General features: G+C 63.2%; 293 protein-coding genes and 6 pseudogenes. 143 read left to right on the top strand and 156 right to left on the bottom strand.

Going from position 1 to position 337,364, the window contains the following annotated elements:
* From JQ611_RS06065 to JQ611_RS06050, 4 genes and pseudogenes are all read left to right on the top strand, one after another.
* Positions 1 to 321 (top strand): annotated as a pseudogene (locus JQ611_RS06065) (tripartite tricarboxylate transporter substrate-binding protein); the annotation flags it as partial.
* A gap of 229 nt (positions 322 to 550) precedes the next feature.
* Entirely contained in the window at positions 551 to 1,528 is a 978-nt protein-coding gene (locus JQ611_RS06060) for an ABC transporter substrate-binding protein (RefSeq protein WP_212464788.1), read from the top strand.
* 70 nt (positions 1,529 to 1,598) lie between these two features.
* Complete coding sequence (locus tag JQ611_RS06055) at positions 1,599 to 1,865, top strand: hypothetical protein (RefSeq protein WP_212464787.1); 267 nt, start codon at positions 1,599 to 1,601, stop codon at positions 1,863 to 1,865.
* Positions 1,866 to 2,051: 186 nt separating this feature from the next.
* On the top strand, positions 2,052 to 2,495 hold the full coding sequence (locus tag JQ611_RS06050) for an SgcJ/EcaC family oxidoreductase (RefSeq protein ID WP_212385513.1): 444 nt from the start codon (positions 2,052 to 2,054) through the stop codon (positions 2,493 to 2,495).
* A gap of 81 nt (positions 2,496 to 2,576) precedes the next feature.
* Here JQ611_RS06050 and hisI read toward each other — a convergent pair whose 3' ends face one another.
* Positions 2,577 to 3,026, bottom strand: coding sequence for a phosphoribosyl-AMP cyclohydrolase (hisI, locus tag JQ611_RS06045; RefSeq protein ID WP_212385515.1), 450 nt, complete (start codon positions 3,024 to 3,026; stop codon positions 2,577 to 2,579).
* Between the two features lie 69 nt (positions 3,027 to 3,095).
* Entirely contained in the window at positions 3,096 to 3,800 is a 705-nt protein-coding gene (folE, locus tag JQ611_RS06040; protein WP_212385517.1) for a GTP cyclohydrolase I FolE, read from the bottom strand.
* Between the two features lie 233 nt (positions 3,801 to 4,033).
* On the opposite strand from folE, the gene JQ611_RS06035 reads away from it, so the two are divergent.
* Positions 4,034 to 4,477 (top strand): iron-sulfur cluster assembly scaffold protein, encoded by a 444-nt coding sequence (locus JQ611_RS06035; protein WP_192734002.1) that lies wholly within the window; start codon positions 4,034 to 4,036, stop codon positions 4,475 to 4,477.
* 120 nt (positions 4,478 to 4,597) lie between these two features.
* Here JQ611_RS06035 and JQ611_RS06030 read toward each other — a convergent pair whose 3' ends face one another.
* The gene (locus tag JQ611_RS06030; RefSeq protein WP_249132937.1) at positions 4,598 to 5,518 is read right to left on the bottom strand and encodes a hypothetical protein; all 921 of its coding nucleotides are present in this window, start codon (positions 5,516 to 5,518) and stop codon (positions 4,598 to 4,600) included.
* 258 nt (positions 5,519 to 5,776) lie between these two features.
* Between JQ611_RS06030 and yidD the strand changes: the two genes are divergently transcribed.
* On the top strand, positions 5,777 to 6,121 hold the full coding sequence (yidD, locus tag JQ611_RS06025; RefSeq protein ID WP_212464786.1) for a membrane protein insertion efficiency factor YidD: 345 nt from the start codon (positions 5,777 to 5,779) through the stop codon (positions 6,119 to 6,121).
* Positions 6,122 to 6,170: 49 nt separating this feature from the next.
* Here yidD and JQ611_RS06020 read toward each other — a convergent pair whose 3' ends face one another.
* Both JQ611_RS06020 and JQ611_RS06015 read right to left on the bottom strand, forming a co-directional pair.
* Positions 6,171 to 7,349 carry a hypothetical protein gene (locus JQ611_RS06020; RefSeq protein ID WP_249132967.1) on the bottom strand — a complete coding sequence of 393 codons (1,179 nt, stop codon included), beginning with the start codon at positions 7,347 to 7,349 and terminating at the stop codon, positions 6,171 to 6,173.
* 86 nt (positions 7,350 to 7,435) lie between these two features.
* A complete protein-coding gene (locus tag JQ611_RS06015; protein WP_212464784.1) occupies positions 7,436 to 8,809 on the bottom strand; it encodes an APC family permease in 1,374 nt (457 codons plus the stop codon).
* Between the two features lie 516 nt (positions 8,810 to 9,325).
* On the opposite strand from JQ611_RS06015, the gene JQ611_RS06010 reads away from it, so the two are divergent.
* Positions 9,326 to 10,441 (top strand): alpha/beta hydrolase, encoded by a 1,116-nt coding sequence (locus JQ611_RS06010; RefSeq protein WP_409411255.1) that lies wholly within the window; start codon positions 9,326 to 9,328, stop codon positions 10,439 to 10,441.
* A 174-nt stretch (positions 10,442 to 10,615) separates the two neighbouring features.
* Positions 10,616 to 10,942 carry a GrlR family regulatory protein gene (locus JQ611_RS06005; RefSeq protein ID WP_212265359.1) on the top strand — a complete coding sequence of 109 codons (327 nt, stop codon included), beginning with the start codon at positions 10,616 to 10,618 and terminating at the stop codon, positions 10,940 to 10,942.
* Between the two features lie 4 nt (positions 10,943 to 10,946).
* Here JQ611_RS06005 and JQ611_RS06000 read toward each other — a convergent pair whose 3' ends face one another.
* Positions 10,947 to 12,851: a caspase family protein gene (locus JQ611_RS06000; protein ID WP_212464782.1), complete on the bottom strand. Its 1,905-nt coding sequence runs from the start codon at positions 12,849 to 12,851 to the stop codon at positions 10,947 to 10,949.
* A gap of 425 nt (positions 12,852 to 13,276) precedes the next feature.
* Between JQ611_RS06000 and thrS the strand changes: the two genes are divergently transcribed.
* Positions 13,277 to 15,322, top strand: coding sequence for a threonine--tRNA ligase (thrS, locus tag JQ611_RS05995; RefSeq protein WP_212265361.1), 2,046 nt, complete (start codon positions 13,277 to 13,279; stop codon positions 15,320 to 15,322).
* Complete coding sequence (locus JQ611_RS05990) at positions 15,322 to 15,531, top strand: hypothetical protein (protein WP_212265362.1); 210 nt, start codon at positions 15,322 to 15,324, stop codon at positions 15,529 to 15,531. Before thrS ends, JQ611_RS05990 begins: the two co-directional genes overlap by 1 nt.
* Here JQ611_RS05990 and JQ611_RS05985 read toward each other — a convergent pair.
* The gene (locus tag JQ611_RS05985) at positions 15,528 to 15,899 is read right to left on the bottom strand and encodes a type II toxin-antitoxin system HigA family antitoxin (RefSeq protein ID WP_212265363.1); all 372 of its coding nucleotides are present in this window, start codon (positions 15,897 to 15,899) and stop codon (positions 15,528 to 15,530) included. The genes JQ611_RS05990 and JQ611_RS05985 overlap by 4 nt on opposite strands.
* A gap of 11 nt (positions 15,900 to 15,910) precedes the next feature.
* Positions 15,911 to 16,213, bottom strand: a complete 303-nt coding sequence (locus JQ611_RS05980; RefSeq protein ID WP_409411254.1) for a type II toxin-antitoxin system HigB family toxin — start codon at positions 16,211 to 16,213, stop codon at positions 15,911 to 15,913.
* A 173-nt stretch (positions 16,214 to 16,386) separates the two neighbouring features.
* Between JQ611_RS05980 and JQ611_RS05975 the strand changes: the two genes are divergently transcribed.
* Positions 16,387 to 16,950 (top strand): nitroreductase, encoded by a 564-nt coding sequence (locus tag JQ611_RS05975; RefSeq protein WP_212265364.1) that lies wholly within the window; start codon positions 16,387 to 16,389, stop codon positions 16,948 to 16,950.
* 306 nt (positions 16,951 to 17,256) lie between these two features.
* Positions 17,257 to 18,222, top strand: coding sequence for an alpha/beta fold hydrolase (locus tag JQ611_RS05970; protein ID WP_212464781.1), 966 nt, complete (start codon positions 17,257 to 17,259; stop codon positions 18,220 to 18,222).
* 689 nt (positions 18,223 to 18,911) lie between these two features.
* Here JQ611_RS05970 and JQ611_RS41565 read toward each other — a convergent pair.
* Positions 18,912 to 19,283 (bottom strand): ATP-binding protein, encoded by a 372-nt coding sequence (locus tag JQ611_RS41565; RefSeq protein ID WP_312011869.1) that lies wholly within the window; start codon positions 19,281 to 19,283, stop codon positions 18,912 to 18,914.
* A 108-nt stretch (positions 19,284 to 19,391) separates the two neighbouring features.
* Between JQ611_RS41565 and JQ611_RS05960 the strand changes: the two are divergent.
* Both JQ611_RS05960 and JQ611_RS05955 read left to right on the top strand, forming a co-directional pair.
* Positions 19,392 to 19,658, top strand: a pseudogene (locus JQ611_RS05960) (SMP-30/gluconolactonase/LRE family protein); the annotation flags it as partial.
* A gap of 641 nt (positions 19,659 to 20,299) precedes the next feature.
* Positions 20,300 to 20,536: a helix-turn-helix domain-containing protein gene (locus tag JQ611_RS05955; protein ID WP_212265366.1), complete on the top strand. Its 237-nt coding sequence runs from the start codon at positions 20,300 to 20,302 to the stop codon at positions 20,534 to 20,536.
* Between the two features lie 114 nt (positions 20,537 to 20,650).
* On the opposite strand, the gene JQ611_RS05950 is transcribed toward JQ611_RS05955, so the two are convergent.
* The 3 genes from JQ611_RS05950 to JQ611_RS05940 form a co-directional block, all read right to left on the bottom strand.
* Positions 20,651 to 21,331, bottom strand: coding sequence for a response regulator transcription factor (locus JQ611_RS05950; protein WP_192734724.1), 681 nt, complete (start codon positions 21,329 to 21,331; stop codon positions 20,651 to 20,653).
* 378 nt (positions 21,332 to 21,709) lie between these two features.
* Positions 21,710 to 23,314 (bottom strand): Do family serine endopeptidase, encoded by a 1,605-nt coding sequence (locus JQ611_RS05945; protein ID WP_212265367.1) that lies wholly within the window; start codon positions 23,312 to 23,314, stop codon positions 21,710 to 21,712.
* Positions 23,315 to 23,542: 228 nt separating this feature from the next.
* The gene (locus JQ611_RS05940) at positions 23,543 to 24,262 is read right to left on the bottom strand and encodes a TetR/AcrR family transcriptional regulator (RefSeq protein WP_212385541.1); all 720 of its coding nucleotides are present in this window, start codon (positions 24,260 to 24,262) and stop codon (positions 23,543 to 23,545) included.
* A gap of 164 nt (positions 24,263 to 24,426) precedes the next feature.
* Between JQ611_RS05940 and JQ611_RS05935 the strand changes: the two genes are divergently transcribed.
* Positions 24,427 to 24,840 (top strand): hypothetical protein, encoded by a 414-nt coding sequence (locus JQ611_RS05935; protein ID WP_212464780.1) that lies wholly within the window; start codon positions 24,427 to 24,429, stop codon positions 24,838 to 24,840.
* Between the two features lie 43 nt (positions 24,841 to 24,883).
* Complete coding sequence (locus JQ611_RS05930) at positions 24,884 to 25,399, top strand: MAPEG family protein (RefSeq protein ID WP_212412521.1); 516 nt, start codon at positions 24,884 to 24,886, stop codon at positions 25,397 to 25,399.
* A gap of 8 nt (positions 25,400 to 25,407) precedes the next feature.
* Here the strand turns inward: JQ611_RS05930 and JQ611_RS05925 are convergent, their stop codons facing one another.
* The 5 genes from JQ611_RS05925 to ccmI form a co-directional block, all read right to left on the bottom strand.
* On the bottom strand, positions 25,408 to 25,929 hold the full coding sequence (locus JQ611_RS05925; RefSeq protein ID WP_212464779.1) for a DUF1993 family protein: 522 nt from the start codon (positions 25,927 to 25,929) through the stop codon (positions 25,408 to 25,410).
* An 82-nt stretch (positions 25,930 to 26,011) separates the two neighbouring features.
* Positions 26,012 to 26,512, bottom strand: a complete 501-nt coding sequence (locus JQ611_RS05920) for a cytochrome c-type biogenesis protein (protein ID WP_212464778.1) — start codon at positions 26,510 to 26,512, stop codon at positions 26,012 to 26,014.
* A gap of 4 nt (positions 26,513 to 26,516) precedes the next feature.
* Positions 26,517 to 28,499, bottom strand: a complete 1,983-nt coding sequence (locus JQ611_RS05915) for a heme lyase CcmF/NrfE family subunit (protein ID WP_212464777.1) — start codon at positions 28,497 to 28,499, stop codon at positions 26,517 to 26,519.
* A complete protein-coding gene (gene ccmE, locus JQ611_RS05910; RefSeq protein WP_212385553.1) occupies positions 28,496 to 28,981 on the bottom strand; it encodes a cytochrome c maturation protein CcmE in 486 nt (161 codons plus the stop codon). The genes JQ611_RS05915 and ccmE overlap by 4 nt, the downstream gene beginning before the upstream one ends.
* A 34-nt stretch (positions 28,982 to 29,015) precedes the next feature.
* A complete protein-coding gene (gene ccmI, locus JQ611_RS05905; protein WP_212265375.1) occupies positions 29,016 to 30,119 on the bottom strand; it encodes a c-type cytochrome biogenesis protein CcmI in 1,104 nt (367 codons plus the stop codon).
* 641 nt (positions 30,120 to 30,760) lie between these two features.
* Here ccmI and exbB point away from each other — a divergent pair.
* The 3 genes and pseudogenes from exbB to JQ611_RS05890 all read left to right on the top strand — a co-directional run.
* Positions 30,761 to 31,465 (top strand): annotated as a pseudogene (gene exbB / locus JQ611_RS05900) (tonB-system energizer ExbB); the annotation flags it as partial.
* Positions 31,466 to 31,470: 5 nt separating this feature from the next.
* Entirely contained in the window at positions 31,471 to 31,896 is a 426-nt protein-coding gene (gene exbD / locus JQ611_RS05895) for a TonB system transport protein ExbD (protein WP_212265377.1), read from the top strand.
* Positions 31,893 to 32,642 (top strand): energy transducer TonB, encoded by a 750-nt coding sequence (locus JQ611_RS05890; RefSeq protein WP_212265378.1) that lies wholly within the window; start codon positions 31,893 to 31,895, stop codon positions 32,640 to 32,642. The genes exbD and JQ611_RS05890 overlap by 4 nt, the downstream gene beginning before the upstream one ends.
* Before the next feature lie 246 nt (positions 32,643 to 32,888).
* On the opposite strand, the gene JQ611_RS05885 is transcribed toward JQ611_RS05890, so the two are convergent.
* Positions 32,889 to 35,813: a TonB-dependent receptor domain-containing protein gene (locus JQ611_RS05885; RefSeq protein ID WP_212464775.1), complete on the bottom strand. Its 2,925-nt coding sequence runs from the start codon at positions 35,811 to 35,813 to the stop codon at positions 32,889 to 32,891.
* Positions 35,814 to 36,315: 502 nt separating this feature from the next.
* On the opposite strand from JQ611_RS05885, the gene mntR reads away from it, so the two are divergent.
* Positions 36,316 to 36,792 (top strand): manganese-binding transcriptional regulator MntR, encoded by a 477-nt coding sequence (mntR, locus tag JQ611_RS05880; protein ID WP_312010846.1) that lies wholly within the window; start codon positions 36,316 to 36,318, stop codon positions 36,790 to 36,792.
* 21 nt (positions 36,793 to 36,813) lie between these two features.
* Here mntR and JQ611_RS05875 read toward each other — a convergent pair whose 3' ends face one another.
* The 5 genes from JQ611_RS05875 to JQ611_RS05855 all read right to left on the bottom strand — a co-directional run bounded on the left by JQ611_RS05875 (position 36,814) and on the right by JQ611_RS05855 (position 41,662).
* Complete coding sequence (locus JQ611_RS05875) at positions 36,814 to 38,235, bottom strand: hypothetical protein (protein WP_212464774.1); 1,422 nt, start codon at positions 38,233 to 38,235, stop codon at positions 36,814 to 36,816.
* A gap of 151 nt (positions 38,236 to 38,386) precedes the next feature.
* On the bottom strand, positions 38,387 to 39,763 hold the full coding sequence (locus JQ611_RS05870) for a sensor histidine kinase (RefSeq protein ID WP_212464773.1): 1,377 nt from the start codon (positions 39,761 to 39,763) through the stop codon (positions 38,387 to 38,389).
* A gap of 105 nt (positions 39,764 to 39,868) precedes the next feature.
* Positions 39,869 to 40,540 (bottom strand): response regulator transcription factor, encoded by a 672-nt coding sequence (locus JQ611_RS05865; protein WP_212205458.1) that lies wholly within the window; start codon positions 40,538 to 40,540, stop codon positions 39,869 to 39,871.
* Positions 40,541 to 40,726: 186 nt separating this feature from the next.
* The gene (locus JQ611_RS05860; protein WP_212464772.1) at positions 40,727 to 41,395 is read right to left on the bottom strand and encodes a metallophosphoesterase; all 669 of its coding nucleotides are present in this window, start codon (positions 41,393 to 41,395) and stop codon (positions 40,727 to 40,729) included.
* 114 nt (positions 41,396 to 41,509) lie between these two features.
* Positions 41,510 to 41,662 carry a hypothetical protein gene (locus JQ611_RS05855; protein WP_212265382.1) on the bottom strand — a complete coding sequence of 51 codons (153 nt, stop codon included), beginning with the start codon at positions 41,660 to 41,662 and terminating at the stop codon, positions 41,510 to 41,512.
* Between the two features lie 271 nt (positions 41,663 to 41,933).
* On the opposite strand from JQ611_RS05855, the gene JQ611_RS05850 reads away from it, so the two are divergent.
* Both JQ611_RS05850 and JQ611_RS05845 read left to right on the top strand, forming a co-directional pair.
* A complete protein-coding gene (locus JQ611_RS05850) occupies positions 41,934 to 42,935 on the top strand; it encodes a Ku protein (protein ID WP_212464771.1) in 1,002 nt (333 codons plus the stop codon).
* Positions 42,936 to 42,964: 29 nt separating this feature from the next.
* A complete protein-coding gene (locus tag JQ611_RS05845) occupies positions 42,965 to 43,201 on the top strand; it encodes a hypothetical protein (protein WP_212464770.1) in 237 nt (78 codons plus the stop codon).
* A gap of 15 nt (positions 43,202 to 43,216) precedes the next feature.
* Here the strand turns inward: JQ611_RS05845 and JQ611_RS05840 are convergent, their stop codons facing one another.
* Entirely contained in the window at positions 43,217 to 43,423 is a 207-nt protein-coding gene (locus tag JQ611_RS05840) for a hypothetical protein (RefSeq protein WP_212464769.1), read from the bottom strand.
* 21 nt (positions 43,424 to 43,444) lie between these two features.
* On the bottom strand, positions 43,445 to 43,609 hold the full coding sequence (locus tag JQ611_RS05835; RefSeq protein WP_212265386.1) for a Flp family type IVb pilin: 165 nt from the start codon (positions 43,607 to 43,609) through the stop codon (positions 43,445 to 43,447).
* Between the two features lie 220 nt (positions 43,610 to 43,829).
* Here JQ611_RS05835 and JQ611_RS05830 point away from each other — a divergent pair, with 220 nt between their 5' ends.
* The 4 genes from JQ611_RS05830 (at position 43,830) to JQ611_RS05810 (ending at position 52,219) form a co-directional block, all read left to right on the top strand.
* Complete coding sequence (locus JQ611_RS05830) at positions 43,830 to 44,000, top strand: hypothetical protein (RefSeq protein WP_211995622.1); 171 nt, start codon at positions 43,830 to 43,832, stop codon at positions 43,998 to 44,000.
* 267 nt (positions 44,001 to 44,267) lie between these two features.
* Positions 44,268 to 45,902, top strand: coding sequence for a thiamine pyrophosphate-requiring protein (locus JQ611_RS05825; RefSeq protein ID WP_212385573.1), 1,635 nt, complete (start codon positions 44,268 to 44,270; stop codon positions 45,900 to 45,902).
* A gap of 180 nt (positions 45,903 to 46,082) precedes the next feature.
* Entirely contained in the window at positions 46,083 to 51,833 is a 5,751-nt protein-coding gene (locus JQ611_RS05815; protein ID WP_249132936.1) for a GAF domain-containing protein, read from the top strand.
* Positions 51,830 to 52,219, top strand: coding sequence for a response regulator (locus JQ611_RS05810; RefSeq protein ID WP_212265389.1), 390 nt, complete (start codon positions 51,830 to 51,832; stop codon positions 52,217 to 52,219). Before JQ611_RS05815 ends, JQ611_RS05810 begins: the two co-directional genes overlap by 4 nt.
* 104 nt (positions 52,220 to 52,323) lie before the next feature.
* On the opposite strand, the gene JQ611_RS05805 is transcribed toward JQ611_RS05810, so the two are convergent.
* A complete protein-coding gene (locus JQ611_RS05805) occupies positions 52,324 to 53,907 on the bottom strand; it encodes an MDR family MFS transporter (protein ID WP_212464768.1) in 1,584 nt (527 codons plus the stop codon).
* A gap of 273 nt (positions 53,908 to 54,180) precedes the next feature.
* The gene (locus JQ611_RS05800) at positions 54,181 to 54,693 is read right to left on the bottom strand and encodes a YcgN family cysteine cluster protein (protein WP_211995626.1); all 513 of its coding nucleotides are present in this window, start codon (positions 54,691 to 54,693) and stop codon (positions 54,181 to 54,183) included.
* A 306-nt stretch (positions 54,694 to 54,999) separates the two neighbouring features.
* On the opposite strand from JQ611_RS05800, the gene JQ611_RS05795 reads away from it, so the two are divergent.
* The 3 genes from JQ611_RS05795 to JQ611_RS05785 are packed head-to-tail and all read left to right on the top strand — an operon-like array spanning position 55,000 to position 58,502.
* Positions 55,000 to 57,285 carry a transglycosylase domain-containing protein gene (locus JQ611_RS05795; protein ID WP_212265391.1) on the top strand — a complete coding sequence of 762 codons (2,286 nt, stop codon included), beginning with the start codon at positions 55,000 to 55,002 and terminating at the stop codon, positions 57,283 to 57,285.
* A 27-nt stretch (positions 57,286 to 57,312) separates the two neighbouring features.
* The gene (locus JQ611_RS05790; RefSeq protein ID WP_212265392.1) at positions 57,313 to 57,891 is read left to right on the top strand and encodes a DUF1214 domain-containing protein; all 579 of its coding nucleotides are present in this window, start codon (positions 57,313 to 57,315) and stop codon (positions 57,889 to 57,891) included.
* Entirely contained in the window at positions 57,888 to 58,502 is a 615-nt protein-coding gene (locus JQ611_RS05785; protein WP_212265393.1) for a DUF1254 domain-containing protein, read from the top strand. Before JQ611_RS05790 ends, JQ611_RS05785 begins: the two co-directional genes overlap by 4 nt.
* Positions 58,503 to 58,524: 22 nt before the next feature.
* Here JQ611_RS05785 and JQ611_RS05780 read toward each other — a convergent pair whose 3' ends face one another.
* Complete coding sequence (locus JQ611_RS05780) at positions 58,525 to 59,352, bottom strand: MBL fold metallo-hydrolase (protein WP_212265394.1); 828 nt, start codon at positions 59,350 to 59,352, stop codon at positions 58,525 to 58,527.
* A gap of 94 nt (positions 59,353 to 59,446) precedes the next feature.
* Between JQ611_RS05780 and JQ611_RS05775 the strand changes: the two genes are divergently transcribed.
* Positions 59,447 to 60,304 carry a LysR family transcriptional regulator gene (locus JQ611_RS05775; RefSeq protein WP_212464767.1) on the top strand — a complete coding sequence of 286 codons (858 nt, stop codon included), beginning with the start codon at positions 59,447 to 59,449 and terminating at the stop codon, positions 60,302 to 60,304.
* 4 nt (positions 60,305 to 60,308) lie between these two features.
* On the opposite strand, the gene JQ611_RS05770 is transcribed toward JQ611_RS05775, so the two are convergent.
* Positions 60,309 to 61,082 (bottom strand): hypothetical protein, encoded by a 774-nt coding sequence (locus tag JQ611_RS05770; RefSeq protein WP_212265396.1) that lies wholly within the window; start codon positions 61,080 to 61,082, stop codon positions 60,309 to 60,311.
* A gap of 15 nt (positions 61,083 to 61,097) precedes the next feature.
* Positions 61,098 to 61,289 carry a hypothetical protein gene (locus JQ611_RS41560; protein ID WP_249132934.1) on the bottom strand — a complete coding sequence of 64 codons (192 nt, stop codon included), beginning with the start codon at positions 61,287 to 61,289 and terminating at the stop codon, positions 61,098 to 61,100.
* 241 nt (positions 61,290 to 61,530) lie between these two features.
* Here JQ611_RS41560 and JQ611_RS05765 point away from each other — a divergent pair, with 241 nt between their 5' ends.
* Positions 61,531 to 62,505, top strand: coding sequence for a DUF2336 domain-containing protein (locus tag JQ611_RS05765; RefSeq protein WP_212265397.1), 975 nt, complete (start codon positions 61,531 to 61,533; stop codon positions 62,503 to 62,505).
* A gap of 76 nt (positions 62,506 to 62,581) precedes the next feature.
* Here the strand turns inward: JQ611_RS05765 and JQ611_RS05760 are convergent, their stop codons facing one another.
* Positions 62,582 to 62,926: a DUF1491 family protein gene (locus tag JQ611_RS05760; protein ID WP_212265398.1), complete on the bottom strand. Its 345-nt coding sequence runs from the start codon at positions 62,924 to 62,926 to the stop codon at positions 62,582 to 62,584.
* 285 nt (positions 62,927 to 63,211) lie between these two features.
* Between JQ611_RS05760 and JQ611_RS05755 the strand changes: the two genes are divergently transcribed.
* From JQ611_RS05755 to JQ611_RS05730, 6 genes are all read left to right on the top strand, one after another.
* The gene (locus JQ611_RS05755) at positions 63,212 to 63,835 is read left to right on the top strand and encodes a TetR/AcrR family transcriptional regulator (RefSeq protein WP_212265399.1); all 624 of its coding nucleotides are present in this window, start codon (positions 63,212 to 63,214) and stop codon (positions 63,833 to 63,835) included.
* A 9-nt stretch (positions 63,836 to 63,844) separates the two neighbouring features.
* On the top strand, positions 63,845 to 64,960 hold the full coding sequence (locus JQ611_RS05750; protein WP_212464766.1) for an alpha/beta fold hydrolase: 1,116 nt from the start codon (positions 63,845 to 63,847) through the stop codon (positions 64,958 to 64,960).
* Between the two features lies 1 nt (position 64,961).
* The gene (locus JQ611_RS05745; protein ID WP_212464765.1) at positions 64,962 to 65,717 is read left to right on the top strand and encodes a hypothetical protein; all 756 of its coding nucleotides are present in this window, start codon (positions 64,962 to 64,964) and stop codon (positions 65,715 to 65,717) included.
* Entirely contained in the window at positions 65,627 to 65,953 is a 327-nt protein-coding gene (locus JQ611_RS05740; RefSeq protein ID WP_212464764.1) for a glycosyltransferase, read from the top strand. The genes JQ611_RS05745 and JQ611_RS05740 overlap by 91 nt, the downstream gene beginning before the upstream one ends.
* Before the next feature lie 28 nt (positions 65,954 to 65,981).
* On the top strand, positions 65,982 to 67,064 hold the full coding sequence (locus JQ611_RS05735; protein WP_212265401.1) for a class I SAM-dependent methyltransferase: 1,083 nt from the start codon (positions 65,982 to 65,984) through the stop codon (positions 67,062 to 67,064).
* Between the two features lie 236 nt (positions 67,065 to 67,300).
* Positions 67,301 to 68,941, top strand: a complete 1,641-nt coding sequence (locus JQ611_RS05730; RefSeq protein ID WP_212265402.1) for a hypothetical protein — start codon at positions 67,301 to 67,303, stop codon at positions 68,939 to 68,941.
* Positions 68,942 to 68,949: 8 nt separating this feature from the next.
* Here the strand turns inward: JQ611_RS05730 and JQ611_RS05725 are convergent, their stop codons facing one another.
* A complete protein-coding gene (locus JQ611_RS05725) occupies positions 68,950 to 69,696 on the bottom strand; it encodes a peptidoglycan-binding domain-containing protein (RefSeq protein WP_212265403.1) in 747 nt (248 codons plus the stop codon).
* On the bottom strand, positions 69,689 to 71,524 hold the full coding sequence (locus tag JQ611_RS05720; protein ID WP_212464763.1) for a PAS domain-containing sensor histidine kinase: 1,836 nt from the start codon (positions 71,522 to 71,524) through the stop codon (positions 69,689 to 69,691). Before JQ611_RS05720 ends, JQ611_RS05725 begins: the two co-directional genes overlap by 8 nt.
* Positions 71,525 to 71,959: 435 nt before the next feature.
* Between JQ611_RS05720 and JQ611_RS05715 the strand changes: the two genes are divergently transcribed.
* Positions 71,960 to 72,370 (top strand): DUF5330 domain-containing protein, encoded by a 411-nt coding sequence (locus JQ611_RS05715; protein ID WP_212464762.1) that lies wholly within the window; start codon positions 71,960 to 71,962, stop codon positions 72,368 to 72,370.
* 102 nt (positions 72,371 to 72,472) lie between these two features.
* Entirely contained in the window at positions 72,473 to 72,901 is a 429-nt protein-coding gene (locus JQ611_RS05710; protein ID WP_212265406.1) for a SufE family protein, read from the top strand.
* Between the two features lie 49 nt (positions 72,902 to 72,950).
* Here the strand turns inward: JQ611_RS05710 and JQ611_RS05705 are convergent, their stop codons facing one another.
* Positions 72,951 to 73,364, bottom strand: coding sequence for a MucR family transcriptional regulator (locus JQ611_RS05705; protein ID WP_212265407.1), 414 nt, complete (start codon positions 73,362 to 73,364; stop codon positions 72,951 to 72,953).
* A gap of 200 nt (positions 73,365 to 73,564) precedes the next feature.
* Complete coding sequence (locus JQ611_RS05700) at positions 73,565 to 74,419, bottom strand: DUF308 domain-containing protein (protein WP_312011867.1); 855 nt, start codon at positions 74,417 to 74,419, stop codon at positions 73,565 to 73,567.
* Positions 74,420 to 74,837: 418 nt separating this feature from the next.
* Here JQ611_RS05700 and JQ611_RS05695 point away from each other — a divergent pair, with 418 nt between their 5' ends.
* The 3 genes and pseudogenes from JQ611_RS05695 to JQ611_RS05685 form a co-directional block, all read left to right on the top strand.
* Positions 74,838 to 76,487, top strand: coding sequence for a glycosyltransferase family 39 protein (locus JQ611_RS05695; RefSeq protein ID WP_212265409.1), 1,650 nt, complete (start codon positions 74,838 to 74,840; stop codon positions 76,485 to 76,487).
* Positions 76,488 to 76,601: 114 nt separating this feature from the next.
* Positions 76,602 to 77,381 (top strand): class II aldolase/adducin family protein, encoded by a 780-nt coding sequence (locus JQ611_RS05690; RefSeq protein WP_212265410.1) that lies wholly within the window; start codon positions 76,602 to 76,604, stop codon positions 77,379 to 77,381.
* Between the two features lie 18 nt (positions 77,382 to 77,399).
* Positions 77,400 to 78,299: pseudogene (locus JQ611_RS05685) on the top strand (NAD-dependent epimerase/dehydratase family protein); the annotation flags it as partial.
* 350 nt (positions 78,300 to 78,649) lie between these two features.
* On the opposite strand, the gene JQ611_RS05680 reads toward JQ611_RS05685, so the two are convergent.
* The 3 genes from JQ611_RS05680 to JQ611_RS05670 all read right to left on the bottom strand — a co-directional run bounded on the left by JQ611_RS05680 (position 78,650) and on the right by JQ611_RS05670 (position 83,198).
* Entirely contained in the window at positions 78,650 to 80,056 is a 1,407-nt protein-coding gene (locus tag JQ611_RS05680; protein WP_212265412.1) for a M20/M25/M40 family metallo-hydrolase, read from the bottom strand.
* Positions 80,056 to 81,402: a glycosyltransferase family 87 protein gene (locus JQ611_RS05675; protein ID WP_312011866.1), complete on the bottom strand. Its 1,347-nt coding sequence runs from the start codon at positions 81,400 to 81,402 to the stop codon at positions 80,056 to 80,058. Before JQ611_RS05675 ends, JQ611_RS05680 begins: the two co-directional genes overlap by 1 nt.
* 170 nt (positions 81,403 to 81,572) lie before the next feature.
* A complete protein-coding gene (locus JQ611_RS05670; protein ID WP_212265413.1) occupies positions 81,573 to 83,198 on the bottom strand; it encodes a helicase HerA-like domain-containing protein in 1,626 nt (541 codons plus the stop codon).
* A 339-nt stretch (positions 83,199 to 83,537) separates the two neighbouring features.
* Between JQ611_RS05670 and JQ611_RS05665 the strand changes: the two genes are divergently transcribed.
* The 9 genes from JQ611_RS05665 (at position 83,538) to scpA (ending at position 91,215) form a co-directional block, all read left to right on the top strand.
* A complete protein-coding gene (locus JQ611_RS05665) occupies positions 83,538 to 83,903 on the top strand; it encodes a DUF2267 domain-containing protein (RefSeq protein WP_212265414.1) in 366 nt (121 codons plus the stop codon).
* Between the two features lie 43 nt (positions 83,904 to 83,946).
* Positions 83,947 to 84,354 (top strand): DUF4332 domain-containing protein, encoded by a 408-nt coding sequence (locus JQ611_RS05660; protein WP_212385620.1) that lies wholly within the window; start codon positions 83,947 to 83,949, stop codon positions 84,352 to 84,354.
* 74 nt (positions 84,355 to 84,428) lie between these two features.
* Positions 84,429 to 85,289 carry a dihydropteroate synthase gene (gene folP / locus JQ611_RS05655; RefSeq protein WP_212464760.1) on the top strand — a complete coding sequence of 287 codons (861 nt, stop codon included), beginning with the start codon at positions 84,429 to 84,431 and terminating at the stop codon, positions 85,287 to 85,289.
* Positions 85,286 to 85,657, top strand: coding sequence for a dihydroneopterin aldolase (gene folB / locus JQ611_RS05650; protein WP_212464759.1), 372 nt, complete (start codon positions 85,286 to 85,288; stop codon positions 85,655 to 85,657). Before folP ends, folB begins: the two co-directional genes overlap by 4 nt.
* Position 85,658: 1 nt before the next feature.
* On the top strand, positions 85,659 to 86,156 hold the full coding sequence (folK, locus tag JQ611_RS05645; protein ID WP_212464758.1) for a 2-amino-4-hydroxy-6-hydroxymethyldihydropteridine diphosphokinase: 498 nt from the start codon (positions 85,659 to 85,661) through the stop codon (positions 86,154 to 86,156).
* A 96-nt stretch (positions 86,157 to 86,252) separates the two neighbouring features.
* Positions 86,253 to 88,118, top strand: a complete 1,866-nt coding sequence (locus JQ611_RS05640) for a methylmalonyl-CoA mutase family protein (protein ID WP_212464757.1) — start codon at positions 86,253 to 86,255, stop codon at positions 88,116 to 88,118.
* Positions 88,119 to 88,120: 2 nt separating this feature from the next.
* Positions 88,121 to 88,585 (top strand): GFA family protein, encoded by a 465-nt coding sequence (locus tag JQ611_RS05635; RefSeq protein WP_212265420.1) that lies wholly within the window; start codon positions 88,121 to 88,123, stop codon positions 88,583 to 88,585.
* 18 nt (positions 88,586 to 88,603) lie between these two features.
* Positions 88,604 to 89,062, top strand: coding sequence for a hypothetical protein (locus tag JQ611_RS05630; protein WP_212385628.1), 459 nt, complete (start codon positions 88,604 to 88,606; stop codon positions 89,060 to 89,062).
* Positions 89,059 to 91,215, top strand: coding sequence for a methylmalonyl-CoA mutase (scpA, locus tag JQ611_RS05625; RefSeq protein WP_212464756.1), 2,157 nt, complete (start codon positions 89,059 to 89,061; stop codon positions 91,213 to 91,215). Before JQ611_RS05630 ends, scpA begins: the two co-directional genes overlap by 4 nt.
* A 2-nt stretch (positions 91,216 to 91,217) precedes the next feature.
* Here scpA and JQ611_RS05620 read toward each other — a convergent pair whose 3' ends face one another.
* A complete protein-coding gene (locus JQ611_RS05620) occupies positions 91,218 to 91,688 on the bottom strand; it encodes an SRPBCC family protein (protein ID WP_212464755.1) in 471 nt (156 codons plus the stop codon).
* A 217-nt stretch (positions 91,689 to 91,905) separates the two neighbouring features.
* Between JQ611_RS05620 and JQ611_RS05615 the strand changes: the two genes are divergently transcribed.
* The 6 genes from JQ611_RS05615 (at position 91,906) to JQ611_RS05590 (ending at position 98,226) form a co-directional block, all read left to right on the top strand.
* Complete coding sequence (locus JQ611_RS05615; RefSeq protein ID WP_211995653.1) at positions 91,906 to 92,898, top strand: tripartite tricarboxylate transporter substrate binding protein; 993 nt, start codon at positions 91,906 to 91,908, stop codon at positions 92,896 to 92,898.
* Positions 92,899 to 92,944: 46 nt separating this feature from the next.
* On the top strand, positions 92,945 to 93,430 hold the full coding sequence (locus tag JQ611_RS05610) for a tripartite tricarboxylate transporter TctB family protein (protein ID WP_212265425.1): 486 nt from the start codon (positions 92,945 to 92,947) through the stop codon (positions 93,428 to 93,430).
* A gap of 3 nt (positions 93,431 to 93,433) precedes the next feature.
* On the top strand, positions 93,434 to 94,942 hold the full coding sequence (locus JQ611_RS05605) for a tripartite tricarboxylate transporter permease (RefSeq protein ID WP_212265426.1): 1,509 nt from the start codon (positions 93,434 to 93,436) through the stop codon (positions 94,940 to 94,942).
* 51 nt (positions 94,943 to 94,993) lie between these two features.
* A complete protein-coding gene (meaB, locus tag JQ611_RS05600) occupies positions 94,994 to 95,983 on the top strand; it encodes a methylmalonyl Co-A mutase-associated GTPase MeaB (RefSeq protein WP_212464754.1) in 990 nt (329 codons plus the stop codon).
* On the top strand, positions 95,980 to 96,633 hold the full coding sequence (locus JQ611_RS05595; protein WP_212265428.1) for a pyroglutamyl-peptidase I: 654 nt from the start codon (positions 95,980 to 95,982) through the stop codon (positions 96,631 to 96,633). The genes meaB and JQ611_RS05595 overlap by 4 nt, the downstream gene beginning before the upstream one ends.
* 222 nt (positions 96,634 to 96,855) lie before the next feature.
* Positions 96,856 to 98,226 (top strand): TIGR03808 family TAT-translocated repetitive protein, encoded by a 1,371-nt coding sequence (locus JQ611_RS05590; protein WP_212464753.1) that lies wholly within the window; start codon positions 96,856 to 96,858, stop codon positions 98,224 to 98,226.
* Between the two features lie 12 nt (positions 98,227 to 98,238).
* On the opposite strand, the gene JQ611_RS05585 is transcribed toward JQ611_RS05590, so the two are convergent.
* From JQ611_RS05585 to JQ611_RS05570, 4 genes are all read right to left on the bottom strand, one after another.
* Positions 98,239 to 98,748, bottom strand: coding sequence for a TIGR03809 family protein (locus JQ611_RS05585; protein WP_212265430.1), 510 nt, complete (start codon positions 98,746 to 98,748; stop codon positions 98,239 to 98,241).
* Between the two features lie 548 nt (positions 98,749 to 99,296).
* The gene (locus tag JQ611_RS05580) at positions 99,297 to 101,156 is read right to left on the bottom strand and encodes a S8 family serine peptidase (protein ID WP_409411253.1); all 1,860 of its coding nucleotides are present in this window, start codon (positions 101,154 to 101,156) and stop codon (positions 99,297 to 99,299) included.
* Positions 101,157 to 101,187: 31 nt separating this feature from the next.
* Positions 101,188 to 101,895 (bottom strand): hypothetical protein, encoded by a 708-nt coding sequence (locus JQ611_RS05575; protein ID WP_212464752.1) that lies wholly within the window; start codon positions 101,893 to 101,895, stop codon positions 101,188 to 101,190.
* Complete coding sequence (locus JQ611_RS05570; protein ID WP_212205314.1) at positions 101,892 to 102,461, bottom strand: sigma-70 family RNA polymerase sigma factor; 570 nt, start codon at positions 102,459 to 102,461, stop codon at positions 101,892 to 101,894. The genes JQ611_RS05575 and JQ611_RS05570 overlap by 4 nt, the downstream gene beginning before the upstream one ends.
* Positions 102,462 to 102,878: 417 nt before the next feature.
* Between JQ611_RS05570 and JQ611_RS05565 the strand changes: the two genes are divergently transcribed.
* Both JQ611_RS05565 and JQ611_RS05560 read left to right on the top strand, forming a co-directional pair.
* On the top strand, positions 102,879 to 104,021 hold the full coding sequence (locus tag JQ611_RS05565; RefSeq protein WP_212464751.1) for a GGDEF domain-containing protein: 1,143 nt from the start codon (positions 102,879 to 102,881) through the stop codon (positions 104,019 to 104,021).
* A 66-nt stretch (positions 104,022 to 104,087) separates the two neighbouring features.
* Complete coding sequence (locus JQ611_RS05560; RefSeq protein ID WP_212464750.1) at positions 104,088 to 105,194, top strand: DUF2336 domain-containing protein; 1,107 nt, start codon at positions 104,088 to 104,090, stop codon at positions 105,192 to 105,194.
* A 48-nt stretch (positions 105,195 to 105,242) separates the two neighbouring features.
* Here the strand turns inward: JQ611_RS05560 and JQ611_RS05555 are convergent, their stop codons facing one another.
* The gene (locus tag JQ611_RS05555; protein WP_212265434.1) at positions 105,243 to 105,881 is read right to left on the bottom strand and encodes an NrsF family protein; all 639 of its coding nucleotides are present in this window, start codon (positions 105,879 to 105,881) and stop codon (positions 105,243 to 105,245) included.
* A gap of 2 nt (positions 105,882 to 105,883) precedes the next feature.
* Entirely contained in the window at positions 105,884 to 106,429 is a 546-nt protein-coding gene (locus JQ611_RS05550; protein ID WP_212441150.1) for a sigma-70 family RNA polymerase sigma factor, read from the bottom strand.
* Between the two features lie 353 nt (positions 106,430 to 106,782).
* Between JQ611_RS05550 and JQ611_RS05545 the strand changes: the two genes are divergently transcribed.
* Positions 106,783 to 107,421, top strand: a complete 639-nt coding sequence (locus JQ611_RS05545) for a hypothetical protein (RefSeq protein ID WP_249132932.1) — start codon at positions 106,783 to 106,785, stop codon at positions 107,419 to 107,421.
* Between the two features lie 143 nt (positions 107,422 to 107,564).
* Positions 107,565 to 108,344: an enoyl-CoA hydratase gene (locus tag JQ611_RS05540; protein ID WP_212441149.1), complete on the top strand. Its 780-nt coding sequence runs from the start codon at positions 107,565 to 107,567 to the stop codon at positions 108,342 to 108,344.
* A gap of 162 nt (positions 108,345 to 108,506) precedes the next feature.
* On the opposite strand, the gene JQ611_RS05535 is transcribed toward JQ611_RS05540, so the two are convergent.
* The gene (locus JQ611_RS05535) at positions 108,507 to 110,360 is read right to left on the bottom strand and encodes an acetyl-CoA hydrolase/transferase C-terminal domain-containing protein (RefSeq protein ID WP_212464749.1); all 1,854 of its coding nucleotides are present in this window, start codon (positions 110,358 to 110,360) and stop codon (positions 108,507 to 108,509) included.
* A 238-nt stretch (positions 110,361 to 110,598) separates the two neighbouring features.
* Between JQ611_RS05535 and JQ611_RS05530 the strand changes: the two genes are divergently transcribed.
* The 5 genes from JQ611_RS05530 (at position 110,599) to JQ611_RS05510 (ending at position 115,009) form a co-directional block, all read left to right on the top strand.
* The gene (locus JQ611_RS05530; RefSeq protein WP_212464748.1) at positions 110,599 to 112,017 is read left to right on the top strand and encodes a TolC family outer membrane protein; all 1,419 of its coding nucleotides are present in this window, start codon (positions 110,599 to 110,601) and stop codon (positions 112,015 to 112,017) included.
* Positions 112,018 to 112,153: 136 nt separating this feature from the next.
* Positions 112,154 to 113,125, top strand: coding sequence for an alpha/beta fold hydrolase (locus JQ611_RS05525; protein WP_212464747.1), 972 nt, complete (start codon positions 112,154 to 112,156; stop codon positions 113,123 to 113,125).
* A gap of 34 nt (positions 113,126 to 113,159) precedes the next feature.
* Positions 113,160 to 113,582, top strand: a complete 423-nt coding sequence (locus tag JQ611_RS05520) for a hypothetical protein (RefSeq protein WP_192737394.1) — start codon at positions 113,160 to 113,162, stop codon at positions 113,580 to 113,582.
* Positions 113,575 to 114,675, top strand: a complete 1,101-nt coding sequence (locus JQ611_RS05515) for a hypothetical protein (protein WP_212464746.1) — start codon at positions 113,575 to 113,577, stop codon at positions 114,673 to 114,675. The genes JQ611_RS05520 and JQ611_RS05515 overlap by 8 nt, the downstream gene beginning before the upstream one ends.
* Entirely contained in the window at positions 114,665 to 115,009 is a 345-nt protein-coding gene (locus JQ611_RS05510; RefSeq protein ID WP_212464745.1) for a hypothetical protein, read from the top strand. Before JQ611_RS05515 ends, JQ611_RS05510 begins: the two co-directional genes overlap by 11 nt.
* Before the next feature lie 140 nt (positions 115,010 to 115,149).
* On the opposite strand, the gene JQ611_RS05505 is transcribed toward JQ611_RS05510, so the two are convergent.
* Positions 115,150 to 116,748, bottom strand: coding sequence for an FAD-binding protein (locus tag JQ611_RS05505; RefSeq protein WP_212412584.1), 1,599 nt, complete (start codon positions 116,746 to 116,748; stop codon positions 115,150 to 115,152).
* Between the two features lie 116 nt (positions 116,749 to 116,864).
* On the opposite strand from JQ611_RS05505, the gene JQ611_RS05500 reads away from it, so the two are divergent.
* Positions 116,865 to 117,425 carry a hypothetical protein gene (locus JQ611_RS05500; protein WP_212464744.1) on the top strand — a complete coding sequence of 187 codons (561 nt, stop codon included), beginning with the start codon at positions 116,865 to 116,867 and terminating at the stop codon, positions 117,423 to 117,425.
* A 161-nt stretch (positions 117,426 to 117,586) separates the two neighbouring features.
* Positions 117,587 to 118,552 carry an amidohydrolase family protein gene (locus tag JQ611_RS05495; protein ID WP_212464743.1) on the top strand — a complete coding sequence of 322 codons (966 nt, stop codon included), beginning with the start codon at positions 117,587 to 117,589 and terminating at the stop codon, positions 118,550 to 118,552.
* Positions 118,553 to 118,624: 72 nt separating this feature from the next.
* Here the strand turns inward: JQ611_RS05495 and JQ611_RS05490 are convergent, their stop codons facing one another.
* From JQ611_RS05490 to JQ611_RS05480, 3 genes are all read right to left on the bottom strand, one after another.
* Complete coding sequence (locus JQ611_RS05490; protein ID WP_212464742.1) at positions 118,625 to 121,747, bottom strand: efflux RND transporter permease subunit; 3,123 nt, start codon at positions 121,745 to 121,747, stop codon at positions 118,625 to 118,627.
* Between the two features lie 34 nt (positions 121,748 to 121,781).
* Positions 121,782 to 123,029, bottom strand: a complete 1,248-nt coding sequence (locus JQ611_RS05485) for an efflux RND transporter periplasmic adaptor subunit (RefSeq protein ID WP_212464741.1) — start codon at positions 123,027 to 123,029, stop codon at positions 121,782 to 121,784.
* Between the two features lie 136 nt (positions 123,030 to 123,165).
* Positions 123,166 to 124,563, bottom strand: coding sequence for a CoA transferase (locus JQ611_RS05480; RefSeq protein ID WP_212464740.1), 1,398 nt, complete (start codon positions 124,561 to 124,563; stop codon positions 123,166 to 123,168).
* A gap of 55 nt (positions 124,564 to 124,618) precedes the next feature.
* On the opposite strand from JQ611_RS05480, the gene JQ611_RS05475 reads away from it, so the two are divergent.
* The 4 genes from JQ611_RS05475 to JQ611_RS05460 all read left to right on the top strand — a co-directional run bounded on the left by JQ611_RS05475 (position 124,619) and on the right by JQ611_RS05460 (position 128,728).
* Positions 124,619 to 124,906, top strand: a complete 288-nt coding sequence (locus tag JQ611_RS05475) for a hypothetical protein (protein WP_212464739.1) — start codon at positions 124,619 to 124,621, stop codon at positions 124,904 to 124,906.
* A gap of 874 nt (positions 124,907 to 125,780) precedes the next feature.
* Complete coding sequence (locus JQ611_RS05470) at positions 125,781 to 126,551, top strand: SDR family NAD(P)-dependent oxidoreductase (RefSeq protein WP_212464738.1); 771 nt, start codon at positions 125,781 to 125,783, stop codon at positions 126,549 to 126,551.
* A 356-nt stretch (positions 126,552 to 126,907) separates the two neighbouring features.
* Positions 126,908 to 128,425, top strand: a complete 1,518-nt coding sequence (locus JQ611_RS05465; RefSeq protein WP_212464737.1) for an ABC-F family ATP-binding cassette domain-containing protein — start codon at positions 126,908 to 126,910, stop codon at positions 128,423 to 128,425.
* Between the two features lie 120 nt (positions 128,426 to 128,545).
* Positions 128,546 to 128,728 carry a hypothetical protein gene (locus JQ611_RS05460; protein ID WP_212385669.1) on the top strand — a complete coding sequence of 61 codons (183 nt, stop codon included), beginning with the start codon at positions 128,546 to 128,548 and terminating at the stop codon, positions 128,726 to 128,728.
* Positions 128,729 to 128,822: 94 nt separating this feature from the next.
* Here the strand turns inward: JQ611_RS05460 and JQ611_RS05455 are convergent, their stop codons facing one another.
* From JQ611_RS05455 to JQ611_RS05435, 5 genes are all read right to left on the bottom strand, one after another.
* Complete coding sequence (locus JQ611_RS05455; RefSeq protein ID WP_212265449.1) at positions 128,823 to 129,305, bottom strand: hypothetical protein; 483 nt, start codon at positions 129,303 to 129,305, stop codon at positions 128,823 to 128,825.
* 45 nt (positions 129,306 to 129,350) lie between these two features.
* Positions 129,351 to 130,454: a helix-turn-helix transcriptional regulator gene (locus JQ611_RS05450; RefSeq protein ID WP_212385671.1), complete on the bottom strand. Its 1,104-nt coding sequence runs from the start codon at positions 130,452 to 130,454 to the stop codon at positions 129,351 to 129,353.
* A 352-nt stretch (positions 130,455 to 130,806) separates the two neighbouring features.
* On the bottom strand, positions 130,807 to 134,262 hold the full coding sequence (locus tag JQ611_RS05445; protein ID WP_212464793.1) for an error-prone DNA polymerase: 3,456 nt from the start codon (positions 134,260 to 134,262) through the stop codon (positions 130,807 to 130,809).
* 11 nt (positions 134,263 to 134,273) lie between these two features.
* Positions 134,274 to 135,986, bottom strand: coding sequence for a Y-family DNA polymerase (locus JQ611_RS05440; protein ID WP_409411252.1), 1,713 nt, complete (start codon positions 135,984 to 135,986; stop codon positions 134,274 to 134,276).
* On the bottom strand, positions 135,880 to 136,671 hold the full coding sequence (locus JQ611_RS05435) for an ImuA family protein (RefSeq protein WP_212464735.1): 792 nt from the start codon (positions 136,669 to 136,671) through the stop codon (positions 135,880 to 135,882). The genes JQ611_RS05440 and JQ611_RS05435 overlap by 107 nt, the downstream gene beginning before the upstream one ends.
* Before the next feature lie 161 nt (positions 136,672 to 136,832).
* Between JQ611_RS05435 and JQ611_RS05430 the strand changes: the two genes are divergently transcribed.
* From JQ611_RS05430 to JQ611_RS05415, 4 genes are all read left to right on the top strand, one after another.
* Positions 136,833 to 138,080, top strand: coding sequence for a putative DNA modification/repair radical SAM protein (locus tag JQ611_RS05430; protein ID WP_212265454.1), 1,248 nt, complete (start codon positions 136,833 to 136,835; stop codon positions 138,078 to 138,080).
* A 130-nt stretch (positions 138,081 to 138,210) separates the two neighbouring features.
* Positions 138,211 to 139,647: a UdgX family uracil-DNA binding protein gene (locus JQ611_RS05425; protein ID WP_212464734.1), complete on the top strand. Its 1,437-nt coding sequence runs from the start codon at positions 138,211 to 138,213 to the stop codon at positions 139,645 to 139,647.
* Between the two features lie 450 nt (positions 139,648 to 140,097).
* Complete coding sequence (locus JQ611_RS05420) at positions 140,098 to 140,538, top strand: GNAT family N-acetyltransferase (RefSeq protein ID WP_212265456.1); 441 nt, start codon at positions 140,098 to 140,100, stop codon at positions 140,536 to 140,538.
* A 97-nt stretch (positions 140,539 to 140,635) separates the two neighbouring features.
* Positions 140,636 to 142,258, top strand: a complete 1,623-nt coding sequence (locus tag JQ611_RS05415) for an inorganic phosphate transporter (RefSeq protein ID WP_212265457.1) — start codon at positions 140,636 to 140,638, stop codon at positions 142,256 to 142,258.
* Between the two features lie 244 nt (positions 142,259 to 142,502).
* Here JQ611_RS05415 and JQ611_RS05410 read toward each other — a convergent pair whose 3' ends face one another.
* The 3 genes from JQ611_RS05410 to JQ611_RS05400 form a co-directional block, all read right to left on the bottom strand.
* Complete coding sequence (locus JQ611_RS05410; RefSeq protein ID WP_212265458.1) at positions 142,503 to 143,675, bottom strand: M20 aminoacylase family protein; 1,173 nt, start codon at positions 143,673 to 143,675, stop codon at positions 142,503 to 142,505.
* Between the two features lie 158 nt (positions 143,676 to 143,833).
* Positions 143,834 to 144,028: a hypothetical protein gene (locus JQ611_RS05405; RefSeq protein WP_212265459.1), complete on the bottom strand. Its 195-nt coding sequence runs from the start codon at positions 144,026 to 144,028 to the stop codon at positions 143,834 to 143,836.
* Positions 144,029 to 144,126: 98 nt separating this feature from the next.
* Positions 144,127 to 145,299, bottom strand: coding sequence for a M20 aminoacylase family protein (locus JQ611_RS05400; RefSeq protein WP_212464733.1), 1,173 nt, complete (start codon positions 145,297 to 145,299; stop codon positions 144,127 to 144,129).
* A gap of 227 nt (positions 145,300 to 145,526) precedes the next feature.
* Here JQ611_RS05400 and JQ611_RS05395 point away from each other — a divergent pair, with 227 nt between their 5' ends.
* From JQ611_RS05395 to JQ611_RS05350, 10 genes are all read left to right on the top strand, one after another.
* Positions 145,527 to 146,675 carry a transporter substrate-binding domain-containing protein gene (locus JQ611_RS05395; RefSeq protein WP_212464732.1) on the top strand — a complete coding sequence of 383 codons (1,149 nt, stop codon included), beginning with the start codon at positions 145,527 to 145,529 and terminating at the stop codon, positions 146,673 to 146,675.
* A 15-nt stretch (positions 146,676 to 146,690) separates the two neighbouring features.
* Positions 146,691 to 147,299 carry an ANTAR domain-containing protein gene (locus tag JQ611_RS05390; RefSeq protein ID WP_212464731.1) on the top strand — a complete coding sequence of 203 codons (609 nt, stop codon included), beginning with the start codon at positions 146,691 to 146,693 and terminating at the stop codon, positions 147,297 to 147,299.
* Between the two features lie 274 nt (positions 147,300 to 147,573).
* Entirely contained in the window at positions 147,574 to 148,821 is a 1,248-nt protein-coding gene (locus JQ611_RS05385; RefSeq protein ID WP_212033330.1) for a transporter substrate-binding domain-containing protein, read from the top strand.
* 119 nt (positions 148,822 to 148,940) lie between these two features.
* Positions 148,941 to 149,834, top strand: a complete 894-nt coding sequence (urtB, locus tag JQ611_RS05380) for an urea ABC transporter permease subunit UrtB (protein ID WP_212412606.1) — start codon at positions 148,941 to 148,943, stop codon at positions 149,832 to 149,834.
* A gap of 3 nt (positions 149,835 to 149,837) precedes the next feature.
* Positions 149,838 to 150,992, top strand: a complete 1,155-nt coding sequence (gene urtC, locus JQ611_RS05375; RefSeq protein ID WP_212464730.1) for an urea ABC transporter permease subunit UrtC — start codon at positions 149,838 to 149,840, stop codon at positions 150,990 to 150,992.
* A 5-nt stretch (positions 150,993 to 150,997) separates the two neighbouring features.
* Positions 150,998 to 151,747 (top strand): urea ABC transporter ATP-binding protein UrtD, encoded by a 750-nt coding sequence (gene urtD, locus JQ611_RS05370; RefSeq protein ID WP_212464729.1) that lies wholly within the window; start codon positions 150,998 to 151,000, stop codon positions 151,745 to 151,747.
* Positions 151,747 to 152,442: an urea ABC transporter ATP-binding subunit UrtE gene (gene urtE, locus JQ611_RS05365; RefSeq protein ID WP_212464728.1), complete on the top strand. Its 696-nt coding sequence runs from the start codon at positions 151,747 to 151,749 to the stop codon at positions 152,440 to 152,442. The genes urtD and urtE overlap by 1 nt, the downstream gene beginning before the upstream one ends.
* Positions 152,443 to 152,491: 49 nt before the next feature.
* A complete protein-coding gene (locus tag JQ611_RS05360) occupies positions 152,492 to 154,231 on the top strand; it encodes a nitrilase-related carbon-nitrogen hydrolase (RefSeq protein WP_212464727.1) in 1,740 nt (579 codons plus the stop codon).
* 165 nt (positions 154,232 to 154,396) lie between these two features.
* Positions 154,397 to 156,019: a GMC family oxidoreductase gene (locus JQ611_RS05355; RefSeq protein ID WP_212464726.1), complete on the top strand. Its 1,623-nt coding sequence runs from the start codon at positions 154,397 to 154,399 to the stop codon at positions 156,017 to 156,019.
* Complete coding sequence (locus JQ611_RS05350; protein WP_212265469.1) at positions 156,016 to 156,918, top strand: alpha/beta fold hydrolase; 903 nt, start codon at positions 156,016 to 156,018, stop codon at positions 156,916 to 156,918. Before JQ611_RS05355 ends, JQ611_RS05350 begins: the two co-directional genes overlap by 4 nt.
* Before the next feature lie 31 nt (positions 156,919 to 156,949).
* Here JQ611_RS05350 and JQ611_RS05345 read toward each other — a convergent pair whose 3' ends face one another.
* Both JQ611_RS05345 and hpnO read right to left on the bottom strand, forming a co-directional pair.
* Positions 156,950 to 157,354, bottom strand: coding sequence for a GFA family protein (locus JQ611_RS05345; RefSeq protein ID WP_212265470.1), 405 nt, complete (start codon positions 157,352 to 157,354; stop codon positions 156,950 to 156,952).
* A gap of 157 nt (positions 157,355 to 157,511) precedes the next feature.
* Positions 157,512 to 158,903, bottom strand: coding sequence for an aspartate aminotransferase family protein (hpnO, locus tag JQ611_RS05340; RefSeq protein WP_212265471.1), 1,392 nt, complete (start codon positions 158,901 to 158,903; stop codon positions 157,512 to 157,514).
* A gap of 98 nt (positions 158,904 to 159,001) precedes the next feature.
* Between hpnO and JQ611_RS05335 the strand changes: the two genes are divergently transcribed.
* The gene (locus JQ611_RS05335; RefSeq protein WP_212464725.1) at positions 159,002 to 159,700 is read left to right on the top strand and encodes a DUF2147 domain-containing protein; all 699 of its coding nucleotides are present in this window, start codon (positions 159,002 to 159,004) and stop codon (positions 159,698 to 159,700) included.
* Here the strand turns inward: JQ611_RS05335 and JQ611_RS05330 are convergent.
* A complete protein-coding gene (locus JQ611_RS05330; protein WP_212464724.1) occupies positions 159,668 to 162,256 on the bottom strand; it encodes an MMPL family transporter in 2,589 nt (862 codons plus the stop codon). The genes JQ611_RS05335 and JQ611_RS05330 overlap by 33 nt on opposite strands.
* A 444-nt stretch (positions 162,257 to 162,700) precedes the next feature.
* Here JQ611_RS05330 and ispH point away from each other — a divergent pair, with 444 nt between their 5' ends.
* Together ispH and hpnH are read left to right on the top strand one after the other, a co-directional pair.
* Complete coding sequence (gene ispH / locus JQ611_RS05325; protein ID WP_212265474.1) at positions 162,701 to 163,627, top strand: 4-hydroxy-3-methylbut-2-enyl diphosphate reductase; 927 nt, start codon at positions 162,701 to 162,703, stop codon at positions 163,625 to 163,627.
* Between the two features lie 46 nt (positions 163,628 to 163,673).
* The gene (gene hpnH / locus JQ611_RS05320) at positions 163,674 to 164,834 is read left to right on the top strand and encodes an adenosyl-hopene transferase HpnH (protein WP_212385712.1); all 1,161 of its coding nucleotides are present in this window, start codon (positions 163,674 to 163,676) and stop codon (positions 164,832 to 164,834) included.
* 234 nt (positions 164,835 to 165,068) lie between these two features.
* Here hpnH and JQ611_RS05315 read toward each other — a convergent pair whose 3' ends face one another.
* From JQ611_RS05315 to JQ611_RS05285, 7 genes are all read right to left on the bottom strand, one after another.
* Positions 165,069 to 165,761 (bottom strand): phosphorylase, encoded by a 693-nt coding sequence (locus JQ611_RS05315; protein WP_312010856.1) that lies wholly within the window; start codon positions 165,759 to 165,761, stop codon positions 165,069 to 165,071.
* A gap of 68 nt (positions 165,762 to 165,829) precedes the next feature.
* The gene (shc, locus tag JQ611_RS05310; RefSeq protein WP_212464792.1) at positions 165,830 to 167,809 is read right to left on the bottom strand and encodes a squalene--hopene cyclase; all 1,980 of its coding nucleotides are present in this window, start codon (positions 167,807 to 167,809) and stop codon (positions 165,830 to 165,832) included.
* 69 nt (positions 167,810 to 167,878) lie between these two features.
* Positions 167,879 to 169,126, bottom strand: coding sequence for a hydroxysqualene dehydroxylase HpnE (hpnE, locus tag JQ611_RS05305; protein WP_212265477.1), 1,248 nt, complete (start codon positions 169,124 to 169,126; stop codon positions 167,879 to 167,881).
* Positions 169,126 to 169,965 carry a presqualene diphosphate synthase HpnD gene (hpnD, locus tag JQ611_RS05300; RefSeq protein ID WP_212464723.1) on the bottom strand — a complete coding sequence of 280 codons (840 nt, stop codon included), beginning with the start codon at positions 169,963 to 169,965 and terminating at the stop codon, positions 169,126 to 169,128. Before hpnD ends, hpnE begins: the two co-directional genes overlap by 1 nt.
* Positions 169,962 to 170,840, bottom strand: coding sequence for a squalene synthase HpnC (gene hpnC, locus JQ611_RS05295; protein WP_212464722.1), 879 nt, complete (start codon positions 170,838 to 170,840; stop codon positions 169,962 to 169,964). Before hpnC ends, hpnD begins: the two co-directional genes overlap by 4 nt.
* Before the next feature lie 188 nt (positions 170,841 to 171,028).
* Positions 171,029 to 171,262 carry a hypothetical protein gene (locus JQ611_RS05290; RefSeq protein WP_212265480.1) on the bottom strand — a complete coding sequence of 78 codons (234 nt, stop codon included), beginning with the start codon at positions 171,260 to 171,262 and terminating at the stop codon, positions 171,029 to 171,031.
* Positions 171,255 to 171,449 (bottom strand): hypothetical protein, encoded by a 195-nt coding sequence (locus JQ611_RS05285; protein ID WP_212385719.1) that lies wholly within the window; start codon positions 171,447 to 171,449, stop codon positions 171,255 to 171,257. Before JQ611_RS05285 ends, JQ611_RS05290 begins: the two co-directional genes overlap by 8 nt.
* 233 nt (positions 171,450 to 171,682) lie before the next feature.
* Here JQ611_RS05285 and JQ611_RS05280 point away from each other — a divergent pair, with 233 nt between their 5' ends.
* Entirely contained in the window at positions 171,683 to 172,186 is a 504-nt protein-coding gene (locus JQ611_RS05280) for a hypothetical protein (RefSeq protein WP_192737358.1), read from the top strand.
* Positions 172,187 to 172,297: 111 nt separating this feature from the next.
* Here the strand turns inward: JQ611_RS05280 and JQ611_RS05275 are convergent, their stop codons facing one another.
* The 5 genes from JQ611_RS05275 to JQ611_RS05255 all read right to left on the bottom strand — a co-directional run bounded on the left by JQ611_RS05275 (position 172,298) and on the right by JQ611_RS05255 (position 179,583).
* Positions 172,298 to 174,679 carry an RND family transporter gene (locus JQ611_RS05275; RefSeq protein WP_212265482.1) on the bottom strand — a complete coding sequence of 794 codons (2,382 nt, stop codon included), beginning with the start codon at positions 174,677 to 174,679 and terminating at the stop codon, positions 172,298 to 172,300.
* 235 nt (positions 174,680 to 174,914) lie between these two features.
* Positions 174,915 to 175,700: an ethanolamine ammonia-lyase subunit EutC gene (eutC, locus tag JQ611_RS05270; protein WP_212265483.1), complete on the bottom strand. Its 786-nt coding sequence runs from the start codon at positions 175,698 to 175,700 to the stop codon at positions 174,915 to 174,917.
* Between the two features lie 110 nt (positions 175,701 to 175,810).
* Positions 175,811 to 177,400 carry a B12-binding domain-containing radical SAM protein gene (locus tag JQ611_RS05265; protein ID WP_212265484.1) on the bottom strand — a complete coding sequence of 530 codons (1,590 nt, stop codon included), beginning with the start codon at positions 177,398 to 177,400 and terminating at the stop codon, positions 175,811 to 175,813.
* A 149-nt stretch (positions 177,401 to 177,549) separates the two neighbouring features.
* The gene (locus JQ611_RS05260; RefSeq protein ID WP_212412624.1) at positions 177,550 to 178,932 is read right to left on the bottom strand and encodes an ethanolamine ammonia-lyase subunit EutB; all 1,383 of its coding nucleotides are present in this window, start codon (positions 178,930 to 178,932) and stop codon (positions 177,550 to 177,552) included.
* A gap of 51 nt (positions 178,933 to 178,983) precedes the next feature.
* Positions 178,984 to 179,583, bottom strand: coding sequence for a hypothetical protein (locus JQ611_RS05255; protein WP_212464721.1), 600 nt, complete (start codon positions 179,581 to 179,583; stop codon positions 178,984 to 178,986).
* A 569-nt stretch (positions 179,584 to 180,152) separates the two neighbouring features.
* Between JQ611_RS05255 and JQ611_RS05250 the strand changes: the two genes are divergently transcribed.
* Both JQ611_RS05250 and JQ611_RS05245 read left to right on the top strand, forming a co-directional pair.
* Positions 180,153 to 181,859 (top strand): methyl-accepting chemotaxis protein, encoded by a 1,707-nt coding sequence (locus JQ611_RS05250; RefSeq protein WP_212265487.1) that lies wholly within the window; start codon positions 180,153 to 180,155, stop codon positions 181,857 to 181,859.
* Positions 181,860 to 182,044: 185 nt separating this feature from the next.
* The gene (locus JQ611_RS05245) at positions 182,045 to 182,560 is read left to right on the top strand and encodes a hypothetical protein (protein WP_212464720.1); all 516 of its coding nucleotides are present in this window, start codon (positions 182,045 to 182,047) and stop codon (positions 182,558 to 182,560) included.
* A gap of 160 nt (positions 182,561 to 182,720) precedes the next feature.
* Here JQ611_RS05245 and JQ611_RS05240 read toward each other — a convergent pair whose 3' ends face one another.
* From JQ611_RS05240 to hpaR, 8 genes are all read right to left on the bottom strand, one after another.
* Positions 182,721 to 183,176 carry a VOC family protein gene (locus JQ611_RS05240; RefSeq protein WP_212265489.1) on the bottom strand — a complete coding sequence of 152 codons (456 nt, stop codon included), beginning with the start codon at positions 183,174 to 183,176 and terminating at the stop codon, positions 182,721 to 182,723.
* Positions 183,177 to 183,321: 145 nt separating this feature from the next.
* The gene (locus tag JQ611_RS05235) at positions 183,322 to 184,200 is read right to left on the bottom strand and encodes a transglutaminase family protein (RefSeq protein ID WP_212464719.1); all 879 of its coding nucleotides are present in this window, start codon (positions 184,198 to 184,200) and stop codon (positions 183,322 to 183,324) included.
* Entirely contained in the window at positions 184,197 to 186,719 is a 2,523-nt protein-coding gene (locus JQ611_RS05230; RefSeq protein WP_249132930.1) for a circularly permuted type 2 ATP-grasp protein, read from the bottom strand. The genes JQ611_RS05235 and JQ611_RS05230 overlap by 4 nt, the downstream gene beginning before the upstream one ends.
* Positions 186,720 to 186,742: 23 nt before the next feature.
* Entirely contained in the window at positions 186,743 to 190,018 is a 3,276-nt protein-coding gene (locus JQ611_RS05225; protein WP_212464718.1) for a DUF2126 domain-containing protein, read from the bottom strand.
* A gap of 252 nt (positions 190,019 to 190,270) precedes the next feature.
* The gene (locus JQ611_RS05220) at positions 190,271 to 191,794 is read right to left on the bottom strand and encodes a UxaA family hydrolase (protein WP_212464717.1); all 1,524 of its coding nucleotides are present in this window, start codon (positions 191,792 to 191,794) and stop codon (positions 190,271 to 190,273) included.
* Between the two features lie 139 nt (positions 191,795 to 191,933).
* Complete coding sequence (locus JQ611_RS05215; protein WP_192737343.1) at positions 191,934 to 192,713, bottom strand: HpcH/HpaI aldolase/citrate lyase family protein; 780 nt, start codon at positions 192,711 to 192,713, stop codon at positions 191,934 to 191,936.
* A 40-nt stretch (positions 192,714 to 192,753) separates the two neighbouring features.
* On the bottom strand, positions 192,754 to 193,851 hold the full coding sequence (locus tag JQ611_RS05210; protein WP_212464716.1) for a malate/lactate/ureidoglycolate dehydrogenase: 1,098 nt from the start codon (positions 193,849 to 193,851) through the stop codon (positions 192,754 to 192,756).
* Positions 193,852 to 194,064: 213 nt separating this feature from the next.
* Complete coding sequence (hpaR, locus tag JQ611_RS05205) at positions 194,065 to 194,595, bottom strand: homoprotocatechuate degradation operon regulator HpaR (protein WP_212265495.1); 531 nt, start codon at positions 194,593 to 194,595, stop codon at positions 194,065 to 194,067.
* Between the two features lie 134 nt (positions 194,596 to 194,729).
* Between hpaR and hpaH the strand changes: the two genes are divergently transcribed.
* The 6 genes from hpaH (at position 194,730) to JQ611_RS05175 (ending at position 201,123) form a co-directional block, all read left to right on the top strand.
* A complete protein-coding gene (gene hpaH, locus JQ611_RS05200; protein ID WP_212265496.1) occupies positions 194,730 to 195,536 on the top strand; it encodes a 2-oxo-hept-4-ene-1,7-dioate hydratase in 807 nt (268 codons plus the stop codon).
* A gap of 30 nt (positions 195,537 to 195,566) precedes the next feature.
* On the top strand, positions 195,567 to 195,965 hold the full coding sequence (locus JQ611_RS05195; protein ID WP_212412635.1) for a 5-carboxymethyl-2-hydroxymuconate Delta-isomerase: 399 nt from the start codon (positions 195,567 to 195,569) through the stop codon (positions 195,963 to 195,965).
* A complete protein-coding gene (hpaE, locus tag JQ611_RS05190) occupies positions 195,958 to 197,493 on the top strand; it encodes a 5-carboxymethyl-2-hydroxymuconate semialdehyde dehydrogenase (protein ID WP_212464715.1) in 1,536 nt (511 codons plus the stop codon). The genes JQ611_RS05195 and hpaE overlap by 8 nt, the downstream gene beginning before the upstream one ends.
* Before the next feature lie 110 nt (positions 197,494 to 197,603).
* The gene (hpaD, locus tag JQ611_RS05185; RefSeq protein ID WP_212385730.1) at positions 197,604 to 198,587 is read left to right on the top strand and encodes a 3,4-dihydroxyphenylacetate 2,3-dioxygenase; all 984 of its coding nucleotides are present in this window, start codon (positions 197,604 to 197,606) and stop codon (positions 198,585 to 198,587) included.
* 9 nt (positions 198,588 to 198,596) lie between these two features.
* Positions 198,597 to 199,466: a fumarylacetoacetate hydrolase family protein gene (locus tag JQ611_RS05180; RefSeq protein ID WP_212464714.1), complete on the top strand. Its 870-nt coding sequence runs from the start codon at positions 198,597 to 198,599 to the stop codon at positions 199,464 to 199,466.
* Between the two features lie 28 nt (positions 199,467 to 199,494).
* A complete protein-coding gene (locus JQ611_RS05175; RefSeq protein WP_212464713.1) occupies positions 199,495 to 201,123 on the top strand; it encodes a thiamine pyrophosphate-dependent enzyme in 1,629 nt (542 codons plus the stop codon).
* A gap of 135 nt (positions 201,124 to 201,258) precedes the next feature.
* Here JQ611_RS05175 and JQ611_RS05170 read toward each other — a convergent pair whose 3' ends face one another.
* From JQ611_RS05170 to JQ611_RS05140, 7 genes are all read right to left on the bottom strand, one after another.
* Positions 201,259 to 202,497: an MFS transporter gene (locus JQ611_RS05170; RefSeq protein ID WP_212464712.1), complete on the bottom strand. Its 1,239-nt coding sequence runs from the start codon at positions 202,495 to 202,497 to the stop codon at positions 201,259 to 201,261.
* 68 nt (positions 202,498 to 202,565) lie between these two features.
* Complete coding sequence (gene alkB / locus JQ611_RS05165) at positions 202,566 to 203,219, bottom strand: DNA oxidative demethylase AlkB (RefSeq protein ID WP_212265503.1); 654 nt, start codon at positions 203,217 to 203,219, stop codon at positions 202,566 to 202,568.
* Positions 203,220 to 203,248: 29 nt separating this feature from the next.
* Positions 203,249 to 203,995, bottom strand: a complete 747-nt coding sequence (locus JQ611_RS05160; RefSeq protein WP_212464711.1) for a 2OG-Fe(II) oxygenase — start codon at positions 203,993 to 203,995, stop codon at positions 203,249 to 203,251.
* 213 nt (positions 203,996 to 204,208) lie between these two features.
* The gene (locus JQ611_RS05155; protein ID WP_212464791.1) at positions 204,209 to 204,895 is read right to left on the bottom strand and encodes a DUF2848 domain-containing protein; all 687 of its coding nucleotides are present in this window, start codon (positions 204,893 to 204,895) and stop codon (positions 204,209 to 204,211) included.
* The gene (locus tag JQ611_RS05150) at positions 204,888 to 206,243 is read right to left on the bottom strand and encodes an amidase (RefSeq protein ID WP_212464710.1); all 1,356 of its coding nucleotides are present in this window, start codon (positions 206,241 to 206,243) and stop codon (positions 204,888 to 204,890) included. Before JQ611_RS05150 ends, JQ611_RS05155 begins: the two co-directional genes overlap by 8 nt.
* Before the next feature lie 29 nt (positions 206,244 to 206,272).
* Positions 206,273 to 206,593, bottom strand: a complete 321-nt coding sequence (locus tag JQ611_RS05145; RefSeq protein WP_212464709.1) for a hypothetical protein — start codon at positions 206,591 to 206,593, stop codon at positions 206,273 to 206,275.
* Position 206,594: 1 nt separating this feature from the next.
* Positions 206,595 to 207,935, bottom strand: coding sequence for an acyclic terpene utilization AtuA family protein (locus JQ611_RS05140; protein ID WP_212464708.1), 1,341 nt, complete (start codon positions 207,933 to 207,935; stop codon positions 206,595 to 206,597).
* Positions 207,936 to 208,148: 213 nt separating this feature from the next.
* Between JQ611_RS05140 and JQ611_RS05135 the strand changes: the two genes are divergently transcribed.
* The 4 genes from JQ611_RS05135 (at position 208,149) to JQ611_RS05120 (ending at position 212,185) form a co-directional block, all read left to right on the top strand.
* Complete coding sequence (locus JQ611_RS05135; RefSeq protein ID WP_212464707.1) at positions 208,149 to 208,562, top strand: Zn-ribbon domain-containing OB-fold protein; 414 nt, start codon at positions 208,149 to 208,151, stop codon at positions 208,560 to 208,562.
* Positions 208,563 to 208,567: 5 nt separating this feature from the next.
* Entirely contained in the window at positions 208,568 to 209,707 is a 1,140-nt protein-coding gene (locus tag JQ611_RS05130; RefSeq protein ID WP_212464706.1) for a thiolase C-terminal domain-containing protein, read from the top strand.
* 135 nt (positions 209,708 to 209,842) lie between these two features.
* The gene (locus JQ611_RS05125) at positions 209,843 to 210,757 is read left to right on the top strand and encodes an SDR family oxidoreductase (RefSeq protein WP_212464705.1); all 915 of its coding nucleotides are present in this window, start codon (positions 209,843 to 209,845) and stop codon (positions 210,755 to 210,757) included.
* A gap of 492 nt (positions 210,758 to 211,249) precedes the next feature.
* Positions 211,250 to 212,185, top strand: coding sequence for an SMP-30/gluconolactonase/LRE family protein (locus tag JQ611_RS05120; RefSeq protein ID WP_212268511.1), 936 nt, complete (start codon positions 211,250 to 211,252; stop codon positions 212,183 to 212,185).
* An 81-nt stretch (positions 212,186 to 212,266) separates the two neighbouring features.
* Here JQ611_RS05120 and ppc read toward each other — a convergent pair whose 3' ends face one another.
* The 3 genes from ppc to JQ611_RS05105 form a co-directional block, all read right to left on the bottom strand.
* On the bottom strand, positions 212,267 to 215,050 hold the full coding sequence (ppc, locus tag JQ611_RS05115; RefSeq protein WP_212464704.1) for a phosphoenolpyruvate carboxylase: 2,784 nt from the start codon (positions 215,048 to 215,050) through the stop codon (positions 212,267 to 212,269).
* Between the two features lie 122 nt (positions 215,051 to 215,172).
* Positions 215,173 to 216,717 (bottom strand): acyl-CoA synthetase, encoded by a 1,545-nt coding sequence (locus JQ611_RS05110; protein ID WP_212268313.1) that lies wholly within the window; start codon positions 216,715 to 216,717, stop codon positions 215,173 to 215,175.
* Between the two features lie 135 nt (positions 216,718 to 216,852).
* Positions 216,853 to 217,665 (bottom strand): crotonase/enoyl-CoA hydratase family protein, encoded by an 813-nt coding sequence (locus JQ611_RS05105; protein ID WP_212268315.1) that lies wholly within the window; start codon positions 217,663 to 217,665, stop codon positions 216,853 to 216,855.
* Between the two features lie 104 nt (positions 217,666 to 217,769).
* Between JQ611_RS05105 and JQ611_RS05100 the strand changes: the two genes are divergently transcribed.
* On the top strand, positions 217,770 to 218,642 hold the full coding sequence (locus JQ611_RS05100; protein WP_212268317.1) for an SDR family oxidoreductase: 873 nt from the start codon (positions 217,770 to 217,772) through the stop codon (positions 218,640 to 218,642).
* Between the two features lie 219 nt (positions 218,643 to 218,861).
* The gene (locus JQ611_RS05095) at positions 218,862 to 220,442 is read left to right on the top strand and encodes a fatty acid--CoA ligase (protein ID WP_212268319.1); all 1,581 of its coding nucleotides are present in this window, start codon (positions 218,862 to 218,864) and stop codon (positions 220,440 to 220,442) included.
* 172 nt (positions 220,443 to 220,614) lie between these two features.
* On the opposite strand, the gene JQ611_RS05090 is transcribed toward JQ611_RS05095, so the two are convergent.
* The gene (locus JQ611_RS05090) at positions 220,615 to 221,889 is read right to left on the bottom strand and encodes an acyl-CoA dehydrogenase family protein (RefSeq protein ID WP_212000641.1); all 1,275 of its coding nucleotides are present in this window, start codon (positions 221,887 to 221,889) and stop codon (positions 220,615 to 220,617) included.
* Positions 221,890 to 222,093: 204 nt separating this feature from the next.
* Here JQ611_RS05090 and JQ611_RS05085 point away from each other — a divergent pair, with 204 nt between their 5' ends.
* Positions 222,094 to 222,873, top strand: coding sequence for an enoyl-CoA hydratase-related protein (locus JQ611_RS05085; protein WP_212268322.1), 780 nt, complete (start codon positions 222,094 to 222,096; stop codon positions 222,871 to 222,873).
* A 114-nt stretch (positions 222,874 to 222,987) separates the two neighbouring features.
* On the opposite strand, the gene JQ611_RS05080 is transcribed toward JQ611_RS05085, so the two are convergent.
* The 3 genes from JQ611_RS05080 to JQ611_RS05070 are packed head-to-tail and all read right to left on the bottom strand — an operon-like array spanning position 222,988 to position 225,138.
* Positions 222,988 to 223,362, bottom strand: coding sequence for a DUF6285 domain-containing protein (locus tag JQ611_RS05080; RefSeq protein WP_212268324.1), 375 nt, complete (start codon positions 223,360 to 223,362; stop codon positions 222,988 to 222,990).
* A 1-nt stretch (position 223,363) separates the two neighbouring features.
* Positions 223,364 to 224,350 carry a phosphotransferase family protein gene (locus JQ611_RS05075; protein ID WP_212268326.1) on the bottom strand — a complete coding sequence of 329 codons (987 nt, stop codon included), beginning with the start codon at positions 224,348 to 224,350 and terminating at the stop codon, positions 223,364 to 223,366.
* Positions 224,347 to 225,138, bottom strand: a complete 792-nt coding sequence (locus tag JQ611_RS05070) for an enoyl-CoA hydratase/isomerase (protein ID WP_212268328.1) — start codon at positions 225,136 to 225,138, stop codon at positions 224,347 to 224,349. The genes JQ611_RS05075 and JQ611_RS05070 overlap by 4 nt, the downstream gene beginning before the upstream one ends.
* A 241-nt stretch (positions 225,139 to 225,379) precedes the next feature.
* Between JQ611_RS05070 and JQ611_RS05065 the strand changes: the two genes are divergently transcribed.
* Positions 225,380 to 226,159 carry an SDR family NAD(P)-dependent oxidoreductase gene (locus JQ611_RS05065; RefSeq protein ID WP_212464703.1) on the top strand — a complete coding sequence of 260 codons (780 nt, stop codon included), beginning with the start codon at positions 225,380 to 225,382 and terminating at the stop codon, positions 226,157 to 226,159.
* A 785-nt stretch (positions 226,160 to 226,944) separates the two neighbouring features.
* On the opposite strand, the gene htpX is transcribed toward JQ611_RS05065, so the two are convergent.
* Positions 226,945 to 227,883 carry a zinc metalloprotease HtpX gene (gene htpX, locus JQ611_RS05060; RefSeq protein ID WP_212268332.1) on the bottom strand — a complete coding sequence of 313 codons (939 nt, stop codon included), beginning with the start codon at positions 227,881 to 227,883 and terminating at the stop codon, positions 226,945 to 226,947.
* 267 nt (positions 227,884 to 228,150) lie between these two features.
* Positions 228,151 to 228,990, bottom strand: a complete 840-nt coding sequence (locus tag JQ611_RS05055; protein WP_212464702.1) for an outer membrane protein — start codon at positions 228,988 to 228,990, stop codon at positions 228,151 to 228,153.
* A 318-nt stretch (positions 228,991 to 229,308) separates the two neighbouring features.
* Here JQ611_RS05055 and JQ611_RS05050 point away from each other — a divergent pair, with 318 nt between their 5' ends.
* From JQ611_RS05050 to JQ611_RS05015, 8 genes are all read left to right on the top strand, one after another.
* On the top strand, positions 229,309 to 229,680 hold the full coding sequence (locus JQ611_RS05050) for a hypothetical protein (protein WP_212464701.1): 372 nt from the start codon (positions 229,309 to 229,311) through the stop codon (positions 229,678 to 229,680).
* 86 nt (positions 229,681 to 229,766) lie between these two features.
* Positions 229,767 to 231,038, top strand: a complete 1,272-nt coding sequence (locus JQ611_RS05045) for an efflux RND transporter periplasmic adaptor subunit (protein ID WP_212464700.1) — start codon at positions 229,767 to 229,769, stop codon at positions 231,036 to 231,038.
* The gene (locus JQ611_RS05040) at positions 231,035 to 234,199 is read left to right on the top strand and encodes an efflux RND transporter permease subunit (RefSeq protein WP_212464699.1); all 3,165 of its coding nucleotides are present in this window, start codon (positions 231,035 to 231,037) and stop codon (positions 234,197 to 234,199) included. The genes JQ611_RS05045 and JQ611_RS05040 overlap by 4 nt, the downstream gene beginning before the upstream one ends.
* Positions 234,200 to 234,230: 31 nt before the next feature.
* Positions 234,231 to 234,854 carry a trans-aconitate 2-methyltransferase gene (locus tag JQ611_RS05035; protein ID WP_212464698.1) on the top strand — a complete coding sequence of 208 codons (624 nt, stop codon included), beginning with the start codon at positions 234,231 to 234,233 and terminating at the stop codon, positions 234,852 to 234,854.
* 70 nt (positions 234,855 to 234,924) lie between these two features.
* Positions 234,925 to 235,458, top strand: coding sequence for a Spy/CpxP family protein refolding chaperone (locus JQ611_RS05030; RefSeq protein ID WP_212464697.1), 534 nt, complete (start codon positions 234,925 to 234,927; stop codon positions 235,456 to 235,458).
* Between the two features lie 125 nt (positions 235,459 to 235,583).
* Complete coding sequence (locus tag JQ611_RS05025; RefSeq protein ID WP_192737444.1) at positions 235,584 to 236,861, top strand: acyl-CoA dehydrogenase family protein; 1,278 nt, start codon at positions 235,584 to 235,586, stop codon at positions 236,859 to 236,861.
* Positions 236,862 to 237,104: 243 nt separating this feature from the next.
* Positions 237,105 to 237,722: a flavin reductase family protein gene (locus JQ611_RS05020; RefSeq protein ID WP_212464696.1), complete on the top strand. Its 618-nt coding sequence runs from the start codon at positions 237,105 to 237,107 to the stop codon at positions 237,720 to 237,722.
* Positions 237,723 to 237,848: 126 nt separating this feature from the next.
* Complete coding sequence (locus tag JQ611_RS05015; RefSeq protein WP_212464695.1) at positions 237,849 to 238,130, top strand: GNAT family N-acetyltransferase; 282 nt, start codon at positions 237,849 to 237,851, stop codon at positions 238,128 to 238,130.
* 92 nt (positions 238,131 to 238,222) lie between these two features.
* Here the strand turns inward: JQ611_RS05015 and JQ611_RS05010 are convergent, their stop codons facing one another.
* Entirely contained in the window at positions 238,223 to 238,978 is a 756-nt protein-coding gene (locus JQ611_RS05010; protein WP_212464694.1) for an alpha/beta fold hydrolase, read from the bottom strand.
* 126 nt (positions 238,979 to 239,104) lie between these two features.
* Positions 239,105 to 240,001 carry a glutathione-dependent disulfide-bond oxidoreductase gene (gene yghU, locus JQ611_RS05005; protein WP_212464693.1) on the bottom strand — a complete coding sequence of 299 codons (897 nt, stop codon included), beginning with the start codon at positions 239,999 to 240,001 and terminating at the stop codon, positions 239,105 to 239,107.
* Positions 240,002 to 240,168: 167 nt separating this feature from the next.
* Between yghU and JQ611_RS05000 the strand changes: the two are divergent.
* A pseudogene (locus JQ611_RS05000) lies at positions 240,169 to 240,405 on the top strand (ABC transporter ATP-binding protein); the annotation flags it as partial.
* A 23-nt stretch (positions 240,406 to 240,428) separates the two neighbouring features.
* Here the strand turns inward: JQ611_RS05000 and JQ611_RS04995 are convergent.
* Entirely contained in the window at positions 240,429 to 240,791 is a 363-nt protein-coding gene (locus JQ611_RS04995) for a hypothetical protein (RefSeq protein WP_212464692.1), read from the bottom strand.
* Positions 240,792 to 240,985: 194 nt separating this feature from the next.
* Here JQ611_RS04995 and JQ611_RS04990 point away from each other — a divergent pair, with 194 nt between their 5' ends.
* Positions 240,986 to 242,137, top strand: a complete 1,152-nt coding sequence (locus tag JQ611_RS04990) for an aminotransferase class V-fold PLP-dependent enzyme (RefSeq protein ID WP_212464691.1) — start codon at positions 240,986 to 240,988, stop codon at positions 242,135 to 242,137.
* A 122-nt stretch (positions 242,138 to 242,259) separates the two neighbouring features.
* Here JQ611_RS04990 and JQ611_RS04985 read toward each other — a convergent pair.
* Positions 242,260 to 243,593: pseudogene (locus tag JQ611_RS04985) on the bottom strand (flavin-containing monooxygenase).
* A 236-nt stretch (positions 243,594 to 243,829) separates the two neighbouring features.
* Between JQ611_RS04985 and JQ611_RS04980 the strand changes: the two are divergent.
* Positions 243,830 to 244,963 (top strand): nitronate monooxygenase, encoded by a 1,134-nt coding sequence (locus JQ611_RS04980; RefSeq protein ID WP_212464690.1) that lies wholly within the window; start codon positions 243,830 to 243,832, stop codon positions 244,961 to 244,963.
* 146 nt (positions 244,964 to 245,109) lie between these two features.
* A complete protein-coding gene (locus JQ611_RS04975; RefSeq protein ID WP_212464689.1) occupies positions 245,110 to 246,621 on the top strand; it encodes an acetyl-CoA acetyltransferase in 1,512 nt (503 codons plus the stop codon).
* A 155-nt stretch (positions 246,622 to 246,776) separates the two neighbouring features.
* Here the strand turns inward: JQ611_RS04975 and JQ611_RS04970 are convergent, their stop codons facing one another.
* The 7 genes from JQ611_RS04970 to ltnD all read right to left on the bottom strand — a co-directional run bounded on the left by JQ611_RS04970 (position 246,777) and on the right by ltnD (position 258,643).
* Positions 246,777 to 247,976, bottom strand: coding sequence for an efflux RND transporter periplasmic adaptor subunit (locus JQ611_RS04970; RefSeq protein ID WP_212464688.1), 1,200 nt, complete (start codon positions 247,974 to 247,976; stop codon positions 246,777 to 246,779).
* Positions 247,966 to 251,145 carry an efflux RND transporter permease subunit gene (locus JQ611_RS04965; protein WP_212464687.1) on the bottom strand — a complete coding sequence of 1,060 codons (3,180 nt, stop codon included), beginning with the start codon at positions 251,143 to 251,145 and terminating at the stop codon, positions 247,966 to 247,968. The genes JQ611_RS04970 and JQ611_RS04965 overlap by 11 nt, the downstream gene beginning before the upstream one ends.
* Positions 251,146 to 251,444: 299 nt before the next feature.
* Entirely contained in the window at positions 251,445 to 253,472 is a 2,028-nt protein-coding gene (locus JQ611_RS04960; RefSeq protein ID WP_212385995.1) for a methyl-accepting chemotaxis protein, read from the bottom strand.
* Between the two features lie 229 nt (positions 253,473 to 253,701).
* Positions 253,702 to 255,393: a methyl-accepting chemotaxis protein gene (locus JQ611_RS04955; protein WP_212464686.1), complete on the bottom strand. Its 1,692-nt coding sequence runs from the start codon at positions 255,391 to 255,393 to the stop codon at positions 253,702 to 253,704.
* Positions 255,394 to 255,569: 176 nt separating this feature from the next.
* A complete protein-coding gene (otnK, locus tag JQ611_RS04950) occupies positions 255,570 to 256,847 on the bottom strand; it encodes a 3-oxo-tetronate kinase (RefSeq protein WP_212268367.1) in 1,278 nt (425 codons plus the stop codon).
* Entirely contained in the window at positions 256,844 to 257,626 is a 783-nt protein-coding gene (gene otnI, locus JQ611_RS04945) for a 2-oxo-tetronate isomerase (RefSeq protein WP_212268369.1), read from the bottom strand. The genes otnK and otnI overlap by 4 nt, the downstream gene beginning before the upstream one ends.
* 24 nt (positions 257,627 to 257,650) lie before the next feature.
* A complete protein-coding gene (ltnD, locus tag JQ611_RS04940; protein WP_249132926.1) occupies positions 257,651 to 258,643 on the bottom strand; it encodes an L-threonate dehydrogenase in 993 nt (330 codons plus the stop codon).
* Between the two features lie 36 nt (positions 258,644 to 258,679).
* On the opposite strand from ltnD, the gene JQ611_RS04935 reads away from it, so the two are divergent.
* Positions 258,680 to 259,345 (top strand): aldolase, encoded by a 666-nt coding sequence (locus JQ611_RS04935; protein ID WP_212268371.1) that lies wholly within the window; start codon positions 258,680 to 258,682, stop codon positions 259,343 to 259,345.
* A gap of 158 nt (positions 259,346 to 259,503) precedes the next feature.
* Here the strand turns inward: JQ611_RS04935 and JQ611_RS04930 are convergent, their stop codons facing one another.
* From JQ611_RS04930 to JQ611_RS04905, 6 genes are all read right to left on the bottom strand, one after another.
* Complete coding sequence (locus JQ611_RS04930; protein WP_211997511.1) at positions 259,504 to 260,208, bottom strand: ABC transporter ATP-binding protein; 705 nt, start codon at positions 260,206 to 260,208, stop codon at positions 259,504 to 259,506.
* Entirely contained in the window at positions 260,192 to 260,926 is a 735-nt protein-coding gene (locus JQ611_RS04925; RefSeq protein ID WP_212268373.1) for an ABC transporter ATP-binding protein, read from the bottom strand. The genes JQ611_RS04930 and JQ611_RS04925 overlap by 17 nt, the downstream gene beginning before the upstream one ends.
* Positions 260,923 to 261,903 (bottom strand): branched-chain amino acid ABC transporter permease, encoded by a 981-nt coding sequence (locus tag JQ611_RS04920; RefSeq protein WP_212268375.1) that lies wholly within the window; start codon positions 261,901 to 261,903, stop codon positions 260,923 to 260,925. Before JQ611_RS04920 ends, JQ611_RS04925 begins: the two co-directional genes overlap by 4 nt.
* A complete protein-coding gene (locus JQ611_RS04915) occupies positions 261,903 to 262,781 on the bottom strand; it encodes a branched-chain amino acid ABC transporter permease (protein ID WP_212464685.1) in 879 nt (292 codons plus the stop codon). Before JQ611_RS04915 ends, JQ611_RS04920 begins: the two co-directional genes overlap by 1 nt.
* A 24-nt stretch (positions 262,782 to 262,805) precedes the next feature.
* Complete coding sequence (locus tag JQ611_RS04910) at positions 262,806 to 264,050, bottom strand: ABC transporter substrate-binding protein (RefSeq protein ID WP_212464684.1); 1,245 nt, start codon at positions 264,048 to 264,050, stop codon at positions 262,806 to 262,808.
* A gap of 81 nt (positions 264,051 to 264,131) precedes the next feature.
* Positions 264,132 to 264,953 carry a putative hydro-lyase gene (locus JQ611_RS04905; protein WP_212464683.1) on the bottom strand — a complete coding sequence of 274 codons (822 nt, stop codon included), beginning with the start codon at positions 264,951 to 264,953 and terminating at the stop codon, positions 264,132 to 264,134.
* A gap of 119 nt (positions 264,954 to 265,072) precedes the next feature.
* Here JQ611_RS04905 and JQ611_RS04900 point away from each other — a divergent pair, with 119 nt between their 5' ends.
* Genes JQ611_RS04900 through JQ611_RS04890 form a run of 3 tightly spaced genes read left to right on the top strand, consistent with a single transcriptional unit; the run spans position 265,073 to position 268,221 of the window.
* The gene (locus JQ611_RS04900) at positions 265,073 to 265,990 is read left to right on the top strand and encodes a LysR family transcriptional regulator (protein WP_212268383.1); all 918 of its coding nucleotides are present in this window, start codon (positions 265,073 to 265,075) and stop codon (positions 265,988 to 265,990) included.
* 40 nt (positions 265,991 to 266,030) lie between these two features.
* The gene (locus JQ611_RS04895; RefSeq protein ID WP_212268385.1) at positions 266,031 to 267,281 is read left to right on the top strand and encodes a Zn-dependent hydrolase; all 1,251 of its coding nucleotides are present in this window, start codon (positions 266,031 to 266,033) and stop codon (positions 267,279 to 267,281) included.
* Between the two features lie 25 nt (positions 267,282 to 267,306).
* Entirely contained in the window at positions 267,307 to 268,221 is a 915-nt protein-coding gene (locus JQ611_RS04890) for an NAD(P)-dependent oxidoreductase (RefSeq protein WP_212464682.1), read from the top strand.
* 162 nt (positions 268,222 to 268,383) lie between these two features.
* Here JQ611_RS04890 and JQ611_RS04885 read toward each other — a convergent pair whose 3' ends face one another.
* Positions 268,384 to 269,457 (bottom strand): tartrate dehydrogenase, encoded by a 1,074-nt coding sequence (locus tag JQ611_RS04885; protein WP_212268388.1) that lies wholly within the window; start codon positions 269,455 to 269,457, stop codon positions 268,384 to 268,386.
* Positions 269,458 to 269,648: 191 nt separating this feature from the next.
* On the opposite strand from JQ611_RS04885, the gene JQ611_RS04880 reads away from it, so the two are divergent.
* Complete coding sequence (locus tag JQ611_RS04880) at positions 269,649 to 270,425, top strand: SDR family oxidoreductase (protein ID WP_212268390.1); 777 nt, start codon at positions 269,649 to 269,651, stop codon at positions 270,423 to 270,425.
* Between the two features lie 126 nt (positions 270,426 to 270,551).
* Here JQ611_RS04880 and JQ611_RS04875 read toward each other — a convergent pair whose 3' ends face one another.
* Complete coding sequence (locus tag JQ611_RS04875; RefSeq protein WP_212464681.1) at positions 270,552 to 271,403, bottom strand: alpha/beta hydrolase; 852 nt, start codon at positions 271,401 to 271,403, stop codon at positions 270,552 to 270,554.
* A 52-nt stretch (positions 271,404 to 271,455) separates the two neighbouring features.
* Between JQ611_RS04875 and JQ611_RS04870 the strand changes: the two genes are divergently transcribed.
* The 3 genes from JQ611_RS04870 to JQ611_RS04860 are packed head-to-tail and all read left to right on the top strand — an operon-like array spanning position 271,456 to position 274,887.
* Complete coding sequence (locus tag JQ611_RS04870) at positions 271,456 to 272,922, top strand: amidase (RefSeq protein ID WP_212464680.1); 1,467 nt, start codon at positions 271,456 to 271,458, stop codon at positions 272,920 to 272,922.
* 50 nt (positions 272,923 to 272,972) lie between these two features.
* Entirely contained in the window at positions 272,973 to 273,635 is a 663-nt protein-coding gene (locus JQ611_RS04865; protein ID WP_212385776.1) for a sulfite oxidase-like oxidoreductase, read from the top strand.
* Between the two features lie 28 nt (positions 273,636 to 273,663).
* Positions 273,664 to 274,887 (top strand): bifunctional alpha/beta hydrolase/OsmC family protein, encoded by a 1,224-nt coding sequence (locus tag JQ611_RS04860; RefSeq protein ID WP_212464679.1) that lies wholly within the window; start codon positions 273,664 to 273,666, stop codon positions 274,885 to 274,887.
* A gap of 5 nt (positions 274,888 to 274,892) precedes the next feature.
* On the opposite strand, the gene JQ611_RS04855 is transcribed toward JQ611_RS04860, so the two are convergent.
* The 18 genes from JQ611_RS04855 to JQ611_RS04770 all read right to left on the bottom strand — a co-directional run bounded on the left by JQ611_RS04855 (position 274,893) and on the right by JQ611_RS04770 (position 290,655).
* Complete coding sequence (locus JQ611_RS04855) at positions 274,893 to 275,864, bottom strand: YeeE/YedE family protein (protein WP_409363251.1); 972 nt, start codon at positions 275,862 to 275,864, stop codon at positions 274,893 to 274,895.
* 312 nt (positions 275,865 to 276,176) lie between these two features.
* A complete protein-coding gene (locus tag JQ611_RS04850) occupies positions 276,177 to 277,193 on the bottom strand; it encodes a zinc-binding alcohol dehydrogenase family protein (RefSeq protein WP_212464678.1) in 1,017 nt (338 codons plus the stop codon).
* Between the two features lie 127 nt (positions 277,194 to 277,320).
* The gene (locus JQ611_RS42375; protein WP_212464677.1) at positions 277,321 to 277,551 is read right to left on the bottom strand and encodes an amidase family protein; all 231 of its coding nucleotides are present in this window, start codon (positions 277,549 to 277,551) and stop codon (positions 277,321 to 277,323) included.
* Positions 277,506 to 278,753 carry an amidase family protein gene (locus tag JQ611_RS04840; RefSeq protein ID WP_212464676.1) on the bottom strand — a complete coding sequence of 416 codons (1,248 nt, stop codon included), beginning with the start codon at positions 278,751 to 278,753 and terminating at the stop codon, positions 277,506 to 277,508. Before JQ611_RS04840 ends, JQ611_RS42375 begins: the two co-directional genes overlap by 46 nt.
* 111 nt (positions 278,754 to 278,864) lie before the next feature.
* On the bottom strand, positions 278,865 to 280,196 hold the full coding sequence (gene paaK, locus JQ611_RS04835) for a phenylacetate--CoA ligase PaaK (RefSeq protein WP_212464675.1): 1,332 nt from the start codon (positions 280,194 to 280,196) through the stop codon (positions 278,865 to 278,867).
* Between the two features lie 29 nt (positions 280,197 to 280,225).
* The gene (gene paaI, locus JQ611_RS04830) at positions 280,226 to 280,678 is read right to left on the bottom strand and encodes a hydroxyphenylacetyl-CoA thioesterase PaaI (protein WP_212464674.1); all 453 of its coding nucleotides are present in this window, start codon (positions 280,676 to 280,678) and stop codon (positions 280,226 to 280,228) included.
* A gap of 88 nt (positions 280,679 to 280,766) precedes the next feature.
* On the bottom strand, positions 280,767 to 281,846 hold the full coding sequence (gene paaE, locus JQ611_RS04825) for a 1,2-phenylacetyl-CoA epoxidase subunit PaaE (RefSeq protein ID WP_212464673.1): 1,080 nt from the start codon (positions 281,844 to 281,846) through the stop codon (positions 280,767 to 280,769).
* 2 nt (positions 281,847 to 281,848) lie between these two features.
* A complete protein-coding gene (paaD, locus tag JQ611_RS04820) occupies positions 281,849 to 282,352 on the bottom strand; it encodes a 1,2-phenylacetyl-CoA epoxidase subunit PaaD (protein ID WP_212268409.1) in 504 nt (167 codons plus the stop codon).
* The gene (paaC, locus tag JQ611_RS04815; protein WP_212464672.1) at positions 282,346 to 283,122 is read right to left on the bottom strand and encodes a 1,2-phenylacetyl-CoA epoxidase subunit PaaC; all 777 of its coding nucleotides are present in this window, start codon (positions 283,120 to 283,122) and stop codon (positions 282,346 to 282,348) included. Before paaC ends, paaD begins: the two co-directional genes overlap by 7 nt.
* Positions 283,122 to 283,409, bottom strand: a complete 288-nt coding sequence (gene paaB, locus JQ611_RS04810; protein WP_192737264.1) for a 1,2-phenylacetyl-CoA epoxidase subunit PaaB — start codon at positions 283,407 to 283,409, stop codon at positions 283,122 to 283,124. The genes paaC and paaB overlap by 1 nt, the downstream gene beginning before the upstream one ends.
* A gap of 10 nt (positions 283,410 to 283,419) precedes the next feature.
* The gene (gene paaA, locus JQ611_RS04805) at positions 283,420 to 284,412 is read right to left on the bottom strand and encodes a 1,2-phenylacetyl-CoA epoxidase subunit PaaA (protein ID WP_212414318.1); all 993 of its coding nucleotides are present in this window, start codon (positions 284,410 to 284,412) and stop codon (positions 283,420 to 283,422) included.
* A 75-nt stretch (positions 284,413 to 284,487) separates the two neighbouring features.
* Positions 284,488 to 285,357, bottom strand: a complete 870-nt coding sequence (paaX, locus tag JQ611_RS04800) for a phenylacetic acid degradation operon negative regulatory protein PaaX (RefSeq protein WP_212464671.1) — start codon at positions 285,355 to 285,357, stop codon at positions 284,488 to 284,490.
* An 82-nt stretch (positions 285,358 to 285,439) separates the two neighbouring features.
* Positions 285,440 to 286,210: a triacylglycerol lipase gene (locus tag JQ611_RS04795; protein ID WP_212385787.1), complete on the bottom strand. Its 771-nt coding sequence runs from the start codon at positions 286,208 to 286,210 to the stop codon at positions 285,440 to 285,442.
* Between the two features lie 188 nt (positions 286,211 to 286,398).
* Complete coding sequence (locus JQ611_RS04790) at positions 286,399 to 287,685, bottom strand: DUF445 domain-containing protein (protein WP_212268419.1); 1,287 nt, start codon at positions 287,683 to 287,685, stop codon at positions 286,399 to 286,401.
* A gap of 193 nt (positions 287,686 to 287,878) precedes the next feature.
* A complete protein-coding gene (locus tag JQ611_RS04785; RefSeq protein WP_212268421.1) occupies positions 287,879 to 288,355 on the bottom strand; it encodes a phasin in 477 nt (158 codons plus the stop codon).
* A 247-nt stretch (positions 288,356 to 288,602) separates the two neighbouring features.
* Positions 288,603 to 289,196 carry a GNAT family N-acetyltransferase gene (locus JQ611_RS04780; protein ID WP_212268423.1) on the bottom strand — a complete coding sequence of 198 codons (594 nt, stop codon included), beginning with the start codon at positions 289,194 to 289,196 and terminating at the stop codon, positions 288,603 to 288,605.
* Entirely contained in the window at positions 289,193 to 290,278 is a 1,086-nt protein-coding gene (locus JQ611_RS04775) for an alpha/beta fold hydrolase (RefSeq protein ID WP_212268425.1), read from the bottom strand. The genes JQ611_RS04780 and JQ611_RS04775 overlap by 4 nt, the downstream gene beginning before the upstream one ends.
* Positions 290,275 to 290,655 (bottom strand): hypothetical protein, encoded by a 381-nt coding sequence (locus tag JQ611_RS04770; protein ID WP_212268517.1) that lies wholly within the window; start codon positions 290,653 to 290,655, stop codon positions 290,275 to 290,277. The genes JQ611_RS04775 and JQ611_RS04770 overlap by 4 nt, the downstream gene beginning before the upstream one ends.
* A gap of 255 nt (positions 290,656 to 290,910) precedes the next feature.
* Here JQ611_RS04770 and JQ611_RS04765 point away from each other — a divergent pair, with 255 nt between their 5' ends.
* Positions 290,911 to 291,828: an alpha/beta fold hydrolase gene (locus JQ611_RS04765; protein WP_212385788.1), complete on the top strand. Its 918-nt coding sequence runs from the start codon at positions 290,911 to 290,913 to the stop codon at positions 291,826 to 291,828.
* Between the two features lie 104 nt (positions 291,829 to 291,932).
* The gene (locus tag JQ611_RS04760; protein WP_212268429.1) at positions 291,933 to 292,397 is read left to right on the top strand and encodes a nuclear transport factor 2 family protein; all 465 of its coding nucleotides are present in this window, start codon (positions 291,933 to 291,935) and stop codon (positions 292,395 to 292,397) included.
* A gap of 47 nt (positions 292,398 to 292,444) precedes the next feature.
* On the opposite strand, the gene JQ611_RS04755 is transcribed toward JQ611_RS04760, so the two are convergent.
* The 7 genes from JQ611_RS04755 to JQ611_RS04725 all read right to left on the bottom strand — a co-directional run bounded on the left by JQ611_RS04755 (position 292,445) and on the right by JQ611_RS04725 (position 301,783).
* Complete coding sequence (locus JQ611_RS04755) at positions 292,445 to 293,119, bottom strand: spermidine synthase (protein ID WP_212385789.1); 675 nt, start codon at positions 293,117 to 293,119, stop codon at positions 292,445 to 292,447.
* A 179-nt stretch (positions 293,120 to 293,298) separates the two neighbouring features.
* Positions 293,299 to 296,535, bottom strand: coding sequence for a bifunctional cytochrome P450/NADPH--P450 reductase (locus JQ611_RS04750; protein ID WP_212464670.1), 3,237 nt, complete (start codon positions 296,533 to 296,535; stop codon positions 293,299 to 293,301).
* 188 nt (positions 296,536 to 296,723) lie between these two features.
* The gene (locus tag JQ611_RS04745; RefSeq protein ID WP_212385791.1) at positions 296,724 to 297,719 is read right to left on the bottom strand and encodes an alpha/beta fold hydrolase; all 996 of its coding nucleotides are present in this window, start codon (positions 297,717 to 297,719) and stop codon (positions 296,724 to 296,726) included.
* Between the two features lie 9 nt (positions 297,720 to 297,728).
* The gene (locus JQ611_RS04740; RefSeq protein ID WP_212464669.1) at positions 297,729 to 299,276 is read right to left on the bottom strand and encodes a wax ester/triacylglycerol synthase family O-acyltransferase; all 1,548 of its coding nucleotides are present in this window, start codon (positions 299,274 to 299,276) and stop codon (positions 297,729 to 297,731) included.
* Between the two features lie 102 nt (positions 299,277 to 299,378).
* Entirely contained in the window at positions 299,379 to 300,176 is a 798-nt protein-coding gene (locus JQ611_RS04735) for a triacylglycerol lipase (RefSeq protein ID WP_212268439.1), read from the bottom strand.
* Complete coding sequence (locus JQ611_RS04730; protein ID WP_209843454.1) at positions 300,176 to 300,430, bottom strand: DUF6489 family protein; 255 nt, start codon at positions 300,428 to 300,430, stop codon at positions 300,176 to 300,178. Before JQ611_RS04730 ends, JQ611_RS04735 begins: the two co-directional genes overlap by 1 nt.
* Positions 300,431 to 300,529: 99 nt before the next feature.
* Positions 300,530 to 301,783 (bottom strand): FAD-binding oxidoreductase, encoded by a 1,254-nt coding sequence (locus JQ611_RS04725; protein ID WP_212464668.1) that lies wholly within the window; start codon positions 301,781 to 301,783, stop codon positions 300,530 to 300,532.
* Between the two features lie 194 nt (positions 301,784 to 301,977).
* Between JQ611_RS04725 and JQ611_RS04720 the strand changes: the two genes are divergently transcribed.
* From JQ611_RS04720 to JQ611_RS04665, 12 genes are all read left to right on the top strand, one after another.
* Positions 301,978 to 303,573 (top strand): ABC transporter substrate-binding protein, encoded by a 1,596-nt coding sequence (locus JQ611_RS04720; protein WP_212268442.1) that lies wholly within the window; start codon positions 301,978 to 301,980, stop codon positions 303,571 to 303,573.
* 105 nt (positions 303,574 to 303,678) lie between these two features.
* Positions 303,679 to 304,659, top strand: coding sequence for an ABC transporter permease (locus JQ611_RS04715; protein ID WP_212268443.1), 981 nt, complete (start codon positions 303,679 to 303,681; stop codon positions 304,657 to 304,659).
* 14 nt (positions 304,660 to 304,673) lie between these two features.
* Positions 304,674 to 305,645 carry an ABC transporter permease gene (locus tag JQ611_RS04710; protein WP_212268444.1) on the top strand — a complete coding sequence of 324 codons (972 nt, stop codon included), beginning with the start codon at positions 304,674 to 304,676 and terminating at the stop codon, positions 305,643 to 305,645.
* The gene (locus tag JQ611_RS04705; protein WP_212464667.1) at positions 305,642 to 306,640 is read left to right on the top strand and encodes an ABC transporter ATP-binding protein; all 999 of its coding nucleotides are present in this window, start codon (positions 305,642 to 305,644) and stop codon (positions 306,638 to 306,640) included. Before JQ611_RS04710 ends, JQ611_RS04705 begins: the two co-directional genes overlap by 4 nt.
* The gene (locus JQ611_RS04700) at positions 306,637 to 307,635 is read left to right on the top strand and encodes an ABC transporter ATP-binding protein (RefSeq protein WP_212268446.1); all 999 of its coding nucleotides are present in this window, start codon (positions 306,637 to 306,639) and stop codon (positions 307,633 to 307,635) included. The genes JQ611_RS04705 and JQ611_RS04700 overlap by 4 nt, the downstream gene beginning before the upstream one ends.
* A gap of 88 nt (positions 307,636 to 307,723) precedes the next feature.
* Positions 307,724 to 309,529 carry a gamma-glutamyltransferase family protein gene (locus tag JQ611_RS04695; protein ID WP_212464666.1) on the top strand — a complete coding sequence of 602 codons (1,806 nt, stop codon included), beginning with the start codon at positions 307,724 to 307,726 and terminating at the stop codon, positions 309,527 to 309,529.
* 28 nt (positions 309,530 to 309,557) lie between these two features.
* Positions 309,558 to 310,280 carry a DUF1028 domain-containing protein gene (locus JQ611_RS04690; RefSeq protein WP_212268448.1) on the top strand — a complete coding sequence of 241 codons (723 nt, stop codon included), beginning with the start codon at positions 309,558 to 309,560 and terminating at the stop codon, positions 310,278 to 310,280.
* A complete protein-coding gene (locus tag JQ611_RS04685) occupies positions 310,277 to 311,329 on the top strand; it encodes an ABC transporter ATP-binding protein (RefSeq protein WP_249132925.1) in 1,053 nt (350 codons plus the stop codon). The genes JQ611_RS04690 and JQ611_RS04685 overlap by 4 nt, the downstream gene beginning before the upstream one ends.
* Positions 311,326 to 312,432 carry an ABC transporter ATP-binding protein gene (locus JQ611_RS04680; protein ID WP_212464665.1) on the top strand — a complete coding sequence of 369 codons (1,107 nt, stop codon included), beginning with the start codon at positions 311,326 to 311,328 and terminating at the stop codon, positions 312,430 to 312,432. The genes JQ611_RS04685 and JQ611_RS04680 overlap by 4 nt, the downstream gene beginning before the upstream one ends.
* Before the next feature lie 17 nt (positions 312,433 to 312,449).
* Complete coding sequence (locus JQ611_RS04675; RefSeq protein WP_212464664.1) at positions 312,450 to 313,961, top strand: ABC transporter substrate-binding protein; 1,512 nt, start codon at positions 312,450 to 312,452, stop codon at positions 313,959 to 313,961.
* Positions 313,962 to 314,109: 148 nt separating this feature from the next.
* Positions 314,110 to 315,051 carry an ABC transporter permease gene (locus JQ611_RS04670; protein WP_192737237.1) on the top strand — a complete coding sequence of 314 codons (942 nt, stop codon included), beginning with the start codon at positions 314,110 to 314,112 and terminating at the stop codon, positions 315,049 to 315,051.
* Between the two features lie 3 nt (positions 315,052 to 315,054).
* On the top strand, positions 315,055 to 315,942 hold the full coding sequence (locus JQ611_RS04665; protein WP_212464663.1) for an ABC transporter permease: 888 nt from the start codon (positions 315,055 to 315,057) through the stop codon (positions 315,940 to 315,942).
* Positions 315,943 to 316,083: 141 nt separating this feature from the next.
* Here JQ611_RS04665 and JQ611_RS04660 read toward each other — a convergent pair whose 3' ends face one another.
* The 7 genes from JQ611_RS04660 to JQ611_RS04630 all read right to left on the bottom strand — a co-directional run bounded on the left by JQ611_RS04660 (position 316,084) and on the right by JQ611_RS04630 (position 326,339).
* Positions 316,084 to 316,827, bottom strand: coding sequence for a hypothetical protein (locus tag JQ611_RS04660; protein ID WP_212464662.1), 744 nt, complete (start codon positions 316,825 to 316,827; stop codon positions 316,084 to 316,086).
* 19 nt (positions 316,828 to 316,846) lie between these two features.
* Positions 316,847 to 318,097, bottom strand: coding sequence for an adenylate/guanylate cyclase domain-containing protein (locus JQ611_RS04655; protein ID WP_212464661.1), 1,251 nt, complete (start codon positions 318,095 to 318,097; stop codon positions 316,847 to 316,849).
* Positions 318,094 to 318,483, bottom strand: a complete 390-nt coding sequence (locus tag JQ611_RS04650) for a response regulator (protein WP_212268458.1) — start codon at positions 318,481 to 318,483, stop codon at positions 318,094 to 318,096. The genes JQ611_RS04655 and JQ611_RS04650 overlap by 4 nt, the downstream gene beginning before the upstream one ends.
* Positions 318,484 to 318,543: 60 nt before the next feature.
* Positions 318,544 to 321,129 (bottom strand): ATP-binding protein, encoded by a 2,586-nt coding sequence (locus JQ611_RS04645; RefSeq protein ID WP_212464660.1) that lies wholly within the window; start codon positions 321,127 to 321,129, stop codon positions 318,544 to 318,546.
* Positions 321,130 to 321,250: 121 nt separating this feature from the next.
* Positions 321,251 to 324,346 (bottom strand): MexW/MexI family multidrug efflux RND transporter permease subunit, encoded by a 3,096-nt coding sequence (locus tag JQ611_RS04640; protein ID WP_212464659.1) that lies wholly within the window; start codon positions 324,344 to 324,346, stop codon positions 321,251 to 321,253.
* A 96-nt stretch (positions 324,347 to 324,442) separates the two neighbouring features.
* Positions 324,443 to 325,636: an efflux RND transporter periplasmic adaptor subunit gene (locus JQ611_RS04635; RefSeq protein WP_212464658.1), complete on the bottom strand. Its 1,194-nt coding sequence runs from the start codon at positions 325,634 to 325,636 to the stop codon at positions 324,443 to 324,445.
* 1 nt (position 325,637) lies between these two features.
* Positions 325,638 to 326,339 carry a TetR/AcrR family transcriptional regulator gene (locus JQ611_RS04630; protein WP_212464657.1) on the bottom strand — a complete coding sequence of 234 codons (702 nt, stop codon included), beginning with the start codon at positions 326,337 to 326,339 and terminating at the stop codon, positions 325,638 to 325,640.
* 335 nt (positions 326,340 to 326,674) lie between these two features.
* Here JQ611_RS04630 and JQ611_RS04625 point away from each other — a divergent pair, with 335 nt between their 5' ends.
* Positions 326,675 to 327,913, top strand: coding sequence for a cytochrome P450 (locus JQ611_RS04625; protein ID WP_212464656.1), 1,239 nt, complete (start codon positions 326,675 to 326,677; stop codon positions 327,911 to 327,913).
* 12 nt (positions 327,914 to 327,925) lie between these two features.
* Here the strand turns inward: JQ611_RS04625 and JQ611_RS04620 are convergent, their stop codons facing one another.
* Entirely contained in the window at positions 327,926 to 328,117 is a 192-nt protein-coding gene (locus JQ611_RS04620) for a hypothetical protein (RefSeq protein WP_211997564.1), read from the bottom strand.
* A gap of 190 nt (positions 328,118 to 328,307) precedes the next feature.
* Here JQ611_RS04620 and JQ611_RS04615 point away from each other — a divergent pair, with 190 nt between their 5' ends.
* Together JQ611_RS04615 and JQ611_RS04610 are read left to right on the top strand one after the other, a co-directional pair.
* A complete protein-coding gene (locus tag JQ611_RS04615; RefSeq protein ID WP_192737226.1) occupies positions 328,308 to 328,445 on the top strand; it encodes a hypothetical protein in 138 nt (45 codons plus the stop codon).
* A 188-nt stretch (positions 328,446 to 328,633) separates the two neighbouring features.
* The gene (locus JQ611_RS04610) at positions 328,634 to 329,122 is read left to right on the top strand and encodes a hypothetical protein (RefSeq protein WP_212268487.1); all 489 of its coding nucleotides are present in this window, start codon (positions 328,634 to 328,636) and stop codon (positions 329,120 to 329,122) included.
* A gap of 162 nt (positions 329,123 to 329,284) precedes the next feature.
* Here JQ611_RS04610 and JQ611_RS04605 read toward each other — a convergent pair whose 3' ends face one another.
* The 7 genes from JQ611_RS04605 to JQ611_RS04575 all read right to left on the bottom strand — a co-directional run bounded on the left by JQ611_RS04605 (position 329,285) and on the right by JQ611_RS04575 (position 336,803).
* Positions 329,285 to 330,148, bottom strand: a complete 864-nt coding sequence (locus JQ611_RS04605) for a sugar phosphate isomerase/epimerase (protein WP_212464655.1) — start codon at positions 330,146 to 330,148, stop codon at positions 329,285 to 329,287.
* Entirely contained in the window at positions 330,148 to 331,341 is a 1,194-nt protein-coding gene (locus JQ611_RS04600) for a dihydrodipicolinate synthase family protein (protein WP_212464654.1), read from the bottom strand. Before JQ611_RS04600 ends, JQ611_RS04605 begins: the two co-directional genes overlap by 1 nt.
* 9 nt (positions 331,342 to 331,350) lie before the next feature.
* Positions 331,351 to 332,502, bottom strand: coding sequence for a Gfo/Idh/MocA family protein (locus JQ611_RS04595; protein WP_212385806.1), 1,152 nt, complete (start codon positions 332,500 to 332,502; stop codon positions 331,351 to 331,353).
* Positions 332,499 to 333,902 carry a hypothetical protein gene (locus tag JQ611_RS04590; protein WP_212464653.1) on the bottom strand — a complete coding sequence of 468 codons (1,404 nt, stop codon included), beginning with the start codon at positions 333,900 to 333,902 and terminating at the stop codon, positions 332,499 to 332,501. The genes JQ611_RS04595 and JQ611_RS04590 overlap by 4 nt, the downstream gene beginning before the upstream one ends.
* 9 nt (positions 333,903 to 333,911) lie before the next feature.
* Positions 333,912 to 334,760 carry an ABC transporter ATP-binding protein gene (locus JQ611_RS04585; protein WP_212464652.1) on the bottom strand — a complete coding sequence of 283 codons (849 nt, stop codon included), beginning with the start codon at positions 334,758 to 334,760 and terminating at the stop codon, positions 333,912 to 333,914.
* Between the two features lie 174 nt (positions 334,761 to 334,934).
* The gene (locus tag JQ611_RS04580) at positions 334,935 to 335,930 is read right to left on the bottom strand and encodes an ABC transporter substrate-binding protein (protein WP_212464651.1); all 996 of its coding nucleotides are present in this window, start codon (positions 335,928 to 335,930) and stop codon (positions 334,935 to 334,937) included.
* A 63-nt stretch (positions 335,931 to 335,993) separates the two neighbouring features.
* On the bottom strand, positions 335,994 to 336,803 hold the full coding sequence (locus tag JQ611_RS04575) for an ABC transporter permease (protein WP_212268505.1): 810 nt from the start codon (positions 336,801 to 336,803) through the stop codon (positions 335,994 to 335,996).
* Between the last annotated feature and the right edge of the window lie 561 nt (positions 336,804 to 337,364).

Below are 337,364 nucleotides of genomic sequence, written 5' to 3'. Positions count from 1 at the left end.
AACCTGATCGGCGTGGTAGGCAGCCGCCTGCCACCCTATCCGGACACGCCCACAATGACTGAACAGGGCGCCGTCGGCGACTTCTACGACCTGCGCGCATTCACCACCTTCGCTGTACCAACCGGAACGCCGCAGGATATCGTCCAGCGGATCTCGGAGCTATTGATCCAGGCCGGATCCGACTCCAAGGTCCAGCAGATGCTAAACAACTTTCTGCTGAGTTCCCCAGCCAATCTCGAAACGACGGCTCGTATTTTCAAGCGCGACAGTGATGTGATGCTCGGTATCCTGCGCGATCTTGGCGTCAAGCCGTCGGAGTGACTAGCGAGCGTCCGGCGAGGCCGCCTCCGCTTCTGACACTCTTGACCCTGGGAAACTTCCGCTGTCGGCACGAAGCGGACATGACCCCATGTCGACTTGAGTCCGGTTTCGGGCGAAGCGCGGAAGTCGAATTTCGGTGCCGTTAGGTCGGTTGATGACCCCTGAGCAGACATAGGTGAATGTGCTATCACTGCACCCCATTGAGCGCTGCAAAGGAGGATGCGCTGACATGAGGCGGCGAGATGTGATCACGCTGGCGAGCGGCGCGACTTTGGCATGGCTGCCGTTTGCGCGCGCGCAGCAATCGTCTCGGAAAGTGTGGCGTCTGGCTTTCCTAAACACAGACTCTTGGGAAAGTGAAGTCCAGCGTGCCCTGTTCGAGGTTTTCCGGGACGAGTTGCGGAAGCTCGGGTACGTGGATGGCAAAAACCTTGTGATCGAACGCAGAGCAGCGGAGGGGCATTACGAACGCCTCGATCAGCTTGCGAACGAGTTGATTGCTTTAAGACCAGACGTAGTAGTCGCAGTCGCTACACCTGCGATAGCCGCCGCGCGACGAGCAACTGCAACCACTCCTATTGTGATGTGGGGCGTCGGCGATGCGGTCGCTTTGGGCTTTATCAAGAGTTTGGCGCATCCCGGGGGAAATCTGACCGGTGTGGCCACGATGTTCTCCGACACAGTCGGCAAATCACTTGAACTTCTGCACAGTATCCTGCCCGCAGCAACACGGGTGGCCGTCCTGGGGCGGTCCAACGCTACCCATAAGCGGCTGTTCGAAGAAGCGGAGGCTGCTGCCAAGACGTTAGGTCTGGTAACGATCCCAATCTCCGCTCCCTCCCGTGATGATCTCGGCCAGGCTTTCGAAACAATGGTACAAGAAAAGTGCGATGCGCTTTTCGTTCTTGCTGGTCCAATAGAGCCACAAATTGTTTTACTGGCCGCCGGCAAGAAGATGCCAGCGATTTACCAATTCAGCGCCTACGTGGACTTAGGTGGCCTCGCGAGCTATGGGGCAAGCCTCGCTCTGATGGGTAAACAAACGGCGCAATACACAGCCAAGATATTTCAGGGAGCCAAACCAGCAGAGCTTCCGGTCGAGCAACCGGTCGGCTTCGAACTTGCCTTGAACCTCAAGACGGCTGCCGCACTTGGATTGAGCATTCCGGCAGCGGTTATCGCTCGCGCCGACAAGGTAATCGAATGATGGCTGGGGGACCGGAAACCTGATCGGCGTGGTAGGCAGCCGCCTGCCACCCTATCCGGACACGCCCACAATGACTGAACAGGGCGCCGTCGGCGACTTCTACGACCTGCGCGCATTCACCACCTTCGCTGTACCAACCGGAACGCCGCAGGATATCGTCCAGCGGATCTCGGAGCTATTGATCCAGGCCGGATCCGACTCCAAGGTCCAGCAGATGCTGAACAACTTTATTCTGAGTTCGCCTGCCAATCTCGAAACGACGGCTCGTATTTTCAAGCGCGACAGTGATGTGATGCTCGGTATCCTGCGCGATCTTGGCGTCAAGCCATCGGAGTAATTATCGAGCGTCCGGCGAGAGCGCTTAGTCTTCAATCCCACCCGCGATCACCACGTTGTCCGGCCCTCTGGCATTGAGCCTTAATGGAAGGAGCGCCTGGTATGCCGGTGACAACGGACGGCGAGCAGTCTAGCCAAATCAATCCGAGAAGTTACGATGCCTCGTTCGGTCCTCAGAGGTGATCCAATGCCAACAATCAACAACAGGGCAGTTGCAGAGGTCAAGGCCGTGCTGGACGGGTGGGAAGCTGCCTGGAACGCTTCGGACATGAACGCTATGTGGCAGCTCGCGACGGATGACATTCATTGGGTCAACGTCGTCGGGATGCATTGGCGCGGAAAAGCAGAAGTACAAAAAGCGCATCAGGTATTTTTCGATCTGCTGTTCAAGAATAGATCGTGCAAACTCGAAGAAATTGAAAGCATTGAAACATTGCCCGGCGGGGCTTTCGTTGCGGTCGTACGCTGGTCGATGGGCGGCTATCGACGGCCAAATGGGGAAATGAGACCGCCCGGCAAGGATCGCATGTCGCTAGTGCTGGTCCCCCGGGGCGAAGGTTTGGCCATCGCGCATGGCGCTAACGTGCCCATCGACGAGGCGGCGGAGGCGCACAATCCGATCAAGCGTTAGCCGCAGCACGCGGCCCAATGCGTGAACTTCATGCTCACGATCGTGATTATGGATTCCTGGCTCTCGCTGCTGAATAACGGGTCACTTACGATACACCGCGTTCGGATCGAACAGTCGGTCCGCATCGACAAACGACAACTGTGTGCCGCCATCTCCCGCCGCCACCGCGCGGTAGAAGCACGACTGGCGGCCGGTGTGACATGCCGCGCCGTGCTGCTCGACGCGAATCCAGATTGCGTCCTGATCGCAATCCATCCGCATCTCGACCACGCGCTGGGTGTGTCCGGAGCTCTCGCCCTTGCGCCACAGGCGCCCGCGCGAGCGGCTGAAGTACCAGGCCTCGCCGCTGGCGATGGTCTTGCGCAGCGCCTCGTCGTTCATGTGCGCGACCATCAGCACGTCGCCGGTCGCAGCATCGGTCGCCACGCAGGTCAGAAGACCCGACGCGTCGAATTTGGGCTGGAACGCCAGCCCTTCCTCGCGGTCGTTGATATCTGCAGATGTGGACACGGCGGGCCTCGCGAATTCCATAGCGTTTTCGAGCGAAGTGGATACCGGTTCGCGTGAAGAAAACGCGTCAAAACAAAATGGAAAGCGAGGTTACCGGGCCGGTCCTCGCACCATGGACAGGAAACGCGCCTGCTCCGCCGGATTGTCGCGGAACATGCCGGTATAGCGGCTGGTGAAGGTCATCGCACCGTGCTTGGCGACGCCGCGCACCGACATGCAGGTATGCTCCGCCTCGATCACGACGGCAACACCGCGGGGCTTGAGCACCTCGTCGATCGCGGCTGCGATCTGCGCGGTGAGATGCTCCTGCGTCTGCAGGCGGCGCGCGAAGATGTCGGTCAGGCGCGCGAGCTTCGACAACCCCACGACCCGTTCGACCGGCGTATAGGCGATATGCGCCCTGCCATAGAACGGCATCATGTGATGCTCGCATTGCGAGGTGAATTCGATGTCGCGGATCAGGACGAAATCGTCATAGCCCGCGGTTTCACCAAACGTGCGGTCGAGCACTTCGGCCGGGCACTGGTGATAGCCCTGGTAGAGTTCATCGAAGGCCTCGACGACCCGGCGCGGGGTATCGAGCAAGCCCTCACGGCCGGGGTTCTCGCCGATATAGCTCAGCAGCGTATGCACGGCCGCTTCGGCCTCGGCGCGCGACGGGCGCGGCTGATCGGCACGGACGGCGGCGGCCAGGAATTCGGCGGGATCGAGTTCGGCGGGGCGGGTGTCCGGCGCCACGTCAGGCGATTTGACATCAGTCTTGCTGGGGCGAAGGGATTTGATCAATGCGTCCATGTCTTCTCCGTTCGACCGGTCTTCAGACCGGAGTGTCACCGGGCAGACGGGGCGGCTTCGCCGCCGGACGCCTGAGTCCCCTTGAACCTAGCACCACCGGGGTAGAATTGGCTTCCAATCAGGCCGCCGTGGCAACATGGCCGGACTGTATTTCCGCCATGACCGTCCATATATAGGACGGTGAAACCCTGCCGCCAAGGGCGGTTCCGCCCACGGGCCCGAGACCTCGCTCCATGCTGAACGACATTTACAACAAGCGCATCATCGAGTTGGCCGGCAATATCCCCCGTCTGGGCCGCCTCCCCGACCCCGACGCCAGCGCCACCGCCCATTCCAAACTGTGCGGTTCCACCGTCAAGATCGACCTCAAGATGGACGGGCCGGTGGTTTCCGACTTCGCCCATGACGTGAAGGCCTGCGCCCTCGGACAGGCCTCCTCCTCGATCATGGCGAGCCATGTCATCGGCTCGACCGCGAGCGAGCTGCGCGAGTTGCGCGAGACCGTGCGCAAGATGCTGAAGGAAAACGGCCAGCCGCCGCAGGGCAAATGGGCCGACATCGCGCTGCTGGAGCCGGTGCGCGACTACAAGGCCCGCCACGCCTCGACCATGCTGACCTTCGATGCCGTGGTCGATGCCATCGGCCAGATCGAGGCCAGAGCGAAGCAGCCGGCGTAGGCGCTCATTGTCATGCCCGCGAAGGCAGGCATCCAGTACGCCGGGAATTCTCGATCAACTACGGACGCCGCGGCGTACTGGATCATCCGCTTTCGCGGATGATGACACCGATCGTGCGGCTTACTTCGCGGGCTGCGGCTGAGCCGCCGGCGCGGCGGTGCCGCCGGTGGGAACCGCGGCTTCAGCGGTCTTGGTCGACTTCGCCGGATGCACAGGCGCCTGCTCTTCGACCGCGGAGCTGACGAAGCGATCCTGCGTCGGCTTGGATTTCAGTTCGGCAACCGGCGTCGATGAATCACGCGGCAGCACGTCGGTTAGGGCGTCCGTCGTGATCAGGTTGGTCAGCCGCAATTCGGCCGCCGACAATTTGTGCAGATCTTCCCACGGCGGCACGCTCAGCGCGAGCGACAACAGATCGCCGGTTCCGCCCATGTCGAAGGTGAACTTGGCGAGCCGGCCGATGTCGCGCTCCACGATCATCAGGTCCTGCGCGGTATAGCTTGCCGCCTTGGCGTCGTCGGCGCGATCGCCCATCCAGATCTGATGCACGCGGACATGGGAGGCCGGCGAGACATACCGCGTCTTGCCCGACAGCAGCAGGAACACGCACATCGACTCGCAATAGGCTTCCGGAACGACATGAGCGCGCTCGCCCTGCGTCGTCTGCATGCGCACGGTGGTGCCGACCGTGGTCAGCGCGCCGAGGGCACGGAACCTGCGGCCGAGCGCAATGGAATCGTTGACCGAGCCGCCGCTGGAATCGAGCACGATGGTGGCGCCGCCAAGCTGGCGATCGCGCGCGAACTCTTCGAATGCTTTGGGACTGTCCGCGGTGACAATGCCGACGGCGGAGACCCAGCCCTTGCAGTCCGGCTGGCATGCGACCCACTTGAAGTGCATCGGCAGTTTGCGTTCTTCGAGGCTAACGCCGGCGTGCGCCGAGTTGACCGGCGTCGCGATCTCGCCAGGCAATGCGATACAAAGGGCGGTGGCGCCAAGCAGCGCCAAACCGCGAATTTTAGCCGACGTCACAAACCTCAATTTGGTTCCTTCCCCCAAGCCCTAACGGCGAGCAACGGCAATGGCCCCACTTCAACGCCGCATGATTCTGTCATACCAGCGTTATCAAAAAGGTAACCGTGCGCCTTGCGAGCGTCCATAGTACCTTTGCTGCATCGCCCATAAACCATCGGATAATTTCCAACTGTGGCGTAAATATCTGCGTATGTTCAGTTCCTTACCTTGGAACCCCGCAAGAGTACGGAGATCATTCGGGCAAGCCATATGGAACAGTCATTCATGCCGTCATCACAGTGCACAAAATCACATTGCACAGATTGTGCCACGACGGTCCGGCGCTTGCCCCGCAACGCGGGGCGCGGGCTGATCTGGATTTACCGGCACACGCTGTCGCCGCTGGTCGGCTACAACTGCCGGCATTTGCCGACCTGCTCGGTCTATGGCGACGAGGCCATCGAACGCTTCGGTCTTTGGGGTGGCGGATGGATGACGCTGGCGCGGATATTACGCTGTCAGCCGTGGGGCACGTCCGGCATCGACAACGTCCCGCTCGCAAAACCACCGGGTGCGCGATGGTATCTGCCGTGGCGCTACGGCCGATGGCGCGGCGTCAACGCGCCGTAGTCGATGCGCGCTGGCGAACACGGCGCATTGAAATTAAGCCGAACGAACTCTAGCGCCAGAAGAAGAAGCCGCCTCGCGGCTGCGGTTCGATCGGCGCCGGCGGACGCGGCTTTCTGGGACGCGGTGGCGGCGGTGGTGGCGGCTCGGCCGATGACGTCTCCTGACTGCCGGAACCGTCGTCGGGCAACCTGACCGACAGCAGCAGGTTCGATTCATGCGTGCGCCAGCGATAGCCGATACCGAAATCCATCGGCTGCGCGCGCCTGAACAGCTCGGCATAGGATTGCTGATATCGTCCCGGGAATTCGTCGATCGGGCCGGCATAACGGCCGAACGGAAAGAAGCGCCATTTCTTCGGGCTGTAGTAGTGAAGCGGAACGCCGGAATCGTCCTGGATGATGGTGGCGCTGTTGGCGAGGATGTAATCGCGCACCGTGGTGAAATTGCCGGAGTGCAGCAAATAGGACGCGCTCTTGATCAGGCTGTTGCCGGGCGCCAGCGTCGAACAGAATTTCAGGAAGCCCGTGACCTTGACGCCGGAATTGGAAAGATCGGTCGAGAAATAATACAGCGTCTTTTCCGCGCCGTCGCTGCCGGCGAAGACGATGCGCGTGCCGCGCACCGCGTTCGGCCCGGGGTTCTCGTTGCCGAAATACGCCGCGCCCTTGTCGTCCAGCGCCACCGGCGTGACGCTGCGGATGGTCTTGCCCGAGCGCGCCAGAAACACATAGAGGACCGGCAAGGTGCCGTTGATCTGGCCGGCACTCAGATCGGTCTTCATCTGTTTGGTGATGAAGAAGCTGAAGCTCAGGATCGAACTCAGCGAACGCTCCACGCTGTGGAGCGCGGCGCTGACGCCGCCGCGCGGCAATCTTGTCAGATCCGGCACCGAGCCCGGCGGCTCCAGCGCGCTCAGCACATAGGTCGTCGCCTTCGAGTAGAACGCGTTGGCATAGAGGAAGTCCGGCCCCGAGAACATGTAGAACATGGTCGGCCGCGGTGCCGCCAGATTGCTGTCCGCCCAGGCGCGGATCTTCGACAATTGCCGCTGCTCGAGCTGCGCGAACGCATTGTCGAAGAATTTGGCGTGGCGCTGCCAGGCCGGCTCCCTGGTCAGCGGCATCAGCGGCGAGTCGGCCGAGGGCATCATGCCGGCGAGAAACCTGGCGGTATCGTCGGCGGTCGCCGGATCGGCGGCGCGCGCGGGCAGCATCACCACGAACAACATCGCAGCCACCAGCGCTACGATTCTCAACGAGGCAATTCTCACCGCGGCAATTTTCAACGAGGCAATTTTCAACGAGGCACGCATCTTCATTCGCTACCGACAGACGCGGCCACCGGGCCTTGGTCGGCCCGCTTGCGGAAAACGGCGTAAATCAGAAGTCCTGAAAGCATGATCAAAACACCAAGGAACACCCGCAGCGGTTGTTCGGTCAAAAGATAGTACATCATGAAGCCGGTCACGAGCAGGAAAACCACCGGGGTGACCGGGTATCCCCAGGCGCGATAGGGCCGCGGCAGGTCGGGGTGCGTGATGCGCAGCTTGATCACGCCGAGCACGGTGAAGAACGAACAGAACAACAATGCGAACTGGATGAATTCGAGCACCGCTTCAAAACTGCGCGTGAACAGCATCAGGCTCGCCACCGTCAGCTGGAACAGAATGGCGTAGGGCGGCGCGCCGCCGCTCGACCGGCGCGCGAACGGGCGCAGCACCGGAATGTCCTCGCCCATGGTCATCATCACCCGCGGTCCGATCCACATCATCGCGCTGATCGAGGAGATCAGACCGACGCAGATCATCGCGCCGACGATGCGGCCGCCGAACTCGCCGAAGATGTAACTGCCGGAGACGCGGGCAACGTCGAGCTGGCCCGCCAGCTTGTCGATCGGCGCCGAGTGCAGGAACACCGCGTTCAGCGCCACATAAAGCACCAGCACAATCAGCGTCCCCGCCAGCATCGCGCGCGGCACGTTGCGCTCCGGATCGTGCACCTCGCCGATGATATAGGTCGCCGCATTCCAGCCCGAGAACGAATACATCACGAACACCAGGCTGATCGCGAACGGCGCGCTGACGATGTGGGAGAAGTCGGACGCGGACGGCGCGAACGACAACGGCTGCGGCGTCGCCATCAGAAATCCGGCGACCAGGAAGGCCACGATCAGCAGCACCTTGAGGATGGTCGCGATCAACTGGAAGGTGCTGGAGTGCCTGACGCCGGTGAGCTGCACCAGCGACACCAGCCAGACCACTCCGATGGCGAGCGCCAGCGGTGGTGCGTCCGGAAAGACCGATTTGCCGTATTCGCCGAACGCCATCGCGGCGAGTGCGACGGGTGCCGCAAAACCAACGGTCGCCGAAACCCAGCCCGCCACAAAACCGAAGGCCGGGTGAAAGGCGCGGCCGAGAAAGTTGTACTCGCCGCTCGAGCGCGGAAACATCGCCCCGAGCTCACTATAGGCAAACACCCCGCACAGCGCGACGATACCGCCGACGGTCCACAGCAACAGGATCGAGAAGCCGGAAGGGATGTCCTTGACCTGAAAGCCCAGGCTGGTGAAGACGCCAACGCCGACCATGTCGGCAACGACGATGGAGATCGCTACCACGACCGAAATGGTCGAGCCGCCGCCGGGACGCGGGCCGGACCATGCCGCGCTGCCCGTTTCTGATGCCGCCATTTCGACCGTACCTTCAGCGCCGCACGCCTGAACCCTCATGGTGCAGGCTGGAGCCGCCCAATTCAAGCAGCGTTAACAATGATTTAAACCAGGTAACAATTTGGGTATCTAAATACCCATGGAAGTCTCTTTGGCCTTTGCAGTGCACCCCGACATTGCGAAAACAAGATGGCGGGGCCCACAATCAGGACACGATTGGATGGTCTCCTCCGGACTTCCGGATGTGGGGAGTTTGCTCCGGAAGCTTAACGTCGCCTAAACACGATCGAGGTACGCCAGTTAACGGTGGATCTTGGGTGGTTCTCAGGTGGTTCTTGGGGCACTGGGTGGATGGTCGGAGCAGATCCGAAATTCCAGATACGTCAGCGCGCGGACCGGGTGATTTCCCCGGTCGCGCAGCGTCGTGCCCAGCCCCGGCATGCCCGTCCTCGTCGTTGGCACTGGATCGCGGTCGCTTCGCTTTTTGTACCGCTGTCCTTTGTTCTTGTTCAATGCGGCAAGGCGCCCCCTGCCGGCATGCTGGCCGCGAACGCCCACGCTACCGCCGGCGACAGTTTTGAAGACCGCTTCCCGCAGCCGCAATTCGCCGACCGTTTCCCGACGCCAAGCGAGAGCCTGGCGCAGCAGGTTGCGCTGGCCCCAACCCCGTCTCAACGCAAGGTGCGGGCCGAGCCGGTCAGGGTCGCCTCGCTCAATCCCACGCTGACACTTCCGCGCCAGAGTGAGCGCGAAGAACTGACCACGCTGGTCAGCATGAAATCCTCCGCCTTCCCCTATTTCGGCACCAATCCGCGCTCCGAGGCGCCGTTCCTCAACATCACCAAGGGCGACCGCAAAGGCCATCGCAGCTATGGCGGCCGGGTCTATTGGCAGGATGAGACCTACAATGACAGCCGCGTGCTGGTGCACGTCCCCGAGACCTTCGACGTCCGCAAGCCCGGCGTGATCGTGGTGTTCTTCCACGGCAACGGCGCAACGCTGGAACGCGATGTCCGCGACCGCCAATTGGTGCCGCAGCAGATTTCGGATTCAGGTGTGAACGCCGTGCTGCTGGCGCCGCAGCTGGCGGTGAACGCCGCCGATTCTAGCGCCGGCAAGTTCTGGCAGCCCGGTGGCTTCAAGCGCTTCATGGACGAGTCGGCAAGCCACCTCGCCCGCCTCACCGGCGACCCGAAATCGGCGCAGGCGTTCGCCAACATGCCGATCGTCATCGTCGGCTATAGCGGCGGTTTCCTGCCGACCGCCTGGAGCCTCGACGTCGGCGGCGCGACTAACCGCGTCCGCGGCGTGTTCCTGCTCGACGCCGTCTATGGCGAACTCGACAAGTTCGCCAGCTGGATCGCGAACAACCGTTCCGGCTTCTTCGTGAGCTCCTACACCCGCTACACCAAGCGCCGTGACCAGGAACTGATCGAGATGCTGCGCGACAAGGGTATCACCGTCACCGAGAACATGGACGGGCCGCTGCGCCCCGGCAGCGTCGTGTTCGTGCAGACGCGCAATGGCATCACGCATCGCGATTACGTCACGCAGGCCTGGACCGAGCATCCGGTCAAGGACGTGCTGGTCAAGATGGCGGCTTCGCCACAGCTGACCCGGATCGCCAGCGCGCCGTCGCCCGCGAACCGGTAATCGGTCGCTTCAGCGATCGAAGGCTTCTTCCAGCTCCTTCCCATCGTACCGCTGAATTCCACTGATCGAATTGTGATGTTGATGGCCCAACGATTTAGGGCGCGCAGCATTGCCCGACGCAGGCCCGCACCATAGGGTGCATCAATTAGTTTATACAACTTTTGGGGATGGATTTTGCAGGACGGCTTATACAAGGTTGAATTTCATACGGTTCATGGAACCGGCACCGGGGTGATTTACGCCTTCGGCGGCAAGCTTCGGGGCGGCAATTCGGCTTTCGCGTTCATCGGCAATTACACCGACAAGGGCGACGGCATTCAGGCCAAGGTCACCACAGAGCGTCACAACCCCGATCCGGCTTTCAAGCCGCTGTTCGGGACCGACATGGTCACGCTGACGCTAAAGGGGGCCGACAACGGCAGCATGGTCGACTTCGAAGGCACCGCGCTGCAATTGCCCGGCGTCACATTCAAGGCTGTGCTGACGCGGATGGCGGATTGAAGCGTTATCGGTTCACGAAGAAAAAGTCCTCGCGTCCGGGCAGCGAACCATACGTGTAAGGCTCCTGGCGTCCGGCGGTCGCCTCCATCACGTCATCGCGGACGAGACGGAACAGCTTGTTGATCTCGACGCCTGGCGTCGCGATCCGCTGCACAACCGCGACCGCGAACGGCGAATAATCCCCCTCGCCGTCCAGCGCGGTCTCGCCATGCTTGGCGGCGTAAACGACCAGCGATGCGCCCTGCACCTTGACCTCGCCAAGCCCGCGACCGACTGAGCGCGTCTTCGCGCCGCGCGTGTCGCCTTCGTTCGAAGCCGGCGCCCGCGCGGCGGCAACCGGCACCTGAGTTGACGTGGAGGCATTCGCAAACGGATTGTCCCGGCAGGCATCGAGCATCACGAGCTTGAGCTTCTTCGCGCCATCAATCGCCGCCATCACCTGATCCAGCGGCATCGCCTCGAACAGGGCGTCGCGGCCGGATGCCAGTTTGGCATCGACCGGTATCAGGTAATTGACGCCATTCACCTCGATTCCGTGGCCGGCATAATAGACCATCGCCCAGTCGGACTTGTCGGCGGCCGCCGCAAACGTGCGCAGCGCCTCGGTCATTTTCTCGCGCGTCACGTCGATGGCGACCGTGACGCTATCGAAGCCGATTGCACGCAATGTGCCCGCGATTTTTTCGGCGTCACGGCCCGGGTTCTCGAGCGCCCGTACCGATTTATAGGCGGAGTTACCGATGATCAGCGCGGCCCGGCGGCCTTGTTTTGCCGCGGTAGCCTTGGCCGCAGCGGGTGCCACGACGGGTGTCGCAACGGCCGGGGTCGGCACCGAATTCGTCGAGGCCGCCCTGACGGGGACCGGAAGGATGGTCGGCTGCGGCACACCCGAGGAAAGCGCCGCAAGTCGCGCCTCGGCGGTTTCACGCGCGGATTTCGACAGGTCGCCCCGGCCGGAATTCTCGCTGATCGACAGCGCGGTGCGGAACTCGGATTTCGCGCGCTCGAGATCGCCGGTGCGTTCGAACGTCAGTCCGCGGCCGGTGAGCGCCGGCGCAAAATCCGGTTCGATCCGGACAGCCTGGTTGAAGTCGGAAAGCGCCCGGTCGTATTCGCCCATGTAACGCAGTGTCTCGCCGCGCAGCGTCAGGCCAAGGGCGATGCCGGGACCGCCGGCGTAGAGCTCGATGGCGCGGTCCTGGTCCTGCAACGCACGCTCGAGGTTTCCGGTGCGACGCCAGGCGTCGCCGCGGTTGGCATAATATTTGGCGTTCTTGGGCGCGAGCTTGATCGCAACGCCGAAATCGGCGGCCGCCTTTTCATACTCCCCCATCGTCTTCAGGATCAGCGCCCGGTTGTTGTAAGCCGAGGCGCGATAGGGATCGTTGTTGATCAAGGCGATCGAGCGGTTGATGTCGGCAAGCGCCGCCGCATGATCACCCTTGTCGCTGAACATGTTGGCCCGCTGGTTATAGACCGCGGGATCGCGGGGCAGGATCGCAGCGGCTTCGTTCAACACCTCGATGCCGCGATCGAAATCGCCTTTGCAGTGCTGCCAGTAGTACGAGATCCACAGATGCAGATCGTAATAGGCGGAGCTCTTCTTGGAGGGCGAGACGTCCTTGGCGCGCATCAGGTCGGCAAACCCGGCATCGCATTTCTTCTGGTTGAGGAGGCTCTGCGCGCGGTACGACAGCGCCAGCGCCAGCTTCGCCGGGGACCGGCTTGAATCGATCAGGATCGTGCAGGCGGCGACACGGTCATCCAGTTCGCTGGTGCTCTTCAGCGGACCGACCTTGCAACCGCTTGGCTGCTCGCGGGCCATCGCGCTATCCGGCGATGCCAGCGCCACGGCCGCGAACTGAAGCGCCACTAAAGCGGCACAGGCCGCGGTATTGCCTACCCTCACGATGCCCCCTCGGATTCCCCACGGGCGAGAGAAGCACGCGAACCTGGTCTTGTCACGACGCGGTGTGTGGAACTTTGGCGTTGGGCCCGCTTGCATCGCACGCGTCAGCGCGACCACGGCCGCTCCGACAAAGCGTGCGGCGCGCAGCGTTGGATTGCATTCAACTGCACGTAGGAGACGCCGGCGCCGAGCGCTGAGGGCCGTTACTGCGCAACGCCTTCGCGTGAACCAATCGCCTTCACGGTGGCTTTTGGCGGCGGACAGGTCGCCACCAAGAGACCTCACAGGAGCGGGATACGTATCATCGCAGGGATCGGCCGCCGATTTTCTTGATATTGCCCGATTGCAGGAGCCGAATCCCCTGCTATACCGCCTGTTCCCGCTTACCTGCGCTCGTTCGCAGGAGTGAGCTCAAGGAGACGCCAATGCCTGACAGCAATGCACCCGCACCGGGATTCCAATTTGGCCTTGCGAACTTGAAACCGGCCGAACCCGTGCAAAAAATCACCCTCACCTTCCCCGATGGCGCCAGGCGCGAATTTCCCCAGGACATTACCGGGCTCGAGATCGCCAAGGGCATCTCGCCGTCGCTGGCCAAGCGCACGGTGGCGATGGCGCTCGATGGCGTGGTCGCCGACCTCAACGATCCGATCTCGGGCGACGCCAGGATCGAGTTCGTCAACCGCGACGACCCGCGCGCGCTGGAACTGATCCGGCATGACGCCGCCCACGTGCTCGCCGAAGCGGTGCAGTCGCTGTGGCCGGGCACGCAGGTCACCATCGGTCCGGTGATCGAGAACGGGTTCTATTACGACTTCTTCCGCAACGAGCCGTTCACGCCGGAAGATTTCGCCGCGATCGAAAAGAAGATGCGCGAGATCGTCGCGCGCGACAAACCCTTCACCAAGGAAGTCTGGTCGCGCGAGAAGACAAAACAGGTGTTTCGCGACAAGGGCGAAGCCTTCAAGGTCGAACTGGTCGACGCCATTCCCGGCGACGAGCCGATCAAGATCTATTACCAGGGCGACTGGTTCGATCTCTGCCGCGGGCCGCATATGACCTCGACCGGCAAGGTCGGCAACGCGTTCAAGCTGATGAAGGTCGCGGGCGCCTATTGGCGCGGCGACAGCAACAACCCGATGCTGACGCGCATCTACGGCACGGCGTTTGCGAAGCAGGAAGACCTCGACCTCTATCTGAAGCAGATCGAGGAGGCCGAGAAGCGCGACCACCGCAAGCTCGGCCGCGAGCTCGACCTGTTTCACTTCCAGGAGGAAGGCCCCGGCGTGGTGTTCTGGCACCCGAAGGGCTGGACGGTGTTCCAGGCGCTGATCGCCTATATGCGCCGCCGCCTGACCGGCGATTACAGCGAGGTCAACGCGCCGCAGATCCTCGACAAGGTGCTGTGGGAGACTTCAGGCCATTGGGACTGGTACCGCGAGAACATGTTCGCGGCGCAATCCGCCGGCGACGAGGCCGAGGACAAGCGCTGGTTTGCGCTCAAACCGATGAACTGTCCCGGCCATGTGCAGATCTTCAAGCATGGCCTGAAGAGCTATCGCGACCTGCCGCTGCGGCTCGCCGAATTCGGCGTGGTGCACCGCTATGAGCCGTCGGGCGCGATGCACGGCCTGATGCGCGTGCGCGGCTTCACCCAGGACGACGCGCATGTGTTCTGCACCGAAGCGCAACTCGCCGACGAATGTCTCAAGATCAACGATCTGATCCTGTCGACCTATGCGGATTTCGGCTTCGAGGGTGAGCTGACGATCAAACTCTCGACCAAGCCGGAGAAGCGCGTCGGCACCGACGAGATGTGGGATCACGCCGAGCGCGTGATGGCCACCGTGCTGTCGGAAATTCAGGCCAGCGGCAGCAACCGCATCAAGACCGCGATCAATCCCGGTGAAGGCGCGTTCTACGGACCGAAGTTCGAATATGTGCTGCGCGACGCCATCGGCCGCGACTGGCAATGCGGCACCACGCAGGTCGACTTCAACCTGCCGGAACGATTCGGTGCGTTCTACATCGATGCCGACGGCTCCAAGAAGGTGCCGGTCATGGTGCATCGCGCGATCTGCGGCTCGATGGAGCGCTTCATCGGAATCCTGATCGAGCATTTCGCCGGTAACTTCCCGCTCTGGCTGGCACCGGTGCAGGCCGTCGTCACCACCATCACCTCCGAAGGCGACGAATACGCCAAGGTGGTCGCCGCCGCGGCGCGGCGCGCGGGCCTGCGCGTCGAGATCGATCTGCGCAACGAGAAGATCAACTACAAGGTCCGCGAACACTCGCTGGCGAAAATCCCGGCCCTTCTCGTCGTCGGCAAGAAGGAAGCCGAGACCCATTCGGTCTCGGTCCGCCGGCTCGGCAGCGAAGGCCAAAAGGTGATGCCGACCGACGAGGCGCTGGCGGCCTTGGTCGAGGAAGCCACCCCGCCGGACGTCAAGCGGGCCAGGCTCGAGACCTGATGGCTGACGAGCAGGAGCTTCCCGCTTTTCCGATCCGGGCTTACCAGCTGATCCCGGATCCCAACCGGCCGACGGTGGTGGCGCTGGCGATCGAAACCGAACAGGGCCACAGCCTGTTTCTGGCAACGCGGGAAATTCTGGAAGACCTCGGGAAGGACCTCTTGGAGCGGGCGGCGAAGATGCCGGTGAAGCCGGCACCGTCGATTTAGGCAGCCTTGTTCTGCCCGATCTTGATCAGGGATTCGGCGGGAATGCCAAGTCCCTCGTGCAGCCGTCTGATCATGTTGAGTGTGAGTTCACGCCGACGATTTAGCACTTCGTGCACGCGATTCCGGCTGCCGATAAAAGGAATGAGATCGCGCGGCTGCAAACCGCTCTGTTCCATATGGTACCTGATCGCCTCCACAGGGTCCGGCAGATCGAGCCGGTAATGTTTGCGCTCCCACGCTTCCACCAACGTGACCAGCACATCTAGCCGATCGCCCTCGGGCGAATTGCGCCGGGCAGTCATCAATCCCTCGATCTCCTTGAGCACGCGGCGATAGTCACGATGGGATTTAATGGGCGCGATATCCATAACCGGAATCCTTAAATGCTTTGCGCATCGATCGAGTCGTACTGTCGATGCGTGCCGACAAACCTGATATAAACGACGCGATAGGGATAGTTGATCCAGACCACGATACGATATTTGTTACCGGCGACGTTGAAGACAGCGCGACCATCCTTGAGAATGCTGGCGCTGCGGATGTCCCGCTTGACGTCCGCCGGCTTCGCCCAATCCGCCTGCCTCACCTGGCGAAACCACGCCATGACCGGCTCGCGGGCGTCGGCAACATCCGCGCCTCGCCCGAGATAATTCTTGATCGTGCTGAGCGCTATCACTCTCACCGCCTGAATCTTACCATAGTCCCACCTTGGGACCAAGACCTTTATCGCGAGCCGCCGACACCAGTCATCCTCACCATTCTGATCACAATCGGTCTAAAAAGGCCTTCACCAGCCTCGTCGGCTTCCTATCTACGTGATATCCGATCGCCAACCTTCCAGCGAAAGCCCTTAAATTGCCCGATGCCCTTGAACTCCTGAAACTCCGCCGCTCCATCAAACCGCGCGAGATGAGTGGCCCCGGCCCCTCGGCGGCCGAACTCGAGACCATCCTGACTATCGGTTCGCGGGTTCCCGATCACGGCAAGCTGACGCCGTGGCGCTTCATAGTGTTCGAAGGCGACGCGCGCGCCCGCGCCGGCGACGTCATCGCAGCAGTATTTGCGCGGAAGAATCCGGGCGCTCCGGCTGCCGATGTCGAAATGGAAAAGCGCCGGCTGATGGATGCGCCGCTGGTGATCGCCGTGGTGAGTTTTGTCAAACCGCACCCCAAGGTGCCGGCGTGGGAGCAGGAACTATCTGCCGGCGCCAGCGCCATGAACATTGTCACCGCGGCCACCGCGCTCGGCTACGGCGCCAACTGGCTTACCGGCTGGTTCGCGTTCGACCGCGACGTGCTCGAAGGCCTCGGCGTGAAGGCGGACGAGAAGCTCGCCGGCTTCATCCATATCGGCACGCCGTCAAAACCCGCCGAGGACCGCCCTCGCCCGGCACTGTCGGATATCGTGACGCGGTTCTGATCGTTACGCCGCCTTTGAGGTACGCGGGCCGAATCCGGACAATAGCGCCGACGGCGTCGCTGCTCCATTCCTGAGGCAGGCGGGAGCGCAACTGGCGATCTCATCACCGATAAAAGCCACTGACCCGGCGCCTGGCGGGCTCATATGCGCCTGAGCCGCGACTTCTCAAGCGGTTGAGGAACGATCCGTGCTGCGGGCGGTTTAACGCGCACTGCAACATTTGTCGGGTGGCCGACGTTTCGTGCAGGCACCCCCGGTGTGAGCATGACCCCAGTGAACCGACTAAGCCGGCTTCCGACGTCCGTCATGCGAAACCGGAACGTTGCAGCGGGCCATTCCTATGCGGTCGCCGCAGTAGTCGCAGCAGGAGCGCTGGCAGCGACCGCACTTCTGAACCGTCATCTGGCGAAAAAGGCAGAGCACGACAATCCGCCAGCCGGCCGGTTCCTTGATGTGGACGGTGTCCGTCTGCACTACGTGGAAAGAGGCTCGGGCGAGCCGCTGGTGCTTCTGCATGGCAACGGCAGCATGATCCAGGATTTCGAATCCAGTGGGCTGGTCGACCTAGCCGCCAAGAACTACAGGGTCATTATCATCGACCGTCCCGGATTCGGCCATAGCAGCCGACCGCGCAATGTCGTGTGGACGCCCGATGCCCAGGCTCAATTGATCCAGCGCGCGCTCAAGCGGCTCGGCGTTTCACAGGCGATCGTCCTCGGGCACTCCTGGGGCGCATCGGTGGCGGTCGCCCTGGCTCTCAAGTTTCCCGACATGGTGCGCGGCTTGGTTCTCGCCTCGGGCTACTACTATCCTACCCTGCGTCCCGACGTCGTGGCCCTGTCCGCCCCGGCTGTGCCCGTTGTGGGCGATATCATGGGCCACACGCTGTCGCCCATGATCAGCAGACTGATGTGGCCGCTCATGATGGCGAAGATCTTCGGACCCAAGTCGGCGCCTGCCAAGTTCGAGCAGTTCCCGAAGGAGATGGCGCTTCGTCCTTCGCAGATCCGCGCTTCGGCCGCCGAGTCGGCGCTCATGATTCCCGATGCCTTCCATTTCGAGGACAAGTATGCGGAGCTTAAGATGCCTGTCGTCATCATCGCCGGCGAAGACGACCGGCTGATCGACATCGACAAGCAATCGGCCCGATTGCATTCTGACGTTTCGCAGAGCGCGTTTCACCGCGTTCCTCAAACCGGGCACATGATTCACCAGACAGCGACGGGCGAGGTGATGGCTGCGATCAACGAAGTTGCCGGCAAGGGCCCCTAGGCCACAATCAACAGGAAGTATTTTCGTGATTTCAGGTCCGTGGGGCGGATTGGAGCCGAAGGCGTAATCTGCCGCCCGGGGGTACATCGCAAACGTGGCCTGTGCTCTATCCGATGCCCCATGTCGAATTATCGTCGCGCTTGCGCTGTCGGCGAGCGGAGAATGCGAGAACAATGATGACCCGCAGCGATCGAGCCAAAATGGCGGATTGCGCCTTCGGCTCAATCCGCCCCACGAGTTGTCGGATATCGTGACTCGGTTCTAGGATTAAATCGGAACGGGCCCAATTTTCTGATTCAATTTTCAAACAGCCAGGCAGATACGGCTTCGCGATCTCGCGGCGCTGATCGCCCGAGGTTTGCAGGTAATTTTCGCACCTCTCAAAAGAGAGGGCGCAGGGAATGCCGGATGACACGATGGCGACGTACTTGCCGCTCCAAATACGTCCGCTCCTGCGCGATCGGCCGGCCTCTCATACCTGCATTCGCCACAAGCGCTCTCCTCTATCGGGAGAGATTCGAGCTATCATTATAATGTGACGAACTTGCGTTCCAGATGACCAGGGCGTGAACCCATAAACTTGGAAGCGGACAACGTCTGTTTTCGTGCGCTTAACGGACTCAAATCGGTCATGGCCCCAGGTCCGAAAGTGCCAAAGAGCTACATCGACTCGATTACGGTCCGTCCGCTTAGGTGGCAGGGATCGTAAACTGAAAGAGAGCACCCTGCGGTTCGCACGGGAACGCCCACAACCGTCCGCGATGGGCTTTGATGATCGAGCGGCAGACAGATAGGCCCATGCCCTCGGGCTTGGTCGTGTAGAATGGCTCGAACAGACGCGGGAGGCTCTCCGGGCTCAGCCCCGGGCCGGTGTCCCGCACCCCGACGCGCACGCCACCTTCGGACGGGACGGCATCGATGCTGATCTGTAATTCGCGCGCGCCTTCCCCAATACCACTCATGGCCTGAATAGCGTTAACGATTAAGTTCAGCATCACTTGTTGCAGTTGGACCCGATCGCCTTGGACACGCGGCAACTGAGGCGCCAGTCGTGTGCTCACTGTGACGCCGGTTTTGACAGCTTCGCTGTAGGTCAGGGCTATCACCTCGACGATCGCCTCGTTGAGGTCTACGATCTCCGCCCGCGGCGCGTTCTGCTTTGTGAGAGTGAGCCCGACACGATCGACGGTCTCCGCACAGATGTCTCCGGAAGGTTGCTTGTAGCTCGAATCCAGAAGGGTACGATTGCCGTCATGAAACCAAACGGAACGGTTCAGAAGGAGATTGCGTTGAAAGGCAAAGAACCGACTAATTTGTCGTTTGGTGGCAAAGACGGGAAGACGGTTTTTGTCACGCAGTGCCAAGGCGGGTTCATCGAGTCGTTTCGCACAGACCAGGAAGGACGCGAGCATTGCTTACAGAGGCCCGACTGTTAGAAATGGATCGGCAGCAGCTCGAAGAACGAGCGGGATGAAGCATCCTGCAATCCGACGAAGAAGATAGGCTGTCGCGCTCCTGAGCGACTGTTCGGCCGTAGGGTCTCTACTTTGCGGGAGCGACGTCTGGCGCGTGACTCCGGTTTCCTAAACACCGCTCGGACCAGAAACGATGCCATCGAAATAAAACGCGTGGTATCGAACGAGCATAATAACACAGCAAATGAGCGAAGCTGTATTCTGCCGTTCATAATGGTCCAGTTGCAGGCTCGAGTCCGGGCGAACCATTTACGATATCAGCAGCTGATCACCGTTACAGTGGCCAGAGGCTTCGCCCAGCTCCAGAATTCGTCGCAGCTATTGCGCTGAGTAGGGGCGAAGAATTGGGAAGTGGGGACCTCTCCTTTCATTCGCTTTGGTATCCAATTGCACCACGCATTTTTGACAACCATTTTGCTTCGGCACCGCCAATTGCATCATGTGGGGATGACGACGTTATCTCATGCGCTCTTTGTCGGCCGCTGTACCAAGCTAGGCCAAGGAGGCGCGTGAGATTGTCGCCCGTGCCGGAATCGCAAGTCGAGGACAAGGGCGACGAGACTAGCCACGCCATGGCCCGCAAACGATAAGGCTCTTATCTGATGAACGAGTTCGGACAGAAGGGAAAGGTACCGCTCTCGGAACGGCTCTCGGTGTCACCTGAGGAGGCAAGCGCCCTCACCGGGATCGGGCTGACCTCCATTCGTGAGGCGATCAGCGGCGGTGATCTCAAGGCCAAGAAGCACGGGAGGCGTACGATCATCCTGCCGGACGATTTGAGAGTATGGCTCAAAATGCTGCCGGATGCCGGCAAGCCGATTGAAGAAAGCCCCGCTTAGGCGGGGCTTTTGCTTTTCGGAGGTGCTGCGAAGCCGACCGACGGTTGAGAGAGCCGGTAAATAATTGGCAATTGAAAACAAGACCTATAAAAAAGATACAACAATTATAGCATCTTATCTGATCCCGTCACGGATCATGTATCCGGCGCCGCGGATCGTGTGCAGCAAGGGCCGCTCGAAGCCCTTGTCGATCTTGGAGCGCAGCCGCGAGATATGCACGTCGATGACGTTGGTCTGCGGATCGAAATGATAATCCCAGACGTTTTCCAGGAGCATGGTGCGCGTCACCACCTGCCCTGCATGCTTCATCAAATATTCGAGCAGGCGAAACTCGCGCGGCTGCAGCGTCAGTTCGTCCTTGCCGCGGGCGACTCGGTGCGACAGCCGGTCGAGTTCGAGATCGCCGACCTTGTAGGTGGTTTCCTCGGCCGGACCGCCATGGCGGCGCGACAGCACTTCGACACGCGCGAGCAGCTCGGCGAATGAATAGGGTTTTGGCAGGTAATCGTCACCGCCGGCGCGCAGGCCCTTGATGCGGTCGTCGACCTGGCCGAGCGCGGAGAGGATCAGGACCGGCGTGCGGTTGCCCTTTTCGCGCAAGCTGCCGATCAGCGACAGGCCGTCGCGCTTCGGCAGCATGCGGTCGACCACCAGCACGTCGTAATCGCCGCTGTCGGCGAGCGACAGCCCTTCCTCGCCATCGCTGGCGAGATCGGCGATATAACCGACTTCGCGGAACGCCTTCACCAGATAGTCGGCGGACTCGCGGTCGTCTTCGATGATCAACAGGCGCATTTGGGAGGCGGTTGCGGTCTGAGAAGCGGTTGTGCTCACGTTGTGGGCCTTTTCTCACCATGGCGCGTGGCGCATGCCGATGCAAGGCAACGGGGAACCCGCGCAATTATTTGTGTTCCCAGAGCTTCGGTCTCCGAAGCTCTGGATTCTTGTTTTGACGCGTTTTCATCACGCAAACCGGTGCCCACTTTGCTCGAAAACGCTTTCGTGTAGAAAAAGCGGGCGGCGAGGCTGGGGGACCCCGCCGCCCTTTTCCCTTCCGACAGAGGGGGGCGTATTCCATCGAAAGGTAGCTGGAGGGAGCGAGTTTTGCACCCGCTCCCCGGAAGGAGCCGTCGGCGGGGGCGACTGTTGCCGGCGAAACCCTCCATCTCGTATTTAACCCTTCGCTACCGGCACTGCCACGAACCGCGACGAACCGCCGCTCTTCACGCGCATGAGAACGCTGCTCTTGTTGTCGGTGCGCGCCGCGTTGATCGCATCACGCACTTCGCCAGCGGTAGCGACGCTCTTGCCGGCCACTTCCAGGATCACATCGCCTTCCTTGAACCCGCGCTCGGCCGCCGCACTCTTCGGGTCGACCTCGGTGACCACGACGCCTTCCTTGCCGGCGCCGGCCACGCTGTTGGCGGGGGCAACCGTCATGCCGAGCTTCGGCACGTCGGTTCCCTTGTTCGGCTTGGCCTTGTCGCCGTCGTCGATGCTGGCCTTGGCCTCAACGGTGTTCGGCAACTGGCCGAGCGTGAGATTGACGACCTTGTCCGCACCCTTGTGCAGCACGTTGAGCTTAACCGCGGCTCCCGGCGCCAATCCGCCGATGGTTCGGGCGAGTTCGCGCGCGTCCTTGACCGTTTCGCCGTTGACAGCGGTGATGACGTCGCCGGATTCGATGCCGGCCTTGGCCGCCGGACCATTGGCCTGCGGTTCCGCCACCAGCGCGCCTTCCGCCTTTTTCAGGCCGAGGCTGTCGGCGATATCCGAAGTCACGGGCTGGATCTGGACGCCGATCCAGCCGCGGGCGACCGAGCCCTTGTCCTTGAGCTGGGCGACCACGCTTTTTACCGTCGAGGCGGGAATCGAGAACGCGATGCCGACGCTGCCGCCGGACGGCGAATAGATCGCGGTGTTGACGCCCATCACCTCGCCGGCGGTATCGAATGCCGGTCCACCCGAGTTGCCCTTGTTCACGGGCGCGTCGATCTGGATGAAATCGTCATACGGACCGTTGCCGATGTCGCGGCCGGAGGCCGAGACGATGCCGGCGGTCACGGTTCCGCCGAGGCCGAACGGATTACCGACCGCGAGCACCCAGTCGCCGATCCGCGGCTTGGAGTCGGACAGCTTTGCGAACGGGAAGTCGGTGCGGCCGGCGACCTTGATCAGCGCGAGGTCGGTGCGCGGATCGGTGCCGATCACCTTGGCGGAGTAGCTCTTGCCGTCGTCCATCGTGACTTCGACCTTGTCGGCGCCGTCGACGACGTGATTGTTGGTCACGGCATAACCGTCAGGCGAGATGAAGAAGCCGGAGCCCTGGCCGGTCACCGGGCCACGGCCGCCACGCGGGTTACCGCGCAGACCGGGCGGCAAACCATCCGGTCCACCGAAGCGGCGGAAGAAGCGCTCCATCGGCGAGCCCGGCTGGAACGGCGAGTCGTCGTCCCGGTTGGCGCTATCGTCCTTGTCCTTGCTGGCAACCTTCTCGGCGATGTTGATCTTGACCGAAATCACCGACGGCTTCACGCGCTCGACGATGTCGGCAAAGCCGATCGGCCGCTCAACCTTGCGGACTTCGTTGTTGACCTGCGCGTGCGCCGCGCTGGTGAACACATCGACCGGGCCCGACGAAGGGCTGAAACCATAAACCGCGGCGCCGAGGCCGGCGACGACGGACGCCATCAGCGCGAATTTGCGCGCCGAGAAAAGCTGACGGCGCGGGGCGCCATAGGACGGAAGCGAGGACAGATCGACGGGACGTTCAGTCATTTTGGGAAATCTCCAGATCCAGAATTCGACGGTGCGGGGGGCTGGGCACCTGACAGGACGGAAGATGGGGTCTGGCGCCTTACCGCGCGCTGGCGAGGGAATTAAACTTTTGTAATGGAGGCGGTTATGGCTGCGGCAGTTTAGCGCAGGCAATCCAAGGGCTTAGCGCCGGCCGAAAGTGGCGTTTTGAGGGGCGTTGCGGCCCCTCATTTGCTGCAAATGGCGCTGCTAACCGCCCTTGGATTTACTGGATTTTCTGGACTTATTCCCGGATTTGCTGCTCGCGCCATTGGCCAGGATATCCGCCATCTTCTCGATTTCGCTGGCGTCGTCCCACTTGCGGTCGGGGGCGAACACACAGCGCGTCAGGAAATACCCGACATGCATGCAGTGCACGGCGCGGGCCAGCACCTCGACATCGACATCGCTGCGGAGCCTGCCGTCGGCGCGCAGGTTGTCCAGGCTTTCGAGCATGGGTTCCCAGATATGCCGCTGCCACAGCTCGGCCATCGCGCCCCTGATGTCGTCGTTCTGAATCATCTCCGCGGTGACGGTGCGGGCGATTCCCGGGTTCTTGACCACCATCGCCATCTCCTCGCTGGCGGCCGCGATGAACCAGTCCTTCAGGCTCGGGGCCCTCGCCTTGATCTGCTTTTCGCGCGTCTCCCACTGCCGCGTCAGGCCTCGCTGCAGCATGATCGGAAACAGCACGCGCCGGACCAGATCGTTCTTTGAGGGGAAGTAACGAAACATCGTCTTCTCGGTGACCCCTGCGCGCCGCGCGATCTCGGCCGTCGTCGCGCCGTCGACGCCGCGCTCGCCGATCAGGGCGACCGCGGCATCGATGATCGCCTTCTCCTTGGCCGTGGCCGGTGTGAGGAATTTTTCGGTCTCGCGTTCGAGATCGGCCAGCGACAGGCGGGATTTTCGGGCCGGTTTTTGATCCATGACTTTGAAAATTCCCGCCTTTCCAAAAAGTATAGTGATCACTATCTTTTTATATAGTGCCCACTTTACTCCGATGTATAGTACGCACTATACTCTTCGTCGTCGTTACGCAAGTGCGCCGAGGCGCCGCCGCCCGCGATACTTGCCAGGAAACGGAGATCACGATGACCGCATCACGGCAAACGCTGCTTCGCATCAACGCCCTCTTCCTGCTTGCCGCTTCGGCCGGCGGCTTCTACAGCGACGTGCTCGGCATCTTTTTCGCAAGCGGGCCCGTCGCCAAAATCGTCGCGGCCGCGCCCTATTCCGGTCTCGGCTTCATCGAGGCGCACGGGCTGGCCTTCCTGATGGGCATTCAGATGTGGCGCGCCGAACCATCGCGCGCCTGGCATCTCACCGCCGTGGCGATTCACGTCCTGCTCGGCACCTCCAATCCGGTATTCTGGCAACTCTTCGTCGCCGCGGACATGCTGGTCGTCGGCTATGTGACGACGGCGCTGCACGGGCTGTTCGTGGTGCTGCAATTGATTGCCGCGAGCACCATCGCGGCCCCGATAACCGGACATGCCCGGGCCTGAACAAGATCATTTCGTATCCATTTGAAAGATTAAGGAGCTGGACGTGACACGCGAACAGAAGACCGTTGCGATCGGAGCCGCGAGCGGTGTTTTGACGATGGTGCTGGCGGTTGCCGGCATCTACCGGCTTTGGCCGGATACCGCAGCCCTCACAGATGTTGCCAGCCGGCTCGCCTTCACCCTGAAGGCCAATGCGTTTGCGGCGATCCCGCTGCTGGTCGGCATCATCACCGTCGGCAACAACCGGTTTCTCAGCGAAGCCATCGATCCAACGCTGCACAAGGAAGACGCCGCGACCGAGATCAACGGCCGGGTGCTCGACAACACGCTTCAGCAATACGTGCTGTTTCTGGCGGGCACGCTCGCCCTCAGCGTCACCCTGACGGCAGCGCAGACCAAGGTCATTGCCGCCGCCGCTATTGTGTTCTTCGTCATGCGGTTTGCGTTCTGGGTGGGGTACCGCATCCACCCGCTCTATCGCGCCTTCGGCATGTCGTCGACGATCTACCTCAACGTCGGCATTCTCGGCACGGCGGTTTGGAAGACCCTGTGGGGATAGACCAGCCCTCAGGTCTTCAACTTCAAGCGTCCCATAAAATCCCGTTTGCCGAGCGGAACGCCGTTGGTGCGCAGGATGTCGTAAGCCGTGGTGGCGTGGAAATAGAAATTCGGCAGCGAGAACGACATCAGGAAGCCTTCGGCCGTGAACGGCAATTTGCGGTCGCCCAGCGCGAAGATGACGTCGCGGCCAGCGAGCGCATTGACCGCCTCCGGCGTCAGCGCCGACAAGGCGTCGCGGGCCTGCGTCACGTGCGCCTGCAATCCGGCGAAGTTGAACGGGGTCTTGAACGACGGCGGATTGAAGAGGCCCTGCTGCACGCCCTCGATGGCGCCGCGGGAATGCTGGACGACGGAAATGATCTGGAAGCGGAACGGCAGCATGTCCGCCGCCAGCCGCGTCTCGACGATCGCTTCCGGATCGATGTTGTTCTCTTCAAAATGGCTCAGCGCGCGGTCGAGGAATCCGCTGACCGCGCCGAGGGTTTGCAGATAGTTCGCCACGCTGGCGTCGTAGAGCGAAAGAGCCATTGCGAATTCCCCCTTTGGCGATGTTGTTCTTGACGGCCGCAATGTAGCGGCGGAACCGGCCGGCTTGCAATCGGCACAGGCTTCAGGCCGGCTTTTCCGGCGACGTTTCCTTGGCGATCAGCCGTTCCAGGCGGGCCTCTTCCTCGGCCGTCAGCTTCAGCAAGCCTTGATCTTCCGTGCCCGGGGATTTCGAACGGCGTCGGCTGTAGATCCATAACGCCAGTCCGCCCCCCAGCAGCGCCAGCGGGGGCAACAGCCACAGCACCAGCGTATGCGGGTTGAACCGCGGCCGCAGCAGCACGAATTCGCCGTAGCGCGCCACCAGGAAATCGATCACCTGCGTATTGCTGTCGCCGGCAGCAATCCGCTCGCGCACCAACAGCCGCAAGTCGCGCGCCAGCGGCGCCTCGGAATCGTCGATCGACTGGTTCTGACACACCATGCAGCGCAGTTCGCGCGACAGATCGCGCGCGCGGGCTTCCTTGCCCGGGTCCGCCATGATCTCGTCGGGCTGCACCGCGTAGGCCGCCGGGCATCCGATCAAGAGAAACGTAGCAAATGCGCAGGCCAGGAGCGCTTTCAATGGATCACTCCGCGGCCTGCAACGCCCGCGAAGCCTTCGCGGGCTTCGGCGCCCCGACGCGCAAGCGCCGGTCCGACAGCGACAGCAGGCCGCCAAACGCCATCAGCACGGGGCCCCACCAGATCAAAAGCACCAGCGGCTTGTGATAGATGCGTACCGCGACCGCGCCTTCGCTCGTGCTCTCGCCGAGCGAGATGTAGAGCTGGCTGGCGCCGCGCGTCAGCAGCGCGGCCTCCGTCGTCGACGATCCCCGCGTCGTGAAATTGCGCTTGGACGGCGTCATCACGCTGAGCTTCTCGCTGTCCAGACGAACCGTGAACTGCGCGATCATCTCGCGGTAATTCGGTCCCTGCCGCTGCGTGACGCCGTCGAGCTTCAATTCGTAGCCGGCAACCCTGGCAACCCCGTTCGGCTTCAAGGTGCCGATATATTCGCTGTTCCAGGTGGTCTCGCAGACGATCCCGATCAGGGCCACGCCGACGCCCGCATGCGCGAACGCGGTGCCCCAGGTCGCCCGTGGCAAGCCCCGCGCGCGTTGCATCGCGGTCGCAAAGGGGGCGCGAAACAAGGCCGTGCGCTCGGCGAGATCAGTCATCGCGCCGGCGATGACGAAGATCGCAAGCCCGATCGCGAGCGGCGCAAAGGTGCTGCCGCCATAGGTCCATGCATACGCCACGGCAATCGCGACCAGCGCCGCGATGCCCGCCGCCGTCAGCCGCTGCGCCGCGCCGAGCAGGTCGCCGCGCTTCCACGCCAGCAGCGGCCCGAACGACATCGCCATCATCAGCGGCACGAACAGCGGCCCGAAGGTCAGATTGAAGAACGGCGCGCCGACCGAAATCTTGTCGCCGGTCAGAACTTCCAGCGCCAGCGGATACAGCGTTCCGACGAACACCGTCGCGCAGGCCGTGGTCAGGAACAGGTTGTTGAGCACCAGCGCGCCTTCGCGCGAGATCGGCGCGAACAACCCGCCCTGCTTCAGCGTCGATGCGCGCCATGCATACAGCGTCAGGCTGCCGCCGATGAAAAAACAAAGGATCAGCAAGATGAACACGCCGCGCGTCGGGTCGGTCGCGAACGCATGCACTGACGTCAGCACGCCCGATCGCACCAGGAAGGTGCCGAGCAGCGACAGCGAGAAGGTCAGGATCGAAAGCAGTATGGTCCAGACCTTCAGCGCATTGCGCTTTTCCATCACAACGGCGGAATGCAACAGCGCGGTACCGGCGAGCCACGGCATCAGCGAGGCATTCTCGACCGGGTCCCAGAACCACCAGCCGCCCCAGCCGAGTTCGTAATAGGCCCAGTACGAGCCCATCGCGATGCCGAGCGTGAGGAATATCCACGCTACCAGCGTCCAGGGCCGCACCCAGCGCGCCCAGGCCGCATCGATCCGCCCTTCGAGAAGGGCTGCGACCGCAAACGAAAACGAAATCGAGAATCCGACATAGCCGAGATAGAGCATCGGCGGATGCACCGCGAGGCCGATGTCCTGCAGCACCGGATTGAGATCGCGGCCCTCGATCGGCGGGGTGGCGATGCGCAGGAACGGGTTCGAGGTCATCAGGATGAACAGATAGAACGCGGCCGCGATCCAGCCCTGCACCGCCAGCACATGGGCGCGCAGCGACAGCGGCAGATTGTTGCCGAAGGCCGCGACGAGACCGCCGAACAGCGCAAGGATCGCCACCCACAGCAGCATCGAGCCTTCGTGATTACCCCAGACGCCGGTGATCTTGTAGAGCAGCGGTTTGGTCGAGTGCGAATTCTCGAACACGTTGGCGACGGAGAAATCGGAACCGACATGGAGCATCACCAGCGCCGTGAACGACACCGCCACGAACAGCAATTGCGCCAGCGCCGTGGAGCGCGCGACATTCATCAAGGCGACATCGCCCCAGCGCGCCCCGGCGATCGGCACCGTCGACTGGATCAGCGACAGCGCCAGCGCCAGCACCAGCGCGTAATGTCCGGCTTCCGCGATCACTTAGGCGCCCCCTGCGTGGGCGCCGCCGAAGCGCTCGGCTTGGCGCCGTAATCGTCCTTCCAGTGCCCCTGCTTCTTCAGCGCGTCGGCGACGTCCTTGGGCATGTAGGTCTCGTCATGCTTGGCGAGCACGGTGTCGGCCCTGAACACGCCTGTTGCGTCGATCGCGCCCTCGGCGATGACGCCCTGCCCTTCACGGAACAGGTCGGGCAGGATTCCCTTGTAGGCAACGGGCAACTTCGCGGCGCCGTCGGCGACGCTGAAATTCACCGCCAGATTGTCGCCGCGCACCAGCGATCCCGGCTGCACCAGGCCGCCGAGGCGGAAGCGCTTGCCGGCCGGAATCTGCTTCTCGGCCGCCATCGAAGGGGTGGAAAAGAACACGATGGAATCGCGCATCGCGTTCAGCACGAGCGCCGCCGCCACCGCGAGCACCGCGAGCGAACCGCCGATCATGGTCAAACGCCGCTGCTTGCGCGTCATGATAATCCTTTGGTTCCCTGCATGATGGGTTCCATCATCCGTCAAGCCCGAGATTCTTCAGGCCTTCATTGAGCTGGCGCAAGCGTTCGGCATCGTTCGCAACCGCCTGTCGTGCATCGCCTAGCGCGCTCACCGCCTTGTCGCGCTCGCCCATCACCATATAGGCCCGCACCAGCCGCAACCATCCCTCAACATCGTCGCCGTCCTGCTTCAGCCGTGTGGCAAGGCGGTCGACCATGCCGCGGATCATCGCGCCACGGTCGGCCTCGTTCATGTCCTTGGCCGCAGCCATCGCATCATTCGACAGCGCGGGTGCCGCCGGACCGCCGACCCGCACCAATGCGGCCTGAACCAGCGGCCGCCACGGCGCATCGGCCGGCGCCTTGGCCAGCATCGCGCGCCAGATCGCGGCGGCGTCGGTGCGACGGCCATCCTGCTCGGCGGCAAGCCCGAGGAAATAGCCGGCTTTGGGCTCGTCGGCGTTCAGCGCCGCCGCGCGTTCGAATTCGGCTTTGGCCTGCGAGGTCACGACGCCGCCCGCCGAACCGGTCAGGGCTTCGCCGAGATCGGACCGACGCTCGGCGCTGTCGCCATTGTAAGTGATCGAATTGCGCAGCGCGCGGATCGCGTCGTCGTAGCGGCCGAGCCGCGCCAATGCCGGGGCCAGCACGCTCCAGCCGCGGCCGTCGGTCGGATTTTTTTCCAGATGCGCCTCGACCTGCGCGATCAGATTGTCGATCGGCTGGTTGACGTCGGGGGCGCGGCTGCGGCTGGCGAGCGGGAAATCACCGAGCTGCGGCGATCCCAACGAAAGGTAGAAAGCAACCGCCGCAACCGGCAGCCCCACCAGCGCCAGGACGGTCGAGGCCCGGCGTAGCCCGAGGTTCGCCTGTGCCGGCAGGTCATCCCTGCCATCCGCGGCCGCCAGCAAGCGACGGCTGATCTCGACGCGCGCGGCTTCCGCTTCCGAGGGCCCAATCAGGCCGGCGGCGACATCGCGATCGATCTCGGTGAGCTGGTCCCTGTAAACGGCAGCCTCGCTGCCACCGGCTTGCACCGCCGAACCGCGACTCAACGGCCAGAGCACGGCAAAGATCGCCGCGACCGTCATCAGCGCGAACACAAACCACAGCGTCATCAAGCGGTTCCCGGGCGGAACGGCGCCTACGAAGCAGGCACCGATAGCGCCGCTTTACACCACCGGCGGCAAGCCCGGCAATTGACAATTGCGGCAGAAAAACCGGGGAAACCGGAGTGGTCGCAGACTCACCCGTGTGGGCGCCGCAGAGTCAGCGGGCGCGACGCGCGAACCGACGAGAAACTTCGCGCAGATCCTGCAATCCCCGGAGAGTGACGCGTGAGTCACGCCACCCAGCCCGAGCGCCGGATTCGCTGCACTGACTCAATCTTAAATTGACCATATATAATTATGCATCCGTAGACATGGAGGTGCCTACCTTTTGATCTTGGCGACGGAAATCTGGCGTGTGCGATCAAACATTCCCGACGCGGCCGCTGGAGGATGCAGCACCAAGCTATAGCATTTGCACCAAGACGTAGGCGATGCTACACAATGGGGTGAATACGTTAATTCCCAGCCCCTTAGAGGCAAAACCGATGCGATCCTGGAAAGCTCTTCGACGCGACGCCCTTCCATTTGGCCTTGTTGGAATTTTGGATGGCCCGAAGGTTCGCCGCGGCGCCGCGTTACTTGCGCTCCCGTTCTTGTTCCCATCGCTTGCGGCGTCGGCACAGGATGGTGTGGACAGAACCGCGATCGCGGCCGCGCTGCTGCCCCGCGATCTCAGCCCCTGGGGCATGTTCATGCAGGCCGACATCGTCGTCAAAGCCGTGATGATCGGCCTGGTTTTTGCGACCGTGGTGACCTGGACGGTATGGCTGTCAAAGACGATCGAACTGATCAAGGCGCGCCGCAATGCGAAGAACGCCTTGCGCGAACTCGCCAACGCGAGGAACGTGGAAGACGCCGTGCGGCAGGTGCCCGAGGGGGCGGTCGCCCAATTGCTCGAGGGCGCGATGGCGGAATTGAAGTTGAGCACCGATCGAATGGACAAGGAAGGGATCAAGACCAGGGTTGCGTCCCGGCTTCAGCAGATCGAGGCGGCGGCAAGCAGGCGCATCGGGTTCGGCACCGGCGTGCTGGCAACCATCGGATCGACCGGTCCCTTTGTCGGACTGTTCGGAACGGTGTGGGGAATCATGAACAGCTTTATCGGGATCTCGAAGTCGCAAACCACCAATCTCGCGGTGGTCGCACCGGGGATCGCCGAGGCGCTGCTGGCGACGGCGCTTGGGCTGGTGGCGGCTATACCCGCCGTCATGATCTACAATCTGTTCGCGCGCCAGATCAGCTCGTACCGCGCGCTGCTCGGCGACGGATCATCCGAGATCACCCGCCTCGTTGGCCGCGACCTCGACGGCGGCGCCCTGCTCGTCCGGCGACATCTCGCGGCGGCGGAGTAACGGCCATGGCTGTCAGCGTGAACCAGAGCAATGGCGATCTTGCTGAGGTCCATGAGATCAATGTGACACCGTTCATCGATGTCATTCTTGTCCTGCTCATCATCTTTATGGTCGCCGCACCGCTCGCCACCGTCGACATCGCGGTCGATCTTCCGGCGTCGAATGCGGAGCCGCAGCCGCGGCCTGACAAGCCGGTCTATCTGACGGTCAAGCCGGACCTTTCGCTGTCGGTCGGGAACGAGACGGTCGGCCGCGCCGCGCTGCCCGGCGTGCTCGATGCGAGCACCAACGGCCATAAGGACAGCCGAATTTTCCTGCGCGCCGACAAGCTCGTCCCGTATGGCGAGGTGATGCAGGTGATGAACATGCTGCGCGCCGCCGGCTATCTGAAAGTCGCCTTGGTCGGACTGGAACAAGCCTCGTCGCCATGATGCAGCTTGCGGCCGAAGATCGTTCCGACCTGCAACGCTGGATGCTGAGCGGCCTTGCGGTGCTGTGCGTCTACGCCGGTGTGACGGCCACTCTAGCGACCTGGCGCTATCCGGACGACGTCGCGGCGACCGAGCCTTCCGGTGCGATCGTGGTCGACCTCGCACCGTTGCCGGCAGCGCCTTCGACCACACCATCCGATGTCGCGCCCGGCCCGGAACAGGTGATGTCGGAAGCGCAGCCCGTGGCGAAGCCCGACGTGACTCCGCCCGATGAAACACCTGAGCTGCCCCCCGCGCCCAATCCGGATGCGGCCGTGGCGCTGCAGAGCAAACCACAGCCTGAGGTGACGCCGCAGCAGCAGGCGGCGGCCGCTACCACGTCGGCACCCGCAGCTGTCCCGGAGCGCATCGCGCCGGTGGCGGTGGCGCCGACACAGGGCGCGCCGAATGTGAAAGATTCGGAAGCCGCGGTGACATGGCGAACCAAAGTCCTCGCCTTGATCGAAAAGAACAAGCGCTATCCGGAAGCCGCGCGGCCGCGGCAAGGGACGGCACGCGTGTCGTTTGCGCTCGATCGCAAGGGAATGGTGGCCAACGCGCGCGTGATTGAAAGTTCGGGCTCCAGCGCGCTCGACGAGGAAGCGGTCGCGCTGCTCAAGCGCGCGGAGCCTTTTCCGACGCCGCCCGCAAATTTTCCGGGCGATTCTGTTGTCGTGAGACTACCGATCCGCTTCACCGTGAAATAGCGCGGACAAGAACGGACTGCAGAGTTGCAGATATCAGACGTCCGGGGCGGCGGCGTCAGGAACCAGGCATCGGTGAAACTGAGTGGGCCGCCTGCCTTGCTCTAAAATTCAGGCGGCCCCGCCGACCATATCAATTGTCCTGCCCCACGGCAGAGGCCATAGCCAGCTGGACAAAGTATGAGCAGACGTATTTGAAAGTCTTGTGACAGAGGCCGCCGCCAGCCCAGTTTGCGCCACAACACCGGATCAATCCGCAATGATCGCGCCGCCGGCGCCGAACTTGTAGTTCACGCCGACCCTGACGCCATCGCTGGTCACCCTCGTGTTGGAATCGAACGCGACCGCCGTGTTGGCGGCGGTGGCCGGCGTGGAACGCACCGAACCGAAATCCATGTGAAGATATTCGAGCTTGCCGGTCCAGTTGCCCGCGAGGCGGGTCTCCAGACCGCCGCCGACGGCCCAGCCAAACCGGTAGGTGTCGGTATTCAAAGCTGCGGTCGTCGCGGCACCCGCATTATCGAAACCTGTGACCGACGTCGACGTCGTTATCTTGCCGAACGGCACGCCCGCCGTGACATAGGCAAGCAGGCCGGGTGAAACGAGCGCGCCGACGCGCCCGCGAACGGAGGCGACCCATCCCAGTTGGTAATCCAGGCTTGCCGTCACGGGTGCGTCGAGCGGAGCCAGCGCCGCGTTGCAGACATTGCCGGGACATGTCGTGGTGCTGCGTCCGCGCTGATTGCGGTACTCGAAATCGCCTTCGATGCCGGCGACCAATCGGCCGGAGATCCAATTGTAGCCGGCCTGCCCGCCAATACTGGCGCTGCCGCGCGTGGAGAACAGGCGGCCGCCGTCAAACGGCAGGCCGGTCGCATCCTCGCTGAACACCGCGCTGGTAACAGCCCTGCCGCCGACATACCCGACATTGCCGCCGGCATAGATGCCTGCCCAGTTCCAGGCCGCGTCGAGCATCCGCGGCGATTTGTAGTACATGCTGCCGCCCGGCCCCCGCGCCATCCCGAAGGACGAACCCGGCGCTCCGCTCGGCCGATCGACGCCGTATTTGACGTTGAGAAAGAGCTTGAAACCGCGCCCGGGCTGCAGGATCTCGTCCTTGTGGAATTGAACGGCATTGCGGATGTTGGCGTTGAGCAGATTGTCGCCGACCAGTCCGGTCACGACCTCGACCGCGCCCCACGGCGAATCCTTCCAGAACTGCCGGTTCTCCAGCTGCACCTTGAGCAGATCGTATCCGCCGGTCGTCGTATCGAACTGCGAAACGTCGTTCTGCGCGAATGCGTGCAGCAGGCCGACGCGGGCAAACCAGCTGTCGTTCCGCCAATAGGCGCCGCCGCCGAGCCGCATCGGCGGGATGCGCGGAACATTGCTGCCGTCGGTGAACGTCGCGCGCACGACATCGAATTGTCCGTCCACACCGAACGTACCGTTGGCGAGCGGTGCGACGTCCCATTGCCAGGCCAGCTCGCCGCCGCGAAACGTCGCGTCGCGCTGATCGTAATTGACCTGGATGTAATCGGTGCCGGCTCCGCATGTGGCAAACGTTTCCTGGCAAAGGATGCCGGTGGCGCGCGAGAAGATGAACTTGTCGTACGACGTGTAATAGGCGTTCGCGGCGAACCTGAAATCGCCGGCCGTGCGCTTCAGGCCGATTTCCGCCGTCTGCGCGGTCTCGATCCCCAGGTTCGGATTGCCGATCTTGAAGGTCTTCTCCGAACCATCAGGACCTTGCGCGAACAATTCAAGCGCGCGCGGTGCGCGTTCGATCCGCTGCAGCGTCAGGCTCGCGACCAGGTAGGACGGAAGATCCTTGATGATTCCGAAACTGACGCTCTTCGGCATGAAGTCGAGCTTGGCCGCGGCCCTGCCCGGTTCATTGGGCGGCGGCAGAAAATTCGGCGGGAAGGTGAACGCCGTTCCGGCGATATCGACGCCCTCGATGCGTCCCGCCAATTGCGTGCGCAGCGTCTCCGTGTGCCTTACCTCATTGAGGAAATACGCCGCCGCCGTTGTGGTCTTGGCAGGAAGCAGGATGGCCTGGCCGGCCGTATCCAGTTGCTGGTAGGCGCCCTGTGCACCGATAATGCTGGTCAGCGCCCCGATCGGCGTGGCGAACGCCGCAGATTCGAGCTCGATCTTGCCCTCGGTCTGCGTGTTCTTGAAGGTGGCCGTGATCCCCTCGTAACCGGGACCGGCGAGCACAGTCTCGTCATGCCTGTACTCCGAATATCCGGTCCAGTACCTGACGGCCGCAAGCGCGGCCGCGTCCGGGCGATATTCGCCCTTGCTGGTAATCTTGGTCTGCTCGAGATCGTTGTGCTGGCGGGCGGCCGCGGTCGCGATACCCGGAACGAAATAGTCGCTGGTGAAGCGCGAGACCGCGATGCCGGCATAGCCGCCGTCGAACAAATAAGAGCCGCCGACCGCCGCCCCCGCGCTCTGCGAGGCCGAGTTCGGTTGCCTGCCGTTGCCGACGGGCGCGGGGTTTGGGGGAACGAGATAGGGATAACTCGGGATGCTGTAATCGCTGGAGGATCGCCCATAGATGTCGGCGTGAACGGCGGCGTTGCGACCGCCGGCATCCAGCAACAGACCGCTTTCCCATCCTTTGTTGACGCTCGTCACACCCGATCTCAGTTCCGCGGCCACCCCACCCACTGGAGCGGCGGTCGGAATTCGGTTGTTGTTGACGTCGACCACGCCGCCGACGGCCTGCGAGCCGAACCGGAGCGCTCCCGGTCCGCGAACGACGTCGACCTTCTGGATCGCGAGAGGATCGATCGGTACGGCGTGGTCCTGCGCGATATCCGACACGTCGACCGCACCGACGCCGTTCTCCTGAATGCGGACCTTGGCGTCCGACAAGCCGCGCAGAATGGGGCGGGACGACTCCGTGGCCAGTCCGGCGGAAGTCGCGCCGGGCATGTTGGAGAACAGGCTGCCAAACCCGCCATTGCTGCTGCCGGTCTGGATTTGATTGCTGCCGATCGTCGACAACGGCGCAAACGGCGGATTGAAGGGCGAGGCTGGCGCGGCCGCCGGGGCGGGACCAGGCAGCGGTGCCGCGATGGCCCGTGAAGGCCGGCCGGGCTCGGAGCGCCCTGCCCGCCGCGCCGGCTTGGGCTGGCGCCCCTCCACGGTCACTTGCGGCATGTCGATTTCAGCCGGAGCGGCGGGCTTGTCTTGCGGCCCGGCGGCGGTGGCCGGTTGCGGCGGTGCCGTCTGCGATTGAGCGGGAGCCGCCGGAGCTTGTCCCGTTGCCGGGGCCGCCGGCGCGGGCGGCTCGGCAGGCGCCTGAGGTGCGGCCGGAGACGGCGATGGCGCAGGCGTAGCCGTAGCCGTCTGCGAGAGCGCCGCAGCCTGGCTCAAACATACCATTGCAAATGCAGAGGTGCCCAGAAGGGCCATTCGTGTCGCGCGCATCTCGTCCCCAACCTTCATCGCGCTACAGGAACCGGTCCGGATAAGCTGCGACCTTAAAACGTAGGTAAGGCTACATGTTAATGTTGCCCCGTTAACTGTCAAGACTGCCGCGGCCGGTCGTCGCAAGCTCGTGCCGGCCTGTTGCGGATTCGCGACACGCCGCCAACTTGCAATGTGGTCGGCAGCACGCCATGGTCTGCCTCCTCTCGATGGATTCGCCTGGAAAGGTGCCGTGTTGCGCAAGCCCTCGACAGACCGGGCCAAATCGATGCAGCCGCTCCCCACGGAGCAAACGCAGGCGCGCCGCTTTGGAAAAGCGCGGTCGGCGCGCTCGACCGCGGTTCTGGAAGATTATGTCGAACTGATCTCCGATCTGTTAGGCACGACCGGCGAGGCGCGCCCGACCGATATCGCACGCCGGCTCGGCGTGTCGCACCCGACGGCCATCGACACCATCGCGCGGTTGAAGCGGGAAGATCTCGTGACCGCGCGGCCCTATCGCGGGGTGTTCCTGACCGAGAAGGGCGAGACGCTCGCCAAGCGAGTCCGCGCGCGTCACCGCCTTGTGGTGGATGTCTTGCTGGCGCTGGGCGTCCCGCAGGAAGCGGCAGAGGGCGATGCCGAGGGCATCGAACATCACGTGTCGGATGTGACGCTGAAGGCGTTCGCCGAATTCCTGCGCGCGAACAAGGATCGCCGCAAGGTGTGAGGGTGCGACGGCCCTGGCGTCCTATCCGTTGCGGGTGGACTTGCGCTCGGCGGATTTGCGCTCGCCCGTGACGGCGTTTTCGGCCGCCCTGCTCATCAGCGACGCGTAATCATGGCCGAACAGGACTTCGCAGAAGCGGATCGCCGCCTTGGCCTGCAGTTGCCGGTAGGCGCGCGCCTTGGTGTCGCCGCCGCGCAGCGCCTGCACCAGCGCCTCGGTCGAGTGCTCGACATAATGCTGCAGGTCGGAATAGGTCCGCAACGTGACCTCGTTGATCGCAAGTTCGCTGGCATAGGTGCGGCAAACCGCGACGAAATCGATCAGGGCCGCGGTTTCCTCGACGTCCGTGGCGTCGATTTTGGGAGCCGACGAAATGTCCTTGTCGGCGCGCTGGCGCAGGATGCGCCGGACCCGGCCGGGCACGCTGTCGATTTCCGACTGCAGCGAATTGGAAATGTCGGCGCGGATCGAGGTCAGCTGCTTGCCCCATGTGGAATCGTTGCGCAGGTCGAGTTCGGTGCGCAGGCCGCGCACGCCGTCATGCAGCGTCTTCAGCTGTTCGCTGACATTGTCGAACTGGCCACGCCTGATGTCGGTGCGCAGGCAGGCCGCGAGAAAGGACAGATCGTGCAGCGCGAGCGTGACGGCGATGCCGTACGGCGTCGCGGCGACACGAATTTCATCGTCGGAAGCCGCCATCCTGATCGCGAGGCGGATGATCTGCCACGGCGCCGCCAGCCGCTGCATGATCAGCGACAGCGCGAACGGCAGCAGTTGCGGCGTCTGCAGCGAGGGAACATTGAGCGCCGAGGTCACCGACGCGATCTGGGATTCCGACAACGCCCGCAACTGGCTGGGAAGCCGGCTGCCCAGCGTGTCCATCGCCTCGCGGGCCCGCAAAACCGACCCGATCGACAGGAAGTCCTCGACGACGTTGGGCGGGCCGATACGGGCGAGCGAACGCTGCCGATCGTCGCCCTGCACCGGCGCCGCGACCTTGGCGATCGCCTCAGCGGCGGCGAGCTGGAATTTGCGCGTCTCCGATTCCAGTCCCGCGGTCGAACCGCTCAGCCTGATCTCGGCCAGCGCGGCTTCGAAGGCCCGCGCCTGCTCCGGCGCGCCGTCCCGGGCCAACCATTGCCAGACCGGCAGCAGCGAGGTGCGGCGGATCTGGCCCTGCCGCATCGGGAAATTGCTTTCGACCAGAAACGGCTCGATGGGGCGAAACAGCAGGCGCGCCGGATCGTCGGTCCGCGGCCGTATTTCCTCGTCTTCCTCGGTTCCGCGCACCACCTTGCGCAATTGCTCGAGCACGAGGGTGGCGACCGCGACTTCCTCGCCGCGCTCGATCGCGCGCTCGAACGAGCGCATCAGCAGCGCCTGCGCCTGAGGCGGGAGCTGGGCGAGATAGTCCCTCAGCCGCTCGGTCGATGTCTGGCTCATGCGCCCGGTGTGGATATGCGTGTGTCGTCCGGACGGCAAAGCGCGTCCAACCGCCATCATAAAAGTGCGCGCGTTAAGAAGTCGTTTAGGAATGATGAAATCAAGGGCGGCATGGCCGGTCCCCCGGACCGGATTCAATCGCTTTTCGCGCTCAAACCCCCGGCAGCAGCAGTTCGGCCCGCAAGCCGCCGATCGGGGCATCACCGAGCGCAAGGCTGCCGCCATAGAGGGCGGCGAGATCGACCACGATCGAGAGCCCGAGGCCAGAGCCCGGCTTGGATTCGTCCAGCCGCTGTCCGCGCCGCGAGACCTGCGCGCGCTCGTCGGCCGACAGCCCGCGGCCGTCATCATCGACGATGATCCGCAGCCGCGGCCCGGCGCTAGGCTCCGCCGCCGACTCGACCAGCACCTCGATCAGGACCTGCGCGGCGGCCCATTTGCAGGCGTTGTCGACCAGGTTGCCGGCCATCTCCTCGAGGTCCTGGCGTTCGCCGCGAAATTTCGCGCGAGGATCGGCTTTCAGATTGATCGCGATGGCGCGATCCCGGTGGATCTTTTCCATGGTCCGCCGCAACGCCTCGATCGCGGGCGCGACCTCGGTGACGGTGCCGACCACCGTGACGCGCGCGGCGATGCGCGCGCGCTCCAGATGATGCGCCACCTGATCGCGCATCACGTCGGCCTGCTCCAGCACCTTGCTGGCAAAGGCATCGACGGGGTGCGCGGCGGCCTCGTTGACGATGACCGATAACGGCGTCTTGATGGCGTGGGCGAGATTGCCGACATGGGTGCGGGCGCGCTCGACGATTTCCCGGTTGGCGTCGATCAGCGCGTTGGTCTCGCGCGCCAGTGGCGCGATCTCGACAGGAAACTCGCCCTCCAGCCGTTCGGCACGGCCGGAACGGATATCGGCGATCGATTCGGAAATGCGCTTGAGCGGCGCAAGCCCGAAGCGGACCTGGAAGATCGTGGTCAGCAGCAGCACGATGCCGAGCGCCGCGAAGGTGCCGCCGAGGTAATAGTCGAAGCTGCGCGTCTCGTCGAAGATCTCGCCGGCATCGCCGGCGACGCCGATCAGGAATTTGCCGTCCGCGCCGAGGTCGACCGGCCGCTCCACCATCCGCAAAGTCTGCCCCTCGGGGCCGTCGACATAGCCGAGACGGATGCCGGCCGCGGTCAGTTCGGCGCCGTGCTCCTCGAGTTTCGGCAGCTTCTTGTCCCACAGCGAACGCGACACCCGCGCTTCGGGCTTGTCGCCGTCGGTGCGCACAACCTGCCAGTACCAGCCCGACAGCGGCAGCTCGAACAACGGCTCGCCGAGCGACTGGAACGGGTGGTCGGGCGGCTCGTCCGGCGTGGCGACCTCGGCAATCAGCGTGCGCAGATAGAGATTGAGGCGGCGGTCGAAAGCGCGCTCGGTGGCATCGCGATAGACCGACGACAGCACGAACCCGGTGATGACAAGGATCACCACTACCCACGCGGTCGCCGACAGGAACAACCGTGTGGCGAGCGAGGAGCCGCGCATCAGGACGCGATCCGGAAAAGTGGCGGCCGGTTTTCAGACAAAAACATGCTCAAACAAAGAAGTAAGCGTGTTGCTTCGTCAACGCCTTTAATCAGAGGCCGGCAGTCACGTGCCCGGGGCGGGCGGCGTCAGGAGATAGCCGAGCCCGCGCACGGTCTGGATGATATCGACGTCGAGCTTCTTGCGGATCCGGCCGACGAACACTTCGATGGTGTTGGAATCGCGGTCAAAATCCTGGTCATAGAGATGTTCGACCAGTTCGGTGCGCGACACCACGCGCCCGGTATGATGCATGAGATAGGCGAGCAAGCGATATTCGTGCGACGTCATCTTGATCGGATTGCCCGATACGCTGACCCGGCCGGTGCGGGTGTCCAGCGAAACCGGGCCGCAGGTCAGTTCCGACTGGGCGTGACCGGTCGAACGGCGGAGCAGCGCGCGGATCCGCGCCAGGACTTCTTCGAGATGAAAGGGCTTTGCGACATAGTCGTCGGCGCCGGCGTCGAAGCCCTGCACCTTGTCGCTCCAGCGGTCGCGGGCGGTGAGGATCAACACCGGCATCGCCCGTCCGTTGCGGCGCCACGACTCCAGCACCGAGATGCCGTCCATCTTCGGCAGGCCGATGTCGAGAACGACGGCGTCATAGGGTTCACTGTCACCGAGGTAGTGCCCCTCCTCGCCGTCGAACGCGCGATCGACCACATAACCGGCATCCGTCAGCGCCGTCGTAAGCTGACGGTTGAGATCGGGGTCATCTTCGACGACAAGCAGGCGCACGCTGGCCTCCAATGGTGAACTTCACGAAACCTGCCACAAGATGAGGCTCACCGGCGTGAACGGCCAATGAACGGTTACTCCGCGCTAGGTTACTTTTTCTTCATGGCGGCCCGCAACGGCGCGGCCGTCAGTCGCAGGTAACGCCTGGCATGCCGAATCGGCCGCCCAAAGCGCCCAAAAGCGCGGCTAACGACCGTCTGCCCCACGGACCACGATGAAATCGACAGGGCCGCCCGGCCGGCCATCGTCGAACACCCCAACCGTCAGCCGTCCGGATTTCCAGGCGGCGGTGTCGAGATTGGTGCGGCCCTCGTACAACAGTGGGCCTTCGGGATCATTGTCGTGGCCGTGCACGACGTGGAGTTCGCCGAACCCGCTCGAATCGTCCTTCGGGTAGCGTTTCCATAACAGGGTTTTTTCGCTCTGCTTCTCCAGCGGCGTCGCTGCTTCGACGCCCGCGTGCACATAGAGGCGGCGCGCATCGACATACAGCAGCCGCAATTGATCGAGCCACGCGATATGGGCGTGCGGCACCGCGGCGGGATCGCCGCCATAGGACGCCAGCGCCGTGTCGCCGCCCCGCTCCAGCCAAAAAGCCTGCTTCGCCGGATCGCGCAGCCCTTCGACCATCATCGCGTCGTGATTGCCCTTCAGCGCAACAAACCGCCAGCCGCCGCCAATGCCTGGCAGCAGCCGCTCGATCACCTGCCTGCTCTGCGGGCCCTTGTTGACGTAGTCGCCGATGGTGACGATGACGCCGATTTTGCCGGACGCATGTGCGTCGATCTCCAGGAGCGCGCGGCTCAGCAGATCATCACGGCCGTGAATATCCGGAATGACGTAGGTGAAGCTCATCCGCGTACGCATTTCCGGCTAAGGGACACCACGGTGCTATTCCAACCGCACGCCACCGGCAACCGGCGTGCATCGTCCGGCCGGGCTGCCGGCGGCCGTCATTTGCACCGTCCCTTACGTCCGGAAGAACACGAACCAGACCACGCCCAGGATCAGGATCGCTAGTCCAGTTGAGACGGACAGGAGCGCCAGCACCGACGGGCCCGGTTCGGCCTGACGGGCCTCGGTCGGGGTTTCGATAATCTGGCCATGTCGACGCGTTGCCATGGGGGACCTCATTTGCGTAAGTGCCTGTAATGCCAGCTATTGCTTCGCCACCACCTGTGTCAAAAGCAACGCGTGATGGCAGATCGTGTTCCGGGGCCTTGCACCCGGCATTTTTGCGGTCAGGTCGTCCAAAAGGTCGCAGCCGAACGGCGGAACATATCGCGCGGTCTCGGTTAACGCCGTTGGCAGATTCCCTCCCCCGCCGTGTTTGAAACCAGGTCTGCAGATGGTATTCTTCACGGTCGTCTGTTGCGTCTGTTCGGAGTTTCCCATGGCCCCCCGCGCCAACTGGAAGGGCTTTTTGCGCCTTTCCCTCGTGACCTGCCCGGTCGCCCTGTACCCCGCGACCTCGGATACCGAGAAGGTCTCGTTCAACCAGATCAACCGCAAGACCGGCCATCGCATCAAATATGCCAAGGTCGATGCAGACACTGGCGAGGAAGTCGCCAACGAAGACATCATGAAGGGCTACAAGATCGACACCGACACCTATATCGAGGTGTCGAAGGACGAGCTTGACGATCTCGCGCTGGAATCGACCCGCACCATCGAGATTGATGAGTTCGTACCGAGAGCGGATATCGACAGCCGTTACGTGATCCGTCCCTATTACCTCGTGCCGGACGGCAAGGTCGGCCACGACGCGTTTGCGGTGATCCGCGAAACCATCCGCAGCATGGACAAGGTCGCGATCGGCCGCGTGGTGCTGACCAACCGTGAGCACATCATCGCACTGGAGCCGCTCGACAACGGCCTGATGGGGACCCTGCTGCGCTACCCCTATGAGGTCCGCAGCGAGAAGGAGTATTTCGACGACATCCAGGACGTGAAGATCACCAAGGATATGCTGGATCTGGCCAAGCATATCGTCGAGCAGAAATCCGGATCGTTTGAACCCGAACAGTTCGAGGATCGCTACGAGCAGGCGCTGATCGACCTGATCAACCAGAAGCGCAACGGCCAGAAGACATCGGCGAAGGCGGCACCGAAGACCGGTGGCAACGTCATCAATCTGATGGACGCGCTGAAACGCAGCCTCGCCAACGAGAAACAGACCGCCCCCGCCGCGGCCAAGGAAAGCGGCAAGGAAAACGGCAAGGAAAACGGCAAAGCCAAAGGCAAAAAGCCGCGCAAGGCAGCCGCCGGCCAGCGCGAAATGCTGCTGCCGATCAGCGGCAGCGGCAAGCGCGCCGCCAAGGAAACTGTCAAGGAAGCGCCGAAGAAGGCCGAGAAGCCGGTTCGTACGTCCGCCCGCACCAGGAAGGCCAGTTGATCGCGCAGGCGCTCGGCCGGTAGCGCACGATGCCGTGGTCGACGCCGTTTGATGAGCCGATCGCGCTGCGGGGCGGCCGCACGCTCACGACGCTGCAGCAGGCCGCCGACTACGTCATGAAACTGCCAAAAGCCGACCAGCAGGAAGCGCGCTGGCAAACCGCGGTCGAGCACTTGATCAGGGCTGCGGAGACCGGCGGCGGGTGGCTGGTGTTCGCGCGGATCGCAATGATGCAGGCGCTATATGCGGATGGAAACGACCGGTAACGCGGTCATGTGGCGCTAGTCCCCGTCGCCGCCATCTCCGCCAAAATCAAAGCCGTCAATGCCGTCGCCGGTTGGCCTGTTCCGGAACATCATGTCAGTCAGCAGGGCCACAATCAGGATGGCGGCGAATACGCGCCACGGATGCTGCACGCCGTAGGCGACGATCTGCCGGCCGAAGCTGACGATTGGTGAGCCCCAGGTCCCGAACAGCAGCTCCTGCATGATGCGCGCTGCCGATCCGTCCTATTTGAGCGATGTGCTGACAGTCTCGAATTTGGTGCTGAGCGCAGTGCCGACGCCGTTGACGGCACCAACGATCACGATGCCGATGCCCATCGCAATGAGACAATACTCGATCGCGGTCGCGCCGGACTCATCCTCGACAAAATTCCTCAACAATCGACGCATGAAAGAAAGCTCCTGTCGACGCCGCCGGGATTCTTCCCGCGTCGTGCCCCAAATGGAACCCTAGAGCGGAATGATTGACGGCGTTTTGACGAACAGGATGAACGACTGATTAAGCCGGAGGCACGACTACACCGGTATTCCTACGGTACCAAAAATTTACTCTGAATTGTCCAACGCCCCGCCATGGTCGGCGGATCGGCGTCTTCCGGAGCGAGCGCACATGTCCACGCAGAAGCGTGAACCAGGAAAAAACTACATCGGCCTCTTGAACGATGAGTTGGAAGAGCAACGCACCGCCGAGGTGCGATCCGGCAACGATCGCCGTCTGACGGCGTATGTCCTCGGCCTGATGGCGGCGATGTTCAACCATCGCCGCAACGAGGCGAGATAGTTGCCCTCCTCTCGCCCGTAGAGCGCGGCCGGCTTCGAGGCCGCCGCGGCGAACACCGCCCGACACGTTCTGATCGAGTGGGAACCGCTGGACTTCGGACTCATCGGTTTGACGCCGGTATTGGTCTGCAGCAACCGCTCCGGCGGCAAACGCATATCAGCACTTCCCGGAGCAGGCGCCGCCCGCGCTTTACGGTGAGGAAATTTCCTGTTCCAACTGTGAGCAATCGGCCGAACGAACCGGCCTGCACACAAGGGGGAAGCCGTCATGAAGCTCGGCGCCGCGATTGCAGAAATCATGAAGCGCGAGGGGATCGAGATCCTCTGCGGCTATCCCGTCAATCATCTCATCGAGTATGCCGCCAATGCCGATATCCGCCCCGTGATGGTGCGCCAGGAACGCATCGGCGTCCACATGGCGGATGCGATCTCCCGCGTCACCTCGGGCCATTCGATCGGTGCCTTCTGCATGCAGCACGGCCCGGGCGCCGAAAACGCCATGGGCGGCGTGGCGCAGTGCTACGGCGAATCCGTCCCGGTGCTGGTGCTGCCGATGGGCTATGCGCGGCGGCTCGCCAATATCGACCCGAACTTCAACTCCAGCCAGGCGATGCGGGCGTTTTCGAAATCCTCCGAGCCGATCATTCTTGCGGCCGAAGTCTGCAATATTTTCCGGCGGGCGTTTACAAAACTGAAGAACGGCCGCGGTGGGCCTGTCATTGTCGAAATCCCGGCCGATATGTGGAACGAGGAAGTGCCGGAGCCGCTGAACTACACGCCGGTGCTGCGCACCCGCTACGGCGCCGATCCCGTCCACATCAAGGAAGCGGCCGCGCTATTGGTCGGCGCCAAGCGGCCGGTGATCTACGCCGGCCAGGGCGTGCACTACGCCAGGGCCTGGCCGCAACTGAAGCGGCTGGCCGAGCGTCTCGCCATCCCCGTCACCACGAGCCTTGGCGGAAAATCGTCGTTTCCGGAGACGCATCCGTTGTCGCTGGGTTCGGGTGGCCTTGCCGTGCCCCGCGCGGTGCCAAAATTCCTCGGCGAGGCCGATGTGATCTTCGGCCTGGGCTGCTCGTTCACCGAGACCTCGTTCGGCATCGCGATGCCGAAGGGCAAGACCATCATTCATTCGACGCTGGACCCCAACCATCTCAACAAGGATGTCGAGGCCAGGATCGGCCTGGTCGGCGATGCCGGCCTGGTGCTCGATGCGCTGCTGGAAGAGATCGGCAGAAGCGTCACCAGCGATCGTGACGCCACTGCCGTCGCCGCCGAGATCGCCGCCTCGCACAAGGAGTGGCTGGCGAAGTGGATGCCGAAACTCACCCACAACGACGCCCCGCTCAATCCCTATCGCGTATTGTGGGACCTGCAGCACACCGTCGACATCAAGAACACCATCATCACCCATGATGCCGGCAGCCCGCGCGACCAACTCTCGCCGTTCTGGAAATCGGTCGAGCCGTTGTCCTATATCGGCTGGGGCAAGACCACGCAGCTCGGCTACGGGCTTGGGCTCGCCATGGGCGCCAAACTCGCAAAGCCCGACAAGCTCTGCATCAATGTCTGGGGCGATGCCGCGATCGGCTTCACCGGCATGGATTTCGAGACCGCCGTGCGCGAGCGGATTCCGATCATGTCGATCCTGTTGAACAATTTTTCCATGGCGATCGAGCTGAAGGTGATGCCGATCTCGACCGAGAAATACCGCTCGACCGACATTTCCGGCGACTACGCCGCGATGGCGCGCGCCTTCGGCGGCTATGGCGAACGGGTGACCAAGCCGGAAGACATCATTCCCGCGATCCAGCGCGGCATCGCCAAGACCAAGGAAGGCATTCCGGTGCTGCTGGAGTTCATCACCAGCAAGGAGACCGAGGTCTCCCGGCCCGGAACCTGATGCCGACCCGGCCGATAACCGCTTAGCCTGCTTCACTTTTTGACGCCCCGGCCTTAAGAAAAGGCCGGGATGGCGCTGGCTTGGCCGCGCCTGGAATGAAATTATCTGCCACATTGGTGCGAGCGCTGATGGCTTGAGGCCATCGTCCTGCAGGGCTTGCCGTGAAATGGATTTGAGTGAATGACCGCGCTCCCCCCGGACGCCGTGGCCGATCTCTACAAGCTGGTTGCCGAGCTCGAGCAGAGACTCGAATCCAGCTTCGCCGCCCACGACGCGGCGATCGCCCGTCAGGCGGCGATGGACGCGGAAAACGGCCGGCTCATTCATGAACTGAGCATCGCCCGCGAGCGCCAGAACGCCAGCGCCGATATCCTGCGAACCATTGCCAGCGTATCGGGCGATGCCGAACACGCGCTGTACCAGATCGCCGAGACGACCGCGCGATTGTTCGATGCGGCGAGCGTCACGATCCGGATCGCTGACGGCGACAGATGGGGTCTCTCGATCCGTTTCGGCGAGGGCTCCGAGCGTATCGGCAAAGAAGTACCTGCGGCGCAGCTTGAGATCGGCGCCCGCAACCTCCCAAGCGCGGTATTTGCCCTCAACCAGCAGATCCATGTGCCTGATCTGACCAACCTCGGTCCCGAGATGTCCGAATGGCCTGGTCTCGTGACCTCGCGCGCCTCGGGTCTTCTCACGGTCGCCGGCACACCGTTGCGGCGCGAGGGCAAGCCGATCGGTATTCTCATCGTCTACCGAGACCGCCTCGCGCCCTTCACCGACGACGAACTCGCGCTGCAGCAGAGCTTTGCGGATCAAGCCGCAATCGCGATCGAGAATTCGCGGCTGTTCAACGAACGGCGCCAACGCACCAACGATCTGAGCGAATCCCTCCGTCAGCAGACCGCGACCGCCGACGTGCTCAGGGTGATCGCGTCCTCGCCGGCCGATGTCGAACCGGCGCTCAAGGCAATTGTCGAAAGCGCCTGCGCACTTTGTGACGCCTATGATGCCAACGTCCTGCTCAGGATTGGCGACCATCTGCATTTCAGCGCCCATCACGGACCGATACCGACAGGTCAACACAGTCGTCCGATCAGCAGGGAGTGGGTCACGGGTCGCTCGGTTGTCGACAAGGTACCTGTGCAGGTGTCTGACTTTTGGGCGCCCGAGGCTGCCGATTTTCCCGAGGGGCAACGGCAATCGCGCGAACAGGGGCACCGCTGTACCCTCAGCATACCTCTCCTGCGGGAGGGAGAAGCCATTGGTGCGATCGTACTTCGTCGCCTGGAACCGGTGGCCTTCACAGCCAGACAGACAGCCCTGCTGCAGACCTTTGCGGACCAGGCTGTGATCGCCATCGAAAACGTGCGGCTGTTTCGCGAGACAAGGGAAGCGCTGGAGCGACAGACAGCCACGGCCGAAATCCTGAAGGTCATTGCCGCCTCTCCCTCCGACGCGCAGCCGGTGTTCGAAGCCATCGCTGCCAGCGCCAAGCGACTGCTCGGCGGGTTCTCCGCCACGGTGCTGCGCTTTCTCGGCGACGAACTGCATCTGGTGGCGTACACGCCGACCAGCCCCGCCGCCGATGAAGGCCTGAAGGCCTCGTTTCCGAGATCAATCTCGGAATTCCCGACATTCGCGCTGGTGCGCAATGGCGAGACCGTTCAGTTTTCCGACAGCGAAGCCGAGCACGTCCCGAAGTTGAACCGGGATCTGGCGCGGCTGCGCGGCTTCCGCAGTGTATTGTTCACGCCGCTGATGAACCAGGGCGTGCCGGTCGGCATGATCAGCGTCACCCGTGCGGAGCCGGGCGCCTTTGCCGCCGACCACGTGCAATTGCTGCAGACATTCGCCGACCAGGCAGTGATCGCGATCGAGAACGCACGCCTGTTCAACGAAACCAGGCAGGCGCTCGAGCGACAGACCGCGACGGCTGATGTCCTCAAGGTGATCGCCGGCTCGCCGTCGGATGTGCAGCCGGTGTTCGAGGCCATCGTGGCCAGCGCGAACCGGCTGATCGGCGGATTTTCCACCGCGATGTTTCGCTACGTCGACGACCAGATCCATTTGTCCGCATTCACTCCGACGGACCCCGCGGGCGATGCGGTGCTGCAATCCTCGTTCCCGATGCCGCTTGGCCGGTTCCCGCCCTACCAGCTGGTCCGCAACGGCGCGCCGGCGGAACTCGTCGATACCGAACTCGAGCCGGCCGCACGCGACATCGCGCGTGCACGGGGATATCGCAGCATGCTGTTTGCGCCGCTCATGAACGAGGGCAAGGCCGTCGGCATCATCACGGTCAGCCGCCGGGCACCCGGCTCGTTCGACGAGCCGCACGTCCGGCTGCTGCAGATGTTCGCCGCGCAGTCGGTGATCGCGATGGAAAATGTGCGGCTGTTCAACGAGACGAGGGAGGCGCTGGAACAGCAAAAGGCGTCGGCGGACATCCTCCGGGTCGTCAGCAGCTCTGTCGCCGATGCCCAGCCCGTATTCGACGAAATCTTGCGCAGCATCGCGCATCTGTTTGGCGGCGATGACCGGTTCATCTACCTCGCAGGCGATGATGGACTGCTCCATATCGGCGCGGCGCACGGCGCCAACGCCGAGCGCGTGCGCGCGCTGTACCCGGTGCCGCTGGAGGGTACCGCGAGCGAGGTAGCCTTCCGCGAGCGCCGCCTGATCCATTACGCCGACGTATTCAACGATCCGGACGTGCCTTCGGCCCTGCGCGAGATCGCCCGCCGTATCGGAAAAAACTATTCGATGGCGCTCGCGCCCATGCTGTGGGAGGACCGTGCCATTGGCTCGATCTTCGTAGGCCGCACTTCGATGAAGCCGTTCAGCGAAAAAGAGTGCAGCCTGCTGCGCAGCTTCGCCGACCAGGCCGTCATCGCGATCCAGAACGCGCGGCTGTTCAACGAGACGCGGGAAGCGCTGGAGCGGCAAACCGCGACGGCCGACATTTTGAAGGTCATCGCCAGTTCGCCTTCGGACGTGCAGCCGGTGTTCGACGCGATCGTAAAGAGCGCTGCGCGGCTTTTCGAGCCATGCTCGGCCACCATCACAACGCTGAAGGATGGCAAATTGCATTGGAACGCAATCGCGGAGATCGCGTCGAGTTTCGATCACGAAGCTGCCAGGGCCAAGTATCCGATCGCATTCGACCCGGATCGCTCACCCTCGGCGCGTGCGATGCTGGAGCGCCGAATCATCGAGATTCCCGATGCCAGCGCGCCGGACACACCAGAGTTCACTCGAAAAATCGCAGCCGCTGGTGGCTTCCGGAACATCATATTCGTGCCGCTGATCCATGAAAACAAGGGCATCGGCACCATCATTCTGACGCACCCGCAGGTGGGGTTCAAGCTTTCGGACAAACAACTCGCGCTTGTCCAGACCTTTGCCGATCAGGCCGTGATCGCGATCCAGAATGCTCGCCTGTTCAGTGAAACCAAGGAAGCGCTGGAGCGGCAGACCGCGACGGCGGATATCCTCAATGTCATTGCCGGTTCCCCGACCGACGTACAGCCGGTGTTCGACGCCATCGCCGAAAGTGCCAAGCGGCTGCTCGACGGCCAGACCGCGCTCGTCACCCGCGTCGCCGGCGACCAGCTTGACCTGGCGGCCCACACCGCCGGAAGCGAGGCCGGTGATGAGGCGATCCAGAGTTCGTTCCCGACCCCCCTCTCCTCCTCCGGAATGCACAGCCGGGCGGCGCTGACCGGGACGATCGCGTTCCGGACCGATATCGAAACCGAACCCGACGTCCCCGAAGCCGTCAAGGAAACGGCGCGCGCCCGGGGTTACCGGAGCATCATCTCCGTGCCGATGCTGCGCGAGGGCGTTGCGATCGGCACCATTGGCGTCTCGCGCGCAGAACCGGGGCGGTTCGCCGACAACCAGATCGACCTTCTCAAGACGTTTGCCGACCAGGCGGTGATCGCGATCGAGAATGTCCGCCTGTTCAACGAGGTCAAGCAGCGCACGGAAGACCTGAGCGAGTCGCTGCAGCAGCAGACCGCGACCGCCGACGTGCTCAAGGTGATCAGCCGTTCCGCGTTCGATCTGCAGAAGGTCCTCGACACGCTTTCGGAGTCGGCAGCCGGCCTGTGCGAGGCCGACATTGTCGTCATCCATCGCAGGGTCGGCGAGGGATTTCGAGGCGCGGCGAGTTTTGGCTTGCGCGAAGAGCATCACCGCACGGTCATGGAGATCGACCACAAGCCTGGACGCGGTTCGCTTGGCGCGCGCGTCCTGCTCGAAAATGCACCGGTACTCATCGAGGACGCAGAAAACGACCCAGAATATGACTTCGCTTTGCAGCAACGGGTCGGCATACGAAGCATGATGGGCGTTCCGTTGCTGCGCGAAGGCGTCGCGATCGGCCTGCTGCTGTTGTTCCGCAAGAAGGTGCATCCTTTCACCGAGCGACATGTCGATCTTGCCATGACCTTCGCCGACCAAGCCGTGATCGCGATCGAGAACGTGCGGTTGTTCGACGAGGTGCAGCAGCGCACCCGCGAGCTTTCGGAATCACTGGAGCAGCAGACCGCGACGTCGGAAGTGCTGAGCGTGATCAGCCGGTCGGCTGGCGATCTGGAACCGGTGTTCCAGAGCATGCTCGAAAACGCCACGCGCATTTGCGGCGCGCAGTTCGGCCTCATGAACCTGTACGACGGCGACAGCTTTCATACCGTCGGCTTTCACAACGTGCCTCCGGCATTCGAGGCCGCCAGGCAACAGAGTTTTCGGGCGCATCCCGACGGCGACCTCGGACAGATGGTCCTGACAAAAAAGGTTGCACACATTCATGACCTCCGCACACGGCCACTTTATATCCAGGGCGATCCGGCGACCGTACAGCTTGCCGAACTGGCGGGCGCGCGCACGATCCTCATCGTGCCTATGGTCAAGGACGACGAGTTCGTCGGCACCATTGGAATTTACCGTCTCGAAGTTTCGCCGTTCAACGAAAAGCAGATTGCGCTGTTGAGCAGCTTTGCAAGCCAGGCCGTTATTGCGATCGAGAACACACGGCTGCTCAAAGAGCTTCGGGAGCGAACCCACGATCTCACCAAGTCGCTCGACGATCTGCGCACCGCGCAGGACCGGCTGGTGCAGACCGAGAAGCTCGCTTCGCTCGGCCAGCTCACCGCAGGCATCGCGCATGAGATCAAGAACCCCCTCAACTTCGTCAATAATTTCGCCGCCCTTTCGGCGGAACTGACCGACGAACTGAACGACGTGCTCAAGCCTGCCGAGATCAGCGACAAGATCCGCGAAGAGGTTGACGAACTGACCGGCCTGCTCAAGGACAATTTGCAAAGGGTGGTCCAGCACGGCAAGCGCGCCGATTCCATCGTCAAGAACATGCTCTTGCATTCGCGCGAGGGAGGCGGTGATCACCGGCCCGCCGACATCAACGCGCTGATCGACGAGAGCCTCAACCTCGCCTATCACGGCGCCCGCGCCGAACGAGCCGACTTCAACGTCACACTGCAGCGCGACTTCGACGCCAATGCCGGCATGGTCGAGGTGTTTCCGCAGGAAATCACCCGCGTGTTCCTGAACCTGATCTCGAACGGCTTTTATGCCGTGAACCGGCGCAGGATCGAGGCCGGCCAGCCCGGATTCGATCCCGTGCTGATCGCCACCAGCCGCAACCTCGGCGACGCCGTCGAAATACGTATCCGCGACAACGGTACGGGCATTCCATCCGAAGTGAAGGACAAGATGTTCAACCCGTTCTTCACCACAAAACCTGCGGGCGAAGGCACCGGCCTCGGCCTGTCGATGAGCCATGACATTATCGTGAAACAACATGGTGGCACGATCGACGTCGATACCGAGCCCGGTCAATTTACCGAGTTTCGCATTGTTCTGCCGAGGACCAGCAATCCTCTCAACAAGTCCCGGGGTTCGACGTGAGTGTTCTGGTGCTTGTGGTCGATGACGAGCCCGACGTCGAGGCGCTGTTTCGCCAGCAGTTCCGCAAGGATTTGCGCGCGCAGCGCTTTGTGATGGATTTCGTCAGCTCTGCGGCCGATGCGCTCGCCCGCATCGGCTCCACCATCGAGCATTCGCTGATCCTGATCCTGTCGGATATCAACATGCCCGGGATGACCGGGATCGAGATGCTGCCCAAGGTTAAAGAGATCCGGCCAGACGTTCCCGTCATCATGATCACCGCCTATGGCGATGCGGAGACCAGGCGCAAGGCGATCGCCGGCGGCGCGATAGGTCTGTTGACCAAGCCGATCGACTTCGCCCTGCTCCGGGACGAAATCGATACGCGGCTGGCACAGGCGAGCTGAAGCGTTTTCGAGCGAAGTGGGTACCGGTTCGCGCGAAGAAAACGCGTCAAAATAGGAATCTAGAGCTTCGGTTCTGATGCAATCAGAGCCGAAGCTCTAGCGCCCTATTCCGCCATCTCGACGGGCGGCGGCGTCCCCGGCCCGGCCAGCGGCCGTTCTTCCATCAGGATCATGCAGAGCGTGGCGCCGGCCATCAGCGCGGCCGCGGCGCCGAATACGTAGCGGAACGCCGTGATCATGTCGGCGACGGGAATCGAATTCAGGGGACCGTGGTGTTCGCCGACCAGCGAAATGTCCGCCCCCAGCACCATCAGCAGGATCGCGGTGAAGGCTGCGACCGTGAACGACGACATCAGCGCGCGGAAGAAATTCATTGCACCGGTGACGGTGCCGATCTGCGGCCGCGCCACCGAATTCTGCAGCGAGACCACGCTGACCGGGAACGTCGTTCCGAGCCCGAGCGCGAAGATCGACAGCAGCACCAGCAATCCCCACAGCGGCAGCGTCGTGAGCGCCAGCGCGCATCCCGAGACCGCTGCCAGCGAAGTGCCGACGATCGCGACGCGCTTGTAATGTTTGGCGCGCGCCATGGTGCGTCCGGCGATCGCGGCGCCACAGGTCGAGATCGCGGCGAGCGGAATCAGCGCGAGGCCCGCCTCGCTGGCGCTGAGGTGATAGACCACCTCGTAATAGAGCGGCAGATTTACCGTCAGTCCGGTGATGGCGCCGAGCGCACATCCGCCGGCGGCCATCGCGTAGGGCACCACCGTTCCACCCATCAGCGGCAGCGGCAGGAACGGCTCGTCGGCCTTGCGCGCGTGCCAGACGAAGCTGAACGCCAGCGCGGCCGACGCGCCGATCATCGCGATGATGGTCGGCGACAGCCACAGATAACGGTTGCCGCCCCAGGTCAGCACCAGCATGAACACGACCGCGGCCGCCATCAGCAAGACGCCGCCGAGCCAGTCGACCTTGCGCCGGCGGTGGAACACCGGGATCTTGCCCATCTTCGGCAGCAGCAGCGCCAGCGCGCCGAGCGCGAGCGGCACGTTGATCCAGAAGATCATCGACCAGTGCAGATGTTCGGCGAACACCCCGCCGACGACCGGCCCGCCGATCCCGGCGGCGACCCACACGCCGCTGAAATAGGCCTGGTATTGGCCGCGTTCGCGTGGGCTCACCACGTCGGAGATCACGGTCTGCACGACAGGCATGATGCCGCCGCCGCCGAGGCCCTGCAGGCCGCGCGCGAGGATCAGGATCGGCATGTTCGGCGCCAATGCGCACAGGATCGAGCCCGCGACGAACAGGCTGAGGGCGACAATGATCATGACGCGGCGGCCGTAGATGTCGCTCAGCGTGCCGAACACCGGCGCCACCGCGGTCGATGCCAGGAGGTAGGCCGTGATCACCCAGGAGAGATTGGAAACGTCGCCGAACTGGCGGCCAATGGTCGGCAGCGCGGTCGCGACGATGGTCTGGTCGAGCGCGGCCAGAAACATCGTCAGCATCAGGCTGATCAGGATGGTGCGGACCTCGTCCTGGGTCAGCGGCGCGCGCGGCGCAATCGGCGGCGCATCGCTGACATCGATGACCTCGGTCGTGATGTGCGAGATTTCAGCCGAAATTTCGTCGGTTAACGTATCGTGGTCGGCAGGTTGACCGCGCTGCCGTTCGAACTTGTTCATTTGAAAGTAATATTTTTCTTCGCAGCTCAAAGCCGCCGAGATGGAATCGCTATATCGGCTGCACTTTAGGGCGCAAACTGCTCCGGCGGCAGGCACCTGCGCGCATGGGAGCATCCCGCGAGCGCAGCTTCGCAATCACGTGATCGACGGCGCGCGCAAAACGCTACGATTTCGGCCGCTTTTTGAACCTGCCCGTTTCATGCAGCGCAGCTTCGCAAAGGGCGCGGGAGCATGGGGTTGTTTTCGTGATTTGCTCCGGCCCGCGCTGCGAGTTCACACCGGCCGCTTCTTCAACCGCGCCCGCTTCGGCAACAGCGCCGGCCATTGCACGATGTGATCTTCGAGATCCTCGTCGGCAATCTCGTTTTCCGTTCCCTGCACCCGCCCGCGCACGGAAACGCCGGCCTCATGCACGGTATTGGGATCACCTGATAGCAGCGGGTGCCACCAGTAGAGGTCACGGCCCTCGGCGACCAGCTTGTAGCCGCAGCTCGGCGGCAGCCAGTTCAGGGTACGGACGTTTTCCGGGGTCAACCGGACGCAGTCGGGAACCTTGGCGGAGCGGTTCGGGTAGTCCTTGCAGGCGCAGGAGCCCGAATCGAGCAGCTTGCAGGAGACATGGGTGAAATAGATCTTGCCGGTATCCTCGTCTTCGAGCTTTTCCAGGCAACAGCGCGCGCAGCCGTCGCACAGGCTTTCCCATTCGGCGCTGGACATCTCTTCCAACGTCTTGGTTTTCCAGAAGAATCCCTCCTGGCCGGAAGCTCGCTTGGGCGGTGCGGTCATGAATTCAGGGTTTTCCGGATCGGATCGGTCTTGCGCCCTTCTAGGAGGTGCGGTGGCAGCCTTGCAAGCGAGACCGCTCCGGCCGGTATAAAAAGCCGGGGGCAGCGTTAGTCCTGACCATCAAAATGGTGAGCCAGACCATTGGTTTATGGCCCCCGCTCGGATAGAACAACCGCGAGTCCCCAACGTGCTTGAAGGTCGCCTGGCGAGCCGTAAAAGCGCCTTGGGTTTGCCGCAACATCGAAGCAAGACGTCTCGATAGCGCCAAGCGTGCGCAGAGCGCCTACGAACCGACCAAGGGCCCCGGTGCGCCAGTTCATTCCAGCGCGATGGAAGACAAAGATCCAGCACGTCATGCTGGACCTCGACGCGCGCATCGACTCGACGCTGTTCTCATCCGGCAAGGGCGCGCGCGAACTCTATGAGCGCTTTTCGACCTTCATGGACCGCTTCTATGTCGGCGGCTGGAAGCGCTGGGTGTTCATCGAGCCGGCTTCGGAAGCCGCCACCATCGGTCTCGGCGGCCTGATCCTGATGCTGGCGCTCGCGGTGCCCGCGTTTCGCGAAACCGCCGACGACGACTGGCTGAAAAAATCCGACCTCGCGGTGTCGTTCCTCGACCGCTACGGCAATCCGATCGGCAACCGCGGCATCAAGCACAACGACTCGATCCCGCTGGAGGACTTTCCGGACAATCTGATCAAGGCGACGCTCGCCACCGAAGACCGCCGCTTCTACGACCATTTCGGCATCGACATCGCCGGCACCGCGCGCGCCCTCGTCACCAACGCGCAGGCCGGCGGCGTGCGCCAGGGCGGTTCGTCGATCTCCCAGCAGCTGGCGAAGAACCTGTTCCTGAACAACGAGCGCACCATCGAACGCAAGGTGAAGGAAGCCTTCCTTGCGATATGGCTGGAGACGCGGCTCACCAAAAACGAGATCCTGAAACTCTATCTCGACCGCGCCTATATGGGCGGCGGCACCTTCGGCGTTGACGGTGCTGCGCATTTCTATTTCAACAAGTCGGCGCGCGACGTCACGCTGGCCGAATCCGCGATGCTGGCCGGCCTGTTCAAGGCGCCGACCAAATACGCCCCGCACATCAACCTGCCCGCCGCGCGCGCCCGCGCCAACGTGGTGCTGGACAACCTCGTCGATGCCGGCTTCATGACCGAAGGTCAGGTGTTCGGTGCGCGGCGTAATCCGGCCGTCGCCGTCGACCGCCGCGACGAGAATTCGCCGAACTACTATCTCGACTGGGCGTTCGAGGAGATGCGCAAGCTGGTCGACACGTTCCCGAAATCCTACACCGAGCGCGTCTTCGTGGTCCGCACCGCGATCGACATGACCGTTCAGCGCGCCGCGGAAGCAACCGTCGAGAACCAGCTCCGCCAGTTCGGCCGCGACTATCATGCGACCCAGGCGGCCCTTGCAGTCGCCGACCTCGATGGCGGCGTACGCGCCATGGTCGGCGGACGCGACTATGGCGCCAGCCAGTTCAACCGCGCGACCGACGCGATGCGCCAACCCGGTTCGTCGTTCAAGCCCTATGTCTACGCCACCGCGCTGATGAACGGCTACAAGCCGTCCTCGATCGTGGTCGACGGCCCGGTCTGCATCGGCAACTGGTGTCCGCAGAACTACAGCCACTCCTATTCGGGACCGATGACGCTGACGCAGGCAATCACGCGTTCGATCAACGTCATTCCGGTGAAGCTCTCGATTGCGCTGGGCGGCAAGTCGCCCAATCCGGCCAAGGCCGGCCGCGTCAAGATCACCGAAGTGGCGCGCAGGTTTGGCATCAAGGCGCCGCTGCCCGATACGCCGTCGATGCCGATCGGCTCCGACGAGGTCACCGTGCTCGAACACGCGGTGGCCTATGCGACCTTCCCGAACAAGGGCAAAGCGCCGATCCCGCATGCGGTGCTGGAAGTCCGCACCGGCGCCGGCGATCTGGTCTGGCGCTTCGATCGCGACGGCAAGAAACAGCTGCAAGCCATTCCCGTCAACGTCGCCGCCGAGATGTCGGAAATGATGAGCCACGTCGTGAGCGAAGGCACGGCACGGCGCGCGATCATCGATGGCATTCCGACCGCCGGCAAGACCGGCACCACCAACGCCTATCGCGACGCCTGGTTTGTCGGCTTCACCGGAAACTTCACCTGCGCGGTCTGGTACGGCAATGACGACTATTCCCCGACCAACCGCATGACCGGCGGTTCGCTGCCGGCGCAGACCTGGCGTGAGGTCATGGTGGTCGCTCACCAGGGCGTCGAGATCAAGGAAGTGCCGGGCATCGGCATGGGCACGAAACTGCCGCAGGCGGCCCAGCCCGCCAACGTCGCCGCCAATGGCGCGCCGAAGATCCTCGACACCAAGCCGGGACCGCCGCCGGTGCTCACCAAGCGCGGCGCCGACATTCTGGTGCGCGTCGAGAAGCTGCTCGACGAAGCCGGCAAGACCGCGGGCAAGACGTCGGCCAGCGAACCGGCCAAGCCGGGCAAGTCGACATCGTCGAGCGCGCTGGCCTTCCCCGACAATTACGTCGCAGCCGCCGGCGACCCGGCTCCGCCGGCGCAGCGGAAGAACTAGTGCAGTGATTTTGCGGAGCACTGGCCTGTGCGGCTGATCTTCATCACGTTGCTCGCGTTGGCGCTCGCCACCGTCGTCGGTCTGGGCTCGACCTATATGACGGCGACGCGCGGCACTGATCTTGGCACGCTCACGATCGGTTCGTGGACGGCGCGGCCCAAGAGCGGCACCGCCGAAGTCGATCCCTATTCACGCGCCTCGATTGCACGCAGCGGTGAATTGCCGATCGGCACCGGCGACGGCATCGCCTTCTCGGCCACGTCAGACGACAAGAAGAAGCCGCTCGACGGACGCTGCGACGTGGTGGTCAGCGGCGTGACGCCGGCGGCGCGGTTCTGGACGCTGACGCTGTTCGACCGCAAGGGACATCTGGTCGCCAATTCGCTGCAGCGCTACGGCTTCACCAGCCAGGAAATCATCCGCGGCTCCGACGGGGCGTTCGAGATCCGCATCGCATCGCGCTCGCGCGCCGGCAACTGGCTGCCGACCGGCGGGATCGAGCGTTATGCGCTGATGTTGCGGTTGTACGATACACCGGTCGGGGTCGCGACGCGGACGCAGCGCGACGCGCCGATGCCCTCCATCACGACGGTGGGCTGCCCATGATCCGGCTCTTGTTCACGATCATCGCAGGCGTGCTGCTCGGCGGCGTGGTGCATCTCGTCAGCGTGCTGGCGCTGCCACGCATCGCAACCCAGGACGCCTATTCGCGGCTGACGCCGATGACCAGGACCAACGCCGTGACGCCGCTCGCGCTCGCCAACCCCAACAACGCGCCGATGCCGTTCATGGATCCCGCGTTCGCGGTCGCGATCTGCCGCTACGATTTGTCGACTGGCCCGCTCAAGCTCACGGTGCCGGTCAGCCAGGCCTATACGTCGGTGTCGTTCTACACCCGCAACGAGGTTGCTTACTACGCCATCAACGACCGCTCTGCCGGGCGCAAAGTCATCGAACTCGACCTGATGACCGAGGAGCAACACGGCCAGTTGCCGGAGGATGAGGAAGTCACCGCCGCCGACCGGCTGATCATCGACTCCCCGACCATCACCGGGTTGATCGTGCTGAAGGCGTTGGCGCCGGAGCCCGGCCTGATGCCGCAGGCCCAGGCTTCGCTGGCGGCCTCGCGCTGCACGCTGCAGACCGAAATCCCGCCGCCCAAGCAGCCGGAACCGCCGCCACCCGCGCCCGCCCCCGCGCCGAAGGGCAAGCGATAGCCGCCGCGCACCACGCGAGCGGTTAGTGCTGCCCGCAGCGGCAGTGCTCGTAATCGACGGGATCATGGCTGTTGAAGATCGTCACGGCATCACTGTGCGCAGCCTTCAGCGTCCGCAGGCGCTCCTGATTTTCGATGCGTAACGCGCGGTCCATGTCGGCGCGGCGCTGAAACAGGCCGAGCACCAGCGGCATTTTCGGCTTTGCCTGGATCTGGCCGTGGAAGAAATAGGCGTCGCCGGCGTGCAGCAGCCATTTGTCTTTGGTGCGCACGGCGATGCCGCAATGGCCGAGCGTATGGCCGGGCAACGGGATCATCAGGATGTCGGGTTCGCGATCGCCGAGCGCACGCACGCCCCTAAAGCCGAACCAGTCCTCGCCGCCCTCGCCATACAGCACCCATTCCGGGCCATGCTTCCATTGGTCCCTGACGTAGCGGCCCTTCGGTGCCGGCATGCGATGGAGCACCGCCATGTCGAGTTCGCGGCGATGGACATGCACCTTGGCATTCGGGAAATCCGGGACGCCTCCAGCGTGATCGCGATCGAGATGCGTCAGCAGCAGGTGCCGTACATCATCAGGCGAATAGCCGAGCGCCTTGACCTGCCGCACGGCCGTTTCGGCGGGATCGAGCCTCGGCGTCGTCTGCCGCACCCACTTGCGCCCCAGCCGCGGCGGGTTGGCAATGTCATCGAGCCCGATGCCGGTATCGACCAGCGCAAGCCCGTCATGGGTCTCGACCAACAGGCAGTGACAGACCATTCGCGCCCGCCGGAACATGCTGCCGGTGCCATTCACGAACCGCTGGCCGATCGGGCACATGGTGCCGGTGTTGATGTGGTGGACGCGCATCGCAAGCTCCTTCGCTGAAGTCAGGCGCCTTGGTTGCCATTTCTCCATTCATAGGTAAAATATTGATATCTGATAATATCAATAGGATATAACTATGGATATCCGCGAGCTGCGCTATTTCACGGCCGTGTTCAGCGAACGTAACCTGACGGCGGCGGCGAAGCGTTGCTTCATCTCGCAGCCCTCGATCTCCGCCGCGATCACCAACCTCGAAGCCGAGCTCGGCACCACGCTGTTCATCCGGCACAAGAAGGGCGTCGCACCGACCGCGTCGGCCGAACAATTCCACGCCGTCGCCCGCCGCATCATCGACGACGCGGACGCCGCGAAGAACCTGTTCCGAAAGCCGTCGACGCGGCGGCAGTTGACGCTCGGCCTGATGCGCACGCTCGACATGCCGCGAACGATCGCGCTGCTGAAGCCGCTGACCGGAACCGCCGACGTCGCGCTTCGCCTCGTCGGCATCAAGGACGCCGCGGACGCGCGGATCATTTCGAAAAACATCATCGATGCCGACGAGCACTTCATTCCGCTGTGGGTCGAACGCTACGTCGCCGCGCTGCCGCCTTCGCACCCGCTCACGCTGAAGGAGCGGCTTCGCACGTCGGACCTTGCCGGCGTCGCGATGATCGATCGCTGCCATTGCGAGCAGAGTGAGTTCTTTGGCCGAGCCGCCTCCCCGTCGCGCCAGCCCGCGGCGATCGCGGAATCCGAGGACTGGACGATGGCGCTGGTCGCGGCCGGCGTCGGCATCGCCATCGTTCCGGAGGGCGTGGCGCGCGCCAATCCCGATGTCGCCGTGCGCGAGATCGATGTCGACGTGAAGCGCCAGGTTGGCCTCGCCTATAGCGCAGCGCGGCCGCCGTCAGAGGTGCTGCAGAATTTTATCGCGCGATTGCAGAGCGGGCGCCCGAAAGCCGGCCGCGTCAAATCGGCCGGCAAGGCGCGCTGATGGATCAGCCCTTCACCGTGACCGCACGCCCGATCACGGGGTTGGCGGCGACCGGCGGGTTGGCGGTTTGGGCGGCGAGTTCGCCGATCAGACGGTCGGCGTCGGCGGCGATGGTGTCAGGCGCCTGGATCACCAGCCGCTCCAGCGCCCAGCGATAGGAGGAAATCCTCCGCTCCAGGCACTGCTGCACCCATTGCACGATCAGTGTGTTCTCTTCCATGCGGGCGACCGCGTCGGCCTGTTCCCGCGGCGACAGCTCCGACACCATCTTCAGGCTGGCGCTGCGCTTGCGGTCGAGTTCGATCACGCGGATGGCGGACGAAAAGAACGGCTCGAACCGCGTGATGTCGTTGCGCACGTCCTCGATCAATTGCTGATAGCGCGAGGTATGCGAGCGGTGCGGCTCGTCGATCAAGGCGCGTCCATAGGTGGTGCGATCGAACACGACCTTCTGTCGCCAGGGCGAGGGCAGCGGCTGGTAATCGCCGAACACGCTCTTCCAGGCTGGCCGCGAAAGCGGCGGCTCGATCAGGGGATAGGCGAGATCGCGAAGCTGGCGTTCGTTTTCGGTGAGCTGGAAATGCGACGGCTTGAGCCCGACGCTGCCGGTCGCTTCCGCGCCCAGCCAGCGATGCATATCGTCGTTGCGGAAATCGGCGCGGGTGCGGCCGAAATCGCCGCCGCTGCAGCCGCCGAGGGCCGAGCCAATCAGGATGAGTATGAGAGCCGGGAGTGACCGAAACCCGGCGGTCCGGATCGGATGGCGCAGCTCCGGCATTTCAAATGTCCCTTGTCAGGGGCGCCGACGGCGACGGCGGCCGGGAGCTGTACCTTCTTCCGGTCCGCGTCCGCCGCTCTCGTCGGTTGGACGTTCGATCCGGACAACCGGAAGGATCAGTACGGTCCCCATGCCCTCGCGTGAAGCGCCATCCAGGGCGGGCCGCCGCGAAGCTGCATCCGCCGGAAATTCAATGATGGTGCCCATGTTCCGTTCTCTCTCATTGCCGCACAGACATGATTTGGCCGGCGACATGCGATCATTCAGAACAGAACGTGGTTAACGGCATCTTAATCGCCGCTTGGAGGCCAGCCACCGGATCGGCCGCTGTGGTTTATGCAACACCCGCAAAATCCCGGCATTCTTTCAGGGGTTGTTTTCCTTAACCAACTCTTAAAGCGCCCCGCGTAGGCTCAGCCAAGGGATTTCCAAGTCGCGTATACCTCACATGACCGCAGCACCATTATTTCCGGGCTTCGACGGGCTGATGTCGCTCTCGCGCCGCGAGGGCGTCGATATCCGCCCTACCTTGCTGCGCGTGCTGACCGACCTTTATGTCCAGGCCAGCGCGCATTCCGCCGACGAGGAGCGGCAGTTCGTCGAGTTAACTTCACGGCTGATCGACCAGGTCGACGACGCCACCCGCGCGGCCGTGCGGGCCCGGCTTGCCATCTATCCGGCGACCCCCCTCGAGATCATGAACAAGCTCGGATTGCGGCGCGCCCATCCCGGCCAGACGGTGCCGCTCGCGCCTTCGATTGCCAAAGCCCCGCCCGAAGCGCCCCCCCGGGTTCCGACCGAAGCGGAACTGCGAATGGCTTCCAGCCTGGCGATGCGGCCCAACGATGCCGCCGAAATCAGCGACATGTTCTTTGCGGCCAATGCCAGCGAACGCGCGCAGATCCTGCACAATCTCAACGAGACGCCGCTGAAGGCCTCGGCGCGAATTCCGGCGGCGCGCGCCAAGCGTGCGATCGAGACGCTGGAGATGGCCGCGTTTGCCGAGGACGCCGACAGTTTCGCGCTGGAGATCGGCGAGGCGCTGATCCTGCCGGCGCGGATCGCCACCCAGGTGGTGAATGACCCCGGTGGCGAGCCCCTGGCCTGCGCGGCCCGTGCGCTCGACATGCCGAGCGCGGCGTTCCAGCGGATATTGATGTTCCTCAATCCCGAATCCGGCGTCTCCGTGCACCATGTCTACCGGCTGTCGCGGCTCTACGACCGGCTGACCGAACGCTCCGCGCTGGTCATGCTGGCGGCGTGGCGCGGCTCGACCATGGCGGTCACGCGCGCCAAATACCGCGCCGCGCTCTACGACGACGAGCGCAACCGCGCCCGCTCCGCCGCATCCCAGACACGGCCTGCCGTACAGCCCGGAAGCGCACCAATCGTGCGCACCGGCACCGACGGATCGGGGCGGTAGACGGCGGCATAACGATCCGGTGGGCCCGGACACAAAATCTCGAAAACAACCCCATGCAAAGTAGAATGGGCCGGCCTCAGGCCTTCGCCAGATCGAGAAAATGCCGCCCTGCACGGTCTTCGGTCTCGACGATCCAGGTGTCGGGATCGAACTTAATTTCCTTAACAAGGCGTTCTTCCACCGATTGCTCAGGCACCGGCTGCGGCGACGCCGGCACGAACAGGCGCTCGGTCGGCCGGCTCTCGTCATAGACGGTCTGCGGCGCCGGCCCGTACAGCATGGCGTTGCCGTCGAGGTGGGCCACCTTGACGAACACAGCACCGGCTTCCTCCGCGCCGCGCCGGCGCACGGCGCCGAAGACGCCTTCGGTTTGGCAACGGCGCAGATAGGCCGCCACCCAAATACTCGATTTCAATCGCATGGGTTCGACGATAGGCCAGCGTCCAGGCTGGCGCCAGAGGCCATGGCCAGGCGCGTTCCCTTGCGCACGCAGTCGGCAGAGTTATCCGCAACGGGATCGTGACAAGCGTTTGTCAAAACCGGAACGGTTTCCAAGTCGCGGTTCCCGCCCAGTCATGGATCCACGGTAACTCCGGCCCATGCCGCACGTGAGCGCGCACAAGATCGTGAGCAGCCACGCAAGAATCTTGACTCGGTCGGTCGACCGAATTATGATGACCCGCGATCGCACCAGGGAGATTTCATCGTGGCGCGCGCAGCGGCCAAAAAAATCGAGAAAAAGGCAGAGACCAGCACCACGCTGCTCGAAGCCGCCAAGAAAGTGTTGCGCCAGAACGGCTACGCGGGCTTGTCGACCCGCGACGTCGCGGCGGCTGCCGGCGTTCCGTTGAGCCAGATCCATTATCATTTCGGATCCAAGCAAGGGATGGTGCTGGCGCTGTTCGAGTACTTGAACGCGCAGCTTTTGGATCGCCAGAACGCCATGTTCGGCGACACTCGTCTCAAACTGTCGGAGCAATGGGACCGGGCCTGCGATTATCTCGATGACGACATCGCCTCCGGCTATGTGCGCGTGCTGCAGGAACTGATTGCTGCGAGCTGGTCCGACCCGGCGGTCGCGCAGGTCGTTCGCACCGCGATCATGGGATGGGTCGATCTCATCGTCGGCGCGGCACGCAAGGCTGAACGCGAATTCGGCGGCCTCGGCCCGCTGACGCCCGAGGAGGTCGGAGCTTTTGCTGCCAACGCGTTCATCGGCGCAGAAAGCCTCTATCTGCTTGGTTTCGAGAAGAAAGGCTCGCCGATACGCCAGTCCTTGCGACGGGTCGGTGATCTCGTTCGCAGCGTCGAAGGTGCAGCCAATCGATGAGGTGACGCGATGCGTGCGAAATTGCCCGACGAAAGTGGTTTTATCGATCGCGACGGCGTCAGGATCTACTACGAGATCTACGGCAATGGCCCGGAAACCATGCTGTTCGTGCCGCCCTGGTGCATCGTCCATTCGCGGATCTACAAGGCGCAATTGCCGTATTTCAGCGAACGCTTCCGCTGCATCACCTATGACGGCCGCGGCAACGGCAAGTCGGACCGCCCTGAGGACGTGACGAGCTATTCGCTGGACAATTACGTGGCCGATCTGCTTGCCGTCATGGACGCCACCGGCGCGGGCAAGGCAATTCTCGTTGGCCTGTCGTTTGGCGGCATGCTCGCCAGCGTGCTGGCTGCGCATCACCCTGATCGTGTGAAGGCCGCGATCCTGGTCGGGACGGTAGCGAGCATCGGACCCGCCAACTATCCCCATTTGGCGAACAAGCATTTCGATGCCAAACAGGAGCGGTTCGACGGCTGGAATAAATTCAACCGCGCGCACTGGCTGGCGGATTACCCCGACTTCGCCGAACACTTCATTCGCAACATCCATACCGAGCCGCACTCGACCAAGCAGATCGAGGACGGCATCGGCTGGGCGGGCGAGACCAGCGGTCCCGTGTTGATCAACACCGTCGACGCGCGGATGATCCCGCCGCGCTTCGATGTCAGCGAAGCGATGTATCGCAAGATCCGCTGTCCCGTGCTGCTCATTCACGGCGACAACGACCAGATCCAGCGCCATGCACGCGCGAGATCGCTGGCCGAGGTGATGAATGCGGAGTTGGTGACCATTCCGGGCGGCGGTCACAACCCGCTCGGCCGCATTCCCGCAAAGACCAACACCCTGATTGTCGATTTCCTCGCTCGCAGGCTCGCCATCGCCGCCCCCGCAACGCGAGCGAACCACACGACAAGGAAGGCCAAACGCGCACTCTATCTCTCCTCGCCGATCGGCCTCGGGCATGGACGGCGCGATATCGCCATCGCGCGCGAGCTACGCAAGCTGCATCCGGAACTGGAGGTCGATTGGCTGGCGCAGGATCCCGTGACGCGCCTGCTGGAGGCCAACGGCTCGGGTCCATCCGCTGAGTGCGCGGCTGGCCAGCGAGTCCAGGCATATTGAGATGGAGTCGGGCGAGCACGACCTGCATTGTTTCCAGGCCCTCCGCAACATGGACGAGGTGCTGATCGCGAACTTCATGACTTTCCAGGATGCCGTCGACGAGGGAGGCTACGATCTCGTCATCGCCGACGAGGCCTGGGACATCGATCATTACTGGCACGAGCACCCGGAGCTGAAGAAAGCCGGGCTCGCCTGGTTCACCGACTTCGTCGGCTATGTGCCGATGCCGTCGGGCGGCGAGCATGAGGCGTTCCTGACCACCGACTACAACGCCGAAATGATCGAACACATCGAGCGGCATCCCGGCGTGCGCGACCGCGCCATTTTCGTCGGAAGCCCCGAAGACATCGTCCCGTTGTCGTTCGGCAAGGACCTGCCGGCGATGCGCGACTGGGTGCCGCGGCATTTCGATTTCGCCGGCTACATCATCGGCGAACACCCGCATATTTTCGGCAGCCGCGCGGAGCTGCGCGAGCGCCTCGGCTACCGGCCGGACGAGCCCGTCTGCATCGTCACGGTCGGCGGATCCGCCGTCGGCACCCACCTGATCAAACGCATCCTGCAGAGCTATCCGATAGCGCGGGCCAGGCTGCCCGAGTTGCGCATGATCGTGGTGGCGGGCCCGCGGATCGATCCGGCCTCGCTCGGCCGCCAGAGGGTGTCGAGATGCGCGCCTTCGTACCCGACCTCGACCGTCATCTCGCCGCGTGCGATCTCGCCCTTGTGCAGGGCGGCCTTACCACCTGCATGGAGTTGACCGCGGCCGGAACGCCGTTCCTCTACTTTCCGCTCCAGAACCACTTCGAGCAGAATTTCCACGTCGCGCATCGTCTCGATCGCTATGGCGCCGGCACGCGCATGGCATTCGCGACGTCGACGCCGGACATGATCGCTGAAGCGATGGTTGCTGCATTGCGCGCGCCGGCCAAATTCAAATCCGTCGAAGCTGACGGTGCGGTCCGTGCCGCCCGCATGCTGGCGGATCTGTTCTAACCGAAATCAATTGTCAGTGGAGGTAGCTATGTCGAGCGTTAATCAAGCGACCCGGATTGATGAAGGCAAACTCAACGCATTCGTCGGCCAGATGCTGGGCGACCTCGGGGGCGCGTCCAGCGTCGCCATGGTACGGATGGGCGATGCGCTAGGATTATACAAGGCGCTACACACCAATGGGCCGATGACCTCAGCCGAACTCGCCAGCACCGCGAAGGTCGATCCGCGATACCTTCGCGAGTGGCTGTCCAATCAGGCAAGTTCCAACTATCTGTCCTACGACCCTGCCTCGGCGAAATTCGCGCTGCCGCCCGAGCAGGCGATGGTGTTCGCTATTCCCGACAGCCCGGTCTATCTGATGGGCGGCTTCGATCTGATGGCGGCGATGTTCGAGAACCAGCCGAAAGTTCAGGCCGCGTTCAAGTCCGGTGGCGGTGTCGCCTGGGGCGATCAGGCCGGCTGCATGTTCTGCGCGGTGGCCCGCTTCTTCCGGCCCGGCTATCACAACAACATCGTATCGACGTGGCTTCCTGCTCTCGGAGGTGACGTGATGAAGAAGTTGGAGGCCGGCGCTGAGGTCGCGGACGTCGGCTGCGGCCACGGCTGGTCGACGGTCCTGATGGCCAAGGCTTTTCCCAAGTCCCGGTTCGTCGGCTACGACTTCCATCCCCGTTCGATCGCGGATGCAAAGGCGCATGCCGAAACCCACGGCGTTTCCGCCAACACGCGCTTCGAGGTCGGCCTCGCCAAGGACTATCCCGGCAAGGACTACGATCTCGTGACCTGTTTCGACTGCTTGCACGACATGGGCGACCCGGCGGGAGCCGCCGCCCACATCCGCCAATCCCTGAAGGACGATGGGACATGGATGATCTGCGAGCCGATAGCCGGCGATCGTCTCGAGCAGAACCTCAACCCGGTCGGACGCTTGTACTATGCCGCATCGACCATGATCTGCGTGCCGACCTCGCTCTCGCAGGAAGTCGGCACCGCCCTCGGCGCGCAGGCCGGCGAAGCACGGCTCCGCGAAGTCATTCTGAAGGGTGGCTTCAAGAGCGTGCGTCGTGCCACCGAGACGCCGTTCAACATGATCCTCGAGGCAAGGCCTTAGTATCCAGCGTGGCGGCTGTAAGCCTGGCAAAGTTTACCGGCCGCAAGAATCCTTGCGGCCGACATACGGCGGGTTGACCGTCGCGCGGACCAACCATATTCTCAAACCTGCGGTGCAAGCCGCACCCGGGTCCGCGGGAAGGGTCGAACCCACTTGCAGCTTCCAAGCAGCACCTAGAGCCTTTGTGCAGCAGCCGGTATTGCGGACCATCGGCGATCCTTGCACGGAGGTTTCCAATGGAACGATCGCCCGATCGACTAAATCTCGACCATCTCAAGAAGCAAGCCAAGGATCTGATCCGTCTCTACCGGCAGCGTGATGGCGACGCTTTTGCCCGCTTTCGCCGTGCCCTTCCGGCAGCCGCGGGGCAGAACGACGATCAGATCGCTTCCTTGAATCTCCGGCTCCATGACGCTCAATCGTGCGTGGCGCGCGACTACGGCTTCGCTTCCTGGCAGGACCTGAGACGTTATCTGGAAGCGCAATCGGCCATCGGCAGCGAGCGCGAGGAACGTGTCCTGCGTTGGCTCCAACTGGTTTATGCCGGCGACATCAATGGCACGGCAAATCGCGCCAATCCGCGCGTTGCCATCAGGATGCTGGCCGAAAACCCCGATCTCGTCTCGGGCAACCCCTATCTGGCATGTGCGATCGGCGCGGAAGATACGTTGCGACAGGCCACGCAGCAAGACCCGGCTTGGGTCAACCGTCCGGGTGGACCGCTACGCTTGCCTCCACTTGTCGCCGTCACGCATTCCAGCCTGTTGTCCGTCCCGGAATTCCGCGCGCGTCTGCATCGCTGTGCCCGTTTGCTGCTGGCGGCAGGCGCCGATCCCAACCAGCGTATCGGCAACCGTTGGCCACCGGCATCGATCAGCGAACCCGACGACGGCAATCCCTTGTCGGCGCTGTATGGCGCCGCCGGGACGAACCATGACCCCGAACTCACGAAACTGTTGCTCGACGCCGGCGCTGATCCTGACGACGGCGAGTCCCTCTATCACTCGCTGGAGAGGTTTGCATGTACCCGCCTGCTGCTCGAGCGTGGCGCGCATGTCGCGGGCAGCAACGCGATCTACCGTGCACTCGACTTCGACAATGTCGCCGCACTTGAACTGCTGCTTCAGCACGGCGGCGATCCAAATGAGCCCGCGCGCAATTCACCCTTGACCCACTGGGGTTCGCCACTGCTGTGGGCGATCCGCCGGCGGCGATCCCGCCGGTGTATCGAGACGTTGCTGGACGCCGGCGCAAACCCGCTGGCAGCGACGCCTGACGGCGTCAGCGCCTACCGGCTCGCCTTGCAGTTTGGCCTTCGCGAGGTCGCCGATCTCCTGCGCGCGAGCGCTGCACACGGGCCCATTCCGGATGAGGAAGCGTTCATTGCGGCCTGCGCCTGCGGCGATGAGGCCGAGGCCCGGCGCATCCGCGCCGGGCGACCCGACCTCCCCGAAACGCTTCCGGCCTCGCAGTTGCGGCTGCTGCCCGATCTCGCCGCCGAGGGCAACGATGTGGGGGTAAGGCTGATGGTCAGGCTCGGCTGGCCGATCGCGGTGCGCGGCGGCGACTGGAATGCGTCAGCACTCAATCTGGCGGTGTTTCGTGGCGACGCCGAATTGACCCGGTTCCTGCTCGAACATGGGGCAGACTGGACCGAGCAACATGGCTTCGGCGACAATGCCTGTGGTTCGCTTTCCTGGGCCTCTTGCAACGAGCCGGTCGAAGGCGGTGACTGGTCGGGCTGCGCGCGCGCCCTGCTCGACCATGGCATGCCGCGCGCGAAGCCGGATCATGACGGCTCGGAATGGATTTTGATCGACGGGCGGAGAAAACGATTCTCCGACGAGGTCACCGAGATCCTGCTGGATGGGTCGTAAGGCCCAGCTTACTCGATCGGACGGCCGGTCATTGCGGTGAGCTCTTTCACCAGTCGGTCGGACATCTGTCCGGTCACCGGCAGCTTGCGGTCGCGCTCGAATTTCGTGATTGCCGCCTGCGTGTCGGCACCGACGGCGCCGGTCGGCTTCAACTGGCCGTAGCCGTATTCGGTCAGCGCGCGCTGCACTGACGCCACGCGGCGGGCGCCCGCGGATTGCGCGGAGGCCGGAATCGGCGCCGGCGGCCTCACGACATGGGCTGTCGTGGCCGGAGCGGACCCGGCCGGCTTGGCCGCCGGAAGGGCAATGCTGGAAGCTGCAGCGGGAGCCGAACCGGTCGATCTGACCACCAGATTGGTCATGGGGTCAGTGTTTTTGGGGTCAGCGGATTTGGGATCCACGTTCCTGCTCTCGGCGGGTTTGGCCTCGACGGGTTTCGGTTCCGGAGGCTCGGCGGAACGCACCGCGAGTTCAACCGGGCGCGGACGGGGCAGCGGATTCGCAACCGCGGGCACCGGCAACGTCACGACCGAACCGAACATCGGCGACGGATGACGACCGGCCTGCAGAAACAAGGCGTTGGTGAGGATGGCGCCGATGGCGGCAACGGCCAGCGCGCCGGCCAGCATGTCCTTCGGACTGTGCAAGAGCATGCGCATCACAAATCCACGCTCTTCTTCCGCGTCGACTGCAACCGCTTTCGCGCCACGGCGGCGGCGCGGCATCTCGTCGTCCTCGATCGTTCGCTTAGGCACTTTTCTTCACCTGATGGGCTTGGTCTTGTAATCCTGATCGCAGCGCCGGCTTCAGCGTCGCGACATTGCTCGAAGGTACCGGGCTCGAAGGCGAATTCAATTCCACCGCCGACGGCGCGAAGGCAAGCGGCAAGACCACGGTTACCGTGGTTCCCTCATCGACCTTGCTCTGCACATTCACCTCGCCATGGTGCAATCCGACCAGGCCCTTCACGATCGACAGCCCGAGGCCGGTGCCTTCGTGCTTGCGCTGATAGGTCTTGCCGGCCTGGAAGAACGGATCGCCGATCCGCTTGAGATCGTCGGGTGCGATGCCGACCCCGGTGTCGGTAACGCGAAGCATCAGGCGCGAGCCCTCGACCGCAGCCGAGACCGTGACATTGCCGCCGCGCTCGGTGAATTTGACGGCGTTGGCGACCAGATTCAGCACGATCTGTTTGAAGGCGCGTGGATCGCCCGTCATCATGGGCAGATCTTCCGGCGCACGGGTGACGAGATCGACGCCGTTTTCGCGCGCTTTCAGGGCCAGCAGGTTGCAGCAATGCAGCAACGCGGCGCGCGGCGCGAATGGCTCGGGCGAAATCTCGAAATTGCCGGACTCCATCTTCGACATGTCGAGAATGCCGTTGACGACCGATAACAGATGCTGCCCGGAATCGTTGATCAGCTGCGCATATTCCTTGCGGCGCGCCGCGTCGATCATCAGCACATCTTCCTGAACGATCATCTCGGAGAACCCGATGATGGCGTTGAGCGGCGTGCGCAGTTCATGGCTCATGGTGGCGAGGAAACGCGTTTTGGACGCATCCGCCCGTTCGGCGGCGGTACGCGCCAACTCCAGCGCCTGCTCCTGCATCTTGCGGTCGGTGACGTCGCGCATCACGGCGACGACTTCGGCCTCGGGCGAGGCATGCTCGAGCGGCCGGCAGCGCATCTCGACCCAGATGAAATCGGAGTTGCTCTGGCCGCGGGCGACATCGCGCCGCAGCCGGAACTCGACGCTGCGCGCCTCGCCGCCACGCGCGGCGTCCGACAATGCGGTCAGATAGGCCGGACGATCGGCCACATGGACGCGGTCGAACAGGCCGTGACCTGCAAGCCGCGTGACTGAAGCGCCCAGCATGGTTTCCGCGGCGGGCGAAATGAACTGCACCGCGCCGTTGTGGCTGTGGCGTGAAATCACGTCGCTCATGTTAAGCGCCAGCAGGCGGTAGCGGTCTTCCTCGACACTGAGCAGCGCGACGCTGGTACGCGCCAGCGATTCCGAGCCAAAGGCGAGACCGACGGCATAGAGCGTCGCCGCTGCTATTCCAACCGCCATCAGGACGCTACGCAACGCCGCGTTCGGCTCCACCACCGGCAACAGGTCGAAATGCCCGAGGACAATCAATAGCGCGGCGCAGGACAACGCCAGCGCCGAGGCAAACGCGACGACGCGGCGCGAGGCCGAGAGCGCGGCCTCAAGCGGAACCACGACCAGCCCGACCGCGGCAAAGGACTCAATGCCTCCGGTCGTCGCGGCGACCATCATGACGAGACCGGCCAGCGCCAGCGACGACAGAATATGCGCGCCGTCGTAACGACCGGTGCGCGACAGGAACCATGACAGCAGGATGGGTGCGATCAGCCAGGCAAAAGCCGCAACCTCGATGGCCGTGGGCGCACCGCGCATCGCCAGGTAGACCGGGAATGCCGCAAAGGCGGCGAGGCTGCCGAGCAGCCGCGGCGCCATAAAGGCGCGATGCCGCGCGCGCGTCAGCGCATCATATCGTGCGGACGGATGCAGCAGCGCATCGAGACAATCGCGGATGATACTCAAAACACTCACGGCTTTTGCGCTTCGGCTTGTTCGTCTGACAGGTTGGCTTTGCAGACGCGCCGGAACGCCCCCTTTATCTTTGGCCCACCGTGTCAGAGCGAACTTAAGCGAACGCTAAGGCACGGCGGCCGGGCGGCAAACACCGTGCATTCGCGGAGCTTTAACCCGTTACGGAACGCTCATTCGACGCGGATGGTGAACGACAGGTTTCCGGCGCAATCAATCTATGGTTTCGAAATGGTGGACGGCCCCGGCACGCCCACTTTTTTGTGTTCGCGAATATCAATCGAAAATTTACGTCGAATCAAATCATTGGAATTTTCAGCGAATTTTCGGCGAATTTACTTCAATGCAAACACTTGCGATTTATCGACGGCTGATAGTCAGGAGTAAACCTGCGGACATAACCGCAACAGGACCAAAAGAAACGACCGGGGTCGCGAGATGTTCTTTCTGCTTCGCATGGTGTTCTGGCTCGGACTGGTGCTCGTGCTGCTGCCCAGAGAAAAGACGCCTGAATCGGACAAGCTGCCGCAGATCGGCGCCTCCGAAGCCGTATCGGCCGCGACCGCGGCCGTCTCCGACATGGGGCAGTTCTGCAAGCGCCAGCCGGCGGCCTGTGAAGTCGGCGGCCAGGCCGCGACCGTGATCGGCCAGCGCGCGCAGGACGGCGCGCGCAAGCTGTATCAGATCATCACCGACAAGCCCGATAAGCCCGACAAGAAAGCCCCCGACCACACCGGCTCGATCGACGGCCCGGGCGGCGACGAAGCCACATTGGCGGCCACCGCGCCGCGCGATACGCTCACGCAAGAGGATCTCGCAACCGAGTGGCGCGGCACGTCTGTGCATTGACGGAATAATGGCTGGAAAATAGGCCCGGAACCGGTTCCATTTTCGTCGCTTTCCCTCCGCCCGCATCCTATATACACGCTGGAACACGGGACGCGGGCCACGATGACGATCGACGAGATCAGGGAAAATTTTGAGCTGCTGGACGAGTGGGACGACCGTTATCGGTACGTCATCGAACTCGGCCGCACGCTTGCGCCGATGCCGGAAGCCGAGCATTCCGCGGCCAACAAGGTCAACGGCTGCGCCAGCCAGGTCTGGCTCTCGAAGCAGCTCGACCGCAGCGGCAACAGCGAACCGCGCCTGAACTACCTCGGCGACAGCGACGCCCACATCGTGCGCGGCCTGATCGCGATCCTGCTGACGCTCTATTCCGGGCACACGCCGCAGCAGATCCTGTCGACGGATGCGATTGCCCTGTTCGACGAACTCGGATTTCGCGAGCATCTGACGCCGCAGCGCTCCAACGGCCTGCGCTCGATGGTCGAGCGCATCCGCTCCGATGCGCGCGAGGCGCTTGCCACCGCTTCCTGACGCGTTTTCTTAACGCGAACCGGTATCCACTTCGCTCGAAAACGCTTTGCTATTTCCGCTTCCGCGCCTGCTGGCCGAGGCCCATCTTCTTGGCGAGCTGCGAACGGGCCACGGCATAATTCGGCGCGACCATCGGATAGTCGGGCGGAAGGCCCCATTTGTCGCGATATTGCTCCGGCGTCATGTTGTATTGCGTGCGCAGATGGCGCTTCAGCGACTTGAAGCGCTTGCCGTCCTCGAGACAGATCAGATACTCCGGGGTCATCGATTTCTTGACGGACACGGCCGGCTTTGCCGGTTCGAGCGGCGTCTCGATCCGGCCGGTCGATACCCGCAGCAGCGCGGCGTGAACCTGGCTGATCAGGTTCGGGATTTCAGAGGCCTGCGTCGGATTATTGCTGAGATAGGCCGATACGATATTGGCGGTCAGTTCGACGGGCGTCTTGCCGGCGGAATCGGTCATGGCTCAACCTTCCTGGGAATCGCAAACGCGATCCTGGGATCGCGAACGCGCGAGCGCGTAGGGTGCTGAAAGTATCCGGCCGCGCCTATACGCACAGGGAATGTAATACGACTTGGCGAATATGACCGAATTACCGGGAATCTGACAAGAACAACGGCGTTTTATTTTCACGCCGTATTGCTGGCCAAGTATTGTGCGCTTCAGGGCCGCTGATCGAGATGCGTGCGCAGCTCGTCGATGGAAGCAAAGCGCATCATGCCCTCGGGCATCTGGGCCTCGATCGATCCGTCCGAATAGAGCGAATAGGCCATACCGTCGACGACGCCCGATTTCAGCACCGTTACGGCCGGCTGTTGGTCATTACGCGGCGGGGCGCCGTTTGGTTCGTCGAATGCCGGGGGTGTCCGGCCCGCGCGACGCGGCGGCGGGGTCTCGCCAGGCCGCGATCGCTCCGGTTTCGGCCAGGCATCGTCGAACGATGGCGGTTGCGTTTCGGCGGGGACTGGCGGCGGCGGCGCGGCTGGCGGATTAGGGCGAAGATCCGGCGACAACAGATCCGGCGGCAGCGGCTCGCTGGTCCTCGCCTGTGCGCGCTCGCGTTCCTTTCGCGACGTTGAGGAAAACAACAGATTGCGCTTTGGCTTGGGCGCAGCCTCGGCCGGCTCGGATTCCGTCGGCAGGTCGCTGCGCGGGCGCTCGCGTGTGGCGGCCTCACCCTGCCATGGCGGCGGAGACGGCGACGCGGCAGCAGGTGCGGCGGGCTCGCCGCCGGCACTCTCGGCGGTCTCTAGCTTGAATGGAACACCGCCGTCGCCTGAACCAGCCTCCGGTAACATACCCGGTGGAAGCACCGGCCGTACCATGGCCTCGCCGCGCGGCCGGGATACGCCAGCACCGAGCTGCCACGCGATGTTCTTCAGTTCCCGCACCGCCACCCCGAGCCCGAGCATGATCGCGCCCGTGCAAAACCCGGTCACGCCGGAGAGGATCAGCGTGTTGCCGGTGCTGAACTCGTTGATCGTGATTCCGTAGCCAATCGCCAGCAGGCCCGCCAAAACAAGGCCGGTACCCGCGACCAACATGCCAACCATCATCGAACTAACCCCCCGGCTGCGCCCGAAATGCTCGCAAACCGCCTATGCCACGATACCGTCATAATGTGCGCACCGCCAACCAGCAATTCTGCACAGGGTTCCTCAAAAAACGGTTCCTCAAAAATCCCCTGAAAAATCCCTTGGCAGCGGAAGCCTTCCCTCTGCAAATTCAGGCGCCGATCGCGGCATTCAGCTGCCATTCAGACGCCTCCCGTATATCTACGGCCTACTAATTACCGCCAATTTGTTGCATTGCATCAGGGAATTAGACCACAATTCTCAATTACTTGAAAATGGAACTGCGCTATATGGATGCCGGGGAAAGAGGCTCAAAAGCGCAAACGCTGGGCCAAAGGGGACACCGGGTTAGCCAATAGCCATGTCAGCCATCACGACATCTGCCGTCGATACGCCCGAGCGGCGCTCGATGGAGCGGACTTGGGACGACCTAGCCATGGTCGTGCTGGCCGCTGTCACCCTGGTCGCAGGTTTGACCTTCCGTGATTACGGACTGGGCTGGGACGATTACACCCACGCCGAATATGCCGAGCTGTTGCTGCGCATGTACGGTTCCGGTTTCAAGGATGTCGGCGCGCTGTCGTTCGCCAATCTCTACATGTACGGCGGCGGCTTCGACATGGCGGCGGCACTGCTGCACAAGGTCATCCCGCTCGAACTGTTCGAAACGCGCCGCCTGCTCGGCGCCGTCGTCGGCGTCATCGGACTTGCCGTGACGTGGCGGCTCGCGCGGCGCGTCGGCGGTCCGCTGGCCGGGCTCGCGACGCTGTTGCTGCTGGCGCTGTGCCCGACCTTCTACGGCCACATGTTCATGAACCCGAAGGACGCGCCATTCGCGGTCTCGATGGTGATCCTGATCCTGGGTCTGGTCCGCCTCGCCGAGGAATATCCCTCGCCCTCGCCGCGAACCATCCTGATCGTCGGATTTGGTGCCGGACTTGCCATCGGCTGCCGCATTCTCGGCGGGCTGGCGCTGGTCTACGCCATGGTCGGTTTCGTGCCGTTGCTGATCGAGGAATATCGTACGCAAGGCGCGCGCGAGGCCGCGCATCGCTTCGGCCATGTGGTTTACGTGCTGCTGCCGGGCCTCGTGTTCGGCTACCTGCTGATGGGCCTGGTATGGCCATGGGCGATCATGGAGCCGGACCATCCGTTCAAGGCGCTGACCTATTTCTCGCATTTCTTCGAAAAGCCCTGGAAGGAAATGTTCGACGGCGCGCTGGTGTCGGTGCCGGACATGCCGTGGTCGTATCTGCCGACGCTGTTCGCGCTGCAGCTCCCCGAAGTGCTGCTGGCGCTGTTGTTCGCCGGCATCATCGGCACCTTCATGTCGCTGTCGCGCACCGACGTGCCCGCCCGGCGCAAGACCATTATGTTGATGCTCACGATGGCGGCGACGCTGCCGCTGGTGATCGCGATGGTGAAGCGGCCCGCGCTCTACAACGGCATCCGGCATTTCGTGTTCGTGATCCCGCCAATGGCGGTGCTGGCCGGCGTCGCCTTCGGCCGGGGCATGACCTGGCTGAAGGAAAACCGCCGCAGCTGGCAACCCGCAGCCCTTGCGGCGTTTGCGTTCGGGCTGTTGCTGCCGCTCAGCGAAATGATCCGCCTGCATCCTTACGAATACACCCACTTCAACCACATCGCCGGCACGGTCCGCTCCGCCGACAATTTCTTCATGCTGGACTATTGGGGCCTGGCGCTGAAGCAGGCTTCCGACGGCCTGCGCGAGGAACTGGTCGAGCGACAGGAAGTCGCACCGAGCGGGCGCAAGTGGAAGGTTGCGGTGTGCGGCCCGCAACGTCCGGCGCAAGTCGCGCTCGGTCCGGATTTCACCATCGGCTGGGACAGCAACGCCGCCGACTTCGCGATGACGCTGGGCGAATTCTATTGCAAGGGCCTCACCGCGCCGGTGATGGTGGAAATCAAGCGCGACGACGTCGTGTTCGCGCGCGTCTACGATATTCGCGGCCGCGCCATTTCCTCCCTGCTGGCCATTCCGGCGCCGTAGCCCATATCAAGAGCACAAAGGCATAACAGCCAGCTCCTGGCCGCGCCTTGCTGTGGTGCGGGCGCAAGGCTAGACTCGCCTGCGAAAACCAGCATTGCACGGGAGAAACCGGTCATGTCGCCAGCCGAAGCTCGCCTCAAGGAAGTACCGTCCGGCATGACCGATGCCGAGTGGAACCAGCGCGTCGATCTCGCCGCCGCCTATCGGCTGGTCGCGCTCTATGGCTGGGACGATCTCGTCGACACCCACATCTCGGCGCGCGTGCCCGGCCCCGAGCATCATTTCCTGATCAATCCCTACGGCCTGATGTTCGACGAGATCACCGCCTCGAGCCTGGTCAAGGTCGACCTCAACGGCAACCAGCTCACCCAGAGCGACTACAGCATCAACCCGGCCGGCTTCACCATCCATTCGGCGATCCATGAGGTGCGCGAGGACGCCGGCTGCGTGCTGCATCTGCACACGCCCGACGGCACGGCAGTGGCGAGCTGCATGGACGGCCTGCTACCGATGAACCAGACCGCGCAACTGGTCACCCATGACCTCGCCTATCACGACTATGAAGGCATCGCGCTGGATCATGACGAGCGTCCGCGGCTGCAAAAGGACCTCGGCAACAAGAACCACATGCTGCTGCGCAATCACGGCACGCTCACCGTCGGCCGCTCGGTCGCCTCCGCCTTCGAGCGCATGTACCATCTGGAGCGGGCCTGCACGATGCAGGTGCGCACCCGCATGCTCGGGCCATCAGCCTATCCGGTCGAAGAGGCCGTGGTCTACAAGAACGCGCAACTGTTCAGCAATCCTGATCGTGCCGAAATGCGCTCGACCAACCTGGTGTGGCCACCGCTCCTGCGCAAACTCGATCGCATCGACCCGAGCTACCGGACCTGACGCCCGCAAGCGGGCGACGGCATCGACGTTGTTCCCGGCGCGTTCACGCAGCTTGTGGGCTCGATCACCGACCGCGGCCTTGTGCGACAATGCATGAAGGGCGTCACGGCCGTGCTGCACACAGCGACGCTGCACAAGCCGCATGTGGCGACCCACAGCCGCCAGGACTTTGTCGACGTCAACGTCACGGGCACGCTCAATCTGCTCGAGGAAGCCGCCGCGGCCGGCGTCACGGCGTTCGTCTATACCAGCACCACGAGCGTGTTCGGTGACGCGCTGGTGCCGCCACCGGGCGAGCCGGCCGCCTGGGTGACGGAAGAAATCATCCCGGTGCCGAAAAACATCTACGGCGTCACCAAGGCGGCCGCCGAGGACCTGTGCCAGCTGTTTGCGCGCAACCATTCGCTCGGCGCAATCGTCCTGCGCACCTCGCGTTTCTTTCCCGAGGAAGACGACAACCGCGCCGTCCACGAGGACCATGCCGACGCCAACGTCAAGGCCAACGAATTTCTCCATCGCCGCGTCGATCTCGAGGACGTGGTCAGCGCGCATCTGCTGGCCATCCGCCACGCACCATCAGCAGGTTTCGCGAAATACATCATCAGCGCCACGACGCCGTTCTCGCGCGATGATGCCGCGGAATTGCGCAGCAATTTGCTGCTTGTGCTGCGCCGTTACGTGCCCGGCTTTGAGGCGGCATATGCACGGCGCGGCTGGACGATGGCGTCCGGCATCGACCGGGTTTACGTCAACGCCAGGGCGCGCGCTGAACTCGGCTGGCAACCGCGCCATGATTTCCGCACCCTGCTGGCGCGGCTGCAAACCGGTGACGACATCCGCAGCCCGCTCGCGCGTGAGGTCGGCAGCAAGGGCTATCACGACCGCGTCTTCCGCGACGGGCCCTACCCGCTGGAGTAAGGGCCCGCGCCGGTATTCGCCCGGGTTATCGGAATTGAGAATCTTGGGAATTGCGTGTAGGCTGCTTTCCAATGACCTCTGCACTACCGAATCAAAACGCCGCCCAATTCCGGGCGGCGTTTTTGTTTTGGGGTCACTCGTAGGAGGGGTAGAGCGAAGCGAAACCCATCACATCGCTGCCCCTTCAAGACCGCTCGCCAAATTCACCGGCCAGCTCCCGACATCTCCCGCGCAATCCTGAGGATAAAGCCCGAGCTTACCATGCGATGGAAAGACGAGTACGGCCAATCGCTGACTCGCGTCACCGGATGAAGCGATGGGTTTCGCTTCGCTCTACCCATCCTACGAAGCTAACCTTTCGGCGTTTCCGCGAACGCTGCCAAAATCCGGGCCCAGGATCGGATGCCCTTGTGAAAACTCTTGAGGTCGTACTTCTCGTTCGGCGAATGGATGTTGTCGTCGTCGAGGCCAAAACCCACCAGCACGGTATCGAGGCCGAGTGTGCGCTTGAAGTCCGCGACGATCGGGATCGAGGCGCCGGAGCCGATCAGCAGCGCTTCCTTGCCCCATTCGTCGGTCAGCGCGCGCTTGGCGGCCGCCAGCGGCTTCATGTTCCAGTCGAGCGCGATCGCCGGCGCGTTGGAGTGATCGATGAATTCGGCCGTGCAATCGCCCGGCAGCCGCGCCGTCACATAATCGCGGAAAGCTTTGCGGATCTTGTCCGGGTTCTGTCCCTCCACCAGGCGGAACGAAATTTTTGCGGAGGCTTCCGCCGCGATGACCGTCTTGGAACCCTCGCCGGTGTAGCCACCGACGATGCCGTTGATGTCGCAGGTCGGGCGCGAGGACACCTGTTCGATCAGGAGGCGGTCCTTTTCGCCGGCCGGGATCGACAGGCCGATCGGCTTCAGGAATGATTCCGCCGTCAGGTTGAGATTTTTCCATTGCGCCAGGATATCTGGCGGCAGGTCCTTCACGCCGTCGTAGAAGCCGGGAATGGTGATGCGGCCGTTGTCATCAAAGAGGCCGCCGAGAATATGGGTCAGCACCCGGATCGGGTTCTGCGCACCGCCGCCGAAGATGCCGGAATGCAGATCGCGGTTGGCGGCCTTGATCTTGACCTCGTCATAAACGAGCCCGCGCAATGACGTCGTGATCGCGGGCGTGTTCTGGTCCCACATGCCGGTGTCGCAGACCAGCGCGAAGTCCGCTTTCAGGTCAGCCTTGTTCTGTTCGAGGAACGGCACGAAGTTTTTCGAGCCGACCTCTTCCTCGCCCTCGATGACGATGGTGACGTCCACCGGCAGCGATCCGGTCACCGATTTCCAGGCGCGGCAGGCTTCGACGAAGGTCATCAGCTGTCCCTTGTCGTCCTCCGCCCCACGCGCAACGATGATCTTGCGGCCGTCGGCATGGTCGGTCACGACAGGCTCGAACGGCGGACGGTGCCACAGGTTCAAGGGGTCAACCGGCTGCACATCATAATGCCCGTAGAACAGCACGTGCGGCCGCCCGCCCTTGCTGCCATTCATCTTGGCGACGATCGCAGGATGCCCCGCCGTCGGCCGCACCTCCGCCGCAAAACCGAGCGTCGCGATATCCTTGGCCAGGTGATCGGCGGCCGCCTTGCAATCGCCGGCAAAGGCGGGATCGGCCGAGATCGACTTGATCCGCAGCAGCGCAAACAGCCGTTCGAGGCTGTTGTCGAAATCGGCATCGATGCGGTCAAGGACCGGCTGAAGCTGTGCGTTGGCCATCACGGTTTTCCCTTGGCTGTGGGCATTGTTGTTGCGTCGATTTGTAGCCCGCTTGTGGACTGAGGCAAAGTGGCGGGAGCGTCCGCATTGGGCGGGTGCAGCATGTGCCAGACCAGCCCCGCCACCAGCAGCGCGGTCGAGACGAGGTTATTGCCATAGGCCTGCAAATCGTTCGGAAAGAGGGGCAACGACAGGCACAGGAGCAAGCCCGCAACGGCCAGCAGCGCCCAAGTGGCGGCCTTGACCGCGGGCCGCGGATCAAAAGCGGCGCGATGCATCAGCACCGTCATCGGGAAGAATAGCCACAGAAAATAATACTGACGCGCCAGCGGCGAAGCGACCGTCATCAGGCAGAACAGAATGCCTATTTCCTCGGCGTCCGATTTCTCCGTCCGGCGCGAGGCCGGCGGCATCACCAGGAGATAGCCGATCCCGATCACAAGCGACACCGCCAGCACGATCAGGTTCGCCGTCCTGAAATCGAGGTTGACGACATTCATGGTGCGCGCGGGTTTCGACGGATCGTCCTGATTGTAGTTCACCGGCCGCGTCAGGCGGTGCGTCACCGCGATGATGGACTGGTTGACCCACGACCAGTTCTGCTCGTCACGCTGACCGAACCCTTTTTCCGAGCTCGACCCCACCATGCCCTGGTACCAGTTCTTCAATTCGGCGGCGTTGTGCTGGAAACCGCGGAACGGCGCCGGCAGCACGAACAGAAACACAAACAGGAAGACCAGCATGCTCGCGGCCGCCGCCCACTGCCGGCGCCAGACCAGATAGGGAAACACCGCGACCGGGAACACCTTGATCGCGGTCGCGAGCGCGAACATGCTGCCCGCCATCCAGCCGCGCTGATCGCGCAGCAGCCAGAAGCCGTACAGCATCAACGCCAGCAGCACGAGGTTCGGCTGCCCGAGATCGAACATATCGAACACGAAGGTGACGGTAACGAGACCCGGCAGCGCTTCGAGCCAAGGATTGAGTTTCTCCCCGGGCTTCTGCGCCGACCCCGCCATTGCGTGGGAATATTGTGCCGTCATCCACCAGGCGACGATGTTGAGCAATGACAGGCAGAGATAGAGCGGGATCTTGCCGAAATAGCTCGGGATCGCCAGCAATAGCGCCGACAGCGGCGGGTAGATGAATTCGAAATAGGTGGCGGGATTGTCAGGGTAGAGGTTCTGGCCTTGCAGCACCTGCTGCCCGGCCCAGAACCACAGCGGATAATCCTTGGTCTTGCCGTTGCCCCAGATTTCCGGAACCAGCACGTCGGCCGTCAGACCAATACAGCAGATCAGAAACAGAATATCGAGCGGCGCTCGCAACGAGGGATATCTCAGCACAAGCTCGATCCGAACATCAGAAAATCATCCATTCTTTCGTTCCGCGGTGAGATGGATTGCTTCGCTTCGCTCGCAATGGCGGTTGTTGGAACTGGGAACGCTCCTCACATTGCGAGCGAAGCGAAGCAATCCATACTTTCTTTCCGCGGACGTGCCTTCGCCGCAAGAAATCAGCGCCGCAGCAATCCGCCAAGCGCGCCGCGCACCAGCGCCCGCCCCACCGAACTGCCGAGTGAGCCGCCGACCGATTTGCCGAGATCGGCTACAACACCGCCGATCACCTTGTTGGTGACGGAACGCGTAACGTCGCGCGCGATGACCTGGCCGGTCGACAGCCGGCCGCGCTTGTTGTTGGTGCCGAAGATGGTGCCGACGATCGCGCCGATCTGTCCGAGGAATCCGCCGCCGCCACCGCCGCCATCCGATCCATCCGCCGGCGCGGCCGTTCCTGCCACACGCTTCAGCAGCATCTCATAGGCGGACTCAGCGTCGACCGCGGTGTCGTATTTGCCCTTCACCGGGCTCTTGTTCATGAGCGTCTTGCGCTCCTCCGGCGTGATCGGCCCGATCCGTCCCGTCGGCGGCCGGATCATCACCCGCTCGACCATCGTCGGCGTGCCGCCGCCTTCGAGGAACGACACCAGCGCCTCGCCCTTGCCGAGCTCCATGATGACCCGGGCGGTATCGAGCTTCGGATTGGGCCTGAACGTCTGCGCCGCCGCCGCCACCGCCTTCTGGTCGCGCGGCGTGAACGCGCGCAACGCGTGCTGCACGCGGTTGCCCAACTGGGCGAGCACCTTGTCCGGCACGTCGATCGGGTTTTGCGTAACGAAATAAACACCGACGCCCTTGGAACGGATCAGCCGCACCACCTGTTCGATCTTGTCCATCAGCGCCTTCGGCGCATCGGTGAACAACAGATGCGCCTCGTCGAAGAAGAACACCAGTTTCGGCTTCGGCAGGTCGCCGGCTTCCGGCAATTCTTCAAACAGCTCCGACAGCATCCACAACAGGAAGGTCGCGTAAAGGCGCGGGCTCTGCATCAGCTTGTCCGCGACCAGAATGTTGACCATGCCGCGGCCGTCGCTGTCGGTTTTCATGAAATCCTTCAACGACAACGCGGGCTCGCCGAAGAATTTGGCGCCGCCCTGGTTCTCCAGCACCAGAAGCTGGCGCTGAATCGTTCCAACCGTCGCCTTGGAGACGTTCCCGAAGCCCTGCGCGGCCTTGCGGATCGGCGCCAGCAGATCTTCCTCGGCATCCGGGCCCTTCTTGCTGGTGTTAGGCACGATCGCGTCCAGCAGCGCGCGGAGATCCTTCATATCGATCAGCGTCAGTCCATTCTCATCCGCGACACGGAACGCAACATTGAGGACGCCCTCCTGGACGTCGTTCAAATCGAGCATCCGGGACAGCAGCAACGGTCCCATTTCCGTGACGGTGGCCCGGACCGGATGGCCCTGCTCGCCAAACACGTCCCAGAATACGGTCGAGAATTGATCGGGCTGGAAGTTGAGCCCCATCTCGCCCGCGCGCTTGAGGATAAAGTCCTTTGCTTCGCCGACTTCGGAGATCCCGGACAGGTCGCCCTTGATATCGGCTGCGAAAACCGGAACACCGGCGCGGGCAAACCCTTCCGCCATCACCTGCAGCGACACGGTCTTGCCGGTTCCGGTCGCACCGGTGACGAGGCCGTGCCGATTGGCGAGCGCGAGCGTCAGCCACGCTGTCTGCTCGCCCTTGCCGATGAAAATCTTCTCATTGGTATCGGCTGTCTTGTTGTCGGGGGTCGCCATCACATCGCCTCTTCGCGCGCATCGGGAAAGCTTGGTCGCCAAGCAGCGCCATTATATCGCATCCTGCCGGTCGATTGAAACCGTCCATGGACAAGGACATAGCCCGGGCCTTGCACACCCTGTCTCATACTTTTCTCTAACTCCGGTGGAAATACGAGGGCCGCAGTGCGGTAACATGGCGTGAATCCCGCATCACTCTTGCATTGCTGCAACACTCGACGAGCGATCTAGGATGAAATCGCCTTCGCGCGCGCGGATCGCTTGTATTTCAGGTCGCAGACGCTCAAGATAAATTCACAAGGTACGACCCGGTAACAAACCGGCTGAGGGCGGGGCAATATGGACGAATTGATTGGACAGCTGGCCAGCAAGGCCGGCATCGATAGCGTTGTCGCTGAAAAAACCATCGGCATCGTTCTGGGTTTCCTCCGTAACGAGGGGCCTTCCGACAAGGTTCAGGCTCTGATCGACCAAATTCCAGGTGCTGAGGCTGCGATCGCGGCCTCGAACAGCAACAGCGGCTTCTCCAGGTTGATGGGCGGCGGGCTGATGGCGCTCGGCACCAAGCTGATGGCGCTTGGTCTGGGCATGAACGAGATTCAGAACGTGGCGCGTGAACTTTTCAGGTTCGGCCGCGACAAAATCGGAGCGGACAAAATGGGCGAGATCATTTCGGGGACACCGGGGCTAAGCCAGTTCGCTTGAAACACCCCCCTTCGGCCGCGCACATTCTCTTGCATCGAGTATCATGACATATCCCCTCTCCGAGATCGAAGGCTTGACCGCCTACTCTGCCTCGAAACTCAAATCGCTTGGGATTCGCACGACCGAAGCGCTGCTTGAAGCCGCCCGCACCGTCAAAGGACGCAAGGCGCTCGCCGCGAAGACCGGGATCAGTGAACAGCAGCTGCTCGAATGGGCCAATTTCTCCGACTACATGCGGATTCCCGGGATGGGCAAGGCGAAGGTCGGGCTGGTGCGCGCTGCCGGCGTGCCGACGGTTCGCGAACTCGCGCTGCGTAACCCAGCACGGCTCGCCCAGAACATGAAAGACGTGAATACCAGGCGCAAGCTGGTCCGCGTCATGCCCTCGGAGAAATCGGTCGAGCAACTGATCGCCCAGGCGCGCAAGCTTCAGCCGAAAATCAGCTACTAAAAGTCGGCCAGCCGACATACGCTGGCGGGGTCTCGCGTCTTGACTCACTGGCGCGGACCGCGCAAAGCGACCGCATGATCGTAAGCATGTCCAGACCCGCCACCGCGGCCGGCCCGGCCGGTCATTTTGACCTGCCGGCGCTGTTGTCACGGCCCTGCCCGGCCGTGATGGGCGTGCTGAACGTAACCCCCGACTCATTTTCCGATGGCGGACAGTTCGCTGCCCCCGAAAGCGCGCTTGCGCAGGCCCGCCGGATGGTCGCCGAAGGTGCTGACATCATCGACATCGGTGCGGAATCGACCCGACCCTATGGATCAGAACCGATCTCGGTAGAAGAAGAGTTGAAGCGGTTGCAACCGGTGCTACCGGAGGTTGTTTCGCTTGGGATTCCCGTTTCGATCGACAGCATGAAATCGGCCGTCGTCGCCTGGGCGCTCGATCATGGCGCCGTCATCGCCAACGATGTCTGGGGGCTGCAGCGCGATGCCGGCATGGCCGGCCTGATCGCGGCACACCAGGTGCCCATCATCATCATGCACAACCGCGACAGCGCCGATCCCGCGATCGACATCATGAAGGATATCGCTGCATTCTTCGCGCGATCGCTCGACGTCGCCGCGAAGGCCGGTATTTCGCCTGGCAAGATCGTGCTCGACCCCGGCATCGGCTTTGGCAAGACGCCGGAACAGAGCATGACGGCCCTGGCGCGGCTGCATGAGCTGCAATCCTTCGGCCTGCCGCTGCTGGTCGGGGCCTCGCGCAAGCGCTTCATTAGTGTCGTGACGCCGTCGGAACCGCATCAGCGCCTTGGCGGCTCGATCGCCGCCCATCTGATTGCGGCCAAGGGCGGCGCGCGCATCATCCGCGCCCATGATGTTGTGGAAACCGTTCAAGCGCTGCGCGTCGCAGCCGCCATTGGGGAACTGCAGAGATGACCGATACGATCTTCATCAACGGCGTCGTCATCCATGCCCGCCATGGCGTGATGGAACACGAAACCGAAGTCGGCCAGCGCTTCGTGATCGATCTCGAGCTCTCCGTCGACCTGTCGGAATCCTCGCGCACCGACCGCCTGTCCGACACCGTGTCCTATTCCAACGTGGTCGCGACCGCGACGGCGGCGTTCAAGAACACCAATTACAAACTGCTAGAACGTGCGGCCGGCGCCGTGGCCGATGCCATCCTGGTCGCGTTTCCGCGCATCAACGCGGTCGAGGTCACCGTCCACAAGCCGCACGCGCCGATCGCCGCGATCTTTGACGATGTCGGCGTGGTCTTGATGCGCACAAGGCAGTCGCCCTGACATGGCGGACGTGCTGATCGCGCTCGGCGGCAATGTCGGCGACGTACGCGCGACGTTCCGCAAGGCCATCTCCAACATCTGCGGCATGACGCAGGCGGCATTGCTGGCGCGTTCGTCGGATTACACCACGCCGCCCTGGGGCAATGAAGCGCAGGCGACCTTCATCAACGCCTGCATCGAAATCGACACCAGTCTCGATCCGCATGCGCTGCTGTTCACGCTGCACAAGATCGAGAAGAAGTTCGGCCGCGACCGCGCCGCCGAGCAGCATTGGGGCCCGCGCACCCTCGACCTCGACCTGATCGCCTATGACGACGTCAAGATCGACAAGCCGGAGTTGACACTGCCGCATGCCCGGCTGTTCGAGCGCGCCTTCGTGCTGGTGCCGCTCGCCGAGATCGTGCCCGACCGTATCATTGCGGGACGCAGCGTCAGGGACGCGCTGGCGGCGGTTTCGACCGCCGGTATTTTGCGACTACCCGACCTCGACCAGCCCTGACTAGGCCCGGGTGGCCTAAAACAACCGTTTGGCTTGGCGGCCGCCCCGTGGCAATTTCGGGCCAAATCAAGAGGCGACCAAGGAACGACTGTCCGGATGACGACCACCACCAATGAGTTGCGATTAGCCGCGGATTTTGCCCCCGCGAACTACGAAGACTGGCGCAAGCTGGTCGACGGGGTACTGAAAGGCGCGCCGTTCGAGAAGCTCATCGGCAAGACATCCGATGGATTGAAGATCGATCCGATCTACCCGCGCGCGCAAGGCGCCGCCCCGGTCGCCGGCCGCCCTGCGGCCACGCCCTGGCAGATCATGCAGCGGGCCGATCATCCCGACGCCAAAGCGGCCAACGCGCAGGCGCTGCACGACCTCGAAAATGGCGCGACCGGGCTCACCCTCGTGTTCGCCGGCGCCAATGGCGCCTACGGCTTCGGGCTGGATCCCTCGCCGGAAGCGGTGGCGCAAATCCTCGATGGCATCTATCTCGATGCCGGCATCGGCATCGAACTTCAGATCGGTCCGCAGTCGCGGATGGCGGCCATCCATGTCGCGGAATATATCAAGGGCAAGGGGCTCGATCCTGCGGCCTGCGATACCCGTTTCGGGCTCGACCCGCTCGGGGCCGGCGCGGTGTGGGGTTCCAGCCCCTATAGCTGGTCCGAGATCGTGCCCGCGGTCACCAGCGCCATCAAAGGCCTTGCCGCGCTCGGCTTCAAAGGTCCGCTCGCGGCCGCCGACGGGCGCGTGATCCACGATGCCGGCGGATCGGAAGTCCAGGAGCTGGCGTTTGTGCTCGCCGCAAGCGTCGCCTATCTGCGCGCGATCGAAACGGCCGGCATCTCGCTCGAAGACGCGCAGGGCATGGTCTATGCGCGGCTTTCCGCCGACGCCGACCAGTTCCTGACGCTGGCGAAATTCCGCGCGCTGCGGCTGTTGTGGGCGCGGGTCGAGCAGGCCTGTGGCCTCGTGCCCAAACCGCTGTTCGTCGCTGCCGATACCGCCTGGCGCATGCTGACGCAGCGCGACCCGTACGTGAACATGCTGCGCGCGACGATGGCGACCTTCTCCGCCGGCCTCGGCGGCGCCAACGCCATCACCGTGCTGCCGCATACGCTGGCGCTGGGCTTGCCCGATCCGTTCGCGCGCCGCGCCGCGCGCAACACGCAGCTGGTGCTGCTGGAAGAATCCAACCTCGCCAAAGTGTCCGATCCCGCCGCCGGCTCCGGCGGCATCGAGACGCTGACAAAACAGCTTTGCGAAGCCGCGTGGTCGCTGTTCCAGGACATCGAAAAGGCCGGCGGCCTGTTCGCCGCGCTCGAGCAGAACCTGATCCAGCGCAAGGTCGCTGCAACGCGAGCCGTGCGCGAGACCAACATCGCCAAGCGCCGCGACGTACTGACCGGCGCCAGCGAATTTCCGAACCTGCACGAGGCCGAGATCGCGGTGCTGGACGCAAAACCGATTGCGCTGGCGCCCTATGGCGAAGCCAAATTCAAGTTCGACGCGCTGCCGCCGATGCGGCTGGCCGCGCCGTTCGAAGCGTTGCGCGACAAATCGGACGATAAGCTCAAGAACGGCGGCGCACGGCCCAAGATATTCCTCGCCAATCTCGGCACCCCGGCCGATTTCACCGCGCGGGCGACATTTGCAAAAAGCTTCTTCGAGACCGGCGGCATCGAGGCGATCGATACGCAGGGCTTTGCCGATCCGGCGGCGCTTGCCGCCGCATTCAAGGCCTCCGGCGCTGACGTGGCGTGCCTCTGTTCCTCCGACAAAGTCTATGCCGCTCAGGCGATAGCGGCCGCACAGGCCCTTCAAGCCAGCGGTGCAAAGCATATCTATCTGGCAGGGCGGCCCGGCGAACAGGAAGCAGCACTACGGGCCGCCGGCGTCGGTGACTTCATTTTTGCCGGCGGCGATGCGCTCGCAATGTTGCGGGACGCCTGGAAGCGGATGGAGTGAGCATGACATCGGAGAGAAAAGCTGTTCTGACCGGCGGCTGCCAGTGTGGCGCCGTGCGTTTCGCGGCTTATGCGGGCCCGGTGAAGATAGGCTTGTGCCACTGCCGCATGTGCCAGAAAGCGGTGGGCGGCCCTTTCATTTCGCTCGCCGAAGTCAAGCACGAGGATTTTGCCTGGACCCGCGGCAAACCGGCGACCTATCGCTCGTCGACGATCGCCGAGCGCGACTTCTGCGCCGCGTGTGGGACGCCGCTCAGCTACCGGGTGATCGACGGAACGGTGATCGAGCTTACCACCGGCAGTTTCGACCGGCCGGACCTCGTGGTTCCGACCTACGCCACCGGCACCGAGTCCCATTTGGCCTGGGTCGGCAGGATCGGCGATCTGCCAGGCAGGAGCACACTTGAGGGTACTGGTAGCGAAAAGCTTAGCCGTATCGTCAGCCACCAGCATCCGGACCATGATTGAGGACAGGCCGCGACCCGAATGGCACAGACACCTTCAGCAGGCGATATGGCTGGTCAGGATGACCTGCCGCAACTCGAAGCTGAGCGCGATCGACTGCTCTCGATGATCGCTTATCATAACGGACCATTCTATCCGATGCGGTCGGCACGCTGGCTGCGGCCGGCATCGCCGGAGGACCAGGCGCCGACATGGCTTGCTGTAACCGGGATTGCCATCATTTGCGGCATCGCAATTTTGATCGTGGCAGGGTTTTTCGCCGGCCAGGTTCCGGCTTCCACCGTCCTTTTCGTGGTAGTGGGTTTACCGCTATTGGCGTACATTTTTTCGCGAAGAATAACGTTGTTCGGTATTACGTTTCGAGCAGGAGAAGTGCTTGCGCTCAGTTCAGAGCAGATCGCAGGCGAGCCTGAGACTCTGAAGCGTCTCGCGGACTGCGAGGCACGGATAGCGAAATTGAAGGAAGGCCGCTCATCATGAGCAGAATACCCGATTTCACCGCTGTGAAGTTCGAGCCGGTCGACGCGCCGGCACCGACTGCCGGCGCCGAGCCTTGGCTGACGCCCGAGGGCATCCTCGTCAAGCCCGGCTACAGCGAGGCTGATCTCGAAGGCATCGACTTCCTCGAGACCTGGCCCGGCATTGCGCCCTATCTGCGCGGCCCCTACCCGACCATGTATGTCAACCAGCCCTGGACGATCCGGCAATATGCCGGGTTCTCAACGGCGGAAGATTCCAACGCGTTCTACCGCCGCAACCTCGCGGCCGGACAAAAGGGCCTTTCGGTCGCATTCGATCTGGCGACCCACCGCGGTTATGACAGCGATCATCCGCGCGTCTCCGGCGACGTCGGCATGGCCGGCGTCGCGATCGATTCCATCTATGACATGCGCACGCTGTTTGCCGGCATCCCGCTCGACCAGATGAGCGTGTCGATGACGATGAACGGCGCGGTGCTGCCGATCCTGGCGCTGTTCGTTGCCGCCGCCGAGGAACAGGGCGTGCCGCCGGAGAAACTGTCGGGCACCATTCAGAATGACATTCTGAAAGAGTTCATGGTGCGCAACACCTACATCTATCCGCCTACCCCCTCGATGCGGATCATCTCCGACATCTTTGCCTACACCTCGCAGAAGATGCCGAAGTACAACTCCATTTCGATCTCCGGCTATCACATGCAGGAAGCCGGCGCTACGCAGGACCTCGAGCTCGCCTATACGCTGGCCGACGGCGTCGAATATCTCCGCGCCGGCCTTGCCGCGGGCCTCGACGTCGACCGCTTCGCGCCTCGGCTGTCATTCTTCTGGGCCATCGGCATGAATTTTTTCATGGAGGTGGCAAAAATGCGCGCGGCGCGGCTGCTGTGGGCCAAGCTGCTGACGCAGTTCAATCCGAAGGATCCGCGCTCGCTGTCGCTTCGCACGCATTGCCAGACCTCAGGCTGGTCGCTGACCGCGCAGGACGTCTTCAACAATGTGATGCGCACCACCATCGAGGCGATGGCGGCGACGCAAGGCCACACCCAATCGCTGCACACCAACGCGCTCGACGAAGCCTTGGCGCTGCCGACCGATTTCTCGGCGCGCATCGCCCGCAACACGCAATTGTTCCTGCAACAGGAAAGCGGCACCAACCGCATCATCGATCCCTGGGGCGGCTCTTATTACGTCGAACGGCTGACCCGCGATCTCGCCGCCAAGGCCTGGGGCCATATCCAGGAGGTCGAGGCGCTCGGCGGCATGGCGAAGGCGATCGAGGCCGGCGTGCCGAAGCTAAGAATCGAGGAAGCCTCGGCCAAGACGCAGGCACGGATCGATGCCGGTCGGCAGGCCGTGATCGGTGTCAACAAGTTCAAGCCGGTCAACGAGGCCGCCATCGACGTGCTGAAGGTAGAAAATTCCACCGTGCGTCGGCTGCAGATCGACAAGCTGTCGCGGCTGCGCTCCGAGCGTAATCAGAAGGACGTCGACCAGGCGCTGGCGGCGCTGACGCGCAGCGCCGGCGAAGGCAACGGCAACCTTTTGGCGCTCGCCATCGACGCGGCGCGCGCCAAAGCCACCGTCGGCGAAATCTCGGACGCGATGGAGAAGGTGTTCGGACGGCATCGCGCGGAAATCAAATCCATCACCGGCGTCTACAAGCGGGAGGCGTCCACCATGTCCAACCGGGTCGAAAAAGTGCAGGCGCTGATCGATGCGTTCGAGGATGCCGAGGGCCGCCGCCCCCGTATCCTGGTCGCCAAGATCGGCCAGGACGGCCACGACCGCGGCCAGAAGGTGATCGCGTCAGCCTTTGCCGATGTCGGCTTCGACGTCGATATCGGACCGCTGTTTGCCACCGCCGACGAGGCCGCGCGGCAGGCGGTCGAGAACGACGTGCATATCCTCGGCGTCTCGTCGCTGGCAGCCGCCCACCTCACCGCGGTGCCGGAACTGAAGGCCGCGCTGAAGAAGCAGGGCCGCGAGGATATCATGATCATCATCGGCGGCGTGGTGCCGCCGCAGGATTACGAGGCGCTCTACAAAGCCGGTGCGGAAGCGATCTTCCCGCCGGGCACCGTGATTGCCGACGCCGCCGAAGAGCTGATCCACAAGCTCAATGCAAGGCTGGGGCATAGCGAGGCGGCGGAGTAGCCTCACCCAGCGCGGCGATCCAACGCCCGCTCCAGCGAATGGGTCCAGTCCGGTATCCAGGACTGGAACAGTGTCCGCCAGCGATCGGCATCGTCAGGCGCGGTGTCGAGCGCGACATCCCATTCAATAAAGGTCCGGTCGCCCTCGACGATTCGCATCAGGTGCATGGTGCCCGCATAGCGCGTCGGGCCTGGTGCGTCCGGCAGAATATCTGGTGGAAACGGGAACGGCTCAATGCCGGCATAGGTCCGGGTGTGCTGCGCGTCGGAATGACGAGCCAGGCGCTGCCGGATCCAAGTGCCGAGATAGCAGAAGCGCCTGATGGCACCGACTTCGTCGCCGCCCTTGTCGTCCTCGATGACGCTTTCGCTCACGCCATCGATATAGGCCGGATAATTATTGAAATCACGGATCAGCGACCACACGGTAGCAAGCGGATAATCCAGCACGGTGCTGTAATAGGCTGTCGTCATGTTACCTCCGCAGTCGATCGCGGCTGTCCAGTGACGCCGCGCATGGATACCTATCCGTGCCCCCTGATCGCCGCCACCCGATTTCCGGATGTGTCGTGATGTCCCACCGGCGATCATCCCGCATCATCGCGTAACGCCTTGCGAGCGCAGCGCAAAGCCGCCTAGAATGCTGCATCACAAGAGCGCCCGCTGTCAGGGACGCCGCAGGGAGGATTACATGACCAAAATTACGCGCCGCGCATTTGCGGCTTCAACCGCCGCAGCAGCGGCCGTCGCGGGTTTTGGATTCAAACCGGCGTTGGCGCAGGCTTACCCGGCACGGCCGGTGACTGTGATCGTGCCATGGGGCGCCGGCGGCGGCACCGATGCGACCGCGCGTATCGTGGCGGCACTTTTGGAGAAGGACCTCGGCCAGCCCTTCAACGTGGTCAATCGCACCGGCGGCTCCGGCGTGGTCGGCCATTCCGCCATCGCAACCGCGCCGCCCGACGGCTACACCATCGGTATGCTGACGGTGGAAATCTCGATGATGCACTGGCAGGGACTCACCGAACTGGCGCCAAAGAGCTACACGCCGCTGGCCCTGATGAACGAGGACCCGCCCGGCATCCAGGTCCCTTCAGCGTCGCCCTACAAGACCGTGAAGGAGCTCGCCGACGCCATCAAGGCAGCGCCTGTCGGCAAGTTCAAAGCCTCGGGCACCGGCCAGGGCGGCATTTGGCATCTGGCGCTGGTCGGCTGGATGCAGGCGCTCGGACTTCCTGCAAATCAGGTGGCCTGGGTACCGTCGAACGGTGCCGCCCCCGCGATGCAGGATCTCGCGGCGGGCGGTCTCGACCTGACCACCTGTTCGGTACCGGAAGCGCGCGCGATCATCGAAGCCGGCAAGGCGCGCAGCCTCGCCATCATGGCGCCCAAGCGCAACCCGTCATTCCCCGACGTGCCGACGCTGAAGGAGTCGATGGGCATCGACTATGCGACGGGGGCGTGGCGCGGCATTGCCGGTCCGAAGGGCCTGCCTGCGGACGTCGCGACCAAGCTCACGGCTTCGCTGAAGAAGGTCTACGACTCCAAGGACTTCAAGGACTTCATGAGCAATCGCGGTTTCGGAACGGTGTGGGGTGACGCGACGGAATTCGCGGCATTCATGGACAAGGGCGACGCCCAGATGGGCGAGGCGATGAAAGCTGCCGGCCTCTCCAAGGCCTGATCGGTCCCACCGGTTCACTTGCTCGGAAATACGTGGGGCTCGTTTTATGCGTCTTCCCGATCAAGTCACGGGATTGTTTCTCGTTGGGCTCGGAGCGGCGGCTGCCTATGGCGGCTGGCTGCTGCCGCCCGTGCCCGGTCAGCCGGTGGGCCCCAATATCTTTCCGCTGGTGATCGGGTCGGGTCTCGCGCTTTGCGGGCTTGCGATTGCCCTCGGCATCGGCCGCACCTTCGAAGAGGAAGAAGAGATTATTCCGCTCGAGGCCGGTCAAGCGCGGCCGCCCACCGGCAAGCTTTACGGCCTGCGCGCACTGTTACCGCCGGCGCTGCTGTTGTTCTACGTGGCGGTCGCAGACCGATTGGGTTTCATCATCACGGCCGCGCTGATCGTGTTCGTGACGTCGAGCGCGCTCGGCGCGCGCTGGAAGCTTTCGCTACCGCTCGCGGTGATGGCACCGATCGTCATCCATCTGATTTTCAGCAAGCTACTGCGCGTGCCGCTCCCGGCCGGGCTGTTGCCGATGCCGTGGTGACCCATGCTTAACACCCTGATTGAAGCGTTCGCGCTCATTTCCACCTGGGAAGTCATCATCGCGATGCTGGCGGCATCGGTCTATGGCCTCGTCATAGGATCGCTGCCCGGCCTGTCCGCGACGATGGCGACCGCCCTGCTGGTCCCGGTTACGTTCTATTTGTCACCGATCGCCGCGATTGCGACCATCGTGGCGGCGTCCACGATGGCGATCTTCTCCGGCGACATCCCTGGCGCGTTGCTTCGCATTCCCGGTACTCCCGCCTCGGCAGCTTACGCGGACGAAGCCTATGCCATGACCCGCAAGGGAGAAGCCGAACTGGCGCTTGGCGCCGGCGTATGGTTCTCCGCCGTTGGCGGTATCGCGGGCACGCTCTCGCTGATGATCCTCGCACCGCCGCTTGCCGAGATCGCGCTGTCGTTCTCGACCTTCGAATACTTCTGGCTCGCGTTCCTGGGCCTGATGTGCGCGACGCTGGTCGCGCGCTCTTCGCCCGTAAAGGCCATTGCGGGCATGTTCATCGGCCTGCTTGTCGCCTGCGTCGGGATCGAAAATCCCGGCGGCGTGCCTCGCTTCACGTTTGGAATGACCGATCTGTTCGGCGGCATCGAACCGATCCCGGCGCTGGTTGGCGTATTTGCCGTGGCGCAAGTCATGCGTGCAATGCTGACGCCGGAACCGCCACCAATCCCAAAGCGCAAGTTCGGAAGCATCATGGCGGGCCAGTGGAGGCTCACCAAGAAATATCGCTGGCAGATGACACGCGGGAACATCATCGGCATCATCATCGGGGTGCTGCCAGGCGCCGGTGCCGACATGGCCGCGTGGGTCAGCTACGCGATGTCCAAGCGCTTCTCGAAGGAACCCGAGAAGTTCGGAACCGGCCACGTTGAGGGCCTGGTCGAAGCCGGCGCCAGCAACAACGCCAGCATCGCGTCGGGTTGGGTGCCGTCGCTGCTGTTCGGCATTCCCGGCGACACCATCGCGGCCATCGCCATCGGCGTGCTCTACATGAAAGGATTGAACCCCGGCCCGACGCTGTTCACTGAGAAGGCGTCGAGCATGTATGCGATTTATCTCATGTTCATCATCGCCAACATCATCATGATTCCGCTGGGCATCGTCATGATCCGTCTGGCGAGTTATGTGTTGCGCGCGCCCCGTTCCTCCGTCATGCCCTTCATCATGCTGTGCTGCGCGGTCGGTTCGTTCGCCATCGGCAACAACATGTTCGGCGTCGTGACCGTCGCGGCTTTCGGAATCATTGGTTACGTCATGGAAGCCAACGGTTATCCGGTCGCCGCCATGGTGCTCGGTATCGTGATGGGCACCATGATCGAGCAGAGTTTCGTGACTTCGCTGATCAAGTCCGATGGCAGCGTGTTGCCGTTCTTCGAGCGACCGATTTCCGCGATCCTCGCCGCCCTGGCGATCGGCGCGTTGATTTGGCCGGTGCTGGTCTGGGGGTGGCGACGGCTCAAGGCGATTTCGCCCGCCGCCGCGCCCCGCTAACACGCCACACGATCCCCTCGCCTGCACCGCACAGCCGTTGTAAACCAAGGCATGAACCGGCCGATTGCTCCCCCCGATATCGACAAGCTCGCCAAGGATCTGCGTTTGGGTCACCGCGCCGCGCTGGCGCGTGCGATCACCCTGATCGAGAGCCGCCGTGGCGACCATCAGGCCGCCGCGCGCGACCTGGTGCAGGCGCTGCTGCCCGACACCGGCAAGGCCGTGCGCGTCGGCATCACCGGGTCGCCCGGGGTCGGCAAGTCAACCACCATCGATGCGCTCGGCATGTTCCTGATCGACGGCGGCCACAAGGTCGCGGTGCTGGCGGTCGATCCCTCCTCGGCACGCACCGGCGGCTCCATCCTCGGCGACAAGACGCGGATGGCGCGATTGTCAGCCTCCGACAACGCCTTCATCCGGCCCTCGCCTGCATCAGGCACGCTCGGCGGGGTCGCCGCGAAAACCCGCGAGGCGATGTTGTTGTGCGAGGCGGCCGGCTTCGACGTGGTGCTGGTGGAGACGGTCGGCATCGGCCAGTCCGAGACCGCGGTCTGCGACATGACCGACTTCTTCCTGGCCCTGATGCTGCCCGGCGCCGGCGACGAATTGCAGGGCATCAAAAAGGGCCTGGTCGAACTCGCCGACATGATCGCGGTCAACAAGGCCGATGGCGACAATATCAAGCGCGCCAATCTCGCCGCTGCAGAATATCGCGGCGCGCTGCATATTCTAACGCCCCGTTCCGAGCACTGGCATCCGCCGGTGCTGACCTATTCGGCGCTGACCGGCACCGGCATGGACACGCTGTGGCAGAAGATCCTCGATCACCGCACCGCCATGAATGCCTCGGGCGAATTTGCAGGCAGGCGGCGCGAGCAGCAGGTGAAATGGATGTGGTCGATGCTGGAGCAGCGGATGATGGCGCGGCTGCGCGCCGACCCCGCGATCCGCGCCAGGGTGAAAAAGACCGAGGCCGAGGTCGCCGACGGGCGCATCACGCCGGCGGTTGCGGCCGAACAGATCGCGGAGATGCTGCGGTGAACGACAGGCTTCGCATTCTCCTCACCGGCTTCGGTCCGTTTCCGGGCGCGCCGTATAATCCGACGCAGGCGCTGGTCGAGCGGCTGTTGCGGGTGCGCCGTCCGGCCTTTGCCGACGTGGAAATATCGAGTCACATCTTTCCTGTGACCTACAAGGCGGTCGACCTCGAATTGCCTCAAGCTCTCGCAAAATACCGGCCGCAGGCAATACTGATGTTCGGCTTGGCGGGCCGCACTGCGCATGTCAGGATCGAGACCCGTGCGCGCAACGCCGTGACTTTGCTATGGCCCGATGCGGCGCAAACCCGCGTCCGCAAGGGATCGATCGGGCTCGGCCCGGACGCGATGCGGTTCGGTCCGCATACGTTGCGGCTGCTGCGCGCTGCGCTGGCGACAGGCATCGACGCGCGGCCATCGCGCGATGCTGGTAGTTATCTTTGCAATTATTTGAGCTGGCGCGCGATCGAGGCTGCCGCCGCCAACGATCATCTCCGTCTGGCCTCGTTCGTGCACATCCCGCCGCTCGCACGCGGCGGCGCATTGCGGCGCAAGGGCAACGCACGCATCACGCTCGATGAACTGGTCGATGCCGGCGAGGCGATGCTGCTCGAGATGGTGAAACTGGCGAGGCAGGCGGTACTGACTTCGTAGGTTGGGCAAAGGCGCTCTTGCGCCGTGCCCACCAATCCTGTTCGTTGAGCGATATGGTGGGCACACTGGCGCTTTGCACACCCTACGACCGGTCTACCCAGGATTAACCCTACCCCCAACAATCGCCCTGTTCCGCCCTCGTGTTCACCATGCGCCGGTCCATTTTCGCGCTAGCTTTGGCTTGCGAATGCCATGGCCTGCATTGCGCGAGGATATCGAATCATGGACGCAAAACGCCGCCAGTTCATGGGCGTTTCCGCCGCCGGCATTGCCGGCGCGTTGGCGATGTCGCCGGGCGCTGCGCGCGCGGCGCCGCCGGCCTCGACGTTCGGGCGCGACGCCACGCAATATGGCGTGCGCCCCGGCAGTCCCGACGATCAAACCAAGGCGCTGCAGCGCGCGATCGATGAAGCCGCGCGGGCGCAGGTGCCGTTATCGCTGCCGCCGGGCGTCTACCGCACCGGGCTGCTCCGCCTGCAAAACGGCTCGCAACTGGTCGGCGTGCGCGGCGCGACCAAATTCGTCTTCAGTGGCGGCGCATCGATGCTGCAGAGCGAGGGGGCCGGCGGCATCGGTCTGTCCGGCATCACGTTCGACGGCGGCGCCATTCCGCTGCCGACACGGCGCGGTCTGGTCCATTGCGCGGGTGGGCGCGACGTCCGCATCACCGACTGCGAAATCACCGCCAGCGGCGGCAACGGCATTTGGCTCGAACAGGTCTCCGGCGACATCAGCGGCAACATCTTCACCAAGATCGCGACCACGGCGGTGGTATCGTTCGATGCAAAGGGCCTGATCGTCTCGCGCAACACCATCATCGACACCAACGACAACGGCATCGAGATCTTGCGGACCGCGATCGGAGATGACGGCACGCTGGTCGTGGACAACCGCATCGAGGACATCAAGGCCGGCCCCGGCGGCTCCGGCCAGTACGGCAACGCCATCAACGCCTTCCGCGCCGGCAACGTGATCGTGCGCGGCAACCGCATCCGCAATTGCGACTATTCGGCGGTGCGCGGCAATTCGGCGTCCAACATCCAGATATCAGGCAACAGCGTCAGCGACGTCCGCGAGGTCGCGCTGTATTCGGAATTCTCGTTCGAAGGTGCCGTGATCGCCAACAACACCGTCGATGGCGCCGCCGTCGGCGTCTCCGTCTGCAATTTCAACGAGGGCGGCCGCATCGCGGTCGTGCAAGGCAACATCATCCGCAATCTGTTGCCGAAGCGGCCGGTCGGCACCATTCCGGACGATGACGCCGGCGTCGGCATTTATGTCGAGGCGGACAGTTCCGTGACCGGCAACGTGATCGAGAACGCGCCCTCCTTCGGGATCGTGGCCGGCTGGGGCAAATATCTCCGCGACATCGCCATCACAGGCAATGTGATCCGCAAGGCCTTTGTCGGTGTCGGCGTCTCGGTGGTGCCGGGCGCCGGCACCGCGCTGGTCAACAACAACATGATTTCGGAAACCCCGCGCGGCGCCGTGGTCGGCCTCGACCACGCCCGCGCCATCACGACCGACCTGTCCGCCGAAGGCGCCCAGCGTTACGCCCAGGTGGTGATCGGGACCAATGCAGTGCGGCGATAGGGCGCGGCTCCTCTACAGCGCGTTGCGCAGCAGCGGGTAGCGATCCCTGATCACGTCGAGATCGAGCGCCGGTGGCGAGAGATCGTCCAGCGCCGGCGCATCGGGCACCGAGGGCGCCTCGGCACTATCGGCGAGTACGCTTTCCAGCGCTATCAGGACATCGCCCGGAACATCGCGTGGCGGCTCGGCGGCGACCGGGGCCAGGCTTAGGGCCAGACTTGGAGCCGAAGGGGCGTACTCACGCAGCCGCGCGCTAATTGTCAGCGTCGATTCGCGACGTCCGAGCCAGGATAGATCGACAGCGGTGTTATCGAGCGAGGCCTCGCGCGTCTCCAGCTTGCGCCAGAGTTCGACCGCTTCCTTGGCTTCCCGGATATTTTCGAGAAATGCGTCTTCGGTATGAAAGCGCCGCCAGCGCCCGGTCTCGAACAGTTCGGTGAGGTAATCCAGCCGCTGCTCCGCAAGATTGCACCAGCGCGCAACGATATCGCGGCCACGTGCCACGTCTGCATGATGTGTCATAAAACTGCCCGTAAGGAGAAGAACGGACGCAGACGCAACAGAGGCGAATCAACTGGACGTGGTGGGGATATTCTGTGGAAAACTTCTTGCTTGTCCAGTACGTGACATTACGGGACGCCTCCCAGTGCAAGAAACCCGCATGAATGCTGGGTTACTCGCGCTATCGACGGTCAAGCCGTTCAACGGCATGGCCGCGTTGCGTGGACCTCGCGGTGATTTCACGGACGGCAACGCGGTTCGATCGGCGCACGCACCCCCGGAAGCCTGAGCCTGCTTGATCCGTCTTGATGGCAGAACGGCGCTCGGCCTGCGTCAGTGGAGGCGAGGCTCTCACTCGGAAACGGGGTGCTGAAAAGAAAAGACCCGTCCGGGGGGACAACCGGACGGGTCAAGCCATATGGGCGCTTGGGGTGGATGGGCGCTCGCGCCGAATACAGCCGATGGGGAGGGATAACCGCTCCCACATTCATTAGTCGCAGCAGCTTCGCGGGACGTTCAAAAGGCCGATCGATTTTTTTAACTTTTATTCGGGGCGAGCCGGCCGAAAATCACCGCGTAGCGGGGCGATTGACGTTGTTTGCGGCCGATTTCTCGGACGCCATCGACGGCGCCGAGTCGTTCATCGCTCTGCTCACGGAAGCGTTATCGGCGGGAGCCGGCGCCTTTTGAGATCCCGGAGTTCCCGAAACCGCAGCGAGCGGTACCGCAGGCGCGGCCGTCGAGGCGGTGACGGCAGCGAAAGCATCGACCTCGCCCGCCCCGAACATATCGTCACGGCCGGGCGCGCCAAGGTCGCGGGCGGTCTTGGTCAGGATCGCGCGTAGATCGTTCGGCTTCAACGCAGGATTGCGCTCCAGCATCAGGGCGGCAACGCCGCTGACAAAGGCGGCGGAAAACGAGGTACCCGAGGTGATCTGGTATTTATCATCCGGCGCCGGCAGGAAGATATCCGCGCCGGGCGCTGCGATGGCGATGTGGACACCGCGGTTCGATGCCGCAAACAGCTTTGCCTGCGAGTCGGTTCCGCTCACTGCAATGACGTTCGGATTGGCGGCGGGATAGAGCGCCGGCGATTTGGCGCCGGCATTGCCGGCGGCGGCCACCATCAGGATCCCCCTGGAAGCGGTTGCAGCAACGCCACGCTCGATCAAGGGATCCTTCGGTCCCGCAAAACTCATGTTGATGATCTGCGCACCGTGCTCGGCCGCATAGTCCAGCCCCTTGAGGATCACGTAGGAGGTGCTCTCCGCACCATTTGCGCCGCTGCCGAACGCACGGATCGCCAATAGCCGCGCCTCCGGCGCGCTTCCCATCAGCTTGCCATGCGCCACGATCGCGCCGGCAATGCCGGTACCGTGGACGTGCGGGCCCTCCTTGCTGCCGAGCGCATCGAAACTATCGGCAACCGAATTGACGAGTTCGGGATGTTTGACGTCAACGCCTGAATCGATCACCGCAATGGTGACGTTCATGCCGCGGACCAGCTTGTGCGCCTGTGGCAACCGAAGCTGGGCGACCGCGTATTGCGCGGCGTCGCCCTCGCTCATCGAGCGCTTCTGATCCTGCAGCACATATCGGAAATTGAGCTGCACCGACTTCACCCCACCGGCGCTGTCAGCGGCGAACTCACGGCGGACGACGTCCACCGGGCGCTGATCGATGATCCGGAACAGGCCGATGGTGCCGCCGATCAGCGGGAATTCCTGCGAGGAGAGCCGCTCGAGCCCATGACGCCGGGCCAGTTCATCGGCCTGCGCCGGCGATAACGCGCTGTCGATCTCCGCCACCAGTTCGTTCGGGATTGCGCGCGTGTCGATCGCGGCTGCCTGCGGCGGCGCGTTGTTGCGCGGAGCGTTATTGCCCTTCTTGGTCGAGGTGCCGTTGCCGCCGCCATCGACCGAGAGGACCGGGCGGTCGAAACATTCGCCGTCAGGACCGCGATTGGCGTATTGGCAGACCGGATAGAGGTTGGGCGAGAAACGCAGAGGAAGCGTTGGATCCACACCGACACGGGAGATCTCGGGGCGCCCGTTCGGTATCCGCCCGACCAACGTCGTGTCTCCGCCTCCGCCTCCGCCGTGCGTGGTCGGCGGAACGCGCGCGATGACCCCGGGACCGGGCCGGGTCGTGACGACAGGCCGGTTCGTCGTGATGACGGGCCGGTTCGTGATGACAGGACGGTTCGTGATGACCGGATTGACCCGCGCCCCGACGGTGGGATTGACCCGCGACGTCACGGTCGGATTGATCGTCGGCACGCGGGAATTGAGGTTCAGGCTCGGGGTGCGCATGATGGCTTGCGCGTCGGCCACCGAACCGCCGAACAGCACAAGCGGCAGCGCCATCGCCGACAATGCCCATGCCGCGCGCTGCGCCCTTATCCGCCAATTCACGCCAATATCGACCATGGGACCTCGGCTTGGTCAGGCGACCGACGCCTTACGGCGTCGGCACCGCAAGATTGATGATCTTCTCACCTTGCAACTTGCTCATCAGGTTCGTGACTTCGTCCTTGCCCAGTGCACGGTTGCCAAACTGCAGCCGGAACATGCCGCCCTTGGCGCCATCGACGATCGAAGCCTGATAATTGTCCAGCAGCGCGTTGATGTCGGCCATGCGCGCGTCCGGGTTAAACCGCACCAGCGCGCGCGGCGGCACCGCAGCACCGAGTTCGCGGGTAAGGGGCGCCGCCGTCTGATTCAGGCTCAGCGAAGCCGTTTGGAAGGAAGCAGTCTGATTCTTCACCAGCACCGCGCCGATCACTCCGGCCTGCAGCAGCAGCGCAACCGCGCCAAGGCTCGCCGACCAGGCCAGCGTCCGCGGCGAAAGTTTTGTGAAGAATTCCGCGATCCGCGCCGAGAGATTGATCGACACCGACGGCTTGCGCTCGGGCTCGCCGTCGATCGCCGCGAACAGCTTCTGCATGGCGCGCGCCGACGGCGCACCCAGGCTTTCGTTGAGATGAATGGTCTCGGCGTATTCTTCCTGGATGACGGCATATTGCTTGGCCAACGCGGGATCGCCGGCGAGCGCCTCATCGACGCGACGCGCATCGCGCGCGTTCAACGTGCCGGCCGCATGGAATGGCAGCAGCATCTCGATTTCGCCGGGCTCTTGATCCAGCATTTTCTTGCTCATCGCCATCATGGCCAACCTCGCTCAATGCCGGCTGCCTTCAGCAGTTCGGCTAATTTCTTGCGCGCATAAAACAAACGCGTCTTGACGGTGTTTTCGGGAATTCCGACGATTTCGGCCACCTCTTCCACGGACTTCTCGTGGTAGTAGACGAGATCGACGATCTCCCGATGCTCAGGCGAAAGTGATGTCAGGCACTTGCGCAACGCGTCACTGGTATCTTTCTTCTGAACCACCACTTCCGGATCATCGGACGTATCCTCGATCGCGTTCGCGGTCTCATCGTCCAGTCCAACATCCTTCCGGCGCCTAAGTGCCGACAGGGCCTTGAACCGCGTAATCGCCAGCAGCCAGGTGGTAACGGCGGATCGGCCTTCGAACTTGCCAGCCTGACGCCACACATCGAGAAACACCTCACTGATGAGGTCTTCCGCAACCTGTTCGTCCCTTACGAGCCGAAGCCCGAAACGGAACACCCTGACATGGTGCCTTCCGTAAAGCACCTGCATGGCGAGCCGGTCGCCTTGAGCGATCCGAGCGATCAGAATTTCGTCTGAAGCCGCCTGTGCCGCACTCAATTGCCGTCTCGCAAGGTTGGTCGGGGGGAGATGGCGGAGGGTTCGATTGCCGAGGCAAGATTCTTCACATTACGGCAATGAACCAATTGCATGTGTGATCTACCCCACATAGGCGCATTGGCCGCCAAAGGCGCCGGTGAGAACGAACAAAGCCCCAATTTCGGTATCATAATACGGAGTTACTTTCCTAGAGAGCGCGCGATCCGGTGCGACCATACCAAGGGTTAGTCCACAAGGCAGCATCTGCTTACAGCTTGGGCTGCCACGCAACAGTTCCGGCAGTTCAAATCGGCCGAATTTCCGTTGCGAAACAGGATACTGGCAGGTGTTTTAACGGACCAGATTCGGTTCCAAAAGATACCAAACCTAAAGGCTTTCCCACTTAGATTTTTGCCGAGTTCCATCAACGGCGAGTCCATGGGCACCGCGGCCTCCTCATTCGTGAATCCGGCCGATCTGGACGGCGTCGGTCCTCAGCCGGCGGCGAAGGCGCTTGCCCGGCGCGCCAAGCAGCGCCGCCAGATCCTGATCATGATCGGGGTCAGCTATATCATCGACGCCGGGGTCCTGCTGCTTTATGCGCAGGCCGGCTCGATACCGCCCATGATCGCCCCGGCCTATGCCGCTTCCGGCCTGACGCTGGTGATTTTCAGCCTCATCCTTTCCGAGTTCGGGTTCAACGAGCGCTTCAAGGATCATTATCTGGTCGCCCCGCAGGCGACCATCTGCATGCTGATTGCGCTGGCGTTCACCTATATCGCGCCGGAAGTCGGCGGGATGTTCCTCTGTACCCTGTTCATCGTGTTCAGCTTCAGTTCGCTGCGCTCGATCCCTGCGCAGACCATGATGATCTGGACGGCGATGACGATCGGCCTGGCCGGGCTGTTCCTGTTGACCGACAGACCGATCTCGCTGCCGCATGGCAGCCACCTCGAGCGCTTTGCCACCCTTTTGGTGTTCGTCCTGACCATCGGACGCTGCATGTTCTTAGGCATCTTCTCCAGCTCGCTGAAGCAATCGCTCTATCAGAGCGGGCAGAAACTCAAGGAAGCCTACAAGCGGATCGAGGAGCTTGCCGAACTCGACGAGTTGACGGGATCGTATAACCGCCGCTGCATCATGCGGATGCTGGATGAAGAGATCGCCCGCGCAGGCCGCAATGACGCACCCTGCTCGATTGCATTGATCGATCTCGACTGGTTCAAGCGCATCAACGACGCCTTTGGTCATCCGACCGGCGACGAGGTGCTGCGGACTTTCGCCATCACCATGTTCGCCAACATCCGCGGCATCGACCGCTTCGGCCGCTACGGCGGCGAGGAATTCCTGCTGGTGCTGCCCGGCATGAGCACGGACCAGGCCGTGCGTGCGCTCAACCGGCTGCGCGGGATCATTGCAGAGCTCGACTGGAGCGCATTCTCGCCCGACATGAGGGTGACCATTTCCGGAGGCGTCGCGACGCTGAAGCCGGAGGAAACCCCGGACATATTCCTCGCCCGCGCCGACAGTGCGCTTTACGCAGCCAAGGCACAGGGACGCAACCGCATCGCCAGCGCCTGAACCGACCATTTCAGTGTTCCGGCGACGGAGAATCCGTCGCCGGCTTTTGCTCCAGGATAGAGTCACATGAGTTCGAAGTCCGCTATCGCCCCCATGAACCTGCTCGACGAACTGCAGACCACGCTCGCGCACGGGACGGTCGCCCGCCGGGTCGAGACCTTGCGCCGGGTGACCGACCTCTTCATCAACGGCGCGGTGGATTATTCGGATGAACAGGTCGGCCTGTTCGATGATGTCTTCCAATGCCTGATCGTCCACATCGAAACGTCAGCCAAGACATTGCTGGCCAACCGTCTCGCGCCGATCGACACCGCACCGCCGCTGACGATCCGGGCACTGGCATTCGACGACGTGATCGAGGTCGCCGGGCCCGTGCTGTCGCAATCGGCACGGCTCGACGACAAGACCCTGATCGAGAATGCGCGCAGCAAGAGCCAGGCCCATTTGATGGCGATCTCGACGCGAAAAGTGTTGAGCGGCGCGGTCACCGACGTGCTGGTCCAGCGCGGCAACGATGAGGTGATCCAGAGCACCGTCAACAATCCGGGCGCCGAATTCACCGAGCGCGGCTTCACGCGGCTGGTCGACCGCGCCGAGGGAGACGACAACCTCGCGACCTGCACCGGCCTGCGTCCGACGATTCCGCGACATCTGTATTTGAAGCTGCTGGCCAAGGCGTCCGACGCGGTCCGGCAGCGGCTGGAGGCGGCCAACCCGCAGCTGGCGGCGCAGGTGCCGAACGCGGTCAAGGAGGCGACGCGGCGCGCGCGCTCCGCACCGTCGGCGATCACCAGGAACACCGAGATTGCCCACGCGCTGGTCAAATCGCTTCACCAGGACGGCCGGCTCGACGAATTCCAGGTGGCGTCATTTGCCGAGGCCGGCAAATTCGACGAAGCCAACGCCTCCATCGCAGCGCTGGCCAATGTGCCGGTGGCAATCGCCGAGAACATGATGATCGAAAGCCGCGCCGAAGGCGTGATGATCCTGGCGAAAGTGGCGGGCCTGTCATGGTCTACTGTCCGGGCGATCATCAACATGCGCGACGAGTTGACGGGCGGGGAGCCGACCGACATATCGGCGTGCAAGGATACCTATGAGCGGCTGCGGCCATCGACCGCCCAGCAGGTGCTGCGCTTCCATCGCATGCAGCAAAACGCTCCCGCGAAGTGAGCCACAAAGTTCGCGTCGTCCCGGCTCAAGGCCGGGACGACAAAATAATCAGAACCTGAGCAGTTTCGATCCGGCAAGCGCGCCGATCGCCGTGACCAACGCGGTCGAGAGCGTGTACCAGGTCGCCACGAACAGCGGTGAATCATCGGTGCAATGCGACGCGTAGAGCGTCGCCGCCAACCCCGCCGACAACATTCCGGCGATGGCGCCGGCCAGAGCGGGCCGCGCCGGCGCGCCGTGACGCAGGCCGATCAGCGCGCCTGCCAGGATCGGCAATGACAGCAGCGGGATCGCCGTCATGCACATCCGCGAATTGTTGCCCATCAGCCGCGTCATCATTGGCAGCCGCTGCGGCATCATCATCTCGCCGCCAATGCCTGCGGTCAGAAGCCCGGCCGGGATCAACAGCAGCCAGCCGAAGCCACGCAGCGACGCTTCCGGCCGCGACAGATGCAGGCTGACGGCAATGGCCGCGATCGCCAGTGCCAGCGTCACAGCGAATTTCAGGTCGAAGAACGGATTGCGCATCGCGGTCATCACGTCGGGCCGGATGCCAAGCTCGGTGAAGAACATCAAAAGCGAGACGGGAGCCGCCGCCATCAGCGCCAGCATCAGCGCAAAGCCGACCGGCCGCGCGCGGTGCGCGCTGTCGGCAGCCAGGGTTTTGATGAGCTGATCGGTATCCATTCTCATTGTTCCCGTAACTTCGCCGTCAGGCTGGTCAAGCCCCGATGCAGCGCGACCCGCACCGCGCCCTCGCTCATCGCCAGTTTGGCCGCGGTATCCTTGATCGAAGCACTCTCGACGGCGATCGACTGCAGGACGTCGCGCTGGCGCGCCGGCAGCGACTGCAACTGGGCGGCGACCTCGCCCGCCGACGCCGTCTCAACCGGGGCCTCGCCCGGGAGCACCTCGGCGAAATCGTCGATGTTGACGAACACCCGCCGGCCCCGGCGCCGCAGCGCGTCGATCAGCTTGTTGCGGGCGATCGCAAACAGCCATGGGGCGAACGGGGCGCTGACGTCCCAGGTGTGCCGCTTCAAATGCACCGCCAGCAAAATGTCCTGCACGATGTCCTCGGACTGATCGACCGGTTGCCCTGCACGCGTGAGCCCGCGGCGCGCCGCGGCCCGGAGCACCGGCGTGACGGCCTTGAGCAGGCGATGATACGCCGTACTGTCGCCTGAAATGGCCGACCGCATCAGGCCGGTCCATTCGTCCTCACGTTCGCGCACGCGCGCTCCCACCTTGCAATTCGGTCGCTTTTTCAATTTGTTACGTCAGGGGGCCACGATCACGAAGTCGTGATCGTTACCCTGATGTTTCGCTTCGCGCGGCCTCGTCCGGGAATCGGGACCGCAGGTTCCTTGCCGGCTGGCTCATACCATCGATCGCTCCGGCTCGCACCCGCGCGGCGCCGGCCTGATCAATGGCGTACCGAAGAATACGACGAGCCTATTCGGCTGCTGCAATGCAGCTGCCCGGCTTTTGCCCGGTCTTGCCCGAAGATTCCCTTTTTTTGCCCCGCTGTGGACACGGGGCGGGGTCTCATTTCGGTTCGGGGGCGGGCAAATGGGGAGATTGCCACATGATTGTCAAAGCCAGCGGGCGCTCGGCATTGATATTAGCAACAGGGCTCTTCGTGTGTTTCGCGGGGCCATCGCCGGCGACGGCAGCCAGCACGGACCGCGCGGCCGCCACGTCGAAGTCGGAAAGCGCGACGTCGGGAAAGTCCGTCCGCCAGAGCACACGCCACTGGAAGCGCTACACGCGTCGATCGGGCAAAGTCGCGTCGAAACCTGCCGAGACCAGGAAAGCGGTTGAGGTCGCCGACGCCTCGACCGGCGGCGCGCTCACGATCCCGGCGTCGGTCGCCAACGCCAATGCGCAACTCGCATCCGCCGATGCCTCCCCTGGCAGCGCCCAGGCGATGACGGTAAAGGCCAATATCCTGCTGGCGTCAGCCGACAAGCCGGGGGAAGCGCAGTCCACGACCGATGCCGTGGTCTCATCTGATCAGCTCAACGATGTCGATCGGGCCCTGCAGCAGAACCCGGCCACGCAGACCGTCGCGATGGCCGCGGCCAAAGCCGCCCCCGCGGCGCCGGTTCTGGCTTCCAGCCATGACAGTTCGACCTGGGATCAGACCTCGTTGATCGGAAAAATCTTCATCGCCTTTGGCGCGTTGCTGACCATGGCCTCGGCGGCGCGCATGTTCATGGCGTGAGGTATCGGGCACCGGACGCGCCGAAATGCGTCCGGGCCGCCTCTTCAGCCCACTTGAAGCCCAACCCACTTGAAGCCCAGCCCACTTGAAGCCCTTGCCGCCAGCGGGCACATTGCCCGCCAAATCAGGCACCGGGGTGAACCATGGCTACGTTCGAACACATCATTGTCGAAAGCAAAGGCGCGGTTGGTATTATCACGCTGAACCGCCCGAAAATGCTCAACGCGCTGTCGTTCGGCGTGTTTCGCGAGATCGCCGCCGCCGTCGATGACCTCGAAGCCGACGACGCGATCGGATGCATCCTGGTCACCGGCAGCGAAAAGGCCTTTGCGGCCGGCGCCGACATCAAGGAAATGCAACCAAAAACCTTCATCGACATGTTCTCCAGCGATTTCGCCGCCATCGGTGGCGACCGCATCGCCACTTGCCGCAAGCCGACGATCGCGGCCGTCAGCGGCTATGCGCTCGGCGGCGGCTGCGAACTTGCGATGATGTGCGACATCATCATTGCCTCCGACACCGCCAAATTCGGCCAGCCGGAAATCACGCTCGGCACCATCCCCGGCATCGGCGGGACCCAGCGGCTGACGCGCGCGATCGGCAAATCCAAGGCGATGGATCTTTGTCTCACGGGACGGATGATGGACGCCGCGGAAGCCGAGCGTTCGGGCCTGGTCAGCCGCGTCGTGCCGGCGGACAAATTGATGGACGAAGCACTGGCCGCGGCGGAAAAGATCGCCTCGATGTCGCGCCCGGCCGCCGCGATGGCCAAGGAAGCCATCAACCGGGCGTTCGAGACGCCGCTGTCGGAAGGCATGAATGTCGAGCGCAATCTGTTCCACTCGACGTTTGCGTTGGAAGACCGCTCCGAGGGCATGGCGGCATTCATCGAGAAGCGCAAGCCGGTGAACAAGAACCGGTAAGGCACGCTCTCACGTCGTCCCGGCGAACGCCGGGACCCATAGCCACCGGCGGCTGTTGTTTTGCACGCTGGTCGTTATCTTCCTTTTCCAGCAAAGCTGGCCGCGGCGTATGGGTCCCGGCGCCCGTGCGCAATTGCGCACTAGGCCGGGACGACACCGAGATTATGCAACCCTGCTCCTTGCCAGCGCCGCATTCACCAGCGCGCGATAGGCCCGCTCGACAAATGTCGTCGGGCGGTCGAGGCCTAGCCGAGCCAGGCATTCGAGACGCGCGGTATCGGGCGGCTGCGTCATTCCCTGCCATAACAGACCGGGCAGCCGCAGCGGCCTGCGCTGGGCATCCCGCAGCAATTGCAAGGCCGGGATCAGCCGCTGTTCGGTCTCGGTGAAATCGCTGCCGAACGGGAACGACGGCAGCAGGCCCGCCTCGCGCGCGGGCTTTAACGCTGCCGCAATCGCTTCCGGAAAATTCCGGCGATGCGCGCGCGGAATTTCGAAATCCTTCGGCAGCTTGCCGGCATCCTTGGCGACCTTTGCGAGTTCGCCCTGGAAGCGGGAGTCTGATATCGAAAGCATCGCCGCGATCGTTTCGGCGTCGGATTTTCCTCTGAGATCGGCGACGCCATATTCGGTGACGAAGACGTCCCGCAGATGCCGCGGAATGGTCTGATGGCCGTAGTTCCAGAGGATGTTGGATTGCGCCTTCGCGCCGGTCTGCCGGGTCGACTCCAAAGCCAGGACGGATCGCGCACCCTGCAGCGCGAATGCCTGTGCCACGAAATTATACTGCCCACCAACCCCGCTCACGACCTGACCGTTCTCAAGCCCGTCGGAGATCGCAGCGCCCATCAAGGTCGCCATCATCGCATTGTTGACGAAACGGGCGTCGACGCGCGCGCGGCGTTTTGCATCCTCGTCGCCATAAAGCTGGTTGGTGAACGACACCGGCATCATCTGGATGCGCGCGATCTGTTCCGCCGGCATTTCGCGCAGCGTGCGATAAAACGCTTTCGGACCCAGGAAAAACGCGCCGTGCAGCGTCACGCCATCGACTTCGCGCTTGAGGATGCCGGCGTCGATCAGGCCGAGAAACGCCTCGAACAGCATTTCGCTGACGCCGTACAGCCCCTTCTCGAACGGTCCGGCCTGCGGCACCGCTTGGTCCGGCGCGAGCCGCTTCATGACCGCCTGGAATTGCGCATTGTCGCGGTGACGAACGATCAGGCCCTGCGCCAGCGCGTCGCCGACCTGCCCGATGCCGATCTGTAGCGTGCCGCCATCGGGCACGAGACCCGCGGCACGCAGGCCGATGGCGTATTTGGTGTCGCTGATCGGCTCGGCCGGCGGCGCGAACAGCGGAAAGTCCGTCTCGGGGCTGTCGAGCACCGCACTGAATTCGTCGCCCGCGAGATCGCCGGCGCCGGGCATGAACGGCAGTTCGGAATTGACCTGGCCCACCAGCCTGAACGACGCCCGGCCCTCGGCGCGGGCGCGCAAAATGTCGAGCGTGGTGTCGGTGTTGCAGCTCAGGCTGTAGCGCGCGACGCCACCCTCCACGCGCTTCGCCACCAATTGGGTGACGACATTGAGCCCGCGCGCCAGCAGATAGGACGCGGCATGCGTGTAGTTTGCAGAAATGTAATGCTGCTGCGGATACGGCACGTGCAGCCACTTTCCGGCGAGGAAGAAAAATTCAATCACCTGGATGTTGGGCGGCAGCGCGCCGGCATGCAGCGCGGTGGCGTAGGTCAAATCGGGATAGCCGCCGAACAGCCGGTCGATCACCGGACCGATGAAGCGCTTTTCAAGCAGGCTGCCCGGCTTCGGCTTTTCCAGGGTCAACGCGGAAAACAAGGTCAGGTTGATCGAGCGATCGGCCGCGGCGCGCGCATAGAGCGCATTGATGATGTGGTTGGCCTTGCCGAGCCCAAGCGGCAATCCGACCACGAGGTTGGTTCCGACATCGCGGATGATGTCTTCCGCGATCGCTTCGGGGTCGGAAAACAGTTTCGGCATCAAAATGCGGACCCGGCGTCATGAAACGCCGACCGCCCTGGAATAAGACGCCGGCTGCTCCGAGCTATAACGCATTTGTTACCGAACTTCGTCTGTGACGAACCTGCAACAGCCAAGCGCCGAATTCCTGTGAGGATGTCGCGCGACCGTTTGCCAGTGGCGGCACCGCCCCCTAAACAGGTAGATGTGACGAGGCCGTCGGCGGGGGCGGACGGACCTTGGGTAGTTGCGGGATCAAATGGTTGGGCGTGCCGCTAGAGTTGGCCACGTTGCAAGGCGCGTGCTTCGAACAGGCATTTGCCTTGGTGTCGTGATTTGCGTGGCGTTTGCCGCGGCAGGCGCCCAGGCCGAGAACCTCCCGGACGCGCTGGCCAAGGCCTATCAGACCAATCCGCAGCTCAACGCCGAACGCGCGCGCCAGCGTGCCACCGACGAAGGCGTGCCGCAGGCGCTGGCGGGGTACCGGCCGCAGATCGTCGCCAGCCTCACCGCCGGCCTGCAGGCGGTCCGCAACCTCCTGCCCGACAACACCGTGCAGTCGGCGAACCTGAAACCCTGGACCATCGGGGTGACGGTGACCCAAACGCTGTTCAACGGCTTCAAGACCGCCAACAGCGTCCGCGTCGCGGAACTGCAGGTATCGTCCGGCCGCGAGGCGCTGCGCAATGTCGGCCAGGGCGTGCTGCTCGATGCCGTCACCGTCTACACCAACGTGCTGGCCAATCAGTCGCTGGTGTCAGCGCAGCGTTCCAACGTCGCGTTCCTGCGGGAAACGCTCGGCATCACCCAGAAGCGCCTCAATGCCGGTGACGTGACGCCGACCGACACTGCCCAGGCCGAAGCCCGCCTCAACCGTGGCCTCGCCGACCTCAACGCCGCCGAGGTTGCCTTGGCCATCAGCCAGGCCACCTATACCCAGGTGATCGGCAACGCGCCGACGCAGTTGAACCTCGCCGAAACCGTAGACCGCTATCTGCCCCGCAGCCGCGACGACGCCATCGGTCTCGCCTTCCGGGAGCATCCAGCCGTGATGGCGGCCGCCTTTGACGTCGACGTTGCCTCGACCAGCATTCGCGTCGCCGAAAGCAGCCTGATGCCGACGATCACGATGCAAGGCAGCGTCAGCCGCAGCAAGCAGTCGGATCCCACGCTCGGCACCTTCGGGACCGACCAGGCTTCGGTGGCCGGCCAATTGACGCAACCGATCTACGATGGCGGCATGGCCGCCTCGCAGACCCGGCAGGCCAAGGAAATCTCAGCCCAGAGCCGGCTGGTGCTCGACCAGGTCCGCAACCAGGCGCGCACCGCGGCGGTCGGCGCCTGGGTTGCCAATGAAGGCGCCAAGGTCGCGGTGTCCGCTTCCGAATCCGAAGTGCGGGCTGCAACGGTCGCCTTGCAGGGCGTGCAGCGGGAGGCCGCGGGCGGCCAGCGCACCACCGTCGACGTGCTGAACTCGCAGCAGGATCTGATCCTCGCAAAGGCGCGCTTGATCGGCGCACAACGCGACCGCGTGATCGCCTCCTACACCCTGCTCAGCGCCATCGGCCGGCTCGACGTCAAGACGCTGGGGCTCAACACGCCGGATTATCTGCCTGAAGTGCATTACCATCAGGTGCGCGACGCCTGGCACGGCCTGCGCACGCCGTCGGGGCAATAATTCGCAACTTTGTCGCAGGTGTTAACTGCCCGCTGATCATGTCCGCGATTTTTCATCGCCGGGAATCTGCACTAGCCTAAAATTCGATCTGATTTGACTGCACCCGATTTTGATCGATCCATTTCTGCGAGGCCTCGTGATCTCAAACATACTGCGCTGGTCGGGCAAGACGCTGCTGGCGCTCCTGATATTGATCGTGATCGCGATAACAGCGTTCCGGATGGCGGCATCGATCCGCGAAACCCACACCCGCGCCGAACTGGCGCCGCCATCGGGCCGTCTGGTGCCGACCAGCTCCGGTGGTGTGTTCGTGCAGGAAAAAGGCCCGGCGGATGGAATTCCTGTCGTGCTGTTTCACGGCACGGCGGCGTGGAGCGAACTCTGGCGGCACACGACCGGCGTGCTCGCCGCCGCCGGCTTTCGCGTCATCGCCCTCGACCTGCCGCCGTTTGGGTTTTCGGATCGTCCGGGCAGCTATGCAAGGAAGGATCAGGCTGCACGCATCAACGATGTTCTCGTCAATCTGAAAGCCAAGCCGGCAATTATCGTCGGCCATTCCTTTGGCGCCGGTGCAGCGACCGAACTGGTGATGCGCTATCCGGACCGGGCGCGGGGCCTCGTGCTGGTAGATGCGGCGCTGGGACTGACGGTAGCTCCTTCCGAGGCGCCATGGATCATTCAGCCAAAATGGATTCGCGAAATACTGGTATCACTGACCATCACCAATCCGGTGGCGACGAAGACGCTGCTCGAATCCCTGATCGAGAAAAAGGAACGCGCGCTGCCCGAATTCGTCGCGATCCTGCAGCGGCCGACGACGCAGCGCGACACCACACCTGACATCGCCGACTGGCTATATTACTTCCTCGGCGCCGACCGCGACGCTATCAGTGCCGACCGCCGCGCCTATGCGCGGGTGAAACTCCCGGTCACGATCCTGTGGGGTGACAAGGACAACACTACCCCGGTTGAGCAGGCGCTTGATCTGCGAACGCTGTTGCCGCCGGAAACCACCCTCACCTTGCTGCCCGGACTCGGTCACATTCCGCAAATCGAAGATCCCGCTTTGTTCAACGACGCCCTGCTCAAGGCGCTCGGAAAGCTCTAGACTTACGGACAGATTCGAGAAGGCCGGAGGGATCATGGATATCATCAGATTGTGCGCCTGGGGCTACGCCGCCCTGCTCGGCTTCGTGATCCTGACCGGATACATCCCGGCCTTCATCGACCAGAACGACATGATCTTCGGCCTGTTCCGCCGCACCTGGTATGCCGACGGGCTGCATCTGGTTTCCGCGCTGTGGGCACTCGCGGCAGCGTTGACCTCTCGCCGCGCCTCGGAATTGTTCTTCCAATTGTTCGGCGCGTTCTACTTTGCCGACGGCTTGCTCGGCCTCTTCACCGGCTCGGGCTATCTCGACTTCGGCATCCTGATCAACGGCATCCGCGACCTGCCGCTGATGACGCGGGTGTTCACCAATGCGCCGCATCTCGCCCTCGGCGGTGTCGCGATCCTGATCGGCTATCTGCTGGCGCCGCGCACGCGGACCGCCGTTCATGCTTAAATGGCTACGGCGCATTCTTGTCGTCATCGCGATCCTGATCGCGGTGTCGGTGCTTGGGCCGCTCGCCTATATCGAGGGCACGTGCCGCCCCTCTTCGTCGGCTTCGACGTCACCTGCGCCGTCGGTGACGCTGCCTGCGATCAATGAGCCGCGTTACCAGCGCAAGCAGAACAATACCTTCTTCACCTTTCCCGAATGGTACATCGTTTATTCGTTCGAGGATTTCGGCCGCTTCCTCGATCGGTCCAGCGAAAGCCATTTCAACTATCTCGGACACATTTTCGGATTCTGGCGCAGCTTCTGCACCATCAATCAGGCGGTGCCGTCGACCGGTGAATCGCTCACCGAAGTCAAAACCATGATCTATATTATCGGCGTCAGCTACTCGATCGAATACGCGATCAAGGGATTTTATGAAAACACCATCGGCCGTGTGTTCGAATGGATCCGGGGCGAGGAACGGACCCCGCAAGACCTGTACGCGCGCAAGGTACTGCAGGACTATGCGGCGTTTCTTTATACCGTTCCCTGGTTCAAATTTCCGTTCCGCGAGAAGCTCGATGGCTTGATGGCGATCTCGGCGCGGACCGATAGCCCGCTGCGAACATGGGAGCGGTATTTTGCGCTCGGCACCGAGTACTATCTCAAGGTCGGTTATGCCGCGCTGATCCAGAAAGCGCTCGATGCCGGTGGCGACGACGAGCCGCGCGACATCATGTTCGCGGTCGCGACATTGCCGCCGGCGGTGCTGGCGAAGGAGCCGCGTATCAAACCGATCCGCACGCTGACGCCGCAATGGCAGCTGGTGCAGGCGCCGCGCTACAAGGATTTCACCGAAATCCTGCAGAGCCTGCTGGATCAGGGATATGGCCTCGCCGAGATCGCCGGCAACCGTGAAATCCTGATCACCGTGATCGCGCCCGACGCCGCCAAGCTTGACGTCAAAGGAACCACGGAACTGTTTTCACTGGAGCTTGACGGCAAACCCGGCTTCCGCAGGGCCGGCCTGAAGGCTAGGATCGACCGTCTCGTCGATATCAACCGCGACCTCAAGGCCAGGGGCGTGAGCATCGAGCATTTCTATGATTACTGAAGCGCCATATCATCGCAGGCTGCGGCCACTACGCCGGATCGCGGGCGCTTTCGCGCTCGTGGTGTGCGGCTGGCTTGCGGTTGTGATCGCTTTGACGTTCGGATCGGCGCCGGGCAAGTCGATGGCTATCATCGGCCCGCCGGCGCAGGCGCTGGCCATTATCGCCAAAGCCAACGGACGCGTGCTTGCAGCGAGCGACTATGTCACCTTCGCCCGCTCCGACGATGCCGGCTTCGTCGCCCGCCTCTATGCGGCAGGTGCGCTGTTGGTGCTGGACGCGGAGCAAGCCGGCGGCTGCAGCGGGCTTCCGCCCAAGCGCATCGCGCAGCTGTGATCGACCGAAAGTCGGGAAGTTCGATTCATCTCTCGTCATGCCCGGCCTTGTGCCGGGCATCCACGTCTTTGACGCACCAAGCAAGGAGACGTGGATGGCCGGGACGAGCCCGGCCATGACGGAGATGAGAGCTCGCCACGCTAGGACGCGTACTTCTGATAGAACGTGTTGGTGAACAATTCCGCCGGATCATACTTCCGCTTCGCCGCAAAGAAGTCGTTGATCTGCGGATACGACCGCTGCAACTGATCCTTCGAATAATAGAGCTGGTAGGGCAGGAAAAACCGGCCCTTGTGCGCGATCGTGAGATCGATCAGCTCTTCGGTCGCCTTCTTCATCCGCTTGTTGCCTTCATCATCCGTGGTCTGGTTGATGTAGAGCACCAGCGAGAATGCCGGCTCCGGCGAATAGGTCAGGAAGTTGTCTTCCTGATGCACGATGCGCACCGAGGCATTCAGCAAATTGGTCTTGTTGTCGGTCAGCACCTTGCGCATGCCGTCGACAAAGGAGACGAACTGGCTGCGCGGGATGAAATATTCATGCAGGATGTCGGTGTCGTTGGGCAGCGCGTTGCGCAAATACGGCACGGAATCGTGCATCGGGTCGTTGCGGTTGACGAGACAGGCCTCCGCCGATCCGATCGCCTGCGCCCGCGTCACCGTGCAGGTTTCCATCCGGTGCTCGATGTGCTTCTCGGACAGCCATTTCATCTCCTGGAACAGCGGTCCTTGCTTGGACAGGTTGATCGTAAGCCGCCGCAGCTTGGTGCCCGAGACCTCGCCAAGCGGTTCGCGCTTGAAATCTGATCCGTCGACCTTGGTGTAGGTATAGAGCAGCAATTCCTGCAGGAAGCTGCTCGGCGCGGTTGAGAGGTGGCCGTACATCAGGCCGATATTGGCATCCTTCTCGATCTCCTTGGCGAACAGCCCCGGAAACTCCTTGTAGTCCATGATGCGGCGTCCGGTCTGGTAGACCAGGTTGTCGGCGATATCGAGTTCGGCCTCGACGATCACGCCGAACAGGCCGTAGCCGCCGACCACGAGGTTGAACAACTCCTTGTTCTCGGTTTCCGACACCGTGCGCAGCGTACCGTCCGCCAGCATTACGCGCATCGACTTGATCGATTTGCGGAGCGCGCCGGCCTGATGGTCCATGCCGTGGGCATTGACCGAGATCGAACCGCCGACGCTGAAAATATCGGTCGACTGCATCGCACGCACCGCAAAGCGCGGGTGCAGCAGGTTCTGGATGTCGTGCCAGGTCGCGCCTGGCTGCACGGTGATGGATCGCCGGCTCTCGTTGAGCACGATCTTGTTGAAACCACGCATGTCGAGCACGATGCCGCCCTTGCGGAACGCCTGCCCGCCCATGCTGTGGCGTACGCCGGCGGTCGTGACCGAGAGCTTGTTGTCGCGCGCAAACGTCAGCGTTTTGGTGATGTCGTCAACGCTGCGCACCTCGACCACGCCGTAGATTTCGGTCTTGTTGAGACAGCTGGCATCATTGATGCTGCCGCCGAGCTGCGACCATTTTACGTCTTTCAGCGGTGCAATCGCCTTGATCCGCTCCAGATCGATCTTGGCCTGCTCGCCACCCCCCACCGCCGGCCCGCAATCCTTTTCGCCGCTGGGATCGGCGGCAAGCGCCTGCAGTTTGCGGTAGCCGTAAACGCCAAACAGCACCACGACCACCGCGGCGACGGACGCCCCGGTTTTGAACTTCTGTGAAAATTTTCGCATGCATTGATTCCAGATGATGACTGATAGTCCGGGCGGGCCGATAATTAGTCAAATTGGCGCGGCTTATGGTTCGATGGATTGCCGAGCTTACTGAAACGCTAAGCCTTGATATTGCGATGAAAAGCTGCCGCATACACATCATGGGTGCATCGGGTTCGGGCGTCACCAGCCTCGGCCGAGCTTTGGCCGATTCGCTGGCGATGCCGCATCACGACACCGACGATTATTTCTGGCGACCGACCATTCCGCCCTATCGGGTAATGCGCGAGGCCAGCGAGCGCCTGGAGCTGATGCGCGAGATATTTCTGCCGTGTGCGGATTGGGTGCTGAGCGGATCGCTCAATGGCTGGGGCGACGGGCTGATTTCCGATTTCGATCTGGTGGTCTTCCTCGTCACCCCGCGCGAGGTACGCCTGCAGCGGCTGCGTGCCCGTGAAGCCACGCATTTTGGCACTAATGCCGTGGCTCCTGGCGGATGGCGGCATAAGGCGACCGAAGAATTCATCGAATGGGCTTCCGGCTACGAGGAAGGCAACGTGAGCCGCAATTTGGCGAGGCACCAGGCCTGGCTTGCCGCATTGCCCTGCCCGGTTCTGCGCCTCGACGGATCGCGGCCGTTGCCGGAGCTTGTCGGAGAAGTGCGCCACGCGATTGGCGGCCATATCAATCCCACGTAGCAATCGCCCTTCCCGCAACGCGCGCAGCTCTATAGTCTCGCACACGGCCGCGGCGAACAACGCCCGGCGCACTAAGTAGGAAACGCTATCGAGATCGACCGGCCACGCGCCCCGTCGAGATGCAGACAATCAACAACACGAAACGCACAGGGAGAACGCCAATGCTGACGCGACGCAGTATGATGCTTGCCTCGATCGCCGCCGGAGTGACCATGAACAGCCGAACCGTCCTTGCCAAGGCAGCCCAGCCGGCGACGCCGGTGAATTTCGACATTCCCGCGGGCGCCTGCGATTGCCACACCCATATCCATCCGGACCCTGCGAAATTCCCGTTCTTCGCCGGCCGCGTCTACACGCCGGAACTGGCCTCGCCGGAAGAGATGACCGCCTTGCACAAGGCGATCAGGATGGAACGCGTGGTGATCGTGACACCGAGCATTTACGGGCCCGATAACTCCGCGACCCTGTTCGGCATGGCCGCCCGCGGCGCGACCGCGCGCGGTGTCGCTGTGATCGACGACAAGACATCGGAAGCCGATCTCGACGCCATGGGCAAGGCGGGCATCCGCGGCATCCGGCTCAACCTCGCCACCGGCGGCGTCAATGATCCCACCGTCGGCCGGCCGCGGTTCACCGCCGCCGTCGAACGCATCAAGGCGCGCGGCTGGCATGTGCAGCTGTTCACCAGCCTTGCGATGATTACGGCAATCAAGGATCTGGTCGCGACGTCGCCGGTGCCGGTCGTGTTCGACCATTTCGGCGGCGCGCAGGCCGCCCTTGGTGTCGGCCAGCCCGGCTTTGCCGATCTGGTGGAACTGGTGAAATCAGGCAAGGCCCATGTGAAGATCTCCGGCGCCTACCGCGCCTCGAAGCTGGGGCCTGACTATGCCGATGCCACCCCGCTCGCCCAGGCGCTGATCGCGGCCAATGCCGACCGCATCATCTGGGGCACCGACTGGCCGCATCCGGACTCGGTGACGCCCGCCGGCAAACAAGTTACCGACGTGACGCCGCTGTTCCAGATCGACGACGGACGCCTGCTCAACCAGCTTCCGGTGTGGACGCCGGATGCCGCCGTGCACAAGAAGATCCTGGTCGACAATCCGGCGCGGCTTTACGGGTTCTGAGGTTCTCAAGATCGCCGCCCGCTCCGTGTGCCGGAGCGGGTCGCGGTCCTAATTCCGCAACCACCGCTCCCCTCAGCGCGCCCGGCGCGAGAATACCGAGATCAGCACCGGCAGCGTGATCAGGATGACGATCGGCGCCAGCATCATGCCGGTGACGACCACCACCGCCAGCGGCTTTTGCACCTGCGAACCGATCCCCGCCGACAGCGCCGCCGGCAGCAAGCCGACGCCCGCGACGACGCAGGTCATCAGCACCGGCCGCAATTGCAGTTCGCCAGTGCGGATCACGGCGCGCATCCGCTCATAGCCTTCATCGATCAATTGATTGTACTGCGACAGGATGATGATGCCGTCCATCACGGCGATGCCGAACAGCGCGATGAAGCCGATCGCCGCCGACACGCTGAACGGAATCCCCGAGATCAGCAGCCCGAGCACGCCGCCGAAGATCGCCATCGGAATCACGCTCATCGCCAATAATGTATCGACCATCGAACCGAAATTGAAGAACAGCAGCACCGCGATCAGCGCCAGGCTGATCGGCACCACGATCGAGAGCCGCTTGATGGCGTCCTGCAGATTGCCGAATTCGCCGACCCACTCGACCCGCGATCCCGGCGGCAGTTGGACCCGGCTTGCGACCTTGTCCTGCGCTTCCTGGATCGCGCTCCCGAGATCGCGCTCGCGGACCGAGAACTTGATCGGCAGATAGCGTTCCTGCCCTTCGCGGTAGATATAGGCGGCGCCCGAGATCAAATTGATTGACGCGACCTCGCTGAGCGGGATCTGCGTGATCGCACCGCCCGGTCCGGCGACGCCGATCCGCAAATTGTGGATCGCCTCGGCACTCTTGCGATACTCCGGCGCCAGCCGCACGATGATCGGGAAATGCCGGTCGCTGCCGGGTTCATAGATGTCGCCGGCGGTGTCGCCACCGACCGCGACCTTGATGGTGGCGTTGATATCGCCGGGCGACAGGCCGTAGCGCGCCGCCCGCGCCCGATCGACATCGATCTGGACGGTGGGCTGGCCGAGCGAGGTGAATACCGCGAGATCCGTGACGCCCTGCACGGTGGCGAGAACGGACTTGATCTTGTTGGCGGTGTCGGTCAGCGCCTGCAGATCGTTGCCATACAGCTTGATCGAGTTTTCGCCCTTGACGCCCGAGACCGCCTCCGAGACGTTGTCCTGCAGATATTGCGAGAAGTTGAATTCGACGCCGGGGAATTTTTCCTGCAACTGCGCCAGCAACTGCGCCGTCAGTTCGTCCTTGTCATGGGTGTTGGGCCATTCGCTGGCCGGCTTCAGTGGCGCGAAGAATTCGGCATTGAACAGGCCGGCGGCGTCGGTACCGTCGTCGGGGCGGCCGTGCTGCGACACCACCGATTCCACTTCGGGGCGGCTGCGGATCATCCTCCGCATCTCGTTGACGTAGGTATTGCCTTCCTGCAGCGAGATGGTCGGCGGCAGCGTGGCTCTGATCCACAGATTGCCCTCTTCCAGCTTGGGCAGGAATTCGAGCCCGAGCAGCCGCGCGAACACGATGGTCGTGATCACGAGGACCGCAGCACCGGCCATCACGATTCTGCGGTTCGCGACCGCCCATTTCAGCACCGGCAGATAGAGCCGGTCGAGCTGCCGCATGATCCAGGTTTCGGTGTGCTCCATATGCGAGGGCAGGATGATGGCACTCAGCGCCGGCGTGACGGTGAAGGTCGCCAGCAAGCCGCCGGCCAGCGCGTAGGCATAGGTCCGCGCCATCGGCCCGAAGATGTTGCCTTCGACGCCGCTCAGCGTGAACAGCGGCAGGAAGGCGGCGATGATGATGGCGGCGGCGAAGAAGATCGAGCGCGACACGTCGGCGGAAGCGGAGAGGATGGCGTGGCTCTTCATGCCCATCGTGGTGTCAAAGGAGATCTGGCTGCGCTCGGCCTCCGACAACGCCGTGGTTTGCGACAGCCGGCGGAAGATCGCCTCCACCATGATCACGGTGGCGTCGACGATCAGTCCGAAATCGATCGCGCCGACCGAGAGCAGATTGGCGGATTCGCCGCGCAGCACCAGGATGATGACGGCGAAGAACAGCGCGAACGGGATCGTCGCGCCGACGATCAGCGCGCTTCGGAGGTCGCCGAGGAACAGCCACTGCAGCAGCACGATCAGGATGATCCCGACCACCATGTTGTGCAGCACGGTGTGGGTGGTGATGTCGATCAGGTCCTTGCGGTCATAGATCCGCTCGATCTTGACGCCGGGCGGCAGGATGCTGGAATTGTTGATGGAAGCGACCAGCTGCTCGACGCGGGTGATGGTCGGCGTGCTCTGCTCGCCGCGCCGCATCAGCACGATGCCCTGCACGATGTCGTCGTCCTGGTCGAGGCCGGCAATGCCGAGCCGCGGCTTCTCGCCGATGGTGACATGCGCGATGTCGCTGACCAGCACCGGATTGCCGCCCGATTGCGACACCATGGTGTTGTTGAGGTCGTCGATCGAGCGGATCAGGCCGACGCCGCGCACCACGGCTGATTGCGCGCCGATATTGACGGTGTTGCCGCCGACATTGATGTTGGCATTGCTGACGGCCTGCAGCACCTGCGGCAGCGTCAGGCCGTTGGCGACCAGTCTGTTGAAGTCGACCTGCAGCTCATAGGTCTTGGTCTTGCCGCCCCAGCCGGTGACGTCGATCACACCGGGCACGGCGCGGAAGCGGCGCTGCAACACCCAATCTTGCAGCGTCTTGAGGTCGAGCACGCTGTAGTTCGGCGGCCCTTTCAGCCGGTATCGATAGATTTCGCCGATCGGGCTGAGCGGCGAAATGCCGGGCTGCACGTTGCCCGGCAACGGCGCGAGCTGTGACAGCCGGTTCAATACCTGCTGGAGCGCCTCTTCATAGGTGTAGTCGAAGGAGAACTGCAGTTTGACGTCGGACAGGCCGTACAGCGAGATGGTGCGGATGGTACGCAGGTTCTTGATGCCGGCGACCTGGGTCTCGATCGGGATCGTGATGTAGCGCTCGATCTCCTCCGACGACAGGCCCGGACTTTGCGTCACGATGTCGACCATCGGCGGGGTCGGATCGGGATAGGCCTCGATGTTGAGCTGCTTGAACGCGATCAGGCCGCCGACCATTACCGCGACGAACATGCCGACCATCAAATAGCGGCGGCTGACGGCAAGGGCGACGAGGCGATCCATTCAGATCGAAGCTTTCAGTGAGTAGAGCGGGAGATCAGCTGCCGGACGCGGCCCGGTCGATGAACAGCGCGCCCTTTGTCACGATCAGCTCGCGGGGCTTCAGATTGCCGACCACCTCGACCAGATCGCCATTGGCAAGGCCCGCCTTGATCTGGCGGAGTTCAATCGTATGGTCGTCATGCACGACCCAGATCCGGACCTGATCCCCCTCGTAAATCAACGCCGTCTTCGGCACCCCGACCGCCGGATGATCGCTGGCCGAATAGATCGTCACATTGGCGAACATTTCCGGCTTGAGCACGCCATTGGCGTTGTCGACGGTGGCCCGGACCAGCAGCCGGCGCGTCGCCGGATCGATCGCGGTGGAAACGTAATTGACGCGCGCCGACAGCGCCTGGTTCGGCAACGCCAGCACGTTGAACGCGACGTCCTGCCCGACCGCAACATTGGCGGCGTCGGTCTCGCGCACGAAGGCGACCATCCAGACGGTGGAGAGATCGCCGATGACATAGACCGGATCGCTGGCGCCGGAGTTCACATACTGGCCGGGGCCGATCTTGCGCTGGACCACGGTGCCGGCGATCGGCGCAAAGATGGTGGTTTCCGGATTGATGCGGCCCTTTTCCTGGAAGGTCGCGATGTCCTCGTCGGTGAGGCCGAGAATCCGCAGCTTGTTGCGCGCCGCCTCCATCGCCGTCTGCGAAGAGCGCATGTCGTTCTGCGCCTGGATCAGCGTCGCCTGGCTCTGCTGATAGTCCTTGAGCGGAACGGCCTTGCCTTCGAACAGATCCTTGGCGCGCTGGCCCTGCAGTTGCGCCAGATCGAGCGCCGACTTTGCCTTGTTCATGGCGCTCATGGCGCCGATGAAATCGTTTTGCGCCTGCACGTTGTCGGCAGCCTCGATCACGAACAGCGGCTGACCCTTGACGACATTATCGCCGGGCCGGACCAGAAGCCGGGTGACCCGGCCGGCATAGGGAGAGAACACCGGCGTCGAGCGATCCTCGTCGATCGCGATCTTGCCTTCGGTGACGTGCTCGGCCCGGAAGCCCCGCGTGGCAACGGGCTGGATGGTCAGGCTGGCCCATTCGGCTGGCGACAGCTTGTAGCGCTGCTGTCCTCCCTTGCGGGACTGACTGGACACTTCGGAATGCTTGGGCTGGGTCGCGCTAAACTGCAGGAATCCATAGACGCCCGCGCCTGCAAGCGCGAGCAAGGCTATCACCAGCGCCGGTCGCCGGCGGCTAAGCATCTGTAATTGCTTAATCAATTTGCTACGCATGCGGTCTGTTCAACTCAGCAATGGCGACAATTTGCCTCACCCGCTAATAGTGCCTAATCGGAGTTCCAAACAAGCTAAAAAACGAGCACGGCCGTTAATTTTTGGAGAGGTCTGCCTGAACGGCGGCTGAAAATACCTACTCGCGTGCCGGCCATTGCGGCGGGTGGCTGCCAAGCGGCATCGCCGGGCGGGCCCAGAACGCTGGGGTTTTCGACAACAGCGCCGAGTGCCGGACCGACCGCAGTGCACCAAAGCCGGAAGCCACCTCCTCGATAAAGGGCATCACGGTTTCCCCCTTCAAATCCCCGGTCTTGAAGCCATCGGCGACGCGACCGAGATTCCACAGCCACCGACCGGTCTGCGCCAGCGACACCCGAACGTGCCAGCTGCCGCCTTCGCGCGACTGCCGCGCCTTGGCCATCATGGCACCGAACGCCATGAGGTAACCGGTGGCGTGGTCCAGCATCTGCGCCGGCAGCTCTTTCGGCCCGTCGACGCCCGCCGCCTGCCCTTCGGCATGGTTGAAGCCCGTGGACGTCTGCACCAGCGAGTCGAAACCGCGGCGCTCCGCCCAAGGACCGGCATGACCATAGGCCGACAGCGTCACATAGACGATCCCCGGACTAATACGGGCCGCCTCTTCCGGTGCGAAGCCGAGGCCGGCGATCGCAAGCGGCCGGTAGCCTTGTGAGATAATATCGGCCTGCGCCACCAGATCGCGAAACACCGCGCGGCCTTGTTCGCTCTTGAGTTCGACAAAGCTCGTCAGCTTGCCGCGCCCGGTATCGATCGTAAGCCAGGGAATCGCCGGCAGATTTGGACCTGAGATCAACAGCACGTCGGCGCCGTGGGCAGCGAGCGTGCGACCCGCGACGGGACCCGCGATCACGCGCGACAGATCGAGCACGCGAAGGCCGGCGAGCGGCCGATCGCCCTTCGGCCACGGTTTTGGCGCGGCGTCGCCGATCTTCTCGATTGTGATCAGCGGCAATCCGGCAAGCGCCCTGGCGTGCGGCGTTACCGACCATTCGTCGTACGAACGCATCATCGACACCACGCCGCCAGCGGCATAGGCCGCGGTCTCGAACGCCTCGCCATCCCATTGCATCAGCGCGGCCTGGACCTCGTCGCGCTCCGGCTTGCAGTTCAGCACCTTGCAGACGGCGTCGCGGTGATGCGGGAAATTGGTATGCAGCCGCACGAAGCGCGCGTCGCGCGTCTGGTAGACGCCGGCGATCGCGTCCCAGGCCGGCGGCGGCGGCTTGTCGTCAACGCGCAGGTAACGCTCGGAACGGCATTCGACCACGGCGTGACGCATGTCGACGGTAACGTCCTGCGATTGCCCGCTGCGCAATTTCCATATCCCGGCGGCAGCAAGCCCCGTTGCGGCGACGCTGGCCTGCGCGGCGGCGGCGACGCGAAATGACGACGGCAGCTGCGACTCTTCGCCGGTCAGCTGGATGGTATCGAGCGCGGAAGCTTCGCCGCCGGCCGAGGTCCAGATATCGCCGAGAATTTCTCTTATGCTTTTCATGAGCGTCGCTTTCCTGGCCTTTCAAAAGCTGTGTCTAATTTTTAGAGGAGTTGCAATGGCCGCCGTCGACCCCCTGACCGCCGGTGCGGTCCTGCTCGCAACCGCCGCCACCGATGCGGTCTATGTCATGTTCACCTCGGCCGTGGTGGCGCGCAAGCGCGTGCCGGCGGCGACCTGGAGCAGCGTCTGGTATGTGCTCTCGTCCTATGCGGTCATCAGCTACACCGAGAACTGGGTCTATGTGGTGTTTGCGGCCGTCGGTTCGTGGGTCGGCGCCTATGCGACGATCACCTTCCTGCACCGGCCGCCAGGCGGGCCGCCGGTCGGCGCGGCGCCGGAGTAGCCTCGCTGTCGTCCCAGCCTAGTTGCGTAATTGCGCAATCGCTCCGCACGTCGTCCCGGCGAACGCCGGGACCCATACCGCGTGATCTCTCGATAAGGCTTGGTAACAGAGATCGTTCGCAAAACTTCTCCCTGTGGTTATGGGTCCCGGATCGCGCTTCGCTTGTCCGGGACGACGGGGATGTGTGGCCGCATTCTCGCGACGCATTGCGCCCGAGCTTTGCCAGAAACTTCCCGCCCTCATCAAACTGAGGGCGCAGGGAAGACCGGGTGCGCGCTGCACCCGCGGTCCCGTGTGCGGTTTGCACTAAAAAGGCTGCACACGAGCATACAGGGCAGCGGTGAACACCCGGCCTTCCCTGCGCAATGGCTTTACGGCTTATGCCGTGCTCTCCCCGGAGACGAGTTCTTGGTTGACTCCGTCGCCGCCGTTCAGCTCTCGCCTACCCGACAGCTTGACACCTGCAACGGGTGCCAGGACCACACGGTTTTGCCGTACGCTTAGTCCACGCCATCGTCTCAGCGTAAACCAGCGTCCATCGCAACCCGCCCAACGTCCGTGACGACGGCCGACGCCCTTCTGAGTAGGACGGGATGGCCAAGATATGGCCCTGATTTGTCTTCCGGTAAACAGAATTATTTTTTATTTCGGGGCTTGACACGATTTCCGTAAATCAGAACTGATTTGCCCGTCGGGCTATTTTGCCGCACTTGACCGTCATTGCGAGCGCAGCGAAGCAATCCATGGCACGGCTTGAGGCAATATGGATTGCTTCGCTGCGCTCGCAATGACGAGGAGAGAACGACATGCAAATCAAGCTGTCATTCCCCGATGTTCTGCTACAGTGTCGATCGCCAACAAAAGGAAAAACAAAATGGATCTGGGCTTGAAGGGAAGAAACGCCGTCATACTTGGCGGCACGCGCGGCATTGGGCGGGCGATTGCCGACACGCTGGCCGGCGAAGGCGGCAATGTCGCGGTTTGCGCGCGTAACGCCGATCAGGTCGCAAGCGCCGTTGCAGAACTGAAAGCGCGGGGCGTCAAGGCCACCGGCGCTTCCGTCGATATCACCGACGCGGCGGCGCTGAAATCATGGATCGGCGGCGCAGCTGCAGAACTCGGCGGCATCGACATGCTGTTCTCCAATGCCGGCGCCATGGCGCAAGGCGGCGATCCCGCATCCTGGGAGCAGAATTTCCGGCTCGACGTGCTGGGCGCCGTCAATGCATTCGAATCCGCGCGGCCGTTCCTCGAAGCGAGCGGCGAGAAGAGCGGCGACGCCGCCTTTGTGATCATTTCGTCGGTTTCGGCGGCACAGGCCGACAACGCCAGCTCCTACGGTCCGATCAAGGCGGCGCTGGTCCACATGGCCAAGGGCCTGGCGCGGCAATACGCCTCGAAGAAAATCCGCGTCAACGTGGTGTCGCCGGGCACGGTCTATTTCAAGGGCGGCGTCTGGAACTTGATCGAGCAGAACATGCCGAAGCGCTATCAGGACGCGCTAACGCGTAACCCGACCGGCCGCATGGCGACGCCGCAGGAAATCGCCAATGCCGCCGTGTTCCTCGCAAGCCCGGCGTCTTCCTTCACGACGGGGTCGAACCTGATCGTCGACGGCGCGATCTCGAACCGGGTGAATTTCTGATACGTTACCCGTCGCCAGTTGCCGGGATTGACTTGACGATTGACTCGACGAGACTTGCTCTCCTGTGCGGAGCGCGTTATTTTGACGTCACTCAACCGAGAAAGGAGGGCCGCGCGATGATGACGTTCTTCCGGCACTATCGCCAGCGTGGCCCGGTCAACGCCCTGCAAATGCGTTTGCAGGGCTGACCAGAGACTTCTGAACTTCTTCCTGGTCTGCCCTTCGTGGCCATGCGGCGTTGCGCGTTCCTAACGCTCGCGCCTGCATTCTCATTCATCGCCGCGCTTTGACACCGACATCCGACGATGGCTGCGTGCCCCGGATATCGTGATCGCCGGCAAGACCAGAGAACGATCATGACGCTTATTACGATCCGCAATCTCGGCGTGACGCTGAGCGCGCCGCTGTTTTCCCGGCTGAACCTCGTCGTCAATCCCGGCGACCGGATCGGGCTGGTCGCTGCCAACGGTCGTGGCAAATCCACCCTGCTGCGCTGCATGGCCGGCACCATGGAAGCGAGCGAGGGCGAGATCACCCGATCGCGCGGGCTGACGGTGGGCTGTGTCGAGCAGAACGTGCCGGAAGCTCTGATGGAGACCCCCCTCTATGCAGCCGTGCTCGAGGCGCTCTCCGCCGAACAACGCCACAGCGAACGCTGGCGGGTCGATGTTGCCCTGGAATCGCTTTGGGTGCCCGAGGCGTTGCGGCAGAGGCCGCTGAAACAGTTGAGCGGCGGCTGGCAGCGGCTTGCCATGCTTGCGCGCGTGCTGATGACGGAGGCCGACGTGCTGCTGCTCGACGAGCCGACCAACCATCTCGACCTCACCAGGATCAGCCAGCTTGAAAACTGGCTGAACGCGCTGCCGCGCGAGATGCCCGTCGTCATATCCAGCCACGACCGCGCCTTTCTCGATGCGACCACGAACCGGACGCTGTTCCTGCGGCCGGAGCAGTCGCAGCTGTTTTCATTGCCGTATACACGGGCACGCGCCGCACTCCGCGAAGTGGACGCTTCCGACGAGCGGCGCTACCAGCATGACCTCAAGACTGCCCAACAGCTGCGCCAGCAGGCTGCGAAGCTCAACAACATCGGCATCAATTCCGGCAGCGACCTGCTGTTGTCAAAAACCAGGCAGTTGAAGCAGCGGGCCGAAAAACTGGAAGATGCAGCAAAGCCCGCGCATCTCGAACGATCCGCAGGCACAATCAGGCTTGCCAATCGCGGAACCCACGCCAAGGTGATGGTGACGCTGGACGACGCCACGGTCGAGACGCCGGATGGCAGGCTGCTGTTTCGGACCGGCAAGCAGTTCATCTGCAAGGGAGACCGGATCGTGTTGCTGGGATTGAACGGGGCAGGCAAGACCCGGTTCGTCGCCATGCTGCGCGCGGCAATCGAAAATCGAGACGGGGTGCACGCCGGCATCAAGGCCACGCAGTCGCTCGTTCTCGGCTATTGCGATCAGGCTCTTGCCGGTCTTGCTGATGCCGACACTCCGACACACACGATCATCCGCCGCTTCGATGTCGGCGATCAGCGTGCGCGCACGTTGCTCGCGGGTGCCGGCCTCTCGATCGAGATGCAGGGACGTCCGATCGGCCTGCTTTCCGGCGGACAGAAGGCGCGTCTGGGCATGCTGTTGCTGCGGCTTGCCCAGCCAAACTTTTATCTGCTCGATGAACCCACCAATCATCTGGATATCGAGGGGCAGGAAGCCCTGGAGGCTGAACTGATGGTGCATCAGGCAAGCTGCCTGCTGGTGTCACATGACCGCAACTTCGTGCGGACGGTGGGCAATCGTTTCTGGTTGATCGAAAAGAAGAAGTTGGTCGAACTGGAGGAACCGGAAGGGCTGTTTGCAGCGGTCAGTTAGCGCCGCGAGACAGCCCGTTTGCTGTGTGACACGCGTCACGGTGGTGCCCCGGCACGCGTCGTATCCCTGTCATCAGGGATGGCGGGAATGGTCCCGCTGCAGGGAAAACGGGAGACGACAATGACCAAGTCCAGGAACTCAGATCGCAACAACCAGTCGGCCCTGATCGACGATGCGCAGCTCGAGATCGTGGTGGGCGGCGCGATGGACTCCAGGCTTGCGAAGATGTTTGCGGAGCGTGCCGTTGGCGGATGGATCATGCAGGACATCTGGACCCGGCCGACGCTCGGCACCTACCACTAACACTTCTCGATTTGCGCACGATTTTGGTCTCGGCGGCGACGGGCCGCCAAGTTCCACCGGTCACGAATGAGGCCGCCTCGCCTGGCGGCCTTTTTCACGCGCGCTTCCGGCACAGGCCTTCGAACTTGTCCGCCTTCTCGCCGAGTTCGCGAAGCGGGACCTGCTGGCGCGAAGGTCCCACCACCATCACCAGCGACTTCGCCTGCCGCAGCGCCGGGAACAGCGGATCGCTGCCCGGAAGCGAGCCATCGAAGCTCGGCGTGCCGGCTTCCTCGTTCACAAGCGTCCGCCCTTGCAGTTTCGCGGTGACGCTCCCGGCGATCAGCGACGCCGACATCGCCTGGCGCGGCTTCACGCCGGCGCCGGTCTCGTTGATGAAAACCTTCACGACGCCCTGGCCCGGTTTGCAACGGAACGTGATCGGGGTGTCTTCGGCGTTGTCGGTGCCGTAGGACAGCATGGATTGGCCATCCACGGTCCGGAGCCGCCATGTTCGCTTGTCAGCGGGCTGGGCATACGCGGCCAAGGTGGTGGCGATCAGAACCAGCATGGCCGGCGCGGCCAATCGAGCCATCATGAAACCCCCATTCGGCCTTTTCGCAGGCGGCGTGTGGTCAACGCCTTATCGCAGGCGGCTGACCAGCGCAATCAGCTCGCCTTGCCGGTGGGTCTCGGTCTTGCGGAAGATTGCCTTCAGATGCGACCGTGCGGTTTCATGCGCTATTGCCATTTCCTGCGCGACTTCTTCCAGCGACTTGCCGCCGGCCAGACACAGGGTAATGCGCGCTTCCGATGGCGTCAGGCGGAAGGCCTGGCGCAGCATCGCCAACTGTTCGGCCTCGCCTTCATCGAAGCCGGAGAGGATGAGAATGGCGCGGGCCCCGAGAAACGGACTGCGCGCCGCGCCGTCGACCGGCAGCACACGGACGACGATCGGCGGCTTGCCGGCGCGGCGGACCACGATGGGCGCGACGCCCAGCGCATCGACGTCGGAGGCGGTTCTCAGCCGGTCGAGGAAATTATTGAAGGTCGATTGGGCCCGCCTGTCTGATATGACGAGGCGCTGCCCGATGATCCTTATATCGCCGCCAAGGGCGGCTTCCGCAGACGGATTGATGTCGATGACCGATCCGAACCGGTCGAGCGCGATCGCGGCGCGCTTGATGAAGGCCAAGGCATTGGTGATGCCGGACAGCACGCCCCTTCCGACAGCAGTGGAAAGCGTGGCGGTCTCCGTCAATCGCTGGGACAGGCCGGCGAGCGCCGCCTTTTCGGATTCGTCAAAAGCTCCCTCACCGATCGTGCGTTGGATGGAAAAGCCCCACAACGCGGAGCCTGCAAAAAATCCGATAACCGCAAACCAGCGCAGCCCGAAATTGTTCGCATGCGCATACAGGGGATCGCGAAGCATTTCCGTTTCGGAGGTGAAGATGTCCTGGTCGCTGACGATCTGACGGCCCGCGAGCAACAACGGCACGCCGCGCGCCGCGCGGATGTCGTTTTCGTGGAAGCGATTGTCGAAATAGGATTTGAAAAATTCCCGCCCGGACTCCGTCATCGGCACGTCGGGCGTCCGGACGTCGCTTTGAAGCAGGCATGCCGCCGCTGAGTTGCTGGCGCTGCAAATGTCCTGCATCAAGGCAGGCCACATCGCAGGATCGATCACTGCATCGCCCAGCCGGTTGCTGATCGACTGCAACCGGCCAACGTCCACCTTCGTCCCCATTGGTCAGCCTATGCCACTTCCGCCACGCGCTTCGAAACCGGCGTGCAAGACGAGTTCCACCGACCCGATTCTGCGCTGCTGCAGGTTCCGACAAGGAACCCTCCAACGCCACCCCCATTTGGGTGAGACCGGCAGGTAACGTTACCAGCGCTTCTGCAGCAGGTCGGCCAATTTTGACTCGAAGCATCGCATCGCGTCGGCTAAAATTAAGGTCACCGGGGGCTAGAGGATTCTTAAACAATCAATTTTGTTCTTCCCGGGCGGCCGCTGGATTCACCTCCAGCGGCCATTTCATTTTTGCGGCATGCCGTTTTAAGGCGTGCCGTTTTAAGGCGGGTCTTGGCTCCGCACCTCAATGAAAATCCCGCGACGGCGGCAGGATGCGGACGTTGCGCGGATGGCGGATCTTTTGCGCCGATGTCTCGGGGTGGTCGCGGCGGTCGTCGTTGAGCGGCTCGATCAGCGCAGGGCCCGCCGGCACCGGATGCTTGCGGCTGAGTGCATCGTTGGCCAGACCGATCAGATCGTGCGAGCGGTCGAACAGCCGCTGCGCGACCAGATGCGTCACGTGTTCCGGACTGCTCTGGATGTAGCCCTCGACCAGGATCAGGCGCGCGCCCATCACTTCCTTGCGGTACTTTTCCATCACCGCCGGCCACACCACGATGTTGGCGATCCCGGTTTCATCCTCCAGCGTCATGAAGACGACGCCCTTGGCGCTGCCCGGACGCTGCCGCACCAGCACCACGCCGGCGCAGCGGACATGACGCCGGTCGTTGCGATGCGCGATATGTTCGCAAGGCACGATGCGCTCCTTTGAAAACTTCGCGCGCAAAAATTCCATCGGATGGCCCTTCAGCGACAGCCGGATGGTCTGGTAGTCGGCGACCACCTGCTCCGGCAGCGGCATGTCAGGCAGCGGTTTGGCGTTTTCGTCCGGCTGCTCGCGCGCCACCGCTATCTCGAACAGCGGCAGCGGCACATCGTCGGGCAGCCGGCGCACCGCCCACAGCGCGGCGCGGCGATCGAGCCCGAGGGAACGGAACGCATCGGCATCCGCCAGCAGGATCAACGCGCGTTTTGGAAGTGCGGTGTCGCGGGCGAACTCTTCCAGCGAGGTGAAGGGACGGCGCGTTCGGGCGGCGATGATGCGGTCGGCCCAGTCGTCGGTCCCACCATCATTCCGGGGCGCGCGTAGCGCGAGCCCGGAATCCATCTTGCTACGCGGATGCGGTACAATGGATTCCGGGTTCGTCGCTGACGCGATGCCCCGGAATGACGACTGGAGGGCCTTCAATCCCTCCTCATCCGGATCGGCCCATTTGAAACCATCGATCTGCCGGAAGCCGAGCCGCACGGCGCAATATTTCCCTTCGCCCTGTTCCAGCGTGTTCTGCGCAAAGCTGTGTGACACGTCGATCCCGCGCACCTCGACGCCGTTCTTGCGGGCGTCGCCGACGATCTGCGCAGGCGCATAAAAGCCCATCGGCTGCGAGTTCAAGAGCCCGCAGCAGAACGCATCGGGATGGTAATGCTTGAGCCATGACGAGACATAGACGAGCTGCGCAAAACTCGCGGCATGGCTTTCCGGAAAACCGTAAGAGCCAAAACCCTTGATCTGGTTGAAGCAATTATTGGCGAACTCGGGATCGTAGCCGCGGCGGATCATGTTGCCGACCATCTTGGCTTCGAACTTGCCGATGGTTCCGAGATTGCGGAACGTTGCCATGGCGCGGCGCAATCCGTTGGCTTCCTCGGAGGTAAATTCCGCCGCCTCGATCGCGATACGCATCGCCTGTTCCTGGAACAAGGGAACGCCCAGCGTCTTGTGCAGCACGTTGCGCAACTCATCCTTGTTGCCGCCCTTCGGATAGGGATATTCGATATCCTCAGGCCGCATTTTTCGACGCTTGAGATAGGGATGCACCATGTCGCCCTGGATCGGGCCGGGCCGCACGATCGCGACCTCGATGACGAGATCGTAGAAGGTCCGCGGTTTTAAACGCGGCAGCATGTTCATCTGGGCGCGGCTCTCGACCTGGAACACGCCGAGCGATTCACCCCGCTGCAGCATTTGATAAACTTCGTCGTCGTCCTCCGATTTGATATCGGCCAGTTCGTATCGCTCACCCTTGTGATCGGCGATCAGATCAAAGCATTTGCGGATGCAGGTCAGCATGCCCAGCGCCAGCACGTCGACCTTCATCATGTGCAGGGCGTCGACGTCGTCCTTGTCCCATTCGATGAAGGTGCGGTCGTCCATCGCGGCGTTGCCGATCGGCACGTAAGTATCGAGCCGGTCCTGCGTCAGCACATAGCCGCCGACATGCTGCGACAAATGCCGGGGGAATTCGATCAGTTCGGCCGCAAGCGCCACCGCGAGCTCGATCATCGTATTCGCAGGGTCGAGCCCGGCCTGCCTGACCTGCATCTCGTTGAGGCCCTTGCCCCAGCTGCCCCACACCGTATCGGCCAGCGCCGCGGTGACGTCCTCCGTCAGCCCCAGCGCCTTGCCGACATCGCGGATCGCGCTGCGCGGCCGGTAATGGATGACGGTGGCAATGATCGCGGCGCGATGGCGGCCGTAGCGCCGGTAGACATATTGCATCACCTCTTCGCGTCGCGAGTGCTCGAAGTCGACGTCGATGTCGGGCGGCTCCAGCCGTTCCTTGGAAATGAACCGCTCGAACAACAGATCGACCTTGGTCGGGTCGACCGAGGTGATGCCGAGCACATAGCAGACCGCCGAATTCGCCGCCGATCCCCTGCCCTGGCAGAGGATGTTCTGGCTACGCGCATAATGAACGATGTCGTGCACGGTGAGAAAATAATGCGCGTAGTTGAGCTCGGCGATTAGCGCCAGTTCCTTGTGCAAGGTGGCGCGGAGCGTGTCATCGATCTCTCCACCAAAATAGCTGATAACACCCTGCCATGTCAGATCTTCCAGATGCTGCTGCGCGGTCTTGCCCGGCGGCACCGGCTCGTCCGGATATTGATATTTGAGTTGATCGAGCGAGAAATTGATACGGCCGGCAAAGCGCATGGTCTCGGCGATCGCGTCCGGCAGATCGCGAAACAGCCGCGCCATTTCGTGCGGCGGCTTGAGATAGCGTTCCGCATTGGCCTCGAGCCGCTTGCCGACGGCCTCGATGGTCGTCTTTTCGCGGATGCAGGTCAGCACGTCCTGTAGCGGACGGCGCGCGGCATCGTGATACAAAACCTCGTTGGTCGCCAATAGCGGCACCTTTGATGTCAGCGATATCAGATGCAGCCGCGCCAGCCGGCGGCGATCGTCGCCGCGGTACAGGAGACTTGCGGCCAGCCACACGCCATCGGCGCGGCTCGCCTTCAGGCGGTCCAGAATTTTCAAGGCTTCCGCCGAGTCGAAGCGATGCGGCAGCGTCAGCAACAAGAGCTGGCCCTCGGAAAATTCCAGGAGGTCATCCAGTTTCAGATGACACTCGCCCTTGGCGATCCGCTCGGTATCGCCGCCGCGCTTGCCGCGGGTAAGCAACTGGCACAGAAGGCCATAGGCGGCACGGTCGCGCGGATAGACCAGAATATCCGGCGTGCCGTCCATGAAGACGAGGCGCGAGCCGATCAGAAGCTTTGGCTTGTGCAGAAGTTCGGGATTGTCGAGCTCCTTCCAGGCGCGCACCACGCCGGCCAGCGTGTTGTGATCGGCGATCCCGATCACGGGAATACCAAGCCGGCTCGCCTCCTGCACATAGGCGCGCGGATCTGATCCGCCGCGCAGGAAGGAGAAATTCGTGGTGATGCCGATTTCGGCATAGGCAGGCGCTGGCACACCGGGGCTGTTCATGCGAACAGCCCGTGCACGAACCATTTGGGCAGAACGGGTTCACCCTCCTCGTCGCTTTTGAGTTCGCCCTCATAAAGCCCATCGCGAAAAATCCAGAACCGCAGCCCTTCCGCGTCCTCGATGCGGAAATAATCCCGCGTCAGCGCCTCGCCATTCTGCTTCCACCATTCCATCGCGATGCGTTCGGGGCCTTCCACCCGCACCACCGCATGGGTGACGCGCCGCCAGGTAAATTGATGCGGCGGCCCGTCGGGCACGGACGCAAACGGCACGTTGATTGGCTCAGGTCTTTCGAACAGCCGCAGCGGCCGCAGCGGCGGCTCGCTCGCGATACGATCAGGCCAGGCGGCCTCTGTCGCGGCCGCCAGATGATGCTGCGCCGATACCGCCAGCACCGCGCGTTCCGGGATATGGGTGTCCTGCGGCAGATGCACGACCACCCGCTTTCCCCCGATCCGCGCCGCGATGCGGTCGATCAGGGCGGCCAGTTCGTCATTGTCATGGACATTGGCGTCGAGATCGCGCTGCTGCTGCACCACGATTTCGGTGCGGCTGGCGGACAGACGTATCAGGTCAAAGCCGAAGCCGGGATCGAGCGGATCGTTCAAGGCATCGAGCCGCTCGCGAAACAGCCGGTCGATCACCTCAGGCTTGGTCACCGGACGGCCGGTATCGACCGTAATGTTGCGCACCGCGCCGTCAGTGCGGAAGAAACTCGCTTCCAGCCGCCGCGCGCCCTTGCCTTGCTTGTCCATCGCGGTGACCAGCATGCCTGCGAGCGAGGACAGGTTGATCGCGATCACGGTGTCGGTGGCAACAGGTTCGGGAAAGCGTTTTTCGACGATGTAATCCGGCAAGGGTTTTCGCGGGCTGATCGGCGCATCGCCCTGCCCCAGCGCGTGTTCGAGCAAAGTCGTGAAGCCGGCGCCAAATCGCGCCGTGATCTCGTGGCGGGCGCGCGCGGCGACGTCGCCGATGGTTTTCAGTCCGGCGCGGCGCAGGCCGCTGGTGATCGCACTATCGGCGCCGAGCGCCGAGACCGGCAGCGGGCCGACGGCGTCGGCCTCCTCGCCATCGGCAATGATTTTCCCCGACGCATGGCGCGTCATCGTACGTGCGCAGATCGAGGTGCCGGCGATATCAGCGCTGACGACAAAGCCTCTGCGGGTCAGCGCGCCGCACAGGGTCTGCAGCAGCGCGCGCTCGCCGCCGAACAGATGGGCGCAGCCGGTGATGTCGAGATACAGCCCGTGCGGGGGATCGAGCGCCACTAGCGGCGTGAAGCGATCGCACCAGTCGGCGATATCGCCCAGCGTCTTGGCGTCCGCAACCGGATCGGCATCGAACACCGTCAATTCCGGACAGATCGCGCGGGCATTGGCGAGCGGCAGGCCGATCTCGAGGCCGGAGCGCGCCGCGAGATCGTCGAGCGCATAGATCTGCAGCGCGTTGTTTTGCTTGGCGACGACGACGGTGGGGGCTGGCACCTCTCCCGCTCGCGGGGACACACGAACAGCATGACTCGCGGAGACACCCCCACCCCGACCCTCCCCCGCAAGCGGGAGAGGGGGCGGCGCAGCATCCGCGTGGTGAAAATTATTTTCAACCCGCTCTGCGCTGCCCTGCGTAAGCTGCCGCTTGATGCGGTCGATGGGCAGGCGTGGCAGCCAGAGGCTGAGAATTCGCCGGTTCGCTGAAAAGGCACTCATCACATTTCCATTCCATGATCCACCGCCCAACCGGGCCATGACGGTTACGAACGAGCTCGGCGTCGAACACCGGCGCGCCCCACGCATGCCAGGGTGCTGATGGCGGCGAATGCGCCGCGCGCACGATCCACCTTGTCTCCGCGGTCGAGGGCTGCGGCGTCGCCGCCAGCCGCAACAGCAATGCGGTGACGCCGGAAGCCTGCGCTGCCAAAGTCAGTTTGCGGCTGGCGACGAGATCGAGCTGGCGCGGCTCGCCCCAGACTTCCAGCACCACGGCGCCCAGCGCATCGCAGGCCAGCGCGTCGGCGGCGGTCCGTAGCGCCGCGTCGGCATCGGCGGCGCGCACGGTTACCAGCAGCCGCGGATCGAGGCCGAGTTCGGCGAGCCCGCTCATCGACAGCGCGCCGGATTCGATTTCCGAAAAATCCTGCCGCACCCAGACCAGCGGCCGGCGCGATGTCACCCGTCCCGCAAGGCCCGCGATGAATCCCGTCGCCGCCGCACCCTGATGTCCTTCGGCGAAGACTTCATGCACCGCGGCGCGGGCAAGGCCGCCGCACAGCGTCGCATCGGCCTCGGCATGGCCGAGCGCCACTTTGTGAAGCGCATGCGTATCCGCGCCCGCCTCGATGCGCTCGATGCGGCCGCGCAAACTTGCAAGCGTGCTCATGCGCGCGCCGGTCATGCGCCGCTCCTTGGAAATTGTGGGCCATTGCTGGTTTTGAAATGAACCCGCTGCTGGTTCATTTGTTCATGATATGTTCTAATATAAAGCTAACAGGCCCGGCAGAGTCAATCGGGATTACTACTCAGGCGATTCATAAGCGGAATCAAAGGGATTCAAGGATGGACGTGCAACGCAAGCTGGAAATCCTGGCCGATGCCGCCAAATACGACGCTTCCTGCGCCTCCAGCGGCACCGAGAAGCGGGATTCCAGCGACGGCAAGGGCCTCGGCTCGACCTCGCCCGGCATGGGCATCTGCCATTCCTACGCGCCGGACGGCCGCTGCATCTCGCTGCTCAAAGTCCTGCTCACCAATGCCTGCAACTACGATTGCCTTTATTGCGTCAACCGCACCTCCAGCAATGTGCCGCGGGCGCGCTTCACCGTCGACGAGGTGGTGAAGCTGACGATCGACTTCTATCGCCGCAATTACATCGAAGGCCTGTTTCTCTCCTCCGGCATCATCCGCAGCGCCGACTACACCATGGAACAGGTCGTTTCTGTCGCGAGAAAACTGCGCGAGGAGCATCACTTCCGCGGCTACATTCATCTGAAAACCATTCCGGAAGCCGATGATGCGCTAATCACCGAGGCCGGCAGATATGCCGACCGGCTCAGCATCAACATCGAAGTGCCCGAGGAAGCCAGCCTTGCCAAACTCGCGCCGGAAAAAGACGTGCGCGCGATCCGCCGCACCATGGGCCGATTGCGGCTCAAGCTCGATGAAGCGCAGGACAACAATAACAACAACAAGACCGTAACAAAGGCAAAGCCGCCGCTCTTCGCTCCGGCCGGCCAGAGCACGCAGATGATCATCGGCGCGGATGCGGCCGACGACAAAACCATTCTCCATACCAGCGCCAATCTCTATGGCTCCTACAAACTCAAACGCGTCTATTATTCCGCCTTCAGCCCGATCCCGGATGCCAGCCGCGCGTTGCCGCTGGCCGCTCCTCCGCTGGTCCGCGAGCACCGGCTCTATCAGGCCGACTGGTTGATGCGGTTTTATGGTTTCGACGTCGGCGAGATCGTCGACGAAGCCGCCGGCATGCTGCCGCTCGATATCGATCCAAAACTCGCCTGGGCATTGCGGCACCGCGACCGGTTTCCGCTCGATGTGAACCGGGCCAGCCGCGAGGACCTGCTGCGCGTGCCCGGATTCGGCCGCAAGGCCGTCGATCGCATCATCGCCACGCGCCGCGTCACATCGATCCGTGCGGCCGATCTCGCCCGGCTGCACATCCCGAGGAATAAGGCGCTGCCGTTCATCGTTCTCAGCGATCACCGCCCGCAGCCGCATCTGCTCGACGGGGCGAAGCTGGCGGAACGATTCAGGCCGAAGGCGACGCAATTGGGGTTTGGGTTTTGACCACAGTCGTCATTGCGAGCGAAGCGAAGCAATCCATAGCGCCACAAGCGGAGGAATGGATTGCTTCGTCGCTTCGCTCCCTTGCGCAAACGCTTCGCGTTTGTCGCAGGCAATGACGAGGAGGAGAGACATGCACCACATCACCCTCGACGGCGAAACCGATTTTGACGGCTGGCGTAAGGCGGCACGGACGCTGGTGCTGAATGATGTAAGCCCGGCCGACGTGACATGGCGTGTGCAAGGTGACGCGCCCGAATTGTTTGAATCGACCACCCCACTGCCCGACCCGCCAAATGCGACTTTCAACGTCCCGACCAAATTCGTCGAGCTGGTGAAAGCCGCGATCCTGCATCGCAATAGCGAACGCTTTGCCATCCTCTATCGCCTGCTGTGGCGGCTACGCGGCAACCACGACCTGCTTGTCGTTGCGACCGATCCTGACGTGGCGGAGGTCGCGGCGATGGCAAAGGCCGTGCACCGCGACGAGCACAAGATGCACGCCTTTGTGCGCTTCCGTGAAATCGGCCGCGAGCAGAAATCGCATTTCGTCGCCTGGTTCGAGCCGGAGCATCATATCGTGGAGCTGGCCGCGCCGTTCTTCGCCCGGCGCTTTGCCGACATGCCCTGGTCGATCCTGACGCCTGACGTCTGCGCGCATTGGGATGGCCATGCCGTTTCGATCACGCCGGGGGTAGCTAAGGCCGAGGCGCCGACCGAAGATCGGTTGGAGGAAACCTGGCGGCGTTACTATGCCAGCATCTTCAATCCCGCCCGGCTGAAGGTGAAGGCCATGCAAACCGAAATGCCGAAGCGATATTGGCGGAACCTGCCGGAGGCCTCGTTGATTAAGCCTCTGATCGAGAGTGCCGAACGCACCGCCAGCGCCATGATCGCGCATGCGGCGAGCGAACCGCATAAATCGCAGAAGCGGCAGGAACCGCCGATGAAACGCAAACAGGCAGCCGACGACATCGAAATGCTGCGGGAAGAAGCCGCCGATTGCCGCGCCTGCCCGCTCTGGAAGGACGCCACCCAGACCGTGTTCGGCGAAGGCCCACAGAATGCCCAGGTCATGCTGGTCGGCGAACAGCCCGGCGACAAGGAAGACCTCGCGGGCAAGCCGTTCGTCGGACCGGCCGGCCAAATGCTGGATCGTGCACTGGATGAGGCCGGCATCGACCGTTCAAAAGTCTACGTCACCAATGCCGTGAAGCATTTCAAGTTTGTGCCGCGCGGGAAAATCCGCCTGCACCAGAAGCCGAACACAGCTGAGATCAAGGCTTGCCGGCAATGGTACGAACGCGAACGCGCCGCCATCAAGCCTGTCTTGGTTGTGGCGATGGGTGCTACCGCAGCGCAGAGCGTGTTCGGCAAAATCACGCCGATCAACAAAAGCCGCGGACGCCTGATTGATCTCGAGGACGGCGCGACGGCTCTTGTCACCGTGCATCCGTCCTATTTGCTGCGGCTGCCGGACGCCGACGCCAAGGCGCAAGAGTATCAGCGCTTCGTGGCCGATCTCAAAATCGCGGCAGCCTTGCTGCGAAAATCGGCGCACGCTGCCTGAATTTTCGCGCATCCCAAAGCGAAGTGGATACCGGTTCGCGTCAAGAAAACGCGTCAAACCAAGAATCAATTGCCAGTTCCGATTCAATCGGAACTGGCAATTGGGGAACCGCAAATTCCCGTTACCGCCCCCTCGAAAACTGACAAATAAATGTACAACCTTCAATTGATCGATGATACTATCTCATTCTCTTGGGGAGGGGTTGGGGCGTCCTGTTTACGCCATGACGTTCCCATGGGGTCGGCGCGCTGTGCGGTTTCCTCTAGCCCCGGTGCCGTGCAGCGCGCGACCTGTCTTGGTCATCATCTCTTGGCCATCATCCCTTGGCCATCATCCCTTGCGGCGATCGCCCCTCGCGGCTTCTTGCCTTGGCATTGCCCGGCAGGCGCGGCAACGCCAAACTGCCGCCATGCAGATTCAAACCGCGCGTAAATCTGACATCCCGCCATCATGCGCATCGAACGCGTGGAAGGCTATGTGCGTCTGATCGGCCGATGGGAGACCGAACAGCACGCCGCTGAAATCGAAAACCCGTCTTCCCGATATCTGGTGGCCTGCGACGGAACGGAGATTGCCGGATTTGCCATTTTACAAGGCATCGGAAGCGCCAACCAATGCGTTCGGCTCAGGCGCATCGCGGTTGGAACCCCCGGCTGCGGCGTCGGATCGGGCCTGCTGCGATCGGTCCTGCAGATCTGCTTCGAAGATCTGGCGGCGCATCGCGTCGAACTCTTTGTATTCGTTGAGAATGAACGGGCCTACCGGACTTACCTCAAAACCGGGTTTGTCGAGGAAGGCGTGGTTCGCGATCTGCACCGGAACCCCGACGGAGCCTTCCGGTCGATGCGCCTGATGTCCATGCTCCGAGGGGAATGGGTGGCGCGCCCCTGACATACCGGCACGCACGCGTGGACGCCGCCCCTGTCATCTAACCTTCAACTCCATCGGTCAAAAGATTAACCGCCGTTAGTATTTCAGGGGGTTTGCCATGACTGATATGACACTCAATTCATCGATGGGAGCACCGATCCAGCCGGCTTCCAGGCCCAATCTCGACAAGGGGTTCAACCCGCTCACGATGATCCTGTTCTTCGGCATTCTCGCGGCCGGGTTCCTGTTCGTGATGTACAGCATCTATGTCGACGTCGAAGCCACCGGCGCCAAGGTGACGACCTATCTGCCCTATATCCTGCTGCTGGTCGCGCTCGTGATCGCGCTCGGCTTCGAGTTCGTCAACGGCTTCCACGACACCGCCAATGCGGTCGCGACCGTGATCTACACCCACTCGCTGCCGGCCGAATTTGCCGTGATGTGGTCGGGCTTCTTCAACTTCCTCGGCGTGCTGCTGTCATCGGGCGCGGTCGCGTTCGGCATCGTCTCGCTGCTGCCGGTCGAACTGATCCTGCAGGTCGGGAGCGGCGCCGGCTTTGCGATGGTGTTCGCGCTGCTGATCGCCGCGATCGTGTGGAATCTCGGCACCTGGTATCTGGGCCTGCCGGCTTCCTCTTCGCACACCCTGATCGGCTCGATCATCGGCGTCGGCATCGCCAACGCGCTGATGCGCGGCCGCGACGGCACCTCGGGCGTCGATTGGACCAAGGCGACCGAAATCGGCTACGCGCTGCTGCTGTCGCCGCTGTTCGGCTTCTGCATGGCCGCTATCCTGCTGCTGGTCCTGAAGTTCGTCGTGCGCAACCCGGCGCTGTACGCCGCGCCCGAAGCCAACAAGCCGCCGCCGCTGTGGATCCGCAGCATCCTGATCGCCACCTGCACCGGCGTCAGCTTCGCCCATGGTTCGAACGACGGTCAGAAGGGCATGGGCCTGATCATGCTGATCCTGATCGGCACCGTGCCGACCGCCTACGCGCTGAACCGCGCGCTGCCGGAATCGCAGGTGGTGCAGTTCCAGAAGACCTCCGAGGCAGCTTCCAAGGTGATCGCTGCCAAGGGCGCTGGCCACAGCATCATCGGCGATCCCCGCCCGGCGGTGACGCAATATGTCGCCGCGCGCAAGATCAGCGAAGGCACCTATCCATCGCTGGCCGTGCTGGTGAAGGACGTCGGCGACCAGGTGCAGAAATACGGCACGCTCAACAAGGTGCCGGCTGAAGCCGTCGGCAACACCCGTAACGACATGTACCTGACCTCGGAAGCGATCCGCTTTTTGATGAAGGACAAGGAAAACGACCTCAAGAAGGACGAGGTCGCCACCCTCAACGCCTACAAGGCCTCGCTCGACAGCGCCACCAAGTTCATCCCGACCTGGGTCAAGATCGCGGTCGCGATCGCACTCGGCCTCGGCACCATGATCGGCTGGAAGCGCATCGTCATCACCGTCGGCGAGAAGATCGGCAAGACGCACCTGACCTACGCGCAGGGCGCCTCCGCCGAGCTCGTTGCCGCCGGTACCATCGGCGCCGCCGACATTTTCGGCCTGCCGGTCTCGACCACGCACGTGCTGTCGTCGGGTGTCGCCGGAACCATGGCGGCCAACGGATCCGGCCTGCAGCTAGCCACCATCCGCAACCTCTTGATGGCCTGGGTGCTGACGCTGCCCTGCGCGATCATGCTGTCGGCGAGCCTCTACGTGCTGTTCTCTTACATTTTCTGACGAGAGACTGCGGCGGTCTCTTCCGCTGCAATGCAACAGAAAGGCCCGCGCCACCGCACGGGCTTTTTTGCGTGAGCCTCGAATAACGCTGGTCGCTCCGGGTTGGGTCTAGGCCGCTAAAGCGGTTTGAGCCAGCGACGATAGCGCGCGTATCGCACGCCAAATAAAAGAACGCCTGCATGAACATGCAGGCGTTCTCTCAAGTTGCCGTAGAAGTGTAAGAGACGTTTGGCCTGCGCTTGCCTCACGCCGGCAGCGCGTTCTCCACCAGCTTGATCCAGTACGACGTGCCGTGGACGATCGCCTCGTCGTTGAAATTATATTCGGGGTGATGCAGGCCCGCGGTGTCGCCATTGCCGCAGAAGATGAACGCGCCCGGCCGGGCTTCCAGCATGTAGGAAAAGTCCTCCGCGCCCATCAGCGGCGGGGTCTCGTGCACATTGGCCTCGCCGGCGATTTCTCTGGCGATCCGCGTGGCGAAGTCGGTTTGCGAAGCATGGTTCACCGTGACGGGATAGCCACGCTTGTAGGTAAGGTCGATCTTGGCGCCGGTGATCTGCGCGACGCCGGCGACCACCTCGGTCACCCGCTTCTCGACCAATGCGCGAACTTCCGGCGTCAACGTCCGGATCGTGCCGCGTAATTCGGCGGTTTGCGGGATCACGTTGCGGGCGTTGCCGGCCTGGAACTCGCAGACCGAAATCACCGCCGACTCCAGCGGATCGATGCTGCGCGACACGATCGACTGCAGCGCGGTGACCACCTGCGCGCCGACCAGTACGGAATCGATGCAGATATGCGGCCGTGCCGCGTGGCCGCCAAGCCCGGTGATCTTGATGTCGAGCTCATCGGTCGCCGCCATGATCGGGCCGGGGCGAATGGCGAAACTGCCGACCGGAATGCCCGGACCATTATGCATGCCATAGACCTGCTCGATGCCGAAACGGTCCATCAGGCCGTCCTTGATCATGGCGTCGGCGCCCGCGCCACCCTCTTCGGCGGGCTGGAAGATCACGACCGCATCGCCGGCGAAATTGCGGGTCTCGGCGAGATAGCGGGCGGCCCCTAACAGCATCGCGGTGTGGCCGTCATGGCCGCAGGCATGCATCTTGCCGGGATTCTTGGAGGCATAAGGCAGGTTGGTCGCCTCCTCGATCGGCAGCGCGTCCATGTCGGCGCGCAGCCCGATCACCTTGATGTCGCCCTTGCCGGCAGGCTTCTTGCCCTTGATGACGCCAACCACGCCGGTGCGGCCGAGGCCGGTCGCGACCTCGTCGCAGCCGAATTCGCGCAAGCGATCCGCGACGAATGCCGCAGTGCGGTGCACGTCATAGAGCAATTCGGGGTGTTGATGGATATCGCGGCGCCAGGCCTGAATATCGGGTTGGAGGTCGGCGACGCGGTTGACGATGGGCATTGCAAATTCTCTGCTTCCGGGTTGAACGCTTGCCTGTCTAGCATGCAAGACGCGCTCCACCCAGCACCCTACCGCAGAGGCCCTATCCATCCGGGGCGCTTGCCAAAGGGGGAGCCCGGGCGGGCTTGCCATCTTAACGCTTTGCGCGCCGGCGGTCCTTAGACCGGGCCACCATTCCTGCGGTGCAGGTTCGGAAACAGGAACACCAGAGGGAGTGCCAGCGGCCCGATGAACGCAGCAATCCACGCCCAAACCTTGAAGCTGCGTCCGCGACGCTCGGCCAGTCGGCCGGCAAGGTAGATCGAAATGACCGTTCCGATCATCAGCAATGCGAAGGTCGCGTTGGCGCTCATTGGCAGGCTCCAATGTACCTTGCGGAAGGCACAACATAAAGCTGGCCACGCGGCGACCGGCCGTCAAGCCGACCTCGTTGAAATGCCCGTGAACGGCCTCACGCCGCCAGCGTGTTCTCGACCAGCTTGATCCAGTACGAGGTGCCGAACACGAGGGCCTCGTCGTTGAAATTGTATTCGGGGTGATGCAGCCCCGCGCTGTCGCCGTTGCCGCAGAAGATCAGCGCGCCCGGCCGCTGCTCCAGCATGAAGGCGAAATCCTCACCGGCCATCAGCGGCGGCATCTCGTTGACATTGGCGTCGCCGGCGATTTCCCGGGCGGCCCGGACCGCGACGTCGGTCTGCGGGACATGGTTGACCGTCACCGGGTAGCCGCGGTTGTAGGTCAGGTCGATCTTCGCGCCCATGATCTGCGCCACCCCGGCGACGACCTCGCGCACGCGCTTTTCCACCAGTTTCCGCACTTCGGCGTCCAGGGTCCGGACGGTGCCGGCCAGTTCAGCGGTTTGCGGGATCACGTTGCGGGCATTGCCGGCGTGAAATTCGCAGATCGAAATGACCGCCGATTCCAGCGGATCGACGCTGCGCGACACGATCGACTGCAGCGCATTGATCAGCTGCGCGCCGACCAGCACGGAGTCGATGCATTTGTGCGGACGCGCGGCATGCCCGCCCCGCCCCTCGATCCGGATGGCGACAGCGTCACCTCCGGCCATGATCGGACCGGGGCGAATGGCGAAGCTGCCGACCGGAATGCCCGGACCGTTATGCATGCCGTAGACCTGCTCGATGCCGAAACGGTCCATCAGCCCGTCCTCGATCATCGCAACGGCCCCCGCGCCGCCTTCTTCCGCCGGCTGGAAGATCACGACCGCATCGCCGGCAAAATTGCGCGTCTCGGCAAGATAGCGCGCCGCCCCGAGCAGCATGGCGGTGTGGCCGTCATGGCCGCAGGCGTGCATCAAGCCCGGGTTCTTCGAAGCATAAGGCAGGTTGGTCGCTTCCTCGATCGGCAGCGCATCCATGTCGGCGCGCAGCCCGATCACCTTCACCTCACCCTTGCCGGCGGGCCTATTGCCCTTGATGACGCCGACCACGCCGGTGCGGCCAATACCGGTGACCACCTCGTCGCAGCCGAATTCCCGCAACCGGTCCGCCACCAGCGCCGCCGTGCGGTGCACCTCGTACAACAACTCGGGGTGTTGATGGATATCGCGGCGCCATGCCTGGATATCGGGTTGCAGATCGGCGACGCGGTTGACAATGGGCATGGAACTGATCGTTTTCTGGTTGAACGTTTGTGCCTCTGTAGCATGCAAGACGCGAACCACCCAAACATCCCCTCGGCAAACTGGCGTTGCCAGCCCGACCTGAACTCGCTAAGCTCCTCGCGACGGCATGATTGGCCGTCGTAGCGGCAGGTTTGGCCGTACCTCATGAGCAGGGTAGCTCTCGACCGGCAACGGGCGGGAGCTTTTTGTTTTTTGGAATGGTGGCAATGGACGCAGGCAGCTGGCGAGTAGGCGTTTTGTTTTCCGAAACCGGCGTTACCGCTGCGATCGAGAGAACGCAGCGCGCGGCGACCCTGCTGGCGATCCAGCAGATCAATGCCGCCGGCGGCGTGCGCGGCAAGCCGATCGAGCCGATTTGCTACGACCCCGGCTCGGTCCCGCAGCAATACCGCGAGCTGGCTGTCAGGCTGTGCGATGAAGATCACGTCCGCATGATCTTCGGCTGCCACATGTCCAGTACGCGCAAGGCGGCGCTCCCCATCATTGAAGCGCGCGGCGCCCTGCTGTTCTATCCCACGCTGTATGAAGGCTTCGAATATTCGCGCAATTGCATTTACACCGGCGCCTCTCCCAACCAGAACTCGGTCCAGCTCGTCGACTATCTCACCAACAATTACGGTCGCCGGGTCTTTCTGGTGGGCTCGAACTACGTTTACCCTTACGAATCAAATCGCATCATTGCCGATCTGTTTCTTCAGGCCGGCGGCGAGGTCCTCGACGAGCTTTACGTGCCGCTGGAATTGACGCCGCTTCATATCGAAAAGATCATCCAGCGCGTCAAGGCAAGCAAGCCGGATGTCATCTATTCGACCATCGTCGGCGCCGGCATCATCCCGTGTTTCAACGCACTGGTTCAGTCCGGCCTCGACATGTCCAAAACGCCGGTCGCGAGCCTGTCCACCAGCGAGGCCGATCTCGTCCAGATGGCGCCGGAGGTAATCCGCGGGCATATCACCGCCGCGCCGTTCTTCTCGACGCTCGGCAGTGCGCAGGCGCAGGCATTCGTCCGGGCCTGTCGAGAGGCTTGCGGACCGGATACGCCGGTGACTGCGCCGGCGGAAGCCGCGTATTTTCAGGTCTTCCTCTATGCCGCCGCGCTGGAACGAGCGGGCAGCGATCGCTACAGCGAACTGCTGCCGGCGCTCTATGAGGTGGAATTCGAGGCGCCGCAGGGAAATGTGAAGATCGAACGGCTGAACAACCATACGCATCTGTGGCCCCGCGTTGCCAAGGTCAATGCGCGAGGCGAATACGAAATCGTGCACGAACCCACGGCCCGGGTTCAGCCTGATCCCTTCATGCTGGAGCATCGGCTGGGTTCATCCGAACCCGTGCCGCAGCCCGTGCGAATGTAGCGGAGAGCCGTTCAAGTGTCCGTCGCGCTATTGAAAGACCTGCGGGACCTCAACGTTCTCGTCATCCACCCTTTGGACGCTGAGGGAGAGTTTCTGGTCGATCATCTGCGGCGGATCGGATGTACGGTGAATTGCCGCTGGCCCGTCCCCACCGAACTGCCTGCGCATACGGATGTGCTGTTTCTGTCGATCGACGACGAGACGCGCCCCGAAACCGAACGGCTGCTCAAGTCCATCACGCAGCCGGCGCCGACTATCCTGGCGATCGTCTCTTACGAAAATCCATCGACGTTGCAGATCGTTCTCGAAAGCGGGGCGCTGGCCGTCATCGAGCGGCCGCTGAAACCGTTCGGGCTGCTGACCAACCTGGCGATCGCGCGAAATCTCTGGTTGCAGCAACAGGCCCTCAGCAAGCAAGCGCGCAAGTACAAGCGCCGGCTGCTTGGCGATCAAAGAATGGCAAAGGCAAAAGCGATCCTGATGTCGAGCAGCAGGCTCAGCGAGGCTGAAGCCTATCACGAGATACGAAATCGAGCGATGGCGAGCCGCGTTCCGGTGGACGAGGTTGCCAATCTGATCATCAGGTCCGAAGATATGTTACGCAGCAGAGCGCAAGCAGATTAGGCTTGCAAATGAGCGCGAGAGCAGATTAGCATATTGACGTTGATAGTGCCCCTCATGGGCGCCGTCAGGACGTCCCCTCACAACGAGGCCACGTCTTGACGTAGCGGCGGAATGTTCTCCGAACCGCAGGTGGCAGAGTTGCCCGCAGACCGTTGACCCGGTCCTGCGGGTTTTTTGTTGCCGGCTGACAGAGACGTCAGCGTCTTTCCAAACCAGTCATCACGCTGATTGATTTCAGCAGTGCCCGAAGCTTCGCACAAACCAGGGGAACAAGATGTCCTTCAACAGACGTGACTTTTTAAAGACGGCGGCGATCACCTCGGCCGCGATCGCATCGCCTTCTGTGATCAGGCAGGCCTTTGCAGCCGACCCGATCAAGGTGGGCGCGCTCTACTCGCAGACCGGCGGCCTGTCGATCGTTGAAAAGCTGCTGGCGAGCGCGGTGCAGATGGCCGTATCCGAGATCAACGCGGCGGGCGGCGTCCTTGGCCGGAAGGTCGAAGTCATCGTCGAGGACGGCGCCTCCGATCCAAAAACCTTCAACGAAAAAGCTTCCAAGCTCGTCATTCAGGATCGCGTGGCAACCGTGTTCGGATGCCACACCTCGGCCAGCCGCAAGGCGGTGCTGCCGATCTTCGAACGGCGAAACGCCATGCTGTTCTACCAGACCCATTACGAGGGGTTCGAGTGTTCGCGCAACGTCGTCTATTCCGGCGCGGTACCGAACCAGCAGCTCGGCAAGTATATTCCGTGGATCGCCAAGACGCTCGGCAAGAAGAAGTTCTTCATCGTCGGATCGGACTACGTCTATCCGCGCGAGATGGCCAAAGTCAGCAAGAAGCTGATCGAGGCCGCCGGCGCGCAATGGACCGGCGACGAATATCTCGAACTCGGCCATTCCGAATGGGCGAGCATGGTCAAGAAGATCAAGGATTCGGGCGCCGACGTCGTTCTTTCCAACGTGGTCGGCGATTCCATCATCGCCTTCTACCGGGAGTTCAAGAATCAAGGTCTCTCGCAGGCGACGATCCCGATCTGCGCGACCGTCACTTCCGAAATCGAGATCGCGGCGATGGGCCCCGAATACGCCGCCGGCAGCTACACGTCGTTCCCCTATTTCATGTCGATCGACACGCCGGCCAACAAGAAGTTCATCGAAGACTTCAGGAAGTTCACCAAGGATCCGAAAGCGGTGACCTACCACTCGCTGGAGGCGGCCTATTTCCAGGTCTTCCTCTGGAAGCAGGCGATCGAGAAGTCGGGACAGGTTACCGCGGACGGCATTCGCGATGGCATCCGCGGCCAGACCTACGACGCGCCGGGCGGCAAGGTCAAAATCGACGCCGACAATCTGCATTGCTGGCTGACGCCGCGGGTCGGCCAGTGGCAGCCGGACGGCCAAAGCAAGGTGGTCGACGCCTGGCCGGAGCCGATCAAGCCGCTCGCCTATTCGGCCTATGGTGAAACTGAAAGCGATCTGTTCTGCACGGCGAAGGGGCTGGAAACCGCCAAGCTGAAGTAAGAAGCTGGAGGCCCGGCCACATCGAAAGACATTCCAGCCGGGGCGCACCTCCCACCCCAACGCGCCCTGGCTGGAAGATGTTCGGTGAACGGTCCGGCTCCTTCGAAAGTAGACACGACATGATCGACACGATGTTTATCGGCCTGAGCCTGAGCTCGATCCTGCTGCTGGTGGCGCTCGGACTTGCGATCACCTATGGCGCGATGGGGGTCATCAACATGGCCCATGGCGAGATGGTGATGCTCGGCGCCTACACCGCCGTGCTGTCGCGCATCTGGCTGGACGCCAACATCGTGATGGCAATTCCGATCGCCTTCGTCGTTACCGCGATCGTCGGCCTGGTCATCGAGCGCGTCATCGTCCGCCGGCTTTATGGCAGGCTGCTGGATACGTTGCTGGCCACATGGGGCGTCGCCATCCTGATACAGCAGGCGATCAGGCTTGAATTCGGCCTGTCGTTCTTCGGCATTCACGTCGAGGGCCTGGGGCCCGGTCTTCAGAACGTGCCGGTGCCGGCAGTCCTGCAGGGCACGTTTCATTTGGCTGGTGTGGAAATCAACACCTATCGCGCCTTCATCATTGTCGTCACCGCCGCCCTTGCGGCCGTGACCTGGTTTTTGTTGCAGCGGACCTCGATCGGAATGCAGGTCCGCGCCATCATCCGGAACCCGAAAATGGCGGCGGCCTGCGGCGTCGACGTCGCACGCGTCAATGCCCTCACCTTCGCCTTTGGCTCGGGCCTCGCCGGAATAGCCGGCGTCATGATGTCGGGTTTCAAGACGGTATTCCCCGACATGGGCACGCCCATGGTGGTCGATGGCTTCCTGGTCGTCGTGGTCGGCGGTGTCGGAAGCCTGCTGGGATCGGTGCTGTCAGCCGGACTGCTCGGCGAGATCAACAGCGTGGTGGCCGCGCTCAAGAACGACACGATCGCCCGTGCCGTCATATTCGGCGTCGTCATTCTCATCATTGTCGTGAAGCCCAAGGGCCTTTTCTCGTTCAGGGGTCGTTGAGTCATGGCATCGAGGCAAAGATACGATTTTCTGCTCTACGGGCTCTTCGTCGCCGCCATTCTGCTGGCGCCGCTGATGCTGGACGAGTTCTGGCTGAACCGGATCGCAAAGTACCTGGTGTTCGGCATGCTCGGCGTCGCCGTCGCGCTGTCCTGGGGATACGCCGGCATCCTCAATCTGGGTCAGGGACTGTTTTTTGGCGCCGGCGCCTACATGCTGGCGATGTCGCTGAAGCTTGCCAGTCCGACCAGTCTGCAACAGGGATCCGACACGCCGGTCCCCGACTTCATGCTGTGGAACGCCGAGCCCGGCGCGCTGACGCAACTATGCTGCATCAACAAGGGCTCTTTCATATGGCTTCCGTTTCAAAGCCAATGGTTTGGCGTTGCCATAGGCATCGTGTTGCCGGTGGCGATTGCCACCATTACCGGACTGATCGTGTTCCGTAACAGGATTTCCGGCGTCTTCGTTTCGATCATCACACTGGCACTGGTGTTGCTGGTGCGCCTGCTGGTCATCGATGCGCAGCCGCTGACCAACGGCTTCAACGGGCTGACCGACCTCGCCTGGCTGACGATCGGGGCGTTTCAGTTCGACCCCTACAGCCGCGCGACGTACTATCTGGTTGCCATCGCGCTGTCGCTGGTTCTCGTCGGTGCGCGTCTGCTGGTCAGCACGCGGGCCGGCCTCATCCTTCAGGCGACGCGGGATGACGAGACCCGCGCGCGCTATCTCGGGCTGGACGTTCCGAGCTACCAGATTTTCTTTTTCGTGGTGTCGGCGGCGATCTGCGGCTTCGCGGGAATGCTCTACGTGATGGTCTCGGAGTTCGCCTCCCCGACTTTCATGGACCTGTCGTTTTCGATCACGATGGTGGTGTGGGCTGCGGTCGGCGGACGATCCTCGATCCTCGGCGCCTGCGTCGGCGCCATCCTCATCAACATGATCGAGGCCAAGGTCAGCGAGACCAAGGCTTTGGTGGAGGTCTGGAAAGCCGTGGTCGGGCTGATCTTCGTCCTCGTGGTGCTGTACCTGCCGCGGGGCCTTGGCGGATTTGCACACGATCTTCTCGACCGCTGGCGGGCGCCTGCCACGGAGGCGGCCTCCGATGAAGGGCTGGTGGCGGAAAGCCGCGACGCCCTTGCAGAGCGCGGGTGAGCGCCATGGCAGCCACCGCGCTCACGATCGACGGGCTTGAAGTCAGCTTCGGCAGCGTCAAAGCCGTCAACAACGTCACCATGACGATTGCCGAGGGAGAATTGCGCGTACTGCTCGGCGCCAACGGCGCCGGCAAGACAACGCTGATGGATCTGATTTCCGGTCGTACGCACAGCACCAGCGGACACATTCATCTTTACGACACCGAAATCACGAACTGGCAGGAACACCGGATTGCCCGGGCCGGGATCGGCAGGAAATTCCAGATTCCCAGCGTGTTCCGCGAACTCACCGTCCGCCAGAATTTCGAGGTCGCCTCTTGCCGCAATCCCTCGGTGTTCGCGAACCTCGGATTCGGCTTTTCCAGGCATGCGCTCGCAAGGATCGAAGAGGTGCTCGACATTGTCGATCTCCGGGACAAGGCCGACTTGACGGCCGCCTATCTGAGCCATGGCCAAACCCAATGGCTCGAACTCGGCCTGCTGATGCTTCAGGACCCGAAAGTCATCCTGCTCGATGAACCAACCGCAGGCATGACGGCAGCCGAAACCAAAAAGACCGCGAACATCATCAACAGCATGCGAGGGAAGCACACCCTGCTCGTCGTCGAACACGACATGGCGTTCGTGCGCGAGATCGCGGAACGCATCACCGTGCTGCATCTCGGCGAGGTGCTGGCAGAAGGCGACATTGCATCGATTGAAACGGACGAAGCCGTCAGGCGGGCGTATTTGGGATCGCGGAGTATCTCCTGATGCTGAGCCTGTCGAACATTCACAGCTTTTACGGACGCAGCCACGTTCTGCATGACGTCACGCTCAGCTTCGACAAGGGGCGGATCACCACGGTGCTCGGCCGCAACGGCGTCGGCAAAACGACGCTGCTGAAAACCCTGATGGGCATGACCGACAAGACCGCGGGTAAGATTGAACTGGACGGAACGAACATCACCCATGAGCCGACCTTCCGCCGCGCCCGCGCCGGCCTCGCCTATGTGCCGCAGGGCCGCGAAATCATTCCGGACTTCACCATTCGCGAAAACATCCTGCTCGGAACCTTCGCCAGGACCGACGGCAGACGCGTCATTCCCCCGCTGGTCGGCGAGTTGTTTCCTTATCTGCTGCAGAACATGGACCGGTTGGGCGGCGTGCTGTCCGGCGGACAGCAGCAGCAACTGGCGATCGCCCGGGCCCTCGCCTCGGAGCCGGATGTGCTTCTGCTTGACGAGCCCAATGAGGGAATCCAGCCGTCGATCGTCGAGGAAATCGAGCAGACGATTATTCGCCTCAATCGCGAGATCGGCCTCACCATCGTGCTGGTGGAACAGAACATCGAATTTGTCCGCCGCGCGTCGCACCAGTTCGCGATGATGGAAAAGGGACGCGTGGTGGCTGAGGGCCCGGTATCGCAGCTCACGGAAGAGCTTGTGCACCTGAGAATGGCGATTTGAATCCTGGAACTTTCGGTATCCGCCGTGGCGGCGTGGCAGAGGTAAGGCAATGGCATCAGAGCGTTTCAAGGCGGCGTCCATCCAGTTCGAGCCGACGATGTTTGAAAAGGAGCGCAACATCCAGCGCTTGCTGGAGATGACGAGCGAAGCCGCGACGGCAGGCGCGCGCCTGATCGTCACCCCCGAAATGGGCACCACCGGCTATTGCTGGTATGACAGGGCGGAAGTGAAGCCTTTCGTGGAAACCGTTCCCGGTCCGACCACCGACGTATTTCATTCGCTTGCAAAGCAATTCGGCTGCTACATCGTCGTTGGCATGCCCGAGGTCGACGCCTCCACGGACCTCTACTACAACACGGCAGTCCTGATCGGGCCGTCCGGCGTTGTCGGCAAGCACCGCAAGTCGCATCCCTATATTTCCGAACCGAAATGGGCCGCGTCGGGAGACATCGCCCATATCGTGTTCGAGACCGAGATCGGACGCATTGCGCTACTGGTCTGCATGGACCTGCATTTCTTCGAGACCGCGCGGCTGGAAGCACTGGCTGGGGCAGATGTGATCTGCCACATCAGCAACTGGTTGCAGGAACGGGCGCCGGCGCCTTACTGGATCAACCGCGCGTTCGAAAACGGCTGCTATGTCATCGAGAGCAACCGCTGGGGCCTCGAGCGCACGGTGCAGTTCAGCGGTGGAAGCTGCATCATCGAACCGGACGGCAATGTTCAGGCGGTGCTGGATAGCGGCGACGGTATCGTGCATGGCGAGATCGATCTCGCCAGGGCGCGCCGGCGGGAGGTGTTGTCGGAGCCGATCTTCGAGGACCGTCGTCCCGAGCTTTATGCCAACCTGATGACGAACAGCTTCACCTGGAATCCGCGCGACTTCTTCAAGCTCTATGGCTACCAGCCGCTGCCTCCCGGGCAACGATCGCGGGCCGCGGTCGTGCAATTTACGCCAACCGACGACGTCGAGCAGAATCTCGCGCGCATTGAGGTCTTGGCCAAGGAGGCCGTCAGCGAGGAAAAGCCTGACCTCATTGTATTCCCCGAACTGTCGATGACCGGGATCGGCGCACCCGGTGACCGCGCGCTTGACATCAAGGATCAGGCGGTCACGCGCCTTGTCCGCCTGGCGGCACGGTTGCGGGTACACATTATCGCCGGTTTCGCGGAGCGGGCCGCTGAAGGGCTGTTCAACACCGCCGTTCTGGCCGGCCCCGAAGGCCTGGTCGGCAGCTACCGCAAGATTCATCTGAACGCGCGCGACAAGATCTGGGCCAGCGCCGGCTCGGACTGGAAAGTGTTCGACCTTCCAATCGGAAGGGTCGGCCTGCTGATCGGGCACGATGCCCTCTTCCCCGAGGCGGTGCGTTCGCTGTCGCTGCTCGGCTGCGACCTCGTCGCTTGCCCGGCCGCCATTGCCGGCCAATTTACCGGAGCTCACGAGGGGACCAGCATACGCCACAACTACCCGATCCCGACCGGCGCCGATCCCCACCATTGGCACGCCTTTCGCGTGCGCGGCGGCGAAAGCAACGTCTATTTTGCATTTGCGAACGTCTACGATCCTGATCGCGGTTATCTGGGAAAAAGCGCGGTATTCGGCCCGGATGCGTTCGCATTTCCGCGCCAGGAGTCTGCCATCCTCGACGATGAGGGATTTGCAGCGGCGAGCGTCGATACGACGAACCTCGATACGCCCTACCCGACGAACATCGTTCGCCGAAAGGATCTCGTGATGATGCGCCTGCCGCACCATTACCCCGCTCTGGTGAAATGGCATCAATAGAGCGGCGGAAATCGCCCGCTGCGGAAACGAAAGGGTTCGCTTTTGCCCGGATTCGTTTATTGATCGTCCGCGACGGTACCGCCGTTCACTGGACGTGACGCGCGGCCAATCCTGCAGATCGAATTTGGCCCCGGCATTGCGTGCCTTGCGGGTCGCGCGGTAACGATGATGAAGCGGCTTGAAGGTGATTTCGACTATATCGTCGTCGGCGCGGGCACGGCCGGCTGCATCATGGCCAACCGGTTGTCGGCCAATCCCGGCAATCGCGTGCTGATCCTGGAGGCCGGCGGCAACGACAACTGGATCTGGTTCCACATCCCGGTCGGCTACCTCTTCGCGATCGGCAATCCCCGCTCCGACTGGATGTTCAAGACCGAGCCGGAGCCCGGCCTCAACGGCCGCGCGCTGGCCTATCCCCGCGGCAAGGTGATCGGCGGCTCGTCGGCGATCAACGCCATGATCTCGATGCGGGGCCAGGCCGCCGATTACGACCACTGGCGCCAGCTCGGCCTCACCGGCTGGGGCTATGACGACGTGCTGCCGCACTTCTTAGCGCTCGAGGATCATTTCCTCGGCAAGAGCGAACATCATGGCGCGGGCGGCGGCTGGCGCATCGAAGCGCCCCGGCTGTCCTGGGCAGTGTTAGATGCGGTCGGCGACGCCGCCGCGCAGATGGGCATCCGCCGCATCGCCGATTTCAACACCGGCGACAATGAAGGCATCAGCTATTTCCACGTCAACCAGAAGCGCGGCCGCCGCTGGTCTTCGGCGCGGGGCTTTCTGAAACCCGTGTTGAACCGCCAGAATTTGCGGCTGGAAAAGCACGTGCTGGTGGACCGGCTGATTGTCGAGAACGGCCGCGCCGTCGGCGTGCGTTTCTATCAGGGGAACGAGATCGTCGAAGCCCGCACCAAGGGCGAAGTCATTCTCTGCGCAGGCTCCATCGGATCGACGCAGGTGCTGCACCGTTCCGGCATTGGCCCGGCCGACTGGCTCTCGCCGCTTGGCATCGACGTCACGCTCGACCGGCAAGGTGTGGGCCGCAATCTGCAGGACCATCTGCAGCAGCGCGCGATCTACAAGGTCGAGGGAGTGCGCACCCTGAACGAGACCTATTACAATCTGTTCCGGCGCGGCCTGATGGGGCTCGACTACGCGTTCCGCCGCCGCGGTCCGCTGACCATGGCGCCGTCGCAGCTCGGCATCTTCACGCGCTCCGATCCGCATCGCGAGCGCGCCAACATCCAGTTCCACGTGCAGCCGCTGTCGCTCGATAAATTCGGCGATCCCCTGCACCGTTTCCCCGCCATCACGGTCAGCGCCTGCAATCTGCGGCCGACCTCGCGCGGCACCGTACGCGTGCGCTCCGCCGAGGCAAGTCAGGCGCCCTCAATCGCGCCGAATTATCTGTCGACCGATGAAGACCGGCAGGTCGCGGCGGACGCCATCCGCACCACGCGCCGACTGATGAAGCAGCAGGCGCTGGCGCGGTTTCGTCCCGAAGAATATCTGCCCGGCCCCAGCGTCGGCGACGACGATGCGGCGTTGGCGAAAGCCGCGGGCGATATCGGCACCACGATCTTCCATCCCGTCGGCACCGCGAAGATGGGATCGGCTTCCGATGCCACTTCCGTCGTCGACGAGCGCCTGCGCTTTCACGGCATTGCCGCCTTGCGCATCGCCGACGCCTCGGTGATGCCGACGATCACGTCAGGCAACACGAATACGCCGACGGCGATGATTGCGGAAAAGGGCGCGACAATGATTTTGGAGGATGCGCGCGCTTGACGGGCCCGGCTCGGATTTCGATCGGCGATATTGAGTCGCGCATCGCGCTGGCGCGATGGGGTGCGGAGGATCGAGGCAGGCCGCCCGCGCTTCTATTGCACGGCACCGGCTTTGTCGCCGAGGTCTGGGACGACGTCGCCCGCGAACTCGCACAGGATTATACGGTCTATGCGCTCGACCGCCGCGGTCATGGCGACAGCCACAAGCCTGAGGCCAACCGCTATCACTTCCAGGATTTTGCTGAGGATGTGTGCCGGGTGATCGAGGCGCTCGATCTGACCGATATCTACGGCATCGGACACAGTGCGGGCGCGACCGATCTGTTATTGGCGGCGAAACTGATGCCTGCGCGCTTCGCACGATTGTTTGTGATGGAGCCGACGGTGATGGATCCGCGGGCGGCTCGACCTGATGGCTTGAGCGATTTCGGCAAAAGCGCGGTGCAGGGCGCGCTGCGCCGACAGGCCGAGTTCGAGAGCGCGGACGCCGCGTTCGCGCGCTATCGCGCCGCGCCGGCCTTTGCAAAATGGACGGAGAATTCGCTGCGGGCTTACATCCGGCACGGCTTCGCGCAGCAAGACGATGGCCGGGTGCGGCTGCTTTGCACACCCGAGATTGAGTCAGCCGTGCTGCTTCCGATCCTGGAGGCGATGGAGCAGGTTTACGCGGGCGACGCGCGCGGCAATCCGTTCGGGTGGCTGTCCGAGATCGAATGTCCGGTGCGGGTGGCCGTCACCGAGCAATCCTGGTCCATCTACAGGGAGATGGCGTCACGCGCCGTGGCCCTGCTTCCCGCCGCGAGCCAATGGACGTTCGAAGGCGCCGGTCACAGCGTAGCGCAGGAAGCGCCCCAACTCGTGCTCCAGGCGTTGTCAGCGTTCGAAGCACAAGCCGGGTAACGGACAATCGCAACCTGTCGCTTGCCCGCTTCTATGTCTGCGGCGGGTAGCGGTCGAATAACGGCAATTCGTGCGCGCGCTCCATCCAGCTGACCCGCTCGGCGACCTGGACGTGCACCATGACCGGAACGGCATCGGGATCGTCATAGGTGCCGCTTTGCACGTCGATGATCCCGGGCAGCATGTTCGCATTGGTGTAGAACAGGCCGGTTCCGCAATTGGCGCAAAACTGCCGCCGGCCGTGTTCGGAAGACGCGTAGACCTTCGGCTCGCCCTGCGTCACCTTGACTGCGTCTTCGGCGTACATCGCCCAGCCTACCATCGGTGCGCCGGCGTGCCGCCGGCAATCCGCGCAATGACACAACGCATGAACGATCAGGTCGCCGTCCACCTGATAACGGATCGCGCCGCAATGACAGCCGCCGGTAATGCGCATCAGTCTCCTCCACATGATTTGTCGGGATGAGAATACTATGGCGCGGATCAGCCGAAAACTGCGGCATAAACGCATGTACGCCGCGCGGAATTCAAAAGCGAACTTCCGCTTGCCCAGATGGCGACTGTGTGTTGCGCTTTGGTGTTGCGTGTCGGCGTTACGCCGACTTCCGCACGGCGTTGTCGACCAGGGTCTTGCCGAGCGACCAGATCGCGCCGGGCACCTTGTGGCTGGAGGCGATGACAGTGTCGAACGCCTTTTCGATCCAGCTGCAGTCTTCTTCCGTAATGACCAGCGGCGGCAGCAGCTTGATGGTGTGGCTGCCATGGCCGGAAACCTGGGTCAGGATCTTGTGATCCTTGAACAGCGGCACCGTGATGAGCTGGCAGAACAGGCCCTTGTTGGCGGTCTCGAGCACGTTCCAGGATGCTTTCAGCCGCAGCGATTTCGGCGGACCGAATTCGACGCCGATCATCAATCCCTTGCCGCGCACTTCCTTCAGCAATTCGTAGCCGGGCACCATGCGCGTCAGCGCCAGCCGAAGCTCGGCACCACGCTTGGCGGCCTGCTCGACCAGCTTTTCCGCCTTCATCACCTCGAGCGTGGCGATCCCGGCCGCCATCGCCAGATCGTTCTTTGCAAAGGTCGAGCCGTGCACGACCGCGCGGTCCATTTGATTGAATATCTTGTCGAAGATGCTCTTGCGCGTCAGCAGCGCGCCGACCGGCACATGTCCGCCGGACAGCGCTTTTGCCAGCAGCACCATGTCGGGTTCGACGTTCCAGTGCTCGACCGCCAAGAACTTGCCTGTGCGGCCGATCCCGGTCTGGATTTCATCGGCAATGAACAGCGTGCCGTATTTGCGGCATAGCGCAAGAGCGCCCGGCAGAAACTCGTCGGTGGGCAGGTTGACGCCCTTGCCCTGGATCGGCTCGACGATGAAAGCGGCGACCTGACGCGACGACAGCGCCTGTTCGAGGGCGGCGAGATCGTTGAACGGGATCTGGGTGCATCCCGGCAACAGCGGCTCGAAGCCACTGCGGAAGTTCGAATCATCCATCAGCGACAAGGCGCCGTAGGACAATCCATGAAAGGAGTGCGAACAGGAGACGATGCCGGGCCGCCCGGTGGCGCCACGAGCGAATTTGATCGCGGCTTCGACGGTTTCGGCGCCGGAATTGGCGAAAAACACCTTGTCCAGATATGGCACATGTTCGAACAAACGTTCCGCCAGCACTCCGGCCAGCGTCGAGACGTCGAGCTGCACCAGATTCGGAAAATCGGCGTCGAGCACGCTTTTCAACGCATGGCGCAACGCCGGATGGTTGCGGCCAATCGCAAAAACGCCAAATCCGCTCAGTAGGTCGAGATAACGGGCCCCGTCACGATCGAACAGGTATTGACCTTGACCCTTCTGAAAGCCGACATCATAGCCAATCGTCTTGAGCACGCGGACGAGCTGCTCGTTCAAATGGCGCGAATGCATGGAACTGCGCTGCGCCTGGCGCTCCACAAACATCTCGGAAACGTCTAGATTTGAACTTAGCATTCGCTACATACGTCGCTTGATGGCCATTTCGTCAACTGAAAACGCCCAATGCGGCGTTTTGACCCCTCTCGGATAATCTACATAAGCAGGTTTGAACCATGTTGCACTGCCCAAGAACTGTCGCGCGCAGAATAGTTTTTTCCGGATTCTTTTTTGCCACAGGTGTTACTTCCACACTGGCCGCCGACCCCACAGGCGATTGGAAAGTGGCCGACGGCGTCGCCAACATTCGAGTAGCACAATGTAACGGCAACATGTGGGGTGCCGTCGCCTGGGAGAAGACGCCGGGTGGCCGCGATACGAATAATCCGGATGCCTCAAAGCAGAGCAGACCTACACTGGGCATGCCGATCCTGATCAACATGAAGAAGAAACCCGGCGTCGATGCCTGGGAAGGCCAAGTCTACAACGCCAAGGACGGACAGTCTTACAGCTCGACCATCAAGCCGGTCGGAACCGACCAGCTGGAGATTCAAGGCTGCGTGCTCGGCTTCCTGTGCGGCGGCGAGACCTGGACCCGCGTCGGGCCGCCGATTCCCTCAAGCCCGAGCAACAGCATGGCCAAGGGCGCCGCGCCGAAAAATCCGGCAGGCGCAGCACCGAAGGCTGGCGCCTCGGCGACGGCACCGGGTCTGACGCCCGCGCCCGGCTCGCCGGCGGCAACCGCCGCGCCGAAGACCACCGGTGCGGTGAGCCCGGCGCCGGGTCAAAAGCCCGTCGCCGGCCAGAAACAGGCGGCCGCCGATCCCGTCGGCGATATCTGCCTACTCCCCGATATCGCGCGGTTTGCCCATTAGCGCAGGCTGAAACAGCAGCACCGCCGCCAGCGTGGTGATGAGCGACAGCGCCAGCAATTTACCCATGCTGGCGGTGCCGGGATGACTGGATAGCCACAGGCTTCCGAAAGCCGTGGCGGTCGTGAGCGCGCTGAAAAAGATGGCGCGCGTCAGACTGGTCTGCAGCAGGTTCGTTCTGCCCGAGCGCCATGCCGTCACATAATAGATCTTGAAGGCGACGCCGATGCCGAGCATCAGCGGCCACGCGACGATGTTGGCGAAGTTGAGCGGCAGCCCGATCAGCACGCATATCTCCATCGTCACGGCGCCGGCCACCAGCAGCGGCACCAGCGTCAGCAACACGTCGGTGACCCGCCGCAACGCCAGCCAGAGCAGCAGGCTGATCACGATCAGCGCCCAGATACCGGCATGGATGAATGCCTTGACGACGGTATCGCCGGATTTGAGAATCGAGACCGGTCCGCCGATCGCAGTCGGCTCGGCGGCGAGAACCGCATCGGCAAACTTGCGCAGAACTTCATTGTCGTTCGGATCGCCCTTCGGCAGCGCCTCGACGCGCATCAGGCCTTCCTTGGTCTTCCAGCTGCTCACGAGTTCGGGCGGCAAGGTCTTCAACGTGACCGGCTGGGCCTGCATCGTGTTCTTGAGCTGGTCGAAGGTTATCTTGAGGGGGATGACGAAAACACTCTGCGCCTTGTCGCGAACCGCTTGGGTTGATTCGGCCAGCTTCGCCAGCGCATCCGCCAGCCGCCGTGCCGCGGCCGCGCCCGCGCCTTTGCCGTCGCCGGCGGTCTTGCGCAGGTTGTCGACTGAGCTCTTGAGCGCCTCGACGTTCTCGGCATCGGTCGGCGCCGCATCGACGGAATCCGGATTGAGCGCGGGGCCCACCACCTTGGCGGCCTGCGCGATCAGCTTCAGCTTGGCCGGCTGATCCTCCGGCACGAAACTGTCGAGCGACATCACGCGAAGCACTTCCGGCACCTTCTCCAGCTTCGCCTCGATCTTCTTGGCGTCGGCGTCCGAATTCGTCATCACGTTGATGGCGTTGGCGCCGGTGTTCGGATCCTTGCGCAGATCGAGGAAGGTCGCGATCGACTCCACCTGCGAGTTGCGCAGATTGATCGGATTGAAGTCGAACTTCATGAAATAGAGCAGCGGCAGACCGGCCAGCGCGACCAATATCGTGCCGGTGATGATGATGACGCGATGCCGCTCGAGAAAGTCATCGACCGGCGCCAGGAAGGCATAGCCAACCGGCTCGCTTTCGCCGGGCGGGTTGAGCAGCGTCAGCATCGCCGGCAACGTCGTGATGCTGGTGATGAACGCCACCAGCATGCCGGCACCGGCGATCTTGCCGAGTTCGGAAATGCCCTTGTAATCGGTCGGCAGGAAGCACAGGAAACCGGCGGCGGTCGCCATCGCCGCGAGCGACAGCGGGACCGCCGAGCGGCGGGCCGCGCTCTCCAGCGCGAGCACCAGGTCATCGTTCTTGAAGCGCTCCGAACGGTAGCGGACACTGAACTGGATGCCGAAATCCACGCCGAGGCCGACAAACAGCACTGCGAACGCGACCGACAGCAGATTGAGCGAACCCACCATCATCAGGCCGACCGCGGTGGTGATCGCAAGGCCGACGAACAGGTTCACGAACACGGCGAAGATGATCTTGCCTGAATGCAGCGCCATCCAGAGAATCACGAGCACGATCACGACGGTGCCGATGCCGTTGACGATCGCGCCATCCTGGACGGTGGCGTATTCCTCATTGGCGATCGGAACCGGTCCGGTCAGCCGCACGCGCGCGCCATACTCGCCCGCGAAATTCAACTCCTTGGCCGCCTGCCGGATCGCGTCGGTGGCTTCCTTGCCGGGCTCGAGCGCGTTGTAGTCGACCTTCGGCTTGAATTCGATGAAGGCGCGCTTGTCGGAATCGGCGAGCGGCTTGTCGCTGACAAGTTCGCGCCACGAGAACGTCGCCGTTCCCTTGCCCAGGATGTTCTCGACGGTCTGCGAGATCAGGTTGAAGGGCCGTTCCGCATTGTCGAGCTTGACCTGGCCGCGCTTGACGCCGGCAAGACCGGTTTCCAGCGCGCCGGTCAAACCGCGGATCGACGGATCGCCGGCCATGATTTCGATCAGCGGGGCGGCGGCTTCGAGCTGCCCGGCGACCTTGCCGACCTCCTCCACGGGCAGGAACAACAGCCCGTTCTTCTCGAAGAACTCGCCGGAACCGAGCGGCTGCACCGATTCGAAATTCTTGGTGTCGCCAGCAAGCTTATCGGCCAGCGCCTTGCCGGCGGCACTGGTGAGCTCGGGGGTCGGGCCCTCGACGACGGCCAAAATCAGCTTTTCTCGATCGAACGCCTTCTCAAACTGGTTGTCGCGCTTGCGCCAGTCCAGGTCGGGCGAAATCAGCGTGTTGATGTCGGTATTGATGGAGAAATTGCGAGCCGCATAGAAGCCCGCGCCAATCGCGAGGAGCAGCGAAAAGACGACGATGAGGGTGGCAAACCGCGTGCACGTTCTAACAATTGAGACAACCAGGCTGGTCAGCACATCATTTCTTTCTAAGTCTTAATAGGGAGCTTGCCGAAAACGTCCGCTGTCTAGCGGAGTTCCGGGGGGCGATCTACATCGGGCGATCTATTGTTGTGGTTACTGTCAGAGAGGCCCCGCGTAGAGAAGGCAAAACGGCCGAAATGGCATTGAGAAACCCCATATAGACGCCCAGTGCGGGCGAGAAAGTGACGAAACGGTGAGGAATTGGACGGAATTCAGGTATTATGATACTTCCGTCGACCTCAGCTGAACACGGCCTTTTGCGTTCCGGCTTTTCTAGACGCTCATTTTTTGACACAAAGCCCTGTGCTTCCATGTGCTTGGGTGGATTACCCCCGGAACGGTGGTGCGGTTATTGCAGTTTGTTCGGCCGGGTCCGGCAGGACTGACTGCGCGAAGGCTTTTGAATGAATTTGGTGCAACTTGCGTAATGAGCGTCCCATGGAAGTATATCTGGCGCAGCCCCGCGGATTTTGCGCGGGCGTCGTGCGTGCCATCGAGATCGTCGAGCGTGCGCTGCAGAAATACGGCCCGCCGGTCTATGTCCGTCACGAGATCGTGCATAACAAGTACGTGGTCGAAAGCCTGAAGAACAAGGGCGCGATCTTCGTTGAAGACCTGTCGGAAGTTCCCCCGCTCGCCGTTACCGTGTTCAGCGCCCATGGCGTGGCCCGCAGCGTCGAGGAAGAGGCGGCCGCCCGCGGCCTGCCCGTCCTCAATGCCACCTGCCCCCTCGTCACCAAGGTCCACAATCAGGGCAAACGGTATATGTCGAAGGGCCGGGCCCTGATTCTGATCGGCCATGCCGGCCACCCCGAGGTCGAGGGAACCATGGGTCAGGTTCCCGGAACGGTCCTTTTGGTCCAGAACGTCGATGACGTGGCCTCCCTGACCCTCCCAATCGACACCCCGGTGGCCTATATTACCCAGACGACCCTCAGCGTTGACGACACAAAGGACATAATTGCGGCCCTTCAGGCCCGTTTTACAGATATTCAAGGCCCCGACATCCGGGATATCTGCTATGCGACACAGAACCGCCAATCTGCGGTAAGGGACCTGAGCAAACTGGTTGACGTCATTTTGGTGGTGGGGGCCGCCAATAGTTCCAACTCAAACAGGCTTCGCGAAATCGGCACCGAGGTCGGGGTCGCGAGTTATCTCATTGCCGATGGCAGCGAGTTGAACCCTGATTGGCTTAAGGATGCGAAGGCCGTCGGCATCACGGCGGGCGCCTCGGCGCCCGAAGTTTTGGTCGACGACGTGATCGAGGCTTTGAGACGTATCGGACCCGTCAAGGTGTCGGTGCTTCCTGGGAGGGAAGAAAATATCGAATTCCGGCTTCCAGCCGAACTGACTGCGGGCTGATCCATTCACGAGTTACGACGACTAAGGTCCAGAAAGAAATCCTGTAATGGCAATACCGTTCTTCAAGGAGTTGCGTATCGGCGGCTATCTGATCAAGCAGAAGCTGCTTGGCCGGAAGCGCTATCCGCTGGTGCTGATGCTCGAACCGTTGTTTCGCTGCAACCTCGCCTGCGTCGGCTGCGGCAAGATCGACTATCCCGATGCGATCCTCAATCGCCGCATGTCGGCGCAGGAGTGCTGGGACGCGGCCGATGAATGCGGCGCACCGATGGTGGCGATCCCGGGCGGCGAGCCCCTGATCCACAAGGAGATCGGCGAAATCGTGCGCGGCCTCGTGGCGCGCAAGAAGTTCGTCTCGCTCTGCACCAACGCGTTGCTGCTGGAAAAGAAGCTCGATCTGTTCGAGCCCTCGCCCTATTTGTTCTTCTCGGTGCATCTGGACGGCCTGAAGGATCACCACGACAAGGCGGTGTCGCAGAAGGGCGTGTTCGACCGCGCGGTTTCGGCGATCAAGGCTGCGAAGGCGCGCGGCTTTACCGTCAACGTCAACGCCACGATCTTCGACGGGCACGCGGCGGAAGAGATCGCCAAGTTCCTCGACTTCACCACCGAACTCGGTGTCGGTGTTTCGATGTCGCCGGGCTACGCCTATGAGCGTGCGCCGGACCAGGAGCACTTCCTCAACCGCACCAAGACCAAGAAGCTGTTCCGCGACGTCTTTGCCCTCGGCAAGGGCAAGAAGTGGAACTTCATGCATTCCGGCCTGTTCCTCGACTTCCTGGCGGGCAACCAGAGCTACGAATGCACCCCGTGGGGCATGCCGGCGCGCAACATTTTCGGGTGGCAGAAGCCCTGCTACCTGCTCGGCGAGGGCTACACCAAGACCTTCAAGGAATTGATGGAGACCACCGACTGGGAGACCTACGGCACCGGCAAGTACGAGAAGTGCGCCGACTGCATGGCGCATTGCGGCTATGAGCCGACCGCCGCCAATGCCGCGCTGGTCAATCCGCTGAAGGCGATGTGGGTGGCGCTGCGCGGTGTCCGGACGTCAGGTCCGATGGCGCCCGAGATCAACCTCGATAAGCAGCGTCCGGCGCAGTACATCTTCTCCTCGGAAGTGCAGAAGCGCCTGTCGGAGATCCGCAAGGACGAGGCGGCTACCGCAGCCGCCAAGCAGCAGCAGAAAGCCTCCACGGCTGCCTGAAGCCTGCCGAGACCGCAACGCGGCTTGCCCGCGTTGCTTGAAGGCGAGACTCAAAACAAAGAAGCACAAAACAAAAATGCCGTCGCACTTGCGACGGCATTTTTCGTTGCAGCGGACCGGAGCATTATCGGTTCTGATTTAATCAGAACCGAAGCTCTGGACTCTTGTTTTGACGCGTTTTCTTCACGCGAACCGGTATCCACTTCGCTCGAAAACGCTCTATTTCAGCGGTCGTCAGGCGTTGGCCGCGGCCAGCCCCTCGCCGCCGGAGATGAAGCCGCGGCAGCCGCGCAGCGAACGCAGCGCACGATTGAAATCGATGCCCGTGGACACCAGCGCGCGCAACGTTCTCGGATTGCGCGCGACGCCGCGCAGCACCTTGCGCAGGTCGATATCGCCGTTCGGCTTGATCGCGCTCTTGGCCAAAGCCGGCAGCGCACGGCCGGCGGGATCGGAGATGACGCGGAGCGCCGCGAACGGAATGCCTGCCTTGGCCGCATAGGCCGCCGCGATATGGCTTTCCATGTCGACCGCCGCAGCCCCCGTCTCCGAATGCAGCGCGGCCTTGCAGGCGGTCGCCGCAATCACCCGCTCCACTCCGGCCAGACCGCCGCGAATCACGCGCCGCCGCCGCAGCGCGGCGCTGGCAATCACTTCCTCGTTGAGCGCCAGACCGGCCAGAAAGCGGGTATCGCCGGCCAGAACCTCGGTCGCGACCACGACATCGCCCGACTTCAGCGACGGATCGAGCCCGCCAGCGACGCCGAAGGAGATGACACCCCTGAATGTCGATGAATCCAGTGTCGCGAGCAGCGCGCGCAATTGCTGCGGATCGCTACTGCTGCAGATCACGATCATGCCTGGACCGGCCGCAATGCGGGCCTCTTGTACCAAGCCTGTAACGATCAAAACCGGTCGCGGATCAATTTGATTGAGATCACCCGAATTGAGATCACTCGAATTGTCCACGATCGCGGCGGCCCCCGCCCCCAAAGTCACATCCCGACCCCTACCACCCTGCTGTTGGTGCTTCTCAAATTCCGATACCGCGCCATCGCCCAGAGCGGAAAGAACTTCGAGTAGCCATGATAACGCAAATAAAACACCCGCGGAAACCCCGTAGCCGTGTAGCGCGGCTCATCCCACAGCCCTTTTTCGGTCTGTGTGGTTTTTAGGTACTCCACACCACGCGCAACTGCCGGATTCCCGACCTCGCCCGCTGCCATCAGTCCAAGCAAGGCCCATGCCGTTTGGGAGGAGGTCGATGGTGCGGCCTCGAATCCCCTGTAGTCCAGCCGGTAGCTGACCGCATCCTCGCCCCAGCCGCCGTCCTGATTCTGAATCGATAGCAGCCAATCGACCGCCTTGCGAATCATTGGGTCCTGATGATCGACACCTGCGACATTTAGCGCACAGAGCACCGACCAGGTGCCGTAGACGTAATTCAGCCCCCAGCGGCCGTACCACGAGCCTTCGGCAAGCTGGGTGCGGCGCAGATAGTCGATGCCGTCGGCAACAGCCTTGCTGGTTGCGGCGGTTTCACCGAGTTGCGCCAGCATCGAGACGCAGCGCGCGGTGACGTCCTCGGTCGGCGGATCGAGCAGCGCGCCGTGGTCGGAGAACGGGATGTTGTTGAGATAATATTCGAGGTTGTTGACGTCGAAGGCGGCCCAGCCGCCATCGCGGCTCTGCATGCCCTCGATCCACTCGCGGCCGCGCGCGATCGCGGTATCGTACTCGTTGCTTCCGGACTGCTTGCGCGCACGGTCCATCGCCATGACAACGACGGCGGTGTCGTCGAGATCCGGATAGTAGGCGTTGTTGTACTGGAACGCCCAGCCGCCCGGCCGCACGTCGGGACGCTTCACCGCCCAGTCGCCCTTGATGTCGAGAACCTGCTTCGGGACCAGCCAGTCCAGCGCCTGCTTGGTCTGCGGCAGCATTTCCGTGCCGCCCGCTTCGATCATTGCGTGGCAGGTCAGCCCGGTGTCCCACACCGGTGACACACATGGCTGGCAATAGGCTTCGTGTTCGCCGATCACGAGCAATCTATCGATACCCCGGCGCGTGACGGCGCGCGGCGGGTAATCCACCGGCTTGCCGAACGCCTCATACATCATCACGGTGTTGGCCATCGGCGGATAGATCGCGCCAAGACCATCCTCGCCGTTCAGCCGCTCTTCGATGAAGGCCACGGCCTCGTCGATCGCGCGGGCACGAAGCTTTTTGGGAAACAGCGGTTCGATCGTGCGCAGGACGACATCGAGCGAGCGGAACAGCATGAACCAGCCCCAGCTTTGATGCGGCGCCTTCGCCGTCATGCCCACCGACTTCGGATCCTGCAGGAACAATTCGTCGATGCCGACGCCTTTGGGATTCTTTGCCAGCGGCTTCAGCGCCGCCAGCACCATCAGCGGCACGATCGTGGTGCGCGCCCAGTAGGAGATCTTGTTGATATGGAACGGCGACCACATCGGCAGCAGCATGATCTCGATCGGCAGCACCGGTACCGCGCGCCAGGTCAGCACGCCGTAGAAAGCCAGCAGGAAGCGGGTGAACACGTTGACTTTGGCGGCCCCGCCGCGCGAACGGATCGCCTCGCGCGCCCGCACCATGTGCGGCGCATCGACGGAATCGCCGATCATCTTCAGCGCGAAATAGGACTTCACGCTGGCGCTCATGTCGAACGCACCGTCCTGCACCAGCGGCCAGCCGCCATGATTGCCTTGCGTGCGCCTGATATAGTTGGCGATCTTGGCTTCGAGTTCGCTATCGACGGGCTCGGCGAGATAGTGGCGCAGCAGCACATATTCCGACGGGATCGTGCTGTCGGCTTCCAGCTCGAATACCCAGTGCCCGTCGGATTGCCGATAGCCGAGCAGCGCCTGCGTCGCCGAGGAGATCGATTTCTCCAGGGCGACGGGATCGACTGCCGCGATGGGATCGGCGACAACGCTGTGATCGACGGAAGACATTTCGTCAGACATCCCTCTGTTCGCGATCGCGCACCGTAAAGCCGGTCACGCTCTCTTCCAGTCAGGCCATCATGCTCTGGCCAGAACCAGATCGGCCGCGCGGTCACCCGACCGCACCGATCCCTCGATGGTTGCCGGCAACCCCGTATCAGTCCAGTCCCCGGCGAGAAACAGGTTTTTGTAAGCGGTGACCGGGCCCGGCCGCAGCGCGTTCTGCTCCGGCGTCGCCTCGAACGTAGCACGGCGTTCGCGCACGATCTGCCAGGGCGGTAATTCGCCCTGCACGCCTCCTGCCTTGCAGACGTCGCGCCAGATCGCCTGCGCGAGTTCTTCACGCGGCATATCGACCAAACGGTCGCCATTGCTGATGGTGACCGACAGGCGCTGCGGGAACGCAAACAGCCATTCCACCAATCCACCGACGACGCCAAGGATCGGCGCCGCATCCCTTGGCGGATCGAAGCGGAAATGCGCATTGACGATGGCGCGAAATTTCGTCGGCGTTTTGAGACCCGGCAGCAACGACGCGGCGGGACGCGGCGGAACAGCGAGCACCACGACATCGTCGGGCGCCAGCGAAATCGCATCGTCGCCGAACTTCAGTTCCCCGACATGGCTAGCGTTCATCCCGAATTCACGCAGCTCATGCCCGAGCTGAACGCTGGCGCCCTTGTCCTGCAGCAGCTTGATCGCAGGTTCGATCAGCACCGAACTCAGCCCGTCGCGGGCGATCAGCGGCCGGCAGGCCTGGCCGCCGGCCAACAGCGTTTCACGGACGATCGCGCCGGCCAGCCCCGCCGAGCCCTCCGGCGGATCGACGTTGAGCGCGGCCAGCAGCAACGGCTGCACCAGCCGCTGGTACAGCGTGCCCTCGCAGGGGATCGCCTTGCCGACCAGTTTGTCCGTCCCTGCCCAGATCAGCGGCATCAGTGCGAGATAATCGCGCAAGGACGTGTCGGGCACCCGGCGCGCCTCGTCGAACACCCACAGCGGCAGCCGGCCATCGCCGAGATCGAGCTGCCAGCGCTGGCCGGTCGAGACGTCGCAGAAGGGAAACTGCGCGCGCTTCGGTCCGACCAGTCCCGCCTCGGTGCCGATCGAGCGCGCATAGGCCAGCGCATGGCTGTTGCCCGACAGCAGCAGGTGATTGCCATTGTCGATCATCAAATTGGTGGCGGCGTCGAAATAGGAGCGGCAACGGCCGCCGGTCGTTTGCGTGGCCTCGTGGACGCACACCCTGTAATTGGCGTTCGCGAGCCGGACGGCGGCGGAGAGGCCGGAAATGCCGGCGCCGATGATGTGAGCGGTTTTTTGCATCAGATGATCGCGTAACGGAGAAGGATGCCGATCTTGGCCATCTTGGTGACGCGGACCGGCGCGCGCGGCGCGGCAAAGCCCCGTTCCAGCAACAGGTCGAGGATCGCGCGGTAATATTTCGACATGATGCGGGGCGCGCGCACCTTGCGTCGCGAATTGCGCTTCATGATCTCGTCGGCTTTCTCGAAATACGCCTTGGCCCGTTCCGCCAGCGGCTGGCAGACTTTCGGCAAAGCGCGCTCGACAATCACCTTGTGCGGATCATTGCTCGTGATCCCGGCATGCAATAGCGCTTCGCGCGGCAGATACAGACGGCCGAGGGTGGCGTCTTCATCGATGTCGCGCAGGATGTTGGTCAATTGCAGCGCACGGCCAAGATGGTGCGCGAGCTCGATGCCGTCATTCTCCGGAAGGCCGAACACCCGTACCGACAGGCGCCCGACGGCGCTCGCGACACGGTCGCAATAAAGATCGAGCGTTGCGAAATCCGGCGCACGGATGTCCTGCGGCACGTCCATTTCCATGCCGTCGACGACGGCCAGAAAATCCTCGCGCTTGAGGCCGAAGGTCCGCACCGGGGCGACGTAATCCTGCAGGCGTGCCGGCGGACGGCCCTGATAGAGCGCGTCGATGTCGTCACGCCATTGCTGGAGGCCGGCGAGCCGCTCGGGCCGCGGTTCGTGGGAATCGGCGATATCGTCGACCTGCCGGCAGAAACTGTAGATCAGGAACATCGCCTCGCGCTGGTCACGCGGCAGGATGCGCATCGCGGCATAGAACGAACTGCCCGACGCGGTGGTGCCGTAATTCGCGTCGGCCGCCGCCGTCTCTGATGTCATGCGCCAGCCGCCGGGTTCGACACGGGCCGCCGGCCCACCGCGCGGCGCGCGATCTCGCCGGCGACACCGCCGAGGCTTTGCGCCAGCAATTCGAGCGGACTGAGATGCACGCGCTCAGCGAGCGGATCGCGCACCTTCAGCATGCCCACGATCTTGTCGGCAAAGGCCTGGATCACCGAGATCTCGAGGCCGAGGCGGAAATCCTTCACTTCGGCCGCCAGCGATTTGCTTTCGTTGAGCACGGTCTCGGTCCGCACCGCGAGCGCCTGCAGGCACTTCAGCAAAGCGGGTGGTGACTTCGCCTCGCCCAGCATCTCGACCGTTGCACCGGCGGCTGCGAGCGCGTCGCGCGGCAGGTAGACGCGGTTGAGGTCGCGAAAATCCTTGGCGCAGTCCTGCAGATGGTTGTTGATCTGCAGGCCGGCGCACAGCGCATCGGAGGCGGCCCAGGTCGAGGTGCTCTCGCCATGGACATCCAGCATGAAGCGGCCGACCGGCATCGCCGAGTAGCGGCAATAGTGGATCACGTCGTCCCAGTTCTCGTAACGCAGCTTGGTGACGTCCATCCGGAACGCAATCAGCACGTCGAGCGCGTGGCGCGGCGGCATCTCGCGCGCGGCGAGCGCACGGCGCAGGCTGACCGCCTCCTTCTGGGTGTCGCCCTTGCCGAGCAGCTCCGCTTCAAAGAGGTCGAGAAGCCTCAGCTTTTCGTCTGGCGGCAGCGTCGCGTGATCGGCGATGTCGTCGGCCGTCCTGACGAAATTGTAGAAGCTGAGAATCAGCGCCCGGTGACGCGGATGAATGATCCACGACGCGACCGGAAAGTTCTCGTCACGGTGGGTTTTTCCGGATCGCAGTTCGCTCGCGCTGGTCATCAAAAGCTGGCTACATTGGTCCAAATGGCGGCACGCGCCGATATCAGGCGCATGCGACGGATCGCGAGCCCCATATAGGGGAATACGCCGCCAAAACCAATGCTATCTGGGAGCATCAAGCCCATGCCGCCGCCCGGCAAACATGCCGGAACGGGCCTTGCGCGACGGTTAACCGATGTGAGCGCGGGTTATTGCCCGTGGCTTTTCAGCACCTGGTCGCAGGCAGCCGTGATCTTCGGGCGATTTTGTTGCAGGCAGGCCAGGATGGTGAAATCGCCCTGATCAATCACCGCGCGGCAAAAGCGCTGCACGTCACGGGAGCACGCCTTTTGCTCTTCCGGCGTTCCACTGCGCTGCTGGGCGAAGGCATCCGATGACACCGCGATCGACAATAAAGAGAGAGCCAGGAAAAGTTTACGCATCGTATTCCTTCATTTCGGCAGCAAGAAATCCTGTTCCCGAATCGTGTTTCAGCATCGCCGGGACGGATTTGTTTGAAGACGCCGCGTAGCGCAGCAATGAGCAAACGACAAGCACTGGTAAATGCGGCCAAATTTGCGACGGCGCCGCCAATCCATCAACCAATTGATATATAACGCCTATTTTCAACACATTTTTCTTCGCACTTGGCTGTTGCGGACAGGCCCCCGCAAAGCTAGATGCTGCCGACGAAGCTCGACGGATATTTCTTGATTCCAGTGCGTGAAAATGCCGCCTGTCGGGGCGCTATCGCCGCAGCTGGCATTTTGTCATTTGAACCTAACATATCGCGGGAACACTAAATCTTCGATGTGGGCGAGACGTGTCTTTGAAAGAACGTCTATTTTGATGGGAAAATCACAATGAAAATGTTTGGTTCCAGCCTGTTTGGTCAGGCTCTCACGGCCGTCGGCGTTGGCGCCGCGCTGATGTTGTCGGTCTCCGCAGGCTACACGCAGGCGGGAGGCCCGTTTGCCGGTTTTGACGGAAATTGGGCGGGCGCAGGCACGGTCGCGCTGTCCAACGGCACCACGGAAAACATCCGCTGCAAGGCCGACTACAAGGTCAACGCGAACGGGCTCGGCCTGAAGCAGAACCTGAACTGCGCCAGCGACAGCTACAAATTCGTTCTCTCCAGCGACGTCACCAGCCAGGGTGACCGTATCTCCGGCAACTGGAGCGAGAAGAGCCGCAACATCTTCGGCAACCTGCAGGGCACCGCGGGCGGCGGACAGATCGACGTGTTCGTCGAGGCGTCCGGATTTGCGGCCAATTTGAACTTGCGGACCAACGGCACCAAGCAGATCGTCCAGATCAGCTCCAAGGGCGAAATCCGCGGCGTCAACATCACGCTGACGAAGACCTGATCAAGCGGTCCTCTTTAGTATCAGAGCCAGGTTCTGTTGATTCAGAACCTGGCTCTTTTCGTATCGACGGCTTCTTGAATTGACGGCTTGACCCGCTGCTCTGCCGATCTGCTATTTTGCCGGCTTGGCGTGAGCGCCGGTGCCGCGGATCTTGTCCGACAGGTTGATCAGGAACATCGACGTCGGCCGCAGGATGAAGAGATCCGCGACCAATGCTGCGACCATCGAGAACGCGCTGAGCCAGCCAAACAGGCGCAGCGACGGCAGGTCCGAAAACACCGTCACGACGAGGCCGCAGGCCAGCACCACCGTGGTCAGGATCAACGCCGGGCCGACCAGCACGGTGGCGCGTTCCACCGCCAGTTCCGGACTGATGCCGGGCTTCGACTCCAGCCGCAAGCGGTTCAGGAAGTGGATCGTCGCGCTGAGGCCGAGGCCGAACGACACCGTCAGCGCCACCACGCTGGCGAATTGCAGCCCCTCGTCCATCAGCCACAGCACCATGCCCGACGCCACCACGGGGAAGATGCCCGGCAGGATGCAGGAGAACATCACCACGACCGAGCGGAACGCGAGGCCGATGAAGATCGCGACCAGCAGGAATTCGATCGTGAGGCCGTGGTTGAGCTTCTGGATCATGTTGGCGCTGTTGCGCGCGGCGATCGCCGACAGGCCCGTCACCGCGATCTCATAGCCGGGATGCTCGGCGCGCACCTTGTTGAGCGCCGCGTCGAGCTTGTCGACCACCGGCAGGATCTCGCTTGAATCGAGATCGGGCACGCGGCCCGACACCACCACGGCGTCCTGATCGGCCGAGATGAAGCGCCGCACCAGATGTTCGGGGATGACGCTGACATATTCCTTCAGCGTCCCGACATCGCTGCTGCCGGCCTTCTCGGAAAGCCAGCGGCGCAGCGTTTCCAGCGACCAGACATTGCCGACGCCGGCCGCGGTTTCCACCATCGAATGGACGTCGGCGATCGTCTTCAGGGTGTCCGGCGAGTAGAGCGAGGCGCCCTTGGGGAATTCGATCAGCACGTCGATCGGATTGGCGCCGGTGAGCTTGGCATCGAGCCGGCTCGACGCCGCCACCGCCTGGCGCTTGTCAGGCACCTGGTCGGCGAGCCGGTAGCGCGGCTCCAGCGTGGCGTAGATATAGCCGAGACCGGCAACCAGGATCACTGCCAGCAGGCTGAACAGCCCGGGGCGGCTCACCATGCGCACGGCGATCCAGTAACAGAAATTGCGCAGCGCCTGAACGCCGGCGTCGGCGCCCTGGAATTTCACCGCCATGATCTTTTCGTTGCGCACCAGAAGCACGCCGAAGGCGGGCACCAGCGACAGCACCGCGATCAGCGCGATGATGGTGGCGGCAAGGCCCGCCTCGCCGAACTTGCGGATCAGTTCGGAGTCGGAGAATTGCAGTGCGATGAACGAGATGCCCGCGGTGCCGTGGGTGAGCACGCAGGCCGGCCCCACCACCAGCACGGCGTTCTTGAAGGCCGTGTATTTGTCCTGCCCCGCGATCAGCCGGTCGCGCGCCGCGAAGGTCAGCTGCATCGAATCGGAGAAGCTGATCACCATGATGAGCGGCGTCATCACGTTCAGGAACATGTTGAGATTGAATCCGGCCCAGCCGAGACCGCCGAGCGCGAGCAGGATCGCGATGATCGGCGGGAAGGCCGCGATGATCATGAACGATATCTTGCGGAAGAAGATGATCGCGATGATGCAGCCGGCCAGGATGCCGAGGATGTTGTAGGTCAACCCGTCGCGCTTGACCGCGTTGCGGATCTCGAGCTGCATGACCGGAACGCCGGACAACTGCGCATTGAGCCCGCTGCCGGCGAGATCGTCGGCCATGATCTTGCGGATATCGGCGATCACCCTGGAGAGGTCTTTGCTGGCGACGATCGATGGTTCAAGCGACAGCACCATCAGCGCCAGCGTGCCGTCCTCGGACAACAATTTGCCGCGAATGATCTCGTTGGTCTTCACGGTCTCGACGAATTTGTCGTAGGCCGCGCCTTCCGGCAACTCGGAGGGGAACAGCGCCGCCGGCAGCTTGCCGCGTTCGGGCGCCTGACGCGCCGAAAACAGCGAGACCAGACCGCGCACGCCATCGACCAGTTGCAGGTCGGTGACCATGTCGCGGATCTTTTCGAGATTGGGCCGCGCCAGCAACCTCTTGCCTTCGACCACGACCAGCACGTCGAATTCGGTCGCCGGGAAGCGCTTTGTGACGGCCTCGTACTGCTTGTAGTCCTTGGAATCCGAGCGGAACAGCTGGCTCAGCGAATCGTCGATCTTGATGCGCTGGATACCGAAGATCGCCGCGATCATCAGGGCCGCCAGGATGAGGCAGGACAGGATGGGCGCCTTGACCGCGATCAGCCCCATGCGCTCGAGCCCGAAGGCGATGCTCTGCCCGGGCGGCGGCGGCTCCTCGATTTCCTCGACGTGGACCCGACTTTCAATGTTCTTTTCGAGCATGCCCTGTCCAGTTCTCACGTCGGCTTGAATTGTAGCTTGGGTTGCGGGCGCGGATGCGGCTCAGTCAGCCCCATATCTGATTGGCGCTGATTGGCGCTAGCCCTTGAAATCACGCGGTAAATTAACCGCCGCCGTTTTACAGGCCCGGACCGCATACGGCAAGCGCGCGGCGGGGGTCAAATCGCCGTGCAGATCACGAAAATCAGCGCTAAGTCTCTGATTTGTCACACTTGAACTAACCAGCCCCGATCCGCGCCGGCGCCGCGCCGCCGCTTTCATCTTTTAGTGCGACGCCCGTGACCTGCCGGGCCAGCCCCTCGCGCACCAGCCAGGCGATCTTGAAGGCGGCTTCATCGTAGCTCAGCCCCGCGCCGTGGATGTTGGAGACGCAGTTGCGCATCGCGTCGGTGAGGCCGATGCGCGGCGCAAAGGTCAGATAGGCCCCGAGGCTGTCCGGCGCCGACAGGCCCGGCCGCTCGCCGATCAGCATCAGGACCATCCGCGCGCCGAACATGGCGCCGATCTCGTCACCCAGCGCCACGCGCGCGCCGGAGACAACCGCGGTACCGCCGGGCTGGATCCCGGCTTCCTTCAATCGCGGAACCAGATGGCGAACCAGTTCGACCGCATGGACATTGACCGCCGCCGGCGACAGGCCGTCGCCGACCACGATGGCCAGCTGGCACGGGCCACCGCTTCGATCGGCCAGCGCGCGTTGCGAGGCCGGATCGAGCATGCGTCCGAGATCGGGGCGGCGCAGATAATCGCGCCGGTTGCGCGCCTGACTGGAGAGGAGAACCGGCGCCAGTCCAAGAAGACCGTTAAGACTGGCCAATCCCTCGACGAGACGCGACGTGTCGAAGGCGCCATGAACCGCATCGCGGGCCCGTGCGTGGTCGAGGGTAAAGGCGAGCAGCGCCTCGGTCGGCATGCTGGCGCCGGCCCGGCCAAGCCCGACGCGCGCCGGCGTCAGCTCCCGCAGATCGCTCAGCGAACGGGACGGCGGCGCCGGCGTTTTCATATCGGCACCTGTTTTGTTTGACGCGTCTTCTACCGCAGATAAGTCTACGCAAGCTGCGTAAACTTGATTGCTATGCGAACCGGTACCCACATCGCTCGAAAACGCTCTGGTTACTCGGCGGGGACCGAAGCCTCGCGCAGCCGGATCGAATAGTTCGATGCGCTCTGCTGGCCGCCGGAGGCTGCACGCGCGAACAAGATCAGATGATGCGCGATCATCGCCGAACCGATCAGGCCCTCGATGTCGCCCTGCCGCAGCCGCCGCAGCGCGAATTTCCAGAACGCCTTCCGGTAGTCGCCGAGCACCCCGACTTTCCAGAAGATATTGCGCAGCATGATCAGGCCGCGCCGGATATTGGCCCAGCTGCGCATCTCCGGGCTGACAGGCCTTTTGATACGGTTGGCGTAGGTGTATTCGCACTGGTACTGATAGCGCGCGAACAGCCGCGCGGGTTCATAGGCGAATTCCATGCATTTGCGCCATGAACTGACCACCTGGTCATAGGGCAGCAGGAAAGCGACATTGGAGTCGCGGCTTTCGTCTTCCTCAAGCAGCCGACCTTCCTTTTGCAGGCGATCCCACAGCGGCGTCTTCGGCAGCGCCTGCAGCAGGTTGATCGTCAGCAGCGGAATCCGGGATTCATCGACAAAGGCCAGCAACGCGTCGGCGGTCTCGGGCTTGTCGGTATCGAGACCCATGATGATGCCGGAGACGACCTCCATGCCATAGGAATTGATGGTGTGGATGCCTTCCAGGATCGGGACCATCATGTTGTGGTCCTTGTGCATCGCCTTCAGCGCGTCGGGATCGGGAGTCTCGATGCCGCAGAACACGGTGACGAAGAAAGCCTCCTGCATCAGCTGGAGAATCTCCGGCCGCTTGGCGATGTTCAGCGTCGCCTCGCACGCGAGCCGCGTGATGTAGCCGGTTCGCTTCTGCCATTCGACAAGATGCGGCAGCAGGTCGAGCGCCGCCTTGCGGTTGCCGATGAAATTGTCATCGACGAAATAAACCGTGTCGGTCATTCCACATTCGCGCAGCTTGTCGAGTTCGGCGATGATCTGCTGCGGTGATTTCAGGCGCGGATTGCGCCCATAAAGGCCGGGGATGTCGCAGAACTCGCACTGATAGGGACAGCCGCTCGAATACTGGATACTGCCGAGGAGATATTTTCTGGTCTCGGCGAGCTCATAGGCCGGGATCGGAAATTCCGTCATCGCGAGGCGATCGGCGGTCTTCAGCACCACCTGCTGCTCAGGCCGTGACGGGTCGCGCGCCAGCCGCGCGATCAAATCATTGGTCGCGTCGCCGAGTTCGCCAACATGGAGATAATCGAACGAGGGATAGTAATCCGGGCACGCGCTGACCGACGGCCCGCCGATCGCAACAGCGAGGTCGAAGGCGTGGGCACGGCGGCAGATGTCGTTCATCTGCTGGCGCTGGATGTGCATGCCGCTGACGAATACCGCTTCCGCCCACTCGAAATCTTCCCTGGTGGCGGGGCGGAGGTTTTCGTCGACGAAGCGGACCGACCAGTTGGCCGGCAAATAGGCCGCGATTAGCAGCAACCCCTGCGGCGGCATGAAAGCCTGGACGCCGTCGGTCAAAGGGTAGGCATACTCGAACGTGCCAAAAGAAGACGTGTATCGCGGGAAGACACACAGGATGCGCCGTGCCGTCTCAATGCCTTCAGCTCTCATCAAACTTCCTCAGCCAAAGCCCTGTCACAAAGTTAAGCACGTCATTGAAGGGTGGGCCAGAAATTCTTCAAGATTGTGGCGGCCCCTTATAACCCGCTGGCGGCCCGATGGTTGCGTGACAGGTTAGTCACGGCGCGCGTCCGGACGGTTCAAGCGATCAGCCGTGACGCAAATTCGGGTAGCAGGCCCGCGTCACCCGCAAGGCGGAAATCGGCGCCGGCAAGCCCGCTGCGCAGCAGCCAGTCGTCGAATTCGGGTGCCCGTTTCAAGCCGAACAGGTCCCGGACATAGAGCGCATCGTGGAATGAGGTGGACTGATAGTTCAGCATCACGTCATCCGCGCCCGGGACCCCCATGATGAAAGTAACGCCGGCGGCCGCCAGCAGCGTCAGCAGATTGTCCATGTCGTCCTGATCGGCCTCGGCATGGTTGGTGTAGCAGACGTCGACGCCAAGCGGCAGGCCGAGCAGCTTGCCGCAGAAATGGTCCTCCAGCCCGGCGCGGATGATCTCCTTGCCGTCATACAGGTATTCCGGGCCGATAAAGCCGACCACGCTGTTGACCAGCAAGGGATCGAAGGCGCGCGCCACCGCATAGGCCCGCGCTTCCAGCGTCTGCTGATCGACATTGTGATGGGCGCCAGCCGACAGCGCCGAGCCCTGCCCCGTCTCGAAATACATCACATTGTCGCCGACGGTACCGCGGCGTAGCGATAACCCGGCCTGCCACGCCTCCCGCAACAGCGCCAGATCGACGCCAAAGCTGCGGTTGGCGGCCTCGGTCCCTGCAATCGACTGGAATACGAGATCGACGGGCGCGCCCTGCCCGATCAGCCCGAGCGTGGTGGTGACATGGGTGAGCACGCAGCCCTGGGTCGGGATCTGCAGCCGCGCGATGACGCCGTCGAGCAGGCGCACGAGTTCGCCGATCACGGCCGGATCGTCGCTCGCCGGGTTGATGCCGATACAGGCATCGCCCGATCCGAGCAGGATGCCGTCGAGGATCGAGGCGGTAATGCCCCTGGCGTCGTCAAAGGGATGGTTGGGCTGCAGGCGGACGCTCATCCGGCCCTTCAGGCCGATGGTGTTGCGAAACGCCGTCGTGACGGCGCATTTCTTCGCAACCAGGATCAGATCCTGGTTGCGCATCAATTTGGACACGGCGGCGGCCATTTCCGGCGTGATCCCGCGCGATATCTGCTTCAGCACCGCACCGGTCGCAGCGTCCGAGAGCAGCCAGTCGCGAAACCCGCCCACCGTCAGCGACGAGATGGCGGCAAAGCCTGCCGCATCGTGGCTATCGACGATCAGCCGGGTGACCTCGTCGTCCTCGTAAGGCACCACCGTCTCGCTTAGGAACTGCTTGAGCGGGACATTCGCGAGCGCCATCCGCGCCGCAATCATCTGCTGGGCGCTGTCGGCTGCGACGCCGGCCAGGCGATCGCCGGAACGCGGCGGCGTCGCCTTGGCAAGCAGGTCGCGCAAATCGTCGAAGACGTAAGAGGTGGCATCGATGGCTTGGCGATAGACCATGCTGATCTCCAGGCCCCTGCTCTCGCTCCACGCCTTGGCCGCCGCCCGGTGCTAGTTCAGTGTACCGTAATAGCGGCCGAAAAAGCTAATCTCATAAGCGATCGCGGCGAACACAAACAGCTTATGGAATCTCGGATTGCGCGTTATCGCGCCCACCACGCATAGCAGCACGAATGCGCCGATCCGCGGCAGATATTCAGGTCCCAGGGAACGTAGATGTTGCTCGCCCTTTATCAAGGTATCGACCACATCGAGCGCTTCCGTCAGGGCAATCAAGCCAAAGAACCAGCGGCGGCGGTCGAGAAAATAGTCCTGATAGCCCCGATAATCATCGAGATCCTGAGGAAAAAGCAGCGCGCTCAGGAAATAGTACATCGACGCGTACACGCAGATGAAGGCGTACAGGCCAAACGTCCAATGCTGCACGAAGCTCAGCCGAAACTCCCACCACCAGAACGTGACCACGTTCAGGAGCGCCCAGGCGACCCAGCCCAGATGAACAGACCAGATCGGGGTGCGGCCGGGATGCTGGATCAATGTCGCGACGCCGCTAATCAAGCGGGTGACGCTGAGCCCGAGAATGATGGCGACCAGCACGCGAACGTGAAGATAGAGATCGACATTGCCCGTCAGGTCGGCAGTTTGAGCCATAAGCCCTCGTCCTCAATCACACTCGAACCACACGGTGCAGCAGCGTCCCGCGCACAGGATGGTCCCAGACGATGGCTTCAGGGTTTGCGCGTTCGCCCGCCCGGGCAAGACGAGCTGTCTCCGTTCCGTCGCTGCGCTCGTTGTCTAGCTTGATTCGCGCTCCTGGTGCATGCGGCTCACCTTGCGTGAGAACTCATCTGCTCGCTCGAGGCAGGTGGCGCGCCCTCACTTCGGTTAGCCAGCCTGCCGCTGCGGATTGAGCGAGAGCCGCGAGTGGGCTGGCGGCAGCACGCGAACACATCGAAATTGCACCTCGTCCGTGAGTAACGCCTTGGTAAGAAATGCGCGCTCCGGTCGCAGTGTCGCAGCTGGCCGACCACCGCGATAACCATTTGAACTTCTTATGTAATAATTCCAAAAGTTGCAGCTCGGCGAAGCTCGCGCGTTAAGACATTGTCCATCAAAATTCTGCACAATTTATCGACGGCCGACGGTGCTCAACCGGCCCCATTTGGAGTGCCGCGATGACCCAATCCATAAAATCCCCTAGCTCTTTTCCTGGTAGATCCATGCTGTCCCGCCTTTCGCTTGCAGCCAAGCTGTACTCGATCTTCGCGTTGTTCGCGGTCCTCGTCGCCGCCATCACGGCCCTCTCCGACTACAACACCCGACAGAACAATGCCCTCACGGAGGCCGTCGCGACGGCAAGCCGGGCTGCGCTGAACGTCGAGCGGGTCAATTCGCTGGTCTATGCGGTGGTGATGGAATCGCGCGGTGTCTACATGTCGACGGAGCCCGCCGTCGTGAAGAGGTACGGCGACGGGCTGCTCAAATTCAACGAAAGCATTCTCGAAGTCGTGAGGAACTGGCAGGCGCTGGTACAGGCCGACGACGCCGAGCAATTCGCCACCTTCAAGAAGCGCATCGAACAATTCATCGACTTCCGCAAGGAACTGGTTCGGCGCGGCGTCGAAATCGGCGCCGCCGCTGGCCGCGAATGGGGCGACAATGACGCCAACCGCCAGGTGCGCTCGGCCCTGAACAAGGATCTCGAAGCGCTTTCCAAGGTCTATGCCGAGCGCAGCAAGAAGCTGGCGCAGCAGGCCGACGCCAACCATACGCTGGCCTTTGTGCTCACGGGTCTGGGCGTGCTGGCGATCATCGTGGTCGTGATCGGCGTGCTGATCATTTCCCGTTCGGTCGCGCGTCCGCTGTCCGTCATCACCGACACCATCAAGCGCGTCGCCGAGGGCGCCGAAGGCGTTGAGGTGCCCCACACCAATCGCGGCGACGAGATCGGTGCGCTGGCGCGCGCCATCAAGATTTTCCAGGAGGCGATGGATCGCAACCGCAACCTGAACTCGCAGGTGGTGGAGGATTCCAAGGCCCGCGAACAACGCGCCAGGCAGATCGAAGCCTCGGTAGACGCCTTCCGCGAAGCGATCGGCGGCGTATTGCGCGCCGTCACCGACAACGCGACGTCGATGCGCGGCACCGCCGAAACCATCGCCAGCGTGGCATCGGATGCCAGCGGACGCGCGGTTGCGGCGTCAGGCGCCACCGAGCAGGCTTCCAGCAACGTTTCCGCGGTCGCCAGCGCCGCCGAAGAACTGTCCGCTTCCGTCGAGGAGATCGGCCGCCAGGTTCGCCAGTCCGCCAGCGCGGTCGAACAGGCCGGCCTGCGCACGGAAAAATCCGTCACCGAGATCGAAGGGCTTGCCGCCGCAACGCAGCGCATCGACGGCGTGCTCAACCTGATCCAGGCGATCGCCGAGCAGACCAATCTGCTCGCGCTGAACGCGACGATCGAGGCCGCGCGCGCCGGTGACGCCGGCCGCGGCTTCGCCGTCGTCGCCCATGAGGTCAAGGCGCTGGCCGAGCAGACCGCCAAGGCGACCGCCGAGATCGGGCAGAACGTCGGCCTGATCCAGACCTCGACCAGGAACTCGGTCGATGCCGTCCGCGAAATCGGCAACGCGGTGCGCGAGATCAACGACGTGACGTCGGCGATCGCCGGCGCCATCGAGCAGCAGGATTTGGCGACCCGCGAAATCTCGCAGAACGCGCAACTGGCCGCGCAAGGCAACGGCACGCTGGTGGTCAATATCGGCTCGCTCAGCGACGCCATGGGCAAGACCAGCACCGCCGCGGCCTCGGTCCTTACAGCCTCCAGCGACCTGACGGCGACCGCGGAAACGCTGTCCCGCGAAGTCGAAACATTCTTCCGCAATCTGCGCGCCGACCCGGTCGACGATTTCAGGCGCACCGGCACCTAGAGCGGAATGAAGTTATCCTGAAGCCATATCGGCTTCCCAAATCGGCGGATATCTGATCCGCCAGGCCGGCAACGCCAAAGGGTATCAACCCCTCAACCATCCTTTTCACGTGTGCGCATTAACCATTTGTTAACCATACGCTTGCGATTGTCCCGGCACGGCCCCACCGAATTGGAGGAGAACACATGGCCCGGGAGAGCAGAGCCACCAGCAGGCAGCCAAACGCAATCCGTCGCCCTCACGTCTACAGCCTCGTTGTACCGCGGACGGAGGACCAGGGTGATTCGGACTTCAGCTTCGAACTCGAAGAGGTCCTGTCAGCCCCGTCAGTCCCGTCACCCACGGCCCTGCCGAAAGACGCCGATTCTCCAGACCATCTTCAAGCTCTTGAGCTGATCAGTGGCGCCGCCCAGGCCATGCAGATGGTGGAAAGCCACTCGCACAAAATCCAGGCCAAGGCGTTCGAACTGTTGCAGCATTCACGTTCGAAGCGAATTGAGGCTTCACAACAGATTGCCAGCCTCCAGGAAAGATTGATTGCAAGTGAGGCGAACGTAGAACAACTCACCAAACGACTGGCCGAAGCCGAAGCGCGCGCGAATACAGCCGAGCACTGGCTGCGTCGCTTCCACGACGCCATCAACACGGCCTTCGCAGACAAGCGCGCTTGCCAGCCAGACAAGGTGTCCTCAGCTGCCTAGTGCATGATCGGTTCTGATCGAATCAGAACCGACGCTCTGGTTTCTTGTTTTGAGCATTTTCTACCGCAGATAAGTCTACGCAATCTGCGTAAACTTGATTGCTATGCATAAGGCGACATCGCAACCAGCTCAGGTGACGGCGGGGCGCTAGTTGGAGACCTTAGCCAGAAGCGTCTGAGCCGTCCCACTGTACCAACTCTACGGTGATGCCCTCGGGACCCTCGAACAGCCGCAGCTTTCGGCTGATGTAGTCCATCTCGTCGCTCAGCACGGTTACGCCGTTGGCCACGAGGTGCGCGGTGGCCGCCTCAATGTCGTCGACGCGGAACGCGAGGTGATTGAAGCCCAGTTGTCGCAGATTCGTCGGGTGCGCACCCGGATCGGTCGCCGGGGGCGGGTCGAACTCAAGCAGCTGAATCTCGAAATGAGGATTTGCGCCTTCGAGTGCGAGGGTGATGTGCTGCGCTTTCATGCTCGGCATGCCCATGTACCGGGCGGGATCGCCACCGTCGATCGTCGCGACGTGACCCTTTTTGAAGCCAAGGAGCGCGAAGAACGCGATCGCCCGGTCGGCGTCTGCCACTGCGATCGTGATATGATCCGGATTGAGTATCATCTGATCACTCCCTGTCATCAACGCCGCGCACTCGGCCGCGCCGGCCGGCCCATTCTATCTTTGCATGGGGTTGTTTTCGAGATCTTGATTCCGGGCCGGCGACGTACCGCCCATAGCGCGTCGAAGGCGCGCGTGAACGCGCTGCTTACTCCACCGGCACCACGTCCACGGCGACCGCGAGCTTCTGCTTGCGCGAGCCCACGATGATGCCGTCGACCGGCGAGACGTCGGAGAAGTCGCGACCCATCGCAAGAATGATGTGGTCGTTCTCGACCAGGAGGTCGTTGGTCGGATCGAACCCGATCCAGCCGATCTCGGCGCCGCACCACACCGATACCCAGGCGTGGGTGGCATCCGCGCCCTGCAGGCGCGGCTTCCCCGCCGGCGGGTAGGTGCGCAAGTAGCCGCTGACATAGGCCGCCGGCAGCCCAAGGCCGCGAAGGCCTGCGATCATCACATGGGCAAAGTCCTGGCAGACGCCGTGCCGCTGCTCAAACACTTCCCGAAGCGGCGTCGAGATCACGGTGGCTTTTGGGTCGTATTTGAACTCGCGGCGGATGCGGTGCATCAGGTCGACCGCGCAGGCGAGAATGCCCTGCCCTTGCGGAAAGCTCGCCGCGGCGTAAGCCGTGACCGGCCCAAGCACCGGCACCAGCGAACTTGCAAAGACGTAGCCGACCGGCGAGGCGGGGCCGAGGCTCGAGGCCTCGAAGGCGACGTCGCGCACGCTTTCCCATGACGGGCTCGGCGCCGTGCGGCCGAGCGCCTGCCGCGATACCTGCACCCGCGACCTGGAATCGATCCGCAAGCTGCGATGCGCGGTTTCGATCAGCACGCTCTCGGTATGGGTTCCAAAAAAATCCCGCCGTATCGTGCGTTCCGCCGGCTTGGGGCGGATCTCGACCGAATGCGAGACCAGCTGCTGCCCGTCACCGCTGCGCGGTTCGAGCCGCAGCGAGCAGCGCGCAAAACTCACCGCGCTCTCATAGCTGTAGGTCGTGACGTGACGGATGTCGTAGATCACGCGAGGCCCGTCAGCTTCTCCGGCCGGCTCGCATTGGGTCCGTGCGGGAAGTAATGCAGGCCGATGGCGTCGGCGAGATTGAGCAGATCCTGCTCCAGCACGAACAGGGCTTTGACATCCAGCGCCGCGGCTTCCGCGGTCGTCAGCATCGCCTGCAGCGCCACGGCCAGACGCTGCGGCCGCTCGATCAAACCATGCTCCTTGAGGCTCGGAAGGCTCGCAATGTGCTCATTGAGCGCCGCCACCTGGAACGCGACCGAGCGCGGATTGTAGGGGTCGAGCACCGCCAGATCGCGCACCGGCGCCAGCGCCGGCCCGACCAGATAGCGCGAACGGTAGGTGATCTGGCAATCCACCAGCGTCAGCAGGACATCGAGGTCCTCGTCGCCGGCTTCGTCATAGGCGAACTGACGCGCAAACCGTGCGGTGTTGATGGCGCGCTCGGCGCGGCGGCCCATCTCGAGGAAGCGCCAACCGGCGGCGCGGTTCATGTTCTCCTGCGCGAGCCCGGCAAAGCTCGCGAGCTCCTGCAAGGACAATTCGGCGGCGCTGACGATGCCGTCATCATCGTCGGCCTCCACGGAAAGCCGTTCCACCATCTCGGTGATGACCTGCCAGGCGTCGGGCGAAAGCCGCTCCCGCAGCGAAGTTGCGGTGCGCTGCGCCGATCGCAGCAGCGACAGTGCCGAGCCGAACTTTTCCGCACTTTGCAGCGCCTCGGCGGCGACCTTGGCGGAATTGGCCCGGCTCGCCTGCGAGGTCGCGCCCCAGGTCACCAGAAGCCGCTGGATGCGCTCGACCGAATGCAGCGCCGTCGATGCGCCGGTCGGTGCGCCCTTGCCGGACTCGCGCGTCGGCGTGCCGAGCGCGCGGATCAGCCGCAGCGTCGCCTCGGCGCGTTCGAGATAGCGGCCGAGCCAGAACAGATTGTCTGCGGCACGGCTCGGCACCACGCCGGCGATGCGCCTGATCCGCACCGTGTCGGCCGCCGGCAGCAGCGTCGAAGCCGGGATCGCCTTGTCGGACACCACCCAGACGTCGGCCGACCGCGCCCCGTCGCCCATCGATACGGCACGGGCATCGGGCTCATCGGCGATCCGGCAGAAGCCGCCCGGGAGGATGGTCCAGCCGTTCGGGGTGGCGGCGGCAAACACCCGGAGCACGAACGGACGCGGCGTGATCCGGCCGTTCTCCCAGGTCGGCGTCGTCGACAGCCGCACCAACTCCTGGCCGACAAAGTCGATACCGCGATCGGAAATCGCAGACCTGAGCCGCTCGCGCTCGGTCGGCGACAACTCGCCCGCAAGCACGGGTCCGCTGCCCGGAAAGCCCGGCACGGCACGGCCATAGGCGCCCTCGATCGCAAAATCGTCGAGCCGCGACAGCACTTCCTCGCGCGCCGATTTCTGGCCGCACCACCAGGTCGCAATGTGCGGCATCAGCAAATCCTCGCTGAGCAGGCGACGGCACAGATTGGGCAGGAAGCCGAGCAGCGCGCGCGCCTCCAGCACGCCGGAGCCGGGCATGTTGGCGACCACGACGCCGCTCTTGCGCAGCACGTCGATCAGGCCGGGCACGCCAAGATGCGAGGACGCATCGAGCTCCAGCGGATCGAGGAAATTGGAATCGACCCGGCGCAGCAGCACATCGAGCCGCTTCAGGCCGGCGACGGTGCGAATATGGATGCGGTCGCCGCTGACGGCGAGATCATCGCCCTCGACCAGCAGGAAGCCGAGATAGCGCGCGATCGTCGCATGTTCGAAATAGGTTTCGTTGAAGGCGCCCGGCGTCAGCAATCCGATGCGCGGCTCGTCGCGGTCGGCGCTCGCGCGCAATGAATCGCGGAACGCCTCGAAGAACGGCGCGACGCGTTCGACATTCATCGACTTGTAGAGATTGGAAAAGGCGCGCGACAGCACCAGGCGGTTTTCCAGCGCATAGCCGGCGCCCGACGGCGCCTGCGTACGGTCACTGAGCACCCACCAGCGGCCATCGGGGCCGCGGCCGACATCGGCGGCGTAGAGATGCAGATAGCGTCCGCCCGGCGGTTTGACGCCGCAGACCGCGCGAAGATATTCGTTGCTGCCGGCGATCGCCGCTGCCGGCACGGCGCCGTCCGCAACCAGCCGGCCCTCGCCATAGAGGTCGCGCAATATCATCTCGAGCAATTGCGCGCGCTGGGCGATGCCCGTGGTCAATTGCCGCCAGTCGGTCTCGTCGATGATCAGCGGCAGATGGCTCAGCGGCCAGAGCCGGTCCGCGGTCTCGCCGGGCGCGCGATAGGTGACGCCGGCCTCCCGCAAATGGCGGTCGGCGGAGGCGAATCGGCGCTCGATGTCGGCGGGCGACAGCGCGGCAAAGGCGTCGAAAAACCGCGCCCATGCCGGCCGGGGCGCACCGTCCTGGCCGATATATTCATCGGGAATTCCGGGTAGCCGGGCGTAGTCACGGGTCCATTGCGCCATCCGGCGCTGGCCCGGACGGGCCTTGTTATCCTGACTGCCGGCTTGCCCCGCCATCCGACTCTCCGATCTCAGCACCTTTAGTGCCGGAGCGGCGTCCTCAAGTCGAGCGTCAAAGGAAATTCTATTGTGCGTTCCTCGGGCGGCAGATCGACCTTGCCCGGGGTGTGGCCGTGGTCCTGAAACCGGGCCAGCCGCCGCGCCTCGGCCTCGTAGGAATTGACCGGCTTGGTGTCATAACTGCGGCCACCGGGATGGGCGACATGGTAGACGCAGCCGCCGAGGGAGCGGCCATTCCAGGTATCAATTAAATCAAATGTCAGCGGCGCGTGCACCGGAATGGTCGGATGCAGCCCGGACGCCGGCTGCCAGGCCTTGAAACGGACGCCGGCGACCGCTTCGCCGGAGCGGCCGGTGGCCGTCATCGGCATCCGCCGGCCATTGCAGGTGACGACGTGGCGGCCTTCGACAAAGCCCGACGCCTTGATCTGCAACCGTTCCACCGACGAATCGACATAGCGCACGGTACCGCCGGCCGAGCCTTCTTCGCCGAGCACGTGCCACGGCTCCAGTGCCTGCCGCAGTTCCAGCGAAACGCCGCCGTGATGGACCCGGCCGAACACCGGAAAGCGAAACTCGAGCTGCGCCGAATACCATTCCGGCGAGAATTCGTAGCCGGAGTGCTTGAGTTCTTCGAGCACGCCCAAAAAGTCTTCCCAGAGAAAATGCGGCAGCATGAAGCGGTCATGCAGCGTGGTGCCCCAGCGCACGAAATTGCCCTGTTGCGGCTCGCGCCACATTTTTGCGATCAGCGCCCGGATCAAGAGTTGCTGCGCCAGCGACATGCGCGGATCGGGCGGCATTTCCAGCGCGCGGAACTCGACCAGTCCGAGACGGCCGGTCGGCCCGTCGGGCGAATAGAGCTTGTCGATGCAGATTTCGGCGCGATGGGTATTGCCTGTTATGTCGACCAGGATGTGCCGGAACAGGCGGTCGACCAGCCATAGCGGCGCCTCGATGCCCGGCGGCGGCACGTGGGCCAGCGCGATTTCAAGTTCATAGAGGCCGTCATGCCGCGCCTCGTCGATGCGCGGCGCCTGGCTGGTCGGGCCGATGAACATGCCCGAGAACAGATAGGACAGCGACGGATGACGCTGCCAGTACAGCACGAGACTCTTCAAGAGATCGGGCCGGCGCAGGAACGGTGAATCCTGCGGCGTGCTGCCGCCGACCACGACGTGGTTGCCGCCGCCGGTGCCGGTGTGGCGGCCGTCGACGAGGAAACGGTTGGCGCCGAGGCGCGTCTTGGCGGCGTCCTCGTAAAGGCCGAAGGTGATGTCGACCGCCTCGCGCCAGTTCTGCGCCGGCTGGATGTTGATTTCGATCACGCCGGGATCGGGCGTCACCTTGATGACTTCGACGCGCGGATCGTAAGGCGGCGAGTAGCCCTCGACATGGACCTGCAGCTGCAGCTCTTCGGCGGTCGCCTCCACCGCCGTGATCAGCTCCAGATAATCTTCCAGTTTCTCGACCGGCGGCATGAAGGCGCACAAAACGCCGTCGCGGATTTCGATCGACATCGCCGTGCGCACGGGCTCGAGTTTTGGCTTCTCCTTGGCCTTCGCGTCCTTGGCTTTGGTCCCCGTGTCGGAAGCTGCCAGTTCGTCGCGTGGCTCCATCGGATCCTGCTCGACGATGTAGGGATATTCTTCCGGCGGAATGTGTTCCAGCGAAGCGATCGGCAGCCGCAGGCCCAGCGGGGAATCGCCTGGAAACAGGAACAGATAGCCGCGCCGGATCTTCCAGCGTTCGCTGCGCCAGTGCCCGGGCGGGTGCTTGAAGGCCTCGTTCCAGCGCTGGATGGGCAGCACAAATCCCTTGGGCTTGTTGAGCCCGGAATCGAACACCCGCGCCATCCGTGAGCGCTCTTCCGGATCGGCCAATTTGGAGTCGGTCGGATCGACATTCGCCGGCAGCGCCGCTTCCTTCTGCAGCCAATGCGCAGTGTCTTCGAAGGCGGGCAGCACGTAGTCGGTCGTAAGTCCGAGCTTTTGTGCGACGCCTTCGGCAAAATGTTCGGCGTCGGCGATTTCGGCCTTGCGCGGATTTTCGATGTTCGCGATCAGTTCGGCGTTCTTCCAGATCGGCACGCCATCCTTGCGCCAATAGAGCCCGAACGCCCAGCGCGGCAGGCTCTCGCCCGGATACCATTTGCCCTGCCCGTAATGCAGCAGGCCGCCGGATGCAAAGCGCGCCCGCAACTTGCGGATCAGATCGTCGGCGAGCGCGCGCTTGGTCGGGCCGACGGCGGCGATATTCCATTCCGGCGATTCCAGATCGTCGACCGAAACAAAGGTCGGCTCGCCGCCCATCGTCAGCCGCACGTCGTCTTTCTTCAAATCGGCATCGACCGCTTCGCCTAGCCTGTCGAGGCGCGACCAGGATTCGTCCGAGAACGGCCGCGTGATCCGCGGTGCCTCGCGGATACGCTTGACGCTCATCTCGAAGCCGAACTCGACATTGGCAAAGCCGGCGCTGCCTGAAATCGGCGCCGCCGAGCGATAATGCGGCGTGGCGGCGACGGGAATGTGCCCCTCGCCCGTCAGCATGCCCGAGGTGACGTCGAAGCCGATCCAGCCCGCCCCCGGCAGATAAACCTCGGCCCAGGCGTGCAGGTCGGTGAAATCGCTCTCGACCTCGCGCGGGCCCTCGACCGGATCGATGTCGGGGCGGAGTTGAATGAGGTAGCCGGAGACAAAACGCGCCGCGAGCCCGAGATGCCTGAAGATCTGGATCAGGAGCCAGGCGGAGTCGCGGCACGAGCCGGAGCCAGCGGCAAGCGTCTCCTCCGGCGTCTGGATGCCCGGCTCCATGCGGATGACGTAACCGATTTTCTTCTGCAGCTGCGCGTTGAGGTCGACCAGGAAATTGACGGTGCTGTCGGCCTGGCGCGGGATGTCCTTCAGATAAGCGGCAAATAGCGGCCCCTCGTCCGATGTCGCCAGATATGGCGCCAGCTCGGTCTTGAGATCGTCGGTATATTGAAACGGCAAACTGGTGGCATAGGGCTCGACGAAGAAGTCAAACGGATTGACCACGGTCATCTGCGTCGAGAAATCGACCTCGATCTTCAGCTCGCTCGCCTTCTCCGGGAAAACGAATCGCGCCAGCCAGTTGCCTTGCGGATCCTGCTGCCAGTTCACGAAATGATTTGAAGGCGTGACCTTGAGCGAATAGCTCAGGACCGGCGTGCGCGTGTGCGGCGCCGGCCGCAGGCGTACGGTTTGAGGCCCGATGTCGATCGGTCGGTCGTATTTGTAGTGCGTAACGTGATGTAGTGCGACGAAGATCGACACGGACGGGCTACTCCAGCAGCTTTTTTAAGCAGAACACTGGTTCCGGCCGACATCAAGCACTAACAACGGGCACGGGGTGCCTATGAGGCGGGCGAAAGCACCGCCACCGTCATTGCGAGGAGCAAAGCGACGAAGCAATCCATGGTTCCGCATGCGGCGCTATGGATTGCTTCGCGGAGCCTGTCATCGGGCGCGCATTCGCGCGGCCCGGTGGCTCGCAATGACGTCAGAAGGTTGCAGCTTACCCTCGCATCACATCGTCGCGCCGATCACCCACGGCGCAAACTCCGCGCCGCCGAAATCAAAACTCTCGCTCTTGGTCGGCTGGCCCGATGCGGTTTTCAGCATCAGCTCGAAGATGCGCTGGCCGCATTCCTGCACGGTCTCCTGGCCGTCGAGGATGGTGCCGCAATTGACGTCCATGTCCTCCTCCATGCGGGTGTACATCAGCGTGTTGGTCGCAAGCTTGATCGAGGGCGCGGGCTTGCAGCCGAACACGCTGCCGCGGCCGGTGGTGAAGCAGACCAGGTTGGCGCCGCCCGCCACCTGCCCGGTCGCCGCGACCGGATCGTAGCCGGGCGTATCCATGAACACAAAACCCTTCTTGGTGACGGGCTCGGCATAGTTCAGCACGTCGACCAGATTGGTGGTGCCCGCCTTGGCCATCGCACCGAGTGATTTCTCAAGAATCGTGGTGAGGCCGCCGGCCTTGTTGCCGGGGCTCGGATTGGCGTTCATCTCGGCGCCTTCCCGCGCCGTGTATTCATCCCACCAGCGCATCAGGCCGACGAGTTTCTCGCCAACCTCACGGCTGACCGCGCGGCGCGTCAGCAGATGTTCGGCGCCGTAGGTCTCGGGCGTCTCCGACAGGATCACGGTGCCGCCATGGCGCACCAGAAGATCGCTCGCCGCTCCCAGCGCCGGATTGGCGGATACACCGGAATAGCCGTCGGAGCCGCCGCATTGCAGGGCCACGGTCAGTTCGCTCGCCGGTACCGGCTCGCGCTTCACCTTATTCGCGTCGATCAACGCCTCGCGCACAAAGGCGACGCCGGCTTCCACGGTCTTGCGGGTGCCGCCGACTTCCTGGATGTCCATCGCGCGCAGACGGCCCGCGAGCTTCTGCTCCTGCATCAAGCCGCCGATCTGGTTGACCTCGCAGCCAAGGCCGAGCACCACGACGGCCGAAAAATTCGCATGCCGCGCGTAACCGCCGAGCGTCCGCCGCAGCAGCGCCAGCGGCTCGTCCTGCGTCATGCCGCAGCCGGTCTTGTGGGTCAGCGCTACCACGCCGTCGACATTGGGGAAATCCGCGAGCGGATTGTCGCCGGTGAACGGGTTCTTCTTGAAGATGTCGGCGACCATGCCCGCGACATGCGCGCTGCAATTCACCGAGGTGAGGATGCCGATATAGTTGCGGGTCGCGACCCGCCCGTCGGAACGGCGAATGCCGTCGAAGGTCGCGGGCAGATCGAAATTCGGCGTCGGGGTAACGTCGACGCCGAACGCATAATCCTTGGCGAAATCGCCCATGCCGCAATTCTGGGTATGGACGTGCTGGCCCGGCGCGATGGGAATCGTCGCAAAGCCGATGATCTGGCCGTAGCGCCGCACCGGCTCGCCGGCCGCGATCGGCTTGATCGCCACCTTGTGGCCGGCGGGAATCCGCTCGACCGTGGTGACGCCGTCGGCCACCACCATGCCCGCCGGCAGGCTGGAGCGTGCAATCAGCACGCCATCATCGGGGTGCAAGCGGATCACGGGGGCTGGGGCCATGACAGGTCTCCTGGCTATCTCAAAACGATCGTGCCCCGGATGCTGGTGATCCGGGGCCCATGTCTTACCACAACAAATCGGTCCCGGCTCTGCGATGCACCGCTAAAGCAGCGCTGCACTGCGTCCGGAAGACCGGAGCTTACGCCTTGCCGGCTGAGTCCTTGCGGGTCTGGTTCACCTGCATCTTGGCGTAGGTCATCATCAGGCCGCTCTCGTTCGACAGCGTCACCAGCTTGAAGCCCATGTTGATCGCGCGGACGGCGCCTTCGGCGCCCGAGCAATGGATGCCGGCATGCAGACCGCGCTTGCCGCATTCCTTGATGATCTTCTCGTAGATCTTGAGGATTTCCGGCTCCTCGCGGTCGAGCTTCGGCACCAGGCCGTAGGAGAAGCCGAGATCGGAGGGTCCGATATAGACGCCGTTGATGCCCTCGACATCGAGGATCGCTTCCATGTTCTCGACCGCGGTCTTGGTCTCCATCATCGGCAGCAGCACGATCTCGTCATTTGCGGTCTGCTGATAGGTGCCGGCGGAACCGTACATGCCGGAGCGGATAGGGCCGTTCGAACGCGTGCCCTTCGGCGGATATTTCGCGTACTGAACCAGGTTCTTCGCTTCCTCCGGCGTGTTGATCATCGGGCAGATCACGCCATAGGCGCCGCCGTCGAGCACCTTGCCGATGATGCCGGGCTCGTTCCAGGGAACGCGGACCATCGGCGTCACCGGGTGACCGTTCATCGCCTGGAAACACTGCACCATCGACTGATAGTCCTGCACACCGTGCTGCATATCCACGGTGACGCTGTCGAAGCCGCATTGCGCGATCACTTCGGCCGAAAACCCTGACGGGATGGCCAGCCAGGCGTTGACGACGGCCTTGCCCGAAGCCCAGACTTTCTTGACGTTGTTTGTAGTCATTGATCGCGTTTCCTTTTGTGATCGTTGCAATCGGTGGATTTCACTGAACAGCCTGGCTCACGGCCCGCTGGATACTGACCTCGCTGACACCGACCTCGCGGGCGGTATTGACGATCGCTGCCCAGGTGTCATCCGGCAGCGGCACACCGTTGCTGGTGCGGTCGGCACGCATTTTCTTCTCGGGATCGCCGGGGATCAGCACGGCGTCAACGCCTGAGATCGGCTTGGTGTCCCGGATGAAGTCGACATAGCGCGAGATTTCGCCGTCGAAGAAATTGCTGGTGTCGATCACTTTGGGATCAACATAGATCGCGAGCATGCCGTTGGCAAATTGCCGGTCCGCCGAAGTAGCACCAGTGCCGGTCAATGCGCCGCCGAGCAGTTCGCAGATGAAGGCGAGCCCTGAGCCCTTGTGCTCGCCGAACGCGCGGATCGCGCCGGTGCCCTTGGTGTGATCGCGCGGGCCTTCCGCGCTGTGCGGCCCATAGAGCACCGCCGGGTCTTCATTCAGTGTGCCGTCGGCATCAACCAACGCACCCTCAGGCAATTTCTTGCCGCCGCGGCTCGCGACCAGCACCTTGCCTTCGGCGACGACCGAGGTCGCAAAATCGAGCACGATCGGATCCTGGCCCATTCGCGGAATGCCGACGCAATAGGGCGCGGTCGACAGCCGCTTTTCGACGCCGCCATAGGGCGCAACCAGCAGCGAGCCGGCGGCGTTGACGAAATGCACCGACACCATGCCTTCGGCCGCGGCCATTTCCGCCCAGTCGCCGACGCGGCCGATATGGCCGGCGTTGCGCAGCGCGATCGCGGCCAGCCCCGCCTTCTTGCATTTCTCGATGCCGATCCGCACCGCTTGCGGCGTCACGGTCTGTCCGTACCCGAACTTGCCATCGACGACCGCAAGCGAAGGCGTATCGACCACGATTTCGACGGTCTGATCGGGAACCACCCTTCCCGTTTTCTTCCAGCTGACATAGAGCGGCACCCGGATCACGCCGTGGCTGTCATGGCCGGTGAGATTGGCTGTTGTCAGGTAGGTCGCGATGCGCCTTGCTTCTTCGGCGGAGGATTCCGAACGGGAAAAGACCTCGGCAACGAAATCGATCAAATTGCTGACTTGGATCGTGACCATGTCTGGAGTTCAGCCTGTTCTTCGTCTTTCGGTCCAGCCGCATCATCCCGCGACGAAACCGCTAGCTCCCGCACCGGTTTTCACGACCAGCTTGGCTGCACTTTGAGCGAAAAATGGCGCGCGTGTCTATGGCCTCAGTCGCGCTCGGGCAATGATTGCAATCATTTGCCTGGCCGCTATGCGTGGCGCCGGTAGCATCATGCAAATTTGTGCTCACTCCTCGATCTCGCCGCTTTCCTCGCCTGCCACTTCCATGGCCACGAGGCTGCGTTCCAGCACGCCCAGCATGTCCTGCAATTCGGCAAGTTTGCGGGCACCATATCGGCTGGTGATTTCGGCGTAGATCGCTTCCGAGGTCGGTGCCACCGCCTCGATCAGTTTCAATCCCTTGGCTGATATCGACACCACGGCGCGGCGCAGATCGGCCTTGGCCGTACGGCGCTCGATCAACTGGCGCGCTTCGAGGTCGCGCAGGATGCGCGACAGGCTTGGTCCCAGTAGAAACGCGACACGCGCCAGCTCGGTTACTTCAATGGCATCCACGGTCGTGAGCGCGCGCAGGATCCGCCATTGCTGTTCGGTCAGGCCGTGATTGCGCAAGGAGGGCCGGAACTGCCGCATCACGGCTTCGCGAGCGCGCAGCAGCGACATCGGCAGCGAACGCGAAAAGTCGCGCATCGGCGCGCGCCGCACCGTCTCGGCCGTTTCCGTGCTGGATTCCGTCTGCGATTTCTTCCGTGCCATCCGCCAATCGTCCGCCATCAGTAATGCTGATCAAAGGGAATAAAGTTTTGCGGTGCAGCAAGCGCTAATTCGGTTTGATCGATTTCACTTAACATGTTAATCATCTGCCGGCACCATCTTTTTGCTGAGAGCAAATGGCCCTTTCCACCGACCAGATTCGCGCCGCCGCCGAGCGGCTGGACCATGCGGAAAAGACCCGCACGCAGATCCGGCAGATTTCGCTCGAGCACCCCGCCATCACCATCGCGGACGCCTATGCAATCCAGAAGGCGTGGGTCGAGATGAAGATCGCGCAGGGCCGCATTGTCAAAGGCCACAAGATCGGCCTGACCTCGAAGGCGATGCAGAGCGCGCTCAATATCAACGAGCCGGATTCCGGCATCCTGCTCGACGACATGTTCTTTGCCGATGGGGGTCTCGTGCCATCGGACCGGTTCATCGCGACCCGCGTCGAGGCCGAACTTGCGTTCGTGATGAAGACGCGGCTTTCGGGCCCCGACTGCACGATGTTCGACGTGCTCAACGCCACCGATTTTGTGGTGCCGGCGCTGGAAATTCTCGATACCCGCGTTGAACGCGTCGATCCGCAAACCAAAGCGACACGAAAGATCTTCGACACCATCGCCGACAACGCCGCCAATGCCGGCATCGTGCTCGGCGGCCGGCCGATCCGCCCGATGGACGCAGATCTGCGCTGGATCGGCGCGCTGTGCTTTCGCAACGGCCAGCTGGAAGAGACCGGGCTTGCCGCGGGCGTGCTCAACCATCCCGCAACCTCCGTGGCCTGGCTCGCCAACAAGATCGCGCCCAATGGATTGGCGCTGGAAGCGGGGCAAGTGGTGCTGGCGGGATCCTTCATTCGCCCGATCGAGACCCGCAAAGGCGACACGATCCAGGCCGACTATGGTCCCTACGGCTCGGTGAGCTGTTACTTCGCTTGATATGTTTGCGATAAACGCTGGAGTACCGACATGCCGCATTTCACGATCGAATACTCCGCCAATCTCGATGCGCGCGTCGATATGGGTGCGGTAGTGGAACTGGTGCGCAAGGCCGCGGTTGAAACCGGCATCTTTCCGCTCGGAGGCATCCGTGTCCGCGCGATCAGATGCGAGCACTACGCGATCGCCGACAACAGGCAAAATTACGGCTTCCTCGACATGGTGCTGCGACTCGGTGAAGGCCGCGATCTTGCCACGCGAAAGAAGGCCGGCGAGCACATTTTCAAGACGCTGTCCGCCCACCTCGATCCGGTGTTCAAGGAAACAAAATTCGCGTTGTCGTTCGACATGCAGATCAACGACAAGGAAACCAGTTGGAAGCGCAACAACATCCACGAAGCTTTGAAGGTGGAGACGGTCAATGGATAAGGTCACCCCGAAAGACGTCTTTCAGGCCAATCGCGACCGCGCAGCTCCCCTGCTCGCGAAACTGAAGGCCGAGGGCATCGGGCACATGATCGATGGCAAGGTGGTGCCGTCGACATCAGGGCAAACTTTCGAGACCAAATCGCCGGTCGATGGCGCGGTGCTGGCCTCCGTTGCGCGTGGCAGTCCTGATGATATCGACCGCGCCGCCACGGCGGCGTCGCAGGCGTTCAAATCCTGGCGCGACATGCCGGCGACGACGCGCAAGAAGCTGCTGCATCGCGTCGCCGACGCCATCGAAGACCGCGCCGACGATATCGCCGTGCTCGAATGCATCGATACCGGGCAGGCCCACCGCTTCATGGCCAAGGCGGCGATCCGCGCCGCGGAGAATTTCCGCTTCTTCGCCGATAAATGCGCGGAGGCTCGCGACGGGCTCAACACGCCGAGCGAGGAACACTGGAACATCTCGACCCGGGTGCCGATCGGTCCGGTCGGCGTGATCACGCCGTGGAACACACCGTTCATGCTGTCGACCTGGAAGATCGCGCCGGCGCTCGCCGCCGGCTGCACCGTCGTGCACAAGCCCGCGGAATGGTCGCCGGTGACGGCTGACCTCCTTGCAAAACTGGTAAAACAGGCCGGTGTGCCCGATGGCGTGCTCAACACTGTCCATGGCATCGGCGAAGAGGCCGGCAAGGCGCTGACCGAGCATCCCGCGATCAAGGCGATTGGGTTCGTCGGCGAGAGTTCGACGGGTTCGGCGATCATGGCGCAGGGCGCGCCGACGTTGAAGCGCGTGCATTTCGAGCTCGGCGGCAAGAACCCCGTGATCGTGTTCGACGACGCTGATCTGGACCGTGCGCTCGATGCGGTGGTCTTCATGATCTACTCGCTCAATGGCGAGCGCTGCACCTCGTCGAGCCGACTGCTGGTCCAGCAGGGCATCGCCGAAAGATTCATCGAAAAGCTGACGGCGCGGGTCAAGGCGCTGAAGGTCGGCCATCCCCTCGATCCCGTCACCGAAGTCGGCCCGCTGATCCACGAGCGGCATCTTGCAAAAGTCTGCAGCTATTTCGAGGTCGCACAGAAGGACGGCGCGACCATCGCGGTTGGCGGCAGACCGCATGACGGGCCCGGCGGCGGGCATTATGTCCAGCCGACGCTGGTCACAGGTGCGCATTCGAAGATGCGCGTCGCGCAGGAGGAAGTATTCGGCCCGTTCCTGACCGTGATTCCGTTCAAGGACGAGAGGGACGCGATCGAAATCGCCAATGGCGTACAATACGGCCTCACCGGCTACGTCTGGACCGGCGACATGGGCCGCGCGCTGCGCGTCGCGGATTCGCTGGAAGCCGGCATGATCTGGCTCAACTCCGAAAACGTCCGCCATCTGCCCACCCCGTTCGGCGGCATGAAATCGTCCGGCATCGGCCGCGACGGCGGCGATTATTCGTTCGACTTCTACATGGAAACCAAACACGTCTCGCTGGCGCGCGGGACGCACAAGATTCAGAGACTGGGGATTTAACAGTCATCGTCGTTCCGGGATGGTCCGAAGGACCGGACCCGGAACCTCGAGATTCCGGGTCTGGTGCTAGCGCACCATCCCGGAATGACGAAGCCAATCAGGGAAACGCCATGCCGGTACCTACACACATCTTCGATCCGCCGTTCAACATCATCCGCTCCAGCCACGCCGTACTCGACGTGACGGATTTGAACGCCAGCAGCGATTTTTACGAGAAGACCGTCGGCCTCCATGTCGAGGACCGCGACGACAAGGCGGTCTATTTGCGCGGCGCCGAAGAGCATCAGCATCACTCGCTGGTGCTGCGCAAGGCACAGGCGGCGGCGTGCAACCGGCTCGGCTTCAAGGTCGGCAATGACGGCGATCTCGACAAGGCCGCGAGCTTCTTCTCCGAGAACGGCATCACCTACGCCTTCGCCGAGCAGCCGTTCCAGGGCCGCACGCTGCACTTCACCGATCCTTTCGGCTTCCAGATCGAACTCTATGCGACAATGGAGAAGCGCCCGCACCTGCTGCGGCGCTACGACCTCTACAAGGGCTGCCATCCGCAGCGGCTCGATCACTTCAACGTCTTCGCCGCCGAAGTTCAAGGCACCGTCGATTTCTACGCCCGGCTGGGTTTCCGGCTGACCGAATATGGCGAGGAGGACGGCCCGAACGGACGCATCGCGGCAGCCTGGATGCACCGCAAGGGCAACGTGCACGATTTTGCCATCACCAACGGCAAGGGCCCTCGCCTGCACCATTTCGCTTACTGGGTGCCGACGGCGATGAACGTGCTGCATCTCTGCGACGTGATGGCTTCCAGCGGCTTCCTCAAGAATATCGAGCGCGGCCCCGGCCGCCACGGTATTTCGAATGCGTTTTTCCTTTACATCCGCGACCCCGACGGCCATCGGCTCGAACTCTACACCAGCGACTACTTTACCGGCGATCACGACCATGAGCCGCTGCGCTGGTCGCTCAGGGATCCGCGCCGGCAAACGCTGTGGGGCGCACCGGCGCCGCGCTCCTGGTTCGAGCAGGGCTCGCCGTTCACGGGGCAAGCCGTGCGCGAACCGGCATTCGTCGCCGACGTCACGATTGCGGATTAGGACACCCAGATGACCTCACCTCGCCTCGCCACCTATTCGATCGGCGGCGTCACCAAATACGGTGCCGTCACCGACACCGGCATCATCGATCTCTCCGCGCGCTTCGGACAAGAATATCCGACGCTGCGTGAAGCCATCGCCGCCGGCGCGCTGATGAAATTGGCCGAGGACGCCGCAAAGCGCTCACCGGATCATGCGCTCGACGCCATCGCTTGGCAGCCGCCGATCCCGGCGCCGGAAAAGATCATCTGCATCGGCGTGAACTACCCGGACCGCAACGCCGAATACAAGGACGGCCAGGACGCACCGAAATTCCCCAGCATGTTCATGCGCACGCCGCGCTCCTTTGTCGGCCACAACGCGCCGCTGGTGCGTCCGCGCGCGTCAGCGCAGCTCGATTACGAGGGCGAACTGGTGCTGGTGATCGGCAAGGCCGGCCGTCATATCAAGGAGGGCGACGCGCTGGATCACATCGCCGCCGTCACGCTGTGCAATGAAGGCACCATCCGCGACTGGGTGCGGCACGCCAAGTTCAATGTCACCCAGGGCAAGAACTTTGATTCCACCGGCAGCCTTGGCCCGTGGCTGGTTCCCTACACCAGTGAATCGCAGATCGCAGATGTCCGCCTGACCACAAAGGTCAACGGCGAGACGCGACAGGACGACCGCACCTCGCGGCTGATCTTCGGCTTCCGTTATCTCCTCAACTACATCTCGACCTTCACCACGCTGGTGCCCGGCGACGTCATCGTGACGGGAACGCCGACGGGGGCCGGCGCACGGTTCGATCCGCCGCGCTACCTCAAGCCCGGTGACGTTATCGAGGTCGAAGCCGAAGGCGTCGGCATGCTGCGCAACGGTGTGGCCGACGAGGCCTGAACAATCTCTGCAATGATGGAACAGTGACATGACTTCAACATCCGGCGGCGAAGCGATCGTCAACGGCCTCGTCGCGCACGCCGTCGATACCGTGTTCGGCCTGCCCGGCGCGCAGGTCTACGGGCTGTTCGACGCCTTCCATCAGGCACAGTTGAAAGTGATCGGCGCGCGGCACGAGCAGGCCTGCGGCTATATGGCCTTTGGCTATGCGCGCGCCAGCGGCAAGCCCGGCGTCTTTAGCGTGGTGCCCGGCCCCGGCGTGCTCAACGCCGGTGCGGCGCTGCTGACGGCGTTCGGTTGTAACGAGCCGGTGCTATGCCTGACCGGCCAGGTGCCGACGGCGTTTCTCGGCAAGGGCCGTGGCCATCTGCACGAGATGCCGGACCAGCTCGCAACGCTGCGCACCTTCGTCAAATGGGCTGATAGAATCGAATATCCGGACGACGCCCCGGCAAAGGTCTCGCGCGCATTCCAGGAAATGCTGTCGGGGCGCCGCGGTCCGGTGTCGCTGGAAATGCCCTGGGACGTGTTCACGCAGCGTGCGCAGGTGGCAAGCTCGACTCCGTTCGATCCCTTCCCGGCGCCGCAGCCTGACCCTGACCGCATCAAAGCGGCGGCGGCGCTGGTATCCGGCAGCAAGCGGCCGATGATCTTTGTCGGCAGCGGCGCGATCCATGCACGCGAGGAAATCCTCGAACTGGCCGAAATGATCGATGCGCCCGTGGTGGCGTTCCGCAGCGGCCGCGGCATCGTCTCCAATGCGCATGAACTCGGGCTGACGATGGCGGCGGCCTACAAATTGTGGCCGCAGACCGATTTGATGATCGGAATCGGGACGCGCATGGAATTGCCAGCTTCGGGATTCCGATGGCCGTTCCAGCCGGCCGGCCTGAAGTCGATCCGTATCGATATCGATCCGTCGGAAATGCGGCGGCTGACGCCGGACGCCGCCGTGGTCGCCGACGCCAAGGCCGGTACCGCCGATCTGGTCGCGGCGGTGAAAAAAGCCGGTTACAGCAGGACCAACGGACGGCGATCCGCGATCCGCGAAGCCACCGCTGCGGCACATCAGGAGATCCAGAAGGTACAGCCGCAGATGGCCTATCTGAACATCCTGCGCGAGGTGCTGCCGCCGAATGCCATCGTCACCGACGAACTGTCGCAGGTCGGCTTCGCCTCCTGGTACGGCTTTCCGATCTATGAGCCGCGTACCTTCATCACCTCGGGCTATCAGGGCACGCTCGGTTCGGGATTCCCGACCGCGCTCGGCGCCAAGGTCGCGCATCCGGACCGGCCGGTGGTCGCGATCACGGGCGACGGCGGCTTCATGTTCGGCGTGCAGGAACTGTCGACCGCCGTGCAGTTCAAGATCGGGGTGGTGACGCTGGTCTTCAACAACAACGCCTACGGCAATGTGCGCCGCGACCAGCGCGAACGCTTCGACGGCCGTGTGGTGGCGTCCGATCTGGTCAATCCGGATTTCGTCAAGCTCGCGGAATCCTTTGGTGTCGGTGCCGCGCGCGTCACCTCGCCGGATCATTTTCGTCCGGCGCTGGAAAAGGCGCTGGCCGATGGCGGGCCGTATGTGATTTCGGTGGAAGTGCCGACCGATTCGGAAGTCAGCCCGTGGACGTTCATTCATCCGGCGAAGCCGTGATTATCCTCATGGTGAGGAGGCGTTTCTTCGGCGCCGTCTCGAACCATGAGGCCCGTGGCACATCCTTCGAGACGCGGCCTGAAGGCCGCTCCTCCAGCGACAACGGCAAAGCCGTTGCGCGGGGATGAGGAAAATCTAGATTTTCCCCGCCTGCAGACTTCGCTGCATTCGCGAAGCCGCGATCACCAACAGGCCCGCACCCGCGACCGCCCAGCAGGCGACCGGCGCCCAGTGCAACAGCGGCGCGTATTCCGGCAGCTTTTGCAGGCCGCCGGCGACCGCCGCCATCCGCGCAAAGGTCGCCAGTGCCAACGCTGAAAACATCAGCCCGATCACCTTGCCCTCGGCGCCGGTGTCCCCGATCGCCAGCGCCGCCGATACCGCGCTCATCAGCATGCAACCCCAGGCCGCGCCCGCCACGAACTGCGCGACAATAAGGACGTTGAGGCTGCCTGACAGCTCGGCGGCGAGCACCGCCAACGCGCCGAAGAGGCCGGCCGCACCCATCACGAACAACCCACCGCGGTGCTTGACCACGACGCTCGCTGGAAACATCGCGATGTTAAAGCCGATCCAGAACACTGGCAGCAGCCACTGCAACTGATCTTGCGTCGTGAAACGCAGGAAGAACGACGAGCTGTTGAGGCTGAAATGCAGTTGATAGCCGAGCGACAGGATCACCATCGATGCAATGAAGAACATCGGGATCGTGCTGAGCGCTTTGGCCGGGACCGCCGTCGCGCTCGGGGCGGGCGTTTGCGCCGCAGCGTCCCGCTCGACCTTCGACAGCGCCAACGTGGTGAGCAGCAGGACGACGCCCGAAATCAGGAACGGAAGCCGCGGATCCTGGTTGCGCAGCACCGTGCCGAGATAGGGCGAGACCGCGCCGGCCAGGCCGTAACCCAGCATCGCCAGCGCCGCCAGCAGCGGCACCTGTGACCGCGCGCGATGCTTGCCGAGCAGCGTCAGCGGCGGTGCACGCAACGCCGACGACGTCACGACCCAGATCACGATCAGCACGATGAACCAGGCTTGTGCGCCCGGACCCGTGCCGGCCACGAACGGCAACGCCACGAACGCCGCGCAGGAGATCGCGGTCAGGATGCCGACGAAGACACCGAGCCGGCCGATGAAGGGCGCGATCCTGTCGGCCGCAATTCCCATCGCGGTGTCGGTGATGGTGAAGATCGCCTGATCGAGCATCAGGATGAAGATCACCATGCCAGGTGCGATCCCGACCTGGGCTGCGAGCTTCGGCAGATAGATGACGTAAGTGGTCCAGCCCAGCGTGAAGATCAGTTGCAGCACGGCCAGGTAGATGCCGGTGCGGCTGGCGCCCGCGCCGCTGCCGGCCTTTACTTCAGTCGTGGTCATATTTCGCTCCCCGCCCGGCGGAGAGCATAGACCAGACGAAACTTCGATGGGAAGCCGGTAAGCTCGCGTCAGCGCGCCTTGCGGAACGTCAGATTGATGCGCTGGCGGCCCAATACGGCGTGTTCGCCGTCGGCCAGCGGTGCGACGCCGTGAAAAAACAAGCGCGACGGCCCGCCCCAGACCACGACGTCGCCATGCACCAGCCGAAACCGCGCCGGCTTGTCGCTGCGTTTCAATCCGCCGAACAGGAAGATCGCCGGTATCCCGAGCGACACCGAGACGATCGGCGCGGCAAAATCCTGCTCGTCCTTGTCCTGATGCAGCGACATCCGGGCGCCCGGCTCGTAGCGGTTGATCAGGCAGGCATCGGGTGAAAAGTGTTCGAAGCCGCCCTCGGTCGCCGCTTCGGCGGCCAGTTCGCGAAACACCGCGGGCATCGCCGGCCACGGCTGGCCGGACTCGGGATCGATGCCGTCATAGCGATAACCGGTGCGGTCGGTGACCCAGCCGGCATTGCCGCAATTGGTCATCGCCACCGACATCTGATGACCGCCCGGCGTCGACATATGGCGGAACGCCGCTTGCGCCACGATCTCGCGCAGCGCCGGGATCAGATCGGCTTCAAAGCGCAGCGCGAAACCGCGCAGCAGCACGGCGCCGTCGGCCATCGCTTCCCGCGACGGCTGCACATCGGCGATGGCGTCGAACAAATCTGCAGTCAATTCGCTTCGCACTCACATGGCGTGGTGAATTACTTGGCGTCGTGAAAGATCACGCCGACAGTATGACGATGGCCGGACCGGATCTGGCTGACGCCATGGCGCAGATTAACGCGATAGAACCCGCGCGTCCCCTGCACCGGGCGGTGATGCACAGCAAATGCCACCGCGTCGCCTTGTGCGAGCGGCACCACCTCGGGCCGCGACTGCATCCGCGGCCGCTGCTCGGTCAGCACGAATTCACCGCCGGTGAAATCGCGCCCCGGTTCCGAGAGCAGGATCGCGACCTGCAGCGGGAACACATGCTCGCCATAGAGATCCTGGTGCAGGCAATTATAGTCGCCGGGCCCATATTGCAGCAGCAGCGGCGTCGGCCGCACCTGCCCGGCATCGTGGCACCGTTTCAGGAACGCCTGATGCGCCAGGGGATAGCGGATATCGATGCCCATCGTCTGGTTCCAGCGATTGGCAATGCCGCACAGCCGCGCATACAGCGCCGGGCGCAGTTCCGCGATCAGGTCGGGCAGCGGATAGGAGAAATATTTGTATTCGCCGCGGCCAAAGCCGTGACGCCCCATCACGATGCGGCTGCGGAACCTGCTGTCGTCAGGATACAGCGCCGCGATCGCCTGGCATTCGTCCGGCGACAGCAAACCCTTCAGCACAGCGCAGCCCTGCCCGTCGAGATCGGCCGTCACCTGCGTCCAGTCGATGGCATCGACGCGGGCGGCGATGTCGGGGGATGGGCGGAGGTCGGTGGTTTTTGCGGTTGCTTTCATGGCGGGCAGTTTCGCAAGTCGCGCCGTATCACGCCACCCGATTTCCGTTAACGGTGTCGTCCCGGCCTAGTGCGCAATTGCGCACGGGGGCCGGGACCCATAACCACCGGCTGGAATGTTGCGAAAGGCCTCTGCCGTCGTGCCTTACCGATAGATCACGCGGTATGGGTCCCGGCCCCCGTGCGCAATTGCGCACTAGGCCGGGACGACAAATCAACCCAGCACCGGCAACGCGATCACATCGTAGCCGTGGCCGATCTTTCGCTTCAGCACGGGATCTTCCAGCTCGAACTCGAACCGGCTCGCCGGACGGATGCCGCCCTTGGCAGCGAAGGTGCCGCCGAACATCGCACAGCCGTCGGGCAGGCCCTTGCCGCCAAAGCCGCGTTCGATCAGGTCCTTGACCGGCAGCATGGCATCGAGCGTGCCTTCCTGGTACAGCACCCGCGCGCCGTCGATGACGGCCCAGGAGCGCAGGATCATCTGGTCCCAGTGACGAATGACGTCCTCCAGTTCCCACAGCACGGAGGCCATCGGCTTGTCGCACATCTGTTTTGAAACCGTGACGCTGTAGGCTTCCACCTTGCGATCGGTATGGTCGGAGCCGCAGCCGACAAGGATGCGACCCTGCCAGCCGATCAGCACGAACTCGACCTCGCCGCTGGAATCGCCGCCGCTGACTTCGATGCTGTCAGTGGTGGTGATCCGGCACGCGGAGACACGGTAGTAGATCGGCGTCGAGGCCGGCCGCGCGATGCCGATCGCTTCCAACTCGGCAATGTGCTTGTCGCGTGCCACCGGATCGCGCCCGGTCCAGCCGGCAATCACGGCCTGATCGATCGCAAGCGTCAGCGGCGTCGGCGCGCCCTTGTCCTGAACAGTAAAGGTAAGATCAACCACGGATGACATTCTCCATTCCGGCCGCAAGTTCAAAGATGCAGCGATCTCTTCCGCCGGCGCCCGCCAGCATCAAGCCGACCGGTACCTCGCCTTCGCGATGCGCGGGCAGCGAGATCGCGCAGCCGTCGAGCATGTTGATCAGCGTGCAATTGCGGAGCGCGCGCAGGTTTTGCATCGCGAATGCCTTGTCGTCGGCGAGGTCAGCAATGACAGGCGGAGTGTTGGCCGTGGTCGGCATGACGAGCGCGTCATAGGGCGCGATGCGCGCTTCGGTGTGCGCGATGAACGATTTTCGCGCGCCGAGCAGATCGATATAGTCGGCCGCACTCATGCCTTCGCCGCGCAGGATGCGGACGTGCACGCGGGGATCGTAGACGTCGCCTTTGCTCACGATCAAATAGCGGTGCCAGGCATAGCTTTCGGATGCCGCAAAGCCGCCCTTGGCGTTCATCGCGCCGACATCGAGGAATTCCGGCACCTCGATGCGTTCGATCAGTGCGCCCTGCCGCGACAGCGTTTCCAATGCGCGCTCAAAGGTCTTTGCAACCTCGTCATCGAGATCATCGAGCGCGACCGTGGTCGGCACCGCCAGCCGCATACCCCTGACAGGGCGCGGCTGCAACACCGGTAGCTCAGGCTCATCAGCCAGCACGGCGTCCATCGTCGCGCAGCACTGCACCGTGCGTGCCAGCGGCCCGAAACTGTCGAGCGAGAAGGACAGCGGCACGCCGCCGTCGAGCGGCACGCGGCGTTGCGTCGGCTTGAAGCCGACGATGCCGTTGAAAGCCGCCGGAATCCGGCAGGAGCCGCCGGTGTCGGTGCCGAGCGCGCCGTGGGCCATGCCGTCCGCGACCGAGACCGCCGCGCCCGAGGACGAGCCGCCGGGCACATGTCCGACGCTGCGGTTCCAGGTGCTTTTCGGCGTGCCGTAATGCGGGTTGATGCCGATGCCGGAATAGGCGAATTCGGTCATGTTGGTGCGGCCGATCACGATGAACCCGGCCCGCCGCAACCGCGCCACCACGGGCGCGTCAGCCTCGGCCGGCGTGCAATCTTCCTCCAGCGCCCGCGAGCCGGCGCGGGTCACCTGCCCCTTGATGTCAAAGAGATCCTTGATCGAGACCGGGATGCCGGCAAAGGGCGACGGCACCGCATGCGCCTTGCGCAGCCGGTCCATCGCGTCCGCCGCACCCAGGGCGCCTTCCTTGTCGACATGGATGAACGCGCGCGACCCCTCACCCGAGGCGTCGGCGATTTTGGCGAGACATTCCTCGACCAGCTTGCGGGCGGAAGTCGCTCCGCTTTCGAGATCGGCGGCGAGTGAGGCAAGTGTTGTTGTGTTCGGCATTAGTTCTCTCGCTGCTTCTCTTCGCTTCGCTACTTGTCGTCCGATCCTGGCTCAATGTCGAGATCGAGCAGTGCGGAGCTCAACGATTTCCCGTGGGCATCCAGCGCCAGCGAACGGGTGACGCCGCCGCCGAGCGCCTGCGCCATCACGAAATTCAAGGCCGACAGATTGGGCAGTTCGTAGCGAACCACTTCGCCCTCAACGACCCCGGCGAAATGCGCCTTCACCCGTTCGCTGGTGACCTGCTCGTGCAGCAGCGGATAGTGCTTCGCGTCATAGGCGATGACGGAAATATTCGATGTGTTGCCCTTGTCGCCGGTGCGGGAATGGGCGATCTCGCGCAGCTTCACCTTATGCCCCCACGAAACGAACTTGCGGTTTCGCCAGATCGCGCGGCAACAGCACCGACGCCACCGCGACCACATCACGCGCCGATTTCCAGGCGCCGCCGCCGGCGGCAGGGCCGTTGGTATAGAGCGTTTCGACCTCGTTGCCGATCCTGACCGCCTCGCGCAGATTTTCCGTGCGCCCCGCGACCCGAACGCGCACTTCATAGGGCTCGTTCGTGCGGCCCGAGACTTCCGCGCCATGCAGGGAATCGACGCCGACCAGTTCGAACCGCAACTCGTTGGATTCCACGCCCGTCAACTTCAGCCGTTCGCGCACGATCTCCAGCGCGAGCCGGCCGCGCGCCAGCGCACCGGGGCCGGCGTAGGAAATCTGCCCTTCACCGATATAGCTGTCGACATAGCCGACCGAGACTTTCAGTGTCTCGGTTCGCTGGTGGCCGCGCCCGCCGCTGACGCGAACACGATCGGGCCCGATCTCCTCAATGGTCACTTGCGAAAAATCCGCGACCACGTCCGGCTGGAAATACTGCCGGGGATCGTGCACCTCGTAGAGCAACTGCTCCTTGCAAGTCCGTGCCGTTACCGCGCCACCGGAACCCTTCACCTTGGTGATGACAAGGCTGCCGTCCTCGCCGACTTCACCGATCGGAAAACCGAGCCGCGCCAGGTCCGGAACATCCTTGTAGCCAGGATCGGCAAAATAGCCGCCGGTGATCTGGCCCGCACATTCCAGCAGATGCCCGGCGACGGTGCCCTGCCCGAGCAAGTTCCAGTCGTCCATCGCCCAGCCAAAGGCGTGGATCATCGGCGCCAGAAACAGCGCCGGATCGGAAGCCCGCCCGGTGATGACGATATCGGCGCCAGCAATCAGTGCCTCTGCCATCGGCTCGGCGCCGAGATAGGCATTTGCCGACAGCAGGCGGTTACCGAGCTGCTTGATGGTGCCGTCGAATTCCATGATCGGCAGATCGCCGTCCTTGCAGGCATCGAGCACGTCGTCACCGACGATGGCGGCGATTTTCAGCGAGGACAGCCCAAGCGACTTCGCGATCTCGGCGGTCCGGCGTGCGGCGGCTTCCGGATTGGCCGCGCCCATATTGGTGACGATCTTGACGCCTTTGGCCGCACAAATCGGCAGCACCGCACGCATCCGCTCTTCGAGCAGCGGATCGTAGCCGCCGTCGGGGTTTTTCATGCGCGCCTGCTGCGCCAATGCTACCGTGCGCTCGCCGAGGCACTCGAACACCAGGTACTGGATGTCGCCCTTTTCGGCGAGTTCGACCGCGGGCTCGATGCGATCGCCCGAATAGCCGGCACCGGATCCTATTCGAATCGTTCGCACATCGTCTCCGTCATCGCGCTCATTCCGTGCGGCGCAATCAGCAACACCCTAGCGCGGGAAATCACTGGCATACAAGCGCCCTCCACGCACCCTTGGCTTCTCGGGAATGCGGCCATGCGGCGGCACGGCTGGACCGTTGACGGGGAATGGTCAAATGTCGCATCAAGATTGAAACAGGCGGGCTCGTGCCCGACCCAGGGAGGAATGCCTGACATGGCAGAGCCAGCGCGCGCCAAACCGAAGCCGACCCCGGAAACCCAGCATTTCTGGGACGGTACTGCGGCCGGCGAATTGCGCCTGCAGCGCTGCGACGCCTGCGCCAACGTCTATTTCCCGCCGCGCCCGTTCTGCCCATCCTGCGCCTCGCGCAAGGTCAGCGTGTTCAAGGCGAGCGGCAAGGCCAAGCTTTACAGCTATGTCATCAACCATCGCCCCGCCGCGCCCGGCTTTACGCCGCCTTACGCGATCGCCGTCGTCGAACTCGAAGAAGGTCCGCGCATGATGAGCAACATCATCGATTGCCCGCAGACGCCCGAAGCGCTCGAACTCGACATGAAGCTCGAGGTCGCCTTCGAAAAGCTCGACGACAAGATCACCCTTCCCCAGTTCCGTCCGGCGAAGGGTTAAGCACCATGCGCAGAAACCAGGTCGCCGTCGTCGGCGCCGCCGAGACCACCGAACTCGGCGTCATCCCGAACATGTCGCAGATCCAGCTGCACGCGGATGCGGCGCTCAACGCCATCGCCGATGCCGGACTGAAACTGTCAGACATCGACGGCATCGCCACCGCGGTGGAAACCCCGCAGCAGATCGCCCATTACCTCGGCATCAAGCCGACCTGGGTCGACGGCACCTCCGTCGGCGGCTGTTCGTTCATGCTGCATGTCCGCCACGCCGCGGCCGCGATCGAGGCAGGCCTCTGCAAGACCGTGCTGATCACGCACGCCGAGAGCGGCAAGTCGATGATCGGAAAGCTGCCGCGCTCGACGCCGCCGGACAGCCTCAACGGCCAGTTCGAGTCGCCGTTCGGCGTGTTCGGCCCGCCCAGCATGTTTCCGATTCCCGTGCTGCGCTACATGAAGACCTACGGCATCACCCATGAGCAGATCGCCATGGTTGCAGTCGTGCAGCGCGAATGGGCCGCGAAGAATCCGCGCGCCACCATGAAGGCGCCGATCACCGTCGAGGACGTGCTGAACTCGAAGATGATCGCTTATCCGTTCCGCATCCTGCAATGCTGCCTCGTCACCGATGGCGGCGGCGCGCTGATCCTCACCTCGGCCGACCGCGCCAAGGATTTCCCGAACAAGCCGGTCTATATCCTCGGCACCGGCGAGAGCGTGGAAACGCCGATGGTCAGCCAGATGGAGACCTTCAACTCCTCGCGCGCCTTCACGACCGCGGGACCGCTCGCGTTCAAGGAGGCAGGCATCGCCCACAAGGACGTCGATCATCTCATGATCTACGACGCCTTCGCGCATCTGCCGCTGTTCGGTCTCGGCGATCTCGGCTTCATGCCGCACGAAGAAGCCGGTAAGTTCATCGCCGAGGGCAACACGCGCCCCGGCGGCAAGCTGCCGCTCAACACCAATGGCGGCGGACTGAGTTACATGCATTCGGGCATGTACGGCATGTACGCGCTGCAGGAGAGTGTGCGGCAAATGCGCGGCATCGCGCCGGCGCAGGTCAAGGACGCCAGGATATCGGTGTGCCACGGCGTCGGCGGCATGTTCGCGGCGTCCGGCACGATCATTTTTACGAACGAGAAGTGAAAGGTCTGATCTGTCATTGCCGGGCTTGACCCGGCAATCCATCATCTTCCGAAGAAGGATGGATGCGCGGGTCAAGCCCGCGCATGACAAGACCGAGCTTCCTTCAGCTATCGACAAACAGGACGGAGAACCACCATGGCCAAATCACTGCAGGACAAAGTCATCATCGTCACCGGCGCGGGCCGCGGCATCGGCAGGGAGATCGCCCTGCTCTGCGCCGCCGAAGGGGCAAAAGTCGTAGTCAACGATCCCGGCGTTGCCGCCGACGGCGCGGGCAACAGCGCAGCTCCCGCCGAGGAAGTGGTGGAAGAAATCAAGAAGCGCGGCGGCACCGCGGTCGCCAATTTCGAGTCGGTGGCGGAAGCGATCCCCGCGAGCAAGATCGTGAAGACGGCGACCGATCATTTCGGCCGGCTCGACGGCGTCGTCAACAATGCCGGCATCCTGCGCGACATGATCTTCCATAAAATGAGCGTCGAAGCCTTCGAATCCGTCATCAAGGTGCATCTGATGGGTTCGTTCTATGTCAGCCACGCCGCGGCGCGGCTGTTCCGCGAACAGGAGAGCGGCTCCTTCGTGCACTTCACCTCGACCTCTGGGCTGATCGGCAATTTCGGCCAGGCCAACTACGCGGCCGCCAAGCTCGGCATCGTGGGCCTGTCCAAGTCGATCGCGCTCGACATGGGCCGCTTCAACGTCCGCTCGAACTGCGTCTCGCCGTTCGCCTGGACCCGCATGATCGGCACCATCCCGACCGAGACCGAGGCCGAGAAGGCACGCGTCGCGAAGATCCAGCAGATGGGACCGGAGAAGATCGCGCCGGTCTGCGCCCATCTGCTCAGCGACGACGCCAAGGACGTCACCGGACAAATTTTCGGTGTGCGCATGAATGAAATTTTCCTGTTCGGCCAGCATCGTCCGGTGCGCTCGGTTCACCGCAGCGAAGGCTGGACGCCGCAGACCATCGCCGAGCACGGCATGCCGGCGCTGAAGGGATCATTCTCCAAGCTCGATCGCTCGGCGGACGTCTTCACCTGGGATCCGATCTGAGCGCGACAACGTAGGATGAGCAAAGGCGCGACAGCGCCGTGCCCACCGATCCATCGCAGAACGATGGTGGGCACGCGGGGTCTGTCATCGGGCGCGCATTCGCACGACCAGCATTGCCCACCCTACAAAGCTGGCCCGGCTCCGGCATAAGGACGCTACTTCCGCTTCATCCCCAGGTTGTTCGACGAAACCCGCCTGCTTTATGCCCAATTGCGGGAACATGATCTCCTTCCAACGAAAAACTGGGAGGAAAAAATGACAACTCCGCTACCCCAAAAGCCTCACTCAACTGGCGCCAAGGCGAACGGACTGGATCGCCGTGCGCTCTTGCGCGGTGCAACCGTGCTGGCCACCACGGCCGTAACCATGACAGCGGCCTCCGCGGCAAGCGTGGCCCCGCTGGGCCAATCGGGTGTCCCAACCCCGTCAACCGGCCCGCTGCCCCTGGGTCCGCTACCCGGCGCCCGCTATCCGGATGCCCGCCTCGAGTCGATGAAAAAGAAGGGGGTTTCGTTCGGGCCTACCGGTTTCCCGGCCTTTGCCGGCACCATGGCCGTCGAGCGCGTCGCAACCGGCTTCCGCTGGGCCGAGGGGCCGGTTTACTTCCCGGCCGGCCGCTACGTGCTGTTCTCCGACATTCCCAACAACCGCATCATGCGCTTCTCGGAGGATGACGGTCACGTCAGCGTCTACCGCCAACCATCGATGAATTCGAACGGCAACACCATCGATCGGGAAGGACGCCTGATCACCTGCGAACATAGCGGCCGACGGGTGACCCGGACCGAACTCGACGGCTCGATCACCATCATCGCCGACAAGTACAATGGCAAGAAGCTGAACTCGCCGAACGACGCGGTCGTCGCGGCCGATGGTTCGATCTGGTTCTGCGATCCGGCCTACGGTATCGGCGGCTTTTATGAGGGCATCAAAGCCGATGCCGAGCAGGACAAGAAGAATGTCTACCGGGTCGATCCGAAATCCGGCGACATCAAGATGGTCGTCGATGACTTCGTGCAGCCCAACGGCCTTTGCTTCTCGCCCGACGAGAAGAAGCTCTATATCTGCGACACCGGCTTCACCGACGGGCCGGACAACCCGTCACATATCCGCGTGTTCGATGTGGATCTCGCGGGCGGAAAACTCTCGAACAGCAAGGTCTTTGCCGAGATGCCCAAGCCCAGCATTACCGACGGGCTTCGCTGCGACACCGCCGGGCGCCTGTGGTGCTCCGTGGGTTGGGGCGATCCGAACGAGGACGGCGTGCGCTGCTACATGCCCGACGGCGATCTGCTCGGCAAGATCCACGTCCCGGAGACGGTCGCAAACCTGTGCTTCGGCGGCATGCAGCGTAACCGGCTCTACATCTGCGGCTCGTCATCGCTCTACGCCGTCTACACCAGTGCGCAGGGCGCGATGAAGCCGTGAGCTGAGGAGGCGAATGGGGAGTGGCGAATAGCGAATGGGGACTTTTCCATTCGCTACTCGCCATTCGCTATTCGCCGCTTCCTACCCGCTATTGCGCAATCCCGCCGAAACGCCGTTGATGGTGATCTGAATGCCGCGCAGCACCTGCTCGTCGGGGTTTTGTGCGCGGTGCTCCTTCAGCAGTTCGACCTGCACATGGTTGAGCGGGTCGAGATAGGGAAAGCGGTTGCGGATCGAGCGCTCAAGCAGCGGGTTGCTCTGCAGCAGGCGCTCCTGCTGCATGATCTTCAGCAGCAAATCGATACAGCTATGCCACTCGCCGCGGATGCGCCCGAAAATGCTTTCGCGCAGCGCCACGTCAGGCACCAGTTCGGCATAGCGCGAGGCGATCGCGATCGAGCTCTTGGCCAGCACCATGTCCATGTTCGACAACAGCATCCGGAAGAACGGCCATTCGCGATAGAGCTCCTGCAGGAACGGCATGCCCTGCTCGGGATGTTCCGCAATCCAGGTCTCCACCGCGCTGGCAAAGCCATACCAACCCGGCAGCATCAGGCGGCATTGCGCCCAGCTGAACACCCAGGGAATCGCGCGCAGATCCTCGATCTCGCGGGTTTTCTTGCGTGAAGCCGGGCGGCTGCCGATGTTGAGCGTGGCGATCTCGTTGATGACGGTGGAGCCCCAGAAGTAGTCGGCGAAGCCCTCGGTCTCGTAGACCAGCCCGCGATAAGCCCTGAAGGCCAGTGCGGACAATTCCTCCATGGCCTTCAGATATTCCGGACGCGGCGCGCTGTGCTTCGGCTGCAGCAGGCTCGCCTCCAACGTCGCCGCCGTCAGAATTTCGAGATTGTTGCGGCCGACTTCGGCGTTGGAATATTTGCTGGAGATGATCTCGCCCTGCTCGGTGATGCGAATCTGGCCGTTCACCGCGCCGCCGGGCTGCGCGATAATCGCGTCATAGCTCGGTCCGCCGCCGCGGCCGACCGATCCGCCGCGGCCGTGGAACAGCCGCAGGCGGACGTGATGGCGTTCGAACACCTCGATCAGGCCGATTTCGGCCTTGTAGAGTTCCCAGCCCGACGTGACAAAGCCGCCGTCCTTGTTGCTGTCGGAATAGCCGAGCATCACTTCCTGAATCGCGCCGCGACTGTCGACCAGTTTGCGGTAATCGTGCAGCGACAATATGCGGTCCATGATGCCGCTGGAGCCCTGAAGGTCCTCGATGGTCTCGAACAGCGGCACGATGTTGATCGCGCAACGGCCCGAGGGGCGAACGAGGCCGGCTTCCTTCAGCAGCAGCGCGACTTCCAGCATGTCGGACACCCCCTTGCACATGGAGATGATGCACTGGGGGATCGCGGCGGAACCATAACGGGCATGCGCGTCGGCGGCGGCATGGAATAGCGCGAGTTCGCCGATTGTCTCCTCGCTGTATTTCACAAAGGCCGACGTCAGCGGACGCGCGTTGCCGAGTTCCTTGACGAGCAAGGCGATCCGCGCCTCCTCGTTCAACGCCAGATAGGACATGCCGGGCATCGCCGCGTCGATCAACTCCGCGACGGTGCGTTCGTGCACCGCCGAATTTTGCCTGATATCGAGGCTCGCGAGGTGGAAACCGAAGCAATCCACGGCCCGGCGCAACAGGCGCAATCGCCCGCGCGCAATCACGCCGGAATTGTTCGAGATCAGCGAGCGATAGAGGATATCGAGATCGGCCTTGAATTCCGCGACATCGGAGTAAGGCGCGGCCTCGCCGACCGCCGGGCGTCTGGTCTCCACGTCCAGCCGCGTCGCGGTCGCGGTGAGGCGCGCGTAGATGCCGGATACCGCAAGACGATAGGGCTCGCCGCTTCGGTGCGGCGACTTATCCGGCGAGCGCTCCGCAAGGACACGCAAATCCTTGGAAACATCGGCCAGATGCGCCGCCATCGACAATTCGGCGCCGAGGAGATGCAATTCCTCCAGATAAAACCGCAGCACCCGGCTGGACTGCAATTTCAGCGTCCCGCGCACCACGTCGGCGGTCACGAACGGATTGCCGTCGCGGTCGCCGCCGATCCAGCTTCCCATCTTGAGAAACGAAGCCAGTTCGCCCCTCGAGCTGTCGCCCTCGTTCAGCCGGTCCTCCAGCGCGCAATGCAGCCGCGGCACCTCATGCAGGAACGTGTAGTCGTAGAACGACAGGCCATTGGCGACCTCGTCGAGCACCGTGAGCTTGGTCCGGCGCAAGAGGTTGGTCTTCCACAACGTCAGCACCGCGCGGCGCAATTGCTCGTCGCTGGCCTCGACCTCATCGGGCGTCAGTTGCACCCGCTCCTTGCGGTCGAGCAGCGCGGCGATCTCCATTTCGCGGTCGATCGTGCTCTTGCGGCGGACTTCGGTCGGATGGGCCGTGAGGACCGGACTGACTTGGGCGCTTGCAAAGAACTTGCGCAGATCGGCGGCGCTGATGCCGGCCGTGCGCGCGTGCGCCAGGGTCTGGGCCAGCATGCTGGCGCGCGGCGCCCCGCCCGGCCCGGTCCGCGCCCGCATCTGGCGGATGTTGTTCTGGTCTTCGGCAATGTTGGCCAGATGCGAGAAATAGCTGAAGGCGCGCACGATCCGCACCGTCTGGCTAATCGACATGCTGTCGAGGATCTGTTCGAGCTCGCGCCGCGCCGGCTTGTCGTCGTCGCGATGGAACCGGATCGAGGTCTGCCGGATACGCTCGACCAGGCCGAAGACGTCGGCGCCTTCCTGGTCACGCACAGTATCGCCGAGAATGCGCCCGAGCAGCCTGATATCGTTCCTCAGCCGGGCGTCCTCCGCGTCTTCGACGCGATTGGCACGGACTTCAGGATCGGAAGGCATGGTCTGGGGTGACATGGCTTGCTACTCCAGAGGGCTTGCCCGGCAAGTTCTGGAGTGTGCAAGTTTTTTGCCGCAGTGCAAGATAAAGATGGAGGCGGTGCAGAAACTAACCGACCTCCTCCTGAGGAGCGCGCCCCCTAAATCCGCCGCCCTGCCCGCTCCCAATAGGGATCGCGCAGGCGGCGTTTGAAGATCTTGCCGGAATCTTCCCGCGGCAGATTGGCCTGGATTTCGACGTGCTTGGGCACCTTGTAATCGGCCAGCGAGGTCTTCAGCTGGGCGCGGACCGCGGCGACATCAAGCGTCACGCCCGGTTGCGGCTCCACGACCGCCATCAACGCTTCGCCGAACTCCTCGTCGGGAATGCCGAACACCGCGCAGTCATGGACGCCAGGCACGGCGTGCAGTGCGGCTTCGATTTCCGCCGGGTAGATGTTGACGCCGCCCGAAATCACCATGTCGCGCTTGCGGTCGCAGATGAAGACATAGCCGTCCTGATCGATATAGCCGACATCGCCCGAGGTAATGAATCCCTCGCGGTCGATCTCGGAACGCTTCTCCGGTTTGTTGTGGTAGGTGAAATCCGGATTGCCGGATATCCGCGAATAGATTTCGCCGATCTCGCCCGGCGGCAACACGCGCCCGTCATCGCCGATGAAGCGCAGTTCAGCGCCCGGCGATATCTTGCCGACGGTGCCGGGCTTCTTCAGCGCGTCCTCGGAATTGGCAAAGGTGACGGCGCCGGATTCGGTCGAGCCGTAGAATTCGTAGATCACCGGTCCCCACCATTCGATCATCGCGCGCTTGACGTCGGCCGGACAGGGCGCGGCGGCGTGAATGATATGCCGCAGTGACGACACGTCGTACCTCCTGCGCACTTCCTCCGGCAGCTTCATCAGCCGGATGAACATGGTTGGCACCATGAAGATCGTGTCGACCCGCTCGGTTTCGATCAGCCGCAGAAATTCCTCCGGCTCGAAGCGCGGCATCAATATCAGCGCGCCACCAAGCCGTCCGGCGCGCAGGCCGAACGAGTTCGGCGCGGAGTGATACAGCGGCCCCGGCAGGATCGTGCGCGCGCCCGGCTTGAGGCCGTAAATCATCGCTCGCATGGCTTCGGCATTGGCGCTCTGCGCCGGCGTCGGTGCAAAGCGGCGCACGCCCTTCGGGTGGCCCGTGGTGCCCGAGGTGTAGATCATGTTCTGCGGCTGCGGCACCACCGGCCCGTCATAGCGCGGCTGCTGCCGGAGCCAGGATTCGAAGTCGATCGCGAAATCCGGCGTTGAGAGATGATCGGGGTTGATCTTGTAGTTGGCCAGGATTTCCGGCGGCGTCGGCACGCTGAGCGCGGTGACGCCCGACGGAATCGCGTCCCGCAGCTGATGCAGCATGTCGGCATGCGCGATCAACACCGAAGTGCCGGAATCCTCCAGCACGTAGTTGATTTCCTCCGGCTTGAAGTGCCAGTTCACGGGAACGCCGTAAGCGCCGAGCCGCATCGCGGAATAAGCGGCCTCGATGAAGGCGATGTCGTTGCGCATCAGCATGCATACGCTGTCGCCCGGCTTGACACCGAGCTGATGCAGGCCGCTGGCGATGCGGTCGGTGCGCTCGGCGACCTCGGCGTGCTCGCGCCGGCGCTCGCCGCTGATGATGCCGAGGAAGGGGGATGTTTCGGTCATTGCTTTGTTTTCATTATTAGAGACCACTGAGTGTTTCCGTCATCACCGGGCTTGTCCCGGTGATCCACGTCTTGCTTCTGTTTTCGAAAAGAAGACGTGGATGGCCGGGACAAGCCCGGCCATGACGGCGAGAAGCTAGATATCCGCAAACTTCGGTGCCCGCTTCTCCAGATTGGCGCGCACGGCCTCCTGCTGGTTGGGACCGCCCATCAGCTTCATCTGCTCAACGGATTCGGCAAGCAATGCCGGGCCGGGATCGACGGACAAATTGTTGAGCATTCGCTTGGCGGCGCGGATCGCGTCGGGGCTCTTGCCGGCGATCTCACGCGCAACCTCGAAGGCCGCGGCGCGCGGGTCGTCGCAGATCCGCGTTGCAAGGCCATAGCTCATCGCTTCCTGCGCCGAGAAGATGCGCCCGGTGTAGGTGAGGTCGCGCAGGATATCGTCGCGCACGAGGCTTGCGAGGATCGGCGTGCCCGCCATATCAGGCACCAGGCCCCACTTGATTTCCATGATCGACATCCGTGCATCAGGGGTGAGGAAGCGCATGTCGGCGCCGAGCGCGAGCTGGAACCCGCCGCCGAAGGCGACGCCCTGAATCGCCGCAATCACCGGCACCGGAAGTTGCCGCCAGCCCCACACCGCCTGCTGTGGAAAATTGGCGAGGCCATGGGTGCGCGCGGAAAGGTCGCGCTTCTCTCCGCCGGCGATCCCGTTACCGCCCTGCTCCTTCATCGCGGCGAAACGGCCCATATCGAGGCCGGCGCAGAACGACCGACCTTCGCCGGACAATACTACCGCCCGGACCCCTTTTTCATGCGCAAGCCGTTCAGTTGCAGCGACAATCGCCTCGAACATCGCGGCATCGAGCGCGTTCATTTTGTCCGCTCGTACCAGCCGGACGTCGGCAATGCCGTCCGAAATCGATATCGAAACGCGCTGCTCCATGAGAATTCTCCTCCACTGCTATTCGCTGTTATCGCTTTACAGAACGGCGTTGTCCGGATTTAGTCAATCGACCAATTAACAGCAATTCCTTTCGGGTGGAAACGATGTTCAACGATCAGCTTCTCGCCGGGCGACGCATTCTCGTGACCGGGGGCGGTACCGGCCTCGGCAAATCCATGGCAGCGCGATTCCTTGAGCTTGGCGCCGAGGTCCATATCTGCGGCCGTCGCAAGAGCGTGTGCGACGAGACCGCGACCGAATTGATGGATCTGCACGGCGGACGTGTGGTCAGCCACGGCGTCGATATCCGCAACGCGCTTGCGGTCGACGAGATGATCGAACAGATCTGGACCGGCGGTCCGCTCACCGATCTCATCAACAACGCCGCCGGTAATTTCGTCTCGCGCACCCAGGACCTGACGCCACGCGGCTTCGACGCGATTGCCAATATCGTGATGCACGGCACGTTCTATGTCACCCACGCTATCGGCCGCCGCTGGATTGCCGAGAAGCAGCGCGGCAATGTGGTGTCGGTCACCGTGACCTGGGTCCGCAACGGTTCGCCCTATGTGGTGCCGTCGGCGATGAGCAAATCGGCGATCCATGCCATGACCATGTCGCTGGCGATGGAATGGGGCAAATACGGCATTCGCCTCAACACCATCGCGCCCGGCGAAATTCCGACCGAGGGCATGAGCAAGCGTCTCAACCCGGGCGATGAACCCGGTGCACGCACCATCGCCAGAAATCCGATGGGCCGCGTCGGCAAGATGGAAGAATTGCAGAACCTTGCCGTGTTCCTGATCTCGGGCGGTTGCGACTGGATCAACGGTGAGACCATTGCGATGGACGGCGCACAGGCGCTGGCAACCGGCGGAAACTTCTACGAGCTGCGCGAGTGGTCCGATGCCGACTGGGAGCATGCGCGCGATTCGATCAAGGCGCAGAACGAAAAGGACCGCGCGGCGAGAGGGTGACGTTATCTCGTGTCCCGGACGCGGTGCAGCGTGCAACGCTGCTCCGCAGAGCCGGGACCCAATTCGCTGCAACACAGATGGACCCCGGCGCAGCAGCGCACCACGCCGCAAGTGCGGCGCGCTGCGCAGCATCCGGGGAACGCCAGCCATGCCGTATTGTTTTTGCTGGCGGATACCGCCAAACTCGGTGCAACGAAAATAAGACACGACGGGAGAAACATGTCCGCCACACAAGCGCCGGCAAACCTTGCCGAGATGGTGCGCGAGCGCGCCAGGAGCCGCGGCAATGCGCTGGTCTATGAATTCGAGGGACGTCAGACCAGCTTCGCCGAGTTCGACATCAAGACCAACCGCGTCGCGAATGCGCTGATCGCACTTGGCGTCAAGCCGGGCGAGCGCATCGCCTATCTCGGCAAGAACAGCGACATCTATTTCGAACTGCTGATGGGCGCGATGAAGGCCAATGTGGTGATGGCGCCGGTGAACTGGCGGCTGGCCGGCCCCGAGGTCGCCTTCATCGTCGCGGACTGCCGGGCGCCGATGCTGTTCGTCGGACCGGAGTTCATCACGCAAGCCCGCAACATCAAGCCGCAGCTGCCTGACCTCCGCACCGTCATCACCACCGAAGGTGGCGCACCGGAATGGCCGGATTTCACGGCGTGGCGCGATGCGCAGAGCGGCGATGACCCCAAGGTGCCGATCAGCCCCAAGGACGTCGCGATCCAGCTCTACACGTCGGGCACGACAGGCAAGCCGAAGGGCGCGATGCTGTCGCACGCCAATTTCCTCAACCTGGTGCAGACCGGCAACGAAGCCGAGAAGCCCGACTGGAACAAATGGTCGACCGACGACGTCTCGCTGGTGGCGATGCCGATCTTTCACATCGGCGGCTCCGGCTGGGGCGTGATGGGGCTCTATCACGGCGCCAAGGGCGTGATCGCGCGCGAGTTCGATCCCACCAAGGTGCTGGATTTCTTCGAGCAGTCCGGAATTACAAAGCTGTTCATGGTGCCGGCCGCGATGCAGTTCGTGGTCCGGCAGCCGCGCGCGAGACAGGTCGATTTCTCGCGGCTGAAATACATGCTCTACGGCGCCTCGCCTATACCGGCGGCGCTGCTGAAGGAATGCATCGAAGTCTTCAAATGCGGCTTTGTGCAGATGTACGGCATGACCGAAACGACAGGCACCATCGTGGCGCTGCCGCCGGAGGACCATATCGAGGGCCTCGACCGCATGCGCTCGGCCGGCAAGGCCCTGCCCGGTATTGAGCTTGCGATCCTCGACGCCGACGGCACGCGGTTGCCGGTCGGTGAAGTCGGCGAGATCGCCACGCGTTCGGGCTCCAACATGGTCGGCTACTGGAACCTGCCGGAAGCCACCGCCAAGACGCTCGACCGCGACGGCTGGCTGCGCACCGGCGATGCCGGCTACATGGACAAGGATGGCTACCTCTACATCCACGACCGCATCAAGGACATGATCATCTCCGGCGGCGAGAACATCTATCCCGCCGAAGTCGAGAGCGCGATCTGCGATCACCCTGACGTCGCCGAAGCCGCTGTCATCGGCATCCCCGACGACAAATGGGGCGAAGCGGTCAAGGCGATCGTGGTGATGAAGCCGGGCAAGCAAGCTACTTCCGCCGACATCATCAACTTCACCCGCGAACGCATTGCCGGCTTCAAGACACCGAAGTCGGTGGATTTTCTCGAGGCGCTGCCGCGCAATCCGTCGGGCAAGATTTTGCGGCGGAGTTTGCGCGACCCGTATTGGACGGGGAAGGACCGGCAGGTGAATTGATCTCTCTTGTCGCCCCGGCCTTGAGCCGGGGCCCATACGCCGTGCTTTCAATAATTGCAGCAAGCTGTTCGTTGCCTTGTTTGAATATAGTGCCTCACACTGCGCCCTGTGGTTATGGGTCCCGGCTCAAGGCCGGGACGACGTGTTGATAGAGTGAGGCCCATCACTCCCCTCAATGCTTCCCTGCCCCCATATACCCGAACAGGAATCCCGCGACTTTCCGCTTCTGGATTTCCTCGCTGCCTTCGGTGATGCGGTAGCGGCGGTGGTGGCGGTAGATGTGCTCGAACGGTTTGTGGCGCGAATAACCCATGCCGCCATGGACCTGCATGGCGCGGTCGGCGGCTTCGCAGCAGAGGCGATTTGCCCAGAAATTGCACATCGAGACCCTGTCGGAGAGTGTGTGCTCGACCTCCGCCTGGGTCAGCTTGTCCATTTCCCACGCCGTCTTGCGGATCAACAGCCGCAGCATCTCGGCTTGTGTAGCGAGTTCCACCAGCGGCCACTGGATCGCCTGGTTCTCGGCCAGCGCCTTGCCGAACGGCTTTCGCTCGCGCGCGTATTTGACGCTTTCGTTAATGCAATAGACGGCAGCGCCGAGCGAACTCGCCGCCTGCCGGATGCGGTTCTCATGCACGAAGCATTGCGCCAGCGACAGGCCGCGGCCGACCTCGCCGAACAGCGCGTCATCAGGCACGAACACGTCGGTAAAACTGACGCGGGGGTGATCGGTCGGCATGTTGAAGGTCCACATATATTCCTCGACCTTCACGCCCTCGGCTTTGGCCGGCACCAGGAGACAGGTGATGCCGCGCGCGTCGCCGTCATTGCCTGAGGTGCGGGCGAACAGCGCGCAATGCGTCGCCACATGCATGCCCGTGGTCCACATCTTCTGGCCGTTGACGATCCAGCCCTTGACGTTGTCACGGGTCGCCGGCACCGCCCTTGTTTCCATATGGGTAGCGTCGGAGCCGTGCTCGGGTTCCGTGAGACCAAAGGTGATGCGGTACTTCCCGGTGATCGAACCGTCGATCATCGCCTTCTGTTCGTCGGTGCCATAGCGGTCGAGCATGGTCACGATCGGGAGGTTACCGACGATCGAATGCTCGTTCTGCAGATCGTTGTGCAGGCCCAGTCCCTGGGACGCGAAATGCTCGCGGATCACGGCCATCCAGAGGTTGGAGCCGTCCTTGCCGCCGTAGCGCTTCGGGATCGCAAACCGCAAGTGCCCGGCGGCATCGGCGAGGTTCTTGGCCTTGCGCAGCAGCGCTTCCCATTCATGCCGCGGCAAACCGCCCTTGTCGAAATCGGTGCGCGCCCATTCGCGGCGATGGTCGAAAAAGCGGATGTTGTCGTCGGCCTCTTCCAGCGGCTTGATCTCGCGCGCGATGAACTTGTCGAGTTCGTCGAGGTAAGCGACGAGGTCGGCGGGCAATGCAAAATCCACGGCGGTCTCTCCCGAAAATGTCGTTTATTGTGTTTAGTGGCTAGCCGGACCAGGCGGCGCATTACGATTAAGGTTGGAAGAGCATGCCTAAGTCAAGCAACGGAATATCGCTTGTGACGCGCGGCTCGCTTGCGTAATTGAATGGGTTCCGGCGGCTGGCACCGCGCTATTATTCCTCGTCACAGAAAAACAGCGGGAGCGAACATGGATCTCAAATTCTCCAAGGTCACACGCAAGGGTCCGATCACGATCATCACGTTGAATCGCCCCGAAGTGTACAATGCGCTGCATATCGACGCGCATTTCGAACTCAACAAGGTGTTCGACGATTTCTCCGCCGATCCCGACCAGTGGGTCGCAATCGTCACCGGCGCCGGCGACAAGGCCTTTTGCGCCGGCAACGATCTGAAATGGCAGGCGGCCGGCGGCAAGCGCGGCTGGGACAAGGGCGGCTTTGCCGGCCTCACCTCGCGGTTCGACTGCGACAAGCCGATCATCGCCGCCGTCAACGGCGTCGCGATGGGCGGCGGGTTCGAGATCGCGCTGGCCTGCGACCTCATCATTGCCTCGGAGAATGCCACCTTCGCATTGCCCGAACCGCGCGTCGGCCTTGCTGCGCTTGCCGGCGGCGTGCACCGGCTGCCGCGCCAGATCGGCATGAAGCGCGCCATGGGCATGATCCTGACTGCGCGCCACGTCTCGGCCAAGGAGGGCCTTGAACTCGGTTTCGTCAATGAAGTGGTTCCTGCCGGCGAAGCGCTGGCGGCCGCTGAGCGCTGGGCCGAGACCATCGCCAAGAACTCGCCGATGTCGATCCGCGCCTCCAAACAAGCGATCCAGAAGGGCATGGCGGTCTCGCTGGAACAGGCGATCGCCGAACAGCGCGAATACCCGGCGGTGAAGGCGATGGCGGCCTCGCAGGATTACATCGAGGGACCGAAGGCGTTTTCGGAGAAGCGCGCGCCGAAATGGCTGGGGAAGTAAATTCACTCTCTCCGTCATGCCCGGGCTTGTCCCGGGCATCCACGTCTTTCGTTGCAGACGCCAAGTCGTGGATGGCCGGGACAAGCCGGTCATGACGATAGAATCGTGCCTACCCTACTTATTCCCCAACTCCCGCTTGTACGACGCGTAGTTCGGCTGATCGACCGCGAGCTTGTCCATCGTGGTTTGCCAGAGATGATCGGCCAGCCCCGGCGTCTGCAGATCGACTTCGCCCTTGGCAATTTTATCCGACAGCGCGCGGTTGAGGTCGAGCAGCGCACCGTCGATGCCGAGCAGTTGCTTGAGCCGCGCGGCCTCTGCGCTATCGCTATCGCCTTCCAGCGCCAGTTGCCGCGTCACCAGATCGAGCCCGTTGATGGCGACGCGGAGCTTGAAGGCGTTGTGGCCCTTGATGGCGGGCGTGATCTCGTTGCGCAGAAACTCCGCGACCGCCTTGATCAGTTCGGTGGGTGTCGGTTCGTCCTGCATCTTATTTCCCCCTCGGGGCTAGCAATCTCAGCAAATCAATCTCCGTCTCCGACGAGCGGCGGCCGATCATGGCGCGCTCCATCGAATGATCGGGGCCTTGGCGAAACCGCTGCATCATGCCGCAGCACATGATGCCCCAGCGCAGCGTGCCCATCACTTCCCAGAACATCACGCGGTCGGGATCGGCCTTGCGCCCGGCCGCTTCATAGCCGGCGAACAGGTCCTCGCGCGAACCAAAGCCGCCGACCGGCTTGTCGATCTCGCCAAAGCGCCAGGAGTTGACGCAGATCCATCCCAAATCCTCCATCGGGTCGCCGAAATGCGCCAGCTCCCAATCCAGCACGGCGCGGACGCCGTCGGGCCCGATGATGAGGTTGCCGTGGCGAAAATCGCCGTGCACCAGCGTTACTTCCCTTGACGGGCCGGGATCGCGTTCGCGCAGCCAGCGCAGTGCCAGCTCGAACACCGGACGCGGCCGGCCAAAACTGCGATACTCCCGATCGAGATCGGCGATTTCCTTTGTCGCCGTCATCTCGCGCAGCTTTGGCAGTTTTGCCGCCGGCAAGCCGTGGATGCCCGCGACCACCCCACCAAGCTGGCGCGCCAGTATCGGGCGCGCTTGTGCGAATTGTTCGTCGCGCAGAATTTTTCGCGCGATGGTCTCGCCCTCGATCCGCTGCATGATGAAGCCGGTGCCGAGTTCGTCCTCGGGCTTCAAGACATGCATCACGCGCGGCGACGGCAGGCCAGCGTCGTGCGCGAGCTGCATCAGCGTTGCTTCCGCGTCGAGCCCTGCGGCGCGGCCGGGTGACGCGCCATAGCCCGGCGGCGCACGGCGCAGGATCGCGCCGACAGTGCCGCCCGGGTGCACGATGTCGAACGTCCAGGTTTCCTGGCTGGCGCCGCCGGAAAGTTTTGCCGCGCCAGTGACGCCGGTCGCGCCCGGATACCAGGCGGCGACGCAGCGTCCGAGTTCGGCCTCGATCATTTGCCCCTGAACTTGGCGGGGCGCTTTTCAAGGAACGCGGTGACGCCTTCCTTGAAATCTTCCGCCGAGCCCGCGATGCGTTGCGACTCGAATTCGAGGTTGAGCTGCTCCTCGTAGGAGTTTTCCGGGCTGTCCCAATAGAGTTTTCGGATCAGCGACAGCGCGATCGTGGGACCATTGGCAAGATCCTGCGCCAGCTTCATCGCCTCTTCCATCAAGACCGCATCGTCATGGACGCGGTTGACGAGGCCCCATTCCAGCGCCTTTTCCGCCGGCAGCCGTTCGCCCATCAGCGACAGCTCGACCGAGCGCGCCTTGCCGATCATCCGCGGCAACAACCAGGTCGATCCGCAATCCGGCACCAGGCCGATGCGGCGGAACGCCTGCAGGAAGTAGGACGAGCGCGCGCACAGGATCATGTCGCCCATCAGCGCGAAGCTCATGCCGGCGCCGGCGGCGGGGCCGTTGACGGCGGTCACGATCGGGCAATGCAGGTTGCGCAGGCGGCGCAGGAACGGATGAAACGCGGTTTCCAGCGCCGCGCCGGCATTGACCCGGCCCGGCTTGGCGTTGTTGCGGCCCTGCAAATTGGCACCCGTACAGAACGCGCGGCCGGCCCCCGTGATCACAAGGCAGCGCACCTCCGCCTTCCTGTCCTCGATCGCATCCAGCGCCTCGCCGAGGCCGCCCAGCATGTCGATCGAAACCGCGTTCATGACCTCCTGGTGGTCGAGTTTCAAAATGGCGACCGAGCCATCGAAATCGAGCGTGACGTGCTTGAACTGCATTTGTTTCCTCGCGAGTTGTGTTTACGCGCTATCAGGCTTGCGCGATGGGTCGGATGTGTTGTCTGGGCCCATATTTGATTTTCCTGACGGGCTTGTCCATGGTCGGACTGAACCTCTGCCCACCACTGGGCGCAAACCTTGTTGTCTTGGGCATGATTCTTGTCGGAAAACCGGCGTCCACTTTTCCGGATCATGCCCTAACGCGCGCCAGACCAAATGGAAACACCCAAGGGATACATTCATGAGCATTTTCGACCTCTCCGGCCGTGTCGCTGTCGTCACCGGCGGTAATGGCGGCATCGGTCTCGGCATCGCGCAAGCGCTGAATGCGGCCGGATGCACCGTTTCGATCTGGGGCCGCAACGCCGACAAGAATGCGAGCGCGGCAGCAAGCCTCGCCAAGGGTCCCGGCAAGGTCGACACCCGCATCTGCGACGTCAGTGACCCCGCCTCCGTCAAGGCTGCGATGAAGGCCACGCTGGATGCGCTCGGCCGCGTCGACGGTTGCTTTGCCAATGCCGGCATCGGCGGCGGCGGACGGCGCGCCTTCATCGACCGCACCGAGGAGGAATGGCGAAAAATGTTCGCGACCAATCTCGACGGCGTCTTCCACGTGTTCCAGGCCGCCGCCCGCCACATGACCGAGCGCGCGGAAGGCGGCGACAAGTTCGGCCGTCTGGTCGCGACCTCGAGTCTCGCCTCCCTGTTCGGCACCGCGCGCAACGAGCACTACGCCGGCACCAAGGCCGCACTGAACGCATTGTGCCGCGCGCTCGCGGTCGAACTCGCGCGTCACGGCGTCACCGCGAACGCGATCCTGCCCGGCTGGATCAAGAGCGACATGACGGCGGGCATCATGGCGAATGACAAGTTCGTCGCCAACGTGATGCCGCGCATTCCGGTGCGCCGGTTCGGCGAGCCCAGCGATTTCGGCGGCATCGCGGTGTACATCATGAGCCAGGCGTCGTCATATCATACGGCGGATTGCTTTGTGATCGATGGCGGGTATACGGCGTTCTAGTTAGGTCGCGGCGACTGGCTCTCCACACGTCGTCCCGGCGAACGCCGGGACCCATACTCCGCGGCGGATGTTGTTTGCAGAAGGTCTCCAACGCCAGCGCTCCAATTGATGGGCCGCGGCGTATGGGTCCCGGCCTTCGCCGGGACGACGAAAATTATTCCCGCGACGCATTGCGCCCGAGCTTTGCCAGAAACTTCCCGCCCTCTTATCGAGAGGGCGCAGGGAAGACCGGGTGCGCGCTGCACCCGCGGTCCCGTGTGCGGTTTGCACTAAGTAGGCTGCACACGAGCATACAGGGCAGCGGAGAACACCCGGCCTTCCCTGCGCAATGGCTTTACGGCTTATGCCGTGATCTCCCCGGAGACGAGTTCTTGTTGACTCCGTCGCTATCGTTTCCGCTCACGCTTCTCCGACAGCTTGACGCCGGCAACGGGCGCCAGGACCACACGGTTTTGCCGTACGCTTAATCCACGCCGTCGTCTCAGCGCAAACAAGCGTCCACCGCATCCCGCCGCGCGTTCGTGACGTGCGCAACGCCCCTCTTGTCGGGCGGGACGCGACGATTCAAACCGCTGATTTGCCCGACGAGGGAAGCGTAATTTTGCCCGTCGGGTTAATTTGTCGCAGATCTCTCCGTCGTCATTCCCCGATGCGCAATTGCGCATCTGAGGGCTCGCGTAGCGAGAGCCCGGAATCCAGCGAGCGACAGCGCATGCGGCCTAATGGATTCCGGGCCCGCGCCAAGTGGCGCGTCCCGGAATGACGAAAGTGGGAGACCTACAGCTTCATCCCCAAGGGCCGCGCGAGGCCGAGGGGCGGCCCCACGGACCGCGGCGCGGCGTGTTGCGACCGGCACCAGCGGAAGCCGTGCTGCCCGCGCCCAACTCCGCCGCGAGCTGCTGCAGGGCGGCGATGCGGTTCTCGGTCGAGGGGTGCGTCGTGAACAGATTGTCGACGCCGTGTCCCGACAGCGGGTTGATGATGAACATGTGCGCCGTCGCCGGATTGCGCTCGGCCTCCATGTTCGGCACCTGGTGCGCCGCGCCGGCAATCTTGGACAGCGCAGACGCAAGCCACATCGGCTGACCCACGATGCGCGCACCGAGATCGTCGGCGGCGTATTCGCGCGTCCGGCTGATCGCCATCTGCACCAGCATGGCGCCGAGCGGCGCCAGGATCATCATCGCGATCGAGCCGATGATGCCGGGGCCGTGGTTGTTGTCGCGGTTGCCGCCGAAGAACGCGCCGAACTGCGCCACCATCGAGATGGCGCCGGCAATGGTCGCGGTGATCGTCATCAGCAACGTGTCGTGGTTCTTGATGTGCGCGAGCTCGTGCGCGATCACGCCGGCCAGTTCCTCGCGGCTGAGCGAGTGCATCAGGCCCGTGGTCACGGCAACCGCCGCGTTCTGCGGATTGCGGCCGGTGGCGAACGCGTTGGGCTGCGCCTCGTCCATCACGAAGACGCGCGGCATCGGCAGGCCGGCGCGCCCGGCAAGCTCAGCCACGAGGTTGTAAAGGTCGGGCGCGGTTTGCCGGTCGACCTCATGGGCGCCGTACATCGACAGCACCATGCGGTCCGAGTTCCAGTAGGCGAACAGATTGGTCGCGGCGGCGATCACAAGCGCGATCATGGCGCCGGTGGCCCCGCCGAAGAGATAGCCGACGCCCATGAAGAGGCCGGTAAGACCGGCCAAGAGAATGGCAGTCTTGAAATAGCTCATACTTGTCTCCCTGCTGCCGCGGCGATGCGCCGTGACAGGCATCCCAGATGTAGGAAGCCCGCCGGGGCCCCTTCAAGAAGCCGTGCTGCGTCGAGGCGCCGCGGCAGGCGAAGCGGGCACGGCGGATTACGGAAATGTAATCCGGTGGAGCGGGAACGAAGGCCATTCTGGCGCTTGCGCTGCGCCTTCCATCGATACAAAAAAAAAAGCCCCGGCGATGCCGGGGCTTTCGCCTGCTGCGGTCAGCAGGAATATCCAGACGTCAAATCAATATTTGGCGACGACCGGGCCGCCGAACTTGTAGTTGATGCCCACCCGGCCGATGTTCGAGGTCAAATTGACGGTATGGGTGAAGGTCTGGAGCGGCAAGGGAGTCGCACCCGCAAAGACCGACAGGTTGTTGCTGGTCGTGCTGGCCCGGCCGAGATCGACGTAAAGATATTCGGCCTTGATCGACCAACCGTTCATCAGGGCATATTCGCCACCGACGCCGGCGGTCCAGCCATACCGGGTCGAAGAGATCGAGGCGGATTCATTGGCCGCCGCGAAGGTATCGGTGAAGAGGTAGTTGGCCTTCACGTTGGCGACGGCAAGACCGCCGGTACCGTAGATCAGGAAGGCTGGCGTTGCGAGAAAGCCGACGCGCCCACGAACCGTTGCCAACCAGTCGGTGGATACCGACGAATTAATGGTGAAGGAGGTCGGCGCGCAGCACGGATAGACCGTGGTGTTGGCGGTCGATCCCCGTACGCCGAAATAGTTGAAATCGGCCTCGAGGCCAACCACGGCATTGTTGATCTGCCAGTTGTATCCACCGGTCACGCCGCCGGTGAAACCGGAGCGATTGACCTTCTGGTCGCCGGCAATCCCAATGGCCGTCACGCTGCTGTCGGCAAAGTAGGATGCCACCGGAAACAGCGTCCTGGTGGTCGGATTGGAGTCATTCCAGGCGCCGCCGGCGTTCAGACCGACGTAAAACCCGGTCCAGTTATAGATCGGGGCCACCGCAACGGGCGCCTTGCTATAGGTCCGAGGGCCAAGGTCCGCGGCAGATGCGCCGGCAGTACCCGCAGCGACCAAGAGCAGTGCAACAACCAGTTTTTTCACAGTAACCTCCGGTAGATCCGTTCAGGACTCAGTAAATGTACCGAGACTGTATCAGAGCCTTGTGTGCCGGACTGTTGCCAGGGCACAACAGTCCGTAGAATAGCGCTGGCTTGCAACCTCCGCGGAGGCCTTGCGTTCACGGCGCGCGCTTGTGCCGTTTTGGCTCTCCCATCCGGATCCGGGGATGCTGGATCGCCCGCCAGCGGTCGGCCATTTGAGGCAAATCAAGCCGTCCGCTCCGGAATTCTGGCGCATTAGTGATCCGGTTAGGGGTTCGCAGCGGTTTCCTTGGCGGCCGGTTCGTGAGAAAATGCGCCTGTGAAAATCTCGATCCACCTTTCCCGACTGCTGGCGATCTTTGTGATCGCCGGGCTCGTGTTTGCGCCGCTTTCCCGGCCTGCGAATGCGGGCAACGGTGTGGCCATGACTGCGCCGGTGGCGGCGGAGATGGCGGAAATGGCCGCCGAGATGCCATGCTGCCCGGACAAATCCGTGCCCATGGATTGCGACCAGTGCCCGCTAATGGCGCTTTGCATGGTCACCAATTTTCACGCGCCATCGCCGGTCGGAATGATTGAAATCCGGCCCGTCACGGTCCGGCTGCTGGCGCCCGGCAGCGACCCCGAGGCCGACAGCCTCGGCCAACATCCCCCGCCAAGACCTCCCCGCTCCCTGGTCCGTTCGGCTTAACGCCCGACGTCCCGGCGGCGCGTTCCCGCGCCCGCCATGCATGCAGCCTTAGCGGCTGACCACGTGAGCTTGAGGGAATTTCGACGATGAAAACGATGCAGCATTCGCGCGCCCTTTGGCGTGCGCTGATCAGCGTTGCCGTGATCGCAATAGCCGGCATTTCCGTAATCGGGGTGGCCGGCTTTGCCGCGGCTGACATGAAGGACCACAGCGCGCACGGCACGGCCGCGACATCTGCGGCGCCGGCCGAGCGCAAGATCAAATACTACCGCAACCCGATGGGACTGCCGGACACCTCCCCCACCCCCAAGCAGGATTCGATGGGGATGGATTACATCCCCGTCTATGAGGGCGAGGACAGCGATGACGGTTCAGTAAAATTGTCGCCGGGGAAAATCCAGCGCACCGGCGTCAGGTCGGAGCCTGCGGCGCCGCGCATTATCCGCAGCACGATCCACGCGCCGGGCACCATCCAGCTCGACGAGCGCCGCGTCTCCGTGATCGCGATGCGGGCCGAAAGCTATATCCAGAAGATCGCCAACGTCACCACCGGGAGCCACGTCGCCAAGGGCCAGCCCTTGATGGAAGTCTACAGTCCGGCGATCTCGTCGGCTGCGGCCGAATACATTTCGACCATCAATTCCCGGACGATCGGCAGCGACGCGGCCTATGGCAGGGGTTCGCGGCAGCGGCTGATGAATCTCGACGTGCCCGATGCGGCCATAACAGCGATGGAGAAAAGCCGGACGGTTCCCATTGCCGTCGAATGGACATCGCCGCGTGACGGCATCGTGCTCGAACGCAACGCCATCGAAGGCGCGCGCGCCCAGCCGGGCGACGTGCTGTTCCGGATCGCCGACCATAGCCAGCTCTGGGCCATCATCGACGTCGCCGAACGCGACATTGGGATGCTCGCGCTCGGGCAACCGGCGATCGTTAGGGCTCGCGGTTTTCCCGGCCGCACATTCACCGGGAAGATCAACGTCATCTATCCGCAGATCAACAAGGAGACGCGCACCGGGCGCTTGCGGATCGAGCTTGCCAATCCCGATCTGGTGCTGATCCACGACATGTATGTCGATGCCGAGATCGACATCGGCAGTTCCGCGCCGGTGCTGACGATTCCGGAGAGCGCCGTAATGGACACCGGCCGGCGCCAGGCGGTGTTCATCGACAGAGGCGAAGGCCGCTTCGAGCCCCGCGAAGTCAAGCTCGGCCATCGCGGCGACGGTTATGTGGAGGTGCGGGAGGGCGTCAGCGAAGGCGAGCCGGTGGTGGTTTCGGCGAACTTCCTGATCGATGCGGAAAGCAATCTGAAGGCCGCGCTGAAGGGTTTTGCCGAGGGGGCGCAACAATGATCGCCCGCCTGATCGCGTGGTCGGCGCGCAATCTGCTGCTGGTACTGTTCGGCGCCGGTTTCGCTACCGCCGCCGGCCTCTATGCGCTGGCACATCTGCCGCTGGATGCCATTCCCGACCTCTCCGACACCCAGGTGATCGTTTATACCGAGTATCCCGGCCAGGCGCCGCAGGTGATCGAGGACCAGGTCACCTACCCCTTGACCACGGCGATGCTGACGGTGCCGCGTTCAAAGGTGGTGCGCGGCTTTTCGTTCTTCGGCGTGTCGTTTGTCTATGTGATCTTCGAGGACGGCACCGATATCTACTGGGCGCGGTCACGCGTGCTGGAATTCCTCAACAGCGCTTCGGCGCGCCTCCCCGCGGGCGTGACGCCGACGATGGGACCGGACGCCACCGGCGTCGGCTGGGTCTACCAATACGCCGTCATGTCGAAAGAGCTGAACCTCGCCGACACCCGCGCGATCCAGGACTGGAATCTGAAGTTCGCGCTTGCAAAGGCGGAAGGCGTCGCCGAGGTCGCCAGCGTCGGCGGCTTCGTCCGGCAATACAACGTCATCCTCGATCCGCAGCGGATGCGCGACCTCGGCATCACCATGCCAAAAATGCGCGACGCGATCCGCGCCAGCAATGCCGATGTCGGCGGCCGCACCGTCGAATTGTCCGAGTTCGAATACGTCATTCGCGGCAAGGGCTACATCAAGGGCATCAACGACCTCGGCAATATCGTGCTCAAGTCCAGCGGCGGCACGCCGGTGCTGCTGAAAGACGTTGCCCGCGTCGAACTCGGTCCCGACGAGCGGCGCGGCATCACTGAACTCAACGGCGAAGGCGAAGTCGCCAGCGGAATCGTGCTGCAGCGTTTCGGCGTCAACGCGCTGGACGTGATCCAGAACGTCAAGAAGCGGATTGCCGAGATCGCCAGCAGCCTGCCGAAATCGGTCGAGATCGTCGCGGTCTATGACCGTTCGGGCCTGATCAACGCCGCGATCGATACGCTCAAGCGCACCCTGTTCGAAGAGAGCGTGATCGTCGCGCTGGTATGCATCGTGTTCCTGCTGCATGTCCGCAGCGCCCTGGTCGCGATCCTGATGCTGCCGGTCGGGGTGCTGATGGCGTTCGGCGCCATGAAGCTGCTCGGCCTCGGCTCCAACATCATGAGTCTCGGCGGCATCGCGATCGCGATCGGCGCCATGGTCGATGCGGCGATCGTGATGATCGAAAACGCGCACAAGCATCTGGAGCGCGCCGAGCCTGGGCGATCGCGCATCGATGTGCTGATCGAAGCGGCGTCACAGGTGGGGCCCGCGCTGTTCTTCAGCCTTATGATCATCACCGTGTCGTTCATGCCGATATTCACGCTGGAATCGCAGGAAGGCCGGCTGTTCAGCCCGCTCGCCTTCACCAAGACCTTTGCGATGGCAGCGGCGGCCTTGTTGTCGGTAACGCTGGTGCCGACGCTGATGGTGATCTTCGTGCGCGGCAAGATCATTCCCGAGCACAGGAACCCGATCAACCGCTTCCTGATCTGGGTCTATCGTCCCGTCATAAAGGCCGTGATGCGCGCCAAGGTGCTGGTGATCCTGCTGGCGGTGGCGGTGCTCGCCGTGACGATCTGGCCGGCGCGGCAGCTCGGCACCGAGTTCATGCCCAACCTCAACGAAGGCACTTTGCTCTACATGCCGACGACACTGCCCGGCATATCCGTCACCAAGGCCGGTGAATTGCTGCAGACCCAGGACCGGATCATCCGAAGTTTTCCGGAAGTGGCTTCCGTGTATGGCAAGGCCGGACGCGCCCTGACGGCGACCGATCCCGCACCCTCCGAAATGTTCGAGACCGTGATCAATCTCAAACCAAAGGGGGAATGGCGGGCCGGGGTCACCGTGGAAAGCCTGACCGCCGAGATGGACCGGGCGCTGCAGTTTCCCGGCGTTTCCAACGCCTGGACCCAGCCGATCAAGGCGCGCATCGACATGCTGTCGACCGGCATCCGAACGCCTGTTGGCGTCAAGGTGATCGGCACTGATCTCAACGAGATCGACCGGCTCGCAAAACAGATCGAGCAGGTGCTCAAAGCGGTGCCCGGCACGTCATCGGCGTATGCCGAACGCGGCATCGGCGGCTATTACCTCGACATTATCCCCGACCGCGCGGCACTGGCGCGCTACGGCATCATGGTGCAGGACGTCAACGACGTGATCGCGACCGCGCTCGGCGGCCAGACCGTCACCACGACAGTCGAGGGGCGTCAGCGCTTCGGCGTCAACATGCGTTATCCCCGCGATTTGCGCAGCGACACGCAATCGATCATCCGTGACGTGCTGGTGCCGATGCCGGGCGGCGGCGCGGTGCCGCTCGGCGAAGTCGCCAAGGTCGCACCATCGCGTGGGCCGACCTCGATCCGTACCGAGAACGGGCAGCTCGCGGTCTACATCTATGTCGATATCCGCGACCGCGACATCGGCAGCTACGTCGCCGACGCGCAGGCAGCGGTGAAGGCCAGTGTCGAGTTTCCTCCGGGCGCTTACGTGATGTGGAGCGGGAGCTACGAATACCTCGAACGCGCCAGCGCGCGGCTGAAGATCGTGGTGCCGGTGACGCTCATGATCATCTTCCTGCTGCTCTATCTCAACTTCCGCTCGCTGACCGAAACCATGATCGTGATGCTGTCGCTGCCGTTCGCGCTTGTAGGCGGGCTCTGGCTGATGTGGTGGCTGGGGTTCAATTTGTCGGTCGCCGTCGTCGTCGGCTTCATCGCACTTGCCGGCGTCGCCGCCGAGACCGGCGTGGTGATGCTGATCTATCTCAACCAGGCGCTCGACGAGATCAGCGCGCGCCGGGCGGCCGAAGGCCGCGCGCTGACGAAGCAGGACCTTTACGATGCGATCATGGAGGGCGCGGTGGAGCGGGTGCGGCCGAAAATGATGACGGTCGTTGCCATCATGGCGGGGCTATTGCCGATCATGTGGAGCACGGGCACGGGCTCCGAAATCATGCAGCGCATCGCGGTGCCGATGATCGGCGGCATGATTTCATCGACGCTGCTGACCTTGATTGTGATTCCCGCGATCTATGCGCTGGTCAAAGGCGCGCGGCTGGAGCGGATTCTCCACCCGGCGATGAATCTCAATGGCAAGCCAGGCGAGGCCGGAATATGATATTGGCCCCCGCAGCGCGGAGGAGGACGCGATGGAAAGCGAAAGCCGCCGGGCGCACTGGGAGAAAGTCTACACCAGCAAAGGCGAGAACGAGGTCAGCTGGTTTCAGGAAAGCCCTGCCCCGTCGCTGGCGCTGATCGACGAGATCGGGGCTGCGCCCGATTCGGCGATCATCGACATCGGCGGCGGCGCGTCACGGTTGGTCGATCACCTCATCGATCAGGGATTTTGTGATGTCACCGTGCTCGATCTATCCGCGGCGGCATTGGAGGCCGCCCAAGCCCGTCTCGGCGAACGCGCCTCGCGCGCACATTGGCTTGTGGCCGACGCCACCACATGGCAGCCGTCGCGGGCGTATGACATCTGGCATGACCGGGCGGCGTTTCACTTTCTGACCGAGGAGAGTGACCGCGCGGGCTACATCGCGCGGTTCAAGCAGGGTTTGAAGATCGGCGGCCACGCCATCATCGCGACCTTCGCGCTGGACGGACCCGAGAAATGCAGCGGCCTGCCGGTGATGCGTTACGATGCGGCGCGGCTCGGGCCGACGCTGGGACCGGGGTTCAAGCTGCTGCAAAGCCAGCGCAACGACCATGCCACGCCCTGGGGATCGCAACAGCGCTTTCAATTCAGCGTCTTTCAGCGCGTCGAGTAATTCTGACGGGACTTTGATGAAGGCCCACCGGCGAGACTGTTAAGATCGCGACGCACAGCAGGAGATATTCATGAAAGCCATTGCCACCGCCATCACCATCCTCGCCCTCGTTTCGACCACCGCAATGGCGCAGTCGCCCTATGCGGGGATGCAGGGCCGCTCGATCAAGGCGCTGTCCGCGCAGCAGATCGATGATCTCAGGGCCGGCAGGGGCATGGGCCTGGCGCTCGCGGCCGAACTGAACGGCTACCCCGGCCCGATGCACGTGCTGGAATTGTCCGACAGGCTGGCGCTGTCGGCCGCGCAGAAGCAACGGATTCAAACACTGTTTGAAACAATGAAAGCGGAAGCGACACCGATCGGTCTCAACCTGATCGAGCAGGAAAGCGCGCTCGACCGGCAATTCGCCAACCGTTCGATCACATCAGACGCGCTGAGGGACGCGACGACGAAGATCGGCCAGACGCAGGCGGAACTGCGCAACGCGCATCTGAAATATCACCTTGAAACGGCGCAAATCCTGTCGCCCGATCAGATGAAGCAATATGCCCAATTAAGGGGATACGCATCCGACTCCCCGGCGCGGCATCACCGCATGCATTAGCGGCAGGGCGCTGCGCGCGGACCCTCGCCCCGCTTGTGCTGGGACCGCGCAGGCGTCTAGATTGCGGCCCAACAGGCGCGTTCCAAAGATTATCCGCAGAATGGAAAACGCCGCATGGGAGGACCCTGATGAAACACGCCTACATCCCGCGAACGACGACCTACAACCTCAATCCGGGCGAAGAGCTCAATGATCTCCGGATGTCGGACGAGGTCCGTCCGCTCTACGAGCACGTCAAGAAGTTCATCCGCGAGACCGTCGACCCGATGTCGGTCGAATTCGCAAAGCTTGGCGAGAAAAAGACCGACCGCTGGAGCTTTACGCCGGAACAGCTTGCGTGCCTGCAGAAGGCCAAGGACAAGGCCAAGGAAGTAGGCTTGTGGAACTTCTTCCTGCCCGATGACGAGACCGGCCAGGGCCTCAAAAACCTCGACTACGCCTATATCGCGGTTGAGCTCGCGAAAAATCCGATGGCGTCGGAGACCATGAACTGCTCGGCGCCCGACACCGGCAACATGGAAGTGCTGGAGCGCGTCGGCACCAAGGCGCAGAAGGAGAAGTGGCTGAAGCCGCTGCTCGCCGGTGAAATCCGCTCGGCCTATGCGATGACCGAGCCGAATGTCGCCTCCTCCGATGCCAAGAACATCTCGACCTCGGCAAAACTCGTCGGCGACGAATGGGTGATCAACGGCGAGAAGTACTACATCTCCGGCGCCGGCGATCCGCGCTGCAAGATCATGATCGTGATGGTGAAGACCAATCCGGACGCGCCGCCGAGCAAGCAGCAGTCGCAAATCCTGGTGCCGATCGACACCCCCGGCGTGGAAATCCTGGGCCCGATGCACGTGTTCGGCCACGACCACGCGCCGCGCGGCCACATGCATCTGCGGTTCAACAATTGCCGGGTGCCGAAGGAAAACATGCTGCTCGGCGAAGGCCGCGGCTTTGAAATCTCGCAGGTCCGCCTAGGGCCGGGTCGCATCCATCACTGCATGCGCACCATCGGCAAGGCGGAAAAGGCGCTCGACCTGATGGTGTCGCGCGGCCTCACCCGCGAAGCCTTCGGCAAGAAGATCGCCCATCTCGGCGGCAATCTGCAGATCATCGCGCAGGCGCGCTGCGAGATCGAGGCGATGCGGCTGATGGTGCTCAAGGCAGCCAAGGCGATGGACGTGCTCGGCAACAAGGAAGCGCGGATCTGGGTCAGCATGGTGAAAGCCATGGTGCCCGAGCGCACCTGCAAGATCATCGACCAGGCGATCCAGATGCACGGCGCCACAGGTATTTCGCAATGGAGCCAGCTCGGCGAAATGTACCAGGACGTGCGGCATCTGCGCTTCGCCGACGGTCCGGATGAGGTGCACTGGATGGTGGTCGGAAGGCATGAACTGAGCATGCCGTAGGCTTTTCTGGGGGCTTTACTTGGAGTCCCCGAGTGGCGCCCCCACCCCGCCCTCCCCCGCAAGCGCGGGAGAGGGAGACGAGCATGTCGCTTGGTAAGCAGTGTGCTCAGCCAATGTTGATTTCGATCGTTCGACAAACACCGATGCGCTCCCTCTCCCGCACTTGCGGGGGAGGGTTGGGGTGGGGTGCCTCCGCAAATTCACGCGCAGTGAGTCCTCACCCGTCCCAACAGGAATCCCGCCATGGAATACGCGCCTGAAAACCTGCAGCCGCGCGAGCGCTACAAGCTGCTCGCAGGCTTCGTGCTGCCGCGGCCGATCGCCTGGGTGACGTCGGTTGGCCCGACCGGCGTGGTCAACGCGGCGCCGTTCAGCTTCTTCAACGTGTTCTGCGAAGACCCGCCGCTGTGCATGTTCGCGGTCAATCTTCGGCCCGATGGCCGCGTCAAGGACACGCTGGTCAACATCCAGCGCACCGGCGAATTCGTCGTCAACCTCACCGACGAGCCGTTGGCGCGGGCAATGCACGATTCCAGCGGCGACTTTCCGCCCGATGTCGGCGAGCCCGGCTATCTCGGCCTGAAACTCGCCCCCTCGACCCGGGTCGCCGCGCCGCGGCTGGCCGACGCGCCCTGGGCAATGGAGTGCAAGATCTGGAAGACCATCGACGTCAATGGCGACCGCACGCTGATCATGGGCGAAGGCATCAATTTCTACATCCGCGACGAATTGTGGGATACGCAGACGATGCGCGTGCACATGGAGCGCTACCACCCGATCGGCCGCATGTTCGCCGACCGCTACTGCCGCACCGACGACCGCGTCGTGTTCCCGCCGGCGCCGGAACTTCCGGTGAAGTAGTTCGTAATCTGTAGGTGGATTAGATTGCAGGATGGGTAGAGCGCAGCGAAACCCATCAATAGCTGCCGATTAAGACGGTGGGTTTCGCTTCGCTCTACCCACCCTACGCACCAAACGAGATCGCGCATGACCGACACTTTCCGCGACAATGAAGCCGGCAACCGGTTTGAACTCGAAATCGATGGCGCGATCGCCTTCGTCACCTATCGGAAATCGCCAGGCGCGATCACACTGGTGCATACCGAAGTGCCGCCGGAGCTCGGCGGCAAAGGCGTCGGCTCCAAACTGGCGCGCGCGACGCTCGATGCAGTACGGGCGCAGGGACGCAAGCTCACGGTCGAATGCGAGTTCATCCAGGGCTACATGCGCAAGCATCCGGAAGATAACGACTTGCTGGGCGCTTCGTAGGGTGGGCAAAGGCGCGCTTGCGCCGTGCCCACCATTTTCAATTGAAACGCGGTTGAAATGGTGGGCACGCTTCGCTTTGCCCACCCTACAAGCTAAGCCACCGGCCGGTGCGCGCGCAGGAATGAGCGGATCTGGCGCACCGCCAGCGGAATCCGCTCCTTGGGCTCCTTCCACGGGAACATGCTGACTTCGGCGTTCGGCGCCAGCATCGCCGACTCCATGGCGACCGCGTAAGGGTGCGCCGGAATATCGTCGGGCAGGATCAGCACCGGTGTCCGGCACTGGCGCACGAAGTCTCGCGTCACGGTGAAGACGAAGTCAGGGTTGGTGCGGTACATTTTGGTCAGGAATTTATCTGTTGTCTCCGCGGTGATGTCGGGCCGCTGCTTCAGGAGCTCCGGCGCCCAGCCTTTGGTATTGTTGTCGTAGAACAGATCGCGCATCTCGGGACGCGAGCCTGACGGCTGCGCCAGCACGGCGGCAACGATGCGGTCCGGCGCGCGCTTCAGCAGATTCCAGATCAGGGGGCCGCCGATGCAAAAGCCGAGCACCATGAACCTGTTGATTCCGAGGTGATCCATCAGGCCGAGATGATCGTCGGTGTGGGAATCCCAGGGCCGGTCGATTTCGAGCGGGCCGGTGGATTGCCCGGTATTGGCGTTGCGCAAATCGGCCGCGATGCAGCGGTACTCGCCCTTGAACTCCTCGAACGAATCGAACGGCGGGTAACTGCCCGACAGGCCCGCGATCGTCGAGTTCAATCCGCCGCCGGCGATCATCAGTAGCGGAAAGCCGGAGCCGGCCTCCTCGTAGTGGATACGAACGGCGCCTTTTTCGAAAGTAGGCATGCGGTTTCCTCGGTTCGGATTTTTTGTTCGTAGGGTGGGCAAAGCGAAGCGTGCCCACCACTCCAATTATTTGCACGGATAAGCGTGGTGGACACGGCGCAAGTGCGCCTTTGCCCACCCTACGGACTACGGCGACGCGTCGGTCGGCACGCCGATCTTGTCCTGCGTGTTGGTGTCGAAATCGCTGGCCTCATGCCGCTCGTGGAGCTGGCTCGCCGGATCGCCCGAGATCCGGTTGACCATGCGGCCGCGCTTCACCGCCGGGCGCTTTGCAATCGCGTCGGTCCAGCGCTGCACGTTCTTGTATTCGTGCACCGACAGGAATTCACCGGCGCCGTAGACGAGACCCTTCGCCAGCGCGCCGTACCACGGCCAGGTGGCCATGTCGGCAATCGTGTATTCGCTGCCGGCGAGATATTCATTGTCGGCAAGTCGCCGGTCGAGCACGTCGAGCTGACGCTTCACCTCCATGGCGTAGCGGTCGATGGCGTATTCGATCTTGGTCGGCGCGTAGGCGTAGAAATGGCCGAAGCCGCCACCGAGAAACGGCGCGCTGCCCATCTGCCAGAACAGCCATGACAGGCATTCCGCCCGCGCCTCGCCGCCTGCCGGCAGAAAGGCACCGAACTTTTCAGCCAGATGCATCAGGATCGCGCCGGATTCGAACAGCCGGATCGGCTTCGGTCCGCTGCGGTCCATCAGCGCCGGGATCTTGGAGTTCGGATTGACAGCGACAAAGCCGCTGCCGAACTGGTTGCCGTCGATCTTGATCAGCCATGCGTCATATTCGGCGCCGCTGTGCCCGGCGGCCAGCAGCTCCTCGAACATGACGGTGACTTTCACGCCGTTCGGCGTCGCCAGCGAATAGAGCTGAAACGGATGCCGGCCGACCGGCAGTTCCTTGTCATGCGTGGGACCTGCGATCGGCCGGTTGATGCTGGCGAAGCGGCCGCCGCTTGCTTTATTCCAGGTCCAGACTTTGGGCGGCACATAGGCGGTGGGGTCGGTAACAACGTCGTTCATTCGTGTTGGCTCCAGGCTTCTTTCGGCCGTGTGATAGAGGCGATCTGCCGCGCGGCGGAATTACAATGCGTGAGTCTGGTATACCTTGGGGCTGTCGCCGCCAACCGCAAGATGCTGCATGGCAGCCCAACAATTCCCGTGGCGGTCCGCGTCAGGTCCATGTCGCGATCATCGACGAGCCGACGGAGGGGCTCGCGCCAAAGCTGGTCGAACAGGTCGGCACCCTGCTCGACGAAATCGCACGCCGCGGTACCGCTATTCTTCTGGTGGAGCAGAAGCTCACCATCGCGCTGAAGATTTCCCGCCGCCTCTATGTGATGGGCCACGGCCGCATCGTGTTCGAGGGAACGCCGGCCGAGCTTGCCGCCAATGCCGGCGTACGCAAGGAGTGGCTGGAGGTTTAGGGGGCAGCTTCCCGCCGGCTGTATTATCCGAACAGCCAGGACCTCGGATTAGCGATCGGTTTGTGCTCGATGCTCAACAGGCCGCCCTTGACGATGCGGATGAGTGACCAGATGAACCACCAGGCAAGAATCGGGAGGCCGATCAGCACCAGGGACAACGGAATGCCAATCGCAAGGTACAGCAGTCCGATCCAGAAGGTCCTGATCTGAAACCGGAAATGCGACTGCATCACGGGGTCGGTATCGTCGACTTTCACATACGCGATGATGACGCCCATCAGCGCTGTAATCCCGGTGAAATATCCTACGCCGTAAAGTACGTAGACCGCGCCGGCGACGATATTGTCCGAGGCGATGGGTCGTTGGGTTTCGTAGGAAAGTGACATGGCCGCCTCTGTTGCCACTGATATGTGGAGCTCTGCAAACGCCCTTTGGTCGCGCCTGCCATAGCCCGGGTTCAACACATCATGGCGTAGAAGTCATGAGGCGCGGCAGAGTTGTACTCGGAGCAATGCCTTTGTGGCTGGCCCGGCCGGGATCGGCCATAATGGACGGGTCACCACAAAGAGAGATCTGCCGGATGCTTGCCTCCCAACGCGCTTTGTTCGATATCCCGCGCGAGATTTGCTACCTGAATGCCGCCTCCTACAGCCCCTTGCCGATCCGGACTCAGGAAGCCGCGCGCGCGGCTGTGGGGCGCAAGGGAATGCCCTGGAAGCTCCCGGCTTCCTTTGCCAACCAGCAGAACGAACGCGCGCGCGCGGCTGCTGCCCGGCTGATCAATGCCGATCCTTCCGATGTCGCGCTGACCCCCTCGATCAGCTACGGCGTCGCGACGGCGGCAAAGCTTTTGACCATTCCCCGCGGCACGCGCGTGATCGTGCTGGAAAGCGATCACTCCTCCCCGGTGCTGGAATGGCACGCGCGGACCGAGGCGCAGGGGTTCACGGTCGAGACCGTCCGACAACCTGAAGACGGCGACTGGACGTCGGCGGTGCTGGCCGTGATCGAACGATCGGGCGCGCCACAGGTCAGCCTTGCCTCGATCTCCTCCGTGCACTGGTCGGATGGCGGGCTGATCGATGTCGACAAAGTGAGCGCGGTGCTCAAGGCCCGCGGCGCGATGTTCCTGATCGACGCCACGCAAGGCGTCGGTGTGCTGGCGATGGACGTCAAACGTCTCGATCCGGATTTCGTGCTGTTCCCGACCTACAAATGGGTGCTCGGGCCCTACGGCCGCGCCTTTCTCTATGTTGCAAAACGCCATCAGAACGGCATTCCGCTGGAGCAGACCTCAGCCGGCCGCCGCGACGTGCGCGCCGAGAATTCGGTCTATTTCACCGATCTCAATTACGTGCCCGATGCGCGCCGCTTCGACATGGGCGAGCGCGATTATTTTATTTCGATGGAGATGGCGTCCATTGGCATGGAAATGCTCGCCGAATGGGGCGCCTCGGCCGTGGTGCAGCGTATCGCGATGCTGACGGAGCGGATTGCGGAAGGCGTGCGCGGCATCGGCGTCAGCGTGCCGGACGCGCGGCTGCGCGCGCCGCATATTTTGAGCCTGGCGTTCAAGGGCGGCATGCCGGCGGGACTCGTCGAGGGACTGGCAAGCGACGGCGTCTACGTCGCGCCGCGGCTGGGACGGCTGCGGCTGTCGCCGCATGTTTACAATGACGAGGCGGATGCGGATCGGTTTGTGGAGGTGTTGGGAAGGCGGTTGCGGGGATAGCCTTATCCGCCACAACTCGTTTCGCCGTCATGGCCGGGCTTGTCCCGGCCATCCACGTCTTCGCAACAACACAAAAGCAAGACGTGGATGCCCGGGACAAGCCCGGGCATGACGGATAGAATTCAGGATGACGCAACGCGTTTCTGCGCGGGCTCCGCGCCCGTCATCGCAAAGCCCTCATACCCATTCGCCGCGACGTCGTCGCAGATCTGCCGATAAGGCCCGACGCCACCGATATAGGGCATGAAGATGCGTGGCTTGCCGGGGACGTTGGCGCCCATGTACCAGGAATTGGCCTGCGGATAGAGCGTGGTGTAGGCGACCTCGTTGACGTGGGCGACCCAATTATCCTCGGCGTCCTTTTTGGCTTCCATGGCCTCAAAGCCGCGGTCGCGCATATAGGTCACGCAGTCGGTGATCCAGTCGACATGCTGCTCGATCGAGACGATCATGTTCGACAACACCGACGGGCTGCCCGGGCCGGTGATGACGAAGAGATTGGGGAAGCCGGCGCTCATCAAGCCGAGATAGGTGCGCGGGCCCTCGGCCCATTTCTGGTTCAATGTCTGGCCATTGCGGCCGTGAATGTCGATCTTGGCGACTGAACCTGTCATCGCATCGAAGCCGGTCGCCAGCACCAATGCATCGACCTCGTAGTCCTTGCCGCCGGTGCGGACGGCATTGGCCGTGATCTCCTCGATCGGATTGGACTTGATATCGACCAGCGTCACGTTCGGACGGTTGAACGTCGAAAAATATTCGGTATCGATGCAGATGCGCTTGGAGCCGATCGGATGGTTGTTCGGCTGCAGCAATTTTGCCTTCTCGGGATCCTTGACGATTTCGGCGATCTTCTCGCGGACGAAATCGGCGGCGGTGTCGTTGGCGGCATGGTCCAGCGCCAGGTTGTTATAGACGGACATGAAGGTGAGCCCGCCGCGGTTCCAGCGCGCTTCGTACTTGGAGCGGCGCTCGTTGTCGCCATCATCGAGCGCGCCGCGATCGGGCATCTCGGTATAGATGCCGTTGCGCGATTCCGTGCGCGCGAATTGCCTGACTTCCGGATATTTGGCGCGGAACGCCTGCCGCTCTTCCTCGGTCAGCATGGCGTTGCGGGCGGGAATCGAAAAATTCGCGGTGCGCTGAAACACGGTGAGGTGGCTGGCCTGCTCGGCAATACCGGCTGCGGCGCGTAGCGCTCGCTCCAGTCCCATTCCTGCTGCAGCTGTTCGGAGAACGAATAGGAATATTGCATGCTCTCGACATCGCAGCGCGCGCCGGGATAGCGGTTCCAGTACCAGGTGCCGCCGACGCCATCGCCCTGCTCATAGACCCGCGCTGAAAAGCCCTGCCCGCGCAGTTTATGCAGCATGTACATGCCGGCAAAGCCCGCGCCGACCACGACGACGTCGTAGCTCTCGGAAACTTTCCCGGAAACGGATGGCAATGCGGACATGAATGCGGGCTCCCTCGATTTATTGTCGATTTGGCAAACAGCATTCTCCGCTGGGTACGAAAGCGCAAGAGACAAATCGGCCGCGCCGGGTTGCATATTTTGCGACGTGGAATGCGAAAGATTACGTGTCGGGAAAGCCGCTTGGCATCCCAGCCCCTGATGGGCTAGCGTCGGTCAACACGGCAAACAAAAACCAACGAGCGGCGTCAAAGCCGCCCCAGGGAACGGATACGACCATGAAATCCCCGATCTGCGACATGCTGGGAATAGAATTTCCGCTGCTGGCGTTCAGCCATTGCCGCGACGTGGTCGCCGCCGTCAGCCGCGCCGGTGGATTTGGCGTGCTGGGTGCGACTCGATATTTGCCAGAGACGCTGGAGCAGGAACTAAAATGGATCGACGACCACATCGACGGCAAGCCCTACGGCATCGATGTGCTGATCCCGGAAAACATCTCGACATCAGGCGAGAAGAACGTTTCCTGGAAAAGCCTGGAGAAGCGGGTTTCGCAAGAGCACCGTGATTTCACCCGCAACCTCCTGAAGAAATACAACATCGAACTCACGACCGAGAGTGTCGCCGACAACCAGCCGCAACCGTTTGACGCCGAGATCGCGCTGGAGTTGCTCGACGTATCCTTCCGTCATCCGATCAGGCTGATCGCCAACGCGCTCGGCGTGCCGCCGAAGGCGATGATCGAGATGGGCCGCAAGCACGACGTGCCGGTCGCCGCCCTCATTGGTTCCAAGGAGCACGCGCTTCGGCAGGTCGCAGCCGGCGTCGATATCCTGGTGGCGCAGGGCACCGAAGCCGGCGGCCATTGCGGCGAAGTTTCCACCATGGTGCTGGTGCCGGAGGTGATCAAGGCGATCAAGCCGATCCGCAACGTGCCGGTGCTGGCCGCGGGCGGCATCATGACCGGACACCAGATGGCCGCCTGCATGGCGATGGGCGCGGCCGGGGTCTGGACCGGCTCGGTGTGGCTTGCCACGGTCGAATCCGAGACCACCGAAATTTTTCGTGAGAAGATGATTGCGGCGTCCTCGCGCGATGCCATCCGCTCCAAGGGCCGTACCGGCAAGCCCGCGCGGCAATTGCGCTCGGTATGGACCGATGCCTGGGACCGCGGGCCCGACAGCCCCGGCGCGCTGCCGATGCCGCTGCAAAGCATCATCAGCCGCGACGCCTTCAACTCGATCGACCGCGCCGCGGCTGCCGGCAACGTGCAGGCGCGCGACCTCGTCAGCTATTTCGTCGGCCAGGGCGTCGGCCTGATCGACAGCGTCAAATCCGCCGGCGCCGTGGTGCAGGAGTTCAAGGAAGATTTTGTTGATGCCGTCGAACATATGAACGCGTTGATGGAAGAATGATATCTATTCCTCATGGTGAGGAGCGCGTCTTCGCGCGTCTCGAACCATGAGGCCACAGATGGGCCTGCATCCTTCGAGACGCGGCGAAGACGCCGCTCCTCAGGATGAGGTCGGAGTCCGAAGCCAGAAAGCAAAGCCACAAAAAAATGCCAACATCCCTCCCCGAAGACCGCATTCCCGTCATCGTCGGCGTCGGCGAAATCGTCGACCGGCCGAAGGACATTGCCGCCGGGCTCGAACCGCTCGCGCTGCTGGAACAGGCGCTGAAGCGCGCGGAGGCGGACAGCGGCGCTAAACTGCTTGGCGAACTCGGCTCGCTCGACGTGGTCAATTTCCTGAGCTGGCGCTACCGCGATCCGGAGAAACAACTCGCCGAGCGGCTCGGCGCCACGCCGGCGCATTGCTATTACGGCCCGGTCGGCGGCGAGAGCCCGATCCGCTATCTGCATGAAGCTGCAAAACGCATCGCGCGCGGCGAATGCAGCGTGGCGGCGGTGTGCGGCGCTGAGGCGCAATCGACCGCAACTAAAGCACAGCGGGCCGGCATCGACCTGCCCTGGACGCCGTTCGCCCATGACGTCGAGGAGCCGAAGCGCGGCGCAGCGTTCCAGAAGCCGATGGCGGTGACGCTCGGCGTGTTCCGTCCCATCACGGTCTATCCGCTGTATGAGTCCGCCACATCAGCGCATTGGGGCCAGACCCCGCGCGAGGCGCTCGCCGAATCCGGACAGCTCTGGTCGACCTATGCGCGCGTGGCGTCGGAGAATCCCAGTTCGTGGCTGAAGAAGCAGTTCACGCCGGACGAGATCACAACGCCGACACCGGAAAACCGGCTGATCGCCTGGCCCTACACCAAGCTGATGGTAGCCAACCCGACCGTCAACATGGGCGGCGCGATCCTGATGACGTCGCTGGCAAAGGCGCGCGCCGCCGGCGTGCCCGAGGACAAGCTGATCTATCCGTTAGGCGGTGCGTCGGCGGAAGAGCCGCGCGACTATCTGGTGCGAGATCAGTTTTTTGAGAGCCATCCGCAGAATGCCGTGCTCAACGCCGTGATGGATCTGGTGGAGGGCGACGGCAAAAAATTCGACGCGATCGAATTGTACAGCTGCTTTCCCTGCGTGCCCAAGATGGCGCGCCGGACGCTCGGCCTCGGCCCCGATGTCAGGCCCACCGTCACCGGCGGCCTCACCTTTTTCGGCGCGCCGCTCAACACCTATATGACGCACGCGGCCTGCGCGATGGTGAGGAAGCTGCGTGAAGGCGGCACGCTCGGCCTGCTCTACGGCCAGGGCGGATTTGTTACCAAACATCATGGCCTGGTGCTCTCGCGACAAGCACCGAGAGAGGCTCTGGCGCAGGACACCAGCGTCCAGGCCGAAGCCGACCGCCGCAAGGGCGCCGTGCCTGAATTCGTCACGGAAGCCAGCGGCAAGGGCAAGGTCGAGAGCTTTACCGTGATCTATGGCGGCAAGGGCGATGTCGAGCATGGCGTGGTGATGATGCGCACGGCGGATGACGCGCGTGCCCTGGCGCGAGTGCCGGCGAGCGACAGCGCCACGCTGGCGCATCTGCGCAACATGGAGCGCACACCGGTGGGTTCAGTTGGGGAGATCGTCACGGCCGGTGATGGTGTACTGGAGTGGCGGGTGGGGTGACTCTCTCTCTGCTCCCTCGCCCCGCTCTTCGCGGGGAGAGGGTTGGGGTGAGGGGCTCTATCCGCGAGCGCACTTGAAGTGAGACCTGTACCCCCTCACCCGGCGCTACGCGCCGACCTCTCCCCGCAAGCGGGGCGAGGTTAAGGAAGCTCCCCCTACCCCTTCACATCCTGCTTTTCCGACGCCGTCGTGGGCTTGCCCTTGGCGGCGGCGCCGACGACGCGGACCGGATCGCCGTCGGCGATGCCATCGGGCGGCGCGGTGATGATGCGGTCGTCGGGGGCGACGCCGGAGGCGAGTTCGATCTCGCGGCCGAGATCGCGGGCGATGGTGACGGTCTTGAACAGTACCTTGTCGTCAGGCCCGACGGTCGCGACCCGCAAACCGTCCTTGTTGAAAATGAGAGCGCTGGAGGGAATATGCAGCGGCACGGCGTCGCGCTGCAGGTTCAGCCGCACGCTGGCATAGCCGCCCGGCATCAACTCGCCGCTCGAATTATCCAGCGCCAGCTGCATCCGCGTCGTGCCGGATGCCACCTCGACCGACTGCGAGGAGGCCTCCACCGTCGCCGCAAAACTGCGGTTCGGATATTCCGGCATCGTGAGCGCGGCCTTGGCGCCGATCTTGATCGCGGGCACATAGCTTTGGGGCACGTTGACATAGACGCGCAGCTTGGTGATGTCTGACACCACGAACATCGCCGGCCCGGTGCCGCCACCGGCATTGATCAGCGCACCGACATCGGTCTCGCGCGCGGTGACGATGCCGTCGAACGGAACCGTGATCTTCTTGTAACCCGCCAGCGCCTCCAGCCGTTCGACATTGGCGGTACCGGAATTGACGGCCGCCTTCTTGTTGGCGAGGTCGGCGGTGCGCTCGTCGATTTCCTGCATCGAAACGAAGTTCGAGGCGAGCAGCGTCTTGCGCCGGTTCAGCGTGGCCTCCGACAGCCGCGCGCTCGATTGCTGGCTCACAAGATCAGCTCGGGCCTGCAGCAATTGCTGGTCGAGGTCGGGCGCCTCGATCTCCGCGATCACCTGGCCTGCCTTGACCTTGGCGCCGATATCGGCGCTCCAGCTTTTCAGATAGCCGCTGACGCGCGCGAAGATCGGCGCGCGCGAATAGGCTTCCAGCCGCCCCGGCAGATCGATGGTGGGGTTGAGCGCGCGGGCATTGGGGAACGCGACGGCGACCGAGGGGATCGCCTGGTTGTCGGTCCATTCGCGCAGCTTCGAGCCGGATTCCTCGCGCGCCCGGATGCCGGTGGCGACGATCAGCCCCGCCCCGATCAGCGCCACGACCCCGAATAGGCCCAATTTCCGGCGCGATACCGGCGGGCGTTGTTCAGTGGTCATGCGGGCTCTCCAGTGCGGCGTCGGCAATGACGCCCTGTTTCTTGTGTACCATACTGAACACCACGGGAACAAACATCAGGGTGGCGATGGTGGCGAAGATCAAGCCGCCGATCACCGCCCGCCCGAGCGGCGCATTCTGCTCACCGCCCTCGCCGAGCCCGAGCGCCATCGGCGTCATGCCGATGATCATGGCGAGCGCCGTCATCAGGACCGGGCGGAAGCGGACGAAGCCGGCTTCCAGCGCCGCCGCGATGGGATCGCCGAGTTCCTCGTAACGCTCGCGCGCAAAGCTGATCACCAGCACGCTGTTGGCGGTGGCAACGCCCATGCACATGATGGCGCCGGTCAGCGCCGGCACCGACAGCGTGGTCTGCGTCGTGAACAGCATCCAGACGATGCCGGCAAGGGCCGCGGGCAGCGCCGTGATGATCACGAACGGATCGGACCAGGACTGGAAGTTCACCACGATCAGGAAATAGATCAGCACCACGGCCGCGAGCAGCCCGAACAGCAGGCCCGAAAACGCGCTGTTCATGGTCTGCACCTGGCCGAGCAGCACCACCGAACTTCCTTTTGGCACGTCCTTCGCCGTCTCCGCCATCGCGGTCCGGACGTCGGCGGCAACCGCGCCGAGGTCGCGGCCCTGCGGCGTCGCGTAGATCTGCACCATCGACTGGATGTCGTATTGCGAGACGACGGCACTGGAGGCCGAGCGCCTCACGTCCGCGATGCCGCCCAGGATCGGCGCCTGCGAATTGCCGGTCGCCGTAATGGGTAGCGCCTGCAGGGCGCTGAGCGAGTCCATCTTGTATTGCGGCGTCTGCATCACGATCGAATAGGACACGCCATTGTCGGGGTTGAGGTAGAAGGTCGGCGCGACCTGCGAACTGCCGGCGAGATTGACCACGAGGCTGTTGGTGACGTCGCGCTCGGTCAGACCGACATATTGCGCCCGGGTGCGGTCGACATCGATGTTGAAGGTCGGCGCGTTGGGCGATTGCTGGATGCGCGCGTCGGCGATGCCGGGAATGCGGCGAATCTTGCTCAGCAGCTTGTTGGCATAGTCGAAGTTCGCCTTCATGTCCGCGCCGCGGATCTGCAGGTCGATCGGCGCCGGCGCGCCGAAGTTCAGGATCTGGCTGACGATGTCGGCCGGCAGGAACGAGAAGTTCATGCCGGGGAACAGCCGCGGCAATTGCTCGCGCAAGATCTGGACGTACTCATCCGTCGGCCGGTGGCCTTCCCTGAGCTTGATCTGGATGTCGCCGTCCGCCGGTCCGATCACGCCGGTGTTGTTGTAGGTCATGTTGATGCCGGAAATCGGCATGCCGATATTGTCGGTCAGCGTTTCGATCTCGCCGGGCGGAATGATCTTGCGGATCGCCTTCTGCACGTCGGCGAGCTGGTTGGCGGTCTCCTCGACGCGGGTGCCGACCTGGGTGCGGACATGCATCAGGATGTTGCCGGCATCGACCGCTGGAAAGAAGTTGCGGCCGAGATACGGCACCAGCAGGAACGACAGCGCGACCACGGCAAGAAAGCCGGTGACGAACAGCGGCCGCCGTCCCAGCGCCATCGACAACAGATCGTGGTAGCCGGCGCGAATCCGCTCGAACCGCGCCTCGAAGGCGCGCTGGAAGCGCACCAGCGGATTGCGCGTCGGCGGCGGCCCGCCCTCATGATGGACATGCGGCTGGAGCAGATATTTCGCCATCGTCGGCACCAGCGTGCGCGACAGCAGGAACGACCAGATCATCGCGAACATGACGGCTTCGGCCATCGGCACGAACAGGAAGCGCGCCACGCCCTGCAGGAAGAACATCGGCACGAACACGATGCAGATGCACAACAGCGACACGAAGGCCGGCGTCACGATCTGGTTGGCGCCATCCAGGATCGATTGCTCGACCGGCTTGCCCTGCTCCAGATGGTAGTTGATGTTCTCGATGGTCACGGTGGCATCGTCGACGAGGATGCCGACCGCCAGCGCCAACCCGCCGAGCGTCATGATGTTGAGCGTCTCGCCGATCGCCGACAACATGATGATAGCGCCCAGCACCGACAGCGGGATCGAGACGGCGATGATGATGGTCGAGCGCCAGCTTCCGAGGAACAGCAGGATCATCACGCTGGTCAGAAGCGCGGCGATGACGCCTTCGACGGCAACGCCCTCGATGGCGCCGCGCACGAACACCGACTGGTCGCCGATGAAGCCGATCTTCAGCGTGTCGGGCAGCGAATCCTTGACCTCGATCACCTTCTGCTTGATGCCCGCGATGATATCGAGCGTCGAGGTCGCACCCGCCTTCAGCACCATCATCAGGACCGAGCGGTTGCCGTCGACGTGAACGATGTTGGTCTGCGGCGGATTGCCGTCGCGCACGGAGGCCACGTCGCGAACATAGACCATCGCGCCGTTCACCGCCTTGATCGGCAGGTCGCCGAGCTCTTCCATTCGAAGCGGCGAGTTGTTGAGCTGGATGGTGTATTCGAACTGGCCGATCTTCTGGGTGCCGACCGGCGTGATCAGGTTCTGCGCGGCGAGCGCGTTGGCGACGTCCTGCCCGGACAGGCCGCGGGCCTGCAGCGCGGCCGGATTGAGGTCGATCTGGACCTGACGCTGCTTGCCGCCGAACGGATAGGGAATGGCCGCGCCCGGCACGGTGACGAGCGGGGTACGCAGCTGGTTGATGCCGATATCGGCGAGGTTTTGTTCGGTCAGCCCCTCGCCGGACAGCGCCACCTGGATGATCGGAACGGTGGAGGCGCTGTAATTGAGGATCAGCGGCGGGGTCGCGCCGGGCGGCAACTGCCTGATCATCGTCTGCGAGATCGCCGTCACCTGGGCGTTGGCGGTACGGATATCGACGCCCGGCTGGAAGAAGATCTTGACGATCCCGATGCCGGTGTAGGAATTGGCGACGATGTGCTCGATGTCGTTGACGGTGGTCGTCAGCGCCCGCTGAAACGGCGTGATGATACGCCCGGACATCTGGTCAGGCGGCAGGCCGGTATAGTTCCAGACCACCCCGATGACGGGGATGCGGATATCCGGGAAGATGTCGGTCGGCGTGCGCAGCGCGGCCAAGGGTCCGATGATCAGCAGCAGCAGCGCGAGCACGACGAAAGTATAGGGCCGGCTCAGCGCAATACGGACCAGTGCGATCATCTAGGAGGCAATCCCGAGGCCTGTGAAGGGCTGAGAACCGGCATCCAAAAAGGCCAGTTCAACCGCGCTGATTTAGCCGAACCGGGGCCAAATAGCCAACGCGGGCAGCGCAGCAGTCCTTCACTTCCTTGGCATAGCTGCTGGCCCCGGCTCGGGCCGGGCAGCACGCCGACCAGCCGGATGGCGGGTTGAGGTACGGTAGAAGTACGGAGCCCACCGTTCCGCAAACGCAGGCAACCAAATGCAAAAAGCCCGGCCCCTTCGGGAGGCCGGGCTTTCGTATCGTCATCCCGTTATGGTCAGGCCGCGCGCACCGAGTCGAGGAACTTGCCGACCTCTTGCTTGAGACGGTTGCTGTCGCCCGACAATGATTGCGCGGCGGAGAGAACCTGCGTGGAGGCGGAGCCGGTCTCGGAGGCGCCGCGCTGCACATCGGTGATGTTGGAGGACACCTGCTGGGTGCCGTGGGCGGCCTGCTGCACGTTGCGGGAGATTTCCTGCGTCGCAGCACCCTGCTCTTCCACGGCCGCGGCAATGGTCGAGGAGATCTCCGACAGCTTTTCGATGGTGCCGCTGATTTCCTTGATCGCGTTCACAGAGTCCTGGGTCGCCGCCTGGATGCCTGATATCTGCTGGCCGATCTCGCCGGTGGCCTTGGAGGTCTGCTCGGCCAGCGCCTTCACTTCCGACGCCACGACCGCGAAACCACGGCCGGCATCGCCGGCCCGCGCCGCTTCGATGGTGGCGTTGAGCGCCAAGAGATTGGTCTGCTCGGCGATGGTGTTGATCAGCTCGACGACGTCGCCGATCCGGCTCGCCGCCTTCGATAATTGGCTGACGCGGTCGTTGGTGGTGCGGGCCTGGTCGACGGCCGCAGTGGCCATCCGCGCCGATTCCTGAACCTGACGGCTGATCTCGTTGACCGAGGAGGACAACTCTTCGGTCGCTGACGCCACCGACTGCACGTTGGTGGAAGCTTCCTCGGAGGCTGCGGCCACCATCGTGGTCAGTTCCTGGGCGCGCTCGGCGTTCGACGTCAGCGTGCCGGCGGAGGCTTCCAGTTCGCTCGAGGCCGACGACACGGTCTCGACGATCTCGCCGACCGCCGTCTCGAAGTTATCGGCGAGCTTGATCATGTCGTCCTTGCGCTGCCGGGCGGCGATCTGGTCCTGCTTGATCTTCGTCTCGGCTTCGTCGCGGGCCTTCTGCTCGGCATTCTCTCTGATGATCGTGACCGTCTTGGCGAGGTCGCCGATTTCGTCGCCGCGCCTGGCGCCGGGAATCACGACGTCGAGGTTGCCGCCGGCCATCTCACCCAGCGCGCCGTTCAGGCGCATCATCGGACGGGAGATCCCAAGGAAGGAAAACACCATCGATGCAAACAGCGCGATAATCACCACGATACCCATCGCGAGGCTGACCGTGCTGGCCCGTTCGGTCTCGGCGGCGGCTTCTTCCTTCGATGTGGTGTAGTTCTTTCGCGCTATTTCGACCAGGCTATCCATCTGCGTGCCCGCCTCCTGGGCAAACTTGACGGTGCGGTTGGCGACAATGTCCGCCTTCAATTCCTCGATCTTGACCACTTCGTCATTGGCGGCCAGGAAACGTTTGACGATCGAATCCAGCGAACTGACCACCACCAGCAGATCGCGGTCATCGGCCTCGCCCCGCAACAGGTTGAAATTGGCCTTGAGCGCGGCCTGGGTCTTGGCGATCTGGGCGATCAGGCTGACATCGCCGGTGGCGCCCAGCCGCCAGACCATGGCTCGCAACGCGTTGACCTTGGCGTCGGCCATATGCAGCAGCTTTTCGATCTCGAGCTTGTTGTCGAGCTTGGCCAGCGCGGGTGACGCCAATTGGGTCTCGATCGCCTTGGTCCATTCAGCCGAAATCGCCGAGCGCTTGTCGATCACCGTGAGAAGATTGAGCTGCGTCTTCGCCAGCTCATCGACGCCAGTCGTGTAGGAATTCATCAGCGACCTGATTTTCTCCAGGCGCTGCTTGATCTCCGGTATCGCCGCAATCGCCAGCGCGTCATCCAACGCCTTGGCTTCAGTGGCTTTCAATCGATTGAGCTCAGCCGCGTTCCTTTCGACGTCCGCGGCCTTTGTCGACAGGCGGATGTTGCGCGCGGCAAGCTCGATCTGCCGTCCGTTCAAATTAGCTGTTATCGCGGCGTCGATGACCCGCTGCGAGCGATCCGCACGGCTGTTTGCCGCCTCGATCGCCCGTTCCGACATCATCTGGTTGGCCACCATGCCGCCCGCCAGCAATATGCCGACGGCGCCGGCCAGGCCCAGCTTATATCCGATGCGATTGAGCTTGATCATTGTCAGCGAACCCCAAATTTCCCCAAAACGCGCAGTCGGCGATGGCCAGCGGGAACCACCGAACAGCGCGCGCGCCGTAAAGATGGTGCTCTTGTAAACAAGACTGGTTAATTTTAGCTCAGTAGAGGCTACCGAGTAGCCCAACCGGATTTCGCTGCAAGGTTGCAGAACGCAAAAGCCCGGCCCCCTTTGGGAGCCGGGCTCTTCGCCGGTGATCGGCCGGGTGTCAGGCTGCCCGGACCGAATCCAGGAACTTGCCGACTTCGAGCTTGAGGCGGTTGCTGTCGCCGGACAGCGACTGCGCCGCCGACAGCACCTGCGAGGAAGCCGAGCCGGTCTCGCTGGCGCCGCGCTGGACGTCGGTGATGTTGGCCGAGACCTGCTGGGTGCCTTGCGCCGCCTGCTGCACGTTGCGGGAGATTTCCTGTGTCGCGGCCCCCTGCTCTTCCACCGCGGCGGCGATGGTCGACGAAATCTCCGACAGCCGCTCGATGGTGCCGCTGATTTCCTGGATTGCGTTGACCGACTCCTGGGTCGCGGCCTGGATGCCTGATATCTGCAGGCCGATCTCGCCGGTGGCTTTCGCGGTCTGCTCGGCCAACGCCTTCACTTCCGACGCCACGACGGCGAAGCCGCGGCCGGCTTCGCCGGCGCGCGCCGCCTCGATGGTGGCATTGAGCGCCAGCAAATTGGTCTGGCCTGCGATGGTGTTGATGAGTTCGACGACGTCGCCGATCCGGCTCGCCGCCTTCGACAATTCGCTGACCCGGTCGTTGGTGACGCGGGCCTGGCCGACGGCGTCGGTCGCCATGCGTGCCGATTCCTGCACCTGGCGGCTGATCTCGTTGACCGACGACGACAGTTCTTCGGTCGCTGACGCCACCGACTGCACGTTGGTGGAAGCTTCCTCGGAGGCCGCCGCCACCGCGGTCGTCAGCGACTGCGAACGTTCGGCGGTCGCCGACAGCGTGCCGGCCGAGGCTTCGAGCTGCGTCGAAGCTGACGACACGGTCTGAACGATCTCGCCGATGACAGATTCGAAATTGCGGGTGATGCCGTCGACCCGGCGGCCGCGCTCGATCTTGGCTTCGGCGTCAAGGGCCGCGGCCTCGTCGGCAGCCTTCTTCGCGATCAGCGCCTGCTTGAACACCTGCAAGGCGTCTGCCATGGCGCCGATTTCGGTCTTCTCGCCCTGATGCGGAACTTCCGCGCTGAGATCGCCTTTGCCCAGTGCCTGCATCGGGGTGACGATGGAAGCGATGCCGGTTGAGACGTCGCGAACCAGGTAGATGCTGACGGCAATGCCGGTGATGACGGCGACGCCGAGAATCACCGCCAGCATCATGAAGGCGGACGCGTAGCTGTCAGCCGCGCTCTGAGCCGCCCGGTCGGCACCGGCGTTGTTGAGGTCGATGTCCTTCTTCAGGACGGCGTCGGCCTCGAGTCCGATCTTGTTGACCGTCTTCGAGTTCATTTCATGCGCCTCGAGCGGAACCTTGCCGACGGCACTGCGCGACAGCGCCATTACTTCCTCGGTACCCTTCTTGTATCGCTCCCAGAGGTCGGACCATTCCTTGTAGAGCGCACGCTCCTCCGGGGAGGCGATCATCGGCTCGTAGAGCGCGCGGATCTTGTTGTTGTTCTCGACCACGCTCGCCAGGGTTTTTTCCTGGGCCTGCTTTCCTTCCAGCGTCCCGACCAGCATGTGCTCGCGGATCACGTTGCGGTAGGTGATGACGCCGGCGCGCAGGTCGCCGAGCACGCGAACGCTCGGCATCCAGTTGGTCGTGATATCAACGGTGTCGGCGTTCATTGCCCGCATGTTGCGGACCGCCAGCAGGCCCATGCCCGTCATCGCGACCAGCAGGAAGGCAACGACAGTAATGATTTTGGCGCGGATCGAGTACTTGGCAAGCATGGGTTGGAATCTCTTGGTTTTGGACGCGCGCAAGACGCGCCGGTTGCGACGGGCGGGTTAAGTCGACGCCCTTACACGCAGCAGAATCTTATTCGTTCTCAGGTTGTGTTAATTTGGCGCACCGTAAAAATACGGTACGCGACAGAAGTCTCTGAGAAATGAATAGCGTAGGACGCTCAGCGCATCAGCTTGAGTGCGTCGGAAAAGAATTCGGCGCCGCCGAAATTGCCCGATTTCAGTGCAAGCAGCATCTCGCCGTTTTTCGCGCCCACCGCGCGCAGAACCGGCACGCCTGCAGCGATTTCTGCGCCGACGAGGAAGCCGGGAATCCCCAGGCGATCGACCACGGCGCCTGAAGTTTCACCACCGGCGACGACCAGCCGGCGCACGCCGGACTGCACCAATCCGTCCGCGATGTCGGCCATCGCCTGCTCGATGGCATGTCCGGCTGCATCGCGGCCATGCCGGGATTGCAGAGCTGCGACCTGATCCGGCGTCGAGCTACTCGCGATCAGCAGCGGGCCGTCACCGATTCGCTCCTTTGCCCACGCCAGCGCTCGCCGCGCCTCATCCGCGCCAGCGACGACGCGGTCGGGATCGAGATGCAAAACCGGCATCGCCTTTTCGGCATTGGCAATTTGCTGCAGCGTCGCCTGCGAACAACTGCCGGCCAGGCACGCGGCCGGTCCGCCGACCGGCGCATCGGCGTTCGCCTTTGTCACGTTCGATTTAGCCTTGCCGGAAGCCATCATCGCCCGCGCGAGGCCGAGCCCGATGCCGGAGGCGCCGACCGACAATCGATGATCGAGCGCGACGTTGCCGATGGTTTCCAGATCGCGGTCGAACACCGCGTCGATGATGGCGGCGCCGATGCCTTTGCCGGCGAGATCGGCAAGACGCGCGCGCACAGAAGCTTCCCCGCGCGCGAGCGTTGCAAGGTCGACCAGTCCGACTTTCGTCTGGCTCTGGCGCGCCAGCACCCGCACCAGATTGGAATCATGCATCGGGTTGAGCGGATGATCCTTCAGCGGACTTTCGTTCAGCGGCACGGCGCCAACGAACAGATTGCCCTGATAGACGGTGCGGCCGGTTTCCGGAAAGGCCGGCGTCACCAGCACGATGGCATCGCCGGAGTCGCCGCGCAGCGCATCCATCACAGGACCGATATTGCCGGCGTCGGTGGAATCGAAGGTCGAGCAGATCTTGAACAGCACGTGATCAGCGCCACGGCTGCGCAGCCATTTCTCCGCCGATCGCGAGCGCGTGACGGCCAGGCCCGCCTCGATCGAGCGGCTCTTCAGCGACACCACGACCGCGTCGACTTCCGGCAGCGCGAGATCGTCAGAGGGCACGCCGATAGTCTGCACCGTGCGCAGGCCGCAGCGCGTCAGCGTGTTGGCGAGATCGGATGCGCCGGTGTAGTCGTCGGCGATGCAGCCCAAAGACAATTTCACGATTTTGCTCCGGCGTAGGGTTTGAACCAGCCGAGGCCGTCGGTGGTGTTGCCGCGCGGGTTATATTCGCAGCCGACAAAGCCGCCATAGCCGAGCCGGTCGAGCTCAGCGAACAGGAACGGATAGTTCAACTCCTCGCCGTCGGGTTCGTTGCGCGAGGGGATGCTGGCGATCTGGATATGGCCGATGATTGGCATCATCTCGCGCAGCCGCATGGTGACGTCGCCATGGATGATCTGGCAGTGATAGATGTCGAACTGCAGCTTCAGGTTCGGAATCTTCAGCTCCACGATCAGGTCGCGGGCGAAGCCAAAATCGTTGAGGAAATAGCCGGGCACGTTGCGCGAGTTGATCGGCTCGATCACCACGTCGAGGCCATGGGGCGCGAAGAACTCGGCCGTCCAGGCCACCGACTTGTAGAAGGCCTCTACCGCCTTGCGATCGCCCCGGTCGGCAATCCCGGCCATCAGGTGCAGCCGCTTGACGCCGGTCGCCTGCGCATAGGGCAGCGCGGTCTGCAGGCTGTTCTTGAGATCGTCGAAACGTTCCGGCAGCGCCGCAAAACCCTTTTCGCCGGCATTCCAGTCGCCCGGCGGCAGGTTGAACAGCGCCTGCGTCAACCCGGCGCCCTTGAGCCGCGAGCCTACTTCGTCGGCCGGATGCTCATAGGGAAACAGGAATTCGACGGCGGTGAAGCCCGCTTTCGCGGCGGCGTCGAAGCGGTCGAGGAACGGGACCTCGTTGAACATCATAGTGAGATTGGCGGCAAAGCGGGGCATGTTCTGTCCTCTTGTGTGTCGCGATTATTTCGGCTCGCCCGGCAGATGCGTGCCGGTAACGCGGGCATACATCCGCGCCACCGAGGCGTCGTCGTCGCGGCCCATGCCGGAGGCCGCCGTCATCAGGAACATCTGCAACGCGGCGGCGGCGACCGGGACCGGGAATTTCGCCGATCGAGCCATGTCCTGGATGATGCCGAGGTCTTTGACGAAAATCTCCACCGCACTGCGCGGCGCGTAGTCGCCATCGAGCACGTGCGGCATGCGGTTCTCGAACATCCAGGAATTGCCGGCGGAGGCCGTGATCACTTCATAGACCTTTTTGATGTCGAGGCCCTGCTTGGCGGCAAACGTAATCGCTTCCGAGGCCGCGGCGATGTGCACGCCGGCCAATAGCTGGTTGATCATCTTGAACGCGGCGCCCTGCCCGGCGGCATCGCCGAGCTCATAGAGTTTGGCCGCCATCGCATCGAGTGCCGGGCGCGCCTTGGCGAACGCGGCGGCGCTGCCCGAGGCCAGAATGGTGAGTTCGCCCTGCGCCGCGCGCTGCGCACCGCCGGAGATCGGCGCGTCCAGATAGAGCCGGCCGGTTTCCTCGAGCTGTTTCGCCAGCCGCCGCGCTACATCGGGATCCATGGTGGCGGAGGAGATGAACACCGCCCCCTTGGCCAGGGTTTCCGCAACGCCATTGGCGCTAAACAGGATGGCTTCGGTTTGCGCGGCGTTGACGACGACGCTGACGACGATATCGGCGGCCTTGGCCGCCTCCGCCGGGGTTTTGGCACCGTTGCCGCCGTCGGCCACGAACCGCGCCACAGACTCCGCCGAGACGTCGCAGCCCGTCACCTCAAACCCGGCGCGGCGCAGCGAGGTGGCCATGCCAAAGCCCATCGAGCCCAGCCCGATGACGGCGGCGCGCGGTTTTGCAGATTCTGGCATTGTGGCGTTTCCTTGTGCTCTTGGAGTCTGACCCTTGCGGCTTTGCCTCTGGGTATCACGGCTTGGCCGCGCTGCCAAAGCGTGAGAAAAGGCTCGCGAAACGGGGTTTGGGCCATGAGCGAGACAAGGATTCGGGAGGAAATCTGCCGCCTCGGCCGCTCGCTGTTCGAGCGCGGGCTGACGCCGGGCTCCTCGGGCAATATCAGCGTCAGGCTCGACGATGGTGGCTGGCTGGTGACCCCGACCAACGCCTCGCTCGGTTCGCTCGACCCGGCCCGGCTGTCGCGGCTGGGGCCCGACGGCAAACTCCTCTCCGGCGACGCCCCGACCAAGGAAGTGCCGCTGCACACCGCCCTCTATCAGACCCGCAGCGCCGCGCGCGCCGTGGTGCATCTGCATTCGACCCATTCGGTGGCGCTCTCGATGCTGCCGGAGATCGATCCCCGCGCCGCATTGCCGCCGATGACGCCCTATTACCTGATGAAATGCGGCCAGACCGCATTGGTGCCGTATTTCCGGCCCGGCGATCCGGCGGTGGCGGACGCCATCAAGGGACTGGCCGGCAAATATTCTTCCGTGCTGCTGGCCAATCATGGGCCGGTGGTATCGGGCGACACGCTGGAAGCCGCGGTGTTCGCGATCGAGGAACTGGAAGAGACGGCGAAATTGTATCTGCTGCTGCGCGGGCTGAACCCGCGGTATCTGTCACCGGAACAGGTGGCGGATTTGACGAAGGTGTTCGGGCTGGTGCTGCCGGAGCATGGGCACGAGCACGATTAGCCATTGCCGCCAGCCCCGTCATTGCGAGCGTAGCGAAGCAATCCATGGCGGCCGCGTGCGGAGAGATGGATTGCTTCGTCGCTGCGCTCCCGTGCGCAAACGCTTCGCGTTTGTCGCAGGCAATGACGTGGAGAGGCCTCCCATCACCGCTCACACAACTACAATCCCAGATACGCCTTCCTTACATCCGGATTGGTCCTGATGTCAGCCGCGCTGCCCTGCATCAGCACGCGGCCGGTTTGCAGGATGTAGGCGCGGTCGGCGATTTCGAGGCACTCCGCCATCCGCTGCTCGACGATCAAGACGGTCATGCCGGTGTCGCGGATGCGTTTCACCGCCTGGAAGATTTCATCGACCAGCTTCGGCATGATGCCCTGCGAAGGCTCGTCGAGCATCAAGAGCCGCGGCCGCGTCATCAGCGCGCGGCCGATCGCCAGCATCTGCTGCTCGCCGCCCGAAAGCGTTTCGGCGCGCTGATCCAGCCGCTCCGACAGCCGAGGGAACAGCTTGAACACCAGGTCCAGCGGCGCCTCGCGGTCGGCTTCGCCGCGATAGAGGTAACTGCCGAGCCGCAAATTGTCGCGCACCGAGAGCCGCGGAAACAGCCGGCGGTTTTCCGGCACATAGGCGATGCCGCGCGAGGTAATGACATGCTGCGCCAGGCCGTCGATCCGCTCGCCGTCGAAGGTGACGGTGCCGGAACGCGGACGCTCGGCGCCGGCGATCGATTTCAGCAGCGTCGACTTGCCGGCCCCGTTGGCGCCGGCGACGCAGACGACCTCGCCCTTGGCGACCTCGATCGTGACAGCCGAGATCGCGACCAGCCCCTGATAGGCGGTGGTGACTTCATGCACCGACAGCATGACGATCCCCCAAATAGGCGGTGATGACTTTCGGATCGCGAACGACGTCGGCTGGCTTGCCCTCGACCAGCACCTTGCCGAGATCGAGCACGATGGCGCGATCGACCAGCGGCATCACGATTTCCATGACGTGCTCGACCATCAGAATGGTAACGCCGGTGTCGCGCACCTTGCGTACCAGTTCGACGCCGGTCTGGGCCTCGAGCGGCGTAAGACCGGTCAGGCATTCGTCGAGCAGCAGCAGTTTTGGTTCGGTCGCCAGCGCGCGCGCCACTTCGAGGCGGCGTTTTTCCGACGGGACCAGATCGCTGGCGAGCACATTGGCGCGCGCGGCCAGGCCGCAGAACTCCAGCACTTCATGGGCCTTCTGCCGCGCTACGCGCATCACGGTGTTTCGCATCAGCGCGCCGACGATGACATTGTCGATCACGCTCATGGTCTCGAAGCTTTTCACGACCTGAAAGGTCCGGGCCACACCGCGCACGCACCGCTCGGCTGCCGGCAGCGCGGTGACGTCTTCGCCGTCGAACCAGATCGTCCCTTGCGTCGGCGGCAGTACGCCCGCAATCAGATTGAACAGCGTCGATTTGCCGGCGCCGTTCGGCCCGATCAGGCCGACGATCTCGCCGCGCCCGACCGAGATCGAGACGTCGCTGTTGGCGACGAGCCCGCCGAAGCGTTGCCAGACGCCGCGGGTTTCCAGCAAGGGCGTGCTCATCGCGTCGCCTCCTTGCGCCTAGGCGTGAACAGCGAGACCAGGCCTTGCGGCCGCGCCAGCGAGATCGCGATGATCAGGCCGCCATAGACGATCAGATCGACACCGCGGCCGGAACCGCCGGCATAGGACCGCGTCAATTCCGTGACCGGAATCAGGATGACGGCCCCCAGCATCGGCCCCCACAGCGTGCCGATGCCTCCGAGCACCGCGGGCAGCGCCATCAGCAGCGAGATGTGAAAGCCCATGATGCTCTCGGGATCGATATAGGAGACGAACTGCGCATAGAAGCTGCCGCCGACCGCGACCAGAAACGCCGAGACCGCGGCTGCGCCCATCTTGGAATTGAACACGACGACACCAAGGCTTTCAGCGGCGTCCGGATTGTCCTTCACCGCGCGCCACCAATAGCCCCATTTGGAATCCTCCAGCCACCAGGTGACGAACCAGGCGACGCAGGCCAGCGCCAGCGCAAAGTAGAAGTACGGCAGCTTGCTGCGCGCGAACTGGAATTTGAGCCAGCTGTCGCCGCGCACGGGAATCTCGATGCCCAATGCCGCGCCCGCCCAATCCCAGTTGTGGAACAGCAAGAGCCCGATCTCGGCAATGACGATGGTGGCGATCGCGAAATAATGTCCGCGCAGGCGGAAGCAGGGATAGCCCAGCCCCATCGCAATGACAGCCGATATCAGGCCGCCGCCGAGCATGCCGAACCACGGCAGGACGCCGAACTTGGTGAACAGCAGCGTCGTGGTATAGGCGCCAATCCCGAAATAGAGCGCGTGACCGAGCGAGATCTGTCCGCAATAGCCGGAGAGGATATTCCAGCTCTGCGACAGCGCCGCCCACATCAGCGTTAGCACCATGATGTTCTGGACGTAGGAGTCCTTGACGAACAGCGGCACCACGGCAGCGATGGCGGCGAGGCAGAATGCGACGATCAGGTCGCGGCGACGGCGTTTTGCGAAATCCGTATCCATCACATCGACCCGAACAGACCGCGCGGCCGCACGAACACGACCAGGAGATAAACCGCATAGATGCCGACCGACTTCAGCGAAGGCGGCAGGATCAATGCGGTGGTGGCTTCGACCAGGCCGACGATGATGCCGCCGGCAAAGGCCCCGAACACGCTGCCGAAACCGCCCAGCGCCACCGTGACGTAGGCAATCAGCGCAAACGACGCGCCGACGTCGGGATAAATATAAAAGAAGATCGACATGATGGCGCCGGCGAGACCCACCAGCGCTGCACCGAGGCCCCAGCCGAGCGCGAACACGCGGTTCTTGTCGATACCGACCAGCGCCACGGCGCCGGCATCCTCGCGGGTGGCTTCGAGCGCGCGGCCGAAATCGGTGCGGTTGATGAAGAAGTAGAGCCCGCCGAAGGCCGCCATCGCCACCGCCGCGCCGATCAGTTGCGGCTGGGGCAGGAAGATGCCGCCGATCGAGATGGTTTTGCCGCCAAGCCATGAATGGGTGACGCTGCGGTAATCCGGCGTGAAGAAGAACTGCGCCACGCCGCGCATCACGATCGCAAGCCCGAAGGTGGAGAAGATCTGCACCATGCCGGCATTGGCCTTTGCCCTGACCGCGAAGCGTACGATCAGCAGATAGACCACGGCGCCAAAGACGAACAACGCCGCAGCGACCAGCGGCGCCGCCAACAATGGATCGATCGCGAAGAACGCGAACAGGAAGAACGACGCGTACATCGCGATCATCAGGAATTCGCCATGGGCGAAATTCACGACGTCCATCAGGCCGAAGATCAGCGCGAGGCCGACCGCAATCATCCCGTAGAGCAGCCCCATCAGGAGGCCGCTCGCCAGGCTTTGGATAATGGTCTCGGCTGTCATGTCCCCCGCCCCCGTGTCCGACCGTTACTTCATCGGCCAGACGGCCTCGGCGACCGCGCCTTGCGGCGGGGAGATGGTGACGAACTTGCCGCCGATATATTGCAGCAGCACCGGATCGGCGTCGTTGTTCTGGCCCAGATCGTCGAACTTCACACGCTTCCACGGCATGATGGTCTGCTCGCCCGGGATTTCGGTCGCGGCCAGCGCCGCGCGGATCTTTTCACCGTCGGTCGACTTGGCGCGGTTGATGGCGTCCGCCAGCACGATCAGGCCCATGAACTCGCGCGAGGTGTTGTCGTTCAGGTCCTTGCCCGACTTCGCCTTGAACAAATCGTTGATCTTGCCGACCATCGGCCGCTTGGCGGCGAGATCGAGCGAGAAGCTGCCGCGGGTGATGACGCCCTCGAGCTTGTCGCCAACCGCGTCGTACAGCGCCTTTTCGGAAAAGCCCGCGGCCTGCGCCACGATGGCCTTCGGCTTGTAGCCGAGCTCGGCCATGGTCTTGACCAGCATGATGCCGTCGGTGGTGTAGCTCGAGGGCATCAGCACGTCGGCGTTCGCCGACTTGAGCTGCTGGACCTCTGCCGACAGCGACGGCGAGTTGGAACGGTACTTGATGTCGGCGACGATCTTGTAGCCGCGCTCATTCGCAAGCTTGAGCTGCGCGTTCGCGGAGTCGGTTCCGAAGATGGTGTCCTCGTGGAACAGGGCCAGCGTCTCGATCTTGGTGCCCTTCTTCTTCAAGGCGTCGTAGAAGTCGAACATCGCCTTGGTGAACATTTCGTCGTGGGGCGCGGCGCGGAAGAAGAATTTCAGGCCACGGGTATGCAGGCTCGGCGACGAGTTGTCAGCCGAGACAAACGGGGTCTGATAGCGCTCGCAGATCTGGCTGATGGTGACCGCCACCGAGCTCTGGTAGCTGCCGATGATGGCGCAGACTTTCTCCTGCGTGATCAGGCGCTCGGCTTCGGCACGGCCCTTCTGGGGATCGCCCTGATGGTCGGCGAACACAAGGCGAATCTTGGCACCGCCGAGGCCAGGCAATCCGGCATCCTTTGCCAGCGGCAGCTCGAAATCATGCTTGTTGTTGATGATGTCGGTGGCGGTGACATAGGCGTGCTGCGCGTCGACGCCGATCTGCGCATTGGCGCCGGACATCGGATAGGTGACGCCGATCACCACTTCGGGCGTTTGCGCGCGGGCCGCGATCGGCGCGAGAGCGGCGGCAGCGGTGGCTCCAAGCAATACATTGCGGCGCGTGATCGTCATTGCAAATCCCCTTTTGAACGGCTGACATCGATGAAGCGGTTGGCGGTTACGGTAAAGCCTCAATGATCGGCACGAGCTGCATCAAAGCACGGCAAGCGCCTTGTTCTGCAAATCGGTCACCAGCATCAATCCAGGCGCATGCGTGATCGCAAACGGCAATTTGGCCGCCGCGATCACCGATTGCGGCGTCACACCGCAGGCCCAGAACACCGGAATTTCGTCGTCCCCGACCGGCACCGCGTCGCCGTAGTCGGGCTTGTTGACATCGGCGATCCCGATCGAATGCGGATGACCGAGATGAACGGGCGCACCGTGCACCGAAGGAAAGCGCGAGGTGATCTGCACGGCGCGGATCGCATCCGCCGGTTTGAACGGCCGCATCGACACCACCATTGGACCCGCAAACGGGCCCGCCGCGCCGCAGGCGATGTTGGTGCGGTACATCGGCACGCGCACATTGCGCTCGATGTGGCGGATCGGCAGGCCGTCCGCCAGCAGCGCTTCCTCGAATGAATAGGAGCATCCGATCACGAACGCCACCAGGTCGTCGCGCCAGTGCGCGGTAATGTCGGTCGGCTCTTCCACCACTTCGCCGTCGCGCCAGACGCGATAGCGCGGCAGGTCGGTGCGGATGTCGAGGTCGAGGCCGAGCGAGGGAATTCTGAAATCACCGACATCGGACATGCCGATGATCGGGCACGGTTTGGGGTTGAGCTGGCAGAACCGGTGAAACGACGCCGCGAGTTTTTCCGGCAGGATCACCAGATTGCCCTGCACGAAGCCGTTGGCGACACCGGCCGTGGTGGTGGCCATGCCGGTCCGGCAGGCGTGCCGGGCGGCGACGCTGGGCGATAAATTCGCCGTATCGAGGCCGGGTCGTTCCGTCTTTGCCAAGCTGGTCATCGTTGCAACAGCTCCAATCAGGTCGACATCTACTCCCGCATATGGCTATTATAATGTCTAATCGTCATTTTTAATCAAGATCGATAAAATTAATTTATCGATATGCGGGCAGAGGGTGCATGGTCGATTTCAAGGCAATCGAGACCTTCATGTGGGTGGTGACGCTCGGCAGCTTTCGCGGTGCTGCGCAGAAGCTCAACACCACCCAGCCCGCCATCTCGCAGCGGATCGCCCAGCTCGAACGCGAGGTGGGCGTGAGATTGTTACAGCGCGAGCGCCGCATGGTGATGCCGACACCGAGCGGCCGGCAATTGCTGGTCTATGCCGAGAAACTGATCGGGCTGCGTTCGGAAATGCTGGCTGTGGTCGGCGACCACTCGGCGATGCGCGGCGTGCTGCGGCTCGGCGTCGCCGAGACCATCGTCCACACCTTCCTGACGCAGCTGATCAAGAGCGTCAATCACACCTATCCCAACCTCTCGCTCGAGATCGAAGTCGACATCACCTCGAATTTGCGCAACCGGCTGCTGGCGCAGGAGATCGAACTGGCGTTCCTGCTCGGGCCGGTGACGGGGCCGACCATCAGCAACCGGGTGCTGTGCGATTATTCGGTTGGATTCCTTGCCAGTCCTTCGCTCGGACTAGGCAAGGAACGGCTGTCGGTGCATGACCTCGCCAAATTTCCCATCATCACCTTTCCGCGCAAGACGCCGCCTTACGAAATCGTCCGGTCGCTGTTCAACCGACCCGACCTGCCACCGATGCGCCTGCACGCCAGCGCCTCGCTCGGAACAGTCAAACACATGGCGATCGAAGGCCTCGGCATTGCGGTGATTCCAACGGCGATCGTCGAAAGCGAAATCGCGGATGGCAGGCTGCAATTGCTGTCGACCAACCTGCAGATGCCATTGTTGACGTTTTCGGCGAGCTGGCTGGCCTCTCCGGACACCATCGCGGTCGAACGGGTGGCCGAATTGGCGGCCTCGCTCGCGCAGGGCGGCGTCGTTGTTGACGCGCCGCTGCAGGCGCGTCATTGAAGCGGATCGGGTGAGCATCAATCAAGACCGGAATGGCTCAATGACCAAAATCGCATCCAACCTGCAAATCGATTCCGCCCGGCTGTGGGACACCATTCACGAAACCGCCAAATTCGGCGCAACGCCCAAAGGCGGCGTGCGGCGGCTGACGCTCGGACCTGAGGACAAGCAGGTCCGCGACTGGTTCCGGAAAGCCTGCGAAGCCGCCGGCCTCGAGTGTCACGTCGACGCGCTCGGCTCGATGTTCGGCCTGCGCAAGGGGCGCGACATGTCGAAGGCGCCGATCGGCGTCGGCTCCCACCTCGACACCCAGCCGACCGGCGGCAAGTTCGACGGTATACTCGGCACGCTCGCCGCGCTTGAAGTGGTTCGCACCCTCAACGATGCCGGTATCGAGACCGAGACGCCGATCTGCATCTGCAACTGGACCAATGAGGAAGGCTCGCGTTTTGCGCCGGCGATGATGGCGTCGGCCGCCTATGTCGGTGATTTCACCACCGACGACATTCTGTCGCGCAAGGATGCCGAGGGCGTCACGGTGGCGGAGGCGCTCGACAGCATCGGCTATCGCGGCGAGAGCCCGGTCGGCCGGCAGAAATTCTCCAGCTTCGTCGAACTGCATATCGAGCAAGGCCCGATTCTCGAAGCCGAGAACAAGACCATCGGCGTGGTCGATTCCGGCCAGGGCGTGCTGTGGTACGACGGCAAGATCACCGGGTTCGAAAGCCATGCCGGCTCGACGCCGATGCCGTTGCGGCGCGACGCACTGGCGACGCTGTCGGAAATCGTGCTGGCGATGGAAGCAACCGCCAGGAAACACGGCCCGAAGGCGGTCGGTACCATCGGCGAGGCCGTGATCGCCAATCCCTCGCGCAACGTCATTCCCGGCGAAATCGCCTTTACGATGGATTGCCGCAGCGCGGACGCCGCGATCATGGATGCGCTGGACAGGGATTTGCGCGCGGCGATCACCGAGATCGCGGTCCGGCGCAAGGTCGACGTCAAGCTCGACTTGGTCTGGCGCAAGCCGCCGACCCATTTCGATCCGAAACTCGTCGACGCCGTCGAGAACGCCGCCACCGCGCTGGGCTATTCGCATCGCCGCATCACCTCCGGCGCCGGCCACGATGCCTGCAACCTCAATACGGTAATGCCGGCGGCGATGGTGTTCGTGCCCTGCAAGGACGGCATCAGCCACAACGAGCTGGAAGACGCCACGCAGGCCGATTGCACCGCCGGCGCCAACGTCCTGATGCATACCGTGCTGGCGCTTGCCGGCGTGGCGTCATAAAATAATCAAAACCGGAGGGACTGCCGTGCGCGGTGTTTTTGTCGATGCCAATGATTCGCTGGCCGTGATCTTCGAGCGGCTGGAACAACCCGGTGACCCCAAGGTCCGTATCAACAGGGATCCCGACATCACCTCGGCTCAGTATCCGGCCTTGCTCGACGGCGCTGAAATCGCCGTCGTCGATCACACCGCGCTGCCGACCGAGATTGCGAAAAAGTGCACCGGGCTGAAGCACGTGGTGTTCCTCGGCACCGGCGCGCGCAGCTACATGAATCCGGAAGAGCTCGCCGAACTCGGCATCGAGGTGCACCTGATCAAGGGCTATGGCGACACGGCCGTGGCCGAATGCGCCATCGCGCTGATGTGGGAAGGCGCGCGCGGCCTCGCCAGCATGGATCGCGGGATCCGCGCCGGCAACTGGCTGCGCGATGACGCCATGCAACTGACCGGCAAGACGCTGGGGCTGATCGGCTACGGCGGCATCGCAGCCGAAGTCGCGCGGATCGCGCTCGGCAGCGGCATGCGCGTAATCGCCTGGAACCGGTCACCCAAGAAGCACCCGAAGGTCGAGTTCGTCGAACTCGATGAGCTGCTGAGCGAGAGCGACGTCATCTCGATCCACCTGCTGCTCAACGACGAGACGCGCGGGATGGTTTCGCGTGCCTGTATCGAGGCGATGAAGCTCGGCGTCATCCTCGTCAACACCGCGCGCGGCGCCATCGTCGACGAGGAAGCGATGATCGAGGCCCTGAAATCAGGCCAGATCCGCCATGCCGGCCTCGACGTCTTCAACATCGAGCCGCTGCCGGCGGATCATCCCTTGACCAAGCTGCCCAACGTCACGCTGTCGGCGCATTCTGCGTTCCGCACACCGGAGGCGAGCGAGAATCTGATCGGGGCGGCGCTGGAGCACTGCCGGCGGATCGCGAAGGGGAAATAGGATTTATCCCCGTCGTCCCGGCCTTGAGCTCAGATGCGCAATTGCGCATCGGGGGACCCATATCGCGTTGTGCTATCCGCTAAGGCAAGGCGGCGGACACCTGCTACAATAACGACCGCCACGGCGTATGGGTCCCGGCGTTCGCCGGGACGACGCGACAAATCAATCCACCATATCCGCGACCGCTTTGCCGCAGGCGGTCGTGTCGGCGTTGCCGCCGAGATCGCGGGTGCGCAGCGTGCGTTCGCCGAGCGTGCGCTCGATGGCGCCGACGATCGAGGCCGCCGCTTCCTTCTCGCCGAGATGCTCCAGCATCATCGCGCCCGACCAGATCATGCCGATCGGGTTGGCGATGCCCTGCCCGGCAATGTCAGGCGCCGAGCCGTGCACCGGCTCGAACACCGACGGGAAATTGCCTTCCGGGTTGATGTTGCCCGACGGCGCGATGCCGATGGTGCCGGTGCAGGCCGGGCCGAGATCGGAGAGGATGTCCCCGAACAGATTGGAGCCGACCACGACGTCGAACCAGTCCGGATGCAGCACGAAATTCGCGGTGAGGATGTCGATGTGATACTTGTCCCACTTCACCTTGGGATAGTTCTTCGCCATCGCCTCCACGCGCTCGTCCCAATAGGGCATCGTGATCGAGATGCCGTTGGACTTGGTCGCCGAGGTCAGATGTTGCTTCGGGCGTGACGCTGCGAGATCGAATGCGAATTTGAGAATGCGATCGACGCCGACGCGCGTCATCACCGTCTGCTGGGTGACGAATTCACGGTCGGTATCCGGGAACATGCGCCCGCCGACGGAAGAATATTCGCCCTCGGTATTTTCGCGCACCACCCAGAAATCGATATCGCCGGGCTTGCGGTTGGCGAGCGGCGACGGCACGCCGGGCATCAGCCGCACCGGGCGCAGATTGACGTACTGGTCGAACTCCCTGCGGAACTTGATCAGCGAGCCCCACAAGGAAATGTGATCGGGAATTTTGGCAGGCCAGCCCACCGCGCCGAAGTAGATCGCGTCGTGCTTGCCGATCTTGGCCTTCCAGTCCTCCGGCATCATCTCGCCGTGCTTTTCATAATAGTCCCAGGAGGCGAAGTCGAAATGATCGAAATGCACGGCCACGCCGTGCTTTTTCGCGGCCGCCTCAAGAACGCGCAAGCCCTCCGGCACCACTTCCTTGCCGATGCCGTCGCCGGGAATAACCGCGATCCGATAGGTTTTTTTGCTCATCCTTGAAATCCTTGGGTGGCTTGCTCTTTGGGTCGTGCGCCATGCACCAGACACGGCCTGTTGATGGCCTTGCAATGGACCAAACGGCGCGCGGGTGCAACGCTGCAGTGCAATGTTGACCGCTGATGGGCCGACCGCCTACCAATTTCGCAGACCACTCCCCCGATACCCCTCATGAAGCGAGAATTCCCATGGATCTGCATTTGCGCGGCAAGCGCGTCCTGATCACCGGCGCCTCCAAGGGCATTGGCGCCGCCGCGGCCGAAGCTTTCGCCGAGGAAGGCTGCGACATCAGGCTGGCCGCCCGCAACGGCGAGCAATTGAAGGCGCTGGCAGATCGCCTGCGTTCGAACCACCAGATCGACGCCTCGGTGCATGTCGTTGATCTGCGTAAGCCGGCCGACACCGAGAAACTGGTGAAGGATACGTCGGACATCGACATCCTCGTCAACAATGCCGGCGATATCCCGGGCGGCTCGATCGACAAGATCGACGAGGCCACCTGGCGTCACGCCTGGGAACTGAAAGTGTTCGGCTACATCAACCTCACCCGCGCGGTCTATGCGCAGATGAAGGCGCGCGGCCATGGCGTCATCGTCAACGACATCGGTGCCGCCGGCGAAAAGTTCGACGCGAATTATATCTGCGGCAGCGCGGGCAATGCGGCCTTGATGGCGTTCACGCGTGCACTAGGCGGCAAGAGCCTCGCCGACAATATCCGCGTGGTCGGCATCAATCCCGGCCCCGTCGGCACCGACCGCCACGTCACGCTGCTGAAGACCCGCGCCAAAAACCAGTTCGGCGACGAGAACCGCTACAAGGAATTCCAGAAAGGCCTGCCGCTCGGCCGCCCCGCCCATGCCCGCGAGATCGGTGACCTGATGGCGTTCCTGGCCTCGGACCGCTCGGGGTATACGTCGGGCGTGATTTACACGGTGGATGGCGGGATCAGCGCGGGGTGGGGGTAGCGCGATCAACCGCCGTCATTGCGAGTGAAGTTAAGTTCGTCATTCCGGGATGGTGCGCTAGCACCAGACCCGGAATCTCGAGATTCCGGGTTCGATGCTTCGCATCGCCCCGGAATGACGGGCACATCAACCTGCCGTCCTTTCAAACAACTGCCTTATCAGCGTCGTGATGCGGCCCGTCGGCGCCATCATCTCGTGCATGATCGAAAAATGGTCGGCGCCGGGAATTTCCTCATAGGTCACCGGCAATCCGTATTTGGCGCGGTGGCCAGCGAAGTCGGCGGTCTGCTTGCGCAGCAGCGGCAGCTCGGCGCTGCCGGCCACCAGCGACAGCGGCTTGAGCGGACCGCCCGGCTGCTTCACCGGCGAATTGCGGAGCGACGTCGCCTCGTCGGCTTTCAGTTTCTCGTTGAGATAGCTGTGCCTGATCGGCTCGAGGTCAAAAATGCCCGATATCGCCATCCCGGCCCTCACTAACGGATGCGACAGCGCCATCGAGGTGAGATGGCCACCGGCGGACCAGCCGGACACCACGATATCGTCACCGGCCGCACCGAGCGCCGGCAATTGTCCGGTGAGATAATCGATGCCGGAATGGATTTCGGCGACAATCTCGTCGAGCGTCGCATCCGGCGCAAGCGTGTAGCCAATCAGCGCTACATTGATGCCGTGCGCCATCGGGCCTTCGGCGAACACCGTAAAGGCCTCCTTGGCGCGCGTCTGCCAATAGCCGCCATGGATGAACAGCAGCGTCGGCGCCTTGTCGGCTGCCTTGAGAAAGTCGATCCGGTTGCGCTCGCGCGGGCCGTAGCGGAGGTCGAGTTGGCCGGGGAAGCGCTTGCGCATGTGGGCGGAGCGCTGCTCCCAGCCCGCGACCAGTTCGATGGCACCGGGCACGGCGACGCCATTATTGAAGCCGAGATCGCGGTCTTGCTGGCTCATCGCGCGCCAGTCCAGCGCAGAAAACAATGCCGGCATTCCAAATCTCCAGTGCAGCCACGACGTGGGCGCGTTTCCACTTTGCCAAAAAATGTTCTACAGCACCATTCACGACCAAGAAACTGCGGAGAGAAAAGTGGCTGATCAGGGGCTGGTGCGAGAGACGGCGTGTGCCATCGTTGGCAAACTGAGAGCGGGTGAAGTCACGCCACTCGATCTGCTCGACGTGCTGGAAAAGCGGATCGCCGAAGTCGACGGCCCCGTCAACGCGCTGCCGACGCTGTGCTTCGACCGCGCCCGCGACCGCGCCAAAACGCTGATGAAAAAGCCGGTCGGCGAGCGCGGCCTGCTCGCGGGCCTGCCGATCCCGATCAAGGACCTCACAGCGGTCGAGGGCGTGCTGACCACGCAGGGCTCGCCGATCTACAAGGATAACATCCCGGCGAAATCGGACATTCTGGTCGAGCATCTCGAAAACAATGGCGGCGTGATCTACGCCAAGTCGAACACGCCGGAATTCGGCGCCGGCGCCAACACGTTCAACGAAGTGTTCGGCGCGACGCGCAATCCCTGGGACACCTCCCGCTCCGCCGCCGGCTCCTCGGGCGGTGCGGCGGTGGCGCTCGCCACCGGAACAGCCTGGCTCGCCCACGGCTCCGATATGGGCGGCTCGCTGCGCAACCCCGCAAGCTTCTGCGGCATCGTCGGGCTGCGGCCGAGCATCGGTCGCGTCGCGCACACGCTCGCGGCCGCAATCGACCGCAACCTCGGCGTCCAGGGCCCGATGGCACGCAATGTCGAAGACGTCGCCTTGCTGCTCGACGCGATGAGCGGTGAACATCCCGGCGATCCCTTGTCGCTGCCGGTGCTGCCGAATTCGTTCCTGTCCGCCGTGCGCGCCGGCAACAAGCCGAAGCGTATCGCCTATTCGCCCGATCTCGGTATCACCCCTGTGGACCCTGAAGTCGCTGCCATTACCCGCAAGGCAGCGCAGCGTTTCGCCGAGCTTGGGGTCATCGTCGAGGAAGCCCATCCGGATCTGCGTGAGGCCCATGAATGTTTCCACGTGCTGCGCGCGTTCGACTTCGCGCTGAGCAAGGCGCAATTGCTGCGCACCAAGCGCGACCAGCTCAAGCCCGAAGTGATCTGGAACATCGAGGAAGGCCTCAAGCTGACCGTCGAGCAGCTCGAGCGCGCCGAAGCGCAGCGCGTCGCGATGACCGCACGCACGCTGGAATTCTTCGACAAGTACGATCTGCTGCTGGCGCCCGCCACCATCGTGGCGCCGTTCCCGGTCGAGAACCGCTACGTCGCCGAGTGCGCCGGCAAGAAGTTCGACAATTATGTCGAGTGGCTCGGCATCGTCTACGCGATCACGCTGGTGTGTTGCCCCGCGTTGTCGCTGCCGTGCGGTTTTACGGCCTCGGGCCTGCCGGTCGGACTGCAGATGGTGGCCAAGCCGCGCGGCGAGGCGCAGCTCCTGGCCGGCGCAAAGGCGCTGGAAGATATTCTGGGCGTCCGCGGCACCACGCCGATCGAGCCGCGCGCGCCGAGGTAACGCGTCTTTCCCTCAAATCGTCGATGCATCGTCACGAATGAGGTTCCGATATGACCGAAGACCAGGAGCCGCCGCCGGAGAGCAAGCTGACGCGCAGCAAGCAGCGCTGGGCGCGCGAGGGAAAATTCCTCACCGGCAAAGTTACCCGTCCCGATGACCAGCGCTTGCCGCCGGGCCAACATCTGACGCGCGACTGGCCGGTGCTCGATCTCGGCCTGACGCCGAGCATTTCGCGCGAGCGCTGGCGGCTCGACGTCTACGGCGCGGTCGAAAATCCGATCTTCTGGAATTTTGCCGAATTCAGCGCGCAACCGCAGACGCAATTCCTGTCCGACATCCATTGCGTCACCACCTGGTCGCGCTACGACAATCAATGGGAGGGTCTTTCGACCCGCGACCTCCTGATCGCGTGCCGGCCGCGCGACGAGGCAGCGTTCGTGGTGCTGCATTCGCATGACGGCTACTCCACCAACCTTGCGCTGGAGGATTTCGCCGCCGAAGACGCCCTGCTCGCCCACAGCTGGTCCGGCCAGCCGCTGGAGCAGGACCATGGCGGCCCGGTGCGGCTGGTGGTGCCGCATCTCTATTTCTGGAAGAGCGCCAAATGGCTGCAGAGCATCGAATTCCTCGATAAGGACGCGCCGGGCTATTGGGAAGTCCGCGGCTATCACAACCGCGGCGACCCGTGGGCGGAGCAGCGTTACAGCGACTGACGCCTTACTGAGCCAAGGGAGAACGCCCGTGCCGACCGAACGCTTTCAATTCACCGGTGAAGGCGGCCATCAGCTTGCCGCGGCGCTGGACAAGCCCGACGGCGCCACCCACGCCTATGCGCTGTTTGCGCATTGCTTCACCTGCGGCAAGGATGTGCTGGCGGCCAAACGCATCGCAACCGCGCTAAACGCCCGCGGCATCGCGGTGCTGCGGTTCGACTTCACAGGCTTGGGCTCCAGCGAAGGCGATTTCGCCAACTCGACCTTTACGTCAAATGTTGCCGACCTCGTCCACGCCGCCGATCACCTACGCGAAACCCGGCAGGTGCCGACGATCCTGATTGGTCACAGCCTCGGCGGTGCCGCGATCCTCGCCGCTGCCGGGCTAATCCCCGATGCCAGGGCGGTCGTCACCATCGCCGCGCCCTCCGATCCCGCCCACGTCACGCATTTGTTTGGGGATCGCATTGAGGACATTCGCACCCAAGGCAAGGTCGAGGTTCAGCTCGCCGGACGCCCCTTTCACATCAAGCGTGAATTCCTCGACGACATCGCCGAACATGGCCTGATGGCGCATGTCGCCAAATTGCACAAGGCGCTGTTGATCATGCATTCGCCGACCGACGACACCGTCGGGATCGACAACGCGACCAATATTTTTTTCGCTGCAAAGCATCCGAAGAGTTTCGTGTCGCTGTCCGGCGCCGATCATCTGCTCAGCAACAAGCGCGACACCGTCTATGTCGCCGACGTCATCGCCGCCTGGGTCGAACGCTATGTCGAACCGCTTCCGGCCCAAGCGGCCGCCGAACTCGGCGAGGTAGCGCGCAATGTCGTGGTGCGCGAGACCCGCGCCAGCAAATTCCAGCAGACCGTCACGTCAGGGCCGCACCAGATGCTGGCCGATGAACCCGTTGCCGCCGGCGGCCAGGACAGTGGGCCCGGGCCGTATGACTTCGTGCTGGCGGGCCTTGGCGCCTGCACCTCAATGACGATGCGGATGTATGCCGACCGCAAATCGCTGCCGCTCGATCGCGTCACGGTGACGCTGCAGCACAAGAAGATCCATGCGGAAGACTGCGCCGAATGCGAAACCCGCGTCGGCATGCTCGACCAAATCGACCGCGTGATCTCGATCGAAGGCGCGCTCGACGCCGAGCAGCGCAAACGCTTGATGGAGATTGCCGACAAGTGCCCGGTGCATCGCACGCTGACGTCGGAAATCCGGATCGTGACGAAGGCTGCGGAGTAACGGAGCTAGGCCGTTGCCAGCGGACGCACGCGCAGCGCGCCGCGCAGGCCCAGGGCCGTGCCGACCAGTATGCCAGCAACCGCGATCAGCGAGGCGAGCGCCAGGGTTGAAAAGCCTGACAGGCCCTGCCCGATCGAGCAGCCGAACGCCATCACGCCGCCGGCGCCCATCAACGCCGCGCCGCCGGCCGAGCGCAGCATGTGGCGCGGCGACTGATAACCTTCCAGGTGAAAACGCCCGGTCGCCAGCGCCGTGATGAGGCTGCCGGCGAGCACGCCGCCGACGGTGGCAATGCCGAAATTCAGCGTCGATCCCGTCGACAGCATGACATATTGCAGGGCATCCGCGATCGGCGCGATGAAGGTCAGCGACACCACCGGCGTCGGATTGAAGTCGTCGGCGCCGAGATAGCCGCTCGCAAACCAGCCCCCCGCCACCAGAAGGCCGATCACAAGACCGGCGGCGACCTGGCCCGGCGATTTCCGGAACGGGGCATGCGCGAAGGCGAAGATGATCAGCGCGGCGCTGACGGCGGAGGCCGCCAGCATGCGCGCCGTGATTTCACTGAGGCCGAACGCCGACAGCAGTGCCGGGACGGAATTGACCGTCGTCGTGGTCTGCGAGGCCTGCACCATCGCGATGCGCGCGGGCGCGATCAGGCCCTTCAGCGTCATCATCGCAAAAATGCCGAGCACGATCACCACCACGAAGGAGCGAAGATTGCCGCGCCCGAGCAGCACCAGCGCGCGCGAGCCGCAGCCGTTCGACATCACCATGCCATAGCCGAACAGCAAGCCACCGAAGAACATCAGCGGCACCGAAAATGATGGTTGCAGGTAAATCGACTTGCCGAGATCGACGAGGCCGGCCGCCGCCAGCAATTGCGTCGATGCCACCGCGACGCCGATCGCGAGCGCGTAGGTGCGGACCAGACGGCCATCGCCTTCCGCCCACCAGCCGCGCAGGCTCGAGAGCATGCAAAAGCCGCTCAACAGGCCGACCACGCCGTAAACGAGGCCGATCAGCAGTCCGCTCAGCACAATGATGTTCGCAGTGCCCTGCACGGCATTTTCCTCAAGCGTTCGGCGATATCAACCGCGACAGCATAAATATGCTACAGATTTCACCCTGCTATAGCGGCGCATGCATGGGGGCGTCCACGGCAGGGGAGAACAAAGAATGAAGCTTCCGCGCAGCGTGACGACGAGAGAATAAAACAATCGATCCCAACCGGAATACGACTGGTTTCGTTCCCGCTGCAACGAGGAAAAAGTTCTGTCCGAGAGGATTTACGCCGGCCGCAGGATCACGCGATCGCGCGACGAACCCGCAACCGCGATGAAGGCGGCCTTGGCCTGTTCCAGCGGATAGATCGCGGCCGGCTTAATCGGGAACGGCTTCAGGTGGCCGCTCGCAAAGCCCGGGCCCAATTCCCTGAGCACCGCGCCGGTTGCGACCGACGACAGGCCGAGCGTATCGATGCCGACATAGGTGTGCTGGCCGCGATAGAACTCCAGAATGTTGAACTGCACGATGCGATCGACCGCGGCGATCAGGATCTGGCGCCCGCGCAACGCCAGCGATTTATGCGCCGCCTGGAAATAGGGATCGCCGACGGTGTTGAAGACGATGTCGGCACCCTTGCCGTCGGTGAATTCGCGCACACGCGCCGCGACGTCAGTCACGGAAGCATTGATGATTTCGACCTTCGAATTGGCGTGGCCTTCATAAAGTTCGTCCTTGCGGACGACGCCGATCACGCGCGCGCCGTGCCAGCTCGCGATCTGCACCGCCGCCTGCCCGACCTTGCCGTTGACGCCCATGACCAGCACGGTCTCGCCGGCTTTTGGAATGCCGGCGCGGCGCAGGCCTTCTATCGCGGTCACGAAGGGAACGCCGATACCGGCAGCCTCCTCCCACGAAATGCTTTTGGGCTTCTCCACCACGGCATCGGCTTCGACCACGAGATGGGTGGCATGGGTGCCGTCGCGGCGAATGCCGAGATCGCCGGAAGAGCCGAACACTTCGCGCCCGATCGATCCCGCCGGGCCGTCGATCACGACGCCCGCATAGTCGCGGCCCGGCGTGCGCGGAAACACCGCATAGGACATCAGGCCGGTCGCGGCCTTGACGTCGGACGGGTTGACCGCCGCCGCCTTGACCTCGATCATCAGCTCGTTTTCGGCACGCGACAGCGCCCGCGTCTCGACCACGGGCGCAAGCAAAGCCGGGTTCTCCGCCTTCGCCGCCAGCCGGACGCAGCGCGCTTCAACTGTCTGACCAGGTGGTGTGGAGACCGGCTTCATCGATATTCCCTGTGATGTGCGCTTCCAGCGCGATTTGACGCCCGCAGGGATCGTTACACCGTCGCGGCTTCGTCCCATGACTAGCGGACTGCCCGCTGAGTTCAAGAGGCTTGTTGAAGGAAGCCGGCTAGATCTTCGGCGGCGGCGCCGAACCCAGAATGGCTTCGATCGCAAGGCCGAGCCCAAGCAGTTTTGTATCGCTGCCGACCGGACCATCGATCTCGAGTCCGACCGGCAGTCCCTCCGGCGTCATTCCAGCATAGAGCGACAGGCCGGGAAGGCCGGCATTGCTGCCGGGATCGGTATTGCGGATCATGGTGTCGAATGTCGGCACCGGCGCGCCGCCATTGATCGACATCTCGCCGGACCCCTTCCCGGCATCGATCGAAAAGGCGCCGGTGCGATGGTGGTCGGAAACAGAATGCAGTCCAGATTATTGTCGCGGAAGTACGCCTCGTACATTTTCTGCAGCGCGGGCCGATGCACCGTGATGGCATCCTGATAGGCGGCACCGAAGGCGTCGGTGGTGATGGCGCCAAACACGCCCTTGACATCGGGACTGGCGATCCCGGCCACGATGTCGGCCAGCGTGACATCCGTGATGCCGCTCGCCTCGAGATAAGCGGGGATGTCTGCGATTTCGTGCAGCGCCACCGGGAACGACACCTTTGCATCCAGCTCGAACAGGCCAGGCATATCGACATCAACCAGAACGACGCCGGCGTCGGCAAGTTTTGCACGCGCAGCCCTGGTCACGGTTTCGAGGTCACGGTCGAGCCCGCTCCAGAACGCCGCCGGGATGCCGAACCGCTTGCCGCGCAACGGCTCGATCTTTGCCATCGGCGTGGCGGTGATGACGGAATCGAGCAGCGCCACATCCGCGACCGTACGGCCCATCGGGCCCACGGTGTCGCGGGTGTGGCTGATCGGAACCACCAGATTGGCGTCGTCGTAGCGGCGCTGTGCGCCGCCATTGCCGACCGACGGTCGCAGTCCGACAATGCCACAAAGCGCTGCCGGCACGCGGGTCGAACCACCGGTATCGGATCCCAATCCGCAGCTGACGATACCAGCGGCAATCGCCGCGGCTGTTCCACCTGAGGAGCCGCCCGGGATCCGCGTCTTGTCATAGGGATTCTTCACCGGCCCTGCAAAGGACGCGAGGTTGGTGCTGGTGATGCCGAACGCCAGCTCGTGCATGTTGGCCTTGCCGATCATGATGGCGCCGGCCTTCAAGAGCCGGTCCCACGACGGCGCATTGCGGCTCGTCCGCGCGTTCTGCAGCGCCGGCGTGCCAGCCGATGTCGGCATGTCGGCGGTGTTGATGTTGTCCTTGACGACGATCGGGAGCCCGGCAAGCGGGAGTGCACCGCGTGAGCCCTCGTCGATTTCCGCCGCGGCTGCGATGGCCGGATCCTTGTTCAGAATAATCAGCGCATTCAGATCCTTGACCTGTTCGGCGCGCGCGATCGCGGCCTTGGTCACATCGACGGCCCTGATCTTCTTGTCCCTGACAGCGGCAACGATGTCGGCGGCGGTGGTCGGGTTGGAATCAGCCATGGCGGAACTCACGTCTCCGAGAGAAGGAAGCGGCGACCGCAAAGCCGGCCGACGACTTCAGATATCACGGCAAGACGGATCGGGCATGAACACATTTTCAGCTATCTGATGCTATCCCTTCGGCCGCTTGTCGAACACGCGTTTGGCCTTTCCCAGCGATCGCTCCAGGGTCTCGGGGGCGACGGCTTTGATGCGGGCGGTGATGCCGATGGTGTTCTTGATGAAGGTTGCGACTTTTTCCGTGTGCGTGGGCAGACCGCTGCCGTCCCAATGTTCGGGACGGGCTTCCGCCAGCACGGTCATTTCGTCCATGCGGCCCTCGCGCGTCAGTTCGATGATGAAATGTCCGCCGCACCAGTCGGTCGCGAGCAAAGCTTCCTCGATCTGGGTCGGGAACACGTTGACCCCGCGCAGGATGATCATGTCGTCGGAACGACCCGTGACCTTCTCCATCCGCCGCATGCCCGGCCGCGCCGTGCCCGGCAGCAGCCGCGTCAGGTCGCGGGTGCGGTAGCGGATGATCGGAAAGGCTTCCTTGGTCAGCGAGGTGAACACCAGTTCGCCTTTTTCGCCGTCCGGCAGCACTGCGCCGGTCTCGGGGTCGATCACTTCGGGGTAGAAATGATCCTCCCAGATATGCAGGCCGTCCTTGGTCTCCACGCATTCCTGCGCGACGCCGGGGCCGATCACTTCCGACAGGCCGTAAATATCGGTCGCGTCCATATCAAAAGCCTGTTCGATCTCGACGCGCATCGCGTTGGTCCAGGGCTCGGCGCCGAAGATGCCGAACTTGAGCGAGGATGCGCGAGGGTCGAGCTTCTGCTTCCTGAACTCGTCCAGGATCGCCAGCATGTAGCTCGGCGTCACCGTGATGATGTCGGGCTTGAAGTCATTGATCAGCTGCACCTGCCGCTCGGTCATGCCGCCGGACACCGGCACCACGGTGCAGCCGAGTTTCTCGGCGCCGTAATGCGCGCCTAACCCGCCGGTGAACAGGCCGTAGCCATAGGCGTTATGCATGATCATGCCGGTGCGGCCGCCGGCGGCGCGGATCGAACGCGCCATCACCTCCGACCACACGTCGATATCGGCCTGGGTGTAGCCGACCACGATCGGTTTTCCCGTCGTGCCGGAAGACGCATGGACGCGGACCATTTTCTCGCGCGGCACCGCGAACATGTTGAACGGGTAATTGTCGCGCAGGTCGGTTTTGACCGTGAACGGAAATTTGGCGAGATCGGAAAGCTGCTTGAAATCGCCGGGGTGCACGCCGGCCTTGTCGAAGGCCTTCTTGTAGTGTGCGACGTTGTCGTAGGCATGCGCCAGCGACCATGCGAGGCGCTTTGTTTGCAGCGCCACGATCTCGTCGCGGGAGGCGCGCTCCACCGAGTCCAACTCGGCGCGGTAGCCGCCTGCACTGGATTGAAGCCTGGTCGAAGCCATCGCGCGTTTCCTCAAAAATCGTTTTTGTTTTATTTTATCGTGGTACCGGGCAGCCACGCACCACCGATGGTGCGGGAATGACCGCGGAATTCCGCGATCACAACGTCACCAGCGGTGACCTGCACATCGTAGATGCCCGACCTGCCGCTGCGGGAGATCTCGCGCGCGCTCGCCACCAGCACATCGCCGAGCTTGCCGGGCCGGATGAAGGTGACATGGCACTGCGCCGCGACCGCGCGCTCATTATGGGTGTTGCAGGCAAAAGCAAAAGTGGAATCCGCCAGCGTAAAGATGAAGCCGCCATGGGCGATGCGCTGGCCGTTGACCATCTCCGGCCTGACCGTCATCGAAAGCGTTGCCCGGCCCGGCCCGATCTCGACGATCTGCATGCCGAGGCCCTTGCTGGCGTCGTCCTCCTTCCACATCGCGTCCGCACAGGCGCGCGCGAGGTCGTCGGGCGATAGCGCGGCATTGACGTTCACTGCGGTCTCCCTGTCGTCGGGCCTGTTGCAACCGGCCTCTTTCATTCGGGTAGTCTAGCCGTCGCACCGTCAAACGCGACGGCTTTGTTCACACGTGGTCGTAATCCACCACGACCCTGTCCGACACCGGCCGCGCCTGGCAGGTGAGGATGAACCCCGCCTTCAGTTCCCACGGCTCCAGCGAATAATTCACTTCCATCTGCGCGTCGCCCTCGACCAGCTTGGCGCGGCAGGTCGAGCACATGCCGCCCTTGCAGGCAAACGGCAGGTCCATGCCGGCGCGCAACGCAGCGTCGAGAATGGATTCGTCCTCGGCGACCGGCACCTCGCGGCGCTTGCCGTCGATCACGAGCGAGGCCAGCGCCTTCGGCGGCGCGGATGTCTCGACGATCTTTTTGGCGCGCGGCTTGCCGCCAAACTCGGAGACGAAGCGCTCGACGTGAATGCGATCCTCGGCAATGCCGATCTCGCGGCAGGTGTTTTCGATGTCCTCGCTCATGCCCAGGGGGCCGCAAACGAAGACGTGATCAACACTCGACGCCGGCACCAGCGAACGCAGCAACACGCGAACCTTTTCGCCGTCGAGCCGGCCGTGCAGGATCGGGATGTCCTGCTCCTCGCCGGAGATCACGTGAAAGACGGAGAACCGCTGCATGAAGCGGTCTTTCAGTTCCTCCAGCGCCTCGCGGAACAGCATGCTTGACGTCGAGCGGTTGCCGTAGAACAGAAAGAAGCGGCTGTTCGGTTCGCGCGCCAGCACGCCCTTGACGATCGACAGGATCGGCGTGATGCCCGATCCCGCGGCAAAGCCGACATAGACCCGTGCTTGATCGGGCGCATGCGCGACGCCGAAGCGCCCCGTCGGCGTCATCACGTCGAGCTCGTCGCCGGCTTTCAGTTCATCCGCCGCCCAATTCGAAAACGCACCGCCATCGACCTTCTTCACCGCGATGCGCAATTCGCCGTCGTCGGGGCCGGAGCAGATCGAATAGGAACGGCGCACTTCCTCGCCGTCCATGGTCGTACGCAGGGTCAGATATTGACCGGGTGTAAAGCTGTAGTCGCCTGATAGCTCCGCGGGTATCGCAAAGCTCAGCGATACCGCATCCGGCGCTTCGCGGCGCAGGTCGTTGACGGCAAGACGGTGGAAGCGGGGTGTCAGGGACATGATCAATGACACTTGAAATAGTCGAACGGTTCGCGGCAGCTCTTGCAGCGCCACAGCGCCTTGCAGGAGGTCGAACCGAACTCGGAGAGAACTTCCGTATTTCCCGAGCCGCATTGTGGACACGAAACCTGCTGCTCACCGAACAGCGCGCGGCGCGAGTTTGAAGCCTGTGGCGGTGCGATGCCGTATTCCCTTAGCTTGCGGCGGCCGTCCTCGCTCATCCAGTCGGTGGTCCAGGCCGGTGACAGCACGGTGCGGATTTTGGGCCGCGCAATGCCGGCGCGTTCCAGCGCCAGCTCGATTTCCAGCGCGATCATGTTCATCGCCGGGCAGCCGGAATAGGTCGGCGTGATCGCGACCTCGACATGGCCGTCACTGACGGCGACCTCACGCAGCACGCCGAGATCGGCAATGGTGAGCACCGGAATCTCGGGATCAACCACTTGGGCGGCCGCATCCCAGGCGCGCCGGCGCAAATCAGCATCGCTGAGCGAGGCGGTTACCATGTCGCCCCCGGAAACGTGCGCGGCAGCGACTGCAATTCGCTGAGAAGATGGCCGAGATGTTCGCTGTGCCGCCCGTCGCGGCCACCCTGCTGCATCCAGTTGTTGTCAGGCAACGCCAGTGTTGCCTCATTAACGACGCCGGACACGGTCTTGAGCCATGGCGCGTGCAATTTGGCGGGGTCGATCGCGATGCCGGCGCCGATCAGGCCGCGCTCGCTGTCGTCGAGATGGAACATCTCGCCGGTATAGGCCCAGAGATCGTCGATCGCGCTCTGCGCGCGCCGGTGGCTCTCCTCGGTACCGTCGCCGAGCCGCACCATCCATTCCGAAGAATGCCTGACGTGATAGGCGCTTTCCTTTTCCGACTTCGCCGCGATCGCAGCCAGGGTCGGATCGCTCGATTGCATCATCGCGCGCCAATAAAGATCCGCGAAGGCCGCATAGAAGAACTGCCGCACCATGGTGCGCGCGAAATCGCCGTTCGGCTGTTCCAGCAGCAGCAGATTGCGGTACTGCCGGACGTCGCGCAGATAAGCGAACTTGTCCTCGTCATTGTCCCGGCCTTCGACCTTGGCGGCGTAAGCATAAAGCTCGCGCGCCTGCCCAAGCAGATCGAGGCCCATATTGGCGAGCGCCATGTCCTCTTCCATCATCGGCGCTTGGCCGCACCATTCCGACAGCCGATGGCCCAGAATCAGCGCATCGTCGGCGCGGCGCAGCGTGTAGAGCACCAGCGGGGTTTCGGAGACCTGGATCGAGGCGACAGCCATCACATATGCCCGACTTCGTCAGGCACATCGTAAAACGTCGGGTGCCGGTAGATCTTGGATTCCGCGGGCTCGAACATCATGCCCTTCTCGGAGGGATCGGATGCCGTGATCGCGTTCGACGGCACCACCCAGATCGAGAGGCCCTCGCCGCGGCGGGTGTAGATGTCGCGCGCGGCCTGCAACGCCAGCGTGGTGTCGGCGGCGTGCAGCGAGCCGACATGCTTGTGCGCGAGCCCATTGCGGCTGCGGATGAAGACTTCCCAGAGCGGCATGTTCGGCGTGGCCATGATGATCTCCCTATTCCGCCGCTTGCGCGTGCTGGCGCTGCTTGCGCTTCTCCGCATAGGCAGTCGCCGCTTCGCGCACCCAGGCGCCGTCGTCATGCGCCTTGCGCCGCGCCGCCAATCGGTCGCGATTGCAGGGGCCGTTGCCGGCGAGCACCTGATTGAACTCTTCCCAGTCGATCGCGCTGTATTCCCAGTTGCCGTTGGCATTTTGTTTCATGCCGGGATCGGGAATCGTTAAGCCCAGGAATTGCGCCTGCGGCACGGTGGCATCGACGAATTTCTGGCGCAGCTCGTCGTTCGAAAAGCGCTTGATCTTCCACTTGGTCGAGGTGTCCGAGTGCTGGCTTGCCTTGTCGGGCGGGCCGAACATCATCAGCACCGGCCACCACCAGCGATCGAGCGCGCTCTGCGCCATCGCCTTCTGCTCTTCGGTGCCCTTCGACAGCGTCACCATGATCTCAAAGCCCTGGCGCTGATGAAAGGATTCTTCCTTGCAGACGCGGATCATCGCGCGCGCATAGGGGCCATAGGAACAGCGACACAGCGGAATCTGGTTCATGATCGCCGCGCCATCGACCAGCCAGCCGATCGCGCCGATGTCGGCCCACGTCAGTGTCGGATAATTGAAGATCGAGGAATACTTTGCTTTCCCCGCCAGCATCAAATCGACCAGCTCTTCACGCGAGGTGCCGAGCGTTTCGGCCGCGGCATAGAGATAAAGCCCGTGGCCGCATTCGTCCTGCACTTTTGCCAGCAGTGCTGCCTTGCGGCGCAGCGACGGCGCGCGGGTGATCCAGTTGCCTTCGGGCAGCATGCCGACGATTTCGGAATGGGCGTGCTGGGAAATCTGCCGCGTCAGTGTCTTGCGATAGGCCGCCGGCATCCAGTCGTTGGGCTCGATGCGCTCGTCGGCATCGATGCGCGCCTGGAACTGTGCGGAACGTGCGGCGTCCTCGATGTGGCTGTTATCGCCATCGGACGTATTGAGCGCCTGCGTGTACATGGCCGACCTCCCCGTATGTTCTTTTCTCCAAAATATAACATAAAAATACGAATGCAAGTTATTTTTGTAACATGTTTACGTCCCTTCGAACCGGCGCGCCAGCGCCCTGCCCGGCTTCGGCAACGGCCCGTTTTCGTTGGTCGCGTGGTCGTCAAGCCATTGTTCCGACGCAGCAAGCAGCCCGCGATAGATCTCGCCGCAGAGCCGTCGCGCCGCCCTGCCCGGCCAGTCGCGGGGCAAAAGCGGTGCCGGCAGCAACGGGTCGCGCAGCACGACGCGGCGGTAATGGTGGATCAGCAGAATCCGCGCGGTGAAGGCATCCGTGTCGGAAAGAATCTCGCCGCGGCCGATCGAGGCGCGGAGCGGCTCGAAGGTTTTCATGAATTTCAAATAGGCATCCGCGGTGCGCTGAAGCGGCCAGCTTTCGCTGAGCAGGCGACGGCCGCTGTCGTCCTCGGCGGAGACTTCCAGGCGGATCGCGCCCGCGGCTTCCTCCGGAACCGGTACGCCTGACGGTGCGACCCACACGCCCGGCAGCGGACTGCCGAAGCCGGCATTCTTCAACGCATCGCGCGATGCATCGCGGTCCCCGCCATTGCCGATCAGGAGCAACTCAAACCGCCCGGTCCAGTCGGATGGCGGCGGATCGTAGATGTGCTTGGTGGCGGTATCGAAGGTCTGCCGCCCCTTCTTGTCGAGCCGGTAAAAACTGTTGCGGCCGACCTTGTTACGCTCGAGCCAGCCGTCGGTCGCGAGCCGCGACATCGCGGTGCGCACGACGCCGCTGTCGATGTCGATCGCGGCAAAGAATTCCAGCAGCGTGCCGAGCCAGACCGATCCGCCGCGCGGCACGATGGCATCGCCGAACACGGTGATGACGATCGAGCCGGTGCGCGACGGTTCGCGCTTGAGCTGTTCGACGATGCGGGCGAGCGGCTGCGGCATGCGTCAAGGCATACCGCGTTTTGCGGATTCACGAAAACGCCGGCGCGAGGCCGGCGTTCTGAATTAGCTATCGGTAACCCGATTACCTATCCGGGTTCGGATAAACCATGCTGCGCCAGCCGCTGCGGTCGAACGGGGCCCATTTACCTTCCGCCTGCGCCAGACGGTCGGCGACCGCATAGACCACGGCGGGGTGATGACCCATGCCGCAATGGCTGCTTTCGACCTCAATGCTCTCCGACGTCGCGCTGGTCTGCTCCCTGCAGCCCTGCCAGGCGCAGATGCCGTCGGTACGGCTGAAGATCGCGGTGGTCGGCACCGGCGGCGTGCCCGCCAGCGCCCCGCCGAAACGCGTGTCCTCTTCGTCGGCGCGGCGGCCGCTCGCCATTTCATAGACGCGCCAGGCATTCGTCGCCTTCGGGCCGGCCGCGAACGGGCTGCCGAGCGTGATCACCGAGCGTACGCGCTCCGGCATCATCTTGGCGAGCTGACGCGCGTAAAGGCCGCCAAGGCTCCAGCCGACGAGGCTGACCTTCTGGCCATGCGTGTCGTTCAATTCGTGGACGAGATCGACCATCGCGTGCTGCACGCCCTGGCGCAGACCGAGATTGCGGCCCTGGCGCCAGCCGCTGACGGCGTAGCCGCGGCTCTTCAGGAAGCTGCGCAGCGGACGCGTCGAGGTGTCGGAAGCCACAAGACCGGGCAATACCAGCACCGGATGCCCGTCGCCTCTCGGCGCCAGACTCAGGAGCGGCAAAGCACCGAGGAAAGCGCCCAATTCGGAAATCGCCCGCCCCTCCAGAAACATCAGGGTTCTGGACGGCGGACGAAGCGTCTGCGCAGCAACGGACATCATATCTCCTCTCGGGCTCGGCCCCTTAAGTTGCGGCAGCCGGCCACTGGTTCAGTGGGAAGACGAAAGCCTGGTAGAATCGTTCCGCAACGCAACATTATTTCGTAAAAAGCTAGGGAACCAGAATTCTTCTTTCAACGGCGCACTTCACACTTGTGACAATTAAAAGCGCAGACGTGATGAAATAGTCACACGAGCCGCAGCAGGTACTCGAGGGTGTAAAGCACCAATCCTGCAAGCCCGCCGATCAGCGAGCCGTTGAAGCGGATGTATTGCAGGTCGCGGCCGATGTTGATTTCGATCAGCGCGATCAACTGCCCCATGTCCCAGGATTTGACCTGATCGGAGATGAAGGTGGAGACGCCGCTCTTCTGTTCGGCAACCACACTGCGCAGCACGGCGACCAGACCCTGGTTGATCTCGGCCCGCATTTCGGCGTCAGCGGCCAGCGCCTCTCCTGCCGTTACGAACATGCGCACGAGATATTGCTCCAGCACCTGCGTCTCGCCTGACGCGCTGCGCTCGAAGAACGATCGCGCATTCTCCCAGATGTGGCGCGCGAGGCTGTTCAGTTCGGGGCGCGCCAGGAGATCGCGCTTCAGCCCCTGGATGCGCTCGGCATAGGCCGGATCGCTGCCGAGCCGGTCGACGAAGGTCAGCACCATGCGGTCGAACTCGTCGCGGAACGGATGCTTGGGATCGTTGCGCACTTCCTCGAAGAACGCGGTCGCCGACGCCACGATCTTGTTCACCAGGAACCGGTCGGCGCGATAGAGTTTTAGCAGCGTCGGCAATTCGTCGCGGATCTTCTCGCGGATCATCGCCATGGTCTCGGCCTGCGTCAGCGATTGATGCACCGCGCGCATGATGTCGTCGAGCAGGCCCTGGTGCCGGCCTTCCTTCACGAAGGTGCGCAGCGTGCCGGCCGCGAGCGGCGCCAGATCGATCGACATCAATTGCGAGGTGATGCGGCGGCTGACAAAGGTCATCAGGCCGGAATTCTCCGTGGCTGCAACCGCTTCCGGCAACAGCCGCAGTGCAAAGCGCGCCAGATCCTCGCTGCGCTTGCGGTCGCGCAGCCAGTCGGCGATGAACGAGCCGAAATCGATCTGCCGCAACTTTGCTTCGACCGGGGCCGCTTCCAGAAAATGCTGCTCGATGAATTCGCCGAGCTTGTCGGCGATGCGGTGCTGGTTGCTCTGGATGATCGCGGTGTGCGGGATCGGCAGACCCAAAGGCCTACGAAACAAGGCAACCACCGCATACCAGTCGGCAAGGCCACCGATGGTGGCGGCCTCCGCAAAGGCCGCGACGAAGCCGAACGCCGGGTGGATCGGCAGCAGCGCCCTCGCCGCAATGAAGATCGCAAACGTCGCCGCCAGCACCAGCGTCGCCAGCAGTTTGACCCGGCGCAGTTCGGCTGCGCGCTGCGCGTCGGCAGGCGTGTCAACGACGAATGTGCGGGGGACGGTCATGGCGGCTTTCGACTGAACGCAGACCCTCATCCTGAGGAGGCGCGAAGCGCCGTCTCGAAGGATGAGGCCTCATGGTTCGAGACGGCGCAAGTGCGCCTCCTCACCATGAGGGTCTGACTGATCTAAGTGAATACCAGACAAAAAGAAGGCCCGCCTAAGCGGGCCTTCCAAAAGGGCAGTTGGCAGATCGCTATCAGGCGGTCTTGCTGTAGACCTTGGAGAAGTTGTCCTGAGCGGTCTTGGCGCTGTCGGCGACGAGCTTGCCGAGATATTCTGACGTGGCCTTCGCCCGCGAGACGAACACTTCGCCACGCGCACGGACCATGTCCGACTGGATCTGGGCGGCTTCGCTCAGCGACTTGGCCGAAGCGAGCTTGTCGATGCCGGCGAAGAACGCTTCCGCGTCCTGATAAAACGCCTGCTGGATGTTGCGGCTGATCTTGGCAGCCTCGGAAACCGAACCGGCAACGGCGGTCTCGATGGCAGCGGTCACCTTCTCGGAACCGGCATGCATGTCGGCGGCGCGAACCTTCGCGGTCTCGGCCTGCTTCTTCACGAACTCACGGGCAGCTTCCGGAACTTCCAGGTTCTGGAGCTTGGTGAACGCCTCGGTGACGGGCGCGAAGGCTTCCTTGACGGTGTTCAGCACGGAATTGGTTTCGGTGGTCATGGGGGTCTCTCCATCCTCAGGTTTGAGCTATGGGCTCACCCCGTCCGGAGTGGCCCGGGGCGAGATCGTTGTGCCATAGTTAATGTTGCGACGCAATATCGATGTTGCATCGCGACATCACGAATGCGTGATGAGCCTCAATGATGAGCGGTTTGCCTAGGGAACCAGCAAAAGTTCCACTTTCGTCTAATGCCGAACGGCCGGCTTTGGTGCCGGACGGCCCGCTTTAGTGCCGGGCGGCCACCCTCTAGTGCTGGACGGCGCCTGGAAGCCCGTAGGCCTCCAGCTGGGCTCGCACCTGCGCCACATTGTGCCCGAGCACGACAATGTCATGCTTCTTGCCGTCGACGTCCCGGACGTGGTCCCGCAACAGGGCCTCGGCCTTGAAACCGAGGCTCTCGAACAGCGCGATCGCTGCCTGCTGGTCGACCGTCATCTGCACCGAGAGCTTTTCCAGGCCGGCGCCCAGCGCCAGCGCAAAGGTCTCCTGCGACAGCGCCCGGCCGACGCCCTGCCCGCGCACGTCCTGCGACACCACCATCCGGATCTCGCCGACATGCTGCGACCAGGAATGCGGGTCGCGCACCAGCGTGCCGCAACCGACCACCGCGTCGCCCTTCACGGCCAGCAGGCTCGTGATCTGCCCGCGCTCGATCTCGTTGATCCAGGCCGACAGCACCTTGGGCTGGCTGATGTTGCGCGGCAGGAACAGCAGATCATGCGTCGGCAGTTTTTGCGCGAAGGCCAGCACCGCGGCCTCGTCGGCGCGGGACATCAGGCGGAATTCGATCTCGCCGGCGTCGGTCTTGACGTGGCGCGGATAGGAACGTGTTTCACTCATGTTGATCTCTTACCTAACCAGTTGTCCAGTTTCGGCCATAGCCGCTTGATCGCATTGGCGCCGGCGACGACGCTGACATGGCCGCCCTTCAGGACCACCTCTTCCTTGTCGGACGAACCGACCTTGGCGATCAGGTGCTTGGCCGCGTCATAGGGCACGATGTGATCGTGCTCGGCGACCGCGTGCAGGATCGGCACCTTGATGTCAGCGATATTGGCCGCACGCCCGCCGACCGTCATGGTGTCGTTGTAGAGCTTGTTGTCCCACATCAGGTCCTTGGTGATGGCGCGGAAATACTCGCCCGCCAGCGGCAACGTGTCGGTGCCCCAGCGATCCATCATCCGGTAGGCCTTGACGTATTCGTCGTTCCAGATGTTCTCCCACAAATTCACCTGGCTGACCGCGCGCGACGCCGGCCGCAGCATTTCGAACGAAGACAGGATCATTTCCGGCGGCACATTGCCGATGCTGTCGACGAGGCGATCGACATCGAAATAGCGCCGGTCCGAGAAATTCGAGAACAGCTTCATCTCGCGGAAATCGATCGGCGTGGTGAAGCAGATCAAATTCTTCATCGGTCCGTCGTTGAAGATCGAGCCGTACAGCAGCGACAGCACGCCGCCGAAGCAATAGCCGATCACGGTGACGTCTGTTTCACCGGAATCCTGCTGTACGCGGCGGACGCAATCCGGGATGAAGTCGAGGACGTAATCCTCCATCCGCAGCGATTTTTCCTCCGGTTTCGGCGCGGTCCAGTCCATCATGTAGACGTCGTAGCCGCGCTTGAGCAGGAATTCGATAAAACTCTGGCCGGGCACCATGTCGAGGATGTAGCCGCGGTTGGTGGTCGCCATCACGATCAGGATCGGCACGCGGTAGATTTCGTCCGCGATGGGCCGGTAGTGATAGAGGTTCAGCGTGCCGCGGCTGAGCAACACGTCCTTCGGCGTCGAACCCAGCGCGGGGCCCGACGAGGAGATGTATTCGACGCCCTTGATGCTGCGCTGGATCGCGCGCTGCACCTCGGACTGGATCCGCTCGGGAATCGACGCCAGATCGAGGGCTGCTGCGGGCGCGTTCATTTTTGCTCTCCCTCCGACGGGGGACGCTTGGTGCGCGGCGGCCGCGCCGCGCCATAGCCGCCTTCAGGCGCCAGCGAATTGTGATGGATCTGGTGCAGCATCGCCTTGATCTCGTTGAGCTGGCCTTCGATTCCCTGGATGCGCTCGGCCATGCCGACCATTTGCGCCCGGCTCGGCAGGTTCATGCTGACGAGATACTTCTCCATCAGCTCGCCGAGCTGCTTCTGCGCGCCGGCCGAGACGCCGCCGACCTGATTCATCACTTTTGAGAATTCGGGCGAAGCCATCGCCTGGTTGGCAAAGGAGTTGAACCCCTTCTCCATCTCCCCGATCATCGTCTGCCAGATCACGGCAGGATCATTGCCTTTGTCGGCCATTGGCGCCCTCCCTTGGTTACGAGCGCTTTGCCACGCCTCGGATATTATTCCGCCATACCACACCGTTGCGGCGTGGCGGTCAACCGGGCGACGTCGCGTTTTCAAGCGAAGCGGGTAGCGGTTCGCGTCTGGAAAACGCGTCCGAACAAGGGACTGGTTAACAGTGAGCAGCAAAGCCTTCTGCGATGCGGTAAACCGTGCCATACAAGACCCCATCAAGGTACCATCGCAGGACTGATCCAAAGGACCGCCAACGTGACGCTTGCCCATCAGCCGCCGCAGATCGCCCACGCCAATGGCATCGACATTTGCTACGAAAGCTTCGGCGATGCCGGCGCGGAACCGTTGCTGCTGATCATGGGCCTCGGCGCCCAGATGATCCATTGGGACGATGATTTCTGCCGCCAGCTGGCCGCGCGCGGTTTTCGCGTCATCCGTTTCGACAACCGCGACATCGGCAAATCCTCCCGCATGACCGGCGGCAAGCGTCTGAGCGCGCTCGAACTGCTCAAGCTGAAATTCCTGAAGATCCCGGTCGCCGCGCCCTACAGACTGATCGACATGGCCAAGGACACGGTCGGCCTGATGGACGTGCTCGGCATCAAGTCGGCGCATCTGGTCGGCGCATCGATGGGCGGCATGATCGCCCAGGAAGTCGCGATCTCGTTTCCGGCACGGGTGCGCTCGCTGACGTCGATCATGTCGACAACGGGCAATCCCAAGGTGCCGGGGCCGACACGGGAAGCCGCCGCCATGCTGATGGCGCCGCCGCCCGCGACCAAGGAAGAGTATTTCGAACGCTTTGCAAAAACCTGGAAAATCTTGCGCGTCGGCTCGTTTCCGGAAGACGAAGCGCTCGACCGCTCGCGCGCCGAACGCACCTATGAACGCGGCCTCAACCCGGCCGGCGTCGGCCGCCAGCTGCGCGCGGTGCTCGCCTCCGGCAGCCGCAAGGAACGGCTGAGCGCGGTGAAGGCACCAACGCTCGTCATCCACGGCACCGTCGATCCCCTGGTGCGGCCCGAGGGCGGCAAGGATACGGCAGCCTCTGTGCCAGGCGCGAAGCTTGTGATGATCGACGGCATGGGCCACGCGTTGCCGATCCCGATGTGGCCGCAGATCATCGATGCCATCGACAAGCACGCCCATGGTGCGGCGGCGAAGGCGGCTTGATCAGGTTACTTCGAGGTGACTTCGTGAGTATCGGGTGCCCTCTTACGGCCGGCGGGGTCGAGTACTATAGACGGCACACCGATATCGTCAGATGGAGCCCGATCATGGATCTCTTTTTTCGGCCACGCATCGCCCTGGCCACCGTCGTCCTGTTCGCCCTCGCCTCTCCGAGCGCCTGGGCCGCCTCCGCGGCGCAGCAGGAAGCCAACAGAAAAGCGGTGCTCGACTTCTATGAGAAGGGGCTAAACCAGAAAGATGCCGACGGCGCGATCGCCTATATGGGCGATCGCTATGTCCAGCACAATCCGAATGCCGCTGACGGTCCCGAGGGCTTCCGCAAGTTCATTGGATTCCTGCGCGAGAAATTCCCGAACTCCCGCAGCGAGATCAAGCGTTCGTTCGTGGACGGCGATTACGTCATCCTGCATGTCCACGCCATTCGCGAGCCCGGCACGAGGGGGAGCGCGATCATCGACGTCTTCAAGCTCGAGAACGGCAAGATCGTCGAGCATTGGGACGTCGTCCAGCCGATCCCCGAGAATCCGGCGAACAGCAACACGATGTTCTGAGGCATCGTCCGGGCATCATCGACCGATACGCGGAGCAGCGTGACGCACTACGTGCGTGTTGCGATCCAGATGACATGGCGCGCGCCGCCGCCTCTTCCGGTGGCGCGCACGGCAACCTCATTCACATCGAAACCGGCGGCACGCAGCCGCTTTGAGAACGGCGCGTTGGGTCCGGACGACCAGACGGCCAGGACGCCGCCGGGACGAAGCGCGGTATGTGCCGCGCCCAATCCGGCTGAACTGTAGAGCCCATCATTGGCCTTGCGGGTCAGGCCTTCCGGCCCGTTGTCGACGTCGAGCAGAATCGCATCGAATTTCGATCGGCTGGATCGAATAATCTCGGTGACGTCCACTTCCTGAATGCTGACGCGCGTATCGTTCAGGCTGCCGCCAACAATCTCCGCCATCGGACCTCGCCCCCAGGCGACGACGGCCGGCACCAGTTCAGCCACCACGATCCGCGCCCCGGCGCCGAGCACCGCAAGCGCAGCCCGCAACGTAAAGCCCATGCCCAATCCGCCGATCAGCAGATGCGGCTTCTTGTTCGCTTCCAGCTTCTTGACCGCAAGGGTGGCGAGTGCGGCTTCCGAGCCAGAGAGGCGGCTGTTCATCAGCTCGTTGGTGCCGAGCATGATGGAAAACTCGGCGCCCCGCTTCATCAGGCGCAGTTCCGCGTCGGTGCCGGGCACACGCGCGGTATCGATTTTTTCCCAGGGAATCATGTCGGGGTTCTAGCACGATCGGCTGCCACTCCCTCTCCCCGTCCTTACGGGGAGAGGGTTGGGGTGAGGGGCTCTATCCGAGAAGCCGGTGTCAGTTGAAAAACCAGTACCCCCTCACCCGGATCGCAAGGGCGATCCGACCTCTCCCCGCAAGCGGGGAGAGGTAAATGCAACCAGCGTCAGCCCCCCGCCCACACATCCAGCACGTAGCGGTTCCTGGCGCCGAGATCGTCGATCCAGCGCAAGCCTGCTGCTTCGTCCGCGCCGGTGCGTTCGCAATAGATCGACACCAACGCGGCCTTGACGTCCGGCTCCATCTTGCCGCCGTCGCCGCAGACATAGACGATCGCGCCCTTCTCGATCAGGTTCCACACCTGATCCCTTTGCGCCGCGACCAGATGCTGCACATAAGTCTTCGGCCCGTCGGCGCGCGAGAACGCGGTGTGCAGTTCGGCGATGCCGTTGGCGGAGAACGCCTTCAGTTCTTCGGCGTAGAGAAAGTCCTGCTCGGGATGGCGGCAGCCGAAGAACAGCATCGCCGCGCCTAAGCTCGCGCCCTTGGCCTTGCGGTCGGCGCGCTCCTGCAGGAAGCCGCGGAATGGCGCCAGCCCCGTGCCGGGTCCGATCATGATGATCGGCACCGACGCATCGTCCGGCAGGCGGAAGCCCGCCTTGGTTTCGCGCACCGTGGCATGGATGGTGTCGCCGGCGCGGCGGCCGGCGAGATAGTTCGAGCAAACGCCCTTGTAGACGCCGCGGCCCGAACTCGCAGGCGCTTCGACCACGCCGACGGTGACGCTGCAGCGCGAAGCATCGCCCGCCGGTGACGACGAGATCGAATAATAGCGCGGCGCCAGCAGCGACAGCATTTCGAGATAAGCATGGAACGGCAGCTCGCAGGCCGGATATTCCTCCAGCAGGTCGAACACCGATTTACGTTTTCCGAGAACGTCGCTCCGATAGAGCTCGGTCGAGGCGGCGTCATCGCCGACATAGGCCAGCAGCTTCGGCTTGGTCATCGGACAACGCGTGTTTTCCGACATGATCTGGATCTGCTTGCGGGTCGCGATCTGCTGCAATTCGACGAACTCGGTCAGCAAACGCCCGACCGACACGGCGTCGCCGGTCGGCAGTTGCGCACGGCGGCCTTCGGCGACCGCGAGCCGGATCTGATCGGCGGGCAGGAAGCCGAAACGGCGCGCGACGGAATCGACCAGCGCCGGATCATTGCGCGGCACCACGCTGAGGTGATCGCCGACGCGATAGGAAGCGCCCGGTGGCAGTTGCACTTCGATATGCCGCGTCGAGCGGTCGGACGGATTGGCGCCGGCCTTGTTCTGCAGCTCGGAATTGACCTGCACCTTCATCGGGGAAACGCCGCCCTGCGCCACGATCACGTTGACGGCGGTCGGCGCCACCGGCTCGATCGTGTAGAGCGGCGCGTCGTCGGCGCTGCGGGTGAAGGTCGACGCGAGGCCGAACTCCTTGGTTGCTGCTGCTGCGGCGGCGGCAAACCATTTTTCGAACTGGCCGTCGAGATCGCTGCGGGCATCGCCCTCGCCGCGCCCATGGACGCTGCGCGCGCCGTGCGCGGCCAATTGCTCGTCGATGGCACGAGGCACCGACTGATAGGTCGCCGCCCAGTCGCTGTTGCCGCAGCCGAACACCGCGTAGCGGACTTTGGCCAGCGCATCCTTGGGCAAGCCGCTGTCCAGCCAATTGACGAATTGCGTGGCATTGTCGGGGGCGGCGCCATTATAGGAGGCGCAGAAGATCAGGACGCCGCCCTGCTCGGGCAGCTTGCCGACGTAGTCATCGAGGGCGCCGAGTTTGGTCGAAAATCCGTTGACCTCGGCGAGATCGGCAACGCGGGTGGCGAGTTCTTCGGCGGTGCCGAGGTTGGAACCGTAGAGCACGAGCAGCGGCGTGTTGTGGCCGGGGCGGTTGCGGGCTGGTGCTGCGGCTGTGTTCGAGGCCGCCACCGCGGCAGCGGCGCGACCAGCGAACGCGCCGCGCTCCTTGTCGGCACGCGGGCGCACCTTGATCTTGAAGCCGTCCGGCTTGATCGTCAGCGTCTCCTTCAAATGCATCTGGTAGCGGTTGACGTCGATCAGCTTGAAGCGCTGCAGGATCATGCCGATCGCCAGCGCCGCCTCGTGCATCGCAAAGCCGCGCCCGATACAGGCGCGCTGGCCGTTGCCGAACGGTTTCCAGGCGTTGACCGGACGCTTGGCCTCGGCCTCGCGGCTGAAATTCTCCGGATCGAACGCGTCAGGGTTCGGGCCCCACACGCTGGGATCGCGGTGCAGCGCCATGACGAGCACGGTGACGAAGGTGTTTTTCTTCAGCTTGTATTTGCCGCCGATGGTCTCGTCCTGGAGCGGGGCGATGCCATAGGCCGGCGCCGGCGGCCACAGCCGCAGCGCCTCCTTCAGAATCTGCGTGATGTAGGTCAGCTGCGTGACCTGCTGATAGGTCGGCCGCGCGTCGACATCGGGACCGAGCACGCGGTCGACTTCCTCATAGGCCTTCTTCAGCACGTCGGGATGCTTGAGCAACGCATAGAGCGTGCAGGACAAGAGGCCGCTGGTGGTCTCATGGCCCGCGATCAGGAAGGTGTTGATCTGGTAGCGGATGTTGACGTCGTCGAGCTGCTCTCCGGTGGCGCGGTCGACGCCGGTCATCATGGCGCCGAGCATGTCCTTCTTGCCCTCGGCAGCTTCCGCGTTGCCGCGGCGCTCGGCGATGATCTCGTCGACCATCTTGTTCATGAAGGCGACGTCCAGCGCCAGATCCTTGCGGCGCTTCTGCAGCCACAGGCCTTCCAGCGGGATGCCGCGGGTCATCATGATGGTCTCGAGCGAGCGCACCAGCGATTCCACGAACGGATGATAGTCGCGGCGATAGAACGAGTTGAAACGGTAGTCGAAGCCGCAGAGGCCGATGGTGTCGAGCGTCAGCGCGGTCATGTCATGGACGACGTCGATTTCCTCGTCGCCGTTCAGCCGCTCCCATTTTTTCACCAGCTGCTCGGCGATGTCGACCATGCTCGGATGATAGGACGTCATCGCGCGGTTGCCGAACGGCTGCAGCAGGATGTTGTGCGCCTTGCTCCAGTTCGGCTCTGACGTGTCGGCGGTGAAAAGACCGTCGCCGCCGACCGCGCGCACCCGGCGCAGCGAGCCGCGCACCGCCTTGTCGAAGCGCTTCTCGTCGGAGAGTTCGTCGATCAGATCGTGGCCCGACACGATCACCAGCGGCGCACCCATCATGTCGAGCCAGAAGATCGGCCCGAGCTCCTTGGTCAGCCGCACCAGATGCTGAACGGGCGCGTTCGGATCCAGCGACAGCATGTTGCCGACAACGGGTTTTTTCGGCGGATGCGGGATCGGACTGAGTTTGTTCGGTGACGCCATTGTCGAATTGTCTCCTGCCTTGGTCCGATTCTTTGTATCAGCCCGTCATTGTATCAGCTCGTCATTGCGAGCGAAGGGAAGCAATCCATCTCGCCTTGAAAAGAAAGAATGGATTGCTTCGTCGCTTCGCTCCCTTGCACAAACGCTTCGCGTTTGTTGCATGCAATGACGATAAGGTAATTTATGCTCTAGCCAAACCGCTTCCTGCGCCATTCGATCAGTTTGGCGCTGACCTCGTCCGGCTTTTCCTGTTGCGTCCAATGGCCGCTGTCGCGCACCAGATATTTTTCGAGATCGGGAACGATCTTTTCCATGCCGTCAGCCGACGACGGCGGCAGCACATGGTCGTTCTCGGCCATGATCATCAGCGCCGGTACTTTCACCGTGTGATCGATCGCGGCCGAACGCTGCCAGTTGCGCGACATGTTGCGGTACCAGTTGATGCCGCCCGTGAAACCTGACTTCGTGAACGTATCGACGAACACCTTCTTCTCTTCCGGCGACAGGATTGGTGTGCGCGGATCATGCTTGGCGTCGTAACCCGCAATCATCTGCGGAAACGCCAAATTGAGTCGCGGTGAAGCACCGACGCCGGCAACCACCTGATCGGCGGGTGTGTCGGCGGGCCGCGGCACCGGCTTGCGCATGAAGGCGTCAAACGTCTGCTCGACCCGGCTGCCGAAGATCCTGTCGGGCTCGCGGGCCGGATCCTGGAACTGCACGATGTACATGCTGTCGCCGAACCGTTTGCGGAACAGCTCGATCGGATCGGCCGGCGGGCGATCGTGATGCGGCGTGTTGATGCCGACCACGCCGGCAACGCGGTCAATGTGGCGGAGCGGCATCTGCCAGATGATGAAGCCGCCCCAGTCGTGGCCGACGAAGATCGCCTTGTCGATCTTCAGATGGTCCATCAGGCCGACGAGATCGCCGGTCAGGTGCTCGATGTCATAGGCCTCGACCGGCTCGGGCCGGTCGGTCGAACCATAGCCGCGCTGATCCGGCGCGATCACCCGGATCCCGGCCTCGCTTAGCGCCTTGATCTGGTGACGCCAGGAGAACGCGATCTCCGGCCAGCCGTGGCACAGTATGACCGGCGGCTTGTCGGTCTTCGGCCCGGCCTCGTAGTAACCCATGCGAATGCCGTTCGTCTCGGCGAACTGCAGCGGCGGCATTTCAATCATTGCAAAACCCTATTCAGCCGCGCTGGTCATCTTGGACGGCGGCGGCGCATAGGCCGCCTCCAGCGCTTCAAATTCCAGCGGAAGCATGTCGCACAAGACCTGGACATGCGGGATGATATTGGCGCCGGCGATGAAGCCGAAATCGAGCTGGTCGCGATAGCTCTGCACGGTGATGTTGAGCGCCAGCCCGTGGGTCGAGATCGACACCGGGAAGATGTGCAGCAACTCCGCGCCGGCCGCATAGAGCGTCTGCCGCGGCCCCGGCACGTTGGACACGGTGATGTTCGCCGCCGGCGGCAGCACGTTCGAGAGGTCGGAACGGCTGTAGAGCAGCGCCAGGATCTGCACCACGATCGGCGCGCCCAGCATCGAGATGTTGGACACCTGCGGCATCAGGGCCCGCAGCGGGTGCGACATTTCCTTGGACTTGGTGGATTGCGCGATGATCGCCTCCAGCCGCCCCTTGGGATCTTCGACGTTGGTGGCGATCGAGCAGATCATGCCGAACACCTGGTTGTTGGCCTCGGTGTTGCCTTCCTCGCGCAGCGAAATCGGCACCGCCGCCGTCAGCGACTTGGTCGGCAGCGCGCCCTGCTGCAGGAGATAGCGCCGCACCACGCCGGAAGAGAGCGCCAGCACGACGTCGTTGAGCTTGCCGCCGGAGGCTTTCGCCACCGCCTTGGCCCGCGACAGCGAGATCGAGGTGCCGGCAAAGCTGCGCTCCGACGAGATCGCCTTGTTCAGGATGGTCGGCGGCGAAACCATGCTGGCGATGCTGTCGCGCGACTTCGGATCGGAAATCTTGCCGACCACTTCGGAAACGCTCTTGAGCATCGTCGGCACGCTGGCGGCGAATTTCACCGCGCTCTCGATCTGGAACATGGCGTTGTCGAACAGGATCGATCCGAGATCGCTCTTGCCCGAACGCGGCAATTCCAGGCTCTTCGGCGCGGTGGAGGAATCGAACGGCTGGCGCCAGAGCTGCTGATAGGAATCGATCAAATTGGCGGCGATATCGCGCGGCTCCTGCGCGACTCTGCGCGCGGTCGGCGGCTCGACCTGGCGCGGCACCGGCGTCAGATCGTAGATCATGTTGGTCAGCGCCGCACCGGCGCCGCCGTCGATGCAGGCGTGGTGCATCTTGGAATAAAGCCCGATCTCGTTGTCCTTCATGCCCTCGAAGACATAGAACTCCCAGAGTGGGCGGGCGCGGTTGAGCAGCTTGGCATGCATCCAGCCGACGATGCGCTCCAGCGTCGCGCGGTCGTAGGGGGCCGGCAGGCTGCCGCGGAAAATGTGGCGGTCGATGTCGAACTGGTCGTCCTCGATCCAGGACGGATGATCGATGTCGAGCGGCGCCTTTTCCAGGCGCGCTTTCAGGATCGGCGCAAGATGCAGCCGCGAGCCGATCATCGCCTTGAACTCTTCGAAGAAGTTGCCGTTGTAATTCTCGGGCAGGCGGAAGATCGCCATGCTTCCGACATGCATCGGCATTTCCGGCGTTTCCAGATACAGAAACGACGCGTCCATCGAGGACAGTTTCTTGGCGTCAGTCATTTTTTCCTCCCGCAGAGATCACGCGACGCCTTGATGGCGCTTCTGGCGTTCAGATGGTCCTGAAGACGGGGGTTGGGTGTCCCCGGTCTTCAACGACATTGGTCAGGATAGTGCATTTTCCGGGGCCCCATATGCAATGGCAAACGGCCCCGATCGGTCAAATTGCTTAAATTCGCCTTCCGGCTGCGCCAGGCGGTCGGCGACCGCCCACAAGGCGGCCGGGTTGACGCCAAGGCCGATATGGCTTGCGAGATGCACCTCGATATTTTCGGCCTTGCTGGAGGGGCGCAGCAGGCTGGTACGCCAGTTCACGATGCCATCGGTGCGGGAATAGATCGAGGTCGCGGGCACCGGCAGGTCGCCGGCGATCGCTTCCCGGATCTCTGGATTGTCGTTGATGCCTTCCCCCGACAGCGCTTCGTACAGTCGCGTCGCATTGGTCGCGGTGATGTCGTTGGCGAACGGGCTGCCGAGCGTGATCACCGATCGCACCAGGTCCGGCAGTTGCAGCGCGAGATCGCGTGCGTAGATGCCGCCGAGACTCCAGCCAATGATGCTGACCTTTCGTCCCGCGGTCTCGTGGATTCGCCTGACGAGGTCGCGTAACGCACCGCGCTTGCTGGCGACGCCGCCGAAATTCCGGCCCATGTTCCAGGCATAGGTGTCGTAGCCGAGCTCTTTCAGGTAGCGCCGCATCGGCGCCATCGACAGGTCGCTGGCGAGAAATCCCGGCAGCGTCAGCACCGGATGACCGTCGCCCTTCGGGGCGCGCATCAACAGCGGCGACAGCAGCAGACTCGAATTCAGTTCGAACACGCTTCTGGCTTCGGCGAGCATCAGGAACAGGCTCGGCGGACGAAGCTTGCGTTCTGCCGCCGGCGAGTCCTCCGCGACGGCCACTATTTCTTGTCCTTCTTGGCCATGCCGCCGAGACCGGCCATGGTCACGAACATGTCCTGAAAGCGTTCAGCGATCTTGGGGTCGAACGTGAACCAGGACTGCATCAGCGATTCCGGCGAGACCTTGTCGATGTTGGCCATCATCTGCTGCTGCAACTTGTCCATGACCGCGGTCTGCATCGGCTGAACGTCCGGAAGTCCGAAAAACTGCCGGGCCTCGAGCGGCGTGCAATCAATTTCGACGTTTACCTTCATGGCCGCTCCTTCATTAATGGCTTGCCGCAGTATCACCGTGACTGGCTGAGTCACGCAAGGACAAGACCGCCTTCCGGGGCCCCCATTCGCCCCCTATGGTCAACCAAAACGTTCGACAGCAAAAGGGGTAGTATCGGCAAACGGGGTCTCGCCGGTCATCATTCCCGCCAGCAGCCGGCCGGTTGCGGGTCCGAGCGTCAAGCCGTGGTGCTGGTGGCCGAAATCGAACCACAAACCGGGATGGCGGGGCGCCTTCCCGATCACCGGCAGCATATCCGGCAAACAGGGCCGCGCCCCCTTCCATGGCTGGGCGTCGACCGGCTCCCCCAGGGGAAACAACTTATGCGCCTTTGGCATGGCCCGTTCGACCTGGACCGGGGTCGGCGGCGCATCGCGGCGGGCCATCTCGGCGCCGGTGGTCAGGCGAATGCCGCGGTTCATCGGCGCCAGCAGAAAGCCCTGATCGGTGTCCAGCACGGGATGATTGAGCACGGCGTTGCCGCGCGGCGCCAGATGGATGTGATAGCCGCGCTTGACGTTGAGCGGGATCGAATAGCCGAGCGGGGCGAAGATCTGATCGGACCACGGCCCCATCGCGACGACCACTTCGCGCGCGGTGATTGAGCCTTTCTGGGTTGCGACGCGCCAGCGCGCACCGGATTGTTCGAGCGTTCGCGCATCGCCGACCAGGAACCGGCCGCCCTTGCGGCCGAACAGCGCCGCATAGGCCTTGGTGAGGCCGCCGGGATCGGGGACAAAACCGGGATCGGGAAAATGCACCGCGCCGGCGAAATCGCCGGTCAAATTCGGCTCGCGCGCCGCGATAGCAGATGCGTCGAGGATGTCGCCCGCGACGCCATATTGCTTGGCGCGTTCGAGTTCCTTCACCGCTTTCGCCAGCGTCGCATCGGAACGATAAAGCTTGATCCAGCCGGTCCGGCGCAACAGCTCCGGCACATCGGCTTCCGCGATCAACGCCTCATGCTCGACCAGGCTGCGCTGGATCAGCGGCAGTTCGGCCATTGCACTGTGCAGCGCACGCTCCGGCGAAGACGCCAGGAAATAACGCATCAGCCAGGGCAGGAAGGACGGCAGATCGGCGAAATGATAACGCAACTGCGGCGTACGGTTGGTCGCATATTGCAGGATCTGGCGCAGATCGCGGGGAAACATGTAGGGAAAGACCGACGCGCATTCGATCAGTCCGCCATTGCCATAGCTGGTCTCCTCACCGGCAAGTTCGTGCCGGTCGATCAGGACCGTATCGCGGCCCTTTTTCTGCAGGTGCAGGGCAGCGCCGACGCCGACCATGCCTGCCCCCAACACAAGAACGTCAGCCTTCAGTTCCGCCACCCGGCACTCCGAAAGTTTAATGTAACGCGGTCTCGCGCTCAGCTTAAGGTGAAGCTAGTCGTTGCCGCATCGCGGCGCAAACCGGCTCGCTGAACGAGATCGCGCTTGCGCGGCGGCTGGACTTTGGCAACATGGATCGGCAATATCCGCCGTTATTGCGGAATTGGGCTGATCAAAGCGGGGAAATCGAACAAATGTCGTTACGTCAGAGTTTGCTTGCAGCGGCTACGGTTACAATGCTCGGCTTTGCGGTTGCGCCGGCATCGGCCCAGACCCTGCGCTACGCCAACCAGGGCGACCTCAAATCGCTGGATCCGTATACGCTGAACGAAAGCACCACGCATGCGCATCTAGGGCAGGTCTATGAAGGCTTGATTGCGCGCGACAAGGACCTCAAGATCATTCCGGGGCTGGCCGAACGCTGGGAAACCCCGGAGCCGACCCGCTGGCGCTTTCATTTGCGCAAGGGTGTCAAGTTCCAGAACGGCGACCCCTTCACCGCCGACGACGTGGTGTTCTCGGCCGACCGCGCTCGCGCCAAGGGTTCGAACGTACAGGCCCGCGTGGCCGCCGACGTAAAGGTCGTCAAGGTTGACGACAACACCGTCGATTTCATCCTGACCTCGCCCAATCCCATTCTGCACTACCAGTGGGATACCTGGTACATCATGGACAAGAAGTGGGCCGAGGCGAACAACGCCACGGCGCCGACGCCGGCCGCAGCGACGACGCCGAGCTTCGCCTCGCTCAATGCCAACGGCACCGGCGCCTTCACCGTCGAGAGCCATCAACCCGGCGTCAAGACCGTGTTCAAGGCGAACCCGAACTGGTGGCGCAAGCCCGAGCACAATCTCAAGGAAATCGTCTTCACGCCGATCGGGTCCGACGCCACGCGCGTCGCTGCCCTGCTGTCGGGCGAAGTCGACATCATGGAGCCGGTTCCGACCCAGGACATCGGCCGCGTCGATTCCACCCCGACCACCCAGGTGATGAAGGGGCCTGAGCTGCGCACCATCTTCCTCGGCATGGACCAGGCCCGCGACGAATTGCTGTATTCGAACATCAAGGGCAAGAATCCATTCAAGGACATCAAGGTCCGCGAAGCCTTCTTCAAGGCGATCGATATCGAACTGATCAAGACCCGCGTGATGCGTGGGCTCTCGACGCCCTCGGCCCTGATGATTGCGCCGCAACTGTTTCCGCTTTCCAAGGACTTTACCCGCCCGAAATTCGATCCCGACGGCGCCAAGAAGCTCTTGACGGAAGCGGGCTATCCCGACGGTTTCCAGGTCACGATGGATTGCCCCAACGACCGCTATGTCAACGACGCCGCGATCTGCCAGGCGGTGGTCGGCATGCTGGCGCGCATTGGCGTCAAGGTCGATCTGCTGGCGCAGCCCAAGGCGCAGTATTTCGCCAAGATCCTGAAACCCGGCGGCTACCAGTCATCGTTCTATCTGCTCGGCTGGACGCCCGGCACGTCGGACTCGCACAATGTGCTCTATGACATCATGGGCTGCCGCGACGACCCGAAATCCTCACGCGGCGAAGCCAACGTTTCCGGCTACTGCAACAAGAAGATGGACGAGATCACCGACAAGGTGCTGGTCGAACCTGATCCTGCCAAGCGCGATCAGCTGATCAAGGAAGCGTTCGAGATCGCGGCGAAGGATTACGCCTACATCCCGCTGCATCAGCAGGCCCTGGCCTGGGGCGTGTCGAAAAAACTCAAAGTGGTGCAGCGCGCCGACAACCAGGTCCTGCCCTACTGGATGGTCAAAGAACCGTAGGCAGGCCCAACGACCCAGGTCCCGGTGGCTTCACGCCCCGGGACTTTTCGTTTCCGGCGGACAGTGGCGTCCGCCACAGCGTAAAGAGAGAAGTGAAAGGATCACATGCTCGCTTTCACTCTTCGCCGGGCGATCCAGGCCATCGGCGTCATGCTTGCGGTCGGGATCATCTCGTTTTCGATGTTCCGGTTCGCCGGCGACCCCGTCAACCAGATCGTCTCACTGGATACGTCTGCGGCCGAACGCGAAGCGGTGCGCAAGTCGCTCGGTCTCGACGATCCCGTGGTGATGCAGTTCGCGCGTTATTTCGGCAATGCCGCCCAGTTCAAATTCGGCGTTTCCTATCAATTCCGCCAGCCGGTCTCGAGCCTGCTCGCCGAGCGCATGCCGGCGACGCTGGAACTCGCGATCTGCGCCACCATCTTCGCGATGGTGTTCGGCATCCTGATGGGGGTTTATTCGGCGCTTAAACGCGACAGCGCGCTTGCCAAAATATTCCAGGCCGTATCGCTGATCGGAATTTCGCTACCGACCTTCCTGATCGGTATTTTGCTGATCTATCTGTTCTCGGTGACGCTGGGCTGGCTGCCCTCGTTCGGCCGCGGCGATGTCGTGCGGGTGGGCTGGTGGACCACGGGCCTCCTGACTCTTTCCGGCCTCAAGGCGCTGATCCTGCCGTCCATCACGCTCGGCCTGTTCCAGCTGACCCTGATCATGCGGCTGGTGCGTGCTGAAATGCTGGAAGTCCTGCGCACCGATTACATCCGCTTCGCGCGTGCCCGCGGCCTGACCACGCGGGCGATCCATTTCGGCCACGCGCTCAAGAACACGCTGGTTCCCGTCATCACCGTGGCCGGGTTGCAATTTGGCTCGGTTATTGCATTTGCCATCATCACCGAGACCGTATTCCAGTGGCCGGGCATGGGGTTGCTGTTCGTGCAGGCAGTGCAAAACGTCGATATCCCGATCATGGCGGCCTACCTTTTGATGGTGTCGCTGATCTTCGTCACCATCAACCTGGTGGTCGACATCCTCTATACCGTCGTCGATCCGCGGCTGCGCTCGACCATCCGCCGTCCGGCTTGAAAGAAGGATTATCAATGTCCGACGCCGTCGTTCCCCACCGAGCCGAGCCGAGCGCAGCGCCTGCGCGCGCCGGCACGGGCTGGTTCAGACGCGCGCTCGACAGCGACATCTTCTATTCGTTCCGCCGTTCCAAGCTGACGATGGTGGCGGCAACCGTTACCCTCCTGTTTTTCCTGCTGGCGATCTTCGCTTCGGTCCTTTCGGTTCAGAACCCGTTCGATCCGGCGCAGCTTCAGCTGATGAATTCGCGCATTTCGCCGTTGTGGACCGCCGACGGCCAAAGCCCGTTCCTGCTCGGTACCGACGAACAGGGCCGCGACGTGTTCTCGGCCATTCTCTACGGGCTTCGGATCTCGCTCGTCGTCGGCGTGCTCGGCGTCGTCTTCGCCGGCACGCTCGGAATTACGCTTGGGCTGATCGCTGGCTATGTCGGCGGCGCGGTCGATGGCCTGATCATGCGCATCGCCGACGTGCAGCTCACCTTCCCGGCCATCCTGATCGCGCTCCTGGTCAACGGCGTCGCCAAGTCGGTGTTCGGCAACCGGCTGGACGCCATGAGTACGCTGGTGGTGCTGGTGATCGCGATCGGACTGAGTTTCTGGGTGCAGTATGCCCGCACCGTGCGCGGCTCCGTCATGGTCGAGAAGAACAAGGATTATGTCGCCGCCGCCCAATTGATCGGGCTCCCCGCCCCCATCATCATGCTGCGTCACGTGCTGCCGAACACGATGGGTCCGATCCTGGTGATCGCCACCATCAACCTGGCGCTCGCCGTCATTACGGAAGCCACGCTGTCATTCCTCGGCGCCGGGATGCCCGATACCATGCCGTCGCTGGGCACGTTGATCCGGATCGGCAACAATTATCTGTTTGCGGGCGAATGGTGGATCGTGGCCTTCCCCGGCTTTGCGCTGGCCGGACTGATCCTGTCCATCAATCTGCTCGGCGACTGGCTGCGCGACGCGCTCAACCCGAAGCTCCGATGACCAACCCTGTCCTTTCCGTGCGTAACCTCGAGGTGGAGTTCCACACCCGCCGCAGCGTCTTGCACGCCATCAACGGTATCTCCTTCGACATCGCCAAGGGCGAGGTGCTCGGCGTGGTCGGCGAATCCGGCGCGGGAAAATCCGTGACGGGGCTTGCCGTGATCGGCCTGATCGATCCGCCCGGACGCATCTCGGGCGGCGAGATCTATCTGTCGGGGATGCGGATCGATCATCTGCCGCCGGAAGAAATCCGCCGCATCCGCGGCAAACGCATCGGGATGATCTTCCAGGATCCGCTCACCAGCCTCAATCCGCTCTACAAGATCGGTGACCAGATCGTCGAAACCATCCGGACCCATCTCAATCTCTCGGAAACCGCGGCGCGCAAGCGCGCCATCGACCTCTTGGCGGAGGTCGGAATTCCCGCGCCGGAAAAACGCATCGACGCCTATCCGCATGAATTCTCCGGCGGCATGCGCCAGCGCGTCGTGATCGCGCTTGCGATCTGCGCCGAACCGGATCTGATCATCGCCGACGAGCCGACCACGGCCCTCGACGTCTCCGTGCAGGCGCAGATCATCTCGCTGATCAAACGCCTTGGCCGCGACCATGGCACCGCCGTGATGCTGGTGACGCACGACATGGGCGTGATCGCCGAAACGTCCGACCGCGTCGCGGTGATGTATTCGGGCCGGATTGCCGAGATCGGCCCGGTTCAGGACGTCGTGCAGAACCCGCTGCATCCCTACGCCAAGGGCTTGATGGGCGCGATCCCGACACTGGCGGGCGAAGACAAGCGGCTGGTGCAGATACCCGGTTCGATGCCGCGGCTGTCCGCGATCCCGAATGGCTGCTCGTTCAACCCGCGCTGCGGCTTCGTCTTCGACCGCTGCCGCGTCGAGCGTCCGGAGCCGATCGCGCACGGTACGCAGGCCGTGGCCTGTCATCTCTATGATGCCGCGCCCAAGACGGCGATCAAGGAGACCGCGGCATGAGCGCGGTACCCTTCATCGACGTCAGGAATTTGCGCCGCGAGTTCGACGTCTCAAAGCCGTGGCTCAACCGCGTGCTTGAAGGCGGGCACCTGGAATTCCTCAAGGCGGTCGACGGCGTGACCTTCGGCATCAAGAAGGGCGAGACTTTTGCCCTCGTCGGCGAATCCGGTTCGGGCAAGACCACCGTGGCACGGATGGTGGTCGGATTGCTGCCGCCGAGCTCCGGCGAAGTCGTCATCGACGGCGTCTCGATGACCGATGCAAGGCAGGCGCAGGTACGGCAGAAGCTGCGCCGCCGCATCCAGATGATTTTCCAGGATCCCTATGCGAGCCTCAATCCACGTTTCCGGGTCGATGCCATCGTCTCCGAGCCGATCCGCGCCTTCGACCTGATCGCGGGCGAGCGCGACATCGCCGCACGCGTCGGTGAATTGCTGAGTCTCGTCGGCCTGCATGCCGACGACGGCCTGAAATTTCCGCATGAGTTTTCCGGCGGGCAGCGCCAGCGCATCGCGATCGCCCGCGCGCTGGCCTCGGAAGCCGAATTCATCGTCTGCGACGAGCCGACCTCGGCGCTTGATGTCTCCGTGCAGGCGCAGATCCTCAATCTGATGCGCGACCTGCAGGACAAGTTCGGCCTGACTTATCTCTTCATCAGCCATAACCTTGCCGTGGTGCGGCATATGGCGAGCCGCATCGGCGTGATGTATCTCGGCCGCATCGTCGAAATCGCGGAAGGGCGCGAACTCTTCAGCAATCCACGGATGCCCTACACCAAGATGCTGCTGGGTGCGGTTCCCGATCTCGCGATGTCCGGCCGCCAGCGGATTCCGGTCAAGGGCGAGATCCCCAATCCGATCAACCCACCGCCCGGCTGCGCCTTCAACCCGCGCTGCCCGCTGGTCTACGATCTCTGCCGCCAGCAGGCGCCCGCACTGATCAACGGCGTCGCCTGCCACGCCGTCAATTCGCCGGCCGAGGCCGTGCCTGCCTGATCACAGGGATGGGTCAACCAAACGGTTGGCAGCAGGCCTCGCCTGTGGTCAAGTGGCGCACCAAATACCAGCGCAGCATCGGATTCCCATGAGCAACATCAATCCCGATCCGTTCACGACCAGGCCGGAAATCGAAGGCACGTTCGGCGTCGTGACCTCGACCCACTGGATCGCCACCGCAGTCGGGATGGGCATCCTGGAAAAGGGCGGCAATGCGTTCGATGCGGGCGTTGCCACCGCCTTCACGCTGCAAATCGTCGAGCCGCATCTGAACGGCCCGGGCGGCGATGTGCCCATCATCGTGCATGACACCAAGCGCGGCCGCACCGAAGTGATCTGCGGCCAGGGCCCGGCACCGGCGGGCGCCACCATCGCGCATTACCGCAGCGAGGGGCTGGAGATGGTGCCCGGCACCGGGTTGCTCGCGGCCTGCGTGCCCGGCACGTTCGAATCCTGGATGTTGCTGCTCCGCGATTACGGCACGATGCGGCTGCGCGACGTGCTCGAACCCGCAATCGCCTATGCCCGCGACGGCTATCCGTTGGTGGAGCGCGCGGCGGCGACGATCCAGATCGTCGAAAAACTGTTCCGCAATCACTGGAAGACATCGGCCGCGGTCTATCTGCCGAACAATGAAGTGCCAAAACCCGGCACGCTCTTCACCAACAAGCAGCTCTCGGAAACCTACGCCCGCATCCTGAAGGAAGCCGAGAGCGCCGGCGGCGATCGCGTCGCGCAGATCGAAGCCGCGCGCAAGGCCTGGTCGCACGGCTTCGTCGCGGAGGCGATCGATAAGTTCTGCCGCACGCAGGACGTCATGGACGTCAGCGGCTCGCCGCATCGCGGCGTCCTCCGTGCCGACGACATGGCGCGCTGGCAGCCGACCGTCGAGGCGCCGCTGACCTATGATTACGGCCGCTACACCGTGTGCAAGCCCGGTGTCTGGAGCCAGGGCCCTGTCATGCTGCAGCAACTCGCGCTGTTGAAGGGCTTCGAACTCGACGGGCTCGATCCCGCCGGGCCCGAATTCATCCATCTGCAGACCGAATGCGCCAAGCTCGCTTTCGCCGACCGCGAGAAATTCTACGGCGATCCAAAGTTTACCGACATCCCGATCGCGACCTTGCTGTCGGACGCCTATAACGACGAGCGCCGCAAGCTGATCTCGAGGGACAAGGCCTCGCTCGATTTCCTCCCCGGCTCCGTGGAAGGTTTCGGGTCGGTCGTTAAACTGCGCCGCGCCGAAGGCCATCGCGAGGCGGTTGGCGCCATGGGCGCCGGCGAGCCGACCGTCGGCCGCTTCGGCGAGGTGCGCGGCGACACCGTGCATTTCGACATCATCGACCAGGCCGGCAACATGATCTCGGCGACGCCGTCCGGCGGCTGGCTGCAATCCTCGCCGGTGATTCCCGAACTCGGCTTCTGCCTCGGCAGCCGCGCCCAGATGTTCTGGCTCGAGGAAGACCATCCCGCGGCACTGGCGCCGGGCAAGCGCCCGCGCACCACGCTCTCGCCGACCATGGCGCTACGCGACGGCGAGCCGTACATGGCCTGGGGTTCGCCCGGCGGCGACCAGCAGGATCAATGGACCACGCAGTTCTTCCTGCGCCATGTCCACGCCAATCTGAACCTGCAGGAAGCGATCGACGCGCCGGCATGGCACTCCGAACATTTCCCGATCTCGTTCTGGCCGCGCACCGCCCGGCCCGGCGTGCTGGTCGTTGAAAACCGCGTGCCGAAGGCGACTATCGATACCTTGAAGAGCCGCGGCCATGTCGTCGAGGTCGGCCCCGACTGGTCGGAAGGCCGCCTCACCGCCGCCTCCAAGGTCGGCCGCCGCCGCCGTGCGGCCGCCAATCCCCGGGGCATGCAAGGCTACGCGGCCGGACGATAAGGGCTTCAGATGACTTGTAAGGTTTGAGATGACTTGGTCGATCATCGCGCGCGATCCCGCAACCGGCCAGTTCGGCATCGCGGTCGCGACCAAATTCTTCGCAGTCGGCGCGCGCGTACCGCATGTCGTGGCCGGCATCGGCGGCATCGCGACCCAGGCGCTGGTTAATCCCTATTACGGCATCGACGGCGTGAAACTGTTGAGCCAGGGACGTGAGCCGGACGACATCCTCAAGACCCTTGTTGCCACCGACGACGGCCGCGAAAGCCGGCAATTGCACATCATGGACGCGAAAGGCCGCATCGCCGCGCATACCGGCCGCGATTGCGTCGACTGGTGCGGACACATTCAGGGCGACGGCTTCTCGATCGCGGGCAACATGCTGGCCGGCGCCGCCGTGCTCGACGACACCGCAAAAGCCTATGTCGCCAATGCTGGCCTGCCCTTTCCCCGCCGGCTGATCGCCGCGATGCATGCGGGCGAAGCGGCGGGCGGCGACAAGCGTGGCAAGCAGTCCGCGGCGCTGCTGATCCATGGCGAGGAGGAATGGTCCGAGCTCAATTTGCGTGTCGACGACCATACCGATCCGCTGCGCGAGCTCGAGCGGCTGGAAGAAGTGAGCCGCGAGCGCTGGGTGCATTTCCGCGCATTCATGCCGACGCGCAAAAACCCGGCCGGAATCACCGATCGCGCGACCATCGACGCCGGCATCGAGGCCAGCATCAAAGCGGCGACCGCAGGCAAGGCATGACCTCAAGAGCGTTTTCCAGCGAAGTGGAAACCGGTTCGCGTCAAGAAAACGCGTCAAATCCAGAATCCAGTCCGCTGATCGAGATCGAGGGCCTGCGCGTCGTGTTTCATGGCGACGACGGCCGCGCCACCCATGCGGTCGACGCAGTCGATCTCAGCGTGGCCAATGGCGCGACACTCGGACTGGTCGGCGAATCCGGCTGCGGCAAGAGCGTGACGTCACTGGCCATCATGGGACTTTTGTCGAAACATTCGGCCGAAGTGTCCGGCTCGATCCGCTTCGACGGTTTTGATCTGCTCGACGTCCCCGACGAGACCCTCCGCGACCTGCGCGGCAACCGGCTGGCGATGATTTTCCAGGAGCCGATGACCTCGCTCAATCCGAGCTTCACCATCGGCGACCAGATCATCGAGACCATCCTGCGCCATCGCGGCGGCTCGAAGCGCCAGGCGCGCGAGCGCGCCATCGAACTGCTGCGCCGCGTGCACATCCCCTCGCCCGACAAGCGCATCGACGAATATCCGCACAAGCTCTCCGGCGGCATGCGCCAGCGCGTGATGATCGCGATGGCGCTGGCCTGCGATCCCCGCCTCTTGATCGCGGACGAGCCGACCACCGCGCTCGACGTTACCCTTCAAGCGCAGATCCTCGATCTGATGCGCGAGCTGAAGGCCGCGAGCGGCGCGGCGATCATCCTGATCACGCACGATCTCGGCGTGGTCGCCGAGGTCTGCGACGAGGTCGCCGTGATGTATGCCGGCGAGATCGTCGAGCGCGCGCCGGTCGATGAATTGTTCGCCAACCCGCAGCATCCCTACACCGTCGGCCTGCTCGGCTCGATTCCGCGGCTCGACCGCCGCGCCTCGCATCTCGCCACCATCGAGGGCATGGTGCCGAACATGGCCAATCCGCCGCCCGGCTGCCGCTTCTCGGCGCGGTGTCCCTTTGTCGCTGACATCTGCGTCGCGGCGGCGCCGCCGCTGGCGACCCTCAGCCCCGGCCACGCCTCGCGCTGCATCAGGGCGCCGCTGGAGCGGCTGGTGTCATGACCGCGCTGCTCGAAGTTGAAGGACTCGTAAAACATTTCGTCGCGGGACGTTCGGTGTTCGGCCGCGCCACCGCCTTCGTCAAGGCCGTCGACGGCGTCAGTTTCCGCGTCGAGGCCGGCAAGACGCTGGCGCTGGTCGGCGAATCCGGCTGCGGCAAATCCACCGTGAGCCGGCTGGTGCTGCGGCTGATCGAACCGGACGCCGGCAGCGTTCGCTTCGAGGGCCGCGATCTGCTGGCGCTCGATGCCAATGCATTGCGCAACTTCCGCCGTGACGCGCAGATCATCTTCCAGGACCCTTACGCCTCGCTCAACCCGCGCATGACCGTCAGCCAGATCCTGACCGAGCCGCTGGCGCTGCACGACCTGGTGCCCGCGCCGCGCCGCCGCGAGCGGGTCGAGGAATTGCTGCGGCTGGTCGGGCTGGAGCCGCGCTTTGCGCGGCGCTATCCGCATGAATTTTCCGGTGGCCAGCGCCAGCGCATCGCCATCGCACGGGCGCTGGCGGTGGAACCGAAACTGATCATCTGCGACGAGCCGGTATCGGCGCTCGACGTCTCGATCCGCTCGCAAATCCTGAACCTGCTGCGTGATTTGCAGAACCGGCTTGGGCTCGCCTATATCTTCGTCTCGCACGATCTGGCCGTCGTAAAACACATCGCCGACCGCGTCGCGGTGATGAATCTCGGCGTCATCGTCGAGACCGCGGACGCACAGGCATTGTTTGCCGCCCCGCGGCATCCCTATAGCCGGGCTCTGTTGTCAGCTATTCCCGTACCCAAGCCGCAGGCCAAACGCAGCCGCATCGTGCTGCAGGGCGAGATGCCGAGCGCGCTCGATCCGCCGTCCGGCTGCCGCTTTCATACCCGCTGCCCCTACGTGGTCGAGCGCTGCCGCACCGACGTGCCGCAACTCTTGGCCGACAGCACGGGGCACGCCACCGCTTGCCATCGGATGGCGGAACTGCCGGCGCCTGATAGCATCGTTCCAAGTGATGGCGGCTTTTCTCCGGTGCTGGAAAAATTGGTCGCCGCCTTTGGGCGGGCGGAAGGTGCGGGCCGTAACGGGGTTGATATATCAGGAACACGACCGGCAGCAGTGTAATCAAGGGGATTGTTGCGATGAAAATCTTGCGTTTAGCGGTAACTGCGGCAGCTCTGTTGCTGTCGTTCGAGGCGAGTGTTCAGGCCCAGACCACGCTGCGCATCGGCCTGGCCGAGGACCCGGACATTCTCGATCCGACGCTCGGGCGTACCTATGTCGGCCGCATCGTGTTCGCATCATTGTGCGACAAGCTGTTCGACATCGACGAAAAGATCAACATCGTGCCGCAGCTCGCGCTGTCGCATGAGACCTCGGCCGACGGCAAGGAGGTCATCATCAAGCTGCGGCCGGGCGTGAAATTCCACGACGGCGAGCCGCTGGACGCCGAGGCCGCGAAATTCTCGCTCGACCGCCATCTGACCATGCCGACCTCGTTCCGCAAGCCGGAACTGGCGCAGCTCGACCGTGTCGACGTGATCGATCCCCTCACCATCAAACTGGTGTTGAAGACGCCGTTCTCGCCCCTGATCGCCCAGCTCACCGACCGCGCCGGCATGATGGTTTCGCCAAAGGCCGCGAAGGCCGAAGGCGACAAGTTCGGCTTGAAGCCGGTGTGTGCAGGGCCATACAAGTTCGTCGAGCGCGTGCAGCAGGACCGTATCGTGTTCGAGAAGTTCGCCGATTACTGGAACAAGGACGCGGTCAAGATCGACCGCATCGTTTATCTGCCGCTGGTCGACGCCACCGTGCGTCTCGCCAACCTGAAATCCGGCGGCCTCGATCTGATCGAACGCCTGCTCGCCACCGACATCAAGGCGGTGCAGAGCGACCCGAAGCTGAAATTATCCAGCGCCATCGAGCTCGGCTATCAGGGCGTGACGCTGAACGTCGGCAAGGACAAGACCAAGGGACCGCTCAGCCAATCCGCAAAGGTCCGCCAGGCGCTCGATCTGTCGCTCGATCGCGAGGCCATCAACCAGGTGGTGTTCAACGGCGAGTTCAAGCCCGGCAACCAATGGGTCAATCCCGACCATCCCTATTACCAGAAGGCATTTCCGGTCCGCGGCCGTGACATCGCCAAGGCCAAGGCGCTGTTGAAGGAAGCCGGCGTCACGGCGCCCGTCAGCGTCGATTTCATGGTGCCGAAGGGCGCGGAAACCGAAGCGGTGGCGCAGGTGATCCAGTCGATGGCCTCCGAAGCCGGCTTCGACATGAAGATCAGGGTCACCGAATTCGCAACCTCGCTGAAGCTGGCTGAATCAGGCGAATACCAGGCTTTCATGCTGGCCTGGAGCGGACGAATCGACCCCGACGGCAATTCCTACGTGTTCCAGAAATCCAACGCGCCGCAGAACTACAGCGCCTGGTCCAATCCCGAAGCCGACAAGGCGCTCGACGACGGCCGTCTTGTGACGGATCAGGCGCAGCGCAAAGCCATCTATGAGAAGCTCGCCAAGCTCGTGCTAGAGGAAAAGCCGCTGCTCTACATCTATCACCGCAAGATCCTGATTGCGCATAGTACAAAACTCGAGGGCTACAAGCAGATGCCGGACGGGCTGGTGCGCGTGACCGGGTTGACGCTGAAGTGAGAGGCCGACCCATGCTCACGTGTCCCGGACGCGGTGCAGCGTTATTACGCTGCTCCGCAGAGCCGGGATCTACCGTGCGGCCAGCCTGGGTCCCGGTTCAGCAGCGCAACATTGCATGTTGCGCCGCGCCCGGGACACGGGGAAAACCATGCTGAACTTCCTCGGCCAGCGTATCCTGCAGCTGATCCCGACGCTGTTCTTCGTGTCGGTCCTGATCTTTTCGCTGCAGCATCTGTTGCCCGGCGATCCCGCGCTTGTTATGGCCGGCGAGGAGCGCGATCCCGAAGTGATCGCGCAAATCCGCGCGCAGTACCGGCTCGATCAGCCGATCCCGATCCAGTACGTCTATTGGGTCAAGGGCGTGCTGTCGGGGGATTTCGGCGAGTCGCTGCGCATCAAGGTGCCGGTGCTGAGCCTGATCGCGCAGAAACTGCCGGTGACGATCCAGCTCGGCTCGATGGCGATCGTGATCGCCTTCCTGATCGGAATTCCCGCCGGCATCGTATCGGCCGTCAAGAAAGGCACGGCGTGGGACTACGGCGCCAACCTGTTCGCGCTGTGGGGCATCTCGACGCCGAATTTCTGGCTCGGCATCATGCTGATCTTCCTGTTCTCGATCGAGCTCGGCTGGCTTCCGGCCTCCGGCTATGTGCCACTGTCGGAAAACTGGCGCGCCAGCCTCGCCTCCACCATCATGCCCGCCTTCGTGCTCGGCAACGCCATCGCCGCGATCCTGATGCGGCACACCCGCAGCGCCATGCTGCAGGTGCTGGAAAGCGACTACGTCCGCACCGCCCGCGCGAAGGGCCTTTCCGAACGTTCTGTGATCCTCAAGCACGCCATGCGCAACGCGCTGACGCCGGTGATCACGCTCGGCGCGCTCGAACTCGGCACGCTGCTGTCGGGCGCGGTGCTGACCGAGCAGATTTTTTCGATTCCGGGTTTTGGAAAATTGATCGTCGACGCGGTGTTCAACCGTGACTACGCGGTCGTGCAAGGCGTCGTGCTGACGACGGCGACGATCTACATCACGCTGAATCTCGTCGCCGATATCGCCTATGTCCTCGTCAACCCGCGGCTGAGGGCATAACCCATGACCGACGTCGCTCTCGGCACCCTTTCAAAAGTCGCCTCCGATGAACTGGAGAGCCCGACCCGGCGCGCGCTGCGGCGGCTGTTCAAGCGCAAGGGCGCCGTGGTCGGCCTCGTCGTGATCGCGCTGTTCGTGGTGCTCTCGCTGTTCGCGCCGCTGATCGTGCCCTATGACCCGATCGCAACCAGTTGGTCGCTGGTGCGCAAGCCGCCGACGTGGCAGCACTGGTTCGGCACCGACGATCTCGGCCGCGATATCCTTGCCCGCGTGGTCTATGGCGCGCGGGCCTCGCTGATGGCCGGCGCGATCTCGGTCGGGATTGCGCTCGGCATCGGCGTGCCGCTCGGCTTACTGTCAGGCTATCGCGGCGGCTTTATCGACGGCCTGATCAGCCGCATCACCGATGCGATGCTGGCCTGCCCGTTCCTGATCCTCGCCATTGCGCTGGCAGCGTTTCTCGGACCGAGCCTCGGCAATGCCATGATCGCGATCGGCATCTCGGCGACGCCGATCTTCGTGCGGCTGACCCGCGGCCAGGTCATGAGCGTCAAGGTCGAGGATTATGTCGAGGCCGCGCGCGCGATGGGCAATCCGCGCTGGCGCATCGCGCTGTTCCATATCCTGCCGAACATCATGCCGGCGCTTCTGGTGCAGGCGACGCTGTCGATCGCGGCCGCCATCATTGCGGAGGCCGCACTGTCATTCCTCGGCCTCGGCCAGCAGCCGCCCTCGCCGTCCTGGGGCAGCATGCTCAACGCCGCGCAGCGCTTCCTGACCAACGCGCCCTGGATGGCGATCTGGCCGGGCCTTGCGATTTTCCTGGTGGTGCTGTCGTTCAACCTGGTCGGCGACGGCCTGCGCGACGCGCTCGATCCACGGGAGCGGTGATACTGAGGATCGGCGGCTCTAACCCCGTCATTGCGAGCGAAGCGAAGCAATCCATCTGTCCACGCGGAGGCATGGATTGCTTCGTCGCTGTGCTCCCATGCGCAAACGCCTTGCGTTTGTCGCAGGCAATGACGAGAATTGTTAAACCACGATCTCCCGCAACACCCGCCGGCAATCCATCTCGTATTCGAGGTCGATCACCGGGGGCCTTGCAAAATGCCAGGTCAGGCCCGAACGCGCGGCGCCGCGGCGGACCAGCTCTTCGGCAAACACCGGATGGAAGTCGTGGATCGTGTAGGTCTGTGCCGCCGTCGCATCCTTCCAGCCGAAGCCGAACTCGGCCATGCGCTTTTCCATGGCGCCGACCACGTAGCTGACTTTCTCCTTCAACCCGTCGGGGCTGAGGTCGCGGTAACGCACGGTGCGCTCGGCATAGGTCGCACCACCTTCGAGCGATTCGCCGCTGCCTGCGATCACGAAGCTCGGCGTCGTGTTCGCGCTCGGACGCGTGAACGAGAAGGCATAGAATGACGGCTCGGCGGGCGGGTCGATCTCGGGACAAACATTGCTGCGCGCCACCGGGTTGGTGGTGCCGTCATAGATTTCCCATTCGGCGAGCGTTTTGACATAGTGCAGGTTGAAGTTACGGAAACCCTCGTCGGTGAAGGCGGCCGGCGAACGCAGCTCGCAGGCGCAGAATGACGTCAACGGCCTGCCCGCGGCCTGAATGTATTTGGCGATCCGGGCAAAGCCTTCGGCCAGCGCCACCGGTTTGTCGAACCGCACCCGCTCGATTTCGAAACCGGGGTTGGCCGCAGCCCCGGCCGAATACTGAAACACTGCCGGGATGAACCGGTAATTGCCTGCCACAAAGTCGGTCGTCATATCCGCTCTCCGTTTCTTGTTATTCCAATTGCATGCGGACGCCCTTGGCGCCGTTGAGCAGCCGCTTCAAATGAAAGCCGGCGAGCGCATCGTCGGCATGCGCGCCGACCAGCGCCGCAAAGGCCGGCATTGCCGCCGGGTCACCGGCCTCCAGCTTGGTGAAGGCTTCGGAATATTGCGACGTCGCGGGGCTCTCAAACGCTGCCGCCGTCAACGGCTCATAGGCGCGCAGCGGCTCGCTGCGTCCGCGCAGCACGAGGTCGCCGACCGGCCGGCCGCGGAAATCCCCGGCGCCATCAGCGACCACGGCGCTGACGCAAATCCGCGTGCCCAGGAACTTGTTGGCGGCCTCCAGCCGCGCCGCCGTGTTGATGGTGTCGCCATAGGCGGTGTAGTCGAAAAACCTGCTGCCGCCGAAATTGCCGACCAGCGCGGGACCGGCGTGAACGCCGACGCGCGTGGCCCCGAAATTCACGCCCTTTTCCTTCCAGCGCAGGCGAAACTCCTGCGCCCAGAGATCGAGATCGTGGGCGCAGGCGATCGCGCGCCTGGCGTAATCAGGCTGATCCCCCGGCGCGTTGAACAGAACGTGGATCGCATCGCCGATGATCTTGGCGACCGTCCCCTCATGCGCGAACACCACGTCGGTCATGCCGCCCACATAGTCGCCGAGCAGCGTACCCAGCACGTCGGGCGCGGCGGTTTCGACCAGCGAGGTGAAACCGGTGATGTCGGTGAAGATCGCCGCGACCTCGCGCCAATGCACCTCCATGCCGTCGCTGTCGCCGATGGCGGCAAGACGGCTCGCAATCTGCGGCGAGAAATAGCGCGACAGCGAGGCGTGTGCGCGCTCGGCCTCGGCCTGGCGGCGGCGCGCCTCGCGCATCATCTCGACATGGCGGATGGTCTTGTCGATCGTCATTTCCAGATCGCCGAAATCGATCGGTTTGGTCAGGAAATCGAACGCGCCGCGATTCATCGCGGTGCGGATGTTGCTCATGTCGCCATAGGCGGACACGATGATGGTGGATTTCTTGTCTTCGGCCTCCTGCAGCTTGGCGAGCAGCGACAGCCCGTCCATGCGCGGCATGTTGATGTCGGATACCACCATGTCGACATGCGGGTTCTGCTCGATCGAGGCCAGCGCTTCGATCCCGTCATGGGCGAACACAAAGGCTACGATGCCGTCGCGGATCTGGCGACGGAATTTCTGCAGCACCAGTGCCTCGAGATCGGGCTCGTCGTCGACGACGAGGATCGTTGCGGTCATGCGGCTTGCCCGAGCCGGGTATCGATCTCGTGGCGCAGCAGCGCAAAATCGATCGGCTTGGTCAAGAGGCCGATCGCGCCGCGCTCGATCGCCTTGCGGCGGGTTTCGGCATCGCCATAGGCGGTGATCATGATGACGGGCACATCAGGCCGCGCCGCGCGCACCTTCGGCAGCATTTCAAGCCCGCTCATGCCGGGCATGTTGATGTCGGACAGGATCAGGATCAGCGACGGGTCACGCACTTCCGCAGCACGCTCCAGCGCCGCAGGCGCCGACGGCGCGAACTCCATCGTAAAGCGACCGGATTTGAGGTCGCGCCGGAACTGCTGCCGAAACAGCGTTTCGACATCGGGCTCGTCATCCACGACGAGGATGTAAACGCTCAATTTTGCCTCCAGTATCATTGGGCATGATCTTACCCGAAAACCGGTCTCCACTTTTCGGGATCATGCCTGCGCTACGCCTTTTCGCGGCAGCGTAATAATGAATTCGGTGAATACATCAGGCTCGGTCCGTACGTCGATCTTGCCCCCGTGCTGTTTCACCACGATGTCGTGACTCATCGATAATCCGAGCCCGGTTCCCTCGCCCGCGGGTTTCGTCGTGAAGAAGGGATTGAACATTTTCTCCTTCACTTCCAAGGGGATACCCGTTCCATTGTCACGAATCCGGATTTCCACCTTGTTGACGAGGTTTTTCGTCGTCGCCGTCAGAACAGGCTCAAAGCCCTCCTCGCCCGTCTCCTTGCGCTTGGTCGCGGCGTAAAAACCGTTCGAGATCAGATTGAGGAAAACCCGCGTGATTTCCTGCGGATAGAGATCGACCATGCCGGCCTCGGGATCGAAATCGCGCTTGAGCGTGATGTTGAATCCGGATTTTTCCGCCCGCGCGCCGTGATAGGCGAGGTTGAGGCTCTCCTCGATGATCGCATTGATGTCGGCGGAGCGGAGTTCGCCTGATCCCTCGCGCGAATGCAGCAGCATGTTCTTGACGATCGAGTCGGCGCGCTTGCCGTGCTGCACGACCTTTTCGAGATTTCCCTTCAGCATATGGGTGAGTTCATCGATCTCCTCGCGGGTCTTGTCGTCGAGCGCGGCGGGCTTCAGCACATCGTTCAGCTCGTCGATCAGTTCAGACGACAGCGCCGAGAAATTGTTGACGAAATTGAGTGGATTCTTGATTTCGTGGGCGATCCCGGCGGTGAGCTGGCCGAGGGACGCCAGTTTCTCGGTCTGTATCAGGCGGTCCTGCGCGGTGCGCAATTCGTCGAGAGACTCGCTCAGATCCTTGGTACGTTCGCGCAATTCTCGGAGCAACCGCGTGTTCTCGATGGCGATCACGGCCTGGTTGGCGAAGCTGCTGACAAGCGCGATCTGCTTGTCGGTAAATGGCCGGACCTCCTGGCGATAGATCGCGATCGTGCCGATCAACTCGTTTTCCTTGAGCAGCGGAACGATGACAATGGTTCGAGCCCCCGCAAGATCGGACATCGCAACAACGGCTGGATGGCCTTCGAGATAGGGCTGTTGTGTTCGAAGATCCTCGATTTGGACCGCCTGATGCGTTCTTACAATCATGCCAAGACCGCTCTTCGGGTGCGGATAGATCGGCTCATCCGCCTGAGCGACATACGCTTGCGGTACATTGAAGAGTGCAACGTTGCGGAAGCTGTTCCCGTCGTACTGATTCATCGTGCCAAAATGCGCGCCGCAGATATGCGTAGCGTTTTCGAGCATCTTCTGGAACACCGGATCCAGTTCGCCCGGAGATGAGCTGATGACTTCCAATACTTCCGATGTCGCGGTTTGCTGTTCGAGCGTTTCTCTCAGTTCTGCAGTCCTTGTCTCGACCTTCTTCTCCAGGTCGGCATAGGATTCCTGCAGCCTTGCGCCCATTTCATTGAACTGATTGGCGAGGCCTTCGAGTTCGTCGCCGGTCTTGATGCTGATGCGCTGGGCGAAATCGCCGCCGCCGATGCGTTCGGCGCCGGCTCGCAATGCCTGGATCGGGCCGACCATGCGACGTGCCAGGAAAATTCCGGCGAGCACCGCAACGATCGATGCCGCCGCGAGCAGCAAGGCAAGCCGCTGCAACGCCTGGTACAGCGAGGCGTAGGCTTCGTTGACCGGCAGTTCGACGAACATCGTCCATCCCAGCGGGGCGATCGGCGCGGATGCCGTCAGCACCTCCTGCCCCTGGATGTTCAGCGCGCCCTGCAATTCAACGGCTTCGCTCGTTCTGCCGGTGCGGGCGGCGGCCTGCACCTGCGTCAGCTTCGACATGTCGGTGTTGCGCAGCACCAGGCTGATGTCTGGATGGGCAATCAGGCGTCCCGCCGAGCCGACGACATAGGCGTGGCCGCGCTCGCCGACCTTGATCTGCGAGACCACGTCCCAGATCAGCTTCAGATTGACCTCGGCGATGCTGACACCGGCATCCTTGCGGGTGCCGGCCAGCGATAGCGTCATGTAGGGCTCGGACTCCCGGCGAAAATACACCGGCCCGTAAAACACCTTGTTGGCGACGGCTTCCGTGAATTTCGGGTCTTTGGAAAGGTCGAGGCCGGAGTCGACGACATCCATCGCCAGCCGCGACACCCGCAGGCGTTCCTTGCCGGTGGAATCGATCTGCGACAGCTCGGTGATGGCCGGCACCTGCCGCAGCAGGCGGAGCGCGTCGAACCGGCGATCCTGCAGCGATCCGGCCGACCAGGGCAATTGGGTAGTCCAGCCCAGCTGGCTTTCGATTTCCTTGATGAACTGGCCGATCTTGGCGGCGGCGGCTTCGGCCTGCTCGTGCTGGATCCGGATCAGGGAGGTTTTGTGCTCCCGATAATAGAAGAAAACCTCGAAAATCCCGTTGGAAAGCAGCGCCACGCCCACCACGGCGACGAACAGCGCGACGTATTTGGTGAACAGCCGGTTGCGGGTTTTGGTCCCGGGCGCCCCCTGCGCGGGCACAGCATTCTCCGCGGGCGAAGCAGCCGCCAGCGTGCGCCCCTCTGGGGTGCCGGGATGCAGGGAAATGCTCATCCCGGCCAAGCTATCAAGAAGCCTTGCGGTTGTCTCTTGCCGCACCGCGGCAAGCCGGAGCTCATGACGAAACGGCGGCGATCAGGACCGCCGCCGTCTTCGTCCTATTCGCCTGCCATGCTCAGGTCGGTTTGAGCCCAGGCGTTCCCAGATCGAAATCCGCGATTTCCTTCGTCCGCTGTGAACCAGCCTTGGCCTGGTGGTCGGTGGCCATCCAGACATAGACCGCCGGCAGCACGAACAGCGTGAACAGCGTACCGATCGACATGCCGGAGACCACGACGAGACCAATCGAGAAGCGGCTCGCCGCACCTGCGCCCGTTGCGGTCAGAAGCGGGATCAGGCCGGTGACCATCGCCGCCGTCGTCATCAGGATCGGACGCAGCCGGATCCGGGCCGCCATCTCGATCGCCGAACGCTTGTCGAGACCTTCCTTGAGCTGCAGTTCGTTGGCGAACTCCACCATCAGGATGCCGTGCTTGGTGATCAGGCCGACCAAGGTCAGCAATCCTACCTGGGTATAGATGTTGATCGTCGCCACGCCGAAGAACAGCGGGATCAGCGCGCCGACGATCGCCATGGGAACGCTGATCATGATCACCAGCGGATCGCGCAGGCTTTCGAACTGCGCCGCCAGCACCAGGAAGATGATGATCAGCGCGAAACCGAAGGTGATCGCGAGCTGATTGCCTTCCTGCACATACTGGCGGGAATCGGCCAGATAGTCGTGACCGAAGCCGGCGGGCAACTTCTTGGCTTCACCTTCGAGGAAGTCCACCGCCTGCCCAACCGTCACGCCCGGCATCGGCACCGCCTGGAAGGTCGCGGAGTTCAGCTGGTTGTAATGCGTCAGCGAATTCGGATCGGTCGCGGTCTCGATCGACACGATGGTCGACAGCGGCACCAATTGCCCCGTGTTGGTCGGGACATAGTAACCGCCGAGCGATTCCGGCGACAGCCGCATGCCGCGGGGCACCTGCGGGATCACCTGATACGAGCGCCCCTCGAGGTTGAAGCGATTGACGTAATTGCCGCCCAGCAGAGTCTGCAACGTGGCGCCGACCTGCGCCATGTTGATGCCGAGATCGCTTGCCTTGGAACGGTCGATGTTGACCCGCACCACCGGCTGATTGAAGTCGAGGTCGCTATCGGAGACGATGAACAGGCCGCTCTTGCGCGCCGCGTCCTTTAGCTTGTTCATCTCCTCATAGACGGCCTGGAAGCCGGCGGTCGAATTGATCACCATCTGCACCGGCAGACCACCGGGCCCGCCCGGGAGCGGCGGCAGGTTGAACGCGAACGCCTGGACACCTTCGATCTTGCTGATCTCCGCCTGTACCAGCGGCTTCAGCTTGATCGAGGAACGTTCACGCTCGTCCCACGGCTTGAGCAGCATGCCGGCGATCCCGCCCTGCGGCCCGTTGATGCCATTCAGGACGAAGCGCAGGTCGGTTTCGGGAAACTTGGCAAACGCCTTGTCGAGCTTGTCGCCGTAGAAGTCGACATAGTCGATGTTGGCGTATTTCGGCGCCTTGGTCACCGAGAACACGATGCCCTGGTCCTCTTCGGGCGCGAGTTCCTTGGCCGTGTTCATATAGAGGAACCCGACCAGACCGAGGATCGTCAGCGCGAACACGCCGGTGATCGGGCGATAGTCGAGCGAGCGATCGAGTTGCCTTCCGTACCAGCGCGTCATCGCGCCGAACACCCGGTTGACGATCCTGGCGAAACGCCCCTCTTCGGCGCTCTTGAGCAGGACCGAGCACATCATCGGCGACAGTGTCAGCGCAATCACGCCGGACACGATCACCGAGCCCGCGAGCGTGAAGGCAAATTCACGGAACAGCGAGCCGGTCAAGCCGCCGAGGAATCCGATCGGTGCATACACCGCCGCCAGCGTGATCGTCATCGAGATCACGGGACCGACGATTTCGCGCGCACCCTGCAGTGACGCCTGTACCGGTGTTTTTCCCTCTTCCAGATGGCGATGGATGTTCTCGACCACCACGATGGCATCGTCGACCACGAGCCCGATGGCGAGCACCATCGCCAGCAGCGTCAGCAAGTTGAAGCTGAAGCCCAGCGCCAGCATCAGGCTGCAGACGCCAATCAGCGACAGCGGAATCGTGACGACGGGAATGATGACCGAACGGAACGATGCCAGGAACAGGAAGATCACGACCACGACGATCAGCATCGCCTCGATCAGCGTGTTCTGCACCTCGTCGATCGACGACTGAATGAATTTGGTGGAATCGTAGGCCACCTTCATCTTCATCGAAGGCGGCAAGTTGCGTTCCAGCTCCGGAAACAGCGCACGCACGCCTTTGACCAGCGTCAACGGATTGCCTTGCGGGGTCGCCTGCACGCCGATGAAGATCGCGCGCTCGCCGCTGAACGCGACACTCGCGTCGGTGCTTTGCGCCGCCAGTTCGACGGTCGCGATATCCTCGACCCGAACAAAGCCGCCGTCCTTGGACTTGACGATCATCCGCTTGAACTGATCAAGGCTCCGCAAATCGGTATTGGTCGTAATGTTGGAGACGATGAAGTAGCCCTTGGCCTGGCCGGCGGCAGCCTGGAAGTTGTTGGCCTGGATCGCCGCCTGGACATCGCTCGGCGATACGCCGCGCCCGGCCATCTTGATCGGATCAAGCCACAGCCGCATCGCGAATGTCTGGCCGCCCAGTATGTCGGCCGACGCCACGCCGTCGACGGTCGACAGCACCGGCTGAACCACGCGCGTCAGATAGTCCGAGATCGCCGAACCGGACAACTCCTCGCTGGAGAAGCCGAGATACATCACGGCCGTTGTCTGACCGGTTGTCTTGGTCACGATCGGATCGTTGGATTCTTTCGGGATCAGATATTTGACCGAGTTCGTCTTGGCGAGAACTTCGGTCAGCGCCTGGTTCGGATCGAAATTCAGCTTGATGTAGACTTGGATCGTGCTCGTGCCCTGCACCGACGATGACGTGATGTAGTCGACACCTTCGGCGGAGGCGATCGCCTGCTCGATCGGCGTCGTGATGAAGCCCTGAATCAAATTCGCCGACGCGCCCGGATAGACGGTGGTGACGTTGATCACCGTGTTCGACAGCTTCGGATACTGCCGGATCGGCAAGACGCTGGCGGCCCGCAGACCGAGCAAGAGAATCAGCAGGCTGACGACGACCGACAAAACCGGGCGCTTGATGAAGATATCAGTTAAGGCCATCGCTGGTTATCCAGTTCAAACATGTGGGCACGGTCCCTTCACGAGACCGATGCCTGAATCCTGATGTTGCAAACGCGGCCTTCGGCCCCGTCACGTTCAATAGCGCGGCGGCTTCGCCGGAATCACAGGCGCCGGATCGGCCGAAATCGTCACCGCGGCACCCGATTGCAGCTTGAGCTGTCCGACCGCAACGACACGATCGCCGGACTTCAGCCCTTTCAGGATCTCGGCACGCCCATCGATGCGGTTGCCGGTCTGCACGAAGGTGCGCACCGCCGTCAGGTTGGTCTTGCCGTCATCCTCTTTCTTCTCGGTGAGGAGATAGACGGAGTCGCCATACAGCGTGTAGTCGACCGCGGTCTCGGGAATGGTGACGACCGGCGGCTTGTCCGGCAGCACCACGGTGGTGGTCGCGAACATGCCCGGCTTGAGGATGCGGTCCGGGTTGTCGATCGTCGCCTGCACGCGAATGTTGCGCGTGTCGGTAGCGATCTGCGGCTCGATGGTCGTGATCTTGCCCTCGAACTTGCGGCCCGGATAGGCGTCGACCGCGATACGAACGACCTGTCCGACCTTGAGCGCGCCTGAGTCCTTTTCCGTCACGGTGAAGTTGGCATAGAGCCGCGACAGATCGGTCAACGAAACGATCTGCGTTCCCGCCGTCAGATACTGACCGACCTCGACCCTGCGAACGCCGAGCTCGCCGTCGAACGGGGCCCGCACCTGCTTTTGCGAGATGATGGCCTGGGTCTTGGCGATGCCGGCATTGGCCTGGTCGAACGCCGATTGCGCCTGGTCGACGGTTGCCTGCGGCCCGAACTGGCGGCTTGCCAGTTGCTTGGCGCGCTCGAGCGAGAGCTGCGCCATCGTCGCCTGCGCCTTGAAGCTGGCGAGGTCGGCCTGCTCGGGACCATCGAACAACTGCACCAGCGGGGTGCCTTCCTTCACGGCAGCACCCGCGGTGAACATGATCTCGGTAATACGGCCGTTCAGATCCGAGGTGACATTGACCTGATGCACGGCGGCGAGATCGCCGACCGCGGTCAACAGGTTGGGTATGACCTCGGACTTCGCGTCGGCAACGCTGACGCTGGTCGGCGGCGGTTTGTTGTTCGCGAAGAACTGCGCGATCATCTTGCCGCGGAAATAATTGAACCAGACCAGGCCGCCGACCAGCAGGCTCAGCAACAGCCCGACGACGATGAACCAGCGCACCATCCGGACCGGACGCTTGCGCGCCTTGTCGCCGATCGGCTGACCCTTGAGGTGGCTTTCGGTTACGATATTCATTTCATGCACTTTCTGCAGTTACCGATTGTCCCGAATTCGGCGACGGCTCGTGGTCCAAATGCGTAGCAATTGCGGCTTCGTTGAGTCCGATGCCGCGAAGGATGAATTGGCAAAGCTGCCGTTCGAGATCGGCGGCGTTGCCATAAGTAAGAACAGGCACCGCCGGAAGCCGCGACAGCGCGGCCATCAGCACGGTGTGGTGCGCAAACCAGAACAGGTTGAGCGGCTCATCGCCGATCTTCGACGCATCGCCGGCCGCCACGGCGCTTTCGAGCGATGCCGTGAACACGGTGCCGATCAGATCGCGGACCTTGGCGTAAAGCAGCCGCGCGAATTCACCGTCGTCGAGATGGCTCGTCGTCATCAGCCGCAGCCGCTGCGCCTCTTCCTCGTCGGGGCCGTCGGAGATCTGCATGAAGTGCCCGACCATGCCCTTGATCAGTTCAACCAGCGTCGCGGTCGAGGGCGCCTGGCCTAGCAGATGGGCCAGATCCGGATCGGCCTCGCACTCCTCCGCCAGGATTTCCGCATAGAGCGCCGCCTTGGATGGGAAGTGCTTGAACAGCAGCCCTTCCGAAATGGCAGCAGCCGCCGCCACGCTCTTGGTCGTGGTGCCGGCAAAGCCGTTGCGGGCGAAGCACCGCTTGGCGGCGCTCAATATCAGTTGACGCCGTAAATCACTCGTCATGCGAAGGCTGGACATGGGCGCGTGAGTAATCACTCACCTTGACCAAGTCAAGGATTTATTGCAGCGCAAACCGGACATTTCGACCTAAATCGGCTGCAATCCAAGGCCCCTCGGGTGTTCTCTCCGGGGGGCATCGGCGCGGGAATGCATTTGCCTGTCAGGGTGCATATCAGACAGGACTGTAGACCGCAGGCCGCCTGACAAAAGCGCCTAAGCCGCCTACCCGCTTCAATTTGAGTTGACCCGGACCCCGGGACGGAGTTTAAATTAGTTGCAGATGCGACTAATTTAATGCACGCGACCTCGCTGGGCTTCACACCTTCTCTGTCTCGCAAAGAGCATGACGCGCCATGAACTGGGATGCACGGGAGCTGTCGGCGAATTTCGACCTGGAGAAACTGACGCCGGAATTCTATGCCAACCCTTATCCGACCTATCGGGCCCTGCGCGAGAACGAGCCCGTCAAGCGGCTGCCGAACGGCTGCTACTTCCTGACCCGCTATGACGATCTGGTCGCCGCCTACAAGGCGACCAAGGTGTTCTCGTCCGACAAGAAAAAGGAGTTTGCGCCGAAATACGGCGACAGCCTGCTCTACGAGCACCACACCACCAGCCTCGTCTTCAACGATCCCCCCGCCCACACAAGGGTGCGGCGGCTGATCATGGGCGCGCTGTCACCGCGCGCGATCGCGGAGATGGAGCCCGATTTGATCAGGCTGATCGACCGCCTGCTCGATGGTCTCGCCGCCAAGGGCGACGTCGAACTGATCGAGGATTTCGCCTCCGCCATCCCGATCCAGGTGATCGGCAATCTGCTCGACGTGCCGATGGAGGAGCGCGAGCCGCTGCGCGACTGGTCGCTCGCCATCCTCGGCGCGCTGGAGCCCGTGATCAGTCCGGAGGCGTTTGCGCGCGGCAACAAGGCGGTGAAGGATTTTCTTGGCTATCTCGAAATCCTGGTCGAGCGGCGGCGCGCAAAACCCGGCAACCCCGAACGCGACGTGCTGACGCGCCTCATTCAGGGCGAGGACAATGGCGAGCGGCTGACCTCGAAGGAACTGCTGCACAATTGCATCTTCCTGCTCAATGCCGGCCATGAAACCACCACCAATTTGATCGGCAACGGGCTGGTGGCGCTGTCGCATTATCCGCACCAGAAGGCGCGGCTGATCGCAAATCCCGCCATGATCAAGACCGCGGTCGAGGAGATGCTGCGCTTCGAAAGCTCAAACCAGCTCGGCAACCGCATGACGGTCGAGCCGGTCGAACTCGGCGGCATCGCAATGCCATCAGGCACGCCGGTGACGCTGTGCATCGGCGCCGCCAACCGCGATCCGCAGCAGTTCGCCGACCCTGAAAACCTCGATATCGGCCGCACGCCGAACCGGCATCTCGCCTTCGGCACCGGTGCGCATCAATGCGCCGGCATGGCGCTGGCGCGGTTAGAGGGCGCAATCGCGATCTCGCGCTTCCTGGCGCGGTTTCCGGACTATGCGCTGAACGGCGAGCCGGTGCGCGGCGGCCGCGTCCGCTTCCGCGGATTTCTGAGCGTGCCGTGCCAGGTCGGCGAAAGCACGCGGGCGTCGTAGGCGGCAGCCTGCTTACGCCGTCGCCGGCTCTCCAGCGATCGCGCGGTCGATCGCATCGATCAGCACCTGCATCTCCAGGAATTTGGCGCGCGCCCGCTCGGCCTTGTCGCGGTCGAACGGCGCCGCGAGCACCTTGGCGTGCGCATCGCGGTCTTCGAGCATGCGATCCCTCGCCTTCTTCAAATTGTCCAGTCGGTCGCTCATGCGGGCTCGCTTTGCTGTTGGCTGTATCAGGCTCTGCCAGGGATTCGCGGCGTGACCATAGGGCATGGCAAGGCCAATGGACCCAAATTAAATCAGCTTTCGGACGATCGTCCTGTATCTATCCTTCGCCAAGTTGCTACCCTCGCCCGGCACGATGCTTTCGAAGCATCAACTCCAGGGAGTGACCGGCATGGCCAAGGGCGAGCAAAAGAACAATCGCGAGGCGAAGAAGCCCAAGAAGGAAAAGATCAAGACGATCGCGGCGGCGCCGAGCCAGAAGGGCGTCGGAAGCCTGCAGTCGGGTTTTGGCTCGGGCAAAAAGAAATAGTCAGCAAGGCTGTCTGACAAGCTTCGATGTTGGACCGATCTTCCTCACCTGCACCGGCGTCGGGGTTTGCGCCGCCCCGATCAGCGATTCCGGCCTCCACCGTCTTTGTCCTGGGCCGGTAATTAACCCCCGGTTTACCATGTTTGCGTACCTTTTTCGCACCGGCGTTTCGAAAAAGGGCCTCCCGTATGGCGTACCGCGCAAATCAGCAGCTTCGTGAGGACATCTGGGATTACCGCTACCCCTCCGCGCCCGCCCCGCTGCCCGACGAAGAAGAGAAAGTCGTCAGTTTTGCCCGGCAGCCCGCGAAAGGACCCGGCACCACCGCGCTCAGCCTGATGCAGCAGGCCACTGAGATGTTCGAAGGCATCGAAAACCAGGCCCGCGAGACCGAAGCCCGCGCCCAGTCGTTGTGCAAGAGCGCCACCGAGCGGCTGCGGCTGGCCGAAAAGCAACGCGACGCTTCCGAGCGCGCGCGACGCGAACTGATCAATGATTTCAATGCCCGGCTCGAGGAAATGGCGAAAGCCATGCAGCGGGCCGAAAAGCGTATCGTAAGCGCCGAGGATCATGCGATCGGAGCCGAGTTCCGCGCGCAGGCCGCCGAGGCCCAGCTTCACAAAGCCAACCGCGAACTCGCCGCCATCGAGGACATGATCCGCAAGCGGCTTGTTTGAGATACTCTCCGCCGTCGTCCCGGCGAAGGCCGGGACCCATAACCACAGGCTTTCGTGGTTAGACCAGCTGGCGCTCCAGCCACCCTCCTCAACAATCAACTTCGGTGGCTATGGGTCCCGGCCCCCGTGCGCGATTGCGCACTAGGCCGGGACGACATAAACCTAAACCACCGACCGATGCCGTTCGATGCAGGTCAGCAGCACCTCATCCATCGGCTTGCGCCACCACTCCTCCGAAAAAATCTCGATCTCGGAATACCCTTCAAAGCCCTGCGCCTCGACGGCTGCACGCACCGATTTGATGTCGATGACGCCGTCACCCATCATGCCGCGGTCGTTGAGGATGTCCTTGGTCGGCACCAGCCAGTCGCAGACGTGGAACGCCAACAGGCGGTCCTTGCCGGCGCGCGCGATCTGCGGCAGCAATTCCGGATCCCACCAGATGTGATAGACGTCGAGCGCGACGCCGAGCGCGCCTGATCGTTTCGGATCGAGCGCGTCGCAAATATCGAGCGCCTGCTTTGTCGTATTGACGCAGGCTCGGTCGCCAGCATAGGCGGGATGCAGCGGCTCGATCGCCAGCGGCATGTTTGCGCTTCTCGCATAGTCCAACATCTCGGCGATGCCGTCCTGCACCTGGCTGCGGGCTGCCAGGATATCCTTTGAGACCGCACTGCCCGGCCGCGAATATTGCGGTAGTCCGCCGACGACCAGCACGATGCAGGGCGCGCCCAGCGCCTTGGCCTCGTCGACGGCGCGGCGGTTGTCGTCGCGCGCCTCGATGCGACGGGCAGCATCCGCCGTGAACATGCCGCCGCGGCAATAGCCGGTCAATTCCAGCCCGGCATCGCGCACCGCCCGCGCGGCACGCTCGAGGCCGACGGCGACGACCTGATCGCGCCACGGATCGATGGCGCGGATGCCATGCCGCGCGCAGGCCTCGATGATCGCGATGAGGTCGCCCTGCTTGCGGACCGTTGCCGTGTTCAGCGACAGCCAGCGATGGTCTTTCGAAAAATCCCGCATCAGGCCTCAACGCCGCGTGTCGCGAGCACGGTCTTCATCCGCCGTGTTGCCAGTTCCGGATTGGCGAGCAGGCCCGCCTGGTCGGCCAACCTGAACAGTTCGGCCAGATGCAGCGTCGAGCGCGTGCTCTCCTGCCCACCCACCATGGTGAAATGGTCCTGGTGGCCGTTGAGATAGGCCATGAACACGATTCCCGTTTTGTAGAACCGGGTCGGCGCCTTGAAGATATGCCGCGACAGCGGCACCGTCGGCCCGAGCACGTCGTGAAAGCCGGCCTCATCGCCGGCCGCCAGCCGCGACAATGCGTAGGACGCCGCCGGCGCAATCGCATCGAAGATGCCGAGCAGCGCGTGCGAAAAGCCCTTGTCGTCGCCGGCGATCAGTTCGGCATAGTTGAAATCGTCGCCGGTATACATTTTTACATTCTTGTCGAGCCGGCGGCGCATGTCGATCTCGCGCTGCTTGTCGAGCAGCGAAACCTTGACGCCATCAACCTTGGCGGCGTTGGCGTTGATGATGCCGACCGCGATGTCCATGGCCTCATCGAGGCTCGAGGTGCCCCAATAATTTGCCAGCGCCGGGTCGAACATGTCGCCGAGCCAATGAATGATCACGGGCTCGCGGACCTGCGACAGCACGCGATTGTACACCTTGGCGTAATCGTCGGCATTGCGGCCGATCTTCGCCAGCGCGCGCGAGGCCATCAGGATGATGCGCCCGCCGGCTTTCTCGACCGCCGCGATCTGCTCCTCATAGGCGCGGATCACGTCGTCGATACTCTCAGCATCCTCGACCGCGAGGTGGTCGGTGCCGGCGCCGGAGAACACCAGCGCATTGCTCCTCGCCCTGGCAGCCCTCACCGAGCGCTGGATCAATTCCAGCGAAGTCGGCCAGTCCAGCCCCATGCCGCGCTGCGCGGTGTCCATCGACTCGGCAACGCCGAGACCGAGGTCCCAGATGTGTTCGCGGAACGCGATGGTCTTGTCCCAATCGATCGCCGCCGTCAGCCACGGATCATTGTCGGCAAAGGGATCGGCGACCACATGCGCCGCCGAAAACGCCACGCGGTTCATTGTGCCTTCGAGCCGCGCCGGGAAAATCCGCGACGCCGCCAGGCGATAGGTTTCGATGCTGCGGTTCGCGGTCGGCAGTTTCAGCGACAGCGACGAGACAGGCATTACCGGCTTGTTCATGGCTTCACCTCACACCTTGATCGGAGCGACGTCGATCCAGCGCCGTTCGCGCCAGCTCTGCAAGGCGCATTCGGCGAGTTGCACGCCCTTGGCGCCTTCCAGCAGCGTATACTTGTAGGGCGCGTCCTCGCAAACGTGGCGAATGAACATTTCCCACTGTTCCTTGAATCCGTTGTCGTAGACGACATTCTCGGGGAGCGTCTGCCAATCGGCATAGAAATCATGCGTGCGCTTCTCGTCCGGATTCCACACCGGCCGCGGCGTCGCCTGCCGCGCCTGAATGACGCAATCGGTCAGCCCCGCGACCGCCGAGCCATGGGTGCCGTCGACCTGGAAGGTGACGAGATCGTCGCGATAGACCCGCGTCACCCAGGACATGTTGATATGCGCGATCACCCCGCCCTTGAGGCGGAAGGTGGCGTAGGCGGAATCGTCGGCGGTCGCCTTGTATTGCTTGTTCTTCTCGTCGAAACGTTCGGGAATGTCCGTGGTGCCGGTGCAGCTCACGCTCTCGACCTCGCCGAAGAGATTGTCGAGCACGTAACGCCAGTGGCAGACCATGTCGAGGATGATGCCGCCGCCGTCCTCGCTGCGGTAATTCCAGGACGGCCGCTGCGCCTCCTGCCAGCCGCCTTCGAACACCCAATAGCCGAACTCGCCGCGCACCGAGAGCATGCGGCCGAAGAAGCCGGAGTCGCGCAGGAAGGCGAGCTTCTTGAGGCCCGGGAGGAACAGCTTGTCCTGCACCGTGCCGTGCTTGACGCCTTTTGCAGCAGCGAGGCGCAGCACCGCAACGGCCTCCTCGAGATTGGTCGCGATCGGCTTTTCGCAATAGACGTGCTTGCCGGCATTGATCGCCTTGGTCAGCAGCGTGGGCCGCGCCTGCGTGGTCGCAGCATCGAAGAAGATGGTGTCATTCTTGTCGGCCAGCGCCTTGTCGAGGTCGGTGGACCAGCGCTCGACGTTGAAGCGCTTGGCGAGACGCTCCACTTTATCTGCATCACGGCCGATCAGGATCGGGTCCGGCATCATGCGGTCACCATTGCCAAGCACCACGCCGCCCTGGTCGCGGATCGCGACGATGGAGCGGATCAGATGCTGGTTGAGCCCCATGCGGCCGGTCACACCGTTCATGATCAGGCCGAGGCGTTTGGTCGTCATATCGCTTGCTCCCTTGGAATGCATGGCTTTGGCCGCTCCAGCGGCGACATCGCGGACCAGTCCGGATGCACTGACGTGGCAAAGCCTGGTGTCGTCAGCGATCCCGTCAGGAGATCGCCGTCATGGATCGCGAGACGGATTTTCTTGCCGTCGCGGAGATAAAGATCAGGATGGGCGGTTAGAAACGCTTCCGCCTCAGGAGCGGGCGTATCACCAAACCCATCAACATAATGATGGCCGTTGCGCTCGGCGTGGGTGACGCCGATCAGCGCGCCAAGCGCCAGATCCTGCTGCACGGCTAGCCCGGCCTGACAGGTCAGGTCCTCGCCGGCGATAAAGGCCTTGTCGCCGTCCGCGCTCCATTTGGCGGCGCGGGTCGCGTTGATGACCGATTTGTAGACGCCCTTGCAGGATTTCGAGGAGATGCCGCGATAGCCCAGCGCGCGCGCCGCGGGGAACGCGTCATAGGAATCATCGGCCTCATCGACGATGAAGTCGCGGCTGGCGAGCGCGCCGAGCGGCGACTGCCGCGTGATATCGCGCGGCATCGGCTGCTCGATATAGAGCAGTCTTGATGCGATCGGCTTCAGGGCACCGTCGCGGTCGAGGCGTTCGACCAGCGCGCCCAGCACGCTGAGATCGGCATATTGTTCGTTGGCATCCAGCGTGACGCTGTAATCATACGGCAGCGTGGCAAGTTCTCTGCCGATGCGGGTCAGGCGCTCCGCATCATGGACGGGATCGCCATTGAGCTTGAGCTTGAAGTATCGTGCGCCGGAATTTTCCCTGACATCGGCAACACCGCCCTCGCCTTCGACATGATCATCCATGCCGACCGTATGCCGGATCGCGACGCGCGCCAGCCGCTGACGGCGGACAAGGAAGCGCGAAACATCTTCATCGCCGAGGTCGCGCGACAGCCGCGCATCGACGCCGGCGATATTATCAGCCATGCCGTCAAAGAAGTTGGCGCCGGTCGCGCGCAGCAGCGCGTCGAGGATCGCCTTGTCGATTTCGGCAGGGCCATAGGCGGCCGCAAGCGGCGGGATGTCTTCCTTGGCGCAAGCGGCGATCTGCGAACCGATGCAGGCCGCATGCAGGCCGAACGCGGTCTCGTAGCCGGACTGCGCCAGATAGAGTTCGCGCGCGATCAGCAGCGAGCGCCGCAGCTCCTCGATCGTCTCCTGTGGTGAGAGATGCGGCCGCTTGTCGAACCATTTTGCCACGAGAAACTCGGCACTCGCACCTGTCGCCTTGCCTTTTCCCTCAACCTCGATCTCGACCCGCACGAACATCTGCGGCGTCGCGTTGATGACGACGGCGCCGAACCGGAACGGCCGGGCAAAAGTCACCGGGCGTTCAAAGAAAGCGATATCTCGGACGGTCAGACGTGGCGGCATCAGCCCGGCTCAATCCAGCGCGCTTTGGGTGAAGAAGTGCTTTCGAATTCGCTGGACAAGTTCGGTGAAGGCGGGATCGGCCATCGCGTCAAGCGAACGCGGGCGCGGCAGCGGCACGTCGTAGATCGCCGCGATCGCGCCGGGGCGCTCGGTCATGACCAGCACGCGGTCAGCGAGGAACACCGCTTCCGGTATCGAATGCGTGATCAGCAGCACGGTCTTGCCGGTCTCGCGCTGGATCCGCATCAACTCGACATTCATCTTCTCACGCGTCATGGCGTCGAGTGCGCCGAACGGCTCGTCCATCAGCATGATCTTGGGATCGTGCACCAGCGCCCGGCAGATCGAGGCGCGCTGCTGCATGCCGCCGGACAATTGCCAGGGCAGCTTCTTCTCAAAGCCTTCGAGCCCCACCATCTTGAGCAGCGCCTTGGCGCGCACGAGATATTCCTCGCGCGGCAGCTGCTTCATGTCGATCGGCAGCATCACATTGCCGAGGATGTTACGCCATGGCAGCAGCAGCGCGTTCTGGAACACGATGCCGACATTGCCGTGCGGTTTTGTCACCTGTTCGCCTTCGACCAGGATTTCACCGGTCGAGGGCGCCAGCAGGCCCGAAATCATCTTGAGCAGCGTGGACTTGCCGCAGCCGGACGGGCCGACCACGACAAAGAACTCGCCCTCGTTGATATGAAAATCCAGCGGCTTCAGCGACGGCACATCGCCGTCGCGCGACCGATAGGTCTTCGACACGCCCGACAGCGTGATCCCCGGCGTGCCGGCGCCTGCCCGATCGGACACCAGGCGCAGATGCGCAGCGGGCTGATCGGGGTCGGTTGCTTTGGTCGCTGCGCTCATTCAGTTTCCCTCCACCCGTCGTCCCTGCGAACGCAGGGACCCATACGCCGTGCCCTTTCGTTCGGGCACGGAGGTAGAGACCTTCTGCAACAACGCAGGCCGGTGGCTATGGGTCCCTGCTCCGTGCGCAACCGCGCACTCGGCAGGGACGACGATGGATGTGTCATCAATGGCTCAAGATCCACCCTTCGGCAGATAATCATTGGTATAAAACGCCTTCGGATTGTCCTTGGCCTTGGCTTCGAGGCCGCCATACTCGACCATCAGATTGACCGTGTCGGTCATGTTCTGGTCGGTGACCTCGAACGGCCGCTTGCCCTTGGTTTCCGCGGTCCGATAGAGCGGGATCGTCAGCTCAAAGCCCTGCGTCAGCGTTTCGATCTTGCCGCCCTTGGGGTTGGCGTCGAGGATCGATTGCGCCGCACCCTTTGCATCCTTCTCGGCGGCTTCGACGGCCTTGGTCGTCGCCGACATGAAGCGCTTGACGAGGTCGGCATTGGCCTTGACGAACTCGGTGTTGGCGACGACGCCCGAGCAGACCATGTTGATGCCGTAGTCGGCGAACTTGATCGCGTTGACGTCCTTGCCGGTGGCGTCCTTGATCTTCATCGACTGGTCCATGACGTAACCGAGCAGGAGGTCAGCCTGGCCGTTGATGACGGCGTTGAGCTTGGTCTGGCCGTCGCCAGCCACGGTCTGGAAATCGCTTTCCTTCAGGCCGGTCTTCTTCAGGAACAGCGGCCAGATCTGGGTCATGGAATCGGCGGGCGTGATCGCCACCGTCTTGCCCTTGATGTCTTCGGGCTTCTTGATGTTCTTCTCGACGAAACCCATCGCCGACATCGGGCTGGTCTGCAGCAGCACGCCGGTAGCGACGATCGGCGCGCCCTTGACCGCCGCGCGCATCATGGTTGGCACGTCGACATAGCCGAAATTGGCGGTCTTGGCCGCAACCGCCTGTGTGGTCGCTGCCGAACCGCGGCCTTCCTGGATTTCGAGATCGATGCCTTCGGCGGCATAGATGCCCTTGGCCTTGCCGTAATAGAACGGCGCATGCTCGCCATAGACGTACCAGTTCAGCATCAGCACCACCTTGTCGGCGGCAGATGCGGGGACTGCCAGCGCAGCCCAGATCAGCGCGGCCGAAACCGCTGTCATCGCTCGTATCATTGTCGTCCTCCCGTTGGTGTTGGCTTGCGGTCCTTGGGTGAACCGATTTTTTTGGGTTACAGTTTACGAAGCAAAGATGATGTCCTCGCGCTGGCTGACATGCCAGGGAATGACGAGGCTTTCGATCCGGTCGACGATCCAGAACAGGATCACGCCCAGCAGCGCGAGAATCACCAGCGCGGCGAACATCGTCGGCAAATCGAAGGTGCCGATCGAGCGCTGCAGCACATAGCCAATGCCGGAATTGGAGCCGACGAATTCGCCGACCACGGCGCCGACCACAGCCAGCGTGATCGACACTTTCAAGCCGGAGAAGATCGCCGGCATCGCATGCGGCAGGTTGACGGCGCAAAATACCCTAAAGCGGCTGCCCTGCATCGCGCGCGCCAGATCGACCATGTCAGGATCGACCGATTTGAAGCCCTGCACCGCCGACACCACGACCGGGAAGAAGCCCAGCAGAAACGCCGAGATCACTTTCGGGATGATGCCGAAGCCGAACCAGACCACGAACAGCGGCGCGATCGCGATCTTGGGCACGGACTGGGAGAACACCAGCAGCGGATAGACGTAGCTTTCCACCGTCTTCGATCCCGCGATCAGCATGGCGACGGGAATGCCGAACACGGCCGAGAGCAGGAACCCGCAGATCGTGGCGTAGGTGGTAGGCCAGGCCTGCCGCAGCAGTTCCGGCCAATCGGTCCACAACACGGCGACGACATCGCCGGGCGCCGGGATCTGGTAGGCGGGAATCCGGAACACGCGGATGGTCAGGTCCCAGATCACGACGATGAAAATCAGGAACAAAAACGGCCGCACCCACGCCGCGTTGAGCGCCTTGGTCACGCCGCTGGGGCCCTTCGGTTCGGCCACGTCTCGCTCCCTGATCAGGTTCTTGTCGGCGAGAAATTAACCCGTTGGATAAATACTGTCCAGTGGCATCCCTGTGACATTTTCTCTCCGTCATTCCGGGGCGGGCCAAGCGCGAACCTGGAATCCATCAAGCCGCATGCGCCGCCGCCCAATGGATTCCGGGCTCACCGCGTTGCAGCGCCCGGAATGACGGAGGGAGGTGCGACAAAATAGCCCGACAGGCAAATCAGTTCTGATTTACGGAAATCGTGTCAAGCCCCAAAATAAAAAATATTTCTGTTTTACAGAAGGCAAATCAGGTGCATATCTTTGGCCATCCCGTCCCTCTCAGAGGGCGTCGGCCGTCGTCACGGACGTTGGACGGGTTGCGGTGGACGCTGGTTTACGCCTCGACGACGGCGTGGATAAGCGTACGGCAAAACCGTGTGGTCCTGGCGCCCGTGGCAGGCGTCAAGCTGTCGGAGAAGCGTGAGCTGAACCGGCAGCGACGGAGTCAACCAAGAACTCGTCTCCGGGGAGATCACGGCATAAGCCGTAAAGCCATTGCGCAGGGAAGGCCGG

This window comes from Bradyrhizobium sp. AUGA SZCCT0182 (genome assembly GCF_018130185.1).
Taxonomy (GTDB): Bacteria; Pseudomonadota; Alphaproteobacteria; order Rhizobiales; family Xanthobacteraceae; genus Bradyrhizobium.
This window is presented reverse-complemented; position numbering and strand designations above follow the sequence as displayed.

Coding starts and splice junctions, on each gene's coding strand:
- JQ611_RS05110 (WP_212268313.1), bottom strand. CDS start 216,717: ATGACCGAAACATCCCCCTTCCTCGGCATCATCAGCGGCGAGCGCCGG.
- hpnE (WP_212265477.1), bottom strand. CDS start 169,126: ATGCAAAAAACCGCTCACATCATCGGCGCCGGCATTTCCGGCCTCTCC.
- JQ611_RS04910 (WP_212464684.1), bottom strand. CDS start 264,050: ATGACGATCACGCGCCGCAATGTATTGCTTGGAGCCACCGCTGCCGCC.
- JQ611_RS05275 (WP_212265482.1), bottom strand. CDS start 174,679: ATGCTCGAAAAGAACATTGAAAGTCGGGTCCACGTCGAGGAAATCGAG.
- JQ611_RS06055 (WP_212464787.1), top strand. CDS start 1,599: ATGACTGAACAGGGCGCCGTCGGCGACTTCTACGACCTGCGCGCATTC.
- shc (WP_212464792.1), bottom strand. CDS start 167,809: ATGTCTTCCGTCGATCACAGCGTTGTCGCCGATCCCATCGCGGCAGTC.
- urtB (WP_212412606.1), top strand. CDS start 148,941: ATGATCGACACGATGTTTATCGGCCTGAGCCTGAGCTCGATCCTGCTG.
- JQ611_RS05825 (WP_212385573.1), top strand. CDS start 44,268: ATGAAGCTCGGCGCCGCGATTGCAGAAATCATGAAGCGCGAGGGGATC.
- JQ611_RS04595 (WP_212385806.1), bottom strand. CDS start 332,502: ATGACGACCAAACGCCTCGGCCTGATCATGAACGGTGTGACCGGCCGC.
- JQ611_RS05470 (WP_212464738.1), top strand. CDS start 125,781: ATGGATCTGGGCTTGAAGGGAAGAAACGCCGTCATACTTGGCGGCACG.
- JQ611_RS05935 (WP_212464780.1), top strand. CDS start 24,427: ATGACCGCATCACGGCAAACGCTGCTTCGCATCAACGCCCTCTTCCTG.
- JQ611_RS04760 (WP_212268429.1), top strand. CDS start 291,933: ATGGATCTCTTTTTTCGGCCACGCATCGCCCTGGCCACCGTCGTCCTG.
- JQ611_RS05100 (WP_212268317.1), top strand. CDS start 217,770: ATGTTCAACGATCAGCTTCTCGCCGGGCGACGCATTCTCGTGACCGGG.
- JQ611_RS04690 (WP_212268448.1), top strand. CDS start 309,558: ATGACTTGGTCGATCATCGCGCGCGATCCCGCAACCGGCCAGTTCGGC.
- JQ611_RS05070 (WP_212268328.1), bottom strand. CDS start 225,138: ATGCAGTTCAAGCACGTCACGCTCGATTTCGATGGCTCGGTCGCCATT.
- JQ611_RS05555 (WP_212265434.1), bottom strand. CDS start 105,881: ATGGATACCGATCAGCTCATCAAAACCCTGGCTGCCGACAGCGCGCAC.
- JQ611_RS05860 (WP_212464772.1), bottom strand. CDS start 41,395: ATGAGCTTCACCTACGTCATTCCGGATATTCACGGCCGTGATGATCTG.
- JQ611_RS04640 (WP_212464659.1), bottom strand. CDS start 324,346: ATGGCCTTAACTGATATCTTCATCAAGCGCCCGGTTTTGTCGGTCGTC.
- JQ611_RS05630 (WP_212385628.1), top strand. CDS start 88,604: ATGGCACAGACACCTTCAGCAGGCGATATGGCTGGTCAGGATGACCTG.
- JQ611_RS04720 (WP_212268442.1), top strand. CDS start 301,978: ATGTCGTTACGTCAGAGTTTGCTTGCAGCGGCTACGGTTACAATGCTC.
- JQ611_RS06010 (WP_409411255.1), top strand. CDS start 9,326: ATGCTGGCCGCGAACGCCCACGCTACCGCCGGCGACAGTTTTGAAGAC.
- JQ611_RS05105 (WP_212268315.1), bottom strand. CDS start 217,665: ATGGAGCAGCGCGTTTCGATATCGATTTCGGACGGCATTGCCGACGTC.
- JQ611_RS04785 (WP_212268421.1), bottom strand. CDS start 288,355: ATGACCACCGAAACCAATTCCGTGCTGAACACCGTCAAGGAAGCCTTC.
- JQ611_RS05230 (WP_249132930.1), bottom strand. CDS start 186,719: ATGGCGGGGCAAGCCGGCAGTCAGGATAACAAGGCCCGTCCGGGCCAG.
- JQ611_RS04965 (WP_212464687.1), bottom strand. CDS start 251,145: ATGATCGCACTGGTCCGTATTGCGCTGAGCCGGCCCTATACTTTCGTC.
- paaE (WP_212464673.1), bottom strand. CDS start 281,846: ATGTCCCTGACACCCCGCTTCCACCGTCTTGCCGTCAACGACCTGCGC.
- hpnO (WP_212265471.1), bottom strand. CDS start 158,903: ATGCTAAGTTCAAATCTAGACGTTTCCGAGATGTTTGTGGAGCGCCAG.
- JQ611_RS04665 (WP_212464663.1), top strand. CDS start 315,055: ATGACCGACGTCGCTCTCGGCACCCTTTCAAAAGTCGCCTCCGATGAA.
- urtD (WP_212464729.1), top strand. CDS start 150,998: ATGGCAGCCACCGCGCTCACGATCGACGGGCTTGAAGTCAGCTTCGGC.
- JQ611_RS04695 (WP_212464666.1), top strand. CDS start 307,724: ATGAGCAACATCAATCCCGATCCGTTCACGACCAGGCCGGAAATCGAA.
- hpnC (WP_212464722.1), bottom strand. CDS start 170,840: ATGACCAGCGCGAGCGAACTGCGATCCGGAAAAACCCACCGTGACGAG.
- JQ611_RS05750 (WP_212464766.1), top strand. CDS start 63,845: ATGCGTGCGAAATTGCCCGACGAAAGTGGTTTTATCGATCGCGACGGC.
- JQ611_RS05695 (WP_212265409.1), top strand. CDS start 74,838: ATGTCAGCCATCACGACATCTGCCGTCGATACGCCCGAGCGGCGCTCG.
- JQ611_RS05245 (WP_212464720.1), top strand. CDS start 182,045: ATGGCCCGGGAGAGCAGAGCCACCAGCAGGCAGCCAAACGCAATCCGT.
- JQ611_RS04775 (WP_212268425.1), bottom strand. CDS start 290,278: ATGAACGCGCCCGCAGCAGCCCTCGATCTGGCGTCGATTCCCGAGCGG.
- JQ611_RS05610 (WP_212265425.1), top strand. CDS start 92,945: ATGCGTCTTCCCGATCAAGTCACGGGATTGTTTCTCGTTGGGCTCGGA.
- JQ611_RS05195 (WP_212412635.1), top strand. CDS start 195,567: ATGCCGCATTTCACGATCGAATACTCCGCCAATCTCGATGCGCGCGTC.
- JQ611_RS05635 (WP_212265420.1), top strand. CDS start 88,121: ATGACATCGGAGAGAAAAGCTGTTCTGACCGGCGGCTGCCAGTGTGGC.
- JQ611_RS04660 (WP_212464662.1), bottom strand. CDS start 316,827: ATGACGACCGACTTTGTGGCAGGCAATTACCGGTTCATCCCGGCAGTG.
- JQ611_RS05260 (WP_212412624.1), bottom strand. CDS start 178,932: ATGGTCTATCGCCAAGCCATCGATGCCACCTCTTACGTCTTCGACGAT.
- JQ611_RS04875 (WP_212464681.1), bottom strand. CDS start 271,403: ATGCCGGCATTGTTTTCTGCGCTGGACTGGCGCGCGATGAGCCAGCAA.
- JQ611_RS05740 (WP_212464764.1), top strand. CDS start 65,627: ATGCGCGCCTTCGTACCCGACCTCGACCGTCATCTCGCCGCGTGCGAT.
- JQ611_RS04895 (WP_212268385.1), top strand. CDS start 266,031: ATGACCAAAATCGCATCCAACCTGCAAATCGATTCCGCCCGGCTGTGG.
- JQ611_RS05765 (WP_212265397.1), top strand. CDS start 61,531: ATGACCGCAGCACCATTATTTCCGGGCTTCGACGGGCTGATGTCGCTC.
- folP (WP_212464760.1), top strand. CDS start 84,429: ATGATCGTAAGCATGTCCAGACCCGCCACCGCGGCCGGCCCGGCCGGT.
- JQ611_RS04715 (WP_212268443.1), top strand. CDS start 303,679: ATGCTCGCTTTCACTCTTCGCCGGGCGATCCAGGCCATCGGCGTCATG.
- JQ611_RS04980 (WP_212464690.1), top strand. CDS start 243,830: ATGAAATCCCCGATCTGCGACATGCTGGGAATAGAATTTCCGCTGCTG.
- JQ611_RS05220 (WP_212464717.1), bottom strand. CDS start 191,794: ATGGCCCCAGCCCCCGTGATCCGCTTGCACCCCGATGATGGCGTGCTG.
- JQ611_RS05405 (WP_212265459.1), bottom strand. CDS start 144,028: ATGAGCGCCAACGCGACCTTCGCATTGCTGATGATCGGAACGGTCATT.
- JQ611_RS04920 (WP_212268375.1), bottom strand. CDS start 261,903: ATGGATACGGATTTCGCAAAACGCCGTCGCCGCGACCTGATCGTCGCA.
- folK (WP_212464758.1), top strand. CDS start 85,659: ATGGCGGACGTGCTGATCGCGCTCGGCGGCAATGTCGGCGACGTACGC.
- JQ611_RS04680 (WP_212464665.1), top strand. CDS start 311,326: ATGACCGCGCTGCTCGAAGTTGAAGGACTCGTAAAACATTTCGTCGCG.
- JQ611_RS04620 (WP_211997564.1), bottom strand. CDS start 328,117: ATGAGCGACCGACTGGACAATTTGAAGAAGGCGAGGGATCGCATGCTC.
- JQ611_RS05490 (WP_212464742.1), bottom strand. CDS start 121,747: ATGGATCGCCTCGTCGCCCTTGCCGTCAGCCGCCGCTATTTGATGGTC.
- JQ611_RS05615 (WP_211995653.1), top strand. CDS start 91,906: ATGACCAAAATTACGCGCCGCGCATTTGCGGCTTCAACCGCCGCAGCA.
- JQ611_RS05770 (WP_212265396.1), bottom strand. CDS start 61,082: ATGCCGGAGCTGCGCCATCCGATCCGGACCGCCGGGTTTCGGTCACTC.
- JQ611_RS04915 (WP_212464685.1), bottom strand. CDS start 262,781: ATGACAGCCGAGACCATTATCCAAAGCCTGGCGAGCGGCCTCCTGATG.
- hisI (WP_212385515.1), bottom strand. CDS start 3,026: ATGGAATTCGCGAGGCCCGCCGTGTCCACATCTGCAGATATCAACGAC.
- JQ611_RS04610 (WP_212268487.1), top strand. CDS start 328,634: ATGGCGTACCGCGCAAATCAGCAGCTTCGTGAGGACATCTGGGATTAC.
- JQ611_RS05160 (WP_212464711.1), bottom strand. CDS start 203,995: ATGAAAGCAACCGCAAAAACCACCGACCTCCGCCCATCCCCCGACATC.
- JQ611_RS05940 (WP_212385541.1), bottom strand. CDS start 24,262: ATGGATCAAAAACCGGCCCGAAAATCCCGCCTGTCGCTGGCCGATCTC.
- JQ611_RS05495 (WP_212464743.1), top strand. CDS start 117,587: ATGCTGACGCGACGCAGTATGATGCTTGCCTCGATCGCCGCCGGAGTG.
- ppc (WP_212464704.1), bottom strand. CDS start 215,050: ATGTCACCCCAGACCATGCCTTCCGATCCTGAAGTCCGTGCCAATCGC.
- JQ611_RS05680 (WP_212265412.1), bottom strand. CDS start 80,056: ATGGCCAACGCACAGCTTCAGCCGGTCCTTGACCGCATCGATGCCGAT.
- JQ611_RS05500 (WP_212464744.1), top strand. CDS start 116,865: ATGAAAAGCTGCCGCATACACATCATGGGTGCATCGGGTTCGGGCGTC.
- JQ611_RS05885 (WP_212464775.1), bottom strand. CDS start 35,813: ATGCCGCAAGTGACCGTGGAGGGGCGCCAGCCCAAGCCGGCGCGGCGG.
- JQ611_RS05065 (WP_212464703.1), top strand. CDS start 225,380: ATGAGCATTTTCGACCTCTCCGGCCGTGTCGCTGTCGTCACCGGCGGT.
- JQ611_RS04600 (WP_212464654.1), bottom strand. CDS start 331,341: ATGAACAAGCCGGTAATGCCTGTCTCGTCGCTGTCGCTGAAACTGCCG.
- JQ611_RS05660 (WP_212385620.1), top strand. CDS start 83,947: ATGACATATCCCCTCTCCGAGATCGAAGGCTTGACCGCCTACTCTGCC.
- JQ611_RS05080 (WP_212268324.1), bottom strand. CDS start 223,362: ATGCAGGACGAACCGACACCCACCGAACTGATCAAGGCGGTCGCGGAG.
- JQ611_RS04655 (WP_212464661.1), bottom strand. CDS start 318,097: ATGACCGCAACGATCCTCGTCGTCGACGACGAGCCCGATCTCGAGGCA.
- JQ611_RS06020 (WP_249132967.1), bottom strand. CDS start 7,349: ATGTTGTTCGTGGTGATGCTGCCCGCGCGCGCCGCCGATCCGGCGACC.
- JQ611_RS04745 (WP_212385791.1), bottom strand. CDS start 297,719: ATGATTGAAATGCCGCCGCTGCAGTTCGCCGAGACGAACGGCATTCGC.
- JQ611_RS05845 (WP_212464770.1), top strand. CDS start 42,965: ATGCCGTGGTCGACGCCGTTTGATGAGCCGATCGCGCTGCGGGGCGGC.
- JQ611_RS04870 (WP_212464680.1), top strand. CDS start 271,456: ATGTTCTACAGCACCATTCACGACCAAGAAACTGCGGAGAGAAAAGTG.
- JQ611_RS04585 (WP_212464652.1), bottom strand. CDS start 334,760: ATGAGCGCAGCGACCAAAGCAACCGACCCCGATCAGCCCGCTGCGCAT.
- JQ611_RS05745 (WP_212464765.1), top strand. CDS start 64,962: ATGGAGTCGGGCGAGCACGACCTGCATTGTTTCCAGGCCCTCCGCAAC.
- JQ611_RS05705 (WP_212265407.1), bottom strand. CDS start 73,364: ATGACCGATTCCGCCGGCAAGACGCCCGTCGAACTGACCGCCAATATC.
- folE (WP_212385517.1), bottom strand. CDS start 3,800: ATGGACGCATTGATCAAATCCCTTCGCCCCAGCAAGACTGATGTCAAA.
- JQ611_RS04925 (WP_212268373.1), bottom strand. CDS start 260,926: ATGAGCACGCCCTTGCTGGAAACCCGCGGCGTCTGGCAACGCTTCGGC.
- JQ611_RS05620 (WP_212464755.1), bottom strand. CDS start 91,688: ATGACGACAGCCTATTACAGCACCGTGCTGGATTATCCGCTTGCTACC.
- urtC (WP_212464730.1), top strand. CDS start 149,838: ATGGCATCGAGGCAAAGATACGATTTTCTGCTCTACGGGCTCTTCGTC.
- JQ611_RS05520 (WP_192737394.1), top strand. CDS start 113,160: ATGGATATCATCAGATTGTGCGCCTGGGGCTACGCCGCCCTGCTCGGC.
- JQ611_RS04590 (WP_212464653.1), bottom strand. CDS start 333,902: ATGCCGCCACGTCTGACCGTCCGAGATATCGCTTTCTTTGAACGCCCG.
- htpX (WP_212268332.1), bottom strand. CDS start 227,883: ATGAGCTATTTCAAGACTGCCATTCTCTTGGCCGGTCTTACCGGCCTC.
- JQ611_RS05990 (WP_212265362.1), top strand. CDS start 15,322: ATGGCTGACGAGCAGGAGCTTCCCGCTTTTCCGATCCGGGCTTACCAG.
- JQ611_RS05540 (WP_212441149.1), top strand. CDS start 107,565: ATGGCTACGTTCGAACACATCATTGTCGAAAGCAAAGGCGCGGTTGGT.
- JQ611_RS05815 (WP_249132936.1), top strand. CDS start 46,083: ATGACCGCGCTCCCCCCGGACGCCGTGGCCGATCTCTACAAGCTGGTT.
- JQ611_RS04705 (WP_212464667.1), top strand. CDS start 305,642: ATGACCAACCCTGTCCTTTCCGTGCGTAACCTCGAGGTGGAGTTCCAC.
- paaA (WP_212414318.1), bottom strand. CDS start 284,412: ATGTACACGCAGGCGCTCAATACGTCCGATGGCGATAACAGCCACATC.
- paaD (WP_212268409.1), bottom strand. CDS start 282,352: ATGGTAACCGCCTCGCTCAGCGATGCTGATTTGCGCCGGCGCGCCTGG.
- JQ611_RS04750 (WP_212464670.1), bottom strand. CDS start 296,535: ATGGCGTCACCGAACAAACTCAGTCCGATCCCGCATCCGCCGAAAAAA.
- JQ611_RS05840 (WP_212464769.1), bottom strand. CDS start 43,423: ATGCAGGAGCTGCTGTTCGGGACCTGGGGCTCACCAATCGTCAGCTTC.
- JQ611_RS05410 (WP_212265458.1), bottom strand. CDS start 143,675: ATGCCCATCGTCAACCGCGTCGCCGACCTCCAACCCGATATTCAGGCC.
- yghU (WP_212464693.1), bottom strand. CDS start 240,001: ATGAACGACGTTGTTACCGACCCCACCGCCTATGTGCCGCCCAAAGTC.
- JQ611_RS05535 (WP_212464749.1), bottom strand. CDS start 110,360: ATGCCGAAACTGTTTTCCGACCCCGAAGCGATCGCGGAAGACATCATC.
- JQ611_RS05135 (WP_212464707.1), top strand. CDS start 208,149: ATGGCAGAGCCAGCGCGCGCCAAACCGAAGCCGACCCCGGAAACCCAG.
- yidD (WP_212464786.1), top strand. CDS start 5,777: ATGCCGTCATCACAGTGCACAAAATCACATTGCACAGATTGTGCCACG.
- JQ611_RS05425 (WP_212464734.1), top strand. CDS start 138,211: ATGCACCACATCACCCTCGACGGCGAAACCGATTTTGACGGCTGGCGT.
- JQ611_RS05730 (WP_212265402.1), top strand. CDS start 67,301: ATGGAACGATCGCCCGATCGACTAAATCTCGACCATCTCAAGAAGCAA.
- JQ611_RS06035 (WP_192734002.1), top strand. CDS start 4,034: ATGCTGAACGACATTTACAACAAGCGCATCATCGAGTTGGCCGGCAAT.
- ccmI (WP_212265375.1), bottom strand. CDS start 30,119: ATGACGCTGTGGTTTGTGTTCGCGCTGATGACGGTCGCGGCGATCTTT.
- JQ611_RS05130 (WP_212464706.1), top strand. CDS start 208,568: ATGCGCAGAAACCAGGTCGCCGTCGTCGGCGCCGCCGAGACCACCGAA.
- JQ611_RS05850 (WP_212464771.1), top strand. CDS start 41,934: ATGGCCCCCCGCGCCAACTGGAAGGGCTTTTTGCGCCTTTCCCTCGTG.
- JQ611_RS04855 (WP_409363251.1), bottom strand. CDS start 275,864: ATGCTCTCGAGCCTGCGCGGCTGGTGGGCGGAAGGCGATGGCCGTCTG.
- JQ611_RS05075 (WP_212268326.1), bottom strand. CDS start 224,350: ATGATCGAGGCCGAACTCGGACGCTGCGTCGCCGCCTGGTATCCGGGC.
- hpaE (WP_212464715.1), top strand. CDS start 195,958: ATGGATAAGGTCACCCCGAAAGACGTCTTTCAGGCCAATCGCGACCGC.
- JQ611_RS04905 (WP_212464683.1), bottom strand. CDS start 264,953: ATGACCAGCTTGGCAAAGACGGAACGACCCGGCCTCGATACGGCGAAT.
- JQ611_RS04885 (WP_212268388.1), bottom strand. CDS start 269,457: ATGAGCAAAAAAACCTATCGGATCGCGGTTATTCCCGGCGACGGCATC.
- JQ611_RS05515 (WP_212464746.1), top strand. CDS start 113,575: ATGCTTAAATGGCTACGGCGCATTCTTGTCGTCATCGCGATCCTGATC.
- JQ611_RS06060 (WP_212464788.1), top strand. CDS start 551: ATGAGGCGGCGAGATGTGATCACGCTGGCGAGCGGCGCGACTTTGGCA.
- JQ611_RS05345 (WP_212265470.1), bottom strand. CDS start 157,354: ATGCGCATTACCGGCGGCTGTCATTGCGGCGCGATCCGTTATCAGGTG.
- JQ611_RS05040 (WP_212464699.1), top strand. CDS start 231,035: ATGATCGCCCGCCTGATCGCGTGGTCGGCGCGCAATCTGCTGCTGGTA.
- JQ611_RS04710 (WP_212268444.1), top strand. CDS start 304,674: ATGTCCGACGCCGTCGTTCCCCACCGAGCCGAGCCGAGCGCAGCGCCT.
- JQ611_RS04880 (WP_212268390.1), top strand. CDS start 269,649: ATGGATCTGCATTTGCGCGGCAAGCGCGTCCTGATCACCGGCGCCTCC.
- JQ611_RS05780 (WP_212265394.1), bottom strand. CDS start 59,352: ATGCGCGTCCACCACATCAACACCGGCACCATGTGCCCGATCGGCCAG.
- JQ611_RS04755 (WP_212385789.1), bottom strand. CDS start 293,119: ATGATTCCCTGGGAAAAAATCGATACCGCGCGTGTGCCCGGCACCGAC.
- JQ611_RS06050 (WP_212385513.1), top strand. CDS start 2,052: ATGCCAACAATCAACAACAGGGCAGTTGCAGAGGTCAAGGCCGTGCTG.
- JQ611_RS05890 (WP_212265378.1), top strand. CDS start 31,893: ATGATGCAGCTTGCGGCCGAAGATCGTTCCGACCTGCAACGCTGGATG.
- JQ611_RS05530 (WP_212464748.1), top strand. CDS start 110,599: ATGGTTGGGCGTGCCGCTAGAGTTGGCCACGTTGCAAGGCGCGTGCTT.
- JQ611_RS05015 (WP_212464695.1), top strand. CDS start 237,849: ATGACCGACACTTTCCGCGACAATGAAGCCGGCAACCGGTTTGAACTC.
- JQ611_RS05465 (WP_212464737.1), top strand. CDS start 126,908: ATGACGCTTATTACGATCCGCAATCTCGGCGTGACGCTGAGCGCGCCG.
- JQ611_RS05250 (WP_212265487.1), top strand. CDS start 180,153: ATGCTGTCCCGCCTTTCGCTTGCAGCCAAGCTGTACTCGATCTTCGCG.
- meaB (WP_212464754.1), top strand. CDS start 94,994: ATGAACCGGCCGATTGCTCCCCCCGATATCGACAAGCTCGCCAAGGAT.
- JQ611_RS05945 (WP_212265367.1), bottom strand. CDS start 23,314: ATGACTGAACGTCCCGTCGATCTGTCCTCGCTTCCGTCCTATGGCGCC.
- urtE (WP_212464728.1), top strand. CDS start 151,747: ATGCTGAGCCTGTCGAACATTCACAGCTTTTACGGACGCAGCCACGTT.
- JQ611_RS04700 (WP_212268446.1), top strand. CDS start 306,637: ATGAGCGCGGTACCCTTCATCGACGTCAGGAATTTGCGCCGCGAGTTC.
- JQ611_RS05485 (WP_212464741.1), bottom strand. CDS start 123,029: ATGCGTAGCAAATTGATTAAGCAATTACAGATGCTTAGCCGCCGGCGA.
- JQ611_RS05085 (WP_212268322.1), top strand. CDS start 222,094: ATGGATCTCAAATTCTCCAAGGTCACACGCAAGGGTCCGATCACGATC.
- JQ611_RS04935 (WP_212268371.1), top strand. CDS start 258,680: ATGAGCGAGACAAGGATTCGGGAGGAAATCTGCCGCCTCGGCCGCTCG.
- JQ611_RS05170 (WP_212464712.1), bottom strand. CDS start 202,497: ATGACCACGACTGAAGTAAAGGCCGGCAGCGGCGCGGGCGCCAGCCGC.
- JQ611_RS04955 (WP_212464686.1), bottom strand. CDS start 255,393: ATGCTTGCCAAGTACTCGATCCGCGCCAAAATCATTACTGTCGTTGCC.
- JQ611_RS05805 (WP_212464768.1), bottom strand. CDS start 53,907: ATGAACAAGTTCGAACGGCAGCGCGGTCAACCTGCCGACCACGATACG.
- JQ611_RS05475 (WP_212464739.1), top strand. CDS start 124,619: ATGGCCGCCGTCGACCCCCTGACCGCCGGTGCGGTCCTGCTCGCAACC.
- JQ611_RS05045 (WP_212464700.1), top strand. CDS start 229,767: ATGAAAACGATGCAGCATTCGCGCGCCCTTTGGCGTGCGCTGATCAGC.
- eutC (WP_212265483.1), bottom strand. CDS start 175,700: ATGAAAACGCCGGCGCCGCCGTCCCGTTCGCTGAGCGATCTGCGGGAG.
- JQ611_RS04900 (WP_212268383.1), top strand. CDS start 265,073: ATGGTCGATTTCAAGGCAATCGAGACCTTCATGTGGGTGGTGACGCTC.
- JQ611_RS05640 (WP_212464757.1), top strand. CDS start 86,253: ATGACGACCACCACCAATGAGTTGCGATTAGCCGCGGATTTTGCCCCC.
- hpaD (WP_212385730.1), top strand. CDS start 197,604: ATGCCGGTACCTACACACATCTTCGATCCGCCGTTCAACATCATCCGC.
- JQ611_RS05580 (WP_409411253.1), bottom strand. CDS start 101,156: ATGGTCGATATTGGCGTGAATTGGCGGATAAGGGCGCAGCGCGCGGCA.
- JQ611_RS05870 (WP_212464773.1), bottom strand. CDS start 39,763: ATGCGCGGCTCCTCGCTCGCCACACGGTTGTTCCTGTCGGCGACCGCG.
- JQ611_RS05150 (WP_212464710.1), bottom strand. CDS start 206,243: ATGCCGAACACAACAACACTTGCCTCACTCGCCGCCGATCTCGAAAGC.
- JQ611_RS05435 (WP_212464735.1), bottom strand. CDS start 136,671: ATGACCGGCGCGCGCATGAGCACGCTTGCAAGTTTGCGCGGCCGCATC.
- JQ611_RS04990 (WP_212464691.1), top strand. CDS start 240,986: ATGCTTGCCTCCCAACGCGCTTTGTTCGATATCCCGCGCGAGATTTGC.
- JQ611_RS04625 (WP_212464656.1), top strand. CDS start 326,675: ATGAACTGGGATGCACGGGAGCTGTCGGCGAATTTCGACCTGGAGAAA.
- JQ611_RS05450 (WP_212385671.1), bottom strand. CDS start 130,454: ATGGGGACGAAGGTGGACGTTGGCCGGTTGCAGTCGATCAGCAACCGG.
- JQ611_RS04840 (WP_212464676.1), bottom strand. CDS start 278,753: ATGGCTGATTCCAACCCGACCACCGCCGCCGACATCGTTGCCGCTGTC.
- JQ611_RS04730 (WP_209843454.1), bottom strand. CDS start 300,430: ATGAAGGTAAACGTCGAAATTGATTGCACGCCGCTCGAGGCCCGGCAG.
- JQ611_RS42375 (WP_212464677.1), bottom strand. CDS start 277,551: ATGTCGATCAATGGCGGCGCGCCGGTGCCGACATTCGACACCATGATC.
- hpaH (WP_212265496.1), top strand. CDS start 194,730: ATGGCCCTTTCCACCGACCAGATTCGCGCCGCCGCCGAGCGGCTGGAC.
- JQ611_RS05430 (WP_212265454.1), top strand. CDS start 136,833: ATGGACGTGCAACGCAAGCTGGAAATCCTGGCCGATGCCGCCAAATAC.
- hpaR (WP_212265495.1), bottom strand. CDS start 194,595: ATGGCACGGAAGAAATCGCAGACGGAATCCAGCACGGAAACGGCCGAG.
- JQ611_RS04670 (WP_192737237.1), top strand. CDS start 314,110: ATGCTGAACTTCCTCGGCCAGCGTATCCTGCAGCTGATCCCGACGCTG.
- JQ611_RS04770 (WP_212268517.1), bottom strand. CDS start 290,655: ATGGCCGACAAAGGCAATGATCCTGCCGTGATCTGGCAGACGATGATC.
- JQ611_RS05670 (WP_212265413.1), bottom strand. CDS start 83,198: ATGGCGACCCCCGACAACAAGACAGCCGATACCAATGAGAAGATTTTC.
- JQ611_RS04995 (WP_212464692.1), bottom strand. CDS start 240,791: ATGTCACTTTCCTACGAAACCCAACGACCCATCGCCTCGGACAATATC.
- paaC (WP_212464672.1), bottom strand. CDS start 283,122: ATGGCTGTCGCCTCGATCCAGGTCTCCGAAACCCCGCTGGTGCTCTAC.
- otnI (WP_212268369.1), bottom strand. CDS start 257,626: ATGCCCCGCTTTGCCGCCAATCTCACTATGATGTTCAACGAGGTCCCG.
- JQ611_RS04685 (WP_249132925.1), top strand. CDS start 310,277: ATGACCTCAAGAGCGTTTTCCAGCGAAGTGGAAACCGGTTCGCGTCAA.
- JQ611_RS05560 (WP_212464750.1), top strand. CDS start 104,088: ATGAGTTCGAAGTCCGCTATCGCCCCCATGAACCTGCTCGACGAACTG.
- JQ611_RS05710 (WP_212265406.1), top strand. CDS start 72,473: ATGACGATCGACGAGATCAGGGAAAATTTTGAGCTGCTGGACGAGTGG.
- JQ611_RS05785 (WP_212265393.1), top strand. CDS start 57,888: ATGATCCGGCTCTTGTTCACGATCATCGCAGGCGTGCTGCTCGGCGGC.
- JQ611_RS04790 (WP_212268419.1), bottom strand. CDS start 287,685: ATGACCGTCCCCCGCACATTCGTCGTTGACACGCCTGCCGACGCGCAG.
- JQ611_RS04930 (WP_211997511.1), bottom strand. CDS start 260,208: ATGCTGTCGGTGCATGAAGTCACCACCGCCTATCAGGGGCTGGTCGCG.
- hpnH (WP_212385712.1), top strand. CDS start 163,674: ATGGCAATACCGTTCTTCAAGGAGTTGCGTATCGGCGGCTATCTGATC.
- JQ611_RS05855 (WP_212265382.1), bottom strand. CDS start 41,662: ATGGCAACGCGTCGACATGGCCAGATTATCGAAACCCCGACCGAGGCC.
- JQ611_RS04675 (WP_212464664.1), top strand. CDS start 312,450: ATGAAAATCTTGCGTTTAGCGGTAACTGCGGCAGCTCTGTTGCTGTCG.
- folB (WP_212464759.1), top strand. CDS start 85,286: ATGACCGATACGATCTTCATCAACGGCGTCGTCATCCATGCCCGCCAT.
- JQ611_RS05800 (WP_211995626.1), bottom strand. CDS start 54,693: ATGACCGCACCGCCCAAGCGAGCTTCCGGCCAGGAGGGATTCTTCTGG.
- JQ611_RS05265 (WP_212265484.1), bottom strand. CDS start 177,400: ATGAGAGCTGAAGGCATTGAGACGGCACGGCGCATCCTGTGTGTCTTC.
- JQ611_RS05715 (WP_212464762.1), top strand. CDS start 71,960: ATGTTCTTTCTGCTTCGCATGGTGTTCTGGCTCGGACTGGTGCTCGTG.
- paaB (WP_192737264.1), bottom strand. CDS start 283,409: ATGGCCACGCCGAACATGCCGCTCTGGGAAGTCTTCATCCGCAGCCGC.
- JQ611_RS05575 (WP_212464752.1), bottom strand. CDS start 101,895: ATGATGGCGATGAGCAAGAAAATGCTGGATCAAGAGCCCGGCGAAATC.
- JQ611_RS05760 (WP_212265398.1), bottom strand. CDS start 62,926: ATGCGATTGAAATCGAGTATTTGGGTGGCGGCCTATCTGCGCCGTTGC.
- JQ611_RS04615 (WP_192737226.1), top strand. CDS start 328,308: ATGGCCAAGGGCGAGCAAAAGAACAATCGCGAGGCGAAGAAGCCCAAG.
- JQ611_RS04865 (WP_212385776.1), top strand. CDS start 272,973: ATGACCGAAGACCAGGAGCCGCCGCCGGAGAGCAAGCTGACGCGCAGC.
- JQ611_RS05505 (WP_212412584.1), bottom strand. CDS start 116,748: ATGCGAAAATTTTCACAGAAGTTCAAAACCGGGGCGTCCGTCGCCGCG.
- JQ611_RS05950 (WP_192734724.1), bottom strand. CDS start 21,331: ATGCGCCTGTTGATCATCGAAGACGACCGCGAGTCCGCCGACTATCTG.
- JQ611_RS05440 (WP_409411252.1), bottom strand. CDS start 135,986: ATGAGTGCCTTTTCAGCGAACCGGCGAATTCTCAGCCTCTGGCTGCCA.
- JQ611_RS05830 (WP_211995622.1), top strand. CDS start 43,830: ATGTCCACGCAGAAGCGTGAACCAGGAAAAAACTACATCGGCCTCTTG.
- JQ611_RS05775 (WP_212464767.1), top strand. CDS start 59,447: ATGGATATCCGCGAGCTGCGCTATTTCACGGCCGTGTTCAGCGAACGT.
- JQ611_RS05400 (WP_212464733.1), bottom strand. CDS start 145,299: ATGCCCATTGTCAACCGCGTCGCCGATCTGCAACCCGATATCCAGGCA.
- exbD (WP_212265377.1), top strand. CDS start 31,471: ATGGCTGTCAGCGTGAACCAGAGCAATGGCGATCTTGCTGAGGTCCAT.
- JQ611_RS05355 (WP_212464726.1), top strand. CDS start 154,397: ATGATGAAGCGGCTTGAAGGTGATTTCGACTATATCGTCGTCGGCGCG.
- JQ611_RS04630 (WP_212464657.1), bottom strand. CDS start 326,339: ATGTCCAGCCTTCGCATGACGAGTGATTTACGGCGTCAACTGATATTG.
- JQ611_RS05255 (WP_212464721.1), bottom strand. CDS start 179,583: ATGGCTCAAACTGCCGACCTGACGGGCAATGTCGATCTCTATCTTCAC.
- JQ611_RS05215 (WP_192737343.1), bottom strand. CDS start 192,713: ATGACTACAAACAACGTCAAGAAAGTCTGGGCTTCGGGCAAGGCCGTC.
- JQ611_RS06015 (WP_212464784.1), bottom strand. CDS start 8,809: ATGGCGGCATCAGAAACGGGCAGCGCGGCATGGTCCGGCCCGCGTCCC.
- JQ611_RS05585 (WP_212265430.1), bottom strand. CDS start 98,748: ATGACACATCATGCAGACGTGGCACGTGGCCGCGATATCGTTGCGCGC.
- JQ611_RS05395 (WP_212464732.1), top strand. CDS start 145,527: ATGGACGCAGGCAGCTGGCGAGTAGGCGTTTTGTTTTCCGAAACCGGC.
- JQ611_RS05875 (WP_212464774.1), bottom strand. CDS start 38,235: ATGAGCCAGACATCGACCGAGCGGCTGAGGGACTATCTCGCCCAGCTC.
- JQ611_RS05095 (WP_212268319.1), top strand. CDS start 218,862: ATGTCCGCCACACAAGCGCCGGCAAACCTTGCCGAGATGGTGCGCGAG.
- JQ611_RS05280 (WP_192737358.1), top strand. CDS start 171,683: ATGAAAATGTTTGGTTCCAGCCTGTTTGGTCAGGCTCTCACGGCCGTC.
- thrS (WP_212265361.1), top strand. CDS start 13,277: ATGCCTGACAGCAATGCACCCGCACCGGGATTCCAATTTGGCCTTGCG.
- JQ611_RS04795 (WP_212385787.1), bottom strand. CDS start 286,210: ATGTCCGTTGCTGCGCAGACGCTTCGTCCGCCGTCCAGAACCCTGATG.
- JQ611_RS05360 (WP_212464727.1), top strand. CDS start 152,492: ATGGCATCAGAGCGTTTCAAGGCGGCGTCCATCCAGTTCGAGCCGACG.
- JQ611_RS05455 (WP_212265449.1), bottom strand. CDS start 129,305: ATGATGGCTCGATTGGCCGCGCCGGCCATGCTGGTTCTGATCGCCACC.
- hpnD (WP_212464723.1), bottom strand. CDS start 169,965: ATGACATCAGAGACGGCGGCGGCCGACGCGAATTACGGCACCACCGCG.
- JQ611_RS05175 (WP_212464713.1), top strand. CDS start 199,495: ATGACTTCAACATCCGGCGGCGAAGCGATCGTCAACGGCCTCGTCGCG.
- JQ611_RS05480 (WP_212464740.1), bottom strand. CDS start 124,563: ATGAAAAGCATAAGAGAAATTCTCGGCGATATCTGGACCTCGGCCGGC.
- JQ611_RS05925 (WP_212464779.1), bottom strand. CDS start 25,929: ATGGCTCTTTCGCTCTACGACGCCAGCGTGGCGAACTATCTGCAAACC.
- JQ611_RS05120 (WP_212268511.1), top strand. CDS start 211,250: ATGAAAAAGAAGGGGGTTTCGTTCGGGCCTACCGGTTTCCCGGCCTTT.
- JQ611_RS04645 (WP_212464660.1), bottom strand. CDS start 321,129: ATGAGCATTTCCCTGCATCCCGGCACCCCAGAGGGGCGCACGCTGGCG.
- JQ611_RS05970 (WP_212464781.1), top strand. CDS start 17,257: ATGCGAAACCGGAACGTTGCAGCGGGCCATTCCTATGCGGTCGCCGCA.
- scpA (WP_212464756.1), top strand. CDS start 89,059: ATGAGCAGAATACCCGATTTCACCGCTGTGAAGTTCGAGCCGGTCGAC.
- JQ611_RS05735 (WP_212265401.1), top strand. CDS start 65,982: ATGTCGAGCGTTAATCAAGCGACCCGGATTGATGAAGGCAAACTCAAC.
- JQ611_RS05590 (WP_212464753.1), top strand. CDS start 96,856: ATGGACGCAAAACGCCGCCAGTTCATGGGCGTTTCCGCCGCCGGCATT.
- JQ611_RS04780 (WP_212268423.1), bottom strand. CDS start 289,196: ATGAGTGAAACACGTTCCTATCCGCGCCACGTCAAGACCGACGCCGGC.
- JQ611_RS05985 (WP_212265363.1), bottom strand. CDS start 15,899: ATGGATATCGCGCCCATTAAATCCCATCGTGACTATCGCCGCGTGCTC.
- JQ611_RS05510 (WP_212464745.1), top strand. CDS start 114,665: ATGATTACTGAAGCGCCATATCATCGCAGGCTGCGGCCACTACGCCGG.
- JQ611_RS05690 (WP_212265410.1), top strand. CDS start 76,602: ATGTCGCCAGCCGAAGCTCGCCTCAAGGAAGTACCGTCCGGCATGACC.
- JQ611_RS04975 (WP_212464689.1), top strand. CDS start 245,110: ATGCCAACATCCCTCCCCGAAGACCGCATTCCCGTCATCGTCGGCGTC.
- JQ611_RS04850 (WP_212464678.1), bottom strand. CDS start 277,193: ATGAAGCCGGTCTCCACACCACCTGGTCAGACAGTTGAAGCGCGCTGC.
- JQ611_RS05035 (WP_212464698.1), top strand. CDS start 234,231: ATGGAAAGCGAAAGCCGCCGGGCGCACTGGGAGAAAGTCTACACCAGC.
- JQ611_RS05605 (WP_212265426.1), top strand. CDS start 93,434: ATGCTTAACACCCTGATTGAAGCGTTCGCGCTCATTTCCACCTGGGAA.
- JQ611_RS04580 (WP_212464651.1), bottom strand. CDS start 335,930: ATGATACGAGCGATGACAGCGGTTTCGGCCGCGCTGATCTGGGCTGCG.
- JQ611_RS04970 (WP_212464688.1), bottom strand. CDS start 247,976: ATGACCACTGAACAACGCCCGCCGGTATCGCGCCGGAAATTGGGCCTA.
- JQ611_RS05545 (WP_249132932.1), top strand. CDS start 106,783: ATGATTGTCAAAGCCAGCGGGCGCTCGGCATTGATATTAGCAACAGGG.
- JQ611_RS05385 (WP_212033330.1), top strand. CDS start 147,574: ATGTCCTTCAACAGACGTGACTTTTTAAAGACGGCGGCGATCACCTCG.
- ispH (WP_212265474.1), top strand. CDS start 162,701: ATGGAAGTATATCTGGCGCAGCCCCGCGGATTTTGCGCGGGCGTCGTG.
- JQ611_RS05125 (WP_212464705.1), top strand. CDS start 209,843: ATGGCCAAATCACTGCAGGACAAAGTCATCATCGTCACCGGCGCGGGC.
- JQ611_RS41560 (WP_249132934.1), bottom strand. CDS start 61,289: ATGGGCACCATCATTGAATTTCCGGCGGATGCAGCTTCGCGGCGGCCC.
- JQ611_RS05020 (WP_212464696.1), top strand. CDS start 237,105: ATGGAATACGCGCCTGAAAACCTGCAGCCGCGCGAGCGCTACAAGCTG.
- JQ611_RS05210 (WP_212464716.1), bottom strand. CDS start 193,851: ATGGTCACGATCCAAGTCAGCAATTTGATCGATTTCGTTGCCGAGGTC.
- JQ611_RS05180 (WP_212464714.1), top strand. CDS start 198,597: ATGACCTCACCTCGCCTCGCCACCTATTCGATCGGCGGCGTCACCAAA.
- JQ611_RS04605 (WP_212464655.1), bottom strand. CDS start 330,148: ATGCGGGATTTTTCGAAAGACCATCGCTGGCTGTCGCTGAACACGGCA.
- JQ611_RS05240 (WP_212265489.1), bottom strand. CDS start 183,176: ATGATACTCAATCCGGATCATATCACGATCGCAGTGGCAGACGCCGAC.
- JQ611_RS05665 (WP_212265414.1), top strand. CDS start 83,538: ATGGACGAATTGATTGGACAGCTGGCCAGCAAGGCCGGCATCGATAGC.
- JQ611_RS05415 (WP_212265457.1), top strand. CDS start 140,636: ATGACTGATATGACACTCAATTCATCGATGGGAGCACCGATCCAGCCG.
- JQ611_RS05420 (WP_212265456.1), top strand. CDS start 140,098: ATGCGCATCGAACGCGTGGAAGGCTATGTGCGTCTGATCGGCCGATGG.
- JQ611_RS05565 (WP_212464751.1), top strand. CDS start 102,879: ATGGGCACCGCGGCCTCCTCATTCGTGAATCCGGCCGATCTGGACGGC.
- JQ611_RS05460 (WP_212385669.1), top strand. CDS start 128,546: ATGACCAAGTCCAGGAACTCAGATCGCAACAACCAGTCGGCCCTGATC.
- paaK (WP_212464675.1), bottom strand. CDS start 280,196: ATGGCTTCGACCAGGCTTCAATCCAGTGCAGGCGGCTACCGCGCCGAG.
- ccmE (WP_212385553.1), bottom strand. CDS start 28,981: ATGACGCGCAAGCAGCGGCGTTTGACCATGATCGGCGGTTCGCTCGCG.
- JQ611_RS05335 (WP_212464725.1), top strand. CDS start 159,002: ATGTTGCACTGCCCAAGAACTGTCGCGCGCAGAATAGTTTTTTCCGGA.
- JQ611_RS05835 (WP_212265386.1), bottom strand. CDS start 43,609: ATGCGTCGATTGTTGAGGAATTTTGTCGAGGATGAGTCCGGCGCGACC.
- JQ611_RS04740 (WP_212464669.1), bottom strand. CDS start 299,276: ATGACTGACGCCAAGAAACTGTCCTCGATGGACGCGTCGTTTCTGTAT.
- JQ611_RS05030 (WP_212464697.1), top strand. CDS start 234,925: ATGAAAGCCATTGCCACCGCCATCACCATCCTCGCCCTCGTTTCGACC.
- JQ611_RS05010 (WP_212464694.1), bottom strand. CDS start 238,978: ATGCCTACTTTCGAAAAAGGCGCCGTTCGTATCCACTACGAGGAGGCC.
- JQ611_RS04635 (WP_212464658.1), bottom strand. CDS start 325,636: ATGAATATCGTAACCGAAAGCCACCTCAAGGGTCAGCCGATCGGCGAC.
- JQ611_RS05290 (WP_212265480.1), bottom strand. CDS start 171,262: ATGCGTAAACTTTTCCTGGCTCTCTCTTTATTGTCGATCGCGGTGTCA.
- JQ611_RS05955 (WP_212265366.1), top strand. CDS start 20,300: ATGAACGAGTTCGGACAGAAGGGAAAGGTACCGCTCTCGGAACGGCTC.
- paaX (WP_212464671.1), bottom strand. CDS start 285,357: ATGCCGCAGCCGCTCGCCCGCATCGTCGAACAGCTCAAGCGCGAACCG.